Annotated in this window: 380 protein-coding genes, 11 tRNA genes, 8 pseudogenes and 1 riboswitch; of the genes and pseudogenes, 166 read left to right on the top strand and 233 right to left on the bottom strand. The window is 71.9% G+C overall.

Going from position 1 to position 409,218, the window contains the following annotated elements:
• Positions 1-2 precede the first annotated feature (2 nt).
• The 6 genes from M8C17_RS15450 to M8C17_RS15425 all read right to left on the bottom strand — a co-directional run bounded on the left by M8C17_RS15450 (position 3) and on the right by M8C17_RS15425 (position 8,137).
• Positions 3-1,652, bottom strand: a complete 1,650-nt coding sequence (locus M8C17_RS15450; RefSeq protein WP_252417132.1) for a glycoside hydrolase family 13 protein — start codon at positions 1,650-1,652, stop codon at positions 3-5.
• Between the two features lie 169 nt (positions 1,653-1,821).
• Positions 1,822-2,709: a carbohydrate ABC transporter permease gene (locus M8C17_RS15445; protein ID WP_252417131.1), complete on the bottom strand. Its 888-nt coding sequence runs from the start codon at positions 2,707-2,709 to the stop codon at positions 1,822-1,824.
• Positions 2,710-2,722: 13 nt separating this feature from the next.
• Positions 2,723-3,676 (bottom strand): carbohydrate ABC transporter permease, encoded by a 954-nt coding sequence (locus M8C17_RS15440; RefSeq protein WP_252417130.1) that lies wholly within the window; start codon positions 3,674-3,676, stop codon positions 2,723-2,725.
• 86 nt (positions 3,677-3,762) lie between these two features.
• On the bottom strand, positions 3,763-5,142 hold the full coding sequence (locus M8C17_RS15435; protein ID WP_252417129.1) for an ABC transporter substrate-binding protein: 1,380 nt from the start codon (positions 5,140-5,142) through the stop codon (positions 3,763-3,765).
• 377 nt (positions 5,143-5,519) lie between these two features.
• Complete coding sequence (locus M8C17_RS15430) at positions 5,520-6,521, bottom strand: LacI family DNA-binding transcriptional regulator (RefSeq protein ID WP_252417128.1); 1,002 nt, start codon at positions 6,519-6,521, stop codon at positions 5,520-5,522.
• A gap of 104 nt (positions 6,522-6,625) precedes the next feature.
• Entirely contained in the window at positions 6,626-8,137 is a 1,512-nt protein-coding gene (locus tag M8C17_RS15425; RefSeq protein ID WP_252417161.1) for an NAD(P)/FAD-dependent oxidoreductase, read from the bottom strand.
• 55 nt (positions 8,138-8,192) lie between these two features.
• Between M8C17_RS15425 and M8C17_RS15420 the strand changes: the two genes are divergently transcribed.
• The gene (locus tag M8C17_RS15420; RefSeq protein WP_252417127.1) at positions 8,193-9,278 is read left to right on the top strand and encodes a serine hydrolase; all 1,086 of its coding nucleotides are present in this window, start codon (positions 8,193-8,195) and stop codon (positions 9,276-9,278) included.
• 46 nt (positions 9,279-9,324) lie between these two features.
• Here the strand turns inward: M8C17_RS15420 and M8C17_RS15415 are convergent, their stop codons facing one another.
• Positions 9,325-10,248, bottom strand: coding sequence for a phytoene/squalene synthase family protein (locus M8C17_RS15415; protein WP_252417126.1), 924 nt, complete (start codon positions 10,246-10,248; stop codon positions 9,325-9,327).
• 65 nt (positions 10,249-10,313) lie between these two features.
• Between M8C17_RS15415 and M8C17_RS15410 the strand changes: the two genes are divergently transcribed.
• The 8 genes from M8C17_RS15410 (at position 10,314) to M8C17_RS15375 (ending at position 15,879) form a co-directional block, all read left to right on the top strand.
• Complete coding sequence (locus M8C17_RS15410) at positions 10,314-11,456, top strand: polyprenyl synthetase family protein (protein ID WP_252417125.1); 1,143 nt, start codon at positions 10,314-10,316, stop codon at positions 11,454-11,456.
• Positions 11,457-11,484: 28 nt separating this feature from the next.
• Positions 11,485-12,966 (top strand): phytoene desaturase family protein, encoded by a 1,482-nt coding sequence (crtI, locus tag M8C17_RS15405; RefSeq protein WP_252417124.1) that lies wholly within the window; start codon positions 11,485-11,487, stop codon positions 12,964-12,966.
• Positions 12,963-13,583, top strand: a complete 621-nt coding sequence (gene idi / locus M8C17_RS15400; protein WP_252417123.1) for an isopentenyl-diphosphate Delta-isomerase — start codon at positions 12,963-12,965, stop codon at positions 13,581-13,583. The genes crtI and idi overlap by 4 nt, the downstream gene beginning before the upstream one ends.
• On the top strand, positions 13,573-14,514 hold the full coding sequence (locus M8C17_RS15395) for a MerR family transcriptional regulator (RefSeq protein ID WP_252417122.1): 942 nt from the start codon (positions 13,573-13,575) through the stop codon (positions 14,512-14,514). Before idi ends, M8C17_RS15395 begins: the two co-directional genes overlap by 11 nt.
• 74 nt (positions 14,515-14,588) lie before the next feature.
• On the top strand, positions 14,589-15,374 hold the full coding sequence (locus tag M8C17_RS15390) for a polysaccharide deacetylase family protein (protein ID WP_252417121.1): 786 nt from the start codon (positions 14,589-14,591) through the stop codon (positions 15,372-15,374).
• A gap of 154 nt (positions 15,375-15,528) precedes the next feature.
• Positions 15,529-15,601 (top strand) — tRNA-Glu (locus M8C17_RS15385).
• Positions 15,602-15,632: 31 nt separating this feature from the next.
• Positions 15,633-15,706, top strand: a tRNA-Asp gene (locus M8C17_RS15380).
• Positions 15,707-15,805: 99 nt separating this feature from the next.
• A tRNA-Phe gene (locus M8C17_RS15375) sits at positions 15,806-15,879 on the top strand.
• A 189-nt stretch (positions 15,880-16,068) separates the two neighbouring features.
• Here the strand turns inward: M8C17_RS15375 and M8C17_RS15370 are convergent.
• Positions 16,069-16,395, bottom strand: a complete 327-nt coding sequence (locus tag M8C17_RS15370) for a hypothetical protein (RefSeq protein WP_252417120.1) — start codon at positions 16,393-16,395, stop codon at positions 16,069-16,071.
• A 528-nt stretch (positions 16,396-16,923) separates the two neighbouring features.
• Positions 16,924-17,868 (bottom strand): hypothetical protein, encoded by a 945-nt coding sequence (locus M8C17_RS15365; RefSeq protein WP_252417119.1) that lies wholly within the window; start codon positions 17,866-17,868, stop codon positions 16,924-16,926.
• Positions 17,869-18,033: 165 nt separating this feature from the next.
• Here M8C17_RS15365 and M8C17_RS15360 point away from each other — a divergent pair, with 165 nt between their 5' ends.
• The gene (locus M8C17_RS15360; RefSeq protein ID WP_252417118.1) at positions 18,034-18,561 is read left to right on the top strand and encodes an SRPBCC family protein; all 528 of its coding nucleotides are present in this window, start codon (positions 18,034-18,036) and stop codon (positions 18,559-18,561) included.
• A 16-nt stretch (positions 18,562-18,577) separates the two neighbouring features.
• Here M8C17_RS15360 and M8C17_RS15355 read toward each other — a convergent pair whose 3' ends face one another.
• Positions 18,578-19,285 (bottom strand): DUF2786 domain-containing protein, encoded by a 708-nt coding sequence (locus M8C17_RS15355; protein ID WP_252417117.1) that lies wholly within the window; start codon positions 19,283-19,285, stop codon positions 18,578-18,580.
• 127 nt (positions 19,286-19,412) lie between these two features.
• Here M8C17_RS15355 and M8C17_RS15350 point away from each other — a divergent pair, with 127 nt between their 5' ends.
• A complete protein-coding gene (locus M8C17_RS15350; RefSeq protein ID WP_252417116.1) occupies positions 19,413-19,841 on the top strand; it encodes a hypothetical protein in 429 nt (142 codons plus the stop codon).
• A gap of 56 nt (positions 19,842-19,897) precedes the next feature.
• Here the strand turns inward: M8C17_RS15350 and M8C17_RS15345 are convergent, their stop codons facing one another.
• On the bottom strand, positions 19,898-20,287 hold the full coding sequence (locus M8C17_RS15345) for a hypothetical protein (RefSeq protein ID WP_252417115.1): 390 nt from the start codon (positions 20,285-20,287) through the stop codon (positions 19,898-19,900).
• Between the two features lie 155 nt (positions 20,288-20,442).
• Here M8C17_RS15345 and M8C17_RS15340 point away from each other — a divergent pair, with 155 nt between their 5' ends.
• Entirely contained in the window at positions 20,443-21,786 is a 1,344-nt protein-coding gene (locus M8C17_RS15340; RefSeq protein WP_252417114.1) for an ABC transporter substrate-binding protein, read from the top strand.
• 65 nt (positions 21,787-21,851) lie between these two features.
• On the opposite strand, the gene M8C17_RS15335 is transcribed toward M8C17_RS15340, so the two are convergent.
• A complete protein-coding gene (locus M8C17_RS15335; protein ID WP_252417113.1) occupies positions 21,852-22,595 on the bottom strand; it encodes an enoyl-CoA hydratase/isomerase family protein in 744 nt (247 codons plus the stop codon).
• Positions 22,596-22,709: 114 nt separating this feature from the next.
• On the bottom strand, positions 22,710-23,567 hold the full coding sequence (locus M8C17_RS15330; RefSeq protein WP_252417112.1) for a 3-hydroxyacyl-CoA dehydrogenase family protein: 858 nt from the start codon (positions 23,565-23,567) through the stop codon (positions 22,710-22,712).
• A 176-nt stretch (positions 23,568-23,743) separates the two neighbouring features.
• On the opposite strand from M8C17_RS15330, the gene M8C17_RS15325 reads away from it, so the two are divergent.
• Entirely contained in the window at positions 23,744-24,046 is a 303-nt protein-coding gene (locus M8C17_RS15325; protein WP_252417111.1) for a hypothetical protein, read from the top strand.
• An 83-nt stretch (positions 24,047-24,129) separates the two neighbouring features.
• Here M8C17_RS15325 and M8C17_RS15320 read toward each other — a convergent pair whose 3' ends face one another.
• Complete coding sequence (locus M8C17_RS15320) at positions 24,130-24,909, bottom strand: class I SAM-dependent methyltransferase (protein WP_252417110.1); 780 nt, start codon at positions 24,907-24,909, stop codon at positions 24,130-24,132.
• A gap of 54 nt (positions 24,910-24,963) precedes the next feature.
• Between M8C17_RS15320 and M8C17_RS15315 the strand changes: the two genes are divergently transcribed.
• Complete coding sequence (locus M8C17_RS15315) at positions 24,964-25,353, top strand: PPOX class F420-dependent oxidoreductase (RefSeq protein WP_252417109.1); 390 nt, start codon at positions 24,964-24,966, stop codon at positions 25,351-25,353.
• 81 nt (positions 25,354-25,434) lie between these two features.
• On the opposite strand, the gene M8C17_RS15310 is transcribed toward M8C17_RS15315, so the two are convergent.
• Together M8C17_RS15310 and M8C17_RS15305 are read right to left on the bottom strand one after the other, a co-directional pair.
• Complete coding sequence (locus M8C17_RS15310; protein ID WP_007073996.1) at positions 25,435-25,644, bottom strand: BldC family transcriptional regulator; 210 nt, start codon at positions 25,642-25,644, stop codon at positions 25,435-25,437.
• 250 nt (positions 25,645-25,894) lie between these two features.
• On the bottom strand, positions 25,895-26,734 hold the full coding sequence (locus M8C17_RS15305; protein WP_252417108.1) for a hypothetical protein: 840 nt from the start codon (positions 26,732-26,734) through the stop codon (positions 25,895-25,897).
• Between the two features lie 193 nt (positions 26,735-26,927).
• Here M8C17_RS15305 and M8C17_RS15300 point away from each other — a divergent pair, with 193 nt between their 5' ends.
• Together M8C17_RS15300 and M8C17_RS15295 are read left to right on the top strand one after the other, a co-directional pair.
• Entirely contained in the window at positions 26,928-28,010 is a 1,083-nt protein-coding gene (locus M8C17_RS15300; protein ID WP_252417107.1) for a Glu/Leu/Phe/Val dehydrogenase, read from the top strand.
• A 302-nt stretch (positions 28,011-28,312) separates the two neighbouring features.
• Positions 28,313-28,528: a DUF3073 domain-containing protein gene (locus M8C17_RS15295; protein ID WP_030332207.1), complete on the top strand. Its 216-nt coding sequence runs from the start codon at positions 28,313-28,315 to the stop codon at positions 28,526-28,528.
• A 143-nt stretch (positions 28,529-28,671) separates the two neighbouring features.
• Here M8C17_RS15295 and amcA read toward each other — a convergent pair whose 3' ends face one another.
• The 5 genes from amcA to M8C17_RS15270 all read right to left on the bottom strand — a co-directional run bounded on the left by amcA (position 28,672) and on the right by M8C17_RS15270 (position 33,388).
• The gene (amcA, locus tag M8C17_RS15290) at positions 28,672-28,908 is read right to left on the bottom strand and encodes a multiple cyclophane-containing RiPP AmcA (protein WP_252417106.1); all 237 of its coding nucleotides are present in this window, start codon (positions 28,906-28,908) and stop codon (positions 28,672-28,674) included.
• Complete coding sequence (gene amcB / locus M8C17_RS15285; protein WP_305884696.1) at positions 28,877-29,980, bottom strand: cyclophane-forming radical SAM peptide maturase AmcB; 1,104 nt, start codon at positions 29,978-29,980, stop codon at positions 28,877-28,879. Before amcB ends, amcA begins: the two co-directional genes overlap by 32 nt.
• 130 nt (positions 29,981-30,110) lie before the next feature.
• Positions 30,111-31,265, bottom strand: a complete 1,155-nt coding sequence (gene purM, locus M8C17_RS15280) for a phosphoribosylformylglycinamidine cyclo-ligase (RefSeq protein WP_252417104.1) — start codon at positions 31,263-31,265, stop codon at positions 30,111-30,113.
• Between the two features lie 61 nt (positions 31,266-31,326).
• Complete coding sequence (gene purF / locus M8C17_RS15275; RefSeq protein ID WP_252417103.1) at positions 31,327-32,865, bottom strand: amidophosphoribosyltransferase; 1,539 nt, start codon at positions 32,863-32,865, stop codon at positions 31,327-31,329.
• A gap of 169 nt (positions 32,866-33,034) precedes the next feature.
• Positions 33,035-33,388 (bottom strand): sterol carrier family protein, encoded by a 354-nt coding sequence (locus M8C17_RS15270; protein ID WP_252417102.1) that lies wholly within the window; start codon positions 33,386-33,388, stop codon positions 33,035-33,037.
• A 160-nt stretch (positions 33,389-33,548) separates the two neighbouring features.
• Between M8C17_RS15270 and M8C17_RS15265 the strand changes: the two genes are divergently transcribed.
• A complete protein-coding gene (locus tag M8C17_RS15265) occupies positions 33,549-35,567 on the top strand; it encodes a carboxypeptidase-like regulatory domain-containing protein (protein WP_252417101.1) in 2,019 nt (672 codons plus the stop codon).
• A 150-nt stretch (positions 35,568-35,717) separates the two neighbouring features.
• On the opposite strand, the gene M8C17_RS15260 is transcribed toward M8C17_RS15265, so the two are convergent.
• From M8C17_RS15260 to purS, 4 genes are all read right to left on the bottom strand, one after another.
• A complete protein-coding gene (locus M8C17_RS15260; RefSeq protein WP_252417160.1) occupies positions 35,718-36,473 on the bottom strand; it encodes a 2-phosphosulfolactate phosphatase in 756 nt (251 codons plus the stop codon).
• Positions 36,474-36,477: 4 nt separating this feature from the next.
• Positions 36,478-39,168 (bottom strand): phosphoribosylformylglycinamidine synthase subunit PurL, encoded by a 2,691-nt coding sequence (gene purL / locus M8C17_RS15255; RefSeq protein ID WP_252417100.1) that lies wholly within the window; start codon positions 39,166-39,168, stop codon positions 36,478-36,480.
• Positions 39,169-39,295: 127 nt separating this feature from the next.
• Positions 39,296-39,979, bottom strand: a complete 684-nt coding sequence (purQ, locus tag M8C17_RS15250) for a phosphoribosylformylglycinamidine synthase subunit PurQ (protein ID WP_252417099.1) — start codon at positions 39,977-39,979, stop codon at positions 39,296-39,298.
• A complete protein-coding gene (purS, locus tag M8C17_RS15245; RefSeq protein WP_252417098.1) occupies positions 39,976-40,239 on the bottom strand; it encodes a phosphoribosylformylglycinamidine synthase subunit PurS in 264 nt (87 codons plus the stop codon). The genes purQ and purS overlap by 4 nt, the downstream gene beginning before the upstream one ends.
• 355 nt (positions 40,240-40,594) lie before the next feature.
• Between purS and M8C17_RS15240 the strand changes: the two genes are divergently transcribed.
• On the top strand, positions 40,595-41,278 hold the full coding sequence (locus M8C17_RS15240; RefSeq protein WP_252417097.1) for a trypsin-like serine protease: 684 nt from the start codon (positions 40,595-40,597) through the stop codon (positions 41,276-41,278).
• A 24-nt stretch (positions 41,279-41,302) separates the two neighbouring features.
• A complete protein-coding gene (locus tag M8C17_RS15235) occupies positions 41,303-41,866 on the top strand; it encodes a YbjQ family protein (protein WP_252417096.1) in 564 nt (187 codons plus the stop codon).
• Between the two features lie 140 nt (positions 41,867-42,006).
• Here the strand turns inward: M8C17_RS15235 and purB are convergent, their stop codons facing one another.
• The 4 genes from purB to M8C17_RS15215 form a co-directional block, all read right to left on the bottom strand.
• Entirely contained in the window at positions 42,007-43,431 is a 1,425-nt protein-coding gene (gene purB / locus M8C17_RS15230) for an adenylosuccinate lyase (RefSeq protein ID WP_252417095.1), read from the bottom strand.
• A gap of 51 nt (positions 43,432-43,482) precedes the next feature.
• The gene (locus M8C17_RS15225; protein WP_252417094.1) at positions 43,483-45,846 is read right to left on the bottom strand and encodes a hypothetical protein; all 2,364 of its coding nucleotides are present in this window, start codon (positions 45,844-45,846) and stop codon (positions 43,483-43,485) included.
• Positions 45,839-46,858, bottom strand: coding sequence for a glycosyltransferase family 2 protein (locus M8C17_RS15220; protein ID WP_252417093.1), 1,020 nt, complete (start codon positions 46,856-46,858; stop codon positions 45,839-45,841). The genes M8C17_RS15225 and M8C17_RS15220 overlap by 8 nt, the downstream gene beginning before the upstream one ends.
• A 181-nt stretch (positions 46,859-47,039) precedes the next feature.
• Entirely contained in the window at positions 47,040-48,332 is a 1,293-nt protein-coding gene (locus M8C17_RS15215) for an acetyl-CoA C-acetyltransferase (protein ID WP_252417092.1), read from the bottom strand.
• Positions 48,333-48,387: 55 nt separating this feature from the next.
• Between M8C17_RS15215 and M8C17_RS15210 the strand changes: the two genes are divergently transcribed.
• The 7 genes from M8C17_RS15210 (at position 48,388) to M8C17_RS15180 (ending at position 55,476) form a co-directional block, all read left to right on the top strand.
• Entirely contained in the window at positions 48,388-49,788 is a 1,401-nt protein-coding gene (locus tag M8C17_RS15210) for a 3-oxoacyl-ACP reductase (RefSeq protein ID WP_252417091.1), read from the top strand.
• A complete protein-coding gene (locus M8C17_RS15205; RefSeq protein ID WP_374558432.1) occupies positions 49,788-50,741 on the top strand; it encodes a MaoC family dehydratase in 954 nt (317 codons plus the stop codon). The genes M8C17_RS15210 and M8C17_RS15205 overlap by 1 nt, the downstream gene beginning before the upstream one ends.
• 93 nt (positions 50,742-50,834) lie before the next feature.
• Positions 50,835-51,590 carry an NUDIX domain-containing protein gene (locus M8C17_RS15200; RefSeq protein WP_252417090.1) on the top strand — a complete coding sequence of 252 codons (756 nt, stop codon included), beginning with the start codon at positions 50,835-50,837 and terminating at the stop codon, positions 51,588-51,590.
• On the top strand, positions 51,587-52,558 hold the full coding sequence (locus M8C17_RS15195) for a serine/threonine protein kinase (protein WP_252417089.1): 972 nt from the start codon (positions 51,587-51,589) through the stop codon (positions 52,556-52,558). Before M8C17_RS15200 ends, M8C17_RS15195 begins: the two co-directional genes overlap by 4 nt.
• Positions 52,559-52,567: 9 nt before the next feature.
• The gene (locus M8C17_RS15190; protein WP_252417088.1) at positions 52,568-53,527 is read left to right on the top strand and encodes a hypothetical protein; all 960 of its coding nucleotides are present in this window, start codon (positions 52,568-52,570) and stop codon (positions 53,525-53,527) included.
• Positions 53,524-54,786: an adenylosuccinate synthetase gene (locus tag M8C17_RS15185; protein ID WP_252417087.1), complete on the top strand. Its 1,263-nt coding sequence runs from the start codon at positions 53,524-53,526 to the stop codon at positions 54,784-54,786. Before M8C17_RS15190 ends, M8C17_RS15185 begins: the two co-directional genes overlap by 4 nt.
• A 72-nt stretch (positions 54,787-54,858) precedes the next feature.
• Positions 54,859-55,476 (top strand): DedA family protein, encoded by a 618-nt coding sequence (locus M8C17_RS15180; protein WP_252417086.1) that lies wholly within the window; start codon positions 54,859-54,861, stop codon positions 55,474-55,476.
• 12 nt (positions 55,477-55,488) lie between these two features.
• Here M8C17_RS15180 and M8C17_RS15175 read toward each other — a convergent pair whose 3' ends face one another.
• On the bottom strand, positions 55,489-56,130 hold the full coding sequence (locus M8C17_RS15175; protein WP_252417085.1) for a response regulator transcription factor: 642 nt from the start codon (positions 56,128-56,130) through the stop codon (positions 55,489-55,491).
• The gene (locus tag M8C17_RS15170; protein ID WP_252417084.1) at positions 56,127-57,278 is read right to left on the bottom strand and encodes a sensor histidine kinase; all 1,152 of its coding nucleotides are present in this window, start codon (positions 57,276-57,278) and stop codon (positions 56,127-56,129) included. Before M8C17_RS15170 ends, M8C17_RS15175 begins: the two co-directional genes overlap by 4 nt.
• A gap of 170 nt (positions 57,279-57,448) precedes the next feature.
• Between M8C17_RS15170 and M8C17_RS15165 the strand changes: the two genes are divergently transcribed.
• On the top strand, positions 57,449-58,096 hold the full coding sequence (locus M8C17_RS15165; RefSeq protein WP_252417083.1) for a DedA family protein: 648 nt from the start codon (positions 57,449-57,451) through the stop codon (positions 58,094-58,096).
• Positions 58,097-58,112: 16 nt separating this feature from the next.
• On the opposite strand, the gene M8C17_RS15160 is transcribed toward M8C17_RS15165, so the two are convergent.
• Positions 58,113-58,751 carry a TetR/AcrR family transcriptional regulator gene (locus tag M8C17_RS15160; RefSeq protein ID WP_252417082.1) on the bottom strand — a complete coding sequence of 213 codons (639 nt, stop codon included), beginning with the start codon at positions 58,749-58,751 and terminating at the stop codon, positions 58,113-58,115.
• A gap of 69 nt (positions 58,752-58,820) precedes the next feature.
• Here M8C17_RS15160 and M8C17_RS15155 point away from each other — a divergent pair, with 69 nt between their 5' ends.
• The 3 genes from M8C17_RS15155 (at position 58,821) to M8C17_RS15145 (ending at position 62,272) form a co-directional block, all read left to right on the top strand.
• Positions 58,821-59,273, top strand: a complete 453-nt coding sequence (locus M8C17_RS15155) for an SCP2 sterol-binding domain-containing protein (protein ID WP_252417081.1) — start codon at positions 58,821-58,823, stop codon at positions 59,271-59,273.
• Position 59,274: 1 nt separating this feature from the next.
• Positions 59,275-60,489 (top strand): acyl-CoA dehydrogenase family protein, encoded by a 1,215-nt coding sequence (locus M8C17_RS15150; protein WP_252417080.1) that lies wholly within the window; start codon positions 59,275-59,277, stop codon positions 60,487-60,489.
• Between the two features lie 220 nt (positions 60,490-60,709).
• Positions 60,710-62,272, top strand: coding sequence for an AMP-binding protein (locus tag M8C17_RS15145; protein WP_252417158.1), 1,563 nt, complete (start codon positions 60,710-60,712; stop codon positions 62,270-62,272).
• 16 nt (positions 62,273-62,288) lie between these two features.
• On the opposite strand, the gene purD is transcribed toward M8C17_RS15145, so the two are convergent.
• The 3 genes from purD to M8C17_RS15130 form a co-directional block, all read right to left on the bottom strand.
• Positions 62,289-63,539 carry a phosphoribosylamine--glycine ligase gene (gene purD / locus M8C17_RS15140; protein ID WP_252417079.1) on the bottom strand — a complete coding sequence of 417 codons (1,251 nt, stop codon included), beginning with the start codon at positions 63,537-63,539 and terminating at the stop codon, positions 62,289-62,291.
• A gap of 85 nt (positions 63,540-63,624) precedes the next feature.
• Positions 63,625-64,545 carry a type IV toxin-antitoxin system AbiEi family antitoxin domain-containing protein gene (locus tag M8C17_RS15135; protein WP_374558430.1) on the bottom strand — a complete coding sequence of 307 codons (921 nt, stop codon included), beginning with the start codon at positions 64,543-64,545 and terminating at the stop codon, positions 63,625-63,627.
• A gap of 223 nt (positions 64,546-64,768) precedes the next feature.
• A complete protein-coding gene (locus tag M8C17_RS15130; RefSeq protein ID WP_252417077.1) occupies positions 64,769-66,058 on the bottom strand; it encodes an adenylosuccinate synthase in 1,290 nt (429 codons plus the stop codon).
• Positions 66,059-66,182: 124 nt separating this feature from the next.
• Between M8C17_RS15130 and M8C17_RS15125 the strand changes: the two genes are divergently transcribed.
• Complete coding sequence (locus tag M8C17_RS15125) at positions 66,183-67,199, top strand: hypothetical protein (protein ID WP_252417076.1); 1,017 nt, start codon at positions 66,183-66,185, stop codon at positions 67,197-67,199.
• 69 nt (positions 67,200-67,268) lie between these two features.
• The gene (locus tag M8C17_RS15120) at positions 67,269-69,581 is read left to right on the top strand and encodes a chromosome partitioning protein (RefSeq protein ID WP_252417075.1); all 2,313 of its coding nucleotides are present in this window, start codon (positions 67,269-67,271) and stop codon (positions 69,579-69,581) included.
• A gap of 52 nt (positions 69,582-69,633) precedes the next feature.
• Here the strand turns inward: M8C17_RS15120 and M8C17_RS15115 are convergent, their stop codons facing one another.
• Positions 69,634-70,062 (bottom strand): DUF3151 domain-containing protein, encoded by a 429-nt coding sequence (locus M8C17_RS15115; RefSeq protein WP_252417074.1) that lies wholly within the window; start codon positions 70,060-70,062, stop codon positions 69,634-69,636.
• A gap of 249 nt (positions 70,063-70,311) precedes the next feature.
• Here M8C17_RS15115 and M8C17_RS15110 point away from each other — a divergent pair, with 249 nt between their 5' ends.
• A complete protein-coding gene (locus M8C17_RS15110; protein WP_252417073.1) occupies positions 70,312-71,511 on the top strand; it encodes an LOG family protein in 1,200 nt (399 codons plus the stop codon).
• Positions 71,512-71,564: 53 nt separating this feature from the next.
• Here M8C17_RS15110 and fbaA read toward each other — a convergent pair whose 3' ends face one another.
• Together fbaA and M8C17_RS15100 are read right to left on the bottom strand one after the other, a co-directional pair.
• Positions 71,565-72,590, bottom strand: coding sequence for a class II fructose-bisphosphate aldolase (gene fbaA, locus M8C17_RS15105; protein ID WP_252417072.1), 1,026 nt, complete (start codon positions 72,588-72,590; stop codon positions 71,565-71,567).
• A gap of 143 nt (positions 72,591-72,733) precedes the next feature.
• Positions 72,734-73,117 (bottom strand): phage holin family protein, encoded by a 384-nt coding sequence (locus M8C17_RS15100; RefSeq protein ID WP_252417071.1) that lies wholly within the window; start codon positions 73,115-73,117, stop codon positions 72,734-72,736.
• A 122-nt stretch (positions 73,118-73,239) separates the two neighbouring features.
• On the opposite strand from M8C17_RS15100, the gene M8C17_RS15095 reads away from it, so the two are divergent.
• On the top strand, positions 73,240-73,452 hold the full coding sequence (locus M8C17_RS15095) for a hypothetical protein (protein WP_252417070.1): 213 nt from the start codon (positions 73,240-73,242) through the stop codon (positions 73,450-73,452).
• Positions 73,453-73,473: 21 nt separating this feature from the next.
• On the opposite strand, the gene M8C17_RS15090 is transcribed toward M8C17_RS15095, so the two are convergent.
• Both M8C17_RS15090 and M8C17_RS15085 read right to left on the bottom strand, forming a co-directional pair.
• Positions 73,474-74,532, bottom strand: coding sequence for an LCP family protein (locus tag M8C17_RS15090; RefSeq protein ID WP_252417069.1), 1,059 nt, complete (start codon positions 74,530-74,532; stop codon positions 73,474-73,476).
• Positions 74,533-74,534: 2 nt separating this feature from the next.
• Positions 74,535-75,014: a SigE family RNA polymerase sigma factor gene (locus M8C17_RS15085; protein WP_252417068.1), complete on the bottom strand. Its 480-nt coding sequence runs from the start codon at positions 75,012-75,014 to the stop codon at positions 74,535-74,537.
• A gap of 162 nt (positions 75,015-75,176) precedes the next feature.
• Between M8C17_RS15085 and M8C17_RS15080 the strand changes: the two genes are divergently transcribed.
• The gene (locus tag M8C17_RS15080) at positions 75,177-75,998 is read left to right on the top strand and encodes a DedA family protein (RefSeq protein WP_252417067.1); all 822 of its coding nucleotides are present in this window, start codon (positions 75,177-75,179) and stop codon (positions 75,996-75,998) included.
• Between the two features lie 168 nt (positions 75,999-76,166).
• On the opposite strand, the gene M8C17_RS15075 is transcribed toward M8C17_RS15080, so the two are convergent.
• From M8C17_RS15075 to M8C17_RS15035, 9 genes are all read right to left on the bottom strand, one after another.
• The gene (locus M8C17_RS15075; RefSeq protein WP_007454255.1) at positions 76,167-76,544 is read right to left on the bottom strand and encodes a helix-turn-helix transcriptional regulator; all 378 of its coding nucleotides are present in this window, start codon (positions 76,542-76,544) and stop codon (positions 76,167-76,169) included.
• Between the two features lie 57 nt (positions 76,545-76,601).
• Positions 76,602-77,138, bottom strand: a complete 537-nt coding sequence (gene pyrE / locus M8C17_RS15070) for an orotate phosphoribosyltransferase (protein ID WP_252417066.1) — start codon at positions 77,136-77,138, stop codon at positions 76,602-76,604.
• A 169-nt stretch (positions 77,139-77,307) separates the two neighbouring features.
• Positions 77,308-78,117, bottom strand: coding sequence for an SDR family oxidoreductase (locus tag M8C17_RS15065; RefSeq protein ID WP_252417065.1), 810 nt, complete (start codon positions 78,115-78,117; stop codon positions 77,308-77,310).
• Between the two features lie 10 nt (positions 78,118-78,127).
• Positions 78,128-78,793, bottom strand: coding sequence for a hypothetical protein (locus tag M8C17_RS15060; RefSeq protein ID WP_252417064.1), 666 nt, complete (start codon positions 78,791-78,793; stop codon positions 78,128-78,130).
• Between the two features lie 72 nt (positions 78,794-78,865).
• Positions 78,866-79,690, bottom strand: a complete 825-nt coding sequence (locus M8C17_RS15055; protein ID WP_252417063.1) for a hypothetical protein — start codon at positions 79,688-79,690, stop codon at positions 78,866-78,868.
• A gap of 91 nt (positions 79,691-79,781) precedes the next feature.
• The gene (locus tag M8C17_RS15050; protein WP_252417062.1) at positions 79,782-80,384 is read right to left on the bottom strand and encodes a DUF4178 domain-containing protein; all 603 of its coding nucleotides are present in this window, start codon (positions 80,382-80,384) and stop codon (positions 79,782-79,784) included.
• Between the two features lie 113 nt (positions 80,385-80,497).
• Positions 80,498-80,878 (bottom strand): hypothetical protein, encoded by a 381-nt coding sequence (locus tag M8C17_RS15045; RefSeq protein ID WP_252417061.1) that lies wholly within the window; start codon positions 80,876-80,878, stop codon positions 80,498-80,500.
• A 111-nt stretch (positions 80,879-80,989) separates the two neighbouring features.
• Complete coding sequence (gene clpB / locus M8C17_RS15040) at positions 80,990-83,581, bottom strand: ATP-dependent chaperone ClpB (RefSeq protein WP_252417060.1); 2,592 nt, start codon at positions 83,579-83,581, stop codon at positions 80,990-80,992.
• 86 nt (positions 83,582-83,667) lie between these two features.
• Positions 83,668-84,321 (bottom strand): TetR/AcrR family transcriptional regulator, encoded by a 654-nt coding sequence (locus M8C17_RS15035; RefSeq protein WP_252417059.1) that lies wholly within the window; start codon positions 84,319-84,321, stop codon positions 83,668-83,670.
• Positions 84,322-84,406: 85 nt separating this feature from the next.
• Here M8C17_RS15035 and M8C17_RS15030 point away from each other — a divergent pair, with 85 nt between their 5' ends.
• Positions 84,407-85,543, top strand: a complete 1,137-nt coding sequence (locus tag M8C17_RS15030; RefSeq protein ID WP_252417058.1) for an epoxide hydrolase family protein — start codon at positions 84,407-84,409, stop codon at positions 85,541-85,543.
• Between the two features lie 85 nt (positions 85,544-85,628).
• Here M8C17_RS15030 and M8C17_RS15025 read toward each other — a convergent pair.
• A pseudogene (locus tag M8C17_RS15025) lies at positions 85,629-85,882 on the bottom strand (hypothetical protein).
• 239 nt (positions 85,883-86,121) lie between these two features.
• On the opposite strand from M8C17_RS15025, the gene M8C17_RS15020 reads away from it, so the two are divergent.
• Positions 86,122-86,337: a winged helix-turn-helix domain-containing protein gene (locus M8C17_RS15020; RefSeq protein WP_252417057.1), complete on the top strand. Its 216-nt coding sequence runs from the start codon at positions 86,122-86,124 to the stop codon at positions 86,335-86,337.
• Positions 86,338-86,404: 67 nt separating this feature from the next.
• Here M8C17_RS15020 and M8C17_RS15015 read toward each other — a convergent pair whose 3' ends face one another.
• Positions 86,405-87,484, bottom strand: coding sequence for a hypothetical protein (locus tag M8C17_RS15015; protein ID WP_252417056.1), 1,080 nt, complete (start codon positions 87,482-87,484; stop codon positions 86,405-86,407).
• A gap of 59 nt (positions 87,485-87,543) precedes the next feature.
• Here M8C17_RS15015 and M8C17_RS15010 point away from each other — a divergent pair, with 59 nt between their 5' ends.
• From M8C17_RS15010 to M8C17_RS15000, 3 genes are all read left to right on the top strand, one after another.
• Positions 87,544-88,044 carry a TrkA C-terminal domain-containing protein gene (locus M8C17_RS15010; protein ID WP_252417055.1) on the top strand — a complete coding sequence of 167 codons (501 nt, stop codon included), beginning with the start codon at positions 87,544-87,546 and terminating at the stop codon, positions 88,042-88,044.
• Between the two features lie 5 nt (positions 88,045-88,049).
• A complete protein-coding gene (locus tag M8C17_RS15005) occupies positions 88,050-89,255 on the top strand; it encodes a cation:proton antiporter (protein WP_252417054.1) in 1,206 nt (401 codons plus the stop codon).
• Between the two features lie 210 nt (positions 89,256-89,465).
• Positions 89,466-89,897: a hypothetical protein gene (locus tag M8C17_RS15000; protein ID WP_252417053.1), complete on the top strand. Its 432-nt coding sequence runs from the start codon at positions 89,466-89,468 to the stop codon at positions 89,895-89,897.
• A 201-nt stretch (positions 89,898-90,098) separates the two neighbouring features.
• Here M8C17_RS15000 and M8C17_RS14995 read toward each other — a convergent pair whose 3' ends face one another.
• From M8C17_RS14995 to dnaK, 5 genes are all read right to left on the bottom strand, one after another.
• The gene (locus tag M8C17_RS14995) at positions 90,099-90,293 is read right to left on the bottom strand and encodes a hypothetical protein (RefSeq protein ID WP_252417052.1); all 195 of its coding nucleotides are present in this window, start codon (positions 90,291-90,293) and stop codon (positions 90,099-90,101) included.
• Between the two features lie 136 nt (positions 90,294-90,429).
• Positions 90,430-90,870 (bottom strand): heat shock protein transcriptional repressor HspR, encoded by a 441-nt coding sequence (locus M8C17_RS14990; protein ID WP_030332087.1) that lies wholly within the window; start codon positions 90,868-90,870, stop codon positions 90,430-90,432.
• Positions 90,871-90,900: 30 nt separating this feature from the next.
• Positions 90,901-92,088 carry a molecular chaperone DnaJ gene (gene dnaJ / locus M8C17_RS14985; protein WP_252417051.1) on the bottom strand — a complete coding sequence of 396 codons (1,188 nt, stop codon included), beginning with the start codon at positions 92,086-92,088 and terminating at the stop codon, positions 90,901-90,903.
• An 84-nt stretch (positions 92,089-92,172) separates the two neighbouring features.
• Positions 92,173-92,931 carry a nucleotide exchange factor GrpE gene (locus M8C17_RS14980; protein WP_252417050.1) on the bottom strand — a complete coding sequence of 253 codons (759 nt, stop codon included), beginning with the start codon at positions 92,929-92,931 and terminating at the stop codon, positions 92,173-92,175.
• 48 nt (positions 92,932-92,979) lie between these two features.
• Positions 92,980-94,848, bottom strand: a complete 1,869-nt coding sequence (gene dnaK, locus M8C17_RS14975; RefSeq protein ID WP_252417049.1) for a molecular chaperone DnaK — start codon at positions 94,846-94,848, stop codon at positions 92,980-92,982.
• Positions 94,849-95,068: 220 nt separating this feature from the next.
• Here dnaK and M8C17_RS14970 point away from each other — a divergent pair, with 220 nt between their 5' ends.
• Genes M8C17_RS14970 through M8C17_RS14960 form a run of 3 tightly spaced genes read left to right on the top strand, consistent with a single transcriptional unit; the run spans position 95,069 to position 99,873 of the window.
• Complete coding sequence (locus M8C17_RS14970) at positions 95,069-96,910, top strand: GTPase domain-containing protein (protein WP_252417048.1); 1,842 nt, start codon at positions 95,069-95,071, stop codon at positions 96,908-96,910.
• Entirely contained in the window at positions 96,907-98,592 is a 1,686-nt protein-coding gene (locus tag M8C17_RS14965; RefSeq protein ID WP_252417047.1) for a GTPase, read from the top strand. Before M8C17_RS14970 ends, M8C17_RS14965 begins: the two co-directional genes overlap by 4 nt.
• Positions 98,593-98,649: 57 nt before the next feature.
• Positions 98,650-99,873, top strand: a complete 1,224-nt coding sequence (locus tag M8C17_RS14960; protein ID WP_252417046.1) for a hypothetical protein — start codon at positions 98,650-98,652, stop codon at positions 99,871-99,873.
• A gap of 50 nt (positions 99,874-99,923) precedes the next feature.
• Here the strand turns inward: M8C17_RS14960 and M8C17_RS14955 are convergent, their stop codons facing one another.
• Together M8C17_RS14955 and M8C17_RS14950 are read right to left on the bottom strand one after the other, a co-directional pair.
• Complete coding sequence (locus tag M8C17_RS14955) at positions 99,924-100,547, bottom strand: phosphatase PAP2 family protein (RefSeq protein WP_252417045.1); 624 nt, start codon at positions 100,545-100,547, stop codon at positions 99,924-99,926.
• A 65-nt stretch (positions 100,548-100,612) separates the two neighbouring features.
• Entirely contained in the window at positions 100,613-101,398 is a 786-nt protein-coding gene (locus M8C17_RS14950; RefSeq protein WP_252417044.1) for a hypothetical protein, read from the bottom strand.
• Positions 101,399-101,922: 524 nt separating this feature from the next.
• Here M8C17_RS14950 and pdhA point away from each other — a divergent pair.
• The 6 genes from pdhA (at position 101,923) to M8C17_RS14920 (ending at position 111,004) form a co-directional block, all read left to right on the top strand.
• Positions 101,923-103,098, top strand: coding sequence for a pyruvate dehydrogenase (acetyl-transferring) E1 component subunit alpha (gene pdhA, locus M8C17_RS14945; protein ID WP_252417043.1), 1,176 nt, complete (start codon positions 101,923-101,925; stop codon positions 103,096-103,098).
• Positions 103,098-104,087: an alpha-ketoacid dehydrogenase subunit beta gene (locus M8C17_RS14940; protein WP_252417042.1), complete on the top strand. Its 990-nt coding sequence runs from the start codon at positions 103,098-103,100 to the stop codon at positions 104,085-104,087. Before pdhA ends, M8C17_RS14940 begins: the two co-directional genes overlap by 1 nt.
• 5 nt (positions 104,088-104,092) lie before the next feature.
• Complete coding sequence (locus M8C17_RS14935; RefSeq protein WP_252417157.1) at positions 104,093-105,577, top strand: dihydrolipoamide acetyltransferase family protein; 1,485 nt, start codon at positions 104,093-104,095, stop codon at positions 105,575-105,577.
• A gap of 210 nt (positions 105,578-105,787) precedes the next feature.
• Complete coding sequence (locus M8C17_RS14930; RefSeq protein WP_252417041.1) at positions 105,788-105,925, top strand: hypothetical protein; 138 nt, start codon at positions 105,788-105,790, stop codon at positions 105,923-105,925.
• 343 nt (positions 105,926-106,268) lie between these two features.
• Entirely contained in the window at positions 106,269-109,049 is a 2,781-nt protein-coding gene (locus M8C17_RS14925) for a hypothetical protein (protein WP_252417040.1), read from the top strand.
• Positions 109,050-109,171: 122 nt separating this feature from the next.
• Complete coding sequence (locus M8C17_RS14920; RefSeq protein ID WP_252417039.1) at positions 109,172-111,004, top strand: NHL domain-containing thioredoxin family protein; 1,833 nt, start codon at positions 109,172-109,174, stop codon at positions 111,002-111,004.
• A gap of 33 nt (positions 111,005-111,037) precedes the next feature.
• On the opposite strand, the gene M8C17_RS14915 is transcribed toward M8C17_RS14920, so the two are convergent.
• From M8C17_RS14915 to M8C17_RS14905, 3 genes are read right to left on the bottom strand one after another with little or no spacing between them, the layout of a single operon-like run.
• On the bottom strand, positions 111,038-111,787 hold the full coding sequence (locus M8C17_RS14915) for a LamB/YcsF family protein (RefSeq protein WP_252417038.1): 750 nt from the start codon (positions 111,785-111,787) through the stop codon (positions 111,038-111,040).
• Positions 111,771-112,733 (bottom strand): biotin-dependent carboxyltransferase family protein, encoded by a 963-nt coding sequence (locus M8C17_RS14910; RefSeq protein ID WP_374558427.1) that lies wholly within the window; start codon positions 112,731-112,733, stop codon positions 111,771-111,773. The genes M8C17_RS14915 and M8C17_RS14910 overlap by 17 nt, the downstream gene beginning before the upstream one ends.
• Positions 112,631-113,293 (bottom strand): allophanate hydrolase subunit 1, encoded by a 663-nt coding sequence (locus M8C17_RS14905; protein WP_252417036.1) that lies wholly within the window; start codon positions 113,291-113,293, stop codon positions 112,631-112,633. Before M8C17_RS14905 ends, M8C17_RS14910 begins: the two co-directional genes overlap by 103 nt.
• Positions 113,294-113,400: 107 nt before the next feature.
• On the opposite strand from M8C17_RS14905, the gene M8C17_RS14900 reads away from it, so the two are divergent.
• Positions 113,401-114,078: a hemolysin III family protein gene (locus tag M8C17_RS14900; protein WP_252417035.1), complete on the top strand. Its 678-nt coding sequence runs from the start codon at positions 113,401-113,403 to the stop codon at positions 114,076-114,078.
• Positions 114,079-114,160: 82 nt separating this feature from the next.
• Here M8C17_RS14900 and M8C17_RS14895 read toward each other — a convergent pair whose 3' ends face one another.
• A complete protein-coding gene (locus M8C17_RS14895) occupies positions 114,161-114,448 on the bottom strand; it encodes a DUF6458 family protein (protein WP_252417034.1) in 288 nt (95 codons plus the stop codon).
• A gap of 112 nt (positions 114,449-114,560) precedes the next feature.
• Between M8C17_RS14895 and M8C17_RS14890 the strand changes: the two genes are divergently transcribed.
• On the top strand, positions 114,561-115,100 hold the full coding sequence (locus tag M8C17_RS14890) for a histidine phosphatase family protein (RefSeq protein WP_252417033.1): 540 nt from the start codon (positions 114,561-114,563) through the stop codon (positions 115,098-115,100).
• Between the two features lie 42 nt (positions 115,101-115,142).
• Here M8C17_RS14890 and M8C17_RS14885 read toward each other — a convergent pair whose 3' ends face one another.
• The 4 genes from M8C17_RS14885 to M8C17_RS14870 all read right to left on the bottom strand — a co-directional run bounded on the left by M8C17_RS14885 (position 115,143) and on the right by M8C17_RS14870 (position 119,509).
• The gene (locus M8C17_RS14885; RefSeq protein WP_074315731.1) at positions 115,143-115,412 is read right to left on the bottom strand and encodes a DUF6458 family protein; all 270 of its coding nucleotides are present in this window, start codon (positions 115,410-115,412) and stop codon (positions 115,143-115,145) included.
• A 240-nt stretch (positions 115,413-115,652) separates the two neighbouring features.
• Positions 115,653-117,509 carry an acyl-CoA dehydrogenase gene (locus M8C17_RS14880; RefSeq protein WP_252417156.1) on the bottom strand — a complete coding sequence of 619 codons (1,857 nt, stop codon included), beginning with the start codon at positions 117,507-117,509 and terminating at the stop codon, positions 115,653-115,655.
• A 138-nt stretch (positions 117,510-117,647) separates the two neighbouring features.
• On the bottom strand, positions 117,648-118,775 hold the full coding sequence (locus M8C17_RS14875) for a PP2C family protein-serine/threonine phosphatase (protein WP_252417032.1): 1,128 nt from the start codon (positions 118,773-118,775) through the stop codon (positions 117,648-117,650).
• A 101-nt stretch (positions 118,776-118,876) separates the two neighbouring features.
• Entirely contained in the window at positions 118,877-119,509 is a 633-nt protein-coding gene (locus tag M8C17_RS14870; protein WP_252417031.1) for a septal ring lytic transglycosylase RlpA family protein, read from the bottom strand.
• A gap of 187 nt (positions 119,510-119,696) precedes the next feature.
• On the opposite strand from M8C17_RS14870, the gene M8C17_RS14865 reads away from it, so the two are divergent.
• Genes M8C17_RS14865 through M8C17_RS14855 form a run of 3 tightly spaced genes read left to right on the top strand, consistent with a single transcriptional unit; the run spans position 119,697 to position 121,828 of the window.
• Positions 119,697-120,248: a phosphoribosyltransferase family protein gene (locus tag M8C17_RS14865; RefSeq protein ID WP_252417030.1), complete on the top strand. Its 552-nt coding sequence runs from the start codon at positions 119,697-119,699 to the stop codon at positions 120,246-120,248.
• Between the two features lie 33 nt (positions 120,249-120,281).
• Positions 120,282-121,340 carry a questin oxidase family protein gene (locus tag M8C17_RS14860; protein WP_252417029.1) on the top strand — a complete coding sequence of 353 codons (1,059 nt, stop codon included), beginning with the start codon at positions 120,282-120,284 and terminating at the stop codon, positions 121,338-121,340.
• 56 nt (positions 121,341-121,396) lie between these two features.
• A complete protein-coding gene (locus M8C17_RS14855) occupies positions 121,397-121,828 on the top strand; it encodes an ASCH domain-containing protein (RefSeq protein ID WP_252417028.1) in 432 nt (143 codons plus the stop codon).
• A gap of 24 nt (positions 121,829-121,852) precedes the next feature.
• Here the strand turns inward: M8C17_RS14855 and M8C17_RS14850 are convergent, their stop codons facing one another.
• Entirely contained in the window at positions 121,853-122,731 is an 879-nt protein-coding gene (locus M8C17_RS14850) for an LLM class flavin-dependent oxidoreductase (protein WP_252417027.1), read from the bottom strand.
• Positions 122,732-122,941: 210 nt separating this feature from the next.
• On the opposite strand from M8C17_RS14850, the gene M8C17_RS14845 reads away from it, so the two are divergent.
• A complete protein-coding gene (locus tag M8C17_RS14845; protein WP_252417026.1) occupies positions 122,942-123,643 on the top strand; it encodes a dihydrofolate reductase family protein in 702 nt (233 codons plus the stop codon).
• Between the two features lie 17 nt (positions 123,644-123,660).
• Here the strand turns inward: M8C17_RS14845 and M8C17_RS14840 are convergent, their stop codons facing one another.
• Positions 123,661-124,026 carry a VOC family protein gene (locus tag M8C17_RS14840; protein WP_252417025.1) on the bottom strand — a complete coding sequence of 122 codons (366 nt, stop codon included), beginning with the start codon at positions 124,024-124,026 and terminating at the stop codon, positions 123,661-123,663.
• A gap of 70 nt (positions 124,027-124,096) precedes the next feature.
• Here M8C17_RS14840 and M8C17_RS14835 point away from each other — a divergent pair, with 70 nt between their 5' ends.
• On the top strand, positions 124,097-124,741 hold the full coding sequence (locus M8C17_RS14835) for a dihydrofolate reductase family protein (RefSeq protein ID WP_252417024.1): 645 nt from the start codon (positions 124,097-124,099) through the stop codon (positions 124,739-124,741).
• A 93-nt stretch (positions 124,742-124,834) separates the two neighbouring features.
• On the top strand, positions 124,835-125,857 hold the full coding sequence (locus tag M8C17_RS14830) for an LD-carboxypeptidase (RefSeq protein WP_308209426.1): 1,023 nt from the start codon (positions 124,835-124,837) through the stop codon (positions 125,855-125,857).
• 107 nt (positions 125,858-125,964) lie between these two features.
• Here M8C17_RS14830 and M8C17_RS14825 read toward each other — a convergent pair.
• Positions 125,965-126,038 (bottom strand) — tRNA-Gly (locus M8C17_RS14825).
• Positions 126,039-126,274: 236 nt separating this feature from the next.
• On the opposite strand from M8C17_RS14825, the gene M8C17_RS14820 reads away from it, so the two are divergent.
• Positions 126,275-127,258 carry a zinc metalloprotease gene (locus M8C17_RS14820; RefSeq protein ID WP_252417022.1) on the top strand — a complete coding sequence of 328 codons (984 nt, stop codon included), beginning with the start codon at positions 126,275-126,277 and terminating at the stop codon, positions 127,256-127,258.
• 86 nt (positions 127,259-127,344) lie between these two features.
• Here the strand turns inward: M8C17_RS14820 and M8C17_RS14815 are convergent, their stop codons facing one another.
• Positions 127,345-127,902: a pyridoxamine 5'-phosphate oxidase family protein gene (locus M8C17_RS14815; RefSeq protein WP_252417021.1), complete on the bottom strand. Its 558-nt coding sequence runs from the start codon at positions 127,900-127,902 to the stop codon at positions 127,345-127,347.
• 99 nt (positions 127,903-128,001) lie between these two features.
• Here M8C17_RS14815 and dcd point away from each other — a divergent pair, with 99 nt between their 5' ends.
• Positions 128,002-128,580, top strand: a complete 579-nt coding sequence (dcd, locus tag M8C17_RS14810) for a dCTP deaminase (RefSeq protein ID WP_030332009.1) — start codon at positions 128,002-128,004, stop codon at positions 128,578-128,580.
• A 59-nt stretch (positions 128,581-128,639) separates the two neighbouring features.
• Here the strand turns inward: dcd and M8C17_RS32160 are convergent, their stop codons facing one another.
• The gene (locus M8C17_RS32160; RefSeq protein ID WP_252417020.1) at positions 128,640-129,680 is read right to left on the bottom strand and encodes an NlpC/P60 family protein; all 1,041 of its coding nucleotides are present in this window, start codon (positions 129,678-129,680) and stop codon (positions 128,640-128,642) included.
• Positions 129,681-129,692: 12 nt separating this feature from the next.
• Positions 129,693-129,828, bottom strand: a riboswitch (cyclic di-AMP (ydaO/yuaA leader).
• Between the two features lie 234 nt (positions 129,829-130,062).
• On the opposite strand from M8C17_RS32160, the gene M8C17_RS14800 reads away from it, so the two are divergent.
• On the top strand, positions 130,063-132,081 hold the full coding sequence (locus M8C17_RS14800) for an N-acetylmuramoyl-L-alanine amidase (RefSeq protein WP_252417019.1): 2,019 nt from the start codon (positions 130,063-130,065) through the stop codon (positions 132,079-132,081).
• 56 nt (positions 132,082-132,137) lie between these two features.
• Here M8C17_RS14800 and M8C17_RS14795 read toward each other — a convergent pair whose 3' ends face one another.
• The 5 genes from M8C17_RS14795 to M8C17_RS14775 all read right to left on the bottom strand — a co-directional run bounded on the left by M8C17_RS14795 (position 132,138) and on the right by M8C17_RS14775 (position 138,491).
• A complete protein-coding gene (locus M8C17_RS14795) occupies positions 132,138-133,148 on the bottom strand; it encodes an NlpC/P60 family protein (RefSeq protein WP_374558375.1) in 1,011 nt (336 codons plus the stop codon).
• 167 nt (positions 133,149-133,315) lie between these two features.
• Positions 133,316-134,317: a hemolysin family protein gene (locus tag M8C17_RS14790; protein ID WP_252417017.1), complete on the bottom strand. Its 1,002-nt coding sequence runs from the start codon at positions 134,315-134,317 to the stop codon at positions 133,316-133,318.
• Positions 134,310-135,623: a hemolysin family protein gene (locus tag M8C17_RS14785; RefSeq protein ID WP_252417155.1), complete on the bottom strand. Its 1,314-nt coding sequence runs from the start codon at positions 135,621-135,623 to the stop codon at positions 134,310-134,312. The genes M8C17_RS14790 and M8C17_RS14785 overlap by 8 nt, the downstream gene beginning before the upstream one ends.
• A 118-nt stretch (positions 135,624-135,741) precedes the next feature.
• Positions 135,742-137,940, bottom strand: coding sequence for a (Fe-S)-binding protein (locus M8C17_RS14780; protein WP_252417016.1), 2,199 nt, complete (start codon positions 137,938-137,940; stop codon positions 135,742-135,744).
• Between the two features lie 287 nt (positions 137,941-138,227).
• Entirely contained in the window at positions 138,228-138,491 is a 264-nt protein-coding gene (locus tag M8C17_RS14775) for a cell division protein CrgA (protein WP_252417015.1), read from the bottom strand.
• A gap of 222 nt (positions 138,492-138,713) precedes the next feature.
• Between M8C17_RS14775 and M8C17_RS14770 the strand changes: the two genes are divergently transcribed.
• The 4 genes from M8C17_RS14770 to M8C17_RS14755 are packed head-to-tail and all read left to right on the top strand — an operon-like array spanning position 138,714 to position 141,898.
• A complete protein-coding gene (locus M8C17_RS14770) occupies positions 138,714-139,517 on the top strand; it encodes a DUF881 domain-containing protein (protein ID WP_252417014.1) in 804 nt (267 codons plus the stop codon).
• Positions 139,514-140,956 (top strand): class E sortase, encoded by a 1,443-nt coding sequence (locus M8C17_RS14765; protein WP_252417013.1) that lies wholly within the window; start codon positions 139,514-139,516, stop codon positions 140,954-140,956. The genes M8C17_RS14770 and M8C17_RS14765 overlap by 4 nt, the downstream gene beginning before the upstream one ends.
• Before the next feature lie 4 nt (positions 140,957-140,960).
• Positions 140,961-141,245 (top strand): hypothetical protein, encoded by a 285-nt coding sequence (locus tag M8C17_RS14760; protein ID WP_252417012.1) that lies wholly within the window; start codon positions 140,961-140,963, stop codon positions 141,243-141,245.
• A gap of 2 nt (positions 141,246-141,247) precedes the next feature.
• Entirely contained in the window at positions 141,248-141,898 is a 651-nt protein-coding gene (locus tag M8C17_RS14755; protein WP_252417011.1) for an aminodeoxychorismate/anthranilate synthase component II, read from the top strand.
• 52 nt (positions 141,899-141,950) lie between these two features.
• On the opposite strand, the gene M8C17_RS14750 is transcribed toward M8C17_RS14755, so the two are convergent.
• The 8 genes from M8C17_RS14750 to M8C17_RS14715 all read right to left on the bottom strand — a co-directional run bounded on the left by M8C17_RS14750 (position 141,951) and on the right by M8C17_RS14715 (position 151,681).
• The gene (locus tag M8C17_RS14750; protein WP_252417010.1) at positions 141,951-142,613 is read right to left on the bottom strand and encodes a vancomycin high temperature exclusion protein; all 663 of its coding nucleotides are present in this window, start codon (positions 142,611-142,613) and stop codon (positions 141,951-141,953) included.
• A 64-nt stretch (positions 142,614-142,677) separates the two neighbouring features.
• Positions 142,678-144,492 (bottom strand): Stk1 family PASTA domain-containing Ser/Thr kinase, encoded by a 1,815-nt coding sequence (gene pknB / locus M8C17_RS14745; protein WP_252417009.1) that lies wholly within the window; start codon positions 144,490-144,492, stop codon positions 142,678-142,680.
• Positions 144,489-145,904 (bottom strand): serine/threonine-protein kinase, encoded by a 1,416-nt coding sequence (locus M8C17_RS14740; protein WP_252417008.1) that lies wholly within the window; start codon positions 145,902-145,904, stop codon positions 144,489-144,491. Before M8C17_RS14740 ends, pknB begins: the two co-directional genes overlap by 4 nt.
• 1 nt (position 145,905) lies before the next feature.
• Positions 145,906-147,411, bottom strand: a complete 1,506-nt coding sequence (locus M8C17_RS14735; protein WP_252417007.1) for a penicillin-binding protein 2 — start codon at positions 147,409-147,411, stop codon at positions 145,906-145,908.
• Positions 147,408-148,898, bottom strand: coding sequence for an FtsW/RodA/SpoVE family cell cycle protein (locus tag M8C17_RS14730; RefSeq protein ID WP_252417006.1), 1,491 nt, complete (start codon positions 148,896-148,898; stop codon positions 147,408-147,410). The genes M8C17_RS14735 and M8C17_RS14730 overlap by 4 nt, the downstream gene beginning before the upstream one ends.
• Before the next feature lie 30 nt (positions 148,899-148,928).
• On the bottom strand, positions 148,929-150,404 hold the full coding sequence (locus M8C17_RS14725) for a PP2C family serine/threonine-protein phosphatase (protein ID WP_252417005.1): 1,476 nt from the start codon (positions 150,402-150,404) through the stop codon (positions 148,929-148,931).
• The gene (locus tag M8C17_RS14720; protein WP_074315675.1) at positions 150,401-150,886 is read right to left on the bottom strand and encodes an FHA domain-containing protein; all 486 of its coding nucleotides are present in this window, start codon (positions 150,884-150,886) and stop codon (positions 150,401-150,403) included. Before M8C17_RS14720 ends, M8C17_RS14725 begins: the two co-directional genes overlap by 4 nt.
• Positions 150,887-150,892: 6 nt before the next feature.
• Complete coding sequence (locus M8C17_RS14715; protein ID WP_252417004.1) at positions 150,893-151,681, bottom strand: DUF3662 and FHA domain-containing protein; 789 nt, start codon at positions 151,679-151,681, stop codon at positions 150,893-150,895.
• 207 nt (positions 151,682-151,888) lie between these two features.
• Between M8C17_RS14715 and M8C17_RS14710 the strand changes: the two genes are divergently transcribed.
• The 3 genes from M8C17_RS14710 to M8C17_RS14700 all read left to right on the top strand — a co-directional run bounded on the left by M8C17_RS14710 (position 151,889) and on the right by M8C17_RS14700 (position 153,958).
• Positions 151,889-151,971: transfer RNA gene (locus M8C17_RS14710), tRNA-Leu, on the top strand.
• A 68-nt stretch (positions 151,972-152,039) separates the two neighbouring features.
• Positions 152,040-153,155, top strand: coding sequence for an NAD-dependent epimerase/dehydratase family protein (locus tag M8C17_RS14705; protein WP_252417003.1), 1,116 nt, complete (start codon positions 152,040-152,042; stop codon positions 153,153-153,155).
• On the top strand, positions 153,152-153,958 hold the full coding sequence (locus tag M8C17_RS14700) for a WecB/TagA/CpsF family glycosyltransferase (protein WP_252417002.1): 807 nt from the start codon (positions 153,152-153,154) through the stop codon (positions 153,956-153,958). Before M8C17_RS14705 ends, M8C17_RS14700 begins: the two co-directional genes overlap by 4 nt.
• A 66-nt stretch (positions 153,959-154,024) precedes the next feature.
• Here the strand turns inward: M8C17_RS14700 and M8C17_RS14695 are convergent, their stop codons facing one another.
• A complete protein-coding gene (locus M8C17_RS14695) occupies positions 154,025-155,896 on the bottom strand; it encodes a S8 family serine peptidase (protein WP_252417001.1) in 1,872 nt (623 codons plus the stop codon).
• A gap of 215 nt (positions 155,897-156,111) precedes the next feature.
• Here M8C17_RS14695 and M8C17_RS14690 point away from each other — a divergent pair, with 215 nt between their 5' ends.
• Positions 156,112-156,711, top strand: a complete 600-nt coding sequence (locus M8C17_RS14690) for a hypothetical protein (RefSeq protein ID WP_252417000.1) — start codon at positions 156,112-156,114, stop codon at positions 156,709-156,711.
• On the opposite strand, the gene M8C17_RS14685 is transcribed toward M8C17_RS14690, so the two are convergent.
• From M8C17_RS14685 to M8C17_RS14675, 3 genes are all read right to left on the bottom strand, one after another.
• Positions 156,679-157,080 carry a hypothetical protein gene (locus tag M8C17_RS14685; protein WP_252416999.1) on the bottom strand — a complete coding sequence of 134 codons (402 nt, stop codon included), beginning with the start codon at positions 157,078-157,080 and terminating at the stop codon, positions 156,679-156,681. The genes M8C17_RS14690 and M8C17_RS14685 overlap by 33 nt on opposite strands.
• A 215-nt stretch (positions 157,081-157,295) precedes the next feature.
• Positions 157,296-157,517, bottom strand: coding sequence for a DUF397 domain-containing protein (locus tag M8C17_RS14680; RefSeq protein ID WP_121656330.1), 222 nt, complete (start codon positions 157,515-157,517; stop codon positions 157,296-157,298).
• On the bottom strand, positions 157,487-158,368 hold the full coding sequence (locus M8C17_RS14675; RefSeq protein ID WP_252416998.1) for a helix-turn-helix transcriptional regulator: 882 nt from the start codon (positions 158,366-158,368) through the stop codon (positions 157,487-157,489). The genes M8C17_RS14680 and M8C17_RS14675 overlap by 31 nt, the downstream gene beginning before the upstream one ends.
• A 626-nt stretch (positions 158,369-158,994) precedes the next feature.
• On the opposite strand from M8C17_RS14675, the gene M8C17_RS14670 reads away from it, so the two are divergent.
• Positions 158,995-159,279: a hypothetical protein gene (locus M8C17_RS14670; RefSeq protein ID WP_252416997.1), complete on the top strand. Its 285-nt coding sequence runs from the start codon at positions 158,995-158,997 to the stop codon at positions 159,277-159,279.
• A 98-nt stretch (positions 159,280-159,377) separates the two neighbouring features.
• The gene (locus M8C17_RS14665; protein WP_252416996.1) at positions 159,378-159,812 is read left to right on the top strand and encodes a hypothetical protein; all 435 of its coding nucleotides are present in this window, start codon (positions 159,378-159,380) and stop codon (positions 159,810-159,812) included.
• A 7-nt stretch (positions 159,813-159,819) separates the two neighbouring features.
• Here M8C17_RS14665 and M8C17_RS14660 read toward each other — a convergent pair whose 3' ends face one another.
• Entirely contained in the window at positions 159,820-160,767 is a 948-nt protein-coding gene (locus tag M8C17_RS14660; protein ID WP_252416995.1) for a PASTA domain-containing protein, read from the bottom strand.
• Positions 160,768-160,956: 189 nt separating this feature from the next.
• The gene (locus tag M8C17_RS14655) at positions 160,957-161,652 is read right to left on the bottom strand and encodes a PASTA domain-containing protein (RefSeq protein WP_252416994.1); all 696 of its coding nucleotides are present in this window, start codon (positions 161,650-161,652) and stop codon (positions 160,957-160,959) included.
• A gap of 122 nt (positions 161,653-161,774) precedes the next feature.
• Here M8C17_RS14655 and M8C17_RS14650 point away from each other — a divergent pair, with 122 nt between their 5' ends.
• Positions 161,775-163,160, top strand: coding sequence for a hypothetical protein (locus M8C17_RS14650; RefSeq protein WP_252416993.1), 1,386 nt, complete (start codon positions 161,775-161,777; stop codon positions 163,158-163,160).
• 48 nt (positions 163,161-163,208) lie between these two features.
• Here the strand turns inward: M8C17_RS14650 and M8C17_RS14645 are convergent, their stop codons facing one another.
• On the bottom strand, positions 163,209-164,687 hold the full coding sequence (locus tag M8C17_RS14645) for a glutamate--cysteine ligase (RefSeq protein WP_252416992.1): 1,479 nt from the start codon (positions 164,685-164,687) through the stop codon (positions 163,209-163,211).
• 298 nt (positions 164,688-164,985) lie between these two features.
• Entirely contained in the window at positions 164,986-165,567 is a 582-nt protein-coding gene (locus M8C17_RS14640; protein WP_252416991.1) for a YceI family protein, read from the bottom strand.
• A 100-nt stretch (positions 165,568-165,667) separates the two neighbouring features.
• Between M8C17_RS14640 and M8C17_RS14635 the strand changes: the two genes are divergently transcribed.
• The gene (locus tag M8C17_RS14635; RefSeq protein WP_252416990.1) at positions 165,668-166,180 is read left to right on the top strand and encodes a MarR family winged helix-turn-helix transcriptional regulator; all 513 of its coding nucleotides are present in this window, start codon (positions 165,668-165,670) and stop codon (positions 166,178-166,180) included.
• A 234-nt stretch (positions 166,181-166,414) separates the two neighbouring features.
• Here the strand turns inward: M8C17_RS14635 and M8C17_RS14630 are convergent, their stop codons facing one another.
• The 3 genes from M8C17_RS14630 to M8C17_RS14620 form a co-directional block, all read right to left on the bottom strand.
• On the bottom strand, positions 166,415-169,102 hold the full coding sequence (locus M8C17_RS14630) for a helix-turn-helix domain-containing protein (protein WP_252416989.1): 2,688 nt from the start codon (positions 169,100-169,102) through the stop codon (positions 166,415-166,417).
• A 134-nt stretch (positions 169,103-169,236) separates the two neighbouring features.
• Complete coding sequence (locus M8C17_RS14625; RefSeq protein ID WP_252416988.1) at positions 169,237-170,385, bottom strand: acyl-CoA dehydrogenase family protein; 1,149 nt, start codon at positions 170,383-170,385, stop codon at positions 169,237-169,239.
• Positions 170,386-170,464: 79 nt separating this feature from the next.
• Positions 170,465-171,997: an acyl-CoA carboxylase subunit beta gene (locus M8C17_RS14620; protein ID WP_252416987.1), complete on the bottom strand. Its 1,533-nt coding sequence runs from the start codon at positions 171,995-171,997 to the stop codon at positions 170,465-170,467.
• A gap of 178 nt (positions 171,998-172,175) precedes the next feature.
• Here M8C17_RS14620 and M8C17_RS14615 point away from each other — a divergent pair, with 178 nt between their 5' ends.
• Positions 172,176-172,751, top strand: coding sequence for a snapalysin family zinc-dependent metalloprotease (locus M8C17_RS14615; protein WP_252416986.1), 576 nt, complete (start codon positions 172,176-172,178; stop codon positions 172,749-172,751).
• 60 nt (positions 172,752-172,811) lie between these two features.
• Here M8C17_RS14615 and M8C17_RS14610 read toward each other — a convergent pair whose 3' ends face one another.
• From M8C17_RS14610 to M8C17_RS14600, 3 genes are all read right to left on the bottom strand, one after another.
• On the bottom strand, positions 172,812-173,723 hold the full coding sequence (locus tag M8C17_RS14610) for a hydroxymethylglutaryl-CoA lyase (RefSeq protein ID WP_252417154.1): 912 nt from the start codon (positions 173,721-173,723) through the stop codon (positions 172,812-172,814).
• A 182-nt stretch (positions 173,724-173,905) separates the two neighbouring features.
• Positions 173,906-175,243, bottom strand: coding sequence for an acetyl/propionyl/methylcrotonyl-CoA carboxylase subunit alpha (locus tag M8C17_RS14605; protein WP_252416985.1), 1,338 nt, complete (start codon positions 175,241-175,243; stop codon positions 173,906-173,908).
• 72 nt (positions 175,244-175,315) lie between these two features.
• Entirely contained in the window at positions 175,316-175,915 is a 600-nt protein-coding gene (locus M8C17_RS14600) for a TetR/AcrR family transcriptional regulator (protein ID WP_252416984.1), read from the bottom strand.
• Positions 175,916-176,025: 110 nt separating this feature from the next.
• On the opposite strand from M8C17_RS14600, the gene M8C17_RS14595 reads away from it, so the two are divergent.
• Entirely contained in the window at positions 176,026-177,282 is a 1,257-nt protein-coding gene (locus M8C17_RS14595) for an MFS transporter (protein WP_252416983.1), read from the top strand.
• Here the strand turns inward: M8C17_RS14595 and M8C17_RS14590 are convergent.
• Positions 177,182-177,739, bottom strand: coding sequence for a VanZ family protein (locus tag M8C17_RS14590; RefSeq protein WP_252416982.1), 558 nt, complete (start codon positions 177,737-177,739; stop codon positions 177,182-177,184). The two genes, M8C17_RS14595 and M8C17_RS14590, sit on opposite strands and share 101 nt — an antisense overlap.
• 10 nt (positions 177,740-177,749) lie before the next feature.
• The gene (locus M8C17_RS14585) at positions 177,750-178,907 is read right to left on the bottom strand and encodes an FAD-dependent oxidoreductase (protein WP_252416981.1); all 1,158 of its coding nucleotides are present in this window, start codon (positions 178,905-178,907) and stop codon (positions 177,750-177,752) included.
• A 107-nt stretch (positions 178,908-179,014) separates the two neighbouring features.
• Between M8C17_RS14585 and M8C17_RS14580 the strand changes: the two genes are divergently transcribed.
• From M8C17_RS14580 to M8C17_RS14570, 3 genes are all read left to right on the top strand, one after another.
• Positions 179,015-179,596 carry a TetR family transcriptional regulator gene (locus M8C17_RS14580; RefSeq protein WP_252416980.1) on the top strand — a complete coding sequence of 194 codons (582 nt, stop codon included), beginning with the start codon at positions 179,015-179,017 and terminating at the stop codon, positions 179,594-179,596.
• A gap of 69 nt (positions 179,597-179,665) precedes the next feature.
• Positions 179,666-180,223 carry a SigE family RNA polymerase sigma factor gene (locus tag M8C17_RS14575; RefSeq protein WP_252416979.1) on the top strand — a complete coding sequence of 186 codons (558 nt, stop codon included), beginning with the start codon at positions 179,666-179,668 and terminating at the stop codon, positions 180,221-180,223.
• Positions 180,220-181,407: a hypothetical protein gene (locus M8C17_RS14570; protein ID WP_252416978.1), complete on the top strand. Its 1,188-nt coding sequence runs from the start codon at positions 180,220-180,222 to the stop codon at positions 181,405-181,407. The genes M8C17_RS14575 and M8C17_RS14570 overlap by 4 nt, the downstream gene beginning before the upstream one ends.
• A 91-nt stretch (positions 181,408-181,498) precedes the next feature.
• Here the strand turns inward: M8C17_RS14570 and M8C17_RS14565 are convergent, their stop codons facing one another.
• The 3 genes from M8C17_RS14565 to M8C17_RS14555 all read right to left on the bottom strand — a co-directional run bounded on the left by M8C17_RS14565 (position 181,499) and on the right by M8C17_RS14555 (position 183,723).
• A complete protein-coding gene (locus M8C17_RS14565; RefSeq protein ID WP_252416977.1) occupies positions 181,499-182,401 on the bottom strand; it encodes a sulfurtransferase in 903 nt (300 codons plus the stop codon).
• Between the two features lie 105 nt (positions 182,402-182,506).
• A complete protein-coding gene (locus M8C17_RS14560; RefSeq protein WP_252416976.1) occupies positions 182,507-182,953 on the bottom strand; it encodes a hypothetical protein in 447 nt (148 codons plus the stop codon).
• A gap of 2 nt (positions 182,954-182,955) precedes the next feature.
• Complete coding sequence (locus M8C17_RS14555; RefSeq protein ID WP_252416975.1) at positions 182,956-183,723, bottom strand: SGNH/GDSL hydrolase family protein; 768 nt, start codon at positions 183,721-183,723, stop codon at positions 182,956-182,958.
• 294 nt (positions 183,724-184,017) lie between these two features.
• Here M8C17_RS14555 and M8C17_RS14550 point away from each other — a divergent pair, with 294 nt between their 5' ends.
• From M8C17_RS14550 to M8C17_RS14535, 4 genes and pseudogenes are all read left to right on the top strand, one after another.
• On the top strand, positions 184,018-185,787 hold the full coding sequence (locus tag M8C17_RS14550; protein ID WP_252416974.1) for a proline--tRNA ligase: 1,770 nt from the start codon (positions 184,018-184,020) through the stop codon (positions 185,785-185,787).
• A gap of 57 nt (positions 185,788-185,844) precedes the next feature.
• On the top strand, positions 185,845-186,270 hold the full coding sequence (locus M8C17_RS14545) for a CBS domain-containing protein (protein WP_252416973.1): 426 nt from the start codon (positions 185,845-185,847) through the stop codon (positions 186,268-186,270).
• A gap of 42 nt (positions 186,271-186,312) precedes the next feature.
• A complete protein-coding gene (locus tag M8C17_RS14540) occupies positions 186,313-186,741 on the top strand; it encodes a SufE family protein (RefSeq protein WP_252416972.1) in 429 nt (142 codons plus the stop codon).
• 20 nt (positions 186,742-186,761) lie between these two features.
• Positions 186,762-187,403, top strand: a pseudogene (locus M8C17_RS14535) (DsbA family protein).
• A gap of 64 nt (positions 187,404-187,467) precedes the next feature.
• On the opposite strand, the gene M8C17_RS14530 reads toward M8C17_RS14535, so the two are convergent.
• From M8C17_RS14530 to M8C17_RS14505, 6 genes are all read right to left on the bottom strand, one after another.
• On the bottom strand, positions 187,468-188,016 hold the full coding sequence (locus M8C17_RS14530; RefSeq protein WP_252417153.1) for a YbaK/EbsC family protein: 549 nt from the start codon (positions 188,014-188,016) through the stop codon (positions 187,468-187,470).
• A gap of 95 nt (positions 188,017-188,111) precedes the next feature.
• Positions 188,112-188,306 (bottom strand): hypothetical protein, encoded by a 195-nt coding sequence (locus M8C17_RS14525; RefSeq protein WP_252416971.1) that lies wholly within the window; start codon positions 188,304-188,306, stop codon positions 188,112-188,114.
• Positions 188,307-188,343: 37 nt separating this feature from the next.
• Positions 188,344-189,126: an SDR family oxidoreductase gene (locus M8C17_RS14520; RefSeq protein ID WP_252416970.1), complete on the bottom strand. Its 783-nt coding sequence runs from the start codon at positions 189,124-189,126 to the stop codon at positions 188,344-188,346.
• Positions 189,127-189,231: 105 nt separating this feature from the next.
• Complete coding sequence (locus tag M8C17_RS14515; RefSeq protein WP_252416969.1) at positions 189,232-189,885, bottom strand: GAP family protein; 654 nt, start codon at positions 189,883-189,885, stop codon at positions 189,232-189,234.
• 52 nt (positions 189,886-189,937) lie between these two features.
• Positions 189,938-191,329 (bottom strand): MFS transporter, encoded by a 1,392-nt coding sequence (locus tag M8C17_RS14510; protein ID WP_252416968.1) that lies wholly within the window; start codon positions 191,327-191,329, stop codon positions 189,938-189,940.
• A gap of 59 nt (positions 191,330-191,388) precedes the next feature.
• A complete protein-coding gene (locus tag M8C17_RS14505) occupies positions 191,389-191,706 on the bottom strand; it encodes a hypothetical protein (protein ID WP_252416967.1) in 318 nt (105 codons plus the stop codon).
• 152 nt (positions 191,707-191,858) lie between these two features.
• On the opposite strand from M8C17_RS14505, the gene M8C17_RS14500 reads away from it, so the two are divergent.
• Together M8C17_RS14500 and M8C17_RS14495 are read left to right on the top strand one after the other, a co-directional pair.
• Entirely contained in the window at positions 191,859-196,376 is a 4,518-nt protein-coding gene (locus tag M8C17_RS14500; RefSeq protein WP_252417152.1) for a cation-translocating P-type ATPase, read from the top strand.
• Between the two features lie 62 nt (positions 196,377-196,438).
• On the top strand, positions 196,439-197,239 hold the full coding sequence (locus M8C17_RS14495; protein WP_252416966.1) for an MBL fold metallo-hydrolase: 801 nt from the start codon (positions 196,439-196,441) through the stop codon (positions 197,237-197,239).
• An 86-nt stretch (positions 197,240-197,325) separates the two neighbouring features.
• Here the strand turns inward: M8C17_RS14495 and M8C17_RS14490 are convergent, their stop codons facing one another.
• Positions 197,326-197,745: a CBS domain-containing protein gene (locus M8C17_RS14490; RefSeq protein ID WP_252416965.1), complete on the bottom strand. Its 420-nt coding sequence runs from the start codon at positions 197,743-197,745 to the stop codon at positions 197,326-197,328.
• A 78-nt stretch (positions 197,746-197,823) separates the two neighbouring features.
• On the bottom strand, positions 197,824-198,117 hold the full coding sequence (locus tag M8C17_RS14485) for a hypothetical protein (protein WP_252416964.1): 294 nt from the start codon (positions 198,115-198,117) through the stop codon (positions 197,824-197,826).
• A gap of 372 nt (positions 198,118-198,489) precedes the next feature.
• Here M8C17_RS14485 and M8C17_RS14480 point away from each other — a divergent pair, with 372 nt between their 5' ends.
• Positions 198,490-199,194, top strand: coding sequence for a hypothetical protein (locus M8C17_RS14480; protein WP_252416963.1), 705 nt, complete (start codon positions 198,490-198,492; stop codon positions 199,192-199,194).
• 42 nt (positions 199,195-199,236) lie between these two features.
• Here the strand turns inward: M8C17_RS14480 and M8C17_RS14475 are convergent, their stop codons facing one another.
• Positions 199,237-200,499: a PP2C family protein-serine/threonine phosphatase gene (locus M8C17_RS14475; protein ID WP_252416962.1), complete on the bottom strand. Its 1,263-nt coding sequence runs from the start codon at positions 200,497-200,499 to the stop codon at positions 199,237-199,239.
• Positions 200,500-200,822: 323 nt separating this feature from the next.
• Positions 200,823-201,116, bottom strand: a complete 294-nt coding sequence (locus M8C17_RS14470; protein WP_252416961.1) for a hypothetical protein — start codon at positions 201,114-201,116, stop codon at positions 200,823-200,825.
• Here M8C17_RS14470 and M8C17_RS14465 point away from each other — a divergent pair.
• Positions 201,115-201,453 (top strand): hypothetical protein, encoded by a 339-nt coding sequence (locus M8C17_RS14465; RefSeq protein ID WP_252416960.1) that lies wholly within the window; start codon positions 201,115-201,117, stop codon positions 201,451-201,453. The two genes, M8C17_RS14470 and M8C17_RS14465, sit on opposite strands and share 2 nt — an antisense overlap.
• Here the strand turns inward: M8C17_RS14465 and M8C17_RS14460 are convergent.
• From M8C17_RS14460 to gyrB, 6 genes are all read right to left on the bottom strand, one after another.
• Positions 201,424-201,499: transfer RNA gene (locus tag M8C17_RS14460), tRNA-Ala, on the bottom strand. The genes M8C17_RS14465 and M8C17_RS14460 overlap by 30 nt on opposite strands.
• A gap of 43 nt (positions 201,500-201,542) precedes the next feature.
• Positions 201,543-201,671 (bottom strand): DLW-39 family protein, encoded by a 129-nt coding sequence (locus tag M8C17_RS14455; protein ID WP_208869723.1) that lies wholly within the window; start codon positions 201,669-201,671, stop codon positions 201,543-201,545.
• Between the two features lie 42 nt (positions 201,672-201,713).
• Positions 201,714-201,787: transfer RNA gene (locus M8C17_RS14450), tRNA-Ile, on the bottom strand.
• Between the two features lie 151 nt (positions 201,788-201,938).
• The gene (locus tag M8C17_RS14445; protein ID WP_252416959.1) at positions 201,939-202,841 is read right to left on the bottom strand and encodes a DUF3566 domain-containing protein; all 903 of its coding nucleotides are present in this window, start codon (positions 202,839-202,841) and stop codon (positions 201,939-201,941) included.
• 4 nt (positions 202,842-202,845) lie between these two features.
• Positions 202,846-205,368 carry a DNA gyrase subunit A gene (gene gyrA, locus M8C17_RS14440; protein ID WP_252416958.1) on the bottom strand — a complete coding sequence of 841 codons (2,523 nt, stop codon included), beginning with the start codon at positions 205,366-205,368 and terminating at the stop codon, positions 202,846-202,848.
• Positions 205,369-205,498: 130 nt separating this feature from the next.
• A complete protein-coding gene (gene gyrB / locus M8C17_RS14435) occupies positions 205,499-207,445 on the bottom strand; it encodes a DNA topoisomerase (ATP-hydrolyzing) subunit B (RefSeq protein ID WP_252416957.1) in 1,947 nt (648 codons plus the stop codon).
• Positions 207,446-207,967: 522 nt separating this feature from the next.
• On the opposite strand from gyrB, the gene M8C17_RS14430 reads away from it, so the two are divergent.
• Positions 207,968-208,522: a hypothetical protein gene (locus M8C17_RS14430; protein ID WP_252416956.1), complete on the top strand. Its 555-nt coding sequence runs from the start codon at positions 207,968-207,970 to the stop codon at positions 208,520-208,522.
• Here the strand turns inward: M8C17_RS14430 and M8C17_RS14425 are convergent.
• On the bottom strand, positions 208,507-209,001 hold the full coding sequence (locus tag M8C17_RS14425; protein ID WP_252416955.1) for a MarR family winged helix-turn-helix transcriptional regulator: 495 nt from the start codon (positions 208,999-209,001) through the stop codon (positions 208,507-208,509). The genes M8C17_RS14430 and M8C17_RS14425 overlap by 16 nt on opposite strands.
• 116 nt (positions 209,002-209,117) lie before the next feature.
• Here M8C17_RS14425 and M8C17_RS14420 point away from each other — a divergent pair, with 116 nt between their 5' ends.
• Positions 209,118-209,342, top strand: coding sequence for a hypothetical protein (locus M8C17_RS14420; RefSeq protein WP_252416954.1), 225 nt, complete (start codon positions 209,118-209,120; stop codon positions 209,340-209,342).
• A gap of 7 nt (positions 209,343-209,349) precedes the next feature.
• On the opposite strand, the gene M8C17_RS14415 is transcribed toward M8C17_RS14420, so the two are convergent.
• The 5 genes from M8C17_RS14415 to dnaA all read right to left on the bottom strand — a co-directional run bounded on the left by M8C17_RS14415 (position 209,350) and on the right by dnaA (position 215,794).
• Complete coding sequence (locus tag M8C17_RS14415) at positions 209,350-209,991, bottom strand: DUF721 domain-containing protein (RefSeq protein ID WP_252416953.1); 642 nt, start codon at positions 209,989-209,991, stop codon at positions 209,350-209,352.
• Positions 209,981-211,114: a DNA replication/repair protein RecF gene (gene recF / locus M8C17_RS14410; protein WP_252416952.1), complete on the bottom strand. Its 1,134-nt coding sequence runs from the start codon at positions 211,112-211,114 to the stop codon at positions 209,981-209,983. Before recF ends, M8C17_RS14415 begins: the two co-directional genes overlap by 11 nt.
• Positions 211,115-211,130: 16 nt before the next feature.
• Positions 211,131-212,003 (bottom strand): phosphogluconate dehydrogenase (NAD(+)-dependent, decarboxylating), encoded by an 873-nt coding sequence (gene gnd, locus M8C17_RS14405; RefSeq protein WP_252416951.1) that lies wholly within the window; start codon positions 212,001-212,003, stop codon positions 211,131-211,133.
• Between the two features lie 40 nt (positions 212,004-212,043).
• Complete coding sequence (dnaN, locus tag M8C17_RS14400; RefSeq protein ID WP_252416950.1) at positions 212,044-213,177, bottom strand: DNA polymerase III subunit beta; 1,134 nt, start codon at positions 213,175-213,177, stop codon at positions 212,044-212,046.
• Between the two features lie 787 nt (positions 213,178-213,964).
• Positions 213,965-215,794, bottom strand: a complete 1,830-nt coding sequence (dnaA, locus tag M8C17_RS14395; protein WP_308209423.1) for a chromosomal replication initiator protein DnaA — start codon at positions 215,792-215,794, stop codon at positions 213,965-213,967.
• A gap of 630 nt (positions 215,795-216,424) precedes the next feature.
• On the opposite strand from dnaA, the gene rpmH reads away from it, so the two are divergent.
• The 9 genes and pseudogenes from rpmH (at position 216,425) to M8C17_RS14350 (ending at position 225,465) form a co-directional block, all read left to right on the top strand.
• Complete coding sequence (gene rpmH / locus M8C17_RS14390; protein WP_007453904.1) at positions 216,425-216,562, top strand: 50S ribosomal protein L34; 138 nt, start codon at positions 216,425-216,427, stop codon at positions 216,560-216,562.
• A gap of 34 nt (positions 216,563-216,596) precedes the next feature.
• Complete coding sequence (gene rnpA / locus M8C17_RS14385) at positions 216,597-217,013, top strand: ribonuclease P protein component (RefSeq protein WP_252416948.1); 417 nt, start codon at positions 216,597-216,599, stop codon at positions 217,011-217,013.
• The gene (yidD, locus tag M8C17_RS14380) at positions 217,010-217,303 is read left to right on the top strand and encodes a membrane protein insertion efficiency factor YidD (RefSeq protein WP_252416947.1); all 294 of its coding nucleotides are present in this window, start codon (positions 217,010-217,012) and stop codon (positions 217,301-217,303) included. Before rnpA ends, yidD begins: the two co-directional genes overlap by 4 nt.
• A 2-nt stretch (positions 217,304-217,305) precedes the next feature.
• Entirely contained in the window at positions 217,306-218,292 is a 987-nt protein-coding gene (gene yidC / locus M8C17_RS14375) for a membrane protein insertase YidC (RefSeq protein ID WP_252417151.1), read from the top strand.
• A gap of 211 nt (positions 218,293-218,503) precedes the next feature.
• The gene (locus M8C17_RS14370) at positions 218,504-219,124 is read left to right on the top strand and encodes a R3H domain-containing nucleic acid-binding protein (RefSeq protein ID WP_252416946.1); all 621 of its coding nucleotides are present in this window, start codon (positions 218,504-218,506) and stop codon (positions 219,122-219,124) included.
• 163 nt (positions 219,125-219,287) lie between these two features.
• Positions 219,288-219,986 carry a 16S rRNA (guanine(527)-N(7))-methyltransferase RsmG gene (gene rsmG, locus M8C17_RS14365; protein ID WP_252417150.1) on the top strand — a complete coding sequence of 233 codons (699 nt, stop codon included), beginning with the start codon at positions 219,288-219,290 and terminating at the stop codon, positions 219,984-219,986.
• A 474-nt stretch (positions 219,987-220,460) separates the two neighbouring features.
• Positions 220,461-221,558, top strand: a complete 1,098-nt coding sequence (locus M8C17_RS14360) for a ParA family protein (protein ID WP_305884694.1) — start codon at positions 220,461-220,463, stop codon at positions 221,556-221,558.
• A gap of 195 nt (positions 221,559-221,753) precedes the next feature.
• Positions 221,754-222,605: pseudogene (locus tag M8C17_RS14355) on the top strand (ParB/RepB/Spo0J family partition protein); the annotation flags it as partial.
• Positions 222,606-224,358: 1,753 nt separating this feature from the next.
• Positions 224,359-225,465: a hypothetical protein gene (locus tag M8C17_RS14350; RefSeq protein ID WP_374558346.1), complete on the top strand. Its 1,107-nt coding sequence runs from the start codon at positions 224,359-224,361 to the stop codon at positions 225,463-225,465.
• 89 nt (positions 225,466-225,554) lie between these two features.
• Here M8C17_RS14350 and M8C17_RS14345 read toward each other — a convergent pair whose 3' ends face one another.
• Together M8C17_RS14345 and M8C17_RS14340 are read right to left on the bottom strand one after the other, a co-directional pair.
• Positions 225,555-226,559 carry a D-alanine--D-alanine ligase gene (locus M8C17_RS14345; protein ID WP_252416944.1) on the bottom strand — a complete coding sequence of 335 codons (1,005 nt, stop codon included), beginning with the start codon at positions 226,557-226,559 and terminating at the stop codon, positions 225,555-225,557.
• Between the two features lie 7 nt (positions 226,560-226,566).
• Entirely contained in the window at positions 226,567-227,880 is a 1,314-nt protein-coding gene (locus M8C17_RS14340) for a PLP-dependent aminotransferase family protein (protein ID WP_252416943.1), read from the bottom strand.
• Positions 227,881-228,175: 295 nt separating this feature from the next.
• Between M8C17_RS14340 and M8C17_RS14335 the strand changes: the two genes are divergently transcribed.
• Positions 228,176-228,841: a GNAT family N-acetyltransferase gene (locus M8C17_RS14335; protein ID WP_252416942.1), complete on the top strand. Its 666-nt coding sequence runs from the start codon at positions 228,176-228,178 to the stop codon at positions 228,839-228,841.
• Positions 228,842-228,860: 19 nt separating this feature from the next.
• Here M8C17_RS14335 and M8C17_RS14330 read toward each other — a convergent pair whose 3' ends face one another.
• The 7 genes from M8C17_RS14330 to murJ form a co-directional block, all read right to left on the bottom strand.
• On the bottom strand, positions 228,861-230,027 hold the full coding sequence (locus M8C17_RS14330; RefSeq protein WP_252416941.1) for an N-acetylmuramoyl-L-alanine amidase: 1,167 nt from the start codon (positions 230,025-230,027) through the stop codon (positions 228,861-228,863).
• A 170-nt stretch (positions 230,028-230,197) separates the two neighbouring features.
• Entirely contained in the window at positions 230,198-230,521 is a 324-nt protein-coding gene (trxA, locus tag M8C17_RS14325) for a thioredoxin (protein WP_007453873.1), read from the bottom strand.
• Between the two features lie 29 nt (positions 230,522-230,550).
• Positions 230,551-231,501 carry a thioredoxin-disulfide reductase gene (gene trxB, locus M8C17_RS14320; protein WP_252416940.1) on the bottom strand — a complete coding sequence of 317 codons (951 nt, stop codon included), beginning with the start codon at positions 231,499-231,501 and terminating at the stop codon, positions 230,551-230,553.
• Positions 231,502-231,679: 178 nt separating this feature from the next.
• Positions 231,680-232,678 (bottom strand): hypothetical protein, encoded by a 999-nt coding sequence (locus tag M8C17_RS14315; RefSeq protein ID WP_252416939.1) that lies wholly within the window; start codon positions 232,676-232,678, stop codon positions 231,680-231,682.
• Positions 232,675-233,388 carry an RNA polymerase sigma factor SigM gene (gene sigM, locus M8C17_RS14310; protein WP_252416938.1) on the bottom strand — a complete coding sequence of 238 codons (714 nt, stop codon included), beginning with the start codon at positions 233,386-233,388 and terminating at the stop codon, positions 232,675-232,677. Before sigM ends, M8C17_RS14315 begins: the two co-directional genes overlap by 4 nt.
• A gap of 43 nt (positions 233,389-233,431) precedes the next feature.
• A complete protein-coding gene (locus M8C17_RS14305) occupies positions 233,432-235,039 on the bottom strand; it encodes a protein kinase family protein (protein WP_252416937.1) in 1,608 nt (535 codons plus the stop codon).
• A 446-nt stretch (positions 235,040-235,485) separates the two neighbouring features.
• Complete coding sequence (gene murJ / locus M8C17_RS14300; RefSeq protein WP_252416936.1) at positions 235,486-237,243, bottom strand: murein biosynthesis integral membrane protein MurJ; 1,758 nt, start codon at positions 237,241-237,243, stop codon at positions 235,486-235,488.
• A gap of 126 nt (positions 237,244-237,369) precedes the next feature.
• On the opposite strand from murJ, the gene M8C17_RS14295 reads away from it, so the two are divergent.
• The gene (locus M8C17_RS14295; protein WP_252416935.1) at positions 237,370-238,830 is read left to right on the top strand and encodes a CCA tRNA nucleotidyltransferase; all 1,461 of its coding nucleotides are present in this window, start codon (positions 237,370-237,372) and stop codon (positions 238,828-238,830) included.
• Positions 238,831-238,899: 69 nt separating this feature from the next.
• Here the strand turns inward: M8C17_RS14295 and M8C17_RS14290 are convergent, their stop codons facing one another.
• Together M8C17_RS14290 and M8C17_RS14285 are read right to left on the bottom strand one after the other, a co-directional pair.
• Positions 238,900-240,417 (bottom strand): flotillin family protein, encoded by a 1,518-nt coding sequence (locus tag M8C17_RS14290; RefSeq protein WP_252416934.1) that lies wholly within the window; start codon positions 240,415-240,417, stop codon positions 238,900-238,902.
• A gap of 27 nt (positions 240,418-240,444) precedes the next feature.
• Positions 240,445-240,966 (bottom strand): NfeD family protein, encoded by a 522-nt coding sequence (locus tag M8C17_RS14285; RefSeq protein WP_252416933.1) that lies wholly within the window; start codon positions 240,964-240,966, stop codon positions 240,445-240,447.
• 148 nt (positions 240,967-241,114) lie between these two features.
• Between M8C17_RS14285 and M8C17_RS14280 the strand changes: the two genes are divergently transcribed.
• Together M8C17_RS14280 and M8C17_RS14275 are read left to right on the top strand one after the other, a co-directional pair.
• Positions 241,115-241,594: a methylated-DNA--[protein]-cysteine S-methyltransferase gene (locus M8C17_RS14280; protein ID WP_252416932.1), complete on the top strand. Its 480-nt coding sequence runs from the start codon at positions 241,115-241,117 to the stop codon at positions 241,592-241,594.
• Between the two features lie 112 nt (positions 241,595-241,706).
• Positions 241,707-242,660: a hypothetical protein gene (locus M8C17_RS14275; protein WP_252416931.1), complete on the top strand. Its 954-nt coding sequence runs from the start codon at positions 241,707-241,709 to the stop codon at positions 242,658-242,660.
• A gap of 92 nt (positions 242,661-242,752) precedes the next feature.
• Here the strand turns inward: M8C17_RS14275 and M8C17_RS14270 are convergent, their stop codons facing one another.
• Positions 242,753-243,832 carry an inositol-3-phosphate synthase gene (locus tag M8C17_RS14270; RefSeq protein ID WP_252416930.1) on the bottom strand — a complete coding sequence of 360 codons (1,080 nt, stop codon included), beginning with the start codon at positions 243,830-243,832 and terminating at the stop codon, positions 242,753-242,755.
• A gap of 23 nt (positions 243,833-243,855) precedes the next feature.
• Positions 243,856-244,494 carry a PadR family transcriptional regulator gene (locus M8C17_RS14265; protein ID WP_252416929.1) on the bottom strand — a complete coding sequence of 213 codons (639 nt, stop codon included), beginning with the start codon at positions 244,492-244,494 and terminating at the stop codon, positions 243,856-243,858.
• A gap of 173 nt (positions 244,495-244,667) precedes the next feature.
• On the opposite strand from M8C17_RS14265, the gene M8C17_RS14260 reads away from it, so the two are divergent.
• The 3 genes from M8C17_RS14260 (at position 244,668) to M8C17_RS14250 (ending at position 249,782) form a co-directional block, all read left to right on the top strand.
• Entirely contained in the window at positions 244,668-245,111 is a 444-nt protein-coding gene (locus M8C17_RS14260; protein WP_252416928.1) for a DUF5318 domain-containing protein, read from the top strand.
• Between the two features lie 197 nt (positions 245,112-245,308).
• Positions 245,309-248,152 (top strand): transglycosylase domain-containing protein, encoded by a 2,844-nt coding sequence (locus M8C17_RS14255; protein WP_252416927.1) that lies wholly within the window; start codon positions 245,309-245,311, stop codon positions 248,150-248,152.
• A gap of 127 nt (positions 248,153-248,279) precedes the next feature.
• The gene (locus tag M8C17_RS14250) at positions 248,280-249,782 is read left to right on the top strand and encodes a glycosyltransferase family 87 protein (RefSeq protein WP_252416926.1); all 1,503 of its coding nucleotides are present in this window, start codon (positions 248,280-248,282) and stop codon (positions 249,780-249,782) included.
• Between the two features lie 6 nt (positions 249,783-249,788).
• On the opposite strand, the gene M8C17_RS14245 is transcribed toward M8C17_RS14250, so the two are convergent.
• Both M8C17_RS14245 and M8C17_RS14240 read right to left on the bottom strand, forming a co-directional pair.
• Positions 249,789-251,978: a poly-gamma-glutamate biosynthesis protein PgsC/CapC gene (locus tag M8C17_RS14245; protein WP_252416925.1), complete on the bottom strand. Its 2,190-nt coding sequence runs from the start codon at positions 251,976-251,978 to the stop codon at positions 249,789-249,791.
• Entirely contained in the window at positions 251,975-252,766 is a 792-nt protein-coding gene (locus M8C17_RS14240) for a deoxyribonuclease IV (protein WP_252416924.1), read from the bottom strand. Before M8C17_RS14240 ends, M8C17_RS14245 begins: the two co-directional genes overlap by 4 nt.
• A gap of 639 nt (positions 252,767-253,405) precedes the next feature.
• Here M8C17_RS14240 and rpsF point away from each other — a divergent pair.
• The 4 genes from rpsF (at position 253,406) to rplI (ending at position 255,056) form a co-directional block, all read left to right on the top strand.
• Positions 253,406-253,696, top strand: a complete 291-nt coding sequence (gene rpsF / locus M8C17_RS14235; RefSeq protein ID WP_007073791.1) for a 30S ribosomal protein S6 — start codon at positions 253,406-253,408, stop codon at positions 253,694-253,696.
• A gap of 78 nt (positions 253,697-253,774) precedes the next feature.
• Positions 253,775-254,314, top strand: a complete 540-nt coding sequence (locus tag M8C17_RS14230) for a single-stranded DNA-binding protein (RefSeq protein WP_252416923.1) — start codon at positions 253,775-253,777, stop codon at positions 254,312-254,314.
• A gap of 41 nt (positions 254,315-254,355) precedes the next feature.
• Positions 254,356-254,595 carry a 30S ribosomal protein S18 gene (gene rpsR / locus M8C17_RS14225; RefSeq protein WP_013289355.1) on the top strand — a complete coding sequence of 80 codons (240 nt, stop codon included), beginning with the start codon at positions 254,356-254,358 and terminating at the stop codon, positions 254,593-254,595.
• 14 nt (positions 254,596-254,609) lie between these two features.
• Positions 254,610-255,056: a 50S ribosomal protein L9 gene (gene rplI, locus M8C17_RS14220; protein ID WP_252416922.1), complete on the top strand. Its 447-nt coding sequence runs from the start codon at positions 254,610-254,612 to the stop codon at positions 255,054-255,056.
• Positions 255,057-255,137: 81 nt separating this feature from the next.
• On the opposite strand, the gene M8C17_RS14215 is transcribed toward rplI, so the two are convergent.
• Positions 255,138-256,676, bottom strand: coding sequence for a hypothetical protein (locus M8C17_RS14215; RefSeq protein WP_252416921.1), 1,539 nt, complete (start codon positions 256,674-256,676; stop codon positions 255,138-255,140).
• 398 nt (positions 256,677-257,074) lie between these two features.
• Between M8C17_RS14215 and dnaB the strand changes: the two genes are divergently transcribed.
• Complete coding sequence (dnaB, locus tag M8C17_RS14210) at positions 257,075-258,475, top strand: replicative DNA helicase (RefSeq protein ID WP_252416920.1); 1,401 nt, start codon at positions 257,075-257,077, stop codon at positions 258,473-258,475.
• 13 nt (positions 258,476-258,488) lie between these two features.
• Here dnaB and M8C17_RS14205 read toward each other — a convergent pair whose 3' ends face one another.
• The 5 genes from M8C17_RS14205 to M8C17_RS14185 form a co-directional block, all read right to left on the bottom strand.
• Entirely contained in the window at positions 258,489-259,166 is a 678-nt protein-coding gene (locus tag M8C17_RS14205) for a maleylpyruvate isomerase N-terminal domain-containing protein (RefSeq protein WP_252416919.1), read from the bottom strand.
• Between the two features lie 103 nt (positions 259,167-259,269).
• Positions 259,270-259,662, bottom strand: a complete 393-nt coding sequence (locus tag M8C17_RS14200) for a zf-TFIIB domain-containing protein (RefSeq protein ID WP_252416918.1) — start codon at positions 259,660-259,662, stop codon at positions 259,270-259,272.
• A 19-nt stretch (positions 259,663-259,681) separates the two neighbouring features.
• A complete protein-coding gene (locus tag M8C17_RS14195; RefSeq protein ID WP_252416917.1) occupies positions 259,682-260,314 on the bottom strand; it encodes a phosphoribosyltransferase in 633 nt (210 codons plus the stop codon).
• A 41-nt stretch (positions 260,315-260,355) separates the two neighbouring features.
• Complete coding sequence (locus tag M8C17_RS14190) at positions 260,356-261,708, bottom strand: glycosyltransferase family 87 protein (protein ID WP_252417147.1); 1,353 nt, start codon at positions 261,706-261,708, stop codon at positions 260,356-260,358.
• Positions 261,709-261,750: 42 nt separating this feature from the next.
• Positions 261,751-264,279, bottom strand: coding sequence for a bifunctional diguanylate cyclase/phosphodiesterase (locus tag M8C17_RS14185; protein WP_252416916.1), 2,529 nt, complete (start codon positions 264,277-264,279; stop codon positions 261,751-261,753).
• A 685-nt stretch (positions 264,280-264,964) separates the two neighbouring features.
• Between M8C17_RS14185 and M8C17_RS14180 the strand changes: the two genes are divergently transcribed.
• From M8C17_RS14180 to M8C17_RS14160, 5 genes are all read left to right on the top strand, one after another.
• The gene (locus M8C17_RS14180) at positions 264,965-268,069 is read left to right on the top strand and encodes a BTAD domain-containing putative transcriptional regulator (protein WP_252416915.1); all 3,105 of its coding nucleotides are present in this window, start codon (positions 264,965-264,967) and stop codon (positions 268,067-268,069) included.
• 266 nt (positions 268,070-268,335) lie between these two features.
• Positions 268,336-268,827, top strand: coding sequence for a cyclic pyranopterin monophosphate synthase MoaC (gene moaC / locus M8C17_RS14175; RefSeq protein WP_252416914.1), 492 nt, complete (start codon positions 268,336-268,338; stop codon positions 268,825-268,827).
• Positions 268,824-269,294: a molybdenum cofactor synthesis domain-containing protein gene (locus M8C17_RS14170; RefSeq protein WP_252416913.1), complete on the top strand. Its 471-nt coding sequence runs from the start codon at positions 268,824-268,826 to the stop codon at positions 269,292-269,294. Before moaC ends, M8C17_RS14170 begins: the two co-directional genes overlap by 4 nt.
• 100 nt (positions 269,295-269,394) lie before the next feature.
• The gene (locus tag M8C17_RS14165) at positions 269,395-270,651 is read left to right on the top strand and encodes a molybdopterin-binding protein (protein WP_252416912.1); all 1,257 of its coding nucleotides are present in this window, start codon (positions 269,395-269,397) and stop codon (positions 270,649-270,651) included.
• The gene (locus M8C17_RS14160) at positions 270,648-271,076 is read left to right on the top strand and encodes a molybdenum cofactor biosynthesis protein MoaE (protein WP_252416911.1); all 429 of its coding nucleotides are present in this window, start codon (positions 270,648-270,650) and stop codon (positions 271,074-271,076) included. Before M8C17_RS14165 ends, M8C17_RS14160 begins: the two co-directional genes overlap by 4 nt.
• A 4-nt stretch (positions 271,077-271,080) precedes the next feature.
• Here M8C17_RS14160 and M8C17_RS14155 read toward each other — a convergent pair whose 3' ends face one another.
• Complete coding sequence (locus tag M8C17_RS14155) at positions 271,081-272,526, bottom strand: glycosyltransferase 87 family protein (protein ID WP_252416910.1); 1,446 nt, start codon at positions 272,524-272,526, stop codon at positions 271,081-271,083.
• Positions 272,527-272,743: 217 nt separating this feature from the next.
• A complete protein-coding gene (locus M8C17_RS14150) occupies positions 272,744-273,289 on the bottom strand; it encodes a DoxX family protein (protein WP_252416909.1) in 546 nt (181 codons plus the stop codon).
• 134 nt (positions 273,290-273,423) lie between these two features.
• Between M8C17_RS14150 and M8C17_RS14145 the strand changes: the two genes are divergently transcribed.
• Positions 273,424-273,972 (top strand): GNAT family N-acetyltransferase, encoded by a 549-nt coding sequence (locus M8C17_RS14145; RefSeq protein WP_252417146.1) that lies wholly within the window; start codon positions 273,424-273,426, stop codon positions 273,970-273,972.
• A 33-nt stretch (positions 273,973-274,005) separates the two neighbouring features.
• Here M8C17_RS14145 and M8C17_RS14140 read toward each other — a convergent pair whose 3' ends face one another.
• The 3 genes and pseudogenes from M8C17_RS14140 to M8C17_RS32150 all read right to left on the bottom strand — a co-directional run.
• Complete coding sequence (locus M8C17_RS14140) at positions 274,006-275,247, bottom strand: AAA family ATPase (RefSeq protein ID WP_252416908.1); 1,242 nt, start codon at positions 275,245-275,247, stop codon at positions 274,006-274,008.
• Positions 275,248-275,380: 133 nt separating this feature from the next.
• Positions 275,381-275,788 carry a hypothetical protein gene (locus tag M8C17_RS32155; protein ID WP_308209434.1) on the bottom strand — a complete coding sequence of 136 codons (408 nt, stop codon included), beginning with the start codon at positions 275,786-275,788 and terminating at the stop codon, positions 275,381-275,383.
• 452 nt (positions 275,789-276,240) lie between these two features.
• Positions 276,241-276,744: pseudogene (locus tag M8C17_RS32150) on the bottom strand (hypothetical protein); the annotation flags it as partial.
• Between the two features lie 360 nt (positions 276,745-277,104).
• Here M8C17_RS32150 and M8C17_RS14125 point away from each other — a divergent pair.
• Together M8C17_RS14125 and M8C17_RS14120 are read left to right on the top strand one after the other, a co-directional pair.
• On the top strand, positions 277,105-278,109 hold the full coding sequence (locus M8C17_RS14125) for an EamA family transporter (protein ID WP_252416905.1): 1,005 nt from the start codon (positions 277,105-277,107) through the stop codon (positions 278,107-278,109).
• 10 nt (positions 278,110-278,119) lie between these two features.
• Entirely contained in the window at positions 278,120-278,773 is a 654-nt protein-coding gene (locus M8C17_RS14120) for a prepilin peptidase (protein ID WP_252416904.1), read from the top strand.
• A 316-nt stretch (positions 278,774-279,089) separates the two neighbouring features.
• On the opposite strand, the gene M8C17_RS14115 is transcribed toward M8C17_RS14120, so the two are convergent.
• The 5 genes from M8C17_RS14115 to M8C17_RS14095 all read right to left on the bottom strand — a co-directional run bounded on the left by M8C17_RS14115 (position 279,090) and on the right by M8C17_RS14095 (position 285,777).
• The gene (locus M8C17_RS14115; protein WP_252416903.1) at positions 279,090-282,275 is read right to left on the bottom strand and encodes a UvrD-helicase domain-containing protein; all 3,186 of its coding nucleotides are present in this window, start codon (positions 282,273-282,275) and stop codon (positions 279,090-279,092) included.
• Positions 282,276-282,336: 61 nt separating this feature from the next.
• Positions 282,337-283,581 carry a metallophosphoesterase gene (locus M8C17_RS14110; protein WP_252417145.1) on the bottom strand — a complete coding sequence of 415 codons (1,245 nt, stop codon included), beginning with the start codon at positions 283,579-283,581 and terminating at the stop codon, positions 282,337-282,339.
• Between the two features lie 13 nt (positions 283,582-283,594).
• Positions 283,595-283,849, bottom strand: coding sequence for a MoaD/ThiS family protein (locus tag M8C17_RS14105; RefSeq protein WP_252416902.1), 255 nt, complete (start codon positions 283,847-283,849; stop codon positions 283,595-283,597).
• Positions 283,850-283,852: 3 nt separating this feature from the next.
• On the bottom strand, positions 283,853-284,866 hold the full coding sequence (gene moaA / locus M8C17_RS14100; RefSeq protein WP_252416901.1) for a GTP 3',8-cyclase MoaA: 1,014 nt from the start codon (positions 284,864-284,866) through the stop codon (positions 283,853-283,855).
• On the bottom strand, positions 284,863-285,777 hold the full coding sequence (locus tag M8C17_RS14095) for a fructosamine kinase family protein (protein ID WP_252416900.1): 915 nt from the start codon (positions 285,775-285,777) through the stop codon (positions 284,863-284,865). Before M8C17_RS14095 ends, moaA begins: the two co-directional genes overlap by 4 nt.
• A 194-nt stretch (positions 285,778-285,971) precedes the next feature.
• Here M8C17_RS14095 and M8C17_RS14090 point away from each other — a divergent pair, with 194 nt between their 5' ends.
• Both M8C17_RS14090 and M8C17_RS14085 read left to right on the top strand, forming a co-directional pair.
• Positions 285,972-287,018 carry a DUF4192 domain-containing protein gene (locus M8C17_RS14090; protein WP_252416899.1) on the top strand — a complete coding sequence of 349 codons (1,047 nt, stop codon included), beginning with the start codon at positions 285,972-285,974 and terminating at the stop codon, positions 287,016-287,018.
• Between the two features lie 131 nt (positions 287,019-287,149).
• Complete coding sequence (locus M8C17_RS14085; protein WP_252416898.1) at positions 287,150-287,857, top strand: GAP family protein; 708 nt, start codon at positions 287,150-287,152, stop codon at positions 287,855-287,857.
• An 8-nt stretch (positions 287,858-287,865) separates the two neighbouring features.
• Here M8C17_RS14085 and fdhD read toward each other — a convergent pair whose 3' ends face one another.
• The gene (gene fdhD / locus M8C17_RS14080) at positions 287,866-288,732 is read right to left on the bottom strand and encodes a formate dehydrogenase accessory sulfurtransferase FdhD (protein ID WP_252416897.1); all 867 of its coding nucleotides are present in this window, start codon (positions 288,730-288,732) and stop codon (positions 287,866-287,868) included.
• A 101-nt stretch (positions 288,733-288,833) separates the two neighbouring features.
• Between fdhD and M8C17_RS14075 the strand changes: the two genes are divergently transcribed.
• From M8C17_RS14075 to M8C17_RS14065, 3 genes are all read left to right on the top strand, one after another.
• Positions 288,834-289,502 carry a molybdenum cofactor guanylyltransferase gene (locus tag M8C17_RS14075; RefSeq protein ID WP_252416896.1) on the top strand — a complete coding sequence of 223 codons (669 nt, stop codon included), beginning with the start codon at positions 288,834-288,836 and terminating at the stop codon, positions 289,500-289,502.
• Positions 289,499-289,765 (top strand): DUF6457 domain-containing protein, encoded by a 267-nt coding sequence (locus tag M8C17_RS14070; protein ID WP_252416895.1) that lies wholly within the window; start codon positions 289,499-289,501, stop codon positions 289,763-289,765. The genes M8C17_RS14075 and M8C17_RS14070 overlap by 4 nt, the downstream gene beginning before the upstream one ends.
• Before the next feature lie 133 nt (positions 289,766-289,898).
• Positions 289,899-291,005 carry a YbjN domain-containing protein gene (locus tag M8C17_RS14065; RefSeq protein ID WP_252416894.1) on the top strand — a complete coding sequence of 369 codons (1,107 nt, stop codon included), beginning with the start codon at positions 289,899-289,901 and terminating at the stop codon, positions 291,003-291,005.
• Between the two features lie 7 nt (positions 291,006-291,012).
• Here the strand turns inward: M8C17_RS14065 and M8C17_RS14060 are convergent, their stop codons facing one another.
• Both M8C17_RS14060 and M8C17_RS14055 read right to left on the bottom strand, forming a co-directional pair.
• Positions 291,013-291,987 (bottom strand): zinc-binding dehydrogenase, encoded by a 975-nt coding sequence (locus tag M8C17_RS14060; RefSeq protein ID WP_252416893.1) that lies wholly within the window; start codon positions 291,985-291,987, stop codon positions 291,013-291,015.
• A gap of 63 nt (positions 291,988-292,050) precedes the next feature.
• Complete coding sequence (locus tag M8C17_RS14055) at positions 292,051-292,509, bottom strand: Lrp/AsnC family transcriptional regulator (protein ID WP_074315467.1); 459 nt, start codon at positions 292,507-292,509, stop codon at positions 292,051-292,053.
• Between the two features lie 59 nt (positions 292,510-292,568).
• On the opposite strand from M8C17_RS14055, the gene ddaH reads away from it, so the two are divergent.
• Complete coding sequence (ddaH, locus tag M8C17_RS14050) at positions 292,569-293,402, top strand: dimethylargininase (RefSeq protein WP_374558321.1); 834 nt, start codon at positions 292,569-292,571, stop codon at positions 293,400-293,402.
• 75 nt (positions 293,403-293,477) lie between these two features.
• Here the strand turns inward: ddaH and M8C17_RS14045 are convergent, their stop codons facing one another.
• Positions 293,478-294,665 (bottom strand): ABC transporter substrate-binding protein, encoded by a 1,188-nt coding sequence (locus M8C17_RS14045; RefSeq protein WP_252416892.1) that lies wholly within the window; start codon positions 294,663-294,665, stop codon positions 293,478-293,480.
• A gap of 79 nt (positions 294,666-294,744) precedes the next feature.
• Positions 294,745-295,542, bottom strand: a complete 798-nt coding sequence (locus M8C17_RS14040; RefSeq protein WP_252416891.1) for a S9 family peptidase — start codon at positions 295,540-295,542, stop codon at positions 294,745-294,747.
• Positions 295,543-295,627: 85 nt separating this feature from the next.
• Here M8C17_RS14040 and M8C17_RS14035 point away from each other — a divergent pair, with 85 nt between their 5' ends.
• Positions 295,628-296,230, top strand: a complete 603-nt coding sequence (locus M8C17_RS14035; RefSeq protein WP_252416890.1) for a bacterial proteasome activator family protein — start codon at positions 295,628-295,630, stop codon at positions 296,228-296,230.
• A 20-nt stretch (positions 296,231-296,250) separates the two neighbouring features.
• Here M8C17_RS14035 and M8C17_RS14030 read toward each other — a convergent pair whose 3' ends face one another.
• The 3 genes from M8C17_RS14030 to M8C17_RS14020 all read right to left on the bottom strand — a co-directional run bounded on the left by M8C17_RS14030 (position 296,251) and on the right by M8C17_RS14020 (position 298,841).
• The gene (locus M8C17_RS14030) at positions 296,251-297,063 is read right to left on the bottom strand and encodes an HAD family hydrolase (protein ID WP_252416889.1); all 813 of its coding nucleotides are present in this window, start codon (positions 297,061-297,063) and stop codon (positions 296,251-296,253) included.
• The gene (locus M8C17_RS14025) at positions 297,063-297,884 is read right to left on the bottom strand and encodes an HAD family hydrolase (protein WP_252416888.1); all 822 of its coding nucleotides are present in this window, start codon (positions 297,882-297,884) and stop codon (positions 297,063-297,065) included. The genes M8C17_RS14030 and M8C17_RS14025 overlap by 1 nt, the downstream gene beginning before the upstream one ends.
• 225 nt (positions 297,885-298,109) lie before the next feature.
• Complete coding sequence (locus tag M8C17_RS14020) at positions 298,110-298,841, bottom strand: hypothetical protein (RefSeq protein ID WP_252416887.1); 732 nt, start codon at positions 298,839-298,841, stop codon at positions 298,110-298,112.
• 131 nt (positions 298,842-298,972) lie between these two features.
• Between M8C17_RS14020 and M8C17_RS14015 the strand changes: the two genes are divergently transcribed.
• From M8C17_RS14015 to M8C17_RS14005, 3 genes are all read left to right on the top strand, one after another.
• The gene (locus tag M8C17_RS14015) at positions 298,973-299,404 is read left to right on the top strand and encodes an OsmC family protein (RefSeq protein WP_252416886.1); all 432 of its coding nucleotides are present in this window, start codon (positions 298,973-298,975) and stop codon (positions 299,402-299,404) included.
• A 151-nt stretch (positions 299,405-299,555) separates the two neighbouring features.
• Positions 299,556-299,903, top strand: a complete 348-nt coding sequence (locus tag M8C17_RS14010; protein ID WP_252417143.1) for a metallopeptidase family protein — start codon at positions 299,556-299,558, stop codon at positions 299,901-299,903.
• A 106-nt stretch (positions 299,904-300,009) separates the two neighbouring features.
• A complete protein-coding gene (locus tag M8C17_RS14005; protein WP_252416885.1) occupies positions 300,010-300,732 on the top strand; it encodes an AIM24 family protein in 723 nt (240 codons plus the stop codon).
• A 46-nt stretch (positions 300,733-300,778) separates the two neighbouring features.
• Here M8C17_RS14005 and pheA read toward each other — a convergent pair whose 3' ends face one another.
• From pheA to M8C17_RS13980, 5 genes are all read right to left on the bottom strand, one after another.
• Positions 300,779-301,735 (bottom strand): prephenate dehydratase, encoded by a 957-nt coding sequence (pheA, locus tag M8C17_RS14000; protein WP_252416884.1) that lies wholly within the window; start codon positions 301,733-301,735, stop codon positions 300,779-300,781.
• 9 nt (positions 301,736-301,744) lie between these two features.
• Positions 301,745-302,263 (bottom strand): hypothetical protein, encoded by a 519-nt coding sequence (locus tag M8C17_RS13995; protein ID WP_252417142.1) that lies wholly within the window; start codon positions 302,261-302,263, stop codon positions 301,745-301,747.
• A gap of 141 nt (positions 302,264-302,404) precedes the next feature.
• Positions 302,405-302,794, bottom strand: coding sequence for an ACT domain-containing protein (locus tag M8C17_RS13990; protein WP_252416883.1), 390 nt, complete (start codon positions 302,792-302,794; stop codon positions 302,405-302,407).
• A 75-nt stretch (positions 302,795-302,869) separates the two neighbouring features.
• On the bottom strand, positions 302,870-303,328 hold the full coding sequence (locus M8C17_RS13985) for a hypothetical protein (RefSeq protein WP_252416882.1): 459 nt from the start codon (positions 303,326-303,328) through the stop codon (positions 302,870-302,872).
• A gap of 166 nt (positions 303,329-303,494) precedes the next feature.
• Positions 303,495-304,235, bottom strand: coding sequence for a hypothetical protein (locus M8C17_RS13980; protein ID WP_252416881.1), 741 nt, complete (start codon positions 304,233-304,235; stop codon positions 303,495-303,497).
• Between the two features lie 163 nt (positions 304,236-304,398).
• Here M8C17_RS13980 and M8C17_RS13975 point away from each other — a divergent pair, with 163 nt between their 5' ends.
• A complete protein-coding gene (locus M8C17_RS13975) occupies positions 304,399-305,616 on the top strand; it encodes an arginine deiminase (RefSeq protein WP_252416880.1) in 1,218 nt (405 codons plus the stop codon).
• A gap of 66 nt (positions 305,617-305,682) precedes the next feature.
• Here the strand turns inward: M8C17_RS13975 and M8C17_RS13970 are convergent, their stop codons facing one another.
• The 15 genes and pseudogenes from M8C17_RS13970 to M8C17_RS13900 all read right to left on the bottom strand — a co-directional run bounded on the left by M8C17_RS13970 (position 305,683) and on the right by M8C17_RS13900 (position 320,992).
• Positions 305,683-306,570: a DUF5926 family protein gene (locus tag M8C17_RS13970; RefSeq protein WP_252416879.1), complete on the bottom strand. Its 888-nt coding sequence runs from the start codon at positions 306,568-306,570 to the stop codon at positions 305,683-305,685.
• 61 nt (positions 306,571-306,631) lie between these two features.
• Complete coding sequence (locus tag M8C17_RS13965) at positions 306,632-307,048, bottom strand: ATP-binding protein (protein ID WP_252417141.1); 417 nt, start codon at positions 307,046-307,048, stop codon at positions 306,632-306,634.
• A 67-nt stretch (positions 307,049-307,115) separates the two neighbouring features.
• A complete protein-coding gene (locus tag M8C17_RS13960) occupies positions 307,116-308,570 on the bottom strand; it encodes a PAS domain-containing sensor histidine kinase (protein WP_252416878.1) in 1,455 nt (484 codons plus the stop codon).
• 55 nt (positions 308,571-308,625) lie between these two features.
• Positions 308,626-309,414 (bottom strand): glycerophosphodiester phosphodiesterase family protein, encoded by a 789-nt coding sequence (locus M8C17_RS13955; protein ID WP_252416877.1) that lies wholly within the window; start codon positions 309,412-309,414, stop codon positions 308,626-308,628.
• 10 nt (positions 309,415-309,424) lie between these two features.
• Positions 309,425-309,760 carry a rhodanese-like domain-containing protein gene (locus M8C17_RS13950; RefSeq protein ID WP_252416876.1) on the bottom strand — a complete coding sequence of 112 codons (336 nt, stop codon included), beginning with the start codon at positions 309,758-309,760 and terminating at the stop codon, positions 309,425-309,427.
• A 58-nt stretch (positions 309,761-309,818) separates the two neighbouring features.
• Positions 309,819-310,754 (bottom strand): LCP family protein, encoded by a 936-nt coding sequence (locus M8C17_RS13945; protein WP_374558419.1) that lies wholly within the window; start codon positions 310,752-310,754, stop codon positions 309,819-309,821.
• 213 nt (positions 310,755-310,967) lie between these two features.
• A complete protein-coding gene (locus M8C17_RS13940; protein WP_252416875.1) occupies positions 310,968-312,227 on the bottom strand; it encodes an LCP family protein in 1,260 nt (419 codons plus the stop codon).
• 206 nt (positions 312,228-312,433) lie between these two features.
• Positions 312,434-313,669, bottom strand: coding sequence for an LCP family protein (locus M8C17_RS13935; RefSeq protein WP_252416874.1), 1,236 nt, complete (start codon positions 313,667-313,669; stop codon positions 312,434-312,436).
• A gap of 76 nt (positions 313,670-313,745) precedes the next feature.
• A complete protein-coding gene (locus tag M8C17_RS13930) occupies positions 313,746-314,723 on the bottom strand; it encodes an NAD-dependent epimerase/dehydratase family protein (protein WP_252416873.1) in 978 nt (325 codons plus the stop codon).
• Positions 314,724-314,815: 92 nt separating this feature from the next.
• The gene (locus M8C17_RS13925; protein ID WP_252416872.1) at positions 314,816-316,489 is read right to left on the bottom strand and encodes a cation acetate symporter; all 1,674 of its coding nucleotides are present in this window, start codon (positions 316,487-316,489) and stop codon (positions 314,816-314,818) included.
• Complete coding sequence (locus M8C17_RS13920) at positions 316,467-316,832, bottom strand: DUF485 domain-containing protein (protein WP_252416871.1); 366 nt, start codon at positions 316,830-316,832, stop codon at positions 316,467-316,469. Before M8C17_RS13920 ends, M8C17_RS13925 begins: the two co-directional genes overlap by 23 nt.
• A 186-nt stretch (positions 316,833-317,018) precedes the next feature.
• A pseudogene (locus M8C17_RS13915) lies at positions 317,019-317,582 on the bottom strand (flavin reductase family protein); the annotation flags it as partial.
• Positions 317,563-318,435, bottom strand: coding sequence for an alpha/beta fold hydrolase (locus M8C17_RS13910; RefSeq protein WP_252416870.1), 873 nt, complete (start codon positions 318,433-318,435; stop codon positions 317,563-317,565). The gene M8C17_RS13910 and the pseudogene M8C17_RS13915, both read right to left, overlap by 20 nt.
• Before the next feature lie 104 nt (positions 318,436-318,539).
• The gene (locus M8C17_RS13905; protein WP_374558311.1) at positions 318,540-320,243 is read right to left on the bottom strand and encodes an ABC transporter permease; all 1,704 of its coding nucleotides are present in this window, start codon (positions 320,241-320,243) and stop codon (positions 318,540-318,542) included.
• Positions 320,228-320,992 (bottom strand): ABC transporter ATP-binding protein, encoded by a 765-nt coding sequence (locus M8C17_RS13900; RefSeq protein ID WP_252416869.1) that lies wholly within the window; start codon positions 320,990-320,992, stop codon positions 320,228-320,230. The genes M8C17_RS13905 and M8C17_RS13900 overlap by 16 nt, the downstream gene beginning before the upstream one ends.
• A gap of 172 nt (positions 320,993-321,164) precedes the next feature.
• Between M8C17_RS13900 and M8C17_RS13895 the strand changes: the two genes are divergently transcribed.
• Positions 321,165-321,665 carry a SigE family RNA polymerase sigma factor gene (locus tag M8C17_RS13895; RefSeq protein WP_252416868.1) on the top strand — a complete coding sequence of 167 codons (501 nt, stop codon included), beginning with the start codon at positions 321,165-321,167 and terminating at the stop codon, positions 321,663-321,665.
• Entirely contained in the window at positions 321,658-322,518 is an 861-nt protein-coding gene (locus M8C17_RS13890) for a hypothetical protein (RefSeq protein ID WP_252416867.1), read from the top strand. The genes M8C17_RS13895 and M8C17_RS13890 overlap by 8 nt, the downstream gene beginning before the upstream one ends.
• Positions 322,519-322,531: 13 nt before the next feature.
• On the opposite strand, the gene M8C17_RS13885 is transcribed toward M8C17_RS13890, so the two are convergent.
• The 10 genes from M8C17_RS13885 to M8C17_RS13840 form a co-directional block, all read right to left on the bottom strand.
• The gene (locus tag M8C17_RS13885; RefSeq protein ID WP_252416866.1) at positions 322,532-324,172 is read right to left on the bottom strand and encodes a cation acetate symporter; all 1,641 of its coding nucleotides are present in this window, start codon (positions 324,170-324,172) and stop codon (positions 322,532-322,534) included.
• 1 nt (position 324,173) lies between these two features.
• Complete coding sequence (locus M8C17_RS13880) at positions 324,174-324,587, bottom strand: hypothetical protein (RefSeq protein WP_252416865.1); 414 nt, start codon at positions 324,585-324,587, stop codon at positions 324,174-324,176.
• Positions 324,588-324,631: 44 nt separating this feature from the next.
• Positions 324,632-326,542 carry a DUF4153 domain-containing protein gene (locus tag M8C17_RS13875; protein ID WP_252416864.1) on the bottom strand — a complete coding sequence of 637 codons (1,911 nt, stop codon included), beginning with the start codon at positions 326,540-326,542 and terminating at the stop codon, positions 324,632-324,634.
• Positions 326,539-327,588 (bottom strand): cell wall metabolism sensor histidine kinase WalK, encoded by a 1,050-nt coding sequence (locus tag M8C17_RS13870; protein WP_252416863.1) that lies wholly within the window; start codon positions 327,586-327,588, stop codon positions 326,539-326,541. The genes M8C17_RS13875 and M8C17_RS13870 overlap by 4 nt, the downstream gene beginning before the upstream one ends.
• Positions 327,589-327,617: 29 nt before the next feature.
• Positions 327,618-328,295 carry a response regulator transcription factor gene (locus M8C17_RS13865; protein WP_252416862.1) on the bottom strand — a complete coding sequence of 226 codons (678 nt, stop codon included), beginning with the start codon at positions 328,293-328,295 and terminating at the stop codon, positions 327,618-327,620.
• Between the two features lie 172 nt (positions 328,296-328,467).
• Positions 328,468-329,127 carry a DUF5701 family protein gene (locus tag M8C17_RS13860; protein WP_252416861.1) on the bottom strand — a complete coding sequence of 220 codons (660 nt, stop codon included), beginning with the start codon at positions 329,125-329,127 and terminating at the stop codon, positions 328,468-328,470.
• 65 nt (positions 329,128-329,192) lie between these two features.
• A complete protein-coding gene (locus M8C17_RS13855) occupies positions 329,193-329,954 on the bottom strand; it encodes a LytTR family DNA-binding domain-containing protein (RefSeq protein ID WP_252416860.1) in 762 nt (253 codons plus the stop codon).
• Between the two features lie 31 nt (positions 329,955-329,985).
• Entirely contained in the window at positions 329,986-331,212 is a 1,227-nt protein-coding gene (locus tag M8C17_RS13850) for a sensor histidine kinase (protein ID WP_252416859.1), read from the bottom strand.
• 40 nt (positions 331,213-331,252) lie between these two features.
• The gene (locus tag M8C17_RS13845; protein WP_252417138.1) at positions 331,253-332,824 is read right to left on the bottom strand and encodes a sugar transferase; all 1,572 of its coding nucleotides are present in this window, start codon (positions 332,822-332,824) and stop codon (positions 331,253-331,255) included.
• Positions 332,825-333,088: 264 nt separating this feature from the next.
• The gene (locus M8C17_RS13840) at positions 333,089-333,949 is read right to left on the bottom strand and encodes an Fpg/Nei family DNA glycosylase (protein WP_252416858.1); all 861 of its coding nucleotides are present in this window, start codon (positions 333,947-333,949) and stop codon (positions 333,089-333,091) included.
• 80 nt (positions 333,950-334,029) lie between these two features.
• On the opposite strand from M8C17_RS13840, the gene M8C17_RS13835 reads away from it, so the two are divergent.
• Positions 334,030-335,289 (top strand): glycosyltransferase, encoded by a 1,260-nt coding sequence (locus tag M8C17_RS13835; protein WP_252416857.1) that lies wholly within the window; start codon positions 334,030-334,032, stop codon positions 335,287-335,289.
• Between the two features lie 247 nt (positions 335,290-335,536).
• Here M8C17_RS13835 and M8C17_RS13830 read toward each other — a convergent pair whose 3' ends face one another.
• The 5 genes from M8C17_RS13830 to M8C17_RS13810 all read right to left on the bottom strand — a co-directional run bounded on the left by M8C17_RS13830 (position 335,537) and on the right by M8C17_RS13810 (position 339,313).
• Positions 335,537-336,259 carry a CDP-alcohol phosphatidyltransferase family protein gene (locus M8C17_RS13830; protein WP_252416856.1) on the bottom strand — a complete coding sequence of 241 codons (723 nt, stop codon included), beginning with the start codon at positions 336,257-336,259 and terminating at the stop codon, positions 335,537-335,539.
• Positions 336,234-337,301 (bottom strand): iron-containing alcohol dehydrogenase family protein, encoded by a 1,068-nt coding sequence (locus M8C17_RS13825; protein WP_252416855.1) that lies wholly within the window; start codon positions 337,299-337,301, stop codon positions 336,234-336,236. The genes M8C17_RS13830 and M8C17_RS13825 overlap by 26 nt, the downstream gene beginning before the upstream one ends.
• Positions 337,289-338,020, bottom strand: a complete 732-nt coding sequence (locus M8C17_RS13820; RefSeq protein ID WP_252417137.1) for a sugar phosphate nucleotidyltransferase — start codon at positions 338,018-338,020, stop codon at positions 337,289-337,291. Before M8C17_RS13820 ends, M8C17_RS13825 begins: the two co-directional genes overlap by 13 nt.
• Before the next feature lie 79 nt (positions 338,021-338,099).
• Positions 338,100-338,867 (bottom strand): hypothetical protein, encoded by a 768-nt coding sequence (locus M8C17_RS13815; protein ID WP_252416854.1) that lies wholly within the window; start codon positions 338,865-338,867, stop codon positions 338,100-338,102.
• Positions 338,864-339,313, bottom strand: coding sequence for an NUDIX hydrolase (locus M8C17_RS13810; protein ID WP_252416853.1), 450 nt, complete (start codon positions 339,311-339,313; stop codon positions 338,864-338,866). The genes M8C17_RS13815 and M8C17_RS13810 overlap by 4 nt, the downstream gene beginning before the upstream one ends.
• Positions 339,314-339,427: 114 nt before the next feature.
• Here M8C17_RS13810 and M8C17_RS13805 point away from each other — a divergent pair, with 114 nt between their 5' ends.
• From M8C17_RS13805 to corA, 4 genes are all read left to right on the top strand, one after another.
• Positions 339,428-339,820: a cyclic nucleotide-binding/CBS domain-containing protein gene (locus tag M8C17_RS13805; protein WP_252416852.1), complete on the top strand. Its 393-nt coding sequence runs from the start codon at positions 339,428-339,430 to the stop codon at positions 339,818-339,820.
• A gap of 102 nt (positions 339,821-339,922) precedes the next feature.
• On the top strand, positions 339,923-340,381 hold the full coding sequence (locus tag M8C17_RS13800; protein ID WP_252416851.1) for an ester cyclase: 459 nt from the start codon (positions 339,923-339,925) through the stop codon (positions 340,379-340,381).
• 106 nt (positions 340,382-340,487) lie between these two features.
• Complete coding sequence (locus M8C17_RS13795) at positions 340,488-341,582, top strand: PLP-dependent aminotransferase family protein (protein ID WP_252416850.1); 1,095 nt, start codon at positions 340,488-340,490, stop codon at positions 341,580-341,582.
• Positions 341,583-341,909: 327 nt separating this feature from the next.
• Positions 341,910-343,055, top strand: coding sequence for a magnesium/cobalt transporter CorA (corA, locus tag M8C17_RS13790; protein WP_252416849.1), 1,146 nt, complete (start codon positions 341,910-341,912; stop codon positions 343,053-343,055).
• Positions 343,056-343,127: 72 nt separating this feature from the next.
• Here corA and M8C17_RS13785 read toward each other — a convergent pair whose 3' ends face one another.
• Complete coding sequence (locus M8C17_RS13785) at positions 343,128-343,898, bottom strand: hypothetical protein (RefSeq protein WP_252416848.1); 771 nt, start codon at positions 343,896-343,898, stop codon at positions 343,128-343,130.
• Positions 343,899-343,982: 84 nt separating this feature from the next.
• Between M8C17_RS13785 and M8C17_RS13780 the strand changes: the two genes are divergently transcribed.
• Both M8C17_RS13780 and M8C17_RS13775 read left to right on the top strand, forming a co-directional pair.
• The gene (locus M8C17_RS13780) at positions 343,983-344,513 is read left to right on the top strand and encodes a peptidylprolyl isomerase (RefSeq protein ID WP_252416847.1); all 531 of its coding nucleotides are present in this window, start codon (positions 343,983-343,985) and stop codon (positions 344,511-344,513) included.
• Positions 344,514-344,613: 100 nt separating this feature from the next.
• Positions 344,614-345,525, top strand: a complete 912-nt coding sequence (locus tag M8C17_RS13775) for a rhomboid family intramembrane serine protease (protein ID WP_252416846.1) — start codon at positions 344,614-344,616, stop codon at positions 345,523-345,525.
• Positions 345,526-345,534: 9 nt separating this feature from the next.
• On the opposite strand, the gene M8C17_RS13770 is transcribed toward M8C17_RS13775, so the two are convergent.
• Positions 345,535-345,966 (bottom strand): PH domain-containing protein, encoded by a 432-nt coding sequence (locus M8C17_RS13770; RefSeq protein ID WP_252416845.1) that lies wholly within the window; start codon positions 345,964-345,966, stop codon positions 345,535-345,537.
• Between the two features lie 126 nt (positions 345,967-346,092).
• Here M8C17_RS13770 and M8C17_RS13765 point away from each other — a divergent pair, with 126 nt between their 5' ends.
• From M8C17_RS13765 to M8C17_RS13735, 7 genes are all read left to right on the top strand, one after another.
• Complete coding sequence (locus tag M8C17_RS13765; RefSeq protein ID WP_252416844.1) at positions 346,093-347,265, top strand: acetyl-CoA C-acyltransferase; 1,173 nt, start codon at positions 346,093-346,095, stop codon at positions 347,263-347,265.
• Between the two features lie 62 nt (positions 347,266-347,327).
• The gene (locus M8C17_RS13760; RefSeq protein ID WP_252416843.1) at positions 347,328-348,329 is read left to right on the top strand and encodes a phosphotransferase; all 1,002 of its coding nucleotides are present in this window, start codon (positions 347,328-347,330) and stop codon (positions 348,327-348,329) included.
• 105 nt (positions 348,330-348,434) lie between these two features.
• Positions 348,435-349,364, top strand: a complete 930-nt coding sequence (locus M8C17_RS13755) for a DUF1906 domain-containing protein (protein ID WP_252416842.1) — start codon at positions 348,435-348,437, stop codon at positions 349,362-349,364.
• Positions 349,365-349,495: 131 nt separating this feature from the next.
• On the top strand, positions 349,496-350,008 hold the full coding sequence (locus tag M8C17_RS13750) for a hypothetical protein (RefSeq protein ID WP_252417136.1): 513 nt from the start codon (positions 349,496-349,498) through the stop codon (positions 350,006-350,008).
• A 104-nt stretch (positions 350,009-350,112) separates the two neighbouring features.
• Positions 350,113-350,805: a response regulator transcription factor gene (locus M8C17_RS13745; RefSeq protein ID WP_252416841.1), complete on the top strand. Its 693-nt coding sequence runs from the start codon at positions 350,113-350,115 to the stop codon at positions 350,803-350,805.
• A gap of 46 nt (positions 350,806-350,851) precedes the next feature.
• The gene (locus M8C17_RS13740; RefSeq protein ID WP_252416840.1) at positions 350,852-352,282 is read left to right on the top strand and encodes a HAMP domain-containing sensor histidine kinase; all 1,431 of its coding nucleotides are present in this window, start codon (positions 350,852-350,854) and stop codon (positions 352,280-352,282) included.
• Between the two features lie 56 nt (positions 352,283-352,338).
• Positions 352,339-352,953 (top strand): hypothetical protein, encoded by a 615-nt coding sequence (locus tag M8C17_RS13735; RefSeq protein ID WP_252416839.1) that lies wholly within the window; start codon positions 352,339-352,341, stop codon positions 352,951-352,953.
• Positions 352,954-352,998: 45 nt separating this feature from the next.
• Here the strand turns inward: M8C17_RS13735 and M8C17_RS13730 are convergent, their stop codons facing one another.
• Both M8C17_RS13730 and M8C17_RS13725 read right to left on the bottom strand, forming a co-directional pair.
• Positions 352,999-354,600: a ricin-type beta-trefoil lectin domain protein gene (locus M8C17_RS13730; RefSeq protein ID WP_252416838.1), complete on the bottom strand. Its 1,602-nt coding sequence runs from the start codon at positions 354,598-354,600 to the stop codon at positions 352,999-353,001.
• Positions 354,601-354,762: 162 nt separating this feature from the next.
• Positions 354,763-356,940 carry a glycosyltransferase family 39 protein gene (locus M8C17_RS13725; protein WP_252416837.1) on the bottom strand — a complete coding sequence of 726 codons (2,178 nt, stop codon included), beginning with the start codon at positions 356,938-356,940 and terminating at the stop codon, positions 354,763-354,765.
• A gap of 123 nt (positions 356,941-357,063) precedes the next feature.
• Between M8C17_RS13725 and M8C17_RS13720 the strand changes: the two genes are divergently transcribed.
• Both M8C17_RS13720 and soxR read left to right on the top strand, forming a co-directional pair.
• Entirely contained in the window at positions 357,064-357,768 is a 705-nt protein-coding gene (locus M8C17_RS13720; RefSeq protein WP_252416836.1) for a glycosyltransferase family 2 protein, read from the top strand.
• A 64-nt stretch (positions 357,769-357,832) separates the two neighbouring features.
• Positions 357,833-358,291 (top strand): redox-sensitive transcriptional activator SoxR, encoded by a 459-nt coding sequence (soxR, locus tag M8C17_RS13715; protein WP_252416835.1) that lies wholly within the window; start codon positions 357,833-357,835, stop codon positions 358,289-358,291.
• 14 nt (positions 358,292-358,305) lie between these two features.
• Here the strand turns inward: soxR and M8C17_RS13710 are convergent, their stop codons facing one another.
• Positions 358,306-359,280 (bottom strand): NAD(P)H-quinone oxidoreductase, encoded by a 975-nt coding sequence (locus tag M8C17_RS13710; RefSeq protein ID WP_252416834.1) that lies wholly within the window; start codon positions 359,278-359,280, stop codon positions 358,306-358,308.
• A 169-nt stretch (positions 359,281-359,449) separates the two neighbouring features.
• Between M8C17_RS13710 and M8C17_RS13705 the strand changes: the two genes are divergently transcribed.
• A tRNA-Ser gene (locus M8C17_RS13705) sits at positions 359,450-359,536 on the top strand.
• 32 nt (positions 359,537-359,568) lie between these two features.
• Here M8C17_RS13705 and M8C17_RS13700 read toward each other — a convergent pair.
• Both M8C17_RS13700 and M8C17_RS13695 read right to left on the bottom strand, forming a co-directional pair.
• The gene (locus M8C17_RS13700; RefSeq protein ID WP_252416833.1) at positions 359,569-360,780 is read right to left on the bottom strand and encodes a low temperature requirement protein A; all 1,212 of its coding nucleotides are present in this window, start codon (positions 360,778-360,780) and stop codon (positions 359,569-359,571) included.
• Between the two features lie 79 nt (positions 360,781-360,859).
• The gene (locus tag M8C17_RS13695) at positions 360,860-361,015 is read right to left on the bottom strand and encodes a hypothetical protein (RefSeq protein ID WP_252416832.1); all 156 of its coding nucleotides are present in this window, start codon (positions 361,013-361,015) and stop codon (positions 360,860-360,862) included.
• A 144-nt stretch (positions 361,016-361,159) separates the two neighbouring features.
• Between M8C17_RS13695 and M8C17_RS13690 the strand changes: the two genes are divergently transcribed.
• Positions 361,160-361,702: a YbhB/YbcL family Raf kinase inhibitor-like protein gene (locus tag M8C17_RS13690; protein WP_252416831.1), complete on the top strand. Its 543-nt coding sequence runs from the start codon at positions 361,160-361,162 to the stop codon at positions 361,700-361,702.
• A gap of 107 nt (positions 361,703-361,809) precedes the next feature.
• Here M8C17_RS13690 and M8C17_RS13685 read toward each other — a convergent pair whose 3' ends face one another.
• Complete coding sequence (locus tag M8C17_RS13685; RefSeq protein WP_252416830.1) at positions 361,810-362,520, bottom strand: class I SAM-dependent methyltransferase; 711 nt, start codon at positions 362,518-362,520, stop codon at positions 361,810-361,812.
• Positions 362,521-362,731: 211 nt separating this feature from the next.
• Here M8C17_RS13685 and M8C17_RS13680 point away from each other — a divergent pair, with 211 nt between their 5' ends.
• On the top strand, positions 362,732-364,558 hold the full coding sequence (locus M8C17_RS13680) for a hypothetical protein (protein WP_252416829.1): 1,827 nt from the start codon (positions 362,732-362,734) through the stop codon (positions 364,556-364,558).
• A gap of 7 nt (positions 364,559-364,565) precedes the next feature.
• Here M8C17_RS13680 and M8C17_RS13675 read toward each other — a convergent pair whose 3' ends face one another.
• A complete protein-coding gene (locus M8C17_RS13675) occupies positions 364,566-365,348 on the bottom strand; it encodes an IucA/IucC family C-terminal-domain containing protein (RefSeq protein WP_252417135.1) in 783 nt (260 codons plus the stop codon).
• A gap of 328 nt (positions 365,349-365,676) precedes the next feature.
• On the opposite strand from M8C17_RS13675, the gene M8C17_RS13670 reads away from it, so the two are divergent.
• Positions 365,677-367,206: a peptide deformylase gene (locus M8C17_RS13670; RefSeq protein WP_252416828.1), complete on the top strand. Its 1,530-nt coding sequence runs from the start codon at positions 365,677-365,679 to the stop codon at positions 367,204-367,206.
• A 67-nt stretch (positions 367,207-367,273) separates the two neighbouring features.
• Here M8C17_RS13670 and M8C17_RS13665 read toward each other — a convergent pair whose 3' ends face one another.
• Positions 367,274-368,389 (bottom strand): globin domain-containing protein, encoded by a 1,116-nt coding sequence (locus tag M8C17_RS13665; RefSeq protein ID WP_252416827.1) that lies wholly within the window; start codon positions 368,387-368,389, stop codon positions 367,274-367,276.
• A gap of 145 nt (positions 368,390-368,534) precedes the next feature.
• Here M8C17_RS13665 and M8C17_RS13660 point away from each other — a divergent pair, with 145 nt between their 5' ends.
• Complete coding sequence (locus tag M8C17_RS13660; protein WP_252416826.1) at positions 368,535-369,305, top strand: CPBP family intramembrane glutamic endopeptidase; 771 nt, start codon at positions 368,535-368,537, stop codon at positions 369,303-369,305.
• Between the two features lie 4 nt (positions 369,306-369,309).
• Here the strand turns inward: M8C17_RS13660 and M8C17_RS13655 are convergent, their stop codons facing one another.
• Positions 369,310-370,785 (bottom strand): hypothetical protein, encoded by a 1,476-nt coding sequence (locus M8C17_RS13655; RefSeq protein ID WP_252416825.1) that lies wholly within the window; start codon positions 370,783-370,785, stop codon positions 369,310-369,312.
• A 145-nt stretch (positions 370,786-370,930) separates the two neighbouring features.
• Here M8C17_RS13655 and M8C17_RS13650 point away from each other — a divergent pair.
• Positions 370,931-371,021: transfer RNA gene (locus tag M8C17_RS13650), tRNA-Ser, on the top strand.
• Between the two features lie 35 nt (positions 371,022-371,056).
• Positions 371,057-371,129, top strand: a tRNA-Arg gene (locus M8C17_RS13645).
• Between the two features lie 375 nt (positions 371,130-371,504).
• Here M8C17_RS13645 and M8C17_RS13640 read toward each other — a convergent pair.
• Positions 371,505-372,066 (bottom strand): annotated as a pseudogene (locus M8C17_RS13640) (HAD family hydrolase); the annotation flags it as partial.
• Between M8C17_RS13640 and M8C17_RS13635 the strand changes: the two are divergent.
• From M8C17_RS13635 to M8C17_RS13620, 4 genes and pseudogenes are all read left to right on the top strand, one after another.
• Positions 372,067-372,304, top strand: a pseudogene (locus M8C17_RS13635) (transposase family protein); the annotation flags it as partial.
• Positions 372,305-372,519: 215 nt separating this feature from the next.
• Positions 372,520-373,812 carry a glycosyltransferase family 2 protein gene (locus tag M8C17_RS13630; RefSeq protein ID WP_256482660.1) on the top strand — a complete coding sequence of 431 codons (1,293 nt, stop codon included), beginning with the start codon at positions 372,520-372,522 and terminating at the stop codon, positions 373,810-373,812.
• 13 nt (positions 373,813-373,825) lie between these two features.
• On the top strand, positions 373,826-375,043 hold the full coding sequence (locus M8C17_RS13625; RefSeq protein ID WP_252416823.1) for a glycoside hydrolase family 16 protein: 1,218 nt from the start codon (positions 373,826-373,828) through the stop codon (positions 375,041-375,043).
• Between the two features lie 566 nt (positions 375,044-375,609).
• Positions 375,610-375,716: transfer RNA gene (locus M8C17_RS13620), tRNA-Arg, on the top strand.
• Between the two features lie 76 nt (positions 375,717-375,792).
• Here the strand turns inward: M8C17_RS13620 and M8C17_RS13615 are convergent.
• The 5 genes and pseudogenes from M8C17_RS13615 to M8C17_RS13590 all read right to left on the bottom strand — a co-directional run bounded on the left by M8C17_RS13615 (position 375,793) and on the right by M8C17_RS13590 (position 380,485).
• A pseudogene (locus M8C17_RS13615) lies at positions 375,793-377,053 on the bottom strand (tyrosine-type recombinase/integrase).
• A 1,398-nt stretch (positions 377,054-378,451) separates the two neighbouring features.
• The gene (locus M8C17_RS13605; protein WP_252416822.1) at positions 378,452-378,925 is read right to left on the bottom strand and encodes a DUF3618 domain-containing protein; all 474 of its coding nucleotides are present in this window, start codon (positions 378,923-378,925) and stop codon (positions 378,452-378,454) included.
• Entirely contained in the window at positions 378,922-379,353 is a 432-nt protein-coding gene (locus M8C17_RS13600; RefSeq protein ID WP_252416821.1) for a phage holin family protein, read from the bottom strand. Before M8C17_RS13600 ends, M8C17_RS13605 begins: the two co-directional genes overlap by 4 nt.
• A 48-nt stretch (positions 379,354-379,401) precedes the next feature.
• A complete protein-coding gene (locus tag M8C17_RS13595; RefSeq protein ID WP_252416820.1) occupies positions 379,402-379,635 on the bottom strand; it encodes a hypothetical protein in 234 nt (77 codons plus the stop codon).
• Positions 379,636-380,035: 400 nt separating this feature from the next.
• Positions 380,036-380,485: a MarR family winged helix-turn-helix transcriptional regulator gene (locus M8C17_RS13590; RefSeq protein ID WP_252416819.1), complete on the bottom strand. Its 450-nt coding sequence runs from the start codon at positions 380,483-380,485 to the stop codon at positions 380,036-380,038.
• 92 nt (positions 380,486-380,577) lie between these two features.
• Between M8C17_RS13590 and M8C17_RS13585 the strand changes: the two genes are divergently transcribed.
• A complete protein-coding gene (locus M8C17_RS13585) occupies positions 380,578-381,645 on the top strand; it encodes a GNAT family N-acetyltransferase (RefSeq protein WP_374558416.1) in 1,068 nt (355 codons plus the stop codon).
• 122 nt (positions 381,646-381,767) lie between these two features.
• Positions 381,768-382,082 (top strand): YrhB domain-containing protein, encoded by a 315-nt coding sequence (locus tag M8C17_RS13580; protein WP_252416817.1) that lies wholly within the window; start codon positions 381,768-381,770, stop codon positions 382,080-382,082.
• 69 nt (positions 382,083-382,151) lie between these two features.
• Here the strand turns inward: M8C17_RS13580 and M8C17_RS13575 are convergent, their stop codons facing one another.
• From M8C17_RS13575 to M8C17_RS13565, 3 genes are all read right to left on the bottom strand, one after another.
• On the bottom strand, positions 382,152-382,385 hold the full coding sequence (locus M8C17_RS13575) for a GntR family transcriptional regulator (protein WP_252416816.1): 234 nt from the start codon (positions 382,383-382,385) through the stop codon (positions 382,152-382,154).
• A 763-nt stretch (positions 382,386-383,148) separates the two neighbouring features.
• A complete protein-coding gene (locus M8C17_RS13570) occupies positions 383,149-384,069 on the bottom strand; it encodes a serine hydrolase (RefSeq protein ID WP_252416815.1) in 921 nt (306 codons plus the stop codon).
• The gene (locus M8C17_RS13565) at positions 384,066-384,959 is read right to left on the bottom strand and encodes a LysR family transcriptional regulator (RefSeq protein WP_252416814.1); all 894 of its coding nucleotides are present in this window, start codon (positions 384,957-384,959) and stop codon (positions 384,066-384,068) included. The genes M8C17_RS13570 and M8C17_RS13565 overlap by 4 nt, the downstream gene beginning before the upstream one ends.
• A 141-nt stretch (positions 384,960-385,100) precedes the next feature.
• On the opposite strand from M8C17_RS13565, the gene bla reads away from it, so the two are divergent.
• On the top strand, positions 385,101-386,021 hold the full coding sequence (bla, locus tag M8C17_RS13560; protein WP_252416813.1) for a class A beta-lactamase: 921 nt from the start codon (positions 385,101-385,103) through the stop codon (positions 386,019-386,021).
• Positions 386,022-386,098: 77 nt separating this feature from the next.
• Here bla and M8C17_RS13555 read toward each other — a convergent pair whose 3' ends face one another.
• From M8C17_RS13555 to M8C17_RS13535, 5 genes are all read right to left on the bottom strand, one after another.
• Positions 386,099-388,711 (bottom strand): right-handed parallel beta-helix repeat-containing protein, encoded by a 2,613-nt coding sequence (locus M8C17_RS13555; RefSeq protein WP_252416812.1) that lies wholly within the window; start codon positions 388,709-388,711, stop codon positions 386,099-386,101.
• Positions 388,712-388,823: 112 nt separating this feature from the next.
• Positions 388,824-391,325, bottom strand: coding sequence for a hypothetical protein (locus M8C17_RS13550; RefSeq protein ID WP_252416811.1), 2,502 nt, complete (start codon positions 391,323-391,325; stop codon positions 388,824-388,826).
• A gap of 159 nt (positions 391,326-391,484) precedes the next feature.
• A complete protein-coding gene (locus M8C17_RS13545; RefSeq protein ID WP_252416810.1) occupies positions 391,485-392,846 on the bottom strand; it encodes a permease prefix domain 1-containing protein in 1,362 nt (453 codons plus the stop codon).
• Entirely contained in the window at positions 392,843-393,217 is a 375-nt protein-coding gene (locus M8C17_RS13540) for a PadR family transcriptional regulator (RefSeq protein ID WP_252416809.1), read from the bottom strand. The genes M8C17_RS13545 and M8C17_RS13540 overlap by 4 nt, the downstream gene beginning before the upstream one ends.
• Positions 393,218-393,314: 97 nt before the next feature.
• Positions 393,315-393,989, bottom strand: a complete 675-nt coding sequence (locus M8C17_RS13535; RefSeq protein ID WP_252416808.1) for a hypothetical protein — start codon at positions 393,987-393,989, stop codon at positions 393,315-393,317.
• 177 nt (positions 393,990-394,166) lie between these two features.
• Here M8C17_RS13535 and M8C17_RS13530 point away from each other — a divergent pair, with 177 nt between their 5' ends.
• The 4 genes from M8C17_RS13530 (at position 394,167) to M8C17_RS13515 (ending at position 399,767) form a co-directional block, all read left to right on the top strand.
• Positions 394,167-395,384, top strand: coding sequence for a HupE/UreJ family protein (locus M8C17_RS13530; RefSeq protein WP_252416807.1), 1,218 nt, complete (start codon positions 394,167-394,169; stop codon positions 395,382-395,384).
• A 142-nt stretch (positions 395,385-395,526) separates the two neighbouring features.
• Positions 395,527-397,500 carry a metallophosphoesterase family protein gene (locus M8C17_RS13525; RefSeq protein WP_252416806.1) on the top strand — a complete coding sequence of 658 codons (1,974 nt, stop codon included), beginning with the start codon at positions 395,527-395,529 and terminating at the stop codon, positions 397,498-397,500.
• Positions 397,501-397,590: 90 nt separating this feature from the next.
• Positions 397,591-398,661 (top strand): WxL protein peptidoglycan domain-containing protein, encoded by a 1,071-nt coding sequence (locus M8C17_RS13520; RefSeq protein ID WP_252416805.1) that lies wholly within the window; start codon positions 397,591-397,593, stop codon positions 398,659-398,661.
• Between the two features lie 134 nt (positions 398,662-398,795).
• Entirely contained in the window at positions 398,796-399,767 is a 972-nt protein-coding gene (locus tag M8C17_RS13515) for an NADP-dependent oxidoreductase (RefSeq protein WP_252416804.1), read from the top strand.
• Here M8C17_RS13515 and M8C17_RS13510 read toward each other — a convergent pair.
• Positions 399,764-400,504 (bottom strand): TioE family transcriptional regulator, encoded by a 741-nt coding sequence (locus M8C17_RS13510; protein ID WP_252417134.1) that lies wholly within the window; start codon positions 400,502-400,504, stop codon positions 399,764-399,766. The genes M8C17_RS13515 and M8C17_RS13510 overlap by 4 nt on opposite strands.
• Positions 400,505-400,570: 66 nt before the next feature.
• Between M8C17_RS13510 and M8C17_RS13505 the strand changes: the two genes are divergently transcribed.
• Positions 400,571-401,080, top strand: coding sequence for a DUF6194 family protein (locus tag M8C17_RS13505; RefSeq protein WP_252416803.1), 510 nt, complete (start codon positions 400,571-400,573; stop codon positions 401,078-401,080).
• A gap of 4 nt (positions 401,081-401,084) precedes the next feature.
• On the opposite strand, the gene M8C17_RS13500 is transcribed toward M8C17_RS13505, so the two are convergent.
• From M8C17_RS13500 to M8C17_RS13480, 5 genes are all read right to left on the bottom strand, one after another.
• The gene (locus M8C17_RS13500) at positions 401,085-401,675 is read right to left on the bottom strand and encodes an HAD family phosphatase (protein ID WP_252416802.1); all 591 of its coding nucleotides are present in this window, start codon (positions 401,673-401,675) and stop codon (positions 401,085-401,087) included.
• Positions 401,676-401,732: 57 nt separating this feature from the next.
• The gene (locus tag M8C17_RS13495; RefSeq protein ID WP_252416801.1) at positions 401,733-403,013 is read right to left on the bottom strand and encodes a sigma-70 family RNA polymerase sigma factor; all 1,281 of its coding nucleotides are present in this window, start codon (positions 403,011-403,013) and stop codon (positions 401,733-401,735) included.
• A gap of 2 nt (positions 403,014-403,015) precedes the next feature.
• Positions 403,016-403,363: a YciI family protein gene (locus tag M8C17_RS13490; protein WP_252417133.1), complete on the bottom strand. Its 348-nt coding sequence runs from the start codon at positions 403,361-403,363 to the stop codon at positions 403,016-403,018.
• Between the two features lie 105 nt (positions 403,364-403,468).
• Positions 403,469-404,671, bottom strand: a complete 1,203-nt coding sequence (locus tag M8C17_RS13485; protein ID WP_252416800.1) for a low temperature requirement protein A — start codon at positions 404,669-404,671, stop codon at positions 403,469-403,471.
• 41 nt (positions 404,672-404,712) lie between these two features.
• On the bottom strand, positions 404,713-405,372 hold the full coding sequence (locus M8C17_RS13480) for a winged helix-turn-helix transcriptional regulator (RefSeq protein WP_252416799.1): 660 nt from the start codon (positions 405,370-405,372) through the stop codon (positions 404,713-404,715).
• A gap of 72 nt (positions 405,373-405,444) precedes the next feature.
• Between M8C17_RS13480 and M8C17_RS13475 the strand changes: the two genes are divergently transcribed.
• Entirely contained in the window at positions 405,445-406,167 is a 723-nt protein-coding gene (locus tag M8C17_RS13475; RefSeq protein ID WP_252416798.1) for a hypothetical protein, read from the top strand.
• A gap of 60 nt (positions 406,168-406,227) precedes the next feature.
• On the opposite strand, the gene trpS is transcribed toward M8C17_RS13475, so the two are convergent.
• From trpS to M8C17_RS13460, 3 genes are all read right to left on the bottom strand, one after another.
• The gene (trpS, locus tag M8C17_RS13470) at positions 406,228-407,286 is read right to left on the bottom strand and encodes a tryptophan--tRNA ligase (RefSeq protein ID WP_252416797.1); all 1,059 of its coding nucleotides are present in this window, start codon (positions 407,284-407,286) and stop codon (positions 406,228-406,230) included.
• 86 nt (positions 407,287-407,372) lie between these two features.
• A complete protein-coding gene (locus M8C17_RS13465) occupies positions 407,373-407,549 on the bottom strand; it encodes a hypothetical protein (protein WP_252416796.1) in 177 nt (58 codons plus the stop codon).
• Between the two features lie 48 nt (positions 407,550-407,597).
• Positions 407,598-408,098, bottom strand: coding sequence for a PRC-barrel domain-containing protein (locus tag M8C17_RS13460; RefSeq protein ID WP_252416795.1), 501 nt, complete (start codon positions 408,096-408,098; stop codon positions 407,598-407,600).
• Between the two features lie 150 nt (positions 408,099-408,248).
• On the opposite strand from M8C17_RS13460, the gene M8C17_RS13455 reads away from it, so the two are divergent.
• Positions 408,249-408,512, top strand: a complete 264-nt coding sequence (locus M8C17_RS13455; protein WP_252416794.1) for an SCO4848 family membrane protein — start codon at positions 408,249-408,251, stop codon at positions 408,510-408,512.
• The last annotated feature ends 706 nt before the right edge of the window (positions 408,513-409,218 follow it).

The raw sequence follows: 409,218 nt of genomic DNA, 5'->3' as shown, positions 1-409,218 counted from the left end.
GATCAGTTCAGGTCCGGGCCGTCGGTTGGTTCGTTGGCACGCAGCCAGACGGCGGTGTCCGGGGGCAGCAGCCCGTCGTCGAGCGGCCCGCTGGCCAGCAGCAACTCCCCCTCGGCGGGCAGCGGGACCGACGAGTCGGCGATGTTGACCAGGCAGCGGAAGCCACCGCCGCGGCTGAACGCGAGCACCCCGTCCGGTGCGGGCAGCCAGGTCATCTGGCCGTCGCCGAGCGCCGGTTCGGCCCGCCGGATCGCGATCGCCGCCCGGTACAGCTCCAGCATCGAGGCCGCGTCGCCGGTCTGCGTCCGCGCCGTCCGGTCCTTCCAGTCGGCCGGCTGGGGCAGCCAGGGCGCTACCGCGCCGTCTGGGCTGAAGCCGAACGGTGGCTCGTCACCGGCCCAGGGCAGCGGCACACGGCAGCCGTCCCGACCGGGGTCGATCCGGCCGGAGCGTTCCCACATCGGGTCCTGGCGCATCGCGAACGGGATGTCCTCGACCTCGTAGAGGCCCAGCTCCTCGCCCTGGTAGACGTAGGTGGCGCCGGGCAGCGACAGCGACAGCAGCGCGGCGGCCCGGGCCCGGCGGGTCCCTAGCTCCAGGTCGGTGGGGATCCCCTCACGCTTGGCGGCGAAGCTGAACGTGGTGTCCGCCCGGCCGTAGCGGGTGACGTGCCGGGTGACGTCGTGGTTGGAGAGCACCCAGGTGGCAGGCGCGCCGACCGGCGCGTGTGCGCTCAGCGTCCCGTCGATGCTCTCGCGCAGCGCCGAGGCGTCCCAGGCGCAGCCGAGGAAGTCGAAGTTGAACGCCGCGTGCAGCTCGTCGGCGCGCAGGTAGTTGGCGAACCGCTGCCGGTCGGGCAGCCACACCTCACCGATCAGGGCCCGCTCGCCGGGGTAGGAGTCGGCGACCCGCCGCCAGCCCCGGTAGATGTCGTGCACCCCGTCGAGGTCGTGGAACGGGTGCGGCTGGTCCGGTCGGACCTCGGGCAGTTCCCCGTCCTTGACCAGCAGCCCGGCCGAGTCGATCCGGATGCCGTCGACCCCCCGGTCGAACCAGAACCGCAGGATGTCCTCGAATTCCGCCCGTACCCGCGGGTGGTCCCAGTTGAAGTCCGGCTGTTGCGGGGCGAACAGGTGCAGGTACCAGTCGCCGGGGGTGCCGTCGGGGTTGGTGGTGCGGGTCCAGGTCTCGCCGCCGAACTCGCCGACCCAGTCGGTGGGCCGCTGGTCACCGTTCGGGCCTCGACCGGGGCGGAACCAGAACAGGTCCCGCTCGGGTGCGCCGGGCCCGCCGGCGAGTGCCGCCTGGAACCAGGGGTGCGCGTCGGAGCAGTGGTTCGGCACCACGTCGACGATGGTCCGGATGCCGAGCGCGTGTGCCTCCGCGATCAGTGCCTCCGCCTCGGCGAGGGTGCCGAAGACCGGGTCGATGTCGCGGTAGTCGGACACGTCGTAGCCGGCGTCGGCCATCGGTGAGGGATACCAGGGGCTGAACCAGATCGCGTCGACGCCGAGCGCGGACAGGTGGTCCAGCCGGGACCGGATGCCGGCGATGTCGCCGATGCCGTCGCCATTGCCGTCGGCGAAGCTACGTGGGTACACCTGGTAGATCACCGCTCCACGCCACCACGGACTGCTGTCTGCTGTGGACACGAGCACCTGCTTTCTGCGTCAGTACGTCGGCGGGTTCGCCGGACCTAGATATGTGCGGGGCGAACGGTCGTTGTCCGCCGCGGGAGTTTGCGCTGGTGGTGCGCCGATGCGGTCAGCCCCTCATCGAGCCCGCCTGAAGGTTGCCACGGTCCGTGTCCGCATCCTCGGCCTATCCCTTGAGGCTGCCGCTGGTCAGGCCGGACATGATGTTCCGTTGGAAGATCAGGAAGATGATGACGGTGGGAATCGCGGCGATGACCGACGCGGCGATCACCACGTTCATCGGCGTCCCACCGGAGAAGGCGTAGATGCCGACGCTCACCGTCCGGGTCTCGGGCGACGGCATGACCAGCTTCGGCCAGAGGAAGTCCTTCCAGACCGCCGTCACGGCGAAGATCGAGACGACGCCGAGGATGGGGCGCGACAGCGGCAGGATGATCGACCACAGCGTGCGCAGCGACGTCGCCCCGTCCATCAGGGCGGCCGCCATCAGCTCCTCGGGAATCGAGTCGAAGAACCGTTTCAACAGGAAGATGTTGAACGCGTTCGCGACCAGCGGCAGCCAGATAGCGAACGGCGAGTCGAGCAGGTTGATGTGCAGGATCGGCAGGTCGATCACGGTCACGTACTGCGGGACGATGAGGACCATCGCCGGGATCATCAGCGTTCCCAGCATCAGGGCGAGGATCACGTTGCCGAACATCGGTCGTAGCTTGGACAGGGAGTACGCCGCGGCGGTGTCGAAGACCAACTGGAACAGCACGGCGCCGGCCGCGTAGTAGAAGGTGTTGAACAGCAACTTGGCGAGGTCGAGGTTGTTCCACGCGTCGACGTAGTTCTGCGGCTGCGGATCCTTCGGGAACAGCGACGGCGGGGTCTGCGCGATCTCCTGGCCGGACTTGAGCGCGCCGGTGACCATCCAGTAGAGCGGCCCGAGGAAGACGAGCGTGAAGCCCACGACGACGACGGCCAGCAGCGTCCAGTAGATGACCTTGCCGCGCCCGCGGCTGAGCTGCGCGTGAGAGATGAGGGTCCGGGTTCCGGAGTCCTGTGCCATTTCCCGTCCCGTCCTAGTCCTGTTTCGCGCTCAGCCGCAGGTAGGCGGCGGAGAAGCCGGCCAGCACCACGAGCATGATCACGCCGAGCGCCGCAGCGCCGTTGAGGTCGTTCTGGAAGAAGCCGTGCTGGTAGATGAGGTACGCCACCGAGGTCGCGGAGTCTTCCGTGCCCGCGCCGTTGGCGAGGATCAGTGGCTCGATGAAGAGCTGCATCGTGGCCACGATCTGCAGCATCGCCAGGAGCGCGAGGATCAGCCGGGTCTGCGGGATCGTCACGTTGACGATCCGCCGCCAGATCCCGGCGCCGTCCAGCTCGGCCGCCTCGTAGAGCTCGCCGGGGATGTTCTGCAGCGCCGCCAGGTAGATCAGCACCGCGCCGCCCATGTTCATCCAGGTCGACGCGACCACCATCGCCGGCATCGTCATCTCGGGCGACTGCATCCACTGCGAGGTGGGCAGGTGCAGCGCCTTGAGGATCGCGTTGAAGAGGCCAGCCTCGCTGGGGTCGTACGCGTAGAACTTGAACAGGAAGAGCGCCGAGGCTGGCGGCAGCATCACCGGCAGGTAGACCAGGATCCGCAGGTAGCCCTTGGCGTGGCGGAACTCGTTGAGCAGGATCGCCACGAAGAACGGCACCGCGTACCCGAGGACGAGCGCGAGCAGGGTGAAGTAGAGCGTGTTCTGCCAGGCGGGCCAGAAGCTGGGGTCGGCGATGATGCGGGAGTAGTTGTCCCAGCCCACCCAGGTGGTCTCGCCGCGCCTGGTGCGCTGGAAGCTCATCACGATGCCGCGGATCATCGGGTACCAGGAGAAGACGACGAAGCAGAGCACCGCGCCGATCAGGAACGCGTGACCGGTGAGGTTGTCCCTGACCTTGCGGCCGAGGCTCGTACGCTGCGGCCCCGCGTACGGCGGTGTGGGACGTCCCGGTTTCCTGGTGGCACCCGGGACGGTGGTGATCGCCAAGGCAACTCCTGCGGTGTTCGGTGACCGGACGGTGCGGCGCGATGGGGTGGGGGCCGGCTCGGCGTACCGGCCCCCACCTGACCGGATCAGCTCTCGGCGGCCAGGAGCTGGTTGACCTTCTCTTCAGCCGTCTTGAGCAGCGCGTCGATGTTCGCGTTCGGGTTCGTCAGCACCCCGGACATCGCCGCGTCGAGCACCGCGTAGACCGCCTGCGCGTTGCGCGGCTCGCCCTTGATCGGAACCGGGGTCGCCTCGAAGAGCGCGAAGTTCGCGGTGTCGACGTTCGCGTTCGCCTTGCGCAGCTCCAGCTCCTGCTTCTGTGCCTCGCTGCCGTTGGCGAAGAGCAGCGGCTGGGGCAGACCCACCGGGTAGTTCTGCGGCTTGGCCCGGACGTAGTCGAACTGGCCCTTGCCCGGCGTCAGCTTCTGGTACGCGATCCACTTCAGACCGGCCTTGACCTGCTCCGGAGAGAGGTCCTTCTTGAAGAAGTAGCCCTCGCCGCCACCGAGGGTGCCCTTCGCCGGGCCGTCCTGGCCGGGCAGCGGGCTCATCGCCCAGTCCTGGAACTTGCCCTGGAACTGGCTGACGATCGCCTGGGTGGAGTCGGGCGCGCCGATGAACATGCCGACCTTGCCCGCACCGGCGTTGGTCAGCAGGTCACCCCACTGCAGCAGCTGACGGGCGCCCATGCTGTTGTCGCCGTACCGCATGTCCTTGAGGTTCTGCAGGACCTGCTTGCCGGCGGCGTTGTTGAAGTCGGCCTTCTTGCCGTCGGCGCTGAGCACCTGGCCGCCCTGCGAGTAGAGCAGGGAGGTGAAGTGCCAGCCGCCGGTGTTGCCGGCGCTGTACTCCGAGTAGCCGGCGATGCCGTTGCCGAGCCCGGCGATCTTCTTGGCGGCGGCCCGGACCTCGGCCCAGGTCTTCGGCGGGTTGTTGACGTCGAGCCCCGCCTGCTGGAACAGGACCTTGTTGTAGACCAGGCCCATCGAGTAGTTCTTCACCGGGACGGCGTAGAGCTTGCCGCCGTCGGTGAAGACCTCCTTGAGGGCCGGGTCGACGCTGTCCCAGGTCGGGATCGTGTCCTTGTTGACGTACTGGGAGATGTCCATCGCCTGACCGGAGTCGAGCACCTGCTGGAGATCGGTCATGTACCCGTAGAACACGTCGGTCACGGTGCCGCCGGCGAGGCGGGCGGTGAAGTCCGGCGGGTTGTTGCACTGCTCGCCGACGCTCACGCTCTTGATGATGATGTCGGGGTTCTGCCGCTGGAACTCGGCGACATCGTCGTTCCAGTTCTTCAGCAGCTCTTTCTGAGCGCCCACCGGCTGGCAGTCGACCGTGATGGTGACCTTGCCGCCTGCGTTCGTGTCCTTGTCGTCGCTCTTCGTGGAGCATGCCGTCAGGCTGAACCCCAGGCCGGCCACGAGCGCTAACGCCGCAGCCTTTCGGTATTGCGGTACGGACATCTGTCCATCCCTTCGGGAACGGGTGTCTCCATGACGTTCGTGATCTGCGGTGATGCGACCTGACGCCCAGTAGCTGCGTCGGAGCCAGGTGTGAGTGGAGTCACTGTAGCGAGGCCGACTCATTTCGGCAAGGTATCGATTCTGTTGTGAAAGGACACGACTTACTAACGACAGATGTTGGCAAGATCTTGAAAGCAGACCGAGATGTCGGCTTTTCGTCCTTTATGGCCACGACCGGATCGCGCCAGCCCTGCTCACCCTCAGCAACGACGAAAAAGGCCGCCGACCGCGGGAAGCGGTCGACGGCCGGAGCGCCGTTCGGCGACCAGGGGGTGACCCCGTGGCCGGGTGGACCAGTCAGTCGTCGGGCGGGACCGTCAGCGGCCGGGGGCCGGCGCGGTGGAACCGCGTACCACCAGCTCGGGCTCGAACAGCAACTCGTCCTGCAGCACGCCGGCACCCTCGATCTGGGTCACCAGCAGGTCGACCGCAGCCTGCCCCATCGTCTCGATGGGCTGCCGAACCGTGGTCAGCGGCGGGTCGGTGCAGGTCATGAACGCCGAGTCGTCGAAGCCCACCACCGACACGTCGGTTGGCACCACACGACCCAGCCGGCGCGCGGCCCGGATCGTGCCCAGGGCGAGCACGTCGCTGGCGCAGATGATCCCGGTGACGCCGTGCTCGACGAGCTTGGTGGCGGCGACCCGCGCCCCCTCCATGGAGAAGCTGGAACGCTCGACGCAGTCCGTGTCGTCGGCCCAGCCCGCCGCCCGGATCATCGCGTCCAGCTTGCGCCGGGACGGCACGTGCCCCTCCGGGCCGAGCACCATCCCGATCCGTTCGTGCCCCAGCGAGCGCAGGTGCCCGTACGCCTGCTCCACCGCCACCGCGTCGTCCGTGGACACCCGGGGGAAGCCCAACTCGTCCACGCCCGCGTTGACCAGCACCACCGGCAGGCCACGGTCGGTCAGCCGGCGGTAGTGGTCGTGCTTGGCGTCGGCGAGCGCGTACGAGCCACCGGCGAAGATCACCCCGGACACCTGGTGGTCGAGGAGCATCTCCACGTAGTCCATCTCGGAGACGCCGCCGATGGTGCGGGCGCAGAGCGCCGGGGTGTAGCCCCGTTGGGCGAGGGAACCGGTGACCACCTCGGCGAGCGCCGGGAAGATCGGGTTCTGCAGCTCGGGCAGCACCAGCCCGACCAGCCGGGCACGCTCGCCACGCAGCTTGGTCGGCCGTTCGTAGCCGAGCACGTCCAGCGCCGTCAGCACGGCCGTCCGGGTCGCCTCGGAGACCCCGTCCCGACCGTTGAGCACCCGGCTGACGGTGGCCTCGCTGACGCCCGCCTTCTTGGCAACTTCAGTCAACCGCTTGGTCACGACCGCAATCGTACGTCACCAGAATGAAAGAACTGAACAGCAAACTGCGGAGCAATTGCCGCTTCCTTGCCGCGCCTTGCCCGTCGCTTCCCGTCTCGACAGTGTCAGGACAGGTCGCGCAGGGCGTCCTCGATGGCCCGGTGGAAGGTCGGGTAGGCGTAGATCATGTGCCGGAGCTGGCTCAGTGGCACCGCGGCGTGCACCGCCACCACCAGCGCCGAGAGGACCTCGCCGCCCGCCGGGCCGACCGACGTCGCGCCGATCAGCACGCCCTGGTCGGCGTCCGCGATCAGCTTGATGAACCCCTCGTCGCCGACCCGGTGGATCCAGCCCCGCGTCGAGCTGCCGAGCTTGGTGAAGCCGACCTGCACATTGATGCCGCGCTCCCGGGCCTGACTCTCGGTCAGCCCGACCGCGCCGACCTCGGGGTCGGTGAACGTCACCCGGGGCAGCGCCCGGTAGTCGGCGCGCGGCACGCTGCCGGCCGACCCGCTCGACCCGCTGGCACCGAGCGAGCTGGCCGCGCCCATCGCGCCCCCGACCACGCTGGCGGTCCCGCTGGCGTCCGGCCCCGCGTTCGCCTGCCGGGCGTTGGCGAGGACGTCGGCGATCACGATGCCGGCCTGGTACATGGCGATGTGGGTGAAGGCGCCCTCGCCGGTCACGTCACCGACCGCCCAGATGCCGTCGGAGACCTGCAACCGGTCGTCCACCGGAAGGTAGCGCTGGTTGGCGTTCACGCCGACCGTGTCGAGCCCCAGCTCGTCCAGGTGTGCCCGCCGTCCGGTCACGACCAGCAGCCGGTCGGCGGTGAACTCCGCTCCACCGGCGCCGCGCAGCGTGAACCGGTGCCCGTCGTGCCCGACCCGCTCGGCGCGTACCCCGGTGTGGATGTCCACGCCGTCGGCGCGCAGCGCCGCGGCGGCGACCTCGGACGCCTCCGGCTCCTCGAGGGCCAGCACCCGGTCCAGCGCCTCCACGACGGTGACCCGGACCCCGAAGCGGGCGAAGACCTGGGCCAGCTCCAGCCCGATCGCGCCGCCGCCGAGCACCAGCAGCGACTCCGGCAACTGCTCGACCTCGATCGCCTGGTGGTTGGTCCAGTACGGAGTGTCGGCCAGGCCGTCGATCGGCGGCACCGAGGGTCGGGTGCCGGTGCCCAGGACGATCCCGTGCCGGGCCTGGAACACCTGGTCGCCGACCCGGACCCGACCCGGGCCGTCGAGCCGACCGCTGCCCCGGACGAACCGGCCGCCCCGATCGGTGAACCGCCGCACCGCGACCGTGTCGTCCCAGGTGTCGGTGGCCTCCTCGCGGATCCGCTTCGCCACCGGCGCCCAGTCCGGCTGGACCTGCGCCGTTCCGGCCAGCCCGTCGACCCGGCGCGCCTCGGCGAGGGCGTTGGCCGCCCTGATCATCATCTTGCTCGGGATGCAGCCCCAGTACGGGCACTCCCCGCCGACCAGGTCCCGCTCGATGCCGACGACGCTCAGACCGGCCTCGGCGAGCCGCCCGGCCACCTCCTCGCCGCCGACGCCAAGCCCGATCACGACCACATCCACCAGCTCCGGCTCCGCCACCTGGACAGCATCCCCCAGCGATCCCGCCCCGACCATCGGGGTCCGGGGAAAAGTCGGCGCGCTCACTGCCCGAGCCGCCTACGGTGGCGCCATGCACGAACGCTTCGGTCCGGTCCGGAACTGCTTCCACGATCTGCTCGCGACCGGCCGGGAGTCCGGCGCCAGCCTGACCGTCTGGTACGACGGCCACCCGGTGCTCGACCTGACCGGCGGCTCCCGCACCGGCGCGGCGGGCGGCGCGGCGGGCGGCGACCCGTGGCGGCCGGACACGCTGGTCAACGTCTACTCCGTCGGCAAGCCGGTGGCCGCGCTCTGCCTGCTGATGCTGGTCGACCGGGGGCGGGTCGACCTCGACGCGCCGGTCGACCGGTACTGGCCGGAGTTCCAGACCCCGGCCACGGTGCGCCAGGTGCTGTCGCACACCGCCGGGCTGCCGGCCTTCCCGGTACCCCGGCCGGCCACCGCGATCGCCGACTGGGCGCTGCTCGCCGGGGATCTGGCCGCCGCCGAGCCCGAATGGGCGCCCGGTTCGGTGGCCGGGGAGCACGCCTGGACGTACGGGCACCTGGTGGGCGAGCTGGTCCGCCGGGTCGACGGCCGGCCGGTGGGCCGTTTCCTGGCCGACGAGATCGCCGGTCCCTGGCGGCTGGACCTCGGCTTCGCGCTGTCCGAGGCGGACCAGCGGCGCTGCGCGGACCTGCGGTACGGCGACCCGCAGTGGCCGGTTCGGGCGCTCGGCGAGCCGGGATCACTGCGGGCACGGGCCATGGGCAACCCGGCCGGCGGTCAGGATCTCGCCGTGCTGAACACTCCGCTCTGGCGGGGTGCCGAGATGCCGGCGGTCAACCTGCACGCCACCGCGTCCGGCCTGGCCCGGCTCTACGCCGGCCTGCTGGCCGGCGGCGTCCTGGACGACGTCCGGCTGTTCGGCCAGGACCTGGTGACCGAGGCGACCCGGGTCCAGTACGACGGGCCGGACCTGGTGCTGGACCGCCAGGTCGCATGGACGCTGGGCATGCAGTGGGAACAGGATGGCAGCTGGGGCATGGGCGGCCTCGGCGGCAGCAGCGCGTGGGCCGACCCGGAGCGCGGCTACACCTTCGCGTACGCCACCGCCCGGCTGGCCGAGCACGACCGGGTGGACGAGCTGGTCGAGGCGCTGCACTCGGTGCTCTGAGCTGCCGCCCCATTCCGGGTGATGAGCACGATCGCGGTGCTCGCGGTCACCGGGCCGCCGGGTGGACCGTCGGCCCGGGAATCGTGACCGGGGTACCGGTCGAGGTCAGCAGCGCGCGGGCGGCCACCGCCATCCGGCGTCGCTGCGGCACCAGGGCCCGCCGGGTGAAGACGTCGTAGTCCTGCGCGGCCACCTCGTCGAGGATGCCGCCGTAGAGCGCGTACGCGGTGCGCATGCAGGCCTGCGAGGCGGGCGCGAGCATGGTGATGCCCGGCGCGGCGGCGGCGTAGTGGGCCTGGGCCCGGGTGACCTCGTACTCGATCAGCTCCCGGGTCCGGGGGGTACCGCGCCCCCGCACGCGGGCCCGGGCCAACTCGTCGCGGGTGACGCCGAACTTCGCGAGGTCCTCGTCCGGCAGGTAGGTGCGGCCCCGGTCGAGGTCCTCGGCGACGTCCCGGATGAAGTTGGTGAGCTGGAAGGCGAAGCCGAGCTGCCGGGCGGGCTCCCGGGCCGCCGCCGGGTCGGAGCTGCCCAGGATCGGCAGCATCATGGTGCCGATGACCGCCGCCGAGCCCTCCATGTAGTCGAGCAGGTGGTCGTAGGTCGGATACGCGGCGACGGTCAGGTCCATCGCCATGCTCTTCAGAAACGACGCAAAATCGTCCCGGTCGAGATCGAAGACGGCGATCGTGTGCAGCACGGCCGGCAGGAGCGGATCGTCGACCGGCGCGCCGTGCAGACCGGCCACGAACCGGTTGGCCCAGTCGTCGAGCCGGGCGGCCCGCTCGGCCGGCGGCAGGTCCTCGGTGCGGTCGACGATCTCGTCGGCGTACCGGGTGAACCCGTAGAGGGCGTGCACGTGTCGCCGTTTCCACGCGGGGAGCAGCCTGGTGGCGAGATAGTAGGTGCGGCCGTGCCCTCTGTGCAGTTCGCGGCACCGGTCATAGGCGGCGGTGAGATCCGTGTCCACCGGGCCTCCTCCCTTATCGACGCACCAATCGACGCAACTCGTAACCCTAGGGTACGCTCGGCCGCATGGCCAACGACGCAGTTGCGGGTAACGCGATCCGCCTGGCGCCGGACCGGCCGGGCGACGGGGACGATCCGGTCCGCGCCGTGCTGGCCGCGTACACCAAGGACCTGATCACCGCGGTGGACGACACACTGGCCACCTTCCTCACGGCCGAGGTCGACACGTTGGGCGAGATCGACCCGGCGATGGGTGGCTTCGCGGCGGCCGCGCGGGACGCCGTCCTGGCCGGCGGCAAGCGGATCCGGCCGACCTTCGCCTACTGGGGCTGGCGCGGAGCGGTCGGCGGCACCGAGCCGCTGCCACCGGTGCTGCCCGCGCTGGCCGCGCTGGAGCTGCTGCACACCTTCGCGCTCGTCCACGACGACGTGATGGACGCCTCCACCACCCGCCGCGGCCGGCCCACCGCGCACGTGGCACTCGCCGCCCAGCACATCGCCGCCGGCCACCGGGGCGACCCGGACCGGTTCGGCGAGGCCGTCGCCATCCTCATCGGCGATCTCTGCATGGTCTGGGCCGACCGGCTGCTGGCACACGCCGCCGTGCCGCCGGCCCGGCTGTTCGAGGTCCGCCGCTGCTACGACCAGATGCGGGTGGAGACGGTCGCCGGGCAGTACCTCGACGTGCTCGGCGAGAACGACGCCGTCAACTGGTCGGTCGACCGGGCGCTGCGGGTGGCCCGCTACAAGACGGCCAGCTACACCGTCCAGCGGCCACTGCTCTTCGGCGCATGCCTGGCGGGGATGCCCGCCGACGACCCGCTGGTCACCGCGTACACCCGCTACGGTGTGGCCGTCGGTGAGGCGTTCCAGCTCCGCGACGACCTGCTCGGCGTCTACGGCGACCCGGCCGCCACCGGAAAGCCGGCCGGCGACGACCTGCGCACCGGAAAGCCGACCGCACTGCTCATGCTGGCCCGGGAGCTGGCCACGCCGGCCCAGCTCGACGCGCTGGAACGGGCGAGCGGAGGGCCCGTCGACCGGCTCGCCGAGCTGGTCGCCGAGACCGGCGCGGTGGCCCGGGTGGAGCGGATGATCGCCGAACGGGTGGGCGACGCGCTGGCCGCGCTCGACGCCGCACCCGTGGACCGGACGGCACGGACCGCGCTGACCGGGCTGGCCGTCGCCGCCACCAACCGGCGGGCCTGATGGGCAACTTTCTCAAGGAGGTGGGCACGTGCGGACGGTGACGGGACGGACCGACCGGGTGGTGGTCGTCGGCGCCGGGCTGGGTGGGCTGGCCTGCGCGCTGCACCTGGCCGGCAGCGGTCGGCAGGTGACCGTGATCGAGCGGGAACCGGTGCCCGGCGGGCGGGCCGGCAGGCTCGCCGTGGACGGGTACGAGTTCGACACCGGCCCGACCGTGCTCACCATGCCCGACCTGATCGCCGAGGCGCTCGGCGCGGTCGGCGAGGAGCTCCGGGACTGGCTCGACCTGACCCCACTCGACCCGGCCTACCGGGCGTACTACCCGGACGGCTCGACCCTCGACGTGCTCACCGACACCACGCGGATGGCCGCCGAGATCTCCCGGGTCTGCGGGCCGCGTGAGGCCGACGGCTACCTGCGCTTCGTCGACTACGCGCGGGAGTTGTGGCGGCTGGAGCGGGCCGACTTCATCGAACGCAACCTGGACGCGCCGACCGACCTGATCACCGGCAACCTGCTCAAGCTGCTCACCGGCGGAGCCTTCCGCCGCCTCCAGACGAAGATCAACCAGTTCTTCCGGGACCCGCGCACCCAGCGGATCTTCTCCTTCCAGGCGATGTACGCCGGGCTCGCCCCGCACGACGCGCTGGCCATCTACGCGGTCATCGCGTACCTCGACTCGGTCGCCGGGGTCTACTTCCCACGCGGCGGCATCCACGCGGTCTCCCGGGCGATGGCCGGCGCCGCCGAGAAGCACGGCGTGCAGATCCGGTACGACACCACCGTGACCCGGGTGGAGACCGCGAACGGGCGGGCCACCGGCGTGCTCACCGCCGACGGCGAGCTGGTGCCGGCGGACGTGGTGGTGCTCAACCCCGACCTGCCGGTCGCCTACCGGGATCTGCTCTCGGCCCCCCACCAACGCCGGCTCACCTACTCGCCCTCCTGCGTCGTCCTGCACGTCGGCTCTCGGCAGGGCTATGCGAAGATCGCCCACCACAACATCCACTTCGGACGCGCGTGGAAGGGCACCTTCGATGAGGTCATCCGGCGGGGCGAGCTGATGAGCGACCCGTCGCTGCTGGTCACCAACCCGAGCCGGACCGACCCGTCGGTGGCCCCACCGGACCGGCACACCTACTACGTCCTCGCGCCGGTGCCCAACCTCGACCGGGCCCCGTTCGAGTGGCGAGGTGACCTGACCCGCCGCTACGGCGACCAGCTCATCGGCACCCTGGAGGAGCGCGGCTACGTCGGCTTCGGCGACGGAGTGGAGGTGCTGCAGGCCATCACCCCCGCCGAGTGGGCGGAGCAGGGAATGGCCGCCGGCACTCCGTTCGCCGCCGCGCACACCCTCTTCCAGACCGGCCCGTTCCGCCCGTCGAACCTGCACCGCGACCTGTCGAACGTGGTCTTCGTCGGCTCCGGCACCCAGCCCGGCGTCGGCGTACCGATGGTGCTGATCTCCGGCAAGCTCGCCGCCGGCCGCATCACCGGGGAGGGCCGATGAGCAGCCGCGAGAACCACCTCGTCGAGCTCGTCGACGACGCCGGCCGACCTCGTGGCGAGGTCACCGTCGCGGCCGCCCACCAGCCGCCGGGTCAACTGCACCGGGCCTTCTCGGTGCTGCTGGTCGACCCGGACGGTCAGGTGCTCCTACAGCGGCGGGCCGCGGCCAAGACCCGGTTCCCGCTGCGCTGGGCCAACTCCTGCTGCGGCCACCCCCAGCCCGGTGAACCGCTCGCCGAGGCGGCCAACCGGCGGCTCCGCGAGGAGCTGGGCGCCGGCCCGGTCGAGCTGACCGAGGTGGGTGTCTACGTCTACTACGCCGAAGACCCGGCCACCGGGCGGGTCGAGTTCGAGTACGACCACGTGCTGAAGGGCGGGTTCCTTCCCGGCGCCCCGCTGCTGCCCGACCCGGACGAGGTTGCCGAGCTGCGCTGGGCCGAGCCCGCCGCCCTGGAGGCCGACCTCGACCTGGACCCCCGCTCGTACGCACCCTGGCTGGGCGGGGTGGTGAACCGGCTGCTGCGCCCCTCGGGGTCGGCGTCCGGCGTACCCGGCTCGGCTGTGACCCCGTCCGGATCGTCGGCGGAGAACGCGGCGGAGCGGTCGGGTGGCCGATGAGGCGCTGAGCGCGGGCGCCGTCGCGCGCCGGCTGGGGGTCGCGGTCACCACGCTGCGCACCTGGCACCAGCGCTATGGGCTCGGGCCCAGCGAACACATCCCGGGCCACCACCGCCGGTACACGCCGGCGGACCTGGCGCGCCTGGAGATCATGCAACGGCTCACCGCCGAGGGCGTGAGCCCCGCCGAGGCGGCCCGCTGGGCCCGCCAGACACCGGATCCGATGCCCGCCGACGCCGTCCGTAGCCGGATCCGCACGCCCGGTCGGGACGGCGGCGGAAGCATCCCGGTGGGGCGCGCCGGCCCCGCCGCCCGCGGGCTGGCCCGGGCCGCCATGCGACTGGACGCGGCGGCGATCAGCGAGACGATCGCGCACACCCTGACCGCCAGCGGGGTGGTCGCCACCTGGGACGGCCTGCTGCGCCCGGTGCTCGCCGGCATCGGCGAACGGCACGCCGCCACGGGCGCCCTGATCGAGGTCGAGCACCTGGTCAGCCGCTGCGTCTCGGAGGCGCTCGCGGCGGCCGGCCGGGCCACCCCGCCGACCGGACCGGCCCGGATCCTCCTCTCCTGCGCCGACGAGGAGCAGCACAGTCTGCCGCTGGAGGCGATGGCCGCCTCGCTCGCCGAGGCCGGGGTCAGCTACCGGATGCTGGGCGCCCGGGTGCCGGTGGCTGCCCTCGTCGAGGCGGTCACGCGTACCGGCCCGGCCGCCGTGGTGCTCTGGTCGCACACCCGGGCCACCGCCGACCCGGCCCAGCTCAGCGCCCTGCTCGCCGCGCCCCGCCGCCCGTTGCTGGTGCTCGCCGCCGGCCCCGGCTGGCGGGCGGACACCCTGCCCGCCGGGGTGGTCCGGCCGGTCGACCTGGCCGAGGCGGTCTCGCTCGCCGTCGCGGTCCGCGACTCGCTGGACCAGTCGAGGGGGGACTGACCGGGCTGTCCGCCGTCGGCGGCGTCCACTAGCGTCTGGGCGTCCGCCTACCCCGACCCCCCGGGAGCGAGCAGATGCAAGCCCGCGCCGTCCTGGCGTCCGTCCTCGCCGTGGTGCTGGTCCTGTCCGGCTGCGCCCAACCCGGCGGCACCATCGCACCCGCCGGCCCGCCGCAGCCGGCGGAGTCGACTGCTCCGCCCACCCCGAAACCCGCCACGTCGCCGCGCCCCACCCGCACCAAGCCACCGCTGCGCCCGCTGCCGGCGAAGCTCCCCGGTGGCCTGCGCCGCAGCACCGGTGTGGGCCCGGTCGCGTTGACCTTCGACGACGGCCCCAGCCCGGCCTGGACGCCCAAGGTGCTCGACCAACTTCGCGCCGCCCGGGTGACCGCCACCTTCTGCCTCGTCGGCCGGGAGGTGCAGCGCCACCCGGAACTGGTGCGGCGGATCGTCCGGGAGGGGCACCAGCTCTGCAACCACAGTTGGCGGCACGACCTCGACCTGGCCCGGCGGCCGATCGCCGAGATCCGAGCCGACCTGGCCCGGACCAACAAGGCCATCCAGGCGGCGGCTCCGGGCGCGCCGGTGCCCTTCTACCGGCAACCCGGCGGCCGGTGGACGGCAGAGGTGCTGGGGGTGGCGAAGGAGCTCGGCATGCGTCCGCTGCACTGGAACGTCGACCCGCAGGACTGGGACAAGCCCACCGCCGCCACGATCGCCAAGCGGATCCACTCCGCCGCCCGTCCCGGCGCCGTCGTGCTGCTGCACGACGGGGGCGGCAACCGGGCCGCGACGCTCGCCGCCTGCCCGCACGTGATCGCCGACCTGAAGCACCGCTTCGGCATCACCCGACTCAAGTAGACCGGTCCTGACCTGCGGTTTTGGGCCGACCTGCGGGTCCCGCCATACCGGTTTTGTCGACCGACCAGGGATCACGTATGCTTTCCAAGCCTCCGGCGGGGCCGGATGGGAGCAAGTCCGCTTGAAGTTGCGAATGTGCAATGATGGCGGGGCCGCCCTCATCGTCTAGCGGCCCAGGACGCCGCCCTTTCAAGGCGGTAGCACGGGTTCGAATCCCGTTGGGGGCACGACCGGCGCAAGCCGGAGCAACACAAGCTAGGTCCTGTGGAGCAGTTGGAGTGCTCGCCGCCCTGTCAAGGCGGAGGTCGCGGGTTCAAGTCCCGTCAGGACCGCAGCGCCGACGCCGCGCCCAGCGCGGCGTTCTGCGTATCGGAGCGTGTCACCCTGCCAGCGGTTCATCCGTTTGGCGGGTAGCATGAGCCGAGCGACACGGCCAGGTAGCTCAGTTGGTACGAGCGTCCGACTGAAAATCGGAAGGTCGGCGGTTCGACCCCGCCCCTGGCCACATAGCCTTTCGCCGGGCTACAGAGGTCCCCACCAGCGGAAACGCAGGTGGGGATCTTGCTGTTGGCCTCGTGCGCTTCGGTCGGCCCCACCTGTCGCTGACGACCACTCTTGGCCGGTGATCACCGCCACAAATCGCACGTGGATCGCACATTGTCGCGCGACTGCCCCGGCACATCCTCATGTGCGGTTAGCGGCGAAGCAGCGCGAACGATCCCGCCGCCGTCACCAGCAACAGCAGGGACACCGCGAACAGGGCGCGTCCGACCGGAAAGGGCATGGGGATGAGGAAGGGCGCCTGTTGGACCACCAGGCCGGCACCGATCATGGCCTGGGCGCTGCCCATGCGCAGGGGCTGAGACCGCTGGCTCGGTGTCAGGCGTGCCAGCCGAACCCAGGCTGCGGGGAACCGTCGCGACACGGCCACCCGCACGCCCAGTACAACTGAGGCGAGGCCGAGGACCACGGCCACCAGGCTCAAGGCGACCATGACCGGGTCCCCGTCATCCAGACTCATGCGGCCATCATCGAAGGGGTGGTCAAGGTCGCAGTCGTACGAGAGATGGCACGGCGGCTCCGGGCGGCACTCCCGCGAATGTGGGTGGCCTGAAACTGATCCGGAACCAGCTGCATGGCGACGTTACGAACTGGAGGCTCCGCCTCCACTGTCCATCACCCGCTGCCAATGGAACCTGTCTTCCCGCACCTGCCACAAGCGTCGACAGCGGGGGCACTCCTCGACCCTCCGGAAGCGCCGACCGCTGGGTTCCCGCCCCGGGACAGGCGGAGGAAGATGCCGGCGACACCAACAGAACAGATATTTGCGACTGCCCATGAGTCCTGAGTATCCACGCCTGGCGGGCCGATCTCACTGCCCGCAGCGTCGCCTAGCTCCGCTCAACCGAAGGGATGGTTCTCGGCCCGCCCTCCACCCCGAGATACCAGCGGGTTCCCGGTGGAGCGAGCGGCAGGGTTCCGTGGACGAGGTCGATCAGAGCATGCCCGCCGCCGCGTACCTCCGCGCCGGGCCGTCACAAGCGGCCTGTCACTGATCCCGGCGCCCCTGCTGGCGGTGTTGCGCCATGCCGCCCTGGATCGCCTCCCACACGCTGCGCCCGGCCTGCCGCAGCGTCTCCCCCGCCTGCTCGGCGAGCTGCGCCGCACTCTGCGCGGCGGCCTGCGCCCCGCCCGGCACGCCACCACCGCCCTGACCGCCGTCACCATTCCCGGACGGGCCGGGTCCCTGCGACGCGCCAGGCTCGTTGCGGGGTTTTCCCTCCGATGGCTGCCCCTGCGGCCGCTGACCCTGCGGCGCCTGACCCTGCGGCGCCTGACCCTGCGGCGCCTGGCCCTGCGGCTTCGCCCCCTCAGGCTTGGGCTCCGTCGGTGGCTGGCCCTGCGGTACCTGCCGCTCAGGCTTCGGCCCCTCCGGCGGCCTGCCCTCCGGACCGGTGGGTTGCGCCCGGCCCTGCTCGCCGGCCCCGGGGCGACCCGGACCCGGTCGCAGCCGGTCGGCGGCCGCGCCGGCCTGCCGACGTACATCATCGGGTACGCCGAAGCGCCGAGCCGACCCGGTGACCTCGGCGGCTCCCGCCGCCAACTGCTGGGTGCTGCGATTGACGTCGTCGATCACGGCACCGGCCGACCGGGAGAGGGAGTCGATGATCTGCGGGTTGTTGTCGATCGTCTCCAACGCCCGGCCCAGGATCTCCACCAGTTGCTCCAGCCGTACCCGCAGCTGCGCCTCGGCCTGCACCCCGTTGATGTCCAGCTCGACGCCCTGCAGGTGCACGCGGACGCCGGCGTCGAGCTGGAGAAGGTTGGCCAGCCGGGCTCGCAGCGAAAGGTCCGCGTCCAGCCCGTCCACCGCGAGCCGGATCGAGTCGACCGAGACTTTGGGGATGTCGAGCAGGACGTCGGGGTCGGCACCGCCGTTGGCCTGGCCCGGCCGGTCGACCTCCCGGTCCCGCTGCTGCGCGCTCTCGCTCATGCTCTCCCGCTCCGTCGCCACACCGGCCCGGTCGTCCGGGCCGTCGGGCGCGGTTACCCGCTTTCCAGCGGGGCACCCGTGTGTGACGACCCGACAACCCATTGTCCGGAACCGGGCACCTCGCGAAGCTGCACAGCGGGGCATCAGCCGGTATGGTCCGGGCCTATGGGACAGGGAATGGCTGATCCGGCCGACATCCGGCAGGACCTGGAACGGTTCTCCTTACGGTGCAGTTTCCTCGTCCCGGGTTCCGCCGAGCACGCGTTCGCGGTCTTCACCGACGAGCTGACCGACTGGTGGGTCACGGAGTACACCTGGTCCGGCCCGGAGGCTCTCGCCGAGCTGGGCATGGAGCCCCGGCCCGGCGGCATGCTCTACGAGATCGGCCCGTACGGCTTCCGCGCCGACTGGGGCCGGGTGCTCACCTGGGATCCGCCGCGCCGGCTGGTGTTCGCCTGGCAGATCGGCCCGGACCGGGTGCCCGTGCCGGACCCGGCCCGGGCCAGCGAGGTCGAGGTGCTGTTCCTTCCCGACGGCCCCGAGCGCACCCGCGTCGAGCTGGAGCATCGGCACTTCGACCGGCACGGTGAGGCGGCCGAGGGATACCGCAAGGCCCTCACCGCCGGTTGGCACGAGTTGCTCACCCGCTACCTCGCCACGGTGTCGCGCGACCACCCCACCGCGCCCGCCTGAGCGACGGCACGGGAGGTCAGCGGCCGAGGTGTCGCCCGGCGCCCCGGCCGCCGGTGAGGTCGCGGCCACCCAGGTCGGCACGGTGGCCAGCCTCCGCTCCGGAGCCGAAGCCGGTACCGGCCAGCCGGCGCGGCGGAGCGGTGCGCAGTCGCGGGTACTGCTCGGCGACCCGCCGCTGCACGCGATCGGAGCGGTCGGCCAGCACCAGCGCCACCGACGGCGTGCCCGATTCGCTGGCCGCCGCGGTCTCGGCCGCCCAGAGCCGGCCGCCGATCACCTGCGCGAAGCCGGCGAGCCAGGACCGCCGGAAGGCGGCCGGATGCTCACCGGCTGGCACCGCCGTGCCGGCCAGGCCGTGCGCCGCCTGCACGAGCAGCGAGGTGAAGAGCAGGTCGACCCGCTCCAGATCGCTGGCGAAGCCGAACAGGTGCAGCGCGAAACCGTTGCCCTGCCGCCGGCGTACGCAGCGGCAGCGCAGCGGTTCGGCGACCGCGGCGAGCAGGCCGACCTTGTCGCGGGCGTACGGGGCGACGATGTCGACCACCCGGTCGCCGACCGGGTCGGTGGCCGGGTCCCGGGCGGCGAGCAGCGCCCGGTCCACGCCGTAACGGGCGATCAACTCGGTGGCCTTGGCGGTGAACGCGGCCGACTCGGCGGGCGTGCAGGCCTGGTCCTCGGCCTGGGCCAGCAGCTTGCGGACCTTGCTGAGCATCGCCTCGGACATCCCCCAGAGCTATCACATCCGCCGGCCGAAGTCGGGGCCACGCCCGTATCGATCGATCCGAATCATCGTCACGATCGGCTCCTCCGTCCACTACGGACGGTCAACCATTTGCTCTCCGGAGGCATGCATGTCATCCCCGACCGCCCGCCTGCTCGCCGCCGCCGCCGCCGCAGCCACCGCGACGCTCGTCGCCGGCGCGCCCGCCCGGGCCGCCGAGGCCACCCCCGACGCGAACCTCTTCGCCCCGCTCGCCACCTGCTACGGCGGGGCGGTCCGGTCGTACTTCCAGACCGGCGGCTACGGCGGCCAGGCCGGCACCTACCGCACCACGAGCCGCTGCCGCGACATCAACGTGCGCAACGCCAGCGCGTACGGCACCGAAGCGTGCGTGATCTTCGTCGACAAGACGAGCGCCTGCAACTACTGGACCTACCTACCGGCCAATTCGGGGTGGATCACGGTGGCGACCAACGTGCGCGACGGCGTCAACTTCCGGGTCCGCTTCGACAACCTGCGCTACGAGTACGAGCCGCTGGTCGCGTACCACGCGTTCTGAGCGACCCACCCGGGCGCGGCGACCGGTCCCGACGGGCGCCGCGCCCGGGGGCCTCGTCAGCCGGACCGGCTGCGCAGGGTGGCGATCGTCGAGCCGGCCAGGGTGAGCAGGCAGTCGGGGAGCAGCCCGTCGGCCGCCGCCGCGCCGAAGAGCGCCTCCCCGGTCGGGACGTCCCGGTTGGCGTACGCGCTGACGAAGCGCGCCACCCAGCGGGTGTCGTACTCCGCCTGGTCGATCCCCGGGAAGTCCAGCGCACATCCACTGCCCGACGGTGCGTCACCGACCATCGTCGCGGCCAGGCACCAGGCGACCCCGTACGCGCCGCTCAGACCGGCACGGTCGACGACCGCGTCGAACGTCCCCACCACCGCGTCTCCATCCCCGGCCAGCGCCGAGCGAAGTACGGCGGCCGCGTCGTCGAACGTTTGCTGTGGTAGGTCGGTCACCCAGCGCACAGTAGGACGGGCGGTCAAGGCCTGCCCCGACCGTCACTGTCCGTGTTCAACGCGGGCGACCTGCGCATTACGTCACCTCCACGGTCCCGCCACTCGGCACGGCACGCTAATGTGCGCAGCGGACCTTCGCCGGAGGAAGGACGACCATGCTCTTTACACGCCGCTCGCGGGTAGCCTCCCTGGCCGCCTGCGCGACGATCCTGCTCGCCACGAGCGCTTGCGGGGATGACAAAGCCGAGGAGGGAAGCGCTCAACAGGTGCGCCTCTACGGCACGGACGGCAACATGCTCAACTCCTACCCTGCGGAGTTGAAGGAACGTGCCAATCTCGTCGACGGGATGAAGGGGACCACCCCGCTCACCCCACTGCCGGAGGACTTCAAGAGCCGGCTACGGTCCGTCGATCCGGCGCTGACGGACTACCTCTACTCGGCCGAGACGTACGACGCTGTGGTGATAGGGGTGCTCGCCGCCCAGTTGGCCGGAAGCACCGACCCGGCGGCCATCGCCAAGCAGATCGTCGGCGTGACCAACAACGGCCAGCGCTGCGAGGACCCGGCGACCTGCCTGGCGCTTGCGCGCGCCGGCCAGGACATCGAGTACCGCAGCGTGTCGCTGACCCGGGCGGGCTTCACCGACAAGGGTGAGCCGGCCACCGCGAGCTACGCCACGCTGACCTTCGACGGCCAGCAGATCAACGACGGCAAGACCGAGTTCGTCGGGGCGGGCACCGAGTCGGCGGCGAGCACCAAGGCGCCGCCGAAGCCGAGGAAGCAGCCCGCCGGCGACAACGCCGACCAGGAGCCGCTCGTCGTGGGCGGCCTGCTGCCGAAGACCGGTGACCTGGCGATCGCCTACCCGCCGATGGCCGCTGGCGCGGCCCTGGCGATCAGGGAGATCAACGCCGCTGGCGGCGCGCTGGGCAAGCCGGTGACCTGGGTGGACGGGGACGACGGCACCAGCCCGGCGGTCGCGAGGGCGACCGTGGCCAAGCACGTGGCGGACAACGTAAGCGTGATCATCGGCGCTGGCGGTTCGGGCATCTCCCGCGAGGTGCTGCCGGACGTGGTGAAGGCCGGGAAGATTCTGTTCTCGCCGTCCAACACCGACAGCGGCCTGACGGACGTGGAGGACAAGGGCCTCTACTTCCGCACCGCCCCGCCGGACAGCCTGCAGGGCCGGGCGCTGGCCGACGTGATCCTCCGCGACGGGTCGCAGAAGATCGTCATCGTCGCCCGCAAGGACTCCTACGGCGAGGGCCTTCAGGCCACCGTCCGTGACGAGCTGGAGAAGGCCGGCATCACCGCCGACCGGCTCAAGCTGCTCGCCTACGATCCTCCGGCCGACGCGAAGGCCCCGCCGGTGGACTTCAGTGGCGGCGCCAAGGAGATCAAGGACTTCGGCGCGGACGCCGTGCTGGTCATCGGCTTCGGTGAGTCCGCACAGGTGATCCGGGCGCTGGCCGACACCGGGGTGCAGATCCGGCACTGAGCACCGACCGCGGACCGCGACGGCCGCACCGGCTTCCCGCCGGTGCGGCCGTTTCCGTCCAAGGGTCAACGGCTGCGGCGACGCTCCAGGAACTCGGTCATCCGGCGGTGCTTCTCCTCGTCCTCGAAGAGCACCGCCTGGCTGACCAGGTCGAGTTGCGGGTGCGCGGCGGCGGGCGCGTCGACCGCCAGCTTCGTCAGCCGCAGCGCCAGCGGGGAGCCCTGGGCCATCTCGTCCAGCAGTCCGTGCGCCACCGTCAGCAACTCGCCGGGCTCGTCCACCACGCGGTTCACCAGGCCGATCCGCAGCGCCTCCGCGGCGTCGACCCGCCTGCCGGTGAAGAGCAGCTCCTTGGCCCGGGCCTCGCCGATCAGGGCGGGCAACCGGTGGGTCGCGCCGGCGCCGGCCAGGATGCCCAACCGCACCTCCGGCTGGCCGAAGACCGCCCGGGCCGTACACACCCGCAGGTCGCAGGCGTACGCCAACTCCGCGCCACCGCCCAACGCCGGACCGTCGACGGCGGCCACACTCGGCATCGGCAGCGCCCGGATCCGGGCGAAGGCGGCCGAGTTGATCGCGGCCAGCGCGTCGGTGCGACCCCGCTCGCGGAGCTGACCGATGTCGGCGCCACCGGCGAAGATGCCCTCCGCGCCGCCGGTGAGCAGCAGCAGCCGGGGGCGCGCCTCCAACTCCGCGCAGACCTGGTGGAGCTCGGCGATCAGGTCGGCGTCGATGGCGTTGCGCTTCTCCGGCCGGTCCAGCGTGACCACCAGCCGGTCAGGTCGATCCTCGATCCGTAGCCCGCTCACCGCTGTGCCCGCCTTTCGTTCGCGACTGCGGGGCTCGCAAGCTCACTCCTCGCGCTCACCGCTGTGCCCGCCTTTCGTTCGCGACTGCGGGGCTCGCAAGCTCACTGCTCGCGCTCACCGCTTGCCCCCGGCGTCCCAACGGTAGAAGCCGTGCCCGGACTTCTTGCCCAGCCGCCCGGCGGCCACCATCTCGACCAGCAGCGGCGGCGGCGCGAAGCGGTCCCCGTACGCGGCCTGGAGGGTGCGGGCGATGTCCAGCCGCACGTCCAGGCCGACGAGGTCGGTCAGCTCCAGCGGCCCGATCGGGTGCCGGTAGCCCAGCACCATCGCCTTGTCGATGTCGGCGGGACTGGCCACCTCGTCGGCGACCATCCGGATCGCCTCCAGGCCGAGGGTGACCCCGAGCCGGGAGGTGGCGAAGCCGGGCAGGTCGCGTACGACGACGGGGTCCTTGCCCAACCGGCCGGCGAGCGCGACGGCCGCGGCGGTGGTCTCCTCGGCGGTGGCCGGGCCGACCACGATCTCCAGCAGCGTCATCGCCCAGACCGGGTTGAAGAAGTGCAGGCCGAGGAAACTCTCGGGCCGGTCCAGGCCGGCGGCCAGCTCGCCGATGGCGATGCTGGAGGTGTTGCTGCCGAGCAGTGCCGGGCGCAGCGCGGTGGCGTCCCGCAGAACCGCCCGTTTCAGGTCGAGGCGCTCGGGCACCGCCTCCACGATCACGTCCGGGGCGGGAGCGACCTCGGCGAGGGTCGGGCGCAGCGTCACCCGCAGCCGGTTCGTGGCGGCCTCGTCGGCGCTCAGCTTCCCGCGCTGCACCGCCCGTTCCCACAGCTCGGCGAGACGGTTCAGTGCGGTCGCGCCCCGGTCGGGGTCCACCTCGACCAACTCGACGTCGTGCCCGGCCCCGGCCGCCACGTACGCGATGCCGAGGCCCATCGTGCCGGCACCGACGACCACGAAACGATCGCTCATCACGCCTCCCTGTCCCGCCCTGCGGCGCGCGGGGTCTCCGCCACGCCGGCCCGGGTGATCCGCCCGTTCCGCTCGCTCATGGTGCGACCCTATGCAGCACCGCGACCCGGCCCATGCGTGGGGGAGCGCGGGATCGGGTACTGACGGCCCGTCAACCGAGGGAAGGACCAGTCGACATGAGCCAGGCACCGGAGAGCGTCACCGACCCGGGCAGCACCGACGGGGAGACCGTGGAGACCCGAGGCGACGAGCGGGTCGAACTGCTGCGCGCCGACACCAACAACGACGGCCGCACCGACGTGTGGGTGGTGGACACCGACGGCGACGGCAAGGCCGACCTGTTCCAGTTCGACACCAACGGTGACGGCAAGGTGGACATCACCATGGTCGACATCGACGAGGACGGCACCCCGGACGAGGTGGTCGACGGCGACGGCGGCCTCCCACCCGAGCAGCTCCCCCCGACCGTCCAGGTCTGAGTCGTGCGCAGGGGCCCCTGTCATCGCCTGGCGCGTGACAGGGGCCCCTGCTGACAGCGACGGCCAGGCGGCGCGACGGGCGCTCAGCCGGCGAGGCGCAGGGTGGCCAGGTAGTAGGGGGCGTCGCGGTCGTCCACATCGGTCAACCGCCAGCCGCTGCCGTGCACCAGGCCGGCGAACTCGTCCGCCGAACAGACCAGGTAGTCGAACCACTCGGTGCCCAGCTCCCGGTAGCGCAGCCGCAGCCGGAGCTGCCCGCCCAACCGGCCACGGCGCCGGTTGCGCTCGTGGTAGCCGGTGTGCAGCGGGTCGCGGGTGCCGTACGGGTCGGTGCCGTGCGCGATAATCTGCGCCCCCGGCCGGGCCAGCGCGGCGAGCGCCGCCAGGAACCCGGGCGCCCGCTCCCGCCCCTCGAACAGCCCCAGATTGTTGCCGAGCAGCAGGAACGTGTCGTACCGCTGACCGTCGGCGACGTGCGTGTCCACGGTGCCGTGGACCAGGCGCCGGACCCCGCGGCGCCGGCTCACCGCCAGCGCGCCCGCCGAGGTGTCCAGCCCGGTGACCGGTACGCCACGCTCCTGGAGCAGTAGCGCGATCCGGCCGGCACCCGTGCCGATGTCGAGCGTCTCGCCCTCGGCGCGGTCCACCGCCCGGTGGTCGTACGGCTGCCAGTCCGCCGGCCCGTCGAGGTAGTGCGCGGCCGGCGCGCCATTGATCAGCCCGTCGTCGCGCTCGATGATCTCGATGACCGGCCTGGGCAGTCGCCCGCCGACCAGAGGTCGGGGTCCCACTCCGGTGGCCACGGCGAGCGTGTCCCGGAGCAGTTCGCCGACAACGTCACCGATTAGAGGCTCCCCCGTCACGACGTTCACGCTATCCGGCCACTCAGTGGCCCGCAGCGGCCGTATCCTGGCGGCGTGACCACGCTGGACCGGCTGTCGGCCGAGAAGTACATCCTGCTCACGACCTTCCGCAAGGACGGTCGGGCGGTGCCGACCCCCGTCTGGGCGGTCCGCGACGGAGAGGCGTTGGCGGTCTGGACGCGCGCCGACTCGGGCAAGGTGAAGCGGATCCGCCACAACGGCGAGGTGACCGTGGCGCCGTGCGACGTGCGGGGCCGGCCGCACGGTGCGGAGGTGCCCGCCCACGCGACGATCTACAACGGCGGCGACACGGGCCGGGTGCGCGACCTGCTCAAGCACAAGTACCGGCTGATCGGTCGGTTGAGCCTGCTCGGCAGCCGGCTGCGACGCGGCGAGGGCGGCACGGTGGGCATCCGGGTGACGCTGGCCGACGGGCGCGGCTGAGGCCGGGGCGACGAAGCCCGGACATGGAAAGAGGCGGCGGATCGAGATCCACCGCCTCTGACCGGAAAAACTGCTGCCGGCTCAGTCGCCCTGCCGCTGCTGCGGGATCTGGCCCTGCAGCAGCGCCCTGACCTCCGACTCGCGGTACCGACGGTGGCCACCCAGGGTGCGGATGGCGCTGAGCTTGCCGGCCTTGGCCCACCGGGTCACCGTCTTCGGGTCGACACGGAACATCGACGCCACCTCGGCCGGTGTGAGTAGCGGCTCTGGTTCGTGCGTTCGCGATGCCATCGGTCACTCCTCCACGTGTATAGACATCGGCCGGGGTCCCGCCGGCCGACGCGTCTCCCATGGTCCGGCTAGTCCCCGATGTCCGACATGGGCCGAACGGATGAAGGTCCCTAGACGGACGGATGAACCATGCCCGATTTTTACGACTTTTACACGGCAGAAAGTACCTTATTCGGACTCATGATCACGGTTCGTGATGCGTCAACTACGAGCACACCTCATCTTGGGAGCGCTCCTCGGGCGATTTGCCTTAGTTGCACCGCTCCAGCAACTGCACGGCACGCCACCGCGCGACCAGCTTGTCGTACGCGGCCGACGCCTCCTCGGCCTCACCGCGCGACAGCCCGGCAAGGCCACCCGCGACCAGCTCCGGCGAGTCGTCCGCGGTCAGCGTCTCGTCGGAGAGCAGGTCGACCAGACCGCCGTAGTCCAGCTCCACCACCGAACGCGGGTGGAACTCCTCCAGCCAGCGGGCCGCCTCCTCCACCGCCTCGGTGATCGGGGCCTCGCCCACCGACTTGCGCAGCACCGACAGCGCCCGTGACGAACGGCGGCGGGCCTTGGAGATCTCCGTGCGGTAGCGCAGCGCCCGTCGGCCCGGCTCGGTGACCAGATCCCGCTCCGTGGGGTCGAAGAGGACGAACCAGCGCAGCGGCACGCCCCAGGTCGCGATCTGCTCGTGCACGCGGGGCACCCCGTGCTCCAGCACCCGGGCACCGCTGCGCCAGTCGTCGACCACCGCCCTGGCCTGACCGGCGAGCACCGGCGGCACGAAGGCGTCGGCGAGCACCGAGGGCACCCCGTCCCGGGCGCTGAGCGCCGCCTCGGCGACCCGGATCCGCAGGTTCCAGGGGCAGACCAGCAGGCTGTCGTCCGTCTCCAGGACGTACGCCTCCTCCGGCAGGTCGGGCAGCCGGGTCCAGCCCGCGCCCAGCGCCTCGATCACCGCCGTCCGCTGCCGGCCTGGCCCCTCGACCGGAGCCACCGCCCGCCCCTCCGACACGTAGCGGCGCCAGTAGCTCTGGCGGTCGCGGTCGAAGGCGGTCAGCGGTTCGTACACGCGCAGGTAAGAAGCGAAGAGCGACGGCACGGCGCGATCCTCCCACGAACCGCCCCCGGACGCCGCCAGCGGCCGGACCACGCGCGCCGCAACGTGGGACGGCGGCGACGCGTCGGGCACCCTCAGGGCGGCCGATACTAGGCTCGACGGCACCGGCAGCATCCCCGCCGGGGTCCACCAGGTCCGCGTCCCACAAGGACGCACACCACTCCAGGAGCCAGTCATGGGCGTATTCGCGAGCACCGACGACCCGGTATCGACCGGTCACGAACAGGTCGTGTTCTGCCAGGACAAGCAGAGCGGGCTGAAGGCGATCATCGGGATCTACTCCACCGCACTGGGGCCCGCGCTGGGCGGCACCCGCTTCTACCCGTACGCCAGCGAGGATGACGCCCTCGCCGACGTGCTCGACCTGTCTCGTGGGATGGCGTACAAGAACGCGCTCGCCGGGCTGGACCTGGGCGGCGGCAAGGCCGTCATCTGGGGTGACCCCGAGCAGATCAAGAGCGAGGCGCTGCTGCGCGCGTACGGCCGCTTCGTGGAGTCGCTGGCCGGTCGCTACTACACCGCCTGTGACGTCGGCACCTACGTGGCGGACATGGACGTCGTGGCCCGCGAGACCCGCTACGTGACCGGCCGCAGCGTCGAGCACGGCGGCGCCGGCGATTCCTCGATCCTGACCGCCTGGGGCGTCTTCCAGGGCATGCGGGCCGCCGCCGAGCACGTGTGGGGCACCCCGAGCCTGCGCGGTCGCCGGGTCGGCGTGGCCGGTCTGGGCAAGGTGGGCAAGTACCTGACCGGGCACCTGCTGGAGGACGGCGCCGAGGTGGTGGCCACCGACGTCAACCCGAAGGCGCTGGAGTGGGTGCGCACCAACCACCCGCAGGTCACCCTGGTCGACGACGCCGCCGCGCTGGTCGCCGCCGACATCGACGTGTACGCCCCGTGCGCGCTGGGCGGCGCGCTGAACGACGACACCGTGCCGGCGCTGCGGGCCAAGGTGGTCGCCGGAGCGGCGAACAACCAGCTCGCCCACCCGGGCATCGAGAAGCTGCTGGCCGACCGGGGCATCCTGTACGCCCCGGACTACGTGGTCAACGCCGGCGGTGTGATCCAGGTGGCCGACGAGATCGAGGGCTTCAACTTCGACCGTGCGAAGCTGCGGGCGACCCGGATCTACGACACCACCCGGCAGATCCTGCACCTGGCGGACGCCGAGGGCGTTCCCCCGGCGGTGGCGGCGGACCGGCTGGCCGAGCGGCGGATGGCCGACGTCGGCCGGCTGCGCACGATCCACCTGCGTTGAGCGGCACCCGGAGGCGGACCGACCGGATCCGCCTCCGGGCCCCACGCCAGGAGTCCTGCTCGGTAAGCTGAGGCCCAGTCGAGTTTGGCGCGTTTTGTCCGGTGTCACGGGTGCTCTACGATTCGCTCCTTACCGGGTACACTGGGTGACGGCCGGATCGACGCGACGCGCAGAGCCGGCTGACGGTAACCCGAGGTGCCGAACGATGGCATCCCCATGTACCGTAAGAGCCACGAGAGATGCCTGACGTCATCGGGGCCCGCCTTCGGGCTGCCCCGCATTCTGTGCGAGGGGGTCGAGCCATGGGGCGCGGCCGTGCTAAGGCCAAGCAGACGAAGGTGGCCCGGGAGTTGAAGTACCACTCCCCGAACACCGACCTCACCGCCTTGCAGCGCGAACTGGCGGGTGCTGGTAAGTCTGAGCACCACTTCGACGACGACTCAAAAGAGTTTGTCGACGACGATGATGAGGATCACGCGGACGACGACCCGGATCCCTGGGTTCGTCCGACCCGCTGACCTCTCGATGCAGCTGAGCACGCGGTGACCCCCGCGTGCTCACGCATGTGTCCGTCGAGGGCGGTATCAGCGGCGACGATCGGGGGCCTGGCCCGGCGGGAGACTTCTCCGGCCGTTCGACAGGCCCCTGACCGCGGTCGCCCTCAGCGCGGCCGGTTGTTCCAGTTGTAGAAGGTCGGGATGTTCTCGAAGTGGTTCCAGGCGCAGACCGCGCTGGCGCCGTCCCCGCCCGACACCTCCGCCCGCAGCCGCCGCGCGTCCTCGGCCTCCTGAAGGAGCGCGACGAGCCCGGGGGCCACCTCCCGCACCCGCTCGGTGACTCCGTCCGGAGCGACATCCGCTTCGCTGTCAGGCAACCGGTGACTCGTGGTCTCGGGCATGCTCCAACACTCCCTCCAATAGGCGGATCTTGCTGTTGCGGCAGTGCTCGGTCTCCGTGCCGTCAAAACGCCCCAGCTCGAAGTAGCGGTTGGCGGCGTGGCCACCGCCACAGAAGCCGAAGTACGGGCAGGACGCCCGACACGCCTCCACCCCGGCCAGGAACTCGCTCACCCACGGCGTCGCCGGGGCGCCCATGAGGATCTCGGTCAGCGGGCTGGTCAGCACGTTGCCGCTGCTGAAGTCGCCGTAGCGGGGGTCGGTGAAGCCGGCCAGCTCCGGGGAGAGCACGGTCACCGAGCCGTCGTGCCCGATCGTGGGGATCGGATCGAGCTGGCGGGGCAGCACCCTGTCCGCCGAGTTGTCGAGCACCGCCGCCGCGTAGCGCAGCGACCACTCGATCTCGCGCAGGTGGATGCGGGGCTCCCGGCGCCAGGCCGTCACCAGTTCGGCCCAGAAGGCGGTGACCGCGGCCGCCTCGTGGCGGTTGTCGCGGGTGTTGACGCCCTCGGTCTCCTCGATGTTGACGCCCAGCACGTCGCAGCCCAGCCCGAGGAAGTACTCGTACAGCTCGGCGGCGAGCCCCGCCTCCGGCCTGGACACCACGGCGAGCGCGGAGAAGGGCAGCCCGTGCCGGCGCAGCGCGGCGACCCCACGCAGGATCCGGTCGTACGCCGGCTGGCCGCCCCGGTTGACCCGGTCGCCGTTGCGCTCCCGCGGCCCGTCCACGCTCACACTCACCCGCACCTCGTGCCGGGCGAAGAACTCGCACCACTCGTCGTCGATCAGCGTGGCGTTGGTCTGCACGTGGTGCTCGACCTGCGGCCCGAACGGCGCGATCAGGTCGGCCAGGTGCTCCCGGCCGGCCGCCAGCGGCTCACCGCCGTGCCACACCACGGAGAAGCGACCGACCGCCGCCCACGGGTTGACCGCCGCCGCCACCGCCTCGGCCACCGACACCGGCATCCGCCGGTCGGCGGCACGGAACGGCAGGTAGCAGTACGAGCAGTCGAGGTTGCAGAGGGTGGTGGGCTGCATGACGACGTACGACGGGACCGCGGCCAGACCGCGCATCCCGCTGAACGACTGTCCCCGAGCAGCCATTGCCCTCCTCCGCCTAGCCTGAGGGTGCCCTTCAGGCTAGGCGGCATTGGCCACTCGGGTGAAGCCCTGATCAGGTGCCCGTACGATCACCAGAGCGTGATCATCCGCGGGTGTGCTGGCCAACCATCTGCACGTTGCCGGTGCCCTCGATGATCTCGCCGGCCTGCCACGCCTCGACCCCACGGCCGGTCAGCGTGGCCAACGCCCGGTCGGCGTCCTCGGCCGAGACGATCGCGAACATGCCGACGCCCATGTTGAAGGTCGACTCCATCTCCGGGTCGTCGATCCGACCCTTCGACTGGATCAGGTCGAAGACCGGCTGCGGCTTCCAGGTGGACCGGTTGACCACGGCGTCGACGTGCTCCGGCAGCACCCGGACCAGGTTGCCGGGGATGCCGCCGCCGGTGACGTGGGCGAACGCCCGCACGTCGGCCTCGGCGATCAGCTTCAGGCAGTCCTTGGCGTAGATCTTGGTGGGGGTGAGCAGCTCCTCACCCAGGGTCCGCTGCCGACCGAAGTCGTCGATCACGATGTCCAGCCGCATCCGGGCCGCGCCGAGCAGCACGTGCCGGACCAGCGAGTAGCCGTTGGAGTGCAGGCCGGACGAGCGCATGGCGATCACCACGTCGCCCACCTCGACCCGGTCGGGGCTGAGGATGTCGCTCTCCTCGACCACGCCGACGCCGGTCGCGGAGATGTCGTACTCGTCCGGACGCAGCACGCCGGGGTGCTCGGCGGTCTCCCCGCCCAGCAACGCGCAGCCGGCGTAGCGGCAACCGTCGGCGATGCCCGCCCCGATCTCGGCGACCTTGTCCGGAACGACCTCGCCGGTGGCGATGTAGTCGAGCAGGAACAGCGGCTCGGCGCCGCACGCCACCAGGTCGTCGACGACCATCGCGACCAGGTCGATGCCGACCGTGTCGTGGATGTCCATCTGCTGGGCGATCACCAGCTTGGTGCCCACCCCGTCGGTGGAGGACGCCAGGATCGGGTTCTTGTACTTGGTCGTGTCCAGCCGGAACAGGCCGGCGAAACCGCCGAGGTCGCCGAGCACCTCGGGGCGGCGGGTCTGGCGCACCTTCGACTTGAGCAGCTCCACCGCGCGGTCTCCCGCGTCGATGGAGACGCCGGCGTCGGCGTACGAGACCGAGCGTTTGCGCGCCTGACGGCCGGCGCCGGCCGTCCAGGGCTGGCGGTCGCCGCCGGCGCCGGTCGGGCTGCTTCCTGCGCCGCTGCGCTCGGACACGTGCGTCACGGTTCTCCCCTTTGTGGTTCTCGGTGCCGCGCCGGCGGAGGCCGGGCCGCGCCGGTTGGTGCTACGGGCGGTTTGCGGTCACGCCACCAGGAGTGGCGACGAGCGAGCCGTTGGTGTGCGGAGCCTCCGGCGCCGAGTTGGCGACCCGTCGGCCCACCCCTTCGAGCACGTGCTTGCCGATCAGGTTGCCGGCCGGCAGCTCGATCGGGTACTCCCCATCGAAACACGCCCGACACAGCCGGGTCTTCGGCTGCTCGGTCGCGGCGATCAGGCCGGGAAGTGAGACGTAGCCCAGCGTGTCGGCTCCGATGGAACGCCGGATGCCGTCGTTGTCCAACCCATTGGCCAGCAGCTCGGCCCGGGTGGCGAAGTCGATGCCGTAGAAGCACGGCCAGCTGACCGGCGGGGAGGAGATCCGGACGTGGACCTCCAGCGCCCCCGCCTCGCGCAGCATCCGCACGATGGCCCGCTGGGTGTTGCCGCGGACGATCGAGTCGTCCACCACCACCAGTCGCTTGCCCCGGACGTTCTCCCGCAGCGGGTTGAGCTTGAGCCGGATGCCGAGCTGGCGCAGGGTCTGCGACGGCTGGATGAAGGTGCGCCCCACGTACGGGTTCTTCATCAGGCCGGCGCCGTAGGTGATGCCGGACGCCTCCGCGTAGCCAATCGCGGCCGGCGTGCCCGACTCGGGCACGGGGATGACCAGGTCGGCCTCGACCGGGTGCTCCTTGGCCAACTGCCGGCCGATCTGCACCCGCGCCGCGTGCACGTTGCGCCCGGCGATCGTGGCGTCCGGGCGGGCGATGTAGACGTACTCGAAGAGACAGCCCTTCGGCTCCGGCGCCGCGAACCGGGTGGACCGCAGCCCGTCCTCGTCGATGGCGATCAGCTCGCCGGGCTCGACCTCGCGCACCACACTGGCGCCGACGATGTCCAGCGCGGCGGTCTCACTGGCAACCACCCAGCCGCGCTCCAGGCGACCGAGCACCAGGGGGCGCACGCCGTGCGCGTCGCGTGCCGCGTAGAGGGTCGACTCGTCCATGAAGACGAAGCTGAACGCGCCCCGCAGCTGCGGCAGCACCTCCAGCGCCGCGGCCTCGACCGACAGGTCCGGTCGACTGGCCAGCAGCATGGTCACCAGGGAGGTGTCGTTGGTCGAGCCGTCCGCGACGAGGCCGCGTTCGGCGACCTCCTTCTCCAGCTCGGCGGTGTTGACCAGGTTGCCGTTGTGAGCCAGCGCGATGGTCGTGCCCGAGCTGGTCGACCGGATGGTCGGCTGGGCGTTTTCCCAGTTCGAGGCGCCGGTCGTGGAGTAGCGGGCGTGCCCGATCGCCAGGTGGCCGCGCAGGCTGGCCAGCGTGGGCTCGTCGAAGACCTGGGCCACCAGGCCGAGGTCCTTGTAGACCACCACGCCGGAGCCATCGCTCACCGCGATGCCCGCCGCCTCCTGGCCGCGGTGCTGGAGGGCGTAGAGACCGAAGTAGGTCAGATTGGCGACCTCTTCGCCGGGGGCCCAGACGCCGAAGACGCCGCAGGCGTCCTGGGGGCCGGGTCGTTGGGGGTCAAGGTCGTGGCTCAGCCGGCCGTCGCCTCGGGGCACCTACCGCTCCCTCATGCTGGTCTGGACCGGCCTGGCGGGGATCACGGGGCGGATCCACACTCCTCGGCCGGGACCACTGTCGTCGCCTGACAGTGTACGCGAACAGCTATCGATACAGAAAGTCACGATTCCCCTGCCCACCGTGACGATCACCCGGACATCCGGGCAGCTAGAGGGGCAGGTATGCCGAGAGGTCCGCGCGGACGCCGCTCACCTGGACGCGACCGTCGGTAACCGCCTCGGCCCAACCGATGCGCCCGGTGGCCAGCGCCAACCACGTCTCCGGGCTCATCTCGACCACGTTTGGCGGGTTTCCCCTGGTGTGTCGAGGACCGGGAACGCACTGGATCGCCCCGTATGGTGGGACGCGCACCTCCACCGATCGGCCGGGGGCGCGCTCCGCGAGGACGGCCAACAACGACCGGACCGCCTCCCGGAGCACCGGCCGTTCGGGCGTACGCCCCTCGTCGAGCGCCGACAACGCGGCCGTAACGGCGGCGGACTTACTGTACGGAGAGGACACGACGGGACGATACGACCCGCAGGTAGAGCATGTGACGCTGGCCCTGGGTCGCGCCGATCCAGCAAGACAAGGCATAGTTGCCGACGGCGTATTCGTACCGTGATGATCCCCGGCCCGGCGCCCCGCCGGTCAAGGGAAGTCAGCCCGGAAGGCGGTGGACGTGTCAACACACCGACGTGCCTGGTATCAGCGGGCCGGTGTGGTCGTAGCGCTGGTTACCGGCGCTCTGCTCGCCGTCCCCGCCACACCAGCCCTGGCCGCGCCCGACGTCACAGATGTGTCGGCCTCGCCGAGCAGCGTCGAGGCCGGTAAAACCACGAAGATCAGCTACAGGCTCGCCTTTGAGGATGGCGCCGAGCCTGCCGACATCAGCTTCAGCTCGAGCAATCCGAAACTGACCTGCGTTGACGGATGCTCCCGCGGCCGGGTGACGGCAAGCGGCACCTACGACGCGACCTTCAAGCTCGCGGACGACGCGGCCAACGGAAGCGCCAACATCACCGTAAAGGCCACGGACTCCTCCGGCCCGCTCAAGCAGAGCCAGGAGGCGTCGACCTCCGTCACGCTGGTCGCCAAGGCCGCCCCGCCCCCGCAGGCGCAGACCGTGCGGTCGGTCTCCGGCAAGGTCGTCGTGCAGGCCGACAGCAAGGCCGTGCCGAACGCCGTGGTCATGCTGCAGGACAGCGCGGGCCACCGCTACGACACCACCAGCGACGGCAGCGGCAACTTCCGCTTCACCGGCACCAGCGAGAAGCCGATCGCGCCGGGTCGCATCGACCTGGGCGCCAGCTTCGACAACGTGCTGGCCACCAAGAGCCTCAACGCCACCGCCGGTCAGGCCATCACCGGGCAGCGGATCAGCCTCGCGATCAAGGTCGAGGTGACGCCGAGCGCCACCCCGTCCCCCACCGCTGAGGCCCTCCCCACCGAGGAGACGACCGAGGAGGGCGCCGAGGAGCCGTCCGAGGAGGCCAGCCCTGGCGCACCCGCGAACGCCGCGAACACCGAGGACAGCGGCGGGATCGGCTCGTACATGATCATCCTGCTGGGCGGTCTGCTGGTTGCCGCCGGCGTCGGCACGATCGTGCTGCTGTGGATGAAGCGCAAGGAGAACGGCGACGACGAGGACGCCCCGGCGGGTGCCGGCGCGGCCGGCGCGGTGCCGGCGGCGCGTGGTGGCTTCCGTGGGGCCGACGACCAGACCCGGGTGGTGGGCCGGCCCGGAGGCGGACCGGACCCGACCATGGTCGGCGGCGCGGCGCTGAGCGAGGCACCGACGATGATGCACCGTCCGGTGGTCGACGACGTCCCGCCCGACCCGTACGCCGCGCCCGCGCAGCCGTACGGCGCGGCTGGCCAGCAGGGCTGGGGTGGCACCGGCTACGGCGACGAGCCGGCGCCCGGTGGTTACGGTGCCGGCGGTTACGGCAACGCTCCCGCCTCGGGCGGCGGCTACGGCTCGGCGACGACCCCCGAGGGTGGCTACGGTGCCGGCGCGGCCGGTGACGGCTACGGTGCCGCACCCGGCTCCGGCGCTGGCTACGGCGGCGCTCCCGCCCCCGGCTACGGCAACGCGCCGTCCTCCGGCGGTGGCTACGGCAGCCGCGACTACACGGCCCCGGCCGGTGCCGCCGGATACCCGCCGGCTCCCGCCGGTGGCGCGGCCTACGGCGAGCGCTTCGACGAGCCGACCGGCCGGTACACCGGCGACAGCACGCAGTACCCGGCCCCGGCCGACCCGTACGCCACCGGCGTCTACCAGCCGGAGCAGGGTCAGGGCTACGGCCAGCCCGACCCGACGACCCCGTACAGCGGCCGGGGGGCGGAGCCCACCGGTGGCTACGGCCAGCAGGCCGGCGGGTACGACCAGGGTGGCTACGGCGGCCAGCAGGCCGGCGGCTACGACCAGGGTGGTTACGGCCAGGAGCCCCCGCAGCAGCGCGGCGGCTACGACCAGGGCGGCGGCTACGACCAGCAGGGTGGCTACGGCGGCCAGCAGGCCGGTGGCTACGACCAGGGCGGTTACGGCCAGGAGCCCCCGCAGCAGCGCGGCGGCTACGACGACCGGGCCGGCTATGACCAGCAGGGTGGCTACGGCCAGCAGCCCGGTCGGGCCCGTCCGGACGGCCCGCCGCCGACCGAGCGGGGCGGTCGACGCCTCGACTGGCTGGACGACTGACCGACCACAGCGCAGGGAAACGGCTACCCGGAGATCCGGGTAGCCGTTTCGCTATCGCCAGATCCACTCGTGGTTATTGAGATCGCGGTGTTCCGTCCACCTGGACACCGCGACTTCAGGGAAGCCGAGTTGATCAGCGAGGACGCGTGATCAGGCGGCGGAGAACACGCCCTGGCGGAGCACCGGCACGACGTCCGACACGCCGACGCGGACGGCAACCTCCACGTCCTCGGCGAAGCCACCCTCGGTCAACTCACGCCCGGAGACGCTTCCCCGCACCGCGGCGGGCACGTCCGGGGTGCTGGCCAGCGCGGCGAGCGCCATCGCCGCCTCCACGGAGAGCCCACCCGGCACGCCGGAGAGGGCATCGAGGACGCTGGCCGCGCCGAGCTGATCCTCCACGGACGGGCGCAGCGACCCGTCCGGCCACCGCTCCCCCGAGGCGATCACACCGATCGGGGCGTCCGTCGTGCCGTACCCCTGGCGGCGCAGCCAACGCCCGACGGCGTGGGCGTTGCGCAGGCACGCCGCGACCACCGGAAGCCCGGTGGCACTGGCGGCGGCGCTGATCGCCGAGCCGTTCGGGGAGGGCAGCACCAGGTCCGCCACCACCGGCGCGGCACTCAGGGCGGCGGGCGAGAGCGACCACGGATGCTCCGCTGTCACCCGCCGACGGCCCACCGCGGCCACCGCGCCAACCCGCAGCGCGTACTCGGCGGCCTGCTCACCCCACGGGAACGGGTGCACGCGCATGCCGCGAGCGACCGCCACCTCCACGGAGGTGGTGAACGAGAGCACGTCCACCACCACCAACGCCGCGCAGACGCGACCGAGCTCGGCCGCCCCGGTCAGCCCCCAGTCGAACCGGGCACCGGAACCGGGTTGGCCGTAGACGGCCGCCGCCAACGCCTCAGCGCTCGTCAGGCGACGGTTCGGTGACACCGGAGTCAGACTCGGACGACTCGCCGGGTTCGGCGGTGATCGACTGCTCCGGCTCAGCCCGGTGGCCCGACACCTCGGCGACCGGCTCGACGGCACCGGTCTGCGGGGCGGGGCCGGCCGAAGCGATCGGCTCGGCGGCCACCGCCGCCGGGTCCACCGGCTCGGCCTCCTCGACCGGCAGCGGCACGGCCTCGACCGCGCCCGCCACGCCAGCCGCCGGAGCGGGCACCTCGACGGCGGTCGCGCCGCCGAAGAGGCGCGGCAACGTCGCGGTGTGCGCGGCGCGCAGCTCGTCCAGACCGATCCGGAACTGGCCGTGCACCTCCAGCGCACCGCCGGCCGGGTCGGTGACACCGATCAGCTCGAACGGCACGCCCCGCTCGGCGCAGAGCGCCGCGAACGCCTTGTCGTGGCCGCGCGGCACGGACACCAGCGCCCGTGCGGCGGACTCGCTGAACAGGTAGACGAACGGCATCGAGCCGCCGGTGAAGTGCTCCGGCACCGCGATCCGGGCGCCGACGCCGCGACGCAGGCAGGACTCGACCAGGCTCTGGGCGAGGCCACCGTCGGAGAGGTCGTGCGCGGAGGTCAGGTGACCGACCCGGGCCGCCTCGGCCAGCAGCTCGGCGAGCGCCTTCTCCCGGGCCAGGTCGACCTGCGGCGGGATGCCGCCGAGGTGCTCGTGCGTCACCCAGGCCCACTCCGAGCCGGAGAGTTCCACGTTCGTCTCGCCGAGCAGGTAGAGCTGGTCGTGGTCGCCGCCGGCGCGCGGGACGAAGCCCATCGGCACCCGGTCGGCGACGTTGTCCAGCACGCCCAGCACGCCGACCACCGGGGTCGGGTGGATGGCGGCCGCACCGGTCTGGTTGTAGAAGCTGACGTTGCCGCCGGTCACCGGGATGCCCAGCTCCAGGCAGCCGTCCGCCAGGCCGCGCACGGCCTCGGCGAACTGCCACATCACGCCCGGGTCCTCCGGCGAGCCGAAGTTGAGGCAGTTGGTCACGGCGATCGGCTTCGCGCCGGTCACGGCCACGTTCCGATACGCCTCGGCCAGCGCCAGCTTGGTGCCGTTGTACGGGTCGAGTCGGGCGTACCGGCCGTTGCCGTCCACCGACAGCGCCACGCCGAGCCCGGTCCGCTCGTCGATCCGGATCACACCGCCGTCCTCCGGCTGGGCGAGCACGGTGTTGCCCAGCACGTAGCGGTCGTACTGCTCGGTGACCCAGGTCTTGTCGGCCAGGTTGGGCGAGGCGATCATGCGCAGCACGGTCTCCCGCAGCGCCTCCGGGTCGGCCGGGCGGGGCAGCGTCTCGGCCCGGTCGGCCTGGAGCAGGATCAGGTCCGCCGGCTCGCGCATCGGACGGGCGTAGACCGGCCCGTCGTCGACCAGCGAGCCCGGCGGTACGTCGACCACCAGGTGGTCCTGCCAGGTGATCAGCAGGCGTCCCGGGCTGCCGTCCGCCTCCGGCGGGGTGACCTCACCGATCGCGGTGGCGAGCACGCCCCACTTCTCGGCGGTCTTGAGCACCGCGTCGAGCTTGTCCGGCTCGACGACCAGCAGCATCCGCTCCTGGGACTCGCTGGCCAGGATCTCGTGCGGGTCCATCGACGGCTCGCGCAGCGGCACCCGCTCCAGCCAGACCCGCATGCCGGTGCCGGCAGCGGCGGCGGTCTCGGTAAGCGCGCAGGTCAGCCCGGCGCCGCCGAGGTCCTGGATGCCGACGACCAGCTGGCCGTCGTACAGCTCCAGGCAGGCCTCGATGAGCAGCTTCTCGGTGAACGGGTCACCGACCTGAACGGCGGGTCGGCGCTGCTCGCTGGCCTCGTCGAAGGTCGCGCTGGCCAGCACCGAGACACCGCCGATGCCGTCCCGGCCGGTCTTGGCGCCCATGAGGACGACCACGTTGCCGGGGCCCGCGGCGGCCTTGTTCTGCAGCCGGTCGACCGGCAGCACGCCCAGGCAGAGCGCGTTGAGCAGCGGATTGCCCTGGTAGGAGGGGTCGAAGACCAGCTCACCACCGATGTTGGGCAGGCCGAGGCAGTTGCCGTAGCCGCCGACACCGGCGACGACGCCGGTGAGCACCCGGGCGGTGTCCGGGTGGTCCGCGGCACCGAAGCGCAGCGGGTCCATCACGGCGATCGGGCGGGCGCCCATGGCGAGGATGTCCCGGACGATGCCGCCGACGCCGGTCGCCGCGCCCTGGTACGGCTCGACGAAGCTCGGGTGGTTGTGCGACTCGACCTTGAAGGTCACGGCCAGCTCGTCGGAGACCTGCACCACACCGGCGTTCTCGCCGATGCCGGCGAGCAGCCGGTCGCTGTGCGGAGCCTTCTCACCGAACTGGCGCAGGTGCACCTTGCTCGACTTGTAGGAGCAGTGCTCGCTCCACATGATCGAGTACATCGCCAGCTCGGACTGGGTGGGGCGACGGCCGAGGATCTGCCGGATCCGGTCGTACTCGTCGTCGCGGAGGCCCAGCTCGGTGTACGGCTGGAGCTCGCCCGGGGTGCCACCGGCACGCGGCACGGTGTCCACGCCCTCGGTCCAGTCGATTGCGGCCGGCTGGGCGGCGGGCTGCGCCGGGAGCGGCTCGGTCGGCTGCGCCGGGGCGGAGTACGCCTCCGGTGTGTCGCGTACCGGGTCCGGATGGGTGGTCATGACCTCTCCTCGCTGCGCTCGTGCCCGCCTGACCGGCGGTTGAGCTGACCGATGATCGTGCCGCCGGTCACCGCTCCGCACTTCGTTCGCGACTGCGGGGCTCGCGGACCGGGCTCACTCCTCCCGCTCACGCCGGCGCCCCCACCAGATGCTTGAGGACCGAGGTGAAGAAGCCGAGGCCGTCCAGCGAGGGGCCGGTGAGCGCCTCCACCGCGTGCTCGGGGTGCGGCATGATGCCGACCACGTTGCCGGCGGGGTTGGTGATCGCGGCGATGTCGCGCTGCGACCCGTTCGGGTTGCCGCCGACGTAGCGGGCGACGACGCGGCCCTCGGCTTCCAGCTGGTCCAGCGTCGCGGTGTCGGCGACGTAGCAGCCCTCGCCGTTCTTGACCGGGATCAGCACCTCCTGGCCGGGCTGGAACGCGTTGGTCCACGCGGTGCCGGCCGACTCGATGCGCAGGATCTGGTCCCGGTTGCGGAAGTGCAGGTGCTGGTTGCGGGTGAGCGCGCCGGGCAGCAGGTGCGCCTCGCAGAGGATCTGGAAGCCGTTGCAGATGCCGAGGACCGGCAGGCCGCCGTGGGCGGCGTCCACGATCGTCTCCATCACCGGCGCGAACCGGGCGATGGCCCCGCAGCGCAGGTAGTCCCCGTAGGAGAAGCCGCCGGGCAGCACGACCGCGTCGACCCCGTGCAGATCCGGGTCACCGTGCCAGAGCCGGACCGGCTCGGCACCGGCGATCCGGACGGCTCGGGCGGCGTCCCCGTCGTCGAGCGAGCCGGGGAAGGTGACGACACCGACCCGGGCGGTCACGAGCGGGCGTCCGCGGTCTCGTCGGCCTCGACCAGGCGGACGGTGAAGTCCTCGATGACCGGGTTGGCGAGCAGCTTGTCGGCGATCTCCCGGGCACGGTCCAGGTCCGGTTCACCGGCGAACTCGATCTCGATCCGCCTGCCGATCCGAACCGAGGCGACGTCGCTGACGCCGAGCCGGGGCAGCGCGTTTGCGACGGCCTGGCCCTGCGGATCGAGGATCTCGGGCTTGAGCATGACGTCGACGACGACGCGAGGCACTGGGCACTCCTGACTGTGTACGCAGTTGGGTGCCGACCCACAACGGGCGAGCGCAGCCAGCGTACCTGGCAGATTCCGTCGCGGACGCACCGGCCGGGCGCAGTTCAGGCAGTGATCGACATAACCGGCCTCCGGGACCGGCCGTCAGGCGGGAAACGAGGTCTCACCAGGGGATATGCAGCGCCGCGAGTAGCCAAACCGTTACATTTGTTAATCTCGATCCGACCCTTGAAAACGGCCGCCGCGCGCCCTACTGTACATCGACGCAGTTCGATGTCAGTGGTAGCGGGGATCCCCGCTGCCGCCCTCCCGCGCCCGGCGACCCCGGGCCCGCCCCGTCCAAGGAGTCCACCCGATGCGCATCCGTCCCCTGCTCGCCCTGCTCGGCACCGCGCTGGTCGGCGTCCTCGGCGCCTCGTCCGGCGCCGTCGCCGCCCCCGCCGGCCCGCAACCCATCATCGGCGGCGGCACCGTCTCGTCCGCGCCCTGGGCCGCCGCGGTCATGAGCAACGGCTCGTTCACCTGCTCCGGCAGCGTGATCGCCGCCCAGTGGGTGCTCACCGCCCGGCACTGCATCAACGGCACCATGTCCGTGCGGGTCGGCAGCGTCTACCGCGCCTCCGGCGGGGTCACCCGCACCGTCAGCGCCACCTACACCCGCTACGACCTCGCGCTCATGCGGCTCTCCAGCGCCGTCACCACCTCCGCGGTGAGCCTGGCCAGCAGCAACCCGCCGATCAACTCGACGAACTCGATCTACGGCTGGGGCATGACCTGCTACAGCGGCTGCTCGGCGTCCGCCCAGCTGAAGACCGCCACCGTCCGGGTGACCAGCAACAGCGTGACCGACGCGTACGGCGGGCAGGCGATCCGCAGCAGCGAGATCAGCGGTAACGCCTGGCGGGGTGACTCCGGTGGCCCGCAGTTCTACAACGGCCAGCAGGTCGGCGTCGCCTCCACGGCCGACGGCTACAGCATCCAGAACTACGGCAGCGTTGCGTACAACCGGGCCTGGATCACCTCGGTGGCCGGTGTCTGACGGTTAGCGCCCGGCGCGGCGCGGATGGTCGGCGGCGTGCCGGCCGTCCGCGCCGCGTCGTTTTGCAGCATCCGATCAGGTGAACAATGCACACGATCGGGTCGCGCCACTCCTGACAGCATCGGAAACGTGCTGGTCGTGACGACGGAGCAACTGCCCGGCTACGAGATCCGCCAGATTCTCGGTGAGGTGGTGTCATCGATGGCCAGGACGCGCAACCCGTACCGCGAGGGGGTCAAGAACCTGCGCGGTGGCGCGTACGACCCGATGGCACCGGACAACCTGACCCGGTGGCGCACCGACTCGGTGGCCCGGCTCGGCGAGGAGGCCCTGCGGCTGGGCGCGAACGCGGTGATCGGCATGCGGTTCGACAGCCGGGACTGCGGCGAGATGTGGATGGAGATCTGCGCCTACGGCACGGCCGTGATCGTCGCACCCGTCATGCCGGACGTCATGCCCTCCGACCAGCCCGCGATCGCGGCGGAAACGGCGCAGCAGCCGGGCGTCGTGGAAGCACCGGGCGGCATCGCCGAACCAGCCAGCGCCCCCAACCTCCGCACCGCCGCCGAAACCCCCACCGGCGACTGACCAGGCCCAGCCCAGCCCAGCCCAGCCCTGTCCAGCGCAGCCCAGCCCAGCCCTGTTGACCATGAAGTTGTTGCCCTCCACCTCGGCGTGTCGGGGCAACAACTTCATGATCAAACGAACCGGGGGGGCGGCCGGTGGGGTTAGAGGATGGGGGGTGGGGAGTAGGTGGCGGCTTCGGGGTGGGCCGTGACCACCTCGGTGATGCGGCGGGTGACCGCTGCCACCTGGGCGGAGGCGGCGCCGACGAAGGCCGTGCGGTCGGCGACCAGGGTGTCGATGTCGGCGCGGGACAGGCCGAGCCGGCCGTCCGCGGCCAGCCGGTCGAAGAGATCGTTCTCCGGGGCACCCTTCTCGCGCATGGCCAGCGCCACCGCGACCGCGTGCTCCTTGATCACCTCGTGTGCGACCTCCCGGCCGACGCCGCGCCGGACCGCCGCCACCAGGATCTTCGTGGTGGCCAGGAAGGGCAGGAACCGCTCCAGCTCCCGGTTGATCACCGCCGGGTACGCGCCGAACTCGTCGAGCACGGTGAGGAAGGTCTGGAACAGCCCGTCGGCGGCGAAGAACGCGTCCGGCAGGGCCACCCGACGGACCACGGAGCAGGAGACGTCCCCCTCGTTCCACTGGTCACCGGCCAGTTCGCCGACCATCGACAGGTAACCCCGGATGATCACCGCGAAGCCGTTCACCCGCTCCGACGAGCGGGTGTTCATCTTGTGCGGCATCGCGCTGGAGCCGACCTGGCCCGGCTTGAAGCCCTCGGTGACCAGCTCCTGGCCGACCATCAGCCGGATGGTGGTGGCCAGCGACGAGGGCGCGGCGGCGGTCTGCGCCAGCGCGGCCAGCACGTCGAAGTCCAGCGACCGGGGATAGACCTGCCCGACGCTGTGCAGCACCCGGGAGAAGCCCAGGTGCTCGGCGACCCGGCGCTCCAGCTCGGCCACCTTGTCGGCGTCGCCGTCGAAGAGGTCCAACTGGTCGGCGGCCGTGCCGACCGGCCCCTTGATCCCACGCAGCGGGTAGCGGGCGATCAGGTCCTCCAACCGCTCGTACGCGATCAGCAGCTCCTCCGCCGCCGACGCGAAGCGCTTGCCCAGCGTCGTGGCCTGCGCCGCCACGTTGTGCGAACGGCCGGTCATCACCAGCTCGGAGTGCTCGTGGGCGAGCCAGGCGAGGCGGGCCAGGGTGGCCACCACGCGGTCCCGGATCAACTCCAGCGAGGCGCGCACCTGCAACTGCTCGACGTTCTCGGTGAGATCCCGGGAGGTCATCCCCTTGTGCACGTGCTCGTGCCCGGCGAGCGCGCTGAACTCCTCGATCCGGGCCTTCACGTCGTGCCGGGTGACCCGCTCCCGCTCGGCGATCGAGGCGAGGTCGACCTGGTCGAGCACCCGCTCGTACGCCTCGACCACGCCGTCCGGCACCGGCACACCGAGGTCGCGCTGAGCGCGGAGAACGGCGAGCCAGAGGCGCCGCTCCATCCGGACCTTCTCCTCCGGGGACCAGAGGGCGACCAACTCGGGCGAGGCGTACCGGTTGGCGAGCACGTTGGGGATCGTCGTCACGTACCTCATTGTCCCGCACGCGCTGGTCAGCACCCGGACCGGGCCGACGGCTCAGGGGCCGGTCAGCTCGTGGACCGTGACCGAGCCGGAGACCAGCCGCACCGGGGCCAGGCGCGCCAGCTCCGGCGACACGGCACCCGCCCGGGTGTCCGCGAAGATCCACCGGACGCCGTACGCCGTCCGGAGCCGGTCCAGGTCGGCCGTCGCCGGCGCCGTGAAGATCCGCTCGTTGAGTGCGAACAGCTCCTGGTCGGGGAAGCTCTGCCGGGCGTACCCCAGGTTGGCCACACCGTGCGCGGCCACCACCGCGTCGGTGTAGCCCCAGCTCTCCACCACGGCCCGGTGCCCGCCGAGGCCGGTCACCCAGAATGCCCGGGCATCACAGTGCGGGGTGGTCCGCACCGGCCGGCAGTGCACGTTCGTGGCGACCACGTCGTCGGCGGCGGCGTTCGCGTCCAGCCACAACGCGGCGCGCATCTCGTCGGCGGTCAGCGCGTACGGCTGCGGCCCGCTCGCCGGCCCGGGCTCGCTCGCCACCGAGCGGAGGGTCCCGGACACGCTGACCGCGATGCTGGCGCCGAGCAGCGCGGCGCTGACACCGGCGACCGCCACCGTGGCCGCCCGCCGACGACCCCCCGACGACGGGACCCGCCGCCGCCACAGCGCCGCCACCCCGACGGCGAGGGCCGCGGCCAGTGCGACGAACACCGCGTACCGGACCGCCGAGGCGCCCAGCACCCGCAGCCACCCCTCGATGCTCCGGTCGGGACGGCCGATGGCCGGCACGACGAGCCCACCCAGCGCTCCGGCCGCGGCGAGCGCCACCAGCGCACCCGCTCCGGCGGTCGACACCAGCACCGGCCAGGGCACGCGGGCCGCAGCCAGCGACCAGGTGGTCAGCACCGCGCCGACCGGGATGACGCCCATCCAGAAGTAGATCTGACTGACCGACGGGTGCTGGAACACCCAGGTGGTCGCGGCCCCGGCCAGCACCGTGCCGGCGAGCAGCCAGACCGCCGGATCGGCCCGCTGCCCCCGGTCGACGAGCAGGATCATCCCGACCCACCGGGGGGCGTGGCCCAGCACCCACCACCCGACCACGGCGAACGCCAGCAGCCACCCGAGGGCACCACCGTCGTTGATGCCCGGCGGCAGTGGCGCGGCCGGCCAGATCCCGTCGCCCCGACCGAGCGTCTCAGCGTACGGGGCGGTGAAGTGCAGCAGCGCCAACGCCTGCACCCGCAGCGTCGAGGCGCCACCTCCGGCGAACAGTCGGAAGCCGAGCGCCATCGCCGCCACCAGACAGGCCAACGCCACCAGCGCGGGCCGCGGCACGCGTCGCTCCCGCCACCAGACCACAGCCGCGGTGAGACCCAGGCCGGCGATCAACGGCGGCAGGGCGCTCGACTTCGCCCCCGCACACACCAGCCCGAGTGCCGGGACCAGCGGCCAGGCCCGGCCGAGGCCACGCCCCCGCGCCACCTCCACACAGAGCCCGGTGAGCAGCAGCAGCGGCACCAGGACGTAGGTCTGCGACGGGCTGGCGTACGACAGCGGCATCTCACCGGACGCGCCGGCGGGCGAGGCGAGCGTGACGGTGGTCCCGAGGAAGCCGGCGACAGCGACCACCGGGCCGGTCCAGGCGGCGCCGCTCAGGTCCCGGACCAGCCCGGCCGCGAGCACCACCGCCGTGCCGATCACCGGCACCAGCCAGAGTCGCAGCAGCACCACCGGCGGTGAGATGCCGGTGATCATGCTGCCGGCGGCGACGTGGGCGTCGGAGAGGTAGTGGTAGCGCAACTCCTCGCCGGCGACGTGCGGCAACTCGAACGGCATCGCCCGGGTCAACTCCTGCACCAGCCCCAGGTGGTAGAGCAGGTCCTGGTAGTAGCCGCCGTGCACCGGGGGCAGCGGGACCATCCGCCACTGGGTGTACCCCCAGGCCAGCACCAGCAGCAGCGCCCCGCCCATCGCCCAGTGCCAACCGATCGGCAGCGGCCGGCGTTCGCCGATCCGCCAGTGCCGGCGCAGCGCGGGTACGGCGGCGAACGCGACCAGCACCGGAAGCGGCCACCAGCGCAGCAGGGACTGCTGGCCGGTCGCGGCGGCCGACGCCCAGGCGACGAGTTCGAGCAGCAGGCCGGTGGCCGCGCCGTGGGCGAGGTCCTCCGGCAGGTTGCCCCGGCCGCCGCGCAGCGCGCGGTGCACCAGGGTCCCGGGCAGCACCAGGGCGAACGTCCAGTACGCGGCGTACCGGGCCAGGTCGGGGACGGGCACGCCGCCGCGCCACCAGAGCACCAGCAGGGCGCTGACGGCGAGCGCCCAGGGCAGCCCGGTGAGGACCGGCAGGAGGGCGTTCCGCCGCGACACCGGCGTCGGGGTGTCGACCCGCCCGGCCAGCAGGGTGTCAGCCACGGGCGCCGACCACGGGCGCGCGTGACTCGTCACCGATCGGCCCGACCGTCGCGGCACGCGGGACGTCGTCGAGCGAGTCGAACCCGACGTGGAAGGCCGGCCGGTTCTGCACGGTGGCGTAGATCCTCCCGACGTAGTCGCCGAGCAGGCCGAGGCAGACCAGTTGCACCCCGCTGAGCAGCAGCACGGCGACGAACATCGAGGTCCAGCCGGGGATGGTGGCGCCGGCGACGTACGCGACCATGCCGAACGCGATCAGCCCGAGGCAGAGCAGGAAGCTGCACATCCCCAGCCAGGTGGCCAGTCGCAGCGGCGCGGCGGAGAAGTTCGCCGTGCTCTCCCAGGCCAGGGCGACCATCCGGCGCAGCGGGTACTTCGTCTGGCCGGCGACCCGTGCCGCACGGACGTAGCGCACCTCGGCGCTGGGAAAACCGAGCGACGGCACCAGCAGCCGGTAGACCGGGGCGCGTTCCGGCAACCGGCGCAGCACCTCGATCACATCTCGACTGAGCAGCCGGAAGTCACCGGCCTGCGCCGGCAGGTCGGCACCGACCAGCCGGCGCATCAGCCAGTAGTAGACCCGGGCGGTGTTGCGCTTGAAGACCGTGTCGGTGCTGCGGTCGGCGCGAACGCCGTAGACCACGTCCACGCCGTCCTCGCGGGCCGCCCGGAGCATGTCCGCGATGACCTCCGGCGGATCCTGGAGATCCGCGTCGAGGCTGACCACCCACCGGCCGACGGCCCGGTGGAGTCCGGCGGTCAACGCCGCCTGGTGGCCGCTGTTCCGCCGCAGCCGGACGACCCTCAACTGCGGCCAGTCCCGGCCGTGGTCGAAGAGCACCGCCACGGTGTCGTCCCGGCTGCCGTCGTCGACGGCGACCACCTCGTAGTCGACCCCGAGCGCGTCGAGCACCGGCCGCAGCCGGGTGACCAGGGCCGGGATGACCGCGGTCTCGTTGAACATCGGGACGACCACCGACAGGGTGGTCATCCCGGGGACGACGGACTCCATCGTGTTACGGCCCCGTTCCGCACGCAGGAGTGATCGGTGCCGCACCGAGGGTGCGGTAGCGATCACCGTGGCGTGGCGAACTTCCCACCAGCGGGCCGGGTCCTGAACAGACCGTTAACGTCTGCTTGCGGATGACCCGGTAAGGGGCGGCCCGGGACGATCGGGCGCGGTGGCCGGCGGCTCAGCGCTCCAGGATGGCCGTCACGCCCTGGCCGCCGGCCGCGCAGATCGAGATGAGCCCGCGTCCGCCGCCCCGCTGCGCCAGCAGCTTGGCCAGGGTGGCCACGATCCGCCCGCCGGTGGCGGCGAACGGGTGCCCGGCGGCCAGGGACGACCCGTTCACGTTGACCCGGTCCCGGTCGATCGCGCCCAGCGGCGCGTCCAGGCCGAGTCGGTCCTTGCAGAACTCGGGCGACTCCCAGGCGGCGAGCGTGGCCAGCACCTGCGAGGCGAACGCCTCGTGGATCTCGTAGTAGTCGAAATCCTGCAGCGTCAGCCCGGCCCGGGCCAGCATCCGGGGCACCGCGTACGCGGGGGCCATCAACAGTCCCTCGTCGCCGTGCACGAAGTCCACCGCCGCCGTCTCCGACCAGCTGAACCAGGCCAGCACCGGCAGGTGGTGCGCACTCGCCCACTCCTCGCTGGCCAGCAGCACGGTGGACGCGCCGTCGGTGAGCGGCGAGGAGTTGCCGGCGGTCATGGTGGCCTGCTCGGCGTCCGGGCCCCGGGTGCCGAAGACCGGCTTGAGCGAGCCGAGCTTCTCCAGGCTGGTGTCGGGGCGGAGGTTCGCATCGCGGGTCAACCCGAGGTACGGCGTCATCAGGTCGTCGAAGAAACCCTGGTCGTACGCGGCGGCCAGTCGCTGGTGGGAGCGCAGCGCCAGCTCGTCCTGGGACCGCCGGTCGATCTGCCAGCGCAGCGCCGTGCGGGCGGCGTGGTCCCCCATCGACAGGCCGGTACGCGGCTCGGCGTTGCGCGGGATGTCCGGCTTGAACGGCTGGAGCGGCCGTAGCTTCGCGGCGACCTTGAGCCGTTCGCCGAGCGTGCGGGCGGAGTTGAGTTTGAGCAGCGTGCGCCGCATCTCCTCGTTGACCGCGAGCGGCGCGTCGGAGGTGGTGTCGACGCCGCCGGCGATGCCCACGTCGAGCTGCCCGAGGGCGATCTTGTTGGCGACGAGGATCGCCGCCTCCAGGCCGGTGCCGCACGCCTGCTGGATGTCGTACGCCGGGGTGTGCGGGTCGAGCCGGGAGCCGAGCACCACCTCGCGGGTGAGGTTGAAGTCGCGGGAGTGCTTGAGCACCGCCCCGGCCACCACCTCGCCGACCCGTTGGCCGGCCAGTCCGTACCGGGCGACCAGACCGTCCAGCGCCGCGCCGAGCAGGTCCGAGTTGGACGCGTCCGCGTAGCGGGAGTTGGAACGGGCGAAGGGGATGCGGTTGCCCCCGATGACAGCGACACGTCGGATGCTCTGCACGATCCGCCTCCTCAACAGGTGTTGCTCGAACCCTACTCGCCAGTAGGCTACGCCCATGACCGACAGGTACGCGAGCTTCGTCCAATCGGCCGCCGGCCGCGCGCTGGTCAAGCGCCTCGGGCTGCCCGACCCACCGCGACTGCGCCGGCACCGCCCCGGCGACCCGCTGCTGCCCGGGCCGGCCCTGCTCGGCGCGGCCACCGGCAGCCGGCTCGCCGAGCCGGTCGCCAAGATCCTGACCGCCGCCGGGGTCGACCTGGCCGACCCGGCCGCCACCGCCTCCGCCGACACCCCGCAGCGGTACGGCGCACTGCTCTTCGACGCCACCGGGATCACCGACTCGACCGACCTGCGCCAGCTCTACGACTTCTTCCACCCCCAGGCGCGGGCCGTGCTGCCCAGCGGTCGGGTGATCGTGCTGGGCACCCCGCCGGAGGAGTGCCCGACGCCCCGCGAGGCGACCGCCCAGCGCGCCCTGGAAGGGCTGGTCCGGAGCATCGGCAAGGAGTTCGGCCGGGGCATCACCGCGCAACTCGTCCACGTCACCCGCGACGGCAGTGTCACCACGGCCGACCCGGGCGGACCGGATCGGTCCACCGGCACGCTCACCAGCCTCGAGGCGACCCTCCGGTTCCTCCTGTCGGGGCGGTCCGCGTACGTGTCGGGGCAGGTCATCCGGGTCGGCGCTGGCGACGCGAGCGCCCCGGCCGACTGGGACCGCCCACTCGACGGGCAGGTCGTGCTGGTCACCGGCGCCGCGCGGGGCATCGGCGCCGCGCTGGCCCGGGTGCTCGCCCGCGACGGCGCGCAGGTGGTGGCGTTGGACATCCCGGCCGCCGGGGACGCGCTGGCCGCGGTGGCGAACGACATCGGCGGCACGGCCGTCCAGCTCGACCTGACCGCGCCGGACGCGCCGACCCGGCTCGCCGACCACCTGGCAAGCCGGCACGGCCGGGTCGACGTGGTCATCCACAACGCCGGCATCACGCGGGACAAGACGCTCGGCCGGATGGACGCCGACCGGTGGGACCAGGTCATCGACGTCAACCTCTCCAGCCAGGAGCGGATCAACGACGTGCTGCTGGAGCGGGAGCTGATCCCGGCCGGCGGGCGGATCGTGGCGGTCTCCTCGATCGCCGGGGTCGCCGGCAACCGCGGGCAGACCAACTACGCCACCAGCAAGGCCGGCGTGATCGGGCTGGTCGGCTCGCTCGCCCCGGCCCTCCGCGACCAGGGGATCAGCGTCAACGCCGTGGCCCCCGGCTTCATCGAGACCCGACTGACCGCGCGCATCCCGCTGGTCGTCCGCGAGGCGGGACGCCGGATGAACAGCCTGGCCCAGGGCGGGCTGCCGGTGGACGTGGCCGAGACGATCGGCTGGCTGTCCTGGCCGGCCAGCGGCGCGGTCAGCGGCAACGTGGTCCGGGTCTGCGGCCAGAGCCTGCTGGGGGCGTGATGGGTGGCACGGACGACGACGTCTCCCTGCACGAGCTGATCGACGGCCCGACGGAGACGCTGTCGGCGGAGACCCTGGCCGCGGCTGGCCGGCCGGAGGGCAGCCGTACCCCGATCGAGCTGCCCCGGATGCCGGCGGCAGGTGCGCTCTACCGGCGGGCGTTGCTCAATGCGCTGCCGGGCCTGGGCGGAGGGCGGCGCGGACCCGGCCTGCCGCCGGTCGAGTTGACCGTGAGCGGGGTGACCGTCGACCGGGCGCACCTGGCCGACTACGACCGGGTCTGCGGGTTCCGGCTCACCGACCGGCTTCCCGCGACGTTCCCGCACGTCATGGGCTTCCCGCTGGCCCTGCGGCTGATGACCGCGCCGGAGTTCCCCATCCCACTGACCGGCGTGGTGCACGTCGGCAACCGGATCTCCGTGCACCGTCCGGTCACCGCCGACGAGACCCTCGACTTCACGACGTACGCGGAGAACCTGCGCCCGCACGACCGGGGGCGGCAGGTCGACGTGGTGCTCATCGCCTCGGTCGACGGGGATGAGGTCTGGCGCGGCGTCTCGACGTATCTAGGTCGGGAGCGGATGCCCGGCGGCGGCGAGCGGCGCGACCGGAGCGGACGCCCGGAGACGCCGGCCGGCACGGCCCGCTGGCGGGTGGAGCCTCGCGTCGGCACCGCGTACGCGCGGGTCTCCGGGGACCACAACCCGATCCACACCTCCCTGCTCGGGGCGCGGCTGTTCGGGTTCCGCCGGCCGATCGCGCACGGCATGTGGAGCAAGGCCCGCTGCCTGGCCGCGCTGGAGAACCGGCTGCCGGACGCCTACACCGTCGAGGTCGCCTTCAAGCTGCCCGTACCGCTGCCGAGCACGGTGAGCTTCGCCCTCCTGCCCGACGGTGGGTTCGCGCTGCACGACTCGCGCGGCCGACCACACCTGGCGGGTCTCCTGCGCTGAGGCACCCCTGCCAAACCGGATTCGGGGCTTGGCAGGGGTGTTTTTCTGCGCTAAGTTCTTCTCAGATCGAGATGTTCTCAGATTGAGAGAGACATGGTTGACGAGCAGGACTTCCTGGCCGCGTACGACCCCCGGGCCTATCCGTCGGTCGCCGTGACCGTCGACGTGGTGGCCCTGACCATCCGCGACGACGCACTGCACCTGCTGCTGATCCAGCGTGGGCAGCCGCCCTTCGAGGGGCACTGGGCGTTGCCCGGTGGCTTCGTCCGCCCCGAGGAGGACCTGACCGCCGGCGCCCGACGGGAGCTGGCCGAGGAGACCGGGCTCGGCGGTGCAGGGCTGCGCCGCGTACACCTGGAGCAGTTGGGCAGCTACGGGGCTCCCGACCGCGACCCACGGATGCGCGTCGTCTCGGTCGCCCACCTCGCGTTCGCCCCCGACCTGCCGGACCCGGCCGCCGGCAGCGACGCCGACGAGGCGATCTGGCTGCCGGTGACCGCACTGACCAGCCGGCAGCTCGCGTTCGACCACGGCCGGATCATCGACGACGCCCTGGAGCGGGCGCGCTCCAAGCTGGAATACACGCCGCTCGCCACCCGCTTCCTCGCCGCCGAGTTCACGATCAGCGAGCTGCGCGCCGTCTACGAGACGGTCTGGGGTCACCCCCTGCACGCCGGCAACTTCCACCGCAAGGTGCTGTCCGTGCCGGGGTTCGTGGAGAGCACGGGCGCCAGCACCGAGCGCGGCGGTGCCCGGGGCGGCCCCCGCGCCCGGCTCTACCGGGCCGGCGACGCCCGGCTGCTGCACCCGGCGCTGCTGCGCCCCGCCCGGGAGGAGACGGTGCGATGAGGACCGCGGAGGCCATCGGCCTGGTCACGGCGGCCCGCACCGACGCCGACCTGTTCGGCACCGACCAGCCGGCCCGGCGCTACCGCGAGCTGGTCGCGGCCCTGCACCCCGACCGTCTGCCGGCCGACCCGGCGGTACGCGCCGAGGCCACCGAGGCGTTCATCCAGGTCACCACCCGGTGGCAGGCCCGGCAGGTCACCGTCCTCGGCGACTACCGCCTCGGCGTGCCGGTCCACTCGGGTGACCTGGCCGATCTCTACGACGTCGGCGACGACCGGCTGCTCAAGCTCCCCCGACGGCCCACCGACAACGACCTGATGGCCCGCGAGGCGCACGCCCTGCGCACCATCGCCGAACGCGGCGACCCGCGCTACCTGCCGTACGTGCCACGGCTCGTCGACGAGTTCCCACACCGCGACGCCGCCTCCGGCGCCGAACGACGGATCAACGTGCTCGCCACCGCGCCCGGTCTGCACGACCTCGACGAGGTGCGGCGCGCGTACCCCGACGGGTTGGACGCCCGGGACGTGGCCTGGATGTGGCGGCGGCTGCTGGTGGCGCTCGGCCTGGCCCACCGGGCGGGCGTGGTGCACGGCGCGGTCCTGCCGCGACACGTGCTGATCGAGCCGGACGCCCACGGCGTGGTGCTGGTCGACTGGTGTTTCTCCGCCCCCGTCGGAGGCACGGTCCCGGCTCTGGTGCCCGACCAGGAGGGCTGGTACCCGCCCGAGGTCCCCAGGAAGCAGCCCTGCGGGCCGGGCACCGACATCTGGATGGCCACCCGCTGCATGACCTCGCTGCTGAACCGCCACGCGCCGCGCGAGCTGCTCGGCTTCGCCCAGGGCTGCCGGCAGCGATTCCTCCAGGACCGGCCCGACGACGCCTGGCGCCTGCTCCGCGAACTCGACCAGGTGCTGGACCGGCTCTACGGGCCGCGCACCTTCCGACCCTTCACCCTCACCCCCTAGGGAGCTGTCATGGGCAGTGGAATCTGGTCCACCGACGTGTACGACGCCGCCGACCGCTACCGCCGGTCCACCGGCAGGAGCGCCTTCTCCTACAGCGACAGCGGGGCACGCACCGTGCACCCCGCACTCGACCCCCGCGACGCGACGCGCGAGAGCCGCGACTCCGACGAGCACCCGCAGTCGACGCCCGTCGCGGTGCTCTTCGACGTGACCGGCTCGATGCTAAAGGTGCCGCGCGTCCTGCAGACCAAGCTGCCGCAACTGCTCGGGCTGCTGCAACGGCAGGGCTACGCCAGCGACCCCCAGATCATGTTCGGCGCGATCGGCGACGCCACCTGTGACCGGGTGCCGTTGCAGGTCGGCCAGTTCGAGTCGGACAACCGGATGGACGACGACCTCGGGCGGATCGTGCTGGAGGGCGGTGGCGGCGGGCAGATGACCGAGTCGTACGAGCTGGCCATGTACTTCATGGCCCGACACACCGTCACCGACAGCTGGGAGAAGCGCGGCCGGCGCGGCTACTTGTTCATCATCGGCGACGAGCTGGCGTACCCCCGGGTGAAGGCCCGGGAGGTGGCCCGCCTGATCGGCGACGACCTGGCCGAGGACGTACCGCTGCGACAGGTCGTCGACGAGGTGACCCGCCGCTGGGACACCTACTACCTGCTCCCCGCCGGCAGCCACTACGCCGGCAACGCCAAGGTGCTCGACTTCTGGCGGGACCTGCTCGGGCAGAACGCCGTCGTGCTCGACGACCTCGACGCGGTCTGCGAGACCATCGCGCTCACCATCGGCCTCGGCGAGCAGGCCATCGACCTGGACGAGGGCCTCCGCCACCTGGACCACACCGGCTCCGGCGCCGCCGGCACCGTGTCCAAGGCGCTGGCCCGCCTCGGGCGGGGGCGGCGGGCCGAGGTGTCCACGCTGCCGGCCTTCCGCGACACCACCGGTGGGGTGACCCGGCTGTGAGGCACGTGGCGGTGGTCGACCTCGGCTACGGCGACGCCGGCAAGGGCACCGTGGTGGACTGGCTCTGCGCCACCCGGCCCGTGCACACGGTGATCCGCTTCAACGGGGGCGCGCAGGCGGCGCACAACGTCGTGCTGCGCGATGGGCGGCACCACACGTTCGCGCAGTTCGGCGCCGGCACGTTCCATCCCGGGGTCCGTACGCACCTGTCGCGGCACGTGGTGGTGGACCCGCTGGCGCTGGCCGCCGAGGCCGACCATCTCGCCACGGTCGGGGTGCCCGACGCGCTCGACCGACTGACGGTCGACGGGGAGGCGTTGCTCGCCACCCCGTACCACCGGGCCGCCAACCGGGCCCGGGAGATCGCCCGGGGAGCCGACCGGCACGGCTCCTGCGGGCTCGGGGTGGGTGAGGCCGTCGCGTACGGTCTCGCCCACCCCGGCGACGCGCCCCGGGTCGCCGACTGCGGCAGCCCGGCGCTGCTGCGCCGCAGGCTGACCGCCCTGCGGGACCGGCTGACCGCCGAACTCGGCCCGCTTGACGCGCCACCGGTCGAGGACTGCCTGCCCGCGTTCACCGGGTTCGCCGGGCGGGTCGCGATCGTGGACAGGACCTGGCTCACCGGGGCGCTGCGCACCGGGACCTGCGTCTTCGAGGGCGCGCAGGGCGTGCTGCTCGACGAGTGGCACGGCTTCCACCCGTACACGACATGGAGCACCACCACGTTCGCCAACGCCGACAGCCTGCTCGCCGAGGCGGGCCTGCCCGGCGGCGCGACCCGGATCGGGGTGCTCCGGCTGGTCACCACCCGGCACGGGCCCGGTCCGCTGGTGACCGAGGACCCGGGCCTGGCACTGACCGACCCGCGCAACCCGACGAACCCGTGGCAGGGCCGGTTCCGGTTCGGCCACTTCGACGCGGTGGCCCACCGGTACGCCCTCGCCGCGGCCGGCGGGGTCGACGGCCTGGCGCTGACCCACCTCGACCTCGCCGGCCCGGGGCTGCGGATCTGCCGCCGCTACGACACCACCGACCGGCTCACCCCGGGCCCACCCGGAGACCTGGACCGGCAGGCCGCGCTCACCGCCCGTCTGCTGCGCTCCCGCCCGGTGTACGACGGCCCGCCGCCCGACTGGGCGGAGGCGGTACGCGCGGAGCTGGGCGCGCCGGTGGTGCTGACCTCGCACGGCCCCACCTCCGGCGACAAGACCCCGCACGGCCCGCTGCTCGCCCCACCGGCCCTGGTCCGCTCGGCCTGACGCCCGTGGGCATGGCCCGGGTGATCCGGCGACTCGGCCACCGGGCGGGTCGCGCCCGGCGAGCATGGGGGCATGGACTCCGCGCTCGACCTGCTCCGACAGCTGGTCGCCTCACCATGGGTGTACCTGCTGATCTTCGGGCTCACGGCGGTCGACGCGTTCTTCCCGGCCGTACCCGGCGAGGCAGCCGTCATCACGGCCGCCGTGCTCTCCACCGGCGGCAACCCCAATCTGGTGGCGGTGATCGTCGCCGCCGCGCTGGGCGCCTGCGCCGGCGACCACGTCTCGTACGCCATCGGGCGCGGCGGCGGCGCGAACCGGCTCGCCCGGTTTCCCGTCGACAGCCGTCGGCGGGCCAGCTCCGACTGGGCCCGGCGCGCGTTGGAACGGCGCGGCGGGCTGATCCTGACCACCTCCCGGTACGTGCCGGGCGGCCGGACCGCGGTCACCCTCACCATGGGCGCGGTCCGTTATCCCCGCCGGTCGTTCCTGCTCTATGACGCGATCGCGACGGTCACCTGGGCGCTGTACTGCGGGCTGCTCGGCTACTTCGGCGGGCTGGCCTTCGAGCGGCACCCCGTCAAGGGCATCCTCGCCGGGATCGCCCTCTCGGTGATCGTCACGCTGGGCATCGAGGGCGTCCGTTGGCTCCGCCATCGCGCAAGCCGCCGCACCGCCGCCCGCAACTGACCGGCGCAGCCGTCACAGCAGGTCCGCGTCGTGCACCAGGATCGCCAACTGCACCCGGTTGCCCGCCTGGAGCTTCGCCAGCGCCCGGCTGACGTGCGCCTTCACGGTGGCCTCGCTCATCGTCAGCCGCCGGGCGATCTCCGCGTTGCCGTGCCCGCGCGCCACCTCCCGGACGATCTCCAGCTCGCGCGCGGTGAGCGGGGCGAGCCGCTGACGCGCCGCGTCCCGGCGTGCCGGCCCACGGTCGGCGAACGAGCTGATCAGGCGCCGGGTCACCGTCGGGGCGAGCATCGCGTTCCCGGCGGCCACCGTGCGGACGGCGGTGGCGAGTTCCCGGGGCGGAGTGTCCTTGAGGAGGAAGCCCACCGCCCCGGCCCGCAGCGCCCGGTGCACGTACTCGTCGAGGTCGAAGGTGGTCAGCATGATCACCTTCGGTCCGGCGGCGACCACGTCGGGCGCGACGGTCAGCCCGTCGACGCCCGGCATCCGCACGTCGAGCAGCACCACGTCGGGGCGTAACCGGTGGGCCTGCTCCAGCGCGCCGGAGCCGTCCGCCGCCTCGCCCACCACCGTGATGTCCTCCGCCGCCTCCAGGATCAGCCGCAGGCCGGCGCGGACCAGTTGTTCGTCGTCGACCACCACCACCCGGATCACGCCGCACCCGCCACCGGGATCAGTGCGCGAACCAGGAACCCGCCGTCCACCGGTGCCGCCTCCAGCCGGCCGCCGAGCAACTCCACCCGCTCGCGCAGCCCGAGCAGCCCGTGCCCGGCGCCGGGCAGCGAGGGCCCGCCCTCGGACGGGCCGTTGTGGACCACCACCTCCAGCCCGTCGGGCAGGTGACGCAGGCAGACAGTCGTCTCGGCGTCGGCGGCGTGCTTACGCACGTTGGTCAGCCCTTCCCGGACAACCCGGTACGCGGTGCGTCCCACGGTCGCCGGCAGTGCCGTCGGAACGCCCTCGTCCCGCCGACACACCCGGAGCCCGGCGGCACGCGACTCCCCGATCAGCTCGTCCAGGGCGTCGAGCCCTCGCTCCGGCGCCACGGCCGGATCGGCCTGTCGCAGCACCCCCAGCACCTCGCGGAGGTCGGTGAGCGCCTGCCTGCCGGTCCTGCGGATCAGCGCGGCCGCCTCGACGGTCTCCGGCTCGGCGGCGGTCACCTCCAGCGCCCCGGCGTGCACCACCATCAGCGACACCCGGTGCGCCACCACGTCGTGCATCTCCCGGGCGATCCGGGTCCGTTCCTCGGCGCGGACCCCGTCGGCACGGGCCTCCTGCTCGCGTTCCAGGCGCTCAGCCCGGTCCCGTAGTGCGGCGAGCGTGTCCCGGCGCGCCCGCACCCAGAGGCCGACGACCAGCGGAAATCCGACCAGACAGGTGGCGAGCAGCAGCACGTTGCCGACGGTGGCGGTGGTGAGCCGGCGCACGCCGCCCACCGCCAGCCCGACCAGCACTCCACCGGCCAGCACCAGGGCGGCTCCGAGGAGGAAATCGGTGAGCCGCCGGCCACGCAGCCGCAGGCCCGCCTGGTACGAGGCGACCACCCCCGGTGCCGCGGCGGCGAGAACCAACCAGCTGACCGCGGCGGCCAGGAACAGCGGCCAACGCCGGGCCCGGACCAGGCCGGCGGCCCAACCGGAGGCCCCGGCGAGGATCAGCACGACGACGGTCGGCAGCGGCGAGCGGACCCCGATCGCGCCGGTCGCACTGGCCCAGACGGCGGCGGCGACCACGACGGCGAGCAGCAGCGGGGCGTACCGCTCGACGACCCGCCGGAGCACGACGGAGCTGGAGGCCACGCAGCGAGCGTAGGTCTCCACCGGGGAAACGGGCGGCCCCGCGCCCGCAGACCCGGGTGCGGTGGGGGAAGACCCCTACCCGCCGTCCGGGCCGGACGCTACCTAAGTGACATCGCACGGCTGACCACTGGCCGATGGCGGGAGCCGACGGCGGCACCAGCATCGGAATCATGGATAACCTGCTCGACCTGCTGCACCAGACGATGTCCTCGCCGTGGGTGTACCTGGCGATCTTCGCAATCGCGGTGCTCGACGGCTTCTTCCCGGTGGTGCCGAGCGAGACGGCGGTGATCACCGCTGGGGTGTTCGCGGCCTCCGGCGCGCCGTACCTGCCCGCGCTGATCCTGGTGGCCGCCGCCGGGGCACTGGTCGGCGACCACGTCTCGTACGCCATCGGTCGCAGCGGTGGCGGGCGGCTGCTCGACCGGCTCCCGCCCGACGGCCGACGTCGGACCGCCGTCGAACGGGCCCGCCGGGGAATCGCCACCCGGGGCGGCCTGATCCTCACCGTCGCCCGCTACGTGCCGGGTGGCCGGACCGCGGTCACCCTCACCATGGGCGCGGTCCACTATCCCCGGCGACGCTTCCTGGCCTTCGACGCGCTCGCCGCCGGCTCGTGGGGGCTCTACTCGGCGCTGGTCGGCTATCTCGGTGGGCTGGCCTTCGAGCAGGACCCGCTGCGTGGCCTGCTGCTCGGGCTGGGTCTCGCGCTGACCGTGACCCTGGTCGTCGAGGTGGTCCGCTGGTTGCTCCGGCGTCGCCGGCCTTCGGCGGCGATGGCGACGACCGGGCCCGTGAGCCGGACACCGGCGCGGTGACGGCGGGTCGGAGCCGTCAGTCGGCCGGCGGGCGCCAGGTGACGCCGTGCAGGAGCTGGCCGGCGCCGAGCCAGGCCACGTTCATCATCCGGGTGGCGGTCCGCTCCGGGTCAGCCTCGGGGTGGTCCGCGAGCCAGTCGGCCAGCGACTCGGTCGCGCCGACCAGCGCGTACGCGACGACCTCCAGGTCGATGGCGGCGATCTCGCGGCCCTCGGCGCGCAGCGCGTGGTCGAGCATCCCGGCGACCACCTCCACCAGCCGTGCCCGCATGGTGGCCAGCTCGCCGGCGAACGGCTGCTCGCCCCGGGCCTGGCGGTAGAGCACGGCCCAACCGTCGCGGTGTGCGCCGACGAAGCCGAAGAACGCCCGCAGCCCCCGCCAGAGCCGTTCATCGGCCGGCAGGTCGGGGGCGGCGGCGCCGGCGATGGCCTGCATCATCCGGGTGCCCTCGCGGTGCAGGCAGGCGACGAAGAGCTCCTCCTTGGTGCCGAGGTACGCGTAGACCATGGGCTTGGAGATGCCCGCGTCCTCCGCGATCTCGTCCATGCTCGCGGCGTGGAAGCCGCGCCGGGAGAAGACCTTGACCGCCGCGTCGAGCATCTGCTGCTCACGGACGGCCCGTGGCAGGCGCTTGAAGGCGGGAGGGGTGGACACCTTGCGAGCATACCTACTCGTGCGTAGGGTTACGCGCGAGTAGCCAAATCTTCCCGGAAGGCGCATCTCATGACTGACTTCGACCCGGCCACCTTCGCCAACGTCGGCCCCAAGGAGTTCGCCCAGCTGGTCAAGTCCACCCCGGACGACAAGATCGCCCAGGTGATGTCCGGTGACCTGCGCGGCAAGATCCTGGGCGAGGTGTTCGGCCGGATGCCGTCGCTGTTCCGCGCGGACCGGGCCGGCTCCACCAACGCCGTCATCCACTGGGTCATCACCGGTCGCCCGGACGGCGGCAGCGACACCTACGAGGTGGTCATCGCCGACGGCAAGTGCGAGGTGAACGAGACCCCGCAGCACGACCCGAAGCTGAGCCTCACCATGGGCCCGGTGGAGTTCCTGAAGATCGTCTCCGGTGGCGCCAACCCCGTGATGATGTTCATGACGGGCAAGCTGAAGGCGAAGGGCGACCTCGGCCTCGCCGCCAACATCGCCAACCTGTTCGACATCCCCAAGGCCTGAGATGACCGAGTTCTCACTCGACCTGACCGAGGAACAGCGGGACCTGCGCGACTGGGTGCACGGCTTCGCCGCCGAGGTCGTGCGCCCGGCCGCCGCCGAGTGGGACGAGCGCGAGGACACCCCGTGGCCGGTGATCCAGGAGGCCGCCAAGGTCGGCCTCTACGGCTTCGAGTTCCTCGCCACCTGCTGGGCCGACCCCACCGGTCTCTCCCTGCCCATCGCCAGCGAGGAACTCTTCTGGGGTGACGCCGGCATCGGCCTGAGCATCTTCGGCACCTCGCTGGCCGTCGCCGCCATCTACGGCGCGGGCACCCCCGACCAGATGGTCGAGTGGGTGCCGCAGTGCTTCGGTGACGTCGACTCGCCGGCCGTCGCCGCGTTCTGCACCAGTGAGCCCGAGGCCGGCTCCGACGTCGGCGCGATGCGGACCAGGGCCGTCTACGACGAGGCCGCCGACGAGTGGGTGCTCAACGGCCAGAAGGCGTACGCCACCAACGGCGGCATCGCCGGGGTGCACGTGGTCACCGCCTCGGTCGACCCCACGCTCGGCTCCCGGGGGCAGGCGGCGTTCGTCGTACCGCCGGGCACTCCCGGCCTGACCGCCACCCGCAAGCTGCGCAAGCTGGGACTGCGCGCGTCGCACACCGCCGACGTCTTCCTCGACGGTGTACGCGTGCCCGGCCGCTGCCTGCTCGGCGGCCGCGACGCCCTGCTGGAACGCCTCGACCGGGCGCGCTCCGGGCAGCGGGCCAGCGGGCAGGCCGCGATGCGCACCTTCGAGCTGTCGCGACCCACGGTGGGCGCGCAGGCGCTCGGCGTGGCCCGGGCCGCCTACGAGTACGCCCTGGACTACGCCAAGGACCGCGTCCAGTTCGGACGACCGATCATCGAGAACCAGGCGGTCGCGTTCGCGCTGGCCGACATGCGGATGGAGATCGACGCGGCGCGGCTGCTGGTCTGGCGGGCCTCCTGGATGGGCCGCAACAACCGCCCCTTCACCGCCGGCGAGGGGTCGATGTCCAAGCTCAAGGCCGGTGAGGTGGCGGTGTCGGTCACCGAGAAGGCCGTGCAGTTGCTCGGTGGTGCCGGTTTCCTGCGCGACCACCCCGTGGAGCGCTGGTACCGGGACGCGAAGATCTACACCATCTTCGAAGGCACCTCCGAGATCCAGCGCCTGGTGATCTCCCGGGCGATCTCCGGGATGCAGATTCGCTGACCGGGCAGGCCCCGGCCGGGTCCGGCGAGCCGGACCCGGCCGGGCGTGCCGGGCGTCCTCCCGCAGGCCGCCCCTGATCCCACGATCCGTGCCGTCTTCGTCACCCCGCGCCGCCGTCGACTGGGCATGACACGGCACCCAGTGCATGATCAAGGAAGACGCCCTGACGGACGGGGAGTCCCCTGCCCGTCCGCGCACCACCCCCGAGGAGGTCTGCGGCATGGACCTGCCGTTCATCATCGCCACGCTGACCCGTCGCGGGCTGCTCACCCCCGGCCGGCCGATCCGGGTCGCCTCCCAGCTCAGCGCCCTGCGCAAATGGGGATGGAGCCTGGCCGGCGAACTACGTCAGGCAGCCGCCCGGGACCCCGGCCGCCCGGCGATCATCGACGAGGACGGCGTCGAGCTGACCTATCAGGATCTGCTCGACCGGGCCGAAAGAATGGCCCGGTCGATGCGGGCGGGGCTCGGCGTACAGGCCGGCGACCGGATCGGCGTGCTCTGCCGCAACCACCACGGGCTGATCGAGACGATCGTCGCGGCCACCCTGCTCGGCGTCGACGCGGTACTGGTCAACACCGGGCTCTCCGCAGCCCAGTTGGCCACCGTCGCCGAGGAGCAGCGGCTCCGGCTGCTGGTGCACGACGACGAGTTCGCCGAGCGCGTCCTCGGGCTCCCCGGCGACCTGCCCCGCCTCGACGAACGCGCCCGTGAGGAACTGGTGGCCGGCGCGCTGCCGGGCGAGCTGCACCCGCCCGAGCGGGACGGCCGGATCATCGTGCTGACCTCCGGCACCACCGGTGCACCCAAGGGTGCCCGCCGCCCCACCCCCAACGGCTTCGGCCCACTGGTGTCCATCATCGACCGCATCCCGCTGCACACCCGCGACCGCGTGATGATCGCCGCACCCATCTTCCACACCTGGGGGTTCGCCGCCCTCCAGGTCTGCTTCGCCCTGCGGGCCACCATCGTGCTCCACCGCCGCTTCGACCCCGCGGCCACGCTCGCCGCCCTGGTGGCACACCGCTGCGACGCGCTGTTCGCCGTACCGGTGATGGTGCAGCGGCTGATGGAGGTGCCCCCGCCGGACCCGCGCCCCCCACTCAAGGTCGTCGCGGTCAGCGGATCCGCCCTGCCCGGCGGCCTGGCACCGAAGTTCATGGACGTCTACGGGGACGTCCTTTACAACCTCTACGGCTCCACCGAGGTCTCCTGGGCCTCCATCGCCGGCCCGGACGACCTGCGCCAGGCGCCCACCACCGCCGGCCGGCCGCCGCACGGCACCCGGCTGAAGATGCTCGACGACGCCGGTCAGCCGGTCCCCGACGGTCGGGTCGGGCGCATCTTCGTCGGCAACGAGATGCTCTTCGAGGGCTACACCTCCGGCAACAGCCGGGAGAGCCGGGACGGCCTGCTCGACACCGGCGACCTCGGCCGACTCAACGCCGACGGGCTGCTCTTCGTCGACGGCCGCGCCGACGACATGATCGTCTCCGGCGGCGAGAACGTCTTCCCGTCCGAGGTGGAGGATCTGATCGCCCGGCTGCCGCAGGTCCGCGAGGCGGCCGTGATCGGCGTACCCGACCCCGAGTACGGCCAGCGGCTGGCCGCGTTCCTCGCCCTGCACCCCGGCGAGACACTCGACCCCGAGGCCGTCCGCGAGTACGTCCGGCACTACCTGGCCCGCTTCTCCGTCCCCCGGGACGTCATCTACGTGAAGTACCTGCCCCGCAACGCCACCGGCAAGGTGCTCAGCCGCGAACTGCGCCGGTACTTCAGCTGACGTCGCCCGCCAAGGGTCAGCCGGGAATCCTGACCCGGCCGTCCACCGCCGCGGCGGCGATGTCGGTGCGGTGCTGCGAACCGGCCAGCCCTACCCCGTCCACCAGCGCGTACGCGGCCGCCCGGGCGGTGGCCAGGTCAGCGCCGGTGGCCGTACCGCAGAGCACCCGGCCGCCCGCGGAGAGCAACGCGCCGTCGCCGGCGCGGCGCGCGGTGCCGGCGTGGATGATGCCCGGCCGGTCCGCGCCGGTGATCACGTCACCGGTACGCGGCGCCGCCGGATAGCCCTCGGCGGCGAGCACCACGGTGACCGCTGCGCCGGGCTGCCAGCGAAGCGGCGGATGCTCGGCCAGCGTGCCGGTGGCCGCCGCGTGCAGCAGCCCACCCAGGGGGGTCTCCAGCAGCGCGAGCACCACCTGCGTCTCCGGATCGCCGAAGCGGGCGTTGAACTCGATCACTCGGGGGCCGGAGGGCGTCATCGCGAGCCCGACGTAGAGCAGGCCGGCGAACGGGGTGCCCCGGCGGCGCATCTCCGCCAGCGTGGGGTGGACCACGTCACGCATGACCTCGTCGACCAGCCCGGCCGGGGCCCAGGGCAGCGGTGCGTACGCCCCCATGCCGCCGGTGTTCGGGCCCGTGTCGCCGTCGCCGATCCGCTTGAAGTCCTGCGCGGGCAGCAGCGGCAGGGCCGCCTCGCCGTCGGTGACCACGAAGAGGCTGACCTCCGGGCCGTCGAGGAACTCCTCGACCACGACCCGGCCACACTCCCGCGCGTGCGCCAACGCCGCCGACCGGTCGTCGGTGACCACCACACCCTTGCCGGCGGCGAGGCCGTCGTCCTTCACCACGTACGGCGCGCCGAACTCGTCCAGCGCCAGCGCGGTGCTCGCCTCGTCCGTGCAGACGTACGCCCGGGCGGTCGGCACACCGGCGGCGGTCATCACGTCCTTCGCGAACGCCTTGGACCCTTCCAGCCGGGCGGCCTCGGCCGAGGGGCCGAACACGGCGATGCCCTTGGCGCGTACGGCGTCGGCGACCCCGGCGACCAGAGGCGCCTCGGGCCCGACCACCACCAGGTCGGCCCCGATCTCCACGGCCAGCGCGGCCACGGCGGCCGGGTCGGTCGGAGTGACCGTCCGCAACTCGGCCACGTCCGCTATCCCCGGGTTACCCGGTGCCGCGATCAGCGCGGCAACAGCCGGATCAGCCGCCAACCGAAGCGCGAGCGCATGCTCCCGCCCCCCACCACCCACCAAAAGAACCCGCACGGTGCCAGATCCTACTGTCCCCACCGCCTCCCCTCGTTGATCATGAAGTTGTTGTCCGCCACCCCGGCGTGTCGGGGCAACAACCTCATGGTCGACGGCGTCGGGTGGCGGCGGCCATCGCCTGGCGGACCGTCCACGGGATGTAGTCGGGACGGAGGGTGTCCGACCAGGTGAAGCGCAGGACGGTCCAGCCTGCGTTGACCAGGCGGTTCTGGCGGCGGCGGTCGGCGAAGACCGCCGCCGGGTTGTCGTGCGTGTCCCGGCCGTCGGCTTCGGCGATGATCCGGTGACCACGCCAGCCGAGGTCCCCGATGCCGAGCAGATAGCCGTCGCCGTCGCGGACCTCGAGTTGGAGCACCTCGGGTGGCACCCGGCCGTCCACGCAACGGAGCCGGGCGCGTGTCTCTAGCGGCGACTGCGCCCGTCCGTCAGCCTCTCCGAGATAGCTACGAGCCGCGACCGCACCCCGCCGCCCGCGGATCAGGCGCGGGACGGAGAGCAGGTCATCGGCCGCTACGAGGCGACGATTCAACGCCGAATCCAGCACGCTCACCGCCGAGAAACGATCAGCGCGCAGGCTGAGGTCGGCGAGGGTCCGGATCGGCTCGGTGGCGACGATTCCGTCCACCCGGACGAGGTGTTCAGGCGGGATGACCAACTGATGGACCACGACCTCCGGGTGGGCGGCCCTGGCCGGCCTGGCGACGGGACCCGGCACCGACAGGTGGATCATCTCGGTGACCCGCATACCCGCCAGCCCGTGCAGCTCCGCGGCCGTTGCGAGCACCGCGGCGGACGCCGGGCCGAAGGAGGTCACCGCCGCCCTGATCCGCGCTCGCCGAGGCACCCCGTCATACAGGTCGGCATCCACGAGATAACTCCCGCGCGCCACAACGCGCCAGCGGCCCGCCCGACAGAACCGCTGCACCTCGTGCGTAGTCAGGCCCGCTACTCGCGCCTGCCCAAGCGTCACAATCCCGTCCTGTGCGGCCGCAACCCGCCGCACAACGTCCAAGGCGTCCACCAGCCCACCCTGACCGAACCCAAAACCCCCATGCACCCCCTGTGGACAACCCCCGCCCCCTGTGGATAACCCGGATCGCCCGCCGGTTGATCATGAAGTTATTGCCGCGACACGCCGAGGTGGCGGGCAATAACTTCATGATCAACGCGGGGTGAAGCGGGCCGTGCGGGGCCGGAGGGGGCCGGGGGCCGGGGGCCGGGGTGGGTTAGGGGAGGAGGGGGTGGAGGAGGACGTTTTCGTCTCGGCCTGGGCCTACGCCTACGACGCTCACCCTGGTGTTGCAGAGTTCCTCTACGCGGGCGATGTAGCGGCGGGCGTTCTCTGGCAGGTCGTCCGCGCTTCTGGCCTTGGTGATGTCCTCCCACCAGCCGTCGAGTTCCTCGTAGACGGGCTTGGCGTGGTGGAAGTCGGTCTGGCTCATCGGCATGTCGTCGACCCGGACGCCGTTGATCTCGTAGCCGACGCAGATCGGCACCTTGGGCAGCCCGGTGAGGACGTCCAGCTTGGTGATGACCAGGTCGGTGACGCCGTTGAGGCGGCAGGCGTACCGGGCGACCACGGCGTCGAACCAGCCGCAGCGGCGCTCACGGCCGGTGGTGGTGCCGTACTCCGCGCCGATCTTGCGCAGGTGCGCGCCGTTGGCGTCGAACAGTTCCGTCGGGAACGGGCCCGCGCCGACCCGCGTGGTGTACGCCTTGCTGACCGCGATCACCTTGTTGATGGCGGTCGGCGGGATGCCGGCGCCCACGCAGGCGCCGCCGGCGGTCGGGTTGGACGAGGTCACGAAGGGGTACGTGCCGTGGTCCATGTCGAGCATGGTGGCCTGGGCGCCCTCCAGCAGCACCGTGTCGCCCCGGTCCAGGGCGTCCCAGAGCATGGCCCGGGTCTCCGCGATGTACGGCTTGAGCCGTTCCGCGTACTCCAGGTACTCCTCGACGGTCGCCTCGAGGTCGATCGCCTTGCGGTTGTAGACCTTGAACAGGATCTGGTTCTTCTCGCGCAGCGCGAGTTCCAGCTTCTTCCGCAGGATGCCCGGGTCGAGCAGGTCCTGGAGCCGGATGCCGATCCGGGCGACCTTGTCGCCGTACGCCGGGCCGATGCCCCGGCCGGTGGTCCCGATCCGGGACGAACCGAGGTAGCGCTCGATCACCCGGTCCAGCGCCCGGTGGTGCGGCATGATCAGGTGCGCGTCACCGGAGATCCGCAGACGGGACACGTCGACGCCACGCTCGGCCAGGCCGTCGATCTCGGCGAGCAGCACCTTCGGGTCGACCACCACACCGTTGCCGATGACGATCATCGCGTTGGGCGAGAGCGCGCCGGAGGGCATCAGGTGCAGCGCGTACTTCTGGCCGTCCGGGGTGATCACCGTGTGGCCGGCGTTGTTGCCGCCGGAGTAGCGCACGACGTAGTCGACCCGCTCACCCAGCAGGTCGGTAACCTTGCCCTTGCCCTCGTCGCCCCACTGAGCGCCGATGAGCACGATCGCTGGCATCTTTTCCGCCTCCAGAAGGCTCGGGTGCCAGGTGGCGACCGGTTGGCGAGCCCGGGGTGTCAGGTTAACAAGTAGTGACGGCGCGGCCGGCAGGGGTCGCGGCGAGAGGCAGGAGGCTCTTTCCGTGTACGACGTGGTGCTGCTCACCCTCGGTTCGGAGCGGGACGCTCCCGGGGGCTGCGGCAGCGGCGGGGCCTGCTGCGGCGGCGCGACCGATGCCGACACCAACCCGGGGACAGAGGCCCGCGACAGGGACGGGTGCGCCACCGAGCGACCCCGCGTACCGGTGCTGGCCTGCGCTGACGCGCTGAACGCCCGGGGTGCCCGGGTGCAGACGGTCACCGCCCGTTCGAACGCGGAGATCGACGAGGTGTTGGCGCAGCTCGACGGCCCGCCCCGCCCGGACGGCCTCACCTGGCCGGACCTGGACGGCAAGACCCGCCTGGTCGTGGCCACGGCCAGCGACGCCCAGTTGCGCGCCGTGCTGCGCCGGCTGGTCCGGCGGTACGCGCCAGCGCCGAGTCGCCGTCCGGCGGACCTGCCCGGTGACCGGACCGTGCCCGACCTGCCGCCGGTGGCCGTACTCCCGCTCGACCCGGCGCGCGGCGGCGCCCACCGGGATCTGGCCGCGCAGCTCGGGCTGCCCCGCGACCCGGCGGCGGTGGCCGCCGCGGTGCTGGACGGCACGCCACGCCGGCTGGACCTGCTGCGCAACGACGGCGGCTCGGTGACCCTGGACGGCGCTCTGCTCGGTGCCGCCGACGACGCCGGTCGGCCGCTGCACTGGCGTGCCCGCGTGGAGGTGGACGACACCGTCCTCACCAACGGTGACGAACCGCTGTCGGCGTGCGCCATCGGCAACGCCGGCGGGTACGCCCGGCTCGACGACGTGGCCCTCCTGGCGGCGCCGGACCCGGCCGACGGCCAGGTCGAGGTCGCGGTGGCGGTGCCGGTGGTCGTCCGCTCGCCGCTGGGCAGGAAGCGGGTACGCCTGGAGGTGCGGCGGGCTCGCGGGCGCGCCGTGTCGGTGCTGCCCAGGGAGGGAAAGGTGCCCTACCTCGACGACGGCGTCGAGGGCGAGCTGACCCGGAAGCGGTCCTGGTGGATCGAGCCGGGCGCCTGGGCGGTGTGGTCGATCTGACCCCGGCTGCGCCGGCCGGCCCTCGTCGGCTGGTGGGCCTATCCTCGCAGGAGGACTGGGGAGGCCGTAATGGACGACAAAGCCGACCGGGCGCAGGTGCCCGGCCAGCAGCCGGTGCCGGAGCGGGACATCGAACCACTCTGGCCATCTGATCCAGCCGATCCCGGCGCGGGCGGTGCCGTGCCGCCGTGGGCGTCGGTGGCCAACCGGCCGGCGAGACCGTCGTCGGCCGGGGACTCGTCGCCCGTTCTGCCGCCGGTGGCCGCACCGGGCACGGGCGGTCCGGCGGTCCCCTGGCAACCTGGGGCACCGGCCGCGGCGCCGCCGTCGCCGGCCGACTACCCGTCTCTCACCGGTGCGGTGCCGCCTCCGGGCGGCTGGGGGGTCACCGGCCCGTCCGCCACCGGGTCGGGCTGGGCCCCGCCGCAGCCGAGTTGGACGCCGCCGGCCGACCCGCCGACACCCGACGCTCCCGGCCCGACGGCCGCTGACGCCCCGCCGACTCCGGACGCCGTTTCCGGCCCGCCGACGACCGACTCCGCCGCGAACGGCGCGGTGGTCGCTGCCGCCGGTCCGCAGGGCAGGTCGACCGAGCCTGCCGGCGGCGAGATGGCCGGCGCAGCCGCGGACGAGTCGGCTCGCAGCGCCACCGGGACCTCCGGAGGCACCGGAGCCACCGGCGGCCCGCCGGGCATCGCCTCCGCGCCGACGAACAACTCACCTGAAGCGGCGTCCGAGCCGGCAGCGGGCCCCGGGCCGTGGGCACCCGCCCCGGCGGTGGCGCCGGGGCAGGCCGGTGATCAGGCTGTTCCCGCGCCGCCGATCGTGCCGGGCGGCGTCGACCTGGATCAGCCGTTCACCCTGGACCGCCCGGCGGCGGCCGTGCCCGTCGAGCGCCCCGCCACCGCCGATGCCGCAGCGGCCGATCCGGTGGCGACCCCGGACGGCGAGACCGGCACCGGTGAGGACGGCCCCGCCGTGCCAACGGCGCGGCCGACCACGGAGTCGCCCTGGGCGTATCCGCCGCAGCGACCGGCCGGCACGTCGGGACCGGCCCGCGACGAGACTGCCGCCGCACCGCCCATCCCGGCTCCGCCCGGCCCGCCGCAATCCGGCGGCCCGACCCCGCACGCCGGCCCCGGCACGACGTACTCGGGGCAGACCTACTCGGGGCAGACGTACGCCGGGGCGACCCCGGGCCAGACCGGTCCGACGCCGATCCCGCCCCCACCGGACGTGCCCCAGTTCGGCCCGCCGAACAACCCGGTGCCGCAGCAGAGTGCGCCGGTGGCCCCGCCGGGGCCGTTCCCGCCGTCGCCGGGCTGGTACCCGCCGCCCTGGCAGCAGGGCACGCCCGGGGCCACGCCGCCGCCGCAGCAGTACCAGGAGGCCGAGGGGGTGACCCGGGTGCCGTCCACCGGCTATCCGGACGCCACCTGGACACCGGAGACCACGGCGGCGCCCACCGCCGAGGACTTCGCCCGGCGTCGGCAGGTACGGCCCGCCGACCCGGTCGCCACCATGGGCGTACGCGCGGTCGTCAACAAGATGGGCCTGCTCCGCCTGGCTCCCGGCCGTCAGGAGCAGGAGCTCAAGCGGGACATCGAGATGGTGCGCCGCAACTTCGGCGGGCTGCGGCAGGTGACCGTGGTCAACCCGAAGGGTGGTGCCGGCAAGACGGTGGCCATCCTGCTGCTCGCGATGACGTTCGGGCAGAAGCGCGGTGGCTACGTGCTGGCCTGGGACAACAACGAGACGCAGGGCACCCTCGGGATGCGTGCCCAGCAGGACTTCCACTCGCGCACGGTGCGGGACATGCTGCGTGACCTCGGTCAGTTCCAGGGCGCGCACGGACGGGTCGGCGACCTGTCGCAGTACGTCCGCTCGCAGGGCGAGGGCATGTTCGACGTGCTGGCCTCGGACGAGTCGGCCACCGGCGGCGAGATGCTCACGGCGGCCGCGTTCGCGGAGATCCGGGAGGTCGTCAGCCGGTTCTACAAGCTGATCTTCGTGGACACCGGTAACAACGTCCGGGCGCAGAACTGGCAGGCCTCGATGGACGCCACCGACCAACTGGTCGTCACCATGTCGGCCCGGAACGACTCGGCGGAGACCGCCGCGCGGATGCTGGACCACCTGGAGCAGAGCGGCCGGCAGAGGCTGGTCCGGCAGGCGGTGACGGTGGTGTCGATGCCGCCGTCCCGCAAGGAGATCGACCTGCCGGCCATCCAGGAGCACTTCGCCGCCCGGACCCGGGCGGTGCTGCTGGCGCCGTACGAGCGACTCATCGACAGTGGCGAGCCGATCCGGTACGGCGGGCTCTCCTCGGCCACCCGGGACGCCTGGCTGAAGATCGCCGCCGCGGTCGCCGAAGGGCTGTGACCCGCCGACGGCCGGCCCGGCGTGCGTGCCGGACCGGCCGTCGGGACGGGTCTCAGTTGCTGGCCAGGGCGTCCGCCGCCGCCGGGTCGCAGTCGCGGAGGAACTGGGCGCAGCGGGCCGCCTCGTCGGCCTCGCCGATCTCGTCGGCGGCCCGGGACAGCACGTACAGGCAGCGGAGGAAGCCGCGGTTCGGCTCGTGCGACCACGGCACCGGGCCGTGACCCTTCCAGCCACTGCGGCGCAACTGGTCCAGCCCACGGTGGTAGCCGGTGCGCGCGTACGCGTACGCCGTCACCACCTGGCCCTGCGCGAACGCCCGCGCCGCGAGCTCCGCCCAGGCCGCGCTGTAGGTCGGGAAGCGGGCCGCCACCTCGGCGTACGCCTCGTCGGTGCCGGCCGCCTCGGCGGCAGCCAGGGCGGCGTCAGCCTCGTCGTTCGCCGGGAGGAGGGTGGCCGGTGGCTCTGGCAAAAGGTTCTGCATCGCCCCATTCAACCCGCTGGACAGTGCGACACGCGAGCGGGTCGGCCGACGCGTTCGGCTGAACGGCTGAGGGTTTGGTCACGCCTGCGGCCTATGCCGCCGCCAGGTGTTTTCCACTACAACTAATGGTCCGGAGCCTCCCCAGGACCCGGTTAGGCAGGAGCCCGGTGGCCACGGTCACCGGGCTCCTGTTCGTTGCGACCCTGGCCCGGGGTTTGGCCGGCCTCGCCCGACGGGCAGGATGGCCGGGTGCCGACCCCACCTCCCGCGGACGTCATCGAGCCGCACCTGCACACCGACGAGATCCAGACCCGGGACGAGTTCGACCGGCAACTGGCCACCGCCCGCCTGACCGGGCTGACCGTGCAGGGGCTACGCCTCGACCTGGCCCCGGTGCCCGACCTGACCGGCGTCGAGGTCACCGGCACCCTCTTCGTGGGCTGCCGCTTCGCGTCCCGGGACGTCGGCGCCGACCTGGTCCGGCGCGGCGCGAACGTGGTGCCGCCCTTCTCCGGGCTGCCGTACCCGACCCAGCCGGCGCACCTCTACACCCCCGAGGACCTGGCCGCCGGGTTCGCCGAGGGCGGGTTCACCGGCATGTACGACACCAGGGTGTACGAGCACTACCGGGCGCACGGCGGCGCGCTGCCGGACGTCAAGGAGGCGCTCGGTCAGCGGCTGCACGACCACGGGGTGGACAACGCCCTCGCCGACGCGACCCGTGCCTGGCTGGTCGCACACGGGCCGCAGTCGGTGGTGGGCATCATGGGCGGTCACGCGGTGCGGCGCGGCAGCCCGGCGTACCGGATGGCGGCCGTGCTGGGTTGGGAGCTGGCCCGGGCCGACCGGCTGGTGGTGACCGGCGGCGGCCCCGGGGTGATGGAGGCGGCGAACCTCGGCGCCTACCTGGCGGACCAGCCGGCGGCGGAGTTGACGGCGGCGATCGACCTGCTGGCCACCGCGCCCGACTTCACCGACCACCACCGCTACACCGCCACGGCGCTGGCGGTCCGGCAGCGGTACACGGGCGTGCCCCGGCAGCGCGGCACCGACGCGGGATGGGCGCGGGCCGGTGGGCTGGCCATCCCGACCTGGCTGTACGGGCACGAGCCGGCGAACCTGTTCGCGGGGCGGATCGCCAAGTACTTTTCGAACGCCATCCGGGAGGACACCATCCTGCGGCTCGCCCGGGGCGGCATCGTCTTCGCTCCGGGGCGGGCGGGCACCGTGCAGGAGGTGTTCCAGGCGGCCACCAAGACCTACTACGGCACCGACGGGGCGAGTGGGGCGTACGTCTTCCTGGACCGGGCGTACTGGACGCAGGAGTTGCCGGTGGAGGCGTTGCTGCGCCCGCTGCTGGCCGCATCCCCGTTCGGCGACCTGTCGTCGACGATCCACCTGACCGACGACGTGCGGGAGGCCGTACGGCTGCTCACCGCGTCGTCCTGACGACACGACGACGGCCGGCCCCTGCAGGGGAGCCGGCCGTCGGTGGGACGTCGTTACTTGGACATCGAGGTGCCGGTCGAACGCAGGTGCTCGCACGCCTCGACGACCCGGGCGGCCAGGCCGGCCTCGGCGGCCTTGCCCCAGGTACGCGGGTCGTACTGCTTCTTGTTGCCGACCTCGCCGTCGATCTTCAGCACGCCGTCGTAGTTGCGCAGCATGTGGTCGGCGACGGGCCGGGTGAAGGCGTACTGGGTGTCGGTGTCGATGTTCATCTTCACCACGCCGTAGTCCAGCGCCTCGCGGATCTCGCTCAGCAGGGAGCCCGAGCCGCCGTGGAAGACCAGGCTGAGCGGCTTGTCCTTGCCGTACTTGGCACCGACCGCGTCCTGGATCTGCTTGAGGATCTCCGGGCGCAGCTTGACGTTGCCCGGCTTGTAGACGCCGTGCACGTTGCCGAAGGTCAGCGCCGCCATGTAGCGGCCCTTCTCGCCGAGGCCGAGCGCCTCGACCATGGCCAGGCCGTCCTCGACGGTGGTGTAGAGCTTGTCGTTGATGGCGTTCTCGACGCCGTCCTCCTCGCCACCGACGACGCCGACCTCGATCTCAAGGACGATCTTGCCCTTGGCGGCCTCGTCGAGCAGTTGGGAGGCGATCTGCAGGTTCTCCGCCACCGGCACCGCGGAGCCGTCCCACATGTGCGACTGGTACAGCGGCTGCTCGCCGCGCTTCACCCGCTCCTGCGAGATGCCCATCAGCGGCCGGACGAACCCGTCCAGCTTGTCCTTCGGGCAGTGGTCGGTGTGCAGCGCGATGTTGACCGGGTACTTCTTGGCCACCTCGTGCGCGTACGCGGCGAACGCCACCGCGCCGGTGACCATGTCCTTGATCGACGGACCGCTGAGGTACTCGGCGCCACCGGTGGAGACCTGGATGATGCCGTCGCTCTCCGCGTCGGCGAAGCCCTTGAGCGCCGCGTTCAGCGTCTGGGAGGAGGTCACGTTGATCGCGGGGTACGCGTACCGGCCAGCCTTGGCCCGGTCCAGCATCTCCGCGTAAGCCTCGGGGGAAGCGATGGGCATGTCGAACGCTCCTTACTTACCACTCTCGGCCGTGCTGGCCGCTGTTGTTCATGGGTGCGCCGGACCGCGCTGTCCTCCGCGGGCAGTATCCCGTAGGTGAGGTGTGCAGGAGAAACCGCCCCGGGTGCTGGCCGAGATTCCGATCACCGGTCGTCCAGGCGGTCCGGCACGATGACGCTGATCAGCCAGGTGACCACGGTCATCACGATCGCTCCCCAGAACGCCGCCCAGAAACCGTCCACCTGGAACGGCAGGTCGAGCCCGCGGGCGATCCGGTCGGTGAGCAGGAAGAGCAGCGCGTTGACCACCAGCGCGAACAGGCCCAGGGTCAGCAGGTAGAAGACACAACCGACCACCCTGATGATCGGTTTGAGCACCGCGTTGATCACGCCGAAGATCAGCGCCACCACGATCAGCGTGAGCACGGTGTTGCCACCCGAGCGGCCGTGCACGTCGACCCCGGGCACGATCAGCGTGGTTATCCACAACGCGACCGCGGTGATCGCCAGCCGGATGAGGAAGCCCACGGCCCCATCCTGGCACCGGGTCACGCCGCCGAGGGTTGATTCCGCCGACTCGGCTTCCCGGCGCGGCACCGGCACACCCCGTACGGTGGGTGGGAACCGTGCACCGAGCCCCGGGAGGGACGATGGGTCAGCCCGATGAGGACTTCACCCCCGGCGACCACCTCGACGCGGACGAACGCGATCCCGAGGCGGAGCCGGCCGACGCGGTCGAGCAGGCCACGGTGGTCGGCCCCGCCGACGCCGACGCCGAGCCGCACCGCGGCCTGGAAGTCGGCGACTGGGACGCCATGGAGCAGGCCCGGGTGGTCAGCGGAGACGAGGACGACTACCGCTGACCCCGCAGCCCGGCCGGAGCGTCAGCGGTCGACCCGCTCCGGGTGGCGGGCCGCCCAGTCGCCGAGCCGATCCTCGCGAAGCGCGGTCAGGAACTCCGGGGCGAGCTTCGGGTCGGGGCGCAGGTGAAAGGGCGGCCCGGTGGGCTCCGTGACCGGCAGGCTGAGCCCGCTCGGCTCGACCGATCGCAGTGTGGGCACGAGCCGCATCAGGTCCAGCACTGCGGCTCGGTCGGGTGACACCAGGAGATCCGGGCCGACGGTGCCCAGCAGCGTGGAGAGTCGTACCGGGTTGGTGAGCACACCCTGCTTGGCGGCCTGGCGGACCAGGCCAGCGGCGAAGAGCCGGGCGTTGTGGTCCCGGTCCAGGCTGCCCTCGGGTAGCCCACGCCGCTGGCGGAGCAGGTCGAGCGACGCGGCACCGTCGAGGCGGTGACAGCCGGCCGGGAAGACCCGCCGGGTGTGGACGGAGCGCACCTGCTGGGGCAGACAGACCGGCACGCCGTCCACCGCGTCGGTGAGCCTGCGCAGCCCGGGGTAGGTCAGCACCACGCCGGCGTCCACCCGGACCCCGGTCAGCTCGGCGACCGTACGTCGAGTCAGCTCGTAGCCCTTGGACATGTCCGGCCGGTCGAACCCGGCGCCGAACGGGAACGCCGCGTTCAGCTTGTCGGTCCCGTGGCCCGGGATCGGCACCCCCAGGTCACGCGGCAACGAGACCAGGTACGGGCGGCTCCGGTCGGACGGGATGTGCACCAACACCACCGAGTCTGCTCGTGACGCCTCCCGCCCGTCGCCGTCGAGACCGAGCAGCAGGATGTTCAGCGCACCGGTCGCCACCGGCCGGCTCGACCCGCCGAGCAGGTCGGCGGTTGGCGGCGGCGCGGAGCGCTCCGGGGCGAGCAGGGGCACCCCGATCCCCAGCACGCCGGCCACGGCCAACGCGGCACCGCCGGCCTGCCAGCGTCGGCGGCGCCGCCGCCGGCCCGTCGCCAACCGGTCGATCGCGGCCCGCAGCGGGCCGGTCGGCGGGGTCAGTGGCTCGTGCCGGGCGAACGCGGCACGCAGGTCGTCCTCGATCATGGTCAGGCCTCCACGTACTCGGCCCGGAGCGTGGCCAGGGCGCGGGAGATGGACGAACGTACGGTCCCGACGGCGCAGCCGAGGATGTCGGCGATCTCGGCGTCGGGCAGGTCCTCGTAGTAGCGCAACACCAGGGTGGCCCGCTGCCGGCGCGGCAGCCGCGACAGCCAGGACCAGATCTGGTCCCGGTCCACGGCGGACTGGGCGTGGTCGGCGGGCGCCGCCACCGCCTCGTCGGCTTCCCCCCGCAGCAGCACCCGGCGCATCCAGGAGCCGCGACGCCAGTCGACGTACTGGTTGGTGAGCATGCGGCGCACGTAGCGCTCGGGTGAGTCGGCCCGGGCGACCCGCCGCCAGTTGAGCTGGACCCTGACCATCGTCTCCTGCACCAGGTCCTGCGCCTGGTGCGGATCACCGGTGAGCATCACCGCGTACCGCAACAGCGGGGCCAGCCGCGTGTCCGCGAACTCCTCGTACGTCACTGCACCTCCCGGGCTCCTGCCTCAGTTGACGGAAGTGGACGCCCGGAACGTTGCGGAGACACCGCTGAACCTTCCGGCTCGTCCACTTCCGCTGCGGTGAACGTCCAGGGGGTGGTGCGGCCCGGTCCGGCGCGGTACGAGACCGGGTCTTCGGTACCCTTTGTGGCCGTGGACACAGCTGAGAAGACCCGCGCGCTCGTGGAGAGCGTCGCCCTGAACCCGCTCGATCCCAAGGAACTGTTGCAGACCTTCGGGCTGATCGGCGTTTGGGTGATCCTCTTCGCCGAGACCGGCCTGCTGGTGGGCTTCTTCTTCCCGGGGGACTCGCTGCTGTTCCTCGCCGGGGTGGCCGCATCCCCGGTGGCGGACGCCATCTTCGGCGACGGCACCCGGCTCTCCCTGGCCGGCCTGCTGATCGGCGGCCCGATCTGCGCCATCGTCGGCGCACAGCTGGGGCACTGGCTCGGTTCCCGGTACGGGCGGCCGATGTTCGAGCGGCCGAACTCCCGGCTCTTCAAGCGGGAGTACGTGGAGAAGGCCGAGTACTACTTCCAGAAGTTCGGCCCGGCGAAGGCCGTGGTGCTGGCGCGCTTCATCCCGATCGTGCGGACCTTCCTCAACCCGGTTGCCGGGGCACTGGGCATGCCGGCCCGCCAGTTCCTGCTCTGGAACATCGTCGGCGCGGTGCTCTGGGTGGACGGCATCCTGCTGATCGGCTACCTGCTGGCCGAGCAGATCTACCAGGCCATCGGGGACAAGATCGACCACTACATCCTGCCGGTGGTGGCCCTGATCATCGTGATCTCGGTGCTGCCGATCTTCTTCGAGTTCCTCCGCGACCGGCGGGCCCGCAAGCGCGGCGAGGCGGTCGCCGTGGTCGCGGCGGCCAGCGCCGTCGGCGCGGTGGAGGCGGTGCGCGAGACGTTCGACCACGACGACCACCCGCACGACCGTCGGCGTCCGGAGCACGGTCAGGAGCGCTGAGGGGAGATACGACGACGGCCGGCCCCCGGTGAGGGGGTCGGCCGTCGGCATCTCGGACCCGGCCTCCGGCGGTGCGGCCGGGGACGAGCAGGTGTCACCCACCGATGGCGCCACCCCTGGCTCGCCACCGGACACCGTCCCGGCGCGGGACGGTGTGCAGTGCCTACTTCAGCGGGCCTTCTTGGTGGCCCGCTTACGCGGCGGGGTCAGCAGGTCGGCGATCGTCGCGATCGCACTCGGGACCAGCCGGTAGTACGCCCAGACACCGCGCTTCTCCCGCTCCAGCAAGCCGGCCTCGGTGAGGATACGCAGGTGGTGACTGACCGTCGGCTGAGAGAGGCCGAGCGGCGCCGTCAGGTCACAGACGCACGCCTCGCCCTCTGGGGCCGACTGGATCAGGCTGAGCAGCCGCAACCGAGCGGGATCGGCGAGGGCCTTGAGGACCCCGGCGAGACGCTCGGCATCGGCACGTTCGATCGGCTCGCCGGCAAGCGGCGAGATCTGAGGCATAGTCATTTCGGCCAACGCAGTTCCCACGTATTCCATCCTTCCACCAGCAGCATCGATCCGCCTGCATATCAGCAGATCCGAATCGGCAAACTTTTACGCCACAAGGCCGAGGTCAGCCAACGTATAGGCCGCCCTGTACGGCAATCCGGCGGCTCGCACCGCGTCGCCGGCGCCTCGATCAACAATAACCGCCACACCCACGACTTCGGCCCCGGCCTCACGAAGCGCCTCGACCGCCGTCAACACACTTCCACCCGTCGTGGACGTATCCTCCACCGCCAACACTCGGCGGCCGGCCACTTCCGGTCCCTCGATCCGCCGTTGCAGACCGTGGGCCTTGCCCGCCTTGCGCACCACAAAGGCGTCCAGTGCCCGATCGGCCGGAGCGGCATGCATCATCGAGAACGCCACAGGGTCCGCGCCCAGGGTCAGCCCGCCGACGGCGTCGAACTCCCAGTCGGCGGTGAGGTCAAGCAACACCCGACCGACCAACGGAGCGGCCTGGTGATGGAGCGTGACGCGCCGCAGATCGACGTACCAGTCTGCCTCGCGCCCCGAGGAGAGCACGACCCGTCCGTGGACCACAGCCAGGTCGGTAATGAATTTACGCAGGTCGTCGTGGTCCCCCATGGCGATAGAGGTTACTGCGCAAGTCTGAACGCCGCGTGCGGGGTCCACCCTGATCAGCCCGCCGGGGGACCGACGGTTGGCGATGTTCGACTACGCTCAGCGACCGGGCCGGTTGCGGCGCGCCAACGTCCCGGCGACGGCACTCTCGGGCCGGCCGGTTGGCGCAGGCTCAGCGCTCGTCGCGACCGATCCGGCCGCGGGTGTCCCGGGCGACCACCTGGAGCAGCCGGCGCGGTGCGTGCCGCAGACCGGCAACGGCCACTTTGTACTTCCAGGCCGGGATGCTGACCAACTTGCCTTTGCGCAGGTCACGCAAGGCTTCGTCGACCACATCCTCGGCCCGCAGCCACATCCACTCGGGTGTCTTCGACATGTTGATGCCGGCCCGCTCGTGGAACTCGGTGCGTGTGTAGCCGGGGCAGAGTGCCATCACCCGGACGCCGAACGGGCGCGTCGACTGGCCGACGGACTCGCTGAAATTGGTGACCCACGCCTTGCTGGCCGAGTAGGTCGACCCCGGCATCACCGCGCCAAAACCGGCGACCGAAGAGACATTTATCACTGCCCCATCCCGCCTTTCGGTCATCGGCCGCAGCGCCGCCATGGTCAGCCGCATGACCGCGTGCACGTTGAGCCGCAGCAGGCGCGCCTCGTCCTCGGCGGTGGAACGCAGGAACGGCTTGTTCAGACTGATGCCGGCGTTGTTGACGAGCAGGTGCACGGGAGTGCCCTCGGTGAGCCGCTGCTCCACGGCCGCACAGCCGTCGTCGGTGGACAGGTCCGCCGAGATCGTCTCCACCTCGCGGCCGTACCGGGCACCCAGCTCGGCGGCCAGTTCGCTCAGCCGGCCCGCGTCCCGGGCGACCAGCACCAGGTGCCAACCGTCGGCCGCCAGCCGGCGGGTGAACGCGGCGCCGATACCGGCGGTGGCACCAGTGATCAGTGCCCGTCGCTCGGCGGTCGTCGGGTCGAGCGTCACGGGCTGGTCCTCACCTGGGCGGGTACGGAGGCGCGGTTGGCGCCGGCGGGGGCTGGTGCGGGGTGGGCGGGAACCGGGGTGGAACGGACGGCATGGTCGGCACCGTCGGACGGTGCCGACGGAACCAGGCGTTCGCCGCCGGCAGGGTCAGCAGCGTGGCTACCACAAGGTAACCGAGGCACTGTCCGACGGAAAGCCCGGCGTTCAACGGGATCCACCACGACGGGTACGCGTCGGCGATCAGGCCCAGCAACTCGGCCGTGGCCCGCTCGCCGTCGCCCAGCCGCAGCGGTGCCGCCCGCTCACCGATGAGCACCGCCACGCTGCAACACCCGGCGAGCAGGCCGAGCCCGCAGACCACCCAGGTGGCCACCCGGACGCCGGAGCGACCGGCCAGCAGCCCGAGGGCCAGGCCGACGAGCACCGGCGCGGAGAGCGCGGCCACCACCGCCGACAGTGCCGCGGACGCCCGCAGCAGCGTCACCACGTCGTCGATCTGCTGCGGGCTCGCCGAGGTGCCCTGAGCGGCGGAGCGGAACGCGTCGACCGTCCGCCCCAGCACCGCCAGGTCGGCCACGGTGTACGCGAGTGCGGCCACCGCCATCACCAGCAGCACGGCCGAGGCCAGCAGGACCACGGCGGGCCGGCGGGGCGGTGCCGATCCGGGGTACGACACGACGAATCCCTCCGGTAGGCGTCGGGTTGCAACCTACTCGGAGGGATCCTCGGCGTCGTGTCTATCGAATCGTCAACTCGTCGACGGCGGCGTCCCGGGGCGGTCGGCCGGCGGCGTGTCGTCCGGCCGGTCGGTGCCGGACGGACCGGTCGAGGGCGGCGGCGGGTAGCCCGGCTCACCCGACCCGGTCGCCTGTCCCGGCGTCGACGGGTAGCCCGGCTCGCCGCTGGACGGATAGCCCGGCTGGCCGGGGGCCTGCGGGTAACCGGGCTGACCCGGGGTCTGCGGGTAGCCCGGGTAGCTGGCGCCCGGAGTCGGCGGCTCCCAGCCGGCGGTGGGCTTGCGGAAGAACTCGTTGGCCTTGGGCAGTGCCAGCAGGACCAGCGCCGCGAGGAGCGCGAGCAGGCTGATCACGCCGAGCAGGATGCTGACCGGGGTGAGCCACGACGGCAACGCCTCGTCCAGCCGGCGCTGGATCTCCTCGGCACTCGGCATGTCGCCGCCGGTGTCACCGCCGGTGAAGCTGCCGGCCGCGCCGCTGAGCAGGCTGCCGCCCACGCAGCAGACCATGATGCCGCCGACGATCCAGGTGGTGATCCGGGCGCCGTTGCGGCCCTGGTTGTTGAACAGGGCCAGCACGCCCAGGACGACCGCGAGCAGCAGCAGCAGGACGGCGCTGCCGAGGCCGATGGCGTAGAAGACGTCCGCCACCTGGTCGGCGCCCTCGGCGGTGCTGCCCTCGTACGCCTCACGGAGCGCGTCACGGGTCTTGCCCGCAGTGGCGAGCGTCAGGATCAGACTGACCACCTGGCACGCCAGGAACAGGAAGAGCAGATAACTGGAAATCGTCACGATGGATGGCCGCTGGCGGGCCGGCGTGCTCTGGGAATCGACCACGATTCTCCTTCCCTAGATCGCGCCCACACCGTATCGACAACCGGCCACTCTGGCATGCCGCGGCGAGCCCGGCGCGCCCGTCGGGTCGCCCTCAGCGCTCCTCGGTGGGCTGGATCGTCAGGTCGGCGGGGTCGAGCAGGTCGCCGCGGGCCACCCGCCAGCCCTCCTCGCCGTACGCCTCGAAGGAGAGCCGCGCGTCGCCGCCGGACTGGTAGTCGTGGTACCGCATGGTTCCGGCCGAGGGCAGCCCCGTCTCCCCGATGGCGGTGTAGCGCGCCTGCCCGGTCTCGGACCAGGTGTAGCGCCGGCCGCCGAGGTCGATGGTCGGGGCGCCCGGGGTGACGGTCGCGCCCGGCTCGGCGGTCCAGAGCACCAGCTCCAGGTCCAGGCCGTCCTCCACGGAGAGCCGGTGCCCGGTGCCGGAGTCGTCGTCGAGCAGGTGCTGCACCCAGCTCCAGTCCCCCTCGACCAGGCGGATCGTGCCGCTCACGGCGTACTCCCGGTCGCGGATCCGCACGCGGTCGCCCGGGGCCAGGCGGTGCGGGCCACCGCGCGGCGACTCCGTTGTCCGACCGGGCGCGGGCCGCCCGGCGGGCCGGGCCGCCGCCCGCCGCCGCGACCGCACGACGATCACGACCACGAGCACCGCGAGTACGACCACCGCCGCCACCAGGTACATCACCGGAGCGTCCACCCGACCACCTCCCCAGGTACGTCGGCGCGAACGGTAACAACCCTCGGCACCGGGGAGGCTTGCGCTGTGGCCGACAGCTCAGCCACCGGGGGCAGCCCCGACCGGCGGATGGATCATGCCGCAGCGAGCCGCTGGGCGGCGTAGTCGCCAAGCGTGGAGCGATCCATCACGCAGCCGACGAAGGTGGTGAACTCGGTCGGGTCGTCCCGCAGCGACGTCCAGGCCGCCCGGGCCGCCGACGGGTCGATCCGCTCCAGCAGCGTGGCCGCGTACGCACGGCCGGCGGGCGAGCCCTCGGCCAGCAGCCGGTCGAGCTGTCGGCGTACCTCCTCGGGATGGTCGTCGACGGCGGCCTCGACCCGGTGGTAAGCCTCGGTCACCGGCAGCATCGTGCCGGCGATACCAACCCCACCAAAGGCGAGCGTGTCGGCACCCACCAACTCGTCAACGGCGGCGTCGAGTTCCCGTTCCCACTTCTTCCCGATCCCGAACATGTCCCCATCCTTTCCCCGCCCACCCACTCCCCACCCTGTTGATCAAGAGGTTTGCGTCATGAGAAGACGTCCCGATGACGCAAACCTCTTGATCACCGCTGGTGGGCGGGGTCAGGCGGGGGTGACCGTGAGGGTGTTCGTGGGGGTGGACAGGTCGACCTTGACCGTGTCGCCGTCGCGGATGGTGCCGGACAGGAGGGCCTTGGCCAACTGGTCGCCGATCGCGGTTTGGACCAGGCGGCGTAGCGGGCGGGCACCGTAGATCGGGTCGTAGCCGTGCTCGGCCAGCCACTGACGCGCGGACTCGGTGATGTCCAGTGCCAGTCGACGGTCCGCCAGACGCTTTCGCATCCGGTCGAGCTGGATGTCCACGATGGAGCTCAGATCGTCGCCGCGCAGCGCGGCGAACACCACGATGTCGTCCAGCCGGTTGAGGAACTCCGGCTTGAAGTGCGAGCGGACCACCGCGAGGACCCCCTCCCGGCGCTGCTCCTCGCCCAGCGTCAGATCGCCGATCACCGACGACCCGAGGTTGGAGGTGAGGATCAGGATCGCGTTGCGGAAGTCCACCGTGCGGCCCTGACCGTCGGTGAGCCGACCGTCGTCGAGCACCTGGAGCAGCACGTCGAAGACGTCCGGGTGGGCCTTCTCCACCTCGTCCAGCAGGATCACCGAGTACGGCCTGCGGCGCACCGCCTCGGTGAGCTGGCCGCCCTCCTCGTAACCGATGTAGCCGGGCGGGGCACCCACCAGGCGGGCCACGGAGTGCTTCTCGCCGTACTCGCTCATGTCGATGCGGACCATCGCCCGCTCGTCGTCGAAGAGGAACTCGGCGAGCGCCTTGGCCAGCTCGGTCTTGCCAACACCCGTCGGGCCGAGGAAGAGGAAGCTGCCGGTCGGACGATCCGGGTCGGCCACGCCGGCCCGGGCCCGGCGCACCGCGTCGGAGACCGCACCCACCGCCTCGACCTGGCCGACCACCCGGCCGCCCAGCGACTCCTCCATCCGGAGCAGCTTCGCCGTCTCGCCCTCCAACAGACGGCCGGCCGGGATGCCCGTCCACGAGGCGACGACCGCGGCGATGTCGTCCGCGCCGACCTCCTCCTTGAGCATCGCGCCGTCGGCCTGGAGCCGGGCCAGTTCCTCCTCGGCCTGCTGCAACTCGACCTTGAGCGCGGGGATCCGGCCGTAGCGCAGCTCGGCGGCCCGCTCCAGCTCACCGTCGCGCTCGGCCCGCTCGGCCTCGCCACCCAGGCGCTCCAACTCCTCCTTGGCGGTGGAGAGCTTGGTGATGTGGCTCTTCTCCGTCTGCCAGCGCTCGGAGAGCGCGGTGAGCTGCTCGCGCTTGTCGGCCAGCTCCTTGCGCAGCCGCACCAACCGCTCGGCGGAGGCGTCGTCCGGCTCCTTGGCCAGCGCCATCTCCTCGATCTCCAGCCGGCGGACGGCCCGCTCGATCTCGTCCACCTCGACCGGCCGGGAGTCGATCTCCATCCGGAGCCGGGACGCGGACTCGTCGACCAGGTCGATCGCCTTGTCGGGCAGGAAGCGATCGGTGATGTAGCGGTCGGACAGCGAGGCGGCGGCGACCAGCGCGGCGTCGGTGATCCGTACGCCGTGGTGCACCTCGTAGCGCTCCTTGAGGCCGCGCAGGATGCCGATCGTGTCCTCGATGGTCGGCTCGCCGACCACCACGGGCTGGAAGCGGCGCTCCAGCGCCGGGTCCTTCTCGATGTGCTCCCGGTACTCGTCCAGCGTGGTGGCGCCGACCATCCGCAGCTCACCGCGAGCGAGCATGGGCTTGAGCATGTTGCCGGCGTCCATCGAGCCCTCGCCCTTGCCGGCGCCGACCACAGTGTGCAGCTCGTCGAGGAACGTGATGACCTGGCCGTTGGAGTTCTTGATCTCCTCCAGCACGGACTTCAGCCGCTCCTCGAACTGACCGCGGTACTGCGCGCCGGCGACCATCGCGCCGAGGTCCAACGAGATCAGCTTCTTGTCGCGCAGCGACTCGGGCACGTCACCGGCCACGATCCGCTGCGCCAGGCCCTCGACGATCGCGGTCTTGCCGACACCGGGCTCGCCGATCAGCACCGGGTTGTTCTTGGTACGCCGGGAGAGCACCTGGATGACGCGGCGGATCTCGGAGTCCCGACCGATCACCGGGTCGATCTTGCCGTCCCGGGCGCTGGCGGTGAGGTCGACGCCGTACTTGGACAGCGCCTGGTAGGTCTGCTCCGGGTCGGCCGTGGTGACCCGCCGGTCCCCACCCCGAACGGTCGGGAAGGCGGCGACCAGGGCGTCCTCGGTGGCGCCGACCGACTTCAGCGCGCCCGACACCGCACCACCCACCCGGGCCAGGCCGGCCAGCAGGTGCTCGGTGGAGGTGTACTCGTCGCCCAACGGCCGCGCGATCTGCTCGGCGGCGCCGATGGCGTTGACGAACTCCCGGGCCAGCGTGGGCTCGGCGATGCTGGAGCCGCGTGCGGCGGGCAGGGCATCGACCGCACGCTGGGCGGCCCGGCGCAGCTCGGCGGGGTCGGACCCGACGGCGCGCAGCAGGCCGGCGGCGGTCGAGCCGTCGGTGTCCAGCAGGGACAGCAGAAGGTGCCACGGCTCCACGGTCGCGTGGCCGCGCTGGTTGGCCAGTGCGACGGCACCCGTGATGGTCTCGCGGCTCTTGGTGGTGAGGCGTTCGGTGTTCATGGGCTCCCCCGGATCGGCGTTGTCCATTGGGTTGGACACAACCAGAGTTGAGCGTATTCCACTCAACCCTAGCGCTGTGACACCCATCACTCGCGGCGGCGCCACCGCCAGTCGAACTCCCCCGCCGCCGGGGGCGGGCCGGGCAACGGATCCGCGTCCGGAGTGGTCGACAGTCCGGCCAGCAGCACCGCGAGCTGCCGGCAGCGCAGCTGCGCGGTCCGCTCCGGATCGGGTACGCGTACCGCGGCGCACGCCTCCAGCACCAGCCCGAGGTCCTGCACGACCACGTCGGGGCGCAGCCGCCCGCTGGCGCGGGCACGCTCGAACAGCACGGTGGCCAGCTCGTTGGCGCGCATCGCGGCCCGACCCATCTCTTCGGTCGGGGTGAAGGTGCCGGCCAGGTGGACGGTGAGCGAGTGCACGTCGGCGTCGACCACCCGGGCCAGGAACCCGGCGAAGGCGGCCCAGTCGTCCGGCTCGGCGAGGGCCGCCTCGGCCTCGGCGACGTACCGGCGCAGCCCGTCGTGGCAGAGCTGGCGCAGCAGGTCCTCCTTGCCCGCGTACCGCCGGTAGAGGGCACTGATGCCGACGCCGGCGCGTTCGGCGACGGCCGCGATCGGCGCCTTCGGGTCGTCGAGGAAGACCTCGCGCGCGGCTTCGAGGATCACCTCGTCGTTGCGCGCGGCCTGGGCACGGCGACCAGCCAGCGGCGCGTCGGTCTTTCCGGGGGGAGTCGGCATGACTCCAGGATAACAGTGGAACGGATCGTTCCGGTCTGCTACTGTGATTGCAGAACGAAACATTCCGTTCCGAAGGAGTATCGAGATGACCGGCACCGCGATCCGTCCCTTCCGCGTCGAGATCCCGCAGACCTCCCTCGACGACCTGGCAGCCCGGCTGGGTCGCACCATCTGGCCCGCCGACCTTCCGGGCTCCGGCGACACGTACGGGATGAGCACCGACCGGGTGCGCGCGCTGGCCGACCGGTGGCGGGACGGGTTCGACTGGCGGGCGGTCGAGGCCCGGCTGAACGCCCACCCGCAGTTCGTCACCGAGATCGACGGCGAGCAGATCCACTTTGTGCACGTCCGGTCGTCCCGCCCGGACGCCACCCCGCTGGTGCTCACCCACGGCTGGCCGGGCTCGGTCCTGGAGTACCTCGACGTGATCGCCCCGCTCACCGAGCCGACGGCACCGGACGCGCCCGCCTTCCACCTGGTCATCCCGTCGCTGCCGGGCTTCGGGTTCTCCGGCCCGACCCGCAGCACCGGCTGGAACCGGTTCCGCACCGCCCGCGCCTGGGCCGAGCTGATGAACCGCCTGGGGTACGACCGGTACGGCGCGGTCGGCAACGACGCCGGCTCGATGATCGCCCCCGAGTTGGGCCGGACCGACGCGGAGCGCGTGCTCGGCGTGCACGTCACCCAGCTCTTCTCGTTCCCCTCGGGCGACCCTGCCGAGTTCGCCGACCTCTCCGAGGCGGACCAGGCGGCGCTCGCGCACCTCCAGTGGTTCTACGAGAACAAGTTCTCCTTCAACCAGGTGCACAGCCAGCAGCCGCAGACCCTGGCGTTCGGCCTGGCCGACTCCCCGGTCGGGCTGCTCGCCTGGAACGCGCAACTCTTCGACGAGAGCCTGGACGCCGAATTCATCCTGGCCAACGTGGCGCTCTACTGGTTCACCGGCACGGCCGCCTCGGCGATCCGGTTCTACTGGGAGGACGCACACGCCGACCAGCCGACGACCGGCCCCACCACCGTCCCGACGGCGCTGGCCATGTTCCCCGGCGACTTCCAGTCCATCCGCCGCTTCGCCGACCGGGACCACGCGAACATCGTCCGGTGGACGGCGTACGACAAGGACGTCGACGGCCGCGGTGACGTCGGGGGCCACTACGCCGCCCACCAGGCCACCGATGTGCTGGTCGCGGACATCCGCGCGTTCTTCGCCAGCCTTCGCTGACCAACGCGTGCTCGGCTGCCCGCCCTGCTCTGCCGGGGCGGGCACCGGCGCGTCCGGCGCCTATGGAGCTGAATCGGTTACGACATCACCCACCAACTCGGCGGGGCAGGCGGGCGGTGCAGGGAGTCTCGTGGTCGGCGCGCAGCACACAGCGACGGCCACCGTCCAGCCGCCGGTCGCAAAAGACCCAGTGCCGTACCCCCTGGTCGAGACGGTGATCCCGCCCAGGTCGATCCGGGCCAGGAAGGCCAGCGACCGGCCGGCGGTCCGGCCCAGCATCTTGGCTCGGGCCAGGTCGGGCGCGGCCACCGGCAGATGGATGACAAACCGGCCGCTCATCGTCGCTGCACCAGGTCAGGCATGAGTGATGGCTCTCCTCGCGGGTTGCGGTGGAAGGAACAGGGCCGGGACGAACCACGGGGAAGCTCGCCCCGGCCTGCTGAGCGCCCCAGTGCCATCCGGAAGCGTTCACTTCGAACCAACAATCGCTAGCGGTTGTAGGTCAACGACCAAGCTCCGATTGCTTGAGGTTGGAGGTGGCCACGTGATCGAATGGGCGTGCCATCCGGGGAGTGTGTATGCCCAAGCAGCAGTACCAGGTGCTCGCAGACGAACTGCGAAACAAAATCGAATCAGGCGAGTGGCCGCCCGGCACGAGACTGCCGAGCCGGTCACAGCTCTGCAAGGAGTACGGCGTGTCGGACACAGTGGTCGGCAAGGCCATGATGATTCTCCGAGCGACCGGTCTCACCGAGACGCTGGAGGGCGTCGGCGTCTTCGTAGCGGAGAAGTAGCTTGTGGCAGGTGACGGCGCGTGGAGGGGCCGTTTAGTGGCGAGGCCTGCGCGGGGAACGCGGCGGGTCAGGAGTTGTCGAGGATGATCTTCGCCCACCGGCGCTCGGCCACCCAGCCGATGCCGAGCAGGATCTCGCCGTCCCCGCCGGCGGCCACCATCGTGCCGTCGGTGAGCACGGACAGGCTGTGGTCGGGACCGACCGGCCAGGGCAACTCGGTGTAGCGACCGTCTCCGACCGCACCCGCGCCGCCCGAGCCGGTCACCGCGAGCAGCCCGCCTCCGATCGGCGCGACGGATTGGATCTGTGGCGGATGCCCGTCGGCTCGGATCGGATCCCACCCTCGGCGCAGTCGCCAGAGCGCCGGAAAGGACCTACGGTCTGGCCGCTCCCCAACCAGCCACGCCGTCCCGTCCCGCTCGACCACGGCTCGCAGCACGCCGACGTGCCCGTCGGGTGCCGGCACCGGGGTCTGCTGCCAGCTCCGCCCCCGGTCGAACGAGACCGCCGCATGCGGCTTCCCGTCCGTTGTCCCGGCCGCGACCACCAGCAGCCCGTCGCCCGCGTCGACGGTGTTCAACCCGGGTACGTGCGGCTGCGCAGCCAGCGGACGCAGCCGCCGGCCGTCCCACTCGCCGACCTGACCACTGGCTTCGATCAACTGGAAACGGCCCTGGGCGCCGACCCACTGCGGCGGTGGCCCGATCCGGCTGTGCACCAGCGAGGCGCCACCGTCGGTCGAGGTCCACCAGCCGTGCGGCTCACTCCACAACGTCAGCACCCCCGGCGCGGCGTAGAGCTGGTGGTTCTCCGCCACCGGGTGGGGATGCCGCAACGCCCGCCAGGACCGGCCGCCATCGCCCGTGGCGAAGAGCAGCGCCGGACAATCGGGGCCGGGCGGCGGCTCGCCGCAATTGGCGAACAGGGCGTAGCCGTGTTCGGCGTCGACGAACTCGATGTAGGGAGGGTCGTACCGCTGCGGGACGGCGACCCGGACGCGACGTACCTCTGCGACGGCGGCCTGTGGCGACGGCGCGGTGGCGGCTGGTCGGGACGGCGCGGTGGCGGCCGGTCGGGACGGCGCGGGCGGTGGTTGCCGACGGACGTCGCCGATCGAACATCCGACCAGCAGGGGTAGGAGCAGCACCACAGTCCGACCTGATCTCCGTCCGATCATTGGCGCCTCCGAAAGGTAGCCTTGCACGGGTGCGAGTACGTGTCGAGCAGACCGCCTTACCGGGGATCGGGGTACGCCACGATCTGGTGACGGAGTCCGGACGCCGCCTGGGCGTTGTCTCCCACCGCAATGGCCGCCGTGATCTTGTCCTCTACGACCCCGACGATCCGGACTCCTGCCAGGCGGACATCCCGCTGACGGACGACGAGGCTGAGGCCCTGGCCGACATCCTCGGCGCGTCGCTGATGCTCGGTCAACTCTCCGGGCTGCGCGAGCAGGCCGCCGGTCTGCTCACCGAGCAGATTGCCATCCCGGCAGGGTCGCGGTACGTCAACCGGCAGCTTGCCGACACCAAGGCGCGTACCCGCACCAGCGCCTCCATCGTGGCGGTGCTGCGCGACGGCGAGGTCATCGTCTCGCCGCTTCCCACCTTCCGCTTCGCAGCCGGCGACGTGGTGGTCGTCGTCGGGACCCGCAGGGGTCTCGACGGCGTGTCCGCCATCCTCGCCGACAGTGACCCGGACGGCTGAGGCGGATGCACGAATCCACCACACTGCTCGTCGAGGTCGGCGCGCTGCTGCTGTTGCTCGGGATCCTCGGCCGCCTGAGCCGCCGGGTCGGCCTCTCACCCATCCCCCTCTACCTGTTCGCCGGGCTCGCGTTCGGGCACGGCGGGCTGCTCCCGCTCAACGCCAGCGAGGAGTTCTTCGCCGTCGGCGCCGAGATCGGCGTCATCCTGCTGCTGGTGATGCTCGGCCTGGAGTACTCGGCCAACGAACTGGTCGGCAACCTCCGCTCGGCGGCCCCGGCCGGGCTGATCGACGGCGTACTCAACGCGCTGCCCGGTGCGGCCTTCGCCCTGCTGCTCGGCTGGGACTGGGTGGCCGCACTGGTGCTCGGCGGCATCACCTGGGTCTCCTCCTCCGGCGTGATCGCCAAGGTTCTCGCCGACCTGGGCCGGCTCGGTAACCGGGAGACCCCGGTGATCCTCTCGGTCCTGGTGATCGAGGACCTGGCGATGGCGCTCTATCTGCCGCTGGTCACCGCCGTACTGGCCGGGACCGGCCTGCTCGGTGGCGGCATCGCACTCGCCATCGCGGTGGGCACGGTGCTGCTCGTGCTGGTCGTCGCGATCCGCTACGGCCACCTGATCTCGTCCGCCCTGTCGGCGAAGGACCCGGAGGCGCTGCTGCTGGGCGTACTCGGTCTGACCCTGCTGATCGCCGGTCTCGCGGCGAAGCTCCAGGTCTCGGCGGCGGTCGGCGCGTTCCTAGTCGGCATCGCGCTCTCCGGCCCGGTGGCACACCACGCGACCGAGTTGCTCTCCCCGCTGCGGGACCTGTTCGCTGCGGTGTTCTTCGTCTTCTTCGGCCTGGTGACCGACCCTCGGGACATCCCGCCGGTGCTGCTGCCGGCGCTCGCGCTGGCCGTGGTCACCATGGCCACGAAGACGCTCACCGGCTACCTCGCGGCCCGTCGGGTCGGCATCGCCGAACCCGGTCGCTGGCGGGCCGGCCTGGCACTCGTACCCCGAGGTGAGTTCTCCATCGTCATCGCCGGGCTCGCGGTGGCCGCCGGCAGCGTCGAGCCGCGGTTGGCCGCGCTGGCCACGGCGTACGTTCTGATCACCGTCGTGACCGGGCCGATGCTGGCCCGCCTGCCCGACTTCCCGTGGTTCAAGCGGTGGCTGCGCACCCGCGCGGCGGCCCAGCGGCGGGAGCCGGTTCCGGTCAGCGACTGACGCGCCGCCGCCGCCGTTTCCCGCATTCTGAGCGGCGGCGGCGGCGCGTGTGTCCGCTCGACCATCCAGTTGGCCCGGCCAGGCCAACGGTTGCTGAATTGCTCCCAACGAGGGCTACCGCAGCACCCGACGGCGGGTTACCGTTTCGCCCCAGCAGCCAGGGTTCGCGGACGGCCGGTGCCGTCGCGGGCGAGAGCGGAAGGTTGGCCGGTGAGCGTGCAGGAGTCGACGTTCCACGGCTTCGCCAACCCCGTCGATCCGACTCCGGCGGAGTTGCGAGCCTGGGCGTACCAGCCCGATTCGGTGCCGTTGGCTTCCATGCCACCCGACTGGGACCTGCTGGTCTCCGGTGACCGGCTGGTGCTGACGCTCTTCGAGCTGGCGATGGATCCCGCCTGCCCGGCGCGCCGTTTCGCGCTGCACTGCCTCTACATCTACGCGGCCGACGGCATCCGGACGAACTTCCGCGCGCACCCCAAGCGCCGCTTCCGCAAGCTGGTCGAGCAGGCCGAGCGCGACGGCGACGAGCTGATGAAGATCTGGGCGCACAACGGCCGGGTGCTGCTGGCCCGACCGGACCTCTTCGTCTACCGCGACTGGTGCGAGGGCGGCCTGGTCCGCGAGAACCGCCGCCTCGGCTGAGGCCGAACGAGCACCCGCGGTCTTTGAACGGCGAACGGGTCGGGACCCCCACCGCGGGGATCACCGCGTCCCGACCCGCAGTCTTGAACGGCGAACGAGTCGGGACCCCCACCGCGGGGATCACCGCGTCCCGACCCGCAGTCTTGAACGGCGAACGAGTCGGGACCCCCCGTGGGTCCCGACCCGCACGTCGGTTACCGGTCAGTCCTGCTTCCGGGGGGCCTCGGTCCGGCCCGGGTCGACGCCCTGGTTTCCCTGGTCGGCGAACCGTCCCTTGACGATCTTGTCCCGGAAGGTTCCGTCGGTCACCTTGTCGAACTTCTCGCGGACGGTGTCGGCCAGGTCTTCCAGCCGGTCCTCCGTCTGCTGGGCCACCTGCTTCGCCGGCTCCGTCATCGCTCCCCCTGCCATGGCGGTAGGTCCGAAATAAGACGATAGAACCCGTATCGCCAGGCTAACCGGAACGGCCCGGCCCGCGCCGGGAAATCCGGCGCGAACCGGGCCGAGGAAACGGAACCGGGTGCGGGTCTGGTCAGCGGTCGGGTGTGCGGCGCGGCCGCCAGACCACCAGCGCGGTGGAGGTGCGGTTGGTCGGCACCAGATCCCGGCCCGGGAAGCGGGCCAGCGACTCCAGTTCGGCCACCCGGCGGTACGCGGCGTCCAGCTCGGCCTCCAGCCGGGCCACCCGCTGCTGCGCCTGCTCCAGCAACCGCTCCAACCCGATGATCCGCTTGACCCCGGCCAGGTTGATGCCGTCGTCCTGGCTGAGCCGCTGCACCTCGCGCAGCAGCACCACGTCGCGGACGCTGTACCGACGCCCACCACCGGCCGCCCGGCCGGGCTGCACCAGCCCCAGCCGGTCGTACTGGCGAAGGGTCTGTGGGTGCATCCCCGCCATCCGTGCCGCGACCGAGATCATCAACACCTTGGCCTCGTAGGCAGGGTCACCCGAACCGAGGAACTCGCCCGACATCCCGCTCACCTCCGCGTCCATCCCACCGGACTAACTGACCCGACGCACCCGTGCGTCGAGATGTTCCCGGGCCGCCGGCGGGCTCTGCTCGGCGAACGCCTCCAACGCTGTGCGTGCCTCGTCCGACAACCGGGCCGGCACCACCACGTCCAGCGTGACCAGCAGGTCACCGGCCTGCCCGTCGCGGCGGACCACACCCTTGCCCCGAGCCCGCAGCACCCGACCGCTCGGCGTGCCCGGCGGGACCCGCAGGGTCACCGCGCCGTCCAGCGTGGGCACCCGGAGGTCCGTGCCGAGCACGGCCTCCGCGAAGGTGACCGGCACGGTCAGCGTGAGGTCGTCGCCGGTACGCCCGAACAGCTCGTCGGGCCGGACCTTGACGTGCACGAACAGGTCACCAGCCGGACCGCCGCGCTCGCCAGGCTCGCCCCGCCCGGCCAGCCGGATCCGTTGACCGTCGGCCACCCCGGCCGGGAAGCGCACGTTCAGCGTGCGGGTCTTGGTGACCCCGCCGCTGCCGTGGCACTCCGGGCACTTCTCCTCGACCACGGTGCCGACGCCCTGGCAGGTGCGGCACGGCTCGGAGAAGCTGAACGAACCCTGGTTGCGGGTGGTCACCCCGGCGCCGTGGCACGCGGGGCACGTGCGCGGCTGGGTGCCCGGCTTGGCCCCGTTGCCGTGACACGTGTCGCAGACGCCCGGGGCACGCAGCGTCAGCGGCAGAGTCACCCCGCGCACCGCGTCACCGAAGTCCAGCGCGACCTCGGTCTCCACGTCCCGGCCACGGGCCGGACCACGCGGCGCGGCCTGCCCACCACCCTGTCCACCCGAGAAGATCGAGCTGAACAGGTCCTGGAAACCGGCTCCACCGAAACGACGGTCACCGCCGTCGGCCCCGCCGCCGCCGAACAGGTCGGAGACGTCGAAGGGCATGCCGCCCGGCTGGCCCGCGCCCCGCGCGTTGCGCCGGAACGCGCCCGAGCCGAACAGCGAGCGCATCTCGTCGTACTCCCGGCGACGGCCGGTGTCCGACAGCACGTTGTACGCCTCGGACGCGGCCTTGAACCGCTCCTCGGCCTTCGGGTCGCCCGGGTTGTGGTCCGGGTGCGACTCCCGCGCCAACTTGCGGTACGCCTTCTTGATGTCATCCGCGGAGGCGGCCTTGTCCACGCCGAGCACGGCGTAGAAGTCCTTCTCGAGCCAGTCCTTCGAACTCACCGGTCCACCCCCTTCCTACCGTCGTGGCCCGCCGTCCCGCCCGCCGCATCGCAGCGGACGGGACGGCCCGGTCACCGTTTCGCACTATTCCGGATCCGCGACCGCGACCAGCGCGGGGCGCAGCAGCCGCTCACCGAGCTGGTAACCGCGCCGCATGACCTGCACGCAGGTCGGCTCGCTGACCTCGGCCGAGGTCTGGTGCGCGACCGCCTCGTGCCGGGTCGGGTCGAACGGGTCGCCCTGCTCGCCGAAGGCGGTCAGGCCGAACTTGCCCAGCGCGGTGGTGAGCTGTTCCGCCACCGTGCCGAACGGCCCGACCAGGTCGCCGTGTTCCCGGGCCCGGTCCAGGTCGTCCAGGATCGGCAGCAGTGCGGCCAGCACCGAGCCGGTCGCCTGCTCCTGCACCAGGCTGCGGTCCCGGTCGACCCGCTTGCGGTAGTTGGCGTACTCCGCCGACACCCGCTGCAGGTCCCGGGTCCGCTCGTCCATCTCGGCCCGGAGCGCCTCCAGCTCAGCGCCGAGCGGCGTACCGGTGCCGCCGCCGCCCACCGGCTGCGCCGGAGCGTCCACCACCGGCGGACCGGACGGCGTGGGACCGTCGACCGAGGTCGACTCGATCTCGATCTCGTCGACCACGATCTCGGCGTCCTCGACCAGGCCCTCCGCGGCGACGTCGCTCCCCGCGTCGGCGGCCGTGCCCTCGGGCTCGGTCGTGTCGGTGAGCTTGCGGTTGTTGCGGATGACGACCCGCTCCCCGTCGCCGGTGGCCGGCTCGGTGGGCGCGGAGCCACCCGGCGCCGACCCGGTGTCGCCCGGGTCGGCGGCTCGTGGCTTCTGCGTCATGCGGCTACCTCATCCCCTTCGCAGTGGACACGTGTCGGAGGCCGACGGTCACTTCTTGCCGTCCTCGTCCACGATCTCCGCGTCGACCACGTCGTCGGCGCCACCGGCACCGCCGGCCTGCGGGCCGGTCGCCCCGGTCGCACCCGGGCCGGCCTCGCCGCCGGGCTGCTGGCCCTGCTCGGCCTGCTGCGAGTAGAGCAGCGAACCGGCCTGCTGGGAGACCTGCGCCAGCCGCTCGTGCGCCGACTTGATCTTCTCGATGTCCTGGCCGCCGAGGGCGCCACGCAGCTCGCCGAGCGCCTCGTTGAGCTGCTCCCGGTTCTCGCTGGGCAGCTTGTCGCCGCTCTCGGCGAGGAACTTCTCGGTCTGCCACTGGAGCGCCTCGGCCACGTTGCGGGTCTCGGCGTCGTCGCGGCGGCGCTTGTCCTCCTCCGCGTGCTCCTCGGCGTCCCGACGCATCCGCTCGATGTCGTCCTTCGGCAGCGAGGAGCCGCCGGTGATCGTCATCTTCTGTTCCTTGCCGGTGCCGAGGTCCTTGGCGTGCACGTTGACGATGCCGTTGGCGTCGATGTCGAAGGCGACCTCGATCTGCGGCACGCCGCGCGGCGCCGGCGGGAGGCCGGTCAGCTCGAAGGTGCCGAGCTTCTTGTTGTAGGCCGCGATCTCCCGCTCGCCCTGGAACACCTGGATCAGCACCGACGGCTGGTTGTCGTCCGCCGTGGTGAAGACCTCGGAGCGCTTGGTCGGGATGGTGGTGTTGCGCTCGATCAGCTTGGTGAAGATGCCGCCCTTGGTCTCGATGCCCAGGCTCAGCGGGGTCACGTCGAGCAGCAGGACGTCCTTGACCTCACCCTTGAGCACACCGGCCTGCAGGGCGGCGCCGACGGCGACGACCTCGTCCGGGTTGACGCCCTTGTTCGGGTCGCGGCCGGTGAGCTGCTTGACCAGGTCGGTCACGGCGGGCATCCGGGTCGAACCGCCGACCAGGATCACGTGCTCGACGTCGGAGATCTTGATCCCGGCGTCCTTCACGGCCTGCTCGAACGGGCCCTTGCAGCGGTCCAGCAGGTCCTGCGTCATCCGCTGGAACTCGGCGCGGCTGAGCGTCACGTCCAGGTGCAGCGGGCCGGCGGAGCCGGCGGTGATGTACGGCAGGTTGATGTTGGTGGTGGTGGCGGCGGACAGCTCGATCTTGGCCTTCTCGGCGGCCTCACGGAGCCGCTGGAGGGCCATCTTGTCCTGGCCGAGGTCGATGCCGTGCTCACCACGGAAGGTCTTCACCAGGTGGTCGATGATCCGCTGGTCCCAGTCGTCGCCACCGAGGTGGTTGTCACCGCTGGTCGACTTGACCTCGATGACGCCCTCGGCCAGCTCCAGCAGCGACACGTCGAAGGTGCCACCGCCGAGGTCGAAGACCAGGACGGTCTGCTCCTTGGAGCCCTTGTCCAGCCCGTACGCCAGGGCGGCCGCGGTCGGCTCGTTGACGATCCGCAGCACGTTGAAGCCGGCGATCTCACCGGCCTCCTTGGTGGCCTGCCGCTGGCTGTCGTTGAAGTAGGCCGGAACGGTGATCACCGCGTCGGTGATCTGCTCGCCCAGGTACGCCTCGGCGTCCCGCTTGAGCTTCATCAGGGTCCGGGCCGAGATCTCCTGCGGGGTGTACTTCTTGCCGTCGATGTCGACGGACCAGTTCGTGCCGACCTCGCGCTTGACCGACCGGATCGTCCGGTCCGGGTTGGTCACCGCCTGGCGCTTGGCGACCTCACCGACGAGCACCTCGCCGTTGCGGGCGAACGCGACGATCGACGGCGTCGTCCGCGAGCCCTCAGCGTTGGCGATGACGGTGGGCTCACCGCCCTCGAGAACGCTGACGCAGGAGTTCGTCGTGCCGAGGTCGATACCGACCGCACGTGCCATCTTCGCTTCCTCGCTTCGTAAGGTTGTGCAGGTGACGGGCGTTGCCCGCGGGCTGCCGGCGGGCACCGCCCGGAGCGGACCACACCACAAGTTGAGTGAACTTGACTCAATAGTGCCACGCGCCGACGAATCGTCAAGTTGGGTTGAGCCGACCCGACGCAACCCAGCCGTTATTACCGTCCGGTTGTCTTCCCTTGCATCGGTCGGGCACGCTTTAGCGGTGACGACGCCCGGCGATCCCGCCACCCGCTCCGGCGCGCCCGCCGTCGCAGCCCGGACCGGCCCGCCGGACGCCGCGGAGGAGCAGCCCGCCACCATCGGGGACGACAGCCTCCCCGGGGCGCTGACGGGTCTCCGGGCCGCGATCGGCGCGACCCGGTACCCGCTCGCGCTGCCCTCCGCCGGATCAGCCCGGCAGACCGCCACCGCCCTCACCGACCAGCTCGACGACTACCTGCTGCCCCGGCTCGCCCGGCTCGACGCGCCCCTGCTCGTGGTCGTCGGCGGCTCCACCGGCGCGGGCAAGTCGACCCTGGTCAACAGCCTGGTCAAGGCCCGGGTCAGCGCCGCCGGCGTGCTCCGGCCGACCACCCGCTCGCCGGTGCTGGTGTGCAACCCGGCCGACGCCGCCTGGTTCCGCCAGGGTGAGCTGCTGCCCGGGCTGACCCGTACGACCGAGCCGAGCGACGATCCGCGGGCCCTGCACCTGGTCACCGCCCCGGCCCTGCCCGCCGGGCTGGCCTTCCTCGACGCGCCGGACATCGATTCGGTGGTCGACGCCAACCGGGCACTGGCCGGTCAACTGTTGGCCGCCGCCGACCTCTGGCTCTTCGTCACCACCGCCGCCCGGTACGCCGACGCGGTGCCCTGGGAGCTGCTGCGCAGCGCCCGGGCCCGGGGCGCGGTGATCGCCATGGTGCTGGACCGGGTGCCCGCCGAGGCCAGCGACGAGATCGCCGCGCACCTGACCGAGATGCTCGCCGCGCAGGGCCTCGGCCGGGCACCGCTGTTCGTGCTGCCCGAGACGTGGGTCGACGGCCAGGGGCTGCTGCCCGAGGGGGTCACCGCGCCGCTGGCCGACTGGTTCGCCCGGCTGGCCGCCGACGCCGACGCCCGGGCGGCCGTCGTCCGGCAGACGCTGGACGGCGCGCTGGCCGCGGTGCACCCGGCCGTCGAGGAGCTGGCGAACGCCGCCGACGAGCAGGTCGCCGCCGCCGACGCGCTGGACGAACGGGTCCGGGCCGCCTACCGGGGCGCCGAGCGGACCGTCGAGGAGGGCCTGCGGGACGGTCGGCTGCTCCGCGGCGAGGTGCTCGCCAGGTGGCAGGAGTTCGTCGGCACCGGGGAGCTCTTCCGCACCCTGGAGGCGCGGATCGGGCGGCTGCGGGATCGCGTGGTGGCCGCCGTCACCGGCCGGCCGGCGCCCTCGACCGAGCTGCGCAACGCCATCGAGTCGCAACTGGTCACCTTGCTGCGCGGGGTGGCCTCCGAGGCCGCCGAGAGCGCGTACACCGGGTGGAAGGCGCACCCGGCCGGGGCCGAACTGCTGGAGCCGGCGCTCGCCCACCCGAGCGACGACCTGCCCGAACGCGCCGAGCGGATGGTCCGGGACTGGCAGCGCGGCGTGCTGGAGCTGGTCCGGGTCGAGGGCGGCGACAAACGGTTCGTGGCCCGCACCGCCGCGTACGCGGTGAACGCCACCGGCCTCGCCGTGATGATCGCCGTGTTCGCCTCCACCGCGTTCATCCCGACCGGGCTGGAGCTGGCCACCGGGGCCGGCACCACGGTCGCCGCGCAGGCCGTACTCCAGGCGATCTTCGGCGACCAGGCGGTCCGTACCCTCGCTGCCAAGGCCCGGGGCGACCTGCTGGACCGGGTGCGGACGCTGCTCGACGCGGAGGCCGACCGCTTCCTGACCCGCACCGCCCAGGCCCGCCCCGCCGCCGAGGCCGGCGACGGGTTGCGCCGGGCGGCAGGCCGGGTCGAGCTGGCCCGGCACCGCAGCGGCCTGGCCTCCGGCGACGACACCCTGCCGGCCGCCGACGAGGAGGGCTCCCGGTGAGCAACATCACCGGCCGGATACGCGAGGCGTTCCGCGGCGACCAGCGGGTCGACCCGGACGCGCTGATCGCCCGCCTCGACGCGGTACGCCGGTTCCTGACCGCGGTGGACGGCCTGCTGCCGGACGCCCAACTGGTGCCCGCGCACACCCTGGTCGAGCGGGCCGGCACCCGGCTCGCCCTGTCCCGGGACCACACCGTGGTCGCCCTGGCCGGTGCCACCGGCAGTGGCAAGTCCAGCCTGTTCAACGCGCTGGCCCGGCTGGAGCTCTCGCCGGTCGGGGTCCGCCGGCCGACCACCGGCGTCACGCACGCCTGCGTGTGGGGGCCGCTGGAGGGCGCCAACCGGCTGCTCGACTGGGTCGGCGTACTGCCCCGGCACCGGTTCGTCCGGGAGAGCGCGCTGGACGCGGACGACGAGACCGCACTGCACGGGCTGATCCTGCTCGACCTGCCCGACTTCGACTCGGTGCAGCGGTCCCACCGGCTGGAGGTCGACCGGCTGCTCGGCCTGGTCGACCAGGTGGTCTGGGTGGTCGACCCGCAGAAGTACGCCGACCGGGTGATCCACGACAGCTACCTGCGCGAGTTCCACCGCCACCGCGACGTCACCCTGGTAGTGCTCAACCAGGCCGACCGGCTGCCCCCGGCCGAGCTTCCCCGGGTCCTGGACGACCTGCGCCGGCTGCTCGACGCCGACGGGCTGACCGACGTGCCCCTGCTGGCCACCACCGCCATCGACCCGGCCGGGATGGTCGGGCTGCGCACCGCGCTGGAGCAGACGGTCGCCGAGCGGCAGGCGGCACTGCGCCGGCTCGCCGGTGACGTCGACGGTGTGGTCGCCGCGCTGGACGAACTGGTCGGCTCGGCCCGACCGGCGGGCGGACCGGACGACACCGCCGTCGACGGGCTGAACCGCGCACTGGCCGGCGCGGCCGGCGTACCGGCGGTCACCGAGGCGGTGGAGCAGGCGTACCGGCATCGGGCCGGCGCCGCCACCGGCTGGCCGGTGGTCCGGGGCTGGCGACGGCTGCGGCCGGACCCGCTGCGCCGGCTCCACCTGCCCGGCACGGCCGGCGACCAGGCCGACCCGGCCGAAAGCCTGGTCGCGGCGACCTCGGTGCCTGACCCGACGGCCGCCCAGCGCTCCGCGCTCGGCCTGGCTATCCGCGCGGTGGCCGACCGGGCCGCCGCCGACCTGCCCGCCGCCTGGCCGGCCGCGGTCACCACCGCCGCCCGGTCCCGCCTCGGCGACCTGCCGGACGCGTTGGACCGCGCGGTCGCCGGCACCGACCTCGGGCTGGGCCGACGACCGCTCTGGTGGCGGCTGGTCGGCGGCGTGCAGTGGCTGGTGACGCTGGCCGCCGTGGTGGGGCTCGGCTGGCTGGTGCTCGGTTACGCGCTGCGGGCACTCGGCCTGCCCGCCCTGGACAACCCGATGGTCGGGCAGGTGCCACTGCCCACCCTCCTACTGCTCGGCGGGCTGCTCGCCGGGTTGCTGGTGGCGGCGCTGACCCGGCCGCTGGTGCGCTGGGCGGCCCGTCGGGCCCGGGCCCGCGCCGACCAGCGGCTGACGGCCGAGGTCGCCCGGGTGGGCGACGAGTACGTGCTCGCCCCGGTGCGGATCGTGCTCGCCTCGTACGCGCAGGCACGCGACGCGTTGAAGGACGCCGCCCGGCGCTGAGGCCCCGCACGGCTCGCTACCCCTCTGCGTACCCTCCCGGCGGCGTAGGGTCGAAGCATGGCCACGCCTCAGACCCCTTACGACGCGGTGCTGCACGCCGCACGCGACGTGACCAAGCTGGAGTCCGCGCTCGACGCCGAGATGCTCGGCAGCGCGCTGCTGGGTAGCGTCTACTCGATCGCGGAGACCGACCGCGACACCGCCGTACGGGAGTTCGTCACCGGGTTCCTCACCGCCACCGCCCGCCGCCGGATCGTGGCGGCGACCACCATCCGCCAGGTCTTCGCCGCGCTCGTGCCCAACGCCGAGGGCACCGAGCGGGTGCGTCCGGGCAGCCAGGCGCCAGCCTGGTCCGGGCAGCTCGGCCGGGTGCACCTCACGGGCAGTTGGGCGTACGGCGACGTGTACGGCGACCAGACCTCCTACCTCGCCACCTTCGCCTACGACGACGCCACCGGGGGCCCCGAGCACGCGCTGGTGGCACTGGTGGACCACAACATCGGGATCACCAAGGACATCTTCGTCGGCGGCCCGGCGGAACGGATCCTGGACCAGGTCCGCCAGATGTGCGCCGACGACGAGCTGACCTGGTTCCGCACGGAGGACCCGGCCCGGCTGCGTGGTGAGGTGGCCCGGCATCTCGCCGTCACCGACGACCTGGGCGAACTGCCGGGCGAGGGCTCCCTCGCCACCGACCGCGCGCTGGTCGGCGCCCGGCTGGCGGTGCTGCCCACCGCCGCCGCCCCGACCGGCCCGGCGGAGGTCGAGCCACTCACCGCCGCCGAGCGCACCGACCTGGTCCGGCGGTTCCTGGCCGCCCCGGAGGCGGCCCGGTTCGGGCTCGACACCATCGACGGCCCGGAGCTGGCGTCACTGCACTTCTGCCTGAGCCTGCTGCTGGACCACTCGGCGACGTTCCCGGACGCCGACCCGATGCGGTGGAGCCCCGCGATGTCCGGGCTCTTCCTGCTCGACTGGGTGCACCGCCGCGCGGTGCTGGACATGGACGACGCGGCGATGCTGCCCCGGGTGCTGCGCGCCTGGGCCCGGTACGCGTCCCGCCAGCGCGGGCTGCCCGAGTCGGCCGCCACCCGTACCGACGAGGCGATCGAGGAGATGGTCCCGGAGTTCGCCCGCCTCTACTCCACCGGTGAGCGGCGCAGCCCGGCCACCGCCGCCGTCGCCCAGCTGATGGCCGACGGCGTGGACCCGGACGACCCGGCCGCGCTCGACGCCTGGATCGAGGCGAACCGGCACCGGCTCGCCGACGACGGCGCCTGACAGCATCCGGGTCGGCGGCCCCGTGCCGCCGACCCGGATCTCAGGCCCGGTCAGCGCAGCAGGCCGAAGACCACCCCGGCGATCAGCGCGCCGAGCACGCCGCCGGCCAGCACCTGCGGCACGGTGTGGTCGCGCAGCCGCACCCGGGACCAGCCGACCACGGCCAGCAGCGGCAGGGCGACGAGCAGCCGGGCACCGAAGGTCAGCGCCAGGATGACCAGCGTGCCGGCGGCCACCGCCGAGTGGATGGACATCTTCCACCAGTGGCTCACCGACACGGCGACCACCAGGCCGACCAGACCGGCCACCGCCAGCGCCAGCAGCGGACGAGGTGCGCCGAGCACGGCGAGCAGGGCCAGGCCGGCAGCGACCGAGCCGAGGCCGACCAGGAGCGGCAGCCGGCGTTGCTCCCGGCGGCCGACGTGGTGGTCGGTGAGCCGGCCACGGCGTACCCCGCCGACGATGTAGGCGAACGGGATGCCGGTGACGAAGATCGTCGCGAGCAGCCCCCACGCCAGGCCGTGCGCGGCGACCGGGGCGCTGTGCCAGCTCACGGTGACCATCAGCAGCGACACCAGCACGGCCGGCGCGGTCACCTCGGTGACGAGTCGCGCGACCCGCAGCCCCGGGCCGGGTCGGGTGGTGACCGGGCGGAGTTCCCCACCGCCGCCCACGCCGCCCCCTCCGGTACGCGTCTACCGCCGACCACCGCCGGCGCCGGCTTGGTCGCGCCTGATCGTCACCGTACCGGCGGGGACACCGTGGGGTGTGTCGGTCCGGCCAGCGGCGACCGGCTGATCAGGGTCGTCGGCGGGTTGGTGGGGCTGGGTCGGCTGCCCGAGGAGGCGGGGGTTGCCGGCGGCGTGGGTCTGGTCGCTGGCACGGAGAGGGTGCTGGTCGGCACCGCGGTCGGCGTCGAGGAGTCGGTCCCGGTCGGGGTTGCCGGCACGGTCGGCGTCGGGCTCGGCGTGGGGGTCGGGTCGGGGTCGGGATCCGGAGGATCGGTCGGCGTACGGGTCGGTGACGGCACCGGCGACGGGCTGGGTGGTGCGGCCGGCGGGGTGCTGCGGGTCGCCCTCGGCGTCGGCCGCGGCACGGCCCGGGGTGCGGGCCCCTGATCGGCTGCGGCCGACTCGGGCCTCGACCCCTCCGGGCTGTGTCGGGGAGCGGCGGGCAGCCAACCACCGGTCGCGGTCGGGCCGACGCTGGGCGTGCCGGCTGGCGGAAGCGCCGGCTGACTGGTCATCGGCAGCGGAATCACCACCGGCCCGACCGACGGGGTGGGGATGAACGGGGTGCTGCTGTCCGGCAGCGCGGTGCTGCCCGGGGTGGCCGAGCCCGCGCTGATCGCGGCGAGGATGGGCATCGAGGCGGTGCCGGCCAGCAGCGCGACGGTGAGCAGGTAGCCCCGGGAGGGGCCGCCGGCGCCGGGCGCGCGGTGCGCGCCCACCACCGGGCGGTATCCACCGGGCGACCGGTGCCGGCCGAGCGCCGGTGTGCCGGGACCGTCACCTGGCTCGTGCACCGCACACCCCTTGTCGTCGGCCGTTGGAGGACGCGGATGGACACCGTCGGCTGAAAAACACCGGCAAATCACCCGATCGGCGCGATCCTGCGGTAATCAGCCTCGCCTAGTTACCCTCCGTCAGCCAACCTCCACCGCGTGTCGACACGCGGAGATGACCGAACGGTGACGAACCGTCGCCGTACCGCCCGTCGATCGCTTCCCGGCATCATGGCGACAAAGGTCAGCAAAGGGTGGGCGGTCGGAATGCGGGGCGGGCGTACTGTGGGCGCGCTCACCTCCTCTGCGAATATGGAGCACGACGGCAACGCAGCCGTGACCTCCGCGCACCCTCGCGGCAGGCGCGGTTGAGCGCCGGCGCTCCCGAACCGGGTTCGGCCAGAATCCGGCTCACGCCGCGCGGCAACCCCCACCGGGGCTAGGCGCGGCCGCCAGGAACCGGTCCGGCAGCAGCCGGACAGGCGCACGAGTTGCGCGGCCGGGTGACCCCCCGGTGCCGACGCAGACACGACAGGGAGAGACGGATGGCAAAGGGCGACCCCGGGGGCACCACCCGCGGCAGGCGGGCGGCACCCCGCTCCAGGAAGAGCGCGACCGGCAACCCCGAGCTGGTGCAGCTGCTCACCCCCGAAGGCGAGCGGATCGACAGCGTCACCGGCCCGGACGGCATCGAGTACCGCGTCGACTTCACCGACGAGGAGTACCGCGGGCTCTACCGCGACCTGGTGCTGGTCCGCAAGCTCGACGCCGAGGCGACCGCGTTGCAGCGCCAGGGCGAGCTGGGCATCTGGGCCAGCCTGCTGGGCCAGGAGGCGGCCCAGGTCGGCTCCGGGCGGGCACTGCGCACGCAGGACATGGCCTTCCCGACGTACCGGGAGCACGGCGTCCTCTACTGCCGGGGCATCGACCCGATCATGCCGCTCGGCCTGTTCCGCGGCGTCGACCAGGGCGGCTGGGACCCGAACGAGTTCAAGTTCAACATGTACACGATCGTGATCGGGGCGCAGACCCTGCACGCGACCGGCTACGCCATGGGCATCAACATGGACGGCAAGACCGGCACCGACGACGGCGAAGCGGTGATCGCCTACTTCGGCGACGGTGCCACCAGCCAGGGCGACGTCAACGAGGCGTTCGTCTGGGCCGGCGTGTTCAACGCGCCGATGGTCTTCTTCTGCCAGAACAACCAGTACGCGATCTCCGAGCCCCTGGAGCGGCAGACCCGCATCCCCCTCTACCAGCGGGCCGCCGGCTTCGGTTTCCCGGGCATCCGGGTGGACGGCAACGACGTGCTGGCCACCTACGCGGTGACCCGTACCGCGCTGGACAACGCGCGGCACGGGCAGGGCCCGAGCCTGATTGAGGCGTACACCTACCGCATGGGTGCGCACACCACCTCCGACGACCCGACCCGCTACCGCATCGCCAGCGAGGTCGAGGCGTGGCAGGCCAAGGACCCGATCTCCCGGGTGAAGGCCTTCCTGGAGAAGCAGCAGATCGCCGACGCGGCCTTCTTCGCCGAGGTCGACGAGCAGGCCCGCCGGGAGTCGGTGCACCTGCGCGAGCGGGTGCTCGCCATGCCCAACCCGGAGCCGGTGACGATGTTCGACCACGTCTACCCCAACGGGTCTCCGCTGCTCGACGAGCAGCGCGCGCAGTTCAGCAAGTACATGGAGTCGTTCGAGGGGAGCGCCCACTGATGGCCACGGAGACGCTCACCCTCGGCAAGGCCCTCAACACCGGTCTGCGCCGCGCCCTGGAGAACGACCCCAAGGTCATCATCATGGGCGAAGACGTCGGCAAGCTCGGCGGCGTCTTCCGGATCACCGACGGGCTCCAGAAGGACTTCGGCGACCAGCGGGTCATCGACACCCCGCTGGCGGAGTCCGGCATCATCGGCACCGCGGTCGGCCTCGCCATCCGTGGCTACCGGCCGATCTGCGAGATCCAGTTCGACGGCTTCGTCTACCCCGCGTACGACCAGATCGTGTCGCAGGTGGCGAAGATGCACTACCGCTCGCGCGGGAAGCTCAGCATCCCCATGGTCATCCGGATCCCGTTCGGCGGCGGCATCGGGGCCGTCGAGCACCACTCCGAGTCGCCGGAGGCGTACTTCGCGCACACCGCCGGCCTGAAGGTGGTGTCCTGCGCCAACCCGCAGGACGCGTACGTGATGATCCAGCAGGCCATCGCCTCGGACGACCCGATCGTCTTCCTGGAGCCCAAGCGGCGCTACTGGGAGAAGGGTCCCGTCGACCTGGACGCGCCGCTGGCCGACGCGTACCCGCTGCACTCGGCCCGGGTGGTGCGACCCGGCACCGACGTCACCCTGCTGGCCTACGGGCCGATGGTGCGGACCTGCCTGGACGCGGCGACCGCCGCCGCCGAGGACGGCCGGGAGCTGGAGGTCATCGACCTGCGCACGCTCTCCCCGCTGGACCTGAGCGCGGCGTACGAGTCGGTGAAGCGCACCGGCCGCGCCGTGGTGGTGCACGAGGCTCCGTCGAACATCGGCATCGGCGCCGAGCTGGCCGCGCGGATCACCGAGGAGTGCTTCTACTCCCTGGAGTCGCCGGTGCTGCGGGTGACCGGCTTCGACACCCCCTACCCGGCAGCCCGGGTGGAGGAGGAGTACCTGCCCGACCTGGACCGGGTACTCGACGCCGTCGACCGCTCCTTCGGCTGGTGATCGACATGTCCCGGATCAAGGAGTTCAACCTGCCCGACCTGGGCGAGGGGCTGACCGAGGGCGAGATCCTCGCCTGGCTGGTCAAGGTCGGCGACACCATCGAGCTGAACCAGCCGATCGTCGAGGTGGAGACGGCCAAGGCGGCCGTGGAGATCCCGGCGAAGTGGGCCGGTCAGGTGCACCGGATCTTCCACCCGGAGGGGACGACGGTCGAGGTCGGCTCGCCGATCATCGCGATCGACACCGACCCGGGTGCCGGCCCGCTGGACGCGCCGTCGACCACGTCCACGCCCGGCGGTGACCTGCCCACCCCGTCGGCGGCCTCGCTGGCCGCCGTGGAGGTGGCACCGGCTGAGGGCATGGTCGAGCCCGGCCTGATCGGCGGCCCGGCCCCGGGTGGGCGGACCGCGGTACTGGTCGGTTACGGCCCGCGTACCACCGCCGCGAAGCGACGCCCGCGCAAGGGTGCCGTCCCGGAGCAGGCCGCGCCGACGACCACGCCGGTCGCACCGGCTCCGGTCGCACCGGCTCCGGTCGCGCAGGCTCCGGTGGCTCCGGCTCCGGTCGCCAACGGGCGGGGCGCCGCGACGAGCGGCGGACTGGTGCTGGCCAAGCCGCCGGTACGCAAGCTCGCCAAGGACCTCGGGGTCGACCTGGGCACGCTGACCGGCTCGGGCCCACTGGGCTCGATCACCCGGGAGGACGTGCAGCAGGCGGCGAACGGGTCCGTGGCGGCGGCCGAGCCGGTCGCGGCGACGTCGGTGGCGACGAGCGCCGCGAGCTTCGGCGCGGACCGCGAGCAGCGCATCCCGGTCAAGGGGGTGCGCAAGCTCACCGCCGAGAACATGTCCCGCTCGGCGTTCACCGCCCCGCACGTGACGGAGTTCCTGACCGTCGACGTGACCCGGGCGATGAAGGCGCTGGACAGGCTGCGGGGCCGGAGGGAGTGGCGCGACGTCCGGGTCTCGCCGCTGCTGCTGGTGGCGAAGGCGGTGCTGCTGGCCGTGAAGCGTCACCCGATGGTCAACTCGACCTGGGCCGGCGACGAGATCGTGGTCAAGGAGTACGTGAACCTCGGTATCGCGGCGGCCACCGAGCGCGGCCTGATCGTGCCGAACGTGAAGGACGCCGGCCGGCTTTCGCTGCGCGAACTGGCGGACGCGTTGAACGATCTGGTGCAGACGGCGAAGTCGGGCCGCACCTCGCCGGCCGACATGTCCGGCGGCACCCTGACCATCACGAACGTCGGGGTGTTCGGGGTGGACACCGGCACGCCGATCCTGCCGCCGGGTGAGTCGGCCATCCTGGCCTTCGGCGCGGTGCGGGAGATGCCCTGGGTGCACAAGGGCAAGGTCAAGCCGCGTCAGGTCACCACGCTGGGGCTGAGCTTCGACCACCGCATCATCGACGGTGAGCTGGGCTCGAAGTTCCTGCGCGACATCGGCGACTTCCTCGCCGACCCGGAGGCGGCGCTGCTCGCCTGGACCTGACCGTCCGAACACCAGGCCACGGCCGGTGTGCCACGGGTTAACGCCCGGCACACCGGCCGTGGCCGTTCGGCAACGGAACCGCTGGTTGACGAGCCCTGTCACCTTTGATTGTTAGGCAGGTGTCTCAGCTCACCTAATAATCGATGGAAGTTGGTGGGCTTCTGCGGTTGAATAGAGACATCAGGGGCTGACAACCAGGGGGAACCACAAATGAGCATGATCGAGCGCATCCGCAACCACCGCGACGCCACCCGCCGTGCCCGTGCCATCGAGCACGCGCTGCGGTCCGCGACCTCGCCGGCGGTCCGCGAGGAGCTCCTCGTCATCGCCCAGCGTCACATGAGCTGATGCTCCACCACTTTCCTCACCTCCTCCAGATCGATGGCCCGCCCGGTCCGCCGGGCGGGCCGTCGGCGTTTCACCACCTCTTGGCACCGGGATTCCGCCCTGCCGCAGCGCCCGGTACGGTGGGCTTCGGTCACCGCCCGCCGGCCCGGCACCAGCCGATCCGATAGAAGCCGCTCGACACCGACCGGCAACGCGGAGTGACGACCGGTGCTCCTTGGACGCGCTGTGCGGCCACCGGATACCGTGCGGGGAGCCGGCACGGCCGTACGCCGGTGACGCCGGCAGCCATGCCGAGGAGACCGATCGGCACCGGCGGCCGACATGTGATGGAGGAGGCGCACCCATGACGTCCGAGGGCCCGCACCGTCCCGGCCAGGAGCCGGACGAGGTGTCACCGGGCGCCGGCGGACCGGCGCCGTACGGCGACCGCCCGGCGCAGCCGGACAACGGCTACAACGCCGCCGGTCCCGACCTGGGTTGGGCACCCCCACCGCCGGCGCGGCAGAACCCGCCGGCACCCGCGTGGGCGACCCAGTCGGAGCAGCAGCCGAACCCCGCCTGGGGTTCCGGTGCCGCGCCGCAGCCCCCCGAGCCGACGCAGCCGGCGTGGGCCAACGGCGGTGGCGCGAGCGAGCCGCAGCAGCCCGGCGCCTGGCCCGGTAACGGTGGCGCACCGGACAACGCTCAGGCCGCCCCGTGGGGCGCGCAGCAGCAGGGCTGGACGCCAGCCGAGCAGGGCGGTCCCGCCTGGGCCGCCGGTGCCCCCGAGCAGCCCGACTGGGCGCAGGCCCAGCCGGCCGCCGCGCGGGGTGCCGCGCAGGTCCCGCCGGCCACCGCCGCCTGGCCGGCACCGGAAGACCCGGCCCGCTCCGGCGGCTGGAACACCGACTCCCCGCAGGACGATCCAGCCCGCTCCGGTGGCTGGGGCGGCGCGGCGCAGTCCAACCCGCCCGCCGGTGACTGGCGTGGCGCCGAGTCGCAGCAGCCCGAGTCGGCGCAGGCCACCGGCTGGTCCGGCAACGGCCAGCAGGATGACCCGGCCGGCTCCGGCGGCTGGGCCACCGGCGCCGCCGCGCGCGACGACCAGCCCGTGTGGACGCCGGCCGACCAGTCCCCGCAGACGTGGGGCCAGGCCGCCGAGCCGACCGAGCAGCCGGCCCCCGGCTGGGGGCAGGCCGAGCCGGCCGCCGCCCGTGGCGCGGCCCAGGTGCCCGCACCGGCGGCGAACTGGCCCGGCCAGGACGACCCGGCCCGCTCCGGCGGCTGGGCCGCACAGCAGCAGGCGCAGCCCGGTACGTGGGGCGACGGCGCCGACGTGAAGCCGGACGAGGCCGGGCAGCCGGCCGCCTGGGGTGGCGCCGAGGGCCGTCCGCAGCAGCCGGACTGGGTGCTGTCGGCGCAGGACCAGCCGACCGACCGGCCCGAGCCGGCGGCGTGGACCCCGGAGCAGAGCGGCACCGCGGCGCGGGCCAGCGCCAGCGTGCCGGGCAACGACGGGTCGCCGGCCTGGGCCGCCGCCCCGGACAATGCCGCCCAGGGCAGCTCCGGCGTGCCCGATGCCCAGCCGTGGGCGCCCGGCGAGGTGTGGGGTCGCGCCGAGGCGGAGGCCTCCGCACAGCCCCGCGGTGGCTGGGAGGCCGACCGGGGCGACGAGCCGCCGGCCTACCAGCCCGGGCCCGCGCCGGGCATCTCGCCGGCCAACGCCGTGCCGCTGCCCCCGCAGGAGCAGCGCGTGCCGGGTGCCAGCCTGGCCGCCGCTCCGCCGGTCGACTACGCGTCGCCCGCCCCGTTCGCCGCGATCCCCGAGCAGCCGTCGTACGCCGAGCGGGAGACCCCGGACGCCGCCGCGCAGTACGAGGCGGAGCCGGCCGCCTGGGGTCGGGCCGAGGAGTCGCCGGCAGGCGGTGCCGTGGTGCCCGCCCCGCGTACCTCTCCGGAGTCCGGAGCGGGCCGCGCGGTCGTACCGGCGCAGGAGGCCGAGTCGGCGGCCGGCGCGGTGGGCCGGGCCTCGGCGAGCGCCTCGGTGCCACTGGCCAGCCGGGTGATGCCCCCGACCGACCAGGCCATTCGACCGACCGGCACGTCCGCGCCGCAGCCCCGGGTGTACGGCCGTCCGGCCCAACCCGAGCCGGAGCAGGCCGCGCCGGAGGCGTTCCAGGCCGACCCGGGCCCCGAGCGTCAGGGCACGCCCGACTGGCAGAACGGCGCCGCGCGCCAGGCCGCACCGGACTGGCAGAACGGCCCCGAGCGTCAGAGCACGCCGGACTGGCAGAACGGCCCGGACCGGCAGGCCGCACCCGACTGGCAGAACGGCCCGGAGCGTCAGGCCGCACCGGACTGGCAGAACGGCCCGGACCGTCAGGGCGGCCCGGGTTGGGGTGGCGACTCCCCGGCCGAACCGCGCTTCGACGACCGGGAGCGGCCGTCGGCGCCGAACGGGTTCGAGGCCGCGTCCGCGCCTCCGGCGTTCCCGCCCGGTGTGCCCTCCTTCGTCGACGCGCCCGGCAACAACCGGCCGGTGAACGGCGTCCGGCCGCAGGCCGGCGCCGAACGCCCGGAAGACCGGTTCGGCCCCGGGTCACCGGCGGCCGGTAGCGCCGGGGTAAACGGCGCTCCGGGCTTCGGTGGACCGGGCTTCGGGGGCCCGCCGGAGCCGGCACCGGGTGCCGGCTTCACGGCGACGTTCCCCCCAGCACCTCAGCAGGCGGCGCCGTCCTGGGGTCAGCAGGCCGGCGAGTCCGACCACAACAGGTTCGAGGCGTTCAAGCCGGACGCCGACGAGCCGAAGGCGGAGCCGCCGGTGCCGAAGGTGCGCAACGGCCGTGTGCTCGCCGCGGTGCTGATCGCCGCGGTGCTCATCCTGGCGGTGCCGCTCGGCCTTCTGATGCTGCTCGGCAAGTTCGGCGGCGGGGACGAGGCGCCCGCCTTCGACCCGGCGGTCGGCACCTGTGTGAAGCAGTCCGGTCAGGGTGCCTCGGCGACGGATTGCGGCGAGGCCGGCGCGTTCACCATCGTTTCCAAGGTGGACGCGAAGGACAAGTGCACCGATACGACGCAGCCGCACGTGGTGCTGCCCGGCGACGGCACCAACCGGGTGCTCTGCCTCAAGCCGGCCACCAAGTAGACACACCGACGGCGGGGCCACGGGGAATCCGTGGCCCCGCCGTCGTCGTCCCACCCCGCTGCGGGCGGGCGGCTCGGCCCCCTCCGGCCGGTCGCGGGCCGGTGGTCAGGCACGATGGAGTCATGAGCGCACGAGTACGGGCCCCCGAACTGCGCGGTCGGGGCTGGCTGAACACCGGTGGACGCGATCTGAAGCTCGCCGACCTGCGCGGCAAGATCGTCCTGGCGGATTTCTGGACCTTCTGCTGCATCAACTGCCTGCACGTGCTCGACGAGTTGCGTCCGCTGGAGGAGAAGTACGGCGATGTGCTCGTCGTGATCGGCGTCCACTCGCCGAAGTTCGAGCACGAGAAGGACGCCGACGCGCTGGCCGCCGCCGTGGAGCGGTACGGGGTGCACCACCCCGTGCTCGACGATCCCGAGATGGACATGTGGCAGCAGTACGCGGCCCGGGCCTGGCCGACCCTGTCGGTGATCGACCCCGAGGGGTACGTCGTGGCCACCATGGCCGGCGAGGGACACGCCGAAGGGCTGTCCCGGTTGATCGACGAGCTGATCGCCACCCACGAGGCCAAGGGCACCCTGCACCGGGGCGACGGCCCGTACGTCCCGCCGCCGGCACCGGAGACCACGCTGCGTTTCCCGGGCAAGGCGGTCGTGCTGCCGGACGGCAACCTGCTGGTCTCCGACTCGGCCCGGCACTCGCTGGTCGAGGTCGCCCCGGACGGCGAGTCGTCGGTGCGACGGATCGGCTCGGGCGAGCGGGGCCGGGCTGACGGGCCGGCGGGTGCGGCGACGTTCTCCGAGCCGCAGGGGCTCTGCCTGCTGCCCACGCACGTCGCCGAGGTGGCCGGCTACGACCTGGTGGTCGCCGACACGGTCAACCACCTGCTGCGCGGCGTACGCCTGGCGTCCGGTGAGGTGGTCACCGTGGCCGGCAGCGGCCGGCAGTGGCGGGCCACGGTCGACGACCACGCGCACGACGCGCTCGCCGTGGACCTCTCGTCCCCGTGGGACCTGGCCTGGTACGACGACAAGCTGATCATCGCGATGGCCGGCATCCACCAGCTCTGGTGGTTCGATCCGATCAAGCGGACGGCCGGCATGTACGCCGGCACCACGGTCGAGGCGCTGCGCGACGGCCCACTGGCCGAGGCGTGGATGGCGCAGCCGTCGGGACTCTCCGTCTCCGCCGACGGCGTCCGACTCTGGATCGCCGACAGTGAGACAAGCGCCGTCCGGTACGTCGAGAACGGGGTGCTCGGCACCGCCGTCGGGCACGGCCTGTTCGACTTCGGGCACGTGGACGGGCCGGCGGAGTCGGCGCTGCTCCAGCATCCGCTGGGGGTGTGCGCGTTGCCGGACGGTTCGGTGCTGGTCGCGGACACCTACAACGGCGCGGTGCGCCGCTTCGACCCGGAGACGGGTCAGGTGTCGACGGTCGCCGACGGGCTGGCCGAGCCGAGCGACCTGGTGCTCACCCCGGCCGGCGAGGTGCTGGTGGTGGAGTCCGCCGCGCACCGGTTGACCCGGCTGGCGCCGGGTGCGCTGTCGGCGGCCGGCGCCAGCACGGTGGACGGCCCCCGGCACCGCACGGAGCGGAAGCCGACCGACGTCGCGGCGGGCGAGGTCACCCTGGACATCGTCTTCACGCCTGCGCCGGGGCAGAAGTTGGACGAGACGTACGGGCCGTCGACCCGGCTGGTGGTCTCCGCGTCCCCACCGGAGCTGCTGGTGGAGGGTGCCGGGACGGGCACCGAGCTGTCCCGGCGGCTGGTGCTCAACGGCGAGGTGACCGACGGGGTGCTCCAGGTGACCGCGCAGGCGGCGACCTGCGACGCGGACGTCGAGCACGCCGCGTGCCACCTGACCCGGCAGGACTGGGGCGTCCCGGTCCGGGTGGTCGACGGTGCGGCGGCCCGGCTTCCACTGGTGTTGCGCGGCCTCGACGCCTGACCGGCACCGTCCGTACGGCACGCCGGAGTCCCGCTACGCGAACGGCGCGAGCGGGACTCCGGCGTCGATCAGCGAGGCGCGGACCAGTTCGGCGGCGGAGACCGCGCCGGGGGTGTCTCCGTGCACGCAGATCGAGTCCACGGCGCAGGGGATGACCGTGCCGTCCACCGCCACCACGGTCCGTTCGGTGGCCATCCGCACCGCCCGGGTGGCGATCTCGTCCGGGTCGGTGACCAGCGCGCCGGGTGTGCCGCGCGGCACCAGCGCCCCGTTGGGCAGGTAGCCGCGGTCGGCGAAGCCCTCGGCGACGACCGGCAGGCCCGCACCGACGGCGAGCTGGGCGAGCGTCGAGCCGGCCATGCAGAGCACGGGCAGGTCGGGGTCGTGGCCGGTGACCGCGGCGACCAGCGCCGCCGCCTGGGACTCGTCGGTGCTGGCCACGTGGTAGAGCGCTCCGTGCGGTTTGAGGTAGCGGACCCGGGTGCCGAACAGCCGGCAGAACGCGTCGAGCGCGCCCAGCTGGTAGGTCACCTCGTCGCGCAGCTCGGCGAAGTCGTACGCGATGCGCCGCCGGCCGAAGCCGGCCAGGTCCCGGTAGCCGACCTGCGCGCCCACCGCGACGCCGCGCCGCGCCGCGCTCTCGCAGACCCGCCGCATGGTGGACGGGTCGCCGCCGTGGAAGCCGCAGGCGACGTTGGCGGAGGTGACGAGGTGCAGCAGCGCCTCGTCGTCGCCGAGTCGCCAGATGCCGAATCCCTCGCCCAGGTCAGCGTTGAGGTCCATGGAATCTGACGGTAGTGCCTGGCCGGGCCTGCGCGAGCGGGGTCACGTCGGTCACCACCCCGATGACCGGGTATCCGCCGGTGGTCGGGTGGTCGGCGAGGAAGATCAGGGGTTGCCCGTCCGCCGGCACCTGCACCGCGCCGAGCACGATGCCCTCGCTGGGCAGCTCGCCGGCGACCGCGCGGGGCAGCGGTGCGCCGGTGAGTCGGGCGCCGACCCGGTTGCTCACCGGGCTGACGGTGTACGCGGTGCCGAGAAGCCGGTCGAGCGCGGTGGGGGTGAACCAGTCGTCTCGAGGGCCGGGGCGAAGCGTCAGGTGCAGCTCCGGCTGTGGTGGAGGGCTGACGGTCGCGTCCACCGGCGCGGGCTCACCCTGCGGCTCGCCGAGCGGCAGCCGGTCGCCGTCGCGCAGCGGGGGCGGGCCGAGCCCGGAGAGGGTGTCGGTGGCCCGGCTGCCGAGCAGCGGCGGCACGTCGATCCCACCCGCCACGGCCAGCCAGCTCCGTACGCCCCGGCGGGCCGGGCCGATCCGCAGCACCGTCCCGGCCGGGATGGTGAGCGGGCGTCCGACGTCGCCGGGCCGGTCGCCGGCCCGGACCGGCACCTCGGCGCCGGTGACCGCCACGGTGGTGGCCCGGGTCAGCCGCAGCACGCAGCCGGTCAGGGTGACCTCCAGGCCGGCGGCGTGCTCCGGGTTGCCGACCAGGCGGTTCGCCAGCCGCAGGGCCGCCGGGTCGAGGGCGCCGGCCCGGGGTACGCCCAGGTGTGCCCAGCCGGGCCGGCCCAGGTCCTGCACGGTGGTGAGCGAACCGGCGCGGAGCACCTCGATCTCGGGAGGCCGGGTCACGTCGCCGCCATCCGGACCGGGGTTCCCGGGCTGAGGCGGGCCGGCGGGTCGGCGTGCACGTCGAAGAGGACCAGGTCGGTCCGGCCGACCAGCAGCCAGCCGCCCGGAGACGCGCCCGGGTAGATGCCGGCGTACGGGCCTGCCAGCGCGACCGAGCCGGCCGGTACCCGGGGGCGGGGGGTGGCCAGTCGGGGCAGCGCCAGCTCGGCGGGCAGCCCGGTCAGGTAGGGGAAGCCGGGGGCGAAGCCGCAGAAGGCAACCCGGAACGGGGTGCCGGTCAACCGCCGGAGGACGGCCGGCACGTCGACGTTCCAGTGCTCGGCGACCGCCGGGAGGTCCGGCCCGTCGAAATCGACCGGGACGACCACCTCGGCACCGCCGCCGTCGCGTTCCCGGTCGGTGGAGCCCTCGGTGGCGGCGGCCGTCGCGACCGTCGACGCCCAGCGGGAGAGCAGGTCGGCCGTCGCAGCCGGGTCGGGTACGCCGTCGAGCAGGACGGTGCTGGCCGCCGGCACGATCTCGGTGGCGATCAGTTCGCCCTGCTCGCGACGCCGCCACAGCTCGGCGCGCCACGCCTCGACCAGGGCGGCCTCGGGCACGTCGGCGGGGTCGGTGCAGTCGAGCAGCAGGGCGTGCGCCCCGACGGATCGGATCCGCATCGGCTCATCTTCGCCGATCTGGTGACGGCGAGGTGTTCACGGTGACGGTGCCCGGCGTCACCGGTCCGACTACTTGCAAGTAACCTACGGTGCCGTAACCTGATGTCGTGACCACCTCCGCCCCGCTTCGCCTGAAGCCGGTCGACATCGGCAAGCCCCGGATGCGCGGCTGGCTGCACACGTACGCCTTCTTCGTCGCCCTGGTCTGCGGCATCGTGCTCTGCTCCATCGCCGCCACCCGACCGGGGTGGGCACCCCTGGTGAGCTGCGTCATCTACAGCGTGACGGTCTGCGGGCTCTTCGGCACCAGCGCGTTGTACCACCGTCGAGTGTGGTCCGAGCGCGGCTACCAGATCATGCGCCGGATGGACCACTCGATGATCTTCGTGTTCATCGCCGGCACGTACACACCGTTGTGCGTGATGCTGCTCGCCCCGCGACCGGCCACTGTGATGCTGGGCCTGGTCTGGGGCGGTGCGCTGGCCGGCGTGGCGCTCAAGGTGGTCTGGCCGCACGCGCCGCGCTGGGTCTCCGCGCCGCTCTACCTGGCGCTCGGCTGGGTGGCGGTGGCCATGCTGCCGGAGATCCTGCACGGCGGCGGTGTCGCGGCGCTCGTGCTGCTGATCGTCGGCGGGGCCATCTACAGCGTCGGCGCGGTCTTCTACGCGCTGCGCCGGCCCAACCCGTGGCCGACCGTCTTCGGTCACCACGAGTTCTTCCACGCCTGCACCCTGCTGGCCGCGCTCTGCCACCACATCGCGATCTACTTCGCGCTGTTCGCCTGACCGCACCGGGCGAGCCGGGCCTGGCACACGCGAGCCGGGGCCCCGCGACGCTGCGGGACCCCGGAGTCGTTGCGTGCTCGGGTCAGACCGGCCGGCCCGGCCGGCGCACCTCGCGGTACTCCCGCATGACCTGGTCGTCCTGGACCGGCACCACCCGATCGGCCACGACGCGGTCCTCGCGGACCGGCGCGGCGACCACCGTGCGGCGTCGGCTGTTCCAGAAGTAGAGGGTGGTGAGGAGACCGGCGACACCGGCCAGCATCAACACCCAGCCGACGACGGCCAGGTTCAGCCAGCCCAGGTCGGCCTCCACGGCGAATGCGAAGATCGCGCCCAGCGCGATCAGGAAGATGCTGCCACCAATGCCCATGTCTCGCTCCTCGGCTCTTACCTGGCGTACGGCCCGCCGCGGCCGTCGGTAGGGGTGCGGCATCCATCGACTTACCCCGGCACGGAGATCGCCAATCGGGCAAGCTGAGGGCATGACGGACGTCCCCGCCGAGACACGGACTCTGATCCTCCTGCGGCACGCGAAAGCCGAGCAGGGCAGCGACGGTACGGACGACGCGGTGCGGCCGCTCAGTGCGCGTGGGCAGGCCGACGCGGCGGCCGCCGGCGCCTGGCTGGCGCGTCAGGCACTGCTGCCCGACGTGGTGATCTGCTCGACCGCCAGACGCACGCGACAGACCTGGCACCAGGTGGCGATGGGGATGACCGGTACGCCGCCCGAGGGCGGGCCGGCCGGTCCCCGCCCGAGCGTGCGCTACGAGCCCGGCGCGTACGACGCCCACCCGGAGGAGTTGTTGGCGCTGGTCCGCACCGTCGACGCGGAGGCCCGGACAGCTCTGCTGATCGCCCACAATCCGGGCATCTCGCTGCTCTCCGCGCTCCTGGACCCGGAGGGGACGGACGGGGAGGGTCTGCGGACCACCGAACTGGCGGTACACCGCGCCACTGCCGCCTGGACGGAACTGGACCGGGCCGGGGCGCCCATCACCGACCGGCACACCGCACGCGGCTGAGCCACCCGCCGATGGTCGACGGGTGGCTCAGGCGTACGCGGCTCAGGAGGGTGGCGCGGTCGGCGGCGGAGGGTCGGGCGGCGGCGGCATCATCGCCGTCGGATGGGACAGCCGGTTCTCCTCCACGATGAGGGTCCGCGCCCGCTTACGCCGGTCCTGCCAGAACCAGAGCGTGGTCAGCAGTACGGCCAGCCCGGCCAGGATGAACACCCAGCCGACCGCCCGCAGGTCTATCCACCAGACGTTGGCCCTTATCGCGAACGTCAGGATGGCGCCGATCGCGATGAGAAAGATGCCGCTTCCTACACCCATGTGCGCTGCACTCCCCCGTGCGGTGGCTCTGGGCGTTCTCTGTCGTGGACACGCGACGGTTACCCGCCACACCGGCCGCCTACCCGACGGGGCTCGCCGAATGCGGGACCGGTGGCCGCCCGGCGACGCGGGGAAACCCGATCCGGACAGGCCGACGGCCGGCGGGGCGATCGCCCCGCCGGCCGTCGGTGTCGGCGCCAGGTGGTGCTACCCGGAACCGTCAGGCGTGCCGTGGCACGGTCAGAAGGCCTCCTCCGGGAGGTCCATGATGTCGAGGTCGGCGCCCTCGATGATCCGCCGGTCCGCGCCGATGCGCGGCAGCACCTCACGGGCGAAGAACCGGGCAGCGGCCACCTTGCCGGTGTAGAACGCCTTGTCGGTCGCGGAGACCTCGCCGGCCAGCGCCTTCAGCGCAACGTCGGCCTGCTTCTGCAGCAGCCAGCCGACCACCAGGTCGCCGATGGCCAGCAGGAAACGCCGGCTGCTCAGCCCGACCTTGTAGAGGGCGCGGGTGTCGCCGCCCTGCGCCTCGCCCAGCCAGCCGGTCAGCACGCCGAGGATGTTCTGGATCTCGGCGAGCGCCTTGCCGAGCGCCTGCCGCTCCTCCTTGAGCTGGCCGTTGCCCGCCTCGGAGGAGATGAACTCCTGGATCTCGCCGGCGACCGCCATCAGCGCCTTGCCGTTGTCCCGGACGATCTTGCGGAAGATCAGGTCCAGGCTCTGGATGGCCGTGGTGCCCTCGTACAGGGTGTCGATCTTGGCGTCCCGGACGTACTGCTCCAGGGGATAGTCCTGGAGGAAGCCGGAGCCGCCGAAGGTCTGCAGCGCCTCGTGCCCGAGCAGCTCGTACGCCCGCTCCGAACCGACGCCCTTGACCAGAGGCAGCAGCAGGTCGTTGACCCGCTTGGCCAGCTTGGTGGCCTTCTCGTCGCCGGCCGCCTCGGCGATGGCGACCTTGTCCTGCCAGGTCGCGGTGTAGAGGACCAGGGCACGCAGACCCTCGGCGTACGACTTCTGCAGCAGCAGCGAGCGGCGCACGTCCGGGTGGTGGGTGATGGTGACCCGGGGCGCGGTCTTGTCCGCCTGCTGGATCAGATCGGCGCCCTGCACCCGGTTCTTCGCGTACTCCAGGGCGTTGAGGTAGCCGGTGGAGAGGGTCGCGATGGCCTTGGTGCCGACCATCATCCGGGCGTACTCGATGATCATGAACATCTGGCGGATGCCGTCGTGCTTGTCGCCCAGCAGCCAGCCCTTGGCCGGTACGCCGTGCTCGCCGAAGGTCACCTCGCAGGTGTTCGAGACCTTCAGGCCCATCTTGTGCTCGACGTTGGTGGCGTAGACGCCGTTGCGCTCGCCCAGCTCGCCGGTGGTCTCGTCGAAGTGGTACTTCGGCACCACGAAGAGCGACAGGCCCTTGGTGCCGGGGCCGCCGACGCCCTCCACGCCCACCGGGCGGGCCAGCACGTAGTGCACGATGTTGTCACTCAGGTCGTGCTCGCCCGAGGTGATGAAGCGCTTCACGCCCTCGATGTGCCACGTGCCGTCCGGCTGCTGGATGGCCCGGGTGCGGCCGGCGCCCACGTCCGAGCCGGCGTCCGGCTCGGTGAGGACCATGGTGGAGCCCCACTGCTTGTCGATGAAGAGCTTGGCCCACTGCCGCTGCCGCTCGTTGCCCTCGACGTGCAGCACGTGCGCGAAGGACGGGCCGGAGGCGTACATCCACACCGGGGCGTTCGAGCCGAGCACCAGCTCGGCCAGGGCCCACCAGAGGGCGCGCGGGGCATTGGTGCCGCCCAGCTCCGGCGGCAGGTCCAGGCGCCAGAACTCGGAGTCCATGAACGCCTGGTAGGACTTCTTGAACGACTCCGGCAGCGGCGCGGTGTGCGTGGCCGGGTCGAAGACCGGCGGATTGCGGTCGCTGTCCGTGTAGCTGGCGGCCAGGTCCTCGCGGGCGAGGCGGTCGACCTCCGCGAGGAAGCTGCGGGCGGTGTCGGTGTCGAGATCCGAGTACGGCTCCTGGCCGAACGCCCGGTCCGCCCCGAAGACCTCGAAAAGGTTGAACTCGAGGTCCCGGAGGTTGCTCTTGTAGTGGGTCATGCTCACTGGCCCCGCTTCCGGACAGGTGTTACCGATCAGTAACCCCGACTGTATTACTCGCGGGTAGCCAGCGACAAGCGGATCTCGTAAGTGACGGCCATTACACACTCGCGCCGTCCGGGCCGCCCAGTCGGTCGGTCAGCTCTCGGTGGCGCCGACTTCCCAGCTCGGCACGGCTGCAGCCACCCCGGTCCGGGCGCCAACGTACTCCATCAGGACCAGCGCGATGTCGTCGTCGAGCCGGCCGTGCACCCACTCGACCAGGGCCGTCTCCAGCGAGGCCAGCCCGTCGGCGACCGTACCGTGGCCGAGCAGCCGCCAGGCCCGGTCGGCCGTGGGGAAGAACTCGCCGTCCCGCCGCGCCTCACCGAGACCGTCGGTGAACAGCAGCAACCGGTCACCGGGCTCCAGGCGCTCGACCCGGGGGCGGACCACCGGCATGAACCCGAGCGGGGGTGCCGGTGCCGGCGGCTCCAGCGGGATCACCGCGCCCCGACGCAGCAGCAGCGGCGGAGGATGCCCGCAGTTGACGATCGTGAGCGTGCCGCCACGCTCCTCCACCAGCGCCGCGGTCACGAAGTCCTCGTCGCCGACGTTGCGGGCCACCGCGCGATCCAGGTCCGCGACGACGGCGCGCAGGTCGGCCCGTTCGTAGGCCACGTGCCGGTAGGAACCGAGGACGATGCTGGCCAGCCGGACGGCGTCCAGGCCCTTGCCGCGCACGTCACCGATGATCATGCGCACGCCGTACGGCGTGTCGATCGCCTCGTACAGGTCGCCGCCTATCTGGGCGGTCGCGGTGGAGGAGATGTAGCGGCCGGCCACCGAGAGCGTGCCGACCTGCGGGCCGAGGGGACGCAGCACCGCCTGCTGGGCCACCGAGGCGAGCTTGGACAACTCACCGATCTGCTCCGCCTGCCGCTGCCGCACCGACGCCACCGCGACGGCCAGCCCGGTGGCGAGCGCGACCGCGACCACGTTGGCCGAGGTGACCAGCGACATCTTCGGCTCGACCACGGCGAAGCCGGCCCCGATCAGGGTCGCCGCGGTGCCCACCCCGAGCACCACCGACCAGGACGCCAGGGAGGCGGCGAGGAACGGGGCGGCCACCAGCAGCGCGACGTAGTGCGCCCTGCGGCCGTCCGCCACCTCCACGGCCGAGACGATCGCGAGCAGAACGAGGGCCGCGCCGAGGCCGGCGCGGGATCCGGGGCTCAGCGGGCTACGGCCCGACTGGAGGAGTCGCGTGGGTACGAGGGACAGCATGCCTGATCCTCGTGAACGGGTGAATGAACCTGGCCCGTCGTCTGAGGATGTTCTGTCCACCCGGCCCGGGTGTCCGACCAGATCGGCGTCGGCCACGCCGGTCAGCCGAGGACCTCGTACCTGACGGTCAGCGCGCCCACGTCGACCGAGGCGATGGTGGCGAACGCGGCCCGGGAGAGGTCGAGGCAGCGGCCGTCGATGAACGGACCGCGGTCGTTGATGCGCACCAGGACCGACTTGCCGCTGCTCGGGTTGGTCACCCGGACCCGGGTGTCGAACGGCAGGGTCTTGTGGGCCGCGGTCAGCTCGTTCGGGTTGAACGACTCACCGTTGGCGGTGAGCTGACCGTCGGAGTAGAAGGACGCGCCGCACGAGCCGCTCTCCAGGACCTTCGGCTTCGCCGTGGTCTTCTTCGCGGTCGGGGTCGGCTTCGGCGCGGCGGTGCGGGCCTTGTTCCGGGAGGCGGCCTGCGGCGAGCGGCTGGCGGACGGGCTGGCCGACGCACTCGGGGAGGCACTGGCACTCGGGGAGGCCGCCGGGGAACTCGCGGCAGGGCTGCTGGGGGTGGCGGTCGGCACGAACTCGATGGCGGCCTGCTCCGGCTGGGCGGAGCCCGAGGTCAACTGCACGGCGCCGACGGTGCCTCCGACGGCGAGCGCGACGCCGACCGCCGCGGTGGCCGCAATGCCCGCCGGGGAGGAGAACATGCGGGTACGGGAGTGCCTACCAGCCACCGGCCCGGTCCTTTCGTCGACTGAACAAACCGGGTCGGACCGTAACGAGAGAAGCACTTCCGACGTCAACGTGATCATCGTGGTATGACCGCATTTGCGCTGGTACGTGTAGCCGATCATCCGAGGCGGGATGGGCCGCCCGGCCCGGGTGCCGACACGCCGGGCACGCGTGCCCCAGGATGGACGGATGCCCGCCGAGCTGACCGAACGCCTCACCGCCATGTTCCGGTGGATCGACCCCGGGCCGGGCACCAGCCACCTGGTCAGCGACATCTCCGGTTGGTGGCGCGACCCGGCGGTGCTGGCCGAGTTGGGGCCGGCCCTCGTGGCGCCGTACCGGGCCGCCCGGCCCACCGTCGTCCTCGCCCCCGCGGTCACCGGGCTGCTGCTCGGGCCACTGGCCGCCACCGCCCTCGGGGTCGGCTTCGTGGCCGCGCACAAGCCCGGCGACGGACGGCTGCCGGCCGGGCCGCTCACCTGGGCGCAGAGCCCGCCGGACTACCGGGGCCGGCGGGTCGACCTGGCCGTGCGGGACCGGCACCTCAACCCCGGCGACCGCGTCCTGGTGGTGGACGACTGGGTGCGCACCGGGGCACAGATCCGCGCCCTGTACGACATCTGCGCGGCGCGCGGTTCCGAGGTGCTGGGCACCTCCGTGGTGGCCGTCGACTGCCCGCCCGACGTCGCGACCGCGCTGCGGATCACCGGTCTGATCGCCGGCGCGGATCTGCCGTCTTGACCTGAACCTTGGTTCATCTCCGACGATCGGCACATGAGCGACGGGATTCTCGACGAGGCGTACGAACGGCTGCACCGCACCGGCCCCGAATACGAGGGCTGGTTGTCCAACCACGGGCCGATGGCCGTCGAGGCGCTGGCCCGGCACGGGCACCAGCAGCGGGTGCACCGCTGGCTCGACGACTACCTCGGTCGCCTCGACGACCTGCCCAGAGGGCTGCGCCCGATCGACGACTGGCGGGAGGCACTCGGTGACCCGAAGCGGGCCGGCGACTGGCTCGCCCACTTCGACCGGGAACTGCGCGAGCACCCGTGGCGGGAGGTGCTCGGCACCTGGTGGCCTCGGCTGCTGCCCGGAATCGCCGCCGGCGCCACCCACGGCGTGATCCGGGTCGGGCACGCCGTACGCGCGCTCGACACGGCCGACGCGAACCCGCAGCGGCTCACCGAGCTGGGCCAGGCCCTCGGCTACTGGGCGGCCCGCTGGCAGCCCGTCCCCGGTGCCGACGGAATCCTCGACCCGGCGGCGTCGAGCGAGCACCACTCCGCCGAGGCGGGAGGGCCGGACGTGGCCGCCGCCCTGGCCGCGCTGCCCCGCATCGACGACCGGTCCGGGGGCATCCTGGACCGGCTGGGCCGGCTGCGAGGCGTACCCCGGTGGGAGCCCGCGCTCGCGGCGCTGCGCCCCGCGCGGACCCCGGCCGAGGCGGAGCGAGGGCTCGCCACGCTGGTGCACCGGGCCGGCCTGGACTACCTGCGCTTCGGGCACGCCGCGCCGGTCATGCTGGTGCACGCGGTCACCGCGCCGACCGCGGTGCTGCGTACCCTGCCGGCACTGGACCGGGCACTCTGGGCACCGAGCCTCGCCGCGGCCTGGGCCGCGACGGCGGCCGTGACCTCGGTGTACGCCCCGACGGACGGAATCGCGCCGCCGACCGTGCCGGCCGCTACCCCGGCGGAGGTCTTCGCCCGAGCGGCCCGGCACGGTGACGCGCACGTGGTCAAGCTGGCCGACGCGGTGCTCGACGCGCACGCCGCCACCGGCGACGACCGGCTGCTCGGCGCCGCCGGCTACGCCGGCCAGCTCATCTGACCGGGCGCGGCGTATTGCGGCGGCGGCGCGGGCCGCGCTGGCCTAGCCTCGGCAGGATGTGGCCTCGGATCGGTGACCTGCGCACGCTCGCCCTCGGCACCCCGGGCGAACTACGGGCGACCCTGAACACCCTGGTGCTGGCCGGCGTGAAGACCGCCACGGCCGGCCGGCTCGCCGAGTACGCCGCAGAGAACGAGGAGCTGGAGCGGGTCGGCGAACGGCTGGCCCTCGTCGACGACGACGACGCGCTGGCCGGCGTCGTGGAGATCACCGGCGTGGAGGTGGTCCGCTTCGCCGACGTGCCCTGGGACTTCGCCCGCTCCGAAGGTGAGGGTGACCGCTCGATCGAGGAGTGGCGGGCCGGCCACTCGGCCTACTGGGCGCGGCTCGGCACCCCGGTCGACGACGACACCCCGATCGTCTGCCTCCGGCTGCGGCTCGTCTCCGGCGGCGAGGGCGGCGTGGCCAGCGGCGACCTGGGCACGTGACGTCGGCGATGCAGGCGGCGCGGCTCAGCCGCGCAGCTCTGGCAGCAGTCGGGTCGCCACGTCCGCCAGGACGGCCTCGTCACCGGCGTACCAGCTGCTGGCCCGCGGCCAGTGCGTCACCACGTCGGTGAAACCGAGATCGGCGGCGCGGCCGACCTGGTCGGCGAAGAACTGGGCGCTGCTGAGCGAGAAGACCGGGGCCGCGTCCAGTGACAGGTAGCGGTCCAGGGTCGCCGGGTCGCGGCCGGCCTCGTCCAGCGTCCGGTCCATCCGGGCGCACAGCGCCGACACGGTGCCCCACCAGCCCTCCACGTCCTCCGCCTCGGTGCCGGTGGTCACCCAGCCCTGACCGAACCGGGCCACCAGCCGCATCGACCGCGGCCCGTTGGCGGCCACCACGAACGGCACCCGGGGCTGCTGCACACAACCCGGGTTGTTGCGCGCGTCCACCGCCGTGAACCAGTCACCACGCCAGGTGGTGCCGTCCTCCCGCAGGATCAGGTCCAACAGTTCGGTGAACTCGGCGAACCGGTCGACTCTCTGGCGCGGCGGCAGCGTCTCGCCGCCCAGCACCGCCGAGTCGAACCCGATGCCGCCCGCGCCCAAACCGAGCAGCAGCCGACCGCCGGAAACGTCGTCCACAGTGGTGATCTGCCGGGCGAACGCGGCCGGGTGCCGGAAGTTCGGCGACGCCACCAGGGTGCCCAGCCGAATCCGGGAGGTCACCGTCGCGGCTGCCGTCAGCGTGGTCATCGAGTCGAACCACGGGCCGTCCACCAGGTCCCGCCAACCCAGGTGGTCGTACGTCCAGGCGTGGTCGAAGCCCCACTCGTCGACCTGTCGCCAGCGACGCTGCGACTCCGCCCAGCGCTGGTCCGGCAGGATCACGATGCCAATCCGCATGATCGCCAGCCTAGCCGTGCCGGTGGCGATCGGGCTTCCACCCGTTCCGGCCGGCCCGTACCCTGCGGGCATGCCCGTCGATCCTGGCGCTGCCCGATATGTGACCGTCGTCACACAGGTGTTCGGTAGGAACTCGTAGGCCCAGCTCCGACCCGTTGCTGAGCGAGCACCCAGGCTGGGTGTCGCACGACGGGAGAGGAACCACACGAGATGACGAAGGTGACCGCACAGCTGTCGGTGTCGGTGGACGGGTTCTACGCCGGCCCGCAGTTCACCGGCGACGGCAACTGGATGGGCTCGGCCGAGAGCCTCGGCTTCTTCCGGGTCACCCGCTGGGCGACCGAGGCGATGGCGTGGCGCGAACGGCTGGGCTTCGCCGGTGGGGAGCGGGACACCAACTCCGACGTGGTCGCCGAGTCGTTCGGGGCGGCCGGCGCGTACGTGATGGGACGGCGGATGGCCGACGGAGGTGAGGTGCCCTGGGGCGAGGAGCCGCCGTTCCGCGCGCCGGTCTTCGTCGTCACGCACCGCCCCCGCCAGCCTCTCCTGCGTGGAGGTGGCACCAGCTTCACCTACGTCACCGATGGTGTGGCCAGCGCCGTCGAGCAGGCACGCGCGGCGGCCGGCGGCCGGAACGTCGCCGTGGCCGGAGGCGGCAGCCTGGTGCGGCAGGTGCTCAAGGCCGGCCTGCTGGACGAGTTGGAGCTGCACGTCGTACCGGTCGTGCTCGGCACCGGCCTCCGGCTGTTCGACGCGGACCTCGACCTGGGCGAGAAGGAGGGGATCGAGCTGACGCCGACCCGCGTCCTCCACACGCCGCAGGTCACCCACATCCGGTACGCGGTGACCGGTCGCGCCCCGCTCGTGCTCGACGACCGGGGCAGCGGCGGCGGCCCGACGGCGACCGAGTGATTCCCGGCGACCGGCGCCTACAGGCGCGACAACACGAGCAACCGGTTGCCGTCGGGGTCGGTGACCCGGGCGGACCGCTCACCCCAGGGCTGGTCGACCGGCTCCTCGGTGACCGTGGCACCCGCGGCGCGCAGCACGTCCACGGCCTCGTCGCAGTCGTCGGCGTAGACGCACAACTCCCATCGCAGTGCCGCGGACGGGCCGCCCGCCTTCGGGTCGGCGGCCAGGCCCAGTTCGCTGTTGCCCAGCCGGAGTGCGACGAACTCCGGGTCGCCGTCGTCCGGAAACCGGTAGGTCTGCTCGAAGCCGACGACGTCCCGGTAGAACGCGATCAGCCGGGGCAGGTCGGGCGTCGTCACGATCGGAAAAGCTTCGGTGAACACGGGATCACCTCCAAAACGGACACTAGCCCTTCCCCGTACCGATCTGCTGAACAGTTACCAAGGAGGATCGATGCCGCAGCTGTTGAGGGTGCAGTGCTTCAACGTGTCGCGTGACGGATTCGGCACAGGTGAGGGTCAGAGCTTGGAACGGCCCTTCGGCCACGCGGACCCCGCCCCCCTGTTCTCCTGGCGCGCCGCCACCGCCAGCTTCCACTACCGAACCGAACCCGGCGGCACTCGCGGGCTGGACGACTACATGACCCGCGACTACGACTGCAACATCGGCGCGGAGATCATGGGTCGCAACAAGTTCGGCCCCCAGCGTGGCCCCTGGGAGAACCACGAGTGGCAGGGGTGGTGGGGGGACAACCCACCGTTCCACACGCCGGTCTTCGTGCTCACCCACCACGAACGCCCGTCGTTCACCCTGGCTGACACCACTTTCCATTTCCTCGACGCGGACCCGGTCGAGGCGCTGGCACGCGCTAAGCGGGCCGCCGGCGACCGGGACGTACGCCTTGGTGGTGGAGTAGCCACGATCCGTGAGTTCATCGAGGCCGACCTGGTCGACACGATGCACATCGCCGTCGCGCCCGTCGACCTCGGTCGCGGTGAGCGGCTGTGGGAGAGCCACACCGATCTTCTCGACCGCTTCCACCTCGACTCGGTGCCAAGCCCCAGTGGAGTCACCCACCTCCTGTTCTGGAGACGGTGACCATCGACCTGCGGTGGTTGGTGAGCCCCACCTGCTGGGCGGTCGGTCGGTTAATGCCTGGCCTGTTGTCACGCGCGTTGGAACACTGCGTCGGTGACCGGTCCGGCACTGCCTCAACTGCTTCGACCTCGTGCTCTGCGGCCCGGAGATCTCGTCGTTGTCGCATCGCTGTCCGGGCCGCTCCATGCCGCCTACGAACCCGACCTCGACCAGGCAGTGGTCGTGCTCGAGCGGATGGGATTCCGCGTACGTCGGGCACCGCTGCTCGAAGCAGGGCGGCACCACTGGTGGAGCGCGGCCACGCCGGCGGAGATCGCCAGGGATTTCAACGCTCTTCTACGTGATCCTGAGGTGCGTGCCATCATCGCGCACGACGGCGGCCAGACGGCGCTCGGCTACCTCGACCTGATCGACGTCGAGGCGATCGTTGCCGACCCCAAGCCGATCCTCGGCTACAGCGACATCTCGCTGCTGCACCTGGTGCTCTACGCACGCACGGGTCTGGTCGGGTTCCACGCCGACCTGGCCACGCCCGGACTCGGCGGGGCGTGGCAGGCTGCGCCCGCGGCGCGCCGAGCGGAACTTGAACAGCTCTACTCGACGCTGCTGACCGGTACGGAGGCGATCGGCACGCTGCCCGCCAGCCCGTCGTGGGAGTGCTGGCGTGCCGGTCGTGCCGAAGGCCGGCTGATCGGCGGGGTGATCAATCGCATCGTGCTGGCGCAGGCGACGCCTTACGCGCTGCCGCTCGAATGGTTCGACGGCGCGGTGCTGTTCTGGGAGGAGATGGGTGGCCAGGCGTCGTACGTGTGGAGTTATCTGCAGGTGCTGCGGCACTGCGGCATCCTCGATCGGATTGCCGGCATGGTCGTGGGCATCCCGTACGCGATCGACGGGCTGGAGGCACCCGACGCGTCCCCGACCCTGTCCGAGATAGTCCTCGACGTCCTCGGCGACCGTGACATCCCGGTCCTGGGCAACGTCGAGTTCGGACACGCCGGCCCGAATCTGCCGATGCCGGTCGGCATCCGTGTCGGCCTCGACGCGCAGCAGCGGACGTTGTCGCTGCTCGAACCGGCGGTACGCCCGGACCCGACAACGCAACCGGTCGGCTGAGCACGGCGACCGACCGGCCGCTGAGGCGACCGATGGCCCATCCCCGTCACGCCCCAGAAACACGGGAGCCCTGGCGGACCATTGGTCCTGACCAGGGCTCCCGTACGTGGAGCGGGTGACGGGAATCGAACCCGCACTGTCAGCTTGGGAAGCTGATGTTCTGCCATTGAACTACACCCGCAGGCGGCACCACTGTACCTGAGTCACCCAGCCGGTGCACCCAGGTACCCCTGCGCGCCAGACCCACCCCGCCGCGCCGCCGTCGTCACCGTCGGCATACCGCACCTTGCGGAAAGAAGTTTCCGGACGGCAACATATGGCCGTTCTCAAATGCGTCGATGAGTTGTAACGTCTGCCACACGTTCTCAGCCCGGCGTGACACACCCCCTGCCACGCCGCCAGAAAGAAGGTGGGCCAATGGGGCTCCGTCCCAACCTGCTGACCCGGCGTGCCGCCGGTGTCGCGTCGACGACCCTCGCGCTGCTGCTCAGCACCGCTGCGGTGGGCGTCGTTCCGGCTGCTTCGGCCTTCTCCGCGGCGCCCGGTGGCGCCTGTGTGGAGCCGGCCGACAGCCACACCAACGCCCGGGTGAAGCCCGGCGCCGCGGCCAAGCACGAGCCGAACGAACTGACCGCGAAGCAGGTCCGCGAGCGGGACGCCGACCTGGTGGCGGCGCTGCGTGAGCGCGCGAACTTCCGGGCCGGGGCCGGTGCCTCGGTGCTGGCCACCGTCACCATCCCGGTGGTGGTGCACGTGATCCAGCGGGACAGCACCCGGGCCGGCGGCAACATCCCCGACTCGCTGATCACCGCCCAGATCAACGTGCTGAACCAGGCCTACGCCGGCGCCACCGGCGGCGCGGTCACCGCGTTCGACTTCCGGCTCGACAAGATCAACCGGGTGACGAACCCGTCCTGGTACCCGATCGTCGAGGGCTCGACGGCGGAGCGGTCGATGAAGTCCTCGCTGCGCGTGGGCGGCAAGAACACGCTCAACATCTACCTGGGCGAGCTGAGTGACGACCTGCTGGGCTGGGCCACCTTCCCGCAGCGGAAGCTGAGCAGCATGGACGGCGTGGTCGTGCTGAGCGAGTCGCTGCCGGGTGGCACGGCGACCAACTACAACCAGGGCGACACGGGCACCCACGAGGTGGGCCACTGGCTGAACCTCTACCACACCTTCCAGGGTGGTTGCGGTGGCTCGGGTGACAGCGTCAGCGACACCCCGGCCGAGGCGTCGCCGGCCTTCCAGTGCCCGACCGGGCGCGACACCTGCTCGGCGACCGGGCTCGACCCGATCACCAACTTCATGGACTACACCTACGACTCGTGCATGTACCAGTTCACTCCCGGTCAGGCGAGCCGCATGCTGACCGCGTGGAACGCGTACCGCGCGGCGTAGCTTTCCCGCGTACCACCGGTGCCGGCTCCGTCACGACGGAGCCGGCACCGGTGTCTTTCCCCCAGGACCGGGTCTGTGGGCAGCGGTCAGGCGGCCGAACGCTGGACGTCACGGCTGCGACGGGCCGGGCGGGTCTGCGGTACGGCGGCCGGCTTGGCCGCCATGGCCGGGGGGTGCGGGTCGAGCCAGACCTGAACGGCAGGCCCGCCCGGCGCGTCACCGGGCAGAACTGCGGCATGCTGCTCGCGGCGGGTCAGCATCGCCACGTCGACGGTGAACTCGAACAGTTGCCAGTCGACCTGCGGAGCCGCCCGGGAACTCTGCGCCAGCCGAGCCACCCGGGCCGGATCGGTCACCGGCCAGGCGCGCCCCGCCACGTACGCCTCGTCGTCGCTCTCCTCCGGTGGGAAGGAGTGCAGCGCGTAACGGCCGTCCCGTTCGAGGTCACGGCGCTTCGGCGAGTCGATGACGAAGCAGAACAGCCCCTCGTCGGTGATGACCGGGGAGACGGGATGAACCCGGGGCCCGCCGTCGGCGCGGACCGTTGCCAGGTAGCCGAAGCCTGGCCCGTACTGCTGGAGGAGAACGCGGATCCCGTCGGCGAGGCGGGGCTCGTCGGCGGCGAATTCGGACCAGGAAGCCATGCCGACATTCTATCGAACAAATGTACGACTAGCGACCTCGACGCGCTGGTCACCGGCACCGGATCCGGGCGTTCTCGGCAACGCCGCTATGGTGGTCGAATGCTGCTCTCCGACCGCGACCTGGTCTCCGAGATCAAGGCCGGCACGCTGGGCCTGGAGCCGTTCGAGCCCACCCTGGTCCAACCGTCCAGCATCGACGTACGACTCGACCGGCTGTTCCGGGTCTTCAACAACCATCTCTACACGCACATCGACCCGGCGATGCAGCAGGACGACCTGACCTCGGCGGTCGAGGTGCCCGACGGTGAGCCCTTCGTGCTGCACCCGGGGGAGTTCGTGCTCGCCTCCACGCTCGAGGTGATCTCGCTCGGCGACCAGCTCGCTGGCCGACTGGAGGGCAAGTCGAGCCTGGGCCGACTCGGCCTGCTCACCCACTCCACCGCCGGTTTCATCGACCCGGGATTCTCCGGTCACGTGACGCTCGAGCTGTCCAACGTGGCGAACCTGCCGATCACCCTCTGGCCGGGCATGAAGATCGGGCAGCTCTGCATCTTCCGGCTCTCCTCGCCGGCCGAGCACCCGTACGGCTCGGTGGTCTACGGCTCTCGGTACCAGGGCCAGCGGGGGCCCACGCCGAGCCGCGCCTGGCAGCACTGGCGCACCTGGCCCACCCGCTGACACGGTAACGACGAGGGCCCGCCGCGACTGATCGCGACGGGCCCTCCGGTCATCCGGGATCAGCCCGGGCGGCCGTAGCTGTGGATCGGGCCGTCGTCGACCTTCTTCATCTTGATGGGTTGGCCGGCCTGCGAGGCGTGCACGACCCAGCCGTTGCCGACGTACATGCCGACGTGGTGGATGTCGCTGTAGTAGAAGACCAGGTCACCGGCGCGCAGGTCGGCCCTGCTGACGTCCTTGGTCACCCGGCTCTGCTGGGCGGCGTTGTGCGGCAGCGAAACCCCGGCCTTGGCCCAGGCGGCCAGCATCAGGCCGGAACAGTCGTACGAGTTCGGGCCCTCGGCGCCCCACACGTAGGGCTTGCCGATCTGCGCGCAGGCGAACTTGACGGCCACGCCGGCACCGCCGCCCGGGTAGCTGGCCGGGCAGGGCGCCGGACGCAGCGGGCCGCCGCCACCGTTGCCGTACACCTTGAGGCGCAGCTTCTGCAGCCGGTCAATCTCCTCGTTGATCTGCTTCTTCTTGGCCGCCAGCTGGGCCTCGGTCCGGGTGAGCTGGGTCACCATCTCGTCCAGCGGCGCCTTCTGCCGGGCCAGCTCGTCGCGCAGGTCGGCGACCTGCCGGACGTCCTCCTGCTGGTTGTGCGCGAACCGGTCGAGCATCTCGAGCTGCCCGACCACCTCGCTCGGCGACCGGCTGCCCAACACGGCGTTGACGGTGGAGACGGCCTCACCCTTGTACGCGCGGACGGCGAGCGCGCTGACCTTGTCCATCGCCGCGTCGACCTGGCGTTCCAGCGGGGCGATCCGGGCGGCGAGCGCGTCGGCTTGCCTGCGCTTGGCGGCCAGGTCGGTGCGGGTGGCGTTGTGCCGTTCGATGATCGGTTCGAGTTTGTTCCAGTCGGCGTCGATCTGGCGCTCGATCTCGGCGACGGACGGGTCCGCGTGGGCCGCGGTCGCGCTGCCGGTCAGGACGACGGCGACGCCGACCAGTGCGGCGAGGGCGGTGGTGAAGCGGGACCAGCGTGGGCGCGGCACGATCGACGTCGGGCCGGCTGACGCCGACCGCTCGGACGACGGCCGCGGGGCATGGTGAGCCACCGGGTTCCGTACTCCTTCTTCCTGACCGCCTACCGGGTTAGCTGACGGGTTCGGGCGGGAAGTTGGCGCCCTACCGCAGTGGTTGCGGATTCACCCCGGAAAACCTGGGTCCCCGGTTCGCTCGGAAGCGACTCGGCGGTGTCGGTCCGTTACCGCCCGGGCTGGGTGGACCTGCTATCGGGCCGACGAATGACCAGAGTAGAGACGGCTGTTACCGATCCGCAACCCGTGCGGCCGTGACACTCCGTACCGATCCGACGGGATCACCCACCGTTGCCGGAGATTTGTTTCCTGTCACGCCGATATTCGGAAAGATATTGACGCGGACTCCCGGACGGCGCGAAGGTGACCTCACCTGTACTCGCGATATCTAGGGGGTTCGATGCACCATCCAACCCTGTCGACCGGCCGGCGCGCGCTGCTCGCCGCCACCGTGGTCGCCGCCCTGACCGCCGCACCAATACCCGGGCCGGCCGCCGCCGCGCCCACCGCCGACCGCCTGCAGCAGTACGCCGCCGCAGCCGCCGAGTACGGCGTTCCGGAGAGCATCCTTCTCGGCGTCTCGTATCTGGAATCCCGGTGGGACATCCATCCCGGCACCCCCAGCACCAGTGGCGGCTACGGCCCGCTGCACCTGACCGACGCCGCCCACGTCACCACGCTGCCCGCCGGCGGCCACGTCGACGAGGGCGAGGACCCGCGCGGCGACGAGTCCCGGCCGCTGACCGTCACCGCGCCCACGGTGACGGGATCGCGGCAGGCCCCGCCCGCGGCGGCGGCGCTGCAGACCCTCCAGGCAGCGGCAAGCCTCGTCGGAGTCGGCACGGAGACGCTCCGCTCCGATCCGGCCGCCAACATCCGCGGCGGGGCCGCGCTGCTCTCCTCGTACCAGAGGGATCTCGGCGGACCGGTCGGCGCGGTGAGTGACCCCGGGGCCTGGTACGGCGCGGTGGCCCGGTACTCCGGCGCCGACACCGAGGCCGCCGCGGCGGCCTTCGCCGACGAGGTGTACGACCAGATCCGCGTCGGCGCGAGCCGGCGGACCGACGACGGCCACCAGGTCACCCTGACCGCCCAGGCGGTCAACCCGGACGCCAGCGCGCTGCACCGGCTCGGGCTGCGGCGGACGGAACGGCCGGACGGGCTGGAGTGCCCGGTCCGCCTCGCCTGCGAGTGGATTCCCGCCCCGTACGAGAAGTACGGGCCGGGTGCCGGCGACTACGGCAACCACGACCTGGGCAACCGGCCGGCACAGCAGAAGATCGAGTACATCGTCATCCACGACACCGAGGGCTACTTCGCGCCCAGCGTCGACCTGGTCAAGCAGGCGGACTACCTGGGCTGGCACTACACGCTGCGCTCGGTGGACGGCTACGTGGCCCAGCACATCAAGGCCAAGGACGTCGGCTGGCAGGCCGGCAACTGGTACGTCAACGCCAAGTCGATCGGCATCGAGCACGAGGGCTTCGCGGGGCAGGGCACCTGGTACACCGAGGCGATGTACCGCACCTCGGCCAAGCTGGTGCGGCACCTGGCGTTGCGGTTCAACATCCCGCTCGACCGCCAGCACATCATCGGCCACGACAACGTTCCCGGCACCATCGCGGGGAACGTCCGCGGCATGCACTGGGACCCGGGCCCCTACTGGGACTGGTCGCACTACTTCGATCTGATGAAGGCGCCGTTCCGGACCACCGGCACGGCCCACACCGGCCTGGTCACCATCGACCCGGACTTCGCCACCAACCGGCCCGCCTTCTACGGCTGCAACCAGCAGCCGCCGGGCGTGCCGACCCCGGTGCCGCCGGCCGCGCCGTGCCCGTCGCGCGGTTCGTCGGCGGTGATCCTGCGCAGCGCGCCGGACCACGGCGCACCACTGGTCAACGACATCGCCCTGCGCCCGGACGGCTCACCGGACACGATGTACGTCTCCGACCACGGCGCACGCGCCTCGGCCGGCCAGACGTACGCGGTGGCGGAGGTCCGCGGCGACTGGACGGCGATCTGGTATCTCGGCCAGAAGGCCTGGTTCCACAACCCCACCTCGGCGCGGACCGCGAAGTGGGCCACGGGCTTCGTGGTGACGCCCAAGCCGGGCAAGGCCACCATCCCGGTCTACGGGCGGGCCTACCCGGAGCAGGCCGCCTATCCGGCCGGCGTGCCCTACCAGGCCATCTCGCCGTTGCAGTACACGTTCGCCGCCGGGCAGCGGTACGCGGTGGGCGGGATCCTGCCGAGCGAGTACTACCGCGCGACCACCTTTGACGGGTCGTCGCCCGGGGACTGGACCGTCGTCCGCGGTGACCTGCGCTACGTGCAGGTCCAGTTCGGTCACCGGATCATGTACGTCAACCTGGACGACGTGCTGCTGCTGCCGTCGCCGCTGGGCGCACCCGGCTGAACGGAAACGACGGCCCCCGGTCGGTGACCGGGGGCCGTCGTCGTGCGTGCGGTGAGTCAGGGTCTGCGGAACCCGGCGACCGGCATGTTGTTGATGCTGGCCACCTGCACCGGTTTACCGGCGCGTGGCGCGTGCACCATCTGGTCGTTGCCCAGATACAGGCCGACATGGTGCAGGTCGCTGAAGAAGAAGACCAGGTCACCGGGACGGGCGTCGGCCCGCGAGATGGCCTTACCCTCGTGCCACTGGTCACCGGTGTGGTGGGTCAGGTTGATCCCGGCGGCCTTGTAGGCGTACTGGGTCAGGCCGGAGCAGTCGAACGAGTTCGGGCCGGTGGCGCCCCAGACGTACGGCTTGCCGATCTTTCCGCAGGCCGTCCGGATCGCGGTGCGGGCCTTGTCGCTGACCACACCGTTGATGGTCGGGCAGCCCGCGGTCTTGACCGTGGTCTTCGGCAGGGACGCCTCAAGCCGCTTGATCTCGCCGTCGATCTGCTTCTTCTTGGCCGCCAGCTCGTTCTGCTGCTTCGTCTGGGTGGCGATCAGCGCGTCGAGCTTCTGCTTCTGACCGTCGTACTTGGCCCGCACGGCCAGCACGCCCTCGACCTCCTTGCGCTCCTGCGCGGCCAGGCGGTCGAGCACGGTGAGCTGCTCGGTGAGCGTGTCCGGCTTGGCGCTGACCAGCAGCGCGCCGATGTCCTGCGACGGCCCGGACATGTAGTAGCGGGAGGCGAGGTCACCGACCCGGTTCAGCGCCAACTCGCTCTGCAGTGCCAGCGGCTCGATCTTCTTCTGCAGGTCCGTCGACTTCTTCCGGTTGTCCTTCAGCTGCGCCCGCACCTTGTTGTACTGCTCGATGGTGGGCTCCAACTGCTCCCACTGCTTGTCGATCTGCGCCTCGATCTCGTCGACCGTGGGCTCGGCGTACGCCGGCGCGGCGAGGACTCCGGCGCCGACGGCTGCGGCGGCGACCAGAACGAGTAGACGGTGGGCGACACGACGCAGACCGCCCGGCCGAGTGGACAGTCCAGGGGCGTGACGATGAGGGGGCATGGTTGCCACCGGCACCGACTCCTTTGCGACCGACCGCCGGGCGCCTCGCGTGAGGGAAGGGCCGAGGCAGACGACCCACAGCGGTCGGTGCCCCACATTAGGGAAGTGGCGGGCGGTAATCAAGGCGGACCGCGTCATCATCACTGTGCCGCAACCGCTTGCACACCAAGGGTATTGGCCGATCAGCCAACGATTGCGGTCAATACGTCGTCGAGCGTGACCACACCGAGCGGTCGCCGACCGTCGCTGACCAGCACCATGTGCCGCCGCTCGCGGCGCATGGCCAGCAGCAGATCGGCCAACGTACGCTCCGGCGGCACCACCGCCAGCGGCCGGTAGACCTGCGCCGGAACGGGTGCCCGGCGACCCTGCCCGGCGTACCCGAGCACGTCCTTGACGTGTACGAAGCCGAGCACCCGGCGGGTCGAACGCTGCACCACCGGGAACCGCGACCGGCCGGTCCGCGTCGCCAGCACCTCCAGCGACGCCGGCGAGACGTCCTCGGCGACCGTCACGACCGTCGACCACGGCTGCAACGCGTCCGCCGCGGTCCGGGTGTGCAGGGCGAGCGCGCCGGTGATCCGCGCGTGCTGCTCGGCGTCGAGCAACCCCTCGGTACGCGCCTGGGAGACCAGCCCGGCCAACTCCTCGGCCGTGAACACCGTCTTCACCGACTCGGACGCCTCGACCCGCCAGAGCGCGAGGACACGGCGGGCCGCCCACTTCATCGCCAGCAGCAGCGGCTTGGTGGCCACGCAGAACGCCAGCATCGCGGGGCCGAGCCAGAGCGCCGAGACCTCCGGACCGGCCAGCGTGATGTTCTTCGGCACCATCTCGCCGACCACCGTGTGCAGGAAGACCACCACACCCAGTGCCAGCACGAACGCCACCGGGTGCACCGCCCTGTCGGGCAGGCCGGCCGCGTGGAACGGCGACTCCAGCAGGTGCGCCAGCGCCGGTTCGGCGATCGCGCCGAGGCCCAGCGAGCAGACCGTGATGCCGAGCTGCGCGCCGGCGATCATCAGCGGGATCTGGTTCATCGCCGACAACGCCCACCGGGCCCGCTTCGAACCGGCGGCCAACGGCTCGATCACCGTCCGCCGGGACGCGATGAGCGCGAACTCGCTGCCCACGAAGAACCCGTTGCCGAGCAACAGGACCACGGTCACCAGCAGCTCAGTCATCGTCGTCCGGCTCCGCCGGTCGCAGCACCCGGACCTGCTCGATCCGGTGCCGCTCCACCTCCACCACGGTGAACTCCCAGCCACCCTCCTCGACCGCCTCACCGGCCAGCGGGATGTGCCCGAGCCGGGCCATCAGGAACCCGGCCAGCGTCTCGTACGGCCCGTCGGGCAGCTGGAAACCGGTCTGCTCGGCCAGCTCGTCGGAGCGCAGCACCCCGTCGACCAGCACCGTGCGCTCCCCGCCCGGCACGGTCAGCTCACCCGGGCCGGCGTCGTCAACGCTGGCCGGGTCGAACTCGTCGGCGATCTCCCCGACCAACTCCTCGACCAGGTCCTCCACCGTCACCACGCCGTCCGTGCCGCCGTACTCGTCGACCACGATGGCCAGGTCGGCCCCCGCCGCCTTCAACGCGGCCAGCACACCGTCCAGGTCGAGGCTCTCCGGCACGTACACCGGCTCGCGGGCCACCGACGCGACCATGGTCGACGCCCGAGCGGCCAGCGGCACCCCCAGCGCGTCCGGCACTCCCGCCACGCCGGTGACCAGGTCCAGGGTCTCCTCGTACACCGGGAACCGGGTCCGCCCGGTCTGCCGGGACAGGTCGAGCAGCTCGGCCACGGTGGCCGTGGCGCGCAGCGCCACCACGTCCACCCGGGGGGTCATCGCCTCGGCCGCCCGCTTGTCACCGAAGCGGATGGTGCGGCGCAGCAGCATCGCGGTGTCCGTGGGCAGCGCACCGGCCCGGGCGGAGATGGCTGCCAGCAGACCCAGCTCCTCCGGTGAGCGGGCGCTGGCCAACTCCTCCTGCGGCTCCACCCCGAGCGCCCGGACCAGCCGGTTCGCCGAGCCGTTCAACCCCCGGATCACCCAGCCGAACGTGCGGGAGAAGGTCCGCATCGGGCCGGCGGTGGCCAGCGCGGCCGGCATCGGCCGGGCCAGCGCGGCGTTCTTGGGCACCAGCTCGCCGAAGAGCATGGAGATCAGAGTCGCGAGGGCCAACGCCAGGAACGGGGTGAACCGTTCGGTGTTGTCGCCGGCAACCGGGTGCAGCAGCGGGGTGAAGATCCGCGCCAGGGCCGGTTCGGCCAGGTAGCCGGTGAGCAGCGCGGTGATGGTGATGCCGAGCTGCGCTCCGGAGAGCTGGAAGGACAGCTCGCGCAGCGCCGTGCGTACCCTCAGGGCGGCCTCGTCGCCAGCGGCGGCCCGCCGGTCGATCTCCGCACGATCGACCGTGACCAGGGCGAACTCGGCCGCGACGAAGAACGCGTTGCCCGCGGTCAGGGCAACGAAGCCGACCAGGGGCAGCAGCGTGGTCAAGAGCAGGCCGTCGATGTTCGCCTCACCTCGGCGAGATTCTTGCACGACGGCGGCGGCACCCACGGGTGCCGCCGCCGTCGACCATATAGACCGGGGGGTACGGGCCTCAGCCGGCGACCGGCGTGGCCTCCTTCTCGCCCTGCTGCTGTTCCGGCTTGACCGAGCGGAGCAGCACGGTGGCCACGTCGATGACCTCGACCTGCTCGCCGGCGCCCTTGCCGTTCACCCCGTCGCTGAGCATCGTCGAGCAGAACGGGCAGCCGACGGCGACCGTCTTCGCCCCGGTGGACATGGCCTCCTCGACCCGGTCCACGTTGATCCGCTTGCCGATCTTCTCCTCCATCCACATCCGGGCACCGCCGGCGCCGCAGCAGAAGGAGCGCTCGCTGTTACGCGGCATCTCGGTGAGCTCGCCCTCGATGGCGTCCCCCAGCACCTCGCGGGGAGCCGCGAAGACCCGGTTGTGCCGGCCCAGGTAGCAGGGGTCGTGGTAGGTGACCCCGCCGTCGACCGGCTGCACCGGGGTGAGCTTGCCGGTGGACACCAGGTGGGCCAGGAGCTGGGTGTGGTGGACCACCTCGAACTCGCCGCCGAGCTGGCCGTACTCGTTGCCCAGGGTGTTGAAGCAGTGCGGGCAGGTCGCGACGATCTTGCGCTTGGCCTTCTCGCGGCCCTCGAACGCCTCGTTCAGCGTCTCCACGTTCTGCTGAGCGAGCATCTGGAAGACGAACTCGTTGCCGATCCGCCGCGCCGGGTCGCCGGAGCAGGTCTCGCCCTCGCCCAGGATCGCGAACGTCACGCCCGCCTCGTTGAGCAGGGTGGCCACGGCGCGGGTGGTCTTCTTGGCCCGGTCCTCGAACGCGCCGGCGCAGCCGACCCAGAACAGGTACTCGAAGTCGTCCACCTCGCCGACCCGGGGCACCTCGAAGTCGAGCCCCTTGGTCCAGTCCTCGCGGGTGTTCTGCGGGGCGCCCCACGGGTTGCCCTTGTTCTCCAGGTTGCGCAGCATCACGCCGGCCTCGGAGGGGAAGCTCGACTCGATCAGCACCTGGTAGCGGCGCATGTCGACGATGTGGTCGACGTGTTCGATGTCGACCGGGCACTGCTCGACGCAGGCGCCGCAGGTGGTGCAGGACCAGAGCACGTCCGGGTCGATGACGCCGCCCTCCTCGGCGGTGCCGATCAACGGCTTGTCGGCCTCGGCCAGGGCCAACACGTCCAGGTGGGCGAGCTGCGCCTGGGTGGCCTTCTCCTCGCCGGTCAGGTCCTTGCCGCCGCCGGCCAGCAGGTAGGGCGCCTTGGCGTACGCGTGGTCGCGCAGGCTCAGCACGAGCAGCTTCGGCGACAGCGGCTTCCCGGTGTTCCAGGCCGGGCACTGCGACTGGCAGCGACCGCACTCGGTGCAGGTGCTGAAGTCCAGCAGGCCCTTCCAGCTGAACTGCTCGACGTGGGCGACGCCGAACTGGTCCTTCTCCGGGTCGGCCTCCTCGAAGTCGAGCGGCTTGCCCTGGCTCGTCATGGGGCGCAGCGCGCCGAGACCGGAGCCGGCGGGCTTGGCCGGCTCGCGCTTGAAGAAGATGTTCGGGAACGCGAGGAAGCGGTGCCAGGCCACGCCCATGGTGACGTTCAGCGAGATGACGATCAGCCAGGTCATCGAGATAATGATCTTGATGACAGCGGCGACGCTCGTACCGTCCTGCCAGTCGGGCAGCACCGCGCCGACCGCGTGGCTGACCGGGGTGGCCCAGAGCGGGTACTCGAAGTGGTCGGTGGCGACCTTGAAGCCGCGGATCAGCAACCCGAAGATGAGGACCAGCAGCACGATCCACTCGACGAAGTAGCCCTGCCACATCGTCGAGCCGGTGAACCGGGACCGCCCGCCCGGCCGGTTGGGCCGGTTGCGCAGCCGGATCGCCATCAGCACCAGGATGCCGACCAGGCCCAGCACGGTGATGACCTCGGTGGCCAGTCCGAAGATCGTCCAGTGCCCGATGATCGGCAGCCCGCCGGTCGGGGTGACCACCTCGAAGTACGCCTCGAGCACCAGCAGCGACAGCACGATGAAGCCGACCATCACGAACCAGTGCGCCGCACCCACGACGCCCCACTTGAGCATCCGGGTGTGGCCGGCGGTCTCCACCAGCATGGTCTTCGCGCGGGCGGCCTTGTCGGTGAACCGCTCCGGCGCGGGCTGCCCGAGCCGGATGACTGCCACCATCTTCAGGACCGCACGCACCGCAAGCCACACCGCAACGGCGGTGATGGCGGCCGCGAGGATCGTGGTGACGATCTGGACGCTGCCCATCGAGTTGGCCTCCCCGGTCTGCTGCTGTCGAGCGGTTCAGCGACCGGGGCCGGGTCAGGCCGAGGTCAGCGTCGCACCGCTGCCGCACCTGCGACCGGACCGGTCGATGACCTCGCTCCGCTCGGTCATGCAATGCAGCCTACGCGCAAGGTTACCCAGCAGTAACGTGAGTCATCTCGCAGTAGGCCACGCCGCCTGCGGACACCATAGGGTGCCCCGCCCGGTCCTGCCGGGCAGGGGCTCGACGGGGTGACGTGGGTCCTCCGGCGCGGAAGCGCCGAGCCGGCTCAGCGCCAGCGGGAGAGCAGAGCCAGCGAGGCGACCATGGCGCCGAAGCCCACCGCGAGGTTCCAGTACTGCCACGACGCGACCGGGTACTGCTGCTCGGAGAGGTAGTAGATCACCAGCCAACCGATGCCAGCCACGATCAGGGCGACCGCCGTGACCGGCAGCCACACCGGGCTAGGCTTGCGCGTCGACGCCGCCGTCGTCGGACGGACGTCCGTCGGCGGGGTGTACACCTTCTTCTTGCGGACCTGAGACTTGGGCACGACGCTCTCCAGAGGGGGTGACGACCTCGTCCGGCCTGACAACCGGGCGCAGGGGCGACGGTCCATGGCCAATAATGTTCGACAGCTAGCGTAGTCCCGAACGCCCGTCTGGACCACGAATGGGGTCAGGCCGGTGCACGGAGTGACCGAAAAAGGCGGGACTGTTCGGATCACCGGCCCCGGCCGGGGCGGACGATCCCCGACACGCGGAAGGAACGCTCGGTGGAGTACACATCCGGCGCAGCCTCCTGGCAGAAGGCCCTCCGACGGGCCGGCGCCGGGCTGTTGCCCCGGCGACCGCGTCAACGCCGACCGGGCTGGTCGATCGGGGTGCCCCTGATCGCCGCCGCGGCGGGACTGCTCTTCACCACCACCGCGACCACAGCCGGCGGCACCGCGCTGCGGGAGGACCGCCGGCCCCAGCTCAACCAGCTCATCGAGGACCGCCGCGAGCAGGTGGCGGCGAGCGAGCGCCGGGCCGCCACACTGCGCGGCGAGGTCGAGCAACGAACTGACGCGCTGGCCGACTCCGACGGCCCGATCAAGGCCCAGCAGCAGCGCGGGGCGCTCAACCTCCAGGCCGCCGGGTTCACCGCGCTGACCGGCACCGGGGTGACGGTGGAGCTGAACGACGCGCCGCGACGGAGCGACCAGACCCCCTCGGACGCCAGCAACGACGACCTCGTGGTGCACCAGGGTGACGTGCAGGCGGTGGTCAACGCGCTCTGGGCAGGTGGAGCGGAGGCCATGTCAATCATGAACGTCCGCGTGCTCGCCACCAGCGCGGTACGCTGCGTCGGTAACACCCTGCTGCTCCACGGCCGGGTGTACTCCCCACCGTTCAAGATCGTAGCAATCGGCGATCCCGCTGCCCTCCAGCAGGCCCTCGCCAGCTCTGAGGGAGTCCGGTTGTTCAAGGACGCAGTCGACGACTACCAGCTCGGTTACAAGGAGTCCGCCTCCACGGTGACGGTCCCCGCGTTCGAGGACTCGACCGCCCTGCGCTCGGCGACGGTGCCCCGGTGAGCGGCGCGGACGACCGGCGCGACGGGCGACACCGGGACCAGGCCGACGAGCCGACGGCGTTCCTGCCCAAGTTCGACCGGCCCGAGCCGACACCGGCGCGGCCCGGCCCGGCCGGCAACTGGCCCGATCCGGTGCTGCCCACCCGGCCCCGCGCGACCCGCCCGCCGGCCGCCCCCGAGCCGCCCACCGCCGGCCCAGCCCTGGGTCAGCAGGGGAGCGACGCTCCGCCGCCCTGGCCCGGCGCCGCACCGGCCGCGCCCGGCGGCCCCGCAGGTCCGCCCGCCCCCGGCCGTCCGACCGCACCCAACCAGGGACCGGTCCGGCCTGCCGCCCCTGGCAACGCCCCGACCCGCCCACCGACATCCGCCACCCCGGCCCCGCCGGTGGCTCCCCGCACCTCGACCCCGTCGGGTGGCGACGCGCCCACCGCGTTCATGCCAACGGTCGGCGCCCGTCCCACGCGGGCGACCGGCTCCCCGGCGGCCCCGGTCTCCCCGGCCCCGCCGAACCGCGCCGCTGACCCGGCCGCCACCCAACCGATCCCGTCCATGCCCACCGCGGCCCGTCCGCCAGCCATGGACTCGACGGCGCTGATGGGCGCCGTCCCCCGTACGGCCACGACCGACGAGCCGGCCGGCGCAGAGGACGGCGCCGCCGAGCCGCCCCGGCCCCGACGTGGCGAGCGGGTGGTCCAACTCCGGCCACACCAGACCGGCGAGGGCTACAAGAGCGTCTACTCCGAGCTCACCCGCCCGTCGCTCGGCTCCCGGGTGCGCACCGGCATCCGGGTCACCGGCGAGGTCCTGATCACCTTCGGCCTGGTGGTGCTGCTCTTCGCCGGCTACGAGGTGTGGGGCAAGTCGGCCATCGTCGACGCCCACCAGGACGACCTCAGCCAGCAACTCGCCCAGGCGTGGGGCCCGACCGACGACCCGACGGTCGCACCGTCAGCCGCAGCCCCGAGCGTCAAACCGTCGCCACCCGTGCGCGGCAAGCCGATCGCCGGGCTCTACATCCCCAAGCTCGACAAGAACTGGGTGGTGGTCGAGGGCGTCACCCAGGCCGACATCCGGTACGCCCCGGGCCACTACCCGACCAGCGCGCTGCCCGGCCAGGTCGGCAACTTCTCCGTCGCCGGCCACCGCAACCGGGCCACCTTCTGGCGGCTGGACGAGCTGAACGACGGCGACGCCATCGTGGTCGAGGGCAAGACCGACTGGTACGTCTACCGGGTGTCGCAGTCCCGGATCGTCAAGCCCACCCAGGTCGAGGTGGTGGCCCCGGTACCCGGCGAGCCGAACAAGAAGCCGACCAGGCGGATGCTCACCCTCACCACCTGCAACCCGAAGTTCGACAACTACCAGCGCCTGATCATCCACGCCGAGCTGGACCGCGCCCAACCAAAGTCGGCGGGCCGCCCGGCGGAGCTGGGAGGCTGACCCGATGTACGCGTTCATCTGGCGCAAGCTCCCGTTCGGTCTGGCCGGCAAGCTGACCGGCTCGCTGCTGCTCGCCGCCGCCACGGTCGCCCTGCTCTGGTACGTGGCGTTCCCGTGGGCGGAGCCGCTGCTGCCGTTCGACGACGTACAGGTCACCCAGGACTCCGACGTCCCCGGAGCCCCGGGCGGCGGTGACACGGTGCCCGGGGACGCTCCGGCCGGTGACGAGCACGAGCTGCCCTACGACACCGACCAGAACAACTCCGCGCCCCCCTCCCCGAACAGGTGACCATGCGCGTCCTGGTGATCGACAACTACGACTCGTTCGTCTTCAACCTGGTGCAGTACCTGGGCCAGCTCGGCGTGGACTGCGAGGTCCGCCGCAACGACGAGATCGACGTCGCCGAGGTGGGCAGCCTGGGCGCCGCCGGCATCCTGCTCTCACCGGGGCCGGGCAGCCCCGACCGGGCCGGCATCTGCCTGGACGTCATCCGCCGGTACGCGGGCGAGCTGCCCATCTTCGGCGTCTGCCTCGGCCACCAGGCCATCGGCGAGGCGTTCGGGGCGACCGTCACCCGCGCGCCCGAGCTGCTGCACGGCAAGACCTCCGAGGTACGGCACCAGTCGGTCGGCGTCCTCGCCGGCCTGCCCGACCCGTTCACCGCCACCCGCTACCACTCGCTGGCCGTGCTGCCCGAGACGCTCCCCGACGAGCTGGAGGTCACCGGCTGGACCGGGTCCGGCGTGGTGATGGCGATGCGGCACCGGACGCTGCCGATCGAGGGTGTGCAGTTCCACCCGGAGTCGGTGCTCACCGAGGGCGGGCACCTGATGCTGGCCAACTGGCTCGCCGCCTGCGGCTACCGGGAGGCGCTGGAGCGCGCACCGGAACTCGCCGCCGAGGTCGACGCCCGCCGCCGGGCCGCCTTCGCCACCACCTGAAACCGCCCCGCCCCGGCCTGCCCCGGCATACGCGCACCGGCTCGGCGGCCGGTCAGACCTTCAGCGCGTCCCGCACGGCCGGGTTGACGGGTGAGTGGACCGCGGACGGTCTGCGCCGGACAGCGTCCAACGCCGCCTTGCCGCTGGCGAGATAGTCCCGGATCGACTTCTCGACGAGCAGGGCCGGCCCGCAGCCGGGGCAGCGAGCGATCACGCCGTCGACGTCGAGGCCGAGATGTCGGCACAGCGTCACGGCCCGGGACACGTGGTAGGACTGGGTCACGATGAGTGCCCGCTCGACGCCGTACACCTCGCGGGCCCGGGCACAACTGTCGTAGGTGTCCAGGCCGAACGGGTCGGCCACCACCCGACGCGGGTCGACACCCAGATCGGTCAGGTACGACGTCATCACCGCCGTCTCGTCACCCGACGCACCACCCCCGTCGCCCGACACGAGGACCACCCGAGCCCGCCCGCTGGTCACCAGGGCGGCAGCGGTCTCCAGGCGGCCGGTCAGCCGATCCCCCGGTCGACGCCGGTCGGGTGCCACGGCGGTGCCGAGGACGATCACGACGTCGGCGGTCGGCGCATCGGACTCGGCGTGGACGTGACCGCGTGCGGCGATCACCGTCCACAGCCACGGAAGGCTGGCGAGCAGCAGTGCGGCCGCTCCCAGGACGGCGGCGCGTCTGAGGCGTCGAGGCCACCGGCTCACGCGGGCGGCACCGGAGGACTCGTCGACACTCATACCGGTGGGCCCGGGAACCGGGACACCCGGCCTACTCCTCCGGGAGCCGGCTCGGTGGGAACGGCCACGGCAGACCAGAGCCACCCCCGTTGCCGGTCGGCGTGCCCGTCGGCGTCGGCGTCGGCGTCACCGGCGTGGTGGGCGTCGGGTCGACCTTCTCCGGGATGCTGATCTCGATGGTCACCGTCCTGTTCTGGGCCAGCTCGGTGCCGGGATCCGGGCTCTGCTTCTGGACCCGTCCGGCCTGGTCGGCCGGCACCTCGTCACCGTCGCGGAAGGCGACCTTGTAACCCGCTTCGCGAAGCTCCTGGGCGGCCTCGTCCCGGGTGGAGTTGATGACGTTCGGGACCTTGCCGACGTTGCCCCGCGAGACGTCGACGGTCACCTTGCTCCCGCCGGGGACAGTGGACCCGGACGGCGGGGTCACCTTGACCACGATGCCCTTCTGCGCCGGGTTGTCCACCTGCCGCTCCTCGACCACCAAGCCCTGGCCCTCGAGCTGGTCCTTGACGTTCTCGAGCTGCGAGTTGACCAGACCGGAGGGAATCCTCACGTCCGGCTTGCCGCCACAGATCTGGATGGTCACCGTGCCAGCCTCGGCCAGGCGGGTGCCCGGCTGCGGGCTCTGGCTGTCCACCGCGCCCTTCGTGCAGGTGGCGTTCTGGACCTCGCCCACCTGCACCTGGAAGCCGGCGTTGCGGAGTTCGGTGATCGCGGCTTCCTGGCTCTTCCCGGTGACGGTGGGCACCGACTTCAGGTTCTTGTCCTGCTGCTGACTCCAGAGCAGGGCGGCGACCAGCGCGATCACCGCGAGAACGCCGACCGCGCTGAACGTCGCGATCAGCCAGGAGGACGCCTTGCGCTGGCGGGGATCGCCGACCCGGGCCGGAATCTGCCGGGTCTGCTGCGCGCCGGCGGCAGGCGGGTAGCCGCCACCGCCACCGGCGGGGGCCATCGCCACCGTCTCCGCCTCGCGCAGCACCGGGGTGGCCAGCACCGGACGGCCAGCGGCGGCGCGGAGAAGGTCGGCGCGCATCTCGCCGGCACTCTGGTAGCGGTTGAGCGGGTTCTTCGACAGCGCCTTGAGCACGATCGCGTCGACCGCCGGGGTGACGTCCGGGTTGATGTCACTCGGCGTCGGCGGCGTCTCCCGCACGTGCTGGTAGGCGACACTGACCGGGCTGTCCCCGACGAACGGCGGGTGGCCGCAGACCAGCTCGAAGAGCACGCAGCCGGCCGCGTACACGTCGGAGCGGGCGTCGACGGCCTCACCGCGTGCCTGCTCCGGCGAGAGGTACTGCGCCGTGCCGATGACCGCGCTGGTCTGCGTCATGGTGGTCGCACCGCTGGCCAGCGCCCGGGCGATACCGAAGTCCATCACCTTGACCTGGCCGGTCTGGGTGAGCATGACGTTGCCCGGCTTGATGTCCCGGTGGATGATGCCGTGCCGGTGGCTGAACTCGAGCGCCGCGCACATGTCGGCGCAGATCTCCAGCGCGCGGCGGGGCTGCAGCCGGCCCTCGGCGCCGAGCACCTCCTTCAGGGTTCGTCCGTTGACGAACTCCATGACGATGAACGGCAGCGTCTCGCCGGTGGGCGCGGTCTCCTCGCCGGTGTCGTAGACCGCCACGATCGCCGGGTGGTTGAGCGAGGCGGCGTTCTGCGCCTCACGACGGAACCGCATCTGGAACGTCGCGTCCCGGGCGAGGTCGGTGCGGAGCATCTTGATCGCGACGTCCCGACCGAGCCGGAGGTCGCGACCGCGGTGCACCTCGGCCATGCCGCCATAGCCGAGCAGCTCGCCGACCTGGTACCTGCCACCGAGCAGGCGGGCCTGCGCTGTCATCGCGTCTGTCGTCCTTCGCTCGTCGTCGTCCCGCCGTCGCCCGGCTGGAGCCGTACCTCACGACGGTACGACGTCCGGGTCGCATCGTCGCGTCCGTCGAGCCCCAGCGCGCCGGACGTCACGGTCTGTGCGGCCGGTGCATCCGCTTCACCAGCCTGCGACTGCTTCCGCAGGTTGTAGGAAATCACGCCGGAGCAGAGCAGGACCAGTACGGCCAGCAGGATGGCGAGAAGCACCATTCCGGGGCGGGACCGGCGGGGGTCGGGTGCCGGCAGCGCCGGGCCGGCCTGCCGGACGTACGCCGGCGGGTGCTCCTGCCGGGTGTGTGCAGGCGGGACCGCCGCCGCGCCGCGTGGGTAACCGGTCGGGGCGACCGGCGGCCGGGCGTGCGGGGCGGCCGGTGCGACGGCGGTGGGGCGGGGCTGCTGGGCCGGCGCGATCGCGGTCGGCCGCTGTGCGGCGGCCGGCGGGCGGTGCGGGGCACCCGGCGGGCGGTGGTGCGGCGCCTGCGGCACCTGGGCCCGGCCGGGCGCGGCAGGCGAGGACGGCACCCCGGAGATCGGCCCGGACTGGCCACCGGCCCTGGCCTGCTGGGAGAGCGCGGCCTTGAGCTGGCGGGCGACCCCGGCGAGGGCGGCGGCGCTGGGCCAACGGGCGGCCGGGTCCTTCGCCAGCGCCCGTTCCACCACGGCCCGGACCTGCGGCGGGATGTCGGCGGGCAGCGGCCTGGGCGTCTCCCGGACGTGCCGCATGGCGATGTCGAGCGCGTTGTCGCCCTCGAACGGTCGCCGTCCGGCGAGGCACTGGTACGCGACCACGCCGAGCGCGTACACGTCGGATGCCGGGGTGGCGACCCCGCCGGTGGCCTGCTCGGGCGAGATGTAGGAGGCGGTGCCGAGCACCGAACCGGCGGCGGTGAGCTGGCCGACCAGGTCGGAGCGGGCGATGCCGAAGTCGGTCAGCACCAGCGTGCCGTTCGGCCGGACCAGCAGGTTGCCCGGCTTCACGTCGCGGTGCACGATGCCCTTCTCGTGGGCTGCGTGCAGCGCGTCGGCGGCCTGCGCGACGAGTGCCATCGTCCGGGCCGGAGTGAGCCGGCCCACGCGGCTCAGCGTGGACGACAGGGCGTCGCCCTCGACGTACTCCATGACCAGGAAGGCGATCTGCTGGTCGTTGCCGAAGTCGTAGACGTCCACCACACCGGGGTGGTTGATGGTGGCCATCGTCCGGGCCTCGCCGCGGAACCGCTCGGCGAAGTCCGGGTCGTCGAGCAGCGCGGGCAGCAGGCTCTTCACCGCGACCGTCCGGCCGAGCACCTGGTCGGTGCCGCGCCAGACGTCGCCCATGCCGCCGCTGGCGATCCGCTCGTCGAGACGGTAGCGGTTACCGAGCTGGACGCCGGGGCTGAGCATGTCAGCGGCCCCCGGGGTCGGCGATGGCGGCCCGCATGATCTGGCCGCCGATCCGGGCCGCCTCGGCGCTGCCGCCGCTGCCGGCCTGCTCCAGGACGACACAGACCGCGGAGACCGGGGTGCCGTTCTTGTCCAGCGCGAAGCCGATGAACCAGCCGTGGTCGGGTCGGTCCGGCGCGGACTGCGCCGTGCCGGTCTTGCCGCCGACCGTGTAGCCGTTGATCGCCGCCTTCTCGCCGGTGCCCTTCTGGACCACGCTGACCATCATGTCGCGCAGGTCACCGGCGACCTGACCGGAGACCGGCTGGCGCAGCTCCCTCGGCTTGGCGGTGTAGTAGCTGGTCGTCCGGTCCGGGGCGAGCAGCTGCCGGACCAGGTACGGCCGCATCTGGCTGCCACCGTTGGCGACCGCGCCGGCGATCATCGCGCCCTGCAGCGGGGTCATCCGGACGTCCCGCTGGCCGATCGAGGACTGGGCGAGCGCGGCGGGGTCGTCCCCGCCGTCGGCGTTCTGGATGGTGCCGGTCCGGCTGGCCGCCGTCGGAAGGCCGTCCTCGCCGAGCTGGCCGACGGTGAGGTCGTCCTGCTCGAAGCCGAACTGCCGCGCCTTCTCCTTGATGGTGTTGGCGCCCAGGCGCACACCGAGCTGGGCGAAGCCGGTGTTGCACGATTCGGTCACCGCGTCCAGCAGGGTGACCTGCGGCTCGGGGCAGATCGACGGATGGGCGTTGCGGATCGGCTCGCCGGAGGTGGGCGGGGTGTAGCTGGAGCCGGCCGGGATCTGGGTGGACTTGCTGATGCCGTTCTCCAGCGCGGCCGCGGCCACCACGATCTTGAAGGTGGAGCCGGGCGGCAGCGTCTCGCCGAGCGCGCGGTTCTTCAGCGGGCCATCCGGATCCTGCTCCAGCTTGTTGTACGCCGCGGCCGCCTCGTTGGTGTCGTGGCTGGCCAGCGGGTTCGGGTCGAAGCTGGGCATGGAGACCAGCGCCTGCACCGCCCCGGTACGCGGGTCGATGGCGATCGCCGCGCCCTTCTTCACCCCCTGCTGGTTGTTGCGCATCTGGTCGTACGCCACGTCCTGGGCACGCTTGGAGAGGGTGAGCAGCACATTGCCGCCGCCGGTCTGGTCGCCGGTGAACATGTCCTTGAACCGGTCGCCGATCAGCTGGTCGCTGGTGCCGGCGAGGAAATCGTTCTCCACCCGCTCGATGCCGGTGTCGGCCAGGTTGACCGGCTTGTAGCCGAGCACCTGCGCGTACTTGGCCCCGCCCGGGTAGGTGCGCTGGAACTTCAGCTTGCCGCTGGTCTCCTTGCTGGTGGCCAGCGCCGTGCCGCCGGCCTCGATGTTGCCGCGCTTACGCTCGTACTCGGCGACCTGGACCCGGCCGTTGTAGTCGCTGGTGCGGTACTCGTCGGCCTTGTATGCCTGGATCCAGTTGAGGTTGGCGAAGAGCAGGCCGAACAGGACCATGACGACGACGCCGACGCGGCGCAGGGGTGCGTTCACGGTTTGATCACCTCCGTGGGAGCACCGTGCAGCTGCTCGGGCGGGCCACCGGCGGGCCGGGCGGCCTTGCCGCCACCCCCCGTGACCGGCCGGCGGGCTCCGTCGGAGACCCGCAGCAGAACCGCGATGAGCAGCCAGTTCGCCATCAGTGACGAGCCACCGGCGGACAGGAACGGGGTGGTCTGGCCGGTCAGCGGGATGAGCTTGCTGATCCCGCCGACGATCACGAAGACCTGCAGGCCGAGGGTGAACGCGAGACCACCGGCGAGCAGCTTGCCGAACGAGTCCCGGACCGCGAGCGCGGCGCGCAGGCCCCGCTCCACGATGAGCAGGTAGACGACCAGCAGCGCGGAGAGCCCGAAGAGGCCGATCTCCTCACCGATGCCGGCGAAGATGAAGTCGTTCTGCACCTCGGGCAGGATCTCCGGCTGACCGCCGCCCGGCCCGGCGCCGAAGAGCCCGCCCGTGCCGAGGGCGAGCAGCCCCTGGACGAGCTGGTAGCCCTTGTCGGTCGGGTCGGCGAACGGATCCAGCCAGATCTCCGCACGCAGGTAGAAGTTGGCGAAGGGGCCGCCGACCATCTCGCCGAGGACGTAGGCGAGGTAGGCGCCGCCGAAGAAGAGGACCAGGCCGATCAGCAGCCAGCTGACCCGTTCGGTGGCGATGTAGAGCGTCACCACGAACATGCCGAAGTACAGCAGCGAGGTGCCCAGGTCCTTCTCGAACACGAGCACCAGGAGGCTGATCAGCCAGACCACGACCACCGGGCCGAGGTCGCGCCCGCGCGGGAAGTCGATGCCGAGGAAACGCCGGCTGGCCAGCGACAGCACCTCGCGCTTGCGCACCAGGTAGTAGGCGAAGAAGACCAGCAGCGCCAGCTTGGCGAACTCACCCGGCTGGATGGAGAAGCCACCGATCCGGATCCACAGCTTGGCTCCGTTGATCTCGGAGATGCTGCTCGGCAGCACCGCCGGGAGCATCACCAGCACGATGCCGGCCAGACCCAGGGTGTACGCGTACCGGGAGACCGAACGGTGGTCACGCATGATGGCGAGCAGCCCGGCGGCGAGGATCACCGAGGCGAGCGTCCAGGCCAACTGCCGCCCGCCGATGCCGGCGAAGATCGCGAGACTCTCCCGGTCGACCGGGGCGGCCTCACCCAGGTCGATCCGGCGCAGGAAGCCCACCCCGAGACCGTTGAGCAGGGCCACCGCCGGCAGCAGCGCCGGGTCGGCGAACGGGGCGAGGAACCGGATGACCAGGTGCAGGCCGAGGAAGACCGCGCCGAGTGCGGCGGCGGGCATCCAGAAGTCCGGGGTCACCGTGTCCAGCAGGTTCGCCTCGACGGTCGCCCCGTACGCGGCCACCAGCACCATGGCGAGCAGCAGCAGGGACAGCTCGGCGTTGCGTCGGGACCGGGCCAGGCGTACGCCGGACTCCCCGCCCGTGGTGGCGGGCGAGGGTGCCGGTGTGGCCGCTACGGTCACGGGTGGAGTCCTCGGGATCTCAGCCGACGCTCACTCGGGAGACCGGCAACCGGCCGGGTCGAGCGCCGGACTGGCCGGGTCGGAGGGCGTGGCGTCGGGTGTGGTGGTCGGGCCGGTCGCACCGACGGCGGCGGTGGCGTCAGTGGTCGGCGTTGGGCTGACGACCCCGTTGGGGGTCACCGGCGCGCCGGCACTGGGGCTGCCGTTCGGCGCCGGGGTCGTCCCGGCAGGCGTCGGGGTCGGCGTCGGCGCGCCACCCGCCGTGGTGGGGTCGGCCGGGCAGAGCGGCTTCAGGTTCGGGTTGCTCGGGGTGTCGCTGGTCAGCTCGGCGAGCTGGCGCTCGGCGTCCGGCTCGCTCTTGGCCCGGATGCCCACCTTGACGGTGTCCTGCGCCGCGACGGTGAGGTCGTCCAGCCGGGTACCGCTGGTGCGGTGCACGCTGGAGAGGTCCATTCCGGCGATCTGACCCTGGATGCCCCGGAAGACAGCGACCTGCCCCTCCTCGGTGGCACCCACGTAGTACTGCCGCTGGGTGTAGGTCCAGCCGGCGAAGACGCCGCCGCCGAGGATCACCAGCAGGGCCAGCGCCATGGCGGTCGCCCGCACCGGCCGGTGCTTCCGCCGCTCCGGTTCGTCGTCGTCCTGGGACGCCGGCTCCTCCGGGGCGGGAGGACGCGGCGCGGAGAGCGCCGAGGCCCGGGCGGCCGGGGTCGAGTCGTCGGCGGAGGTGGCCATGCCCCGGTCGCGGGCGGCGGCGCCGCCGACGATCGGCGTCGCCTCGACGATGTCGTGGTCGGTGGCGTCGGCGATGATCACCGTGATGTTGTCCGGCCCGCCGCCGCGCAGCGCGAGCTGCACCAGCCGCTCGACGCACTTCTGCGGGTCGGGGTACTCACGCAGGGTCTCGCCGATGGTGTCGGCACTGACCACGCCCGAGAGGCCGTCGCTGCAGATCAGGTACCGGTCGCCCGGCAACACCTGCCGCACCGAGTACTCAGGGTCGATGTCCCGGCCGTCCAGGGCGCGGGTCAGCAGCGACCGCTGCGGGTGGCTGCTCGCCTCCTCGGCGCTGATCCGGCCCTCGTCGACGAGCATCTGGACGTACGTGTCGTCCTTGGTGATCTGCGCGAACTCGCCGTTGCGCAGCAGATAGGCCCGCGAGTCGCCGATGTGGACCATCCCCAGCTTGCTGCCGGAGAAGAGGGTCGCCGTCAGCGTGGTGCCCATCCCCTCCAGCTGCGGGTTGGCGTCCACCGTGTCGCGGAGTTGTTGGTTGGCGGTGCCCACGGCCGAACGCAACGCGTCGACGAGAGCGTCCCCCGGGACGTCCTCGTCGAGCGGCGCCATGGCACCGATGACGATGTTGCTGGCGACGTCACCGGCGGCCATGCCGCCCATGCCGTCGGCGACGGCGAGTAGCCGCGGCCCGGCGTAGACGGAGTCTTGATTACCGTCTCGGATCAGACCGCGGTCGCTGTGGGCCGCATAGCGCAGGGTCAGAGTCATGGCCGTAATTCGAGGGAAGTGCGGCCGATCCGGATCGGCACGCCGAGGGGGACGGGGGTTGGTCCGGTGACCTTAGCGCGATCGAGGTACGTGCCGTTAGTCGAGCCGAGGTCCTCGACGAACCACTGCCCGTCGCGCGGCACGAGCCGGGCGTGCCGCGCGGAGGCGTAGTCGTCGGTGATGACCAGGGTGGAGTCCTCAGCCCGACCAATGGTGATCTGCGCTTCACCGAGAGTGATCCGGGTGCCGGCCAGCTGACCGGCGGTCACCACCAGCTGGTGTGCCGCCCTGCCCCGCTTCACCTTCGCCGGCTTGGCCGCCTGCCCCGTCGAGGCGCCCACTGCGCGCGGCGCGGCCACCAGGCGGCCGGACCGTGCTCCCGCGAAGAGGTCCCGGCGGATCACACCGACCACCGTGAACACGAAGATCCACAGCAGGATCAGGAACCCGAACCGGGCAACGGTGATGACCAGCTCCGGCAAGGCGGGTCAGCCGTCCACGCGGAAGGTCAGCGTCGTGGTGCCGAGCTGAACCATGTCGCCGGGGTTGAGGGCGACCGCGGAGACCCGCTGGCCGTTGACCATCGTGCCGTTGGTCGACCCCAGATCGGTCAGCACGACCTGTCCGCCGTCAAAATCCAGCCGGGCGTGTCGCCGGGAGATGCCGACGTCGGGCAGGCGCAGGTTGGCCTGGTCGCCGCGACCGATCACCGTCGACCCCATCTGGAGGGGGTACGTGCGCCCGTCGCCCGAGACCAGCCGGACGTTGCGGGCACCACCATGACCGGGCGGCGGGCCGTAGCCACCACCCTGGTCGTACGCGGGGTACGCGGGCGGGCCGGCGTCGTAGCCGGGTGCCGACACCGGGGCGACCTCGCCGCCGGTGTAGACCTCGGCGGTGACCCGGAACATCCCCGTGTCCAGGCCCTCGCCCCGCTCAATCTCCACGATCACATCGCCGTAGACCGTCCAGGCCTGCTCGCCGATGAACTCCGCCTGCGACTGGGCCAACTCCTGGGCCAGCGCGGCGGCGTACGGCGCCAGCCGACTGTGGTCGAACGGCGAGAGATCGATCACGTAGCGGTTGGGCACCAACGTGCGCCCACCGGCCAGGATCGCCTTGTGCGCCTCGGCCTCCCGCTGCATGGCGTTGAGGATCTCCACGGGGTGGACCACCCCTTTGAAGACCTTGGCGAAAGCCCCTTCGACCAGGCCTTCCAGACGCTTCTCGAAGCGTTGCAGCACGCTCACCGGCTCCTCCTCGGGTCCCGAGGACATGATGGTATCCGGCCGGCGCGCGCGCAGCTCACACGCCGCTCGGCCGCCTGCTACCGGCCCGTTCGGGTGGGCCGGGACTACCGTGCTACTCTTTCGTCCGCCACGAACGGTAACCGCTCGTGGCGAGCGCCTTGGACAGCGTAGTATCTCCGAGGCCCGCTGGAGACAGCGGGTTCGGGGCAGCTAGAGTGTTCCGGGTCGTGCCACGGGGATGTGGCGGAATGGCAGACGCGCACGGTTCAGGTCCGTGTGCCCGAAAGGGCGTGGGGGTTCAACTCCCCCCATCCCCACCCACAGGCGAGGGCTCCGCGGAATGCGGGGCCCTTCCGTCATATCGGGGCGTGCCGGGCATCACGCTATGCTCCGAAGGTCTCTTCCTCCGATGGACCAGGAGTGGCGTGTGAGTGTCGCGTTGGTGACCGGGTCGGGCGGTCTGATCGGCTCCGAGGCGGTCCGGCACTTCGCCGGCCTCGGTCTGGACGTCGTCGGCATCGACAACGACATGCGTCGGTACTTCTTCGGCGAGGACGGCTCCACCTCGTGGAGCCTGGAGCGGTTGAGCCGGGACCTGGGCAGCGCCTACACCCACTTCGCAGTCGACATCCGGGACCGGGACGGCCTGGAGCAGGTCTTCAAGAAGTACGGGTCGGACATCGCCGTGGTGATCCACAGCGCGGCGCAGCCGAGTCACGACTGGGCGGCCAAGGAGCCGTACACGGACTTCGACGTGAACGCCGGCGGCACGCTCAACATCCTGGAGAACACGCGGCTGCACGCGATCGACGCGGCGTTCATCCACTGCTCGACCAACAAGGTCTACGGTGACCGGCCCAACAGCCTGCCGCTGGTCGAGCTGGAGACCCGGTACGAGCTGCCCGAGGACCACCGCTGGTACAAGGGCATCACCGAAGAGATGTCGATCGACAACTCGCTGCACTCGGTCTTCGGCGCCTCGAAGGTCGCCGCGGACGTGATGGTCCAGGAGTACGGGCGCTACTTCGACATGAGGACAGCCTGCTTCCGGGGCGGCACGCTGACCGGCCCGGCGCACTCGGCGGCCGAGCTGCACGGGTTCCTGGCGTACCTGATGCGCTGCGTGATGGAGGGCCGGACATACAACCTGTTCGGCTACAAGGGCAAGATGGTCCGCGACGCGATCCACTCGCATGACGTGCTGACCGCGTTCGAGGCGTTCTTCCGGGCGCCACGCTCGGCGGAGGTCTACAACCTCGGCGGGGGCCGGCACTCCAACACCTCGCACATCGAGGCGTTCCGGATCGCCGAGGAGATCACCGGCCGCGAGGCGCGGATCAACTACGTCGAGCAGAACCGCACCGGCGACCACCAGTGGTACGTCAGCAGCATGGACCGGTTCGAGAAGCAGTACCCGGACTGGAGGATCACCTACGACGTGCCGATGATCCTGCGGGAGATCTACGAGGCCAACGTGGACAAGTGGGTGCCGCAGGCATGACCACTCAGACGAAGCGCAACGTGCTCGGCGTCCTGGTCGACGCCACCGACTACGCCACGGCGACCGAGGCGGTGGTGAGCGCGGCGCACGAGCGGCGTCCACTCGCGCTGACCGCGCTGGCCGTACACGGGGTGATGACCGGGGTGCTGGACCGGGCGCACAACGCGCGGCTCAACTCCTTCGACGTGGTCACCCCCGACGGGCAGCCGGTGCGCTGGGCGCTCAACCTGCTGCACCACGCCGGGCTCACCGACCGGGTCTACGGACCGACGCTGACCCTGCACGTGCTCTCCCGTTTCGCCGACGAGGGCCTGCCCGTCTACCTGTACGGCTCGACCGAGGAGACCCTGGCCAGGCTGATCCCGGCCCTGGAGCGGATGTTCCCGGCGCTGAAGATCGCCGGGGTGGAGCCGTCCAAGTTCCGTGCCGTACAGCCCGGTGAGGACGCCGAGATCGCCGACCGGATCCGGTCCAGCGGTGCCCGGCTGGTCCTGGTCGGGCTCGGCTGCCCGCGCCAGGAGGTCTTCGCGTACGCCATGCGGCCCCTGCTGGACATGCCGCTGATGGCGGTCGGCGCGGCCTTCGACTACCACGCCGGGCTGCTGCACCAGCCGCCGGCGTGGATGCAGCGTGCCGGGCTCGAGTGGTTCTGGCGGCTCGGCCTGGAGCCGAAGCGGCTCTGGCGCCGCTACCTGATCCTCAACCCGGCCTACCTGACCCGGCTCGCCGGGCAGAAGACCGGCCTGTGGAAGGCCCGCCCTCCGGCGCCGGCCACCGAACGGCCACCCACCTTCGCGGTCTGACCCTGATCGGCACGGCACGAGGCCCCACCCGGCGTTCCGGGTGGGGCCTCGGCCGTGGGAACAAGGTCAGAGGGTCAGCGTCCAGGTGTTGATGTAGCCGGTGTCCCCGGAGTAGACGTCCCGCACCTGGAGTCGCCAGGTGCCGTTCGCCGCCTCACTGGAGACGTTGGCCGTGTAGGTCGTGTTCACGTTGTCGGCGCTGTCGAAGTAGCTGCTGTTCTTCAGCCGGTACGCCGAGCCGTCCGGGGCGACCAGGTCGATCACCAGGTCACCGCGGTAGGTGTGCACGATGTTCACGGCGATGGTCGAGGACGCCGAGGCGTTGCGGCCGCAGCCGGCGATCGTGATCGAGCTGGACGCTGTGGCGCCGGTGTCCGGGATCGCGACGTCGGTGCCGTTGCTGCCGGAGCAGCCGCCGCCACCCGAACCGGTCACGGTCAACGTGTAGGTGGCCGTGCGGGTGCCCGCCGCGCCGCTGCCGGTGATGGTGACCGGGTAGCTGCCAGCGGGGGTGCTCGCCGAGGTGGCGATGGTGAGGGTGGACGAGCCGCCCGAGGTCACCGTCGACGGGCTGAACGACGCGGTCGCGCCGGCCGGCAGGCCGCTGGCGGAGAGGCTGACCGACTGGGCGGAGCCGGCGGTGGTGGCCGTGCCGACGGTGGCCGTCACCGAGCCGCCCGGAGCGGTGGAGCCGGAGGTCGGCGACACCGAGATCGAGAAGTCGTTGGCCGGCGGGGTGCCGTTCACGACGTAGAGCAGCTGGTTCGGGGTGCCGGTGCCGACGTTGGTCACCACGTTCGGGGTGGAGTTGTTGACCAGGTTGTCCCGGACCTGCTGCGGGCTCCAGGACGGGTTCGCCGAGAGTGCCAGCGCCGCCGCGCCGGCGACGTGCGGCGACGCCATCGAGGTGCCGCTGATCGTGTTCGTCGCGCTGCTGCCGGTGTACCAGGCCGAGGTGATGTTGACGCCCGGGGCCAGGATGTCGACGCAGGTGCCGAAGTTGGAGAAGCTCGCCGCGGCGTCGTTGTTCTGCGTCGCACCCACGGTGATCGCGGAGGCGACCCGGGCCGGGGAGTAGTTGCAGGCGTTCTGCCGGACGCCGAGGGCGTTGCCGTTGCCGGCGGCGACCGCGTACGTGACGCCAGAGTTGATCGAGTTCGTGACGGCCGTGTCGATCGAGCTGTTGGCGCCACCACCGAGGCTCATGTTCGCCACCGCCGGCTTGACCGCGTTCGCGGTCACCCAGTCGATACCGGCCACCACCTGGGCGTTGGTGCCGCTGCCCTGGCAGTTGAGCACTCGGACGCCGACGATCTGAACACCCTTGGCCACCCCGTACGCCGAGCCGCCAACCGTCCCCGCCACGTGCGTGCCGTGGCCGTTGCAGTCGTCGGCAGAGCCACCGTCCACCGCGTCGAAGCCGGAGACGGCCCGTCCGCCGAAGTCGTTGTGCCCGTACAGCACGCCGGTGTCGATGATGTAGGCGCGGACGTTCGACGCCGTGTTCGGGTAGGTGTACGAGCTGTTCAGGGGCAGGTTCCGCTGATCGATCCGGTCCAGGCCCCAGGATGGCGGGTTGGTCTGGGTGCCGGCGATCGAGACGGTGTGGTTCTGCTCGACGTACGCCACCGCCGGGTCGGCGGCGATCCGCGCGGCGGCCTTCGCGCCGACCCGGACCTCGAAGCCGCGCAGCGCCGCGCCGTAGGTGCGGGCCACCGTGCCGCCGTGCCGGCCGACCAGCCGGTCCGCGTTGTCGCCGACCGTGCCCCGGCTGACGGCGGTGTCCTTGAAGACGACGATGTAGCTGTCCGCGACGGCCGTGTCCCCACCCGCCGCCCGGATGGCTCCGGACGGTTCGGCGGCCAGGGCGGGTGTGGCAGCGGCCAACAGGGTCAGTGCTGCCACCCCGACGAGTGCGGACCTGTGGGCAAGACGCATCTCTTACCTCCCTCCGACCGGCAGCCGCCCGACGCGGGTCCCGCTCAGATCCATGACGGCCGATCTTTCCGAGAGTAGGTCAGTGCAGTGATGAAGATAAACATGTCGCATCGTCCATAACGCGGAGAGGATGCCCCCCTACGGGGACGGCGTCCGGGACGAACGAGGGCTGCGCCCGGATTCGCGGACGGCCCCGATCGGAGAGGCTGACCAGCATGGATAGCCCCCTCGCCGCCCTGCTGCCGATCACCGTCCTGTGGGTGGCCGCCGGCGTGGTCGCGGACGGCCTGCCCCGGCTTGGCCGCGCCCGCGCGCTGCGCCGACGCGCCGGGCACCTGCTCATCCTGACCCTCGTGGGTCTGACGCTCACGGCGACCGTGCTTGCGGCCGGGTTGTTCAGTGCCGGAAACGCCCCGGCCGATCAGGCCGCCGCCGCCCTCAATCTCGCCGGGCTCCCCGCACTCGTGGTGGCGGTCTGCACCGTACGCCGGGTGCGCCGGCTCCGGGCCGGCGCGGGAGCGTTCGCCGCAGCGCCGGAGACACCCACGCCGTACGGCCTTCGGGCCGCTGCGGCGCACCCTCTGATCGGGCTCCCGTTGCAGGTCACCGGTGTGCTGACCGTGCCCGCAGTGGTCGCGGCGAACGGCACCGATCTGCTCGCCGTACCGGGCGTCACCGGTCCGGCGATCACCGTCGGCGCGCTCGGGATCCTGGCCATCGGCGTCCGACACGCGCTCCGGCACAGCAGGCTCGCCGAGCGGGCCCGGCCGGACGCACAGCGGTCAGCGCGAGCGCCCGGGCCCCTGCACGTATAGCAACTCCAGGATCGCCCGGGTCGCCTCGAACCAGCGGTCCAGCCAGCCCGGTGGCGGCACGCTGCCCTTCGGCGGCAGCTCCATCAGCAGGCCACGCAGCAACGGGTGGTCAGCCAGCGACCCGGCGGCCTCCATCGGCCAGCCGGTCGGTGGGAAGGACGGCTCGACCAGCGGGTTCGGGTCCAACGACGGCAGGGAGAGCGGCGGGTCGGCCGTCTCGGACGCCGACCCCTCGCGCCCGCTCAACTCCTGGTCGGTCGAGACCACCTCGGTCAGTACGGTGTCCCGACGCGCCCCGCGGTACTTGCCACCGAACCGCTCCGGCTTGCCCGGACCGTTGGTGAGGTTGTCAGACCCGATCGTCGTCATCTGTCTCGCCTACCTCGCTCGGTTGCGGATCGGTGCGGCGGGTCGTGGACCAGCGCCGTACCGACCGGTTCAACGAGGCGGACCCGCTGTGGCGACGGGAATCCCGACGGAACCTCGCCGGCCCGCCGTCGGCACGCACCCGTGGCCCGGCGGCGCTGGACACGGGAAGGTCCCCGTCCGGTCGAACCGGACGGGGACCCCCGTGACCCACGTGGTCAGGCCGAGCCGAACACACCACCTCTGGTGCCGGCGACGAAGGCGTGCCAGTCACCCGGGGCGAAGACCAGGGCCGGGCCGGCCTTGTCCTTCGAGTCCCGCACTCCGACCGCCCCGGTCACGTACGCCACCTCCACGCAGTTGTCACAGTTCGGCCCGCTCTTCGAGCTCTTGAACCACGTTGCCTGCGTCAGGTCCACGGGGAACCCCTTGGTCGCCATTTCCACAACGGCTCCTCTGCCAGTTTTGCGATGTGTGCGACGGACTCCTCCGGACGAATGGCCGCAGCGCGGATGTGATCGAAGATGAAGCTGTACTTCTGTAGTTCGTCGCTCTTCTCCAGGAAGAGCCCACCCGTGGCGTTCTCCGCGTACACGACATCCGGATCACCGGGCTCGGGGAAGCTGAGGATCGTGAAGGTCCCGTCCATGCCGGCGTGCGCACCCACCTCGAAGGGCAGGATCTGCAACGTCACGTTCGGCAGTTCGGCAACCTCGACCAGCCGTTTGAGCTGGCCACGCATCACCTCGTCCCCGCCCACCGGCCTGCTTACCACCGCCTCATCGAGCACCACCCACAGATCGACCGGATCGTCCTGGGTCAACAACGACTGACGGCCCAGACGGACACGCACCCGCTGATGTACCTGATCGGCCGTGAAGTCCGGCCGGGCGGCGCGGATCATCGCCCCGGCGTACTCCTCGGTCTCCAACAGACCGGGCACCACCTGCTGCTCGTATGCCCGGATCGAACTCGCCGCGGCCTCCAGCCCGACGTACGCACCGACCAGCACCGTGCTGTACGGGTGCCACCAGCCCTTCTGCCGCGCCTCCCGGGCGATCTGCACGAGTTCGTCGCTCTCGGCACCCACCACGCCGTAGATCCGCAGCATGTCGCGGACGTCGCGCGGTGTGGCCGACGTGTGCCCGGTCTCGATGCGGGAGATCTTCGACGCCGAGCACTCCAACTGCTCGGCCACCACCTCGATGGTGATGCCGGCGGACTCCCGCTGACGGCGCAGCTCGGCACCGAGCCGTCGCCGTCGGATGGTTGGGCTGCGCCGCTCACTCATGGCGCAACCACTGCCTCGCTGATCCTCGCCGCTGGCTGCTCGACCCCACTCGGGCTACCTCCGGTCGACGCGCCACTGGCTGCACCCGCCGGGGGCGCGACCGTCGACCGGCGAGCGTTCGCGGCGAAAGGGGTGGTGCCGGTCATCGGCCGGCCGCGACGGGCGAAACCGGCCCTCAGTGTGCCGTCCGGACGCGGATGGCTTCAAGCGCCGCTTTCGATCAGCGACTCACGTATAGGCAAAAGTCGACGTGCAACTTGCATGAAGCACGTCCCTGATGCAGTCTGTCCGTATGGCACGGATCACTCAGCGTCTCCGTCCGGTCCCCCGGTGTGGTCATCCCACCGATCCGGGGAAGCCGATGCGACGCGGGCCCGGCCAGCGACACCGAGACCTGCTCCGGGGTGAAGACCCCGCCGCTGCAAGCCGGCAAGCTGCGGCGGCGGGCGCGGTTCCCGGAAGCAGTCGAGTGATGGTCGGGTGGCGGCACGCCACCAGCGGAGTACGGCCCGACCACCACCAACCGCACCACCGGTCCCCGAGGCGCGATCCCGTCACCGGGCCGAGGCGTTCCCCCGATCAGTCACCGCTGGCGCAACCGCCGGCCGACCTCCCCAGGAGCCCATGTGCTTCCCCGCTCCGGTGACGTACTGCACGTGACTCGCGCGGCGAGTGTCCAGTTCCTCAGGCCCATCAGATACCGGGTGATCCGGGTGCTCGACTGGCCGACCTACGACGGTTGGCTCTGGCTCGACGGCTACGAGTTGAACGCGGCGGGCGACGCGGTCACCCGACGGTCGATCTTCGTCCAGCGGGAAGGGCTGCAACAGGTGCAGTCCGCACCGGAGGCCCGCCCGCACACCGTACGGACCCGGCGCCCCGTCGTCCGTACTCCCGTCCGGGTGGGCTGACCAACGCGATCCGCCGCCGGTGGGCGTGCCGTCGCCATAGAATTGGTACGCCCACCCCGGCACCGTTCCACCCGCGCGTCCAGGGCCCTGAGCCTGGGATGGTCATGGTCAATCAGCCCGCCCTGCGGCGGCACCACCGCTCCCGTATCGCCTACGCCTTCGGACTCCTCGCCCTGCTCGGGGCCATGACCACGGTCCTGGTCCTGGTCCGCGACCCGGCGATGTCGTCCACCCGGCTGACCACGCCGGTGCCCGCACCCGAGATCACCGTGATCGACGCCGACCCGCCTGTGGACGAGGAGCCCGGCTGGATCGGCGCCGGCGCCCCCACCCACAGCACCGACCCGACCGGTCCTGCGGCCGGTGCCGGTGCGGGCGGTCAGTACGACGGCCGCCAGGAGATCACCGAGGCGGCTCCTGCCCGGCACACCGAGACGGACGTCCGCCGCTCACTGTTCTGGTCCGGAATCTTCGGCCTCACCATCTCGCTGGCCGGCCTCGGCCTGGTCGGCACCCGCCGCCGCATGTGGTGAGCGCCGGTCACGGCGTGTTCGTCACCGTCGGCCTCGGCACCGTCGGACTGACCCCGGTCGAGGGCCGGGCCTGCGAGACGATCAGCAGTACCTGGTCGTCGGTCGCCACCGTCGTGCCGGCCCCCGGCTCGGTGCCCACCACCGTTCCCGGCGGCAACTCGGACGGGCGGTACACCACCCGGTAGGTCACACCGAGGCGGTCCAGCAGCCCTTCGGCGGTTGCCTGCGGCAGGCCGGTGACCGGCGGCACCGGCACCTCGACCGGCTCGGTGGTGGCCGCCGGGCTGCTCGGTGACTCGCTGGTCGGGGCCGCCGAGGTCGGCGCCGCGCTGGTCGGGGCCGCGGTGGTGGCACTGGCCGGCGGAAGCGACGGCGTGGTCCGCGGGTCGTCCGGGTCGTCGTCCCGCGCGGCGAGCACCACCCAGAGCGCCGCCCCGAGCAGGCCCGCGAGCAGCAGCGCGAGCACGCCCCAGAGGATCGGCATCCACCAGCGGCGGCCGCCCTGCTCCTCGGCGTACCACTCTCCGGCGGGCTCGGCCGGTCGCGGCGCCCGCACCTCCGCCCGCCCGGACCACGGCGGCGGCGGAGTGGACGGCTCCGCGGGCATCCGCGCGGTCCGGTCCACCGGCCCGCCCGGCTGCGACGGCGCGGCGCGGTCGATCGGCATGGTCCGGTCGGCCGGCGCGCCGGGACCGGACGACGCCGCGCGGTCGATGGGCATGGTCTGGTCCGGCGACGCGGCCGGGCCGGCCGGAGCGGTGCGGTCGATCGGCGCCGTCTGGTCGGGTCCGGCGGCCCGGTCCAGCGGTGCGGTCTCGTCCGGCGACGCGGTGCGGGGCGGGGTGGAGGGCTCGGCCGGTTGTGGCGGCTCCGGCTGGTCGGCGGCGGGCGGCAGGGGACGGGTCCGGTCGTCGTCGTGATCCCCGGCGGGCGGCTCCTGGCGGTCGTCGCTCATCGCACGTCCTTTCCCGAACCGGACGGGCGCCGTGGCCCTCGACCGCCAACCTAACCGCCCACACCGGGATCGGCTGGTATCAGCGGCCCGAACCGCCCGGCCCGAACCGGTGTCGACGATCGGGACGACCCGATCTCCGGCGACCCCGCGCCGGCCGCCGCTGGCGGTCGTTGGTCACCGAGCCAGGGATCAGAGGGTCGGTCCCACACTCGGCAGGCTGGGTGGCGCTGCCGCCCCACACCAGATGCTGACCTCGTCGTTCCAGCGGGCCGCGCCGTCCTCGGCCGGTTCCTGCCGGCTGACCTCTCCGGTGCGTCCGCTGCGGTAGCGCGGGTAGAGGCCCTCCTCGACCAGGTCCGCGGCGGCGTCCGCGCAGTCGTCACCGACCACGTCCGGCACCTCCGCCGCCGGCGCCGGGCCAGCCACGTGGAGTTGCACCGTGGCGCCCCGGGCGACCGTGGCGCCCACGGCGGGCGAGCTGCTCTCGACCGTACGACCGGTGCCCGTACCGAAGACCAGACGCCAGCCCAGTCGCTGCTTGCGCAACATGTCCCGGGCCTGCACGAAGTCGGTGCCGACCACCGGTGGCACGGTCAGCCCGCTCCCCTTGGTCGAGGAGGTGCGAGGGGCCGACGGCGTGGTCCGGCCGGTGCTCGGTCGGGGTGTCGTCGCCTGGCCGGTCGGCGTAACGGTCGCGGTCGCCACCGCCAGCGGGTCCGTCGGAGATCCCTCATCCTCGCCGGCCAGCAACCACCCGCCGGTCGCACCGATCGCGACGAGCAGCACGGCGACCAGCCCGCCGCCCAGCAGCACACTGGCCCGCCCGGGACCACCGTCGTCCCGGCCGCCCGCGGAATCCTGCCGACCCGTGTTCGCGTCCGTCATACCGCCCACCGCCTCATCACCGGCGACCGTACCCGGCGCCGCCCAACACGCTGCGCCGGCGCTCGACCCCGGCGGGTCGTTGCCACTCGCCGCGCCGACGACGGGACGCTACGCTGCCCGGCATGGCCAGACGGGGCTGGGGAGTATCGATCGCGACGGCGGTCGGCATCGCTGCTGGCGCTGGCGCCGCTCAACTGGGCTTCGGCTACGGGCTCGGCGTCATCACCTGGACGCCCACCGATGCCGGGGCCACCGACACGGCCTGGGCGGACGGCCTCGCCTGGGCCACCTGGCTCGCTGCCAGCTCGACCGTGCTGGGTGCGGTCTGCGCCCAGCGGCTGCACCAGCGGGCCGTACCGCCGACGGCCGACCCGAGGGTGACCGACAACGAGCTGACACCGACCGCCGTTCCCGGGACGGAAGCCCCGGACGGGTCGGACGCGCCGGAACCGGCAACCGTCGCGGCCGGCCGTCCGACTGCGGTCGACGACACCGGCCCGGACCGGCCGACTTCGGCGGGCGACCGGTCGGCGCACGAGGTCCCGCCCGGCGAGCACGACGGTCTGCTGCGGCGGGTCGCCGTGGCGCTCGGTGCCGGGATCGGCGGGTTGGTCACCGTGCTGCTGGTCGCCGTGCCCGCGCGTGTCGCGGTGGGCGCCGACACCGGAGCGCCGCAACGGGCGGCCGCCCTGCACGCGGGCCTGGGCATCCTGATCGGCGTGCTCGTCGCGGTCTGGGCGCTGCGCTCCCGCACCGCCGCGGTGAACGTGACCGCGACGGCCGCCTGGCTCTGGCTGCTCGCGGTGGTCTCGGTCGTCGACGGGGTACGCGTCGGACGCGGACTGACCGGTGCCCAGCTCGGCACCTGGCAGCTCGACCCGGACCACCCGCGTTACTGGATCGGTGACCAGCTCTACTGGCCGGGTGCGCTGCTGGCGCTCGTTCCCGCGCTGCTGATCGGCGTGCTGGCGGCGCGGCGGGCCGCCCGGTCGGCCGGGCACCGGGTCGGCGCGGCGGCCTCCGGCGCGGCTGGTCCGCTGCTCGTCGCGCTCGCCTACCTGACCACCGTGCCGCGCTGGTCGGTGTTGGGCCCGGAGCAGCTGTCCACCCAACTGATCGCCCCGTACGCGGTCATCGCCGGCATCGGTGGCTCGGTGCTGATCGCCGCGCTCGCCGAGCGGGCCGACCGCAACCGGGACGCGGCGGCAACGGCGGGCCCGCATCCGGTTGCCGAGCCCTCTTCACCTCGGTCGCACGAGGTGGCCCCGGCCCCGGTCAGCCCTTCGGCCGAGGCCGGCGCCGGGCGCGACTCGGTCGGCGATGTGCCCCCAGTGGACGAGGTCGTCCCGGGGAAGCGGGCCGGCGTACCCCGGGTGCCGGCACCGCGCAGGGACCCGGACGACGCCGGTCCGACCGCCTCCACCGACGGTGGGCCGGCGGAGGGTGCGGCGACGGGCAGCCGGCGGAGCGGATCGCCCCGGCGGGCCGGACGGCCCCTCACCGACTGAGGCGCCCGGCGGCGACGAGCCACCACCGTGGTGGCCGGGTGAGCGGAGTCAGTCGACCGGCCAGGTGTGCACCGGCTCGTTGCCGCGCTGGAGCTCCGCGTACCGCTGCACCATGTGGTGCAGCGCGGCGGGCCGGTCCATGCCCCGGTGCCGCTCCGCCGCCCAGACCGCCTCGGTCTGCCAGACGGCACCGTTGCGGCCGGTCCGGCAGCGCTGCTCGATGATGCCGAGCAGGCGGTCCCGCTGCGCCGGGGCGACACCGAACCCGTCCAGGCCGGCAGCGGCGGTGGGCAGCAACTGCTCCAGCACCAGCTTGGTGACCGGCACGTCGCCGAGCCGGGGCCAGTGCAGTACGGCGTCCAGACCCCGCCGGGCGGCGGCGTGGAAGTTCTCCTCGGCGGAGCTGAAGGTGAGCTGGCTCCAGATCGGCCGGTCCGCCTCGGCCAGGCCCCGGGCGAGCCCGAAGTAGAAGGCCGCGTTGGCCAGCATGTCCACCACCGTGGGGCCGGCCGGCAGCACCCTGTTCTCCACCCGCAGGTGGGGGCGACCGTTCATGATGTCGTAGACCGGGCGGTTCCACCGGTAGACGGTGCCGTTGTGCAGCCGCAGCTCACCGAGCTGGGGCACACCGCCGGCGTGCAGCACCTCCACCGGGTCCTCGTCCTCGCAGATCGGCAGCAGCGGCGGGAAGTACCGGACGTTCTCCTCGAAGAGGTCGAAGATCGAGGTGATCCACCGCTCACCGAACCACACCCGGGGGCGTACGCCCTGGGCCTTCAGCTCGTCGGGACGGGTGTCGGTGGCCTGCTCGAAGAGGGCGATCCGGGTCTCGGCCCAGAGCTGACGGCCGTACAGGAAGGGGGAGTTCGCGCCGATCGCGACCTGCACGCCGGCGATGGCCTGCGACGCGTTCCAGTAGTCGGCGAAGCTGTCCGGCGCCACCTGGAGGTGGAACTGGAGACTCGTGCAGGCGGCCTCGGGGGCGATCGAGTCGGTGTGCGTACGCAGTTGCTCGACGCCGCGGATGTCGAGTTCGATGTCCTCGCCCCGGGCACCGACGATCTGGTCGTTGAGCACCCGGTAGCGCTCGTTCGTGGAGAGGTTGTCCTCGACCAGGTGCCCCTCGGTGAGGGTGGGCAGGATGCCGACCAGGACGATCTTCGCGTCGGACTTGGCCGCGCGCTCGTCGGCGCGGGAGAGACTGCTGCGCAGGTCGTGTTCGTAGTCGGCGAAGCCGGTGCCCTCGATCAGCCGGGGTTCGGCGTTGAGTTCCAGGTTGAACTGCCCCAGCTCGGTCTGGAAGAGCGGGTCGGCGATGTCGGCGAGGATCTCCTCGTTGCGCATCGCCGGCTCGGCCGCCGAGTCGACCAGGTTGAGTTCGATCTCCAGGCCGGTCATCGGCCGGTCGGCGTCGAAGCCGAAGTCGTCCAGCATCAGGGCGAAGACGTCCAGGCAGCGCCGGACCTTCTGCCGGTAACGGACGCGGTCCTCCCGGGAGAAGGCGCCCTGCGAGACGTCCCTGCCCATGTGTCCTCCCGACGCCCGGCGCGGTCGGGATCCTGCCGCCATCCCGGAAAGCGCATTGTGAACCATCCACGGTAAGAGCGCTCACCTGGCCGAGGCCAGAGGACGGCAGCGGTGATCCGACGCCGACCGAGGGGGATGCGCTCGTGGGGCCATCTGTACCCCGTCGGCGCCGTGCCGGACCGGATGCGCGCGAGAACAACTCGTGACAATTGCCACGAGTTCGGCGACGAGTGGCGGAGACGGCGCCGGGCCCGCGCCGACGTGCGGCGCGGGCCCGGCGTACCGGCGATCCGAAGGATCAGGCCTGGCGGACGGCCTCGCCCTCGATCTCGATCTTGATCTTGCGGCTGACCAGCACGCCGCCGGTCTCCAGCGCGACGTTCCAGGTCAGGCCGAACTCCTCGCGGTCGATCTCGGTGCTCGCGGAGAAGCCGAAGATGTCCTGGCCGAACGGGCTGCGGCCGACACCCTCGAACTCGACCTCCAGGTCGACGGGGCGGGTGACGCCCCGGATGGTCAGCTCACCGGAGAGCACGAACTCGTTGCCGCGGCGGGACTTGACCCCGGTGCTGCGGTACTCCAGGGTCGGGAAGTTCTCGGCGTCCAGAAACTCGGGGCTGCGCAGGTGCGCGTCCCGGTCGGCCTGGGTGGTGTCGATGCTCGCGGCCTGGATGGTCGCCGCGACCGAGGACTGCAGCGGGTCTTCGGCAACGGTGATCGTGGCGGTCGCCTCGTTGAACTCACCGCGGACCTTGCTGACCATCATGTGGCGAGCGACGAAGCCCACCCGCTTGTGCGCGACGTCGAGCGCGTAGGTGCCGGGGGCCGGGATGGTGAGGCCGTCCCAGTCGCGGGTAACCGCATCGATGCTGCTGGTCATGCTGCTGTCCTCCAGAAGAATTGTTTAGTAGCCCAACGACTGCTTGAGCAACTATAGCGGCAACAACATTCCCTGTGTCAAGGACTGGTAGGATGAACCAGTGACCAACGTGTTCGACGATCCCCGGATCACCGCCGTCGGCCTGCTCTACGAGGCGCACGCCGGGCTGTCGGCCCGGTTCGCCGCCCAACTCGAAGAGCACGGCCTCTCCTCGGTCGAGTTCGAGGTGATCACCCGCCTGGCCCGCTCGCCGGGCAATCAGCTCCGGATGACCGACCTTGCCGCCCAGACCTCCCTGTCCACAAGCGGGGTGACCCGGGTGGTGGACCGGATGGAGCGCGACGGACTACTCACCCGCCGGGCCTGCCCACACGACCGCCGCAGCTCGTACGCGGTGGTCACCGCCGCCGGCCTGCGACGGCTGGACGAGACGCTGCCCGGGCACCTGCGGATCATCGAGCAGTGGTTCACCGGCCAGCTCGACCCCGAGGCCCTGGCCGCGCTGCTCGACGGCCTGCGCCGGGTTCGTGACGCCGTGCATCCCGGTGCCACCGCGGGCAGCACCGACACCGCCCCCGACCAGACCGCCAACGCCAACGGCGCCACCTGCTGACCGCCGTCCGGCGTCGGCGACGGCCTGAGCAGTGATCGGCGCCACCGGCAGAAAGACCGGCAGAACTGACCTTGCCAGCCGGACATGCGGGCCGAAACAGGCTTTCCGCCCCGATCACGGTGGCAGGCTTTCCTCCACCGGGGAATCACCGGGGGGTGACGGCGCGGGCGAACAGCGAGGGGTAGCACCAAGGGGGCTCTTCGCTCGCGCCACTCCCCACCCGGCCGACCCCGCCTACCGCGCCGCCGGCCCGCCCCGCGAGGCAGTCAACGCGTAGAGCAGCTCCGACTCGTGCGGCAGCAGGCGGATGCCACTCTCCTGGCAGACCCGGTCGAGCCGATCAAGGACCGCCGGGTCCCCGGTGCTCGCGGCCAGCCCGACCAGCGCCTCCACCGCGTCCCGCCGGTCCCGACCCGCCTCCGCCGCGGCGGCGAACCACTCGGCCGCCAACTCGCGGTCGCCCCGGTGCAGTGCCAGGTTGCCCTCGATCAAGGCGCAGATCGCCGCCTTCGGTTCACCCCAGACCGACACCGCATCGTCCGTACGCGGCCTCGGCGGCCCGGCCCGCCCGGCCGGCGGTCGTGACGGTACGGCCAGCGCCAGCTCAGCGGCATCGGCGCGCAACTCGGTGAGCACCTCGGACGCCTCGTCGCCGCGACCGTCCTGGGCGAGCGCCAACCCGATCGTGCCGAGCACCCGCCGGCGATGCCGCGGGTCACCCAGCTCGGACAACGCCGCAACCGCCCGCCGGCCCTGGTCCACGGCGTCGGCGTACCGGCCCTCCAGACGCACGACCTCGGCCCGGTTGGCCCAGGAGAGCACCCGCAGCCGCTGTTCCCCACACTCGGCGGCGAGCCGGTCCACCGCGGCCAGCCGGCGGTGCGCCGCAGCCAGGTCGGCGGCCCGGATCTCGTGCCAGGCGAGGGCGTTCTGGGCCACCGCCATGTCCCGGATCCGGCCGTTGCGGGCGGCCAGCCGGAGCACCGCCTCGGCCTGCTCGCGGGCCTCGTCACGCCGGCCCACGGCGACCAGCAGCGCGCTCAGCACGATCCGCGCATCCAGTTCGCCGTTGATGTCGCCGGCCTGCCGGAACGCGTCCAGCGCGGCCCACGCCGTCGGCAGCTCCTCGCCGCCCGCGCCGTGCTCGGCGGCGAGCCGGGCCACCCCGAGGGCGGCCCACCCCCGCAGCACGGGACCGGCGTCCGCGGTCCGCGGGTCGGCCAGGAGTCGGCGCAGCCACTGCCGGCCGACGACGTCGCGCCCACGGAACCTCCACCAACGCGTCAGACAGCTGGCCAGACGGAGCGCGGTCAGCGGATCGTCGCTCGCGGCGTGGGCCAGCGCCGAGCTTATGTCGCTGCTGACCTCGTCCAGCAGGTGCACCGCCTCGGGCAGCCGTGGGCCGACCAGTTCGGTGGCGGTCCGCGCCACCAGTCGAGCGATCACCACGGCGTGCCGGCGCCGGATGCAGGTCAGTTCACCGCCGCCGGCCGCCTGCTCGGCGGCGAAGTCGCGGACCGCGTCGAGCAGGCGGAACCGGAAGGGACCGGTGCCGCGCACGCTCAACAGGCCGAGTTCGACGAGCCGGTCCAGCAGCGGAACGGGATCGATCGCCACCGTGCCGTCCCGGTCGGCCTCGTCGGCGAGCATCTCCTCGGCCAGCTCCACCGACCAGCGGTTCCGGAACACGGCGAGCCGCCGCAGCGCGGCCTGCTCCTCCGACGCGAGCAGCCGATAGCTGGTCTCCACCGCGTCCCGCAGGGTCACCGCCACCGCTGCGCGCGTGGCGTCCGGGCCGACCGGACGGCGGGTGGGCGCGTCCGGCCCGTCCCAGCCGGAATGGACCGCCTGGTCGGCGGGAGTGGCCAGGTCGAGCACGCGGTCGCCGTACCGGTCGAGCAGCTCCGTGAGGTCGAGGATCCGGCCCCGGGCGGCCATCAGCTCGATGGCCAGCGGCAGCCCGCCGAGCCGGCGAACCAGTGCGGCCAGGGCGGGAAGCTCGTCCGCGGTGGGTGGCTCCCGACGGACCTGGGCCAGACGGGCGGTGAACAGTGCGACCGCCGGCCACGACCCGAGCGTGGCCGGCCCGCGCCGCTCGGCGCCCGGCGGCGGCACGTCGAGGGGCGCGACCGGCCAGACCCGCTCGCCGGGCAGCCCGACCGGGTGCCGTCCGGTGACCAGCACCCGCAGCGAGGGCAGCGCGCCCGTCAGCCGGTGCAGCGTCTCGGCCACCGGACCCGGGGCGCGCTCCACCGCGTCCATCACCAGCAGGACCGGTCGGCCGGCGAGCCGGGCGACGAGCTCCGGCAGCCGGGCCGCGCCGAGCACGGTCATCGAGGCGGCGAGCACGTCCGGGCCGTCCGAGCCCTCGCCGACCAGCACCCCGGCCACGCCGCCCGGGTGGGCACCGCCGGTCGCGTGCGCCACGGAGAGCGCGAGTGCGGTCTTGCCCACCCCGGCCAGCCCGACCAGGCTGACCAGCCGGGGGCCGCGCTCGGCGGTCAGCATGCCGGCCAACTCGGTGACATCGCGGTCGCGGCCGATCAGCGCGACCGGCGGTGGAAGTGCGACCTGTGGGCCGGCGGGCTCGACTGTCGCCGCGGTGCCGCCGGTGGCCACGAGCGCCGCCGGGATGTTGTCCGCCTGGGGTGGCTCGCCGCCGGCGGTGTTGCGGGCCGCGGCCAGGAACGCCGCCCGGGTGCCGCCGGTCAGCTCCAGGGCCGCGGCGAGCAACTCCACGGTGGTGCGCTGAGGCCGGACCGATCGGCCACGCTCCAGGTCACGCACCGTCCGCACGCCCACGCCGGCCAGGGACGCCAGCTCGGCCTGGGTGAGCCCGGCGGTACGCCGATGCCCACGGAGCAGGTCCGACAGCCCGGTACGGCCCGCCGGGCTCCGCGACCGATCATGATCGGGAGTCATGGGCACGAAGAGTACGGATCGGCTCCGACCATCGGCAGTCGAACGTCGGGCTGCCGACGGCTGCTCGCCGATATCCGACAGCTAGCGGATCCCGGCCCGCAACCGCCGCCCGGCCGGCCGGCGCCGAGGACCGCTCAGAGACCCAGATCGCGCGCGATGATCATGCGCTGCACCTCGCTGGTGCCCTCGCCGATTTCCAGGATCTTGGAGTCCCGCCAGAACCGGGCAACCGGGTACTCGTTCATGAAGCCGTAGCCACCGTGGATCTGGGTGGCCTCCCTCGCGTTGTCCACCGCGATCGTGCTGGCGTGCAGCTTGGCGATGGCGGCCTGCCGCTTGAACGGCTCACCGGCCAGCATCCGGGCGGCGGCGTCGTAGTAGGCAAGCCGGGCGGTGTGCGCCTTCAGCTCCATGTCGGCGATCTTGAACTGGATGGCCTGGTTGGCGCCGATCGGGCGGCCGAAGGCGTGGCGCTCCTTCGCGTACCTGATCGACTCGTCGACACAGCCCTGGGCGAGGCCGACGGCCAGCGCGGCGATGGCGATCCGGCCCTCGTCGAGGATCTGCAGGAACTGGGCGAAGCCCCGACCCCGCTCGCCGAGCAGGTTGGCCACCGGCACCCGGCAGTCGTCGAAGGTCAGCTCGTGGGTGTCCGAGGCCGTCCAGCCCACCTTGGAGTAGCCAGGCGCCACGGTGAAGCCGGGCGTGCCGGTGGGCACGATGATGGTCGACAGCTCCTTCGAGCCGTCCGGGTTCGTGCCGGTGACCGCGGTGACGGTGACCAGGGCGGTGATGTCGGTGCCGGAGTTGGTGATGAAGGCCTTCGAACCGTTGATCACCCAGTGGTCACCGTCCAGCACGGCCCGGGTCTGGGTGCCGGCGGCGTCCGAACCGGTGCCCGGCTCGGTGAGCCCGAAGCCGGCCAGTGCCTCGCCGCTGAGCAGCTTCGGCAGCCAGGTCGCGCGCTGCTCGTCGGTGCCGAACCGGTAGATCGGCATGGCACCGAGCGACACCGCCGCCTCCAGCGTGATCGCCACGCTGGAGTCGACCCGGGCCAGCTCCTCCAGGGCGAGGCAGAGGGCGAAGTAGTCGCCGCCCATGCCACCGTGCTCCTCGCCGAAGGGCAGGCCGAACAGGCCCATCTTGCCCATCTGCCGGATCACCTCGTACGGGAAGGTGTGCTGCTCGTAGTGCTCGGCGATGACCGGTGCGACCACCTCGCGGGCGAAGTCCCGCACGCTCTCCCGCAGCGCCGCTTGTTCGTCGGTGAGCCGGAAGTCCATCTCGTCCTCCTGTGTCGACGGGCCGCCGGCGCTCGTGACGCCGGGACGGCTCGCTGTGGCGGTCCGGTCGGTCGTCGGGTCAGACCGGGGTGACGCCGTGCCGGCGCCGGGAGAATTGCCGATCCTTGGTACGCGCGGCCGCGAACCGGCGGACCAGCTCGGCACGCAGGTCGTGCGGCTCGACGATGGCGTCCACGACCAGCTCGCTGGCGAGCCGGACGACGTCGATGTCCTGCTCGTACTCGGCGCGCTTCGCGGCGACGAAGGCTGCCCGCTCGGCCTCGTCCTCGATCGCCGCGATCTTGTTGGCGTAGACCGCGTTCACCGCGGCCTCGGCTCCCATCACCGCGATCTTCGCGCTGGGCAGAGCGATGGTGGCGTCCGGCTCGAAGCCGGGGCCGGCCATCGCGTAGAGGCCCGCGCCGTACGCCTTGCGGACCACCACGCAGATCTTCGGCACGGTCGCCTCGGAGATCGCGGTGATCATCTTGGCCCCGTGCCGGATGATGCCCTGCTTCTCAACGGCGCTGCCGACCATGAAGCCGGGTACGTCGCTGAGGAAGAGCAGCGGCACGTTGAACGCGTCGCAGAGCTGCACGAACCGGGTCGCCTTGTCGGCCGAGTCGACGAAGAGCACGCCGCCCTTGAACATCGAGTTGTTGCCGACCACGCCGACGACCTCGCCGTTCAGCCGGCCGAAGCCGATGGTCAGCTCCTTGGCCCACAGCGCCTGGATCTCGAAGAAGGAACCCTCGTCGAGCAGGCCCTTGACGTACCGCCGCATGTCGAACGCCTGCCGCTCGCTGGCCGGCACCAGCGCGGCCAGGTCGGCCTTCTCCGGCGCGGCGACCGCCTCGGCGGTCGGCGGTGTCTGGGTCCAGTTCGCCGGCAGGTAGGACAGGTAGCGGCGCACCACGTCGAGCGCGTCGGCCTCGGTCTTGCAGAGGAAGTGCCCGACGCCGGACTCGGCGGTGTGCACCTTCGCCCCGCCCATCGCCTCCAGCGTGGTCTTCTCGCCGGTGACCATCTCGACCATCCGGTCGGAGCCGAGGTACATGCTGGCGTTGCCGTCGACCATGGCCACCACGTCGCAGAACGCCGGGATGTACGCCCCACCGGCGGCGCTCGGGCCGAACAGCGCGCACACCTGCGGGATCGAGCCCGAGGCGCGCACCTGGTTCCAGAAGATCTTGCCGGCGCCGCGCCGGCCGGGGAACAGGTCGACCTGGTCGGTGATCCGGGCGCCGGCGGAGTCGACCAGGTAGACCATTGGCACGCTGGTGGAGTATGCGCGCTCGATGATCCGGATGATCTTCTCGACGGTGCGGGCGCCCCAGCTGCCGGCCTTGACGGTGGAGTCGTTGGCCATCAGGCAGACCTGCCGGCCGTCGATGGTGGCGGTGCCGGTGACCACGCCGTCGGCGGGCAGCCCTTCGGCGAGGGCGTTGGCGTAGAGGCCGTCCTCGACGAACGAGCCCTCGTCGACCAGGAGCGCGACACGCTCCCGGGCGAAGAGCTTGCCCTTGGCGGCGTTCGCCGCGTGGTACTTGTCCGCGCCACCGGATCGTGCCCGCTTGCGCAGCTGCTCCAGCGCCTCACCGTCGAGCGTCACGCTGACTCCCTCGCCGCACTGACCTGAACGATCGTTAGGCTAGCGCATCCGCGCGACGCTCGGCGACCCGTGGCCGGATCGGGGGCAACCTCGGCCGCGCGCTCAAGAGAGATATTGAAATACATGGATCTATATGGCTAGGCTCCTGACACCCCTCCCTCCCGGATTGGAGTCAGCGATGACCTCACGACTCAATCGGCTCGCCGTCGCGGTGCTCGCGACGGCACTGGCCACCCTCGGCGTCACGGTCGCCAACCCGTCGCCCGCGTCCGCCGCCATGACGATCTGCTACAACACCAGCCAGGCGGGAAGCTTCGCCGGCACCGCCAACCAGGCCGCCTCGATCTGGAACAACGCCACGTCCAACCTGACGCTCTCGGCGAACTGCGGCTCCAACCTGCGGATCTACCAGATCACCGGCGGCGGCTCGTACGCCGTCCGGACCAGCCTCGGCAACGGCCGGGTGTACATCGACACCCAGCAGGCCGCGCAGTACAGCCCGCTGCGGATCATGACCCACGAGATCGGGCACATCCTCGGCCTGCCGGACAACTACAACGGGAACTGCGCGCTCCTGATGTCCGGCGGCAGCGCCGGCACCAGCTGCACCAACCCGTACCCGAGCAGCGCCGAGGCGAGCCGGGTGACCAGCCTCTTCGCCGGCACCCGCATCGCCACCGAGCGCAGCACGGACCGCGCCGGGTCCGAGATCTTCCGCGACAGCTGGCCGACCGCGCTCACGTCCGTGAGCTGACCGACCGGGCACGACGGAGGGGTCGGCACCACGCCGGCCCCTCCCCGCGTTTCCGGACGGTCAGCTCGGCATCGGCGTCAGACGGGTGCGGGGACCGGCGCGCAGCACGCCCGACGGGAGCTTCTTGCCGAGCAGGTGCTCGGCCAGCTCGGCCGCCTCGATCAGGGCGGCCAGGTCGATGCCGGTGTCGATGCCCATGTCGTGCAGCATGTGCACGGCCTCCTCGGTGGCCAGGTTGCCGCTGGCCCCCGGCGCGTACGGGCAGCCGCCGAGGCCGCCCACGCTGGCGTCGAACTCGGTCACGCCCAGCTCCAGCGCGGTCAGCAGGTTGGCCAGCGCCGTACCCCGGGTGTTGTGGAAGTGCAGCAGCACCGGCACGTGCGCGTTGCGGTCGCGTACCGCCGTCAGCAGCTCGCGGACCCGGCGCGGAGTGCCCATGCCGGTGGTGTCGCCGAACGCCACCCGGTCCGCCCCGTCGCGGACCACCCGGTCCACGATTCCGGCCACCCGCTGCGGGTCGACGTCCCCCTCGTACGGGCAGCCGAAGCTGGTCGCCACGATCACCTCGACCCGCGCGGACGCCCCGTGCAGCAGGTCGATCAGCTCGGCGATGTCGTCCAACGACTCGTCGGTGGAACGGTTGACGTTGCGCCGGTTGTGCGTGTCGCTGGCCGAGACCACCACCTCGATCTCGGTGAACCCGGCGGCCAGTGCCCGCTGGGCGCCCCGCGTGTTGGGCACCAGTGCCGAGTAACGCACCCCGTCGGCCTTCACCGCCCGCTGCCACACCTCGTCGGCGTCGGCCATCTGGGGGATCGCCTTCGGGTGCACGAACGACACCGCCTCGATCCTGCGCACACCCGTGCCGGAGAGCGCGTCGAGCAGCCGCACCTTGGCGTCGGTCGGGATCGGGTCCTCGTTCTGCAGCCCGTCCCGCGGCCCGACCTCGCGGATCGAGACGGAATCTGGCAACTGGCTCATCGGTCACCTCGCTGTGACGTCGGATCGGGGTGGGGTTCGGCCGCTTTGCTCTGCTTCAACCAAGGCAACGGTGACCGTCCGATATCCGGACAACCGCTGTTGCGTCCAGGTAAGCAGAGCAAAGGGCGCGGGTACCAGTCTCGCCGGGCCGCCGGAACGACGACCCGGCCGGCTCAGCGCATGCGGGAGACGATGCCCGTGTCGTAGGCCCCGGAGAGGAACTCCTCGTTGTCGAGGAGCTCGGCGAAGAAGGGGACGTTGTTCTTCGGGCCCTCGATCTGGAAGGCGGCGACCGCGACCTTCGCGCGCTCGAGCACCTCGTCGCGGGTCGCGCCGCTGATGATCAGCTTGGCCATCAGGCTGTCGTAGAACGGGGTGACCGTGTTGCCCTCGGTGTAGCCGGAGTCCACCCGGACACCCTCACCCGTCGGCTCAACCCAGGTCCTGATCACGCCCGGGCCGGGCAGGAAACGCTTCGGGTCCTCGGCGTTGATCCGCATCTCGATGGCGTGCCCGCGCGGCACCAGCGCGTCCGGGTCGAAGGTCGGCGCCAGGCCCGACGCCACCCGCAACTGCTCCTCCACCAGGTCGACGCCGTAGACGTACTCGGTCACCGGGTGCTCCACCTGCAGCCGCGTGTTCATCTCCAGGAAGAAGAACTCGTTGGTCGCAGGATCGAGCAGGCACTCCACCGTGCCGGCGTTGCGGTAGCCCACCGCCTCACCGGCCCGCACCGCGGCGGCCAGGAAACGCTCACGCAGCTCCGGCGAGACCGCTGGAGAGGGGGACTCCTCGACCAGCTTCTGGTTGCGCCGCTGCACCGAGCACTCCCGCTCACCGAGCGCGATCACCCGGCCGTCGGCCAGGCCGAGGATCTGCACCTCGACGTGACGCACCCGGGGGAAGTACCGCTCGATCAGCACCGAACCGTCGCCGAACATCCGCTCGGCGAACGCGCGTACCTTGTCGTACTCGGTGCGCAGCGCGGCCTCGTCGACGGCCACACCCATGCCCATGCCGCCACCACCCGCAGCGGCCTTGACCATCACCGGGTAACCGATCCCGGCGGCGGCGGCCACCGCCGCGTCCAGGTCGGCGGCCGGGTCGGTGGTGCCGGGCGCGACCGGAACACCGGCCGCCGCCATCAGGTTCCGGGCGTTGATCTTGTCGCCCATCGCGGTGATCGCGTCCGCGCCGGGTCCGACCCAGATCAGGCCGCTCGACTCGACGGTACGGGCGAACTCGGCGTTCTCCGACAGGAAGCCGTAGCCGGGGTGGATGGCCTGCGCGCCGGTCGACTTGGCGGCGGCGAGGATCGCCTCGGTGTTGCGGTAGCTCTGTGCCGGATTCGGCGGGCCGACGAGGACCGCCTCGTCCGCCTCGGCGACGAACGGCAGGTCGGCGTCGGCCTCCGAGTACACCGCGACCGCGCGGATGCCGAGCCGCCTGGCGGTCCGGATGATCCGGCGGGCGATCTCGCCCCGATTGGCGACCAGCAGTGACTCGATCATGATTCCTCCCAGCGTCCAGGATTTGGGACGGTTGTCAGGGAACCATGACCGGTGCCGTGCTGACGAGTCGGCTCAGGCGAGCAGCGCGGCCAGGGTGGCGCCGCGCAGCAGCTCGGCGCGGCGTCGACGGTCCACCTCACCACCGAGGAAGGGGGTCGAGTTCATCAGGCCGAACGCGGCGTGCGCCAGCACCCGGGCCTCGCCGTCGGGCATGCCGGGGTGCAGGGCCGTGAGGACCGTCACCCACTCCTCGACGTAGAGCCGCTGCAGGCGGCGGATCCGCCGCCGCGGCTCCTCGGGCAGGCGGTCCAGCTCATGGAGGTGCAGCGCGATCACCGCCGGGTTGGCCAGCGCGAACTCGACGTGGAAGTCGATCAGCGACTCCAGCGCGCCACGCGGGTCATCGGGGTGCCCGGCGGAGCGTTCCCGACCGCCGGCCAGCAACCCGTCGCTGACCGGGATCAGCGCGGCGGCCAGCATGGCCTCCTTGCCGGCGAAGTGGTGATAGAGCGCCGGTCCGGTGACCCCCGCGGCCGCGCCGATGTCGTCCATCGACACGCCGTGGTAGCCGCGCGCGGCGAACAGACCGACCGCGATCTCCAGGATCTCGTCCTTGCGGGACCGACGCCGGCCCGCACCCGCCGCACCCCGTGCCTGCTGCTCCACCGTCACCGGGCAAGCCTAGACCGCGATCTGCCCGCCGGTGGAGCGGTGGTTACCGCCCGGTTGCGCACGCCTCCGGGCTTGACCCTCGACCCGGTCGAACCCGCACCGTCACCGGTATGACCTCCTCCGCTCTCGGTCGGGACTTCCGGCTGCTCTGGTCCGCCGCCGTCTCCTCCCGGTTCGGGGACGCGCTGCGGACGCCGGCGCTGGCGCTGCTGGCCGCGACGCTCACCCGCGACCCCCGGGTCATCGCAGCGGTCACCGTGGCCGGGCAGCTGCCGCCACTGCTCTTCGGCCTGCTCGGCGGCGTCTACGCCGACCGCTGGGACCGGCGACGCACGATGGCCCTGGTGGACGGGGCACGCGCCGCCGTGGTGGCTGCGCTGGCCGTGGCGGTCGCCCTCGACCGGGCGGGGGTCGCGGTGCTGCTGGTGGCCGCGTTCCTGCTCGCCGCGCTCGGCACCCTCTTCGACTCGGCCTCGTTCGCGCTGCTCCCCGCGCTGGTACCGCCGGCAGCGCTACCCCGGGCGAACGGCCGGCTCCAGGCGGGCACCGCAGTGGCCGGCGGATTCCTCGGCGCGCCCGCCGCCGGCGTGCTCTTCGCCACCGCCCCCGCCCTCCCGTTCACCCTCGACGCCGTGACCTTCGCCGTGGCCGCCCTGCTCGTGCTGGCCCTCGCCCCGACCACCGCTCCGGCCGCCACGGAAGCGCGGCGCGGATCGGTGTGGGGCGAGATCGCCGAAGGGCTGCGCTGGCTGCGCGCACACCGGACCCTGTGGCGGGTCACCCTGCTCGCGGCCGCCAGCAACCTCGCGATCAGCGGGCTGCTGGCGGTGCTGGTGCTCTACGCGCTGGACGTGCTGCGGGTGCCACCAGCCGGGTACGGGCTGTTCGCCGCCAGTGCGATCCTCGGCGGTGTGGCCGGGGCGCTCGGGGCGGGTCGCCTCGCCGCCCGGCTCGGCACGGTGCCCGCGCTGTGCGCGGTGCTCGCCGCGCAGACCGTCGCGTTGACCGGGTTCGCGCTGGCCCGGCATCCGGTGCCGGGCGGGTTCGCGTTGGCCGTCTTCGCCGCCGGCACGGTGGTGTGGAACAGCCTGTGGGCGTCGTACGGGCAGCAGCACGTGCCGGCCAGGCTGCTCGGTCGGGTGGGTGCCGCCCAGCGGATGGTCGGGTTGCTCACCGCACCGGTCGGCGCGGTGCTCGCCGGGCTGGTCGCGTCGGCACACGGAACGGTGCCGGTGGCGGGTGCCACTGCCGGCACGTTCGCGCTGGTCACCCTCGCGGCGTCGTGGGCACTGCGACCGGCGTCGCCGGCTGACGCGCCCACCAGCGGCGGGACAGCAGCCCGGCCAGCGCCGCACCCGTCGCGTTGAGCAGCACGTCGTCCATCGAGGAGACCCGGCCGAGGTCCAGGGCGTACTGGAGGGACTCGACCAGCAGCGAACCGGCCGCGCCGAGCAGGAAGAGCCGACCGACGCTGGCCAGGGCGGCGAGGCGTACCGGGGCGAAGAAGCCCAGGGCGGCGAAGACCAGCAGGTTGCCGACCACCTGCACCACGACGGTCGTCGGCGGCCCGGTGAGCAGGTCGGCCAGGTCACGCAGTGGCACCGGGTCGACCTGGCGCGGCGCGTCGCGCGGGGTGAGGATCATCCACACCCAGGGCAGGGTGCCGGCGACCGCGCCAACCTCGGCGGTGCTGCGTCGCCACGCCTGACCGGTCGGCACGTCCCGCCTCAGCCGGGCGAGCCCGGCGGTGACCAGGACCAGCAGCGGCAACCCGGCGAGCACGGCGAGCAGGACGTCGCCCCAGTCCCGCCAGACCTGACCCACGAGGCGCAGCCTAGCCCTGCGTGCGTTCCCGGTGGGACAGCCCGGACAGGCGAAGCGCGATCCGTCGGCGGGCCGGCGGTACGGCACCGAGCAGCCGGAGCAGCACGTCACGGACCGGGCGGCGGGCCGGCGAGAGGGTGGCCAGCCGGGTCAGCCCGGCGGCGAAGCTCAGCACGTCCTCGGCCATCGGGCGTTGCCGGGCCGTGTAGTCGTCGAGCAGCGTCTCAGGCCCGCCGTCGAGCACGTCGGCCAGCGCGGTGCCGAGGGCCACCGCGTCGCAGATGCCGAGGTTCATGCCCTGCCCGCCGGCGGGGCTGTGCACGTGCCCGGCGTCGCCGGCCAGCAGCACCGGCCCGGACCGGAAGGTGTCGGCGATCCGGTGGTGCACCCGGAAGCGGGAACCCCAGAGCACCTCGGTGACCCGGTCGGGCCGCCGTGCCGGGCCGCGCTCGTCGAGCAGCGCCTGGACGTAGGCCGCATCCGGCTCGGCCGGGGCCGTCGCCACGGCGGCGACCAGCCGGACCACCCCGTCCGGGAGCGGTGCCCAGATCAGCGGTCCGGAGCGGGCGAGGAAGAGCGCCGCCTCGTCGCGGGGCAGGGTGCTGTGCACGCGGACATCGGCGAGCACGAAGGACTCCTCGTCGCTCGGGCCGGTGAAGCCGATGCCGGCCAACCGACGGACCGTGCTGTGCAGGCCGTCCGCGCCGACCACGAACCCGGCGCGCAGCGCCGCACCGTCGATCCGGGCGCGCACCCCGTCGCCGGTCCGACTCAGGCCGGTCAGCCGGCACGGTCGCCGCACCTGGACGCCGCGGTCGGCCAGTTGCCGGGCGAGCACCGCCTCGGTGATCGCCTGGGAGACCAGCAGCGCGTAGGGAAATCGGGACGGCAGTTGGTGGAACGGGACCGACAGCAGCACCCGGTCCCGGTCGCGCACGGTGAAGCGCGGGGCCCGTACCCCCTGGGCGACCAGCGGCGCGGCGGCACCGATCCGGTCCAGCACCTCCAGGGTGTACGCGTGCACGACGGCCGCCCGCGAGGTCGACGGCGGTTCGGCCAACTGGTCCAGCACGGTCACCTCGAACCCGCGCCGGGCGAGTGTCAGTGCGGTGGCGAGGCCGGTGGGGCCGGCGCCCACCACCAGAACGTCGGTACTCGTGGGCAGCATGGCCACCTCCGGAAATGCCGTTGCCAACACATGTTGGCAAACACTTGTTGGCGACGCTAGGACGACCCTCGTTGTGTGTCAACAGTTGTTGGCCTACGGTCGTTGACATGACAGCGCCCGCCCACCCGAACCGCCCGCGCCGCTCCGACGCCACCCGCGCGGCGATCCTGCGGGCAGCCCGCGAACGGTTCGCCGCGGACGGGTACGAACGCGCCACGATCCGGGCCATCGCCGCCGACGCCCGGATCGACCCGTCGATGGTGATGCGCTACTACGGCAGCAAGGAGGGGCTGTTCGCGGCGGCGGCTGAGTTCGACCTACGGCTGCCCGACCTGACCGCCGTGCCTCCGGGGCAGTTCGGCGAGGTGCTGATCCGGCACTTCCTCGCCCGGTGGGAGGGCGACGAGACGCTGGCGGCGCTGCTCCGGGCGGCCAGCACCAATCCGGGCGCGGCCGAACGCATGCGCGGCCTCTTCGCCGACCAACTCGTCGCAGCCGTCTCCACGTTCGGTACCGACCCGGCCACCACCGCGCGACGCGCCGGCCTGGTGGCCAGCCAGGTCCTCGGCCTCGCCTTCACCCGTTACATCGTCCGCCTACCGCCAATGGTGGACGTGGATCCGGAGGAACTGGTTTCCTGGGTCGCACCGACCCTGCAGCGCTACCTGACCGGGCTGCCGGAGAACTGACCCAACCTTTTCCCCCTCCCCGTGCGTCTGGCAGGTGACGCGGCAACGCGACGGCCGGGAGGTGGGCGGATGGGACCGGCGGCAGACGACGGGCGCGAGAGCTACCTCGCCTTCGTGGAGAGCCACCAGCACCGGCTGCTGCGCGCGGCGTACCTGATCTGCGGCAACCGCCACCAGGCCGAGGACCTCCTCCAGGACGCGCTGCTGAAGCTGGCGCTGCGCTGGGCCTCGGTCCGCGACGGTGACCCCGCCGCGTACGTGCGAGCCATCCTCTACCGGGACACGGTGTCGTGGTGGCGTCGCCGGCGTCGGGAATGGCTCAGCGCCGACCCGCCGGAGCAGACGGCTCCCGATCGCGACGGCGCGCTGCGGCTGACGATGCACCACGCGCTGGGCCTGCTGCCACCCCGGCAGCGGGCCGTGCTGGTGCTGCGCTACTACGAGGATCTGACCGAGGTCGCCACCGCCGAGGCGCTCGGCGTGACCGTCGGCACCGTGAAGAGCCAGTGTCATGCGGCCCTGCGCCGACTCCGCGAGGTCGCTCCGGACCTCGCCCGGGACGCCCGGTCGGGCCGAGGCCCGGCGACGCCCGGCGACCTGCCCACCGGCCTGGAGGTGAACCCGTGAACGAGCAGGACCTGCGTCGGCTGCTGACCGTCAGCGTCGAGGACGTCCGGCCCAGCCACCCGGCGGTGGCCGGTTGGGAACGGGCCCGGCGCACTCGGCGTACCCGCCGGGCCGTCGGCACGGTTGCCCTGGCCGTGGTGCTGGTCGGCGGCGGCACGGTTGCCGCCCTGCGACCGCCCGCCAACCCACCGCCGGACCATTCGGTGGCCCCGACCCCGACCGTCGCGCCCACCCACGCCGGGCCGGTGGTGCAGGCCCCCGCCGAGCTGACCTTCCCACCCGACCCGCTGTCCCGGCTCGGTGACCCGGCGACCGTGCCACTCTCCGCGCGCCCGGTCCAGCGGGCGTTGGCGCTGTTCCAGCCGATGGATCAGGAGTACCGCGCGGACGGCCCGGTCCGGATCCTCGGCGACGACGGCGTGGTGCGCAGTCTCGACGTGGTGACCCCGGCACCCACTCGGGACGAGGACGGCAACCAGGCGCCGGCCGTGAAGCCCGGGGTGCTGTCGCCCGACGGTCGGTCGGCCGCGTTCGCACAGACCAACGAGCTGATCATGGTGGACCTCACCGCGGCGACCGTGCGCCGGATCCCGCTCGACGGCTACCTGGAGCTGGTGGTCTGGGCGAGCGACCGGGTGCTGGTCGGCGGTGACGACCGGACGTACGCGGTGGACCGGATCACCGGCTCGGCGAGCGAGGTCGACGTGTCGATCTGGGATCTGGTCGCACCCGACCCGGCGGCCGGCCGCCAGGCGGCGCTCGTCGAGGTGGGCGGCGAGCGGGACGGCCTGATGCTGCGTAGCCGGACCGCCCGCGAGGGCAGCGTGCGCTCCGAACAGAAGGTCACCGGCACCGCGATGCCGGTGCCGTACCAGGTCAACGAGTTCTACGGCCGGGGTTGGTTGCACGGCGAGCGACTGGCCCGGGCGGCGTGGATCACCAACAGCCAGATCGACGGGGCCGAGGGGGTGGCCGTGCTGGACGCCCGCACCGGCGCGGTGACCCACATGCTCGACCTGGGCCGGGACCGGACGAAGGGCTGCTGCGACGTGCTGGGCTGGGACAACCAGGGTGCCGTACTGCTCCGCCTGCAACCGGCCGGCGTGGCGCGCTGGCACCCGGAGACCGGTGAGGTCACCGGCGTTGTCCGCGACCTGAACGGGGTGGTGGCGCTGGCCGGTTGAGCCCTCGTCCCCGCGCGGCCGGAGGGTCGCGCGGGGACGGGTGCTGCGGCGGGACCGCCGGGTCGGTCAGGCGGCGAGGCCGCCGGGTCGGTCAGGCGGCGAGGCCGCCGGGCTGGTCGCCCTTCACGACGGGAGCCCGGACCAGGTTGCCCCACTCGGTCCACGAGCCGTCGTAGTTGCGCACCTGCGGGTAGCCCAGCAGGTGCCGCAGCACGAACCAGGTGTGGCTGGACCGCTCACCGATCCGGCAGTACGCGATCACGTCGTCGTCCGGGCTCAGTCCGAGCTGGTCGGCGTAGATCGCGCGCAGCTCGTCGCGCGACTTGAAGGTGCCGTCGTCGTTGGCCGCCGACTTCCACGGCTTGCTGACCGCACCCGGGATGTGCCCGCCGCGCAGCGCGCCTTCCTGCGGGTAGTTCGGCATGTGCAGCGTCTCGCCGGTGTACTCGCCCGGCGACCGGACGTCCACCAACGGCCGACCGGCGGCGATGTGCGCCATCACCTGCTCGCGGTAGGCCCGCAGCGGTGCGTCGTCGCGCTCCGACACCGGGTACGCGGCGCGCGGTCGACTCGGCTTGTCGCGGGTCAGCTCGCGCCCTTCGGCGATCCACTTCTGCCGGCCGCCGTCGAGCAGCCGTACGTCGGCGTGGCCGAAGAGCGAGAAGACCCAGAGGGCGTACGCGGCCCACCAGTTGAAGTTGTCGCCGTAGAAGACGACGGTGTCGCCCCGGCCGATGCCCTTGGCGGCGCACAGCTCGGCGAAGCTCTTGGCGTCCAGGTAGTCCCGGGTCACCTGGTCGTTCAGCTCCAGGTGCCAGTCGACCTTGACCGCACCCGGGATGTGACCGGTGTCGTAGAGCAGCACGTCCTCGTCGGACTCGACAACCACGAGACCCTCGTCGCCCAGGTGCTCGGCCAGCCACTCGGTGGTGACCAGCCGCTGCGGGTCCGCGTAGGACTGGAGGCGGGGATCAGGATCGCTCGGCACAGACATGATCCCCAAGGTACGCCGGATCCCGGCCCGCCGGCCGGCCATCGGTAATCGGGTGCCGCGGATGTGACCGTCGGCACGACGGACCACAGGGGATGGGCCTCGGTGTCAGGCCCGCCGGTGCACCAGCCGGCCGGCGACGACAGCGGCGAGGCAGGTGCCGTCGGCGGCGAAGACAGCCAGGTCGGCACGGGCGGACGGCACCAGGGCCTGCGGCCGTACCTCGTCGAGCACCGCGACGTCGTTGCGGACCGCGGCGGCCCGCAACGCCGGCTCGGCCACGTGCGCGGCCAGGACCGCGGCAGCCCCGAGCTGGAACAGCGCGTGCACGCGTTCGCGTGGGCTGGGCGCGGGCGGCAGGGGACCGTCGTGCACCAGCGCCGGCCCGAGCGTGCCGGCCCATCGCCGCACCCGTACCTGCGGGTACGCCTGCGTCAGCTCGTCCAGTGACGCCACGGCCTCGATCCGGGAACCGGTCACCAGCACCGCCCGACCGGGGACCGGCTCGTCGTCCGGTGTCATCCGCAGCAGCGTGGCGGTGTGGATGGTCCGCACGATCAGTCGGCGAACGGCCCGAGCAGCGGACGCTTCGCGGTGACCCTGTCACCGGAGGAGCGGCCGGTCAGCCGCCGCTTGATCCACGGAGCCAGGTGCTGCCCCGCCCAGCGCAGGTCGGCCGCGCGGGCGGCGAGCCACGGGGAGGGCGCGGGGTGCGGTGGCACCATCAGCCACTCCTCGTCGCAGCCGACCCCGAGCGCGTTCAGCACCTGCCCGGCGACCCGACGATGACCGGCCGCCGAGAGGTGCAGCCGGTCGGTGCTCCAGAGCATCGGGTTGAGGAAGGTGTCGTCGGCGTACAGGTCGACCATGATGGCGCCGTGCCGCTCGGCGGTCTCGCCGACCGCCTGGTTGAGCAGTTGCACGCGGGGTGCGACGAGGCGCTGGCCGGGCAGTCGGGCCATCACGTCCGCGAACCGGAAGAGCAGCACGTCCGCGCCGCCCGAGCGCAGTTGCCGGACCACCTCGTCGAAGCGGGCGACGAGCGTGTCCGGGTCGAAGGTGCGGCGCAGCACGTCGTTGCCGCCGGCCGCGAAGCTGATCAGGTCGGGCTTCATCGCCACGGCGGCGGGCACCTGCTCGGCCACGACGCTGGGGAAGAGCCGACCGCGGATGGCCAGGTTGGCGTAGCGGAAGTCGGGGCCGGCCTCCGCCGCCAGCCGGGTCGCCACGAGGTCCGCCCAACCCCGGTAGGTGCCGTCCGGGTACGCGTCGTCCATACCCTCAGTGAAGCTGTCCCCGACCGCGACATAACTGCGCCAGCGCACCCGCGCCCCCTCACGCCACCCGTTGCCTGCGGCGACCAGTCTGTCACCGGATACGCGGCCGTCGGTGCCCCGAACCGGACGACGTGGCGGAGGTCATTGCTCGTCCGCGGGGTGCCTGCGACGCCTTGGTTGACCCGGTCGACATCCCGGAGGTCGGGCCATCCCCACCACCCGGACACCCCGACTTAACGGAAGCCGGGTCGATCACGCGAACAGCCTGCCCGTTTCGAGCACCCCTCGGCACAGGTCCGAATTGGGTCGCTCATCCCAGCTCACCGCTCGTAGGCTGCGCTGATGCTGCTACGCATGTCGACCCTGCTGCTGCGAACCCTGCGCGAGGACCCGGCCGACGCGGAGGTGCCGAGCCACCGGCTGCTGCTGCGCGCCGGCTACATCCGTCGCGCCGCACCGGGCGGCTACACGTGGCTGCCGCTGGGCAAGCTGGTGCTGGACCGGATCACCGAGGTGGTGCGCCGTGAGCTGATCGCGATCGGCGACCAGGAGGTGCACTTCCCGGCGTTGCTGCCGGCGGAACCGTACCGGAGCAGCGGCCGGTGGACGGAGTACGGCGACGACATCTTCACCCTCGCCGACCGGCGCGGCGCCGAGCACCTGTTGGCACCCACCCACGAGGAGATGGCGGCGCTGCTGGTCAAGGACCTGTTCACCTCGTACCGGGACTTCCCGGTGACGCTGTTCCAGGTGCAGACGAAGTTCCGCGACGAGGCACGGCCCCGGGCCGGTCTGCTGCGCGGCCGGGAGTTCCTCATGAAGGACGCGTACTCCTTCGACCTCGACGAGGCGGGGCTGCGCGACGCGTACGGACGGCACCGGGCGGCGTACCGGCGGATCTTCGACCGGCTGGGCCTGGACTACACGGTGGTGCACGCGATGTCCGGGGCGATGGGTGGCTCGGCGTCGGAGGAGTTCCTGGCCGCCACGCCGGTCGGTGAGGACACCTTCGTCGGCTGCACCGCCTGCGACTACGCGGCGAACACCGAGGCGGTCACCACCCCGGTGCCCGCCGCCGGTGACCCGGCCGCACAGCCGGCCGTCGAGGTCCACGACACGCCCGAGACCCCGACGATCGCCAGCCTGGTGGAGTTGGCCAACGCCCGCCGGCTGGGTGGCCGGGACGGCTGGACGGCCGCCGACACCCTGAAGAACGTCGTGCTGTCCGTACGTCAGCCGGGCACGGAGCGGGCCGAACCGCTGGTGGTGGGGGTTCCGGGTGACCGCGAGGTCGACCTGAAGCGCGTCGGTGCCGCCCTGCACCCGGCCCAGGTGGCCGTCTTCGACCAGTGGTCCGACCATCCGGAGCTGGTTCGCGGGTACATCGGGCCGCAACTGCTCGACAAGCTGGGCATCCGCTACCTGGTCGATCCGCGGGTCGTGCCCGGCTCGGCCTGGCTGACCGGGGCGAACGAGCCGGGTCGGCACGCGACGAACGTGGTCTGCGGCCGGGACTTCACGCCCGACGGCACGATCGAGGCGGCCGAGGTACGCGCCGGTGACCCGTGCCCCGACTGCGACGGCGGCGAGCTGACCATCCGGCGGGGCATCGAGATCGGCCACATCTTCCAGCTCGGCCGCCGCTTCACCGACGCGTTCGCGGTCGACGTGCTCGGCCCGGCGGGCAAGCCGGTCCGGCCGACCATGGGCTGCTATGGCATCGGCGTGTCCCGGGCGGTGGCGGCGATCGCCGAGCAGCACCACGACGATCGTGGGTTGGTGTGGCCGGCGGCGGTCGCGCCGTTGGACGTACACCTGGTCGTGGCGGGCAAGGGGCCGCAGCTCGACGCGGCGCTGGAGCTCGGCGGGCGGCTCGCCGACGCCGGCCTGCGGGTTCTCGTCGACGACCGGACGCACGTCTCGGCCGGGGTGAAGTTCACCGACGCGGAACTGGTCGGCATCCCGCGCACCGTCGTGGTCGGCCGCCGGCTGGCCGACGGGTACGTCGAACTGCGCGAGCGGGCCGGCGACGGACGCACCGAGCTGCACCTGGACGGCCTGGTGGAGCGACTGGTCCACGAGGTGCGCCGGGACCGTGGGAGCCTGGTGTAGCCATCGCACCACGGGGTACCGCAGTTCGATCGGGTGGAAACGTCTTCGGAGGCTCTCATGACCGGTTACCGGGTCAGCGACGTGATGACCAAGCAGGTGGTCTACCTGCCGGCGGAGACCACCCTGGACGAGGCGGCCAGGGTGATGAAGGAGGCCGACATCGGCGACGTGGTGGTCACCGACGGCGCCAGCCTCGCCGGCATGCTCACCGACCGTGACATCGTGGTCCGGGCGGTGGCCGAGAACAGCTCACCCGCGGCCACCACCATCGGCTCGATCGTCACCCGCGAGGTCGTCATGATCGAGCAGCACTGCACGGCGGGCGAGGCGGCGGCGCTGATGCGCGATCGGGGCATCCGGCGGGTGCTGGTCTGTGACACCGACCGCAAGCTGGTCGGCATCGTCTCGCTCGGCGACCTGGCCATGCAGCTCGACCCCACCAGCGCCCTGAGCGAGATCAGCGAGCAGTCCCCGACCGTTTGAGGTGCGGGGAAAGGCCCCCGCCGACAGCGGTAGCCTCGACGCATGGCTGACATGCCCGCCCGACTGGCCGAGATCGTCGACGAGTTCGCCTCCGCACCGCGTGAGCTGGTGCTGGAGATGTTGCTGGAGTACGCCGACGTCATCCCGCCGCTGCCGGCCGACGCCACCGACCGCGAGGGCATGGAGCAGGTGCCGGAGTGCCAGACCTCGTTCTTCCTGCGCGCCCGGGTGACGCCGGAGCGGACCGTCGAGACGCTGTTCGACTGTCCGCCGGAGGCACCGACCACCCGGGCGTTCGCGGGGATCCTCGCCGAAGGGCTGGCCGGCGCGAGCGCCGAGGAGGTGCTGGCCGTGCCGGACGACCTCTACCAGCGGATGGGGCTGGCCCAGGCGATCAGCCCGCTGCGGGTACGCGGCGGCACCGCGATCCTGGGTCGGCTCAAGCGTCAGGTCCGGGAACAACTCGGCTGAGCTGGCAGTTGCCACCGATCATGGAGATCGAGATCTACGCGGACGTCGTCTGCCCGTGGTGCTACATCGGCAAGCGCCGGCTGGAGCAGGCCCTCGCCAGCTACGACGGCGACGTGACCGTCCGCTACCGGCCGTTCCAGCTCGACCCGTCGCCGGTGTCGGAGCCCCGCCCGCTGGTGGAGGCGATGGGCGCCAAGTTCGGTGGTCCGGAGCGGGCCCGGCAGATGTTCGCCCACGTGACTGAGGTCGCGGCGGGTGACGGGCTGCGGCTGGACTTCGACCGTGCGGTGATCGCGAACACCTTCGAGGCGCACCGGCTGGTCTCCTATGCCGCCGACCACGGCCTGGCGGCCGAGATGGTGGAGGCGCTCTACCAGGCGCACTTCACCCAGGGCGTCGATGTCGGTTCCCGCGAGGCGCTGGCCACGCTTGCCGGCGGGATCGGCCTGGACGTCGCCGACGTGCGCCGGTTCCTCGACTCCGACGAGCGTACCGCCGAGGTCGCCGCCTAGTTGGCCGCCGCCCGGGAGTTGGGCGTCACCAGCGTGCCGACCTTCGTGCTGGCCGGGAAGTACGCGGTCACCGGCGCCCAGGATGCGCAGACGTTGCTCGCCGCGCTCGCCGAGGTCGAGCAGCGCGAGTCCGGGGCGCACTCGCACTGAGCACGGCACCCGGCATCGACACGCGTGATGTTTCACGTGCAACGACATCGATGCCGGTGCCCGGTCACGCCGGCCTGGCCAGACCCTCCACCACCTGCGCGCCGGGCAGCGCGCCCAGCGCCGGCCCGGGCAGGGCGATCTTGCTGTGCCGCACACCGGATCCAATGATCACGTGTGGAGTGGCGATCACCCGCGCGTCGACCAGGATCGGCCACTGCGCCGGCAACCCGATCGGGGTGATCCCGCCGTACTCCATGCCGGTCAACTCGACCGCGTCGTCCATCGGGGCGAAGCTCGCCTTGCGGACGTCCAGCGCCCGGCGGGCCACGCCGTTCACGTCGGCCCGGGTGGTGGCCAGGATGATGCAGGCCGCGTAGCGGACCACACCCTCGCGCTTGCCCGCCACCACGACGCAGTTGGCTGACACGTCCAGCCCCACCTCGTACGCCGCGCAGAAGGCGGCGGTGTCGGCCAGGTCGGCGTCGATCGGCGCGACCAGCACGTCGTCGACGTTCACCGGCGCGTCGGCCGGCCACTCGGAGATGGCCGCCGCCACCGGCGGGGCGAGCAGGTCGAGGCGGACACGGGCCGGTTCGGTCTTCAGCGTTCCCATCACGGGTGCGATCCTCGCAGGTGTGCGGGCGGGCCGCCCGGCGACTCCGGAGCCGCGACACGACACCACCCGTCCGGGCCGAACCGATCGGCGGCTCAGCTCCCGGCGAGGAAGGCGTTGTCGCGCAGGAAGGTGCGGTCACGGGACGCGGCCAGCTCCTCGGCGCGTTGGGCCTTGGCCCGTTGCAGCTCCAGGTCCTCCAGCGCGTGCCGGACACCCAGCCGGATCACGCCGTAGAGGAAGACGAAACCGAAGACGTAGAGGATCACGGTGACGACGACAGCGAACATGGCGTCACCGTAAGGCGAATGTGAACCGGGTTTCCTCTCATCTCCGCCCGGTTCCCCCGTACGTGTCAGCGAGATGGTCGGCCCAGGTGCGTACGCCTCGGGGCAGCGCCTCGGTGACCAGCCCGCCCGCGCGCAGCTCGCGACCGAGGCGGCCGGGGATCCGCACCGGCAGCAACGGCCGCCGTGAACCCCGGGCCTGCCGCCAGGCGCGGACCGCCTCGTCGAAGCGGAGCACCTGCGGTCCGCCGAACTCCTCGATCCCGCCCAGCGGGCCGGCGAACAGCCGGGCCGCCAGCCGGGCCGCCACCTCGGCCGGGTCGACCGGCTGGGCGAGCACCGCCCTGTCCCCGATCACCGGACCCAGCCGCGCGCTGGCGGTCAGCAGATCGTCCAGGAACTGCGGGAACTGGGTGGCCCGCAGCACCGACCAGGGCACCGGGCCGGCCGCGACGACCTGCTCGGCGGCGAGCTTGTGCCGGTAGTACGGGATGGGCACCCGGTCCACTCCGACGATCGAGATGTAGACCAGGTGCTGGACGCCGGCCGCGCCGGCCGCGACGACCAGCCGGCGGGTGCCGAGGACGTCCACCTGGTAGGTCTGCCGACCCCGCGGCGAGGAGGCCAGGTGCAGCACCGCGTCCACGCCGGCCACCGCCTCGGTGAGCCCGTCCCCGGTGGCCAGGTCGGTCACCACCCACTCCACCCCGGAGCCGGTACGCGGCCGTCGGCTGGCGGCCCGGACGTCGACCCCGTCGTCGCGCAACCGGGTCAGCACCGCGCTGCCCAGGTGGCCGCCCGCCCCGGTGACCAGAACCCTCATCTCGTCCTCCCGTCCCGCCGCGAACCACGGCATCCGTCCGCCCGCTGAGCCGTCACCCGCTGATGACGGCGTCCCGACACGGCCCGTGACCGGGTGTGCGACTGCTCACCCAGACCGGATCAGGTCCAGCACGGTCAGCACCGCGAAGAACCCGATCAGCAGCTCGTTGACCACCCAGGCGTGTCCCTCGGCCCATGCCCGCATCCGGGCCAGCACCCGCGCGGCGCGACGCCCCAGCAGGAGCAACGCCAGCAACGGAAGGGCCAGCAGGGTCACGGTGAGCAGCACGAACGGCAGCAGGTGCCACCACGGCAGGTCGTGCCGGGCCACGCTCGCGCCGACCGCCGCCATGGTCAGATCGTCGGTGGGCGTCGCCACGAAGAGCAGTGCACCCAGTCGCAGTGCCCAGCGCGGGTCGGCGTGCCCGATACTGCCCAGCCACCGTGGCGGCGCGGACCGGTTCCGACGCAGCCAGACCACCACGGCCAGGATGAGCAGCAGGGCGAGCACCACCAGGTCGATGGCGGGGCCGCGGTCGACCCGGCCGGCGACGGCGCTGGCGTCGGTGGCCACGCCGCCCACCAGCCGGGTGAGCAGCCAGCTCACGGTCACCCCGGCGGCGACCACCAGCCCGGCGCCGGCGAGGAAGCCCAGCGAGGCGGCCCGGGGCCGGTCCGACGAGGCGAGGAAGACCGCCACGACCAACTGGGTCCCGGCGACCATCACCACGGCCAGTGGCAGGACGGTCAGGAAACTCATCGCCCCGCCATCCTCCCGGCCGACCGGGACCGGACGCCGTCGAATCTGCGGATCAGCCGCCCAGCCGTGCCGTCCCGCCCACCACCACCCGGCCGGCCAGCAGCGCACCGAGCAGCGCCAGGCCGGCGGCGACCGCCAGCGTCGCCGCGTAGCTGGCCGGGCCGGGCGCGCTACCGGCCGCCAGCACCGCCCCGGTGAGCGCCAGCACGGTCGCCGCGAAGAGCGAGTCGCCCAGTTGCAGTGATGAGCTGTTGCGGCCCTGTTCCCCGGGGGCGGACAGCTCCAGGGTGAGCACCGACAACGACGGGTAGAGCAGACCCATGCCGAGGCCGGCGACCGCCCAGCCCAGCACGGCCACGGCCACCGGCAACTCGGGCCGGACGGCCAACGCCACCGTGGCGGTACCGACCGTGATGCAGCTCAACCCGGCCCGGGGCAGGCTGGCGCGGGACGCCGGCAGGGGGATCCGGCCCTGCACCCACGAGCCCACCGACCAGGCCAGTGCCCCGACCGTGAGCACCAGCCCGGCGGCGGTCGGTGACAGACCTCGCTCCCGGGAGAGCATCAACGGGATGACGACCTCGGCGCCGACGAACGCCGCCGAGGCCAGACCCCGCAGCCCGATCACGGTGGGCAGACCTCGGGCCGCCCGGAGGAACCCGGCCGGCAGCAGGCGCGGGGCGCAGACCAGCAGGCCGGCCACGGCGAGCGCGATCAGCGCCAGGGCTGCCGGACCGCGCTGCTGTCCCCCGATGTGCAGCAGTGCGGCGCTCGCCCCCGCCCCGCACGCCCAGCCGATCCGGGCCACCGCGCCGGCCGGCGGCCGGGTCGGCGTGCTCCGGTCGAGCGACCGCAGACCGGGGTGGACCAGCAGCACCGCCGGCACCGCCACCGCCGGCACCGCCAGGAAGACCCACCGCCAGCCCAGGTGCTCCACGATCAGGCCGGCCAGCGCCGGCCCGATCAGCGACGGGACGACCCAAGCCGCCGCGAACGCCGCGAAGATCCGCCGGTGCAGCTCCTCCGGGTACGCGTGCCCGACGATCACGTAGAGCGCCACCGAGAGCAGCCCGGAGCCGAAGCCCTGCACCACCCGGCCGACGACCAGTGCGCTCATCACCGGGGCGGTCCCGGCGATCAGCAGTCCGACCACGAACCAGGCGACGCCGTGCCACATCGGCCCCCGGGGCCCCCGCGCGTCGCACCAGATGCCGGAGACCACCATGGCCAACACGCCCGCGGCGAACGGGCCACCGAAGGCGATCCCGTACAACGCCAGCCCGTCCAGGCTGCGAGCCACGGTCGGCATCGCCGTGCCGACCGCGAGCGCCTCGAACGCGAGCAGCGAGATCAGGGCGACGCTGCCCACCGTCATCGCCCGCAGTCTGGGTGCGAACAGTCCCGGTGGGGCCGCCGGTACGGCGGTGGCGGATGGACTCGGCATGGACGAGAGCCTGCGACCTCAACCCGGATTCATGTCAATCAGAGGTGGCGTGGCTCTCGTCAGGCGTTCTCCAACGCACCTCCGAAGCCCCGCACCAGCCCTGAAAGATGCTGGTCGGCCAGAAGGTGACCGGCGGTGATCACCAGGGCCAGCGGCCACTCGATGACCTGGAGCGCGGCGAGCAGCCCGAGCCCGGCGTAGTAGGCGAGCTTGTCCGGCGGTGGAACCGCCATCTCACCCAGCATCGGCACGTCCACCCGCCGGCTGTACATCTGGACGGTCTCGCGCGAACCGTTGAGGTGTCGGGTCAGTGTGCTCATTCCGGCCTCCCCCGTGTCCGGTGACGTTCGCGGGATTCCACCGCCCACGCCGTCCATGCCCCGCCGACGACGGAAAGTTCCGCTGCCCGGAGGGCATAACGGATGCCAGGTCGGGAAGCCAGGCCGCCGGACGCGAGGCGGTGGGAGGACGAGATGACCGACGGCAGAACTGGCAGCAGCGGGGAGCGTTCGTCCTGCCGTACGCCTCGATGACGGCCGCAGGTCGCGCGGTCGGCCGTCTGCTGCCGTCCATCGGCGTGCCGCACCTGGTCGGCGAGGCGTCCCGGACGGTGGGTTCGGCCGCGACCCGACTGGCCCGGACTGCCGGGCTCACCCGGCGTCGGGTCTGGTCCCGACCCGGGCGACACCACATCGAGGTGCACGGCGTCTGCCAGGACGGCGGCGACCGGCTGGCCCGGCAGGTGGAGGGCGCGCTGGAGCGGCTGCCCGGGGTGGCCTGGGCCCGGGTGAACGCCCCGTCCGGCCGGGTGGTGGTCGCCGTACAGGACCCCGAGCCGAAGCTGCGCGACCTCATCACCACGATCGCGCGGGTCGAGAAGACCTGCGACCACGAACCTGATCCGGAGATCCCACCGCCGCACCCACCGGAGGAGGGGCCGCGCACCCCGCGCACCCTGGGTGCGCTCGCCTCCGACGCGCTGGGCCTCACCCTCTCGGCGGCCACCCGGCTCCTGCCGTTCGCGCCGGTGCCCGGCGAGGTCGCCGGGCTGCTCGCCGCGGTGGACCTGCAACCGAAGCTGCACGCGCTCGCCGGCCGAGGGCTGCGCGCCGACCCTCGCGCCGACATCATCTTTCCGCTCGCCGAGGCGGTGGTGCAGGGTCTGGCCGGGGGCTGGGCCGGGATCGTCGTCGACGGCGCGCAACGGATCGTGCAGTGGGGTGAGGCACGAGCCCAGCTCGCCGCGTGGGAGCGGGCCGAGCCGCGGCTCACCGGCGCCCCGGAGCGCGCCGAGGCACGCTGGCCGGTGGCCGGGCGCCCACGGCCGAAGCCGGACGGCCCGGTCGAGCGGTACGTCAACCGGTCGCTGGCCGCCGGCGCGGCGGCCGCTGCGGCGGCCGCACCGTTCGCTGGACGCAAGAGGGCCGCCGCGCTGGGTCTGTCCGCGCTGCCCAAGGCCCCGGGCAGCGGACGCGAGGGGTACGCCGCCCAGCTCGGTCAGATCCTGGCCCGACGCGGGGTCATCGCGATGGACCGGGGCGTGCTGCGGGAGCTGGATCGGATCGACACGCTGGTGCTGGACGCGGCGGTGCTCGGCTCGGACCGGGGCGTGCTCGCCGACCTCGCCCCGGCGCACGGAGTGGACGTCGACCAGGTGGCGGAGCGGGCGTTCGCGCTGTTCGACCCGGCCGATCCGGGCGGCTCCCGAGGTGCGGACGGTTGGCGGCTCGGGCCGCTGGACCAGCTGCCCGCCAGCGACCCCGGTGACATCCCGGACAGCGATCGGCTGCGAACCGCCGGCGGCCAACTGGTCGGTCTGGCCCACGGCGACCGGCTGGCCGCGTTGCTGCGGGTCGAGCCGGAGCCCGCGCCGGGCGTCGACGGCCTGCCGTCCGTCGCCCGGCAGGCCGGTCTGCGGCTGGTCGTGGCCGGCGGCGACGAGCAGCGGTACGGCTTCGCCGACGCGATGTTGCCCGGCGGAGACCGGCTGACCGAGTCGGTACGCGCGTTGCAGCGCGACGGGGCGGTGGTGATGCTGGTGTCCGGGGACCGGACGGCGCTCGGCGCGTCCGACTGTGGCCTCGGAATGTCCGCTCCGGAGGAGCTGCCACCGTGGGGTGCGCACCTGCTGGTCGGCGCGGACCTGCGGGTGGTGGCCCTGCTGATCGAGGCGACCGGGGTGGCCCGGCGGATGACCGAGCAGAACATCCGGCTGAGCATGGCCGGCACCGGTCTCGGTGCGCTCGGTGCGTTCACCGCCGCACCGGCCCAACTGCCCCACCGCGCGCTGGTCGCGGTGAACGGCGCCTCCGGGTTGGCCTTCGCACACGGGGTCTGGCGGGCGAGGCGGCTGCCCGATCAGTCGGACACTCCGGCGCCGGTGGCGACGGCCTGGCACCTGATGCCGGTCGGCGGCGTGTTCGACCGCCTCGGCACCGGACCGGACGGCCTGGACAGCGCGGAAGCACGGCGCCGCCACGACGGAGGCGGCGCGACCGGCGGTGACGCACCCGGAGGCGGCGGACTTCTGCGCGCCTTCGTGGACGAACTGGCCAACCCGCTCACCCCGGTGCTGGCCGCCGGGGCGGTGCTGTCCGCGTCGTTCGGCTCGCTGGTCGACGCCGCGCTGGTGGGCAGCGTGGTCGGCGGGTCCGCGCTGATCGGTGCGGTGCACGAGCGCAACACCGAACGGTCGCTGGCGGAGCTGCTGTCCCGTTCGGCCGTGACCGCCCGGGTCCGCCGCGACGGCGCCGAGCGGGTGGTCGCCGCCGAAGACCTGGTCCTGGGGGACGTCATCACGCTTGAGCCGGGTGACTCGGTGCCCGCCGACTGCCGGGTGCTCGAATCGGTGGGGCTGGAGGCGGACGAGTCATCGCTGACCGGCGAGTCGCTGCCGGTCGCCAAGACCGACCGTCCGGTGGTCGCCGCCTCCGTCGCCGACCGGCACTCGATGTTGTACGAGGGCACCACCGTCGCCGCCGGGCACGGAACTGCCGTGGTGGTGGCGCTCGGCACCGACACCGAGGCCGGGCGCAGCCTGGCGCTGGTCCGGCAGGCGCCACCGACCAGTGGGGTCGAGGCGCGGCTCGGCTCGTTGACCAGTCTCGCCATCCCGTTGGCCGCCGGTTCGGCGGTGGCGGTGGCCGGCGCGGGTCTGCTCCGGGGCGTACCGCTGGCCGAGACGGCCGCGACCGCCGCGAACCTGGCCGTGGCGTCGGTGCCGGAGGGGTTGCCGTTCCTGGTCAGTGCCGCGCAGCTGGCGGCGGCCCGGCGGCTGGCCGAGCACGGCGCGTTGGTCCGCAACCCGCGAACGATCGAGGCGCTGGGTCGGGTGGACGTGCTGTGCTTCGACAAGACCGGCACCCTCACCGAGGGCCAGCTGCTGCTCGCCGGGGTCGGCGACGGCGTGGCCGACCGGTACGCCCCGGTGGACCGGCTGGACGACCGGCTCCGGTTGACGCTGGCCACGGCGTTGCGGGCCACCCCCGCCGCGGCCAACCCGGAGGAGCTGGTGCTGCAGACCGACCGCGCGGTCCGCAAGGGTGCCGCCGTCGCGGGGGTGGTGGAGCAGACCGGCGCCGACGGCTGGCGGGCTGTCGGCGGGCTGCCGTTCGAGCCGTCCCGCGGGTACCACGCGAGCATCGGTGAGACCGGCGACCACCTGCTGTTGAGCGTCAAGGGCGCCCCGGAGTCGGTGCTGCCACGCTGCTCGGCACGGCGTACCGACGGCCGCCGGGAGCCGCTGGACGACGCCGGCCGCGCGGAGTTGCAGCGGGTGCTCGCCGACCGGGCCGGGGCGGGGCACCGGATCCTGGCCGTCGCCGAGTGCCAGGTGGACGACCCCACGGTGTCCGACGGGGACGTCCGGGGCCTGACCTTCGTGGGGTTCCTGGCCCTCGCCGACGGGGTCCGGGAGAGCGCGGCCCCGGCGGTGCGCCGGATCCGGCAGGCCGGCGTGCACACCATCATGATCACCGGCGACCATCCGGCGACGGCCGAGGCGATCGCCGCCACCATCAGCGAGCACGACGAGCAGCGGGTGGTCACCGCCGGCGAGCTCGACCAGTTGGACGACGAAGCGCTCGCCAAGCGGTTGGCCCGTACGGATGTCGTGGCCCGCTGCACCCCGGCGCACAAGGTGCGGATCATCCAGGCGTTGCAGAAGTGCGGGCGAACCGTGGCGATGACCGGTGACGGCGCCAACGACGCCCCGGCGATCCGGCTGGCCGACGTCGGCATCGCCCTCGGCCAGCGGGGCACCCCGGCCGCACGGGCCGCCGCCGACCTGGTCGTCACCGACGACCGGCTGGAGACCATCATCGCGACCCTGGTCGAGGGTCGGGCGATGTGGTCGTCGGTGCGGCACGCGCTCAGCATCCTCGTCGGCGGCAACCTCGGCGAGATCGCGTTCAGCGTGCTCACCGCCGCGGTGACCGGCCGCTCCGCGCTCACCGGACGGCAGCTTCTGCTGGTCAACCTGCTCACCGACCTGGCGCCGGCGCTGGCCATCGCGATCCGCCCGCCCGCCTCGGACCGCACCGACAGCCTGCTCCGGGAGGGCCCGGACGTGTCGCTCGGCGAGACCCTGACCAGGGAGATCGGCTTGCGGGCAGGCGCCACCACGCTGGGCGCCACCGTCGGCTGGACGCTTGCCCGGTACACCGGCCGCCGTCAGCGGGCCGGCACGGTCGCGCTGGTCTCCCTGGTCGGCACCCAGCTGGGCCAGACCATCCTGGCCGGCGGCACCAGCCCGGCGGTGCTGGCGTCCACGGCGGCGTCGCTGGGAGCGCTGGTCGTGGTCGTGCAGACACCGGGGTTGAGTCAGTTCTTCGGGTGCACCCCGCTCGGACCGGTTGGTTGGACGATGGGGGCCGGCTCCGCGCTCGGTGCCACCTTCGCCAACGGCGCGCTCACCCGGCTGATGGAGCACCTGCCCCAGACCCGATCCGACGCTGCCGGGAAGCCGCCGGCCGACGATGGCGAACCGGGGTCGGACACCGGAGCGTCCACGGCGGACGGCGGAGGCGCGAGCGCGTCCGCCGGTTGACCCCCGGCCCTCCGCATGGCCGGGGCCACGCGGGGTACGGCAGGGGCCAGGAGGTGGGCCGCATGGTGGAGCAACCGCAGGTCACATTCATCGGTACCGCGACGACCGTGCTGCGGATCGGCGGTTTCACCCTGCTGACCGACCCGAACTTCCTGCACCGGGGCCAGCGCGCGTACCTCGGCAAGGGTCTGTGGTCGCGCCGGCGCACGGACCCGGCGCTGCGGGTCGCCCAGCTCCCGGAGCTGGATGCGGTGGTCCTCTCCCACCTGCACGGCGACCACTTCGACCGGGTGGCCCGCCGTGAGCTGGACCGCGAGCTGCCGATCGTCACCACTCCCGCGGCCGAACGCAAGCTGCGCCGCTGGGGCTTCCGGGCCGCCGAGGGCCTGCCGACCTGGTCGTCGCGGGAGCTGCACCGCGACGGTACGACCGTGCGGCTGACGTCGATGCCCGGCCAGCACGGCCCGGGTGCGCTGGACGTTCTCATGCCCGACGTGATGGGCACGATGATCGACGTGGAACGGGCCGGGACGCGCGAGTTCCGGCTCTACGTCACCGGCGACACCCTGAACCGGCCGCTGCTCACCGTTGTCCCCGAGCGGTACCCGGACGTCGACGCGATGCTGATCCACCTCGGCGGCACGAAGGTCGCCGGGATTCTCCTCACGATGGACGCCCAGCAGGGCGCCGACCTGGTGGAGCTGATCCGGCCGAAGCTGACCGTGCCGATCCACTACGACGACTATCCGGTGTTCCGCTCCCCGCTGGCACACTTCGTGGAAGAGGCTCGGCGCCGTGGATGGGTGAAGCAGGTACGCACCATCGCCCGCAGTGAGACCGCCCCGCTGACGCCGCCCTCCTGAGCACCCCCGGTCACGCCAGGCGCCGCAAGCGCCGATCGCCGCCACCCGGCGTGGCCGGTGGCGGCGATCGATGAGGGGTGTGACGGTCAGCTGCGCTCGGAGATGGCCTCGATGAGGTCGCCCACCGGGCGCTCCGGAAGGGACCGGGCCACGTCGGCCACCGCCACGATGCCGACGAGTTCGTGCCCGTCGATCACCGGCAGCCGGCGTACCTTGTGCTGACCCATGGTCCGCAGGATCTCGGCCGCGTCGTCGTCGGCGCCGATGGTCACCGCCTCGCCCTGGGCCAGCTCACCGGCGGTCACGTTGGCCGGGTCACGCCCCTCGGCCAGCACCTTCACCACGATGTCGCGGTCGGTCAACATGCCCTTGAGCCGGTTGTCGTCGCCGCAGATCGGCAGCGAGCCGACCCCCAGCTCGGCCATCCGCTTCGCGGCCGACTTCAGGTCGTCCTGCTCGCGGACGCAGCTCACGTCGTTCGTCATGATCTCGCGTGCGGTCGGCATTGGTCTGACACCTCACTTCCTGGGGGTTGTTGCCGTTCCTCCTACCCCGAGGACTCCCGACCATGCGACGCACCTGGTTCAGAACACGTCGCGGCGCGGGCCGGGCTCCGCCCAGCAGCGGCCACCGCGGAACTCGACACCGGGCACACCCTCAACCACCCGACTGATGTCCACCACGCTCGCCAGCGAGGTGGTGAGTTCACCCCGCAGCTCGGCGGCCGCCGAGTCGAGATCGTCGTCCTCTTCGGACCAGTCGATGTCGGCCGCCCGTAGCTCGGCGACCGCGAAGTCGGCTACAGCCGCCGGATCGGTGACCACCACATCGACCCGGCAGTACAGGTGCAGGGTGACGGGCTTTGACTGTTCGTCCATACAAGGATCATGGTCAGCGCGCGCTGCCTGGGGAAGCCGGCACGCCTCAGCGTTACCTGCTCGACCGATCGCTCGCGTCGGCAGCTGCAGGCGCCCGTTAGAAAGGGCGCATGAGCGGGCGGCCAGAAGCACGGTGGTAGTCGCTGCCCGGCACGCGGCCGATCCCGCCCGCTACACCCGGCTAGCCAAGCTGCGCGGAACCAGACCACGGAACCGGCTGCGGTGGTCCGGCGTCACATCCCGGTGCGATCACCCGCCCGGCTGTCCGGCTTCTTCTCCCTCGTCGTGGCGATCATCTCGGCCGGCGTCCTGACTGGCTCGACACCGAGTTTCACCGGGCTGGACGTCCCCGAACCACCGTCCGATCCAGACATGCTGGTACTCCAGCTCCACCTGTGGCGGAGTATGAGTGGGCCGCCAGAGCTGGCGGAGCTGCCGGAGTTCAGCCTCTATGGCGGCGGCCGGGTGATCGTTGGAAACGGCTGGGACGGCTCGCTGCACCAGGCCCGGGAGCTCACCCTCAGCCCGGATCGGTACCGGCAGATCTACCGCCTGGCACACGCCGCCGGGCTCGGCCGCTCCCGACACCTTCCCGATCGGGGAGAGACCACCGACGGGACGCTGCTGGTCGCCGAGCTGCGGTCGGCCGGGCACCTGCACACCACCACCGTGGTCTCCCTCGGGCGAGGGTTCGAGATCGGGGCGCGCCGTCGGATCGCCGAGTTCCGCCGCACCGTACAGCAGCTCGCCGTCCCCGCAGATCCGAGCGCCGGCTACCAACCGGATCGGGTCGCCGTGCTTGCGACCGGAGGCTGGTTCGTCGGGGGCGTCAGCCGGGTGCCCGAGCAGCGGTGGGCGGACGGCGATCTCCGGGCCGGCGTGCGGACCGACCTCGGCGAGTGCACGACGCGCAGCGGCGCAGCGGTGCCGGCCATCGAGGCAATCGGCCGCGGCACCCCCCTGGGCACCCAGTGGCGGAGCGGCGAGAAGCAGTCCGGCAGCGTCGTCGTCCTCATTCGGCCGCTGTTGCCGGACGAGGACGACTGCGCCGACCTGAACCGCCGGCAGCCGGGCTAGCCACCAGGAACGGCTGTTGCGCTCGGCGCCGCCGCCCGTTTGCTAATCCCCGTGGGGTTTGCTGGCCCGGTGAGGGTCCGCGCCGGCTGTGGTGTGACGAGTGTTGCCGTGCCCTCCGTGCCAATCGAGGATCAGTAGGCAGGCGTCGTCGGGTAGGACGGGTCCGGCGACTTCGAGGACGAGGTCGGCGAGGACGCGAACCACCTCTCTGGGGTGCAGTTCGCTCAGGTGTTGCAGTCGTGTGGACAGGTCGAGAGCGGCGGCGCCGCGTTCGAGCATGCCGTCGGTGAGCAGCACCAGACGGTCGCCGGGTCGCAACTCGATCTCGGCAAGTTGATAGGGCTTGTGGCGAAGCACCCCGAAGGGTCGATTGACGGGCAGTGCCACGGCTTGGGTGACCCCGTCGCGGACGAGCAGCGGTGTGGGGTGCCCGGCGTTGACGACGTGGAGGATCCCGGCGGACAGGTCGAGGCGGCCGAGGAGCCCGGTGGCGAAGGGCGACCCGGAGGGAGCATTGGCGATGAGTGCCTGGTCTGCGGCCTGTGCCTGTTGAAGCAGGGTGCCGCCGCGGCGGCGGGCGTTGCGTAGTGCGCTGACGCACAGGGTCGCGGTGAGCGCGCTGTGCACGCCGTGGCCGACCGCGTCGGTGATGCTCAGGTGCAGCAGGTCGCGGGCCAGGCTGTAGTCGAAGGTGTCGCCGCCGATGCTGGCTGCCGGTTCCAGCCATGCGGCCAGGGTGAACGAGTCGGCTTCGCAGGTGAACGACGAGGGTAGGAGCCGCCGTTGGATCTCCGCGGCGAGGGTGAACGGGCTCGTTCGTTGGCCCCATTCGAACAGGTCGGTGTGTCGACGGTTGGCGATCACCACGAACGCCAGCGTGTGTGCGGCCCGCGACACCTGCTGCACGACCGCGGCGGTCGGTGCGGCGGACAGGGCGATCTCCAACAGACCGATGGCCTCGCCACGCTGGGTGACAGGTGCGCGCACCACGTGCTGGTCACCGACGTATTCGACCAGCACGTGCTGTGCGCGTAGTGCCTGCTCCTGCGGGCCGCCGTCGAAGGGCAGCACCATCGCGACGTCCTCGTCCTGCCGTCGGCCGCCGGGCAGGTCGCCGATCGGGACGTGGATCAGGCGTACGAGGGCGCGGCCGCTCATGTCCGCCACGAGGAACGACACCCACGACGCCTCGAGGCTCACCCCGATGCTGCGCGTCACCGCCTGCACGGCGTCGACCGGGGCGGCCTTCTCCACCGCGAGCAGCACATCGTCGAGATCCACGCCGCTCACATCGTTCTCGGTCACGCGGCGGAGCCTAGACCAGATGCTGGCAGGAACCGCATGCCCAGCATCCGACGCTCGCCACCAGACGCTACGCGGTGCCCAGCAGGGCCTGCTTCGCCGCAGAGGTGGCACGTACGCTCGCGGCACGGGCCACGAGATGACATATGGGCACTTGGGGCGCTCGGGTCTCCTGGTCAGCCGGATCGGCCTCGGGACCATGAACGTCGGATACCTCGTGGACGAGGCGAGGAGCTTCGCCGTCATGGACGCCGCGATCGACGCGGGTATCAACTCTTCGACACCGCCGACGTCTACGGCGGGCCGCAGGGTAACCAGCTGTCTGCCTAGTCGGCTTTACCCTCGCACGGGATGGACGCGAAGCCTTCGGTCCAGTGGTCCTGGTCGACGGTGTAGTGGTTGATGTAGAAGCAGTCGGGCTCATCGAGGAAGCCAGGCAGCTCCCTGGCTCGCTGTATCCGTTCCTCCGCTCGTGCCTCTGACGAGTACACCCCCAGAACCTTGAGATCGTCACCATCTTCTTCGGCCCACACCAGCTCGCCGGCTTCGTCTCGGTGCGTTGTTGGTCGCCCGTCGAGCCAACGGGCGTGGCGAACGTGCCAGAGCAGGAAGACCTCCATGCAGCCGGACACTACCCATGGCCCTTCCGCCTACCCGGGCGGCGTGATCGATCCCTGCGACACGGCGGGCCTCAGAGCCATCTCTGCGCACGCCTTCGCCACGTTCCTGCTCGATCAGGGAGAGGAGCTGCACACGGTGATGGAGCTGCTCGGGCACTCCAAGATCCGGATGACGGCCGATACCTACGGCATGTCCTGCCGGCGCGGGCTCATCAGGCTGCCTCAGCCATTGACCGGGCTCTCGGCCGGGAGGAGACGGCGTGACCGCTTCGCTGTACCTGACACCGAGATCATCCAAAGAAAGTGCTGGTGGAGCCCAGGGGACTCGAACCCCTAACCCCTGCCTTGCAAAGGCAGTGCTCTGCCAGTTGAGCTAGGGCCCCGTGGGCGGGCGGCGCCGCCGACCACTCGCCGCCGTGCCGGACCTCAGCGCAGGTCGGGCGCGGTGGTCGCCTCGTGCCACAGGGCACGCTCGTCGTTGGACGCCTTGACCTTGTTGAACACGACGGCGGCCACGCCGACGACGCCGGCAAGAATCAGCAGCTTCTTGAACATGGGGCGACCCCTCGCGCTCGACTACCGTCGGACGACCTGCGGTGGGGCTAGATGGAATCGAACCATCGACCTCAGAGTTATCAGCTCTGCGCTCTAACCGACTGAGCTATAGCCCCGCGTTGCGACGAGCAAGATTAACCCATCCGCGGGGCCGGCCCCAAATCGGGGTCCGGGCCTGCGAGCCGGGCCGTTGACGCCTCCAGAACCTACCCGAGTGCGGAGCGCCGGAGCGACCGCTTTACGCGGCGCTCCGGCGCTCCGATTCGCTCAGTCCCGCTCGGCGAGGGTCAACTCGATCCCGCCGACCAGGTCGGCACAGACGTTGTAGACGAACGCTCCCAGCGTGGCCAGCGCGGTGAACAGCACCACGTTGACCAGGCCGATCAGCGCCGAGCTGAGGATCACGCCCTTGGCGGTGATCTGGAAGCCGTTGGTGCTCTGCCCACCGCCGGCGTTGACCAGGTCACTCAGGCTGTCGTTGACGCTCTGGAACACGCCCATCGCGTCCAACGCCAGGTAGAGCACCGAGGTGGCGACGACCACCACGATGAAGAGCACCACCGAGACGGCGAACGCGAACTTCATCACGGACCAGGGGTCGATCCGCTTCAGGTTGAGCCGGGCCCGGCGCGGTCCGCGGGACGCGGCCGAGCTGACCGAGGTACGCGCGGCGCGTACCGCGTCACCGACCCTGGCCGCCCCGACGGCGGACGCGTTGCCGATGCCCGGGGGCAGGCCACCGCCGCTGGCCGGGCGGCCGGTAGGGGTGGTACGCCCCTGGTCCGGCTGCGGCTGGGTCATGCCGGGGGTGATCCGCGGCTGGGTGCCGGTGGCCCCGGTGGACGCCGCCTGACCGGCCCGGACGTTGATCGGCTGGGTGGTCGACGGGCGAGCCGAGGCCGAGGCCGCCGCCGGGGGTGTGCCGGGGGCGGCCGGAGCCTCGACGGACGTCTCGGTCTTGTCGCCCGACCCGCCGTCCTCGCCGGGCTGGTCCGGCGGTGGTGTCATGCCGGGAGCCCGGGTGAATTTCGGGGCAGGCGCGTCGGCGGGGACCGTCGCCCGGCCCACGGCCGCGCGGCCGGTCGCTGGTGTGCCGCCCTTGGCGGCCTCCTCGTCGACCGGGTTGGCCGAGGTCCCCGTGTTCCCCGACTTCGCCTGTGTCTCCGTCATTCAACTAGTCCTGTTCGTCAGGCTCGTCGGCATTGCGAGCAATCGCCACGATAGTCACGCCGTCCGGGAGGTCCATCAGCTTGACCCCCATTGTGTTCCGGTCACGCGTACGGCGTACAGGCTTCACCGGAGTCCGGATGACACCACCGTTGCTCGTGATCGCGAACAGTTCGTCGTCCGGATCGATCACGACCGCGCCGACGAGACCACCGCGCCGCTCGGTGATCTTGGCAGTCAGCACGCCTTTACCTCCCCGGCCCTGCACCGGGTATTCCTCGATCGGGGTACGTTTCGCGTATCCCCCGTTCGTGGCCACCAGAACGTCCAGACCCTCCCGAACGACCTCCATGGCGAGCAGGACGTCGTCGTCCGTGAAGCGCATGCCGATCACGCCCGAGGTGGCCCGACCCATCGGTCGCAGCGCCTCGTCGGAGGCGTTGAACCGGATGGCCTGCGCCTTCTTGGAGACCAGCAGCAGGTCGTCGTCCGGGGCAGCCAACGCCGCACCGACCAGCTCGTCCTCATCGCGCAGGTTGATCGCGATGATTCCGCCGGAACGGTTGGAGTCGAACTCCTCGAGACGCGTCTTCTTCACCAGGCCGTTCTTCGTGGCCAGTACCAGATAGGGGGCCACCTGGTAGTTCGGGATTTCGATGATCTGCGCGATCTGCTCGTCGGGTAGGAAGGCGAGCAGGTTTGCCACGTGCTGGCCCTTGGCTACCCTACTGGCCTCCGGCAGCTCGTACGCCTTGGCCCGGTAGACCCGGCCCTTGTTCGTGAAGAACAGGATCCAGTCGTGCGTTGAGCATACGAAGAAGTGGCTGACAATGTCGTCCTGCCGGAGCGTGGCGCCGCTGACGCCCTTGCCGCCGCGCCGCTGCGAGCGGTAGAGGTCGACCTTGGTCCGCTTGGCGTACCCGGTCCGGGTGATCGTGACGACCACGTCCTCCCGCGCGATGAGGTCCTCCATCGAGACCTCGCCGTCGAACGGGATGATCTGCGTGCGGCGGTCGTCGCCCCACTTGGCGACGATCTCGCCCAGCTCCTCGGAGACGATCCGCCGCTGCCGCTCCGGCTTGGCGAGGATGTCCTTGAGGTCGGCGATCTCGATTTCCAGCTTGGCCAGGTCGTCCACGATCCGCTGCCGCTCCAGGGCGGCGAGGCGACGCAGCTGCATGTCCAGGATCGCGGTCGCCTGGATCTCGTCGATCTCCAGCAGCCGGATCAGGCCCTGCCGGGCGTCGTCCACGGTCGGCGAGCGCCGGATCAGGGCGATCACCTCGTCCAGTGCGTCCAGCGCCTTGCCCAGACCGCGCAGGATGTGCGCCCGCTCCTCGGCCTTGCGCAGCCGGAACGCCGTCCGCCGGCGGATCACGTCGATCTGGTGCTCGACGTAGTAGCGGATGAACTGGGCCAGGTTGAGCGTGCGCGGCACCCCGTCGACCAGGGCCAGCATGTTGGCGCCGAACGTCTCCTGGAGCTGGGTGTGCTTGTAGAGGTTGTTCAGCACGACCTTGGCGACCGCGTCGCGCTTGAGCACCAGCACGATCCGCATGCCGGTACGCCCGGAGGACTCGTCGCGGATGTCGGCGATCCCGGCGAGCTTGCCCTCCTTGATCAGCTCGGCGATCCGCTCGGCCAGGTTGTCGGGGTTGACCTGGTAGGGAAGCTCGCTCACCACCAGGCAGGGCCGGCCGCGCTTGTCCTCCTCGACCTCCACGACGGCGCGCATCCGGATCGAGCCGCGCCCGGTGCGGTAGGCGTCCTGGATGGCGGTGGTGCCGACGATCAGGCCGTGGGTCGGGAAGTCCGGACCCTTGACGATGCCGAGCAGGGCTTCGAGGGTGGTCTCCTCGTCCTCCTCCGGGTGCTCCAGGCACCACTGCACCGCCGCGCCGATCTCGCGCAGGTTGTGCGGCGGGATCTTGGTGGCCATGCCGACCGCGATGCCCTCGGAGCCGTTCACCAGCAGGTTCGGGATCCGCGACGGCAGGATGGTGGGCTCCTTGGCCCGGCCGTCGTAGTTGTCCTGCAGGTCGACGGTGTCCTCGTCGATGTCCCGCAGCATCTCCATGGCCAGCGGGTCGAGCTTGCACTCGGTGTACCGCATGGCGGCGGCCGGGTCGTTACCCGGCGAGCCGAAGTTGCCGTTGCCGTCCACCAGCGGGTAGCGCAGCGACCAGGGCTGCGCCATGCGGACCAACGCGTCGTAGATCGCCGAGTCGCCGTGCGGGTGGAACTGGCCCATCACGTCGCCGACCACCCGGGAACACTTCACGTAGCCCCGGTCCGGCCGGTAGCCGGAGTCGAACATCGCGTAGAGGATCTTGCGGTGGACCGGCTTGAGCCCGTCCCGGACGTCCGGCAGCGCTCGACCGACGATGACGCTCATCGCGTAGTCGAGGTAGGAGCGCTGCATCTCCACCTCAAGCCCGACCGGTTCGATCCGGTCGTGCGCGACCACGGCGGCGATGGCGTCGGCGGGGACCTCGGGCTCGTTCGGTGTGGACTCGGGAGAATCGGTCACTGTATACCCTTATCAGACTCAGAGTCGTTTTCGTGCTGTGGATAACGGCTGTGGATACCGGCCAAGCTGTGGATAACTCTGTGGATCGGTGGGCCGGTCGGGCACGAGCCCACCGACCCACCGCGGTCCATCAGATGTCCAGGAACCGGACGTCCTTGGCGTTGCGCTGGATGAACGACCGGCGCGCCTCGACGTCCTCACCCATCAGCACGCTGAACAACTCGTCGGCGGTCGCCGCGTCGTCGAGCGTGACCTGACGCAGGGTACGCGTTGCCGGGTTCATCGTGGTTTCCCACAGCTCGGGATAGTTCATCTCGCCGAGGCCCTTGAAGCGCTGGATGTCGTCCGGCTTCGCGTTCGGCTTCTTCTGCTGGCGCAGCGCGATCAGACCGTCCCGCTCACGGTCGGAGTACGCGTACTGCGCGTCGTCGCCCTTCTTGTTCCATTTGATCTTGTAGAGCGGCGGAGCGGCCAGGTAGACGTGGCCCAGCTCGACCAGCGGACGCATGAAGCGGAACAGCAGGGTGAGCAGCAGCGTCTGGATGTGCTGGCCGTCGACGTCGGCGTCGGCCATCAGCACCACCTTGTGGTACCGCAGCTTCTCCATGTCGAAGTCGTCGTGGATGCCGGTGCCCAGCGCGGTGATCAGCGCCTGGACCTCGTTGTTCTTCAGCACCCGGTCGATCCGGGCCTTCTCCACGTTGAGGATCTTGCCGCGGATCGGCAGGATCGCCTGGGTCCGCGGGTCGCGCCCCTGCTTGGCCGAGCCGCCGGCCGAGTCGCCCTCGACGATGAAGACCTCGGACTCACGCGGGTCGGTGGACTGGCAGTCGGCCAGCTTGCCGGGCATCGAGCCGGACTCCAGCAGCGACTTGCGCCGGGCCAGCTTGCGCGCCTGCTGCGCGGCGATCCGGGCGCGAGCCGCCTGCGACGCCTTCGTGATGATCATCTTGGCTTCGGCCGGGTTGCGGTCGAACCAGTCGACCAGCCGATCGTTGCAGATCCGCTGGACGAAGCTCTTGACCGGGGTGTTGCCCAGCTTGGTCTTGGTCTGGCCCTCGAACTGCGGGTTGGCCAGCTTGACCGAGATGATCGCCGCGAGCCCTTCCCGGATGTCCTCGCCGGAGAGCTTCTCGTCGCCCTTGAGCAGCTTCTTGTCGGTGCCGTACCGGTTGACCACGCTGGTCAGCGCGGACCGGAAGCCCTCCTCGTGGGTGCCGCCCTCGTGCGTGTTGATCGTGTTGGCGAAGGTGTAGACCGACTCGCCGTACGACTCGTTCCACTGCATGGCGATCTCGACCGACATGCCCTCTTCCTCGGCGTCGAACTCGACCACGGTCTTGTGGATCGGGCTCTTCGAGGCGTTGAGGTGCCGGACGAAGTCGGCGATGCCACCCTCGTAGTAGAAGGTGACCTCGCGCTGCCGGCCGTCCTCCTCCTCGGCCACCCGCTCGTCGAGCAGGTGGATGCGCAGCGCCCGGTTGAGGAAGGCCATCTCCTGCAGGCGCCGGTAGATCGTCTGGAAGTCGAAGTCGACGGTCTCGAACACGTCGGGGTCGGGCCAGAAGGAGACCGCCGAACCGGTGCGGTCGGTGGTCTCGCCCTTGTCCAGCGGACCGGGCTTGGAGTTGTTGTACTGCTGCCGCCACACGAAGCCGGACTTGTGGATCTCGACGGCCATCCTGGTGGAGAGCGCGTTCACCACGGAGACGCCGACACCGTGCAGACCGCCGGAGACCGCGTACGCCTTGCCGTCGAACTTGCCGCCGGCGTGCAGCACGGTCAGCGCGACCTCGACGCCCGGCTTCTTGAGCTTCGGGTGCAGGTCGACCGGGAAGCCACGGCCGTTGTCGGTGACCCGGACCCCGCCATCGGCCAGCAGCACCACGTCGATGGTGTCGCAGTATCCGGCCAGCGCCTCGTCGACAGCGTTGTCGACGACCTCCCAGACGAGGTGGTGCAGGCCGCGTTCGCCGGTGGACCCGATGTACATACCGGGCCGCTTGCGGACCGCCTCCAGCCCCTCAAGAACGGTGATCGACTCTGCGCCGTACTCCTGCTTGTCCTGCGCTGCCACCCTCGGCCACTTTCTCGCGTCGTCCGCGCCAGGAGGGCGCGTCGGGCGCGGGTTCGGCGGACAGGACGCGACGTCGGCGCGCGGACCGGTGCCGGAGACCTCCGGACAGCGGGTCGAACGCGCCGGTCGCCGCGGTTGCCCGCGGATCGCGATCGGCTCGACCCGACGTGGAGAATGATGCTGGGGCCACCGGCCCCGTCCCTCGCTCCGCACCGGGTCTTCGTCTCACTGTCAATCCTACTGTGCGCGGAGGACAGAACCACCACTCGGCACCCTCAACGAGGCGGCTGAGAAAGCCGTAGCCGGCAGAACCCCATTGCCCACGACTCCCCCCACACGCCACGCTCCGATCGGACGCGCCGCCGCCGGACGGGTTGACCCGCGGTCGGGCGGGTCGGGGGTCGCGGTCGGATCGCCGGTGCCGTACGTTTGCGGCGCCCCGGAAGCGGCCTTGATCTTTACGGGCCGGAACCGGGACTATCGACCCGATCGACCCGACACGTGCTCTTTAAGAGGTGACAGATGGGGCTGGACAACGTCGCGGTGCACTGGCCGCGGACCGGCCGCTTCTACGATCCGGTCGCGCCGGCCGAGTTCGTCGACTTCGGCGAGATCGTCGACCTGCCGCGAATCTCCGCGCCGACAGCCGCCCTGGCCGAGTTGATCGCGAAGACCGGCACCGTCCGGGCGACCGCCTACACCGAGCTGGTGGATCTCCTGCTCGGCCTCGAAGGTGTGTTGTATGCCACAGACGCCGCGGCCGAGGACGAGGATCCGGTGATCGATCCGGACGGCTGCGCCTGGATCGCCGGCGGCATAGAGCGGTTCGTGGCCGGCCACCGCCCGCACGGCGAGGCGGTCACCTTCGAATCGGTCAGCACGGTGCTGCGCTCGCTGCTCGGCGACGGGCGGCTGGCCGAGCAGCAGCTGCGGTGGCTGGAGAACCGACTCGACGCCCTGCGCGACGAGAGCGGCAACCCGCCGCAGTGGAACTTCACCTGCGCGGAGCTGGGCGTGCTCGCCGCGTTCTACCGGCGCTGCGCCGAGCGCGGCTTCGCCGTCTACGCCGACGCCTGACCGCCCGGGTCCGGGGCGGACTGCTCGGCGCCGGGCCGGTTCGCCGCGGCGATCACCTGGGTGAGCACCGCGTGCAGGTGTTGCAGGTCCTCCACGGGCAGCCCGAGCCGCTGCACGATCGCGGCCGGGATCAGCTCCGCCCGGCTGCGCAGCGCAGCCCCGCTCGCCGTGAGGGTGACCGCGAGGCTGCGCTCGTCGGCGGCGTCACGCTCACGGCGCACGTAGCCGGCGGCTTCGAGCCGCTTGAGCAGGGGTGACAGGGTGCCCGGGTCGAGCTGCAGGAGACGGCTGAGGTCGCGGCCGGACAGCGGCGCGTGCTGCCAGAGCGCCAGCATGACCAGGTACTGCGGATGGGTCAGGCCCATCGGCTCCAGCAGCGGCCGGTAGACGGCCACGACGCTCCGTGCGGCCACCGAGAGCGCGAAGCAGACCTGCTGTTCCAGGGCCAGCGGGTCGACGCCGTCCGGTCGTTCGCTCATCGGTTGCCCTCCCCAAGCACGATGGCTATGGTACCGATGATTGGTGTACCAAGCATTGGTGCCCCAAGCATCTGTCCGGGCGACGGGCGGAGTGGCGACGCAGGAGAGGGCGGCAGATGAGCGAGGACGGCGCGGCCACCAGGTCACCGGGCGAGGGGGGCCGTTTCATGCGCTGGGCCTACCGGCACCTCGCCGGCCCGGCCGAGGTCCAGGGAGCGGTGCAGGGCGGCTCGGCGCAGGCCCGCGAGCTGTGGAAACGCGACCTCGAAGAGCGCAAGCGCTACACCCGGGAACAGCGCGCACGCAAGCGCGCCGCCCGCGAGGCCGACCGGCGGAGCTGACGCCGGCTCAGCCGTAGGTGTCCCGCGGCCCCCGGCCGCGCACCCGACGCGGCCCCTTCTGCCAGGAGGGCGCGGCCGGGCCGTGGATGTGCAGCTTGCGCACCACGTTGTGGCCGACCTCCTGGGCGATCTGCCTGAGCAGCGAGCCGGCCAGCAGCCGCAACTGGGTCGCCCACGCGGTCGAACGGGCCTCCACGGTCAGCTCGCCGTTCTCCAGCTTGACCGGCCGGCTGTGCTGGGCGACCTCCGCGCCGACCACCCGCTCCCAGGCGCCGAACACGGTGGCCTCGGCCGCCGGTTGCTGCCAGCCCCGCGCCTTCACGAGCCGGTTCAGCACCGCGCTGAGCGGCTGCGGGTCACGTGGGTCGGGGCCCGGGCCGGAGTAGCCGCGCAGCCGCCGTCCCGAGCCGCCGGCACCGTCGCCGCTCCCGCCCCCAGGGGTACGCCGGGCGCGGGCCGCCGCCTGCCGCCGGGACAGCGCCGCGTCGAGCACCGCCCGGGCCAGCTCCGGCCCGCTGGCGGCCGCCGCCTGCCCACCGCCGTCGGCGCCGCCGGTCGCCTCCGATCCGGCGGTACGCGCGGGCGCCCCGTCGCCCGGACCGGCCCGCCGGCCGGCGTCACCCCTGCTGGTGCCCGACTCATCCGACACGGCGTACCGTCCCCTCGCCGACCTGGTAGCGGGTGCCGCGCAGGGCAGCCGGCACATCGTCGTCCACCGCACAGGTGACCAGCAGCTGGCTCGCCCCGCCGACCAGCTCCGCCAGCCGTTCCCGGCGCCCGGTGTCCAGCTCGGCGAAGACGTCGTCGAGCACCAGCACCGGCTCGATACCGTCGGCACGCAGCAGGTCGTACCCGGCCAGCCGCAGCGCCAGCGCGAACGACCAGGACTCGCCGTGGCTGGCGTACCCCTTGGCGGGCAGCGGGCCCAGGGTCAGCGCCAACTCGTCGCGGTGCGGGCCCACCAGGGTGGTGCCCCGTTCGATCTCGGCGGAGCGGGACGCGGCGAGGGCCGCGGTCAACGCCTCCGCCAGCGCGGCCCGGTCGGTGGTCAGCTCGGCCAGCTCGATCGACGGCCGGTAGGCGATGCCCGCCGCCCCCCGACCGGCGGCCACCGCGTCGTACGCCTTGGCGACGTGCGGCGTCAGCGCGGCCACCAGCTCCAGCCGGCCGGCGAGCAGCTCCGCGCCGTGCTGGGCCAGGTGGGTGTCCCAGACGGCGAGGGTGCCGAGGTCACCGCCCCGGGACCCGCCGGTCTTGCGGGCCAGGTACGCGGTACGCAGCAGGGCGTTGCGCTGCTTGACGACCCGCTCGTAGTCGGCCCGCACACCGGCGTACCGGGGCTGCCGATTGACCAGCAGGTCGTCCAGGTAGCGGCGACGCTCGGCCGGGTCGCCCCGGACCAGCTCCAGATCCTCGGGAGCGAAGAGCACCAGACGCAGGGCGCCGAGCACGTCACGTGCCCGCCGCGCGGGCGAACGGCCCAGCCGGGCGCGGTTGGCCTTGCCGGGCACGATCTCCAGCTCCACCAGGAGCTCCCGCCCGTCGTGCACCACCGCGCAACGGATCACCGCCGAGGTGGCGCCCATCCGGACCAGTGGCGCGTCCGTGGCGACCCGGTGCGAGTCCAGGGTCGCCACGTAGCCCAACGCCTCGACGAGGTTGGTCTTGCCGACGCCGTTGGCGCCGATCAGGACGTTCGCCCCCGGCTGGAGGTCGACGCCCACCCGCTCGTACGAGCGGAAGTCGACCAGTTCCAGCCGGTGGACGTACACAGGTTGTGGATACCGCTCAGCGCTTGTGGACGGCGTGGCCGCCGAACTGCTGGCGCAGCGCGGCGACGGCCTTCATGGCCGGCGAGTCGTCCTGCCGGGAGGCGAAGCGGGCGAACAGCGAGGCGGTGATGACGTTCAGCGGCACAGCCAGCCGGACCGCCTCGTCGACCGTCCACCGGCCCTCGCCGGTGTCCTCGGTGTAGCCGCTCAGCTCGGTCAGCTCCGGGTCCTCATCGAGCGCCCGGTCCAGCAGGTCCAGCAGCCAGGAGCGCACCACGGTGCCCTCGCGCCAGGACTTGAAGACCCCGGGCACGTTGGTGACCAGCTCGGAGGCCGCCATCAGCTCGTAACCCTCGGCGTAGGCGTGCATCAGGCCGTACTCGATGCCGTTGTGCACCATCTTGGAGTAGTGCCCGGCGCCGACCGGCCCGGCGTGCACGAAGCCGAACTCGCCCTCCGGCTTGAGAGCGTTGAAGATCGGCATCAGCCGCTCGACGTGCTCGTCGGCCCCGCCGACCATCAGCGCGTAGCCGTTCTGCCGGCCCCAGACGCCGCCGGAGACACCGACGTCCAGGTAACCGATGCCGCGCTCGTTGAGCCGCTCGGCCCGCGGGGCGTCGTCGCTGAACCGGGAGTTGCCGCCGTCGATGATGATGTCGCCCTCACCGAGCACCCCGGCGAGTTCGTCGATGGTGGCGTCGGTGACACCGGCGGGAACCATGACCCAGACCGCGCGCGGCGACTCGAGCTTCTCCGCGAGCTCGGCGAGGCTCGCCGCGTCGCTCAGCTGCGCGTTGTGGTCGAAGCCGACCACCTCGTGGCCGGCCGCCCGCAACCGCTCGCGCATGTTGCCGCCCATCCGGCCGAGTCCTACCAGGCCGAGCTGCATGTGTTCCTACCTCCGTGGATCTGGGTGTTGCTGGGCGCGATCAGCGGGACACGCGGATCGGCATGATGAGGTACCGGTACCCGGGGATGACCTCGCCATCCTCACCGGCGGGCGAAATCACCGCGGGCTTGAAGGCGTCGACGAACGAGAGCATGGCCGTCTGCGAGCCCAGGTTGGCCAGGCCGTCGATGAGGTACTGCGGGTTGAAGCCGATGGTCAGGGCCTCACCGGTGAAGGTGGCCTCCATCGCCTCGCTGGCCCGCGCCTCCTCGGAACCGCCGGCCTCCACGACCAGCCCGTCGGCGCTGAAGCTGAGCAGCACCGGGGTGGTCCGCTCCGCGACCAGCGCGACCCGCTTGACCACCTCGATCAACGTGCTGACCGGCACCCGTGCCTCGGCGTTGTGGGTGGCGGGGAAGAGCGAGCGCACGGGCGGGTAGTTGGCCCCGTCGAGCAGCCGGCTGGTGGTGCGCCGGGTGCCGCCCGCGAGGCCGACCATGCCCTCGCCCGCGGCGCCCTGGGCGAGGGCGAGGGTGACCTCGCCACCCAGCGGGCCGAGCGCCTTGGCGGTGTCGTTCAGGGTGCGGGCCGGCACCAGGGCGTTGATGCTCACCTCGGGGTCGTCCGGCCGCCACTGGATCTCGCGCAGCGCCAGCCGGTAGCGGTCGGTGGCGAGCATCGACAGGGTGCTGCCGGAGAGCTCGACGCGGACGCCGGTCATCATCGGCAGCGTCTCGTCACGGCCCGCGGCGACGGCCACCTGGGCGACGGCGGTGGCGAACGCGGCGGCGTCGACCGTGCCGGCGCTCTGCGGCATCTCGGGCAGCGCGGGGTAGTCCTCCACCGGCATGGTCGGCAGGGTGAACCGGGCGCTGCCGCAGACCAACTCGAGGTGGGCGCCGACCGCGGCGATGTCCACGGGCTTGGCTGGCAGCGCCTTGGTGATCTCGGCGAGCAGGCGACCGGAGACGAGCGCGGCGCCGTCGGCGTCACCCTGCACCTCGACGGTGACCTGGCTGGACACCTCGTAGTCGAAACCGGAGACCCGCAGGTTGCCGTCGGTGACGCGAAGCATCACACCAGCGAGCACCGGTACGGATGGCCGGTTCGGCAGGCTCTTCGCGGTCCAGGCCACGGCTTCGGCGAGCGCGTCGCGCTCCACTCGGAACTTCATCAATGCCTCCGCGTCGACGTCAGCGACAACTCTCTCATGCCGACCGCTGCCTACCGTCCCGCCCAACCGTGCGGGTACCCATCGCACCTTAGGGCGCGGGGGCATCGGCTGTGCGCCCGACCCCGTGGTTCGTGTCAGTGCTGACGGGTTGATCCGGCAGTGCTCGGCCCGATCCACAGAAAGTCCAACGGTGATGATTGGTTTTTGTTCTCTTAGAAGAGATAACTCATCGTCTTCATCGCACCTGTGCAAACTGTGGAGAACTCGGGTCTGCGCAGCTCAGACAGGTTATCCACCGGTGATTTGCCTGTGGAGAACCGGGGGTACAACCGCCTGGTTCGTCCACAGCCCGGCTGCGGCGGCTGGTTGTCCACCGTTGTCCACCGGTTGTCCACCGGTAATCCACCGACTTTCTCCCCATGCCTGTGGATCACCGAGAAGATCACCATTGCCGTCATCCCCAGAACCTTCAACAGGTCGTGCACAGGGCGACGCTTGCCGGTGGACAACGGCGACGTTGTCCCCAAGCGTCCACAGCGTCGTGCACAGGGTTTCTCCACAGCCTGTGGGTAACCGGCGTGGGACGGACCGTAGTTATCCACCGTCGGTGGACAACGAGCTGTGGACAACGAGCGAGGATCGAGGCGGACACGGCGTCGATGCTGTGGTCTACACCATGTCGAGGGTCAAGCCGGAACGCCGCCGAAGACGAAAAGAACGCCCGGCCGGAGGTCCGGCCGGGCGTGTTCCCCAGGGCTGCGTGCCGTCGCGTCGGCTCGCGTACCCCTCAGGTGTTCTGCTTGATCCGGTTCGTCAGCTCGGCGATCTGGTTGTAGAGCGAGCGACGCTCGGCCATCTGCTGACGGATCTTGCGGTCGGCGTGCATCACGGTGGTGTGGTCCCGGCCACCGAAGGCCTGCCCGATCCGGGGCAGCGACAGCTCGGTCAGCTCCCGACACAGGTACATGGCCACCTGGCGGGCGTTGACCAGCACCCGGGAGCGCGACTGACCCCGCAGGTCCTCCAGGCTCACCCCGAAGTAGTCCGCCGTGGAGACCATGATCTGGTCCGCGGTGATCTCCGGGCCGGCGCCGTCCGGGATGAAGTCCCGCAGCACCTCCTCGGCCAGCGAGAGCTCGACGGTCGACCGGGTCAGGCTGGCGAACGCTGTCACCCGGATCAGCGCGCCCTCCAGTTCCCGGATCGAGTTCGACACCCGGGAGGCGATGAACTCCAGCACGTCCGGCGGGGCGTAGAGCCGCTCCTGCGCCGCCTTCTTCTGCAGGATCGCGATCCGCGTCTCCAGGTCCGGCGGCTGGATGTCGGCGAGCAGGCCCCACTCGAACCGGGTCCGCAGCCGATCCTCCAGCGTCGCCAACTGCTTCGGCGACCGGTCCGAGGTGATCACGATCTGCTTGTTGGCGTTGTGCAGGGTGTTGAAGGTGTGGAAGAACTCCTCCTGCGTGCGCTCGCGGTTCTCCAGGAACTGGATGTCGTCGATCAGCAGGATGTCGACGTCGCGGTAGCGCCGCTGGAACGCGCTTGTCTTGTCGTCCCGGAGCGAGTTGATGAAGTCGTTGGTGAACTCCTCGGTCGAGACGTACCGCACCGACCGGGCGTTGCCGAGCGTCGTGGCGTAGTGCCCGATGGCGTGCAGCAGGTGCGTCTTACCCAACCCGGAGCTGCCGTAGATGAACAGCGGGTTGTACGCCTTCGCCGGTGACTCGGCCACCGCCACGCTCGCCGCGTGGGCGAACCGGTTGGACGAACCGATGACGAACGTCTCGAACATGTACTTCGGGTTGAGCCGGTTGCCGCCGGTGTCGGCGCCGGGCAGCCGGCGATCGTCGCGGCCTCCCGCTCGGTGGTCCACTCCGCTGCGGCCCGGGCCACTGTCCGTTCCGCTGTCCCGAGGAAGCGCACGGATCACGTGCTGGTCCCGCGGCGACGCCGCGTCCTCCCGGTAGCGCGGTTCGTAGGGCCGGGTGTCCGGGCCGGGCGGGTCCAGGCGGGCGGTCTGTTCGTCGTAGGAGCGCCGGTCCGGGCCCGACCGGGGCGGCCGTTGCGGCTCCACGAACGCGGCGCTGAACAGCGCCTCCTGCCCGTCCCGGCTGGTCGGGATCAGACCCGACCGGTGCCCGTCGAGGCTGGACGCGGCGGGCGGACCGGCCGGCGCCGGTGGCGGGCCCGGCTCGGAAGCTCGCGTCGGGTGCTGCTGCTCGGGGATGCGGCCCTCGGGGTCCGGTCGTCCGGCAGGGTCGTCGTCGAACGGCCCGGCGTGCGAACCCTCGACGTCGACCGGCCCCGGCTCCGGGGCACTGCGGTAGACGGTGCCGGCCGGGCGGCCCGCGGCGTCCTCGGCCACCCGCACGGTGACCGCCACCTGGATCGGCCGGCCGAGCCGGCGGGTGAGCGCCTCGGTGATCGCCGGGCGCAGCCGTGACTCGATCACGTCCCGGGTGAACGCGTCCGGGACGGAGAGCAGCGCGGTGTCCTCGACGATCGCCCGCAGCCGGGTCAGTCGGAGGTAGGCGCGCTGCTGGGCGGAGATGATCTCGTCGGCGAGCTCGTCGGTCGCCGCTAACCACACCGCGGCAAGGTCGGTCGTACCGGCCACCGTCGTGCCACCCCCTCGCCTCTGCTCCCGGCCGCCGCTGTCTGCCAGCCGGCCGTCCCGGGCCCGCCGCGTTCGCGGGTGGAACATCACCCACCCGGACGGTTGACCAGTGGTCGTCCACAGGTTATCCACAGCCTGTGTACCGACCGATTGTGGCCTCCCGCCGGACGCGGGTGGGACCTGCCCCTGCCTGAACGGGCGTTGAAGCGGGTTCACCGTGCCGAACGATTCACTACCTTGTCCGGTCTTGCCTGCGCGCGACGACCGGAGCATCCGACGCTCACCGCAATCGGGCACGGTAACAGCGTTGTCCCTGCGCCATCAACCGGCGACGTGCCCGGGTCCTTCTCGGCATCAGCGAAAACGGCCGCTTCGGTCCCGGGCGCGTCCCGGTGTCCGCCGCCGCGGGGTGTTTGACGGTCATTGCACCCCTGCGTAGGCTGGAGCGGCTGCTATTTCGCCCTCTGCTAGGGTGATGGGTGCTTGCTGTCCGCGGTCGCATCCCCGCAACGCCGAGGTCCCGCTCCGCCGGGCAGCACCGATCGGGGGCCACCGTCGAGGTGGCCTGGACCACCCCACGACCCCGGCGATCCCGTCGCGCGGGGCGCGTACGAAAACGGAGAGCCTGACGTGAGCAAGCGCACCTACCAGCCGAACAACCGCCGGCGCGCGAAGACCCACGGCTTCCGGCTGCGCATGCGCACCCGTGCCGGCCGTGCCATCCTGTCGAGCCGTCGCGCCAAGGGTCGCACCACCCTGTCGGCCTGAGCCGACCGGGCCGGTCCAGGGGACGTGGGCAGTCGTGCTGGCCGCCGCACAGCGACTGCGGCGCAGTTCTGACTTCGCCGCAGCGGTTCGCGGTGGCCGACGCGCCGGACGAGGCGTCGTCGTGGTCCACCTGACCGTGCCGGCGCCCGTGGCCCCCAGCACACCGCCCTCGCCGGAGCCGGCGCGGCACACCGGTGCGGAGCAGTCCTCCGCCCCGGCCCGCGCCGGCTTTGTCGTGTCCAAGGCCGTCGGCAACGCGGTGGTCCGCAACCGGGTCCGGCGCCGCCTTCGGGCGCTGGTGCGGGAGCGGCTGGCCGCACTTCCCGCCGACAGCACCCTGGTCGTCCGGGCGCTGCCCGCCGCGGCCGACGCGTCGTACCCCCGACTCGCCGCAGACCTGGACGCCGCCATCGCGGCCGCCCGGTCGCCCCGAGAGCGGCGGTCCCGATGAGTGCCGGCCCGACCACCCCGCGCCCGCAGTCGACCGGTGCCAAGGTGCTGATCGCGCCCATCATCGCGTACCGTCGGTGGATAAGTCCGGCACTGCCGGCCCGCTGTCGGTTCTACCCGTCGTGCAGTGCGTACGCCCAGGAGGCGGTAGCCCGGCACGGCGCGCTCCGGGGAGCCGCGCTGGCGGTCCGGCGTTTGCTGCGCTGCCACCCCTTTCACCCTGGTGGACATGACCCGGTGCCGGAGCCGGGCGGCCGCCGACGTGCTGATGTGACTGGAGCCCCGAATTGAGTCTGAGTCTCGACTGGATCTACTACGCGATTTCGTGGATCCTGCTGACCTGGCACTCTGCCTGGGACGCCATCGGGGTGCCCGTCGGCGCGGTGATCGGCACCAACTTCGCCTGGATCCTGGCCATCGTCTTCCTGGTGGTCACCGTCCGGGTGATCCTGTTCCCCGTCTTCGTCAAGCAGATCAAGTCGCAGCGGGCCATGCAGGCGCTGCAGCCCAAGGTCAAGGAGCTGCAGGAGAAGCACAAGGGTGACCGGGAGACGCTCCAGAAAGAAATGATGGAGCTCTACCGGAAGGAAAAGGCCAACCCCCTGATGGGCTGCCTTCCGATGTTCCTCCAGATCCCGGTCTTCCTCGGCCTCTTCCACGTGCTGCGCCGGCTCGACCCGGCCAAGCAGAGCAAGACCCTCTACGGCTGGACCGCCGACCAGTTCGAGAGCGCCTCCCAGGCGAAGCTCTTCACCGCCCCGATCGCCGGCAAGTTCGGCTCCACCGCGGACGAGCTGGCCCGCCTCGGCGCCAACGGCACCACCGTCAAGGTCATCGCCGGCATCCTGGTCCTGGTCATGATCGCGACCACCTACCTCACCAGCCGTCAGATGATCCTCAAGACCGGCTGGGCGGAAGACCCGCAGCAGCGGATGATCCAGCGGCTGATGCTCTACGGCATCCCGGCGTCGCTGCTGATCTCCGGTGCGATCTTCCCCATCGGCGTGATCATCTACTGGGTCACCAACAACCTCTTCACCCTCGGCCAGCAGCAGTGGGTGCTGCGCAAGTTCCCGCCGCCGGTGACCGCCAAGAAGACCACCCCCGCCGTCGGCACCCGCAACCCCGTCCAGCCGGCCAAGTCCGGCGGCCTGTTCGGCCGCGGCAAGTCGGCCCCGCCGGCGCCGGTCAAGGCGACCGCGCCCAAGGTGGCCGGGCCGAAGCCGGGCGCCAAGCCGGTGAACCCGAAGAAGAGCCGCCCCGCCAAGCGGCAGGGCTGACCCGTCCGGGCCGTCGCCGGGCAACCGGCGGCGGCCCGTTCCGCACCGCGCAGCCGCCGTATGGCCGGCGCCGGGCGGAACCGACCGCGCGTGACGCGGCCACGGGCGACACTGCCCGTACAGACGTGCCCGTGGGCACCGGCGACCTCCCGCCGGCCCCGGGAAACCAGCGGACCCGACGGTCCGGCCGAGCGAGTACGGAGATGAGACCGTGACCGAGACCAGCATCCCCCGCGCCGAGCAGTCCCTGGACGAGGAGGAGACCGCGCCGCTCGCGGTGGACGACGACAACGACGACGACGAGACCGACGCCCCGGAGTCCGACGACACCGAGGCCAGCGCCGGCGGCCGTACGAAGAAGGCGGTCGGCGAGGGCGACCTGTTCCGGCAGAGCGAGATCGCGGCCGACTACGTGGAGGGGCTGCTCGACATCCTCGACTACGACGGCGACATCGACGAGCTGGTCGCCGGCGGCCGCCCGGTGGTCGAGGTGGTCGGCGCTCGACTGCAGAACCTGGTCGGTCAGCGTGGAGCCACCCTGGAGGCGCTCCAGGAGCTGACCCGGCTCGCCGTCTTCCGGCAGACCGGGACGCCGAGCCGCCTGCTGCTCGACGTCGGCGGCTACCGCGCGAACCGCCGCAAGGAACTCGCCGCGGTCGCCAAGAACGCGGTCGAGAAGGTCAAGGAGTACGGCGAGCCGGTCCGGCTGGAGCCGATGTCCGCGTTCGAGCGCAAGTGCGTGCACGACGTGGTCAACGCCATGTCCGGTGTGGCGAGCGAGTCCGAGGGTGTCGAGCCGAGCCGCCGCATCGTCGTTCGGCCGGTGGACTGACCGGGTGACCCACGACGACACCACGGCCGACGCCGTGACCGGCCCGGGCGGCACGCCGCCCGGGCCGTCCCCTGTCCGGCCCGAGTCCCCGGGCACCGATCCAGCACGGGACGGGGCGGGTGGCGGTACGCCGTCGCCGGCCGACGCGGCGCTACCGCCCGAGCTGGCTCCGGCCGCCCTGGCGCTCTTCGGCGAGCGCCTCGACGTTGCCGCCGCGTACGCCGAACTGCTGGCCACCGACGGGGTGGTCCGGGGTCTGATCGGCCCCCGCGAGGCACCTCGGATCTGGGACCGGCACCTGCTCAACTGCGCCGCGGTCGCTGAGCGCATCCCGGCCGGGGCGACCGTGCTCGACGTCGGCTCCGGTGCGGGTCTACCCGGTCTGGTCCTGGCCATCACGCGCCCCGACCTGACCGTCACCCTGATCGAACCGCTCGCCCGGCGGACGTCGTTCCTGATCGAGGTCGTCGAGCGACTCAGTCTGACCAGGACGGTGCGCGTGTTCCGCGGTCGGGCCGACGAGGCTGCCAGCGGGTCGAGCGGCCGGGAGTCGATCAGCGGGGACGTCGTGACCGCCCGCGCGGTCGCACCACTGGACCGACTGGCGGCCTGGAGCCTGCCGCTGGCGGTGCGGGGCGGACGGCTGCTGGCGCTGAAGGGTTCGTCCGCGGCAGCGGAGATCGAGGAGCACGCCGACGTGGTGGCACGCCTCGGTGGTGGGGAGCCGGCCGTGCACCTCTGCGGCGTCGGAGTGATCGACCCACCCGCCACCGTCGTGGAGATCGTCCGCGAGCGGATGGTCGGCCCGGCCCGTCCGGCCGCCAGCAAGCGATCCCGAGGCGGACGCTCCCGTCGCCGCTGACGGTGCGCGCCATCGGGCGTCCGGCCGGTGGGTTGCCTCGTTGTACCGGTGCGGATGGACGAGGGGATGAGAACCCGACGTGGACCGGCCGCGCCCGTCCGCCGTAGGCTGACCGCGCGTCGATAGTGTGGAACGGGCGGCGGCGTCACGGGTCTCCGACCGCTCCCGAGGGTCGTACGCTCCGGGGTGCGAGCGCGGGTGCGGCCAAGGTGACCGGGGCGCGGACCGACCATCCGAAGCGGGCAGGGATGACAGGTGCATGACGACGGTAGGTACGACGATCCACGCGTGACCGGGTCAACCAGCGACCCTGTTTCACGTGAAACCGACTACCCCAGCTGGTCGCCCGGCGCGCCCGGGTCGTCGCCACAGCCGGCGGAGAACGATCCGCCAGTGGTACGCGACGAGCCCGGTGGGCACGCGACCGGATCAGAGGTCCCCGAGCCGTCGGCTGCTCGCCGGGCATCGGAGGGATTGGCCCGGCCGGTCAACGCCGCAGAGGTGCGAACCGCCTCGGGGCGACGGAACACCGCGGCGTCGGTCCGCTTCGAGCCGGCCGTTCCGCAACAACCCAACGCGGCGGGTCGGGACGCCGCGCCGGCGGTCGCCGACATGCCCGTCGCGTCGGCCGAGTCGCTGGCCGCCGTTGCAAGCGACTCCACGTACGTTTCACGTGAAACCCCGACGCGCGAAGAGGATGACCCACCGTTGGCTATGGAGGCGATGCGCGCCGTGCAGATCCTGAATCCCAGTGGCGAGGTGACCATGCCTCGGCCGGACCGGACCCGGGTCATGTGCGTCGCGAACCAGAAGGGCGGCGTGGGCAAGACCACGACCACCGTCAACCTTGCGGTGGCGCTCGCCCTGCATGGCAACCGGGTGCTCGTGGTCGACCTCGACCCGCAGGGCAACGCCTCGACCGGGCTCAACGTCCCGCACCACACCGGCATCCCCGACGTCTACGACTGCCTCATCAACAGCGTGCCGCTGTCCGAGGTGGCGCAGGCGGTCGAGGGCATCCCGAACCTCTGGTGCGTACCGGCGACGATCGACCTGGCCGGCGCGGAGATCGAGCTGGTGTCGGTGGTGGCGCGGGAGTCGCGCCTCGACCGGGCCATCGCCGCCTACCCCGGGCAGTTCGACTACGTCTTCATCGATTGCCCGCCCTCGCTCGGCCTGCTGACGGTCAACGCGCTGGTCGCCGCGCAGGAGGTGCTGATCCCGATCCAGTGCGAGTACTACGCGCTGGAGGGGCTCAACCAACTGATCAACAACATCAACCTGGTACGGCAACACCTCAACCCCAAGCTCGATGTCTCCACCATCCTGCTGACCATGTACGACCGCCGTACCCGCCTCGCGGACGCGGTCGAGCAGGACGTCCGGAACCACTTCGGCGACAAGGTCCTCCAGGCGGTCATCCCCCGCAACGTCCGAGTGTCCGAGGCACCCAGCTACGGCCAGTCGGTGATGACCTACGATCCCGGTTCGCGGGGTGCCACGAGTTACTTCGAGGCGGCCCAGGAAATCGCCGAGCGGGGCGTGAAGGAGCCGGTGGGCCGGAATGCGTAGTGCGGACGAATCGCTGGGAGGCGTGGCATGAAGAACCGTCCTCGGGGCGGTCTGGGTCGAGGCCTCGGGGCGCTCATCCCGACCGGGCCGGTGCCGGGTTCCGCCGGCACGGTGACGGCCGAGCCGGAGAACGGGCATGTGGATGACGAGGCGGCCGGCGCTGCGCTGCCGGCGGTTACGCCCTCCGGCCCGCCGCCGCAGCCGGAGTCGACGCTCAGCCCGGTGCCGGGAGCCCGCTTCGCCGAGATCCCGGTCGACGCGATCGTGCCCAACCCGAAGCAGCCCCGACAGGTCTTCGACGAAGATGCGCTGGAGGAGCTGAAGACCTCGATCCAGGAGGTCGGGTTCCTCCAGCCCATCGTCGTCCGCCAGCTCGACGACGAGAAGTACGAGCTGGTGATGGGCGAGCGGCGGTGGCGGGCCGCCCAGGCCGTCGGGCGGGAGAACATCCCGGCGATCGTCCGGGACACCCGCGACGACGCCATGCTCCGCGACGCGTTGCTCGAGAACATCCACCGGGCCAACCTGAACCCGCTCGAAGAGGCGGCCGCGTACCAGCAGTTGCTGGAGGAGTTCGGCGCCACCCACGAGGAGTTGGCCCGCCGGATCGGGCGGAGCCGCCCGCAGATCTCCAACACCATTCGGCTGTTGAACCTGCCGGCGCAGGTGCAGCGGCGGGTCGCCGCGGGGATCCTGTCCGCGGGCCACGCCCGGGCACTGCTGAGTCTCGACGAGGCGGAAGCGCAGGAGCAGTTGGCGCTGCGAATCGTGGCCGAGGGACTGTCTGTTCGGGCGACCGAGGAGATCGTGGCTCTGACCCTGAACGACGGGTCGGCGAAGGGCCAGGCCGCGAAGCGGCGCCCGAAGCCGCACGCGCCGGCCCTGACCGACCTCGCCGATCGGCTGTCGGACCGGTTCGACACCCGGGTGAAGGTGGACATCGGTCGGAGCAAGGGCAAGATCACGATCGAGTTCGCGACGGTGGACGACCTGGAGCGGATCGTCGGGATCATCGGAGTGCAACAGGAGGGTGGGGCCGAGGACTGACCTCCCCTGCCTCCTGCGGCCGCGCTTCCCTTCGGGTGCGCGGCCGCTCTGTATTCCCCCTCCGCCGGTTTCACGTGAAACGGGTGCGGTTCGCGACGGGGGCGTCGAGACGCTTCGCCATCCGCCCGATCGCCGAGCCCGACCGGCTCGACGTCCTCGTCCTGCCTGTCCGTCCCGCCGGCCCGGCAGCCGGTGGCGACGCCCCAGGCGAGACGGTGTCACCGCCGTGGCGCCTCCGGACGGCATCGCGGAGGAGGCCGCCCGGCTGAACGGTGGAGCCCGAGAGACCCCTTGTCCTCCTCGCAGATCCGGCTCGTTTCACGTGAAACGGAGGCCCGTCATTCTTGTATGCGGACCGCCAGGGGCGACCGGCGACGGAACGGCCCTTGCGCGCCGCTGAGTGCCCCGCTGCCGCCTTGAACGCCGCGCTGGGTGGTCTTGGTGGTTGAGCCGTCTCACGAGACTGCTGGTCGCTGTGGACTGTCGAGGTCTGCGCCACCGCCGCGGCGGCCGAGTGCCCCGCGTCTCCAAGTCCGCCTCTCCGCGTCCGCGTCTCCCACCTTCGGGCCTTCAGGCCGGTACTCCCGCGTGCCGCGCACCTCCGCACGTGCGTCTACTCGGCGCCTCCCACCTCCCTCTGGCCTAACGGCGCAGCGTCGAAGCCCTGCCTGACCGCCTGAAATCAACGCGGCGACCGGCGCGGGCCGCAACTTCAGGGATGTTGTTGACTCCTGAGCGGTGGAGACCACAACATCCCTGAAGCTGTGCAGGTCTTGGCCCAGCACGGCGGCGTAGAGGCGCACGCACGGGATGCGATTGAGGCGCCGGGCGAGGTCGCGTCGGACAAGCGCAAGCGCCGGCCTCTCGGGGATCACAGCGACCTCCGTGGCATCTGGCAGTCCGCCGGCTCGTGGAGCGCGCGTAGCCCTCTGGGCGCCAGCCCTGGTTGTTTCAGGCCTTGTCGGGGCGGTCGGTGGTTCGGGTCCCGCGCAGGGTCGGAAGGCTTGGAGGCGGTCCGGCCACTGCGGGGATGGCCAAGGCCACGGGCCGCCGTTCGAGCCCTTGGCGGTGGTTCAGGTTCGTGAGTGGTCGGCCGCCTCAGGGTGGCCCCGGTCTTCGGATGGTCCTGTCCTTGGGCGGTCGTGCGGGCTCGCGGGGTGGCCGGGGGTCCTAGACGGTCGTCTGGCTGGGAGGCGATCGGTGCGATCGGACCGGCCTCGCGTGCCCGACCGAAGCAGGCGGCGCAGAACGGATGGGCCAGGATCTGGCGGAGCAGCCTCATGCCGTCGACGAGCAGACCCGGATCGGCTGGCGCGGTCTGCGCCAGAGGGCGTCCGTCCTCGAGGCAGCCCCGCCGCCTGATGCCCGGCACGGCCGCCGTGTCCGCCGCTCATTCCCTCAGTCGCCATTGGGAGGCATCGCCGGGCACCCGACGCGCCGGTGTCGCTGACCCGAACGAGCGGCCCACTGTCCGGCCCGCCATCGAGTCCCGACACCGTCGCGAAGCCGACGGGTGGCGGAGCCGCCGCCGACCCCTACGAGCGGTTCTCGGGCAACGACTGAAGGGCCGAAAAGTTATCCACACCGGTTGTCCACAGGCACCCCCCGTTTCACGTGAAACACCGCGTGAAAGCGGGTGCCAGCCTGTGGATGACGGGGTGTATTCAGGATCTCGGCAGCCTGTGGATATCGCTGCGTCGTGAAGCCGGCGGCCCGTACCTCGATCGACGATGAGCACTGATTCGGGCGGCCGATGCCGATCGAACAGGTAGGGACAGCGGTGCCAGACTCGGTTAGGGTCAGCGTCGTGCACGACACCCCTCCCTCAGTCCCGGACTTCACCCAGTGGCCCTCCTTCCCCTTCGAGGGAGACCTCCGCGTGAAGCAGCTCGACGATCCGGTCCCGGTCGAACCGCCACGCAAGGGCGAGGGCCTCCGGGAATGCACCGCCTGCAACGCTCCCGACGACGCCTACATCTGGGTGGGTGAGCGGTGGCGCGTACGTGCCATGGACCGCCCGACCGGCCTGCCCATGGTGCTCATCCTCGAATCCCGCACCCACCTCGACCTCGGTGACCTGCCGAACCTGCTCGCCGCGGAGTTGGGCGTGATGACCGTCCGCTTGGAGCGGGCCATCCGTTCGCTGGACGGCGTGGCGCGGGTGCACGTCAACCGGTGGGGCGACGGCTCGGCTCACCTGCACATGTGGTTCCTCGCCCGGCCGTACGGTCGCCTTCAGCTGCGGGGCACCTTCCTGTCGCTGTGGGACTCGATCCTGCCGCCGATCTCCGAGGCGCAGTGGCGGGAGAATCTGGCGCTCGTAGCCGCCTGGCTGGCCGAGTTCGGTGGCCGGCCGCTCGCCGAGCCGCCCCGCATCCAGTGGCAGGCACCGTCAAGTCTGCTGGCCCAGTCGGCCGCGGCGGACGCCGCCGCAGCCGCGGCGGAGGCCGTGTCGGTCATCGAGGCGGCTGGGGAGATTCCGGAGCCAACGCCCGAGTCCGACGGCGACACCGACGCCGACGGCGACGACGGTACGGACACCGGGGCCGGTGCGGCAGGCGAGCCGACCGTCCCGGCATCCGCGGCCAGGACCACCGCATCGGCGGTCGCGCCGACGGCCGATGCGGTGCCCGGCACCAACTCCGGGGAGGCCGCCGCCAAACCGGCATCCACTGGCAGCGCCCAGACGGTCGTCACGGCCGATCCGACCGCCCTCGACCGTGGCACCGCCACGGAAGCGGAGGCCGACACCCCGCCCGCATCCGCTGCTGCGGCCGACACCCCGTCCGCCGCTGGGGCGGCCGACACTCCACGCGACAACGGCCGCGGCGCACCGACGGATGTGCCGACGATCCGCTGATCGTCAGCCTGGTCATGAGGTTGGCGGCGGCACCGCGTGTTGGGTCCGCCAACCTCATGACCGGGTGAGCCGGCGACCGAGTTCGGAGGTCAGCTGGTGATGCGGCGCGCGACGGCCCGGTTGACCAGGGAGCCGAGCAGCCGGCCGAAGTCCAGGCCGGCGGCCTGCACGGCGAGCGGGAGCAGCGACGTCTCCGTCATGCCGGGCGACACGTTGACCTCAAGCACGTGCGGCTGGCCGGCCGCGTCCACGATCACGTCGACTCGGGAGAGGTCCCGCAGACCGAGCGCGGTGTGCGCGGCGAGGGCCACGTCGGCCACGGTGGCGGCCACCTCCGGGTCCAGCCGGGCGGGAGCGTGCCACGTGGTCCGACCGGCGGTGTAGCGGGCGGCGTAGTCGTACACCCCGTTGCGGGGCACGATCTCCACCGGGGGCAGCGCCTGCGGGCCGTCACCGAGGTCGACGACGGAAACCGCCACGTCCATGCCGGGTACGTAGCGCTCCACGAGGGCCGTGGAGTCGTACGCGAAGCAGCCGACCATGGCGGCCGGCAGCGACGCGGTGTCCCGGACCACGGCGGCACCCAGCCCTGAACCGCCCTGCGCGGGCTTGACCATCAGCGGCAGGCCCAGCCGGTCGGCGATCCGGTCCAGGACGGCGACCGCGCCCAGCTCGGAGAAACGGTCGTGGGGCAGGGCCACCCAGTCCGGGGTGGGGATGCCAGCCTCGCGGAGCACGGCCTTGGCCGAGGGCTTGTCCCAGGCGAGCCGGGAGGCACGGGCGTCGCAGCCGACGTAGGGGACGTCGCACAGGTCCAGGACGCCGCGCAGTGAGCCGTCCTCGCCGGTGGCGCCATGCAGTGCGATCACCACCGCGTCCGGCGGGTCGGCGGCCAGCGCCGGCAGCAGGGCCACGTCGGCGTCCCGCAGGTCGGCCTCCATCCCGACAGCGCGCAACGCGTCGAGCACCCGGCGACCGGAGCGCAGCGACACGTCCCGCTCGTAGGAGAGCCCGCCGGCGAGTACCAGCACGCGCAGGTCGGCCGCGATGGCGGAATCGGTCACGAGGAAGCGCTCGGCAGCGGTCGTACCCATGCCGGCATCATGCCAAGTCGGGGCCCGGCACGTCCGAGCCGGCCCGGCCGCGTCGCCCGGCGGCACCGCCCACGGCGCCGAAGACCCGGCGCATCGCGATCTCCTGCTCCATCACGCCGGCCAGCCGGCGGACGCCCTCACGGATCCGCTCCGGCGGCGGGAAGCTGAAGTTGAGCCGCATGGTGCCGGTGCCGGTGCCGTCGGCGTAGAAGCCGGTGCCGGGCACGTAGGCGACCCGGGCGGCGACCGCGCGCGGCATCATGGCCTTCGAGTCCAGCCCGTCCGGCAGGGTTGCCCAGACGAAGAGGCCACCGGCCGGGGTGGTCCAGCTGGTGCCCTCGGGCATCAGGTCGGCCAGCGCGTCGAGCATGGCGTCCCGGCGTTCGCGGTAGACCTCGCGGTAGACCTTGAGCTGTTGCCGCCACGGCATGGTGCTCAGGTACGTCGCCACGGCGGCCTGGGCGTAGCCGCTGGGGCAGAGGATCTGCGCCTCGCTCGCGATGACCAGCTTGTCGCGGACCGCGTGCGGCGCCAGGATCCAGCCGACCCGCAGCCCGGGGGCGAAGGTCTTGGAGAAGGTGCTGAGGTAGAAGACCCCGTCGCGGCGGCGGGCCCGCAACGGCGCCGGCGCCTCGCCCTCGAACCCCAGCTGGCCGTACGGGTCGTCCTCGACGACGAGGAGACCGGCGCGCTCGCAGATGTCGAGGACGCGTTCCCGGCGCTCCTCGCTGAGCGTCACGCCGGTCGGGTTCTGGTAGGTGGGGATGGTGTAGAGGAACTTCACCCGTCGGCCGGCCCGGGCCAGGTCGTCGATGGCCGTCTCCAGCGCCTCCGGGATCAGCCCGTCGGCGTCCATCGGGATGTGGACCACCTGCGCCTGGGCGGCCTGGAAGACTCCGAGCGCGCCGACGTACGTCGGCCCTTCGGCGAGCACCACGTCACCCGGGTCGAGGAAGAGCCGGGCCACCAGGTCCAGCGCCTGCTGCCCTCCCACGGTGACGACCACGTCCTCCGGCGATGCGCCGCAGGCGGCGTCGATCCCGGAGAGGGTCATCACCTCGCAGATCCGCTCGCGCAACTCGAGGGTGCCCTGACCGATGCCGTACTGGAGGGTGGTCACACCGTGCTCGGAGCCGAGCCGACCGAGCATCTCACCGACCGCGTCGAGCGGCAGCGCGGCGATGTACGGCGCTCCACCGGCGAGCGAGACGACCTCCGGCCGGCTGGCCACCGCGAAGAGTGCTCGGATCTCGGAGGCGGTCATCCCGCGTACCCGCCGGGCGTACCGGTCGGTGTAGTCGTCGAGCGTCGTGCCGGTCATGACCTCACCTCGATCGCTGCTCGGGTGGCTCCCGCTGCGGGTACCCCGGACGCTGGCGACCATGGCGGCGGGGACACCGATTGTCGATCCTAGCCCGCCGGAGCCAGGCTGCAGGCCTGCCGAGGCGGACCTTCCACATCCCGGACCGCTCCCGGTGTCCCCCGGTGCGGTGGCCATCTGCGCGTCCCCTCCCGTACCGCCGATCGGCGGCGTACGATCGCTCGTCGGGGGCAGGAAGGCGGCGCTGTCGTTCCATGCCGGTCTTACCACCGAGCCTATTGTGGGGATGCGCCATATGTCGCGACGTCTGGTCAGCCTGACCCTCGACACGTTGGAAGACCTTCCTCGCCCGTGCCGCCAGTGCGTCTACTGGGAGTTGGACCCGGTCTCCGCCGACCGGGCCTGTGCCGCCGGGGATCCGGGCCTGGAGAAGGAGGCGTGGGTCTCCCAGACGCTGCTGGAGTGGGGCTCCTGCGGCAAACTCGCGTACGTCGACGGGATGCCGGCGGGCTTCGTGATGTACGCCCCGCCCGCGTACGTGCCCCGGTCGATGGCGTTCCCCACCTCGCCCGTCTCCGCCGACGCGGCGTTGTTGATGACCGCCAACGTGGTCGCGGCGTTCGCCGGCGGCGGGCTGGGTCGGATGCTGGTGCAGGGCGTCGCCCGGGACCTGACCAAGCGGGGGATCAAGGCGATCGAGGCGTTCGGCGACGCGAAGTTCGGCGACGCTGACGACCCGGCGGGCGGCTGCGTCGCGCCGGCCGACTTCTTCCTTTCCGTCGGGTTCAAGACCGTCCGTCCGCATCCCCGGTTCCCCCGGCTGCGGCTGGAGCTGCGCACCGCGCTGAGCTGGAAGTCCGACGTCGAGTACGCGTTGGAGAAGCTGCTCGGCTCGATGAGCCCCGATACCCTGCTCCGGCCCGTCCGTCCGGCCCCGGCCACCCGCTCCACCAGCGGCTGACCGAACGCTGACACCGGCCTCAGTCGATAACGGTGCCGGCGGCCACCACAGCCCGCAGCTCGCTGACGTCGATGGAGCCGGTCGGCACGTCCCGCTCGATCGGGAAGTACATCCGCTGTACCGCGGCCACGATCGCCTCCACCACCCGGTCCCGGAACCGCGGGTCGGTCAGGCGGGCGCGGTCCGACGGCGAGGTGAGGTAACCGACCTCGACCCGTACCGCCGGCATCCGGGTCAGCCGCAGCAGGTCCCACGCCTTGGCGTGGGTACGGCAGTCCCGCAGCCCGGTCCGCGCGACGATCTCGCGTTGCACCAGCCCGGCCAGCCGCTCGCCCGTCGCTGAGGTCACGCCGTTGTCGGTGCCGTAGTGGTAGGTCGCCACCCCCTCCGCGTCCGGGTTGGCGTGCCCGTCCAGGTGCAGGGAGATGAAGACGTCGGCGCCGAGCGAGTTGGCCAGCAGCGCGCGGTCGGTGTCCGGCAGGCAGCTGTCGGGCGCCGGACCCCGGGTGAGCTGCACCCGTACCCCGGACGCGGCGAGCCGCCCCTCCAGCCGGCTGGCGAGGTCGTGCACCAGGTCCGCCTCCGTCCAGCGCAGCGGCCCGTCGGGCACCACCACGCCCGGGTCGGTGCCCCCGTGGCCCGGGTCGATGACGACCGTCTTGCCGACCAGCGCCGGCCCGGACTGCCGGATCGCGTCGGACTCACGTAGCCACTGGGGGCGGCCACCGACCACCTTGCGGCCGATGCGGCGCAGCGCGTTCATGGTCTGCGGTCCGCAGGAGCCGTCGGGTGTGAGCCCGACCTCGCGTTGGAACTGGGCCACAGCACGGGAGGTCCGGATGCCGTAGATGGCGTCCGCCCGGCCCACGTCGTACCCCATCTCCAGCAGTCGCTCCTGGAGCGACCTGACGTCCTCGCCGGTGAGGGGCACGGGGACCGCGTGGTACAGGGTGCGGGCGCCGAGCCGCCAGCGGGCGGCGTCCAACGCACCCCAGGTTTCCGATCCGACCCGGCCGTCCACGCTGAGCCCTCGCGACTGCTGGAAGGCGCGGACCGCCCGCTCGGTGTCGAGATCGAACTCGTCGACCGGTGGGCCGGCGGTGGAGGCGAGCAGGTCGAGGCCGGTGAGGATGGTACGGATCTCGGTGACCGCGGGTCCCCGGTCACCGGGTCGGATCGGACGCACGCACGACCCCCTCTGCACGACGCTGGCTGGCCGGGCGGCCCAGGCTTGAGGCTATGCGTTCCGGGGCGGCGAGGTGGCTCGGGCCGGAAAAACGCCGATGGTGTGGGCCCGGAACACAGCGAACCCCGCACCCGGAGACCGGGTACGGGGTTCGGTGACGTTTCTGCTGGTCAGAGGGCCGATTCAATAAGCCGGACCAGCTCACCCTTCGGCTTGGCGCCAGCAATCGACTGCACCGGCTGGCCGTTCTTGAACACGGTGAGCGTCGGCACCGACATCACCCGGTAGGCCCGCGCGGTCTCCGGGTTCTCGTCGATGTTGAGCTTGACGATGGTGACCTGGTCACCCATCTCGCCCGCGATCTCCTCGAGCAGCGGCGACACCTTGCGGCACGGCCCGCACCACTCGGCCCAGAAGTCCACCAGAACCGGCTTGTCGGCCTGCAGCACGTCGGCGACGAAACTCGCGTCCGTGACCGCCTTGGTATTTCCCACTATGCCCCTCCTCCGGGATGTTTCCGTTGTCAGCTGATCGTCGCGATGAACCGCTCGGCGTCGAGCGCGGCGGCACAGCCGGTGCCGGCCGCGGTGATCGCCTGACGGTAGGTGTGGTCGACCAGGTCGCCAGCGGCGAAGACGCCGGGCACGCTCGTCCGGGTGCTGGGAGCCTGGACCTTCACGTACCCCTCGTCGTCCATCTCGACCTGGTCGCGGAAGAGCTCACTGCGGGGGTCGTGGCCGATGGCCACGAAGACGCCGGTCACGTCCATCACCTTGGTCTCGCCGGTGTGCACGTTGCGGACCCGCACGCCGGTGACCTTGCCGTCCTCGCCCAGGATCTCCTCGACGGCGCTGTTCCACTCGACCTTGATCTTCTCGTTGCTCAGCGCCCGGTCAGCCATGATCTTGCTGGCCCGGAACGAGTCGCGCCGGTGGATGATGGTGACCGACTCGGCGAAGCGGGTGAGGAAGCTGGCCTCCTCCATCGCCGAGTCGCCGCCGCCGACGACGACGATGTGCTGGTTACGGAAGAAGAAACCGTCACAGGTGGCGCACGAGGAGACGCCGTGGCCGAGGTACTCCTGCTCGCCCGGCACGCCGAGCGGACGCCAGGCCGAACCGGTGGAGAGGATGACGGCGCGGGCGCGGTAGGCGGTCTCGCCGACCCACACGGTGCTCACCGCGCCGGAGCCGATGTCGCCGGTGTCCACCAACTCCACCCGGGTGACGTCGTCGGTCAGGAACTCCGCCCCGAACCGCTCGGCCTGCTTACGCATGTTGTCCATCAGCTCGGGGCCGAGGATGCCGTCGGCGAAACCGGGGAAGTTCTCCACCTCGGTCGTGGTCATCAGCGCGCCACCCGACTGCACGCCCTCGATGATCAGCGGCTTCAGGTTGGCGCGCGCGGCGTAGACGGCCGCCGTGTAACCGGCCGGCCCGGAGCCGATGATGATCAGGTTGCGGACCTCGTCCACTGCCGTCTCCCGAGTTGTGTGTGTTCGGCGTCGGCGCGCACCGATGCCGATCCAAGTCCGGCGACCCAGGGGTGCCGGAACTGACTTCCAGAACGCCATCGTACGAACCGGGGATTCCCGAGACGGGCATCCGGTGGGTCAGGTCACGTAGAAGGTCATCGCGCAGGTGACCGTGGATTCACCCTACCCGCGCCGAATACCGGCTGTCCGAGCCGGACCCGGGGACCCCGCACTCCGGACCGGTCACCCAGGCCCAGCGGAGCCCGGCCGCGTCGGTGAACCGGATGACCAGCGCCGGTTCGCCCCGGAACTGCGCGTAGTCGATCACTTCGACCACCAGCGGGGCAGCGCCGTGCTCGGCCGCCACGTCCGCCAGGCAGGTGGTCAGCGCGGCCTCGTCGGTCAACCGCGCCAGCGGGTCCAGCCCGTTCGGCGAGGGCCGACGGCCCTCCTCGGCGTCCACCCGGGGCTGCTCGTCCGGGAAACCGCTCGCCTGTTGCCGGGCGGACGGCTCGACGGTGGCGTCGCCGAGCATCTGCGGCGTGTAGTCCGTGCCGCTGTGCAGTGCGGGCCCCGTGGTGCGTACGGCACCGGCCGCCGCCGCGCCCTCGGGCGCGCTGGCCGGCTGGTTCAGGGCGGTGGTGTCGGCCGTGTCCGAGGCGTTCCTGGACAGCTGGTTGAGGCCGAGCCCGACCCCGATGACGGCGACCGCGGCGACCGCCACCGCCGGTGCCCCGCGCCGAACCCAACGTCGCCGGCGGCGACCCGGACCGGTGGGTGTGCCGCGCTCCGATTCGACCGGGAATGGGCCGGCGGGCGGGCGACCGGGACCGCTGCCACCCTGCACCGGAAGGACCACACGAGTGGGCGCGCCGGGAGCCGGCTCGGTGTCCTCGCCGGTCTCGGTGTCGTCGGGCACCGGATCCGCCGCGGCCAGCGCTGCGGCGATGCGTTCGGCGACCGCCGACGGCAGCTCCAGGGAGGGCTCGGCCCATCGGGCCAGATCGGCGCGGACCTCCGTCACCGCGGGGGCCAGCAACGCGTACGCCTGCGCCCAGCCCGGGTCGGTGTCCACCAGCCGGGCGACCTCCGCCTGCTGCGGCGTGCCGTCCAGCGCCCCGCCGAGGTAGTCAGCGAGCAGGTCGTCGTCGACCTCCCTGAATCCCTCGGTCGTCACGTGTCCTCCTGATTGGCGTCCCGCCGGTACCGGCCCGACCCCGATCCGACGCCGTCGGCCAGGCGGGGGTTCCCCGGGGTGACGACGGGCACGTCCGAGACCGGCTTGGCACCCGGGTGGGCCGACGGCGTCGCGCCGGCGGCGGGGCGGAGATGCCCGAGGAGCACGGCCAGCCGGGCCCGTCCCCGGGCGCACCGGCTCTTCACCGTCCCCTCGGCGACACCGAGGATCCGGGCCACCTCTGCCACCGGGTAGCCCTGCACGTCCACCAGCACCAGCGCGGCCCGCTGCTCGAAGGGCAGTGCGGCGAGGGCCTCGCGGACGACCAGTGCGGTGTCGTGGTCCTGCGCCGGTGCGGCCGGCTCCACACCGCCGGTACGCGACCCGTCGTCGCTCCGGGTGCCGTCGGGCAGCGGCACGGTGGGGTGCGCCTGCCGGCGTCGGATCCGGTCAAGGCAGGCGTTCACCACGATGCGGTGCAGCCAGGTGGTGACGGCCGAGTCGCCCCGGAAGCGGCCGGCCGCACGGTGCGCCGACAGCAGTGCGTCCTGGAGGGCGTCAGCGGCCTCCTCGCGGTCCCCGAGGGTACGCAGGGCCACCGCCCAGAGCCGGTCGCGGTGCCGGTGGAACAGCACCGCGAAGGCGTCCCTGTCCCCGTCGACGTGGGCGCGCAGCAGCTCCAGGTCGGTTGCGGCGTCGCGCCCGTCCATCACCGCGTCCAGCGGAGGCGGTGCCCTGGTGGAGGTGCCAAGCTCACGACCCCTGGACCGTGATCTCCTGCACCCCCAGCTTGAAGCCACCTTCGGCCGGAGGCAGTTCGGTGATCCAGAACAGCAGGTACTGGTACTTCGTGTCCGCGTCGAATCCGTTGAACGTCATCGTGGTGCCGTCGTGCTCCTCGAACGGCTGCCCGATGGCGGTCTTGTAGTTCGCGACCAACTGTTTGTCGCCGTTCGAACTCGACGGCGGGTTGACCGTGCCGGCGAGGAGTTGGGCGGACGCGTTGGTGGCCGAGAGCACCGCCTGCACCGACTTGACGTTGTGCGGTTCGCCGAGGTCGAGCCAGACCCCCATGCCCTTCTTCAGGTTGCCGAAGTTGGGCCGGTCCCGGTAGGTCTCGGTCTCCCAGCCCTTGTCCTCGTCACCGTCGATGACCTTGTCGGCGCCGTCGAGCTCGCTGCGGTTCTTGCTGTCCGGGTCGATGATCCGGACGTCCTTCACGGTCAACTTGCGTGCCGTGCCGGCGGCCGGGGTGGCCTCGGTGGCCGGGGCGGTGGCGGTGGGCGCGGCCGCCGCGTTGTTCTGCGGCTTCTTGTCGTCGCCGTTCAGCGCGCTGATGCCGATGAGCAGACCGACCAGGGCGACCGCCAGCAGGCCGGCGATGCCCACGGCGACTTTGCGACCGCCAGCCGCGGCCAGCGGAGACGGCTCTTCCTCGGTGTCGGCGGCGAACCGCAGCGGCCCGCTGTTGTCCAGGTAGTGCTCGTCCTCGGCCGGCACGTCCAGCCGGGCCAGCTCGGCGGCGAGCACGTCGGACGAGGGTGGCGCGATCTCGGCGTCGAGAAGGTCCATGGTCAGGTCGTCCAGGTACGCGGGCACCCCGGCCCGAACCTGGCGGGGTGCCGCGATCGCGCCGGCGGCGTCCCGGACCGCGTCCGGGATGGCGGCCCGGCCGTGGCCGGCGGTGGCGCCGCGCAGCGGTGCCTCGGCGTGCGGCCAGTGGCCGGTGAGGGCGAAGTAGAGGATGCCGCCGACCGCCCGGATGTCGTTCTCCTGGCTGTCGTCACCGTCGGTGCGGGCGTCGGCCAGGACCACGCGGCCCTCGTCACTGATCATGACGGTGCCGGGGTGGACGTTGCCGTGCACCATTCCGGTGGCGTGCACCGCGGCGAGTGCGCTGGCGACGGAGTTGCCGATCGCCGTTGCCCGGGCCGGGTCCAGTGGACCCTCGGTCGCCAGGTCGCGCAGGGACTGCCCGTCGACCCACTCGCGCACCACGTAGGCCCGCTCGGCCTCGTCGATCGCGTCGTAGACGCCGACCAGGTTGGGGTGGATCACCCGGCTGGCCGCGACGGCGGCCTGGAGCATCTCCGTGGCGGAGTCGCCACCCGGGTATCGCAGCACCACCGCGACGGGACGGCGCAGGATGACGTCGACCCCGCGCCAGACCAGCCGACCCGCGCTGTCGTTGTTGATGTGCTCAACCAGCTCGTACCGCTCGGCGAGAATTTCACCGGCCGTGGGAGCACCGAAGGTCATGACCGGCGGAGCGCTCTCGTCCGCCTCCTGACCCTCGCCGACCTGGGTCACCCGTCCTCCCTCGGTGATCGTGTCGATCGATGGACCCGAACTGCTGGGCATGTGGCTTCCCGCTCTGCCGTCGAAGGAACCGGCCGACCGGTGTCGACGCGCAGCGTCGGCGCCCTGCCGTACCCGTCGAGAGCGACCTTACCCGGGTTGCCCGTCTCCCCGACATGTCATCTTCCCGCCGTACCCGGCGGGGTGCCGGGAGTCGGGGAAGTCGTCCGGTTACGACCGTTGTCAGCCACGTTGCTGGCACATGTACTAGCCAATCTACGGCTTCACCGCAAGTGACCGACGCCGGGGCCGGCCCCGATTGGCGCTCCCGCCAACCGGCATGTTCCCACCGATCGGGTCGGCACGCTCAGCCGTACGGTTGGTTATCCACAGGCCGATCCGGCGGGTGACCGGCGAATCGCGGAGTTATCCACAGGAGCGTCCCCAGCCTGGTGATCCGCAGTCACGGACCGTGTGAACACTGACTGCTGGTGTGTGGATGGTCGCGGTCAGCGACCGAGTCGACGGCGGACCATACCCACCACCTCGGTGATCTCCCCGATCCGCAGCACCATGGCCAGCCCCAGGTACGTTCCGCCGATCACCGCGCCGCCGACGACCAGCTGCACCACGGCCTGCACCCAACTCGGCGTGTCGCCGCCGGGGAGGAGGCTCACCACCAGCAGCCCGACCAGTGCGGCGCCGAGCGCGGCGACCGCCACCCGGCCGAGAGTCCGCAGGATGGTGCCCATCCCGATCCGGCCGATCCGGGGTCGCAGCAGCCAGGCGGAGGCGAACGCCGCCGCCAGATAGGAGACGGCGTTGCCGATCATCATGCCGGCTGCCGCGAAGTGGGCGGCGAACGCCACGTAGAGCACCACCTGAACGCCGATCCGCAGCGCCACCACCGGAATGTTGATCAGCGCCGGGGTGCGGGTGTCCGGCAGCGCGTAGAAGGCGAACGTGAAGAGCTGGCTGATCGCGAACGGCACCAGGGCCAGCGCGGCCAGCAGCAGCACCAGCGAGGTGTCCGCGGCGTTCTCGTCGCTGAACGCGCCGTAACGGAACAGCGCCACGGCCAGCGGGGTGGCCAGCACCGCGTAGCAGACCGCGATCGGGGCCAGCACCGCCGAGACGGTGCGGGTGCCCCGGGACAGGTCGGCGGCGACGTCGGCGTACCGGCCGTCGGCGGCGGCCGCGCTCATCCGGGGCATGAGTGCCGTGATGATCGAGACGGCGATGATGCCGTGCGCCATCATCAGCAGCAGGAAGACGTTGTTGTAGATCAGCGGGCCGGCGGCGTTCTCCTTGCCGGCCCGGTTCAGCAGGTTGAACAGCACGATCAGGCCGATCTGGCTGACCGCGACGTAGCAGAACATCCAGCCGCCGAGGCGGCCCAGCTCGCGCAGCCCGAGGGTGCGGAAGTCGAACCGGAACCGCCAGCGGAAACCGACCTTCCGCAGCGCCGGCAGCAGCCCGGCCGCCTGGATCGCGACGCCGAGCAGGGTGCCGCCACCGATCAGCAGGATCCGGCCGGTGGTCATCTGCTCGGGTCGGATGATCTCCGCACCGAAGATCGCGATGTACAGCCCCGCGGTGGCGATCACCACGATGTTGTTCAGGATCGGCGCCCACATCGGGGCCGCGAAGTGCCCCCGGGTGTTGAGCACCGCGCTGATCAGCGCGCTGAGGCCGGTGAAGAAGATCATCGGCAGCATCAGGTACGACAGCGCCTTGACCAGGTCCCGGAAGTCATCGCCGGTGTTGTCGCCGGCGTAGAGCTTGGTCAGCAGGCCCGCCGAGAGCACCGCCAGCAGCGCCGCCCCGGCGAGCGTCAGCACCGCGAGGGTCAACAGCCGCTGGGCGTACGCCTGGCCGCCGTCGGCGTCGATCCTGCGCCGGCGGACCAGCACCGGGATCAGGACGCTGGTGAGGATGCCGCCGAGCAGGAACTCGTAGACCATCCCGGGGAGGATCTGCGCGGTCGTGTACGCGTCACCGACCAGTGCCCCACCGAGCGCGGCGGTCAGCACCAGTGTGCGCAGGAAACCCGTACCCCGGCTGACCAGGCTGCCGACGGCCATCACCGCGCTGTTGGCGGCGGCGCTGGCCTCGCCCACCTGCTCCTGCGGCGGCGCGGTCGACTCCATGGCCGGCTGGTTCAGCGGCTCGGCGGAGATGAACGTGGCGCCGTCCCCCGGGCGCACGCCGGCTCCCGCACCGCCGTCCTGCGCGGCGTTCGCGCTGCGGTAGAGCCCGCCGCTCATCTCCAGCCTCCAAGGGGTACGTCGAGCCGGGCACCGACCCGCACGTCACAGACCATAGTCAACCGGTACCCGTTACCCGCGCCCGGCGGATGGGATGCGGACCACGCCCGATAGGCTGGCGATCCCATGTCCGAAGCCTCCGCTCCCCACGCCGCCGACCGCCGCGAACTCACCGCCGCGCAGCGCAACGCCGTCGCCGAACTGCTCCGGGTCTCCCCGGTCGCCGACGAGTTGGGCCGCCGGTTCGTCCGCGCCGGGTACGAGTTGCACCTCGTGGGCGGTTCGGTGCGGGACGCCCTGCTCGGTCGCCTCGGTGACGACCTTGATTTCTGCACCGACGCGCACCCCGACGAGACCCTGCGGATCATCAAGGGTTGGGCCGAGTCGATCTGGGAGACGGGCCGGGAGTTCGGCACCATCGGCGCTCAACGCGACGGCCTCCGGCTGGAGATCACCACGTTCCGCGCCGAGTCGTACGACCAGGTCACCCGCAACCCCGTGGTCGTGTACGGCACCAACCTCACCGAGGACCTGAAGCGGCGTGACTTCACCATCAACGCGATGGCGGTCAGCCTGCCGGAGCACCGTTTCACCGACCCGCACGGCGGGCTGGAGGATCTCTCCGCCAAGGTGATCCGCACCCCCAGCGCGCCCAGTGAGTCGTTCGGCGACGACCCGCTGCGGATGCTGCGGGCCGCCCGGTTCGCCGCGCAGCTGCGCTTCGCCGTGCACCCGGACGTGCACGCGGCGATGAGCCGGATGGCCGCCGACCTGGACCGGATCACCGCCGAGCGGATCCGCGACGAGTTCACCAAGCTGCTCTGCGGCGCCGACCCGATCACCGGGCTGCGGCTGCTGGTCGACACCGGGCTGGCCGAGCGGTTCCTGCCCGAGCTGACCGGGCTGAAGCTGGAGATCGACGAGCACGCCCAGCACAAGGACGTCTACGAGCACACGCTGACGGTCGTCGAGAACGCGGTCTCCTACGAGGAGGACGGCTGTGACTTCATCCTGCGGATGGCCGCCCTCATGCACGACGCGGGTAAGCCGGCGACCAAATCGGTCGGCTCCGACGGCCGGGTGAGCTTCCACCACCACGAGGTGGTCGGTGCCCGGCTGACCAAGGCCCGGATGAAGGCGCTGCGGTACCCCAAGGAGATCACGGCGAAGGTGACCGCGCTGGTCGCGCTGCACCTGCGCTTCTACGGGTACGGGCGGGGCGAGTGGACCGACTCGGCGGTGCGCCGCTACGTCGCCGACGCCGGTGACCTGCTGCCCCGGCTGCACAAGCTCACCCGCTCGGACTGCACCACCCGCAACCGGCGCAAGGCCGCCCAGCTCGCCGCCGACTACGACGCGCTGGAGGATCGGATCGCCCGGATCGCGGCCGAGGAGGACCTGGCGCGCGTCCGTCCCGACCTCGACGGCAACGCGATCATGGAACTGCTCGGCGTACCGCCGGGGCCGGTGGTGGGGCGTGCCTGGAAGCACCTCAAGGAACAGCGCCTGGAACACGGCCCGCTGGACCGCGACGCCGCCGAGGCCGAACTGCTGCGCTGGGCCCGCGCCGAGGGCATCGTCGACTGACCGGCACTGACCCGGAAACGACGGGCGCCGCCCCCGATCTTTGGGAGCGGCGCCCGTCGGCGTACGGCGTCAGCGGGCCTCGACGGCCGTCCCGTCCACCGAGGCGGTGCCCTTGCCGGCCGGGGTGGACGCGGAGCTGAGCCGGGCCAGCAGGCCGGCCAGGTCGACCCCCGTGAGGTCGCTGCCGAGCTGGAGCCCCTGGGCCACGTTGCCGGCCACCGACCTGGTCAGCGACGAGGCGCCGTCGGTGGAGATGACGGTCATCTTGTCGATCGCCCCGATGGGGGCGCTGGCCGCCTCCACCACCTGCGGCAGAACCTTGACCAGCAGGTCCAGCACCGCCGCCTCCCCGTACGCGGCGAACGCCTCGGCCTTGCGGGCCATCGCGTCCGCCTCGGCCTGGCCCTTCGCCAGGATGGCCGCTGCCTCGGCCTGGCCCTCCCGCTCGACCGCCTCGGCGATCGCGGAGCGCCGGCGCTGCTCGGCCTCACCCTCCTTGGCACCCTCGATGGCGTTCGCCTCGGCGAGCGCGGCCCGCCGGGCACGCTCGCCCTCACCGGTGAGCCGTGCCTGCTCGGCCGAGGCCTGCGCGGCGGCGATGACCGACTGCCGTTGCGCGTCGGCGTGCAGCACCGCCGCGTTACGGGCCGCCTCGGCCTCCTGCTCCACCTTGTACCGGGCGGCGTCGGCGGGCTTGCGTACCTCGGTGTCCAGTTGGCGCTGCTTGAGCTCCGCGTTGCGCTCGGCCACCTTCTGCTGCTCGGAGAGGATCGCCTGGTCGCGTTCCGCCTGGGCCAGTGGCCCAGCCGCCGCGGACTTCGCCTTGGCCGCGTCGATCTCCGCCTGGATGCCGGCCTGCTTGAGGGACAGGTTCCGGTTCGCCTCGGCGATGGCCTCCTCGGCGAGCAGTCGCTCCTGCTCGGCCTGTTGCCGGGCGCGCGCCTCCGCGATCGCCGCGTCCTTGAGCACCCGGGCGGCCTCGGGCCGGCCCAGGTCCTGCAGGTAGGAGCCTTCGGCCAGGATGTCCTGGAGCTGGAAGGTGTCCAGCACCAGCCCCTGGTTGGTCATCGAGTGCTCGGCCTCCTCGGCGACCGCGCTGGCGAACGCCGCCCGGTCCCGGATCACCTCCTCGACGGTGAGCCGGCCGACGATCGAGCGCAGCGCCCCGGCCAGCACCTCGCGGGTGAAGTTGTCGATCTCGTCCTGTTGGTGCAGGAAGCGCTGTGCGGCGGCCCGGATCGCGTCCTCGGTCCCGCCGACCTTGACGATCGCCACGCCGTGCAGGTCGGTGCGGATGCCCTGCTTGCTCACCGCGCCCCGGATGCCGACGTCGATCCGTCGGCTGGACAGGTCGAGCGACTGGAGTTTCTGCACCACGGGCAGCACGAAGACCGAGGCGCCCAGCACGACCTTCTGCCCGGACATGTCGGTCGACCGGGCACCGTCGGCGGTCTGCGTGGTGCGGCCCTTGCGGCCGGTGACGATGAAGGCCTCGTTCGGCCCGGCCACCTTGATCCGGGAGAGCACGAAGAACACCAGGACGAGTACGAGCAGTACCGCGCCGCCGATGGCGATTAACAGGGGCATGGCGAAAGTCCTGTCTGCGAAGAGGAGTCAGTAGGTCTCGACGTGCACGCTGGTCTCGCTGAGCGCCTGCACGACGAAGACCTGGGCGCCGATCGGGATCGGCTGGTCGGCGCGGGCGTTGAGCTTGACCGGCTGGCCGGCGACGCGTACCCGGACCTCGCCGTAGCCGTCGACCGGCACCGGCGTGACGACCAGGCCGAGCGCACCGACCAGGTCGTCGCGGGTGGGGGTGGGATCGGTGTGCATGTTCCGCGCCGCCCGGCTCAGCCGGGACGCCAACCAGGCGATGGGCACGGCGGCGAGCAGGCCGCCGGCCACCGCGCTGGCGATCATGCCGGGGGTACGCGCACCGAGCAGTTCGTTGACGATGGCTCCACCGAACCCGAACGCCCCGGCGAAGCCGGCGACCGTCTCGGTGGAGATCGGCCCGTCCACGTCGGCGTGCCCGAAGTGGAACAGTTCGGTGCCGAGCAGGGCGAGCGCCAGCACACCGACGCCCGCACCGCCGATGATCAGAAAGATGAGCGTCCCCGTGGCCACGACCTGCACGGTATCGACGCCACGCAACGTCCCACGGCTCGGCGGGACGCGAGAATGATCTCCTGACGAGGGCTCCGGAGCAGACGTGGACAGGCCCGGCGGGCGACCATGGTGGCCGGGACCGACCACTGTCGGTGGGGTCGGGGACAATGGGCCGATGCGCTGGACCGTGCTCGACTCACCGATCGGCGAGTTCTCCGTGGCCAGCGACGGTGTGAGCGTCTGCGGCACGCTTTTCGGTCGGGTCGACGCGGCGGCGGACGAGCCCGACCACGCGTTGTCCCGGCAGGCCGTCGCCGAGCTGCGGGCGTACTTCGCCGGTGAGCTGACCGGGTTCACCGTTCCGGTGTCGATTCCGCGTGGGTCGGATTTCGAACGGGCGGTGTGGCGGGAGATGACCCTGATCCCGTACGGCGAGACGTTGACCTACGGCGAGGTGGCGCGCCGGGTCGGTGACCCCGGAGCGGCCCGGGCGGTGGGCGTGGCCTGCAACCGGAACCCGATCCCCGTCATCGTCCCGTGTCACCGCATCGTCGGCGCCGGTGGTCGGCTGGTCGGCTTCGGTGGTGGCCTGCCGCGCAAGGTGCACCTGCTGGAGCTGGAGGCCCGGGTGGCCCTGCAACAGGCGTGGTCCTGACCGGTCCGAACCCCTCGGGAAGATCTCTCGTTTATCGACCGATCGGTCGATGTGGACGCGTGGTTGTAACCGTCATGATCGGGCGTCATTTCACCGACTCTGCGGGGGACCGATGACCGAGCACGAGGACAAGACCGTTAACCGCCGCCGGCTGCTGCGCCGCGCGGGCACCGTCGCCGCCGGCGTCGCCGGCACCACCGTGGTGGGCGCCGCCGTCGCCGGCCCCGCCCAGGCCGACCCGGGCCAGGCGGTGCTCCAGGGCGCCGCGAACAACGCCGGTGCCACCACCACGGCGCTGACCAGCACCGGGGCCGGGGCCACCCTGCGTCTGGAGAACACGAGCACCACCACCGTCGACGGCACGGTGTTCGCCCGGCCGTCGCTGCAGCTGACGCCGCGCGGGAACGTCCTGAACCCCGCCTCCGAGGCCGGCTCGATCGGCATGGACACCGACGGCAACATCCAGGTGGTCGCCGAGTTCGGCGGCTACAAGTACCTCGAGTACGTGCACACCACGGGCAACTCGAACCAGATCGTCCCGATCACGCCGCAGCGGCTCGTCGACACCCGCTCGGCGGCGTCGCGCGCCCGGATCGTCAACGCCTCGTCGACCACCCTGGACAGCTCGGGTCGCCTGCGTGACGGCCAGACCATCCACATCGACCTGAGCGACTTCGTCAACTTCGGCGACGCCCTCTTCGGCAACCTCACCGTGACGACCGCGGTCGCCGGGGGCTTCGTGCAGATCTTCCCGTTCGGGGCGCCGCGTCCGGCGAACTTCTCGACGATCAACTACCTGACCAACCAGGTGCTCTCGAACTCGTTCATGTCGGGCATCGGCTACGAGGACGTGGAGAACGGTCTGACCGACGCCATCTCGGTCTACGCCGCCCGGACCACCCACATCATCATCGACGTGGTGGCGTTCGTGATCGGCGTCGGTTCGGTCAACCCGGGCATCATGCCGTTCTCGGCCAGCGCGACGGCGCGCAGCGCCGAGTCGGCCGAGCAGCGTAAGGCGCGCCGGGCGGCCGCTGCGATGAAGAGCACGCCGAGCTGGAAGTGAGCCGGTCGCCGTATCCGGCGACGAGGCACTGAACGCGGCGAGGGCCGGGTCCTTTCGGACCCGGCCCTCGGCCGTGTGTGGCGCTCAGCGGGTCAGCGCTCGACCTCACCGGCGATGAACTCCTCGACGGCCTGGTGGGCGTCGTGGTCGGCGTACTGCACCGGCGGGGACTTCATGAAGTACGACGAGGCCGACAGGATCGGGCCGCCGATCTTCCGGTCCAGCGCGATCTTCGCGGCCCGGACCGCGTCGATGATGACGCCGGCCGAGTTCGGCGAGTCCCACACCTCGAGCTTGAGCTCGGCGTTGAGCGGGGTGTCACCGAACGAGCGGCCCTCCAGGCGGATGTACGCCCACTTGCGGTCGTCCAGCCACGGCACGTGGTCCGACGGGCCGATGTGCACGTCGCTCTTGCTCATCTCGTGCGGGATCTGCGAGGTGACCGACTGGGTCTTCGAGATCTTCTTCGAGACCAGCCGCTTACGCTCCAGCATGTTCATGAAGTCCATGTTGCCGCCGAAGTTGAGCTGGTACGTGCGCAGCAGCTCGACGCCGCGGTCCTCGAAGAGCTTCGCCAGGGCGCGGTGCACGATGGTGGCGCCGACCTGGCTCTTGATGTCGTCACCGACGATCGGCAGGCCCGCGTCCTCGAACTTCTTCGCCCACTCGGGGTCGGAGGCGATGAAGACCGGCAGGGCGTTGACGAACGCGCAGCCGGCGTCGATCGCCGCCTGGGCGTAGAACTTGGCGGCCTGCTCGGAGCCGACCGGCAGGTAGCAGACGACGACGTCGACCTGCGCGTCGCGCAGCGCCTGCGCCACGTCGACGGGGGTCGCGTCGGACTCCTCGACGATCTCGCGGTAGTACTGGCCCAGACCGTCGAAGGTCGGACCGCGCTGCACGCTGACGCCGGTCGGCGGCACGTCGCAGAGCTTGATGGTGTTGTTCTCGCTGGCGACGATCGCCTCCGCGAGGTCCATGCCCACCTTCTTGGCGTCCACGTCGAATGCCGCGACGAACTCCACGGCGTTGACGTGGTAGTCGCCGAAGGCGACGTGCATGAGACCCGGGACGCGGTCGTTCGGGTCGGCATTCCGGTAGTACTCGACGCCCTGAACCAGGGACGAGGCGCAGTTACCCACACCGACGATGGCGACGCGGACGGAGCCCATAGCGTCTGCCTCCTTCTTTTCTGTCACGGCCGCTCTTTCCTGGTCTCTCCAGGCGGAGGCGGGCTGTTGTCTTCTCGTCGGCCGCCGGCCGTCCCGGTGTTCGGGACCGTCGGGGCTCGGCCGGAGCGCTCGTTGGCGATGAGCTCCTCCAGCCAGCGGACCTCGCGCTCACAGGCGTCAAGGCCGTGGCGCTGCAGTTCCAGGGTGTAAGCGTCGAGGCGCTCGGCCGCCCGGCCCAGCACGTCGCGAAGCCCTTCGCGACGCTCCTCGATCTTGCGGCGGCGACCCTCCAGAATGCGCAGGCGGGTCGCCTGGTCGGTCCGGGCGAAGAACGCGAAGTGCACCCCGAAGCCCGTGTCGTCGTACGTCTCGGGCCCGGCCTGTGCGATCAGCTGGGCGAAGCGTTCCTTGCCTTCCGCGGTGATTTTGTAGACCACCCGACCTCGTCGGCTGGTCAGCGCGGGAACCTCCTCGGCGGTGGCGGGCGTCTCGGCAGCTTCGGTGATCCATCCGGCTGCCTGCAACCTGCGCAGGGTCGGATAGAGCGAGCCGTAGCTGATCGCCGCCCGGATCGCGCCGAGTTTGGCGGTCAACTCCTTGCGCAGCTCGTAGCCGTGCATTGGAGACTCCTGCAGGAGGCCGAGGATGGCGAACTCGAGCACTGGCCACCCTCTCTTACCCCCGGCGCGGAGCCGTAACCGCCGCGATGTATCGGACCGATACATCGCACGTTAGCGGTTCGTGGGTGCCAGGGCAAACCCTCGTTCCGAGACCCTGTTGTCACGGATCGTGACCGTGGTCGCCTGGTCGAGCCGGACCGCGTACCCTTCTCCGCATGCGTACGCAGCGCCAGGTCGTCGACTACTCGCTACAGAAGCGAGCGGTGCTGCGTGAGCTCCTGGCCGGCCGGGTCGGCACGTACGACGTCTGCGACGCGTCGCCGTACCTGAAGAACGCCGCCCGGTTCCACGGCGAGCCGACCGACCGGCGCTGCCCCATCTGCCGCAGCGAGAACCTGACCAACGTCCACTACATTTACGGTGACGAACTCAAGCAGTCCGCCGGCCAGGCCCGGACGCTGGCCGAGTTGCCCGTGTTGGCAATGACGCTGCGTGAGTTCCAGGTCTTCGTGGTGGAGGTGTGCCTCGGCTGTGACTGGAACCATCTCGTCGAGCAGTACCTGCTCGGTCGGGACGGTCTCAGCGGCGACGGCGATGGTGAGCAGGACGCGGCGGGTGCCGGAGGCACCGCTCAGCGGAGGCGAGAGGCGCAACGGTGATCTCAGCTGGTTCGACTGGCCCCGGGGCCGTAGACATGACCCGGGACGGTCGACCGCTCGTTGGTCTGATTAGCCCGATTGATACTGCAATGACCTCGGTGAACCGGCACCCCCGTGCCGGTGTCCCGGGTGAAGCAACTCACGGCAACCCGGTGGCGGCGCAGCAGCGCCCCACCGCGACCGGCAGGGTGTGAGGAATGAACTCGTACGGCGATCCCAGTTCTGCGCGCGGACGGGCCCAGTACCCGGGTCCGAACGGCGACCCCGGACCGGGCGCGGACGACGCGTACCGCCGAACCGGCGGTGACTCTCGTGGGAGTGGCTGGTCGGCCCCGGAGGTCCCAGCGTCCCCCGGTCGTGCCTCGGTGACACCGCGGGCCGCCGGTGGACGGGCCTCCGTGGGTGGTTCGGCCGCGGTCCCGCCACGCGGCGCCGCCGGCTCCGCCTCGGTCGGTCCGGCCACGCCCGGCCGACCCGGTCGGGCGTCGGTGCCGGTGTCCCCGGCACCGGGTGTGGCCGCCGGTCGTGCCGGCGCCGGCCGGGCCTCGGTGCCCGTGTCCCCGGCCCCCGGTGCGCCGGCGGGTCGGGCCACGGTGGGCGCGGCGTCCGTCGGCGCCGCCTCGGCGGGCCGGGCCAGTGTCGGCTCCGCGTCCGTGGGCGGCCGGGCTGCGGTCGCACGGGCGAGCGTCTCACCGGTCTCCGGCGGCCCGGGTGGCCCCGGTGGCCCCGGTGGGCCGAACGGTCCGGGTCGTGGTGGTCGGGGCGGTCGCGGTCCGGGTGACCCGGGCGCGGCGGCCAAGGCGAAGAAGCGCAAGCGGATGAACCTGCTGATCGCCGGGTTCGCGGTCTTCATCATGCTCGCCGGTGTCGGCGTGGTCGGCTTCACCTACTACTCGACCAACGTCGTCATGCCCGACGAGATGCCGCTGCCCCTGTCCACGACGGTCTACGCCAAGGACGGCAAGACCCAGCTCGCCAAGCTGGGCAGCGAGAACCGCAGCTTCGTCACCATCGACCAGATCCCCGAGTACGTGCAGCACGCGGTGGCCGCCGCCGAGGACCGGAACTTCTACCGGCACTCGGGCGTCGACTACAAGGGCATCGTCCGGGCGGCGTGGAACAACGTCTCCGGGGGCGACAAGCAGGGTGCCTCGACGATCACCCAGCAGTACGCCCGTAACGCGTTCGAGAACCTCCAGGACGACACGTACGGCCGCAAGGTGAAGGAGGCGATCCTCGCCTCCAAGCTGAACGAGAAGTACGACAAGCCGCAGATCATGCAGCACTACCTCAACGTGATCTACTTCGGACGTGGTGCGTACGGCATCGAGGCCGCGGCGCAGACCTACTTCGGTAAGCCGGCGAGCAAACTCACCGTCGCCGAGGGCGCGGTCCTGGCCGCAGTGATCAAGCAGCCGGTGGCGAGCGAGACGCACAAGGGGTTCGACCCGGCGGTCAACCCGACCGACGCCAAGTCGCGGTGGGACTACGTGATCGCCGGCATGAAGAAGGAAGGCTGGCTGGACGCCCCCGGTCAGCAGGCGGCACCGGTCGAGTACCCCAAGGTGCTTCCCCCGAAGAAGGACGGCGTCGGCTTCGGTGTCGACAGCCCTCGCGGCAACGTCATCAACTACGTCCGTCAGGAGATGGACGCGATGGGCCTCTGCTCCGACAGCGGCGCGGAGGGCAAGACGAGCTGCGTCGACGCGCTGCGGGACGGCGGCTACCGGATCACCACCACCATCGACCCGAAGCTCCAGGCGGCCGCCGAGAACACCGCGATGCAGTCGAAGAAGGGCTCCGAGCTCAACGACCAGCCGAAGAACCTGATGGCTGCCGTCGTCTCGATCGACCCGAAGAAGGGCCGCGTGCTCGCCTACTACGGCGGTGACAGCGGTGCGGACTTCGACTACGCCGGCAAGAACACCGACAAGAACGGCGACCTGACCGGTGGCCACCAGCCCGGCTCGTCGATGAAGGTGTACACCCTGGCCGCCGCCATCGAGGCCGGCATCTCGGTCAAGTCGCACTGGGACCCCACGCCGTACAAGCCCGAGGGTTCCAAGGTCGCGATCGGCAACGCCGGCCGCACCAACCTCAAGTGCGGCAAGTGGTGCACCCTCGAAGAGTCGACGATCCAGTCGTACAACGTGCCCTTCTACTGGGTCACCAAGGAGGTCGGCGCCGAGAAGGTGGTCGACATGGCCAGGAAGGCCGGCGTGACCACCATGTGGGGCGTCGACCCGCCGCAGGCCTTCGACCTGTCGAAGAAGGGGCCGAACCCCTTCGACAACTACACCGGTTTCGGCAAGTACCCGATCACGGTCTTCGACCACGCCAACGCCATGGCCACGTTCGCCAACGACGGCAAGTACATCAAGGCGCACTTCGTCATCAAGGTGGAGCAGCAGGACAAGGACACCGGCAAGTGGAAGGTGGTCGGCAGCGAGCGCATCAAGCCGGAGCAGCGGATCGACAAGAAGATCACCGATGAGGTCACCGGTGTCCTGAAGCAGATCCCCGCCCCCAACAAGCTCTCGCTCGAAGACGGCCGCCAGGCCGCCGCCAAGACCGGCACCTGGGAGTACGACAACAAGGACAACGCCCACGCGTGGACGGTCGGCTACACCCCGCAGAACGCCACCGCGGTCTGGGTGGGCAGCCGGGATCCGAAGAAGCCCCAGATCCGCCTCGCCAGCGGTAAGGCCATCGGCGGTTCGACGCTGCCCGGCCCGATCTGGGAGAAGTACATGAACACCGCGTTGAAGGGCCAGGAGGAGATTCCTCTGCCCAGCGTCACCGGCGAGGGCGACGCCACCAAGGGCAACGGCGAGGAGCCGGCGGTTACGCCACCTGTCATCCCGGGTCTGCCGGGTGGGCCCGGCGGGCCGGGCGGGCAGCCGCCCTGTGACCCGCTGACCAACCCGTTCTGCCCGCGTACCGACGGCAACGGTGGCAACCCCGGCGGGCCAGGCAACGGCGGGAACGGCGGCAACGGCGGCGGGCTACTGCCCGGCCTCGCACCGACCAACCGGGACTGACCCGCACCCACTCCACGACGCCGCCGCCGGCCGGACGACCTGTCCGGCCGGCGGCGGCGTTTCCGTATCCGGATCCGGCGTGCCGGGACGGGACGCGCACCCCCGACGTACGGCAGGATGCCTTTCCATGAGCACCCAGTCGACGCCCGGCATCGACGACGCCGGAACCACCGACCACCCGTCCCGCTCCGACGGGTTCGTCCGCGGCATCTCCGGCGTGATCGGCGGTCCGCTGGGCGACCACGCGACGGCGCTGGACCGGCCGGCCGGCGGTGAGCGGCGCTTCTGGACCGCCGTCCGGATCGTGCTGGCGCTGGCCTGCCTCACGCTCGCCCTGCACTGGGTGCAGAAGTCCCCCTGCCAGGACGGTGCCTGGCAGAACAACGAGCAGTACACGAGGTTCTGCTACACCGACGTGCTCGCCCTCTACTACGCCGAGGGGCTCAACGAGGGCAAGGTGCCCTACCGCGACCACCCGGTCGAGTATCCCGTTCTGACCGGCTATTTCATGGGGGCGCTGGGCCTGCCGGTGCACGCCCTCGGCGACGGCGACCCGAGCATCAACCAGGGCGAGTGGTTCTACAACCTCAACGCACTGGTGCTGGGCGCGCTCGCGGTGGCCACCGTGGCGGTGATCCTGGCGCTGCGCCGTCGACGACCCTGGGACGCCGCGCTGTTCGCGCTCGCCCCGGCGTTGCTGCTCACCGCCACCGTCAACTGGGACCTGCTCGCCATCGGGCTGGGTGCGTTCGGCCTGCTGGCCTGGGCACGCAAACGGCCGGCGCTGGCCGGTGTGCTGCTCGGCCTCGCCGGCGCGGCGAAACTCTGGCCGCTGTTCCTCCTCGGCCCCATCCTGGTGCTGGCGTTGCGGGCCGCACGGCTACGCGCCGCGCTCATCGCGATCGGCAGCGCCATCGCCGCCCTGGTGCTGGTGAACCTGCCCCCCGCGCTGGCGTACCGGGAGAACTGGGACCGGTTCTTCGAGCTGAACAGCACCCGACCGATCGACTGGGGCACGCTCTGGTACATCGGGCGCTACCTGGACGGCAAGGTCGGCGGCGACCCCGCCCGGCTCGGCCCGTTCGAGTGGCTCAACGTCAACATCGGAACCCTCAACACCATCTCGTACGCCCTCTTCGGGCTGGCCTGCCTCGGCGTGGCCGTGCTGGCGCTGCGGGCACCCCAACGACCGCGGCTTGCCCAACTCGCCTTCCTGGTCGTCGCCGCGTTCCTCATCTTCAGCAAGGTCTGGTCCCAGCAGTTCGTGCTCTGGCTGCTGCCGCTGGCCGTGCTGGCCCGGCCGAAGTGGGGCGCCTTCCTGGCCTGGCAGCTCGCCGAGGTCTGCTACTTCGTCGCCTTCTACGGCGAGCTGCTCGGCGCGGCGACCAGCCGTCCGGTCTTCCCGGAGGGAGTGTTCGTGCTGGCCTCGACGCTCCGGCTGGCCACCGTGGTGGTGCTCTGCGTGCTGATCGTCCAGGAGATCCTGCATCCCGAGCGGGACGCGGTGCGAACCACCTATCCGGACGACCCGGACGGCGGCGTGCTCGACGGCGCGCCCGACGCACCCTGGCTGGACCGATGGCGCCGCCCCGCAGACAAGCCCGCACCCGAGCCCGTCACCACCACCTGATCCCGGTCAGAGCCGGTAGACCACCGCGTCGCCGACCTCCTGCCGGGTGATGCCGAGCGGCTCGACCGGCGTGTTGATGGTGATCTCCCACGGCGTGCCCGGCACCTGGTTGCGCAGCAGCACCACCGTGCGGACGCCGAGCGTGCGCAGGTAGTCGACGCTGGTCTGGTCGGGGAACGACTGGCTGACCCGGCGGACGTCGTCGAGTTGGCGCGGGGTGAAGCCGCTGCCGCCGTTCACCACGTCCGGGAAGCCGTCGGTCGACCAGAGCATCACGTGCTGGTCCAGGCTCTGGTTGCTGGGCAGCACCAGCAGCGGTCCCTCCGCCGTGCGGAGCGCGGCCGGCTGGGTCGGCACCACCGGATGCGGGGTGGTGTTCAGGCCCTCGACGGTGACCAGCAGCAGCGGCAGCAGGGTGGCCAGCCGCAGCCACGGGCCAGGCCAGGATGGGATCCGCTGTGCGGCCAGCTCGCGGACCCGGTCGGTGAGGGCGGTGACCGCGCCGGCCGCGAGCAGGGCGAGCAGCAGCGTGGTCCAGAGCATCAACCGCCCGGGGGTACGCAGTGCGCTCCAGCCCGGCGCGTGCTCGAAGAGCGGGATGTAGGTGAAGGTGCCGTCGAAGAAGCGGGTGCCCATCGCGAAGGCCATGGTCACCAGCACACCGGCGAGCAGCAGCAGGCGGTGCCGTAGGCGCCAGACCGAGAAGAACAGCCCGCCCGCGGCCAGGGCGTAGAGCACGAAGCCGGGCAGCAGGGTCATCTCCGGGTGCCACGGCAACGCCGCCCGGGCACCCTCGTGCAGCTCACCCCAGATCCGTGACTCGGCGGGTGCCGTCACGAAGCCCGACGCCGGCGGGGAGAAGAGGCTGATGTCGCCGACGGTGCGCTCGGCGTACGGGTGCAGCTCGGTCACCTTGAAGAACGGGATGGCCATCAGCAGACCGACCCCGGCGAAGAGCACCCCGCCCACCACGTCGGCGATGAACAGCCGGCGGCCGAACGGCGGCGCCTGCCCGCTCCGGAGCCGCCTGACGAGGAAGAGAACGGCGGCGACCAGCACCGCGCCGGCCAGGAAGTACGCGAACGGCAGGCCGATGCCGAAGCCGAGGCTGAGCTGCCAGGCCGCCACCAGCCAGCCGGCGTAGACCCAGCCGTCGTGCCGGCGTTCCGGGCGGTAGCCGTGCCGCAGTGACCAGCCGTGCCCACGAGCCAGCATGGCCAGGGCCAGGGGGATGCCGCCGTTGGAGAGCACGTGCAGGTGCCCGGCCTGGGCCAGCCACCACGGCGCGTAGGTGTAGGCGACCCCGGCGACGGCGGCGCCGATCCGGCCCGAGCCGAGCTGTCGGGCCAGCGCGTACGCCCCGAGCGTGGCGAGCGCGTGCGCCAGCACGAACATGATGTTGTAGCGGAGCACGGCGTCCTCGGGGCCACTGCCGAGCATCCCGGCGGGGGCGTAGCCGAGGAGCGTGTCGGAGAACGCGAAGCTCCACAGCTCGGGGAAGAACGTGTTGGACTGCCAGAGGTGCGCCGGGTCGGTCAGCAGGATGTGCCCGGACCAGGCCATCTGCCACGCCTGCAGGCTCGGGTCCCAGTAGTCCTGTGGGAGCGTGTAGCGCGGGTACCGCAGCGTCGGCCAGGTCATGAGCACGGCCAGCGCCAGCGCGCCGAGGCTGGCCAGGGTCCACTCGTGGATCAGGAACCGGCCGACGGCGCGGGCCGCCCTGGTGAGGCGGCTGGGCACCGGCTCGGGCGCGGAGGCGAAGGCCTCCCAACGCTCGGGCTCGGTCGACTTCGCCGCGCCGTCGCCATCTGCCGCCGCCGCGCCCTTCCCGGCGGCCTCCTTCGTGGAGTCGTCCTTCGCGGTTGCGTCCTGCGCGGTGGAGTCCTTGGCAGGCTCGGATGCGTTGCCCGTCGTGGTGGCGACCTTGGCATCGGGAGCGGTGTCGACCCGCGCGTCGCCGTCCTTGGCGGTGTCGGTCTCGCCCACGGCGTCCGCGCTGTCGTCCCTGGCCCTGTCGTCCTTGGCCTTGGAGTCCGCGCTGCCGTCCTTGGCAGCGGTGGTGATGGCTGCGTCTGACGCGGTGCCGGCGGTGCGGGCGGCGGGGGTGCCGGCGGCGGGCGACGTGGCCGGTCTGGTCTCGGTGTCACCCGTGGAGGCGGGCCGGGCGTTGCCGGTCCCGGACTGTCCGGTCGTCATGCCGCCGGGCTCTCCGTGCCGAGCTGCTGGCGGAGGAAGTCGATGTCGGCGGACTGCCCGGTCACACCGCCCGGGGTCTCGACAACCACCGGCGCTCCGGCCGCCCGGATCACCGCCACCACCAGCTCCGGGTCGATCGTCCCGCCGTCCAGGTTGTCGTGCCGGTCCTGACCCGAGTTGAACGCGCCCTTGGAGTTGTTGGCGTGCACCAGGTCGATCCGCCCGGTGATCGCCTTGACCCGGTCGACCAGGCCGAGCAGATCCTCGCCGCCGGCGTAGGCATGGCAGGTGTCGAGACAGAAGCCGACCTCGTGGTCGCCGACGGCGTCCCACAGCCGGGCCAGCGCGTCCAGACGGCGGGCGCAGGCGTTGTCGCCGCCGGCGGTGTTCTCGATCAGGACCGGGACCCCGAAACCGCCGGAGTCGGCCGCGTACGCGAAGGTCTTGCGCCAGTTGTCGAAGCCGACGGCCGGGTCGTCGCCGGCGTTGACGTGCCCGCCGTGGACGATCAGGCCCTTGGCACCGATCGCGGCGGCGGCGGTGGCGTGCCCGAGCAGCAGCTTGCGGCTGGGGATCCGGATGCGATTGTTGAGCGTCGCCACGTTGATGACGTACGGCGCGTGCACGTAGAGATCGACCTCGGCCGCGCGTAGCTGCTCGGCGTCCTCCCGTGGCTTGGGGGCCTTCCACCCCTGGGGGTCGGAGAGGAAGAACTGCACGGTGTCGGCGGACCGGGCGGCCGCCTCCGCGAGCGGGTCGGTCGAATCGACGTGGGCTCCGATACGCATGCGAGCGAGCCTACGTCGCGCCCCCGACGGGTGGGGTGATGGCCGGCGCGGTGTCGGACGTCGACGCGTCACCCGTGGGACCGACGATCGTTGATGGGTTGGAGCCGGCGGCCAGCGCCCGGTACCGCCGTCGGCGCGAGCGCCGCGAACGGCAGCCGGTGGTCGACGGACCGACAGCGAGGTCACCCCCGTCGCGCGGCCCGGCGCGGCGGGGGGCGACCCCTTCGAGAGACCAGTTCCCGCCGAAGAACAATCTCGGAAATTTGTGCTTTTTCCCCCGACAAGGTACGAGAGCCGTTGTATCGTCAGGTAACAACACGATAAAGCTCCGCGGGGCGTCTTCGGTCCAACCTCATCGGTGTGGTCGTTCCTCCCCAGGTCCCACCCAAGGAATGCGGACGGGACGCCCCGCGGCCTCGTTGACGGGGGTCCACCACCGACCGGTGACGGTCGGACGGTGGGCCCCCGTCGGCACGTTCCGGCGCCGAGCCGACCACCCCGGGCATGATCGTCCGGACCGGGTATCCTGGTCAGGTTGTCCGCGTCCGGCCGGGTTCCCCCGGCACGTGCGGGCAGCGACGCACGACCTCCTGCCACGGAAGGACCGTGGCCGCTTAGCCCACAGGAGGTGAGCACGTCTTGCGTCATTACGAGATCATGGTGATCCTCGACCCCAGCCTCGAGGAACGCACCGTCGCCCCGTCGCTCGACACGTACCTGAACGTGATCCGGACCGCGGGTGGCTCCGTTGAGAAGACGGACGTGTGGGGCCGCCGGCGCCTCGCGTACGAGATCAACAAAAAGGCCGAGGGCATCTACGCCGTCGTCGACCTGCAGGCCACGCCTGCTGCCGTGGCCGAGCTGGACCGTCAGCTCCGGCTCAACGAGTCCGTGCTGCGCACCAAGGTCATCCGGCCGGAGATGCGCTAAGCATTCAACCCGGTTCGCCCGGATCAGCCTCCGCGGCTCTGTCGTACGGCTCTGGGAGCCTGTACGACGAGACGCTGAGTGCGCGAGGAGATGGTCATGGCAGGAGACACCACCATCACGGTCATCGGCAATCTGACCGATGACCCCGAGTTGCGGTTCACCCCGTCCGGTGCGGCGGTCGCCAAGTTCCGGGTCGCTTCGACGCCCCGTTTCATGGACAAGACCACCAACGAGTGGAAGGACGGCGAGCCGCTCTTCCTGGCCTGCACCGTGTGGCGTCAGGCGGCGGAGCACGTTGCCGAGTCACTCCAGCGGGGCGCCCGCGTGATCGTCTCGGGTCGGCTGCGTCAGCGGTCGTACGAGACCCGCGAGGGCGAGAAGCGCACCGTCATCGAGCTTGAGGTCGACGAGATCGGCCCGTCGCTGCGCTACGCCACGGCGAAGGTGCAGAAGATGTCCCGCTCCGGTGGCGGTGGCGGCGGCTTTGGTGGCGGTAGCGGTGGCGGTGGTGGTCAGGGTGGCGGCGGAGGCAACTTCGACGACCCCTGGGCTTCGGCTGCACCCTCTCCCGCGCGTGCCGGTTCGGGCGCCAATTTCGACGAGGAGCCACCGTTCTAATGGCGCCGAGCGCCCGCGATCGCAAACCAGGAGCACGTGCAATGGCCAAGGCTGCGGCACTTCGCAAGCCGAAGAAGAAGGTGAACCCGCTCGACAAGGACGGGATCACCTATATCGATTACAAGGACACCGCGCTGCTGCGCAAGTTCATCTCCGACCGCGGCAAGATCCGCGCTCGGCGGGTGACCGGCGTGACCTCGCAGCAGCAGCGGCAGATCGCCCGTGCGGTCAAGAACGCCCGTGAGATGGCGCTCCTGCCGTACACGGCCACCACCCGCTGAGAGGAGGCACCGATATGAAGATCATCCTGACTCAGGAAGTGTCCGGCCTCGGTGCCCCGGGCGACATCGTCGAGGTCAAGGACGGCTACGGCCGTAACTACCTGCTGCCGCAGGGCTTCGCGATCGTCTGGACCAAGGGCGCGGAAAAGCAGGTCACGGTCATCAAGCGGGCCCGTGGGGCCCGTGAGATCCGCGACCTCGACCACGCCAACGAGGTCAAGGGTCAGCTCGAGGGTCTCAAGGTCAGCCTGAAGGCCCGCGCCGGCGACGGCGGGCGGCTCTTCGGCTCGGTCACTCCGGCCGAGATCGTCGACGCCGTCAAGGCGTCCGGCGGCCCGGTCCTCGATCGGCGCCGGCTGGAGGTGCCCGGTCACATCAAGTCGATCGGCAGCTACCCGGTGAAGATCAAGCTGCACCCCGAGGTGACCGCGTCGTTCAGCCTGAACGTCGTTCAGGGCTGACGCCAGCAACACCACCACGAAGGCCCGTACCGAGCGATCGGTACGGGCCTTCGTGCGTGTTCGTCGTGGTGCCCGCGCCGGTCAGCCGATCGGCTGACCGGTCACCGCGCTGATCAGCACCGTCGAGAGACCCCCGCCCACCACCGCAGCGGCGACCGCGATGGTGGCCGAGCGCCACGTGGTGCCGACCCGGCGCAGCAACGCCGCAACCACCAGGCTGCTCACCAGCGCCAGCCCGAACCGCGGCGCGCCGGCGAGCAGCGACTCCAGCGCCCGCGACCGGGCCGAGTCGCAGCCACCCCCGCTGATGTCGGTGACACAGCCGGCCGGCGGCTGGCCGTCCAGCGTCAACAGCCAGACGAAGATCAGCACCGCCGGCACGAGGTAACAGGCCGCGGTGTACAGCAGCGACAGGAAGGGCCCGCTGGGATCCGGGTCGAGCAGGTCGTCCTCCAGGCGCCGAGCCCAGGCGCCCGTGGCCGCCGTCTCGACCCGCCGGCGCACCGACGCCGTCCCGACCGGCGGCTGAACCGTCCGGCGCCCCGGACCGCCAGCACGCGGTACGGGCGCGCTGCGCGGGCGCGGAGCGGTGTACCCGACCACCGGGGACCGGGGTGCCGACGTCGACGAATCCATCCACCGGGGGTCGTCTCCGGCCAGCCGGGTGCCCGACCAGAACCCCTCGGCCCGGCTCGGCCAACCCTCCGCCGCCACCGACCGGTCGGAGCGTGGCGGCACCGTCCGATCCCACTGGTCGTCCTCGACCGCGGACCGCTCCCACTGACCGGTGCGGTCGGACCGCTCCCAGCCACCGATGCTCTCCGCCTGCGACCACTGCCCGCTCAGGTCCGTGTCGTCCGCACCGGCCGCCGGCGGCCAGGCGTGCACGCCCGAGGCGTCCCACGGGTCGACCGCCGGGGCGTACGACGGCTCGGGCTCCACCGCCCGCTCGGACTCGCGCTCCCACGGGTCGACAGCCGGTCGGGACCAGGACTCCTCCGCGGCACGGCGGCTTCGTCGGCTGGGCCGGTCCGGGTCCCGTCGGGGCGCCGGCTCGACGGGAGCGGGCTCCAGGTCACCGCCGGACCAGACGACCTGAGGACGGCCGGCGGGCGCACGGCGGGGACGGCGGTCCGGGACCGCTCCCGAGACCGGCTCCCCCTCCACCGAGTCGGCGCGCCGGCGGCCGGAGTATCCCTGGTCCTGCGGACGGTCGAGCGTCCACTCCTTCGTGTGGTCCGAATGTGGCGCCGCGTCGAGTGCCGGCTGCTCCCGCCAGCTCGTTTCGCTGGCCCGCCGTTGGCTGCTTCTCGTCTCGGTGGACCGCCAGCCGGCACCGGAACTCGGCGGCTCCGCTTCCGGTTCGTCGTCGTCGGGCGCGGCGTGCCGGCCAGCGCCGTCCGCGTGCCGAACCCCCGACTCCAGCGCCCACCGTGGAAGGTAGGCGTCGGCTGGCTCATCCTGCCCACGGTCCAACGCCCGCCGGCGGCTCGAGGTGCGGTAGCGCACGTCCTCGTCGTACGGGTCGACCGGAAGCGCCGGCGCGGGCTCACCCCACGAGGCGATCGGCTGGCGCTCGCGCGGGCTGCCCTCCCCGCGTCCCCAGTCCCGGTAACTCACGGCCGGAGTGTGACCCTTCTGAACCGAAAGCGGAATCCGCTGTCCAGGTGTAGCCGTTCGCTGGAGATAGTACGGGACGATCGTGTCACAGGCCCGACCGAAATATTTCCCTCCACAGGCTGGGGACCGCATAACCCCAGGTCAGCGCGTTATCGCCGAGAATTCCCCAATGGTTGTCCACAGCCTGTGCACACCCTGCGCACATGCTCGCCCACCGGCGTCCACAGGTTGTCCCGAGGCTCGTCCACCGGCCTTGTTGAGTCGCTGACCTCGGGATCCGTATGGTTGGCCCTCGACCGCCGGCGCGATGGCCCCCGATCGACCGGCCCGGTCGGACGGAAATGTCGTACCCCGGCGATACAGCTGGGACCGGATCCGGCGCAGTGGAGGGGGGACCCGTGTCGGTCACCGACGATATGCGGGCGGAGCAACGCTCCGGCGGCCAGCCGCCTGCGCAGCGAGATGGCCAGTTCGACAAGACCCCACCGCAGGATGTCGCGGCCGAGCAGTGCGTCCTCGGTGGCATGCTGCTCTCCAAGGACGCCATCGCCGACGTCGTCGAGATCCTCAAGACCAACGACTTCTACCGGCCGGTGCACGCCACCATCTTCGACATCATCCTGGACATCTACGGCCGGGGTGAGCCGGCCGACCCGATCACGGTGGCGGCGGCCCTGACCGACTCGGGTGACCTGGCCCGCATCGGCGGCGCGCCGTACCTGCACACGCTCATCGCCAGCGTGCCCACCGCCGCCAACGCCGCGTACTACGCGCGGATCGTCAGCGAGCGGGCGGTGCTGCGCCGCCTGGTCGAGGCCGGCACCAAGATCGTGCAGCTCGGTTACGGCACGGCCAACGGTGGCAGCCGCGACGTCGACGACGTCGTGGACCTCGCCCAGCAGGCCGTCTACGACGTCACCGAACGCCGGGTCAGCGAGGACTTCGCGGTCCTGGCCGACATGTTGCAGCCGACGCTGGACGAGATCGAGGCGGTGGGTGCGCAGGGCGGGATGATGACCGGCGTCCCGACCGGCTTCACCGACCTGGACCGGCTGCTCAACGGCCTGCACGCCGGGCAGCTCATCATCGTGGCCGGCAGGCCGGGTTTGGGTAAGTCTACGGCAAGTATGGACTTTGCCCGAAATGCTGCTATTCGCGCCAACCAGGCGGCTGCCATCTTCTCGCTGGAAATGAGCAAGGTCGAGATCGTCATGCGACTGCTCTCCGCTGAGGCGCGGGTGCCACTGCACGTGCTGCGCAGCGGGCAGCTCTCCGACGACGACTGGACCAAGCTGGCCCGGTGCATGGGTGAGATCAGCGAGGCGCCACTCTTCGTCGACGACACGCCGAGCATGAACCTGATGGAGATCCGGGCCAAGGCCCGCCGGCTCAAGCAGCGGCACGACCTCAAGATGATCGTGGTCGACTACCTCCAGCTGATGACCTCGCCGAAGCGCACCGAGAGCCGGCAGCAGGAGGTCGCGGACCTCTCCCGTGGCCTGAAGCTGCTGGCCAAGGAGGTCGAGTGCCCGGTGATCGCGGTCAGTCAGCTGAACCGTGGCCCCGAGCAGCGCACCGACAAGCGGCCCCAGCTGTCCGACCTGCGTGAGTCGGGCTCGATCGAACAGGACGCCGACGTTGTGATCCTGCTGCACCGCGACGACTACTACGACAAGGAGTCGCCGCGCGCCGGCGAGGCCGATTTCATTGTTGCCAAGCATCGGAACGGCCCCACCGACACGGTGACCGTCGCGGCCCAGCTGCACCTGTCCCGCTTCGTCGACATGGCCATCGGCTGACCGGCGGGCACGCTCAACCCAGCAGCGGAAACCAACCCGCCGACTCGCCCAGCTCCAGCCGATCCCGATCGGTGAGCGGGAGCCGCCCGGTGGCCTTCAGCAGGAACTCGTGGTCGTCCCAACCGGTGGGCCGAACCGTGTCGTCGCTCAGCAGCCCGTCCATGGCGGCCACCGCGACCCGTACCGCCAGTGGCCCGGGCGGCGGCGCGCCGGGCAGCTCCGGCGTCAGGTCCAGGTGGTGCACGACAGCCTCGGTGGTCAGGGTCGCGAGGAAATCCGGTACGCGCAGTACGTGCCCCTGCGTGGCCACGTACCCCGCCTGGTCGGCTGCCCTGGCCGCCCGGACCGCAGCGGGTGCGGTCTCCGCCCAGAGCCGCACGATCCCTGTCGGCCGGTCGAAGGCGGCGGCAGACCGGCGGACCCACCAGGCGTGACGGGCGTCGTCATCACCGCTGGCGGGGAAACCGCGCCAGTAGGTCACGTCGTCCACGTCGGCGGGGCCGGCGGCAGGGGTGGCCAGGGCGACCAGGGCCCGCTGCGCGTCGCCGAGCACATGGAAGAGCAGGTCCGCGACGAGCCAGCCCCGGCACCGGGTTGGACGTTGCAGGTCCGCGTCGTCGCGGCCGTCGACCACCGCGGTGATCCCGTCGTACGCCTGAGCCAGCGCCTCGTCCGGCCGGATCGCGGTCATGCGATGCAGCCTCGCACGGACCCTCCCGCCCGCCAACCGGTGGCGGTGGGCGATGCGCCCGGGCCGACGCGTGGATCGGCCCGGGCGGGATGTCGGTCCGGGCTCAGCCGAACATCTCGTCGAGGAAGCCCTTGCGCTTCTTCTGCCGGTAGTGCCCGTGGTAGCCGTGGTGCTGCTGCTGGCCGTGACCGCCGTACGCGGGGGCCGGCGGGTAGCCGTGGGCGGGCGGGGGCGGCGGCGGGGGGACAGCGCCGTAGCCGGGCTGGTGCTGGGCCGGAGCGTGGGGTGGCGGGTAGCCGCCCGGCTGCTGGGCGGGCTGGGGCGGCGCGCCGCCGGCCTGCTGGCGGCTCCAGTTGGCCTCCGCCTCGAACAGCTTCTCCAGCTCGCCGCGGTCGAGGAAGATGCCTCGGCACTCCCCGCACTGGTCGATGACGACGCCGCTGCGCTCGTACTGACGCATTTCTCCGTGACACTTGGGACAGGTGAGACTCATCATCCGAAGGTACCCGGTCGAGTCACGCGGTCGCGGTTAGCGACTCGATCACCTCGTCGTCGGACACCTCGTGGAAGTCCTCGTAGTAGACGCTCACCGCGCCGAAATCGGCCGGGCGCTGGGCGCAGACGACCTGGTCCGCCTCGGCGGCCAGCAGCTCGAACGCCTCCTGCGCGCCCACCGGGACGGCGACCACCACCCGGCGCGCCCCGAGGTGGCGAGCGACCTCCACGGAGGCTCGGGCGGTGGCTCCGGTGGCCAGCCCGTCGTCGACGATCACCGCGGTCCGTCCGGTGAGGTCCAGCGGTGGGCGAGCGCCCCGGTAGAGGCGCTCCCGGCGTTCCAACTCGGCCTGCTCCCGTTGGCTGACCTCGGCGATGTCGTCGCTGCTGAGTCGGCTGGCCACCGCGTCGTTGAGCACCTGAACACCTCCGGGGCCGAGCGCGCCGAAGGCGACCTCCCGAGCCCACGGCATGCCCAACTTGCGAACCACCAGCACGTCCAGTGGCGCGCCGAGCCGTTCGGCGACGACCCGGGCCACCGGTACGCCGCCGCGGACCAGGCCGAGGACGACGACGTTCGGTTCGCCGATGAGTGCGGTGAGTCGCTCGGCGAGCACCCGGCCCGCCTCTGCCCGGTCGCGGTATGTGGTCATGCCTTCAGGTCTACGCCCTGCCGGGCCGTTCCGCCCGGCAGTTACGCCGAACTGGCCCGACCGGCCAGGTGGCCGGGCATCGGGACGGTCGACGTGTCGGCCTCCCGGTGCAGGGCGGGAGCCCAGGTGAGCAGGGCCAGCGGGTACAACAGGTAGCCGAACCGGGTCGAGGGCATCAGGGCGATCGCGACGAGCAGCCCGTACCCGCAGATCAGTGCGGTGGCGACGGCGGTGCGAGGCGGGCGGCGGGCGAGCCGGACGGCGATGGCCAGGCCGGCCGCGACCAGCAGCGCGGCGGCGATCAGCCGGCCGGCGGGCAGTGCGTTGGCGATCAGGTAGCCGGGGAACGGGGACTGTGCGGGGCTGGTGACCAGGCCGTGGCCGAGTGGGAAGCGCAGCACGTTCTCGGTCAGTGCGTCGCGGTCGACCAGCAGAGCGGGCAGCAGCGCCGCCACGGGCAACCCGATCGCGCCGGCGGCGACCCGGCCGCCGGCCCGTCGGGTCAACCCCCAGACGATCAGGACCAGGGCGACCGGCCAGGCGAACAGCTTCAGCGCGCCGGCCAGCCCGATCGCGAGGCCGGCCCGGCCGGGTCGGCCGGCGGCGGCGAGCGCGAGGGCCAGCAGGCAGAGCGCGAGTACGGGGAGGTCGTCGCCGCCGGTGGCGAGGGTGAGCGCGCAGATCGGCAGGACGGTGGCCGCCTGCACGCCCCGCAGCAGCGCGGCGTCCCGCCGGTCATCCGCACCGGCGGGTGTGGCCGGAGACGTGGGCCGGGCGCTTGCCGGCGCCCCGCGTAGGGCGACCACCGCCAGGGCGAGCGCCAGCGCGGTGCCCACGGCGAACCAGACCCGGGCGTCGGTCCACCAGGCGTCGACGAGTGCCCTGGGCAGGCCGAACATCGCCATGCCGGGCTGGTACGGGGTGTAGCCGAGCAGTTGCTCGCCGGGCGGCAGGGCGGCAATCGCGTCGGGGCCGAGGTACGGCGTGCCGTGCTCCAGCAGGCGGGCGCCGGAATGCTCCACCACCAGCACCTCCTCCTGGGCCCGATCGGTGCGTCCGGCGGACCGATCGATGCTCTGCCAGAGCACGGGCAGCAGAGCGGTGCTCGCCCAGGTGAACCCGGTGACCGCCCACCGACCCGGCAGGCCGACCAGCCGGGAGGCCGGAGTGCGGCGCCGCAGCGACAGTTGGACGACCACGGCCAGCGTCGCGACCAGGTAGCCGACTGCGGCGACCGCGCCCCAGGCCCGGTGCGGCAGCAACGTCGAGGTGACCGCGGTGATCGCGGCGAAGATGGCCGAGACGGCGTACAGGCCGAGGTCGAGGGCGAGCCCGCCGGCGGCGGTGTCGAGCGTCCGCCAGCGACGGCGGCGGGCGGTCTGGTCGTCGGCCATCACGCGCGCCAGTCTGGCAGACCCCGCCGACGGGCCGCCGGGTCAGGCGGGGAGGTGCGGTAGGCGGTCGGGGCGGGCACGCCCGCCCTGGCGGCGGGTCTGGCTCAGCCGGATCACCGCGCCGGCGTCGTGCAGCGGCGGCGCGAGGGTGCCCGGCCGGCCGCCCGAGCCGCGTTGCAGCGCCGCGAGCAGGGCACCGGCGGGCATCGGTCGGGCGAAGAGGTGGCCCTGGCCGGCGGCGCAACCCAACTCCCAGAGGGCACGCCGCTGCGGCTCACTCTCCACTCCCTCGGCCACCACGTCGAGGTCGAGGCTTCGGCCCAGGTCGAGGGTGGAGCGGATGACGGCGGCGGCCTCCGCCGAGCTCTCCATCGTCGTCACGAAGCTGCGGTCGATCTTCAGCTCGTGCACCGGGATGCGGGAGAGCAGGGAGAGCGAGGAGTAGCCGGTGCCGAAGTCGTCGAGCGCCAGCCGGACGCCCTCGTCGCGCAGCCGGCTCAACACCCGGTCGACCACGTCGAGTTGGCTGAGCGTCAGCGTCTCGGTCAACTCGAGCACCAGCCGGTCCGGCGGCAGGTCGTGGGCGCGCAGGCGGGCCAGCACCGAGCCGGGGAACCGCGCGTCGAGCAGGCTGCGCGGGGACACGTTGACCGCGACCGGTACGTCGAAGCCGGCGTCGCGCCAGCCAGCCGCCGCGATCAACGCCTGGTCGAGGATCGCCTCGGCGAAGGCCGGTAGCAGGCCCGAGCGCTCCACCGCCTCCAGGAAACGCAGCGGATCGATCATGCCGTGGGTGGGGTGGTGCCAGCGGGCCAGCGCCTCCGCGCTGGTCACCTCGCCGGTGCCCAGGTCGACGATCGGTTGGAAGTTGACGACGAACTCGTGGTCGGCGACCGCCCGGGGCAGGTCACCGCCGAGGGTGAGGCGGTTCAGGTCGGCCGTGTCCCGGGTGGGGGCGTACGTGGAGATCCGTTGCCCGGCGCGCTTCGCCTGGTACATCGCCACGTCGGCGCGACGCAGCAGCTCGGCCATGCCGCCGCTGGCCGGAGCGACGGAGATACCGCCGCTGGCCTCGACGCTGATCCGCATGCCGTCGAGCTCGAACGGCTCGTGCAGCGCGGCGAGCAGCGTCTCCGCCCGGTGCGCGGCCACCGCCGGGGCCGGCAGCCCGCGCAGGAGTACGGCGAACTCGTCACCGCCGAGGCGGGCCACCAGGTCACCACCCTGCGCGGCGCCTCGCAGCCGTTCGGCGACCTGCACCAGCACCTGGTCGCCGGCGGCGTGCCCGAGCGTGTCGTTGACCTCCTTGAAGTGGTTGAGGTCGATCAGCACCAGCGCGGTCACCCCGTCGGCGTGCCGGGCGCTCAACTGCTCGGTGCCCTCGTCGAGCAGGTGTCGACGATTGGCCAGGCCGGTCAGCGCGTCGTGCGCGGCGGCGTACGCGTGCTCGTCGGCCACCCGGGCCAGCTCGGCGTACGCCTGGGCGTTCCGGACCGCCGTGCAGAGGGCGGAGGCGAAGGTACGCAGGGTGTACTGCTCCCGCTCGGACAGCTGCACCGGGCCGCGGAACCGCAGCCGCAGGACGCCCACGTCGACGGAGCGGTCATGCCCCTCCAGGGGAGCGGGGACGATGGTGCCGTCCACGTCGGTGGGCGTGCCGGTCGCGCCGTCGAAGGTGAGGCCGCCGGTGCCGCCACGTACGGTGCGGCCGCCGTCGCGCAGCTCGATCTCGACCTCGTCGGCCGAGAACAGCTCGGCGGCCTGGGTGACGGCGGTGGTGAGGACGTTGTCGAGGTCCACGACGTTGAGCGCGTCGGTGGTGCGGGCGAGGCGCTGCCACGCCTGCTGCTCGGTCCTGGAACGAATTCTCGTTGAGTAGGCGAGGTGCAGGCTGAGCACGAGTGGCGGAACGGCCACCAGGAGGCGTGGGTCCGCCCGGAGGAGGAGCAGGGTGCAGACGGCGACGAGGAATCGCAGCGCCACACCGACGCCCCGCAGGTCCCAGTTGGCGCGGAACTGCTGGCGGACGCTGCTACCGGAAGCGATAGCGATGACCGGGATCGCGATGATCTCGTCGAGCAGCGTGGCGGCCAGGTATGCGAGGGCTACCGGGCCCACAAGTTCCATGATTTTTGAGGGTGGCCAGGCCCAGTCCAGTGCCACCAGGGTCATTCCGGCACCGGTGGCCACGAGGGCGTTCTTTCCGATGCTGAACGCCATCTTGATCGCCGGTAGACGCAGGGCCGCGAAAGCCACCGCTACCCCGGCCGCCGTACACAGTACGACCCAGGACGCCGGCGCGATTGCCACACCGACGACGATCGCCGCCTCATTCCAAGTGATCGAGTGGGTGGTCGATCGAATTCGCACCCTTGCCTTCACCATGGTGGCAACGGCGATCATGGAGGTGAGTGCTATGACAGTGGCAACCTCGTTGACGGTTGCCGGGGGGTCGGAAATGGTCGCGGCCAGGGACAGCGCGCAGACCGCCGCAGCTACAGCGACGATGACGCCAATGATCTGGGTCAGCCGTCGAGGATCTTCCTGGTCGTGTTGCGCTTGGGAAGGCATGCCGCTCCCGAGGGTGCCCGGTTCGCTCCTGGCACCGTAGCGCACGACTGTGAGCCAGCGGCAGGCCCGCTCGTTGTCACATCCACTCGTTGCCGCGCATGACTACCTCCCGGGCGCTGAGGCATTAGTGGCAAAAGATTGATTCGCCATTAATGCACGACTTGCTGACGGGGGTAGCCTAGTGGAGATATGCGCCGGTACAGGTTGTCATATGTCTCTATGCGCAACATTAGCCAACTAGGCGGTAGTTTGTGACGTTCTGTCCGCAGTCCTGAGCGCACTGTGGATGTTCGGAACTTCCATGCCAGGTGCCGTTGCTCACCGCCATAGGTTGATTCCGATGGGTTACGCCAGCCCTATTCTCTCGAGTCTGACGGCTTCTCGCCCTCCGCATCATCTGGAGTTCGGCCAGAGGTAACAACCGGTTAGGCCCGCTGTAGGTCTCGAATGCCGTTGAGGCGTGACCAATTGCCCCTCAGACCCCGGGTACGCCGCCCTGCAGGTCGCTCTCTGGCGGGAACGCCGCAACCTGCAGCAGGCATGTTCCGCCGCGCTGGCCAGGGTCGCCGCCAAGGATGCCTTGCCGTTGACGATCGCTCCGCAGGTTGCCTCCGTCCCGTTACGTACGGTGCCCGTAAGCTTCGTTGGGTGATCGATTGAATACCCCGCTGAAGCAGGGGGACGGGTGGAGATTCAACTTCTGGGCGGCCTCTCGGCGCAACTGCCCGCGCGCAAGCTGCACCTTGGTACACCCAAACAGCAGGCCGTTTTCGCGATGCTCGCAGTCCAACCCGGTCAACTGGTGACGATGAACGACCTGGTCGACGAGTTGTGGCCTGATGGCCCGCCGCGCTCTGCTGTTGCAAATGTGCGTACCTACGCCGCCAATCTGCGCCGGACCTTCGAGACGTTCGAGTCAGGGCGAGGAGTCATCGTCCGGCAGCAAACGGGTTACCGGCTCGTCCTCAGGCCGGAACTGATCGACATATTCCGTTTCGAGATGGAGCACAACGCGGGTCGGGAGGCCCTGATGGCCGGCCGCCCGGACCACGCCGTCGAACTGCTCGGGCGGGCCGTGGCGCGGTGGCAGGGGCCGATGCTCGCTGGCATCTCCCTCGGACCCGTGCTCGCCGCACGCACGGCGGCCGCCGAAGAGGAGCGGCTGTTGGCCGTGGAACTCCTCGCCGATGTACAGCTGAGGTCGGGACGGGACGACCTGGCGATCCCGCTGCTGCGGGAGGTGATCGCGCGTCACCCTCTGCGCGAGCCGGCGTACGCCCTTCTCATGCGGGCCCTTTACGAGCGCGGTGATCATGCGGGCGCGCTCGCCGCGTACGGTGAGGCCCGGGGGAAGCTGAAGGCGGACCTGGGCGTTGACCCGGGCGCCGACATCCAGGATCTCCACCGCTCAATTGTCGCGGTGACTCCGCCTCGGCGTTCGTTGAACAGCGTCGTGTCCCGGCCGGCCGCACGGGATGAACTTCCCGCCCAGGCCGCAACCGCTCTAGCTGGTCTTCCGGTGTCCGACGGGCCACGTCGACCCGATCCGGTGGATCACCTCCCCCGGGCGGTGACCGACTTCGTCGGTCGGGAGGACGTGATGTCGCGGCTGCTGTCGGAGACGCGGCGGGTCGAGGATCGGGTCCCGGCCGTGCACATCATCGACGGCATGGCGGGCAGCGGCAAAACGACCCTGGCCGTGCACCTGGCGCGCCGGTTGTCGGAGCAGTATCCGGATGCCACGTTGTACGTCGACCTGTGTGGGCATGGTGAGAGGAGCCCGGTGGAGCCCTCCACCGCCCTGCTCACACTTCTTCGTCAGCTCGACGTACCGGCCGAGCGGGTTCCGATCGAGTTCGACGCCAGAGTCGAACTGTGGCGGCGTGAGCTCGCGCGCAGGAGATCCGTGATCGTGCTCGACAACGCCGCGAGCAGCGACCAGTTCGCGCCCCTGCTACCGACCGAGCCGACCACCGTCGTGCTCGTGACGTCACGACGACGACTCTCCCACCCGGATGTAGGGCCTTCGCAGACCCTGCCGGTCATGACAGCGCAGGAAAGTATGGATCTGCTGGCCTTCAGCGTGGGACGGGCCCGGGTCGATGCCGAGCCCGAGGCGGCAGCCAAGGTGACCCGACAGTGCGGCCATCTCCCACTGGCGATCCGGCTGGCTGGAGCCCGGCTGGCCCACCGGCGAGGCTGGCGGTTGGCGGACCTCGCCGAACAGTTGGCCGGTGGTACGCCAGCGCTGCGACATCTGGCCCGGGAGGAGAGCACCGTGGCCGGTGCCTTCGCCGCTTCCTACGAGCCGCTCCCAGGGTCGATAAAGCGAGTCTTCCGCTTTCTGGGTCTGCATCCCGGCACCCGGTTCAGCCCGTCGGCCGTCGCCGCGCTCACCGGCCTGACTGTGGCGGAAGCTGAGGCTGCTCTCGACGAACTCGTCGACCGGAACCTGGTGGAGGACCTGGACTCCAGGCGATACAAGCTGCACGACCTGGTCCGCCAGTACTGTGTCGAGCTCTGCTCCCGCTCCGATTCCCCGGCCGATCGGAGGATGGCCCTGGGTCATCTCTTCGACTTCACGCTGGAGGCGGCTCTGCGAGTCGCCGAGTTACTGGAACCCGGCGTCATCAAATCCCAGATCGCTTCCACCCCTTCCGTGCGACCGGAACTGATTGAGGCCCTCGGCGAACGGACTGTCGACTGGTTGGAGGCGGAGCGGGCGGACCTGGTGACAATGGTGGTCTCGGCGCAGCAGTCCGACTTTCCGCAGCACTCCTGGCGACTGGCCCGCGCCCTCTGGCGGTTCTGTTACATCCGCGGTTACTTCGAGGACATCATCCTGACCCACCGTCACGCGCTCGCCGCAGCGGAGGCCACTGGGGACGTCGACGCGATGGCCCTGATGAACAACTACCTGGCCTCCGCCTACGTACGGACCGGCGACAATCGCGGAGCGCTCGACCACCTGACCCGTGCCGTCTCACTCTCGCGCAACTCGCGGGACCGATTGAACACGGCGCGGTACCGCGCCAACCTCGCCGCGGTCTACTGGTGGAGCGGCAACCTGACCGAGGCGGTGACGGTCGGTCTGGAGAGCCTGCGTGACTACAAGGGTTACGGCCACGTCGAGACGCCGATGGTGCTGCCCAACCTCGGCATAGCCCTGACGTCGTTGGGACGTTACGAGGAGGCTTTGCGGATGCATCGCCTGCACCTGACCTGGGCGCGGGCGAACTCCGACGACTTCCACATCCTCAACGCCCTCAGCCATATCGGTACGGTACGGGCGCGGATGGGTGACCTTCCCCAGGCGATCCGCATCCTCAAGGCCTCGTTGGCGCTGCGTGACCGGACCGGCCACCGGTACGCCGAAGCCGAGGTGCGCAACGACCTCGGGATTGCGTATCGGGGTCTCGGTCGTCTCGGGGAGGCCGAGCAGGAGCACGAGGCGGCCCGGCGGCTGGCGGTCGCTTCAGGGGAACGGCACGTCGAGGCGGCGGCGTTGAACGAGCTCGGCCGCACCCTGCGGGCCAGGGGGCGGGTAGGAGAAGCGTTCGAGATGCACCAGGCGGCGTTGCGGTTGGCCACCCGGATCTCGCACCCGCACGAGCAGGGCCGGGCACTTGCCGGGCTCGCCGAGTACTTCGCAGGCGTCGACGCGGCCGAGGCGCGACGGCACTGGGAGCGAGCGCTGGCGATCTTCCGCCGGATGGGCGTGCCGGAGCGCTTCGAGGCCGAGCGTCGCCTCGCCGAACTGGGTGACACCGCCATTGACGCGGGGCGTTGACCTGCCCGAACGTCGCTTATCGATTTCTTATCGCCGAGCCCGCTAGCCTCTCGGCCGTATCGGCGAACGGGGGAGGTTCTGCCCCTGGGCAGAACCGGGTCGCCGACACACGCCCGCTGCCAGGTCCCCCCAGCGACTTCGGTGGCGGGTTGGTGAGGGAGGAGCGGCGCACCGCCGCCGGGCCGACAGCACTCGGCGTGGCCGGCACTGTGGCGCCGCTCCTTCCGTCCGCCGGGACGTCGTACCGCACCGATAGGCTCACGACCGTGACCGAACCCGCGCAGCTCAGCCACGTCGACCGCGCCGGCGCGGCCCGCATGGTCGACGTCTCCGCCAAGGCGGTGACCGGTCGGCTGGCAGTCGCGGCGGGCCGGCTACGGACCACGCCCGAGGTCATCGACCTGCTGCACCGTGACGGTTTGCCCAAGGGTGACGCGCTGGCGGTCGGCCGGTTGGCCGGCATCATGGGTGCCAAGCGCACGCCGGAGCTGATCCCGCTCTGCCACCCGATCGCCCTGCACGGTGTCACGGTTGACCTGCAGTTGACCGCCGACAGCGTGGAGATCACCGCCACCGCCCGCACGGCGGACCGGACGGGGGTGGAGATGGAGGCGCTCACCGCGGTCGCGGTCGCCGGGCTCGCCCTGGTCGACATGGTCAAGGCGGTCGACCCGGCTGCCTCGGTGGAGGCGGTCCGGGTGTTGCGCAAGGAGGGCGGCAAGACCGGCGAGTGGGTCCGGCCGGAGGACCGGCCGTGATCCGGGCCCGGGTGATCGTCGCTTCCAACCGGGCCGCGGCCGGCGTCTACGCCGACACGAGCGGCCCGCTCCTCGTCGCCGGTCTGCGCGAGCTGGGCTGCCAGGTCGACGAGCCGGTGGTGGTGCCCGACGGTGCCCCGGTCGCCACGGCCCTGGAGGCCGCGCTCGCCGACGGCGTCGACGTGGTGCTGACCAGCGGCGGCACCGGTGTCACCCCGTCGGACCGGACGCCGGACGTGACCCGGGCGCTGCTGGATTACGAGGTCCCGGGCATCGCCGAGGCGATCCGCGCGTACAGCCGCGACCGGGTGCCCACCTCGGTGCTCTCCCGGGGCCTGGCGGGGGTGGCCGGCCGGATGCTGGTCGTCAACCTGCCCGGCTCGACCGGTGGCGCCCGCGACGGGCTGGCCGTGCTCGGGCCGATCCTCGCGCACACCGTCGACCAGCTTCGCGGCGGAGACCACTGACCGGTCCGCGTCGGCACCACGGACCGGTTCGTGGCGGAGACCACGGACCGGTCCGCGTTCAGGCCCGGCAGGTGTCGGTCCGCCCCGATAGGCTCGGCGGGTGAGCACGGAAACCGCACCAACCGCGGACCGGGTCGCCGCGCCCCCACCGGCCGGGTGGGAGGAAGCGCGGTCCCGGGTCTACGCGGTGGGCCTGGCCGCCGCGCTTCCCGCCGTCGCCCGGCCGCTGGTCGACGCCGACGGGCTGACCCTGGCCGAGCCGTTGACCACCCGCACCGACCTGCCAGCCTTCCCGACCTCCAGCGTGGACGGCTGGGCCGTGCGCGGCGCCGGCCCGTGGCGTGTCGTCGGCCGGGTGCTGGCCGGCAACACCCCGGCACCGCTCACCGAGGACGACACGACCGTGGAGATCGCCACCGGCGCGATGGTCCCCGAGGGTGCGACCGCCGTGCTGCGCGTCGAGGAGTCCGCCATCGTCGACGGCCTGGTCAGCGGCACCCCCCGGGAAGCGCCGGAGTGGCGGCAGCCCGGCGAGGAGGCGTACGCCGACGAGGAGCTGCTGCCGGTCGGCACGCCGGTCGACCCGGCGGTGATCGGCCTGGCGGCTTCCTGCGGGCACGACGTGCTGCGGGTGCGGCGGGCGCCACGTGCCGCGCTGCTGATCTTCGGCGACGAACTGCTCACCGCCGGCCCGCCCGCGGCCGGCCGGGTCCGCGATGCGCTGGGTCCGGCGGTGCCCGCGTGGCTGCGCCGCTACGGCTGCCAGGTCCGTCCCTCCGACGTGGTCGGCCCGGTGGCCGACACGTTGCCCGCCCACGTGGCGGCCCTGCGCGCGGCGCTCGCCACCGCCGACCTGGTCTGCACCACCGGTGGCACGATGAACGGCCCCGTCGACCACCTGCACCCGACCCTGGAGGCGCTCGGCGCCGACTACGTGGTCAACACGGTGGCGGTGCGGCCCGGTTTCCCGATGCTGCTGGCCCGGATCGTCGACCCCGACGGGCGGGTCCGGTTCGTCGCCGGGCTCCCGGGCAACCCGCAGTCCGCCATCGTCGCGCTGGTGTCGCTGGTCGCCCCACTGCTCGCCGGCCTCCAGGGCCGCGCGATGCCGGTGCTGCCGCAGGTCACGCTGGCCGAGGCGGTGCCCGGTCGCGGCAACCACACCCATCTGGCGTTGGTCCGTCTGGACAGGGCCGCCGGCACGGCGTACCCGGTGCGCCACGTCGGCTCGGCGATGCTGCGTGGGCTGGCCGGGGCGGACGGGTTCGCGGTCATTCGACCGGGCACCAACGGGGAGCCGGGTGACCGGGTGCCGATCGTGCCACTGCCGTTGCTGCCCGGGGAGCGGGCGTCATGACCGCTCCGGCGACCACCTTCGGCGAGGTCACGGACCGGCCGCTCGACCTGGCCGCGCACGAGGCGGCCGTGGCCGACCGTCGGGCCGGCGCGGTGGTCTCCTTCCAGGGCGTGGTCCGCGACCACGACCACGGCCGTCCGGTGGTGAGCCTGGAGTACGAAGGGCACCCGAGCGCCGAGCAGGTGCTGCGCGAGGTGGCCGCCGAGATCGCGGCCGAGCCCGACGTCTACGCGGTGGCTGTCTCGCACCGTGTCGGCCCACTGGCGATCGGTGAGGTGGCGCTCGTGGCCGCGGTGAGCACCGCGCACCGCGCGGCGGCCTTCGCGGCGTGCGCCCGGCTCGTGGACGAGGTCAAGGCGCGACTGCCGATCTGGAAGCGGCAGGTCTTCGCCGACGGCACCGAGGAATGGGTCAACTGCCCCTGACCGCTCAGCGGCGGCCGTTGCCCACCACTGCCCGGGCGAGCCGATCGCCGTAGAACGCCGGCTCGGCACCCGGACGCCAGGGCAGCGCGGCGACCAGCACGATCAGCGCGAGTGCGAGCGAGTTCTCCATCAGCGCGCCGAACAGACCGTCCTGGTAGTGCGACATCTCCGGCAGTTGGTGCTCGTACGGCCAGATCGGGGAGATCAGGAAGAGCAGGTAGAGCCCGACCGCGGCGACGCCGTGTCGGAGCCCGGTCAGCGTCGGGTACCAGATCGGCGGTCGGAGCGCGTTGAGCCCCGGCAGCCCGCCGAACGTCGGCCCCGGGCCGGTGCGCAACGCCAGGCCCCGACTCGCCTCCCGTCGGCGCACCGCGGCGTCAGCAAGCACGATGATCGCCGGGATGACCCAGACCAGGTGGTGCGTCCAGGAGATCGGGCTGATCACGTTGGCGGTCAGACCCACCAGCGTGAACGCGGTGAGTTCGTCACCGTCGGCGCGCGAGCTTGCCGCCCGGGACAGGCCCAGCGCCAGGATCAGCACCGAGAAGGAGAGCCAGAGCAGACCAGGCGTCTCGATCGAGTCGTACAGCCGGGCCAGCAGACCGGCGAGCGACTGATTCGGCGTCATGTCGGCCGCGCCGACGCGCTCGGTCTGCCAGAGCACACCGCCGAAGTACGCCCGTGACTCGTCGCCGACGATCGCGAACGTCCCCACCGTCACGCCGATCGTGGTGCCGATCGCGGTGGCCGCCACCCGCCACTGGCGGGTGATGAGCAGGTAGGCGATGAACAGCGCCGGGGTGAGCTTGACCGCGGTGGCCAGGCCGATGCCTGCGCCGGCCCAGGCGCCGCCGTAGATGAAGCGCAGCAGGGGGCCGTCGGTCGCGGCGTAGTGGGTGCCCCGGCGGGAGCGCCAGCGCAGCCCGATCAGGTCCGCCATGATCAGCGCGAACAGCAGGATGTTGACCTGCCCGTAGCCGAGCGTTTCCCGGCCCGGCTCGATGGCGACCGCGAGGGGCACCGCCACGGCCACGGTGAACCACAGCGGCCAGGCCAGCCGGTCCACGATGGGGCGGAGCAGCCCGGCCAGCACCAGCGCCAACGCGGCGATGCTGGCGAGGGCGTTGACCATCCCGGCCGCTTCGATCGGCAACTGCGCCATCGGCAGCATGACCAGGCCGGCGAACGGCGGGTAGGTGAAGCCGAGGGTGGTGCCCGGTGCGATGAACTCGTACAGCTCATGGCCGCTCGCCCACCACACGACCGCGCCGTGGTAGATCTTCATGTCGAAGAAGTTGTACGGCCGTCCGAACGCACCGATGGCGAGCCATGCGGCGTACGCGACGGCGGCCACGATGGCACCCCGTACGACATTCCTGCGATCGATCCCACGCGTCACGCGTTGGATCGGGGCGAGGCGGTCCGCCCGTCTACCGACGGTCGTCGGCATGGCGTGGCCACCCCCATACCAAGGTCGTCGTCCTACCCGTCCAGGTCCTGCACGGAGCCTAGAACGGCGCCTCACGTCAGTGCCTCCCGCGTTATGCGACCGTGTCCGATCCCACACATGTTTTTGACATTTCCACCGCGTTAACGCCTACCGGGTGGTTCAGGTAATTCGCGGCCTTAGCGGGGGGTGGGGGCGGCGCAGGGGGCATCGACGCAGGTCAGCCCGGGAGTCGACGAGCGGTGGCGGCGGACCGGACGGCGATCCGAGCGTCCCGACGGGCGGTACGGACGGCGCGCTGCACGGAACGTCGAGAGCGGCCGATGCGGTGACCCGTCCGCCACCGCAGACCCGGCTTGCCTCCGGTGTCCGCCGCGGCGAGCAGCAGGCCGCCGAAGAGGCCGAGGTTCTTCAGGACGTGGACCTGGTTGTTGTTGCGCGCGACCGGGTCGTCGTTGTTCCAGAAGGGATGCCCGGCGATGGTCACCGGCACCAGCGTACCGGCGAGGACCAGCGCGGCGGGTCGGCTGAACCGCCCGGTGGCCAGCATCAGGCCGGCGCTGACCTGCACAGCGGCGTTGAGCCGGATCAGGGTCTTGGTGTCGGTGGGGAAGCTCGGGTGTGCCTTCTGCAGAAGGGGGGCGACCTTGTCCGTCACCGGCTGGGCCGTCGCCGCCAGACGGTCCGGGTCGCGGAAGTTGCGGTACCCGCTGACCACGAAGATGCCGCTCAGCATGGCGCGGGCTAGAGAGCGTACGGGCGTCATGGATCAGTCATACCCCCTCGCGGGGTTTGCTACCCCGGCAACCGGCGGATCCGGATCGGTGGCCGTGCACATGCGCCACGCCGATTCGAGCGACCATCGCTGATGGACCGGCCGTGACGGGTAACGTCGCGCGGGTGACCACGCTGCGGCTACGACCCGAGGACCCGGCCGACGCCGGCCCGGTACGTCGGGTGCTGGCCGCGGCGTTCGCCCGGCCGGACGTGGCCACGCCGCCGGAGGTGGGCCTGGTCGACGCGCTGCGGGGCACCGATGCCTGGCTGCCCGAGCTGGCCATGGTCGCCGAGTACGGCGGCGAGGTGGTCGGGTACGCCCTGCTCACCCGGGTACGGGTGCGACCGGAGCGGGGGGCCGACGTGCCGGCCCTCGCGTTCGGGCCGGTGGCGGTCGCCCCGCACCGACAGCGGGTCGGGCACGGCACCGCGGTGGTACAGGCCGCTCTGGACGCCGGGACCGAGCTGGGCGAGCGACTGGTCGTTGTCCTCGGTGATCCCGCCTTCTACCGCCGGTTCGGCTTCGCGCCGGCCAGTGACCTGGGGCTGACCAGCCCGTGGGCGGGTCTCGGTGAGCCCTGGCAGGCGCTGGTGCTGCCGCCGTCCACCAGCGAGGAGGGGCCGCCGCCGCGCGGCGAGGTCATCTTTCCGGCGCCCTGGTCCCACGTCTGACCGCGGCGATCCGACGCGACCCCCGGTGCCCGTTCAGGCCGGCTGGGTGCGCAGGTACCGGCCGAAGTGCGGGACGGTGAAAGCCACCGTGCCCCGCTCACCGGAGTAGATCAGCCCCTTCTTGATCAGGGCGTCCCGGGCCGGGGAGAGGCTGGCCGGCTTACGACCGAGGGCCCGGGCGATCTCGGCGGTGGGCACCGCGGCGTCCATGTCGTCCCGGACCACGCCCCCGGACTCGCCCTCCACCAGGGACAGCGTCGCCATCGCCCGCATGTACTCCCGCTCGGCGGGTGTGGCCCGCTCGAACCGGGAGCCGAAGAATCCGACCGCCAGCTCGGCCTCCGCCTCCGGTGCGGCGACCCGGACGTCGGCGGCGGTGATCGGCGAGCGCGGAGCATGGTCCCAGGTGGCCTTGCCGTACGCCTGGACGAAGTAGGGATACCCGCCGGACTTCTCGTAGAGCAGGTCGAGCGCCTTCTGCTCGTACTCCACCTCTTCGCGCTCGGCCGGCGCGCAGAGCGCCTGGTCGGCGGCGATCCGGTCGAGTCGGTCGATGCGCTGGTAGCGGAAGAGCCGCTCGGAGTACGACTTCGCGGCGCTGAGCACGGCCGGCAGGTGCGGCAGGCCCGCGCCGACGACGATGAGCGGCGCGCCGAGCTGGGACAGCTCGTGGCAGGCGGCGCAGAGCGCCGACACGTCCTCCGGGCCGAGGTCCTGCATCTCGTCGATGAAGATGGCGATGCCGGTGCCCACGTCACTGGCCACGGCGGCGGCGTCGCTGAGCAGCTCGACCAGGTCGATCTCGATGTCACCGGAGTCGGCCCGACCACTGGCCGCGGGTACGTCGATCCCCGGCTGCCACCGGTCGCGCAGCTTCGATGCGGTGCCGGCACGGCCCGTCGGAGCGGACCGTTGGGCGAACGCCTTCAGGACGCCCAGGAAAGCATCGATCCGGTCGGGTGCCCGGTGTCGGGGGGCGAGCTCCCGGACCGCCATGTGCAGCGCGGCGGCAACCGGGCGGCGCAGCGACTGGTCCGGCCGCGCCTCGATCTTGCCGCTGCCCCAGAGCCGGCTGATCGCCTGCGACCGGAGGGTGTTGAGGAGGACGGTCTTGCCGACGCCGCGCAGCCCGGTGAGCATGAGGCTGCGTTCGGGGCGACCGCGGGCGATGCGCTCCAGCACGATGTCGAAGACGTCCAGCTCCCGCCCCCGCCCGGCGAGTTCGGGCGGGCGCTGGCCGGCGCCCGGTGCGTACGGGTTGCGGACCGGATCCACGCATCGCACAGTATCGGGCCATCTAGCGGCGAGGCTAGATATGGATAGATGGGGCTACGGCGTGTCGGTGTCGTCGACAACAAACTAGGGCTGTCTAGCGTCCACGCTAGACAGCCCTAGTTTTGGCTACCGGTCATCGCTTCCGCAGGCAGAGCACGTAGTCGAACAGGTCGATCGAGTTGTCGTGCACATAGTTCGCGGTGGCCTGCGGCGCGAGCGTCTCGCACCGGTCCCCGTCGGTGGTCGCCGGAATCCGCAGCAGCACCTGGTAGGTGTTCGGGGCGCAGGGCACCTTGCGCAACTCCGCGTCGTCCTCGGTGCCGTCGTTGACCACGCAGTCGCCCTTGGCGAACTCGACGTCGCTCGGGCTGGGCGCGGCCGTCGTCGGCGCGTCGCTGGGCAGCGCGGGTGGTAGGGCCCGCGCACTCGCCGACGGCGTGGGCGCCGCCGTGCTGTCGCTGTCGGCGGCCCTCCAGACCGCCCAGCCGGCCAGGCCGAGGCAGGGACAGAGCAGGAGCAGCACCACCAGCGCGATGATCAGGGCGACCTTCCGGCCGGTCTTCTTCTCCGGCGCGACGGGCGGCATCCCGTACCCACCGGGTGCCGGCGGGCCCCACGGCCCGGGCGGCTGACCCGGCACCGGACCCGCAGGCGGGAACGGCCCGGGTGGTGGCGGGTATCCGGCGCCGGAGGTGGGCGGCGGGTAACCCGCGCCCGAGCCGGGCGGCGGCCCCCAACCCGGACCGGTAGGCGGCGGGTAACCCGGCCCGGAGGCCGGCGGCGGACCCCACATGGGTGCGGTCGGCGGCTCCGCGCCCCCAGGCGGCGGGCCCCACTGCGACGGCTGCCCGCCGGGCGGACCCCACTCGGGCAGGGGCGGGTCGACCGGTGGCGGGCCGTCGGGGCCGGTCGGCGGGCGCTGGTACGGGTCGTCCGGCTGCTCGGAACCCTGTGGTCCGTAGGTCGTCATGTCATCCCCAGGGGTGGGTGGTCTCAGCGCTGCTTGAGGCAGAGGACGAAGTCGAGGGTGTCCAGCTCGCTGTCGAAGAAGTACCAGTTGGTGTAGCCCTCGACCTTGGCGCACTTGGCCTCGGCGTCCCGCTCACCGCTGGTCGCGCCGTCGATGCGGCGCAGCACCTCGTACGACTTCGGGGCGCAGCCGCTGATCAGCAGCTTCGGCTTGCCGCCGGCCGTACCGTCGTTGCGGACGCACTGGCCGACCTTGACGAACCGCGGGTCGGCCGACGACTCCGGCGCTGCGGCGCTCGGCACCGGCTCGACCGGTGCGGTGGCGTCGGCGCTGGCATCCCCGTTGACGGCCGGTCCCGTTGGTGCGGCCGACGGTGCTGGATCGTCCGACCTGCTGAAGAACCAGAACGCGCCACCGCCGGCGGCCACCAGCAGCAGCACGACGGCCACCACCGCGATCAGCGGACCTCGACCGCGCCCGCCAGCCGGCGGCGAAGGATCTCCGCCGTACGGGCCGTCGGGCCGGAACGACTCCCCGCGGTACGCCGCCTCCGTCGGCCGGTACGGCCCACCACCGTAGGAGCTGCCCGGACCCTCGCCGTAGGGCCTGTCGCCGTATGGCCCCGGGCGCCCCTGGGCGCCTGGCGGGTAGGACGGAACGGCCGGCGGGTACGTCTCGGGCGCCGGCGGGTAGGGCTGTTGTGCGGGCGGGTAGGGCTGCTGTGCGGGCCGCCCGGGTGTCTCGTCGGGTCGTTGCCCACGCCACGGTCCGGGGACGCCGCCGCCCGGTGGTCCGTAGTTCGTCATGCGGCCCTCCTGCACGAGTGGTGAGAGGCCGGCCACCAAAGCGCGACGCCGACTCCGAGGTCACCGTAGCGTGGTCCACCGATGAGCTCATCTTCACCGAGCGCCGCCGGCCTGGCCGGCCGTGGCACCGGCGCCGCACCCACACTGATCTGGACCGCGTTGATCGTGGTCTACCTCCTCTGGGGCTCCACCTATCTCGGCATCCGGATCGCCGTGGAGTCGCTGCCCCCGTTGACGTCGGCCGCCATGCGGTTCGCGGCCGCGGGCCTCGTGCTGGCCGTGGTGCTGCGACTGCGCCGAGGGCCGGGCTCGCTGCGGGTGGACCGCCGGCAGCTGGGCTCCGCCGCGCTGGTCGGGGTGCTCCTGCTCGCCGGTGGCAACGGGCTGGTGGTGCTCGCCGAGTCCGGGCCGCCCGGAGTGGCCGTGCCGTCCGGGATCGCCGCACTGCTGGTGGCGACCGTACCGCTGCTGGTGGTGCTGCTGCGTTCCGCCACCGGGGACCGTCCTCCGGTCCTGACGTTCGCCGGTGTCACCCTGGGCTTCGTCGGTCTGGTCCTGCTGGTGCTGCCCGCCGGAAGCGCGGACGCGGTGCCCCTGATCGGGGCGTTGACCGTGGTCGCGGCGGCCACCTCCTGGTCGGTCGGGTCGTTCCTGTCCGGACGGATCCGGATGCCCGCCGACCCGTTCGTCGCCACGGTGTACGAGATGATCGCGGGTGCGCTGGTGCTGGCCGTGGTGGCCGCCGGCCGGGGCGAGCTGCGCGACTTCCACCCGGCGGAGGTCAGCACCCGGTCCTGGCTCGCGCTGGGCTACCTCATGGTGGCCGGCTCGCTCGTGGCCTTCACGGCGTACGTCTGGCTGCTGCACAACGCACCGCTCTCGCTGGTCTCGACGTACGCCTACGTCAACCCGGCGGTCGCGGTGGCGCTCGGCGCACTGCTGGTGGCCGAGCCCGTCACGCCGCAGGTGCTGCTCGGCGGTGCGGTCATCGTCGCCGGGGTGGCCCTGGTCGTGACCACCGAACGTCCCCGCCGCCCGGCCCCGGCATCGCCGTCGGGGGCGGCGAGGGTGGGCGACCGGCGGTAACGTCCGGCCCATGTCGGCTGCGGCGCTGGTGCCGGTGGCGCTGGTCGGCGCGCTGGTCGGCCTCGCCGTACCCCCGCTGGCACGGCGCTTCGCCACCCCGCCCGCCCGCCCGGCGGCGGATGCGGGTTCTCGGCCCGCCCTGTGGGCATGGCTGAGCCCGGTGGTCGCGGCCGTGGTGTTCGTCGGCCTCGCCGTCGCACGGGGTGACGACCCGGCGCTGCCGGCCTTCCTCGCGGTGGCAGCCGTGGGACTGGTGCTGGCCGGGGTCGACCTGGCCTGCCTGCGGCTGCCGGACCCGCTCGTCCGCACCGCCGCGCTGCTGGCACTCGGCGGCCTGACCACTGCGGCGCTGCTCGCCGGCACCCCTGGCCGGCTGCTCGGCGCGCTGGCCGGGGCGGTGATCGCCGGCGCGACGCACGTGCTGCTGGCCCTGCTGCCCGGGTCCCGGTTGGGCTTCGGCGACGTGAAGCTCGCCGCCGTCCTCGGCCTGCCGCTCGGCTGGCTCGGCCGGGACGCCCTGCTGGCCGGCCTGCTCCTGCCACACCTGCTGCACGGCGGCCTGGTGCTCGGCCTGCTCGCCGCCCGACGGGTACGCCGGGACACCCTGCTGCCACTCGGTCCGGCCCTGCTCGCGGGCGCCTGGCTCGCCGTCCTCCTCGTCTGACCAACGCGCCACCCGCCCGGCGCGGGCTTCCCGCCCGTCACCGTTCTCTGGCCGGCTGACTCACTGGCTGGTCTCACTGTGGGTGACGCCGCCGACGGCGCTCACTTGAACGAGCGTGATACCTCAGAGTCATATTATGCCTCTGAGGTATCAGCCTCATTGGTCCGTTCCCTCCACCCGAGGGCTTGGCACGGGCCGCTGGTTGACGGGCATCGTCGGTAAACCGGACCGCCAGATGTCGTCGCCCGCTGGCGCGAGGCCACCCTTGGACGGGTAGCGCCGCGAGCCGCGAGCCGGCAGCCGCGGAGCCAGGGCGTCAGATGAGGCGGAGCTGGCGATCCTTGGGACGACGGGGCTCGGCCTCGCCGAACCGCTCGAACAGGCCGGGGTCGATGGCACCGAGGAACGGCGACGGAGCGCAGTCGCGTTCCACGCCGTGGCGGGTCCGGCGTGCGGCGTGGCTGACGTACAGGCGGTCCTGGGCTCGGGTCAGGCCGACGAAGAAGAGCCTGCGCTCCTCGGCGACCGCGTCCTCGTCGGGCGTCGAGCCCGGCCAGCGCAGCGGTAGCAACCCGTCCTCGACGCCGACCAGGAAGACCACGGGGAACTCCAGGCCCTTCGCGGCGTGCAGGGTGAGCAGGGTGACCGCCTCCGCGCGCGGGTCGAGCGCGTCCACCTCCGCGCCGGTGGCCAGTTGCGACAGGAACGTCTCCAGGTCGTCGCCGCAGCGTCTGGCGAGGGGGGTCAGCAGGTCCACGGCGGAGCGGACGTCCTCGGGGCGGCCCGCGCTGGCGCCGTCCAGGGTGGGCACGGCGAAGCGCTCCGCCACCACCTGGCCGGCCAGCCGCACCCGGGCGGCGAGTGAGCCGGCCAACCCGTCGACGTGCCGCAGCTCGCGGGCGATGGCCGCCACCCCGGGCCGGTCCCGCAGCCGGTCGTGTGAGCGCTTCTGCACCGGGATGTTGGCCCGGGTGAGGGCGTCCACGATCGGCGCGGCCTGCGCGTCGGTGCGGTACAGCACGGCGATGTCGGAGAACGACAGTGCGGTGGACCGGCCATCGATCCGGCCCGAGTCGAGTGACCGGTGGGACAGGCCGCCGACCAGTTCGTCGACGGTACGTACCACGAAGTCGGCCTCCTCGGCGACGGACGCCGCCGGGTAGCGGCCGACGAGCGGCGCCTCCGGGTCGAGCCGGGCCGGGTCCAGCCGTCGACCCCGGACCAGTGAGGACGGCGCGATGGCCTGCACCGCGGCGGCCAGGATCGGTGCCGACGAGCGGTAGTTGCGGTTGAGCCGGACCAGCCGGGCGTCCGTGAAGTCCTGGGAGAAGCGCAGGAAGTAGCCGACGTCGGCGCCTCGGAACGAGTAGATCGCCTGGTCCGGGTCGCCGATCGCGCAGAGGTTGCCGTCGGCGGGACTGAGCAGGCGCAGCAGCTCGTACTGCACCGCGTCGACGTCCTGGTACTCGTCGACGAAGATCCACCGCCAGCGGTCCCGATACCGATCGACCAGCTCCCGGTCGGCCCGCAGCAGCTCCACCGGCAGGCTCACCAACTCGTCCAGGTCGACCAGGTCCTGCTTGCGCAGCAGGGCGGTGTAGCTGGCCGGGTCGTCACCGGCCTCCGACCGCGCTGCCACACGCTCGGTGTCGTCGGCGATCCGGAAGGTCGCCGGCAGGCCGGCCGCGTCGGCGTTCTCGCGGAGGATGGTCAGCCCCAGCGCGTGGAAGGTGCCCACGGTGACGTCCTCGGCGACCGGGCCGAGCAGGCTGTCGAGGCGGTGCCGCAGCTCCTCGGCGGCCCGGCGGGTGAAGGTGATGGCCAGGCAGTGCTCGGGAAAGACGTTCAGCTCCGCGCACAGGTACGCGATCCGGTGGGTCAGTGTCCTGGTCTTGCCGGTGCCCGGGCCGGCCACGATGAGCAGCGGACCACCGGGCGCGGAAGCGGCCACCCGCTGCATCGCGTCCAGCCGGTCCAGCAGGCCGGTGCCGACCTCCTCCATGCCCGCGAGCATCGGCTCGAACGGCTCGTGCGGTGACGGCGGTGGCGCGATCGGCGGGGCGGGCGGTGGCGTTGGCTTGCGTTTCGGCTCCGCCTTCGTCGCCGCCGGGCGCTTCACCTTCGCCGCCGGCTCCGCGGGTCGGCGCTGCGCCGGCACCGGTACGTCGAACAGCGTCTCCTGCGTCGTGTCGGCAGCGGCACCCAGCTCCGACGGGTCGAAGAGGGTGATCACGCCGTACTCGCCGTCGTAGCCGGGCACCCGGCGCACGTCGCCGCGCCGCAGCCGCCCGATGCCCTCCGCGAGCAGTTCACCGCCGGCCTGGGCGATGTCGGTCAACGGTGTCGTGGTCAGGATCTCCAGCTCGGGGCCGAGCGCGGCGAGCAACTCGTTGAGCCGCCCCTCGACCTTCTTCGAGCGGGCACCCACCTTGTTGAGCTCGCCGAGGATCTCGGCGAGCTGCACCAGGTGGGTGACCTCCCGGGCGTGCGCCGGCCGGTGCCCCTCCGCGCGGTCGGCCAACTCCTCGACCCGGCTCAGGACGCCCACGGTGAGTGGTTTGCCGCACTCGGGGCAGCGGCCGCCGGCAGCCCGGGTGCGCTCCGGCGACCAGTTGATCCCGCACAGCCGGTGCCCGTCCGCGTGGTACTTGCCCTCCTCGGGGAAGAACTCGATGGTGCCGGCCAGGCCGTCGCCGGTCCGCAGCGCCTCCCGGACGGCGAAGTAGTCCCGCTGGGCGGTCAGCACGGTCGCCTCGCGGCCCAGCGCCGGCGGGGAGTGCGCGTCCGAGTTGGAGACCAACTGGTAGCGGTCCAGGCTGCCGACCCGCCAGTTCATCGCCGGATCGGAGGAGAGGCCGGTCTCCACGGCGAAGATGTGCTCGGCCAGATCCGCGTAGCAGTCGGCGATCGCGTCGAAGCCGGACTTCGAGCCCAGCGCCGAGAACCACGGCGTCCAGATGTGTGCGGGGACGAGGTAGCCGTCCGGGCTCGCCTCGAGGGTGATCTCCAGCAGGTCCCGGGAGTCCAGGCCGAGGATCGGTCGACCGTCGGAGCCGAGGTTGCCGATCCGGCCGAGCGCGGCGTTGAACCGGGCCACGGCGTCCAGGTCGGGCAGGTAGATCAGGTGGTGCACCTTGCGGGTCCGGTCGTCCCGCTTGTAGATGGTGGAGATCTCGACGCTCAGCATGAACCGGACGGGGTCCGTCTCCGCCGTGCTGGCGAGTCGAGGTGGCAGTCGACGGGCGACGTCCCGCTCCGCGTCCGGGTCGAGGCGGTAGAGCCCCGGTTCGGCCGGGCGCAGCGTCTCCCGCAGGTGGTCGTACCAGGCGGGGTGGGTGAAGTCTCCGGTGCCGAGCAGGGCGATGCCCTTACGCCGGGCCCACCACGCGAGGTTCGGCAGTGTGAGGTCCCGGCTGCACGCGCGCGAGTACTTCGAGTGGATGTGCAGGTCCGCGACGAATGGCGGGAGGCCACCGGGGGGTACGGCGCTGAACGGGGGCACGCCGCATCCTGTCACGCCCGGCGCGGCGGCCGCCTGCCGCCACGCGCGGACGTGACGTCCGCTATGCCGAGCGCAACTCGACCAGGGTGATCTGTGGTTCGGCGCCGACCCGGACCGGTGGACCCCAGAAGCCAGCGCCGTTGGTCACGTAGACCTTGGTGCCGTCGACCTCGCCGAGCCCGCTGACCACCGGCTGTTCGAGCCGGACGGCCAGGTTGAACGGCACCATCTGCCCGCCGTGGGTGTGCCCGGACAGTTGCAGGTCGACGCCGTACGTGGCCGCCTCGACCGCCGCCAACGGCTGGTGCGCGAGCAGGACCACCGGCCGGCTCGTGTCGCGGTCACCGAGGGCGGCGGCGAAGTCCGGCCCGGCGGCGAGGCCGGTGCCCGTGCCGGACAGGTCGTTCACGCCGGCCAGGTCGAGGACGCCGCCCCGGGCCTGGATCTCCTGCCGCTGGTTCTGCAGCACCCGCAGCCCGAGTCGGTCCACCTCCTGGACCCACTCCTCCACGCCGGAGTAGTACTCGTGGTTGCCGGTGACGAAGAAGTTGCCGTACCGGGAGCGCAGGTCCCGCAGCGGCGCGGCGGCCGAGCCCAACTCGGCGACCGAGCCGTCGACCAGGTCACCGACGACCGCCACCAGGTCGGCGTCGAGCCGGTTGATCGCGGCGACGATCCGCTCGGTGTGCGCGCGGCCGCGCAGCGGGCCGAGGTGGATGTCGGAGACGGTCGCGATGCGCAGGCCGTCCATGCTGCGGGGGAGTTTCGCGAGCGGGATCCGCACCCGGTCCAGGTGGGGCGGGCCGAGCGCGGTGCGTACGCCGTACCCGGTGACACCGACGGCGGTGAGGCCCGCGAAGATCGCGGCGCCCCGGGCCAGCAGCAGCCGGCGGGCAGGGTCGTGGTCGGGCGCCGCAACGGCACCGGCGGCCGGCGGCTCGGTCGGCCCGGCGGCGCCGACCAGCACCGGCTCGGGGGCGGCGGTGGTCGGCTCGGCGGCGACCACCCGGCGGCGCAGCACCAGCCGGGTGACCAGCATCGGCACTTCCAGCACGGCGAGCAGGACCAGCAGGTAGAACATCAGCGCGAGCCAGAGGTAGCCCGGCCAGGCGAGCCAGTAGAGCCCGGCCTGGGTCCCGGCGAGGGTGACCGGCACGAGCAGCGCCAGCACCAGGGCCGCTATCCCGCCGATCCGCCGCCAGCGGCCGGGGGCGGTGGTGTCGCGAACCAGCCGCTTCCACAGGTAGAGATGGATGAGACCGGTGATCAGCGCCAGGACGGCCACGAAACCCACAACCGCCATTATCTGTGCGCCTCTCTCAGCCGCCCGCGAACGGGGGCAGGACATCGATGGTGGCCCCGCCCGGCAGGGGTGCCTGACGATCATGACAGGTCACACCGTTCACCAGGAAACTCGCCACCCGCAGCACGGCGGCGAGTTGGTCGCCGTGCCGCTGGGCCAGCTCGACCGTCAGGTCGTCGAGCGACCGGCCGGCGGGGGTGACCTCCTCGGCACGGCCGGCGGCGGCGCGTGCGCCCGCGAAGTAGCGGATGGTCAGCGGCGTCGGCTCCACGACTCAGCCCCCGATCGCGGACATCGGGCGGGTCGGCTGGAGGAAGGTCGGGTCGTCGATGCCGTGCCCGGCGCGCTTGCCCCACATGGCGGTGCGCCAGCGCCGGGCCAGCTCGTCGTCGTCGGCGCCCCCGCGCAGCGCGGCCCGCAGGTCGGACTCCTCGGTGGCGAAGAGGCAGGCGCGGACCTGGCCGTCGGCGGTGAGCCGGGTGCGGTCGCAGTCGCCGCAGAAGGGACGGGTGACGCTGGCGATCACGCCGACCCGGGCCGGCCCGCCGTCGACGAGCCAGGTCTCCGCCGGTGCCGCGCCGCGTTCGGTCGGGTCGGGGCTGAGATCGAAGCGGGTACGCAGGGAGGCCAGGATCTCCTCGGCGGTGACCATCGTGCCGCGGTCCCAGCCGTGTTGGGCGTCCAGGGGCATCTGCTCGATGATCCGCAGTTGGTAGCCGTGGTCGACGGCGAAGCGGAGCAGCGCCGGTGCCTCGTCGTCGTTGACGCCGCGCATCAACACGGAATTGATCTTCACGGGGGTGAGCCCGGCGGCGGCGGCCCCGGCCAGCCCGGCGAGCACCGCGTCCAACCGGGGACGGCGGGTGAGCTGCGTGAACCGTGCCGGGTCCAGGGTGTCCAGTGAGACGTTCACCCGATCGAGGCCGGCGGTGCGCAGCGCGGGGGCGAGCCGGTCCAGGCCGATGCCGTTGGTGGTGATGGAGATCCGTGGTCGCGGCTCCAGCGCGGCGACCGCGCCGACGATGTCGAGCAGCCCGGGTCGGATCAGCGGCTCACCGCCGGTGAACCGCACCTCCGTCACGTCGAGCCGCTCGACGGCCACCCGGACCAGACGGACGACCTCGTCGTCGCTGAGCAGCTCGGGGCCGGCGAGCCAGGGCAGCCCTTCGGCCGGCATGCAGTAGGTGCACCGAAGGTTGCACTTGTCGGTGAGGGACACGCGCAGGTCCCGGGCGACGCGGCCGTACCGGTCGACGAGGACGCCGTCGGTCCGCGGGGCGACGCTCACCTGTCGACCGTAGCGCGCTCGGGCCGGCCCAGGGCGGCTCGGGCGTGCTCAATGACCGCATCGCGGTAGCCACCGCCGAAGAGCGCGGTGTGCACGAGCAGCAGGTGCAGCTGGTGCAGCGGCACCCGCGATCGCCAGCCGTCGGCCAACGGCCAGCTCTCCTCGTAGGCGGACAGCACCCGGCCCAGGTGTGGGAGGCCTCCGAAGAGCGCCAGCTGGGCGAGGTCGGTCTCGCGGTGCCCGCCGTGCGCCGCCGGGTCGACCAGCCAGGCCCGGTCGTCGGCGCCCCACAGCACGTTGCCCGGCCACAGGTCGCCGTGGATGCGGGCCGGCGGCTCGTCCCCGCCGAACTCGCCGACGCGGCCGATCACCTGCTCGACGAGGTCGGCGTCGGCGCTGCCCAGCGCGCCGTTGTCGACCGATCGCCGGAGGTAGGGGACGAGTCGTCGGTCGGCGAACCACGTGGGCCAGGGGCCGTCGTCGGGGGTGTTGTCCTGCGGGAGCGCACCGATGAAGCCGGGCCAGCTCGCACCGAAGGCCGGTGCCCCGGCGCGGTGCAGGCCGGCCAGCTCCCGGCCGAAGCGCTCGGCGGCCTCCGGCGTCGGCTCGCCGGGCTCCACCCAGTCGAGCGCCAGCAGATCGGGCAACGCCACGATCACCTCGGGTACGGCGACCGTGCCGGTCTCCCGCAACCAGCGCAACCCGGCCGCCTCGGTGGCGAAGAAGCCCTCCGGCACCGGCCGGGCGGCCCGCTCGGGCCAGGACTTGGCGAAGACGGAGTTTCCGTCGTCCAGGGTGAGCCGGGCGGCGGCGCAGATGTCCCCTCCGGCGACCGGAGTCTCCCGGATCCGCTGGTGGGTCAGGAACGTCGGCAGGTGTGCCGGGTGCGCGCGCAGGTACGCCAGGTCCATCAGCGCACGGTAACCGCTCCCCATGACACATCGGTGCCGCCCGAACACATCGGTTCGACTCGCGAGACGACCGGTCCCTTCCGTGCACGTCCTGAGCTGCGTTGAGCAGGGACAACACGGTGAGTGACTGTGGATAAGTCGCGTGTCGTCCACAGGGGCGGCGAAGCCCCGTCGGCCCGCCGCAGGCTTCCGGCATGACCTCGACCGAACGCCCCCGGCTCGCCGTACGCTCACCCGCCGACCTGCTCGCCGCTGTGCCGTATCTGCTCGGTTTCCACCCGGCCGACAGCGTGGTCGCGGTGGCGCTGCGCGGACGGCGGATCATCTTCGCCGCCCGCGCCGACCTGCCCGATCCGTCGGACGACCCGGTCGAGCGGGCACGCCACCTCGCCGGGGTTATCCGTCGGCAGGGTGCCGAGGCCGCGACCGTGGTCGGCTACGGGCCGCCCGAGCGGGTGACGCCGAGCGTGGACGCGGTGCGCGCCGCCCTGACCGGGGCCGGGCTGGAGGTGCTGGACGTTCTGCGCGTGACCGACGGCAGGTGGTGGTCCTACCTCTGCACCGAGGCCGACTGCTGCCCCCCGGAGGGCCGGCGTCACGACCCGGCGGCCAACCAGGTGACGGCCTCGGCGGTCTTCGCCGGTCAGGTCGCTCTTCCCGACCGGGCCGCCCTGGTGGCGCAGGTGTCGCCGGTGGATGGCCCCGCCCGGGACGCGCTGGTCGCGGCGACCGCCCGGGCCGAGCGGCGACTGACCGAGCTGGTGGAGCAGGCACCGGCGAGCGACCTGCTCGGCGGCCGGGCGCTGCGCTCCGCCGGGGTGGCGGCGGTCCGGGAGGCGCAGCGCCGGCAGCGGCGCGACGAGCGGCTCGACGACGACGAGGTGGCCTGGCTGGGCCTGCTGCTGACCCATCTGCCGATCCGCGACCACGCCTGGGAACGCACCGACGGTCGGGACCGGGACATGGCCCTCTGGACCGACGTCCTGCGCCGGTCGGAGCCGGCGCTGACCGCCGCGCCCGGTGCGTTGCTGGCGTTCGCCGCCTGGCGGGCGGGGCAGGGGGCGTTGGCGGCGGTCGCGTTGGAGCGGGTGCTGAGCGTGCACCCCGACTACTCGCTCGCGCTGCTCCTCGACGACCTGCTCCGGCGCGGGGTGCCCCCGTCGGAGCTGGACGGCTGGCCGTCGGTCGGCCTGCCGAACGTCGTCCGTCCCCGCAGGCGGAGCCGACGTGGCCGCCGCTGAACCGTGGAGCATCCTCGAACCGGCTGACGCGTCCGTCGAAGGATGTACGCGTCTCTCCTGTTCACGGCCGACTCGGCGGAGCAGCCACCCCCGGACAATGGTCTGGTGTCCGCTCCCCGCACTGGTACGACATGACCATCGCGTTGCTGCTCTCGCTGGCCGGGCTGGCGTTGGTGGACAGCACCAGCATCGGCACCCTCTTCATCCCGGTCTGGTTGCTGCTCGCGCCCGGGCCGGTCAGCGTCCGGCGGATCCTGGCCTACCTCGCGACGATCGCCGCCTTCTACCTCGCGGTCGGGCTGCTGCTCGTCTGGGGCGGTGCCAGGTTGGCCGATGTGCTGGGTGGGGCCATGGACAACCGTGGGGTGCTCTGGGCGCAACTGGTCCTGGGCGTCGCGCTGCTCGCGCTCAGCTTCCGCTACGACGGCAAACGGCGTCCAAGAACCGGTGGCGTGCTCCGTTGGCGGGACCGGGCGACCGCCGGCGACTCGTCGGCTCGTTGGCTGGTGGGGCTCGCGCTGCTCGCCGCGCTGGCCGAGGTGGCGACCATGCTCCCGTACCTCGCGGCGGTGGGTCTGTTGGCCACCTCGGGGGTCGGCTCGGCGACCGTGGTGGTCCTGCTGGCCGGATACTGCCTGGTCATGGTGTTGCCGGCGGTGCTGTTGCTGGCTGCCAGGGTGGCCCGCCCGGCGTTGGTCGAGCCGGTGCTGGCCCGGTTGAACACCTGGATCAGCACGAAGGCGGGCAGCGCGTTCGGTTGGCTCCTCGGCATTGTCGGCTTCCTGGTCGCCCGCGACGCCGCCGTCCGGCTGGAGCTGTTCGACCTGCTCAACCGCTGAGCTGCCCGTCAGGCCGGCTGCTCCACGGTGATCCGGTGCGGGCCGGCGTAGACGTTCATGGTCCGGCCGCGCAGGAAGCCGACCAGGGTCATGCCCGCCTCGTCGGCGAGTTCCGCGGCGAGGGTGCTCGGCGCCGAGACCGCGGCGAGCAGCGGCAGTCCGGCCATCCACGCCTTCTGGGTCAGCTCGAAGCTGGCCCGGCCGGAGACCAGCAGCAGGTGCCCGGCCAGCGGCAGCCGGCGTTCCCGCACCGCCCAGCCGATCACCTTGTCCACGGCGTTGTGCCGGCCCACGTCCTCCCGGAGCACCACCAGCTCCCCGGCGGGGGTGAACAGTCCCGCCGCGTGCAGGCCGCCGGTCCGGTCGAAGCCGCGCTGCGCGGCGCGCAGCCGGTCGGGCAGCTCGGCGAGGAGGGCCGCTGGCACGGTGAGCGGGTCCGCCGCGACGGGGAACAGCGAGCGGGTGCGTACCGCGTCGATGCTGGCCTTGCCGCAGACCCCGCAGGAGCTGGTCGTGTAGAAGTTCCGGGACGGGTCGGTGGTTGGTTCCGGCACGCCGGGGGCGAGCACCACGTCCACCACGTTGTACGTGTTGGGCGTCTCGGCGCCTGCGCAGAGCTGCGCGGTGAGCACGTCGTCGGTCGAGCGGATCAGCCCCTCGGTCAGCAGGAACCCGATGGCCAGGTCGAGGTCGTCTCCGGGGGTGCGCATGGTGACCGCGAGCGGCCGTCGCCGGCCGGGGCCGGCCGCGCCGACGCGGATCTCCAGCGGCTCCTCCACCGCCAGGTTGTCCGGCCGGCGGACGGATCCGCGCCCGTCGGCCGCCGCGTCCAGGTCGATGCGGAGTACGCCCCGTCGGTCAGTCGCCCGTCCCATCCCGCCATCCTGCACCCCGCGCCGGTACGCCCGCACGGCCACCGGGCATCGGGGCTCGGCAGCGGATGCCGACCGGGTGTCGGCACCGTTACCGTGGCCGGATGGGGACGTACGCCGCTTTGGTGCTCGCCGGTGGCGCCGCCCGGCGGATGGGCGGGGTCGACAAGCCCGCGCTGCCGGTCGGCGGCCGACCGATGCGTGACCGGGTGCTGGCCGCCGTCGCCGACGCGGCGCCGCGGGTACTCGTCGGCCCGGCCGACGCCGTCCCGGGCGGGGTGCGGGTGACCCGGGAGGATCCGCCCGGTGGGGGACCGGTCGCCGCGACGGCGGCCGGGTTGGCGCTGCTCGACCCGGGTACGACCCTGGTGGCGCTGCTCGCCGCCGACCTGCCGCTGCTGACCCGCGCGGCGATCGGTGAGCTGTTGACCCACCTCGACGACCCGGAAGGCGCCGTTGCCGGTCCCGTCCTGGACGGCGGCACCAGCCCTTCCCGCCCGGAACGCGGCACCGGCCGGCTCGACGGGGCGTGTTTCGTCGACGCGGACGGGCGGCGGCAGTCGCTGTGCGGCGTGTGGCGGGTGGCCGCGCTGCGGGCGGCGTTGGGCCGGCTGGCCGCCGGGCGGGGTGGCACGGTGGCGGGGGCTCCGGTCCGGGCGCTGCTGGGTGACCTCGTCGTCCGGGAGGTGCCCTGGTCCGGCGACGGCCCGCCGCCGTGGTTCGACTGCGACACTGACGAGGACGTACGCCGGGCGGAGGAGTGGGTGCGATGACGGTGATGGACGACTGGGTCACGGCGGCCTGCGCCGAGCTGGACCTGGATCCGACCCAGGTGTCCGTGCCCGCGGTGCTGGACCTGGCCCGCGACGTCGCCCACCAGGTGCTGCGGCCGGGGGCGCCGGTCGCGGCCTACCTGCTGGGGCTGGCGGTGGGTCGGGGTGCCGACCCGGCCGACGCCGCGGCCCGGCTCAGTGCCCTGGCCGGCAACTGGCCCGTCGAGCTGGGCGCAGAGCCGGCCGATCCGACGCGCCCCTGAGCGTCAGGCGGCGCGAGCAGGCGCTTCTCGGCATCCGCGTGCCGGCGGGGCGAGCCGGGTGTCCGATCCCGGTCCGGGCTGATTGGGCCCCCGGGCGGCGTGGGTAGGGTGATCGTGACGGACGGAGGCGATCATGACGGCTGACCACCCCTCGGCGCCGGTCGGTGAGCCCGGCGACACAGCAACGGCCGAGCCGGCGGAGTCGATCCTGCTCGACGAGCCCAGCACCACCGACCTGCGGGCCAAGGTGACCGAGGCGTGGCAGGAGTTCGCCCGTGCGCTCGCCGTACGCCTGCGGGAGTTGCCCGCCGACGCGCACCTGGAACTGACCCTGGACCCCACCGCCTCCGGGACCGGGGACGCCGTCTACTCGATCAGCGTCGACGTGGACGGCGACGGCTCGCTCTCCGCCCGGGCGGTCGGCAACGCCACGCTGCCGCAGGGGTACCGGCTGGACCGCACCGCGGTGGCCGACATGATCGCGCTCGGCTGGTCCCCGCCCGGTGTGGTGGCCGGCTCCGGCGGTTCCTTCGGGCTGGACGGTACGGCGGCGGAGGCGCCCCGGATCGCCGCGTTGCTCTCCCGGACGCTGCGCGACGTGTACGGCGCCCCGCACCCGGCGTTCCTCGTCTACCTGGTGCAGGACGCCGAGGGCGAGCCGTTGGCCGTGGAGCCGTTGGGCACCGCGCGCAGCGAGTTCGGCCCGGACGCCGACGTCGAGGGCGACCTGGAGGAGGCGCTGGCCGAGGCGGCCGCCGCGCAGGTCGAGCGGGACGACGTGCTCGACCTGGCGGATCGGGTCCGCACCGTGGTCTCCACCATGCTCAAGTCCGACACGGACCGGTTGCAGATCGACTCGGACGGCGACATCACCATCCGCGCCGGTTCGGCGATGGTCTTCGTCCGGGTGCGGGACAACCCGCCTCTGGTGGACGTCTTCTCCCCGGTGCTCACCGAGGTCGAGCCGACCGAGCGGCTCTACGTGAAGCTCTCCGAGCTGACCAACCGGATGCCGATCGGCCGCCTCTACTGCGCCGACGACACGGTGTGGGCGTCCATCCCGGTGTTCGGCCGCAACTTCCAGGCCACCCACCTGATGCTGGCGGTGCAGGTGATGACGGGGCTCGCCGACGAGTTGGACGACCGGCTGCACGGCGAGTTCGGCGGCAAGCGGTTCTTCGGCGAGGGCGACAAGCCGCGCCGCGACGAGTCCGAGCATCGCACCGGCATGTACCTCTGAGCGCGGTTCAGGAGACGTCCAGCAGGGTCTTGCCGACTGTCGCGCGGGACTCGATGGCGGCGTGCGCGTCGGCGGCGCGCTCCAGCGGGAAGCGCTGCCCGATCAAGGGTCGGAGCCGGCCGGCCGCCGCGTCCGCCAGCGCCTGAGAGGTGTACGCGCGCAGCCGCGCGGGCGGCACCTCGGGCCGGACCAGCGTGACCTGCCGGGCGGCCGCGTCCTCGGGGGACACCGGGGACCACTCGCCGCTGGCCAACCCGAAGCTGACCATGCGGCCACCCGGGGTCAGCAGCTCGAACGCCGTTCGGGCGACCGCACCGCCCACACCGTCGAGCACCACGTCGATTCCGCCCACCGCCTCCCGGATCCGGTCGGCCCAGCCCGGCACGCGGTAGTCGACCGCCAGCTCGGCACCGAGCCCCGGCAGCAGGTCCACCTTGCGGGGCCCACCCGCCACGCCGATCACCCGCGCGCCGGCCCGGGCGGTGAGCTGCACCAGCAGGCTGCCCACACCGCCCGCTGCGGCCTCCACCAGTACCCGGTCGCCGGGACGGACGCCGACCGCCTCGACCAGCATGGTGGCGGTACGTCCGTCGGCCAGCAGCGCCACCGCCGCGTCCAGGGCCAGCCCGTCCGGCACCTCGAAGGGGGCGGACGCGTCGACCGCCGCCCGTTCGGCGTACCCGCCGGAGCCGCCGGTGGCGCTGACCACCCGCCGTCCGGTCAGTGCCGGGTCGACGTCCGCCCCGACGGCGGTGATCACCCCGCCGACGCCGTTGCCGGGGATCAGTGGTGGGGTGACCCGGAACGGTCCGGGGCGGCCGGAGCGCTGCTGCGTCTCGACGAAGGTGATGTTCGCGTGCGCGACGTCGATGAGCACCTGGCCGGGGCCGGGCCTCGGGTCGGGTGCCGGGCCCGGCACCAGCGCCTCGGGCCCGCCGAACTCACGTAACCAGACCGCCCGCATGGAAACCTCCTCGGCCACGATGGGGCACGGTGCCCGCACGCCACGACCAGTCCAACTCCTCAAGCGGGCTTGAGGTCAAGGTCAGCGGGTGGACGGACCGACGCCGGGCGACTCGACCAGTCGGGAGAGCACGATGGTGCTCCGGGTGGAGGTCACGAACGACTCGGCGCGCAGCCGCTCCAGAGCGGCCTCCAGGTGGGCGATGTCGGCGGCACGCAGGTGCACGAGCGCGTCCGCCTCGCCGGAGACGGTGTACGCGCCGACCACCTCGGGGTGCCGGCGGGCGGCCACGCCGATCTGTGCCGGGGTGGTCCGGCCGGCGCAGAACAGCTCGACGAACGCCTCGGTGGTCCAGCCGACGGCGGCCGGATCGACCACGGCGGTGAATCCCCTGATCACGCCGGTGGCGCGGAGCCGGTCGACGCGGCGCTTGACCGCCGGGGCGGAGAGTGACACCCGGGTGCCGATGTCGGCGTACGACGCACGGGCGTCGGCGACGAGCAACGCAATGATCCGCTGGTCTACCGCGTCTATCTGCAACGTTCCGCCTCTGGGAAGCAATGGTTGTGGCTGTTACCAAAGTTCAACGGTACCTACTCTTGGTGACCGTGAACCAGCAGCGAGTCCCGCGAAAGCGGACATATCTCATGTGCTCGCCCGAGCACTTCGCGGTCGAGTACGCCATCAATCCGTGGATGGACGTGACCACCCCGGTCGACCGGGAACTGGCCGTCAAGCAGTGGGACCGGCTGCGCGAGACGCTGGTCAATCTCGGGCACGAGGTGCACCTGCTCACCCCCGAGCGGGGCCTGCCCGACATGGTCTACGCCGCCAACGGCGGTTTCATGGTGGACGGCAGCGTCTACGGCGCGCGGTTCAAGCACGAGCAGCGGGCCGCCGAGGCCGCCGCGCACCACGCCTTCTACGAGTCGCAGGGCTGGCGTTTCATCGCCCCAAGCGAGACCAACGAGGGTGAGGGTGACTTCGCGTACGTGCCGGAGGCGCACGGCGGGCTCATCCTGGCCGGGCACGGCTTCCGCACCGAGATTCCCGCGCACGCTGAGGCGCAGGAGGCGCTGGGCCGGCCGGTGGTGTCGCTGCGCCTGATCGACCCCCGCTTCTACCACCTGGACGTGGCGCTCGCCGCCATCGACGACTCGAACGTCGTCTACTTCCCCGGCGCGTTCTCCGCGGCCAGCCAGCGGGTGCTCACCCAGCTCTTCCCGGACGCGGTGGTCGCCGACGACTCCGACGCCATGGCGTTCGGACTCAACCTGGTCAGTGACGGCGCGAACGTGGTGCTCAACAGCGAGGCCACCCGGCTGGCCGGCAAGCTCAAGGCCGCCGGCTACAACCCGGTCCCGGTCGAGCTGGCCGAGCTGAAGAAGGGCGGTGGCAGCGTGAAGTGCTGCATCGCCGAGCTGCGGCACTGACCCGAACCCTGCCGCGTACGTCAGGGGCCGACCTCCCACCGGGAGATCGGCCCCTGATCGCGTTCGGGTGGGCGTTCAGCCCAGCGTGGCCAGCTCGTTGATCAGCACGTTCGACATGACCTGGCCGTCGCGCTGCACCTCGCGCAGGTACCACTTCTGTTGCGGCGTGCGGGGCTGGTTGAACTGCCAGATGCCGCGCGGGCTGTCGATCTGGCCGATCTTGCCCAGCGCCAGGTTGACCTGCTGCGGGGTGGGCGACCCACCGGTCAGCCGGATCGCCTGGTCGAGCACCTGCGCCGCGTCGTACGAGGCCATGGCGTAGGTGGTCGGCGTGACCTGGTACTTCTTGCGGTAGGCCGAGGCGAAGACCCGGTTGGACGTGTTGTTGAGGTCGGCCGAGTAGTTCAGGGCGGTCTGGATGCCCAGCCCGTCGCCCCTCAGGCTCTCCAGCACGGTGCCCTCGGTGAGGAACCCGGGCGCGTAGATCGGCCCGGAGTACACCTGGCGCAGTTGCTTGATGAACTCCACGGCTGCCGCGCCGGCGAAGAAGCAGAAGACCGCGGTCGGCTTCTTGGCCAGGGCCTTGTTGATGTCCGAGACGTACGTCGACTTGCCCGGGTTGGGGGTGCCGTTGGTGTAGGTCACCGGGTCGGCGATGCGCGCGTCGGTGGCGCCGAACTCCTGCCGGAAGCCCCGCACCACGTCCGGGCTGCCGACGTTCTCCGGCATGATGATCGCGACGCGGCCGTTCGCCGGCAGCTTCTCGCGGAGGTAGCGGCCCAGCGCGCGGCCGGCCTCGTCGAGGACGTAGGACGTCCGCCAGATGTAGAAGACGCTCTGCAGGCTGCTCGGCGAGGCGTTGGAGCCGATCAGCGGCACGCGGGCCTGCTCCACGGTGTCCCGGATGCCGACCATCACCGACGAGTTGACCACACCGGTGAGCGCCAGGACGCCCTGCTTGAGCAGGTCGTCGACGGCGGCCTTGCCGCTCTTCGCGTCCTCACCCTCGTCGGCGGTCAGCAGGGTCACCGGGTGTCCGGCCAGCCGCTGGTCGTGCAGGTCCAGGAAGAGCTGGAAGCCGTTGGTGATGTCGTCGCCGATGCTCTTGAACCCGCCGGACTGCGGCGTGATCAGACCGATCTTGATCGGGCTCCGGTCGGCGCCCGGCTCAGCCTCGGTGTCGGAGCCGCATCCGGCCACGAATCCGGTCGTACCGAGCGCGGCCAACAGTTGGAGCGCCCGCCTGCGGTTCATCTGCGACACCAAGTTCCTTCCAGGAGCGTTGCAGGGCAGAACAGCGCCCCTCCGGCGTTCTACCTGCTCGGCGACGCTGCGTCAATGGCTAGTGATCATCGTGCAGGGACCGCAACACATCGAGGACCCGGGGCCAGGCCGGGGACTCCGGGTCTATCAGCCCGAAATGCTCGCATTGCGGCAGCTCAACAAGGGAGATATCGGACCCTGCCGCACGTGCGGCTGTGACGAAGTCGCGGCTCATCGCCACCGGCACCTGCCGATCCGCCGAACCGTGTATGACTACCGTGCGTGTTCGCGCCGGCACCAACATCCGTGGATCGGTGGCCGCGTACCGGTCCGGAACCTGTTCCGGCCCGCCGCCGAGCAGCGCGGCCACCGCACCCGAGTCCAGGTCCAGCCGGTACGCCTCCCCGAGGTCGGCCACCGGGGCCAGGGCGAGAACCCCACCCACCGTCGACGGCGCGGTGGCCGCCACGTACAGCGCGAGCTGGCCGCCGGCGGAGTGACCGACCAGGATCGGCGCGGCCTGGCTCACCCGACCGGGCAGCACCTCGGCGGCCAGCCCGGGCAGCTCGGCCACCCCGGTCAGCACGTCGGTCAACGTCCCCGGCCAACCTCCGCCGGGCTGCCCGGTCCGCCGGTACTCCAGCTGCGCCACCGGGTACCCGCGAGCGGCGAGCGCGGCGGCCAGCGGCCCGGTGTGCCGGCGGTCGTACTCGGCCCGCCAGAAACCGCCGTGCACCACGACGACCAACGGGCGCGCCGGCCCCGCGCCGGCCGGGTGGCGGAGGTCGGCCACCTGGTCCGGGTGGTCGCCGTACGCCACGGTCCGGTCCGGCTCCGGGGCGGGCCGGGTCAGCACGGCGCGCGGGTCGGCAGACATGGCGCGAACGGTAGCGCGCCTCGCCCGGGTGGTTCGGCCCTGGGAGTCGGTCCCGGCAGGCATGGGTCGGCCCCACTGGGTAAAGATGGACCCCATGACCGAAGCGCGCTCCTCTGGACAGAACGACGAGCCGGGCCCCGAGGGCACCGGTCACTCCGGCACCGTGGTGGTGGTCGGCCCCGACGGCCAGCCGGTCGCCACGGTGCAGACCGACGAGGGTCAGGGCGAGGATCCGACCCGCCTGGTCGAACAGCCGGCCAAGGTGATGCGGATCGGCAGCATGATCAAGCAGCTGCTGGAGGAGGTCAAGGCGGCCCCGCTCGACGACGCCAGCCGGCACCGCATGCGCGAGATCCACGAGCGCTCGATCGTCGAGCTCAAGGAGGGTCTCGCCCCCGAGCTGCGCGACGAGCTGGAGCGCATCTCGCTGCCCTTCACCGAGGACAAGGCCCCGAGCGAGAGCGAGCTGCGGATCGCGCACGCGCAGCTCGTCGGCTGGCTGGAGGGCCTGTTCCACGGCATCCAGGCGGCCCTGGTCGCCCAGCAGATGGCCGCCCGGGTGCAGCTGGAGCAGATGCGCTCCGGCCGGCAGGCGCTGCCCAGCGGGCCCGGCGGGGTGGTGCCCGGCATGCCCGGCATCGGCCAGCCGACCGGCGGTGAGGGACACAACACCGGCCAGTACCTCTGACCCGCCGGGCACCGGCCCGGTCAGTCCAAACCGAAGACCTTCTCCAGGTACGCCGCCACGCCGTCCTCGGAGTTCGCCCCGGTCACCTCGTCGGCGACCGCGAGGACGGCGCGGTGCGCGTTCGCCACCGCCACACCGCGTCCGGCCCAGCTCAGCATCGGCACGTCGTTGGGCATGTCGCCGAACGCCAACACGTCGGCTGCGGCCACGCCGAGCCGGTCGCAGTACCAGTCGAGCCCGGCCGCCTTGGTCACCCCGGCCGCGGAGATCTCCACCAGCCCGGAGGACGAGGAGTGGGTCGCCTCCGCCACACCGGCCACCACCGCGGCCACCAGCGCCGCGAACGCGTCCGGGTCCTGCTCGCCAGCACGGGCGAGCAGCTTCACCGCGGGGACCGAGAGCAGCTCCTCCGGTGTCTCGATCGGCCGGATCCCCTCGGGGTCGGCGTCCCAGCGCAGTGGGTAGTCCGTCTCGTGCCGCATCTGCCGGCTGTCCAGGATCTCCACCGCGAAGCTGATTCCGGGCACCTCGGCGCGGAGCCGCCGGGCCACCTCGGCCAGGTGCTGCGGCGCGAGCGGGTCGGCCCGCAGCACCTCGTCCTCGACCGGGTCGTAGACCACGGCGCCGTTGGCGCAGACCGCCGGCAGCGGCTCGGCCAGCTGGTCGTACACCATCTTGAGCCAGCGGACGGGACGGCCGGTGACCAGCACGACCGGCGTGCCCCGCGCGGAGATCCGCGCGAGCACGTCGGCGGTGTGCGCGCTGACCGTGTGGTCGTCGCGGATCAGCGTGCCGTCGATGTCGGTGGCGATGAGCCGGGGCGTCTCTCCCATCACCGGGACAGTAGCCGGTCCAGGTACACCGCCACCCCGTCGTCGTCGTTGCGAAGGGTCACCTCGTCGGCTGCGGCGCGCACGGTGGGGTGCGCGTTGGCCACCGCCACCCTCGACCAGCCGGCCCACTCGAACATCGGAAGGTCGTTGGGCATGTCACCGAAGACCAGCACATCGGCCGGGTCGACGCCGAGGGACTGCGCCACCACGGTCAGGCCGGTGGCCTTGTCGACGCCGGGCGGGCAGATCTCGATGAAGCCGAGCCCGGCCTGGGTGAGCGTGGCGACCTGCGGCGGGACGATCCGGCGGGCCACCGCCAGCAGTTCGTCCACGTGGTGGTCCGCCGTCCGGGCGAACGCCTTGATCACGTCGCAGGAGAGGCACTCCGCACGGCTGCGCGCCTCGAACCTGTCCTGGTACGGCCAGCTCGCGTGGTAGTCGCCCCAGAGCGGGGCGTCGTGCTCGTCGGACGCCTCGACCATCACGGTCAGCGGGCCGACCTCGGCCTCCAGGTCGGCGAGCAGCCGGGCCAGCACCTCGGCGGACAGCCGCTCGTCGCGGAGCACCACCGGGCCGGTCGGGTCGCTCTGGTCGACCACCCGCCCGCCACCGGCCATCACGAGGAAGTCGGCGGCCCGGATGTCGTTGCGGGTCAGCTCGGTCAGCCGAGGGCCGCGCCCGGTCGCGGCGACCACCGGAATTCCGGCGGCCCGCACCCGGTCCAGCACCCCGTGGGTGTACGCGGAGACGGTGTCGTCGCTGCGGACGAGTGTCCCGTCGAGGTCGGTCGCGATCAGCTTGGGCAGTCCCGGGCGGGTCATCGTTCCTCCTTCGCCCGCCGCCGTCGCAGCCTGCCGTGCGGTACTGGTGCCGAGACCCGGCGTGACGGCGGGCAGCAACCGTACCTCGCGATAAGGGTCGCAACCATGGCTTCCAGGCGAATCGGACGCCAACGCCGGGGGCGCTGCCGGTGGCCGCGACAGCGGAAGGACGCAGTGCGGGTGAGACCCCCCGAATGACGTCCTGCGAGGTCGAATCCGCGCTGCTCAGCTCGGGGATTCGGGGCGGGCGAACGGGACGGCCGGGGTGACGGTCAGGTCGGCCGGGGCGGCCCTGCCGTCCTCGTCGATCGGGTCGCGGTCGCGGCGGCGACGCCAGCCTCGTCCCACCGTGTCGTCATCCGCCCCGTCATCCTCCGCCGGCCCGCCCGAAGCGGTCGGTGCGAGCCACAGGGCAACACCGAGCAGCACACAGGCGACGAACGCCATCACCAGGCCCCGTCCGTACTCGGCCCGGAAGCCGTCCTGCGCCGAGAAGAGGAAGCTGCGCTGCGCCGGGTCGTCGAGAGTCGCCACGGCGGCCACCAGCAGCGCCAGCAGGGCTCCGACCAGGGTGAGCCCGACCAACCGGGCGTTCGGCCGGACGGCCGCCGTGCCCCGCAGCGCCAGCGCCAGGACACAGACCAGGCCGAGCAGCCCGACCAGGTAGCCGACCCCGAAGCCGCCGACCTCGGACAACCCGGCGGGCACCTCGATCGCGCTGTTCCCGTCGGGTCCGGCGTCCGGCACGGTCATGACCAGCCACTCGCCGACCAGTGAGGCGACCCCGGCCACCGCGCCGAGCGCAGCCAGCAGCAGGGGCAGTCGCGGGTCACGGGTCAGGCCGGCCAGGGACCGGCCGAACCGACGTCGCGGGGACGGCTCGACGGCACCCCACTCGATCACGGCGGGGCCGTCGGACCGGTCACCCTGCCGGGGGATCGGCAGCTCCTCGGACATCGGCCATCCTTCCGCCGGTCACGGGCCTGCGTCGAATCATGGCACAGCCCGGGCGTGGTGACCGGAATCGCAGGGCACGCGTCGGCGCCGGTCGGTCGCTCGGCGGTCGCCTTTCCGCTAGCGTTCGGGTCATGCCAATCCGTACCGCTTCCGCACAATGGCAGGGCAATCTCACCGAGGGCTCCGGCACCGTCCGCACCGGCAAGGGCGGCCTGTCGGGCAACTACTCCTTCAAGTCGCGCTTCGAGGAGGGCGAGGGCACCAACCCCGAGGAGTTGATCGCGGCCGCGCACGCCGGCTGCTTCTCGATGGCGTTCTCGAAGGCTCTCGCGGACGCCGGCTCGACGCCCACCTCCGTCGAGACCACCGCCAAGGTCCACCTGGACAAGACCGACGCCGGGATGACCGTCACCCGGATCGACCTGGAGACCGTCGGCCAGGTCCCGGGCATCGACGACGCGGAGTTCCAGAAGCTCGCCGAGGCCGCCAAGGCCAACTGCCCGATCTCCCGCCTGCTCTCGCCGGGCGCCGAGATCACCCTCACCGCCAGCCTGACCTCCTGAGTCGGTCGACCCGTACGCCGCTCGTTCACGGAAGGAGTCGCCGCCCCGTTTCGGGCGGCCGCTCTCTCCGTGAACGCGCGGAACCCTTTCGGGGCCGCGCATTCTGACCGGGTCGGCCTGTTCGGCGTCGGGCAGAATAGGTGAGATGCCGGTGCAGATGAGCCGCGAGCGCTTCGAAGAGTTGGTCGCCGACGCCCTCGACGAGGTGCCCGGAGAGCTGCTCGGGCTGATGAACAACGTGGTCATCCTCGTCGAGGACGACCCGCCGCCGGGCGAGCCCGAGCTGCTCGGCCTCTACGAGGGGCATGCGCTCACCGACCGGGGCTGGGACTACGCGGGCGTCCTGCCGGACCGGATCTTCATCTATCGTCACCCCATCCTGCGCATCTGCGACAACGACGACGACGTCGTCGACGAGGTGGCGGTGACCGTCGTGCACGAGATCGCCCACCACTTCGGCATCGACGACGCGCGGCTGCACGCGCTGGGCTGGGGCTGAGCTCCCGGCCCGGTCGTTCCGACTCGCCGCTCGGCTGATGTCTCCTCCTTGCCCTGGTCGCCTACCGTCGGTGCAGCGACCGCGACCCTTTCAGGAGGCACGTTTCATGCGCAGCGAGCTGTTCTCCTCGGAGAATCTCGAGAAGGAGTCCGCGCAGCCCGGAATGCGGCTGCAGAACTCGAAGATGTTGAAGATCGAGCTCAACGGCGAGGCGATGGCCCGCGTCGGCTCGATGGTCGCCTACCAGGGGCAGGTGCAGTTCCAGGCGCTGGGTTCGGGCGGGCTCGGCAAGTTCCTCAAGCAGAAGCTCACCGGCGAGGGTGTCCCGCTGATGAAGGTTTCCGGGCGGGGTGACGTCTTCCTCGCCGAGCTGGCCAAGGACGTGCACATCATCGACCTGGAACCGGGCGACGCGCTCTCCATCAACGGATCCAGCGTGCTCGCCTTCGACTCGACTCTCCAGTACGACATCAGGATGGTCGGCGGCGCCGGAATGGCCTCGTCGTCCGGCCTGTTCAACTGCGTCTTCAGCGGCCACGGCCGGATCGCCATCACCACCAGGGGCACCCCGGTGGTGCTCAACGTGGACGCCCCGACGTACGTCGACCCGCAGGCCGCGGTCTGCTGGTCGGCCAACCTCCAGACCGGCTACCACCGGGCCGAGCAGCTCGGCCTCGGCACACTGCTCGGCCGGCGCACCGGCGAGTCGTTCACCATGAGCTTCGCCGGTCAGGGCTTCGTGGTGGTGCAGCCGTCCGAGGAGCCACCGATCATGGGCAGCGGCGCGCAGCAGCAGGAGGGTGGCCTGCTGGGCGGCCTGCTGAGCTGACCACCCCGTGCCGGCGCTCCCGATCGCGGGGCGCCGGCACGTCCGATCAGCTCAGCTCGCCGGTGCGCAGTCGAGCCAGCCAGGCCGCCGCGTCGGCGTAGTCGACGTCGGAGAGGCCGGCCGGCGCGGGCACCGGCCGTTCACCCGCCGCCCCGGCCCAGCGGTGCCGGGGGTACGAGCCGAGGAAACGCACGTCGGCACAGACCCGGCGCAGCCCCTGCAACGCCTCGCCCAGCCGGACGTCGGCCACGTGCCCGGTGCAGTCGAGGAAGAAGACGTACTGGCCCAGCGCCTCGCCGGTCGGGCGGGACTCGATCCGGGTGAGGTTGACCCCGCGGACGGCCAGCTCCATCAGCACCGAGAGCAGCGCGCCGACCCGGTCGTGCGCGATGTAGACCGCGAGCGAGGTGAGGTCGTCCCCGGTCGGCGGCGGGGGCGGCCCGGGGCGGGAGACCAGCGCGAACCGGGTCACCGCGTCGGGGTGGTCGGCGATCTTGTCGGCGAGCACCGCAAGGCGGTGCCGGGTCGCCCCGATCGGCGCGCAGATCGCGGCGTCGTACTCGCCGGACCCGGCGCCGGCGGCTGCCGCGCCGTTGGAGAGCACGTCGACCACCACCGCGTCGGGCAGGTGGTCGCGCAGCCAGCCCCGGCACTGGGTGGACGCCTGGGGGTGGGCCGCCACCGTGTGGATCGAGCTCAGCTGGGTGCCCGGTCGGGCGCCGAGCACGAACTCCACCGGCAGGACCACCTCTCTGGTGATCACCAGAGGCTCGCCCTCGGCCATCTCGTCCAGCGTGACGCCGACCGCGCCGCCGATCGAGTTTTCCAACGGCACCAGCGCGGCGTCGGCGTCGCCGGCGCGGACGCTGTCCAGCGCCTCCCCGACGCTGCGGGCGGGCGTACGGCTGCCGTGCTCGGCGGCGGGGACGGTGCGCAGGGCCTGTTCGGCGAACGTGCCCTCCGGACCGAGGTAGACGAAGCGCGTCGGCGGTGTTCCCGGCATGCCGCCAGCCTACGCACCCGGCCCGACGGCCGGACCGGCGTCGCAGGCGAGCGTCCGGATCCCACTCGGACCGGTGGCCCGTACCTCGATGGTGCAGACGTCGGTGCCGGCGGTGACCAGCTCCGGCGCGGTGGGCCGGCCCCGGGTTACCACCTGAAGCTCCTCGTGCCCGGTCACCGTCAGCACCGTGTACTGCCAGTCGGCGGCGCAGAGCGGCCCGGTGCGGACCTGCACCCGGACGTTGTCGGGCAGCACGGCGGCCCGGCCGCGCAGCAGTTGCACCACCCGCTGCCCGGTCGGCCCGTTCGGGCAGGCGGTCGCGACCAGCCCGGCGTCCGGGGTGGCCGGCGGCGCGCCGACCGGTGGTCCGGTGGGCGCGAGGGTCGGTGCGGCGCTCGGGGTGCCGGTCGGGCCCGGTGCGGTCGGGGCTCCGGTGCCGGGCGGCACGGCGGCCGGGTCCCGCAGCTCGGGCGGGGCGCCGCAGCCGGTCAGCGCCGCGGTCGCGAGCAGCGTGAGCACCGGCGGCAAGAGGCGCGTCGCCGCCCAGGGTGGGGCGGACGCACGGCGGGGCGGGGTGAACGGCACGGGCCGATCCTCGGGACATCGGAAACGTCGTCGCGGCCGGGGTGGCCGAGCCCATCGTAGGGGGAGCGGCCGGTGGCGTGAAGGTCAGCCGAGGACGCGGTGACCGGCGCGCTCCAGCGCGGCGGTGCCCTCGGTCAGGCGGACGGCCGGCACCAGCAGATAGTCGGTGTCGAAGGTGGAGAACGTGACCACGCTGACCCGGGCCTCGGCGAGTGGGTCGACCAGCGCGGCCAGGGTGCCGGTGCCCGCGAGGTCAGCCGGACCGGCGACCCGCAGGCAGCGCCAGGCGGTCTCCACCACGGCCTGCGCCGGGGCGCGGTCGGCCGGGCAGATCACGGAGATCCCGTCGGCCGTCCAGCTCACGGTGACCACGTCGGCGCGGCCCAGCCCGCTCGACAGCGCGTGCGGCAGGGCGGCGTCGGCGGCCAACCGGCACACGGCGTACTCCCCCGGCAGCAGAGCGATATCGAGCATGAGGGCACCTTACGGCCTCATCGCCGGCCCGCCCCAGCATTGCCACGTGCGGCGAACGACACACTCCGTCGCAGGTCAGACCTCGGAGAAGAAGGTGAGCGAGCCGGCCACGGCTCCGTCGGCGAGCACCGGAGTGGAGATCGCGTCGACGGTCGCGTCGGAGCTGTCGGCCGAGGCCGCCTGCACGCGGAGCAGCCCGCGGGCGAGCCGGCCGGAGGAGAGCGCCAGCAGGGGCGGGATCTTGTCGATCTCGGCCTCGGTCAGCTCACCCCGGTTGGCGGTGAAGTCGAGCAGGCGCAACCCGCCGTCGAGCAGCGGCCGCCCGATCAGGCCGTCCGGCTCGCCCAGACACAGCAACTCGCAGCCGGCGGTGGAGATCGCCACCACCCGGGTGTCGGCATCGATCAGCAGGCAGGGCTCATCGGCCCGGCAGACTGTCGAGGACCAGTGGCCGAAGTTGTCGGACTCCGCCTCTGTCGAGGCCCGCGCCGCCGGCACGAACACTTCCGAGAGCGAAAGTTCGACGTGGGCCACCGCGCCTCCTATGTACACCGACGAACTGTCCACGCTAGCCGGTCGCCGACGGAACCACCGAGCGCACCGGGCCGCCGGGCCGCGCTGCCATGAGCCAGGCGGCCGCCGACGGCGCGGGACCGGGTGGGGGGACGGGGACCGGGGCCGCGTGGCGTCGCCGGTGACGTTACCGGCGGTGGGCCGGCTTGTCAGCGGCCGTTCGGCCCTCGTCGTACCACCGGTAGTCGCCTGTTGGACGGTACGTGCCGTTCAGCCAGGTGCCGGGGTGCTGCGCGACGCGCGACAGCTTCTCGGCGGTGGCGGGGCTGATCCGACTGCCGCCCGCCACGAGGAGCCGGTCCAGCTCCCGGTGGGTGGCCATCAGACAGTCCTTCGGCAGGCCGTAGACGCTGATCACGCCGGAGCCGACGAAGGTCAGCACCGGCGTCACCGGGACGGGCAGGCCCACGGCGTCGGAGAGGGCCTTGCTGGCCCGCTTCGCGTCCCGGCGGGCCTCGGCCACGTACGGCGGCCGTTTGCCGTTGATCTGCACGACGTCCCCGGCGACGAGCACACGGGCCCGCCCGTGGTCGGCGATGGTCACCGCGAACAGGCCGCTCGGCCCGATGGCGAGGAACCCGGCGCGCTCGTCCTGGCCCCGATCGAGGAGGACGTCCGTCACGTCGGTGCGGGGCCACTCGATGACGTGCCAGGCCGGCCCGAGGTGGTCGAGTTGGCCCAGCGCCCGCGCTCCGGCCGCCTCCAGTCGACGGGCTCCCCGCTCGGCCCGACGACGGCGGGCCCATTCGAGCGGTGTGGGACGGACCGGTGCGAGAGCCCCCGGCGCCTCGACGCGGGGGTGGGGCACCGCGACGGGCGGCAGTGCCCGGGCGGTCGGTACGGCTCGTCGTGCGGGAAAGACAGTCATCGCGACCTCCGGCAAAAGGTCCCTCGAAGTTATGTCCTCACTACCCTACGTTGCTACTCCCGGTGTTCTGCAAGCCGGAACGCCGGAGTGACTGTGGATGAATGCCATATTCATCCACAGTTCTTTTCTCGGATGCCGCCAAACCCTGCCCTACGCTGCGGGGGTGACCCACTACGTCGACAGCGAAGTCGGCCGGCTCGGCACCGTACTGCTGCACCGGCCCGGCCCGGAACTGGCCCGGCTCACCCCCCGCAACAACGACTCCCTCCTGTTCGACGCGATCCCCTGGGTCGGCCGCGCGCAGGAGGAGCACGACGCGTTCGCCGCCGCGCTGCGCGAGCGCGGCGTCGAGGTGCTCTACCTCGCCACACTGCTGGCCGAGACCCTGGCCGTCGCGGACGCGCGGGCCGAACTCACCGAGCAGGTGCTGCGCTCCCGCCGGCTCGGCGACACCCTGCGCGCCCGGGTCGCCGACCACCTCTCCTACCTGGACCCGGCCGCGCTCGCCGACGTGCTCACCGCCGGGCTGGCCCACGAGGAACTGCGGATCAGCTCGGAACGGCCGGGCGGGCTGGTCTACACCCTGATGGACCGCCACGACTTCGTCATCGACCCGCTGCCCAACCTGTTGTTCACCCGGGACTCGTCGCTGTGGATCGGCGACCGGGTCGGCGTCACCAGCCTGGCCATGCCGGCCCGCCGCCGGGAGACCACGCTGACCGACGCCATCTACCGCCACCATCCACGCTTCGCCGGCACCGAGTTCGTCTACCGCCCGCACCTGGAGCACCTGGAGGGCGGGGACGTGCTGCTGCTCGCCCCCGGGGTGCTGGCGGTCGGGGTCGGCGAGCGGACCACGCCGGCCGGCGCCGAACGCCTCGGCCGGCAGGTCTTCGCCGCCGGGCTCGCCCACACCATCCTGGTGGTGCCGATCGCCCAGGAGCGCGCCACGATGCACCTGGACACCGTCTGCACGATGGTCGACGTGGACGCCGTGCTGATGTACCCGAACATCGCCAGCACGCTCTCCGCGTACACGGTCATCGCCGGGGCGGACGGCGAGGACCCGCGGGTGGACGGGCCGGCGCCGTTCCTGCGGGCCGCCGCCGACGCGATGGACCTCGACCAGCTCCGGGTCATCGACACCGGGCTCGACCCGGTCACCGCGGAACGCGAGCAGTGGGACGACGGCAACAACACCCTGGCCCTGGCGCCCCGGCTCTGCGTCGGCTACGAGCGCAACACCGAGACCAACGCCCAACTGGAGCGGGCCGGCATCGAGGTGATCCCGATCGCCGGCTCGGAGCTGGGCTCGGGGCGGGGCGGCCCGCGCTGCATGTCCTGCCCGATCGTCCGCGACCCGCTGCCCGTCGCCGGCTGAGCGGTTCGCGCTGGGCGCCGGTGGCCGGCCGGTCCGGTTTCAGGCCGGACCGGCGGCCGTCCCGGCTCAGCGCAGGGTGAGCTGGCGGCCGAGCAGACCCTGCCGGGCGCGGCGGCCGGCGGCGTCCAGCGGGCCGGTGGTGGCGAGCGCCTCGGCGTACCGCTTGGCGAACTGCGCCACCGGGTCCTCCCAGTCGGTCGCCGGGGTCTCCTCCGGCAGGTCCCAGACCGGCGCCAGTCGGCCGTGCGCACGGAACATCCCGGCGAACCGGGTCTGCTCGCCGAGCGGCAGCGTGCCGGCCGCGCCGAGCCGGGCCAGCGCGTCCAGGGCGGCGTCCTCGTCGTCGGGCAGCACCAAACGCACGTGCGCCTTCTCCGGGACCTGGCACCAGTACGCGGCCTTCGCAGCGGTCAGCCGCACCGTCGGGTAGATGGCCGCGTTGGCCCGCTCCAGCGACGCCTGCACGGTCGGGTCGTCCGTGGCGCCGGGGTCGAGCCAGAACTCGAACCCGTCGTGCATGGTGATCTCCAACGGACCGTCCACGAGGATGTCCTGCAGGCGGGGACCGGGGCCGGGCAGCGGCGGCACGGCCACCTGGTCGCCCGGCTCGGTCCGCAGCGCGCAGAGCAGCGCCTCGGCCAGGTCCCGGGAGACGTCGCCGGACTGCTGGTGGCGTTGCAGACCGATGAGCACCCGGCCGTCGGGCTTGGTCATCGCCGGCGCGGCCATCGGCAGCACCGTGGCCAGCGTGGCCGGCCGGTCACCGAATTCCTCGACCAGGGCGGGTGCGAGCCGCAGCGGCGCGGAGGCGGCGGGGACCAGCTCGCGTAGCGCGATCCACTCGGGCTCGTCGATCAGCCCCTCGAACGGTCGCGGCACGAAGATGTCCCGCACCTTGTCCCTGCGCGGGGCGGTGTCGGCGGCGGTGCGCTGGCTCTTTCGACGCTTGCTCACGGCGTCACAGCCTAGAGGCCCGACCGGCTCGTCGTGGGCGGGACCCGCCCCGAGCCGTCGCTCAGCCCGTCGGCACCAGGTCGGGCCGGGTCGTGGGGGCCGGGTCGAACTCCGCCCAGACGCGCTGGCCCAGACCGTCCCGCTCGACGCCCCACCGCGTGGCCAGACCGGCCACGATGTGCAGCCCCCGCCCGTCCGCCGCGTCGGGGTCGACCGTCCGGAGCCGTGGACCGGTGCCCGCGCCACCGTCGGTCACCCGCAGCTGGATCCGCGGGCCGTCGGCCGAGGGCCGCAACCGCCAGGCCACCCGGACCACGCCACCGGGCAGCGGCCGGGCGTGTCGCACCGCGTTGCCCACCAGCTCGGCGAGCACCGCGATCAGGTCCGCGAGGAGCGTCGGTGGTACGACGTCCGCCAGGTCACCGGCGAGCCGGTGCCGGGCCAGCCGTGCCCCGGCGGGGTGGTGCGGGACAACCACGCACCAGGCCCGTTCCCTCGCTACCACTGCCGTTGCCACCGTCGCCTCCACGTCGCGCCGCCGCCGGTCAACCGCGCGGTAGCCGCACCTCTGCGACCGTACCGCCGCCGGTCCTCGGACGTAGGGATACCCATCCATTCTGTTGTTCAACGATCCGGCGGACGAGATAGAGGCCGAGCCCCGCGCCCGGGTAGCCGCGCCGGTCGCCCGACTCGCCCTGCCAGAACCGGTCGAACGCCCGCTCCACGTGCTCCGGGCGGATGCCGATGCCCCGGTCGCTGACGCGGAACGCCACCAGCTGACCGTCGACCGCCGCGGTGATCTCGATCGCTGAGTCGGGCGCCGAGTACTTGCCGGCGTTCGTTGCCAGCTCGGTGAGAACGGTGGCCAGGCTGGGCCGGTGGCCGAGCGCCTTGGGCAGGTCGGCCGGTAGGCGGAGCACCAGCCGTCGGCGCAGCTCCGCCGGCAGGTCGACGACCGCGGAGCGCAGCGCCTCGCCAAGGTCGAACGGGGTGGGCGGGTCGTCCCCCGGCCCCGCCTCGGCGGCTGAGGAGAGCAGCCGGTCGACCAGCCGGGCCAGTTCGTTGGCGCGTTGCCCGATCACCCGGGCGGCCTGCCGGCGGTCGGTCTCGGTCAACGACTCCCAGTGGTCGGTGAGGGTGTCGGCGTACCCCTTGATCACGGTGACGGGCGTGCGCAGCTCGTGGCTGGTCACCGCGACGAACAGCTCCCGGTCGTGGTCACGGCGCTGCTGGTCGGTGATGTCGCGGAAGGTGACCACGCGCAGCGTGCCCGGGCCGGGCAGGTCGCCGGAGGTGATCCGCAGCCAGCGCCCGTCCGGCAGCCGGTGGTCGCGGACCTGACCCGAGGGCGGCAGCGGGAACGGCAGCGGGCGGCTCAGCGCCTGCTCGGCCGCCCGACCGGTCACGTGGGCGGCCGCGGGGTTCCAGAGCCGGACGTGCCCGTCCCGGTCGACCACGGCCAGCCCGTCGGCGAGCGCCGCCACCACCGGCCCGTCACCGTGCACCGGCAGCCCGCTCTGGTCGCCGTACATGTGCCCGACGCAGGCCGCCAGGTAGGCCACCACACCGTGCTGCTCGGCGCTGGGCTCGTCGTCCGCGGGATAGAACGCGTGCAGGCTGCCGACGGTGTGGCCGCCGATCTCCGCGCGGGACACCACCATCCGGCGCAGGCCGCTGCCGGCAAGCTCGCCGGCGAGATTGCCGTTGAGGTGGTCGACCCTGGCCTGGCGGGTCCGGGGGCCGGAGAGCAGACAGACGGTGTCCGGATCGTCGGCGGGCAGCGGGCGGCCGAGGGTCCACTCGGCCGCGCCGGTCGCGGCGATCACCCGGCCACCGGTCGGGCCGAACTCGGCGAACGCCATGCCGGCCGCGCCGAGCGCCGGCTGGGCCACACGGAGCAGCTGGGTGAGGACCGGCAGGCCGGCGTCCCCAGAGTTGATCATCTCGATCACGATGGTGTGGCCGGCGATGAGAGCGGGGAAATCGATACGCTCCGGCATGTGCCGAGTCTGCCCCGCCGACCCGGGTTTCGGCACCCCCACCCGGCCGGCGGCGTCAGCGGTCCAGCCGGGCCAGGGTCTGCGCCGGTCGATCGGTGATGATCCCGTCCACCCCGGCGGCGAGCACCAGCTCCAGGTCGGCCGGCTCGTTGACCGTCCAGACGTACACCTGGTTGCCGGCCGCACGCAACGCGGGCAGCAGTTGCGGACGGGCCCGGACCAGGCCGATGCCCGGCCCGGCGACGCGGGCGCCGAACGGCAGCCGGCCCAGCCGCAGCCAGCGCGGCAGCACCTCCAGCAACAGCACCGTGGGCAGCGTCGGAGCAAGCTCACGGACGCGCCGCACGGCCAGCGGGGAGAACGACATGACGGTGACCTGGACCGGGTCGTCCGGCGCAGGATCGGCCAGCCCGTACCGGCGCAGCAGCTCGATCAGTCGCCGTTCCACGTTCGAGCCGTAACGCGACGGGTGCTTCGTCTCCACCAGCAGCCGGACCGGCCGGCCGGCGGCCAGCACCGCGTCCAGCAGTCGGGCGAGGGTCAGCAGCCGGGTGTGCGACTCGTCCGGCGGCAGGTCACCGGTCGGCGCGCTGCCCGGATGCCACGAGCCGAAGTCCAGCAACTCCAGCTCGGCGAGGGTACGTGCGCTGACCAGCCCACGACCGTTGCTGGTGCGGTCCAGCCGCCGGTCGTGGACGCAGACCAGATGCCCGTCCCGGGTCAGCCGGACGTCGCACTCCAGGCCGTCCGCGCCCTCGTCGAGGGCGCGGAGGTAGGCGGCGAGGGTGTGTTCCGGAAGGTCGTACGAGGCGCCGCGGTGCGCGAAAACCAGAGGGCCACCCATCCCGCCCGCCTCAGATGACCTGACCGGGTTGTCCGTTCGAGTCCACCACCGGGCGCCCGACGGCGGCCCACTGGCGCATTCCGCCGTCGGCGTTACGCACCTGCTCCCAGCCGTTGTTGACCAGGTAGGCGACGACCTGGGCGGAGCGCCCCCCGGAGCGGCAGATGACCGCCACGTCCCGGTCGGTGGGCACCTCGGCCAGACGCGCCGGAAGCTCCATCATCGGCAGGTGGTGGGCGGCGGGAGCGTGGCCGGCCGCCCACTCGTCGTCCTCCCGCACGTCGAGCAGGTAGGTGTCGTCGGCGATCTCGGTCACGGGCACGGTGGGAACCTGGGGTCCGAACACAGGAAGCAACACTAGATCCTCGTCGGCCGGATCGGCACCGACCCGGCCGTCGGACCCGTCACAACCGGGTCACCCACTGCGGGTTGCCCTGAGCCCACGCGGGCATGCGGGTGCCGCGTACGGCCTCGAAGAGCCCGTTGCCGCCGTTGTCGAGCACCACGTACGAGACCTCGTCGATGGTCTGCGGGGACGACGGCACCTGGACGCCGCGCATCCCGTCGGGCGGCAGCGCGCGCAGCGCGAGGAGCAGGTCCTCCAGGGGTACGCCGTTGGTGTCGACGGTCAACGAGCTGCCGACCGCCCGCAGCACCCGGTCCAGCTTGACCGGATCGCTGCGCAGGTCCGCCCGGCCGGCGCTGTCCAGCATCGCCCGGAGCAGTTGCTGCTGGTGGTGCTGCCGGTCGTAGTCGCCGCCGGGGAGGTTGTAGCGCTGCCGCACGTAGTCCAGCGCCTGCGCGCCGTTCATCTGCTGACAGCCGGTGGGGAAGACCCGGTTGGTGTGGATCGAGCGGACCTCGGAGTCGACGCACATCTGCACCCCACCGAGCAGGTCGATCACCTTCCGGAAGCCGGAGAAGTCGATCAGCGCGGCGCCGTCGAACCGGATGCCGGTGAGCCGGTTCAGGGTGGCGGAGAGCAGTTGGACGCCGGCCTGCCCACCGCCGCCGTGCTCGTACGCCGCATTGATCTTGTCCTGGCCGCCGCCGAACCCGTTCGCGGGCGGGATGGCGACCAGCAGGTCACGCGGGATGGACACCAGGTACGCCTCGTGTCGCCCGGCGGGCACGTGCACGATGAGGATGGTGTCGGAGCGCTGGTCCGGCCCGGTGTCGCCCGGCCGCCGGTCGGAGCCGACCAGCAGGTAGTTGAGCGCTCCGTCGAGGTCGGTCCGGTCTGTGCGGGCGTCGGGGTCGAGCAGTTGTTCCCTGGCGACCGTGCGCTCGTACCGGTGGCTGAGGGTCTTGAGCCCGATCAGCGTGAGGCCGGCCAGCAGGACGAGGGTCAGGCCGATGCCGAGCAGGATCCGTGACCAGCGGGTGCGGCGCGAGCGGGCGGATCGGGCCTCGCCGGCCCGGCCCGCTGCGTTCCGCCCCCACCTGGACGTGACCGCCTCCCCGCAGCCGATACGTGAAACCCGCTCACGTCAGGCTACGCAGGGTGACGGTACGGTCGCCGGCTTTCCGGGACTTCCGGCCGGCGGCCGCCGTCACTTGCGGCCGGAGATCACCTCGGGGTGGTTGAAGACGAACTCAGCGAGCTTGTCCTGCTTGACGGCCTGGAACATGGCCATCGTCTCTTCGCTCAACGCCTCGCGGTTGTTGCCGTTGCCGTGGAACGTGCCGTTGTTGGTCTTGAGCATGCTCAGCTCGTTCGCGGTGACCCCGCGCATGGTGAAGATGAAGTCCTCGATCGGCACCCCGCCGGTGTCCAGGACGAACGCCTTGCCGGCCGCCTTGATCAGCTGCTGGAGCTTTGCCGGGTTGGTGAGCATGCCGCCGTCGGTGGCCTTCTTGGCCATCGCCTTGATCAGCTGCTGCTGGTTCTGCTGCCGGTCGTAGTCGCCGTTGCGGAGGGTCTTGCGCTGCCGGGAGTAGTCGAGCGCCTGCCAGCCCTCCATGTCCTGGCAGCCCTTCTTGTGCACCACCGGGGTCATCGACTTGCCGGTCTTCTTGGCGTCCGCGTTCCACATGGGCTTGCCGTCGACGTACGACATGTGCAGCGACTTGACCTCCTGGGTGACGCAGATCCGCACCGTGCCCAGGGTGTCGATGACGTTCTTGAAGCCGCCGAAGTTGATGATCGCCGCGCCGTCGAAGCTGACCCCGGTGAGCCGCTTGATGGTCTGCGCCATCAGTTGGGCGCCGCCCTCCCAGCCGCCGCCGTTGCGAGCGCCCGCCTGGAAGGCGGCATTGATCTTGTCGGTGCCGCCCGCGAAGCCGCTCTTCGGGAACGCCGGGATCTGCGCCTCGGTGTCCCGGGGAATGGAGATCAGGTACGCCTGGTCGTGCGAAGCCGGGATGTGCAGGATGATGATGCTGTCCGAGCGGACATCGTCGGCGGCCCAGCGCTCACGCGCGTCCACCCCGAGCAGCAGCATGTCGATCGGGCCGTCGAGGCTCGCCCCGCCCTCGGCGTCGGACTTGCCGGCCTCGCCCAGCAGGTTGCGCTGCGCGATGTCGCCGGTCGCCTGGCCGATCAGCACCTTGCTGCCGACGATGGCCACCCCGCTGCTGAGCATCAGCACGGCACCGAAGATCACGGTCAGTCGCGCCCAGAGCGGATCCTTGCGCCGGGGCCGCTTCTTCGCCGCCCCACCGCCGCCACCGGACCGGCCACCGTCGCCGGGCGGGCGACCACCCGGTCCGCCGCCCGTGGGGCGCGACTGGACGGGAATGGACGCGGCGATCCGGCCGCTGGGCGCGGCGGACCCGACGGAGGAAGGGCGACGGCTGGCCTGAACCGGCATGCGTGCTCCAGCTCGTGATCAGGAGGGGGCGGCCCCACTGTACGTACATCATTTCGACTTGGCGAGTTCATCCCGGGTCAATTCGGACGCCAATTTCACCAGGGTCGGTCGATCGTCGCCACTCGATGGCCCGAACGGGCGGTCGACCGTCCGGCGGCCGTGCGGTCGCCACGGGCCGGGCCGCCGGGGCCAGCCGCCCGGTTCGGTCAGCCGCCGGCGGTGCCCTTCGGTGGGTTGGCCTTGACCCAGTCCGCCATGGTGTCCGCCGACATGGCCCGGTACATCGCGAGCGCCTTCTCCCGGTCGGAGACCACCACCGACTCGCCGTTGATCGTCTCGCTGCCGGAGTTCGGGCTGGTCACGAAGGTGAGATTCTGCCCGCGCAGGTTGCGGAACTGCAGTGCCATGTCCGTCACCGAGAAGCCCTCGTCGACGGTGGCCGCCGCCGTCACCGACTGGAGGAAGTCGTTGAGCTTCTTCGGGTTGGCCAGCGTGCCGGTGCTCGCCGCCTTGTCCATCAGCGCCCGGAGGAACTCCTGCTGGTGCCGCATCCGCGCGAAGTCGCCGTCCGGGAACTGCTTACGCTGCCGGATCCAGTCCAGCGCCTCCGCGCCGTCCATGTGGTTGGTGCCCTTGGTGAACGTGCGGTACGGCTTGTGGATCGAGGTGATCGTCCGCTCCACCTTCAGGTCGACCCCGCCGAGCGCGTCGGTGACCTGCTTGAAGCCGGCGAAGTCGATCGCCATGACGTGGTCGATGCGGACGTCGGTGAAGCACTCCACGGTGCGGACCGCCAGCGGCAGCCCGCCGAACGCGAACGCGGCATTGATCTTCGCGCGCTGGCCGGAGCCACACTCCGCGCCGGCGCTCTCCGGGATCGGCACGTAGAGGTCACGCGGGATGGAGACCAGGTACGCCTCCTGATGGTCGGACGGAATGTGCATCACGATGATCGTGTCGGCCCGCCACTGGCTCTTCGTGTCGACCGGCGCGTCCGGATCCCGGGAGTCGCTGCCGACCAGCAGGATGTTCAGCGCGCCGTCGACGGTCTTGGCCGGCCGGCCGCCGGTGATCTGCGCGAACGGGTCGGTCCGCGCCAGGTCGTTGTCCAGGTTGCGGGCGTACATCCAGGCGCCGATGCCGCCGAGCAGGGCCAGCACCAGCACCGCGACCCCGGCCACCAGGCCGATCCGCCCCCAGCGTGGCCGTGGGCCGCGCCGGCCCGGCCCGCCGGCACCACCCGGGCCGCCGGGCCCACCGGGGCCCTTCGGCCCGTCCGGGCTGCTCGGCCGGGGCCGCTCCTCGTCGGGTGACGGGTACCAACGCGCCTCGGTCGGACGGGCGCGCCCGGAGGCGCCGCGGTCGGGGCCGGGCACCGACGCGCGCCCGGCGCTGCGGTGCAGGTACGGGTGCGGAACGCCGGCAGACGAGGTCGCTGACATGTAACTCAGGGTACGTAGCGCGGGCCACTGCCGCCTTCAGGTGACGTTCAGCGACCGACCGCGCGTCGCCGGCTGGTTACCCTAGCCGCGCCCGGAAGTACTCGATCGTGCGTCGCAGGCCGTCTTCGGGCGCCACGGTCGGCTCGTATCCGAGCAGTTCGCGGGCCAGCGTCAGATCGGGGCGGCGCATCTCCGGGTCGTCGGCGCTGCGGGTGATGTAGGTCACCTGGGAGCTGCTGCCGGAGAGCGACACGATCAACTCAGCCAGTTGCCGCATGGTCAGCTCGTGCTCGGTGCCGCAGTTGACCGGGCCGGTCTCGGTCGAGTCCAGCAGCAGCAGGATGCCCCGCACCAGGTCCTCGACGAAACAGATGGACCGGGTCTGGTTGCCGGTGCCGTGCACGGTGATCGGCTCGCCGCGCAGCGCCTGGGAGATGAAGGTGGGGATGGCCCGACCGTCGTCCGGGCGCATCCGCGGGCCGTACGTGTTGAAGATCCGCACGATCGCCGCGTCGAGCCCCCGGTAGCGGTGGTACGCCATGGTGGCCGCCTCGGAGAAGCGCTTCGCCTCGTCGTAGACGCTGCGGACGCCGATCGGGTTGACGTTGCCCCAGTACGTCTCGCGCTGCGGGTGCTCCTTCGGGTCCCCGTACGCCTCCGACGTGGAGGCCATCAGGAACCGGGCACCGTCGGCGGCCGCGCGGTCCAGCAGGTGCAGCGTGCCCACCGAGCCGACCCGGAGGATCTCCACCGGCAGTTGGGCGAAGTCGGTGGGGCTGGCCGGCGAGGCCATGTGCAGGATCGCGTCGAACCGCTCGGCCAGCGCCGGGTGGTGGGTCGGCAGGCCGTCGGAGATGTCGGCCTCGACCAGGGTGAAGGTTGGCCGGTCCAGCAGGTGGGCGACGTTCTCCTTGGAGCCGGTGACGAAGTTGTCCAGCGCCACGACCGTGCAGCCCCGGGCGATCAGGGCGTCCACCAGGTGCGACGGGACGAAACCGGCCCCGCCGGTGACGAGGATGCGGTGACCGGAACCGAAGCGCTCAGCAACCTTCATGCCGGTCAGCCTACCGACCCCCGAAATGGGGGAAGGGCCCCCTGCGGACGCGTGGCGCCGTGCAGGGGGCCCCTCCTGAGGGGTGTCCGCGGTCAGTGGGCGCCGGAGCCGGTGAGGGCGCGGACCTCCAGCTCGGCGTACTTCTCCTCGTCGTGCTCCTTCGAGATGATGGTGCCGATCCATCCGCAGAGGAAGCCGAACGGGATGGAGAGGATGCCCGGGTTGGACAGCGGGAACCACTGCCAGTCGTGATCCGGGAACATCGAGGTCGCCGCCCCGGAGACCACCGGCGAGAAGAACACCAGCAGTACGGCCGAGAGAAGCCCGCCGTAGATCGCCCACACCGCTCCGGAGGTGTTGAACCGCCGCCAGAAGAGGCTGTAGAGGATCGCCGGCAGGTTGCCCGAGGCGGCCACCGCGAACGCCAGCGCCACGAGGAACGCCACGTTCAGGTTCTGCGCGAAGATCGACAGGGCGATCGAGACCGCGCCGATCACCAGGGCGGAGATCCGGGCGACCCGTACCTCCTGCCGCTCCGACGCCTCACCCCGCTTCATGACGTTCGCGTAGAAGTCGTGCGCCAGGCTGGAAGACGAGGCCAGGGTCAACCCGGCGACCACCGCCAGGATCGTGGCGAAGGCGACCGCCGCGATGATCGCCAGCAGGGCCGCCCCACCGAGATCCCCGCCGAGGAAGTCGATGCCGAGCGCCTCGGCGAGCTGCGGCGCGGCCGTGTTGCCGGCCTTGTCCTGGGCGGTGATCGCCTCGCTGCCCACCAGCGCCGCGGCGCCGAATCCGAGGGCAAGGGTGAGCAGGTAGAAGCTGCCGATGATGCCGATCGCCCAGAGCACGCTCTTCCGGGCCGCCTTGGCGGTCGGCACGGTGTAGAAGCGGATCAGGATGTGCGGCAGACCGGCGGTGCCGAGGACCAGGGCGATGCCGAGGGAGAGCAGGTCGACCTTGTTGTAGAAGGTCTGTGTCGCGTTGCCGGCGACCTCGACGCCGTACCGCAACCCTGGTTCGAGGAACGCGCTGCCCTTGCCGGAGGAGGCGGCGGCGTCGCCGAGCAGCGACGACAGGTTGAACTTGTACTTCGCCAGCACCAGCAGGGTCATCACCAGCGCGCCGCCCATCAGCAGGAACGCCTTGACGATCTGCACGTAGGTGGTGCCCTTCATGCCGCCCACGGTGACGTAGATGATCATCAGGGCGCCGACCATGATGATGGTGGCCACCTTGGCGGTGGCCGCGTCCATGCCGAGGAAGGTCGTCCCCGGCCGGATGCCGAGCAGCAGCGCGACCAGCGCGCCGGCGCCCACCATCTGGGCCAGCAGGTAGAAGATCGAGACGGTGATCGTGGAGACCGCCGCCGCCGTACGCACCGGGCGCTGGCGCATCCGGAACGCCAGCACGTCGGCCATCGTGTAGCGGCCGGAGTTGCGCAGCAGCTCCGCGACCAGCAGCAGGGCCACCAGCCAGGCGACCAGGAAGCCGATCGAGTAGAGGAAGCCGTCGTAGCCGTAGAGCGCGATGATGCCGGCGATGCCGAGGAACGAGGCGGCCGACATGTAGTCGCCACCGATCGCCATGCCGTTCTGGAAGCCGGAGAAGGACCGGCCGCCCGCGTAGAAGTCGGTCGCCGTCTTGGTCTGCCGGCTGGCCCAGATCGTGATGGCCAGCGTCACCGCCACGAAGACCAGGAAGAGAGTGATGGTCAGGTTGCGGGCGGTGTGGTTACCCGCCTCAGCCGCGAGGACCATTCTCATGGTTCACCTCCCCGATCTCGGCGCGGATCCGGTCGGCAACCGGGTCGATCTTCCGGTCCGCGTACCGCGAGTAGAGCCAGGCGATGACGAACGTGGACACGAACTGGAGCAGGCCGAAGATCAGCGCAATGTTGATGTTGCTGCCGAAGAGCTTCGTGCCCATGAAGTCCCGGGCGTACGCGGAGAGAATGACGTAGAGCGCATACCACAGGAAGAACGCGACGGTCATCGGGAAGACGAAGCCGCGCAGCGCGCGCCGCAGCCCGGCGAACTCGTCCGACCGTTGTACGGCCAGATACTTGTCCGGTTGGGAAGCGGTCGGCGCGGGTGTGTCCGTGGACATCTGTGGATCACCACCTTCACAGGCGTCGGGGGAGTTTCGCGCACCGTAGAGAGCACGCTCCCCGCCGGGGAAGGCCGAGATCGACGCCGGTCGGCGAGTGCGCCGAGCGGTTGGCTGGCTGCGCCGAGTGACCCAGGTCACTCCGGTGACCGGTCGGTGGAGGTGGCTGCCCGTCGGGCCGCCCGGTCAGCCCGGCAGTTCGTGGTAGCGACCGCGGTAGTGCAGCAGCGGGCTGGCGTCCTCGGCCAGGTCGACCGCCTCGATCGTGGCCTCCACCAGCAGCGCCCAGCCGTACTCCCGGGCGGTGTCCAGCCGGCAGCCGACCCAGCCGCCGGCGTCCGCCGGGACCGGCCCGTACGGGGTGTCGGTCCACACCCCGGCCGCGAAGAGCCCACCCGGGGAGGGGAAGAGGCCGGCGAACCGGTCGGCGAGTTGCCGGTGCGGCGGGCCGAGTGGCGCGACCGCGAACCGCCCCGCGTCCTCGACCGCCGCCCAGAGATCGGACTCCGCGTCGATCAGCCCGAGCAGCCGGTCGGGTTCTCCCTCGGCGACCAGGGTGGACGAGACGGTCAGCCCGGCCGGGCCGGGTGCCGTCCAGAGGGTCACCGGAGAGGCGAGTCGACCCCGCAGCCGGCGGACCGGCGACCGCTGCCCGGTCGGCACCGCGAACGGATCGGTGTGGTGGATCTCGGCACCCGGCTCATGATTCACGTGAAACATTGTGACCCCGTCACCCCGCCTTGAGGACCCGGCCGGCGAAGGTCCGGACCAGCGTCGCCACCTCGTCCGCCTGCGTGTCGAGCACGAAGTGCCCGCCGTCGAGCAGGTGCACCTCCGCTTCCGGGACGTCGTTCCGGTACGCCTCCGGCTCGCTGATCTCGAACGACGTGTCATGTCGACCCCAGACGACCAGCAGCGGCGGCCTGGTCCGGCGGAGCCAGTCCTGCCAGATCGGGTACGAGGCCACGTTGGTGCGGTAGTCGTACTGCAGGTCCAACTGGATCTCGATCTCACCGGGGCGGCTGAGGAAGGCGTGCTCGTCGGCCCACAGGTCGGGGTCGTACCGCTCGGGGTCGGGATCGTCGCCGACGTGCCGGGTTCGGATCGCCGTCAGCGAGAGGACGTTCTCCCGCACGGCCGCCTCGTGCCCGGCCCGGTCCTGCCAGAAGGCCCGGCGGGTCGCCCAGAGCGGGCCGAGCCCCGTGTCGTGGGCGACGGCGTTCTGCACCACGAGGCCGAGCAGCCGACCCGGGTCCGCGAGGGCCATCCGGAATCCCACCGGGCCGCCGTAGTCCTGAACGTAGAGCAGGTACCGCTCGACGCCGAGTGTGGCGGCGAACCGCGACATCATCTCGGCGATCCGGTCGAACGTGTAGGGGAAGGACCGTGGGTCCGGGGCGTCGCTGTGCCCGAACCCCGGATAGTCGGGCGCGATCAGCCGGAACCGGTCGGCGAGCCGGCCGAACAGCGGCTCGAACATCCGCGACGAGGACGGAAAGCCGTGCAGGAGCAGCAGCACGGGCGCATCCGGCGCACCGGCCTCCCGGTAGAAGATGGAAAGTCCGTCGACGACCACGCTGCGGTAGCGGGTGTGCGAGTTCACGACTGCCTCCCTGCCCCGGATGAACGCACCATAACGGGCGGTCGGCGGGCGCTGCCGGGGTTCGGCCGGAGCCGACCGGACGCCGAGGCCGGCGGGGTGCGGTCTCAGCGGCGCGGGGTGACGGTGGCGAGCAGCTCCGGCTGGCGTCGGTCGAGCACGTCACCGGCCAGGTACGCGCCCAGCAACGCCGCGCCCAGCCCGTACGCCACCCCGACCGGAAGGGCCAACCACAGCCAGGCGTCACCGAGCAGCGCCGCCGCGACCACCATCGGGACCGCGACGATCGCCGAGACGACCATGGCAAGCAGGGTGAGCAGGCCCTTCGCCACGCCTGCGCCGCTGTTCATCGCGAACGGGTTGCTCGTCTCCGGCAGGGAGTACGCCCCGAGCACCGAGACGTAGCTGTTCACCGCCAACCCGGCACCGTAGGTGGCGGCCAGCGTGCCGGCCGTCAACCCGATCCAGCCCGGTCGGCCCAGCACCGCCGACAGGACCACCGCGACGACCGCCAGCATCGGCAGCACGTACAGCGAGAAGGCCGTCATCCGGGCGCGCAGCTCCACCCGGCCGGGCACCCCGGCCACCACGTTCACGGCGTACGCGCTGCCGTCGAAGCCGAACTGGTTGGCCAGGGTGACCGAGGCGAGCACACCGACGAAGAGCATGGAGAGGGTCACCAGGACCGGTGAGCTGTCGCTGGCGCCCGTCGTCAGGCCCTGCTCGTTGTCGGCCGCGAAGCCCGCGCCACCCAGGTTGATCATCACGGGTACGAAGATGCCGACCACCGCGATCGTGATCAGGTTGGCCCGGCGGCGGGCGTCCCGCCACCAGTAGCGGGTCTCCCGGGCGACCAGCGCACCGAACCGGTCCCGCCGCGCCCAGCCGGCAACCCGGGGAAACAGTTGAGCGACGGCGCCACCGGTGGCGCCCCGACGGGCGGGTGCCTTGCCGGCGCTCGCCGCGCCCACCATCGCCGACTCCAGCGACCGCGACCACCAGGCCAGCAGGGCGCCGAGCGCCACCACCGTGATCAGCAGCTTGACCGGAGCCGCCCACACGCGACCCTGGGCCACGTCGATCCCGGCGGTCCACGGCGCGCCGAACGGCGTCCAGCCGATCACGGTCGCCACACCGGTCAACCGCGTCCAGTCCGTCTCGCGCAGCGCGGCGAGGCCGAAGACCTGCAACGGGCCGAGCAGCGCGGCGACCACCGCCAGCAGGACGGCCGCCAGGTCGCGCACGCGTCGGGACCGCAGCATCGTGGCGAAGGCACTGGTCACCGCCCGGCTGGCGGCGACGCAGAGCAGCAGCCCACCGAGCACGCCGACCACGGCCACCAGAGCGGCGGACCAACCACCCAGCGCCCAGGCGGTGAGCACCAGGCCCAGCGACGCGATCAGCACCGCCAGCACCGGCACACTGATCAGGGCCGCGGCGAACAGGCCGGTGACCAGCGTGCGGCGGGGCAGCGGCAGCAGCGCGAACCGGGCCGGATCCAGAGTCTCGTCCACACCGAAGAAGACCAGCGGCAGCAACAGCCAGCCGAGCACCAGCAGCCCGCCACCGGCCGCCGCGACCAGCACCGCGTACCGGCCGTCGCCCGTGATGCCGGGCGCCGCGAAGAGGAAGAAACCGCCGACGGCGAACCACAGCCCGACCAGCGCGCCGCCGACGAACAGCGCGATCCGCCAGCCCTGCCCCCGGAAGTTGTTGCCCATCACCCGCAGCTTGAGCCGCATGAAGTGTCGGGCGGAGACGGCGCGGACCGGCCCGGCGGGCACGGTCGCGGCGCTCACTGGGAGAGCCACGACAGCTCCTCACCGGTGGCCGTGCGGCCGCCGACCACCTCGACGAAGACCTGCTCGAGCGAGCGGTCGCCGCGTACCTCCGCGATCGTGCCCACCCGCTTGATGGTGCCCGCGGCGAGGATCGCCACGTGCGAGCAGAGGCGCTCGACGACCTCCATGACGTGACTGGAGAACACCACCGTGCCGCCACCGGCCGCGTACCGGGTGAGGATGTCGCGGATCAGCGCGGCGGAGACCGGGTCGACCGCCTCGAACGGCTCGTCCAGCACCAGCACCCGGGGGCCGTGCAGCAGCGCACACGCCAGGCCGATCTTCTTCTTCATGCCCGCCGAGTAGTCCACCACCAGCGTCCGGCCGGCATCGCCGAGCGCCAGCACGTCCAGCAGTTCCGCGGCCCGCTGGTCGACCACCGCCGGGTCCATGCCGCGCAGCAGACCGTTGTACGCCAGCAGCTCCGCCCCGGTCAGCCGGTCGAACAGCCGCACCCCGTCGGGCATCACACCGAGCAGCCGCTTGGCGGTGACCGGGTCCCGCCACACGTCGTGGCCGAGCACCCAGGCCGAGCCGGCGTCGGGCCGCAACAACCCCACCGCCATCGACAGGGTGGTGGTCTTGCCGGCACCGTTCGGCCCGAGCAGGCCGTAGAAGGAGCCCGCGGGGACATCGAGGTCGACGCCGGCCACCGCGATCGTGCCGTCGAACCGCTTGGCCAGGCCACGCAGCGCGAGCGCGGGTTGCTCAACAGTCATGCGCCGACGCTATCCGTCGATCGCCAGTTCCGCCCTCCGGCGTGGGGCGGACCCGTCCTCCTCCCCGAGACGTACGCGGCCGCGCGATGAACGGCACGCCGTGTTCGCCCCGGAGGCAACCGGCCGTCGTCCTGGCGGGTGACAGTGGCAGAAGCGACACGGGGAGGGACCAGTGGAGAAGGACGAGGGGTTCGAGGAGTTCTATCGAGCCACCAGACATCGGGTCGTCACCGTGCTGTACGCGCTCGGTGGCGACCTCCACGAGGCGCAGGACGCCGCGCAGGAGGCGTACGTACGGGCCTGGCAGCGCTGGCAGCGCATCGCCGATTACGACGACCCGGAGGCGTGGGTACGCGTCGTCGGCCACCGTCTCCTGCAGAACCGCTGGCGCAAGATCCGCAACGGGATCACCGCCCACCGGCGGCACGGCCCACCCACCGTGGCGGGGCCACCGTCGGAGAACACCGTCGCCCTCGTGGCGGCGTTACGCCGGTTGTCGCCCGAGCAGCGCGAGGCGATCGTCCTGCATCACCTGGCGGACCTCTCCGTCGCGGACATCGCGACCCAGGTCGGTGTTCCGGTCGGCACCGTCAAGGCTCGGCTCGCACGGGGTCGCAACGCCCTCGCCCCTCTGCTCGGCACCACCCTCCCCGAGGAGGTCAGCAATGCCTGATCAGCTCTTCACCGACATGTACCGCGACACCGAGCACCTGACCTGGGCCCCGACCGAGCAGGTGCGTGAGCGTGGCCGGCGGCGTATCCGCCGGACGAGGGTCGCTGCGGTGCTCGCCGGCGCGGTCGCGGTGGCGGTGGTGGCCACCGGTGCGATGGCCCTGGCCGGCGGCCCGGATGCGGCGCCGACCCCGGTGCTGCCGGCCACCGGATCGCCCACCCCGACACCCGCGCCGTCGGCCACCCCGACACCGACCCCGTCTCCGCCGCCGCCAACCGGCACCGACCCGGCCGCGCCACCGTCGAGCCCGTCGACGGCCGATGGCCGGTCGACGACCGGTTCCACCAGCCCCGCCATCCCGACGGCGGCGCTGCTGCGCGCGTCGGACCTGCCGTCCGGCTACCGGGCGGACGGCAGTGACATGGATGGTGACTGGTCGTTCGACTTTGCCGCCATGTACGTCTGCGCCGATACGCCGACCCCGACGGCGAAGCAGCGAGCCGAGCGGGGGGCGGTGTTCAGCAAACCCGTCGAGTCGACGGTCGTCGAGCGGGTGCGGCGATACTCCGCCGACGGCGCGAAGGCGACCATGGACTGGGTCCGGCGGACGGTGAGCCAATGCGAACCGGACGGTCAGCGGAGTTCGCTGTCGATTCTCGACTCCGGATTCGTCGGAGACGGCTCGCTTCTGATCAGGTTCAACGCCCAGGGCGTGGTCAGCCACACGCTCTTCGTCCGGCAGGGCGACCTGGTCGCCGAGGTGTGGCTGGACACCCTGACCGGCCAGGCGGACATCCGGCAGGTGGCGCAACGGGTGGCCGATCGACTGTGCCTCGGCACCGACTCCTGCTGACAGCGACGAATCGTCACAGGCGGAGGGCCTCGGGGGTGTGCAGGCGGAGCATGGTGGCGGCGACGTCGGCGGGAGCCCGCCGGCGGGTCGCAACCGACACCGCGACCATCACGATGAAGGCCAGGGGCACCGTCCAGGCGGCCGGCTGCGCGATGAGCGTGGCCGGCCAGCCGGACAGCGGCGCGCCGAGCACCGTCACGAGCACCGCGCCGATCGCCGCGCCGCCGCCCACCAGCACCCCGGCGGCGGCGCCCAGGTCGGTCAGCCCGCGCCACCAGATCCCAAGCACGAGCAGCGGGCAGAAGCTCGACGCGGCGACGGCGAAGGCCAGCCCGACCACCTGCGACACGTCCAGCCCCGAGACGTTGAGCGCCAGCACCGCCGGCACGCCACCGGCGATCACCGTGGCCAGCCGGAAGCCGCGCACCGAGCCCCGGCCGAGCACGTCCGTGGAGATCACGCCCGCGACGCTGGTCAGCAGCCCGGACGAGGTGGACAGGAACGCCGCGAACGCGCCCGCCGCGACCAGCGCGGCGAGCAGCCGCCCGGCCAGCCCGTCGCCGAGGGCCGCGCCGGGCAGCAGCACCACCACCGCGTCGGTCTGCCCACTGATCAGCAGTTGCGGGGTGTAGATCCGGCCGAGCACCCCGTACAGGGTGGGCAGCAGATAGAACGCACCGACCAGGGCCAGCACGACGAGGGTGGTCCGGCGTGCGGCGGCGCCGTCGGGGTTCGTGTAGAAGCGGACCAGCACGTGCGGCAGGCCCATGGTGCCCAGGAAGGTGGCCAGGATCAGGGAGTACGTGGCGAACAGGCCCCGGTCGTCGTCGCCGGCCGCGCTGGGCAGCAGCCAGTCGCTGGCGTCGTTCGCCACCCCGGACACCTCCGGCACCGGGTCGCCGGCGGCGAAGGTCAGCTCGTCGCCGGGGCGTACCTCCCGGATGTCACCGTCGGGCAGGGTGAGGGTCGCGCGGTGCTCGACCACGACGGTGGTCGCGGTCCGGAACGTCGGCCCGTCGGGCGGGGTCACCGCGGGCCGGGCGTCGGCCTGCCACTGCAACGCCAGGAAGATCGCCGGTACGGCGAGCGCCGTCAGCTTGAGCCAGTACTGGAACGCCTGGACGAAGGTGATGGCGCGCATCCCGCCGAGCGCCACGTTCGCGGTGACGACGGCGGCCACCAGCAGGGCACCGACCGGGTACGGGGAGCCGGCCACCGTCGCCAGGGTGAGCCCGGCGCCCTGTAGTTGCGGCACCAGGTAGAGCCACCCGATGAAGATCACGAACGCGGTGGCCAGGATGCGCAGCCGGCGGGAGCCCAGCCGTAGCTCGCAGAAGTCGGGCAGGGTGAACGCGCCGGAGCGACGCAGCGGCGCGGCCACGAAGAGCAGCAGCGCCAGGTAGCCGGCCGCGAAGCCGACCGGATACCAGAGCACGTCCACGCCGTACTTGAGGACCAGGCCGGCGATGCCGAGGAAACTCGCCGCCGACAGGTACTCCCCGCCGATCGCGGCGGCGTTCCAGGTCGGACTGATCGCCCGGGAGGCGACCAGGAAATCGGAGGTGGTCCGGGCCAGCCGCAGCCCGTAGAAGCCGATCCCCACGGTGACCAGGGTGACCGCGACGATGGCCGGGACCACGTAGTCGTTGCCCACCTCAGCGCTCCGGCCGCTGCACCAGGTCGGTGAAGTCCTGTTCGTTGCGCTCGGCCAGCCGCACGTACGCCCAGCCCACCGCGATCAGGAACGGGAAGGAGGCCACACCGAGCAGCAGCCAGGGCAGGTTGACGCCGGCGACGGTGGTCCGGCCCAGCGACGGCGCGATGGCGAACAGCCAGGGCAGCCCGCCGAGCCCGATCGCCACCACCAGCGAGAGCCGCAGCGCCAGAGCGAGCTGCGCCCGGACCAGGCCGCGGACCAGCGCCTCGCCGACCTGGGTCTGCTGAGCCAGCTCGGTGCGGGTCCGCTCGGCCCGGCTGTCCGGTCGGGTGATCTCGGCCAGCACGATCCGGGTCCGCCGGGGCGGCGGTACCGCACCGCCCGACCCCACGTCAGGGAGTTGCTTGGCCACCCCGGCAGTCTCGCCCGCCCTGCGGGATTGTCAAGCGGTCCCGCTCACCACCGCCGCGGACCGGGACAGTCCACCGCCATGGCGGTCGCCGTCGTCGGTTCCAGTTCGCGCCGTGCCCGCTCCCGGCCGAGGTTCGCCGCCCAGAGGCCGTCCCGGGGCAACTCGGCGGCGATCTCCCGCAGCGCGCACGTCCGCATCGGCTCGGGCAGCCGGTTCAGCGCCGGCACGGCGTCGGCCGACAGCCGGGAGACGTACCCGACGTCCAGCCGGCCGGTCTCCAGGTACCGGTCGACGTTCCGGTCGGCGATCAGCCGATCGGGGTTCACCAGGGCCAACCCGAGCAGCGCCAGCACCGCCGTGCCGACCACCAGCCGGGGCAGCCAGTCGGCCCGCAGCCGCACCACGGCCACCCCGACCAGGACGAAGAGCAGGCCCAACCACAGCTCGACGGTCGCCACGACGAGCCTGAGGCGGGTGGCACCGTACGCGTCGGCGTAGACCTGCATCCGGTAGAGGGCGGAGGCGACGACGACCAGGCTCAGCACGGTGAGCGTGCCGAGCAGGGTGCGGACCACCAGCCGGTCGGCCCGCGTCGCCCGCGGTGCCCGGCGGGCGGCGACCGCGATCACCAGCAGCGTGAGCGCGGTGACGGCGAGCAGTTGCCAGAACCCGCCGCGCGCGTACTGGGCGTAGGTGAGCCCCGCCGTCCGCAGCACGTGACCCGCGCCGCCGAAGAACACCGTCAACTGGACCAGCACGAACGCGGCGAAGAGGGCGTCGAGCAGCGCCAGCGGGAGGATCCACTCCAGCCGGTGCGCCGGTCTGGTCGGCGCCGCCCGCAGCCCTTCCAGGTCGGGTGGACGGCTGACCAGGTACGCGCAGCCGAGCAGGCCCGTGCCGATCAACAGCAGGCGGACCAGCCAGCCCAGGACACCGGCCGGTGAGATGTCGGGCAGCAGACCGGAGAGCAGGTCGGCGAAGACCGCGTCGGCGGAGGAGAAGAGCAGACCGAACAGCGTCAGCAGCCCGGCCGAGACCGCGAGGCTGGTCAGGATCCGCCCGACCCCGGGGCCGGCCGACCGCGTACGGCGCAGTCCGCGTACCGCCCAGGGGAGCGCACGGAAGGTGGCTGCCGGCGGCAGCGTGGCGGCCAGCAGCATCCCGAACGGGCTTCGCCCACCGGTCACCGCGAGCGTCGCGGTGACCGCGGCGGCGATGAGGCACAACACGAAGAGCCAGCCCGCGGCGCGGACCGAGCCGACCGCGACCAGCGCGACGGTGGCGGCGGCCCAGGCGACCTGCGCCACCCGCCCCGGTGCCCCCGTGGCACCGGGACGGGTGGTGGCCGCCGCATCCGTCGTGGCCGGCCCGGCGGTCGTGGGCGGCCCGGCGGTCGTGGGCGGCCCTGCGGTCGTGGGCGGAGTCGGGGGTGAGGTCGGCGCTGCGGCGGTCGTGGGGGTGCTGGCGGTCGGGCCGGGTGCGGCGGTCGTGGGCGGCGCCGCGGTGGCCGGGGCGGCGGCGGTCGCCTCCGGTGCCCCGGCCGGCGTCGCCGGGACGCCTGCTGCCGTGCCTGAGCCGGCTTGCTGCGGCACGCCCGCCGGGAGGTTCGTCCCGCGTCGGGCGACTCCGGCGGTGACGAGGGCGACGGTGGCGGCCAGCGCGGCGACCAGCCAGCCGACGCCGGGGCGGACCATCGGCAGCGCCGAGGCACCGATCGCGGCAGCCGCCGTCAGCGCGCCCAGGACCAGCGGGTGGGCGGCGCCGGACGGCCCCGGCCAACGACGTTGGAGCAGCGACGGTGGCCGGGGCCCGACCGGCGGCGCGGGCCAGGGTTGGGGCCGGCCACCCGCCGGCGGGAGTGCCGGTCCGGGCCCGGCCCAGGGCGGGCCAGCCGCAGCGGGAGCCGGCATTCTCGGACCGGTGGGCGGGACCTGCGTACTGCCGGGGCTGGTCATGCGGCCTCTTCTCGAAGTGGTCCGTCGCTGGGGATGGTGACCTGGATTCGACAGCCGGGCTGGGGGCCCGCGGACGGTCCGGCGGGGTCGAGGACCCGGATGCGGCCGCCGTGCAGTTCCACCACCCACCGGGCGATGGCCAGGCCGAGTCCGGTCCCGCCGCCGGCCGACCGGTCGCCGCGGGTGAACCGTTCGAACACCCGGGAGCGCTCGGCCGGTGGGATCCCCTGGCCCTCGTCGCTCACCTCGAAGCGGAGCTGGCCGGCCTGCTCCTCCGCGCTCACCCGTACGGTGCCGCCGGCCGGGCTGTGCCGCGCGGCGTTGTCGAGCAGGTTCGCGAACACCTGGTGCAGCCGCCACGGGTCCGCGTGCACGGTCAGCGGCGTCGCCAGCTCGCGGAGCCGGAAGTGCACGTCCAGGCCGGCGCCGCTCGCGCTCGCGGTGGCGTGCTCCACCGCCTCGTCGAGGAAGTCCCCGACGTCGATGCGGACCCGTCGCAGCGGGACCACCCCGGCGTCGAGGCGGGACAGGTCGAGCAGGTCGGCGACGAGGTGGCCGAGCCGCTCGGTCTGGGACAGCGCCGAGCGCAGTGCCGCGGGTTCGGGCGCGGCCACACCGTCCACCATGTTCTCCAGCACGCCCTGCAACGCGGTGATCGGCGTACGCAGCTCGTGGGAGACGTTCGCGATCAGCTCCCGTCGGCGCTGGTCGGCGGCGTGCAGGTCCTCGGCCATCTTGTTGAACGCCTGGGCCAGCTCACCGACCTCGTCACGGGAGGTGGCGCGTACGCGGCGGGTGTAGTCGCCCCGGGCCATCGCGCCGGCGGCCGCCGTCATCTCCCGCAGCGGTGAGGTCATGCCGTGGGCGAGCACCTGCGAGGTGAGCAGGGCGACGGCGATGGCGGTCGCCGAGGTCACCGGCGGTGGCCAGCCGATGCCGTACGAGAAGTACGCCAGCCCGGCCGCGCCGGAGGCGACCAGCAGGACGCCCAGTTTCAGCTTGATGGAGCGCACCGGATCCAGCGGGCGGGGCAGCAGCTCCAGCACCCGGTCGAGGCGGGCGAGCAGGACGGCGCTCAGGACGACACCTCCAGTGCGTAGCCGACCCCGTGCACGGTGCGGATGAGGTCGGCGCCCAGCTTGCGGCGTAGTGCCTTGACGTGGCTGTCCACCGTGCGGGTGCCGCTCCCCTCGGCCCACCCCCAGACGTCGGCGAGCAACCGCTCGCGGGGGAGCACCGTGCGGGGCCGCCCGGCGAAGTGGACGAGCAGGTCGAACTCGGTCGGCGTGAGGTGCACGTCCGCGCCGGCCCGGCGGACCCGCCGCTCGGCCTCGTTGATCTCGATGTCGCCGAGGTGGATGGCGGGTGGCACGGGCGCGGCGGCCCGTTCCACCCGACGCAGCAGGACGTGCACCCGGGCGGCCAGTTCCCGCATCGAGAACGGCTTGGTGAGGTAGTCGTCCGCGCCGACCGCGAGCCCCACCAGCAGATCCGTCTCGTCGTCCCGGGCGGTGAGCATCAGCACCGGCACCGGCCGGACGGCCTGGATCCTGCGGCACACCTCCAAGCCGTCGAAGCCGGGAAGCATCACGTCGAGGACGACGAGATCCGGCTGTCCGGTCCGGAACCGCTCGACCGCGCTGGGACCGTCCGCCGCGATCTCCACGGCGAATCCCTCGGCGCCCAGTCGTGCGGCGACCGACTCGGCGATGGTTCGTTCGTCCTCGACGACCAGTACCCGGCGTTCCCTCATGGGCCCTGACTGTAGGGAGCCGGCGTGGAGATCAGTGGGTGGCATTGTGAATAACCTGTGGAGAACGAGTCACCCCTGTGGATAACCCGTGGAAGAACCTCGTGCCGCCTCCGGACGCGAAGCGGGGCCGGTGGGAGTGCCACCGGCCCCGCGTCGTCGACCCGTCAACGGATCACTCCAGTCCGCTGCGCTCCGGCCGGGCCGAGGCGGAGCCGAGCCAGGTGTGCGGGTTGCCGTACCAGCACCAGCCCAACTTCGGTGCGCCCTGGCTGATCCAGAGCGCCGGCACCCGCTTGTCGCCGCACCGGGAGCCGACCAGCGAGAAGCACCTGTTGCTGGCCAGCGCGGCCGGGTACAGCGTGATGAAGGCGAGCCCCTCGTCGATGGTGAGCGGCAGCCGGCCCTGAGCGGTGATCCCTTCCATCGCGGTGGCCGGTGCCAGGTTGCGGAACTCCTCGCCCCGGTCGACGTCGAAGAGCAGGTACGCCGGCCCGTCCGGCACCTCCAGCTCCTTGATCGGGTCGAAGCGCGGCAGGTCATCCTCGGCGTAGTGCCGGTCGAGGAAGCCCGGCTTGCGCTTGCCGGCCAGGGTGGTGAGCTCCAGCCGCGCCTCCACGCCGATCAGGTCGCGCGTGGTGACGAGCAGGAACGGCACCCGGGGCTCGGTGGGCGCGGGCAGGCCGGCGGAGCCTTCGACCGCCCTGGCTCGCAGCGGTGCGACCAGGTCGCGGAAGGCGGCCTCGGTCAGGTCGGCGAGGGCGGGGTAGCCCAACTGCACCAGTCGGTCGAGTTGACGGTCGAACTCGGTCTCGGCGTCGAACGGAGCGGACACGGCGGCCTCCCGGAAGTCGTACGGACTAGCGTACAACGTACGGAAGTTGTCGTTCCATTCCCGGCTCAGCGATTCCAGTCCTGTTTCGCCGCTCTGACGAGCTTGTCCTTCAGCTCCCGGGTGTGCCGGCGGCTCACCGGCAGTTCGGTAGCGTCGATCACCACCACGTAGCCGGAGTTGACCAGTCGCAGTTCCGCGATCAACTTCAACTGCACCAGGTACGAGCGGTGCACCCGGACGAAACCGGCGTCGGCCCACCGCTCCGCGAGCGTGGCGAGTGAGACCCGCACCAGGTGCGACCCCTCGGCGGTGTGCAACCGGGCGTAGTCCCCCTGCGCCTCCACCCAGCGCACCGCCGAGCGGGGCAGCATCCGGGTGGTGCCGGCCAGCTCGATCGGGATGGTCGGGTCCTCCTCGGCCCGGGCGAGCGCCGCCGGATGCGAGGGGACGACCCGCGAGCCGATCACCCGGCGCAGGGACTCGGCCAGCCGCTCGGCGCGCACCGGCTTGCGCACGTAGTCCGTCGCCCCCAGGTCGAAGGCGTCCACCGCCCCGTCGTCGTACGCGGTGACGAAGACGATCGCCGGTGGCCGTGCGAACCGGCGCAGCACCCGGGCCAGCTCCATGCCGTCCAGCCCGGGCATCCGGATGTCGAGGAAGACCACGTCCACGTCACCGTCGCGCAGCAGCCGCAGCGCCTCGGTGGCGTCCCCGGCGGTGTGCAACCGGGCCACCCGGGGGTCGGCCCGCAGGTGGTACGCCAGCTCGTCGAGCGCCGGCGGCTCGTCGTCCACCGCCAGCACCCGGAGAAACCCGGACGCGCTCACTCGGCGGCCCCGGGTCGCTCGCCGCGCGCGCTCACGATCCGGCCCGCACGCCGGGGTGGAACTTCGGCACCCGCATGCTCACCCTGGTGCCCGAGCCCAGCCCGGTCTCGACGACCAGGCCGAACCGGTCCCCGAAGACGGACCGCATCCGCTCGTCGACGTTGGAGAGGCCGACGTGCTGGCCCGGGTCGTCGCCCGGGTCGCCGGTGCTGCGGGCCAGCTCGGCGATGCCGGCGGTCAGCGTGGTCGGATCCATTCCCACCCCGTCGTCCTCCACGGTGATGTGGCATTCGGCGCCCGCGTCCCGGGCCTCGATGCTCACCATGCCCGTGCCCGGCTTGCGGGACAACCCGTGCCGGACGGCGTTCTCCACCAGCGGTTGGAGGCAGAGGAACGGCAGCGTCACCGGCAGCACCTCCGGGGCGATCTGCAGCCGTACCTGCAACCGGTCGCCGAACCGGGCCCGCTCGATGGTCAGGTAGCGGTCGATCGACCGCAGCTCCTCGGCCAGCGTGGTGAACTCCCCGTGCGCCCGGAACGAGTACCGGGTGAACTCCGCGAACTCCAGGATCAGCTCCCGGGCCCGCTCGGGGTCGGTGCGGACGAACGAGCCGATGGCGGTCAGGGCGTTGTAGATGAAGTGCGGGCTGATCTGCGCCCGCAGCGCCCGGACCTCGGCCCGCGCCAGCCGCTCCCGCGACGAGTCCAGCTCGGCCAGGGCGAGCTGGTTGCCGGCCCAGTGCGCGGTCTCCAGGGTCGCCTGCACCAGCCCGGGCGCCGGCGGGCTGTCGGCGATGGCCACCAGCGCGCCGACCACCCGGCCGTCCGCTCCGTGCAGGGGCGCGATGACAGCTCCCCGTACGGGACAGTCGACCCGGTCGCAGTGCAGATCCTGCTCGCTGAGCACCGTCGAGCGCCCGGTCTCCATGGCCCGCCGGGCGGCCGCGAGCAGTTGCTCGCCGTGGTGCGTGCCGCGCCCGTCGAGGGCGAGCACCACGTCGGCGTCGGTGAGCGCCAGCCCGGCCGCGCCCACCAGGGCACGCAGATGGCGTACGGCCTTCGCCGCGCCCGCCGCGCTCAACCCCGCCCGCAGTGGCTCGGCCGCCAGGCCGGCGGTGTGCAGCACCTCGTAGGTGGCCCGCTGGGTGGCCGTGGCGATGCCCCGGCGAGCGCGCAGCCGCAGCACGGCCAGCAGGGCCGCGGTCAGCGCGGTGACCAGTGAGACGACGCCGACGACGGCGGAGAGGTTGCCACCCACGCAGCGATCCTGGCCCCTGCGGCCCGGTCCGCCAACCCCCTTAGTAGGCGCCCTTGCGGGCGAGCACCACTCCGACGGTGCGCCACAGGATGCTCAGGTCGTACGCCAGCGACCAGTTGTCGACGTAGTAGAGGTCCAGCCGGACCGACTCGTCCCAGGACAGGTCGGAGCGGCCGGAGACCTGCCACAGCCCGGTCATGCCGGGGCGGACCAGCAGGCGGCGGCGCACGTCGCCCAGGAAGTCGCCGTCGTCGGCCGGCAGCGGGCGGGGCCCGACCAGCGACATCTCACCCCAGAGCACGTTGATGAGCTGCGGCAGCTCGTCCAGCGAGGAGGCCCGCAGGAAACGGCCCACCGGGAAGACCCGGGGGTCCTCCTTCATCTTGAACAGCATGCCGTCGGTCTCGTTCCGGTCGACCAGGCTGGCCAGTCGGTCCTCGGCGTCGACGTACATGGTCCGGAACTTCCACACCCGGAACGTGCGCCCCTCGTGCCCCACCCGCGGCTGGCGGAAGAAGACCGGCCCGGGGTCGGAGATCCGGATCGCCACGGCGACGGCCAGGAAGAGCGGGATCAGCAGCAGCAGGCCGAGGCCGGCGGCGACCCGGTCCATCAGGTTCTTGGCCAGCAGCGCCGGCCCGGAGAGGGTCGGCTCCTCGACGTGCAGCAGCGGCAGACCCTCGATCGGCCGGATGTGCACCCGGGGGCCGGCGATGTCGGTCAGCTGCGGTGCGACCACCAGGTCGACGCCGGAGCCCTCCAACTGCCAGGCCAGGCGGCGCAGCTCGCCGGGCTCGGCACTGGCCGACCCGCAGACCGCGATGGTGTCGCCGCCGACCTCCCGGACCAGGGCCAGGACGTCCCGGCCGGCGTGCACCGGCACCGGGGTCGGCATTCCCCGGGCGGCGGCGTAACCGTCGGTGATGTGGATGGCGACCGGCACCAGCCCGGCATTGGGGCTGCGCGTGACGGCCGCGTAGACCTCCAGGCACTCCGGCAGGGTGCCGACAAGCACCATCCGGTGCGCGGCCTGGCCGGCCCGCCGGCGGATGTAGTGCAGCGCCCAGCGGGCCACGAACCGGCCCCAGAGGATCAGCAGCAGCGCGCCGAGCAGCGCCGTGCCGACCGTCCACCGGGACAGGGCGGTCTTGGTGGCGAACGCGAGGAAGGAGACGCTGGCCGCGACCGTGACGGCGGCCCGGATCACCCGCTTGAACTCGTCGGGCCCGAGCCCCAGATAGCGCCGGTCGTAGGCGCGGTTGCTCCAGAGGATGACCACCCAGCCGAGCGGCAGCAGCAGGTAGGAGACGGTGTGGAACCAGGTCGGGTCCTGCTGGGTGCCGGTGAAACCGGAGGCGGCCTGGTCGAAGAGCTGAATCGCGATCCAGCTGGCGAACGCCGCCGCGGCGAAGTCGAGCACCAGGAGGATCGCCGTGTACGGGCGGTGCCAGCGGGAGACACGGCGTCGCGCCCTGGCCCATGCCGACCTGGGGACACCGTTGTGCGACGGCGGCGTCGGCGGCTGGATTTCGAAGCTGTCGACGTGCCGCACGAGTCTGCTCCGGCCTTCGTTGGTTACCGGGCGCTGGAGGCTTGCCGTCACCTCACCCATGTCCTCCCGCATGACACGTGCCGCTCACTCGCAGTGAGGGCCCGGGTCGCCCACCGTCCCAGTCTCCCACGCGGGCTCCGACCGGTCGTTGCCCCGAAGGAGATTGGCGACCGATGGTGCCGGCGGGATCTGGCCGGCTCCGCACCATTTCAGAAGCCGGGGACCGGGCCACTATACCGATGGATGCGCCTGTGGCGAGAACGGTGGACCGGAGCTTCGGCTCAGTCGGGTCGATTCCGCTCCGTAGTCGGCGAGTGGAATTACTCACCGTACGAGTCGAGACAACCGACGGTCAGCGAGAGGCTTGCCGCCGGTCTGGCAGGTCGGGCAGTACTGGAGGGAGGAGTCGGCGAACGACACCTCCCGCACCGTGTCGCCACACACCGGGCACGGCAGCCCCGTACGGGCGTGGACCTTCAGCCCGGAGCGCTTCTCGCCCTTCAGCTCGGCGGCCCGCTGACCGAGGGAGCGCTCGACGGCGTCGCCGAGCACCTGCCGGGTGGCCGCGTGCAGGGTGGCGAGCTGGTCGTCGGTGAGGCGGTCCGTGATCGCGAACGGGGACAATCTGGCCGCGTGCAGGATCTCGTCGGAGTACGCGTTGCCGACCCCGGACAGCACCGACTGGTCGGTCAGCACCCCCTTGACCTGCCCGCGCCGGCTGCGCAGCCGCTCGACGAAGGTGGGCAGGTCCGCGGCGAGCGCGTCCGGGCCGAGCTTGGCCACCCCGGGCACCTCCGCCGGGTCGGTGACCAGGTACGCGGCCAGCTTCTTCTGCGTGCCGGCCTCGGTGAGGTCGAAGCCGGAGCCGTCGTCGAGGCGGACGCGTACCGCGATCGGGCCCTTGCCGGGGCGCAGCGGGGTGGTGGTCGGGAACGCCTCCCGGTAGTGCAACCAGCCCGCCCGGGCCAGGTGGACCAGCAGGTGCAGGTCGCCCTCGAACAGCACGTCGAGGAACTTGCCGTGCCGGCGGGCGTCGACCACCGCCCGACCGGCCACCGCGGTCGGTGCCGGGTCGTACGTCTTCAGGGCGCTGATCGCGGCGATCTCCAGCCGGTCGACACGCCGCCCCACCGCGCGCTGCCGCAGGTAACCCGCGAGCGCCTCAACCTCCGGTAGTTCGGGCACGACACAACGGTAGCCTTCTTTCCGGTGAGCGCGAGGAATGAGCTTGCGAGTCCCGCAATCGCGAACGGAAGGCGAGCTCTGTGAGAATCGTGGTGGCGCACAACCGGTACCGGGAAGCCCAGCCCTCCGGCGAGAACACGATCGTCGACTCGGAGATCGCTCAGCTCACCGCCGCCGGGGTCGAGGTGCTGCCGTTCATCCGCAGCTCGGACGAGATCCCGTCGATGTCGAAGGCGGCCAAGGCTCTGTTGCCGATCTCGCCGATCTGGGCTCCGCGCGCCCAGCACGACCTGAGCCGGCTGCTCACCGAGCACCGGCCGGACGCGCTGCACCTGCACAACCCGTACCCGCTGCTCTCGCCCTGGGTGGTGCGGACGGCGCACCGGCACGGCGTGCCGGTGGTGCAGACGGTGCACAACTACCGGCAGGTCTGCTCCTCGGGGATCTACTTCCGCGACGGGGTGATCTGCCAGGACTGCAAGGGCCGGGCGCTGGGCGTGCCGGCGATCAGGCACCGCTGTTACCGCGACTCGGCGGCGCAGAGCGCGCTGATGGCGACGACCCTGGCCGTGCACCGGGGCACCTGGCGGTCGGTGGACCGGTACGTGGCGCTGACCACGGCGATCGCCGATCACCTGCGCGAATACGGCATCCCGGACGAACGCATCGTGGTGAAGCCGAACTCCGTACCCGACCCGGGTCGACCGGCACCGCTCGGCGACGGCTTCCTCTACATGGCCCGGCTGAGCCCCGAGAAGGGCGTCGACCTGCTGCTGGACGCCTGGCGTCGGCATCCGGTGGGCACCCTGGGGACCCTGCGGGTGGCCGGCGACGGCGAGCTCCGGTCGCTGGTCGAGGCCGCCGCCGCCGAGCGACCCGACGTGGTCTACGTGGGTCAGCTCGACCGGGCCGGGGTGCGGGCGGCGGTCGAGGCGAGCGCGGTGGTCATCGCCGCCTCGATGTGGCACGACGTGCTGCCGACCGTGATCATCGAGGCGTTGGCGAGCGGCCGGCCGGTGCTCGGCACGGCGTTGGGTGGCATTCCGTACCTGGTCGGGGCCGACGCCCCGCACGAGCCTGCCGGCACCGGGCCTGCCGAGACCGCCTCGGCCGTCGCCGGCGGCGGTGGGTCGCCGATGCCGGCCGGGATCGGTCTGGGCGAGGCTGGCTGGGTGGTGGCCCCGGAGCCGGCCGCCCTGGCCGCCGCCCTGCCGGTGGCCCGGGCGGGTGCCGCCGGGCTCGCCCAGGCCGCCCGGGCGCGCTACGAGCGCACCTTCCACCCCGACGTGGTCACCAAGCAGCTCATCGACGTCTACGCGGGCCTACCCCGCCCGGCATGATCGCGCTCGATCCAGGAAGTAGTCCCATCCGGCTGTTCCGAGGCCACTACATCCTGGATCAAGCGCGATCTTGGCGGCGGACGCCGCGCCGCCGACGCCCTCCCGCGCGGCGCTACGGACGGGCAGGCGGATCTGCCCGCAAGATCCGCGCAACATCAGGGATGTTGGGGTCTCCCGCCGGCCGGAGGCAGCAACTTCGGGGAAGTTGGGTGGACCTTGCGGACGGGCGGCGCGCGGGCGCGGCGGGTCAGCGCACGGAGGCGCGGGCGGAGAAGGCGATGCTCGCCAGCAGGAAGCCACCGTTGACGATGGTGAAGGCGACCATCACCCAGAGGACCAGCGCGGGGGCCACGGCCAGCACCAGGGCGGCCACGAAGATCACCGCGCCGTAGTCACGGACCAGCTTCACCAGGCGGACCGGCAGTGAGGTCGAGGTGACCATGCTGGCGGCGTTCGGGCCGGCCTGCATCACCGAGGTGACCAGGTTGACCATCCAGGTGCCGGCGAAGGTGGCCACCAGCCAGGTCGGGGTCGACGGCTCCTGCGCCACGGCGGTGGCGGCGAGCGCGGCCACCAGGGCGATCTGCGCGGCCACGTCGCAGAGCACGTCGACCCGGGCGCCGGCCGCGCTGCCCTGGCCGGTCACCCGGGCCAGCTGCCCGTCGGCGCAGTCCAGCGAGTACGCCACCTGCCACCCGACCAGGGCGAGCAGGCCGACCACCCAGGCCGGTACGTCCCCGTCGGCGACCGGGCCGGCGAGCGCGACCACGGCGACCGAGGTGGCCAGTCCGAGCACCAGGTTGGTGATGGTCAGCGCGGTCGGGCGCAGCCCGAGGCGCTGGGCGACCAGCGCGAAGACCGCCCCCAACCACTGGCTGATCGACTCGCTGAACAGGCCGCCGCCCCGGTTCACCCGGTGGAAGTCGGCGACGGTGGGACGGGGGTCAGCCAAGCTGGTCGCGGATTGCACCGGCGTAGTCTGCCAGCCGCTCCCGCGTCCCGGTAGGCGACAGGGCGAGGTGTTCGAGGATGGTGTACCGGTCCGGCCTGGTACGGGGCGCGAACTGCACCGCATCCACGAACTGCTCGTCGGTGAGCCCCACCTCGGCGGGGAGCCGGGGCAGGCCGTGCCGGGACAGGCAGGCCGACATCTCCCCGAAGCGGCGCAGATCGCCGCGCAGCCAGGTGCAGAACAGCGCACCCAGCCCGGCCAGCTCGCCGTGCGAGGCGGTGCCCGGAAACAGCGCGTCGACGGCGTGCATGATCTCGTGGCAGCCGCCGCTGGACGGGCGACTGGTGCCGCAGACGGCCATCGCCAGGCCGCTGGAGATCAGCGCCTCGGCCAGCACGGTGACGAACGCGTCGTCGGTCATGTCGCCGGGATGGTTGAGCACCGCCTCCGCACCCGCCCGGGACAGCGAGGCGGCCAGTCCGTCGACCGGTTCGCCGCGTACCTTCCGGGCCAGCTCCCAGTCGGCGAGCGCGCTGATGTTGCTGACCACGTCACCGATGCCGGCCCGGTTGTGCCGGTCCGGGCCGCTCTCCACGAAGTCCAGGTCGACGATCACCGCGATGGGGATGTGCACCCCGTAGGAGCCCTTTATTCCATCGGTGATGAGGCTGGACACCGGGGAGGCGATCCCGTCGTTGGCGAGGCTGGTCGCCACCGACACCATCGGCAGCCCGCGGCGGGTGGCCGCGTACTTGGCGACGTCTATCGTCTTGCCGCCGCCGATCCCGACCACCGCGTCGTACGAGCGGGCGCGGAGCTTGCCGCCCAGGTCGTCGGCGGCGTCCAGGGTCCCCCCGGCGACGGTGAACACGTCCGCCGAGCGCAGAGACGGTCGGATCAACTCCGCGATCTGGGAGCCCTGACCCGGCCCGACCACCACCGCGACGTCACCGCCGGCGGAGATCCGCCCGTCGGCCAGGATCGCGCCCAGGTCGGCCACCGCGCCACGCCGCACGTCGATGTGCAGCGGGGTGAGCACGCTACGGGCTAGTAGCGGCACGCGATCTCCCGCGCGCGGGCCAGGTCGGCGTGGTTGTCGACCTCGACCCACGGGACGTCGCCGATCGGCGCCGCCCGCACCTCCCCGCCCCGGTCGGAGAACTCCTGGTAGCCGTCCTCGTAGTAGAGGTTCGGGTCACGCCGCCAGGTCGCCTCCAGGGCGTCGGCGAGGGCGTCGGCGACCTGCGGCTCGATCAGCGTGGCGCCGATGTACTCCCCGTACGCCTCGCCCGGGTCCATCAGCTTGGTGATCCGGGTGAGCTGGCCGGCGGCGTCGAAGGTGGTCTTCATCTCCTCCTCGGCCAGCGGCTTGAGGGTGTCCACCGCGAGCAGGATCCCCGGGCCGCGCTCGGCCAGCAGGGTCTTCTCCACGCTCACCGGGTGCACGGTGTCCCCGTTGACCAGCAGCACGCCACGGGCGAAGTACTCGCGGGCCAGCCAGAGGGAGTACGCGTTGTTCCACTCCTCGGCCTTGTCGTTGTGCACCAGGGTGAGCGTGACCCCGTACCGCTTCTCCAGGTCGGCCTGCCGCTCGCGGACCGCGTCCGCCGCGTAGCCGACCACGATCACGACGTCCGTGAGCCCGACCTCGGCCAGGTTGCCCAGCGCGATGTCCAGGATCGTGGTCTCGCCGTCCACCGGCACCAACGCCTTGGGCAGAGTGTCGGTGTACGGGCGCAGCCGGCGCCCGGCCCCGGCTGCGAGCACCATCCCGATCATCGGCACATCCTCCCTCGTCCTGCTCCCCGTCACCGGTGGAGGATAGCCCCGGGTGGCCGCGCGGCTCCGGCCAACCGGGTCAGCCGGGCAGGGCCGCCAGGTCGGCGAGCATGGTCAGCCGCTCCTCCGCGCCGAGCGTGGCGTACGGGCCGGCCGCCCGACGGTCGGTCTCCAGCTCGATGGCGAGCCGCTCGGGGCCGGCCGGCAGGGCCGCGATGCTCGTGGCGGTGTGCCCGGCGGCGGTCCAGGCGGCGGCGTGCGCGTCGGCCCGGTGGTAGCGCAGCGTGCCCAGGCGGTTGAGCAGCAGCACCCCCGACGGGGTGCCGTCCGGCTCGTGCGGGGGTGCCATCGCGGCGAAGGCCGAGCCGCTGCGGTCCCCCTCCTCGTCGGCCAGCACCAGGGCGTACGGGAGCAGCCGGCCGAGCGCGGACACCAGGCGTGACACCCGCTCGTCGTGCCCGGCCCACAGCTCCTCGGTGACCTCCGCGTGCACCTGGTACAGCTCGGTGAGGAAGGCGGCACCCCGCTCGGTGGCCCAGAGCGCGCCGTCCGGGCTGCGGTGGAGCATCCCGTGCGCCACGTGTTTGTCCACCGTCCGCTGGCAGACGACCGGGTCGTGGTACCGGGTGATCGCCGCGAACCCCGGCGCGTCGACCGTGCCTCCGGGTGCGGCCAGCCGGGTACGCAGGTCGACCAGGAAGCCGGCCGCCGCCGGTCCGCCGTACCGCTGGGTCAGCTCGGCGCCGCCACCGTCGCGGCCGGCGAGCATGCCGGCGCGGAAGGCCCGGTCCACGGCCGGTGCGAGCAGCCCGGCGAACCGGTGCGGCGCCAGCTCGACGGTGTTCACAGTCCGATCGACCGCAGGACGGCGAAGCCCTCCTCCGCGATCCGCCGGATCAGCCCGTCGTTGACGTCGCGGTGCTCGTCCAGCACGGTCACCTCGTGCTCGGCCAGCCAGCGGTACTCGGTGTGCTTGCCGGGCTCCAGCGTCGGGTGGTCGAGGTCGCCGTCCACCCGGACCAGGAAGTCGTGTTCGATCCGGGCCAGGCCGTCGTCGCCGACGTACTGGTATTCACCCACCTGGCCGAGCACGTGCGACAGGATCCAGCCGGTCTCCTCGGTGACCTCCCGGCGGAGCGCCTCGTCGATCTCCTCGCCCGGCTCCAGGTGGCCACCGACGATGTCCCAGCAGTTGGGAAAGAGGCGCCGGTACGGCGACCGGCGCTGAAAGAAGATGCGGCCGTCGTGGTCGACGATCAGCGCGCCGGCGCAGCGCAGGGGCTCGGTGGACACCGCTCGACAGTAGCGAGCGGTCGGGTGCCGCGACGATGCCCGGTCTTGTTCAGGAAACATTCACGGACCACCATGTCCGTACCGGATGCCACCGTCCCAAAGGGGTGATGCGTGATGCAGGTACGGGAAGCGATGTCCAGCCAGGTCCTCGTCGTCGGTCCGGAGCACACGCTCCGCCAGGCGGCCCGGATGATGTCGGCCCGCGGTGTCGGGTCGGCGGTCGTGATCGACCCCGACTCCGAGGGGATCGGGATCATGACCGAACGCGACGTGTTGAAGGCCATCGGCGCCGGCCTGGACTGCGACGTGGAACGCACCGGCGCCCACCTCACCTGGGAGGTGGTCTACGCCGGCCCGGAGTGGACGGTCGCCGAGGCGGCCGCCGCGATGGCCCGGGGCGGTTTCCGGCACCTGGTGGTGCTGGACGGCCGCGAGGTGGCCGGCGTGATCTCCGTCCGGGACATCATGCGGGTCTGGGCCGAGAGTCAGGCGGTGGCCGCGACCTGACCTGTCCGGCAGGGGATCCCGGCGGACAGGTGTGCCGGCCGGATCGACGGGTAGGGATTCCTTGCGGGCGCGGAGGTGCCGTGGCCCGCAGGGGAGGGCCCGATGCGTGACGCGGAGCGCCTGGTCGAGCAGCAGTACGCCATGCTCCTGCGTCGGGACGTGGCCCGGCTGCCGGATCTCTACGCCCCGGAGGCGTTCTACGCCATGCCGGGTGTCACCGTCCGCCCGATCGAGCTGCCAGCGCTGCTGCGCACCTGGACGGGAGCCTTCCCGGACCTGCGGGTCGACCCGTTGGGCGCGGTGCGCACGGCCGGTGGAGTGGCCGCCGAGCTGCGCCTGACCGGCACCCACACCGGCACGCTGCACTCGCCGTTCGGCACCGTCGCGCCCACCGGCCGGACGGTGAGCTGGGAGGTGGCCGACGTGGTGCGGGCACGTCGGGGGCGGATCGTCGCCTGGCGGTCCTACTTCGACTGGAGCCAGCTCCTCGACACGCTCGGCGTGCAGCTGGAGGGCCTTTCCCGGGCTGCGCAGCACGACGCGCTCGCCCTTCCGGTCTGATCTGTCGCCGTCCGGTGGAGGCGGGTCACCCGACCCGGTGGCTCAGGATGCGGACATCGCCGTGCCGTCCGCGCGCCCCCCGTCGCCGCCCGTACGCTCAACATCCATGACCGCCGAGCAGCTGATCTCCTTCGCCCGTGGGGCTCCCTCGCTGGACATCGTCGATGTCGAGGGGCTCAAGGCCGCCGCCGTCCGCGCCTTCGACGCCGACCCCGCGGGGGTCACGGCGTACGGCACCTCCGTCGGCTACGTGCCACTGCGGAAGTGGATCGCCGAGAAGCACGGCGTCGCGGCCGACCAGGTGCTGGTCACCAACGGGTCGCTCCAGGCCGACGCGTTCCTCTTCGACCACCTGGTCCGCCCCGGCGACGCGGTGGTGGTGGAGCGGCCGACGTACGACCGGACGCTGCTCAACCTGCAGCGGATGGGCAGCGAGCTGCACGGGGTCTCGGTGCAGCCGGACGGCCTGGACACTGCCGAGCTGCGCAAGCTGCTGGAGTCCGGCGTCCGGCCGCGACTCGCGCACGTCATCCCGAACTACCAGAACCCGGCCGGCGTGACGCTCTCGCTGGAGAAGCGCCGGGAGCTGCTCGACCTCGCGGCCGAGTACGAGTTCACGATCTTCGAGGACGACCCGTACGCGGACATCCGGTTCCGCGGCGAGGCCCTGCCGTCGATGCTCTCGCTGGACACCCGCAACGTGGTGGTGCACGCGTCGAGCTTCACCAAGACGGTCTGCCCGGGCGTGCGGGTCGGATACCTGGTCGGCTCGGCGGATCTGATCGCGGACATCGCCAAGAACGCCACCAGCCTCTACATCTCGCCGGGCATGGTGTCCCAGGCGATCGTGCACCAGTTCTGCGTCTCGGGTGACATCGACCGCTCGATCGAGACCGTGCGCGCGGCGCTGGGTGAGCGGGCCCAGGTGCTCGCCGAGTCGCTGCGGCGGCACCTGCCGGAGGCTCGGTTCGTGGAGCCCGACGGCGGCTACTTCCTCTGGGTGGAGTTCCCGGAGGACGTGCTGGTCGACCGGCTCGCCCCGGCGGCGGCGGAGCGTGGGGTCGCCGTGGTCAAGGGCAGCGACTTCGTGCTGGACGGCGGGCGGCACGCCCTGCGGCTGGCCTTCTCGGCGGTGACCGCCGACCGGATCGACGAGGGTGTCCGCCGGCTGGCGGCGGCCGTGGAGGCCGTCCGGAGCTGATTTCTGTCGGGTTCCCGACAGAACGACGATGCCGGCCGTCCCGGGACTCCCGCTCGGGCGGCCGGCGGCTCACAATGCTGCGAGCGTCACTCATCAGTGGCAGCGGATGTCACGGCCCGTCGCCGGGCTCATTCCCGCCGCCTCCGGGTGATGCGAGCAGCACAACCCCCCGCCCCCACAGGGCGCCGGGTGGGCCGTGTCGTCCCCGCACCCCCCGATGCGGCCCGGCCCGCCCGGCGCCGCCCCCCGTGCGACCGCCGTCACCCGTGCCCTCGGCCGCGACCGGCGTAGCCTGCAAGCCGCAGCTGAGCGTGGGGAGGTGGCGCGATGACGGATCGGGAAGAGCGGGGCCGGACGCCGTTGAACACCGGCAGGGTGCTGCGACCACGGGCGTGGCCGTCCCCGGTCCGGGCGATGACCCGGATACTCAACGCCGACGACTCACCGCCCGCGCCGACCCCCACCGGCACCGGTCGCAGCGGCGTGGTCGACTGCGCGCTCTACGTCGACGGCAAGCGGCAACCCGGTGACTGGACGTACGCGGAGGCCCTGGCCGCGGCGCGCCGCGAGGAGAACGGCTTCGTCTGGATCGGGCTGCACCAGCCCGAGCTGGCGGAGATGACCGCCATCGCGGAGACCTACGGGCTGCACGAGCTCGCCGTCGAGGACGCGGTGAAGGCCGAGCAGCGCCCCAAGCTGGAGCGGTTCGGCGACGTCAGCTTCCTGGTGCTGCGGACCGCCCGGTACTGCGAGCACGCCGAGCTGACCGAGAACTCCGAGGTCGTGGAGACCGGCCAGGTGATGCTCTTCATCGGCCCGAACTTCCTGATCAGCGTCCGGCACGGGGATGCCTGCCGGCTCTCCCCGGTGCGGGCCGACCTGGAGACCAAGCAGGAGTTGCTGCTCCAGGGGCCGTGGGCGGTGGCGTACGGGGTGACCGACCGGGTGGTCGACCTCTATCTGGAGGTCGCCGACCAGCTCGAGGACGACCTGGACATGCTGGAGGCCGAGGTCTTCGACCGCAACAGCCACGGCCGGATCCAGCGGATCTACCAGATGAAGCGGGAGCTGGTGGAGTTCAAGCGGGCCGTGGTGCCGTTGCAGCGGCCGCTGATGACGTTGACCACGCAGGCCAACCGGGACGTGCCGAAGGAGATCCGCCGCTACTTCCGGGACGTGCAGGACCACCTGAGCCGCACGGTCGAGCAGGTCAACTCCTACGACGACCTGCTGAACTCGATCCTGCAGGCGCGGTTGGCCCAGGTCACCGTCGACCAGAACAACGACATGCGCAAGATCGCCGCCTGGGCCGGTATCGCCGCCGTGTGGACGGCCATCGCCGGCATCTACGGGATGAACTTCGACAACATGCCCGAGTTGAGGATGACGTACGGCTATCCCGTCGTCCTGGCCCTCATGCTCGGCGTCTCCCTGGCGCTCTACCGCTGGTTCCGCCGCAACGGCTGGCTCTGAGCGACCGCGCAGAAGCGCCGGCGGGCGGGGAGGACCCCGCTTTCGCCGGCGCTCGGTGCGCTGCCGCTGAGGTCAGCGGCGGCCGTTGGTGCGGGCGGTGTCCTTGCCCAGCGCCTTGGTGAGGTCGTCGGCCGGGCGCCCGGAGGCGTCCTTGGCGCCCTCGGCGACCGAGGGGACCTTGTCGGTCGGGCGGACGCTGGTCGGCTTGGCCGTGCCCGTGGTGCTGGCGCTGTCGCCGCCGGCGACCGCCGAGCTGCCCGCGCCGGTCATCCCGGCCATGGCGGACCCGTCGGTGCCCTTGCTGGCGGCGGACGGGGTCCGCACCTCGATCGAGTCCACCTCGTCGCGCATCGGCTCCAGGGTGCGGGTGGGGTCGTACTCGGCCCACTCCTGCTGCTCCCGGCGGCGACGCAGGGCGACCGCGCCGGCCAGGCCGGCGATCGCACCCGCCGCCAGTAGGCCGGTCATCATCGAGCCGCGACGACGCGGCTGCTTCTTCTTGCCGGTGATCCGCATGTTCTTCGACCTGGCCTTCCTGGTGAGCGGCCCCGCCTGCGCGGCGCCGTCACGGGCCGCCGCGGCCAGCGGTGCCAGCGTGGTGAGTGTCGTCCCCCAGCCGGTCGACGCGCGGTCGCGCACCTTCGTCGCGGCCGGCCCGACGTAGCCTCGGGCCACCTGGACCCGCGGGCCGACGGTCGCACCGGCGCCCTTGGCGGCGTGGTTGGCTGCCTGCACCAGGTGGCTGATGCTCTGGTTCAGCTCGGCCTTCGCCAGCTGCCCCTGGGACTTGCGCCGCCCGATTCCAAACACGGTCCTACCTCCTGGGAGTTGTTCCTTCGTCATCCTCCACCTTCGGATGCCTCCGCGATGCCAGATCGGGCACATGGGAGGATCCGCATGGAACTGACCAACGAGTGAGGAGTACCCGTGGCCGAGGCTGTCTACGCCACCTTGCACACCAACGCTGGCCCGATCCGGCTGGAGCTCTTCCCGAACCACGCGCCGAAGACGGTCCGCAACTTCATCGACCTGGCCGAGGGCAACCGGGAGTACACCGACCCGCGCACCGGTCAGCCGGGCAGTGGTCCGTACTACGACGGCACCATCTCGCACCGGGTGATCAGCGGCTTCATGGTCCAGATGGGCGACCCGACCGGCACCGGCCGGGGTGGGCCGGGCTACAAGTTCGCCGACGAGTTCCACCCGGAGCTGCGCTTCGACCGGCCCTACCTGCTGGCGATGGCGAACGCCGGACCGGGCACCAACGGTTCGCAGTTCTTCATCACCGTGTCCCCGACCCCGCACCTCAACAACCGGCACACCATCTTCGGCCAGGTCGCCGACGAGGAGTCGGTGAAGGTCGTCGACTCGATCGCGAACACCCCGACCGGCCCGAGCGACCGTCCGCTCCAGGACGTCGTCATCGAGCGGGTCGAGATCCAGCGGTCTGCTGCCTGATCGACGGGCGAGGTACCTTTGCTCGCATGATTGAGCGCTCCGGAGCACCGCACCGGCTGGCGCCGGTGGACCGCGCGGTGGCGGACGGAGGGTCGGCCCGGTGAGCGAATCGCCGCCGACCACCCCGGTCTGCTACCGGCACCCCGGCCGGGAGACCTACGTCCGGTGCACCCGCTGCGACCGGCCGATCTGCCCGGACTGCATGCGGGAGGCGTCCGTCGGGCACCAGTGCCCGGAGTGCGTCAACGAGGGGCGTCGCAGTGTCCGGCCGGCGCGTACCGCCTTCGGTGGCGGTGCCGCCGGCCGACACGGCTACGTCACCAAGGCGCTGATCGCGCTGAACGTGCTGCTCATGCTGCTCTCCATCGCCTCCGACCGGGGTGGGGACGCGGCGGTGGGCGGCTCCGGCTTCGGCGGCCTGATGGGCGGCAGCACCCCGCTGACCAACTGGGGTTCGGTGCTCGGGCTGGCGGTCTTCCCCGACGGCACGCTCGGCGGGGTGGCCGACGGCCAGTGGTACCGCCTGGTCACGGCGATGTTCCTGCACTACGGCGTGATCCACCTGCTGCTCAACATGTGGGCCCTGTGGGTGCTCGGCCGGTCGCTGGAGGCCAACCTCGGGCCGCTGCGCTTCGGCGCGCTCTACCTGATCGCGGGCCTCGGCGGTAACGTCGCCGCCTACCTGTTCAGCGCCCAGAACTCGGCCACCGCCGGCGCGTCCACCGCCGTCTTCGGCCTCTTCGCCGCGCTGATCATCATCGAGCGCAAGTTGGGCCGGGACATCTCCCAGGTGATCCCGATCCTGGTGATCAACCTGGTGTTCACGCTGACCGTGCCGGGCATCTCGATCCCGGGGCACCTGGGTGGCCTGGTGGTCGGTGGAGCGATGGCCCTGGTGCTCGCGTACGCGCCGCGCGGCCGGCGCACGTTGGTGCAGGTCGCTGGCGGCGCGCTCATCCTGCTGATCCTGCTCGCCCTGGTCCTGTTCCGCACCGCGCAGCTGCTCGCCTGACCGGTCGGGTCAGGCGTCGCGGCGGGCGGCCTGCAGCGCCTCGGCCACCTCGTCCGGGTCGGCGCCCAGGTCGTACCGGCTGAACAGGTGCAGCGACTCCCCGGCGTCGATCTCCAGCTGTTCGGTGGTCAGCCCGAGGCGTGGCCGGCGGTCCACGGTGATCCGCTCGACCGCTGCCCAGGGCAGCAGGCGGCGGCCGGCGAAGCCCCGGGTGACGACCACACCGGCCGGGTCGACCGCGAGTCGGACCGGTGCCAGCAGGTCGCGCAGAGCCCAGCAGGCCAGCCCGGCGACGACCAGCCCGATCACCGTCAGTTGCACCGGGTCGCCCTCGGCGAAGAGCAGGCCGAGCGCCACCAGCACGACCGCGCCGGCCAGTTTCGCCAGCGGCACGGTGGTCGGCACCCGCCACTGCCGGATCGGGGAAGCGTCGGCGTCCATGCGATCAGCATGCCAGCGTCGGCCGGGGGCCGCGACGGCCCGGCGCCCACCGGCGCGGAAGGCGGGCGGACGGCCGGTCCAGGAACGACGTAGGATCGGGACAGCCCAGGTTACCGGGGAGTAAACATGAGTGACGCGGTCATCGTCGGCGCGGTCCGTACCCCCGTCGGTCGGCGCAAGGGCAGCCTGTCCGGTGTCCACCCGGTCGATCTCTCGGCGCACGTGCTGCGCGCCCTCGCCGAGCGCACCGGCCTCGACCCGACCCAGGTCGACGACGTCTTCTGGGGCTGCGTCTCGCAGGTCGGCGAGCAGTCGTGGAACATCGCCCGCAACGGCGTGCTCGCCGCCGGCTGGCCCGAGTCGGTGCCCGGCACCACGCTGGACCGGCAGTGCGGCTCCAGCCAGCAGGCACTGCACTTCGCCGCCGCGACGGTGCTCTCCGGCCAGGCCGACCTGGTGGTCGCCGGCGGCGTGGAGTCGATGACCCGGGTGCCGATGGGGTCCAGCGTGGCGGGCGGCATGCCGTTCAGTGACCAGCTCCGCGACCGCTACCGGGGCGTGGAGGGCTTCGCCGACGACGCTCCGCTGCCGTTCAACCAGGGGGTGGGTGCCGAGCTGATCGCCCGGCGGTGGCGCTTCTCGCGTACCCAACTTGACGAGTTCGCGCTGGCCAGCCACGAGAAGGCGGCCGCCGCGCAGGACGCCGGCGCCTTCGACCCGGAGCTGGCGCCGGTGCCGCTCGGCGACGGCGGCAAGTTCGCCGCCGACGAGGGCATCCGCCGGGACACCTCCCTGGACAAGCTCGGCGAGCTGGCCACCCCGTTCCGTGCCGACGGGGTGGTGACCGCCGGGTCCGCGTCCCAGATCTCCGACGGCGCCGCGGCGCTCGCGGTCACCACCACCGAGTGGGCCAGCCGGCACGGCCTGCGCCCGCTGGCCCGGATCCACACCGCCGTGGTCGCCGCCGACGACCCGGTCACCATGCTCACCGCGCCGATCCCGGCCACCGCGAAGGCGCTGCGCCGCGCGGGGCTGGGCATCGAGGAGATCGGGGTGTACGAGGTGAACGAGGCGTTCGCCCCGGTGCCGCTGGCGTGGCTGGCCGAGACCGAGGCGGACCCGGAGCGGCTCAACCCGCGCGGCGGGGCCATCGCCCTCGGCCATCCGTTGGGTGGCTCCGGTGCCCGGATCATGACGACGATGCTCCAGCACATGCGGGACAACGGGATCCGCTACGGCCTGCAGACCATGTGCGAGGGCGGCGGCATGGCCAACGCCACCATCGTCGAGCTGGTCTGACGCCCCGGCGGGTCCGGGAAAACATCTCGCCCCGGCGCGGCTGGGCCGCCTAGGGTGCGCACGTGACGACGACAGCCGACAAGCACGCCCCGGACTGGTCCGGCGAGCGGTGGCAGGTGCGGGCACGGTCCTGGGTCGACGGGCAGCTGAGCCGGGCCGGCCGGCGGGTGACCGGGCCGGTGGAGCCGCGCGTACGCCCGTGGTCGCTGGTCTGGCGGGTGCCCACCGACGACGGGCCGGTCTGGTTCAAGGCCAACAACCCGGGCACCGCGCACGAGGCCGTCCTCATCGCGGCGCTGGCCCGACTGGCACCCGAGCGGGTGCTCGCGCCGATCGCGGTGGATCCCGAGCAGGGCTGGTCGCTGCTGCCGGACGGCGGAGAGTCGCTGCGCGACGTGCTGGGCCGGGACGGGGATCTGACGCACTGGGAGCGGGCACTGCCCGGGTACGCGGCGCTGCAACGGGCCACCACGCGGCAGGTTGACGAACTGATCGCGGCCGGCGTTCCGGATCACCGCCCCGAGGTGCTGCCCGGGTTGTTCGCCGAGCTGCTCGACGATCGCGAGTCGCTGCGGATCGGCGGCGAGGGCGGGCTCGGCCCGGAGACGTACGAGCGGCTGAGGGCGGAGCTGCCGGCGTACGCCGAGCGGTGTCGCCGGCTCGCCGACATCGGGATCCCGGCGACCGTGCAGCACGACGACCTGCACGACGGCAACGTCTTCGCGGGCCCGGCCGGATACCGCTACTTCGACTGGGGCGACGCATCGGTGGCGCACCCGTTCGGCACCCTGCTGGTGACCCTGCGCTCCGTCCGGTACGCCAGCGAACTGCCGGCCGACGACGCCCGGCTGGGCCGGTTGCGCGACGCCTACCTGGAGGCGTGGACCGACCGGTACGACCGCCGGACCCTGGTCGAGGCCGCCGACCTGGCGATCAGCCTCGGCGCGGTGAGCCGGTCGCTCTCCTGGCGGCGGGCACTGGACACCCCCGACCCGGCCCGCGCCGAGTACGCCGAGGCGGTCCCCGGCTGGTTGGAGGAGTTGCTGGAATCCGATCCGGCCTGAGAAGGCGACGGTGACGTCCGATCCTGGGTGCCGGTCTGGACAGGCGGCGGGCCGAGCGGGCAGGATTCTGGGCCGACCCGCCGTCCACATCAGATCGGAAGACACGTGACCCTCAGCCCTCCTCGGCTCGGCCCACGTCGTGGCACCCGTGTTCTCGCCACCCTGGCCCTCGTGGTGGTCGCCGCGGGTGCCGCGCTGACCGGCACCGCAGCGCCGGCGCGGGCCGCTGCCGCCTACGACGGGCCTCAGCCGGGGACGTTCACTGGGCTGGGATTCGACACGTGCGCCGCTCCGTCGAACGCGGCGATGAAGGCGTGGCTGCAGTCGCCGTACCGAGCGGTCGGCATCTACATCGGCGGCGTCAACCGGGGCTGCGCCCAGCCCAACCTGACCCCGACGTGGGTGGCGACCCAGCAGGCGGCCGGCTGGCGGATCTTCCCGCTCTACGTCGGCCTCCAGGCGCCCTGCTCGACGTACCAGCGGAAGATCGATCCGGCCCGGGCCGCGGCGCAGGGCCGTGAGGCGGCCGACGACGCCGTCCGCAACGCCCGGAGCCTCGGTCTGTCGCTCTACAGCACGATCACGCTCGACATGGAGAACTACCCGGCCGGCAACGCCGCCTGCACGACGGCGGTCAACTCCTTCGTGAGCGCGTGGACCACCCGGCTGCACGAGCAGAAGTTCTTCTCCGGCTTCTACACCAAGGTCAGCTCGGCGGGGTTGTCGGACCAGGTGGCGGCCTACCAGCGGCCGGGGCACGCCCGCCCCGACGTGATCGACTTCGCGCGCTGGGACGGCGTCCAGACCGTGTCGGACAGCGCCCTGCCGGCGTCGTACTGGATGCCCGGTCAGCGGATGAAGCAGTACCGGGGCGACCACCACGAGACCTGGGGCGGGGTACGCATCAACATCGACAGCAACTACCTCGAGCTCCGGCAGCCTCGCCAGATCCAGCCGAGCTGGGCGGGTTCGCGGATCTTCCGGGACCTGTCCCGCATCCTCGGCCGGCTCAGCACGCCGCCGCCGACCCGCTGACGGCGGTCGGCTGCCCAGCCGCGAAGGCGGGTCGGCTCGAAGTCGCACAGTCGGTGCGACCCCGCGCGTGGAAGTTCCAAAAAACCGACGTGACCCGCGTCACCCCCGCCGGGGAGGTCGTTGGGCAGGTCATGGACGTCTTCTCCCGAACGTTCCTCCCGGCCGCCGCCGAGGCTGGCCTGGCCGTGCAGACCCTGAGCCGGCACATGCCGGTCTTCCGGCGCTGCGTCGGCTCCGGTGACGCCACCATCCTGGTCACCCGCTGCAGCCGCCCCGACCGTCCGGTCACCGGCGACTACCTGCTGCTGCTCACCCACCGCCGGCTGGTGGTGACCCAGCAGACCCGGCTGCTGCACCGGCTGCGTCTGCACCTCAACACCGAGCTGCGCGAGCTGAGCAACGTCACCTGGAGCCCGGACCCGCGGCTGCACTCGGTCGAGCTGGCCGCCACCGCGATCGACGGGATCCGGGAGCGGTTCCTGATCCGTACCAGCCACCCGAAGCGGGTGTGGCAGCTCGACGCGCTGCTCAACCACGCCTTCCGTACCCGCCTGCGGACGCCCCGCGAGCGGCTCGTCGCCACCATCGGCGACGGGCCGGCCCCCGCGCGGCCCAGCGTGTTCCGCCCCGCCGTGGCGCGCTGACAGCCGACCGGTCCGCACACCCGCGACGGACCCTTGCGTCGCCCTTACCGAACTCGAACACGCACCGATCGCGCTGAACCCGTCGGGTCGGCAATCATGGGCCGGTGACCGTCGAGCCGCCGCACCGTGGGCTCGTCCTCGTGGTGGAGGACGAGCCGGCCATCGCCGACCTGGTGCGGCTCTACCTGACCCGCGACGGGTTCGGGGTACACCTGGAGCGGGACGGTGCGGGCGGCCTGAGCGCCGCCCGCCGGCTCCGCCCGGTGGCCTGCGTCCTGGACATCGCCCTACCCGGTCTGCCCGGCACCGAGATCTGTCGCCAGCTCCGCGAGGCCGGCGACTGGACCCCGGTCATCTTTCTTACCGCGCGGGACGACGAGGTGGACCGGATCGTCGGCCTGGAGTTGGGCGCCGACGACTACGTCACCAAGCCGTTCAGTCCGCGCGAGTTGGTCGCCCGGGTGCGCGCGGTCCTGCGCCGATCCGCAGGCGGCCCGGAGGGAGCCGACCGGCCGCGCGTCGTCGGCCCGGTGACGCTCGACCCGGCCCGCCGGACGGTCACCGCCGCCGGTGCCCCGGTCCAGCTCACCTCCACCGAGTTCGACCTGCTGGCCCACCTGATGGCCCGTCCCGGACGGGTCTTCACCCGGGAGGAGTTGCTGGCCGGAGTGTGGGGCTACGCCGCGCACGCCGGCACCCGGACCGTCGACGTGCACGTCGCCCAGGTCCGGGCGAAGCTCGGTGCGGCCAGCGTGATCCGGACCCACCGGGGTGTGGGGTACGCGGTCGATGCCTGACCACCCCGGCCGTCGACAGCCCACGGCGCGCCCGGAGTCACCGACGATGGCGCTGCCACTGATCGGCGCTCGGCCGTCGGGCGTGCCTCGGCGCAGCCGGTTCGGCCGGACCCTGACCGCCCGGGCGGTCCTGGTCACCTGCGCGGTGGCCCTGGTGTCGGTGCTGGTCACCGCGATCGTGGCGGTGCCGTTGGCGATCCGGGGCGCGGAGCGACGCGACCAGGAGGCGCTGGCCGCGCAGGCCCGGCTCGCCGCCGAGGTGCTGCGGACACGGCTGGACCGGGGCCGCACCGCCGACGAGGAGCGGCTCATCCAGCAACTGCGCAACCAGGGCATCGACGCGTACCTGATCCGGCGCGGGACAGTCGACCGGCCGGGCCTGCCGCCCCGCGTGGTGCAGCGGATCGAGCAGGGCCGCACCGTGTCGGTCCGCCGCCCGGTGAACGGCAGGCGCGCGCTGGTCGAGGGCCGGCCGCTGCCCGGCGGCAACGGGGTGGTGCTCTCCCGCGCCTCGGCGACCGGGCTGTGGCGGCAGGTGCTGCTCAGCCTCTGGTTGCCGCTGCTGGCCGGGCTCGCCGCCGGCGTGGTGGCCGGGCTGCTGTTGGCTCGGCGGTTGGCCCGGCCGATCCGCGTCGCGGCCACCGCCGCCGCCCGGCTGCGCGCCGGTGACCGCGCCGTCCGGGTGCCGGTCGAGTCGCCGGACGAGGTCGCCGACCTGGCCGAGGCGTTGAACGGGTTGGCCGCCGCGCTGGCCACCAGCGAGGGCCGGCAGCGGGAGTTCCTGCTCTCCGTCTCGCACGAGCTGCGGACCCCGTTGACCGCGATCCGGGGGTACGCCGAGGCGCTGGCCGACGGGGTGATCGACGCGGACGGCACGGCCGACACCGGCCGGACGGTGCTGGCCGAGGCCCGGCACCTGGACCGGCTGATCGGGGATCTGCTGGCGCTGGCCCGACTGGAGGCCGCTGACTTCCCGCTCGAACCGGTGCCGGTGGACCTGGTCCGGCTGGCCGTCGACGCCGAGCCCACCTGGTCGGGCCGGTGCGCGGCGGTGGGAGTGCCGTTCCGGGTGGAGACGCCCGACGGGCCGGTGCCCGCGTACACCGATCCGGGACGGATCCGGCAGGTGGTGGACGGGCTGCTGGAGAACGCCCTGCGGGTCGTACCCCCGGGGGCGCCGGTGGTGCTCGCGGTCCGGGCGGCCGGCGCGGACCCGGCCGCGGGCGGCGTGCTGGAGGTCCGCGACGGCGGGCCCGGCTTCACCGACGACGACCTGGCGGTGGCGTTCGAGCGGGGTGCGCTGCACCAGCGGTACCGGGGGGTGCGCAAGGTGGGCAGCGGGTTGGGGCTGGCGTTGGCCGCCGGGCTGGTCCGCCGGCTCGGCGGGGAGATCGTGGCGGGCCACGCGCCGGAGGGCGGGGCGGCCTTCACGGTCCGGCTGCCCGGCGATCCTTACCGGACCCGAACATCGGCCTGACGCTTCGCTCGTGGTCGCGGTGCAGGCTGGGGTCTCCACGGACGAGAGGGAGAGCCATGCCACGTTGGGGATTCGCCGCCACCACGTCGTTGCTCGCGGCGGTCGCACTCGGTGTCAGCGGCTGCGGTGCGGCCGAGGTGGCCAGCCAGCCCGCCCGGGAGGCGACCGTCGAGGTCGCCGCGGCGATGGGCGTGGAGGGCCAGGCGCTGGCCGCGATGGGCTTCGACGCCGACGACCTGGACGTGCGGACCGTCGCCGCACCGGCCACCCCGGCGCCCGGGGGGTCGGCCACGCCCGGTGCCTCCCCCAGTGCGGAAGAGAAGGCGCGGCAGAAGCGCGGCGAGGAGTGGCGCAAGCGCCGCCAGGCCCGGGTGCTGCTGCGCAGGAACACCCTGCACGGTGAGGCGGTGGTGAAGACCAAGGACGGCGGTACGCAGACCGTCGCCGTGCAGCGCGGCGAGGTGACCGCCATCGACGGTGACTCGATGACCGTGAAGTCCACCGACGGCTTCACCATGACCTGGACCTTCGGTGACGACCTGCGGGTCGTCGAGCGGCGTGCCACCGTGCAGCCGAGTGAGGTGAAGGTCGGCGCGACGCTCGGCGTCGCGGGCGCGAAGGACGGCGACAAGGGCGTGGCCCGGCTGATCCTCATCCCCCGCACCAGGTAAGAGGGAGGGGCCCCTCGACGAGGGGCCCCTCCTTCCAGCCGTCGGTCAGTAGACGCGCGAGCCGATGAAGTCGTCGTGACCGTAGCCGACGGGGTTGGCGGCGGTCCGGGACTCGAACGACCACTGCTGCCGCGCGCTGGTGGAGCAGCCGGCCAACCGCAGTCGGGGGCTGCCCAGCCACGGGTTGTCGAACGCCACGCAGAGGTTGCTGGCGGCGGCCGGCTTGAGCTGGTTGCCGGCGAAGACGAACTGCTGGGCGGGGCTGCCGTTGCAGTCGTAGATGTTGACCGCCGTGCCGGAGGTCATCGACCCGTTCGCGATGTCGAGGCACCGGTCGTGGGACAGCTCCGAGTGCAGCGACCGCCGGGCCGGGTCGTACCAGAAGCCCTGGTTACGCCCGCCGTGGCAGCTGTACGGCTGCTGCACGGTGCCGTTGCGGGAGTCGTAGCCCTTGCCGTCGACGCAGGTGCCGGTGGCAAGGTTCCGCAACTGCTTGAACTCCAGCAGGCCCGGGTAGAGCACCCCGCCGCCGGTGCTGGCCGGGTCGACGCAGCTGGCCCGCTCCTGCCCCGAGGTCCAGAACTGCGTGATGCACTGGGCGAACATGCCGTGCCCGCGGGCGTTGGGGTGGAACGACTGTCGGGCCGCGTTCTCGTCCCAGATGCCGACCTCGATGTAGAGGCCGCGGACGGAGGTGTTGTCGGTGCACACCTCGTGGCCGTGGAAGAGCCGGCTGGCGTCCAGGTAGCGGGTGCCGGTCTGGGTGGCCGCGGCGCGCAGCGCCGACTCGAACATCGGCACCGCCTTGTTGCGGGCGAACGCCGCGTCGGCCAGGTAGAGCAGGCAGCCGCCGGAGTACCAGCCGGGGAAGTTCGGGTTGTCCTCCACGTCCGGGCTGCCCGGGCTCGGGTACGACATGAGCACCAGCTCGTAGTCCGATCGCAGGTAGCCGGCGTTGGTCATGGTCTGCCGGATGTCGGTGAGCGCGTCGACCACGGCCTGGCGGCTGCCGTCGGTGCGGATCGTCCACTGGTCGGTGTAGCGCGGGTAGCAGGGGCCCTGGAAGAAGACCCGGCTGATGGCGCAGTCGGTGGCGACCGGGCCGAACTGGATGGTGCCGTCACCGTTCGCGCCGACCACCACCCAGATCAGCTTCACGTGCGTGTTGCGCGCCTTGATCCCCAGGTTGTCGCCCTGGTTCAGCTCGTTGTGCTGGGTGGGGCCACCGGCGATCAGGTTCCACGGGGTGGCGCCGGAGCAGGCCAGGTTGTACTGCGCGTCCGACGGGATGCCGGTGCGGAACACCGCCTGGTCGTACGAGCGGTCGCACCAGTTGCCGGGCTGGTGGGTGCCGGGAACGTAGTTGCCGACGCCCTCACCGGAGATCTCGCTGTCACCCATGGTGATCAGTGCGGTGCGGCGTTGCTCGATGGGGCGGATGGCCGGGCTGCCGTAGAGGGCGGTCGCCTCGGCGGCCCGGATGGCCTCCAGGTTGGCGGGCAGTGGTTGGACGGTCGGTCGGTCGGCGGCGGTGGCGGGGGCGGCCGGTCCGGCGAGCATCGGCAGGACGAGAGCGGCGACGGCGACGGCGACGGTGAGTGCCCGTCGTCGGGTCGCGCGTTCGGGCCTGGCGGGGGTTGCAGGCATCGACGCACTCCTTTCGGCTCAATCGCGGGACGTCGATTGAGTTACCAGACGGTAACGTGCGGATCAACGGATGTGAATGCGCTTCGGATCCTTGCGCGCGGAATGCAGAACCGCCCGGATCGGACGATCCGGGCGGCGGGTGTGGTGGTGGGCTCTGCGGCGTCAGCGGGTCGGTGGCAGCGCGTACCCGACGTAACCGCGGAACTCCAGCCGCCAGCCGGCCGGAACCAGCTTGGCGCACGCAGGCTGGCTGCCGGTGCAGACGATCGCCTCCACCGAGGCGGGGTCCGCCGGCGGTCGCTCCGGCAGCACCGACTGCAACGCCACCAGCTCCGGCGAGCGGCCGTCCGGGTGCCGCAACAGCAGCCACCACGGGTACTCCCAGTTGTCGTTCTGCTGCACCAGCCCGATGCGGTGGGCGCCGCTGTCCCGGACCGCCGCCGCGGCCCAACGGAACTCGTCGGCCCACTGGGGACGACGCAGGAACCGGGTGTCCCAGTCGGAGGTGGTGAAGATCGAGCCGGCGCCGACCAGCCGGCGCGGGAAGCCGTACGACAGCGCGAGCACCCCGGCCAGCGCCGACGTGGCCAGCACGGTGACCGCCGCCAGCGTGGCCACCGACCGCCGCCCACGGCCGGTTCCGGGCCCGTCTGCCGGGACGGGGGCGTGGCGGCGGAAGAGCGCGTCCAGCCAGAGCCCGGCCAGCGGTACGGCGAGGACCAGGGCGTAGAGCAGCAGCCGGTTCCCCCACGGCTGCCACTTGATCATCGAGGTGTGCAGCAGCACGGTGACCAGCACCACCAGCGCGTACGCGCGCAGCGGCCCCGCCTGCCCGGGGTCGATCCGGCGCGGCCGGGCGAGCGCCACCACCGCGCCGATCAGTGCCAGCGCCCCGGCGAGCGGGAACGCCACCCGGTCCTCGTCCGGATACCAGGCGGGCTCCGGAAAGATCTCCCGGCCGAAGGTGATCGCCCGGTCCTGTGGGTCGACCCCGATCGCGTCCGCGCCACCGATGATCGCCTCGGCGCCGGCCCGGCGGAGCGGTGCCAACGGCGTGTCGAACGCCGTGTGCCCGATCCGCAGCGCGTTGACCAGGATCGACGGCGGATCGTGCCGTTCCATCGGGATCGACTCGCGCAGTCGGGGCGGCCCCAGCGGGTGCCCGAACTCGGCGGTCACCCGGGCCAGGAACGGGCCGACCACCACGGCCGCGACCAGCAGGATCAGCACCGAACCGCCGACCGTACGGGCCAGACCGCCAGCCGGCCGGCGGGCGGCTGGCGTGCCACGCGGCGTGTCGGTCAGGGCCAGTCGTAGCTGGGCCAACCCCCAGAGCACCAGCAGCGGGCCGACCGCGATCAGCCCGCTGGTCTTGGTCACCGCGGTCAAACCGGTGGCAGCGCCCAGCCCCAGCAGGGTGCCCCAGCCGGTCCGCCGGCGCAGCCCGTCCAGCACCAACGTGGCCGCGCAGGCCACCCACGCCGCGCAGACCAGGTCGGTCTGCGTGCTCGTCGCCTGCAGCACCACCATCGGCGTGCTGGCCACCACGAACGCTGTGATCAACTGTGCCCGCCGGCCGCCTCCGAGCTGCGCGGTGATCCGGGCGGCCACCAGCAGGCAGACCACCCCGGCCGCCCACTGCACCAGGTTGTGCAGTTGGTCCCCGCCGGTGAGCAGCCGCAGGTGCAGCAGCAGATACTCGGCTCCGGGCGGGATGGTCACCTGCCGGTGGATGGCGGTGGGCCAGAAGTCCAGGTCGCCCTGCGCCACCCAGTGCTCCACCTTGGGCAGGTGGTACGTCTGCGAGTCGAAGTTGTTCGGTTCGGCCAGCAGCGCGACCAGCAGCTCCAGCAGGACCAGCCCGCCGACCGTGCCAGCGAGCAGCCGTTCACCGCGACCCGCCGTACGCCAGGCGTCGGCCGCCCTGGCGAGCAGGCCGGCGCGGACCGGCGCGGGGTCGTGCCCGACCCCGGCACCGTCGGCGATCGGGGCGGCCGGTTCCAGGCCGGTTCCGGCGGACACCCCGGCGCCGACCGGCACCGGGCGCGGCGCCGCGGCCGGCGGCTGTGTGGGCCGCGCCCTCCGACGCCACCGCAGCCTCGCTGCCGTGGCCGCGCCGGCCAGGAGAAGCAGCCAGGCGGCGACGAACGCGGGTCGGGTGAGGGCGTGCAGCGCGCCGAGCACCTCGACGACGAGCACCGCGTACACGCCGGTGAGCAGGGCGGAACGCACCACGGCGAGCCGCAACGGCGCCACGGCGCCGACCGGCCTCGTCGCGACGGTGAGCAGGAGCACCGCGGCGGCGGGCACCACCGCGAGCAGAGAGCCGGCAGCCGACATGGCGGGAAGTAAACACCATCGCGCTGGACCCGCCACGCCGGCCGCCCGACGGTGCGGCACGCGTCGGGCTGACCAGCCAGGCTAGGCTATGCCCGACGTGTTGTCGCCACCGTGGAGATTCCCGTGAAGCTCTCGATCCTCATGCCGGTCTACAACGAGGAAGATCGCATCGCGGATGCCCTCAAGCAGGCATTGGCGGTGGACTATCCGTGCGAGATCGAGCTCGTGGTGGTCGACGACGGCAGCCGTGACGGCACCGGCGAAATCCTCGGTCGCGCCGACGACGCCCGCCTGCGGGTCATCACCCACCAGCGCAACGCCGGCAAGGGTGCGGCCATCAAGACGGCGGTCGACAGCGCGGAGGGCGACTACATGGTCATCCTCGACGCCGACCTGGAGTACGACCCGCAGGACATCCCCAAGCTGCTCGACCCGGTGCTCGACGGGCGGGCCACGGTGGTCTACGGCAATCGCACCTTCGGCAGCCACAGCGCCTACAGCTTCTGGTACGTGATGGGCAACAAGGGCGTCACGATGGCGGCGAACGTCCTGTTCAACTCGTACATCGGCGACCTGGAGACCTGCTTCAAGCTGATGCCGGTGGCGCTCTACCGGTCGCTGGAGGTGCGCTCGCGTGGCTTCGGCATGGAGGCCGAGGTGACCGGCAAGCTGCTGCGCCGCCGCATCCGCCCGTACGAGGTGCCGATCAGCTACCGCGCGCGTGGCCGGGAAGAGGGCAAGAAGATCACCTGGAAGGACGGCGTCGAGGCGATCTGGATCCTCGGCCGGGAGCGCGCACGCCGTCGTCCCGTCCCGTCCGCCCGCTGACGACGGTCCTCGCGCCAGCCGGATAGCCTTGAGTTGAAGTCGACTTCAACTCAAGGACCCGGTGATGCAGGAATCCCTGACGATCGGCGAGCTGTCCGTCCGCTCCGGCGTCGCGCCGTCGGCGCTGCGCTACTACGAGCGACTCGGTCTGATCCGCGCCGACCGCACCGGCGGCAACCAGCGCCGGTACGCCCGCGCCGAACTGCGGCGGGTCGCCTTCATCCGGATCTCCCAGCAGGTCGGCGTCTCCCTGGACGAGATCCGCGCGGCACTGGAATCGCTGCCCGACGCCCGCACCCCCAGCCCTCAGGACTGGGCGCGGCTCTCCGCCAGTTGGCGGGGCCGGCTGGACGAGAAGATCCGGCTGCTCAGCAAGCTCCGCGACGACCTCGACGGCTGTATCGGCTGCGGCTGCCTGTCCATGCAGCGCTGCACCCTCTACAACCCCGGGGACGCTCTAGGCGGCGAGGGCCCCGGCGCCCGCCTGATGCTGCCCCGGCCGGCGGCCGACGAGGTCGCCTGACCTCGCCCCCCGCGTCACCCGACGGTGAGCAGCACCTTGCCGAGGTGGTCGCTCGACTCGACCAGCCGGTGCGCCTTCGCCGCCTCGCTCATCGGCAGCCGCCGGTCCACCACCGGTTGGATCATGCCGGCCTCGACCAACGGCCACACCTCGTCCCGTACGCCCCGGACGATCTCCGCCTTCTCCGCCAGCGGCCGGGAGCGCAGCGAGGTCGCCGCCACACTGGCCCGCTTGGTCAGCAACGCCCCGAGGTTCAGCTCGGCCTTGCGGCCACCCTGCAACCCGATCACCATGAGCCGGCCGCCGGTGGCCAGCGCGTCGACGTTCCGCCCCAGGTAGGAGGCGCCCATGATGTCGAGGATGACGTCGGCGCCGTGACCGCCGGTGACCCGCCTGACCTCCTCGACGAAGTCCTCCTCGCGGTAGTCGATCGTGTGCGTGGCGCCCAACTCGCGTAGCCGGGGGTGCTTGGCGAAGCGAGCCGTTGCCAGGACCGTGGCGCCGAGGGCAGCGCCGAGCTGGATCGCGAAGGTGCCGATCCCGCTACCTCCGCCGTGCACCAGCAGCGTGTCACCCGAGCCGAGCCGGCCCAGCCGGACCACGTTCGACCAGACCGTGCAGGCCACCTCCGGCAGCGCGGCGGCGTCGACCGGGTCGCAGGCCGGCACCGGCAGCAGCTGCCCGGCGGGCACGGCGACCTTCTCGGCGTACCCGCCGCCGGCCAGCAGCGCGCAGACCTGCTGCCCGACGGCCCACTCGGCCACCCCCGGGCCGACCGCGCTGATCACCCCGGAGCACTCCAACCCGAGGTATTCGGGCGCGCCCTGCGGCGGCGGGTAGTGGCCCTGCCGTTGCAGAAGGTCGGCACGGTTGACCCCGGCGGCCCGTACGTCGACGATCACCTCGTCCGGGCCAGGCTCCGGATCGGGCACCTCGGCCCAGACCAGCGCTTCGGGTCCACCGGGCTGCGGAACGGTGATGGCTCGCATGGGCTCAGTCTTACCCGATGCCGCCGAGGGCCGCAGGCGCACCCCGTTCGCCGCAGCGACCACTGTGGAGCCCGACCCGACGATCGGCCTGATCGGGGAGGGACACCGGGCCGCCGGCCGAGTGCCGTGGCAGACTATGCACGGCCGTCCACCCGAGGGTGGCGGCCCAGGAGGGTTCGCCTAGTGGCCGATGGCGCTGGTCTTGAAAACCGGTAAGGGGGCAACCTCTTCGTGGGTTCGAATCCCACACCCTCCGCTCCTTCACCCGGCAGCGGCTTCGCCGGCTCGTCAGGCGCTCTCGTCCGGGTCACCGGAGTCTCGCCTGCGTCTGAACACGGCCTCGTAGCCGACGAGAATGGCGAGGAACGCCGTGAGCAGGCCGAGAGCGACCAGACCGGGCAGGAAGCGGCCGGCGGGAAGCAACAGCAGCGCCGCAGCGGGGGCGACGAGTTGTCCCGGTGTGACGGACCGGACGCTGAGACTCAGGAAGACCGCCCGGCCCGCGAGGTACAGGGCGGTCCCACCGAAGAGCGCGACGGTCGGGGTCCAGTCCAGGCGCAGCCCGGCGGTGTCGTGGGACTGCTCGTGCGCCAGGCGGGCGAGCACCTGCTCGACCCCCAGCGCCACGTAGATGGTTCCGGCGACCAGCGGAAAGTGGGCGATGCTGTAGGCGTTGGCGGCTACCCGGCCGCGTCGTGGCCCCGACTCCGCCCTCAGCACCTTGCCGGCGGTCGCCGCGCTGTCGGAGTACAACCGGTACAGGCACACGGTGACGGTGAGGGTGAGTAGTGCGGCCAGCAGGATCGGTCGACGGGTCCTCTCCACGCCGACCCCGGCGCCGACCGAGACCAGAGACTCGCCGAGCGCGATGATCAGCACGAGGCTGTGGCGCTCCGTGAAGTGGTCCGGACTGCGTACCGGCCACCCGCTCAGGACGGAGGCGACCACTCCGCCGGCCAGGTCGACGGCGAGCGCCGCCGTCCAGAGCAGGACCTGTGCGGTGCCGCCGAACATGGCACCGAGGACGAGCGGAACCCAGGCCAGCGCGGTGGAGAGCGTGTAGAGGCGAATGGTCCTGCGCAGCCGCAGGTCGTCCGCTGCCGCCCAGTAGTAGAGGGCCAGGTGGATCACCCGCACCACGATGTAGGCCAGGACCAGGATCAGCCGCGGCTCCATGGTTCCCGGGCCGGATTCCCAGACGTCGGGGATGACGAGGGCGGCGAGAAAGACGGCTGCCATGGCGAGGGTGGTCCCGGCGCGGATCAGCCCGACGTCGATGCGGGCGTAGTTTCCCAGCCAGGAGTAGACCAGCCAGGAGATCCACAACAGCAGCAGAACGACGAGTCCCTGGGTCAGGGTCATCGGCGTGGGCCGCGCGCTCATGAACTCGGTGACCCTGATGAGGGCGAAGACGAACACCAGGTCGAAGAAGATCTCGAACAGGGTCGTCCGGTGTGTCTCCGCCGTCACCACCGCCCGTGACCTGCCGATCCGCCCCATCAGCTCATCTTCACCGTTCGCCGTGTCGCGCCTGCGACGATCAACGGGACTCCGGGCGATGTTCCGGCGGTGGAGGCTGTCACTCCGGCGGGTCGGTGGTCCGCCGGTTCTGCGCGATCTTCTCGTCGGCCAGCCGCTCGATCGCGCGCCGGCGCTCGTCGGCGACCGCCCGTTCGTCCGGCTTCCGTACAGCGGTGACCAGGGCGACCAGGAAGTCGCGCCACATGCCTGCCAAAGAATTCCCCTCGCGGAAGGTTGCGGGTGACAACGGTAGTGCGGACGGCGTGATCGTGGACACCGGGTACTTCCGGTCGTCCGGCACCCTCCGACGGGGTATGAAGGGGCAGGAATCTCCGCACACCGGAAGGACGCGCTCCCGATGACACTGGAACGACCGATCGCCCCGGACCCGTACGAGCTGCTGCCGACGGTGCCCTCGTTCACCCTGACCAGTGACGACGTGCAGAACGGCGAGCCGATGGACGTCCGGCACGCACACGGCAGCACCGGTGGTGAGAACATCTCCCCGCAGCTGAGCTGGTCGGACTTCCCGGCCGAGACGAAGAGCTTCACCGTGACCTGCTACGACCCCGACGCGCCGACCGGCAGCGGTTTCTGGCACTGGGTGCTGGTGAACGTGCCGGTCGACGTCACGCAGCTGCCCACCGGCGCGGGTGGCGCGGCGGGCACCGACCTGGGCGGGGCGTTCTCGGTCCGCAACGACTACGGCGAGCAGGGCTACGGCGGAGCGGCTCCGCCGGCCGGTGACCGTCCGCACCGGTACGTCTTCGCGGTGCACGCCCTGGATGTCGACCGCCTGGACGTGACCCCCGACGCCACCCCCGCGTACGTCGGCTTCAATCTGACCTTCCACACCCTGGCCCGAGCCGTCATCCGCCCCACCCACCAGATCAAGGCCTGACGCCTCCTCGCCCACCGCGATCTTGCACTTACTGTCCCGACAGGCCCGGCAGACGGGTCGTGAGGGGCCGGAAGTGCAAGATCGCGGGGTGAGGGGTGCGGGCCGGGTCAGGCGGGGACGCGGGCCACGGCGAAGACGGACTGGCCGAACGGCGGGCGGACGCGCTGCTCGGCGGCCTTGGTGGCGGGGAGTACGACGGTGTCGTACACCTTCACCATCGGGCCCTCCTTCGGCATCAGCCGGAAGACCTTGGTGGCCATGAAGTAGCCGATGAGGCCCAGCGCGTTGGCGTAGTGGATCTTCTCGACGGTCAGCCCGGCCTCGGTCATCGCCGCCTGGAGGGTCTTCTTCGTGTAGCGGCGCACGTGACCGGTGGCGATGTCGGCCGGGCTCATCGCAAACTGGAACGCCGGCACGATGATGATCACCGCGCCGCCGGGCCGGACCAGGTCGCGCATGCTGCGCAGCGCGCCCACGTGGTCCTCGATGTGCTCCAGCACGTTGTACGAGACCGCCGCGCTGTAGTCGCCCCGGTCGTTGTGCGGCAGGAGCATCTGCCGGACGTCGATGTTGGGCTGGTCGGCGAGGCGCTCCTTGAGCTGCACCAACCGGTCCGGATCGGCCTCCGTGGCGGTGAACCGGGGCAGCCGCTGCGACCATTCCAGTGCGTAGTCACCGAGACCGCTGCCGATCTCGATCGGGTCGTCACCGAGGTACGGCACCGCCAGTTCGACGAACCAGCGGCGGTGGTTGACAGCGGTTGCCAGGCCCTCCAGAACCTCGGACTGGACGCGCTGATCCCCAGTGATTTCTGCCATGCGTCGATTCCTCACGATATGAACTCGACCCGTGCCTGGACCGACAGAGTGAATCATCCGCTGGGACGGCAGAAGAATCGGGGCAGCGGGGTGGCCGAATTGCGGTCGGGGGTGGGCACGTGATCGGCGGTCGGCGAACCCGGCACATAGTACGGCAGTACCCCGAAACATGTCACGGCGCCGCCATACGCTGACTACCCTATGAATTGTCATGACTACTCCTGAACCGGACGCGCCCGGCGACGGCCCGGCCACGGCGACGCCGGTGGAGGGGGCCGGCGGCGTACGCCTACGCCGCAACGGAAAGTGGGCGGATCTGCCCGCCCTGCTGAGCTTTGTGGTGCTCGGCTTCTGGGTCACCGGGCGGCTCTGGCTGGAGCCGGGCAGCGCGGTGCGGGACAACCGCACGGATCAATCGCAGTTCGAATGGATGATGGCGCACGGTGCACGCGTCATCACGCATTTCGCATACCCGTTCCATTCGGACCGGATGAACGTGCCGGACGGCGTCAATCTGATGGCTAATACGTCCGTATTATCCATTTCGCTGCCAATGACACCTGTCACCCTGCTGCTCGGGCCCCGCGCGGCATTCCTGCTGTTTCTGACCGCCGGAATGATTGCCACCGCCGTGGCCTGGTACTTCCTGCTCTCCCGCGTTCTGATTGGTTCTCGCGGGCCGGCCTGGCTGGGTGCCGGCTTCTGCGCCTTCGCGCCGGCCATGGTGTCGCACGCCAATGGGCACCCGAACATCGTGTCGCAGTTCGTCGTCCCACTGATCATCTGGCGCACCCTGCGGCTCGGTGAGCCGGGCCGGTGGCTGCGCAACGGCGTACTCCTGGCTCTGGTGATCGTCTGGCAGGCCTTCCTCAACCTGGAGATCCTCCTGATGACGGCGATCGGGCTGGGCGTGATCGTCGGCGCGCTCGCTCTCGGCCGCCCCGCCCTGCGGTCGCAGACCCGGACCTTCCTCGCCGGGCTGGGCGTGGCCGCCGGAGTCGCCGGGCTGCTGCTGGCGTACCCCCTGTACGTCCAGTTCTTCGGGCCCGGCGCCTACGCCGGGCTGCCCCGCCTGATCCGCGGCTACTCCAGTGACCTCGCCTCGTTCGTGGCGTACTCCCGGGAATCACTCGCCGGCAACGCGCGGACGGCGGCAAACCTGGCCAAGAACCCGACCGAGGAGAACAGCTTCTTCGGCTGGTCCCTGCTGGTGCTGGTGGTCGCCCTGGTGTGGTGGATGCGGCGCTCGGTCGTGGTGCTCGCGCTGGCCGCCCTCGGGCTGCTGTTCGCGGTGCTCTCGCTCGGCCGGGAGGTCAACCTCGCCGGCCGCGACACCGGTGTGCCGGGGCCTTGGGCGGTGCTGGAGAACCTGCCGATCCTGCACTCGGTGGTGCCGACCCGGTGGGCGTTGGCGATCACCCCGATCATCGGGCTGCTGCTCGCCTACGGCGCCGAGCGCGCCCGCGAGGTGGCACGTTCGGCACCGACCGCCCGGCGGCAGATCCACTTCGCCACCGCCACCGTGCTCACCATGGCCCTGCTGCCGATCCTGCCCACCCCGCTCCCCGTGGCCCGCCTCGACCCGGTTCCCGCCTTCGTGACCGGTGGGGCCTGGCGGCCGTACGTGGCTGGTGGGCGCAGCGTGGTCACGCTGCCGCTGCCAGACACCAACTACGCCGAACCGCTGCGGTGGTCGGCGGCGACCCGGCTGGACATGCCCCTGGCCCGGGGCTACTTCCTCGGCCCGGACACCCGGCCCAGAGCGGAGGCGCCGCGGATCGCGCTGTTCGGCGCACCGCCCCGTCCCACCAGCAGCTTCTTCGGCACCATCCGGCGCACCGGTGCCGTGCCGCCGATCACCCCGCAGAGCCGCGTGAAGGCGGTCGACGACCTGCGCTACTGGCGGGCGGGCGTGGTGATTCTCGGCCCGCACGAGCACGAGGCGGCGCTGCGGCGGGGAATGACCGAGTTGACGGGGATCCAGCCGGTCTTCACCGGCGGAGTGTGGGTGTGGGACGTCCGGTCGTTGACCGACTGAGCGAGGCTCAGCCCTGGCGGACGCAGCAGCCCTGGCAGACCTTCGGGCTGGGCAGGGTGAAGGCGAGACAGCAGGTACGCCGCTGCACGCTCGGCTCACCGGTCGGGCCCGGCACCAGCTCGACCAGGTCCGCCAGATCGAGCGCACCGAGCAGGGTGTCGATGGTCTGCACCGTGGAGCCGGGCAGCCCGTCCGCGGCGCGGAGGATGCCGTGCGAGATGCCGGAGGCGACCGAGCCGAGCAGCGTCCGCGTGCCCACGCGGACCTCCGTCTGGATCGCCGCGATGAGCGGTGCCAGGTGGGCGTCGAGCAGCGAGGCGCGCAGCGCGGCCAGCAGCTCCGCCTCGCCGGCGACGACCCGTACCTCCGGGTGGCCGGCGAGAGCCAGCGGGTCGCTCGGCAGCACCGCCACGGTGGTGCTGCGGCGCAGGCCCAGGGTGAGCAGCGGCCGGTGGTCCTCGAAGTGGATCAGCACGTCGGACGGGTCGAGCAGCGGCACCCGCCGGGCCGAGGCCCAGCCGAGCACCACCGGCAGCGCCGTCCAGTAGCTGTACGACTTCCAGGCCAGCGCGGCGCAGGCGTGCGGCGTGCCGCCCCAGCGCAGGGTGGCAGCGTGCAGCAGCTCCGGCAGCCGGCTGCCGTCGATCAGGGTGGTGGCGGGCGCCCAGCCGAACTCGTCGTCGACCAGCAGGCCCCGCGCGAGGCCGGGCAGGTCGTCGGTGCCGAACATGGCGCGCAGCGCCGCGGTGACGGGGGCGAGCGGCGTGGCGGACACGTCCCGCCTCGGCATCACCGCTGTCACCGTGTCATCCCCCGTCTGCGTGACCGAGGAGCTGACCTCGGCGGACGACCGTGCGTCCTGAGCTAAGGCTAGCCTAACCACGCCCGCAGGTCTAAGGGAAGCCTCACCTCAGTCTGATCGGGAGCTCCAGGTCACTGCCGCTCCCGGTGGAGCAGGCTCCGCGCCCCGGCGTACTACCCCGCTTCTGCCCGGGAAAACGCCGGCGCAGCATCGATGAACATCGGTGGATTGTCAAGCGATGTGTCGGCAAGGTGCCATATGCGTGTGCGCGCCGGCACGGAACGTGAAACTGATACTCCCGGCCACGAGGAAGCCGATGACGACAACACCCCTCGAACGGGCTGCCGATTCCTTCGCGGCCGAACTCGCCCGCCAGCGGACCGGGCGGGGGTTGTCCAAGAAGCAGTTGGCCATCCTGATGGGGTTCGACCCGTCCTACGTCAGCCACGTCGAGGGGCGCCGGCACCGCCCGACCGAGGACTTCGCCCGCCGTGCCGAGGCCGTCCTGGAGGCCAGCGGCGCGATCTGGCAGCGCTTCCGGGAGTACGACGAGCTGCGACACGCGCGCCCCGCTCAGACGCACCGCGAGCCGCACCTGCCCGGCCAGTGGCTGCCACCGGGCACCGGCCTCGTCGTCGAACGGGAGCTGGCCACCCTCACCCACACCGAGGACGCCTACCGGTGCGTCATCCACCGCGAGCTGTACAACGCCGGCACCGAGCCGGTCACCCGCTACCTGGTCCGGGTAGCCGTCGACCGCTACCCGAACGACCCCGGCCGCTCCAACCGGCACCACCGGGAGCACCCGCTGACCTTCGCCGAGCTGCAACTGCAGGCCCGCAGGGTCGACGGCGGTGGCGACCCGGAGGCGATGCACTGGCGGGCCAAACACGACCGGGACGCGTTCAAGGAGATCTGGCTGCTCTTCGAGAACGGTGAGCGGCGGTTCCCGCTCTACCCGGGCGACCGGGCCACCATCGAGTACGCGTACAGCGTCGGGCAGGAGAAGTGGGGTCCCTGGTTCCAGCGGGCGGTCCGCCTGCCCACCCAGCGGCTCGCCGTACGCCTGGACCTGCCGGCGGCGCTCGACCCACAGGTCTGGGGCGTGGAGACCTCGCTCTCGGCGGAGGAGGGCCCCCTGCGGACGGCGCCGCAGCGACGCGACGAGGGCGACCGGGCGATCTTCGACTGGCACACCGACGACCCGCCGCTGAACGCCCGCTACCGCATGCAGTGGCGTTTCCGCGCCCGACCGGAGACCGACCCGGACGTCGGCCCCGGCGGCGCCCGCGTCCGGCCCAGCGACCGGATGCGCGGCATCGGCATCGTGCAGCGCGGCGACGACCTGCTCCGCCAGCGCTGCCGCCCGTTCGACCTGCCCGGCGAGGAACCGGTGGCCCGGGACGTGGTCGACCGGCTCAGCACGGCCCTGGCCCGGCTGGACGAGCTGCACCCGTTCAGCAAGGGGGTCGGCATCGCCGCCCCGCAGCTCGGCATCGGTCGGGCGGTGGCCGTGGTCCGGCCACCCGACCGTTCGGCGGAGCCTGTCGTGCTACTCAACCCCCGGGTGGTCGACGCCTCACCGGACAGCGACGAGCAGTACGAGGGCTGCCTCTCCTACTTCGACCACCGCGGTCTGGTGCCCCGGCCCCTGCGACTGGACGTGGAGCACGCCCAGTGGGACGGCAGCCGGGTGATCACCTCGTTCGAGTTCGGCATGGCCCGACTGGTCGCACACGAGATCGACCACCTTGAGGGCCGGCTCTACGTCGACCGGATGGCGCCCGGCGTGCCGCTGGTGCCGGTGGAGGAGTACCGCGAGACCGGGCACCCCTGGCGCTACTGACGCGGAGGGACCGGGGCGCGTGCCCCAGGGGGCAGGGGCACGCGCCCCGGTGTGGGGGGAGGAACGACTAGAGGTCACCGAAGGTGTCGTAGCGGATGTGCGGCGGTGGCACCTCGTCGGCGGCCAGCACCCGCAGCGTGGACCGGACCATCTGGGCCGAGCCCGAGACGTAGCAGTCGTGCGTGGTCCACGGGCCGTACCGGGCCACCACGTCCGGGATGTCACCCAGCTCGCCGTCGAAGTCCGGCTCCTCGCTGCACGCCGCCGTGACGGACAACCACGGATGTACGGCGACCAGCTCCTGCAACCCGGCCAGGCCGTACAGGTCCGCCGCCTGCCGGGCGCCGTAGAAGACGTGCACCCACCGGGTCCGGTTGTACGAGGCCAACTCCTCCACCAGCGCCTTGATCGGTGCCAACCCGACCCCACCGGCGACGCAGAGGATGTCCCGCTCGGAGGAGCGGTCGAGGGTCATCGACCCCATCGGCGCGGCCAGCCGCAGCAGGTCACCAGGGCGCACCCGCCGGACCAGCGCGCCGGACACCCAGCCGGCCCCGGGCGCCCGCACGTGGAACTCCAGCACGTTGTCGTCGTTCGGGGCGTTCGCCACCGAGTACGTCCGCCACACCCGAGGGTGGTGGCGGGGCACCTCCAGGCTGACGTACTGGCCGGCACGCCAGGGCAGCGGATGCTGCAACGCCCGGCAGGTCAGCACGGCGGTGTCCGGGCCGTACCGCTCGTGGGTCAGCACCTCGGCGTGCCAGAACGGCGGGTTGTCGTCGTCCGCCGCCCCGGCCACCATCTTCGCGGCGATCGCCGCGTACGCGTCCCGCCACGCCTGGTCGTACTCCAGGTTCCAGCCGTCACCGGCGGTGCTGCGCAGTGCGTCCAGCAGCGCGACGCCCATCGTCGCGTAGTGCTGCTCGTCGACGTGGTACTTGCGGTGGTCGCGACCCAGCGCCCGGAGGAACTCGTCGAAGCTCTCCGGGTCGTCCACGGTGTGGATCGCCGTGATGATCGCTTCCAGCAGGCGGTCGCCCTGGCCGGTCATCTGCACCGGGAAGAGCTGCCGCAGGGCGGGGTCGAGCAGGAACAGCCGGGCGTAGAAGTGGCCGCTCAGCCGGTCCCGGTGCTCCTCGACCAGGGTCCAGCTCTCCTTCAACAAACGCGCGACGTCGTCCACGGGGCGCTCCTTCTCCAGACGGCAGCGGATCGGGCGCCCATAGAATCTCCACGGAGAGTGCCCACCGGTCGCACAGAATGTGCGATCGGTTCATGCCGCCCGATCGGCCGTGCCACCGGCGTCGCCCGTCGGGCAGAGTGGTGCGGTGACCGTTGAGCTGACCCGCCCGGTGTCCCGCCGGCTGCTGGGGACCGAGACGCTGCTGGTCCTCGGCCTCTCCCTCGGCCAGTCCGCGGTCTACGCGGTGGTCTCGATCATCGCGAAGCTGACCGCTGACGGTCCGCTCTCCAAGCAGACCGCCGCGCTCAACACCTCGGCGTCGGCCCGCCCCTGGCTGGACCTGACGTACCAGCTGCTCGGCATCGCCTTCGCGCTGCTGCCGGTGCTGCTCGCCGTACACCTGCTCAGCCGCGACCCCGGCGACCCGGCGCGGACCCTCGGCCTGGACGCCCGGCGGCCCGGCCAGGACCTGGCCCGCGGCGCCGGCCTGGCCGCGCTGATCGGCCTGCCCGGGCTGGCCCTGTTCTGGGTGGCGGCCCAACTCGGCGTCAACGCCACGCTGGTGCCGGCCTCGCTGCCCGACGTCTGGTGGGCGGTGCCGGTGCTGATCCTCGCCGCCGTGCAGAACGCCGTGCTGGAGGAGGTGATCGTGGTCGGCTACCTGGTCACCCGGCTGCGCCAGCTCCACTGGAGGCTCGCCACGATCATCGCGGCCAGCGCCCTGCTGCGCGGCTCATACCACCTCTACCAGGGCTTCGGCGCGTTCGTCGGCAACGCGGTGATGGGCGTCGTGTTCAGCCTCTTCTACCTGCGCACCCGGCGGGTGATGCCGCTGGTCATCGCGCACACCCTGCTCGACGTGTTCGCCTTCGTCGGGTACGCGCTGCTGCCGAAGGAGTGGTTCGACTGGCTCTGACCGGTCAGCCCGCCGCCGGCTCGGCCGGGCTCCGCCGGTAGACGCCCACCGCCCGCGCCGCCAGCCGGTCGGCCGCCGCCGCGTCACCCAGCGCCGCGGCGAGCACCGCCGCCCCCGGCAACAGCCGGGACGCCAGCCGCAACGCCAACCAGCCGCCGGCCTGCGCCGTCAACGGGGCGGCCAGCCGCCACGCCGCCTCCGCCGCCCGCGCCCACGTCCCGTCGGCCGGGTCGTCCGCGACCTGGGCGGCAGCCAGCGCGTCACGCGCGCTCGCCACATCCGGGTGCACCTGGGTGAGCACCAGCAACTCGGCCGCCCGGTCCGGATGCGCCGGATCCCGGCCGTACGCCGCCGCTAGGTGCAGCACCAGGTTCGCGTGGGTCCAGAGCACCGAAGCCAGCTCGGCCACCGGCGCGAAGAGCCCCGCCAGCGCGGCGGCTCCCCCGCCCGCGCCCGCCGAACGGACGAACCGCCGGGTCGCCAGCCGGGCCAGGCCGTCGGCCGGAGCGTCCGGGTATCGGGCACGGAGCCGCTCGGCCCAGTCGGCCGCACCGGGGCCGAGCGACCGCACGGCGGCGAGGGCCAGCAGCTCCGGAGCGAAGCCGGGGTGGTCGAGCAGTCGCGCGGTGACCGCCCGCAGCTCCGATTCGGGGGTACGCGCCGGAGCCGGCGCGGTGTCCCGCCGGTCCGGGACGGTTGGCTGTTCCGCAGGTTGGGCGGGAGTCTGGGGCACGACTGCGGTCGAGGTCTGCTCGGGCGGGGTTTCCGACGCGGGGGCGGGGACCGCTTTCTTCGGCGCGGTCTTCCGGGCGGACGCCGCTCGCTTGGTCGGGCTCGCGCTGGGCTTGGTGGGGGTCGCGGCCGAGGCCGCGGTGCGCTTGGCGGGGGTCGCCGTCGGGGCGGTCGGGGCCCCGTCGGCCGGCGGTGCTGTCGTGGCGGACGCCTCGGCCGACGCGCCGGCGGCTTTCCTCGTGGCGGCCTTGCGAGCGGGAGTGGTCCGGCTCGCCCGGGTCTTCGGTGTCCGGTTCGCCGGCTGCTCCGAGCCGGCCTCGGGTGCCGGCCCGTTCGCCCGAGTCGCCGCTGAACTGACCGGGCCGGTGGGCTCGGCGCTGCCCGGCTGCTCGACGCCCGCCGCCGGTGCGGCCGGCCGCTCTGTGCCGGCTGCCAGTACATCCGGCTGATCAACTTCGGCTCTGCCGCTCCCAGCCGTTGCCGGGAGGACCGGCTGCCGGGGCAGCGGAAGGTCCGGGTCCGGAGGCTGGAAGAGCACCGCCGGCGCTGCCTTGACGCGTCGAGCGCGCTGGCCGTTCGGGGTGACCGGGGTCACTGCCGCCCCGGACGCCGCCTCCTCCACGGACTGTTCGGTGATCTCCGCGGACTGCTCGGGGATCGGCGGCGTGAAGGTCGCCCGCGGTGGGCGCCGACGCGCACGGTCAGCAGGCTCTCGGCGGGTCGGCTCGCTCGGCGGCTGCTCCTGCATATCGATGGAGCGTAGTACCGATCACGCCGGCGCACAGCGGGAAAACACGGGAGCCGGCAGCCTCGGTGGGCGTACCCCGGAAGTCGTTTTGCCCCCGGCGGCTGGCGACCTGTATCCTCGGGCGCGGTGGTCTGCGGGCCACCAGGGAGACTTCGCCTAGTCTGGTCTATGGCGCCGCACTGCTAATGCGGTTGGGGTCTTAAAGCCCCTCCCGGGTTCGAATCCCGGAGTCTCCGCGCGAAAGCCGGGTGTGTACACTGGCTGAGCACCTGCGCCCGTAGCTCAATGGATAGAGCATCTGACTACGGATCAGAAGGTTAGGGGTTCGAGTCCCTTCGGGCGCACAAGATCCAAAGAGCCTGACCTGCGGAAACGCGGGTCAGGCTCTTTGTCTGGTCTCGGATGTGGCGCTGGCGCCCATCTCCGTCTGCTCGGCGTCCCAGTACGACCGTTGGTCAAGCTGGACCGCCTTCTTCTTGGCTTGAAGCCGTGCCTTTTCGGCGGAAGGCGGTGCCGTCTTTGGCTGGCCCTTCGGTCGCTTGAGCTGACCCAGGGCCTTCCTGTCCCCCTGGACGCTCTGCACACCCACTGGCACGGGACCGGTCTGGAACTGGTTCGTGCCGTCCGGCAGGTACTCGGCGACAGCCGAGGGGCAGCCAACTCGACGAACGCATCGCTGCCCTGACGGCCAGCCGGGGCTGCCCTCCCGGGTAGCTAGCTGCCGACTCGTTGTGCCTGCGCACCCGCCTGGGCAACTCGGCCAGCGAGTCCAGTTGGATTAGGCAGCGGTCGCTAATCGTCCTGTTGTCGAGGATGTGTCCCCACGGACCGCGTCGTATCAGGGCCGTCGCGAGTCTGGCCGCCTGTGCCGGCCGGATGTCGTTGTGCAGCCGGTCTCCGACGTACAGAACCTGGTCGGCGGGGCAGCCGGCCTCCGCGACGACGCGGTCGAAGAACGCGGCCGACGGTTTCTCGACGTTCCAGCCGTCCGAGGTGCCGATCACGTCGACCGGCAGATCCAGGGCGCGAAGGATCGTCTCGGCTCGGGCGGTCTGGTTACCGGCCAGGCCGACCTGCACGCCCAGCTCCCGGAGGGCGGCCAGGCACGGCCGGGCATCCGGGTACAGGTTCTCCTCGGAGAAGTGTTCCGGCTGCCCGGCGGCTGCCCGGCGCTGCCGCTCCTCGACCAAGGTCGAACCCGAGCCGGAACACCTGGAACGTCTCGCGATAGTCGAGACCGCGAGCGATGACCGCGCCGAAGACGGCCGAGAAGGTGTGCCGCGCGGCAGCGTCCGCACGCCGTTCAAGCGGCGCCGCTTCCGCCCAAAGCTGTCACGCCGGCAGAAGGCCGTGAACCGCACCCACGCGAAAATCCGCGCCCGCGGCGAACGCGTGATCGTCACCCTCAAGACCTGGAAGATCCTGAACAAGCTGCGCTGCTGCCCACGGCGAGCGACCCCCATCGTCGCAGGCCATCCTCGTTCTGCACCACGTCGAAGCCAACCGCTACCCAGGATGAAAAGGCTCATTCTGTTGAAAGAACCTGTCGACCGATGGCTCCACGTCCTTATCCCATGCTGTCCGCTATGGACGTTACGACCGTGTCATCCCGAACCGGGCCCTACTCCTTGCTGAGATCACCCCACTGACTGACATGCTGTATCTCACGATCGACGGTGGCGCTATGCCTCGAATGCCACGCAAGGTGTCCGAATTGGCATGGAAGGTGATTAGATGCGCTCATACCTGAGCTGCGCAGGGATCTTCTTTTCCTGTGATCTTCGGCTACGATCTTGCGCGCATGGAGGATGGCCGTGGTCGGCTACGGCGCGGGGGGAAATCGTGAGCACGTCTGTACGTCACAGCGGGAGTGTGTACTCCCGCGGCAATCCTGCATACCCCCGGCGACCCGCTCCAAACCCGAGAATCAACCACCGCATTTCCGCGCCGAGCTATAACACGGTCGTCATCGTTCCGGCGCGGAATGAAGAGGCCGGAATCTTGCTCTCCCTCAAGTCGCTGCACAGGCAGACTCGGCGGCCCGATCTCATCGTCGTGGTGGTCAACAACTCGACCGACAACACCGAGCAATACGCCGCCGGGTACGCGGGTGACCCGAGGACCCCACCGACAGTCGTTCTCACGCTGAACGACAATCCGCACAAGAAAGCCGGCGCCCTCAACTACGCCATGGAGTGGCTGCGAGTGCGGGTGGGCGGTCGCCTGGACGCCGTCCGGCACGTCCTCGCCATGGACGCCGACACCGAACTGCATCCCAACTTCCTCGAGCGAGCCATCAACGTGATGGCCTCCGACCAGAAGATCGGTGGGGTCAGTGCCGCCTGCTTCGGCCGTACCGGCCTGTGGGGCAGCCTCTGGCAGCGATACCTGCTCGGCATGCAGATCCTTGAGTACGGCCGTGCGGCGCACGCGCGGTATCGAACCAACGTCCACACCATGTCCGGCGCCGGGTCCTTCTACCGGGGTACCGCCTTGCAGTCCGTGATCGATCGGCGGGGCCAGGTCTTCTGGGAGGACCACCGCAACTTGGTCGAGGACTACGAGACCACCCTGGCGCTCAAGGAAGCCGGCTGGAAAGTGACCGCGAACGAGTTCTGCATCGCATACACCGACCTCATGCCGACCCTGCGCGAACTGGTTGTCCAGCGCGAACGCTGGGCCCGCGGCACTGTCGACGCGCTCCGCCTGCGGGGGTGGAGCGAGTTCACCCGGCGCGCCATCGTCACCCTGTTCTTCAACTTCTTCGGCTTCGCGTGCTTCCTGATCTGGGGATCGGCGTACTGGACCTCGCTCGCCGGAGGTAATTTCCAGCACTGGCCGGCCATCTTGCTCCTGACTGCTTTCTGGGCCGTTTATTCGGCAGTGGCGGTCCGTCAGCTCGGTTGGAAAGCGATGCTCGTCCAAGCGTTGCTGATTCCGGCCACGCTGTACACCCTGCTAAACATGTACTGGTCCATCTCCTCCGTCCTAAAGTCGTATTTCACTCCCGTTCCCGCGTGGAAATAGGGACGGTCCGGGGATGAATTCGCTCAAGGGTGCGGGTGCCATCGGGGTGCTCGGCTTGATTGCCGTTGCGGTCAAATTCGCGGCCGACGTCCGTTATCTTGTATTCATCGTGACGGCCATTCTGATGGTTGCCGCGATGTTCGCCTACTTTGCGTCACGCAAGCGTAACCGTCAGGATTTGGAAACCGCCGAGTTGTCCGGCATTACCCGGGTGCTCAGATTGGACGGAATCTCCAAAGCTAGGCGGGGGCGTGGCACGCGACGACGTGGCGGGTCGGTGTTCGTGCCGGCGCTGCTCGTGGTCCTTCTCGTCGCCGGAGTAGGTCTCACCGGGTGGAACCTCGTGCGCCCCGAGTTCGAAGGGGCGGATCCCGATGCCGCGTCCGTGAACGGTCCGCTCCCCGGCCAGCGCTCAACGAAAACCAAGAAGCTCCCCAGGCATCCGGACGATACCTTCTTCGACAACTTCCATTACCGCGCCCACAACGACCCCGCGCTCGCCGCGAACGGGTGGCAGGTTCGCACAGAGGGCGGTGGTCCCGGTATTGCCGACTCCTGGACCGCCGACACGCTCAGCTTCCCGGTCGACAAGAGCGCCAAGGGTGGCAAGGCTCTCCAGTTGCAGGCCTCGACGGACGGTACTAGAGCGGGCACGCGCCAGACCGAACTTTTTACCACGGAAAGCGGCTTTTTCCGAGGGACGGTCGCGGCCCGCGTGTTCTTCACCGACAAGCCAGTGACCGGGCGCGATGGAGACCATCTCAACCAGGCGTTCTGTACCATCTCGCCCTTGCATACCTCGGCGGACTACAGCGAGCTCGACTTCGAGTACCAGCCGAACGGAGGCTGGGGTACGGTCGGGTCCAAGATCGACATGGTCAGCTGGCGCAGCTCGACGCCGGGCGACCGGGCGACGGATGACTACAAGGGAAGCCTCGCCGGCTGGCGCACCCTGATGATCACCGTCACGGACCAGAAGGTTACCTACTCGGTTGACGGACGCACGCTGTTCATCAGCACAGGCAAGACCGTCCCACGCGAACCGATGCGGCTCATGTTCAACACCTGGTTCATCGATCTGCCCTTCAAGGGCGGCCGCACCTACAACATGCGAATCAACTGGGTCTACGCGAAAGCGAACAAGGTGATGTCGGTGGCTCAGGTGCAGAAGGACGTCGACCAGTTTTACACCAAGGGCGACAACCACATAAACACCCTGACGCCGAGCTGAGCGCGCAGGGCTACTATCGCCGACCACCGAGCCGCGACAGGCCTACGCTGACGATCTGCTGATCTCCGTCCCGCTGTGGGAACGGACGGGCTCGTCGAAGGCAGCTTGGTCCGCTGGACGAGCTTGCGCAACCGAGTGTTGGCGTAGTTCGGGTTGATGGGCAGCCCATCGGCGCGTACCACGACGTAGCCGGTTTCGGTCCATGGCTGGCGGTCCTCGACGGCTTCCGTGCGGTGGTTGAGCTGCCGGCGGTGAGCCCGCAGCATCCGCGCGGTGCGCTCGTCCAGGGCGACGGCGCGGCGGCTTCATCGGCGCCGGCGGTGAATCTCGGCCAGGCGCTTTTCGTAGCTGGTCACCCTGTCTCGCCTGAGCCAGTAGACGTTTGGGTGGCGGGCTGAGGCCAGCGCGCAGATCTCGGGCTGCGCGCTCCGGTGGCTGCTCGGTGGCTGCTCGGACGCCGGGGAACTCGCGGGGGCAGTAAAGGACGGACACGGATTCACCCGCAATACGGCAAGGCCCACAAGCATCCACCAAGGTCTATCACACGCCGGACCTGCGGGGATGCTGCGGGACTGGCGCGGACACAAGGCAGACGCAGGCGGACTTCGTGACTCTCCGCAAGATCATCTGACTACGGATCAGAAGGTTAGGGGTTCGAGTCCCTTCGGGCGCACAGCAGATCAAGGGCCGTTTCGGGAAACCGGAACGGCCCCTTTTTCGCGCGGTACAGCAGCGAAGTACAGCAGCAGTCATGCCGGCTCTGTGCCGTTCATCCGGTCGCCCAGGCGCTTCAACGCCTCGCGGGTCTGCTTCGAGCTGACCCGGGCGTAGACCTCCATGGTCACCTTGAAATCGGCGTGCCGCAGGATCTGCATCGCCACCCGCGAGTGCACGTCGAGATCGGCCAGGATACTGGCGCAGGTCCGTCGGGCGCCGTGCGGAGTGATCTCCCGTAGGCCGTAGCGGCGGATGCGAGCTTCCCAGGCCCGGTTGAAGAGGCTCAATCGGCGTGCCGAAGCGGGTGGTGAACACCAGCGGCCACTTCTGCCACACCTCGCCGGCCGCCTTCATGTCTCCCAACTGCTCTGCGCGACGGATGGCCAGGGCGGTCCGACAGATGTCCGGTAGAGGCATTGCTGCGTCGGATTCGGCCGTCTTGGTCTCGCGGCGCACGAGCTGCCCCCCAATGCGCTGGAGTTGCCAGGAGACGTTGAGCTCACCGGCCTCCTGGTCGATGTCGTTCCAGGCGAGGCCGAGGAGTTCCCCGCGCCGCAGCACCAGGAGCAGCACCCACGCCGCGTACATCGGATCATTGTCGGCCCGCGCCGCTTCCAGGAATCGTCGTGCTTCGTCACTGTCCCATGCCGTGCCCGGCCTCTTGCGGGTAGCCCGCAGCTTGACCAGGGCCGCCACGTTCCTGGGGGCCAGCTCTTCGGCCACCGTCTGGGAGAGTGCTGCTCGCAGCGTCGCCCGCAGTCCCTTGACCGCGCTGTCGGACGGTACGGCGTTGCAGCAGGCACCGAGCGAGCGCCGCTTGCCAGGTGGCCTGGCGCTGTCCTTGCCCTGAGCGCAGCACTGGCACGTCCGAGCGACCTTGTTGATCCAGGTCTGCACGTACTTGACCTGCAAACGGTCGAGCGGCTTCGCCCCGATGCTCGGCACGATGTAGAGACGGGTGAAGCCCTCGTACGACACGTAGGTTGCCGGCGCAAGATTCGGTTTCACGATCTCTTCCAGCCAGTGCCCGAGGAAGCTCGCGAGGGTCGGCACCCGGGTTGCCACCGTCCCCGACTTGGCTTGGTGGTGCAGTTTCAACCACTTCTCGTGGACGATCTCGCGGGTCTTCCCGTAGACGTACTTGCGATCGCGCTTGCCGTCCGGCTTGTCGACCCAGACGTACACGGCGTAGCCGTTGCGGTAGGGGAAGATCGAACCTTCGCCGTTTGCACGAGTGCGGCCGGGCCATCTCCTTGAGCACCTGACGGGACATGGGCAGAGCGAGACGGGCAGCGCGGGACCCGCTCGCCGGCGGGACAACCGGGGCGGGGGCGTGTTCGGTGGCGGTGGTGAGGCCGGGCAGGGTCGGGCGGTCACTCGGTCACCTCCACATTCGACGCAGACGAGCGAGGGTGTATGGCAAGATCAGCGGGTCTCCTCAACAGGTGCAGGCGGGGTGCCCGAGGCCCATGGCCGAACCGGTGGGGCGAGGGGCGGAAGCAGGAGGCAGCCGCACGCGTGGCGCACGACCGGCGTCCTTGAAGACACCCCACCGGACCCGCCCTCTCAGCTCTCATGCGCTGACCTCTGGTAGGTCGAATAGGGCGGGTTGTGTCAGCGATCGGGGTGGTGCGGGTCGGGCCGACAGTGCTGGCCCAGCGGTGGGCGGCAGCGGTGTGGCGGTGGCAGGTGGTTTCGGCGCGGTAATGGCCGGTGCCGGGGTGGCCGGCTGCGATCAGGGCGGTGGCTGGCCCACCGCAGCAGGCGCAGTAGGTGGGCCAGCCGGTAGCCATGGCGGTCAGTGGCCGCAGCCGGGGCAGTGCAGGCCGGGGCAGCAGCGGCCGGAGCGGCGCAGCAGTCGGGCGATGGCGATCAGGACCAGGACGACGCCCGCGATGAGCGGGAACGCGGCTCGGATCGCTTGGACGAGCTGGCGGCGAGGCCGACAGTGGCGATGGCGCCCACCGTCGGGACGGCGACGGCTGCGGCGACTCGATTGCGGTTGACCCGGCGGGCGGGGGCGGGCGGGTGGTGTCGAGGAACCGCACCGTGACCGTGACCCGGGAGTCCCCGGGGATCAGGTGGGGTTCGCTCATCGAGAGCAGCCGGTTGGAGTCGCGGACCAGGGCGACGGTCGCGGCGACTTCGGCGGGGGTGCCGACGATCCGGCGGGCCACGACGGCGGGGCGGCGGGTTTGGATGCGGGCGAGTTGGGTGCGGGTCAGCGGGGGTGGGCGCCGGTGGGACGACGATCGGTGCCAGGTCAACGGACGGGGCCGGGTCGGGGGCCGGCATGTTGGCGGGTTCGGAGGGTCCTCGGTGGCTGGCTGGTTCTTGGCAGCCAGGTCGCGGGCAGCGGTGAGAAAGGCGGTGGCTTCGGCTTCGATGGCGGCGAAGTCGGGGCGGATGCGTCCGGCGACGAGTTCGACGCCGATGACGAGGACGACGACCAGGGCGAAGACGAGGCGTAGGCCGAGGCTGCCGGGTGAGGCGAAGTTGAGGGTGGCCGACAGCAGCGCGGCGGCGGCAAACACGACCATGGCCCCGCACTCGCGTTGCTGTGCCGAGGGCTCGCTGGGGGGCGGGCAGGTCGTGCGGACCCGCCCGCCCTCGCCTGCAGGTTTGGCTGGGTCCAGGCTGTGACTGCGTCTGGCCTGCCCAGTGGAGCGTTGCGGCACTCCGCCGGACCGCTTATCGGAACCGGCGGCGTCGGAAGGCGACGATCGCGAGGGTGACCGCGGTGCCGGTGGCGGCGAGGATCGGTACGGGTTTCGCGCGCATCGAGCTGCCGATCTTGGCTCTCGCGGCACGGGCGGAGCTGACCAGGGTCGACTCGGCCTTGCCGGTGGTCTGCGCGCCGGCTTTAGCGGAGTCGCGTACCGCAGTGGTGGCCTGTTGGGCTTTCTGAACGACCGGCTTGGCGCGCTGGGAGGCCCTCTGGCTCACCGTGTTCGCCAGCTGGGTCGCTCTGGCCTTCGCCGATTGGCCGGCCTGGGTGACCCGTTGTCGGAGTCCGCCGACGGCGGTGGTGGCCTTGGTGCGCGCACGGGCCTTGACGTCGGTCTTGGCGGTCAGTGCGGCTACGGTTTCGCCGAGGTCGGCGCGTGTCTGCTGGATGTCGCGTCGGGTCTGGTCCGGGTTGCTGCTTCCGGATGGCGTGCTCATGGCTGCCTCCGACTCGCTGCACCACGTATCGTCTCAGCGTCGGCCAGCACACTGTCCCTAGTCGCTGTGGGTGTGGCGGGCATGGCCTTGCTGACCTGCTTCTTACCGCGTTGCGCCGCGATGGCGGCGGCGATGGCCAGGATCACCGTGACGATCAGGGCGGCCACCGCGTCGGGCATGATCGCTGCCAGGGTCAGCACGATCGTGGCGACGGCGGTCGCGCCGGCGAAGATTCCGAGCATCGCACCGCCGCCGAGCAGCCCAGCACCGACGCCCGCGCGTTTGCCCTTGGCCGTCATCTCCGCCCGCGCCATTGTCAGCTCGTCGCGCACCAGCCGGGTGATCTGCTCGGTGGCGCGCTGCACCAACTCGGCGACCGGCGTGTCAGCAGACGCAGCGCCGGGGTTGCCGCTAGGTCGTTCTGGCATCAGTACTCTCATTTCTAACGCAGGGAGTGGTCTGAGGCGCTGCCCGCGTCAGCGGTGCTGCGCGGCGGGCGTGCTCACAGGCCCCTGAGGCGAGGCGTCGATACTCCCGCCGAGCGACGGTGCGAAACCGTCGTCGAGCTGGCCCGCGACATCACCCGCCGGGAAGCCACCATCCTGGCGGCCACGTCGCAGCGTGAGCATGCTCGCCGCTCCGGCCACCGCCCCAGCCGCGAAGGCAAGGAAGAGCGCTTGCCGCGCGGTGGACTTCCTCTTGCGTGCCATGACAACCTCCTTGACCCAACGTGTCTGCATGGTCCTGATTGTCGGACTCGGCCGTCGAGGTGAGGCACCTAATCGGCGGACTTGCATGAAGGTGAACACCTTTGCGTGGTGGTCTTCGTGAGGTGACGTCTCTTCCGGCGGGGACCCGGCCGTGAGGAGACTGGAACCATCAGCGGCGGCTCGCCTCTTCGAGCTCTATGGCACCACGGATGGATCGCGCGCCTGCCTGGTCATGGCTGACGGCGGAGCTGGTAGCGGACCGGCGTGGCTGACAAGGAGTGGCGACGGTGGGTGATGCAGATCTTGGCGCCCGCAGTGACCAGGGCAGTGTGAGTACGCCGACCTGTCCCGCTTGGTCCGAGGCGCGGGTCTTCTCGACCGCCGCGAACCGGTCCCTGGGTCAGCCAGGCAGGTCGGCGATCCGGGTCGACAGTTCGCGCAGCGCCGCGAGTTCGTCGGGACTCAGGTGATCGAGGAAGCGCGTGCGTACGGAGACGACATGGTGCGGGGCAGCCTCGTCCAGCACCCGGAAGCCTTCGTCGGTCAGGAGCAGGATGCAGCCTCGGGCGTCCTGCGGATCGGGCTCCTTGTCGATGAGTCCCCGGGCCTGCATGCGGGCCGCGTGGTGGGACAGTCGGCTGCGCGACCACTCCATCTTGGCCGCGAGGTCCTTGAGCGCCCACCGCCGGTTCGGCTTCTCCGACAGCGTGCTCAGCACCTCGTAGTCAGCCGGTGACAGCCCTGAGTCGCGGGCCAGGTCCTGGCTGAGCCTTGCCGGCAGCGCTATCAGCAGGCGCCGAAAAGCGCGCCAGGCTTGTTCCTCGTCCTCGCTCAGCCAGGCAGTGTCCACGCGGTCACCCTACACCTCGTTGACACGTCATAGAAAGGCCGGCTAATGTCTGTGACATGTCATCGAATGCACCGAACACGCCGCTGCACGTCATGGTCATCGTCGCCAGCACCCGCCCCGGACGGCTGGGACCAGCAATCGCCAACTGGTTCGTCCAGGCGACCCTTCCGGCGGCTGCGGCGGGCGGGGTCACTCTCGACGTCGCGGACCTGGCCGACATGGGACTGCCGCTGCTCGACGAGCCCGAGCATCCCTCCAGCGGCATCTACGTTCACGAGCACACCCGCGCGTGGAGCCGGAGGGTGGCCGCGGCTGACGCCTTCGTGGTGGTGACACCCGAGTACAACTACGGCATGCCAGCGGCACTGAAGAACGCCTTCGACTTCCTCTACCACGAGTGGGCGTGGAAGCCGGTGGGGTTCGTCAGCTACGGCAACACCTCGGCCGGCACCCGGTCGGTGCAGATGACCAAGCAGGTCGTCACCACCTTGAAGATGATGCCCATCGGCGCCACCGTCGCCCTGCGCATCGCCGACAGGACCCACAACGGGCAGGTCCTCCAGTCCGCAGGACTCGACGAAGCCGGTCGCAGAATGCTGCTTGAGCTGACCCGGGTGGCCTCAGCGATGCGGCCCCTGCGCACCGAACCCGACAGCGACCCCACCAGCGTGTCCGGGCCGGTCGAAGGACTGACGCTGACCACCGCCCAGCCCGGCGACCTGGCCGAGCTGCTCGTGCTCCAGCGGTGCTGCTGGGTGCAGGAGGCCCTCGCGAACGACACCCTCGACCTGCCGCCGCTGACGGAGACACTCGACGACCTGCGCGAATCGATGTCGACCTGGCAGCTCTGGTGCGTACGCCGACACGGACGCCTGGTCGCAGCGGTCCGAGCCCGGGCACGTGAGAGCGCCTGGCTGATCGGTCGCCTCATGGTGGCTCCCGACCAGGCCGGAAACGGCATCGGCTCCTGGCTCCTCTCGTACGCCGAAGAGCGGGCCCCTGAGGAAACCGAGCGCTACGAACTGTTCACGGGCCACCGCAGCACGCGCAACATCAAGTTGTACGAACGCGCCGGCTACGCCCTCACCCACGCTGACGGCACCCCGGACGGCAGCGTCCACCTCACCAAACAGCGGCAAACGACCGCCGGCGCCAGGTGACAGTCGCAGGCTCCTGGTCTGACGCGGTTAGCGCGGCGGCGGTCGACGTTGGCCGACAGCAGTCTTGATCTCTTGCGAGGCGGAGGCTACGCGTTTTCCGGCGTGACGGGCACGATGTGCGAGTGATCAACGAGCAGGACGCAAGAACGACGGCGGAAGCGGTGCTGCGGGACATGTCCACGGAGCCGGGCGTACCACCGCTTGCAATCACGAACGTAGAGGAACACCCCACCTGCTGGGTCTTCTACTACCAGTCTGTGCGGTACATCGAGTCGGGCTCGTTCCTCGACTCGGTCGCCGGTAACGCGCCGATTCTGGTGGACCGGAACACGGGACAGCACCACCAGACAGGCACGGCTCGCTCAGCCGGGTACTACATCTCTGAGTTCGCCAACGGGCGGCACACGTGCGCGCTGTGCAGGACTGCGCAGGTGTAGATACCAGTCCTCGGTGGGAGCAACGGAGCCACCGTCCAGTCGATCTCTCGTCCCCTTTGTCGGGGAGGGTCAGCGCTTCTCGGCGACGTACGTACCGCGAGCCGGAAGCGTCACGACCAGCCCTCGCTCCCGAAGGAGGCGCACCGCCGCCCTGACGGTTCCGCGAGCTACGCCGTACTCCTGCTGAAGATGGGCCTCGCTCGGGAGTGGCTGACGGGGCTTCAGCTTCCCGGACTCGATCTTCTTGGCGAGGAGATCGGCGAGCTGGATGTAGAGCGCCACCGGGCTCATCTCGTCAACCATGAGCGGAACCTTATGGACGGATCGTACGGTCAGTCCGTCGGGTACGGATAGAACGTATTGAACGTACTGTTTCGGCTGTACGAGCTGTACGAGTTGGCCTACCTTCGGTAGGTGTCCGCCAGCAGACAGCCACGACGGGACCTCCATGAAGCTCTGGCCGTTCAAGCGTCGCCTCGTACCGCTCGACAGAACCGGGCCTGCGACCGCGTACCCAAGCCGCTCCGGAGCCCTCAGTCCGCAGCTCGCCAGGGAGGTCACTGTCCGCCGTAACGCCGGCCGTCGCTACCCGAAGCCCGAGCCGGAGAGGCGAGACCGGTGAGCGTCGAGAGGATCCTCAGTCGGATCCCGTTCTACGTAGAGCAGGCCTCCTACTGCATCGCCTTCCACGAGCGGAGCGCGTGCCTCCGATGCACAGACTCCGGCTGTCCTCGGCTCGATGAAGCTGCGGCCGTCCTCGCCGAGTACCGAGCGCAGCGCGCCGAGCGGTACGGGTTGCGCAGGGGATCTCTGTAGTTCATCCCTGCGCGAGACAGCCCGCTCGTGGACAATCCGCAGTCGTGGCTCTCTATTTCTTCTGCCGGTGTCGCAGGCATCTCCCTCCGCCTCCGAAGCCGGAGTGGCCGGGCCAACGGCTCTACTCTCAGCTGCGGAAGTGTCCCCGCTGTCTTCGCGTGTGGCAGCTGCGCGTGGGCTTGTACGGTGAGGGCCCCTACCGCTGGGAGCGGCTGCAGGACAGCTCGGGTGGCGCCTCCAGCTCCTGAACCTAGGAACGATCCCAGGTTGGGAAGGCGCGCAGGTGGTCCCGCAGGGTGCGCGCCACGTGTGCCATGACGGCCTCCGCCTCCGGCTGGTTGATCGCCGGCACCCGGGATTCGGTGAGGACGGCGACCGCGAACGTCTGTCCGTCGGCGTGTTCGACGACACCGACCTCGTGGCGCAGGTTGAGCAGGGTGCCCGTCTTGGAGGACCAACGGGAAGCGTCGGACGTGAAGTCCGGTGCGAGGCGGTGGCGCTGCAGGCTGTTCCCCATCAGGTCGCGCAGGCGTACGGCGGTGGTGGGATGGAGCGTGGATGGTCTCCAGATCCCCTGGAGCAGGTCGACGAAGGCTCGCGCTGATCCCGTGTTGGCGCGACCGACGTCGAGTTGGGCGACTGGATGCCCGTGCCCTGCGGTCGCCGCGTCGATGGCGAGGGAGTGCGCCAGGTGGGCGTCCACCGGGCCGAGGCGTTCGGCCGGCGTCTCGGTGAGGTCGCGGATGAGATGGCGTACGGCTATGCCGTCGAATCCCAGCCGTCGCAGTTCGGCGGCGACCGCGTCGGGGGGCGTGAGGGCGAAGAGAGCGTCCGCGGCGAGTCCGTCGCTGACTGACATGCTGAGGTAGAGCAGGTCCTCCACGGCGACGGTGGCCGGATGACGGAACCTGCTCAGGCCGGTTGGTCCCGGCGTGGTGATCCGGCCCGGTGCCACCTGGATGGCTGCCGCCGGGTCGAGTTCGCCGCGTGCCACACGCTCCAGCGTGGCGACCGCCAGGGGCACCTTCACCAGCGACGCGATGGGAAGTTCGACGTCGGTGTCGATGCCGATCTCCTCGCCGGAGTCGAGGTCACGTACGAGAAACGACCCCCGTAGGCCCGCATCGTCGAGTTCCTCCCGGGCGCTGCGGATCACCTGCGCCGGGTTCACGCCGGCTGCCCGTCGTCCGCTGCGACGCCCAGGCAGCGTCCTATCCCGGCGTGCAGCAGGCTGCGGAGCTGGTGGGCGTCCTCCCGGACTGCGGCGGCGATGTCGTAGCCACGCGTCAGCGGTGTCCCGCTGACAGGCCGCCAGCGCAGGCCCAGCTCCTCAGCCTGATCGGGTGAACAGAGCAGGAGGTCGGTGGAGCCCAGGGTTGTGGCTGCGGCGTCGACGAGGGATGGGGCCACCGCAACCTGAGCGGGTTGCAGCCCGACGGCCTGGCCCAGACGGGTCAGTGGGTCGCGGATGTGGGGCACGTCGTCCTCCGGCTGGATCCATATTCGGGCGCGGCGCTCGGTGCTGCGGGCCCGGCCGGGGCGGAGGGCTTCCAGGAACACCGTCGAGGGTTCGAGATGAGTCTGACCGGCGAGCCCCAGTGGCACCTGCCAGGTGGCCTCGGCCGCCGGTACGGCGACGACGGCGGCACGGACGTCGAGGGTACGGCAGAGCTCCCGGCGCTCGGCCGGTCCGGCCTTCCTCAGCTCCAGGTGCAGGTGGTGCTTGCGGCCCTCGGCGACCAGGAGGGCGAGTGGACGGGCAGCGCAGATCGCGGGTACGGCCAGTCGGAAGGGACGCAGTCTGGCCCGGTCGGCGTCGTGCTTCATCGCGTCGGCGAGGTCGACGAGTCGCCTGGCCGAGGGCAGCATGTCGCGGCCGAACGGCGTCAGTGTGACCGCCCTCGACGACCGGTCGAACAGCCGGTCCCCGAGATGCTCCTCGAGGGCGGCGATCCGGCGGCTGGCGACCGACTGCGGGATGCGCGCGGCGGCGGCGCCCGCGGTGAAGCTGCCGTATCCGCTCACGCTCACGAAGGCCCGGCAGGCCGCGACGACGTCCATGGCGAATCACTCTATGCCGGAACGGCATCAGTGCGACCATTTGTGTCTTGGACAGCATCACCCGACCGGTGCGATGGTTCGACCAGTGCCTGCCGGTCAGCCGTACCGGTCCCACCGCCACCGAAAACCGGGAGATGCGTCATGACGACTTTTGCGACCCGACGGGCGACAGCCGCGATAGCCACGGCGATCGCGTTGGCTCCCCTCACCGCCTGCGTCACCGCCGATGCGCCCGCTGAGCCGACGCCGAGCACGGCAACCCCGACGGCCACGGTGCGGGAGTCGCCCGAGCGGGGGTTCGGTGAGCTCGAAACGGCGTTCGACGCGCGGCTCGGGGTCTACGCGGTCGACACCGGCTCCGGCCGCACCGTCGAGCACCGAGCCGATGAGCGCTTCGCGTACGCGTCGACGTTCAAGGCGCTTGCCGCCGCCGCCGTCCTGGACAGCACGTCGGCCGCCGACCTCCAGCGGGTGGTCCGCTACAAGCAGGCCGACCTCGTGACCTACTCGCCCGTCACCGAGAAGCACGTGGTCGACGGCATGCCCCTTCGCGACGTGGCCGACGCCGCTGTCCGCTACAGCGACAACACCGCCGGCAACCTGCTGCTGCGCCACCTCGGCGGCCCGCAGCGCTTCGAGGAGGCGCTGCGGCAGATCGGTGACAGGACGACCGAGGCGGACCGCTACGAGACGGACCTCAACGAGGCCACGCCCGGCGACAAGCGGGACACGAGCAGCCCTCGGGCTCTCGCCACCGACCTGCGGGCGTACGCGGTCGGGGATGCCCTCGATCCCGCCGACCGCGACATCCTCAACGGACTGCTGCGGGGTAACACCACCGGCGCGGCACTGATCCGGGCCGGTGTCCCGACGGGCTGGGAGGTCGGGGACAAGACCGGTGCGGGCGGCTACGGCACCCGCAACGACATCGCGGTCATCTGGCCCCCCGACGGCGCGCCGATCGTGCTGGCCATCCTGTCCAGTCGTGACGGCAAGGACGACACCTACGACGACGCCCTCATCGCGCAGGCGGCGAAGCTCGCCATCGCACACCTCCGTTGATCCGGTTCAGCTTCGGCCAGGATGCGGCGGCGGCCGCACCCGAGGTGGGATGCGGCCGCCGTGAACCTGACCGATCGTCAGGGGGCAGCGATGAAGTATCCGGACTGGTCGACGATGACGTGGGTGGAGCCGCTGCTGTTGTTGTACGCGGCGATCCGTGCCTCGGCACCGACTTTGACCACGGCCAGGTTGGACGCCGTCTCCCTCGCCAGGAAGTTGACGGTGGACGTCGAGGGTGTGCCCCCGGGCGGGTAGACGGCCAGAACGCCGGCGGTGGTCGGATCGGTGACGGTCACGTTCACCACCGCCGCCCTCGGTGTCGGGCAGTCGTCCTCGCAGAATTCCCCGTCATGACGGGCGCTGACCGTCGCCTTCTCCCCCGCGTGGAAGGGCTCGTTGTAGAAGGGACGGTCCCAGCCGCTCAAGCCGCGGCTGTCCGCGATCCGGTACGACCCGTACGGGACGTACGTCTGGTCGGCGACGCCATACGACGGCGCGGCGAAGTAGCCGGCGACGTCAGCGACCACGTGGGTGGTGCCGGAGCTGGCATTGCGGATCATCGCCTTGCCGGCCACCAGCGGCACGATCACCAGGTTCGGGATGGTCTGCCCGGCCACGAAGTTCACGTTGGATGCCATGGGTGTCGGCCAGGTGTCCGGGTAGAGCGTCAGCACGCCGCCGGCCGTCGGCGCGGTCACCGTCACGTTGACGATCGCAGCCTTGGCTTCCGCGGGCACCTTGCCGGTGAGGTCCAGGCGCAGGTATCCGTTGGCCGCGATCGGTGTACCGGCCCCGGTGCGGGTGTCGAGCGCCCGGATCGGTGTGAGCGGCTGCATGGCGGCGCCGTACGAGCCGTAGAAGCCCTGCAGGTCGGCGATCACGTGAACGGTGCCGCCGCTGCTGTTGCGGAACCGGAGCTTTCCGTTGGTCATCGGCACGGTGGCCAGGTTCGGGACCGTCTCGTTGGCCACGAAGTTGACGTTCGACGAGGTCGGCAGGGGGGCGCCGTCCGGGTAGACGGTGAGGAACCCGGCGGTGCTCGGCTGGGTGACCGTCACGTTGAGCACCACCGCGCTGAGGTCCGCGGCCGCTACCCCGTTGATGCTGGGAACGTCGAGAATCACCTCGGACTTCGCCGGGACCGGTGTGGTGGTGGGGGTGCCCAGTGCCTCACGGGTGTCGAGTAGCCGCGTCGGCTGAACCGTCTCGTAGAGTGCGCCGACCTGAGTGCAGCGGTAGGAGGAGAACTCGGGTGGGAGTCGGAAGCCGGTGTAGCTGATTCGGATGTGGGCGCAGGCCTGACCCGCCCGGCGGAAGGTGTGGTCGAGCGTACGGGCGGTGGTCACCCGCCAGAACTGCTCACCCTCGAACTGGTAGGCGATCGAGCCGCCCTCGCCGCCGACGGGCCAACCGTACTGCGGAGTCCCGGAAGCAGTGACCGCGAAGGGGTTTCCGCCCGGCTTGCGCCGGACCGTGGCCTGGCCGCCCGGAGCGCCCTGCGCCTCGACCGCACCCCGGTCGTGGTAGCCGGCACCGGTGCCGCTGTTGGCGATCGCCGGGTTGTCGGTGCGCGGGTTGCCCAACATGTCGGTGCCGGTGGCACCGCGAGCCGAGGCATCCCCGGAGTCGACCGCTGGCGAGGACGGGTCGATCGTGTGCCAGGGCCGGAGTGACCCGTTGTAGGCACCGATCATCGGGTCCGCCGCGAGGTCGTGTCCGCCCTGCCCGGTGGCCTGTCGGAACGCCGGCAGGTCCTGGTATCTGCCGTCGCCCCAGGCGTACAGAGCGCCGCCGGTGATCGGGTCGATCAGGTTGTGGTCCGCGAAGGTCCCCGGCACCGACCCGGCCGAGACCGATATCGCTGTCGCGTTCGCCGGGGTGGCGCAGGCCTGCCGGAACGGGTGGGTGCGGACGATGTTGTTCTGGACCGAGACGCCCGTCGAAGCCCCGGCCACCTCGATCCCTACGGCGCAGTACGTGAGCAGGGTGTTGTTGGTGATGGTGGTGCCCGGCGCGTCGGTGACGCGCAGGCCCGAGTAGGAGAGCTCGTTGCCGCTCACGACCGCGCCGACGACTCCGGCGTCGATCGCCAGGCTCGGATTGCCGGCGGGTGCGCTCGACAGGTAGCTACGGCTGACGGTGACACCGCCCGAGCGGCCCGTCACTCGGACCGCACCGAGGGTGGCGCGGGAGCCGTGGACGATGACGCCGTCGAGGGTCACCCGCTGCGACCCGTTCACCACGAGGGCCGACTGATCGGCGGGGCTCTGCAGACGGAATCCCTCGACCACGATGTCGTGCACGTTGTTCAGGGCGAACACCGCCCCGGTGACGGCGCCCACGGTCGTGTCGCCCACCGTCACAGTGCCGTCGGGCCCGTTGACGGCCCGGAAGGTGATCGGTGCGCCGACCTCGCCCGACCGGGTGATGGTCACCGCCTCGGGGTAGTCGCCGGGCTGCACCAACACCGTCTGCCCGGGTGCGGCCAGGGCTGCCGCGCCCGAGATGGTGCAGAACGGTGCGTCAGGGGTGCCGTACCCGCGCGGGTCGCAGGCCTTGCTGTTCACGTACAGGTCCCTGATCGCCGCAGCCGCGGGCGCGGCGACGGCCGCGGGCGCCGCCGGGACCACCAGGCCCAGGACACCGACCAGCGGTACGAACCCGAGCCCTGCCCATGTGCGTATATCCATGCATCCCCCGTGGAAGTCGATCATTTGATGCGGGGAGAGTAGCGCGACGTCGACGCAGACGAGCAGCGCCGATCGGGCATGGCAACCAGCCGGTCGGCCCGAACTCAGGTTGTCACGCGGCCGGGCGGCGCGTGTCCGGCCATGGCGTTCCCGGCTGCACGAGTGGCCGGTGAGGGGGTCGGGTCACCGCCGCCGTGGGGGCCGAGACGGCCGTGACGGCGGTGTAGTCGTCCCGACTGGCCGTCACCGCGACGGTGAGCCGCTTTCCGTACAGCGCCAGGGGGATCGTGAACGTCGCGCCCGTCGCGCCGGCGATCGGGACACCGTTCGCCGACCACTGGTACTGGTAGGCGGTCGCGGTCGGGCTCCACTGGCCCGGGTTCGCGGTGACGGTGCCCCCGACGGCCACGGTCCCGGTGATCGTCGGTGGGCTGACCGTGCCGATCGGCGGAGGCGGGGTGATCGTGAGGGCGCCGACAAGGACCACGGGCTGTCCTGCCCCATAGGGGCGCAGGGTCAGGCTGGCCTGGCCGGTCGGAGCGCCCGCGACGTTCACGTCGGCCGTCATCGTCGTGCCGTCCGCCGAGACGGACTTCACCGTCGCGCTCCGGGGCTGCCCCGCGGCGGGGGTCACCTGGAGTTCGTCATGCGGGTGCAGCCCAGTGCCGCGGACGGTGATCGTCCGGACGCCGACCGCCGGCACGGTGGCCGGAGCGACCGAGGTGACCGTGGGCGGACCTGCCGTGATGGTGAAGCGGTACCGGGCGATCGCGGACGGGAAACCAACGGCGTTGACGCGGCGGACGTCCAGGCTCTGCGGACCGGACGCCGTCGGCGTCCAGGTCAGCGTGGCGGTGCCGTCCGCCTGGGCGGGGATCGCGACGTACGGTTCCGAGTTGATCGAGTAGAGGTACCCGACCGGGTCAGGCAGGGTCGACCTGAAGGTGAAGGTGCCTGTGGCGAGCCGGCCGGTACCGGTCGTCGGGAAGTCGGTCGAGGTGACCTGCGGCTCGTCCGTCGTCGTCCAGACCGAGCTGCCGCTGTCCGTCTGCACTCCGGCGGCGTCGCGAGCGACGACGATGACGTAGTTGTGGCCGATCGCCATCGACGTGAAGCCGAAGGTGACGCTGCCGTCGGCGGCCGGCTTGAGGACCTGCTTCGTGGCCTCGTCGCTGTTCAGCGTCGCCACGTACTCGACGATGTTCGCCATCTGGCTGCGGGCCTTGAAGGTGGACGGCGTCCCCGCGTAGGCGTCGCCGGTGCGGGTGACGGTCGGTGCCGCGCCGTCGACCGAGATGGGTTGCCAGCGCGGCTCGGAGAGCGCGCCGTCCGCGTCGCGGCTCTGGATGCGCAGCCCGTCGAGGCCGGTCTCCGTGGCCGTCCAGGTGAGGTCGGCGGTGCCGTCGGCGCGAGCCGGAACAACGGTCTTCTCGATCGGCCGGTCCTGCTGGCGTGAGTACGCCGGCCAGTAGAGGTAGGCCTCGACGCTCGGTGTCCGGGGCGCGAGATGGAAGGTGAGTGACGAGCCGATCGTCACGTCCCCGCGCGTGTCACCGGTGACGGTCGGGCCGTTGTCGACGAGGAATTCGTAGGCGCGGGGAGCGTGCGCCGAGCCGTCGCGCGTGACGCTGTGGACGTACAGGGTCTGCAGGCCACCGCGGGTCGGGGTGATCGTGGCCGTCGCCGTCCCGTCGGCGGCTGCCGGCACGCTACCCGAGGGGCCGTTCCCGTCGATCCGCCAGACGAAGGACTCCGTGTCGGCGACGGTGGTGGTCAGCGTGAACGCGCCGGGCACGCCGACGTTGTAGTCGAGGTTCGAGCCCGAGTTCGGGTACGCGTACGAGTACACCGACGGGCGGGTCTCCTTGACCATGTAGTCGTGGCCGGTTGGCGCGGACCAGTTCCCGGCCCGGTCGACGGCCCGGACGATGAGTGAGTGGTAGCCGGCCACCAGGGGCGTCCAGTTGAGTGTCGCCGGTCCGCCTAGCCACTGCGCCTCCACGGTGGACTCCACGTACTCGTACGGCAGCTCGCTGGAGTAGAACCGGTACCGGTAACTGACGGTGTCGTCGGAGGCCGAGGTCAGGGTGAAGACACCCGGCACTCCGATCGCGCCGTTGCCGATCCAGCCGCTGGCCGGATATTGCGCGGAGGTGACAGTGGGTGCCGGGCCGGCGGTGCGGTCGACCGTGAAGTGGCACGTGCTGCTCCACGGCGAGGCGTCCGCGTGATCGAGGATGCGCACGCGCCAGGCGTAGGTGACCCCGTCGAGCTGCTTCGCCCTGTCCGCGAGGTGGACGAAGACCTGGTCGCTCTGGTCGGCGATGTCGACGAGCCACTGCTGCGGGTGCGCCGGGTCGACGACGTCCCACACCTGGAAGTCGGCCCGCAGGCCGGCCCCCTCGCCCGTACGGCTGAAGGTGCCCTGTAGCGCGACAGCCTGGGCGATGCCCAGCCTTTCCGGGTTCAGGTACGGCCCCGGCGCAGCGGTGACACACGGCTGACCGGCCGTCGTGAGGTTGGTCGGTGCGGCCACCACGGCGGCGGCTGCCGGAGCGGCCGTGACCCCCAGAGTGGCCCCGCAGCCGAGCGCCGATGCCACGACCAGCGCCATGATCCGACGATGAACACGCGAAGGTGTGCGCAACAAGGTCTCCCATGAGGTGACGGGCTCTTGATCACCCGCGGGGAGAAGGATCGCATGCCGGTCCGACCAACGGGAGCCCCGTTTACCGGCCGCACGTGAGCCGAGTTGTCGGAGGCGCGCTCCGGCTCAGGCGAAGTCGAACAGGGGCGGAAAGGCGAGGACGACCGCCCAGGCCCACGCGGCGTACACGACCACGTAGCGGGTCTGCCAGCGCTCCAGGCGGGCGAAGGGCATGCGGCCACGCACAAAGCCGAGGTACAGCCATGCCGACCAGACGAGGTTGGTGAGCAGGACGAGGTTCTCGCCCAGTGCGGCCGTCTTGTTGGGGCTGAAGCCCCATTCGGTGATCCGACCCGTGATCGCGGCCAGCACCAGGACGTCGATGACCAGAGCGCTGACGACGAGCGCGAGTTGCAGGCGGTCGAAGAGGCCGGGGCGGGCGGTGAGGTCGCGGGCGGAGATGGCGTACAGCAGCATGCCCAGCACGATGACGAGCAGCAGGTCGAAGAGGATGAGCGCGTCGCGCTCGACGTCGATGCCGCTGGTGGTCCAGATGATGGCCACGAGGAAGGTCAGCAGGGTGGCCGTGAAGAGCGGCGTGAAGACGCGGGTCAGCACCGGCGCCATGTTCTCGATGACGCTCTGCTTCGCCTCCACCAGCCACGCCGCCACGATGACCGCGGCCACGGCGCCGCAGGGCAGCAGCCAGGACTGGATGAACCCCTCGGCGTCCAGGCCGATGGCTCCGAAGGCGTTCACCGTGAACGCCGTGAGCACACCGCCGCCCAGTCCGATGAGGACGAAGTAGATCAGCCACTCCCCGGTGAACCGGATGAAGTCCATCCGTCGCCGGTCTGACCGCCAGTCGCCACCGGCGTACGCGACGCCGACGACCAGCCACAGGGCTATCGGCAGGTGGATCGCCGTGAGCACCACGGTCTGCGAGTCGTCGGCCAGCGGATACGCGTTCGCGGCGACCGCGCCGAGCACGAACAGCACCGCGAGCGCCCCGATGACGCGAAGACCGACCCGGCGTTGCCAGGCGAAGTATGCGGCGAGCGCCGGCAGGGCGAAGAGGCTGGCATTCCGCGCGTAAAAGCTGCCGTCCTGGGACAGGTCAAGCCCGAACAGGGCCGGCACCTTGATCGCCAGCGCCGCGACGGCCGCACAGAGCACCATGACGGCCAACTCGCGACGGGATCGGGCGGCGGTGGGCGCGTCCGGCTCGCCGGGCAGCACGAGTTGCTTCCACAGCCGCTCGGAGTGCTCGCGAGCGAACTCCCGGGACAGCTCGTCGAGGCTGCCCATCCGCTTGACCGCGATGAGGAACGACTCGTCGGGTCGGAGGCCGGCCTCTGTCAGTTCGGTGATCCGGCTGCGGAGGTGGTCTTCCAGCTCGTCGGCGTCGGTGTGGTGCAGCTCCCGGCGGCGGTGCATGTAGGCCCGCCACTCGGCGATCTGGCCCTCCAGGTCGTTGTCGACGGTCACAGCCCCGCCCCCCAAGCCGGTGCCGGGGTCGGCCTGATGGACGGCGTCGTGCTCCAGACGCCCCGCAGGGCGTCGACGACCGCGGCCCACTGGCGGCGCTGCTCGGCGAGCTCGGCCCGACCCTGGTCGGTGATGCGGTAGTACTTGCGGCGTCGCCCCCCTTGCGGGGTTTCCCAGGCCGACTCGACGTGGCCGAGCCGCTCCAACCGGTGCAGCAGGGGGTAGAGCAGGCCGTCGGTCCACTCGAGTTGCCCGCCCGAGAGGTCGTTGACCTGCTTGAGGATCGCGTAGCCGTAGCTCTCGCCCTCAGCGAGGATCCCGAGCACGAGCGGCGTCGCCGAGGCCGCGACGAGGTCCTTGGTGATGTGCATGCGAACCGCCTATACCTAGAGCTGCAATGCATAGTAGTTCTAGGTATAGCGCTCACGCAATCGAACCGCCGTCAGGGGCGCCCCGCACCCACCCCATTCACTGGGGCTCGTCGAGCCAGACCACGATCCCGGTCAGGTCGGTGAGCACGGCGGCAACCCCCGCCCGGATGGCGGCCGCGCAGCGCTCGGCCGTGAACGAGTCAGGGTCGTACGTCGAGGACATGCCGAGCCCTTCACCCCGGAACGACGCGCCGGACCAGTCGGCCGCCGTGACGTTGTGGGTGGGCTCGGCCAGTTCTGCGCCCACCACGAGGAACTGCTGGTCCAGGTGGTTGGGGGTGACCAGCGCGAGGGGGTCGATGAGGTCGTTGCCCGCCGTGACGATGAGATCCGGGCCCATCTCCATGGCCCTGGTGATGCCGGGGACGGCGTCGTGGGCGTCGCCGACGACGACCTTCCTGAGGGCGACGCCCTCGTCGTCGGCCCAGTCCTCGACCGCCGTCACGAGCGCCTTGGTCGGACGGTCGTCGCCGGCGGTGAGCAGCACGACCCGGTAGTCCTTCGAGGGGTGGACGCCGGCCCACGAGCCGGGTCGCGGCTTGACGGTCGCCTCGGGAGCGGGCGTGGTGGAGGGGTCGATGAATCCCGGGCCGAGGGAGCCGATGGCGGCGGGCCTGGGGCGCGGCTGTGACCAGTCGTCACCGGAGTTGCATCCGGTGATCAGTGCGGCGGTCGCGGCCAGCATGGCAACGGCCCGGAGCGGGGGGCGCAAGGTGATCGTCCTCCGGAGGTGGTGGCGGAAGGTGTCGCCTCGTATTCCTATCTCAGATCCGGTCGTCGGAAATCCGTAGGCGGCCGTTCCGGGTCTTTGTTTTCCAGCGGTTCTCCGGCGGGCGGGCTCGTGTTCACCCGTGCCGTGCAACGTGCACTGGCCAACCGAGGGAGCCGCATGTCAGGGCACGTCCGCCGTACCGTTGTCGTCGCTGTTGTCTCGATCGCTGCGGCGATTCTTTCCTTTTTGAGCGCCGGGCCGGCGTCGGCGCACGGGTTTTCGTCCACCGTCTACGCGAAAATCATTGCGGGAGACGAGGGTCACATTCGGACGGCGTTGGGGCTCGAATACGACCTTCTCGTCGTGTCCGCCGCCGATTCTGGCGACGATGATGCGCTCTTCCAGGCGGGAACGGCCGCGTTCGAAGCGAAGGACACCCCGCGAGAGGCTGGCGCGCTCAACACCCACGCCGAAACAGTGCTGAGGTATGTGACCGACCGTTTCTCGGTGACCTCGAAGGGCGTGGCCTGTCGGCCGGAGCAGGTGACTGACGCGATCATCGGCTGGCGCGAAGGCGTGCCGTACGCCAGTCTGCTGCTCGACTGGACCTGCCCGCAACGGGCCGACGAGCACGAGGTGCGCAGCGGCCTGTTCGCCGACGACGAGGGCTACGTCAAGGGCACCAAGACGATCGTCACCTACGAGATCGACGGCCGGTCGGGCAGCGCGGCGCTCGACGCCGCCAACCCCTCGTTCTCCACCGGCCAGGCCTGGTACGAACGGTTCGGGGAGTTCTTCCTGCTGGGTGCCGAGCACCTGCTCTCCGGGATCGACCACATTCTGTTCCTGCTGGCGCTGATCGCCGGGTCGCGGCGCCCTCGGGAGATCGTGCTCGCGGCCACGAGCTTCACCCTGGCGCACTCGGTGACGTTCATGCTCGCCGCCCTCGGCCTGGTCGACGTGCCGGCGAGCATCGTGGAGCCGGTCATCGCGCTGTCGATCGCCGTGGTGGCGGGCTGGCACCTGTGGGGGATCTGGCGGCGCGGCGGCCATGCCACCGACCTCGATGCCACGGGCCGCGGCCATTTCAGTCTGGACCGATCCGGCTGGATCCGTCTCGGCGTGGTGTTCTGTTTCGGCCTCGTGCACGGCCTCGGTTTCGCGGGTGCGCTCGGGATCGACGAGTCATGGTCGTGGACTCTGCTGTGGTCGCTTCTGGTGTTCAACGTCGGCATCGAGGTCGTTCAGTTGGCCATTATCGCCGCAGTCTTTCCGCTGCTGATCGTGCTGCGACGGCGTACGCCGAAAGTCGGCCTCTGGGCGACCGGCGCTGTTTCTGGGGCGGTGTCCATTATGGGCCTGATCTGGTTCGTGCAACGCGTGTCCGGATCGTGAGTAAGGCTAAGTACCTCGGGAAGTGCAGCCAACCGCAAGATCACGTTCATGGTTGGTTCATCAGGCAGCGAAAGCTTGAGTTTGCTTGCCCATCGTCGGGCGAAGCTCATCCATTTCTCTATTTGAAAAGGGAACAATGTCGATGACATTGAGCACCTCGACAGGGGCCCGCGGGCTCGCACGGCGGCGCGCCGTCGCCGGGGTCGTGGCGGGATTCCTCGGAATCACCGTGGCCCTCGGCAGCGGCCTGACGGCCTCCGCCAGCGCGGCCGAGTCCACCACGATCACCGGCATCGTCCTCGGCGTCGGCGCGAACGAGACCCAGCGGGTCGTGACCTGGTACTCCTCCGCCGACACGGCGCAGAAGATCCAGCTCGCCCCGACCGCCGAGATCGTGAACGGCGAGTTCCCGGCCAGCGCCGTCAGCTTCGACGCCGTTGGCGCGGCGAACACCTCCACCACCGGCTTCAACCGGCACGCGACGATCAGCAACCTGCGTGAGAAGACCGCGTACTCGTACCGGGTCGGCTCCGAGGGCAACTGGTCCCCGGCGTACGCCTTCAAGACGCAGGACTTCGAGGGCGACTACGACTTCCTGTTCTTCGGCGACCCCCAGATCGGCTCCTCCGGCGACCGGCTGAAGGACCAGGCCGGCTGGGAGGAGACGCTGAAGGTGGCCACCGGGGCCAACCCGAACGCCGAACTGCTGGTGTCGGGCGGCGACCACGTCGAGTCCGCCAACGACGAGGGTCAGTGGACCTCGTTCCTGGCGCCCGACCAGCTACGTCAGTACCCCCTCGTCGCGACGATCGGTAACCACGACGTCGGCGGCAAGTCCTACGAGCAGCACCACTTCACCCCGAACACGGACCGCTCGTCGCAGTACTACAGCGGGGACCAGTCGACCCGGTCCGGCGGTGACTACTGGTTCATCCACAAGGACGTGCTGTTCATCGACCTGAACAGCAACAGCTACGCCAACCCCGCGGACGGCTCCCTCGGCGGCGACGCGGCGCACGTCGCATACGTCACCGACGTCATCAACAAGCACGGCGCCGAGGCCAAGTGGAAGGTGCTGGTCTACCACCACTCCATCTACTCGCCGGCCACCCACGCCACCGACACCGACAACAAGCAGCGTCGGGAAGACTTCACCACGGCCTTCTCCAACCTCGGCGTCGACATGGTGCTGCAGGGGCACGACCACAGCTACTCCCGTAGCTACTCCATCAAGAACGGCCAGAAGGAGAACCCGGCGGAGAAGCCGGGTGCTGCTGACGTCTTCCCCGGCCCGGGCGGCGTCCTCTACGTGACGGCCAACTCGGCCTCGGGCTCGAAGTACTACGACATCAAGAAGCCGGACGCCACCGGCACCGGTGTTCGCGGCAACGGTCCGGACCCCCTGGACCCGAGCAAGTACTGGTACAACTCGGTGCAGAACCAGGAGCACGTCCGCAGCTACGTCAAGGTGCAGGTACGCGGCGACAAGCTCGTCCTGCAGAACGTTCGCAGCGGCACCTGCGCGGCACCGAACGCGGCCGTCGAGAAGGGCCTCTCCTGCACCAACACCGCCGAGGGTCAGCCGGTCGGCTCGATCGTCGACAACGTGACGGTGCACCCGTACCACGGTGACGGCCAGGCCATCCAGGTCAACGTGCCGAGCCCGGCTCCGGGTGAGTTCGGCTGGACGATCGACGGCTACAACGGCCTGGTCGACCTCGGTACCGCACAGGAGCGTGACGGCACCTACTTCCAGGCGAACGGCAAGATCAACCCGATCCTCGTGTCGGACAGCCGCCGCACGCTCGCCCCGTGGTCGATCTCGGCCAACGTGGGTGACTTCCAGGACGCCGACAAGACGTTCTCCGGCTCCTACCTGGGCTGGACCCCGTACGTGCTCGACGCCGGCGCCGGCGCCGAGGCCGGTGCTCCGGTCCTGTCGGGCTTCGACGACCAGGGCAAGGGCCTGTCGGTCTCCAGCGGCCTCGCCGCGGCCGCACAGGGTCACCCCCGCGGCGGCGCCAAGCTCGGTGCCGACCTGGATCTGAAGATCCCGGACAGCATCGCGAAGGGCAGCTACCGCACCACCCTCACGATCACCGCGCTGAGCAGCTGATCGATCCGTTCCACCGGGCGGGGTAGGCACCAGCAGGTGCCTACCCCGCCACCCGTTGCAAGCCTCCCAAGATCACCTCAAGGACCCGACATGAACGCGTCCGTCAGGCGCTGGAAGACCACGACCGCCACACTCCTTCGTACGGCCACTCTGGCCCTGCTCGCCACCTCCGCCGTCGCCGGCCTGGCCACGGGCCCCGCCCTCGCGGCGGACGGCGACGTCGCCTGGACGGTCCGGACGGCCTCCAACAGCTACGGCGCGGCCCGGTCCAGCTACAGCTACAACGTCAACCCCGGCGGTGTGGTCGAGGACGAGATGGTCGTCGCCAACCGCGGCAAGGCGCCCTTGAAGCTGTCCGTGTACGCCGCCGACGGCTTCACGACCGAGGCCGGTCAACTCGACCTGCTCCCGCGGGACAAGACGTCGACCGCGATCGGGGCCTGGGCCCGGGCCGGCACCGGCAGCGTCGCCATCCAGCCTGGGAAGACCGCCCAGGTCCCCTTCACGATCAGCGTTCCCGAGAACGCCACGCCCGGCGACTACGTCGGCGGCATCCTCACCTCGCTGACCCAGGCCGAACAGGCCGAGGGCATCAACGTGGACCGGCGCCTCGGCATCCGGATCAAGTTGCGGGTCGGCGGCGAGCTGAAGCCGAGCCTCGCGATCGACGACCTCCACGTGACGTACGGCGGCACGTTCAACCCGTTCAGCAAGGGTGACGCCACCGTCAGCTACACGATCCGCAACACCGGCAACGCCGCCCTCGCCGGCAAGCAGGCGGTGTCCGTCTCGGGCCCGTTCGGGTCGCTGCGGGTCAAGGCGGGCGGGATCTCCGCACCCCCGGAGTTGCTGCCTGGTGAGAGCTGGAAGGTGACGGTGCCCGTGCACGGCGTCGCTCCCACGGCCCGGCTGGCGGCGACCGCGACCCTCACGCCACTGCTCTCCGACGCGTCGGGCTCCATCACCCCGCTCAAGCCGGTCCAGGTCACGGCGCACGGCTGGGCACTGCCGTGGATGCTCGTGCTGGTGCTCGTCGTGCTGATCGCCGTGCTCGTCGGCGCGCTGCTGTACCGGCGCCGCAACCGCGTCGCGCGCAAGGCGCGTGAGGACGCCCGGGTGCGCGACGCCGTCGAGCAGGCGCTGCGCGGCCAGGAGGCGTAGACATCCCATCCGTGCCCGAGGCCACCGGCCGGCGGCGGTCGCCCTTGTGGGTGAACGGTGCGCGGGCCCGGACCGGGTCCGCCCCGGAGCCGGCATGCTGCGACGGGTGATGCCGGCGCGGAGAGGGAATCCAGATGGCTGACGGAGATGTGCCCGAGCGGATGCAGGCTGCGGCCTTCGACGAGTTCGGCGGGCCGGAGGTGATCAGCCTGCGGAAGCTGCCGGTACCGGAGGTCGCTGACGACGAGCTGCTCATCAAGGTGTGGAGCGCCGGCGTGGGGGTGTGGGACGCGTACGAGCGCCAGGGCGTGCTGGTGCCCGAAGGTGCCGAGTTCCCGATCGTGCCCGGCTCCGACGGCGCGGGGACCGTGGTCGCCGTCGGCAGCCAGGTGACCAACGTCGCGCCGGGCGACCTGGTCTACGTGTCCGCCACCACCCGACCGAAGGGCGGCTTCTACGCCGAGTACGCGGTGACGAAGGCGCAGTACGCGGCCAAGCTGCCCGAGGGTGTGCCGGTGGAGCACGCCGGCGCCATGCCCACCGACGCGTTGACCGCCCTGGCGGGGCTGGACACCCTGAGCCTGCCGGCCGGTGCCTGGCTGTTGATCTTCGGCGCGAGCGGCGGGCAGGGTCACCTTGCGGTGCAGTTGGCCAAGCGCCAGGGGCTCAACGTGATCGCGGTTGCCTCCGGGCGGGACGGGGTGGCGCTGGTGACCCGGCTCGGTGCCGACGTGTCCCTCGACGGCCACGGCGACCCAGCCGAGGTGCTGGCGCGGATCCGGGACGCTGCCCCGGAAGGGGTGAACGGCATCCTGGCCATGGCCGGCGGCAAGACGCTGGACCGGCTCACCGAGGCGCTCTCCGACGGCGGCGTGGTCGCGTACGCCCACGGTGTGCAGCCGGAGCCGAGCGAACGGCCCGGCATGTCGGTCCGGGCGTACGACGGTGTGGCCAACCCGCAGCAGTTGCAGCGCCTCAACGAACTGATCGAGGCCGGACCGTTCCAGGTGCACGTCGCCGAGACGTTCCCCCTCGGCAAGGCGGTGGAGGCGCACCGGCGGCTCCAGAGCTCCCACCCGGGCAAGCTGCTGCTGACGATCGTCTAGCGCCGGGCGGCCGGGCTGTCACCGTTCGTCGCCGCGAGGTAGTCGGCGAGGTGGCCGGCGGCAACGAGCATCGCGTGGCCGCGGGCGGCCAGCCGCTGCCGCCAGGCGTGCAGGGACGCCACGAGTGGCTCGGGGCCGTCGGCGGCGCGTACCTGCCGAATCACCGTCGCGATGTGGTCCAGCAGGTAACCGCCCCGGCGCAGGAGGTGGGCGAGTTCGGCGTCCCGGACGTCGTCCGGGCCGTACAGGCGCTGGCGGGAGGTGCGGTCGCGCGCCGGGGACAGGACGCCTGCCCGTTCCCACTTCCGCAGGGTCGCCGGTGTCACGCCGAGCCGGTGGGCGAGGTCGCCGACGGTCAGCGGCCGACCGGGCGGGCGGGGCGCGGGCGCGGCGGTGAGCACCCCGATCGTCGCCTCGACGGCGTCGAGGGTCTCGCGGTCGCGTACCAGTTGCACGTGACCGCTGTCGACGGCGCGCAGGGCGGCGTCCAGGTCACCGCGGACGGCCGCCCGCATGATCTCGCCGGCGCCCGCGTATCCGTGGCCCGCCACCAGCGCCAGGTAGGCGCGCAGCGCCGCCGCGTGCACCTCCGTGTACGCGCGGTAGCCGCTCGGCGTGCGCCGGGCGGCGGGGATGACGCCGTCGTGCTCGTAGTTGCGGACCGCCTGGCTGGAGATGCCGTGCTCCCGGGCCAGGTCGACCGGCCGGTAGGCGTGTCCTGCTTTTTGAGGGTTCAGCTACCGCTCCCTGAAGCGTTCGGGCGTACAAGTCTCAACGGGTGGTTCAACGATACGGTGAAGGTCATGGCTTCTTCATCAATGCCCGCCGCCTGGTCGTTCGGCCTCGGCGCCGACGACATCGCCGATCTCATCCTCGCCCTGCCCGAGGTGGCGGTCGTACGGGCCGACGAGGCGTCGGGCGCCCCGCGCTCCAGTTGGGGCGACCGGTTCTTCTTCGTCGGCCCGGACCGTCGCCGGCCGTTCGCCACCCTCGTCGGGCAGGACACCGCCGGCTTCGACGAGGATTCGCAGCTCGATCGGCCGGGCATCTTCCGGCTCAGCCTGGACCTCGGCCGCGAGGAGTTCCAGAACGTGTTCGGCTATCCGCCGGCGCAGTCCGACGACCACCGTTCCGTGGTCGACTTCAGCGCCCTCGACCAGGTCGTGCCCCATCCCGTCTACGGCACCCACGGCTGGGCGTGTGTGCTCAACCCGGGCCCGCGCAGCCTGGCCGAGGTCGACCGGTTGCTGGCGCACGCACACCAGCGGGCGTCGCGTCGGCACCAGCGCTCGCTGGACCGGCAGCGGCGCTGAGCGGTCAGCGCTCGCGGGGGTGCGGCACGCGTACCGACGCCATGCCGGCCGCGGTCGCGGCCTGGATGCCCAGGTCGGTGTCCTCGAAGACCAGGCAGGACCCCGGAGGTACGCCGAGGTGCGCCGCCGCCAGCAGGAAGGCCTCCGGGTCGGGCTTGGCCCGCGTGTAGTCGTCGGCGCACACCAGCACGTCGAACCGGTCGAGCAGGCCCAGCGCGTCGAGGGACGCGGTGACCGAGGCCCGGGTGCTGCCGGAGACGACGGCGAACGGCACCCGCTGGTGGGCGTCGTGGATGTGCGCCAGCACCTCCGGCACGGCGGCGAGCTGTGGCAGCAGCTCCTGGTAGTAGCTCTCCTGGCGCTCCATGACGGTCGCCACCGGCATGGTCAGACCGTGCCGCTCGTTCAGGGTGGCGATGATGTCGGCCACCGGCCGGCCACCCCAGGCGTAGAACAGATCCTCCGGGAACTCGCAGCCCCACTCGTCCAGGACCCGCTGCCAGGCCAGGTAGTGCAGCGGCATCGAGTCGACGATGGTGCCGTCACAGTCGAACAGGTACGCCGCGAACTCGCCGGGTGGCACGGTCAGACTCACCGGTGCAGGCTACAGCGCCTGCCGTGGCCGGCCAGGGGCGGCGGCCGGGCCCTCAGGTCAGTCGGACGGCCCGTCGGTGGTGACGGATTCGAGCCGGCGAAGCAGCTGCGCCCGTTCCGGCTCGGTGCCGACCAGCGTCAGCGCGCTCCGGTACGCCGCCGCGGCCTCGCCGTACCGGCCGAGTCGACGCAGCAGATCCGCCCGGGTCGCCGGATAGAGGTGGTAGCCGCGCAGCCGCGGATCGTCGGCCAACCCGTCCAGCAGGGCGAGCCCCGCCTCCGGCCCGTCCCGCATGGCCACCGCCGCGGCCCGGTTGAGTGCGACCACCGGCGAGGGGACCAGACCGAGCAGTACGTCGTACAGCGCCACCACCTGCGGCCAGTCGGTGCTGGCCACGTCGGCGGCCTCGTCGTGCAGCGCGGCGATTGCCGCCTGCACCCCGTACGGCCCGGGTGACCGGCCGGTCAGCGCGATCACCACCAACCCGCGCCCCTCCTCGATCATGGGGTGGTCCCAGCGTCCGCGGTCCTGGTCGTCGAGGAGGATCACCTGGCCGTCCGGCCCGGTACGCGCGGCGCGCCGGGCGTGGACCAGCAGCATCAACCCGAGCAGCCCGGCGACCTCCCGCTCGGCGGGCAGCAGCCGACGCAGGATTCGGGCCAGCCGGATGGCCTCCTCGGCGAGGTCGATGCGCTGGAGGTCCGGGCCGGAGCTGGCGGCGTAACCCTCGGTGAAGACCGAGTAGATCGCCTGGAGCACCGTGGGCAGACGTTCGGGCAGCTCGTCGGCACCGGGCACCCGGAACGGGATGCGCGCGTCGCGGATCTTCCGCTTGGCCCGGACGAGTCGCTGGGCCATGGTCGCGGGCGGCACCAGGAAGGCCCGCGCCACCTCGACCGTGGTGAGGCCGGCGAGGAAGCGCAGGGTGAGGGCTCCGCGATCCTGGGCGGGCAGGGCCGGGTGCGCGCAGGTGAAGAAGAGTGCCAGCCGGTCGTCGGGCAGGTCACGGTCCGCGTCCGCGGGCGGAGCCGGCGCGGCCCGTTCCGCCTCCGCCCGGAGCACGGCGAGCCGGGTGGCCAGCACCCGGTCGCGGCGCAGCCGGTCCACGGCACGGCGGCGGGCCGTGGTGAGCAGCCAGGCACCCGGCCGGCTCGGGACGCCACCGGTCGGCCAGTGCACCAGCGCCGCCTCGATGGCCTCGGAGGCGACCTCCTCGGCCAGGTCGAGGTCGCCGAAGCGGTGCACGAGCGAGGCGAGCAGCCGACCGCGTTCCTCCCGGAACACCGCCTCCACGGACGACCCGACAGGCCGCGCCCCGGCTGCCTCCTCGCCCGACACCGTCAGACCTCCACCTCGATCTCGGCGACCGGACGCACCTGGACCGACCCGCCGCCGAGGGCGCCCGGGCTGCGGGCCGCCCACTCCAGCGCGGCGTCGAGATCCGGCACGTCGATGATGTCGTACCCACCGAGCACCTCGCGGGTCTCGGCGAACGGCCCGTCGGTGATCGTGCGTTCGCCGGCCGGCCCGACCTGCACCGTCGTGCAGGTGGTGAGGTCCTGCAACGGGTGCCCGGACACCCAGATGCCGGCGTCCTTCATCTCGCGGTCGTAGCGGATCCAGTCCTCGAAGTCGCACCCGTCGACGGACGTCTCCCACTCCGTCGTCGGGCTCATGAACAGCAGCATGTACTTCACGTTCCGGCTCCTCTCGGTGCGGCGGGGGTCGCCGTACAGCATGACGACGAACGGACACCGGGGATGTCGACACGGCAGTCGGAGATCTTTCCCGGCCTACCCGTCGGCCGGTTCGAGCGGGGGATCGCGTCGCTCGACCCACTGTTCGTGGCAGGTCACAGCGAGCAGGAGGACGGTCAGCAGCGCGAGCGAGGCCAGTGCGGGCAGGGCCTGCCCGAGGGGCAGTAGTGCCGGTGGCAGCAGCGCGGCGACGACCTGCGTCGGGTGCACGGTACGGATGGTGAGCCGACGGAAGACCAGTCGGCTGATCAGGTAGAGGCCGGTGCCGCCGTAGAGCGCGGTGGCGGCGGGCCAGCCCAGCCGGTCGGGGTGCGACGCCTCCTCGCTGAGCTGACCGATCACCTGCTCGATGCCGAGCGCGACGTAGATGGCACCGATGATCAGGGGAGAGTGACCGAGGCCGTACGCGTCGCCGGCCACGGCGGCCCGGCGCTCGCCCGGCACCCCTCGGACAGCCTGCCGTGCCGCCGGCGCCAGCCGGTCGAAGTAGAGCCACCACAGGCAGACGGTGCAGGTCAGGCCGAGCAGCGCCGCCGCCAGGGCGGGGCTGCTCGGTGCCATCGATCTCGGCCCGGCACCGGCGGATATCAGTGACTCGCCGAGCGCGATGATCAGCACCAGGCCGAACCGCTCGGTGAAGTGGTCGACGCTGCGCAGTGGCCACGGCTCGTAGGCGGACGCCAACCGGGCGCCTCCGATGTCCACGAGGAACGCCACCGTCCAGAGCGCCGTCTGGGCGATGCCACCGAGCAAGGCGCCGACGACGAGCGGGATCCAGGCCAGCACCACCGGCACCGTGAAGAACCGGAGGGTCCGGCGGAGCGGCGCGTTCGTCGTGCTCGCCCAGAACAGCACCACGAGCTGCACCGCCCGGCCGATCGCGTAGGCCAGCGCGAGGGTGAGCGGCGCGTCGAGAACCTCCGGCCCCTGCTCCCAGGCGTCCGGCAGCACCAGCGCGGCCACGAAGATCGCCGCCATCGCGACCAGGGTGGCCGCGCGCGCCGGGCCGACGTCCGGGCGGACCAGGTTCCCCAGCCAGGTGTACGGCCCCCAGGAGTAGATCAGCAGCAGTAGGAGGAGGAGCCCCTGTGCCAGGGTGAGCGCGGTGGGTGGCTGCGCCATGAACGTGATGACCCGGGTGAGCGCGAAGACGAAGACCAGGTCGAAGAAGATCTCGAACATCGAGGTCCGGTGCGCTTCCGCAGCCGGGACCGGACGAAAGCCGGAAATCCTCCTCATCCTCGCAGTCTGCGGCAAGCGGGAACCGATCGATCGGCCGTTCAGCCGCTCTCATCGTCCGTCGGCGGCGAGAAGAGGGGGAAGAACCGCTCGGCGACCCGGATGTCGCCCTGCACCTCGATCGCGCCACGGGAGATCGCCGACCGCACCGGCGTGCCCCCGAACATCAGATCGCGCAGCGCGGCGACCGTGCCGGTGACCGTCACGTCGGCCTCGCTCGTCCGGCCGCGGACCACGGTGATCGTGTCCTGCCTCACCCCGACGTCGAACGCGTCGGTGCCCACCCGCAGCCCCAGCCGAGCGGTCAGTGGCTCGCCGGTCGGAGGGCGGTAGAGAGCCTTGAGCAGCAGCATGAACGCGTCCGTGCTCATCTCGCCGTCCGACTCGTCGGGCAGGCCGGCGCCCCAGCGGGACAGCTCGATCAGCGTCGACTCCAGCAGCCGCCCCCGCTCGGTCAGCTCGTACGCGTGCACGCTGGCCGGCGGCCCGAGCTGGACCCGCCGGACGATGCCGGACTGCTCCAGCTCCCGCAGCCGCTGGCTGAGCACGTTCTGGCTGGCCTTCGGCAGGCCTGCCCGCAGGTCACCGAAGCGCTTCGGCCCGAAGACCAGCTCTCGGACGATCAGCAGGGCCCAGCGTTCGCCGATGAGGTCCATCGCGCGCGCCGCCCCGCAGGCGTCCTGATAACTCCGCTGTGCCACGGCCCGATTCTAGTCGCTGCCCACCGTCCGGTGCTACGGTCGCACCGACCGGTCCTAACTTAGGAGTAAGCAATGGACGCACTGCTCGCTCACGTCGTCGAGCGACACGGCGGTCTGGACCGCTGGAACACCGCCTCGACCCTCACCGCCCGGGTCACCTACGACGGGCCGTTCTGGGAGTTCAAGGGCCGTCCGGACTTCGCCAGCACCGAACTGGTCGAGGCCGACCTGCACCGGCAGCAGGTCCGGCACGTTGATCAGGGAAGCGGCCAGGTCGTCGAGTACGACCGCGAGGCCGATCGTGTGACCGTCACCGCGGCGAACGGCACCCTGACCGAGGAACTGGACCATCCCCGGGCCAGCTTCGACGGGTACACCCTGGAAAGCCAGTGGTCGATCGCCCAGGCCGGCTACTTCCGCGCCTACGCCACCTGGCACTACCTGGTCGAGCCGGTGCTGTTCACGTGGCCCGGCGTCGAGGCCCACGAGGTCGAGCCGTGGACGGAGAACGGCGAGGTGTGGCGGGGTCTCAGCGTCACCTTCCCCGAGAACGTGGACACCCACAACGAGACCCAGCTGTACTACTTCGACGACAGCGGGCTGCTGCGGCGGATGGACTACCAACCGGCGGTCAACGGCTACTCGCCCACCGCGCACTACGTCAGCGGGCACACCCGGGTCGACGGCCTGGTCGTCCCGACGCGGCGCCGGATCCACATCCGCCAGGAGGACCGCACCCCGGACCTCTCCTGGACGCCCATCACGCTGGACCTGGCGGACGTCCACATCCGCTGAGTCCCGCCGGGTGCGAGCGTGGCGGATCCGGCGCAGCGTCGGTGACCGGACGCCCCGGCCTCAGACCGGGGCGTCCGTCCGCCGTCGGCTCCGTTCGGCCCGCCGACGAACCTGCTGGTACGCCCCGGTCAGCCCCATGGCCCGCCGGACCTCGACCAGCGTCTGCCGGACCTCCTGACGGGTCCGCTCGGTGCCCTCGACGATCAACCGGTCGACCAGCCCCCGGTCGGCCTCGATCTCGGCTCGACGCTCCCGGATCGGCGCCAGGAACCGCTCCAACGCGTCGACCAGCCGCTCCTTGACCTCCACATCGCCAACCCGCCCGGCCCGGTAACGCGTGGCCAGGTCGGCCACCTCGTCACGGTCCGGGTTGAACACCTCGTGGTACGCGAAGACCGGGTTGCCCTCCACGGTGCCCGGCACGTCGGCCCGCACCCGGTTCGGGTCGGTGTACATGCCGAGCACCTTGCGACGCACCGTGGCAGCGTCGTCGGACAGGGCGATCGTGTTGCCGCGGCTCTTGCTCATCTTGGCCGCGCCGTCGGTACCCACCAGGCTCGGCGTGTCCGCCGGGATCAGCTCGGGCACCGGGAAGACCGGCCCGTACAGGTGGTTGAACCGGCGGGCGATCTCCCTGGTCACCTCGACGTGCGCGGCGTTGTCCCGGCCGACCGGGACCACCTCCCCCTTCACGCAGAGGATGTCCGCCGCCTGGAGCACCGGGTAGCCCAGCAGCCCGTACGGCATCTCCTCCTTGCCCGCGTCCCGGGCCATGTCCTTCAGCGACGGCACCCGTTCCAGTCGGGGCACGGTCACCAGGTTCTGCAGGAGTGTGTTCAGGTCGCCCACCTCTGGGATGGCCGACTGGAGGTAGAACGTGGCCCGCGCCGGGTCGACGCCGGCGGCGAGGATGTCGGTCACCATCTCGCGGGCGTTGCCGGAGACCTGGTCGATGTCCTCGCGGCGGTTCCTGGTGGTCAGCATGTGCAGGTCGGCGATGATGAAGAAGCTCTCGTACCGGTGGTGCAGCCGCACCCGGTTGGCGATGCTGCCGACGTAGTGGCCGAGGTGCAGGCGGCCGGTGGGCCGGTCGCCGGTGAGCATTCGTGCGACGGACATGGTGGTGTGCCTCTCGTGCGGAAGGTGGATGACGCGTGGGCGCGCGCCGAGCGGGACGAATTCGCCCCGTCGGTCAGCGGGTCGGCTCAGCGAGCCGTCCGCCATCGCGCGCCGGCGCGGTACCGCAGACCACCAGCACGGAGTACGTCGAGGAGTTGCTCACGGCCATCGCCGGAGCTGATCGGGAACCCGGGCACCACACCGAGCGGGAGGCAGTCGACCATCTCGACCGCCTCCGGCGTGCAGTTGCTCGTCCGGACCACGGCTTCACGGTACCCGTGGTGCCGCGCCCGCACCGCCCGGTCGGTGGCTCAGCGCCGCGGGTCGGCGGCTTCGGTCGGGCGCTCCCGCTCGGGGTCCGCGGACTCCTGTGGCCGGTAGCGCTCCGCGTAGTAGCTGCCGACGCGTTCCCGGTACTCCGGGCCCGCCGACCCCGGGTCGAACGGCGGTGCGTCCCTGATCTCCTGCCGGGTCCGGTCGACGTGCACGCTGCGGTCCAGGTGGTCGACCCGGGCCACCGTGCCGGCCGGGAGCAGCACCTTGTGGCCGAGGATCCATGGACCCGTGTCGACAACCAGGTACCGCGCGTCCGCCTCGTGGCTCGCCTCGTCGATGGTGCCGATCCGCCCGTCGGTCGCCTGAACCCGGTAACCGACCAGGTCGATCGGCGTGCCGGGGCCGGGTGCGTCCGGTCCGTCGTGCCCACCGTCGGTGTTGTCCGGAGGGGTCACCGAGGGGGTCGTCTGCGTGTACCCGCCAGCGAGGGCGGACGGGTCGCGCCAGTCCCAGGGACTGAAGGTCGAGGGTTGCACGGGACACCTCCGGTGACGGTCTTCGGCTGTCCCGTTCCGCAGTGCCCATCCGGCTGGGAGCGGAAACGGCGGCAGTGTCGAGTGCGGGAGGATCGCCGCCCGTAACAGGTCGCAGCTGGGTGGGCAGGTCCGCTGGCATACTCGGCTGCCATGGTGCTGTCGCGTGGGTGGGCCGTCTTCCTGGTCGGGGTCGGAATCTGGACCTGGGTGATCTGGCCGAGGTTCGCCGTCGCCATCTGGCAGGACCCGCGTTCCTGGGCGTCCGGAACGGTGGGGGACGGCGCGGCGACCAGCTTCCTGTGGGTGCACGCCCTGCTGATCGGCGCGTCCCTGGCGATCGGAACCACCGTCGGTGTCCTCGGCATCCGGGCCTGGTTCGCCGCCCGCCGGCGCCAGCAGCGCCCGGTGGCCTGACGGCCTGCGGGGCCGCCAGTCGGGAGCCGACCGGTCACACCGGGTGAACCGACGACCCGCCCAGCCGCGCCCGCGTTCCGTCGAGGAAAACCACCAGGTCGCGCTGACCTGGGGAAACGCCTCGGCGCAGCGAGTGTGACGCGGGACGCTCCCCCCGGATTTGACGATCAAACCCGCAGACGCGTAACTTTCTCTCTGCCAGCGCGGAACGGGGCAAACGGGACGAAGTCCTGAAGCACCGAATCGGGCTGGCAGCCGGGTCAGGCAGGGGTTCGCTCCTGTGAGACACGGTCCGGGCGGGGCTCGCCGAATCGGCCGCGAGGCGGATTTGGTGCGGCGAAGCCGACCGGGTAAGGTTTACGACCGGCAGGGAACCGGGCGAGCTAGCGGGAGACCGCAGCGGCCGGCCTGCCAAATCCGACGACCTGACGCAGCGGTTCGCTGCTGCGTGAGTGCGCCGGGACCAACCCGTACGAAGCACGACAGACCGGGACACACGGTTTGACACGGCGAAGACGGTGAGGTAACGTAGTAAAAGTGCCCGCCGCCACTGAGCGGCGGGGACGCGAACGAAAGCCCCGAGTTGGGCCTCACGGTGTGGGGTTCTGGTCGGTGTGTGGTTGTTCTTTGAGAACTCAACAGGGTGCTTGATAAGCCAGTGCCAATTATGATTTATACCCCGGACTGGTTGGGCTTTTGGGTCTGA

Source organism: Micromonospora sp. RHAY321 (assembly GCF_023896955.1).
Classification (GTDB): Bacteria; Actinomycetota; Actinomycetes; order Mycobacteriales; family Micromonosporaceae; genus Micromonospora.
The sequence above is the reverse complement of the archived record's forward strand: the minus strand, read 5'-3'. Positions and strand labels throughout refer to the sequence as shown.

Bases quoted from the DNA above. Each gene is read 5' to 3' on its own strand.
- M8C17_RS15445 (WP_252417131.1), bottom strand. From the start codon at position 2,709: ATGGCACAGGACTCCGGAACCCGGACCCTCATCTCTCACGCGCAGCTC.
- M8C17_RS15435 (WP_252417129.1), bottom strand. From the start codon at position 5,142: ATGTCCGTACCGCAATACCGAAAGGCTGCGGCGTTAGCGCTCGTGGCC.
- M8C17_RS15425 (WP_252417161.1), bottom strand. From the start codon at position 8,137: ATGGTCGGGGCGGGATCGCTGGGGGATGCTGTCCAGGTGGCGGAGCCG.
- M8C17_RS15420 (WP_252417127.1), top strand. From the start codon at position 8,193: ATGCACGAACGCTTCGGTCCGGTCCGGAACTGCTTCCACGATCTGCTC.
- M8C17_RS15410 (WP_252417125.1), top strand. From the start codon at position 10,314: ATGGCCAACGACGCAGTTGCGGGTAACGCGATCCGCCTGGCGCCGGAC.
- idi (WP_252417123.1), top strand. From the start codon at position 12,963: ATGAGCAGCCGCGAGAACCACCTCGTCGAGCTCGTCGACGACGCCGGC.
- M8C17_RS15390 (WP_252417121.1), top strand. From the start codon at position 14,589: ATGCAAGCCCGCGCCGTCCTGGCGTCCGTCCTCGCCGTGGTGCTGGTC.
- M8C17_RS15370 (WP_252417120.1), bottom strand. From the start codon at position 16,395: ATGAGTCTGGATGACGGGGACCCGGTCATGGTCGCCTTGAGCCTGGTG.
- M8C17_RS15365 (WP_252417119.1), bottom strand. From the start codon at position 17,868: ATGAGCGAGAGCGCGCAGCAGCGGGACCGGGAGGTCGACCGGCCGGGC.
- M8C17_RS15360 (WP_252417118.1), top strand. From the start codon at position 18,034: ATGGGACAGGGAATGGCTGATCCGGCCGACATCCGGCAGGACCTGGAA.
- M8C17_RS15355 (WP_252417117.1), bottom strand. From the start codon at position 19,285: ATGTCCGAGGCGATGCTCAGCAAGGTCCGCAAGCTGCTGGCCCAGGCC.
- M8C17_RS15350 (WP_252417116.1), top strand. From the start codon at position 19,413: ATGTCATCCCCGACCGCCCGCCTGCTCGCCGCCGCCGCCGCCGCAGCC.
- M8C17_RS15340 (WP_252417114.1), top strand. From the start codon at position 20,443: ATGCTCTTTACACGCCGCTCGCGGGTAGCCTCCCTGGCCGCCTGCGCG.
- M8C17_RS15330 (WP_252417112.1), bottom strand. From the start codon at position 23,567: ATGAGCGATCGTTTCGTGGTCGTCGGTGCCGGCACGATGGGCCTCGGC.
- M8C17_RS15325 (WP_252417111.1), top strand. From the start codon at position 23,744: ATGAGCCAGGCACCGGAGAGCGTCACCGACCCGGGCAGCACCGACGGG.
- M8C17_RS15310 (WP_007073996.1), bottom strand. From the start codon at position 25,644: ATGGCATCGCGAACGCACGAACCAGAGCCGCTACTCACACCGGCCGAG.
- M8C17_RS15300 (WP_252417107.1), top strand. From the start codon at position 26,928: ATGGGCGTATTCGCGAGCACCGACGACCCGGTATCGACCGGTCACGAA.
- M8C17_RS15295 (WP_030332207.1), top strand. From the start codon at position 28,313: ATGGGGCGCGGCCGTGCTAAGGCCAAGCAGACGAAGGTGGCCCGGGAG.
- amcA (WP_252417106.1), bottom strand. From the start codon at position 28,908: ATGCCCGAGACCACGAGTCACCGGTTGCCTGACAGCGAAGCGGATGTC.
- amcB (WP_305884696.1), bottom strand. From the start codon at position 29,980: ATGCGCGGTCTGGCCGCGGTCCCGTCGTACGTCGTCATGCAGCCCACC.
- purL (WP_252417100.1), bottom strand. From the start codon at position 39,168: ATGACCACCCATCCGGACCCGGTACGCGACACACCGGAGGCGTACTCC.
- M8C17_RS15240 (WP_252417097.1), top strand. From the start codon at position 40,595: ATGCGCATCCGTCCCCTGCTCGCCCTGCTCGGCACCGCGCTGGTCGGC.
- M8C17_RS15235 (WP_252417096.1), top strand. From the start codon at position 41,303: ATGGTCGGCGGCGTGCCGGCCGTCCGCGCCGCGTCGTTTTGCAGCATC.
- M8C17_RS15220 (WP_252417093.1), bottom strand. From the start codon at position 46,858: ATGGAGTCCGTCGTCCCCGGGATGACCACCCTGTCGGTGGTCGTCCCG.
- M8C17_RS15210 (WP_252417091.1), top strand. From the start codon at position 48,388: ATGACCGACAGGTACGCGAGCTTCGTCCAATCGGCCGCCGGCCGCGCG.
- M8C17_RS15205 (WP_374558432.1), top strand. From the start codon at position 49,788: ATGGGTGGCACGGACGACGACGTCTCCCTGCACGAGCTGATCGACGGC.
- M8C17_RS15200 (WP_252417090.1), top strand. From the start codon at position 50,835: ATGGTTGACGAGCAGGACTTCCTGGCCGCGTACGACCCCCGGGCCTAT.
- M8C17_RS15195 (WP_252417089.1), top strand. From the start codon at position 51,587: ATGAGGACCGCGGAGGCCATCGGCCTGGTCACGGCGGCCCGCACCGAC.
- M8C17_RS15190 (WP_252417088.1), top strand. From the start codon at position 52,568: ATGGGCAGTGGAATCTGGTCCACCGACGTGTACGACGCCGCCGACCGC.
- M8C17_RS15180 (WP_252417086.1), top strand. From the start codon at position 54,859: ATGGACTCCGCGCTCGACCTGCTCCGACAGCTGGTCGCCTCACCATGG.
- M8C17_RS15165 (WP_252417083.1), top strand. From the start codon at position 57,449: ATGGATAACCTGCTCGACCTGCTGCACCAGACGATGTCCTCGCCGTGG.
- M8C17_RS15155 (WP_252417081.1), top strand. From the start codon at position 58,821: ATGACTGACTTCGACCCGGCCACCTTCGCCAACGTCGGCCCCAAGGAG.
- M8C17_RS15150 (WP_252417080.1), top strand. From the start codon at position 59,275: ATGACCGAGTTCTCACTCGACCTGACCGAGGAACAGCGGGACCTGCGC.
- M8C17_RS15145 (WP_252417158.1), top strand. From the start codon at position 60,710: ATGGACCTGCCGTTCATCATCGCCACGCTGACCCGTCGCGGGCTGCTC.
- M8C17_RS15130 (WP_252417077.1), bottom strand. From the start codon at position 66,058: ATGCCAGCGATCGTGCTCATCGGCGCTCAGTGGGGCGACGAGGGCAAG.
- M8C17_RS15120 (WP_252417075.1), top strand. From the start codon at position 67,269: ATGGACGACAAAGCCGACCGGGCGCAGGTGCCCGGCCAGCAGCCGGTG.
- M8C17_RS15115 (WP_252417074.1), bottom strand. From the start codon at position 70,062: ATGCAGAACCTTTTGCCAGAGCCACCGGCCACCCTCCTCCCGGCGAAC.
- fbaA (WP_252417072.1), bottom strand. From the start codon at position 72,590: ATGCCCATCGCTTCCCCCGAGGCTTACGCGGAGATGCTGGACCGGGCC.
- M8C17_RS15095 (WP_252417070.1), top strand. From the start codon at position 73,240: ATGGGTCAGCCCGATGAGGACTTCACCCCCGGCGACCACCTCGACGCG.
- M8C17_RS15090 (WP_252417069.1), bottom strand. From the start codon at position 74,532: ATGATCGAGGACGACCTGCGTGCCGCGTTCGCCCGGCACGAGCCACTG.
- M8C17_RS15075 (WP_007454255.1), bottom strand. From the start codon at position 76,544: ATGGAATACGTGGGAACTGCGTTGGCCGAAATGACTATGCCTCAGATC.
- pyrE (WP_252417066.1), bottom strand. From the start codon at position 77,138: ATGGGGGACCACGACGACCTGCGTAAATTCATTACCGACCTGGCTGTG.
- M8C17_RS15045 (WP_252417061.1), bottom strand. From the start codon at position 80,878: ATGTTCGGGATCGGGAAGAAGTGGGAACGGGAACTCGACGCCGCCGTT.
- clpB (WP_252417060.1), bottom strand. From the start codon at position 83,581: ATGAACACCGAACGCCTCACCACCAAGAGCCGCGAGACCATCACGGGT.
- M8C17_RS15035 (WP_252417059.1), bottom strand. From the start codon at position 84,321: ATGCCGACTCCCCCCGGAAAGACCGACGCGCCGCTGGCTGGTCGCCGT.
- M8C17_RS15030 (WP_252417058.1), top strand. From the start codon at position 84,407: ATGACCGGCACCGCGATCCGTCCCTTCCGCGTCGAGATCCCGCAGACC.
- M8C17_RS15020 (WP_252417057.1), top strand. From the start codon at position 86,122: ATGCCCAAGCAGCAGTACCAGGTGCTCGCAGACGAACTGCGAAACAAA.
- M8C17_RS15005 (WP_252417054.1), top strand. From the start codon at position 88,050: ATGCACGAATCCACCACACTGCTCGTCGAGGTCGGCGCGCTGCTGCTG.
- M8C17_RS14995 (WP_252417052.1), bottom strand. From the start codon at position 90,293: ATGACGGAGCCGGCGAAGCAGGTGGCCCAGCAGACGGAGGACCGGCTG.
- M8C17_RS14990 (WP_030332087.1), bottom strand. From the start codon at position 90,870: ATGTCGGGCGAGTTCCTCGGTTCGGGTGACCCTGCCTACGAGGCCAAG.
- M8C17_RS14980 (WP_252417050.1), bottom strand. From the start codon at position 92,931: ATGACGCAGAAGCCACGAGCCGCCGACCCGGGCGACACCGGGTCGGCG.
- dnaK (WP_252417049.1), bottom strand. From the start codon at position 94,848: ATGGCACGTGCGGTCGGTATCGACCTCGGCACGACGAACTCCTGCGTC.
- M8C17_RS14960 (WP_252417046.1), top strand. From the start codon at position 98,650: ATGGCCACGCCTCAGACCCCTTACGACGCGGTGCTGCACGCCGCACGC.
- pdhA (WP_252417043.1), top strand. From the start codon at position 101,923: ATGGCAAAGGGCGACCCCGGGGGCACCACCCGCGGCAGGCGGGCGGCA.
- M8C17_RS14940 (WP_252417042.1), top strand. From the start codon at position 103,098: ATGGCCACGGAGACGCTCACCCTCGGCAAGGCCCTCAACACCGGTCTG.
- M8C17_RS14935 (WP_252417157.1), top strand. From the start codon at position 104,093: ATGTCCCGGATCAAGGAGTTCAACCTGCCCGACCTGGGCGAGGGGCTG.
- M8C17_RS14930 (WP_252417041.1), top strand. From the start codon at position 105,788: ATGAGCATGATCGAGCGCATCCGCAACCACCGCGACGCCACCCGCCGT.
- M8C17_RS14925 (WP_252417040.1), top strand. From the start codon at position 106,269: ATGACGTCCGAGGGCCCGCACCGTCCCGGCCAGGAGCCGGACGAGGTG.
- M8C17_RS14920 (WP_252417039.1), top strand. From the start codon at position 109,172: ATGAGCGCACGAGTACGGGCCCCCGAACTGCGCGGTCGGGGCTGGCTG.
- M8C17_RS14915 (WP_252417038.1), bottom strand. From the start codon at position 111,787: ATGGACCTCAACGCTGACCTGGGCGAGGGATTCGGCATCTGGCGACTC.
- M8C17_RS14905 (WP_252417036.1), bottom strand. From the start codon at position 113,293: ATGCGGATCCGATCCGTCGGGGCGCACGCCCTGCTGCTCGACTGCACC.
- M8C17_RS14895 (WP_252417034.1), bottom strand. From the start codon at position 114,448: ATGGGCATTGGTGGCAGCATCTTCCTGATCGCGCTGGGCGCGATCTTC.
- M8C17_RS14890 (WP_252417033.1), top strand. From the start codon at position 114,561: ATGACGGACGTCCCCGCCGAGACACGGACTCTGATCCTCCTGCGGCAC.
- M8C17_RS14885 (WP_074315731.1), bottom strand. From the start codon at position 115,412: ATGGGTGTAGGAAGCGGCATCTTTCTCATCGCGATCGGCGCCATCCTG.
- M8C17_RS14880 (WP_252417156.1), bottom strand. From the start codon at position 117,509: ATGACCCACTACAAGAGCAACCTCCGGGACCTCGAGTTCAACCTTTTC.
- M8C17_RS14875 (WP_252417032.1), bottom strand. From the start codon at position 118,775: ATGCTGTCCCTCGTACCCACGCGACTCCTCCAGTCGGGCCGTAGCCCG.
- M8C17_RS14865 (WP_252417030.1), top strand. From the start codon at position 119,697: ATGCCCGCCGAGCTGACCGAACGCCTCACCGCCATGTTCCGGTGGATC.
- M8C17_RS14860 (WP_252417029.1), top strand. From the start codon at position 120,282: ATGAGCGACGGGATTCTCGACGAGGCGTACGAACGGCTGCACCGCACC.
- M8C17_RS14855 (WP_252417028.1), top strand. From the start codon at position 121,397: ATGTGGCCTCGGATCGGTGACCTGCGCACGCTCGCCCTCGGCACCCCG.
- M8C17_RS14850 (WP_252417027.1), bottom strand. From the start codon at position 122,731: ATGCGGATTGGCATCGTGATCCTGCCGGACCAGCGCTGGGCGGAGTCG.
- M8C17_RS14845 (WP_252417026.1), top strand. From the start codon at position 122,942: ATGACGAAGGTGACCGCACAGCTGTCGGTGTCGGTGGACGGGTTCTAC.
- M8C17_RS14835 (WP_252417024.1), top strand. From the start codon at position 124,097: ATGCCGCAGCTGTTGAGGGTGCAGTGCTTCAACGTGTCGCGTGACGGA.
- M8C17_RS14820 (WP_252417022.1), top strand. From the start codon at position 126,275: ATGGGGCTCCGTCCCAACCTGCTGACCCGGCGTGCCGCCGGTGTCGCG.
- M8C17_RS14815 (WP_252417021.1), bottom strand. From the start codon at position 127,902: ATGGCTTCCTGGTCCGAATTCGCCGCCGACGAGCCCCGCCTCGCCGAC.
- dcd (WP_030332009.1), top strand. From the start codon at position 128,002: ATGCTGCTCTCCGACCGCGACCTGGTCTCCGAGATCAAGGCCGGCACG.
- M8C17_RS14800 (WP_252417019.1), top strand. From the start codon at position 130,063: ATGCACCATCCAACCCTGTCGACCGGCCGGCGCGCGCTGCTCGCCGCC.
- M8C17_RS14790 (WP_252417017.1), bottom strand. From the start codon at position 134,317: ATGACTGAGCTGCTGGTGACCGTGGTCCTGTTGCTCGGCAACGGGTTC.
- M8C17_RS14780 (WP_252417016.1), bottom strand. From the start codon at position 137,940: ATGGGCAGCGTCCAGATCGTCACCACGATCCTCGCGGCCGCCATCACC.
- M8C17_RS14760 (WP_252417012.1), top strand. From the start codon at position 140,961: ATGTACGCGTTCATCTGGCGCAAGCTCCCGTTCGGTCTGGCCGGCAAG.
- M8C17_RS14755 (WP_252417011.1), top strand. From the start codon at position 141,248: ATGCGCGTCCTGGTGATCGACAACTACGACTCGTTCGTCTTCAACCTG.
- pknB (WP_252417009.1), bottom strand. From the start codon at position 144,492: ATGACAGCGCAGGCCCGCCTGCTCGGTGGCAGGTACCAGGTCGGCGAG.
- M8C17_RS14740 (WP_252417008.1), bottom strand. From the start codon at position 145,904: ATGCTCAGCCCCGGCGTCCAGCTCGGTAACCGCTACCGTCTCGACGAG.
- M8C17_RS14725 (WP_252417005.1), bottom strand. From the start codon at position 150,404: ATGACTCTGACCCTGCGCTATGCGGCCCACAGCGACCGCGGTCTGATC.
- M8C17_RS14715 (WP_252417004.1), bottom strand. From the start codon at position 151,681: ATGTCCTCGGGACCCGAGGAGGAGCCGGTGAGCGTGCTGCAACGCTTC.
- M8C17_RS14705 (WP_252417003.1), top strand. From the start codon at position 152,040: ATGCTCCGAAGGTCTCTTCCTCCGATGGACCAGGAGTGGCGTGTGAGT.
- M8C17_RS14700 (WP_252417002.1), top strand. From the start codon at position 153,152: ATGACCACTCAGACGAAGCGCAACGTGCTCGGCGTCCTGGTCGACGCC.
- M8C17_RS14695 (WP_252417001.1), bottom strand. From the start codon at position 155,896: ATGCGTCTTGCCCACAGGTCCGCACTCGTCGGGGTGGCAGCACTGACC.
- M8C17_RS14690 (WP_252417000.1), top strand. From the start codon at position 156,112: ATGGATAGCCCCCTCGCCGCCCTGCTGCCGATCACCGTCCTGTGGGTG.
- M8C17_RS14685 (WP_252416999.1), bottom strand. From the start codon at position 157,080: ATGACGACGATCGGGTCTGACAACCTCACCAACGGTCCGGGCAAGCCG.
- M8C17_RS14680 (WP_121656330.1), bottom strand. From the start codon at position 157,517: ATGGCGACCAAGGGGTTCCCCGTGGACCTGACGCAGGCAACGTGGTTC.
- M8C17_RS14675 (WP_252416998.1), bottom strand. From the start codon at position 158,368: ATGAGTGAGCGGCGCAGCCCAACCATCCGACGGCGACGGCTCGGTGCC.
- M8C17_RS14665 (WP_252416996.1), top strand. From the start codon at position 159,378: ATGGTCATGGTCAATCAGCCCGCCCTGCGGCGGCACCACCGCTCCCGT.
- M8C17_RS14660 (WP_252416995.1), bottom strand. From the start codon at position 160,767: ATGAGCGACGACCGCCAGGAGCCGCCCGCCGGGGATCACGACGACGAC.
- M8C17_RS14655 (WP_252416994.1), bottom strand. From the start codon at position 161,652: ATGACGGACGCGAACACGGGTCGGCAGGATTCCGCGGGCGGCCGGGAC.
- M8C17_RS14650 (WP_252416993.1), top strand. From the start codon at position 161,775: ATGGCCAGACGGGGCTGGGGAGTATCGATCGCGACGGCGGTCGGCATC.
- M8C17_RS14645 (WP_252416992.1), bottom strand. From the start codon at position 164,687: ATGGGCAGGGACGTCTCGCAGGGCGCCTTCTCCCGGGAGGACCGCGTC.
- M8C17_RS14640 (WP_252416991.1), bottom strand. From the start codon at position 165,567: ATGACCAGCAGCATCGATGCGGTTACCCGCGACTGGGACGGCCTCACC.
- M8C17_RS14630 (WP_252416989.1), bottom strand. From the start codon at position 169,102: ATGACTCCCGATCATGATCGGTCGCGGAGCCCGGCGGGCCGTACCGGG.
- M8C17_RS14625 (WP_252416988.1), bottom strand. From the start codon at position 170,385: ATGGACTTCCGGCTCACCGACGAACAAGCGGCGCTGCGGGAGAGCGTG.
- M8C17_RS14615 (WP_252416986.1), top strand. From the start codon at position 172,176: ATGACCTCACGACTCAATCGGCTCGCCGTCGCGGTGCTCGCGACGGCA.
- M8C17_RS14605 (WP_252416985.1), bottom strand. From the start codon at position 175,243: ATGATCGAGTCACTGCTGGTCGCCAATCGGGGCGAGATCGCCCGCCGG.
- M8C17_RS14595 (WP_252416983.1), top strand. From the start codon at position 176,026: ATGACCTCCTCCGCTCTCGGTCGGGACTTCCGGCTGCTCTGGTCCGCC.
- M8C17_RS14585 (WP_252416981.1), bottom strand. From the start codon at position 178,907: ATGCTGCCCACGAGTACCGACGTTCTGGTGGTGGGCGCCGGCCCCACC.
- M8C17_RS14580 (WP_252416980.1), top strand. From the start codon at position 179,015: ATGACAGCGCCCGCCCACCCGAACCGCCCGCGCCGCTCCGACGCCACC.
- M8C17_RS14575 (WP_252416979.1), top strand. From the start codon at position 179,666: ATGGGACCGGCGGCAGACGACGGGCGCGAGAGCTACCTCGCCTTCGTG.
- M8C17_RS14565 (WP_252416977.1), bottom strand. From the start codon at position 182,401: ATGTCTGTGCCGAGCGATCCTGATCCCCGCCTCCAGTCCTACGCGGAC.
- M8C17_RS14550 (WP_252416974.1), top strand. From the start codon at position 184,018: ATGCTGCTACGCATGTCGACCCTGCTGCTGCGAACCCTGCGCGAGGAC.
- M8C17_RS14545 (WP_252416973.1), top strand. From the start codon at position 185,845: ATGACCGGTTACCGGGTCAGCGACGTGATGACCAAGCAGGTGGTCTAC.
- M8C17_RS14540 (WP_252416972.1), top strand. From the start codon at position 186,313: ATGGCTGACATGCCCGCCCGACTGGCCGAGATCGTCGACGAGTTCGCC.
- M8C17_RS14530 (WP_252417153.1), bottom strand. From the start codon at position 188,016: ATGGGAACGCTGAAGACCGAACCGGCCCGTGTCCGCCTCGACCTGCTC.
- M8C17_RS14525 (WP_252416971.1), bottom strand. From the start codon at position 188,306: ATGTTCGCTGTCGTCGTCACCGTGATCCTCTACGTCTTCGGTTTCGTC.
- M8C17_RS14520 (WP_252416970.1), bottom strand. From the start codon at position 189,126: ATGAGGGTTCTGGTCACCGGGGCGGGCGGCCACCTGGGCAGCGCGGTG.
- M8C17_RS14515 (WP_252416969.1), bottom strand. From the start codon at position 189,885: ATGAGTTTCCTGACCGTCCTGCCACTGGCCGTGGTGATGGTCGCCGGG.
- M8C17_RS14510 (WP_252416968.1), bottom strand. From the start codon at position 191,329: ATGCCGAGTCCATCCGCCACCGCCGTACCGGCGGCCCCACCGGGACTG.
- M8C17_RS14505 (WP_252416967.1), bottom strand. From the start codon at position 191,706: ATGGACGGCGTGGGCGGTGGAATCCCGCGAACGTCACCGGACACGGGG.
- M8C17_RS14500 (WP_252417152.1), top strand. From the start codon at position 191,859: ATGACGGCCGCAGGTCGCGCGGTCGGCCGTCTGCTGCCGTCCATCGGC.
- M8C17_RS14495 (WP_252416966.1), top strand. From the start codon at position 196,439: ATGGTGGAGCAACCGCAGGTCACATTCATCGGTACCGCGACGACCGTG.
- M8C17_RS14490 (WP_252416965.1), bottom strand. From the start codon at position 197,745: ATGCCGACCGCACGCGAGATCATGACGAACGACGTGAGCTGCGTCCGC.
- M8C17_RS14485 (WP_252416964.1), bottom strand. From the start codon at position 198,117: ATGGACGAACAGTCAAAGCCCGTCACCCTGCACCTGTACTGCCGGGTC.
- M8C17_RS14480 (WP_252416963.1), top strand. From the start codon at position 198,490: ATGCTGGTACTCCAGCTCCACCTGTGGCGGAGTATGAGTGGGCCGCCA.
- M8C17_RS14465 (WP_252416960.1), top strand. From the start codon at position 201,115: ATGCAGCCGGACACTACCCATGGCCCTTCCGCCTACCCGGGCGGCGTG.
- M8C17_RS14470 (WP_252416961.1), bottom strand. From the start codon at position 201,116: ATGGAGGTCTTCCTGCTCTGGCACGTTCGCCACGCCCGTTGGCTCGAC.
- M8C17_RS14455 (WP_208869723.1), bottom strand. From the start codon at position 201,671: ATGTTCAAGAAGCTGCTGATTCTTGCCGGCGTCGTCGGCGTGGCCGCC.
- M8C17_RS14445 (WP_252416959.1), bottom strand. From the start codon at position 202,841: ATGACGGAGACACAGGCGAAGTCGGGGAACACGGGGACCTCGGCCAAC.
- M8C17_RS14430 (WP_252416956.1), top strand. From the start codon at position 207,968: ATGGGGCTGGACAACGTCGCGGTGCACTGGCCGCGGACCGGCCGCTTC.
- M8C17_RS14425 (WP_252416955.1), bottom strand. From the start codon at position 209,001: ATGAGCGAACGACCGGACGGCGTCGACCCGCTGGCCCTGGAACAGCAG.
- M8C17_RS14420 (WP_252416954.1), top strand. From the start codon at position 209,118: ATGAGCGAGGACGGCGCGGCCACCAGGTCACCGGGCGAGGGGGGCCGT.
- gnd (WP_252416951.1), bottom strand. From the start codon at position 212,003: ATGCAGCTCGGCCTGGTAGGACTCGGCCGGATGGGCGGCAACATGCGC.
- dnaN (WP_252416950.1), bottom strand. From the start codon at position 213,177: ATGAAGTTCCGAGTGGAGCGCGACGCGCTCGCCGAAGCCGTGGCCTGG.
- yidD (WP_252416947.1), top strand. From the start codon at position 217,010: ATGAGTGCCGGCCCGACCACCCCGCGCCCGCAGTCGACCGGTGCCAAG.
- M8C17_RS14350 (WP_374558346.1), top strand. From the start codon at position 224,359: ATGCCGATCGAACAGGTAGGGACAGCGGTGCCAGACTCGGTTAGGGTC.
- M8C17_RS14345 (WP_252416944.1), bottom strand. From the start codon at position 226,559: ATGGGTACGACCGCTGCCGAGCGCTTCCTCGTGACCGATTCCGCCATC.
- M8C17_RS14340 (WP_252416943.1), bottom strand. From the start codon at position 227,880: ATGACCGGCACGACGCTCGACGACTACACCGACCGGTACGCCCGGCGG.
- M8C17_RS14335 (WP_252416942.1), top strand. From the start codon at position 228,176: ATGTCGCGACGTCTGGTCAGCCTGACCCTCGACACGTTGGAAGACCTT.
- sigM (WP_252416938.1), bottom strand. From the start codon at position 233,388: ATGGACGGGCGCGACGCCGCAACCGACCTGGAGCTGCTGCGCGCCCAC.
- M8C17_RS14305 (WP_252416937.1), bottom strand. From the start codon at position 235,039: ATGCCCAGCAGTTCGGGTCCATCGATCGACACGATCACCGAGGGAGGA.
- murJ (WP_252416936.1), bottom strand. From the start codon at position 237,243: ATGAGCGGCGGGCTCTACCGCAGCGCGAACGCCGCGCAGGACGGCGGT.
- M8C17_RS14295 (WP_252416935.1), top strand. From the start codon at position 237,370: ATGTCCGAAGCCTCCGCTCCCCACGCCGCCGACCGCCGCGAACTCACC.
- M8C17_RS14290 (WP_252416934.1), bottom strand. From the start codon at position 240,417: ATGCCCCTGTTAATCGCCATCGGCGGCGCGGTACTGCTCGTACTCGTC.
- M8C17_RS14280 (WP_252416932.1), top strand. From the start codon at position 241,115: ATGCGCTGGACCGTGCTCGACTCACCGATCGGCGAGTTCTCCGTGGCC.
- M8C17_RS14275 (WP_252416931.1), top strand. From the start codon at position 241,707: ATGACCGAGCACGAGGACAAGACCGTTAACCGCCGCCGGCTGCTGCGC.
- M8C17_RS14270 (WP_252416930.1), bottom strand. From the start codon at position 243,832: ATGGGCTCCGTCCGCGTCGCCATCGTCGGTGTGGGTAACTGCGCCTCG.
- M8C17_RS14260 (WP_252416928.1), top strand. From the start codon at position 244,668: ATGCGTACGCAGCGCCAGGTCGTCGACTACTCGCTACAGAAGCGAGCG.
- M8C17_RS14255 (WP_252416927.1), top strand. From the start codon at position 245,309: ATGAACTCGTACGGCGATCCCAGTTCTGCGCGCGGACGGGCCCAGTAC.
- M8C17_RS14250 (WP_252416926.1), top strand. From the start codon at position 248,280: ATGAGCACCCAGTCGACGCCCGGCATCGACGACGCCGGAACCACCGAC.
- M8C17_RS14245 (WP_252416925.1), bottom strand. From the start codon at position 251,978: ATGACGACCGGACAGTCCGGGACCGGCAACGCCCGGCCCGCCTCCACG.
- M8C17_RS14240 (WP_252416924.1), bottom strand. From the start codon at position 252,766: ATGCGTATCGGAGCCCACGTCGATTCGACCGACCCGCTCGCGGAGGCG.
- rpsR (WP_013289355.1), top strand. From the start codon at position 254,356: ATGGCCAAGGCTGCGGCACTTCGCAAGCCGAAGAAGAAGGTGAACCCG.
- rplI (WP_252416922.1), top strand. From the start codon at position 254,610: ATGAAGATCATCCTGACTCAGGAAGTGTCCGGCCTCGGTGCCCCGGGC.
- M8C17_RS14205 (WP_252416919.1), bottom strand. From the start codon at position 259,166: ATGACCGCGATCCGGCCGGACGAGGCGCTGGCTCAGGCGTACGACGGG.
- M8C17_RS14200 (WP_252416918.1), bottom strand. From the start codon at position 259,662: ATGATGAGTCTCACCTGTCCCAAGTGTCACGGAGAAATGCGTCAGTAC.
- M8C17_RS14195 (WP_252416917.1), bottom strand. From the start codon at position 260,314: ATGACCACATACCGCGACCGGGCAGAGGCGGGCCGGGTGCTCGCCGAG.
- M8C17_RS14190 (WP_252417147.1), bottom strand. From the start codon at position 261,708: ATGGCCGACGACCAGACCGCCCGCCGCCGTCGCTGGCGGACGCTCGAC.
- M8C17_RS14185 (WP_252416916.1), bottom strand. From the start codon at position 264,279: ATGCCTTCCCAAGCGCAACACGACCAGGAAGATCCTCGACGGCTGACC.
- M8C17_RS14160 (WP_252416911.1), top strand. From the start codon at position 270,648: ATGACCGCTCCGGCGACCACCTTCGGCGAGGTCACGGACCGGCCGCTC.
- M8C17_RS14155 (WP_252416910.1), bottom strand. From the start codon at position 272,526: ATGCCGACGACCGTCGGTAGACGGGCGGACCGCCTCGCCCCGATCCAA.
- M8C17_RS14150 (WP_252416909.1), bottom strand. From the start codon at position 273,289: ATGACGCCCGTACGCTCTCTAGCCCGCGCCATGCTGAGCGGCATCTTC.
- M8C17_RS14125 (WP_252416905.1), top strand. From the start codon at position 277,105: ATGAGCTCATCTTCACCGAGCGCCGCCGGCCTGGCCGGCCGTGGCACC.
- M8C17_RS14120 (WP_252416904.1), top strand. From the start codon at position 278,120: ATGTCGGCTGCGGCGCTGGTGCCGGTGGCGCTGGTCGGCGCGCTGGTC.
- M8C17_RS14095 (WP_252416900.1), bottom strand. From the start codon at position 285,777: ATGGACCTGGCGTACCTGCGCGCGCACCCGGCACACCTGCCGACGTTC.
- M8C17_RS14090 (WP_252416899.1), top strand. From the start codon at position 285,972: ATGACCTCGACCGAACGCCCCCGGCTCGCCGTACGCTCACCCGCCGAC.
- M8C17_RS14085 (WP_252416898.1), top strand. From the start codon at position 287,150: ATGACCATCGCGTTGCTGCTCTCGCTGGCCGGGCTGGCGTTGGTGGAC.
- fdhD (WP_252416897.1), bottom strand. From the start codon at position 288,732: ATGGGACGGGCGACTGACCGACGGGGCGTACTCCGCATCGACCTGGAC.
- M8C17_RS14075 (WP_252416896.1), top strand. From the start codon at position 288,834: ATGGGGACGTACGCCGCTTTGGTGCTCGCCGGTGGCGCCGCCCGGCGG.
- M8C17_RS14070 (WP_252416895.1), top strand. From the start codon at position 289,499: ATGACGGTGATGGACGACTGGGTCACGGCGGCCTGCGCCGAGCTGGAC.
- M8C17_RS14065 (WP_252416894.1), top strand. From the start codon at position 289,899: ATGACGGCTGACCACCCCTCGGCGCCGGTCGGTGAGCCCGGCGACACA.
- M8C17_RS14040 (WP_252416891.1), bottom strand. From the start codon at position 295,542: ATGTCTGCCGACCCGCGCGCCGTGCTGACCCGGCCCGCCCCGGAGCCG.
- M8C17_RS14035 (WP_252416890.1), top strand. From the start codon at position 295,628: ATGGACCCCATGACCGAAGCGCGCTCCTCTGGACAGAACGACGAGCCG.
- M8C17_RS14030 (WP_252416889.1), bottom strand. From the start codon at position 297,063: ATGGGAGAGACGCCCCGGCTCATCGCCACCGACATCGACGGCACGCTG.
- M8C17_RS14025 (WP_252416888.1), bottom strand. From the start codon at position 297,884: ATGACCCGCCCGGGACTGCCCAAGCTGATCGCGACCGACCTCGACGGG.
- M8C17_RS14020 (WP_252416887.1), bottom strand. From the start codon at position 298,841: ATGTCCGAGGAGCTGCCGATCCCCCGGCAGGGTGACCGGTCCGACGGC.
- M8C17_RS14015 (WP_252416886.1), top strand. From the start codon at position 298,973: ATGCCAATCCGTACCGCTTCCGCACAATGGCAGGGCAATCTCACCGAG.
- M8C17_RS14005 (WP_252416885.1), top strand. From the start codon at position 300,010: ATGCGCAGCGAGCTGTTCTCCTCGGAGAATCTCGAGAAGGAGTCCGCG.
- pheA (WP_252416884.1), bottom strand. From the start codon at position 301,735: ATGCCGGGAACACCGCCGACGCGCTTCGTCTACCTCGGTCCGGAGGGC.
- M8C17_RS13990 (WP_252416883.1), bottom strand. From the start codon at position 302,794: ATGCTCGATATCGCTCTGCTGCCGGGGGAGTACGCCGTGTGCCGGTTG.
- M8C17_RS13980 (WP_252416881.1), bottom strand. From the start codon at position 304,235: ATGACTGTCTTTCCCGCACGACGAGCCGTACCGACCGCCCGGGCACTG.
- M8C17_RS13960 (WP_252416878.1), bottom strand. From the start codon at position 308,570: ATGCCGGAGCGTATCGATTTCCCCGCTCTCATCGCCGGCCACACCATC.
- M8C17_RS13955 (WP_252416877.1), bottom strand. From the start codon at position 309,414: ATGGGTGGCCCTCTGGTTTTCGCGCACCGCGGCGCCTCGTACGACCTT.
- M8C17_RS13940 (WP_252416875.1), bottom strand. From the start codon at position 312,227: ATGCCGGTTCAGGCCAGCCGTCGCCCTTCCTCCGTCGGGTCCGCCGCG.
- M8C17_RS13935 (WP_252416874.1), bottom strand. From the start codon at position 313,669: ATGTCAGCGACCTCGTCTGCCGGCGTTCCGCACCCGTACCTGCACCGC.
- M8C17_RS13930 (WP_252416873.1), bottom strand. From the start codon at position 314,723: ATGAAGGTTGCTGAGCGCTTCGGTTCCGGTCACCGCATCCTCGTCACC.
- M8C17_RS13925 (WP_252416872.1), bottom strand. From the start codon at position 316,489: ATGAGAATGGTCCTCGCGGCTGAGGCGGGTAACCACACCGCCCGCAAC.
- M8C17_RS13920 (WP_252416871.1), bottom strand. From the start codon at position 316,832: ATGTCCACGGACACACCCGCGCCGACCGCTTCCCAACCGGACAAGTAT.
- M8C17_RS13900 (WP_252416869.1), bottom strand. From the start codon at position 320,992: ATGACTGTTGAGCAACCCGCGCTCGCGCTGCGTGGCCTGGCCAAGCGG.
- M8C17_RS13890 (WP_252416867.1), top strand. From the start codon at position 321,658: ATGCCTGATCAGCTCTTCACCGACATGTACCGCGACACCGAGCACCTG.
- M8C17_RS13875 (WP_252416864.1), bottom strand. From the start codon at position 326,542: ATGACCAGCCCCGGCAGTACGCAGGTCCCGCCCACCGGTCCGAGAATG.
- M8C17_RS13865 (WP_252416862.1), bottom strand. From the start codon at position 328,295: ATGAGGGAACGCCGGGTACTGGTCGTCGAGGACGAACGAACCATCGCC.
- M8C17_RS13845 (WP_252417138.1), bottom strand. From the start codon at position 332,824: ATGGGTGAGGTGACGGCAAGCCTCCAGCGCCCGGTAACCAACGAAGGC.
- M8C17_RS13820 (WP_252417137.1), bottom strand. From the start codon at position 338,020: ATGATCGGGATGGTGCTCGCAGCCGGGGCCGGGCGCCGGCTGCGCCCG.
- M8C17_RS13805 (WP_252416852.1), top strand. From the start codon at position 339,428: ATGCAGGTACGGGAAGCGATGTCCAGCCAGGTCCTCGTCGTCGGTCCG.
- M8C17_RS13800 (WP_252416851.1), top strand. From the start codon at position 339,923: ATGCGTGACGCGGAGCGCCTGGTCGAGCAGCAGTACGCCATGCTCCTG.
- M8C17_RS13795 (WP_252416850.1), top strand. From the start codon at position 340,488: ATGACCGCCGAGCAGCTGATCTCCTTCGCCCGTGGGGCTCCCTCGCTG.
- corA (WP_252416849.1), top strand. From the start codon at position 341,910: ATGACGGATCGGGAAGAGCGGGGCCGGACGCCGTTGAACACCGGCAGG.
- M8C17_RS13785 (WP_252416848.1), bottom strand. From the start codon at position 343,898: ATGACGAAGGAACAACTCCCAGGAGGTAGGACCGTGTTTGGAATCGGG.
- M8C17_RS13770 (WP_252416845.1), bottom strand. From the start codon at position 345,966: ATGGACGCCGACGCTTCCCCGATCCGGCAGTGGCGGGTGCCGACCACC.
- M8C17_RS13765 (WP_252416844.1), top strand. From the start codon at position 346,093: ATGAGTGACGCGGTCATCGTCGGCGCGGTCCGTACCCCCGTCGGTCGG.
- M8C17_RS13750 (WP_252417136.1), top strand. From the start codon at position 349,496: ATGGACGTCTTCTCCCGAACGTTCCTCCCGGCCGCCGCCGAGGCTGGC.
- M8C17_RS13740 (WP_252416840.1), top strand. From the start codon at position 350,852: ATGGCGCTGCCACTGATCGGCGCTCGGCCGTCGGGCGTGCCTCGGCGC.
- M8C17_RS13735 (WP_252416839.1), top strand. From the start codon at position 352,339: ATGCCACGTTGGGGATTCGCCGCCACCACGTCGTTGCTCGCGGCGGTC.
- M8C17_RS13730 (WP_252416838.1), bottom strand. From the start codon at position 354,600: ATGCCTGCAACCCCCGCCAGGCCCGAACGCGCGACCCGACGACGGGCA.
- M8C17_RS13725 (WP_252416837.1), bottom strand. From the start codon at position 356,940: ATGTCGGCTGCCGGCTCTCTGCTCGCGGTGGTGCCCGCCGCCGCGGTG.
- soxR (WP_252416835.1), top strand. From the start codon at position 357,833: ATGCAGGAATCCCTGACGATCGGCGAGCTGTCCGTCCGCTCCGGCGTC.
- M8C17_RS13710 (WP_252416834.1), bottom strand. From the start codon at position 359,280: ATGCGAGCCATCACCGTTCCGCAGCCCGGTGGACCCGAAGCGCTGGTC.
- M8C17_RS13700 (WP_252416833.1), bottom strand. From the start codon at position 360,780: ATGGGGCGGATCGGCAGGTCACGGGCGGTGGTGACGGCGGAGACACAC.
- M8C17_RS13690 (WP_252416831.1), top strand. From the start codon at position 361,160: ATGACACTGGAACGACCGATCGCCCCGGACCCGTACGAGCTGCTGCCG.
- M8C17_RS13685 (WP_252416830.1), bottom strand. From the start codon at position 362,520: ATGGCAGAAATCACTGGGGATCAGCGCGTCCAGTCCGAGGTTCTGGAG.
- M8C17_RS13680 (WP_252416829.1), top strand. From the start codon at position 362,732: ATGACTACTCCTGAACCGGACGCGCCCGGCGACGGCCCGGCCACGGCG.
- M8C17_RS13675 (WP_252417135.1), bottom strand. From the start codon at position 365,348: ATGCCGAGGCGGGACGTGTCCGCCACGCCGCTCGCCCCCGTCACCGCG.
- M8C17_RS13670 (WP_252416828.1), top strand. From the start codon at position 365,677: ATGACGACAACACCCCTCGAACGGGCTGCCGATTCCTTCGCGGCCGAA.
- M8C17_RS13655 (WP_252416825.1), bottom strand. From the start codon at position 370,785: ATGCAGGAGCAGCCGCCGAGCGAGCCGACCCGCCGAGAGCCTGCTGAC.
- M8C17_RS13630 (WP_256482660.1), top strand. From the start codon at position 372,520: ATGCGCTCATACCTGAGCTGCGCAGGGATCTTCTTTTCCTGTGATCTT.
- M8C17_RS13625 (WP_252416823.1), top strand. From the start codon at position 373,826: ATGAATTCGCTCAAGGGTGCGGGTGCCATCGGGGTGCTCGGCTTGATT.
- M8C17_RS13605 (WP_252416822.1), bottom strand. From the start codon at position 378,925: ATGAGCACGCCATCCGGAAGCAGCAACCCGGACCAGACCCGACGCGAC.
- M8C17_RS13600 (WP_252416821.1), bottom strand. From the start codon at position 379,353: ATGCCAGAACGACCTAGCGGCAACCCCGGCGCTGCGTCTGCTGACACG.
- M8C17_RS13595 (WP_252416820.1), bottom strand. From the start codon at position 379,635: ATGGCACGCAAGAGGAAGTCCACCGCGCGGCAAGCGCTCTTCCTTGCC.
- M8C17_RS13585 (WP_374558416.1), top strand. From the start codon at position 380,578: ATGGTCATCGTCGCCAGCACCCGCCCCGGACGGCTGGGACCAGCAATC.
- M8C17_RS13575 (WP_252416816.1), bottom strand. From the start codon at position 382,385: ATGGTTGACGAGATGAGCCCGGTGGCGCTCTACATCCAGCTCGCCGAT.
- M8C17_RS13565 (WP_252416814.1), bottom strand. From the start codon at position 384,959: ATGGACGTCGTCGCGGCCTGCCGGGCCTTCGTGAGCGTGAGCGGATAC.
- bla (WP_252416813.1), top strand. From the start codon at position 385,101: ATGACGACTTTTGCGACCCGACGGGCGACAGCCGCGATAGCCACGGCG.
- M8C17_RS13555 (WP_252416812.1), bottom strand. From the start codon at position 388,711: ATGGATATACGCACATGGGCAGGGCTCGGGTTCGTACCGCTGGTCGGT.
- M8C17_RS13550 (WP_252416811.1), bottom strand. From the start codon at position 391,325: ATGGCGCTGGTCGTGGCATCGGCGCTCGGCTGCGGGGCCACTCTGGGG.
- M8C17_RS13540 (WP_252416809.1), bottom strand. From the start codon at position 393,217: ATGCACATCACCAAGGACCTCGTCGCGGCCTCGGCGACGCCGCTCGTG.
- M8C17_RS13530 (WP_252416807.1), top strand. From the start codon at position 394,167: ATGTCAGGGCACGTCCGCCGTACCGTTGTCGTCGCTGTTGTCTCGATC.
- M8C17_RS13525 (WP_252416806.1), top strand. From the start codon at position 395,527: ATGACATTGAGCACCTCGACAGGGGCCCGCGGGCTCGCACGGCGGCGC.
- M8C17_RS13520 (WP_252416805.1), top strand. From the start codon at position 397,591: ATGAACGCGTCCGTCAGGCGCTGGAAGACCACGACCGCCACACTCCTT.
- M8C17_RS13515 (WP_252416804.1), top strand. From the start codon at position 398,796: ATGGCTGACGGAGATGTGCCCGAGCGGATGCAGGCTGCGGCCTTCGAC.
- M8C17_RS13505 (WP_252416803.1), top strand. From the start codon at position 400,571: ATGGCTTCTTCATCAATGCCCGCCGCCTGGTCGTTCGGCCTCGGCGCC.
- M8C17_RS13490 (WP_252417133.1), bottom strand. From the start codon at position 403,363: ATGCTGCTGTTCATGAGCCCGACGACGGAGTGGGAGACGTCCGTCGAC.
- M8C17_RS13485 (WP_252416800.1), bottom strand. From the start codon at position 404,671: ATGAGGAGGATTTCCGGCTTTCGTCCGGTCCCGGCTGCGGAAGCGCAC.
- M8C17_RS13475 (WP_252416798.1), top strand. From the start codon at position 405,445: ATGGACGCACTGCTCGCTCACGTCGTCGAGCGACACGGCGGTCTGGAC.
- trpS (WP_252416797.1), bottom strand. From the start codon at position 407,286: ATGTCCGTCGCACGAATGCTCACCGGCGACCGGCCCACCGGCCGCCTG.
- M8C17_RS13455 (WP_252416794.1), top strand. From the start codon at position 408,249: ATGGTGCTGTCGCGTGGGTGGGCCGTCTTCCTGGTCGGGGTCGGAATC.